This is a genomic window from Pseudomyxococcus flavus, from assembly GCF_050038885.1.
Taxonomy (GTDB): Bacteria; Myxococcota; Myxococcia; order Myxococcales; family Myxococcaceae; genus Myxococcus; species Myxococcus flavus.
Map to the genome: position 1 here is coordinate 2,918,415 of NZ_CP143624.1, position 326,586 is coordinate 3,245,000.

Annotated in this window: 266 protein-coding genes, 2 tRNA genes, 3 rRNA genes, 4 pseudogenes and 2 CRISPR repeat arrays (2 of these 277 running past the window's edge); of the genes and pseudogenes, 129 read left to right on the top strand and 146 right to left on the bottom strand. The window is 70.0% G+C overall.

The genetic code is table 11. The annotated features are described in order from the left end of the window. On the top strand, positions 1–275 hold the 3' portion of the coding sequence (locus tag VZL07_RS12285) for a DUF2917 domain-containing protein (RefSeq protein WP_426755695.1). The gene continues 94 nt to the left of window position 1, outside the view; 275 of the gene's 369 nt are visible here — the last part of the coding sequence; its start codon lies beyond the left edge, outside the window; it ends in the stop codon at positions 273–275. Positions 276–295: 20 nt separating this feature from the next. Here VZL07_RS12285 and VZL07_RS12290 read toward each other — a convergent pair whose 3' ends face one another. The 3 genes from VZL07_RS12290 to VZL07_RS12300 all read right to left on the bottom strand — a co-directional run bounded on the left by VZL07_RS12290 (position 296) and on the right by VZL07_RS12300 (position 2,415). Next, positions 296–559, bottom strand: a complete 264-nt coding sequence (locus VZL07_RS12290) for a VOC family protein (RefSeq protein ID WP_426755696.1) — start codon at positions 557–559, stop codon at positions 296–298. A 3-nt stretch (positions 560–562) separates the two neighbouring features. Continuing rightward, positions 563–718: a hypothetical protein gene (locus VZL07_RS12295; RefSeq protein ID WP_426755697.1), complete on the bottom strand. Its 156-nt coding sequence runs from the start codon at positions 716–718 to the stop codon at positions 563–565. 104 nt (positions 719–822) lie between these two features. After that, positions 823–2,415 (bottom strand): MAC/perforin domain-containing protein, encoded by a 1,593-nt coding sequence (locus VZL07_RS12300; RefSeq protein WP_426755698.1) that lies wholly within the window; start codon positions 2,413–2,415, stop codon positions 823–825. A gap of 88 nt (positions 2,416–2,503) precedes the next feature. On the opposite strand from VZL07_RS12300, the gene VZL07_RS12305 reads away from it, so the two are divergent. Beyond that, complete coding sequence (locus VZL07_RS12305) at positions 2,504–3,124, top strand: RNA polymerase sigma factor (protein WP_426755699.1); 621 nt, start codon at positions 2,504–2,506, stop codon at positions 3,122–3,124. Between the two features lie 88 nt (positions 3,125–3,212). Here the strand turns inward: VZL07_RS12305 and VZL07_RS12310 are convergent, their stop codons facing one another. Next, complete coding sequence (locus tag VZL07_RS12310; RefSeq protein WP_426755700.1) at positions 3,213–7,097, bottom strand: serine/threonine-protein kinase PknK; 3,885 nt, start codon at positions 7,095–7,097, stop codon at positions 3,213–3,215. A gap of 97 nt (positions 7,098–7,194) precedes the next feature. Further along, the gene (locus VZL07_RS12315) at positions 7,195–9,759 is read right to left on the bottom strand and encodes an RCC1-like domain-containing protein (protein WP_426755701.1); all 2,565 of its coding nucleotides are present in this window, start codon (positions 9,757–9,759) and stop codon (positions 7,195–7,197) included. Positions 9,760–9,931: 172 nt separating this feature from the next. Between VZL07_RS12315 and VZL07_RS12320 the strand changes: the two genes are divergently transcribed. The 3 genes from VZL07_RS12320 to VZL07_RS12330 all read left to right on the top strand — a co-directional run bounded on the left by VZL07_RS12320 (position 9,932) and on the right by VZL07_RS12330 (position 12,863). Further along, entirely contained in the window at positions 9,932–10,699 is a 768-nt protein-coding gene (locus tag VZL07_RS12320) for a hypothetical protein (protein ID WP_426755702.1), read from the top strand. Between the two features lie 89 nt (positions 10,700–10,788). Next, positions 10,789–11,928 (top strand): hypothetical protein, encoded by a 1,140-nt coding sequence (locus VZL07_RS12325; RefSeq protein ID WP_426755703.1) that lies wholly within the window; start codon positions 10,789–10,791, stop codon positions 11,926–11,928. A gap of 209 nt (positions 11,929–12,137) precedes the next feature. After that, positions 12,138–12,863, top strand: coding sequence for a class I SAM-dependent methyltransferase (locus tag VZL07_RS12330; RefSeq protein ID WP_426755704.1), 726 nt, complete (start codon positions 12,138–12,140; stop codon positions 12,861–12,863). 129 nt (positions 12,864–12,992) lie between these two features. Here the strand turns inward: VZL07_RS12330 and map are convergent, their stop codons facing one another. From map to VZL07_RS12360, 6 genes are all read right to left on the bottom strand, one after another. Next, positions 12,993–13,988 (bottom strand): type I methionyl aminopeptidase, encoded by a 996-nt coding sequence (gene map / locus VZL07_RS12335; protein WP_426755705.1) that lies wholly within the window; start codon positions 13,986–13,988, stop codon positions 12,993–12,995. Further along, complete coding sequence (locus tag VZL07_RS12340; protein WP_426755706.1) at positions 13,985–14,206, bottom strand: hypothetical protein; 222 nt, start codon at positions 14,204–14,206, stop codon at positions 13,985–13,987. The genes map and VZL07_RS12340 overlap by 4 nt, the downstream gene beginning before the upstream one ends. A gap of 125 nt (positions 14,207–14,331) precedes the next feature. Further along, positions 14,332–14,595 (bottom strand): TraR/DksA family transcriptional regulator, encoded by a 264-nt coding sequence (locus VZL07_RS12345; RefSeq protein ID WP_426755707.1) that lies wholly within the window; start codon positions 14,593–14,595, stop codon positions 14,332–14,334. Between the two features lie 183 nt (positions 14,596–14,778). Beyond that, entirely contained in the window at positions 14,779–15,426 is a 648-nt protein-coding gene (locus tag VZL07_RS12350; protein WP_426755708.1) for an START domain-containing protein, read from the bottom strand. A 158-nt stretch (positions 15,427–15,584) separates the two neighbouring features. After that, entirely contained in the window at positions 15,585–15,824 is a 240-nt protein-coding gene (locus VZL07_RS12355; protein ID WP_426755709.1) for a hypothetical protein, read from the bottom strand. Continuing rightward, on the bottom strand, positions 15,821–16,441 hold the full coding sequence (locus VZL07_RS12360) for a hypothetical protein (RefSeq protein WP_426755710.1): 621 nt from the start codon (positions 16,439–16,441) through the stop codon (positions 15,821–15,823). Before VZL07_RS12360 ends, VZL07_RS12355 begins: the two co-directional genes overlap by 4 nt. Before the next feature lie 132 nt (positions 16,442–16,573). Here VZL07_RS12360 and VZL07_RS12365 point away from each other — a divergent pair, with 132 nt between their 5' ends. From VZL07_RS12365 to VZL07_RS12380, 4 genes are all read left to right on the top strand, one after another. Continuing rightward, on the top strand, positions 16,574–17,125 hold the full coding sequence (locus VZL07_RS12365; RefSeq protein ID WP_426755711.1) for a glutathione peroxidase: 552 nt from the start codon (positions 16,574–16,576) through the stop codon (positions 17,123–17,125). A 132-nt stretch (positions 17,126–17,257) separates the two neighbouring features. Next, positions 17,258–18,769, top strand: a complete 1,512-nt coding sequence (locus tag VZL07_RS12370; protein WP_426755712.1) for an HAD-IG family 5'-nucleotidase — start codon at positions 17,258–17,260, stop codon at positions 18,767–18,769. Between the two features lie 149 nt (positions 18,770–18,918). Further along, the gene (locus VZL07_RS12375; protein WP_426755713.1) at positions 18,919–19,407 is read left to right on the top strand and encodes a hypothetical protein; all 489 of its coding nucleotides are present in this window, start codon (positions 18,919–18,921) and stop codon (positions 19,405–19,407) included. Positions 19,408–19,657: 250 nt separating this feature from the next. Next, positions 19,658–19,957 (top strand): hypothetical protein, encoded by a 300-nt coding sequence (locus VZL07_RS12380; protein WP_426755714.1) that lies wholly within the window; start codon positions 19,658–19,660, stop codon positions 19,955–19,957. A gap of 60 nt (positions 19,958–20,017) precedes the next feature. Here VZL07_RS12380 and VZL07_RS12385 read toward each other — a convergent pair whose 3' ends face one another. Continuing rightward, complete coding sequence (locus VZL07_RS12385; protein WP_426755715.1) at positions 20,018–20,677, bottom strand: hypothetical protein; 660 nt, start codon at positions 20,675–20,677, stop codon at positions 20,018–20,020. A 163-nt stretch (positions 20,678–20,840) separates the two neighbouring features. Here VZL07_RS12385 and VZL07_RS12390 point away from each other — a divergent pair, with 163 nt between their 5' ends. Beyond that, positions 20,841–21,242: a hypothetical protein gene (locus VZL07_RS12390; protein WP_426755716.1), complete on the top strand. Its 402-nt coding sequence runs from the start codon at positions 20,841–20,843 to the stop codon at positions 21,240–21,242. 113 nt (positions 21,243–21,355) lie between these two features. Here VZL07_RS12390 and VZL07_RS12395 read toward each other — a convergent pair whose 3' ends face one another. From VZL07_RS12395 to VZL07_RS12410, 4 genes are all read right to left on the bottom strand, one after another. Then, positions 21,356–21,922 (bottom strand): hypothetical protein, encoded by a 567-nt coding sequence (locus VZL07_RS12395; RefSeq protein WP_426755717.1) that lies wholly within the window; start codon positions 21,920–21,922, stop codon positions 21,356–21,358. 21 nt (positions 21,923–21,943) lie between these two features. Beyond that, positions 21,944–22,282, bottom strand: coding sequence for a hypothetical protein (locus tag VZL07_RS12400; RefSeq protein WP_426755718.1), 339 nt, complete (start codon positions 22,280–22,282; stop codon positions 21,944–21,946). Between the two features lie 42 nt (positions 22,283–22,324). Next, positions 22,325–23,221, bottom strand: coding sequence for a hypothetical protein (locus VZL07_RS12405; protein WP_426755719.1), 897 nt, complete (start codon positions 23,219–23,221; stop codon positions 22,325–22,327). A gap of 118 nt (positions 23,222–23,339) precedes the next feature. Further along, positions 23,340–24,161, bottom strand: coding sequence for a CheR family methyltransferase (locus VZL07_RS12410; RefSeq protein ID WP_426755720.1), 822 nt, complete (start codon positions 24,159–24,161; stop codon positions 23,340–23,342). A gap of 91 nt (positions 24,162–24,252) precedes the next feature. On the opposite strand from VZL07_RS12410, the gene VZL07_RS12415 reads away from it, so the two are divergent. The 5 genes from VZL07_RS12415 (at position 24,253) to VZL07_RS12435 (ending at position 31,133) form a co-directional block, all read left to right on the top strand. Further along, a complete protein-coding gene (locus VZL07_RS12415) occupies positions 24,253–26,334 on the top strand; it encodes a M3 family metallopeptidase (protein ID WP_426755721.1) in 2,082 nt (693 codons plus the stop codon). Between the two features lie 322 nt (positions 26,335–26,656). After that, positions 26,657–28,351, top strand: a complete 1,695-nt coding sequence (locus VZL07_RS12420; protein WP_426755722.1) for a DUF1592 domain-containing protein — start codon at positions 26,657–26,659, stop codon at positions 28,349–28,351. Continuing rightward, complete coding sequence (locus tag VZL07_RS12425; protein WP_426755723.1) at positions 28,348–29,691, top strand: DUF1552 domain-containing protein; 1,344 nt, start codon at positions 28,348–28,350, stop codon at positions 29,689–29,691. The genes VZL07_RS12420 and VZL07_RS12425 overlap by 4 nt, the downstream gene beginning before the upstream one ends. Positions 29,692–29,766: 75 nt before the next feature. Then, positions 29,767–30,450: a CAP domain-containing protein gene (locus VZL07_RS12430; RefSeq protein WP_426755724.1), complete on the top strand. Its 684-nt coding sequence runs from the start codon at positions 29,767–29,769 to the stop codon at positions 30,448–30,450. A 101-nt stretch (positions 30,451–30,551) separates the two neighbouring features. Continuing rightward, a complete protein-coding gene (locus VZL07_RS12435) occupies positions 30,552–31,133 on the top strand; it encodes a CAP domain-containing protein (RefSeq protein WP_426755725.1) in 582 nt (193 codons plus the stop codon). Here the strand turns inward: VZL07_RS12435 and VZL07_RS12440 are convergent. The 3 genes from VZL07_RS12440 to VZL07_RS12450 all read right to left on the bottom strand — a co-directional run bounded on the left by VZL07_RS12440 (position 31,127) and on the right by VZL07_RS12450 (position 34,009). Next, positions 31,127–31,957, bottom strand: coding sequence for a dienelactone hydrolase family protein (locus VZL07_RS12440; RefSeq protein ID WP_426755726.1), 831 nt, complete (start codon positions 31,955–31,957; stop codon positions 31,127–31,129). The genes VZL07_RS12435 and VZL07_RS12440 overlap by 7 nt on opposite strands. A 167-nt stretch (positions 31,958–32,124) precedes the next feature. Beyond that, positions 32,125–32,904 (bottom strand): FKBP-type peptidyl-prolyl cis-trans isomerase, encoded by a 780-nt coding sequence (locus tag VZL07_RS12445; protein WP_426755727.1) that lies wholly within the window; start codon positions 32,902–32,904, stop codon positions 32,125–32,127. Positions 32,905–33,124: 220 nt separating this feature from the next. Beyond that, a complete protein-coding gene (locus VZL07_RS12450) occupies positions 33,125–34,009 on the bottom strand; it encodes a heme-dependent oxidative N-demethylase family protein (RefSeq protein ID WP_426755728.1) in 885 nt (294 codons plus the stop codon). A gap of 240 nt (positions 34,010–34,249) precedes the next feature. Here VZL07_RS12450 and VZL07_RS12455 point away from each other — a divergent pair, with 240 nt between their 5' ends. The 4 genes from VZL07_RS12455 to VZL07_RS12470 all read left to right on the top strand — a co-directional run bounded on the left by VZL07_RS12455 (position 34,250) and on the right by VZL07_RS12470 (position 39,923). Next, positions 34,250–35,797: a parallel beta-helix domain-containing protein gene (locus tag VZL07_RS12455; protein WP_426755729.1), complete on the top strand. Its 1,548-nt coding sequence runs from the start codon at positions 34,250–34,252 to the stop codon at positions 35,795–35,797. A 23-nt stretch (positions 35,798–35,820) separates the two neighbouring features. Beyond that, positions 35,821–37,089 (top strand): SO2930 family diheme c-type cytochrome, encoded by a 1,269-nt coding sequence (locus tag VZL07_RS12460; protein ID WP_426755730.1) that lies wholly within the window; start codon positions 35,821–35,823, stop codon positions 37,087–37,089. 117 nt (positions 37,090–37,206) lie between these two features. Beyond that, complete coding sequence (locus VZL07_RS12465) at positions 37,207–38,253, top strand: ABC transporter substrate-binding protein (protein WP_426755731.1); 1,047 nt, start codon at positions 37,207–37,209, stop codon at positions 38,251–38,253. Continuing rightward, positions 38,250–39,923: an ABC transporter permease gene (locus VZL07_RS12470; protein WP_426755732.1), complete on the top strand. Its 1,674-nt coding sequence runs from the start codon at positions 38,250–38,252 to the stop codon at positions 39,921–39,923. Before VZL07_RS12465 ends, VZL07_RS12470 begins: the two co-directional genes overlap by 4 nt. A gap of 69 nt (positions 39,924–39,992) precedes the next feature. Here VZL07_RS12470 and VZL07_RS12475 read toward each other — a convergent pair whose 3' ends face one another. Next, positions 39,993–40,196 carry a hypothetical protein gene (locus VZL07_RS12475; RefSeq protein WP_426755733.1) on the bottom strand — a complete coding sequence of 68 codons (204 nt, stop codon included), beginning with the start codon at positions 40,194–40,196 and terminating at the stop codon, positions 39,993–39,995. 295 nt (positions 40,197–40,491) lie between these two features. Between VZL07_RS12475 and VZL07_RS12480 the strand changes: the two genes are divergently transcribed. Continuing rightward, positions 40,492–41,598: a hypothetical protein gene (locus VZL07_RS12480; protein ID WP_426755734.1), complete on the top strand. Its 1,107-nt coding sequence runs from the start codon at positions 40,492–40,494 to the stop codon at positions 41,596–41,598. Positions 41,599–41,603: 5 nt separating this feature from the next. Here VZL07_RS12480 and VZL07_RS12485 read toward each other — a convergent pair whose 3' ends face one another. Further along, positions 41,604–43,460 carry a hypothetical protein gene (locus tag VZL07_RS12485; RefSeq protein WP_426755735.1) on the bottom strand — a complete coding sequence of 619 codons (1,857 nt, stop codon included), beginning with the start codon at positions 43,458–43,460 and terminating at the stop codon, positions 41,604–41,606. A gap of 17 nt (positions 43,461–43,477) precedes the next feature. Next, positions 43,478–44,932 (bottom strand): MATE family efflux transporter, encoded by a 1,455-nt coding sequence (locus tag VZL07_RS12490; RefSeq protein WP_426755736.1) that lies wholly within the window; start codon positions 44,930–44,932, stop codon positions 43,478–43,480. A 302-nt stretch (positions 44,933–45,234) separates the two neighbouring features. Here VZL07_RS12490 and VZL07_RS12495 point away from each other — a divergent pair, with 302 nt between their 5' ends. Then, positions 45,235–46,212: a gamma carbonic anhydrase family protein gene (locus VZL07_RS12495; RefSeq protein ID WP_426755737.1), complete on the top strand. Its 978-nt coding sequence runs from the start codon at positions 45,235–45,237 to the stop codon at positions 46,210–46,212. A gap of 6 nt (positions 46,213–46,218) precedes the next feature. Here the strand turns inward: VZL07_RS12495 and VZL07_RS12500 are convergent, their stop codons facing one another. Further along, positions 46,219–46,644, bottom strand: coding sequence for a 2TM domain-containing protein (locus VZL07_RS12500; protein ID WP_426755738.1), 426 nt, complete (start codon positions 46,642–46,644; stop codon positions 46,219–46,221). Positions 46,645–46,906: 262 nt separating this feature from the next. Between VZL07_RS12500 and VZL07_RS12505 the strand changes: the two genes are divergently transcribed. Together VZL07_RS12505 and VZL07_RS12510 are read left to right on the top strand one after the other, a co-directional pair. Then, entirely contained in the window at positions 46,907–47,611 is a 705-nt protein-coding gene (locus tag VZL07_RS12505; RefSeq protein ID WP_426755739.1) for a hypothetical protein, read from the top strand. Between the two features lie 501 nt (positions 47,612–48,112). Further along, positions 48,113–49,534, top strand: a complete 1,422-nt coding sequence (locus VZL07_RS12510) for an ATP-binding protein (protein ID WP_426755740.1) — start codon at positions 48,113–48,115, stop codon at positions 49,532–49,534. Positions 49,535–49,545: 11 nt separating this feature from the next. Here VZL07_RS12510 and VZL07_RS12515 read toward each other — a convergent pair whose 3' ends face one another. Genes VZL07_RS12515 through VZL07_RS12530 form a run of 4 tightly spaced genes read right to left on the bottom strand, consistent with a single transcriptional unit; the run spans position 49,546 to position 56,025 of the window. Beyond that, positions 49,546–50,727 carry a Rieske 2Fe-2S domain-containing protein gene (locus VZL07_RS12515; protein WP_426755741.1) on the bottom strand — a complete coding sequence of 394 codons (1,182 nt, stop codon included), beginning with the start codon at positions 50,725–50,727 and terminating at the stop codon, positions 49,546–49,548. Continuing rightward, a complete protein-coding gene (locus tag VZL07_RS12520; protein WP_426755742.1) occupies positions 50,724–52,391 on the bottom strand; it encodes a GH3 auxin-responsive promoter family protein in 1,668 nt (555 codons plus the stop codon). The genes VZL07_RS12515 and VZL07_RS12520 overlap by 4 nt, the downstream gene beginning before the upstream one ends. Then, the gene (locus VZL07_RS12525; RefSeq protein WP_426755743.1) at positions 52,388–53,161 is read right to left on the bottom strand and encodes a hypothetical protein; all 774 of its coding nucleotides are present in this window, start codon (positions 53,159–53,161) and stop codon (positions 52,388–52,390) included. The genes VZL07_RS12520 and VZL07_RS12525 overlap by 4 nt, the downstream gene beginning before the upstream one ends. Beyond that, positions 53,158–56,025 carry an FG-GAP-like repeat-containing protein gene (locus tag VZL07_RS12530; RefSeq protein ID WP_426755744.1) on the bottom strand — a complete coding sequence of 956 codons (2,868 nt, stop codon included), beginning with the start codon at positions 56,023–56,025 and terminating at the stop codon, positions 53,158–53,160. The genes VZL07_RS12525 and VZL07_RS12530 overlap by 4 nt, the downstream gene beginning before the upstream one ends. Positions 56,026–56,219: 194 nt before the next feature. Here VZL07_RS12530 and VZL07_RS12535 point away from each other — a divergent pair, with 194 nt between their 5' ends. The 4 genes from VZL07_RS12535 to VZL07_RS12550 all read left to right on the top strand — a co-directional run bounded on the left by VZL07_RS12535 (position 56,220) and on the right by VZL07_RS12550 (position 61,159). Then, a complete protein-coding gene (locus VZL07_RS12535) occupies positions 56,220–56,846 on the top strand; it encodes a hypothetical protein (protein WP_426755745.1) in 627 nt (208 codons plus the stop codon). A gap of 96 nt (positions 56,847–56,942) precedes the next feature. Continuing rightward, on the top strand, positions 56,943–57,980 hold the full coding sequence (locus VZL07_RS12540; RefSeq protein ID WP_426755746.1) for a DUF2169 family type VI secretion system accessory protein: 1,038 nt from the start codon (positions 56,943–56,945) through the stop codon (positions 57,978–57,980). A 107-nt stretch (positions 57,981–58,087) separates the two neighbouring features. Next, entirely contained in the window at positions 58,088–58,552 is a 465-nt protein-coding gene (locus tag VZL07_RS12545) for a DUF4150 domain-containing protein (RefSeq protein ID WP_426755747.1), read from the top strand. A 75-nt stretch (positions 58,553–58,627) separates the two neighbouring features. Then, positions 58,628–61,159 carry a TIGR02270 family protein gene (locus tag VZL07_RS12550; protein ID WP_426755748.1) on the top strand — a complete coding sequence of 844 codons (2,532 nt, stop codon included), beginning with the start codon at positions 58,628–58,630 and terminating at the stop codon, positions 61,157–61,159. Between the two features lie 8 nt (positions 61,160–61,167). On the opposite strand, the gene VZL07_RS12555 is transcribed toward VZL07_RS12550, so the two are convergent. The 7 genes from VZL07_RS12555 to VZL07_RS12585 all read right to left on the bottom strand — a co-directional run bounded on the left by VZL07_RS12555 (position 61,168) and on the right by VZL07_RS12585 (position 65,765). After that, positions 61,168–61,911, bottom strand: a complete 744-nt coding sequence (locus VZL07_RS12555) for a hypothetical protein (protein ID WP_426755749.1) — start codon at positions 61,909–61,911, stop codon at positions 61,168–61,170. Between the two features lie 46 nt (positions 61,912–61,957). Beyond that, entirely contained in the window at positions 61,958–62,560 is a 603-nt protein-coding gene (locus VZL07_RS12560) for an imm11 family protein (RefSeq protein ID WP_426755750.1), read from the bottom strand. A 78-nt stretch (positions 62,561–62,638) separates the two neighbouring features. Beyond that, a complete protein-coding gene (locus tag VZL07_RS12565) occupies positions 62,639–63,241 on the bottom strand; it encodes an imm11 family protein (protein ID WP_426755751.1) in 603 nt (200 codons plus the stop codon). An 82-nt stretch (positions 63,242–63,323) separates the two neighbouring features. Then, on the bottom strand, positions 63,324–63,926 hold the full coding sequence (locus tag VZL07_RS12570; protein WP_426755752.1) for an imm11 family protein: 603 nt from the start codon (positions 63,924–63,926) through the stop codon (positions 63,324–63,326). 16 nt (positions 63,927–63,942) lie between these two features. Further along, on the bottom strand, positions 63,943–64,629 hold the full coding sequence (locus VZL07_RS12575) for an AHH domain-containing protein (RefSeq protein ID WP_426755753.1): 687 nt from the start codon (positions 64,627–64,629) through the stop codon (positions 63,943–63,945). A 17-nt stretch (positions 64,630–64,646) separates the two neighbouring features. Beyond that, entirely contained in the window at positions 64,647–65,210 is a 564-nt protein-coding gene (locus VZL07_RS12580; protein WP_426755754.1) for a DUF6484 domain-containing protein, read from the bottom strand. Positions 65,211–65,270: 60 nt separating this feature from the next. Then, entirely contained in the window at positions 65,271–65,765 is a 495-nt protein-coding gene (locus tag VZL07_RS12585) for a CinA family protein (RefSeq protein WP_426755755.1), read from the bottom strand. 265 nt (positions 65,766–66,030) lie between these two features. Here VZL07_RS12585 and VZL07_RS12590 point away from each other — a divergent pair, with 265 nt between their 5' ends. Beyond that, positions 66,031–67,920 carry a penicillin-binding transpeptidase domain-containing protein gene (locus VZL07_RS12590; protein WP_426755756.1) on the top strand — a complete coding sequence of 630 codons (1,890 nt, stop codon included), beginning with the start codon at positions 66,031–66,033 and terminating at the stop codon, positions 67,918–67,920. A 13-nt stretch (positions 67,921–67,933) separates the two neighbouring features. Here VZL07_RS12590 and VZL07_RS12595 read toward each other — a convergent pair whose 3' ends face one another. Further along, positions 67,934–70,513, bottom strand: coding sequence for a glycoside hydrolase family 15 protein (locus VZL07_RS12595; RefSeq protein ID WP_426755757.1), 2,580 nt, complete (start codon positions 70,511–70,513; stop codon positions 67,934–67,936). Positions 70,514–70,733: 220 nt separating this feature from the next. On the opposite strand from VZL07_RS12595, the gene VZL07_RS12600 reads away from it, so the two are divergent. After that, complete coding sequence (locus tag VZL07_RS12600) at positions 70,734–71,261, top strand: hypothetical protein (RefSeq protein WP_426755758.1); 528 nt, start codon at positions 70,734–70,736, stop codon at positions 71,259–71,261. A 78-nt stretch (positions 71,262–71,339) separates the two neighbouring features. Here VZL07_RS12600 and VZL07_RS12605 read toward each other — a convergent pair whose 3' ends face one another. The 6 genes from VZL07_RS12605 to VZL07_RS12630 all read right to left on the bottom strand — a co-directional run bounded on the left by VZL07_RS12605 (position 71,340) and on the right by VZL07_RS12630 (position 79,446). Continuing rightward, positions 71,340–72,683 carry a sensor histidine kinase gene (locus VZL07_RS12605; protein WP_426755759.1) on the bottom strand — a complete coding sequence of 448 codons (1,344 nt, stop codon included), beginning with the start codon at positions 72,681–72,683 and terminating at the stop codon, positions 71,340–71,342. Beyond that, the gene (locus VZL07_RS12610; protein WP_426755760.1) at positions 72,680–74,101 is read right to left on the bottom strand and encodes a sigma-54-dependent transcriptional regulator; all 1,422 of its coding nucleotides are present in this window, start codon (positions 74,099–74,101) and stop codon (positions 72,680–72,682) included. The genes VZL07_RS12605 and VZL07_RS12610 overlap by 4 nt, the downstream gene beginning before the upstream one ends. Positions 74,102–74,235: 134 nt before the next feature. After that, complete coding sequence (locus VZL07_RS12615; protein WP_426755761.1) at positions 74,236–74,913, bottom strand: ABC transporter ATP-binding protein; 678 nt, start codon at positions 74,911–74,913, stop codon at positions 74,236–74,238. A 28-nt stretch (positions 74,914–74,941) separates the two neighbouring features. Next, positions 74,942–75,703, bottom strand: a complete 762-nt coding sequence (locus tag VZL07_RS12620) for an ABC transporter ATP-binding protein (protein WP_426755762.1) — start codon at positions 75,701–75,703, stop codon at positions 74,942–74,944. Between the two features lie 57 nt (positions 75,704–75,760). Then, complete coding sequence (locus tag VZL07_RS12625) at positions 75,761–78,184, bottom strand: ABC transporter permease (RefSeq protein WP_426755763.1); 2,424 nt, start codon at positions 78,182–78,184, stop codon at positions 75,761–75,763. A 17-nt stretch (positions 78,185–78,201) separates the two neighbouring features. After that, entirely contained in the window at positions 78,202–79,446 is a 1,245-nt protein-coding gene (locus VZL07_RS12630) for an HlyD family secretion protein (protein WP_426755764.1), read from the bottom strand. 183 nt (positions 79,447–79,629) lie between these two features. Here VZL07_RS12630 and VZL07_RS12635 point away from each other — a divergent pair, with 183 nt between their 5' ends. The 3 genes from VZL07_RS12635 to VZL07_RS12645 all read left to right on the top strand — a co-directional run bounded on the left by VZL07_RS12635 (position 79,630) and on the right by VZL07_RS12645 (position 83,212). Then, positions 79,630–81,198, top strand: a complete 1,569-nt coding sequence (locus VZL07_RS12635; protein ID WP_426755765.1) for an AMP-binding protein — start codon at positions 79,630–79,632, stop codon at positions 81,196–81,198. A gap of 101 nt (positions 81,199–81,299) precedes the next feature. Beyond that, complete coding sequence (locus VZL07_RS12640) at positions 81,300–82,847, top strand: RAD55 family ATPase (protein ID WP_426755766.1); 1,548 nt, start codon at positions 81,300–81,302, stop codon at positions 82,845–82,847. After that, positions 82,844–83,212, top strand: coding sequence for a response regulator (locus tag VZL07_RS12645; RefSeq protein WP_426755767.1), 369 nt, complete (start codon positions 82,844–82,846; stop codon positions 83,210–83,212). Before VZL07_RS12640 ends, VZL07_RS12645 begins: the two co-directional genes overlap by 4 nt. Here VZL07_RS12645 and orn read toward each other — a convergent pair. From orn to VZL07_RS12670, 5 genes are read right to left on the bottom strand one after another with little or no spacing between them, the layout of a single operon-like run. Continuing rightward, on the bottom strand, positions 83,209–83,760 hold the full coding sequence (orn, locus tag VZL07_RS12650) for an oligoribonuclease (RefSeq protein WP_426755768.1): 552 nt from the start codon (positions 83,758–83,760) through the stop codon (positions 83,209–83,211). The two genes, VZL07_RS12645 and orn, sit on opposite strands and share 4 nt — an antisense overlap. A gap of 39 nt (positions 83,761–83,799) precedes the next feature. After that, on the bottom strand, positions 83,800–84,996 hold the full coding sequence (locus VZL07_RS12655; RefSeq protein WP_426755769.1) for an alpha/beta fold hydrolase: 1,197 nt from the start codon (positions 84,994–84,996) through the stop codon (positions 83,800–83,802). A gap of 3 nt (positions 84,997–84,999) precedes the next feature. After that, on the bottom strand, positions 85,000–85,464 hold the full coding sequence (locus VZL07_RS12660; RefSeq protein ID WP_426755770.1) for an archease: 465 nt from the start codon (positions 85,462–85,464) through the stop codon (positions 85,000–85,002). Continuing rightward, a complete protein-coding gene (locus VZL07_RS12665; protein ID WP_426755771.1) occupies positions 85,461–86,153 on the bottom strand; it encodes a dienelactone hydrolase family protein in 693 nt (230 codons plus the stop codon). Before VZL07_RS12665 ends, VZL07_RS12660 begins: the two co-directional genes overlap by 4 nt. A 24-nt stretch (positions 86,154–86,177) precedes the next feature. Beyond that, positions 86,178–86,861, bottom strand: a complete 684-nt coding sequence (locus tag VZL07_RS12670; RefSeq protein WP_426755772.1) for a phosphoribosyltransferase — start codon at positions 86,859–86,861, stop codon at positions 86,178–86,180. 145 nt (positions 86,862–87,006) lie between these two features. On the opposite strand from VZL07_RS12670, the gene VZL07_RS12675 reads away from it, so the two are divergent. Then, positions 87,007–87,903 (top strand): ribose-phosphate diphosphokinase, encoded by an 897-nt coding sequence (locus VZL07_RS12675; RefSeq protein WP_426755773.1) that lies wholly within the window; start codon positions 87,007–87,009, stop codon positions 87,901–87,903. 62 nt (positions 87,904–87,965) lie between these two features. Further along, on the top strand, positions 87,966–88,718 hold the full coding sequence (locus VZL07_RS12680; protein WP_426755774.1) for an enoyl-CoA hydratase: 753 nt from the start codon (positions 87,966–87,968) through the stop codon (positions 88,716–88,718). Positions 88,719–88,784: 66 nt separating this feature from the next. On the opposite strand, the gene VZL07_RS12685 is transcribed toward VZL07_RS12680, so the two are convergent. Continuing rightward, on the bottom strand, positions 88,785–91,532 hold the full coding sequence (locus VZL07_RS12685) for a M1 family metallopeptidase (protein WP_426755775.1): 2,748 nt from the start codon (positions 91,530–91,532) through the stop codon (positions 88,785–88,787). A gap of 96 nt (positions 91,533–91,628) precedes the next feature. Between VZL07_RS12685 and VZL07_RS12690 the strand changes: the two genes are divergently transcribed. After that, positions 91,629–92,675, top strand: a complete 1,047-nt coding sequence (locus tag VZL07_RS12690) for a lysophospholipid acyltransferase family protein (protein ID WP_426755776.1) — start codon at positions 91,629–91,631, stop codon at positions 92,673–92,675. Here the strand turns inward: VZL07_RS12690 and alr are convergent. Continuing rightward, positions 92,632–93,885, bottom strand: a complete 1,254-nt coding sequence (alr, locus tag VZL07_RS12695) for an alanine racemase (RefSeq protein ID WP_426755777.1) — start codon at positions 93,883–93,885, stop codon at positions 92,632–92,634. The genes VZL07_RS12690 and alr overlap by 44 nt on opposite strands. Positions 93,886–94,071: 186 nt before the next feature. Here alr and VZL07_RS12700 point away from each other — a divergent pair, with 186 nt between their 5' ends. Genes VZL07_RS12700 through VZL07_RS12710 form a run of 3 tightly spaced genes read left to right on the top strand, consistent with a single transcriptional unit; the run spans position 94,072 to position 98,683 of the window. After that, positions 94,072–94,968, top strand: coding sequence for a sigma-70 family RNA polymerase sigma factor (locus tag VZL07_RS12700; RefSeq protein WP_426755778.1), 897 nt, complete (start codon positions 94,072–94,074; stop codon positions 94,966–94,968). A 10-nt stretch (positions 94,969–94,978) separates the two neighbouring features. Next, positions 94,979–97,957 (top strand): tetratricopeptide repeat protein, encoded by a 2,979-nt coding sequence (locus VZL07_RS12705; protein ID WP_426755779.1) that lies wholly within the window; start codon positions 94,979–94,981, stop codon positions 97,955–97,957. A gap of 60 nt (positions 97,958–98,017) precedes the next feature. Next, complete coding sequence (locus tag VZL07_RS12710) at positions 98,018–98,683, top strand: metallophosphoesterase (RefSeq protein WP_426755780.1); 666 nt, start codon at positions 98,018–98,020, stop codon at positions 98,681–98,683. An 18-nt stretch (positions 98,684–98,701) separates the two neighbouring features. Here VZL07_RS12710 and VZL07_RS12715 read toward each other — a convergent pair whose 3' ends face one another. Then, positions 98,702–99,994: a universal stress protein gene (locus tag VZL07_RS12715; protein ID WP_426755781.1), complete on the bottom strand. Its 1,293-nt coding sequence runs from the start codon at positions 99,992–99,994 to the stop codon at positions 98,702–98,704. Positions 99,995–100,026: 32 nt separating this feature from the next. Next, on the bottom strand, positions 100,027–101,043 hold the full coding sequence (locus tag VZL07_RS12720) for a 2-hydroxyacid dehydrogenase (RefSeq protein WP_426755782.1): 1,017 nt from the start codon (positions 101,041–101,043) through the stop codon (positions 100,027–100,029). A gap of 276 nt (positions 101,044–101,319) precedes the next feature. Here VZL07_RS12720 and VZL07_RS12725 point away from each other — a divergent pair, with 276 nt between their 5' ends. Continuing rightward, positions 101,320–102,666 (top strand): nicotinate phosphoribosyltransferase, encoded by a 1,347-nt coding sequence (locus VZL07_RS12725; protein ID WP_426755783.1) that lies wholly within the window; start codon positions 101,320–101,322, stop codon positions 102,664–102,666. 16 nt (positions 102,667–102,682) lie between these two features. On the opposite strand, the gene VZL07_RS12730 is transcribed toward VZL07_RS12725, so the two are convergent. Further along, complete coding sequence (locus tag VZL07_RS12730; RefSeq protein ID WP_426755784.1) at positions 102,683–103,720, bottom strand: pyridoxamine 5'-phosphate oxidase family protein; 1,038 nt, start codon at positions 103,718–103,720, stop codon at positions 102,683–102,685. A 203-nt stretch (positions 103,721–103,923) separates the two neighbouring features. On the opposite strand from VZL07_RS12730, the gene VZL07_RS12735 reads away from it, so the two are divergent. Further along, entirely contained in the window at positions 103,924–105,003 is a 1,080-nt protein-coding gene (locus VZL07_RS12735; RefSeq protein ID WP_426755785.1) for a hypothetical protein, read from the top strand. 10 nt (positions 105,004–105,013) lie between these two features. On the opposite strand, the gene VZL07_RS12740 is transcribed toward VZL07_RS12735, so the two are convergent. Then, positions 105,014–105,895 carry a YIP1 family protein gene (locus VZL07_RS12740; RefSeq protein WP_426755786.1) on the bottom strand — a complete coding sequence of 294 codons (882 nt, stop codon included), beginning with the start codon at positions 105,893–105,895 and terminating at the stop codon, positions 105,014–105,016. Between the two features lie 78 nt (positions 105,896–105,973). Here VZL07_RS12740 and VZL07_RS12745 point away from each other — a divergent pair, with 78 nt between their 5' ends. After that, entirely contained in the window at positions 105,974–106,102 is a 129-nt protein-coding gene (locus VZL07_RS12745) for a hypothetical protein (RefSeq protein ID WP_426755787.1), read from the top strand. Between the two features lie 23 nt (positions 106,103–106,125). Here the strand turns inward: VZL07_RS12745 and VZL07_RS12750 are convergent, their stop codons facing one another. Continuing rightward, positions 106,126–108,417: a serine hydrolase gene (locus VZL07_RS12750; protein ID WP_426755788.1), complete on the bottom strand. Its 2,292-nt coding sequence runs from the start codon at positions 108,415–108,417 to the stop codon at positions 106,126–106,128. Then, positions 108,414–109,892: an SGNH/GDSL hydrolase family protein gene (locus VZL07_RS12755; protein ID WP_426755789.1), complete on the bottom strand. Its 1,479-nt coding sequence runs from the start codon at positions 109,890–109,892 to the stop codon at positions 108,414–108,416. Before VZL07_RS12755 ends, VZL07_RS12750 begins: the two co-directional genes overlap by 4 nt. 235 nt (positions 109,893–110,127) lie before the next feature. Here VZL07_RS12755 and VZL07_RS12760 point away from each other — a divergent pair, with 235 nt between their 5' ends. The 3 genes from VZL07_RS12760 (at position 110,128) to VZL07_RS12770 (ending at position 112,851) form a co-directional block, all read left to right on the top strand. Further along, the gene (locus VZL07_RS12760; RefSeq protein ID WP_426755790.1) at positions 110,128–110,481 is read left to right on the top strand and encodes a helix-turn-helix domain-containing protein; all 354 of its coding nucleotides are present in this window, start codon (positions 110,128–110,130) and stop codon (positions 110,479–110,481) included. A gap of 140 nt (positions 110,482–110,621) precedes the next feature. Further along, positions 110,622–112,145, top strand: coding sequence for a GspE/PulE family protein (locus tag VZL07_RS12765; protein WP_426755791.1), 1,524 nt, complete (start codon positions 110,622–110,624; stop codon positions 112,143–112,145). 25 nt (positions 112,146–112,170) lie between these two features. Further along, complete coding sequence (locus VZL07_RS12770) at positions 112,171–112,851, top strand: PEGA domain-containing protein (RefSeq protein ID WP_426755792.1); 681 nt, start codon at positions 112,171–112,173, stop codon at positions 112,849–112,851. 123 nt (positions 112,852–112,974) lie between these two features. On the opposite strand, the gene VZL07_RS12775 is transcribed toward VZL07_RS12770, so the two are convergent. Beyond that, positions 112,975–113,577, bottom strand: coding sequence for a hypothetical protein (locus VZL07_RS12775; RefSeq protein WP_426755793.1), 603 nt, complete (start codon positions 113,575–113,577; stop codon positions 112,975–112,977). A 119-nt stretch (positions 113,578–113,696) separates the two neighbouring features. After that, positions 113,697–115,157: a HAMP domain-containing sensor histidine kinase gene (locus VZL07_RS12780; RefSeq protein ID WP_426755794.1), complete on the bottom strand. Its 1,461-nt coding sequence runs from the start codon at positions 115,155–115,157 to the stop codon at positions 113,697–113,699. A gap of 275 nt (positions 115,158–115,432) precedes the next feature. Here VZL07_RS12780 and VZL07_RS12785 point away from each other — a divergent pair, with 275 nt between their 5' ends. Continuing rightward, positions 115,433–115,816, top strand: coding sequence for a serine/threonine protein kinase (locus VZL07_RS12785; RefSeq protein WP_163783216.1), 384 nt, complete (start codon positions 115,433–115,435; stop codon positions 115,814–115,816). Here the strand turns inward: VZL07_RS12785 and VZL07_RS12790 are convergent. The 4 genes from VZL07_RS12790 to VZL07_RS12805 are packed head-to-tail and all read right to left on the bottom strand — an operon-like array spanning position 115,806 to position 118,826. Further along, positions 115,806–116,849, bottom strand: a complete 1,044-nt coding sequence (locus VZL07_RS12790) for a hypothetical protein (protein ID WP_426755795.1) — start codon at positions 116,847–116,849, stop codon at positions 115,806–115,808. The genes VZL07_RS12785 and VZL07_RS12790 overlap by 11 nt on opposite strands. Continuing rightward, the gene (locus tag VZL07_RS12795) at positions 116,849–117,220 is read right to left on the bottom strand and encodes a hypothetical protein (RefSeq protein ID WP_426755796.1); all 372 of its coding nucleotides are present in this window, start codon (positions 117,218–117,220) and stop codon (positions 116,849–116,851) included. Before VZL07_RS12795 ends, VZL07_RS12790 begins: the two co-directional genes overlap by 1 nt. Next, entirely contained in the window at positions 117,217–117,909 is a 693-nt protein-coding gene (locus VZL07_RS12800; RefSeq protein ID WP_426757288.1) for a hypothetical protein, read from the bottom strand. The genes VZL07_RS12795 and VZL07_RS12800 overlap by 4 nt, the downstream gene beginning before the upstream one ends. Continuing rightward, positions 117,909–118,826 (bottom strand): hypothetical protein, encoded by a 918-nt coding sequence (locus VZL07_RS12805; protein ID WP_426755797.1) that lies wholly within the window; start codon positions 118,824–118,826, stop codon positions 117,909–117,911. Before VZL07_RS12805 ends, VZL07_RS12800 begins: the two co-directional genes overlap by 1 nt. 114 nt (positions 118,827–118,940) lie before the next feature. Here VZL07_RS12805 and VZL07_RS12810 point away from each other — a divergent pair, with 114 nt between their 5' ends. Beyond that, on the top strand, positions 118,941–120,179 hold the full coding sequence (locus tag VZL07_RS12810) for a glycosyltransferase family 4 protein (RefSeq protein ID WP_426755798.1): 1,239 nt from the start codon (positions 118,941–118,943) through the stop codon (positions 120,177–120,179). Here VZL07_RS12810 and VZL07_RS12815 read toward each other — a convergent pair. The 8 genes from VZL07_RS12815 to VZL07_RS12850 all read right to left on the bottom strand — a co-directional run bounded on the left by VZL07_RS12815 (position 120,110) and on the right by VZL07_RS12850 (position 129,205). Further along, entirely contained in the window at positions 120,110–121,303 is a 1,194-nt protein-coding gene (locus tag VZL07_RS12815; protein WP_426755799.1) for a glycosyltransferase, read from the bottom strand. The genes VZL07_RS12810 and VZL07_RS12815 overlap by 70 nt on opposite strands. A 53-nt stretch (positions 121,304–121,356) precedes the next feature. After that, positions 121,357–122,154: a hypothetical protein gene (locus VZL07_RS12820; protein ID WP_426755800.1), complete on the bottom strand. Its 798-nt coding sequence runs from the start codon at positions 122,152–122,154 to the stop codon at positions 121,357–121,359. 195 nt (positions 122,155–122,349) lie between these two features. Beyond that, positions 122,350–123,414: a nicotinamidase gene (locus VZL07_RS12825; protein ID WP_426755801.1), complete on the bottom strand. Its 1,065-nt coding sequence runs from the start codon at positions 123,412–123,414 to the stop codon at positions 122,350–122,352. A gap of 58 nt (positions 123,415–123,472) precedes the next feature. Further along, positions 123,473–125,350 (bottom strand): hypothetical protein, encoded by a 1,878-nt coding sequence (locus VZL07_RS12830; RefSeq protein WP_426755802.1) that lies wholly within the window; start codon positions 125,348–125,350, stop codon positions 123,473–123,475. A 4-nt stretch (positions 125,351–125,354) separates the two neighbouring features. Next, complete coding sequence (locus VZL07_RS12835; protein ID WP_426755803.1) at positions 125,355–126,158, bottom strand: protein phosphatase 2C domain-containing protein; 804 nt, start codon at positions 126,156–126,158, stop codon at positions 125,355–125,357. A gap of 202 nt (positions 126,159–126,360) precedes the next feature. Next, entirely contained in the window at positions 126,361–127,062 is a 702-nt protein-coding gene (locus VZL07_RS12840) for an NUDIX hydrolase (protein WP_426755804.1), read from the bottom strand. Positions 127,063–127,109: 47 nt separating this feature from the next. Then, the gene (locus VZL07_RS12845) at positions 127,110–128,117 is read right to left on the bottom strand and encodes a diacylglycerol/lipid kinase family protein (RefSeq protein ID WP_426755805.1); all 1,008 of its coding nucleotides are present in this window, start codon (positions 128,115–128,117) and stop codon (positions 127,110–127,112) included. Between the two features lie 83 nt (positions 128,118–128,200). Then, positions 128,201–129,205, bottom strand: a complete 1,005-nt coding sequence (locus tag VZL07_RS12850) for an SDR family oxidoreductase (protein ID WP_426755806.1) — start codon at positions 129,203–129,205, stop codon at positions 128,201–128,203. A gap of 364 nt (positions 129,206–129,569) precedes the next feature. On the opposite strand from VZL07_RS12850, the gene VZL07_RS12855 reads away from it, so the two are divergent. From VZL07_RS12855 to VZL07_RS12865, 3 genes and pseudogenes are all read left to right on the top strand, one after another. Further along, positions 129,570–131,372 carry an Ig-like domain-containing protein gene (locus VZL07_RS12855; RefSeq protein WP_426755807.1) on the top strand — a complete coding sequence of 601 codons (1,803 nt, stop codon included), beginning with the start codon at positions 129,570–129,572 and terminating at the stop codon, positions 131,370–131,372. Between the two features lie 69 nt (positions 131,373–131,441). Beyond that, positions 131,442–132,932: a PEGA domain-containing protein gene (locus VZL07_RS12860; protein WP_426755808.1), complete on the top strand. Its 1,491-nt coding sequence runs from the start codon at positions 131,442–131,444 to the stop codon at positions 132,930–132,932. A 154-nt stretch (positions 132,933–133,086) separates the two neighbouring features. Continuing rightward, positions 133,087–134,055: pseudogene (locus tag VZL07_RS12865) on the top strand (M64 family metallopeptidase); the annotation flags it as partial. A 33-nt stretch (positions 134,056–134,088) separates the two neighbouring features. Here VZL07_RS12865 and VZL07_RS12870 read toward each other — a convergent pair. Continuing rightward, entirely contained in the window at positions 134,089–135,414 is a 1,326-nt protein-coding gene (locus tag VZL07_RS12870) for an IS701 family transposase (RefSeq protein WP_426749769.1), read from the bottom strand. Between the two features lie 146 nt (positions 135,415–135,560). Between VZL07_RS12870 and VZL07_RS12875 the strand changes: the two are divergent. The 3 genes and pseudogenes from VZL07_RS12875 to VZL07_RS12885 all read left to right on the top strand — a co-directional run. After that, positions 135,561–136,025: pseudogene (locus VZL07_RS12875) on the top strand (M64 family metallopeptidase); the annotation flags it as partial. 119 nt (positions 136,026–136,144) lie between these two features. Then, positions 136,145–138,121: an Ig-like domain-containing protein gene (locus VZL07_RS12880; RefSeq protein ID WP_426755809.1), complete on the top strand. Its 1,977-nt coding sequence runs from the start codon at positions 136,145–136,147 to the stop codon at positions 138,119–138,121. Between the two features lie 166 nt (positions 138,122–138,287). Further along, a complete protein-coding gene (locus tag VZL07_RS12885; RefSeq protein WP_426755810.1) occupies positions 138,288–141,317 on the top strand; it encodes a putative Ig domain-containing protein in 3,030 nt (1,009 codons plus the stop codon). Between the two features lie 90 nt (positions 141,318–141,407). On the opposite strand, the gene VZL07_RS12890 is transcribed toward VZL07_RS12885, so the two are convergent. From VZL07_RS12890 to VZL07_RS12900, 3 genes are all read right to left on the bottom strand, one after another. Continuing rightward, positions 141,408–141,641 (bottom strand): hypothetical protein, encoded by a 234-nt coding sequence (locus VZL07_RS12890; protein WP_426755811.1) that lies wholly within the window; start codon positions 141,639–141,641, stop codon positions 141,408–141,410. Between the two features lie 742 nt (positions 141,642–142,383). Continuing rightward, positions 142,384–143,133 carry an SIMPL domain-containing protein gene (locus tag VZL07_RS12895; RefSeq protein ID WP_426755812.1) on the bottom strand — a complete coding sequence of 250 codons (750 nt, stop codon included), beginning with the start codon at positions 143,131–143,133 and terminating at the stop codon, positions 142,384–142,386. A gap of 119 nt (positions 143,134–143,252) precedes the next feature. Next, positions 143,253–143,888, bottom strand: a complete 636-nt coding sequence (locus VZL07_RS12900; RefSeq protein ID WP_426755813.1) for a hemerythrin domain-containing protein — start codon at positions 143,886–143,888, stop codon at positions 143,253–143,255. 349 nt (positions 143,889–144,237) lie between these two features. On the opposite strand from VZL07_RS12900, the gene VZL07_RS12905 reads away from it, so the two are divergent. After that, entirely contained in the window at positions 144,238–145,212 is a 975-nt protein-coding gene (locus VZL07_RS12905) for a PDR/VanB family oxidoreductase (protein WP_426755814.1), read from the top strand. A gap of 45 nt (positions 145,213–145,257) precedes the next feature. Here VZL07_RS12905 and VZL07_RS12910 read toward each other — a convergent pair whose 3' ends face one another. After that, the gene (locus VZL07_RS12910; protein WP_426755815.1) at positions 145,258–149,622 is read right to left on the bottom strand and encodes a two-component regulator propeller domain-containing protein; all 4,365 of its coding nucleotides are present in this window, start codon (positions 149,620–149,622) and stop codon (positions 145,258–145,260) included. Positions 149,623–150,031: 409 nt separating this feature from the next. Here VZL07_RS12910 and VZL07_RS12915 point away from each other — a divergent pair, with 409 nt between their 5' ends. After that, the gene (locus VZL07_RS12915; RefSeq protein ID WP_426755816.1) at positions 150,032–150,703 is read left to right on the top strand and encodes a hypothetical protein; all 672 of its coding nucleotides are present in this window, start codon (positions 150,032–150,034) and stop codon (positions 150,701–150,703) included. Positions 150,704–150,728: 25 nt separating this feature from the next. Here the strand turns inward: VZL07_RS12915 and VZL07_RS12920 are convergent, their stop codons facing one another. Then, positions 150,729–153,152 carry a serine/threonine protein kinase gene (locus VZL07_RS12920; RefSeq protein WP_426755817.1) on the bottom strand — a complete coding sequence of 808 codons (2,424 nt, stop codon included), beginning with the start codon at positions 153,150–153,152 and terminating at the stop codon, positions 150,729–150,731. A 425-nt stretch (positions 153,153–153,577) separates the two neighbouring features. Between VZL07_RS12920 and VZL07_RS12925 the strand changes: the two genes are divergently transcribed. Next, complete coding sequence (locus tag VZL07_RS12925) at positions 153,578–155,311, top strand: S8 family serine peptidase (protein WP_426755818.1); 1,734 nt, start codon at positions 153,578–153,580, stop codon at positions 155,309–155,311. A 110-nt stretch (positions 155,312–155,421) separates the two neighbouring features. Next, positions 155,422–156,105 carry a hypothetical protein gene (locus VZL07_RS12930; RefSeq protein WP_426755819.1) on the top strand — a complete coding sequence of 228 codons (684 nt, stop codon included), beginning with the start codon at positions 155,422–155,424 and terminating at the stop codon, positions 156,103–156,105. Between the two features lie 59 nt (positions 156,106–156,164). Here the strand turns inward: VZL07_RS12930 and VZL07_RS12935 are convergent, their stop codons facing one another. Next, positions 156,165–156,623 carry a DUF2267 domain-containing protein gene (locus VZL07_RS12935; RefSeq protein ID WP_426755820.1) on the bottom strand — a complete coding sequence of 153 codons (459 nt, stop codon included), beginning with the start codon at positions 156,621–156,623 and terminating at the stop codon, positions 156,165–156,167. A 426-nt stretch (positions 156,624–157,049) separates the two neighbouring features. Here VZL07_RS12935 and VZL07_RS12940 point away from each other — a divergent pair, with 426 nt between their 5' ends. From VZL07_RS12940 to VZL07_RS12950, 3 genes are all read left to right on the top strand, one after another. Next, a complete protein-coding gene (locus VZL07_RS12940) occupies positions 157,050–157,457 on the top strand; it encodes a hypothetical protein (protein ID WP_426755821.1) in 408 nt (135 codons plus the stop codon). 169 nt (positions 157,458–157,626) lie between these two features. After that, complete coding sequence (locus tag VZL07_RS12945; RefSeq protein ID WP_426755822.1) at positions 157,627–158,790, top strand: cytochrome-c peroxidase; 1,164 nt, start codon at positions 157,627–157,629, stop codon at positions 158,788–158,790. 421 nt (positions 158,791–159,211) lie between these two features. After that, on the top strand, positions 159,212–160,975 hold the full coding sequence (locus VZL07_RS12950; protein ID WP_426755823.1) for an Ig-like domain-containing protein: 1,764 nt from the start codon (positions 159,212–159,214) through the stop codon (positions 160,973–160,975). Positions 160,976–161,029: 54 nt separating this feature from the next. Here VZL07_RS12950 and VZL07_RS12955 read toward each other — a convergent pair whose 3' ends face one another. From VZL07_RS12955 to VZL07_RS12970, 4 genes are all read right to left on the bottom strand, one after another. Continuing rightward, on the bottom strand, positions 161,030–162,439 hold the full coding sequence (locus tag VZL07_RS12955) for a M24 family metallopeptidase (RefSeq protein ID WP_426755824.1): 1,410 nt from the start codon (positions 162,437–162,439) through the stop codon (positions 161,030–161,032). Between the two features lie 121 nt (positions 162,440–162,560). Beyond that, positions 162,561–162,935 (bottom strand): hypothetical protein, encoded by a 375-nt coding sequence (locus VZL07_RS12960; RefSeq protein WP_426755825.1) that lies wholly within the window; start codon positions 162,933–162,935, stop codon positions 162,561–162,563. 254 nt (positions 162,936–163,189) lie between these two features. Beyond that, positions 163,190–164,347, bottom strand: a complete 1,158-nt coding sequence (locus VZL07_RS12965) for a Kelch repeat-containing protein (RefSeq protein ID WP_426755826.1) — start codon at positions 164,345–164,347, stop codon at positions 163,190–163,192. A 195-nt stretch (positions 164,348–164,542) separates the two neighbouring features. Continuing rightward, the gene (locus VZL07_RS12970; RefSeq protein ID WP_426755827.1) at positions 164,543–164,863 is read right to left on the bottom strand and encodes a DUF2171 domain-containing protein; all 321 of its coding nucleotides are present in this window, start codon (positions 164,861–164,863) and stop codon (positions 164,543–164,545) included. Positions 164,864–165,270: 407 nt separating this feature from the next. Between VZL07_RS12970 and VZL07_RS12975 the strand changes: the two genes are divergently transcribed. Together VZL07_RS12975 and VZL07_RS12980 are read left to right on the top strand one after the other, a co-directional pair. Next, positions 165,271–165,468, top strand: coding sequence for a hypothetical protein (locus VZL07_RS12975; protein ID WP_426755828.1), 198 nt, complete (start codon positions 165,271–165,273; stop codon positions 165,466–165,468). 58 nt (positions 165,469–165,526) lie between these two features. After that, positions 165,527–166,060, top strand: coding sequence for a hypothetical protein (locus VZL07_RS12980; RefSeq protein WP_426755829.1), 534 nt, complete (start codon positions 165,527–165,529; stop codon positions 166,058–166,060). On the opposite strand, the gene VZL07_RS12985 is transcribed toward VZL07_RS12980, so the two are convergent. Next, the gene (locus VZL07_RS12985) at positions 166,044–167,066 is read right to left on the bottom strand and encodes an ABC transporter ATP-binding protein (protein WP_426755830.1); all 1,023 of its coding nucleotides are present in this window, start codon (positions 167,064–167,066) and stop codon (positions 166,044–166,046) included. The genes VZL07_RS12980 and VZL07_RS12985 overlap by 17 nt on opposite strands. A 238-nt stretch (positions 167,067–167,304) precedes the next feature. On the opposite strand from VZL07_RS12985, the gene VZL07_RS12990 reads away from it, so the two are divergent. The 9 genes from VZL07_RS12990 (at position 167,305) to VZL07_RS13030 (ending at position 177,475) form a co-directional block, all read left to right on the top strand. Beyond that, the gene (locus tag VZL07_RS12990) at positions 167,305–168,102 is read left to right on the top strand and encodes an ABC transporter ATP-binding protein (protein ID WP_426755831.1); all 798 of its coding nucleotides are present in this window, start codon (positions 167,305–167,307) and stop codon (positions 168,100–168,102) included. 71 nt (positions 168,103–168,173) lie between these two features. Further along, positions 168,174–168,953: a DUF3142 domain-containing protein gene (locus tag VZL07_RS12995; RefSeq protein WP_426755832.1), complete on the top strand. Its 780-nt coding sequence runs from the start codon at positions 168,174–168,176 to the stop codon at positions 168,951–168,953. After that, positions 168,950–171,178 (top strand): hypothetical protein, encoded by a 2,229-nt coding sequence (locus tag VZL07_RS13000; protein WP_426755833.1) that lies wholly within the window; start codon positions 168,950–168,952, stop codon positions 171,176–171,178. The genes VZL07_RS12995 and VZL07_RS13000 overlap by 4 nt, the downstream gene beginning before the upstream one ends. A gap of 186 nt (positions 171,179–171,364) precedes the next feature. After that, positions 171,365–172,345, top strand: a complete 981-nt coding sequence (locus VZL07_RS13005) for an ATP-binding cassette domain-containing protein (protein ID WP_426755834.1) — start codon at positions 171,365–171,367, stop codon at positions 172,343–172,345. 36 nt (positions 172,346–172,381) lie between these two features. Then, the gene (locus tag VZL07_RS13010) at positions 172,382–173,101 is read left to right on the top strand and encodes an ABC transporter permease subunit (RefSeq protein WP_426755835.1); all 720 of its coding nucleotides are present in this window, start codon (positions 172,382–172,384) and stop codon (positions 173,099–173,101) included. A gap of 8 nt (positions 173,102–173,109) precedes the next feature. Then, positions 173,110–174,744: a GldG family protein gene (locus VZL07_RS13015; RefSeq protein WP_426755836.1), complete on the top strand. Its 1,635-nt coding sequence runs from the start codon at positions 173,110–173,112 to the stop codon at positions 174,742–174,744. 20 nt (positions 174,745–174,764) lie between these two features. Further along, on the top strand, positions 174,765–176,258 hold the full coding sequence (locus VZL07_RS13020; RefSeq protein WP_426755837.1) for a DUF4340 domain-containing protein: 1,494 nt from the start codon (positions 174,765–174,767) through the stop codon (positions 176,256–176,258). A gap of 120 nt (positions 176,259–176,378) precedes the next feature. Beyond that, positions 176,379–176,681 carry a hypothetical protein gene (locus tag VZL07_RS13025; RefSeq protein ID WP_426755838.1) on the top strand — a complete coding sequence of 101 codons (303 nt, stop codon included), beginning with the start codon at positions 176,379–176,381 and terminating at the stop codon, positions 176,679–176,681. Beyond that, positions 176,678–177,475, top strand: coding sequence for a sterol desaturase family protein (locus tag VZL07_RS13030; RefSeq protein WP_426755839.1), 798 nt, complete (start codon positions 176,678–176,680; stop codon positions 177,473–177,475). Before VZL07_RS13025 ends, VZL07_RS13030 begins: the two co-directional genes overlap by 4 nt. Here VZL07_RS13030 and VZL07_RS13035 read toward each other — a convergent pair. The 4 genes from VZL07_RS13035 to VZL07_RS13050 form a co-directional block, all read right to left on the bottom strand. Further along, a complete protein-coding gene (locus VZL07_RS13035) occupies positions 177,447–177,815 on the bottom strand; it encodes a hypothetical protein (RefSeq protein ID WP_426755840.1) in 369 nt (122 codons plus the stop codon). The genes VZL07_RS13030 and VZL07_RS13035 overlap by 29 nt on opposite strands. Positions 177,816–177,856: 41 nt before the next feature. Beyond that, positions 177,857–178,684 carry an alpha/beta fold hydrolase gene (locus VZL07_RS13040; protein WP_426755841.1) on the bottom strand — a complete coding sequence of 276 codons (828 nt, stop codon included), beginning with the start codon at positions 178,682–178,684 and terminating at the stop codon, positions 177,857–177,859. Between the two features lie 102 nt (positions 178,685–178,786). Beyond that, positions 178,787–180,028 (bottom strand): AAA family ATPase, encoded by a 1,242-nt coding sequence (locus VZL07_RS13045; RefSeq protein WP_426755842.1) that lies wholly within the window; start codon positions 180,026–180,028, stop codon positions 178,787–178,789. 34 nt (positions 180,029–180,062) lie between these two features. Beyond that, the gene (locus tag VZL07_RS13050; protein WP_426755843.1) at positions 180,063–180,500 is read right to left on the bottom strand and encodes a hypothetical protein; all 438 of its coding nucleotides are present in this window, start codon (positions 180,498–180,500) and stop codon (positions 180,063–180,065) included. 237 nt (positions 180,501–180,737) lie between these two features. Here VZL07_RS13050 and VZL07_RS13055 point away from each other — a divergent pair, with 237 nt between their 5' ends. From VZL07_RS13055 to VZL07_RS13105, 11 genes and pseudogenes are all read left to right on the top strand, one after another. Then, positions 180,738–183,089, top strand: a complete 2,352-nt coding sequence (locus tag VZL07_RS13055; RefSeq protein WP_426755844.1) for a glycosyltransferase — start codon at positions 180,738–180,740, stop codon at positions 183,087–183,089. Further along, a complete protein-coding gene (locus tag VZL07_RS13060; RefSeq protein WP_426755845.1) occupies positions 183,086–184,759 on the top strand; it encodes a methyltransferase in 1,674 nt (557 codons plus the stop codon). Before VZL07_RS13055 ends, VZL07_RS13060 begins: the two co-directional genes overlap by 4 nt. Then, positions 184,756–185,025 (top strand): annotated as a pseudogene (locus tag VZL07_RS13065) (histidine phosphatase family protein); the annotation flags it as partial. The gene VZL07_RS13060 and the pseudogene VZL07_RS13065, both read left to right, overlap by 4 nt. 107 nt (positions 185,026–185,132) lie before the next feature. After that, the gene (locus VZL07_RS13070; RefSeq protein ID WP_426757467.1) at positions 185,133–185,975 is read left to right on the top strand and encodes a hypothetical protein; all 843 of its coding nucleotides are present in this window, start codon (positions 185,133–185,135) and stop codon (positions 185,973–185,975) included. A gap of 452 nt (positions 185,976–186,427) precedes the next feature. Further along, positions 186,428–187,909: a TolC family protein gene (locus VZL07_RS13075; protein WP_426755846.1), complete on the top strand. Its 1,482-nt coding sequence runs from the start codon at positions 186,428–186,430 to the stop codon at positions 187,907–187,909. Further along, entirely contained in the window at positions 187,897–189,114 is a 1,218-nt protein-coding gene (locus VZL07_RS13080) for an efflux RND transporter periplasmic adaptor subunit (protein ID WP_426755847.1), read from the top strand. Before VZL07_RS13075 ends, VZL07_RS13080 begins: the two co-directional genes overlap by 13 nt. 9 nt (positions 189,115–189,123) lie before the next feature. Continuing rightward, entirely contained in the window at positions 189,124–192,273 is a 3,150-nt protein-coding gene (locus VZL07_RS13085) for an efflux RND transporter permease subunit (RefSeq protein WP_426755848.1), read from the top strand. A gap of 84 nt (positions 192,274–192,357) precedes the next feature. Further along, positions 192,358–194,232 (top strand): patatin-like phospholipase family protein, encoded by a 1,875-nt coding sequence (locus VZL07_RS13090; RefSeq protein ID WP_426755849.1) that lies wholly within the window; start codon positions 192,358–192,360, stop codon positions 194,230–194,232. After that, a complete protein-coding gene (locus tag VZL07_RS13095) occupies positions 194,229–195,197 on the top strand; it encodes a 3-oxoacyl-ACP synthase III family protein (protein ID WP_426755850.1) in 969 nt (322 codons plus the stop codon). The genes VZL07_RS13090 and VZL07_RS13095 overlap by 4 nt, the downstream gene beginning before the upstream one ends. After that, positions 195,194–195,964, top strand: coding sequence for a lysophospholipid acyltransferase family protein (locus tag VZL07_RS13100; protein ID WP_426755851.1), 771 nt, complete (start codon positions 195,194–195,196; stop codon positions 195,962–195,964). The genes VZL07_RS13095 and VZL07_RS13100 overlap by 4 nt, the downstream gene beginning before the upstream one ends. Then, positions 195,961–196,794, top strand: coding sequence for an SDR family NAD(P)-dependent oxidoreductase (locus tag VZL07_RS13105; RefSeq protein ID WP_426755852.1), 834 nt, complete (start codon positions 195,961–195,963; stop codon positions 196,792–196,794). The genes VZL07_RS13100 and VZL07_RS13105 overlap by 4 nt, the downstream gene beginning before the upstream one ends. A 32-nt stretch (positions 196,795–196,826) precedes the next feature. On the opposite strand, the gene VZL07_RS13110 is transcribed toward VZL07_RS13105, so the two are convergent. Genes VZL07_RS13110 through VZL07_RS13125 form a run of 4 tightly spaced genes read right to left on the bottom strand, consistent with a single transcriptional unit; the run spans position 196,827 to position 202,620 of the window. After that, positions 196,827–197,699 carry a methyltransferase domain-containing protein gene (locus VZL07_RS13110; RefSeq protein ID WP_426755853.1) on the bottom strand — a complete coding sequence of 291 codons (873 nt, stop codon included), beginning with the start codon at positions 197,697–197,699 and terminating at the stop codon, positions 196,827–196,829. After that, a complete protein-coding gene (locus tag VZL07_RS13115) occupies positions 197,696–201,319 on the bottom strand; it encodes a protein kinase domain-containing protein (RefSeq protein ID WP_426755854.1) in 3,624 nt (1,207 codons plus the stop codon). Before VZL07_RS13115 ends, VZL07_RS13110 begins: the two co-directional genes overlap by 4 nt. A gap of 53 nt (positions 201,320–201,372) precedes the next feature. After that, positions 201,373–202,041 (bottom strand): exopolysaccharide biosynthesis protein, encoded by a 669-nt coding sequence (locus VZL07_RS13120; protein ID WP_426755855.1) that lies wholly within the window; start codon positions 202,039–202,041, stop codon positions 201,373–201,375. Positions 202,042–202,077: 36 nt separating this feature from the next. Further along, positions 202,078–202,620 (bottom strand): TIGR02265 family protein, encoded by a 543-nt coding sequence (locus VZL07_RS13125; protein ID WP_426755856.1) that lies wholly within the window; start codon positions 202,618–202,620, stop codon positions 202,078–202,080. Between the two features lie 229 nt (positions 202,621–202,849). Between VZL07_RS13125 and VZL07_RS13130 the strand changes: the two genes are divergently transcribed. The 12 genes and pseudogenes from VZL07_RS13130 to VZL07_RS13185 all read left to right on the top strand — a co-directional run bounded on the left by VZL07_RS13130 (position 202,850) and on the right by VZL07_RS13185 (position 212,450). Then, a complete protein-coding gene (locus tag VZL07_RS13130) occupies positions 202,850–203,503 on the top strand; it encodes an SDR family oxidoreductase (RefSeq protein WP_426755857.1) in 654 nt (217 codons plus the stop codon). A 625-nt stretch (positions 203,504–204,128) separates the two neighbouring features. Next, positions 204,129–204,596: a DUF6484 domain-containing protein gene (locus VZL07_RS13135; RefSeq protein ID WP_426755858.1), complete on the top strand. Its 468-nt coding sequence runs from the start codon at positions 204,129–204,131 to the stop codon at positions 204,594–204,596. Between the two features lie 46 nt (positions 204,597–204,642). Beyond that, on the top strand, positions 204,643–205,974 hold the full coding sequence (locus tag VZL07_RS13140) for a TIGR02270 family protein (protein ID WP_426755859.1): 1,332 nt from the start codon (positions 204,643–204,645) through the stop codon (positions 205,972–205,974). Then, complete coding sequence (locus VZL07_RS13145) at positions 205,962–207,074, top strand: DUF2169 family type VI secretion system accessory protein (protein WP_426755860.1); 1,113 nt, start codon at positions 205,962–205,964, stop codon at positions 207,072–207,074. Before VZL07_RS13140 ends, VZL07_RS13145 begins: the two co-directional genes overlap by 13 nt. Then, positions 207,067–208,110: a hypothetical protein gene (locus tag VZL07_RS13150; protein WP_426755861.1), complete on the top strand. Its 1,044-nt coding sequence runs from the start codon at positions 207,067–207,069 to the stop codon at positions 208,108–208,110. Before VZL07_RS13145 ends, VZL07_RS13150 begins: the two co-directional genes overlap by 8 nt. Next, on the top strand, positions 208,107–209,108 hold the full coding sequence (locus VZL07_RS13155; RefSeq protein WP_426755862.1) for a DUF4150 domain-containing protein: 1,002 nt from the start codon (positions 208,107–208,109) through the stop codon (positions 209,106–209,108). The genes VZL07_RS13150 and VZL07_RS13155 overlap by 4 nt, the downstream gene beginning before the upstream one ends. A 20-nt stretch (positions 209,109–209,128) precedes the next feature. Beyond that, positions 209,129–209,776, top strand: coding sequence for a hypothetical protein (locus VZL07_RS13160; protein ID WP_426755863.1), 648 nt, complete (start codon positions 209,129–209,131; stop codon positions 209,774–209,776). After that, positions 209,773–210,474, top strand: a complete 702-nt coding sequence (locus VZL07_RS13165; protein WP_426755864.1) for a hypothetical protein — start codon at positions 209,773–209,775, stop codon at positions 210,472–210,474. The genes VZL07_RS13160 and VZL07_RS13165 overlap by 4 nt, the downstream gene beginning before the upstream one ends. A gap of 97 nt (positions 210,475–210,571) precedes the next feature. Then, positions 210,572–210,682: pseudogene (locus VZL07_RS13170) on the top strand (hypothetical protein); the annotation flags it as partial. Continuing rightward, the gene (locus VZL07_RS13175) at positions 210,642–210,968 is read left to right on the top strand and encodes a double-CXXCG motif protein (RefSeq protein ID WP_426755865.1); all 327 of its coding nucleotides are present in this window, start codon (positions 210,642–210,644) and stop codon (positions 210,966–210,968) included. The pseudogene VZL07_RS13170 and the gene VZL07_RS13175, both read left to right, overlap by 41 nt. A 171-nt stretch (positions 210,969–211,139) precedes the next feature. Next, positions 211,140–211,772 carry a hypothetical protein gene (locus VZL07_RS13180; protein ID WP_426755866.1) on the top strand — a complete coding sequence of 211 codons (633 nt, stop codon included), beginning with the start codon at positions 211,140–211,142 and terminating at the stop codon, positions 211,770–211,772. Positions 211,773–211,805: 33 nt separating this feature from the next. Continuing rightward, the gene (locus VZL07_RS13185) at positions 211,806–212,450 is read left to right on the top strand and encodes a hypothetical protein (protein WP_426755867.1); all 645 of its coding nucleotides are present in this window, start codon (positions 211,806–211,808) and stop codon (positions 212,448–212,450) included. A 201-nt stretch (positions 212,451–212,651) separates the two neighbouring features. Here VZL07_RS13185 and VZL07_RS13190 read toward each other — a convergent pair whose 3' ends face one another. The 9 genes from VZL07_RS13190 to VZL07_RS13230 form a co-directional block, all read right to left on the bottom strand. Beyond that, positions 212,652–213,179 carry a transposase gene (locus tag VZL07_RS13190; protein WP_426755868.1) on the bottom strand — a complete coding sequence of 176 codons (528 nt, stop codon included), beginning with the start codon at positions 213,177–213,179 and terminating at the stop codon, positions 212,652–212,654. A gap of 47 nt (positions 213,180–213,226) precedes the next feature. Then, a CRISPR array of direct repeats spans positions 213,227–216,269; the repeat unit is 36 nt; unit sequence GTGCTCAACGCCTTCCGGCATCACGGCGAGCGGGAC. A 250-nt stretch (positions 216,270–216,519) separates the two neighbouring features. Next, on the bottom strand, positions 216,520–216,813 hold the full coding sequence (gene cas2, locus VZL07_RS13195) for a CRISPR-associated endonuclease Cas2 (RefSeq protein WP_090495965.1): 294 nt from the start codon (positions 216,811–216,813) through the stop codon (positions 216,520–216,522). A 3-nt stretch (positions 216,814–216,816) separates the two neighbouring features. Continuing rightward, positions 216,817–218,478: a type I-MYXAN CRISPR-associated endonuclease Cas1 gene (gene cas1 / locus VZL07_RS13200; RefSeq protein ID WP_426755869.1), complete on the bottom strand. Its 1,662-nt coding sequence runs from the start codon at positions 218,476–218,478 to the stop codon at positions 216,817–216,819. A 52-nt stretch (positions 218,479–218,530) separates the two neighbouring features. Beyond that, on the bottom strand, positions 218,531–219,175 hold the full coding sequence (cas5, locus tag VZL07_RS13205) for a type I-MYXAN CRISPR-associated protein Cas5/Cmx5/DevS (RefSeq protein WP_426755870.1): 645 nt from the start codon (positions 219,173–219,175) through the stop codon (positions 218,531–218,533). Beyond that, on the bottom strand, positions 219,172–220,080 hold the full coding sequence (gene cas7i, locus VZL07_RS13210) for a type I-B CRISPR-associated protein Cas7/Cst2/DevR (RefSeq protein ID WP_426755871.1): 909 nt from the start codon (positions 220,078–220,080) through the stop codon (positions 219,172–219,174). The genes cas5 and cas7i overlap by 4 nt, the downstream gene beginning before the upstream one ends. Positions 220,081–220,104: 24 nt before the next feature. Continuing rightward, entirely contained in the window at positions 220,105–221,721 is a 1,617-nt protein-coding gene (cas8a1, locus tag VZL07_RS13215; protein ID WP_426755872.1) for a type I-MYXAN CRISPR-associated Cas8a1/Cmx1, read from the bottom strand. Beyond that, the gene (cas3, locus tag VZL07_RS13220) at positions 221,706–223,946 is read right to left on the bottom strand and encodes a CRISPR-associated helicase Cas3' (RefSeq protein ID WP_426755873.1); all 2,241 of its coding nucleotides are present in this window, start codon (positions 223,944–223,946) and stop codon (positions 221,706–221,708) included. The genes cas8a1 and cas3 overlap by 16 nt, the downstream gene beginning before the upstream one ends. Then, complete coding sequence (gene cas6 / locus VZL07_RS13225) at positions 223,943–224,554, bottom strand: type I-MYXAN CRISPR-associated protein Cas6/Cmx6 (RefSeq protein ID WP_426755874.1); 612 nt, start codon at positions 224,552–224,554, stop codon at positions 223,943–223,945. Before cas6 (VZL07_RS13225) ends, cas3 begins: the two co-directional genes overlap by 4 nt. 52 nt (positions 224,555–224,606) lie before the next feature. Then, positions 224,607–226,076, bottom strand: a complete 1,470-nt coding sequence (locus VZL07_RS13230) for an SAVED domain-containing protein (RefSeq protein ID WP_426755875.1) — start codon at positions 226,074–226,076, stop codon at positions 224,607–224,609. 326 nt (positions 226,077–226,402) lie between these two features. Here VZL07_RS13230 and VZL07_RS13235 point away from each other — a divergent pair, with 326 nt between their 5' ends. Both VZL07_RS13235 and VZL07_RS13240 read left to right on the top strand, forming a co-directional pair. Then, positions 226,403–227,305, top strand: a complete 903-nt coding sequence (locus VZL07_RS13235; RefSeq protein WP_426757289.1) for a DUF2381 family protein — start codon at positions 226,403–226,405, stop codon at positions 227,303–227,305. Between the two features lie 28 nt (positions 227,306–227,333). Next, entirely contained in the window at positions 227,334–229,154 is a 1,821-nt protein-coding gene (locus VZL07_RS13240; RefSeq protein WP_426757290.1) for a serine/threonine protein kinase, read from the top strand. A gap of 37 nt (positions 229,155–229,191) precedes the next feature. Here VZL07_RS13240 and VZL07_RS13245 read toward each other — a convergent pair whose 3' ends face one another. Together VZL07_RS13245 and VZL07_RS13250 are read right to left on the bottom strand one after the other, a co-directional pair. Then, a complete protein-coding gene (locus VZL07_RS13245) occupies positions 229,192–230,280 on the bottom strand; it encodes an AI-2E family transporter (protein WP_426755876.1) in 1,089 nt (362 codons plus the stop codon). 271 nt (positions 230,281–230,551) lie between these two features. Continuing rightward, positions 230,552–230,959, bottom strand: a complete 408-nt coding sequence (locus VZL07_RS13250; protein ID WP_426755877.1) for a MarR family winged helix-turn-helix transcriptional regulator — start codon at positions 230,957–230,959, stop codon at positions 230,552–230,554. A gap of 92 nt (positions 230,960–231,051) precedes the next feature. Between VZL07_RS13250 and VZL07_RS13255 the strand changes: the two genes are divergently transcribed. Next, positions 231,052–232,137: an aldo/keto reductase gene (locus VZL07_RS13255; RefSeq protein ID WP_426755878.1), complete on the top strand. Its 1,086-nt coding sequence runs from the start codon at positions 231,052–231,054 to the stop codon at positions 232,135–232,137. 119 nt (positions 232,138–232,256) lie between these two features. Here VZL07_RS13255 and VZL07_RS13260 read toward each other — a convergent pair whose 3' ends face one another. After that, positions 232,257–233,219, bottom strand: coding sequence for an SWIM zinc finger family protein (locus VZL07_RS13260; protein WP_426755879.1), 963 nt, complete (start codon positions 233,217–233,219; stop codon positions 232,257–232,259). Then, positions 233,216–236,197 carry a DEAD/DEAH box helicase gene (locus VZL07_RS13265; RefSeq protein ID WP_426755880.1) on the bottom strand — a complete coding sequence of 994 codons (2,982 nt, stop codon included), beginning with the start codon at positions 236,195–236,197 and terminating at the stop codon, positions 233,216–233,218. The genes VZL07_RS13260 and VZL07_RS13265 overlap by 4 nt, the downstream gene beginning before the upstream one ends. 1,242 nt (positions 236,198–237,439) lie before the next feature. On the opposite strand from VZL07_RS13265, the gene VZL07_RS13270 reads away from it, so the two are divergent. From VZL07_RS13270 to VZL07_RS13295, 6 genes are all read left to right on the top strand, one after another. Continuing rightward, positions 237,440–238,180, top strand: a complete 741-nt coding sequence (locus tag VZL07_RS13270; RefSeq protein ID WP_426755881.1) for a DUF6484 domain-containing protein — start codon at positions 237,440–237,442, stop codon at positions 238,178–238,180. A gap of 10 nt (positions 238,181–238,190) precedes the next feature. Beyond that, complete coding sequence (locus VZL07_RS13275; protein WP_426755882.1) at positions 238,191–239,486, top strand: TIGR02270 family protein; 1,296 nt, start codon at positions 238,191–238,193, stop codon at positions 239,484–239,486. Between the two features lie 14 nt (positions 239,487–239,500). Beyond that, positions 239,501–240,625, top strand: a complete 1,125-nt coding sequence (locus VZL07_RS13280; protein WP_426755883.1) for a DUF2169 family type VI secretion system accessory protein — start codon at positions 239,501–239,503, stop codon at positions 240,623–240,625. Continuing rightward, entirely contained in the window at positions 240,622–241,686 is a 1,065-nt protein-coding gene (locus VZL07_RS13285; RefSeq protein ID WP_426755884.1) for a hypothetical protein, read from the top strand. The genes VZL07_RS13280 and VZL07_RS13285 overlap by 4 nt, the downstream gene beginning before the upstream one ends. Then, positions 241,686–242,786, top strand: coding sequence for a PAAR-like domain-containing protein (locus VZL07_RS13290; protein ID WP_426755885.1), 1,101 nt, complete (start codon positions 241,686–241,688; stop codon positions 242,784–242,786). The genes VZL07_RS13285 and VZL07_RS13290 overlap by 1 nt, the downstream gene beginning before the upstream one ends. Before the next feature lie 379 nt (positions 242,787–243,165). Continuing rightward, positions 243,166–243,693 carry a hypothetical protein gene (locus VZL07_RS13295; RefSeq protein WP_426755886.1) on the top strand — a complete coding sequence of 176 codons (528 nt, stop codon included), beginning with the start codon at positions 243,166–243,168 and terminating at the stop codon, positions 243,691–243,693. Positions 243,694–243,768: 75 nt separating this feature from the next. Continuing rightward, positions 243,769–249,911: a CRISPR direct-repeat array (repeat unit 36 nt; unit sequence GTGCTCAACGCCTTCCGGCATCACGGCGAGCGCGAC). Between the two features lie 320 nt (positions 249,912–250,231). Here the strand turns inward: VZL07_RS13295 and cas6 (VZL07_RS13300) are convergent. The 11 genes from cas6 (VZL07_RS13300) to VZL07_RS13350 form a co-directional block, all read right to left on the bottom strand. Further along, complete coding sequence (gene cas6, locus VZL07_RS13300; protein WP_426755887.1) at positions 250,232–250,858, bottom strand: type I-MYXAN CRISPR-associated protein Cas6/Cmx6; 627 nt, start codon at positions 250,856–250,858, stop codon at positions 250,232–250,234. Beyond that, positions 250,855–251,961 (bottom strand): type III-B CRISPR module RAMP protein Cmr6, encoded by a 1,107-nt coding sequence (cmr6, locus tag VZL07_RS13305; protein ID WP_426755888.1) that lies wholly within the window; start codon positions 251,959–251,961, stop codon positions 250,855–250,857. The genes cas6 (VZL07_RS13300) and cmr6 overlap by 4 nt, the downstream gene beginning before the upstream one ends. Then, positions 251,954–252,367 (bottom strand): type III-B CRISPR module-associated protein Cmr5, encoded by a 414-nt coding sequence (locus VZL07_RS13310; protein ID WP_426755889.1) that lies wholly within the window; start codon positions 252,365–252,367, stop codon positions 251,954–251,956. Before VZL07_RS13310 ends, cmr6 begins: the two co-directional genes overlap by 8 nt. Then, positions 252,364–253,302 carry a type III-B CRISPR module RAMP protein Cmr4 gene (cmr4, locus tag VZL07_RS13315; protein WP_426755890.1) on the bottom strand — a complete coding sequence of 313 codons (939 nt, stop codon included), beginning with the start codon at positions 253,300–253,302 and terminating at the stop codon, positions 252,364–252,366. Before cmr4 ends, VZL07_RS13310 begins: the two co-directional genes overlap by 4 nt. A 2-nt stretch (positions 253,303–253,304) precedes the next feature. Beyond that, a complete protein-coding gene (locus VZL07_RS13320; RefSeq protein ID WP_426755891.1) occupies positions 253,305–254,513 on the bottom strand; it encodes a type III-B CRISPR module-associated Cmr3 family protein in 1,209 nt (402 codons plus the stop codon). Next, positions 254,510–256,300: a type III-B CRISPR-associated protein Cas10/Cmr2 gene (gene cas10 / locus VZL07_RS13325; protein WP_426755892.1), complete on the bottom strand. Its 1,791-nt coding sequence runs from the start codon at positions 256,298–256,300 to the stop codon at positions 254,510–254,512. The genes VZL07_RS13320 and cas10 overlap by 4 nt, the downstream gene beginning before the upstream one ends. 4 nt (positions 256,301–256,304) lie before the next feature. Further along, on the bottom strand, positions 256,305–257,804 hold the full coding sequence (locus tag VZL07_RS13330) for an RAMP superfamily CRISPR-associated protein (protein WP_426755893.1): 1,500 nt from the start codon (positions 257,802–257,804) through the stop codon (positions 256,305–256,307). A gap of 49 nt (positions 257,805–257,853) precedes the next feature. Beyond that, positions 257,854–259,683: an SAVED domain-containing protein gene (locus VZL07_RS13335; RefSeq protein WP_426755894.1), complete on the bottom strand. Its 1,830-nt coding sequence runs from the start codon at positions 259,681–259,683 to the stop codon at positions 257,854–257,856. A gap of 131 nt (positions 259,684–259,814) precedes the next feature. Beyond that, a complete protein-coding gene (locus VZL07_RS13340; RefSeq protein WP_426755895.1) occupies positions 259,815–260,672 on the bottom strand; it encodes a serine/threonine-protein kinase in 858 nt (285 codons plus the stop codon). Beyond that, positions 260,672–261,490 (bottom strand): sigma-70 family RNA polymerase sigma factor, encoded by an 819-nt coding sequence (locus VZL07_RS13345; RefSeq protein ID WP_426755896.1) that lies wholly within the window; start codon positions 261,488–261,490, stop codon positions 260,672–260,674. Before VZL07_RS13345 ends, VZL07_RS13340 begins: the two co-directional genes overlap by 1 nt. Positions 261,491–261,502: 12 nt before the next feature. Then, a complete protein-coding gene (locus tag VZL07_RS13350) occupies positions 261,503–264,988 on the bottom strand; it encodes a protein kinase domain-containing protein (protein WP_426755897.1) in 3,486 nt (1,161 codons plus the stop codon). A gap of 167 nt (positions 264,989–265,155) precedes the next feature. Here VZL07_RS13350 and VZL07_RS13355 point away from each other — a divergent pair, with 167 nt between their 5' ends. Next, on the top strand, positions 265,156–266,019 hold the full coding sequence (locus tag VZL07_RS13355) for a hypothetical protein (protein WP_426755898.1): 864 nt from the start codon (positions 265,156–265,158) through the stop codon (positions 266,017–266,019). Positions 266,020–266,028: 9 nt separating this feature from the next. Here the strand turns inward: VZL07_RS13355 and VZL07_RS13360 are convergent, their stop codons facing one another. From VZL07_RS13360 to VZL07_RS13370, 3 genes are read right to left on the bottom strand one after another with little or no spacing between them, the layout of a single operon-like run. After that, the gene (locus tag VZL07_RS13360; protein ID WP_426755899.1) at positions 266,029–266,841 is read right to left on the bottom strand and encodes a carbohydrate ABC transporter permease; all 813 of its coding nucleotides are present in this window, start codon (positions 266,839–266,841) and stop codon (positions 266,029–266,031) included. After that, positions 266,838–267,716, bottom strand: a complete 879-nt coding sequence (locus VZL07_RS13365) for a carbohydrate ABC transporter permease (RefSeq protein WP_426755900.1) — start codon at positions 267,714–267,716, stop codon at positions 266,838–266,840. Before VZL07_RS13365 ends, VZL07_RS13360 begins: the two co-directional genes overlap by 4 nt. Further along, a complete protein-coding gene (locus VZL07_RS13370) occupies positions 267,713–268,993 on the bottom strand; it encodes an ABC transporter substrate-binding protein (RefSeq protein WP_426755901.1) in 1,281 nt (426 codons plus the stop codon). Before VZL07_RS13370 ends, VZL07_RS13365 begins: the two co-directional genes overlap by 4 nt. Before the next feature lie 243 nt (positions 268,994–269,236). Here VZL07_RS13370 and VZL07_RS13375 point away from each other — a divergent pair, with 243 nt between their 5' ends. The 4 genes from VZL07_RS13375 to VZL07_RS13390 all read left to right on the top strand — a co-directional run bounded on the left by VZL07_RS13375 (position 269,237) and on the right by VZL07_RS13390 (position 273,250). Continuing rightward, positions 269,237–269,656 (top strand): STAS/SEC14 domain-containing protein, encoded by a 420-nt coding sequence (locus tag VZL07_RS13375; protein ID WP_426755902.1) that lies wholly within the window; start codon positions 269,237–269,239, stop codon positions 269,654–269,656. Between the two features lie 95 nt (positions 269,657–269,751). After that, a complete protein-coding gene (locus VZL07_RS13380; protein ID WP_426755903.1) occupies positions 269,752–270,162 on the top strand; it encodes an STAS/SEC14 domain-containing protein in 411 nt (136 codons plus the stop codon). Between the two features lie 420 nt (positions 270,163–270,582). Next, complete coding sequence (locus VZL07_RS13385; RefSeq protein WP_426755904.1) at positions 270,583–271,878, top strand: cytochrome P450; 1,296 nt, start codon at positions 270,583–270,585, stop codon at positions 271,876–271,878. 316 nt (positions 271,879–272,194) lie between these two features. After that, on the top strand, positions 272,195–273,250 hold the full coding sequence (locus tag VZL07_RS13390) for a fatty acid desaturase family protein (protein ID WP_426755905.1): 1,056 nt from the start codon (positions 272,195–272,197) through the stop codon (positions 273,248–273,250). A 99-nt stretch (positions 273,251–273,349) separates the two neighbouring features. On the opposite strand, the gene VZL07_RS13395 is transcribed toward VZL07_RS13390, so the two are convergent. Continuing rightward, entirely contained in the window at positions 273,350–274,201 is an 852-nt protein-coding gene (locus tag VZL07_RS13395; protein WP_426755906.1) for a DUF4846 domain-containing protein, read from the bottom strand. 258 nt (positions 274,202–274,459) lie between these two features. Between VZL07_RS13395 and VZL07_RS13400 the strand changes: the two genes are divergently transcribed. Then, positions 274,460–275,059, top strand: coding sequence for a CDP-alcohol phosphatidyltransferase family protein (locus tag VZL07_RS13400; protein ID WP_426755907.1), 600 nt, complete (start codon positions 274,460–274,462; stop codon positions 275,057–275,059). A gap of 16 nt (positions 275,060–275,075) precedes the next feature. On the opposite strand, the gene VZL07_RS13405 is transcribed toward VZL07_RS13400, so the two are convergent. Beyond that, the gene (locus VZL07_RS13405) at positions 275,076–275,297 is read right to left on the bottom strand and encodes a hypothetical protein (protein WP_426755908.1); all 222 of its coding nucleotides are present in this window, start codon (positions 275,295–275,297) and stop codon (positions 275,076–275,078) included. 68 nt (positions 275,298–275,365) lie between these two features. Beyond that, the gene (locus VZL07_RS13410; RefSeq protein WP_426755909.1) at positions 275,366–276,220 is read right to left on the bottom strand and encodes a bZIP transcription factor; all 855 of its coding nucleotides are present in this window, start codon (positions 276,218–276,220) and stop codon (positions 275,366–275,368) included. Positions 276,221–276,528: 308 nt separating this feature from the next. Here VZL07_RS13410 and VZL07_RS13415 point away from each other — a divergent pair, with 308 nt between their 5' ends. After that, positions 276,529–277,848 (top strand): DsbA family protein, encoded by a 1,320-nt coding sequence (locus VZL07_RS13415; RefSeq protein ID WP_426755910.1) that lies wholly within the window; start codon positions 276,529–276,531, stop codon positions 277,846–277,848. A gap of 167 nt (positions 277,849–278,015) precedes the next feature. Here VZL07_RS13415 and VZL07_RS13420 read toward each other — a convergent pair whose 3' ends face one another. The 3 genes from VZL07_RS13420 to VZL07_RS13430 all read right to left on the bottom strand — a co-directional run bounded on the left by VZL07_RS13420 (position 278,016) and on the right by VZL07_RS13430 (position 281,189). Continuing rightward, the gene (locus tag VZL07_RS13420; protein WP_426755911.1) at positions 278,016–279,575 is read right to left on the bottom strand and encodes a carboxypeptidase regulatory-like domain-containing protein; all 1,560 of its coding nucleotides are present in this window, start codon (positions 279,573–279,575) and stop codon (positions 278,016–278,018) included. Between the two features lie 129 nt (positions 279,576–279,704). Beyond that, the gene (locus tag VZL07_RS13425; RefSeq protein WP_426755912.1) at positions 279,705–280,016 is read right to left on the bottom strand and encodes a DUF2845 domain-containing protein; all 312 of its coding nucleotides are present in this window, start codon (positions 280,014–280,016) and stop codon (positions 279,705–279,707) included. Between the two features lie 93 nt (positions 280,017–280,109). Next, the gene (locus VZL07_RS13430; protein ID WP_426755913.1) at positions 280,110–281,189 is read right to left on the bottom strand and encodes a 2-oxoglutarate and iron-dependent oxygenase domain-containing protein; all 1,080 of its coding nucleotides are present in this window, start codon (positions 281,187–281,189) and stop codon (positions 280,110–280,112) included. A gap of 276 nt (positions 281,190–281,465) precedes the next feature. Here VZL07_RS13430 and VZL07_RS13435 point away from each other — a divergent pair, with 276 nt between their 5' ends. Next, positions 281,466–281,924: an OsmC family protein gene (locus VZL07_RS13435; RefSeq protein WP_426755914.1), complete on the top strand. Its 459-nt coding sequence runs from the start codon at positions 281,466–281,468 to the stop codon at positions 281,922–281,924. On the opposite strand, the gene mltA is transcribed toward VZL07_RS13435, so the two are convergent. Beyond that, positions 281,908–283,143, bottom strand: a complete 1,236-nt coding sequence (gene mltA / locus VZL07_RS13440; RefSeq protein WP_426755915.1) for a murein transglycosylase A — start codon at positions 283,141–283,143, stop codon at positions 281,908–281,910. The two genes, VZL07_RS13435 and mltA, sit on opposite strands and share 17 nt — an antisense overlap. A 79-nt stretch (positions 283,144–283,222) precedes the next feature. Further along, the gene (locus tag VZL07_RS13445; protein ID WP_426755916.1) at positions 283,223–283,372 is read right to left on the bottom strand and encodes a hypothetical protein; all 150 of its coding nucleotides are present in this window, start codon (positions 283,370–283,372) and stop codon (positions 283,223–283,225) included. A gap of 353 nt (positions 283,373–283,725) precedes the next feature. On the opposite strand from VZL07_RS13445, the gene VZL07_RS13450 reads away from it, so the two are divergent. Continuing rightward, a complete protein-coding gene (locus tag VZL07_RS13450) occupies positions 283,726–286,302 on the top strand; it encodes a TonB-dependent receptor domain-containing protein (protein WP_426755917.1) in 2,577 nt (858 codons plus the stop codon). A gap of 2 nt (positions 286,303–286,304) precedes the next feature. Then, positions 286,305–287,498: a hypothetical protein gene (locus VZL07_RS13455; RefSeq protein WP_426755918.1), complete on the top strand. Its 1,194-nt coding sequence runs from the start codon at positions 286,305–286,307 to the stop codon at positions 287,496–287,498. A 6-nt stretch (positions 287,499–287,504) separates the two neighbouring features. Here the strand turns inward: VZL07_RS13455 and VZL07_RS13460 are convergent, their stop codons facing one another. The 5 genes from VZL07_RS13460 to VZL07_RS13480 form a co-directional block, all read right to left on the bottom strand. Continuing rightward, a complete protein-coding gene (locus VZL07_RS13460; RefSeq protein ID WP_426755919.1) occupies positions 287,505–288,263 on the bottom strand; it encodes a hypothetical protein in 759 nt (252 codons plus the stop codon). Positions 288,264–288,377: 114 nt separating this feature from the next. After that, positions 288,378–289,199: an SDR family oxidoreductase gene (locus VZL07_RS13465; protein ID WP_426755920.1), complete on the bottom strand. Its 822-nt coding sequence runs from the start codon at positions 289,197–289,199 to the stop codon at positions 288,378–288,380. Between the two features lie 14 nt (positions 289,200–289,213). Further along, a complete protein-coding gene (locus tag VZL07_RS13470; protein ID WP_426755921.1) occupies positions 289,214–290,731 on the bottom strand; it encodes a class I adenylate-forming enzyme family protein in 1,518 nt (505 codons plus the stop codon). After that, positions 290,731–292,407: an isovaleryl-CoA dehydrogenase gene (locus VZL07_RS13475; protein WP_426755922.1), complete on the bottom strand. Its 1,677-nt coding sequence runs from the start codon at positions 292,405–292,407 to the stop codon at positions 290,731–290,733. The genes VZL07_RS13470 and VZL07_RS13475 overlap by 1 nt, the downstream gene beginning before the upstream one ends. A 94-nt stretch (positions 292,408–292,501) precedes the next feature. Next, on the bottom strand, positions 292,502–293,386 hold the full coding sequence (locus VZL07_RS13480) for a LysR family transcriptional regulator (RefSeq protein ID WP_426755923.1): 885 nt from the start codon (positions 293,384–293,386) through the stop codon (positions 292,502–292,504). An 87-nt stretch (positions 293,387–293,473) separates the two neighbouring features. On the opposite strand from VZL07_RS13480, the gene VZL07_RS13485 reads away from it, so the two are divergent. Continuing rightward, entirely contained in the window at positions 293,474–294,430 is a 957-nt protein-coding gene (locus tag VZL07_RS13485) for an MBL fold metallo-hydrolase (RefSeq protein WP_426755924.1), read from the top strand. Positions 294,431–294,599: 169 nt separating this feature from the next. Here the strand turns inward: VZL07_RS13485 and VZL07_RS13490 are convergent, their stop codons facing one another. Both VZL07_RS13490 and VZL07_RS13495 read right to left on the bottom strand, forming a co-directional pair. Next, positions 294,600–295,451 carry an extracellular catalytic domain type 1 short-chain-length polyhydroxyalkanoate depolymerase gene (locus VZL07_RS13490; RefSeq protein WP_426755925.1) on the bottom strand — a complete coding sequence of 284 codons (852 nt, stop codon included), beginning with the start codon at positions 295,449–295,451 and terminating at the stop codon, positions 294,600–294,602. A gap of 165 nt (positions 295,452–295,616) precedes the next feature. Further along, positions 295,617–296,432, bottom strand: coding sequence for an alpha/beta fold hydrolase (locus VZL07_RS13495; RefSeq protein WP_426755926.1), 816 nt, complete (start codon positions 296,430–296,432; stop codon positions 295,617–295,619). Between the two features lie 86 nt (positions 296,433–296,518). On the opposite strand from VZL07_RS13495, the gene VZL07_RS13500 reads away from it, so the two are divergent. Next, positions 296,519–297,169 carry a TetR/AcrR family transcriptional regulator gene (locus VZL07_RS13500; RefSeq protein WP_426755927.1) on the top strand — a complete coding sequence of 217 codons (651 nt, stop codon included), beginning with the start codon at positions 296,519–296,521 and terminating at the stop codon, positions 297,167–297,169. 13 nt (positions 297,170–297,182) lie between these two features. Here the strand turns inward: VZL07_RS13500 and VZL07_RS13505 are convergent, their stop codons facing one another. After that, positions 297,183–297,353 (bottom strand): hypothetical protein, encoded by a 171-nt coding sequence (locus VZL07_RS13505; RefSeq protein ID WP_426755928.1) that lies wholly within the window; start codon positions 297,351–297,353, stop codon positions 297,183–297,185. A gap of 168 nt (positions 297,354–297,521) precedes the next feature. Between VZL07_RS13505 and VZL07_RS13510 the strand changes: the two genes are divergently transcribed. After that, positions 297,522–298,250 (top strand): outer membrane beta-barrel protein, encoded by a 729-nt coding sequence (locus tag VZL07_RS13510; RefSeq protein ID WP_426755929.1) that lies wholly within the window; start codon positions 297,522–297,524, stop codon positions 298,248–298,250. A gap of 55 nt (positions 298,251–298,305) precedes the next feature. On the opposite strand, the gene VZL07_RS13515 is transcribed toward VZL07_RS13510, so the two are convergent. From VZL07_RS13515 to VZL07_RS13525, 3 genes are all read right to left on the bottom strand, one after another. Continuing rightward, positions 298,306–299,922, bottom strand: a complete 1,617-nt coding sequence (locus VZL07_RS13515) for a transglycosylase SLT domain-containing protein (protein WP_426755930.1) — start codon at positions 299,920–299,922, stop codon at positions 298,306–298,308. Beyond that, positions 299,919–300,320: a BlaI/MecI/CopY family transcriptional regulator gene (locus VZL07_RS13520; RefSeq protein ID WP_426755931.1), complete on the bottom strand. Its 402-nt coding sequence runs from the start codon at positions 300,318–300,320 to the stop codon at positions 299,919–299,921. The genes VZL07_RS13515 and VZL07_RS13520 overlap by 4 nt, the downstream gene beginning before the upstream one ends. A gap of 85 nt (positions 300,321–300,405) precedes the next feature. Then, complete coding sequence (locus VZL07_RS13525) at positions 300,406–301,989, bottom strand: bifunctional 3-(3-hydroxy-phenyl)propionate/3-hydroxycinnamic acid hydroxylase (RefSeq protein ID WP_426755932.1); 1,584 nt, start codon at positions 301,987–301,989, stop codon at positions 300,406–300,408. A 207-nt stretch (positions 301,990–302,196) separates the two neighbouring features. On the opposite strand from VZL07_RS13525, the gene VZL07_RS13530 reads away from it, so the two are divergent. Beyond that, on the top strand, positions 302,197–304,290 hold the full coding sequence (locus VZL07_RS13530; RefSeq protein ID WP_426755933.1) for a BTAD domain-containing putative transcriptional regulator: 2,094 nt from the start codon (positions 302,197–302,199) through the stop codon (positions 304,288–304,290). Between the two features lie 97 nt (positions 304,291–304,387). Here the strand turns inward: VZL07_RS13530 and VZL07_RS13535 are convergent, their stop codons facing one another. After that, positions 304,388–305,296, bottom strand: a complete 909-nt coding sequence (locus VZL07_RS13535) for a LysR family transcriptional regulator (RefSeq protein ID WP_426755934.1) — start codon at positions 305,294–305,296, stop codon at positions 304,388–304,390. Positions 305,297–305,413: 117 nt separating this feature from the next. On the opposite strand from VZL07_RS13535, the gene VZL07_RS13540 reads away from it, so the two are divergent. Beyond that, a complete protein-coding gene (locus tag VZL07_RS13540; RefSeq protein WP_426755935.1) occupies positions 305,414–306,463 on the top strand; it encodes an NAD(P)-dependent alcohol dehydrogenase in 1,050 nt (349 codons plus the stop codon). Between the two features lie 175 nt (positions 306,464–306,638). Continuing rightward, the gene (locus VZL07_RS13545; RefSeq protein ID WP_426755936.1) at positions 306,639–306,932 is read left to right on the top strand and encodes a FruA-associating protein, FapA; all 294 of its coding nucleotides are present in this window, start codon (positions 306,639–306,641) and stop codon (positions 306,930–306,932) included. 23 nt (positions 306,933–306,955) lie between these two features. On the opposite strand, the gene VZL07_RS13550 is transcribed toward VZL07_RS13545, so the two are convergent. Next, positions 306,956–308,218 carry an acyltransferase family protein gene (locus VZL07_RS13550; RefSeq protein WP_426755937.1) on the bottom strand — a complete coding sequence of 421 codons (1,263 nt, stop codon included), beginning with the start codon at positions 308,216–308,218 and terminating at the stop codon, positions 306,956–306,958. Positions 308,219–308,383: 165 nt separating this feature from the next. Between VZL07_RS13550 and VZL07_RS13555 the strand changes: the two genes are divergently transcribed. Both VZL07_RS13555 and VZL07_RS13560 read left to right on the top strand, forming a co-directional pair. After that, positions 308,384–308,998: an RNA polymerase sigma factor gene (locus VZL07_RS13555; RefSeq protein ID WP_426755938.1), complete on the top strand. Its 615-nt coding sequence runs from the start codon at positions 308,384–308,386 to the stop codon at positions 308,996–308,998. Beyond that, positions 308,995–309,489: an anti-sigma factor family protein gene (locus tag VZL07_RS13560; protein ID WP_426755939.1), complete on the top strand. Its 495-nt coding sequence runs from the start codon at positions 308,995–308,997 to the stop codon at positions 309,487–309,489. The genes VZL07_RS13555 and VZL07_RS13560 overlap by 4 nt, the downstream gene beginning before the upstream one ends. Positions 309,490–309,497: 8 nt before the next feature. Here the strand turns inward: VZL07_RS13560 and VZL07_RS13565 are convergent, their stop codons facing one another. After that, positions 309,498–311,309: a S8 family serine peptidase gene (locus tag VZL07_RS13565; protein ID WP_426755940.1), complete on the bottom strand. Its 1,812-nt coding sequence runs from the start codon at positions 311,307–311,309 to the stop codon at positions 309,498–309,500. A 236-nt stretch (positions 311,310–311,545) separates the two neighbouring features. Then, on the bottom strand, positions 311,546–313,243 hold the full coding sequence (gene glpD / locus VZL07_RS13570; protein WP_426755941.1) for a glycerol-3-phosphate dehydrogenase: 1,698 nt from the start codon (positions 313,241–313,243) through the stop codon (positions 311,546–311,548). Positions 313,244–313,430: 187 nt separating this feature from the next. Here glpD and VZL07_RS13575 point away from each other — a divergent pair, with 187 nt between their 5' ends. The 4 genes from VZL07_RS13575 to VZL07_RS13590 all read left to right on the top strand — a co-directional run bounded on the left by VZL07_RS13575 (position 313,431) and on the right by VZL07_RS13590 (position 318,245). Continuing rightward, positions 313,431–313,865 (top strand): hypothetical protein, encoded by a 435-nt coding sequence (locus VZL07_RS13575; protein ID WP_426755942.1) that lies wholly within the window; start codon positions 313,431–313,433, stop codon positions 313,863–313,865. 833 nt (positions 313,866–314,698) lie between these two features. Beyond that, on the top strand, positions 314,699–316,654 hold the full coding sequence (locus tag VZL07_RS13580) for a TonB-dependent receptor (RefSeq protein WP_426755943.1): 1,956 nt from the start codon (positions 314,699–314,701) through the stop codon (positions 316,652–316,654). Continuing rightward, positions 316,651–317,409 (top strand): hypothetical protein, encoded by a 759-nt coding sequence (locus VZL07_RS13585; RefSeq protein WP_426755944.1) that lies wholly within the window; start codon positions 316,651–316,653, stop codon positions 317,407–317,409. The genes VZL07_RS13580 and VZL07_RS13585 overlap by 4 nt, the downstream gene beginning before the upstream one ends. Continuing rightward, positions 317,406–318,245, top strand: coding sequence for a hypothetical protein (locus VZL07_RS13590; RefSeq protein WP_426755945.1), 840 nt, complete (start codon positions 317,406–317,408; stop codon positions 318,243–318,245). The genes VZL07_RS13585 and VZL07_RS13590 overlap by 4 nt, the downstream gene beginning before the upstream one ends. A gap of 123 nt (positions 318,246–318,368) precedes the next feature. On the opposite strand, the gene VZL07_RS13595 is transcribed toward VZL07_RS13590, so the two are convergent. Then, complete coding sequence (locus VZL07_RS13595; RefSeq protein ID WP_426755946.1) at positions 318,369–318,590, bottom strand: hypothetical protein; 222 nt, start codon at positions 318,588–318,590, stop codon at positions 318,369–318,371. Between the two features lie 212 nt (positions 318,591–318,802). On the opposite strand from VZL07_RS13595, the gene VZL07_RS13600 reads away from it, so the two are divergent. From VZL07_RS13600 to VZL07_RS13610, 3 genes are all read left to right on the top strand, one after another. Beyond that, positions 318,803–319,228 (top strand): hypothetical protein, encoded by a 426-nt coding sequence (locus tag VZL07_RS13600; RefSeq protein WP_426755947.1) that lies wholly within the window; start codon positions 318,803–318,805, stop codon positions 319,226–319,228. 110 nt (positions 319,229–319,338) lie between these two features. Next, on the top strand, positions 319,339–319,683 hold the full coding sequence (locus VZL07_RS13605; RefSeq protein ID WP_426755948.1) for a hypothetical protein: 345 nt from the start codon (positions 319,339–319,341) through the stop codon (positions 319,681–319,683). A gap of 67 nt (positions 319,684–319,750) precedes the next feature. Beyond that, on the top strand, positions 319,751–320,692 hold the full coding sequence (locus VZL07_RS13610; protein ID WP_426755949.1) for a tetratricopeptide repeat protein: 942 nt from the start codon (positions 319,751–319,753) through the stop codon (positions 320,690–320,692). A gap of 23 nt (positions 320,693–320,715) precedes the next feature. Here VZL07_RS13610 and VZL07_RS13615 read toward each other — a convergent pair whose 3' ends face one another. Continuing rightward, positions 320,716–321,018, bottom strand: a complete 303-nt coding sequence (locus VZL07_RS13615) for a hypothetical protein (RefSeq protein ID WP_426755950.1) — start codon at positions 321,016–321,018, stop codon at positions 320,716–320,718. 66 nt (positions 321,019–321,084) lie between these two features. Between VZL07_RS13615 and VZL07_RS13620 the strand changes: the two genes are divergently transcribed. Next, positions 321,085–321,285 carry a SlyX family protein gene (locus VZL07_RS13620; RefSeq protein WP_426755951.1) on the top strand — a complete coding sequence of 67 codons (201 nt, stop codon included), beginning with the start codon at positions 321,085–321,087 and terminating at the stop codon, positions 321,283–321,285. A gap of 3 nt (positions 321,286–321,288) precedes the next feature. Here VZL07_RS13620 and VZL07_RS13625 read toward each other — a convergent pair whose 3' ends face one another. After that, positions 321,289–321,735 (bottom strand): hypothetical protein, encoded by a 447-nt coding sequence (locus VZL07_RS13625; protein ID WP_426755952.1) that lies wholly within the window; start codon positions 321,733–321,735, stop codon positions 321,289–321,291. A 287-nt stretch (positions 321,736–322,022) separates the two neighbouring features. Between VZL07_RS13625 and VZL07_RS13630 the strand changes: the two genes are divergently transcribed. Continuing rightward, a complete protein-coding gene (locus VZL07_RS13630; RefSeq protein ID WP_426755953.1) occupies positions 322,023–322,304 on the top strand; it encodes a DedA family protein in 282 nt (93 codons plus the stop codon). Between the two features lie 65 nt (positions 322,305–322,369). Here VZL07_RS13630 and rrf read toward each other — a convergent pair. The 5 genes from rrf to VZL07_RS13655 all read right to left on the bottom strand — a co-directional run. Next, positions 322,370–322,486: ribosomal RNA gene (rrf, locus tag VZL07_RS13635) — 5S ribosomal RNA — on the bottom strand. Between the two features lie 155 nt (positions 322,487–322,641). Beyond that, positions 322,642–325,604, bottom strand: a 23S ribosomal RNA gene (locus tag VZL07_RS13640). Positions 325,605–325,877: 273 nt separating this feature from the next. Next, positions 325,878–325,950: transfer RNA gene (locus VZL07_RS13645), tRNA-Ala, on the bottom strand. Between the two features lie 69 nt (positions 325,951–326,019). Next, positions 326,020–326,096, bottom strand: a tRNA-Ile gene (locus VZL07_RS13650). A gap of 213 nt (positions 326,097–326,309) precedes the next feature. Beyond that, positions 326,310–326,586: ribosomal RNA gene (locus VZL07_RS13655) — 16S ribosomal RNA — on the bottom strand (it continues 1,261 nt past the right edge of the window). The 16S, 23S and 5S rRNA genes sit together here with 2 tRNA genes alongside, the layout of an rRNA operon.

Consider the following 326,586-nt stretch of genomic DNA (forward strand, 5'->3'; position numbering starts at 1 on the left):
GCCCGGTGCGCCTCACCCAGGGCGACCTGTGGAGCGTGCGCACGACCGGCCGCGAGTCCCTGGTCCTCACCTGCGCCGAGGGTGAGCTGTGGCTCACGTATGAAGGGGACCCACGCGACTACGTGCTCCGGCCCGGAGACAGCATGCGGCTGGAGCGAGCAGGGCATGTGGTGGTGCAGGCCCTGCGCACCTCGCGATTCTGCCTCAGGGAACGGCCAGCCCCCTGCGCCGACCCGGGCGCCCATCCGTCCGGTTCCGCGGCGGCAGTGCGGTGAGCCCGAAGGCAGAGGTCCACTCAAGCCCCTCTCACGGCATCCGGCGCTGACTGGATGAAGCGGCGGAACTCCGCGGAGGGGGGAATGACCTTGTGGCAATAGACCACCAGGCCAATGGGGTCGAGCACGCCGAAGCCCCGGTCTCCCCATGGGTTGTCGGCCAGCGGGATCACCATCTGCTCTCCGCGCTCCGTCATCCGCTGGTACAGGGCATCCACGTCCTCGACGAGGACGTTGAGGGTGGCCCCTCCGCCATAGGGCCTGGCGTCCCCCCGCGGCTCCATGAATCAAAACTCCGGCGCCTCGGCGTTGCGCCCCAGGCGCATGAGCACATACCAGCCGCAGCCGAACGGGTACCAGGTCTCGAAATACGCATCATAGAAGCGGCGAACCGCGGCGATGTCCCGGGTCAGGAAGGTGACCGATGAGGTGGTGACGTTCACGGATGGCTCCCTCGGTGAGTGCACGTTCGCGAGGGAGGCTAGGGCGATGCCCGGGAGCCGTATTGAACGAATCGGACAGCTCCCAGGTGCCACGGGCGCGGACGTCAGCGCCTCGCGGGGACCGAGCCCGTCGCGCGCAGCAACCGCGGATGCGCGAGGCCCCGCTCCCCTCGCAGCAGCGTGGTCAGCTTCGCCTGGGCCACCTTCGACTTCGACAGCAGCGGCGCCGCCCACGTCGGCTGGGACACGAGCTGATCCACCAGCACGTCGAAGGTGGCGGTGGGGCAGCTCACCTGCATGTACGTCGCGTCGGTCAACATCCACTGGGCCGAGCTGTCGCCGATGGAGATGACCTCCACGCCCGTGCCCGGTCCCGAGGTGGGCGTCCCCACCAGGAGGTAGTTGACGCCGGAGTCGCGCCGGCCATTCTCGAGCGACAGCGCCTCCCACTGCCGCAGCGCCCCGCTCCCGCCGATGCTGAGCAGCGCCTGGTACAGCGAGCCCCGGGGAAACCACCGGCCCAGCATCCCGTACGTCGCCAGCACCACGAGGTACTCCGGGCCCATGTACGGCTCGAGCACCTGGTATGCCTCCGTCGAGTACACGTCGATGTCCCCGTCCTCCCAGCGCAGGGGCAGGAACTGGTTCAGCACGGGCTCCAGCGTCCCGCGGTCCAGGACGCACACCTGGAAGCCGCTCGTCCGGACCGGCGCCGGCGTGGAGGGCACCTGCGGCTTGCCCCGCACCAGGATGACGGAGCTGTCCGCCTTGGCCTCACCGTAGATTCGCTCGTGGAGGTAGCTCTGGTACGCCGCCTCGAGCGCGGTGGCCTGCGCGCCGGAGAACAGCAGCCAGATGGGCTTCAGCTTGAAGTCCACGGCGGCGGGCAGCTGCTCGGCGGAGACGCGCCACTCGGAAAGCAGCTGCTGGTAGTTGTCGAGGTAGCCCGGCTCGATGACGTCCAGCACCTGCGAGTTTCCGCCCTGCGCGGAGACGCTCGTCTGCGTGTTCTCCGTCCACGACTGGCCCACCTGCTTCCACGTCGCCTCGGCGGTGGCCTTGGTGTCGGTGAAGAGCGCCTTGTATTCGAGGTCCAGCTTGCTGGAGATGGTCTGCGAGCTCGACTCGTACGAGCGCTCCACCGCGAGCGAGAAGTACATGCGGAAGCCCACGTTGACGGACGTCACGAAGTGCGTGCCGTACTTCTGGAAGAGGCGGTAGAACTGCGCGCGCGTGGACGGGTTGAAGGACTCGGGAACCTGCCAGTCCGGATCCGCCAGCACCCAGGGCGCCAGCGCCTCCTGCGACGCGTCCTGGAGGTCCAGCCGCCAGGCCTCGAAGTTCATCTGGTACAGGCCATACGTGTAGGCCGTGTCGTGCTTGGAGCACATGTCGTACGACGCCTCGAACTGGCCGCTGAAGCCCTCGTAGCCGCCATGGATGCCAGCCTTGGCGGAGAAGTAGCTCTGCACCTCCGAGCGGCTCTCGAACAGGCGCGAGTCCCCCGAGCTCTGCCCCACCGCCTCGACGGCCACGTTGTCGGGCAGGACGTACTGCGTTCCGTTGTAGGACCACTGCTTGCCGTCGTCCCGCATCGCGAAGAGCTGCTGTGTCTTGGAGTCGGTGCTGTAGGTGCCGAAGATGTCGAAGCCCCACCCCACGACGCTGGAACCGGGAATCGGATTGGCGTTGCTCATGGACTGTCCCTCTCGTGCGCCACCCGGGCCTTTCCGGATGGGTCGGCGGGGTAGACGGGCCTCCCGGCGGATGTGAAAAATCCACCGCATGTCCAGTCCACGGGAGCAGCTCGAGCAGGAGGTCCAGCGCCTGTGCGGGCAGGGCCAGCACGCGCTCGCCGCCGAGACCAGCATCCGGGGCTATGGCCCCGAGGTCTTCGGTGCGCTGATGGCCACGCTCCGGAACGAAGCAGCCGCGGAGGAGGTGTTCTCCGTATGGAGCGAGCGCCTGTGGCGGGGCCTCGCCGGCTTCACCTGGGGCTGCACCCTCCGCACGTGGGCCTACATCCTGGCGCGCAACGCCTGCACCGACTTCCGCCGACATGAGCACCACCGGGCGCGGCTGGACCAGCCGCTGCCGGACTCGGAGGTCATCTCCGGCATCGCCCACCAGGTCCGCTCGGAGACGCAGCCCTACCTGCGCACCGATGCCAAGGACCGCCTGTCCGCGCTGCGCGAGCGCCTGCCCCCCGAGGACCGCGAGCTGCTCGTGCTGCGCCTGGACCGGCAGCTGGAGTGGAAGGAGCTGGCGCTCGTCATGCTCGGCCGGGAGGACGTTGCCCGCGACGCGCTGACGCGCGAGTCGCAGCGGCTGCGAAAGCGCTTCCAGCTCCTCAAGGACGAGCTGGTGGAGCTGGGACGGCGCGAGGGGCTGTTCCTCCAGGAGTGAGCGGGCCGCTGCTTCACGGGCGATGGCGCAGCGGCGTCAGCGCCAGTGCTCGGATGCCGCGCTCCGCCAGTTCACGAACGGTGACGCATCATGTGCGGTGGAGCGGCGGCGTCAGCATGGACGCCATCCGCGCCGGTGCTCGGATACCGCGCCCGGTCAGCTCACGGTCGGCCGCGTCCAGCAGCGCCGCGCCAGCAGCGCCGCCCAGCAGCTCGCCCCGTCGCCGGTGGATGCAGTTCGCCAGCAGCACCATCCCCTGCCCCGCCGCCAGTCCCTCCGCGTCTCCGAGCCACTGGAGCGCGTCCTCCCGCCGTCCCCGTCGAGACGCGACGGCCGCCCGGAGCAACCCCGCCATGGCTTCCGCCCACGCAATGCCTTCCCCCGCCAGGACCCGCGCGGAGCGGAGGGCCAGCCGCTCGGCATGAGACGGCTTCAGCGTGGGCGTGGCCAGCGCCGCCAGCGCATGGAGGTAGCGCAGCTCGACCCGCAGCAGGCGCACGCGGAGCAGGCCCGCGCGCATCAAGAGGAACCGTTGCTGCCGGACCAGCGCCCAGGCTTGTGCGCCCTCTCCTCGATAGAGCGCGATGCGGAGCCGCGACGCCTCCGCCCGGACCTGCTGGGGGGTGTAGCCCTGGTGCTGGCGGAGCTCGACCATGGACCGCACCAGGGCCTCCGCCTCCTCGGGCGCATCGCCGGCGAGCGCCACCATGCACCCCGTGGTCGCCCGCATCAGGGCATCGAAGTAGCGGTGGCCACGCGCGCGCACCTCGTCCAACACCATGGGCACCGTCCGCGCGAGCTCCGGGACCTCTCCCATCTGCCACAGACAGAAGGCCCGCTGCATGCGGGCGAAGTCCAGCTCCCACGACGCGCCCTGGGCCTGGAGCATCGACTCGGCGGCCCCGCGCAACAGCGGCTCCGCCTCACGCCAGTTGCCCTGGTACAGCGCGACCATGCCCTGGCCGAGCGCCACCCATCCCCTCGCATGCGGGTGGCCCGACTGCTCCGCGAGCGCCGACGCACGCCGCAACAGGCACGTGGACGCCAGCGAGGCCCGGCCGCCGCGCATGCCTTGGAAGACGGCGTGCAAGGCCAGCCCTCGCGAGGCGCGGTACGCATCACCGGAGCGCAGCGCCAGGTCGAGGTGACGGACGCGGAAGTCCGCTGCGGGGATGGGGTCGGCGAGGCTGAGCCCCAGCGCCGCGGACCAGCACACATCCAGCCGGAGCCGCTCCGCCTCCGGCACCTCGCGCGCGGCAGGCGGCTGGAGGTCCATTCCCCGAGCCCGCATTCCCCACCCACGCATCCACGCGCCCAGCAAGGCTCCGGGCACCGAGGAGGCGGCGCGGAGCCCCACGTCCCCCTGCAGCTGGCGCAGCACCTCGCGCCCCTCGCGCGTGTACCCGCCCAGGAGGAGCTGGTCCATGGCGCGGTGCCGCCACGCCAGGGCCTGCGAAGCCTCTTCGCCCTCCGCTGCGTCGAGCCACGCACGCGCGGCCTCCGCCGGACGGCCCGCGGCGGCCAGGGCTTCGCCCAGCCGCGCCGTGAGCGGGCGCACCGCTTCCGGTGCCAGCCCTCCGAGCGCCAGCGCCTCGCGATAGAGCGTGGCCGCGCGGTCGAAGGCGAGCACTGAGTGGGCGTGACTCGCCGCCTCCACGGCGTAGGACGAGGCAATGTCCCGCCGCCCGCCCTCGCGGAAGTGCAGCAGGAGCTGCTCGGCCCGCGCGTGTCCGCTCGCCTCCAGCGCCTGAGCGAGCCCCAGGTGCCGCTCCCGACGGACCTCGGGGGGAAGCCCCGCTGCCACCGCCTCGCGGATCCGGTCGTGATAGGGCAGCAACTCCTCCGCGCCGTCCCGCCAGCGGACTCTCACCAGATGTCCCGCGCGAAGCCGTGTGAGCGCTGGCAGCTCGCACTCCCGTGCCGTGTCGAAGGCCGCTCGTACCGCGCAGCTTCGCGACAGGGGCTGGCTCGCGAGGGCCACGACCTCCAGCAGCCGCCGGGCCTCGCTGGGCAGCCGCTCCACGCGGGCGAGCAGGAGCGCGTCCAGGGCGGAAGAGCCCTGGACTGACAGGGCCGCGCCCTCGCGGCCCAGCCGCTCCACCCGAGCCCGGAGGCATGAGCCCTGCTCGGAGGCGGCATGCCCCATCAGGACTGCACCCTCGCTGCCCAGGCGCTCCACCGGGGCACGCAGGCATGAGTCCAGCTCGGAGGCGGCATGGCCCTCTCGGGCAAGCTGTGCCAGCTCGGTGATGAAGAAGGGGTGGCCCTGTCCCTCCGTCCCCAGCGCGAAAGCCAGCGCGGCGTGCGGCTCCGAGGCGTCGAGCAACGTGCTCGCCAGTCGCTCCGCCTCCTCCTGGCCCAGCGCACCGACCGCCACCTCATGCACCTCCAGGCCCGCGCCCGAGGCCGCACGGAGCGCCGGCAGGAGGCTCGCGAGCACGGGGCTCGACTCCGACTCGTCACCCCGGTACGTGGCCACGACGAGCACCGGCGGCGCCTCCGGAGGCTGGAGCACCTCCAGCAGGAAGTCCGCGCCCTCCAGGTCACCCCACTGGATGTCATCGAGCCAGAGCACCCGCGTCCCTCGCGCGGCCAACTCCTGGAGCAGCGCGCGCACCGCGGCCACGGCCCGCCGCCGTTGCTCCTGGGGCTGCACCGGCGCGTCGGTCCATGAGACTTCCGGGCACGCAGGCAGCTGCCGGAACACGGGGAACAGACGCGCCAACGCCCCCAGGTCGGCGGGTGACAGCGGCGCGCCGGGAAGCGCCCGAAGCGTGCGGCAGAGCGCGTCCATCAAACTGTCGAGGAGCTTGTAGGGCACCGACTCCTGCTCGAAGCAGCGTCCCATGGCCGCGCCCGCTCCCGGCTCGGCCTGGAGGTCATCCAGGAAGCGCTGCACCAGCGCGCTCTTCCCGATGCCGGATGGCCCATGGACGAGCGCGACCACCGCCTTGCCTGTCCTCGCCACCGACAGCGCGCGGCGCAGCTGGCGCAACTCCGGCTCACGCCCGATGAAGGTCCCCGCACGAGAGGGCGCCACCTCCAGGGGCGGAAGGAATCGCCGTGACACCGGTCCCGCGAGCCAGGCCCGCACCCTGGCTCCCGTGGGCCGCTGCTCGGGCGCACGGGCCAGCAAAGCCACGCACAGTGCCTCCAGGTCCTCGGGCACGTCGGGCGCCAGCAGCCGCGGCGAGACAGGCAGCCCGTCCGCGTCCTCGGGCACCTCCACGGGCAGGTGGCCTGTGAGCACCTCGTAGAGCATCACCCCGACGGAGTACCAGTCCGCGGCGGGTCCGATGGGGCGCGCGGCGGACTGCTCCGGGGCCATGTACCGCGGCGTCCCGGCGGCCAACTCCTCACGCGGCGTCCCTGACAGGTCGGTCACCAACCCGAAGTCGAGCAGCACCACGCGGTCCTCGTCCGTCACCATGACGTTGGAGGGCTTGATGTCCCGGTGCAGCTTCCCCGCGTCGTGGAGGAACGCCACCCCGTCCGCGAGCTGCCGCAGCAGCCGGCGCAAGTGCTCCATGTCCCGGCCCTCGCCTCGCTCGCGAGGCGGCGGCACGCAGCGCGTGAAGCGCTGCCCGCGCAGGCGCTCCATGGTGAAGAACCACGCGTCCCCCTCGGAGAACAGCTCGTAGAGCTGCACCAGGTTCGGGTGGGTGAGTCCCGCCAGCGCGCGGAACTCCTGCTTGAAGAGGAGCAGTGCGTGGGCATCCACCCGGCGCAGCAGCTTGAGGGCCACGGCCGCACCGCGCTTGCCGTCCAGCGCCTCATACACCGTGCCGAAGCCGCCCTCCCCCAAACGCTCACGCAGGGTGAAGCGCTCCGAGTGCCACGGGGTGGCCCGCACGCTCGGCATCAGCGCGGGGGCCCGGGCCAGCTCATGAAGGAAGGCCAGCGACGGGGACATCCCCGGCGAGGAGGTGCCGCCGGAATGCGTCAAGGGCTCGCCGGCTTGCAGGTCGCTCATCCCTCGTGTCTCCACGAGAGAGACGCGCGGCGCGGCAACCCTTGAGCATGGGCTGGAATGGGCCACGGGCGACGGCGGCCCATTCCAGCCCGATACCTCAGGGCAGTTCGGGCTGGACGGGCAACGGCTGGTCGGCCTTCACACCAACGCCGAGCTGGCCGTCACGGCCATCCCCCCAGGCCCACACCGAGCCGTCCGTATGGAGGGCCAGGGAATGGCCCTCCCCCGCGGCAATGCGGCTCACGGAGGACAAGCCCGGCACCTGGGCCGCGCGCTCGCGGGGAAGACCCGTTCCGTCGCCGAGCTGGCCGAAGTTGTTGCGGCCCGTGGCCCAGGCGGTTCCGTCCTCATCGAGCACCAGCGAATGCTCCCCCCCGCCGTCAAGGCCCTGGATGTTCGTCAGTCCGAGCATCTGCGCAGGCACCCCGGTGCTGCCCCCCGAAGTGCCGAGCTGGCCGTAGTATCCGAACCCCCAGGCCCAGGCGGTGCCGTCCTCACGCAGGGCCAGCGAATGGTAGTGGCCCGCGGCGATGGCGACGACATCGACCAGCCCGGGCACCTGGACAGGGGTGGGGTGGTCGATCTGCGTCCCATCACCGAGCTGCATCGAGGAGTTGCTCCCCCACGCCCAGACGGTGCCGTCATCGCGGAGCGCCAGCGCGTGGAATTCGCCCGCGGCAATGGCGGTGATGCCTCTCAGCCCTGACACCTGGACTGGCTCGGAGCGGTTGACAGTGGTCCCATCGCCGAGATGGCCCCTGTGGTTGCTCCCCCACGCCCAGACCGTCCCGTCGTTGCGCAGGGCCAGCGAACGGCTGCCCCCCGCCGCCACGGCGATGACGCCCGTCAATCCAGTCACCTGCACCGGAACGTTGCTGTAGACCGACGTCGACCCGTCGCCCAGCTGTCCGGAGCTGTTCCAGCCCCAGGCCCAGACCACGCCATCATTGCGCAGGGCCAGCGAGTGCGCGTCCCCCGCCGCCACGGCGATGACGCCGGTCAGCCCAGACACCTGCACGGGGGAGACACGGATATCGTGCGTTCCATCGCCAAGCTGCCCACTGTCGTTGCCGCCCCAGGACCAGACCGTGCCGTCGTCACGCACGGCCAGCGAGTGGTCGTTCCCCGCGGCGATGGACGTAGCCCCTGTCAGCCCCGGAACCTGGGTGGGCTGGTTTCGGTTGGCGGTGACCATCACGCCGAGCTGGCCCTGGCCGTTATGGCCCCAGGTCCGCAGGGTGCCGTCACCGAGGAAGGCCACGGAGTGAGAATTGCCCGCGGCGATGGCGGTGACCCCCGCGACCCCGGTCACCTGCACGGGCGCCAGCCGCCTCGTGGTCGTCCCATCACCGAGCTGCCCTCGGTAGTTGCCCCCCCAGGACCAGGCGCTCCCGTCATCGCGCACAGCCAGCGAGTGGACGCCGTTGGCGGCAATGGCACTGACCTCCGTCACCCCTGACACCTGGGCGGGCGTAGTGCGCCGGGTGGCCATCGCCCCATCGCCCAGCTCTCCATCGGCGTTTCTCCCCCAGGCCCAGACGCTTCCGTCAGCTCGCAGCGCCAGGGAATGGCCGTGACTCGCCGCCAGGGAGATGACGTTGTCCAGGTCGGACACCTGCTCGGGCGTGGCGCGGGCGGACAGCGCTTCATCCCCCCGCTGGCCGTAGACGTTGTCTCCCCAGGCCCAGACGGTGCCGTCGGCAAGCACCGCCAGGGAGTGGTAGAAGCCCGCGGCAATCCCGGTGACGCGAGTCAGGCCGGGAACCTGCACGGGCGTGGCGCGGGGGGTGGTCGTCCCATCTCCCAGCTCGCCGGAGCTGTTTTCTCCCCAGGCCCAGACGGTGCCATCGGCGCGGAGCGCGAGGGAATGGTAGCCGTTCGCGGAGATGGCGATGACGTCCGTGAGTCCAGCCACCTGCACGGGCGTGGCGTGCACGGAGCCCTCGGTCGGCCCGTCCAGGTAGTGCCCCCAGGCCCAGACGGTGCCATCACTCCTCAGGGCCAGCGAGTGAAAGAAGCCCGCGGCAATGGCGGCGACATTCGTCAGCCCAACGACCCGCACGAGCGAGGAACGGTCAATCACGGTTCCATCACCGAGCTGGCCATAGGTGTTGACGCCCCAGGACCACACGGTGCCGTCCTCACGGAGGGTCAATGAATGGTCGACGCCCGCGGCGACACGAGGCGCGGCGCAGGGACGGACGGCCAGCAGGAAGGGCTCCGAGGTCGACTGGTCATCTCCATCCGTCACGGTGACGGTGACGGTGAAGCGGGTCCCCGTGGGCGTGCAGGACGGAGCCGTCCACGTCACCTCGCTCGTCGTGGCCGTGCTCACCGGCGTCCCGAGCGTCCCCGCGCTGGCCGTCCAGGCGAAGGCGAGCTCGGACGTCCTGTCATCCTCCGCGGTGACGTGGAAGGTGACGCTCTCACCGGGAACGACGTTGACAGCGGACTGCGTGCTCGCCACGACGGCAGGCGCGGTCAGGGGCGGCTCTCCCGCGTCAGGCTCTCCCGCATCGGGCTGGCCCGCGTCGGGGAGGCAGTTGGTGGACGAGCCTGGGCAGTCATCGGGCGGCCCGGAGTCCGAGCCACAGCCTGAACTCAAGGAGAGCAACGCCATCACCAACAAGGCGTTGAGAACGAATCCACGGTGTCGATGCATTGAGCGTCTCAATGTCTAGGGATTGAGGGCCAAGGAACCTAGCAGACACGACTTCCGTGTTGCACCTGGGCCCCTGCTTTCAATTCATCGCGCCTCCCGGGGGCGGACGCCCGCGGCATTCCATACACACCTCGCGGGCTGCGCCCTCCTCGTTCTGGGTATGGTGCGCGCCATGCACTTCGCTCATACGTGTCGACGCTTCGTGTCGCTCCTGGCGGTCGTGTCTTCGCTCGGCTCCGCCCAGGCCGCGGAGGTCTCCCCCGCCCAGCGGGTGGAGACCACGCCAGGCCTCACGCCCGAAGCCGTGCGCCGCGCCTTTGACAGCCAACGCCAGGCCCTGAGCGCCTGCATGCGCCTGGTCGAGTATCGCCACAAGGCCGGCGCCTCGCCCCACACGATGGAGTTCCTGCCGTGGAACGCGCCGCCCGACGCGGATGACCGCATCCAGTTGCGCCTCACCCTGACGCCGGACGGCAAGCTCCACAAGGACTTCCGCCGGCCAGGCCTCTTCGCCGTGCGCGCGCTCTACCTCGACACTTCCTGCGCCGAGAACGTGGTGAGCAACTGGACCTTCCCCACCTTCCCAGGGGAGAAGGATGCGCAGGTCCAGGTGGAAGTGTGGGCGCGGTTCCGGACCACGGAAGCGGAGCGGACCGCCGCACTCACCCGGATACGCGCGGACTACGCCGCCCTCTGCCGAGCCCTCCTGGCCCTGGGGAGCGACAATGCCCCTCCCTCGCGAGAGCAATGGAACGCAGGCCTCAAGCGCTTCCTCTCCGAGCGCGGCGAGCGTCTGGCCCCGCGGGTGCGTCGTGGCATCGAGGCCGTTGCGAACCTCCACGTGCGGGACGCCATCAACATCCTCGAAAGCGGAATGGCGGAGTCGACGGTCGCGTCCCCCGAATGCCAGAAACTCCAAGCCTGGAAGAAGGCGCAGTAGCGCCGTAGCGCATCCGAACTGTGCTGCCGCATCGCCAGCAGGACTGTGCATTGACCGCCCCAGGCACGGCGTCAATCGTCCCGGCTGCTTTGACTCTACCCCTGCATCCAAGGCGCATCCGCGCGGCCACCCACCGAGGGCTGCTGGTCCTGCTCCTCGTGGCGGGCTGCACGCCTGAAATCGAGCTCACCCGTGGGGCTGTGTTCACGGACCCGAAACGCACCACGCTGGCCTATGTCCAGGACGACCATCTGGTGCGGCGCCAGGGAACCGTGGAGAAACGCATCCCCCGTGAACGGTTCGGGTGCGTGCCGCCGGGCTTCTTCGGTTCGAACTCGACGTTCCGCCTCTTCTCTGGAGGCAAGCGGGCGTTCCTCATTGCCACGGGGTTTCCGGACGAGCGGCGCATCGATGAGCTCCGCAGGCTGTTCACGTTCAGCCGGGCCGGAGAGGCGCTCGCCACGTCGTGCATCCTCGACCTGGAGAACGAGAAGGGCATCCCCCTGGAGAGCCTGGTTCCCGCCGGAACCGACATGCTCGAAGTCGCCGGCGTCCGCAGGCACGTCTACGTGGGCCGGGTAACGGACCGCATCTACACCTGGTCCGACGAATGGGAGAGCGAACTGGAGGTCCTCCATGTGGATGCGAAGCTGCGCATCCTCACGCCCCTTCCCGTCAGTCGCCAGCGGTGCCAGCTCGCGGAATCAGACGAGGAGCTGCTCATCGCCTGCTGGCACGAGCACTCCGGCTTCAGGAAGCACCAGCTGGTGGTCACCCGGTATCCCCTGGGAACGTGGCCACCGAAGGCGCGCGACACGACGACGCTCAATGTGCCGCCCAACCGCGACGCGGACTTCGAGTTTCTTCCCGACGGAAGGCACCTGGTCGTCTGGGGCGCCGGAACTGGCGACCTCCCCCCTTCGGGCAAATTCCTGGTCGTCCTGGACCTGCGGACCAGCAAGCCCGCCGTCGTGCTCCAGGACATGAGCTGGCAATACACACCGAAGGTAGAGCCCACCGCGGATGGCAAAGGCTTCCTCCTCGTCGAGTCCCAGCCACCTGAAGGACTGAGGCGCCACACGGGACGCGTCCGTCACTACGGCTTCGACGGCCAGCAGCTCGGCACCTGGACGATGCGAAAGACGCCAGAGAAGCTCATCGCCCCCGCCGATGGTCAGGGCTTCTGGGCCGAGTTCTATCAAAATGCCCGATGGCAGCCCCTGCGGTGATGCTCGACGTCGTCGCCCACAAGTCTGGTGTGGCCCTGCCGCGTTTTCGGCGTGGCGCCGTCGGCCTCACCCGCCTGGACGCCGGCCGTGCTGGACCCGCCCCGTGACGGGACCTGCGTTTCCGCCGATCCCACCTGAATCCCCGCCCTCCCCTTCACCAGCCCCGGGGCGCATCCTCGAATCCAACCCCGCCTTTTCGAGGACATGTCATGGCGCACGACCACAACCCCGCCCACCACATCGTGATGGGTTTCGGCCCGGACCGCGCGGCCCACTACGACGCGCAGGCGTCCATCAATCTCGCGGGCAGCGAGGCCCTCTACGAGCTGGGGGTCAGCGCCCTCACCGCCCAGCTCGACGGCCAGGATGCCGCGTCGCTCCTCTTCGTCGGCGTGGGCACGGGTGCGGAGCTGATGCCCTACACCCGCTTCGGCGTACCGGGTTGGCGCTTCACGGGCGTGGAGCCCTCGGGCGCCATGCTCGCCGTTGCCCACAGACGACTGGAGGAGGAAGGGCTGCTCTCGCGCACGCACCTGCACGAGGGAACCCTGGACACGCTGCCCCCCGGGCCCGCTTTCGATGGCGCCCAGGTGATGGGCGTGCTCCACCACGTGGAGGGTGAAGCGGCCCGCCTCGGGCTGCTTCGGGAGGTGGGCCGGCGCCTCAAGCCCGGAGCCCCCATCGTCGTGGGCTGCCGCGTCGGCAAGGACGACGTGCTGACCCACGTGGAGTTCCGGCGGCTGCGCGCATACGGCATCCCCGCCGAGAAACTGGAGCAACGGCGCCAGCGCCTCGAGGAGCTCAAGCCCATCGCGTCCGACGCCGCCATGTTCGAGCTGCTCGCCCAGGCCGGCTTCCTGGCGCCGCGTCCGATTTTCGCGTCGCTCCTGTTCAAGGTCTTCCTGGCGCGCTTCGAGCCGGGCGCCGCGCGCTGAGCCAGGCCGCTCCCGAGCGGAATGCCTCGCTCCGGGACATGACCACCGCGCCCCGCCCTGCGCTGCCGCCTGGACGGCGGCCCAGGACCGCGCGGCCAGAGGCGTGCCCGGCCGCGCGCATCCATGTCCTCACGCCACGGTGAGGATTTCAGCGCCCTGCTCGGTGACGAGCAGGGTGTGCTCGAACTGGGCGCTGCGGCTGCCGTCGGCGGTGACGGCGGTCCACTCGTCATCCCAGGTGCGGTGACCCCAGCCGCCCAGATTGATCATCGGCTCGACGGTGAAAATCATGCCGGGCTGCATGATGGTGTCGGCCTCGGGCTCGTAGTAGTGCGGAATCTGGAGCGAGGTGTGGAACGTCTCGCCGATGCCGTGACCGCAGTAGGCGCGCACCACGCTCATGCCGTTCTTCGTGGCATGCGCCTCGATGGCGCGGCCGATGTCGCTGATGGGCCGGCCGGGCTTCACCGCGGCGATGCCCAGGTCCAGGCACTCGCGCGTCACGCGCACCAGCCGCTGGCTCTCCTCGTCCACGTTGCCCACGAAGTACGTCGCCGAGCAGTCACCGTGGACGCCATCCAGGTAGATGGTGATGTCCAGGTTGATGATGTCTCCGTCCTCCAGCGGCCGGCTGTCCGGGATGCCGTGGCAGATGACCTCGTTGATGGAGGTGCAGAGCGACTTCGGGTAGCGGTGGTAGTTGAGCGTGCTCGGGTAGCCGCCCCGCTTGATGTAGGCCTCGTGCGCAATCGCATCCAGCTCGTCCGTGGTGATGCCCGGACGCACGTGCGCGGACACCTCCTGGAGCACCTCGGCGGCGGCCTTGCACGCCTTGCGCATGCGGGCGATGACGTCCGGCGACTTGATGTCGGAGCCGGGGTCCTTGCGAGAAGGCCGGCCGGTCAGCGCGTAGTCCGGACGGGGGATGTGCAGGGGCACGTCACGGCGAGGGCTGATGACGCCCGGGCGGATGCCCTTGCGGACGACGTCCGCGCCCTTCTTGCGCGCCTCCGCGGCATCCGCGCCGCGGTGGCACTTCTTGTACTTGGTACCGCTGCCACACCAGCAGGTGTCGTTGGGCCCGGGAAGGACGGCGGGCGGGGTACGGGGAACGGCAGTGGTCATGATTCACCTCCAACGCGGAGCTGCTCGGGCTTGCGGGCGCGCATCCAGCGCACCACCTGGGGACGAAGCCAAAGCCGGGGCCGCCCGGCGCCCAGGTCCAGGACGGGCCGGGGCATGTCGGGATAGCGGCGCAGGTAGGTGCTGACGCTGTTGGCGTGGCGCAGGCGCAGCAACCCGGCCACCGCCTGAGCGTCAATCAGGTCTTCGGTCTTCACCATGGGACACATGTCGGGCCTGTCTATACCCCTAGACACTGGCCCGTGCACGGCTTCTTTCCCAGCGCATCCCGAGGCAGTGGCGAACAGGCGACGCTGCCCGCCCGACCGGCCGGGGAGCAGGCCCCTCAGCGCTCCAGGGCCGCGCACGTCAGACAGTGACGCGCCTCCGGGATGGCCCTCAGCCGGTGCCGCCCAATGGCGCCGCCGCAGCGCGCGCACCGGCCGAACTCCCCTTGGGCGATGCGCGCGAGCGCGTCCTCGATGTCCCGCAGCTCCTGCTGCTCCGCCTCGGTGAAGGCCAGGCGGCCCGCTTCCGATGACGCACGGGCGCGCAGCCGGTGGCTGCGTTGCCGCAACGCTTCCTGGGCCTCCCGAGCCAGCAGCTCCATGTTCGCCTCCCACGGCGGCCACCCCGGCCACGTCCTGCCGCGGGCATCCTGGAGATACGTGCTCCAGTGGAAGGTGACGCTTTTCAGGAAGCGTGCCTCGCGCTCCGGAGCGCTACAGCCCTGAAGGCGCGCAAGCCTTGCGCCCCCTGGCCAGCGCCCTGCATCCGTTGCAGCGCGCGTGTGTCACTTCGCCTGCGCCCGCGTCTGGGCATGCTGCCGGGCGCGCTTCTCCACGGCGCGGAACGTGTCCTCCACCGCGTCCTTCTGGCCCATGCGCGCCAGGAAGCCTGGAATGGAGCCACCCGGGTCCACGGTGAAGCGGTACACCGCATGCGACTTTCCCTCGCCGCGAGGCTCCACGCGCCAGCTTCCTTCATTGAGCTTGATGCGCACCGTCCCCCGCCGCTGGGGAATGGCCTCCGGCTCCGCGTGCCACCGCTGCGCGAACACGCCCGAGCCGTCCTCCGCCAGCTTGGACTCCAGCACCACGTTGCTGATGTAGTCGCGCGCGGACACCACCGGCAGGTCGAGCTTCGTGTATGTGAGCTGCCCCTCGTCCGGCAGGTCCTTCAGGATGCGCGACTCCTTCACGTACGGCATCCAGTGCCGGTAGGCGTCCACGTCCCGCAGCACGGCCTGCACGTCCGCGGCGCTCGCGGACAGCTCGCCCTCCGCCCACACGTCCTTGGCGTCGGTGCCTGGACGGGGACGGACCTTCACGACGTAGGGCTTCTCCGCCACCGTCTTCCACGCCTCGTCCGCGCGGGCCGAAGCAGCGGTCAACCCCAGCACACACGCGGCCATGGCCGCTCCACTCCCAAACATCTTCATGCACGCTTCCTTGCTGGCGCTGGCGCCGGATGTGACGTCACGTCCGCATCCGACACCCGAGCGCCCCGGCGCATTCGCGAAGGCCCTCCGGTCCGAAGGAGGCGCCGCCCCCGAGCCCCTACCGGGCGGCCCGGAGCGGCAATCCCACGCTCGCACGGCTACGGCACGCGCACCGCCCGCCCCCCGAACGCGGGGCTGGCCATGACGTCCATGGCCAGCCGGTCCGCGTAGGGGCGGCCCAGCCGGGCGTAGGCCTCGGCCTCCTGCGGGGTGAGGAACACCCGCACCGTGAACTGGGCGATGCCCCCCACCACCACGTCGAGGAACAACGTCCCATCCCCCGCGCGCACGAGCCGGTACATCAGCGGGCTCTGGATGAGGACCTGCTCCTCGCTCACGGAATCTCCGTCACCACCGCCTGGGAGACGGGCGCGTTGATGACCATCAGCTCGGGCACGCCACCGGAGGTGTAGCCGCCGAACTTGAAGCAGTCCGTGTCCTGCTCGCTGGTGCACTTCCAGACGCCCGGGTCGCTGTCCACGGGCAGGCGCACGCAGACGCCAGAGGCCGCCAGGTCGAGCGTCATCATCCGCAGCGGGCCCTCGAAGTTCTTCGCCGGCAGCCCCAGCGCCTGGCCAATCACCGCCGGGTCATGCACGCCGTTCACCATCGACTTCTCGACGGCGGCCTGGATTTTCTCCGACGGCGCCGCGAACAGGTAACAGCCCGTGTCATTGCAGCGGCCAAAGTTCTGCGCGTTCGGCGTCACCACGAAGTTCTGGTACGCGGCGTCCGTCATCAGCCACGACACCTTCTTGCTGGGGAAGTTCTGCGCCAGGTGCTTCTCCACGCTCCACGGGCTGGCGCGCTCGTCGGCCTCGCGGGAGATGTTGGCCTGGTACGCGTCACACGCCTGCGGCTGCGTCGGGGTGGGGGCAACAGGACCGCTTCCCGCGTGCTTGCAGCCGGACAGCAGGAAGACACCAAGGAGCAGGCTCCGAATCGTCCACGTCATGGGCGGACCTCCAAGTGAGGAAGGTTGGAAAGAGGAGGCGGAACCTACCTCCTGTCTGCCCACGGATAGTCGTATTTTCTGGAATTTATACTCTCTGGCGTCAGGCTCCCGATGAATGGTTATAGGAGCGGCATGAGCCAGAACCTCTACGACATCCCCCTGAAGTCCATTGACGGTGCCCCGCAGACGCTCGGCCAGTTCAAGGGCAAGGTCCTGCTGGTGGTCAACGTGGCCTCCAAGTGCGGCCTGACGCCGCAGTACGAAGGCCTGGAGAAGCTCTACGAGCGCAAGCGCGCCGAGGGCCTCGAGGTGCTGGGCTTCCCCGCCAACAATTTCATGGGCCAGGAGCCGGGCACCGAGGCGGAAATCAAGGAGTTCTGCACGCTGACCTACGACGTGAAGTTCCCGCTCTTCTCCAAGATTTCGGTGGTGGGCGCGGACAAGCACCCGCTCTACCACGCGCTGACGGGCGCCATCCCGGACGCCATTGGCGAGGGGCCCATGCGCTCGCGGCTCCAGGGCTACGGCATCACCCCCAACCCCGTGCCGGAGGTGCAGTGGAACTTCGAGAAGTTCCTCATCGGGCGTGACGGGCGCGTCGCGGCCCGCTTCGCCCCGGACGTCGCCGCGGACGACCCGCGCCTGCTGGGCGCCATCGACGCCGAGCTCGCGAAGCAGGCCTGACCCGGCGCGGGGCCGCGGAGGCCCCGGGTGACGCGGCGGTGTCTCCAGGGCCGCCGCGTTTCTGCCCTCCAGCGGACGGGCGCTGACGAAAGCATCGACTTTTGGCGCGCACCGGGGCAAGCCAGGGGGGCCATGAGCCCGTTCATTCCTGGTCCACCGCCCGAGCGCGGCCTGTTCTGCAACCGCACCCTCAACCTGCGCGCCATCAAGGCCGTGGGTTACGACATGGATTACACGCTCATCCACTACCACGTGGAGGCGTGGGAGCGCCGCGCGTACGAGCACATCCGCGACCGGCTCGTGGAGCAGGGCTGGCCCGTGGCGGACCTCTCGTTCGACCCCGAGCTGTCGATGCGCGGCCTCATCATCGACACGGAGAAGGGCAACCTCCTCAAGGCCAACCGCTTCGGCTTCGTGAAGAAGGCGCTGCACGGCACGCAGGCCATGAGCTTCGAGGCCCAGCGTGACGAGTACGCGCGCACCATCATCGACTTGCACGAGCGCCGCTGGGTGTTCCTCAACACGCTCTTCTCGCTGTCGGAGGCGTGCATCTACGCGCAGCTCGTGGACCGGCTGGACGCCGGCCAGCTCCCGGGGCCCATGGGCTACTCGGACCTCTACGAGCACGTGCGCAAGAACCTGGACGCCACGCACATGCAGGGGAAGCTGAAGGCGGAAATCATCGCCGACCCGGAGCGCTACGTCATCGACGACCCGGAGACGCCGCTGGCCCTGCTGGACCAGCGCAACGCCGGCAAGAAGCTGCTGCTCATCACCAACAGCGAGTGGGCCTACACCGAGCCCATGATGCACTTCGCCTTCGACCGGCACCTGCCGGCGGGCATGACGTGGCGGCAGCTCTTCGACGTGGTGATTGTCTCCGCGCGCAAGCCGGAGTTCTTCACCACGCGCTCGTCGCTCTTCGAGGTGGTGGAGACGGGCGGCGAGGCCCTGCTGCGCCCGCACACGGGGCCCTTCAAGCCCGGCACGCCGTACTTCGGCGGCAGCGCGGTGGAACTGGAGCGCCACCTGGGCATGAGCGGCGACCAGATTCTCTACGTGGGCGACCACATGTTCGGCGACGTGCACGTGACGAAGAACGTGCTGCGCTGGCGCACCGCGCTCATCCTGCGCGAGCTGGAGGACGAGGTGCGCGCCATCGCCTCCTTCCGCGCCACGGAGACCCGGCTGGCCGAGCGCATGGTGGTGAAGGAGCGGCTGGAGGCGGAGAGCTGCCAGATTCGCCTGGAGCTCCAGCGGCGGCGCTTCCAGTACGGCCCGCGCGCGGAGACGCCGTCGGAGCCGGAGCTGGTGGCCCGGCTGGCGGCGCTGCGCACCGAGCTGGAGACGCTGGACGCGGAGCTGGGTCCGCTGGCGCGCGCGGCCACCGAGCTGTCCAACCCCATCTGGGGCCTGCTGACGCGCGCGGGCAACGACAAGAGCCACCTGGCCCGGCAGGTGGAGCGCTACGCGGACATCTACACGTCGCGGGTGTCCAACTTCCTGTTCGCCACGCCCTTCGTCTACCTGCGCAGCCCGCGCGGCAGCCTCCCGCACGACCCGAGCCTGCCGGGCGGCACGCCCGTCTTCGGCACCAGCGAGTCGGGCAGCGGCGGCGCGTCCGCCACGGACGGCGGGGAGTAGCCGGGCAGGCAGGCGGCCGGCGCCACGGCCGTCCCCGTGGCGCCAGCGTTCCTACCGACAGGGGAGGATGTGTAGAGCCTCGGATTTACTGAACTTTCAATCAGTATCCCTCCGAGGGGAGGACCGGCGGGCATCCCCCTCCACAGGGCATGTCAGACCGCCTCGGTATGAGTGGACCTGTGAGCCACTCGACCTCGAACAGCTCTTCGACGCGCATCCTCGAGCAGCGCAACCTGCTTGGGGGCATGGACCTGGTACCGGTGCTGAGCGGCAAGGGCCGCAAGCGCGCGCGGAAGTTCCATGTCGCCGTGGAGCGGCGGGTGGGGTTCGCCGCGGCGCTGGCGCTGGTGGTGGAGCACGGCCGGCAGAAGGCGAAGGAGACGGGGGTCACCTTCCTGAGCACCTGCCCTCGCTGTGGCCACCGAGGCCCCACCGCGCAGGACTTCGGCTACCGCGTCATGCGCGGGGAGCGCCGGCCCCAGTCCTGGTGCCGCGGCTGCCGCGGCCTGCACCTGGAGCCCTCCACGACGGCGCGGACGACGACCACCGCTCCGCGTGGCGCGGATGGCTGGCTCTTCCCGCCGGAGAGCACCACCAGCACCCGCCCGCCCCGGCGCGGCAACGGGTCGTCGACGTAGTCGCAGCGCCTGAAGCGAGCTCCCGGCCATTGCTGCCACGCACTGGCACGGAAGCGATTGTCCGAGCTGGCTGCGCGACACGAAGCTTTGCCGTTCCGCGCCAGAAGCCCGCCCATCGCCCCGCCTGGCATCGACAGGCATCGAGCGCCTCCCGCACTTGGCAGGCAGGGGGGCAATGACCTCCGCCGTCCCCAGGAGGGGGATGGAAAAGCCGGGGCGCCGTCCTTACCTCACCACCGAGGGAGGCAACATGGCCGTTCGGACGAAAGTGGCAGGCATCAAGAAAAGGCGGCAGGTCGACGCGCACGGAGCCCAGCCGAGCGTACAGGCCAGCAAGGGACGCAAGACGCTCCCCCGGGATGACGCGGCCGCGCTGCGGCGGAAGAAGACGCTGGAGCGCGCGACGCTGGGCCCCGCCGCGGAGATACATGAGCCCAAGAGCCACCGGCGGCGGGCCACCACGCTCAAGGGCCGCAAGAAGGCCCCCAGCGAGATGGGCGTGAAGCACGTGGGCGGGCCGAAGAAGCGCCTGCCCATCCATGGCGGCTGATACCCCCGCCACACGACACGGCCCCTTCCCGGTGACCTCCTGGAAGGGGCCGTGCCCGTTTCAGGGCCCGGGTGGCCACAGCGCGTTGGCGTCGGGGTCCTCCGGCACGTAGACGGCCCACACGCGCTCCCCTGGATGCCGCTGCAGGTCCGAGACGTGCGGCGACGGCTGGCTGCCCTCGATGCGCCGGCCATGCACCGTGAAGCCATAGTCGAGCTGCACCCGCCGCCCCGCCTCCAGCCCTGGCACGACGTGACGCTCCACCCGCGTGATTTCAGCCGCGGCGGGCAGGCCCCAGATGAGGGCCCGCAGCCGGCGCTTCTGCTCGCGGCGAACGGCCACGGGCCAGCCGGCGCGCCGGAACAGCAGCCCCATGCCCATGAAGATGAGGGCCTGCAGGAGCATGGGCCGCACGAACACCAGCGCCACCGGCAGCACCAACGCCCCGGAATAGAGGAAGAACGTCCCCCAGGCGTGATGCGTGTGGCGCAACGGGCGCAGGACGGCCGAGCGCTGTGCCCGGGTGAGCCGACGCGGCGGCAACGGCGGCGGTGGCCCTCGCGACGCTTCCAGGGTGGCCTCCAGGCCCGCACCACACTTCGCGCAGCGCGCCTCGGCGAGCACGGGGACGGCATGCCCGCATCCAGGGCAGACGATGCGGAGCTCGCCCGGGTCCGCGAGGGAGTACGGCTCGGCCTGAGGCGTCCGGAGGCGGCGCACGGTGACGCCATGGGAGCACCGGGACACACGCGGATGCAACCTGCCCCCGGGCGCCGCGACGGGCAGGCCGCCTCGCGCCGGACATGGGCACCGGGGCCCGTCCGCTCCATTGCTCCCTGGCATCCGGCACCCTGCATCCCTACCTGTGTCGCTGGGAGGATGCATGCCAGAGAAGAGTCAGACGGAGCGCGTGAAGCGCGCGAAGCGGCGGGGAATCCCGTTGGAGCTGAAGCCCACGGACGCGCACCTCGCCGGTGCGGACAGCACGCACAAGGCAAAGAAGAGCGGCCGCCGGGCGATTGGCAAACGGACCTTCGAGGACCGCAACGTCAGTCCCCGCCACACGCCGGGAACGGGCCTCACGGCGAAGAGCCGCAAGCTGCCCGAACCGGAGCCAGGCCAGAGCAGCAGCTCGCGGCGGAAGACGCTGCCCACGGTGGCCGCCGCGGCCTACCGCAAGGAGGGCCGGCCCAAGAAGACGACGGGACGTGGAGACACCTCGCCGCTCGAGGCAGGCAAGGCCTACAAGCGCAAGGGCGCGCGAAAGACGAGCATCCGCGCCTGACGTCTCCGCCGGGTGGCGCGCCTCCAGGCGTGCCCACGAGGGCCCCAAGCGCCGCCGTCGCTACGCGGCGTCGGGCCCGCTGGGAGCGCGGCGCACCCCTACGCGCCCCGCGCTCACTCCGTGAGCTCGAGGCCATTCACCTCGGCCACCAGCTTGCGAATCTCATCGTGGAGCTCGCGCAGCTGCCCCAGGTTGCGCTGGAGCATCAGGTCGAGCTGCTCACCCCGCTGGAGGTCCCCCCGGGCCAGCGCGTCCTCGCGCTCGCGCGCCAGCCGCACCACGTCGCGCTCCACCAGGGCCGCCAGGCGCGAGGTCTTCTCCAGCTCCCACTGGGTCGTCTGGGGCAGCTCGGGCTCCAATTCATCGTTGTACTGCAGGGGAGGATGGGACAGCTCCGGCTCCGGCGGCATGGGCTCGGGCTCCATCCGCGCCACCGTGACGGTGGGCCCATCATGCCGAGGCTCCGGAGCCCTCACCTCCGGCGCGGCCGTGCTCACCGGGACCACCTGCGGCGGAGGCGCGGGGGGCGGCGGTGGTGGCGACATGGGCTCGGGCTCGGACGCGGCGAACATCGCGGCCGGGGGCGCCGGTGGCGCGGGCTCCGGCCAGAGCGCCACGGCGCCCAGCGCCACGGCGAGCACGCCGGCGCCGGTCAGCATCAGACGGTAACGAATCCGCATGGTCCCCTCCCGCCCCCGTGCTCAGAAGCGCAGCCGCCAGGTCCCTTCCTGGTACTCCACCCGTAGCAACCACGGTGCCGGGCGCTCCCGCCCGCCATGGGCCACGCGGGCCCGCACGATGACCGCCTCCGCGTCGCGCCCATCCACCGCCGACCCGACAATCGCCACCAACACGAGGCCATGGGCCCGCAGCTCCCGCACGGTCTCCACACAGGGTCTCGCGCTTCCGCCCGTGGCCAGCAGGGGCGCCAGCACCTGGCAGTCCCCGGCGGGCAGCACCGAGAAGAAGTGGCGCACCGCCGCCTCCGCGGCCTGTGTCTTCGACGCCGCGGGCGTGCACCCGAGCGCGGTCAGCAGCAACCACCCCGCCCGCCTCGTCCGTGTGGCCTTGCGTGGCATGGCTCAGTAGCAGTTGGGAGCGAACAGCTCGTCATCGATGGCGGCGGTGAACTGGTCATTGCACCAGCCGCTCACCAGGATGTGTCCGTTGCGCACGCAGCTGTCGTGGTTGGTGGCGTCCCGAGTGTACTGGGTGTCGCCTCCGCACTCGCTTCCGCAGCGGCCGAAGCAGTTGCCCACCACCTTCGGACGGTGCCAGTGATTGGGCGAGCCACACAGCCAGGTACCACCGGCCAGGAAGTACTCGTCGCCGTTGCACGAATAGTGGTCGCCGAGCTGCGCCAGCTGCTGGTTGCCGGGCCAGTCGAAGCCGCCCCGGTCGCAGTCGTGCGCCGCGTACGCGTACCAGTTGTAGATGCCTCCGCAGCTGCCCGTGTTGCGGCCGTTGCACCGCGCATAGCTGCACAAGAGCGTGTAGCCGCGTCCCTTCTCCCCCATCACCTTGCGCCGGAGCGCGACGCTGTCCGGGTACTGGGACCACACGCTCACCGCGCGGCGCAGGTACATGGCCTCCGGGGCCGCGGCATCACCGGGCGGCAGCTCCGCGTTGAGCGCGCGGTAGAGCGCGGTGAGCAGCGCGCGGTCCGGCTCGCCCATCTGCGCGTCCGCGGCGTTCGCTTCGGCGAAGCCGTCGAGCATGGAGACGCCCTGGACCGGCTCCAGCAACGCGGTGAGGACCAGGCCTCGCAGCCGGACCTCCACCCGGTACACGCCGGACTCCACCTGGCTCGAGGAGAACGTCACCGACGCTCCCTGGTGGACGAAGGTCCCCCGGGTGCCCTCCCGCGCGGAGGACAGCGCGAGCCCCTCCTGCTTCAGCTGTGGCACGTCGACCTTGCCGGGAGCGCCTCCGCAGGACCACGCCAGCAACGCCACGAACCACCACCCTCTCGTGCGCATCGTCGAGCTCCCTCCGGCCAGGAAAAGGCCGGAGGCACCCTTCCCGTTCGGGGCGGGGCACGGACCGGCGACGCGGAATGCTCGCACCCACCGGCAACGCCGATAGAGGCCGCGAGTCTCAGGCCTCTGTCCGGAGGAAGACGGGCAGCGGGCCCGCCGCGCGCGTCAGCCCGAAGTCGCCCTCGGGAAGGGACTCGTGGCCGCCAATCACCAGCAGGCCTCCGGGCACCAGCCGCGTCACCATGCGTGAGAGCACCTCGCGCTGGAGCGGCGGCGCGAAGTAGGTGAAGGCGACGTTGCGGCACAGCACCAGGTGGAAGGGCCCTTCCGGCATCTGTGAGCGCAGGTCCTGCTGGAGGAAGTCGATGCCGCGCCGGTACTCCGGCGCGAGGCAGGGCTCCTCGCCGGGCCCCGGGAAGGCTTGCGCCGCCCACGCTGGCGGCAGCTCGCGCAGGGAGCCTCGGGGGTAGCAGCCGCGATGCGCGCGTGCGAGCAGGGCCGCGTCGGCGTCGGTGGCCACCAGCGACAGGTCCGCGCCGGGGAAGCGCGGCCGGAGCCCCAGCTGGAACAGCACCGCCAGGGTGTACGGCTCCTCACCGGAGGCGCAGCCGGCGCTCCAGGCGCGCAGCGTGGATGCGCCCTGGGCGCGGAGGGCCTCCAGGCGCGCGGGAAGCAGCTCGTGGCGGAGGACCTCGAAGACGCGCGCGTCGCGGTAGAAGCGGGAGATGGTGACGCGGCAGAGCGCGTCGAGCACGTCCCACTCCGCTGGCTCGGCCGCCAGGCGGGCGCGGTAGGCCGCGGCGTCTGGCAGGCCCAGCGCCTTCAGCCTGCGGCCGATGCGCTTGCAGACCTGCCCCCGGACGCGCCGGAAGCCCTCCCAGCGAAGGCGCAGGCGGGGCGCGGCCCATTGCAGCAACTCCACGCATTCACGGTCCGTCATCGGCTGGGGCCTCCCCATCGATGTCCGCATGGACGACAGCGCCGGGCAAGGGCAAGCCCCATGCGCCGAGCGGAAGCGGGCGGGATGTGGCATGACGCTCCGACGTTGTGTCGAACCCCGGAGGAATCCACCCTTGAAGAGACTGAGCGCCCTCACCCTCTCCGCGGCCCTGGTGTCGGTCGGCTGCACGCACACCCCCGCGGCCCCCGACCCCGCCGCACAGCAGGCTCCCCGGCCCGTGCCTCCGCCCGAAGGCGCCAGCGTGCTGGCCGGCTCGCTCGCGGACTTCACCGCCGCGTGTGACGCGGACCTCGAGCGCACCCGCCTCCAGGTCGCCGCCATCAAGGCGCTGGACGCGCGCAAGGACGGCCGGGCCGTGCTCGCCGCGTATGACGAGGCGCTGGGCTCGCTGCTGGCCGCGGCCAACCGGTCCAGCCTCGCGCGCGAGGTGCACCCGGACGCGGCCTTCCGCGACGCGGCGCGGGCGTGCGAGCAGCGCGTGGACGCCGCCAACGTGGAGCTGTCCCAGGACCGCGGCGTCTACGACGCCCTGGCCGCGGTGGACCTGTCCGGCATGGACGGAGCGACGCGGTACTGGATGGAGCGCGCGCTGCTCGACTTCCGCCGCGCCGGCGTGGACCGGGACGACGCCACCCGCGCGAAGGTGAAGGCGCTCAACGAGCAGCTGCTCAAGCTGGGGCAGCAGTTCAGCAAGAACATCGCCGAGGACGTGCGCAAGGTGACCTTCACGCCCGCGGAGCTGGACGGCCTGCCGGAGGACTACCGCCAGGCGCACCCGCCGGGCGAGGACGGCCTGGTGGTCATCACCACCAACTACCCGGACTACTTCCCCTTCATGACGTACGCGAAGAACGCGCAGGCGCGCGAGAAGCTCTGGCGCACCTACCGCCAGCGCGCGTACCCGGCCAACCAGGACGTGCTGGCGCAGCTCATCGCGAAGCGCCACGAGCTGGCCACGCTGCTGGGCTACCCGAGCTGGGCCGCGTACACCACCGAGACGAAGATGACGCGCACGCAGCAGGCGGCGGCGGACTTCATCGACCGGCTGGCCGTGGCCACCGAGGCCCGCGCGAAGCAGGAGTACGCGCAGCTCCTGGCGCGCAAGCAGCAGGACGTGAAGGGCGCCAAGGTGCTGGAGCCCTGGGACCAGGACTTCTACGAGGACCGGCTGCGCGCCGAGCGCTTCAGCTTCGATTCGCAGGCGGTGCGGCCCTACTTCGAGTACGGCCGGGTGAAGGCGGGGGTGATGGACATCACCTCGCGCATCTGGGGCATCACCTACAAGCCGGTGAAGGACGCGAAGGTGTGGCAGCAGGAGGTGGAGACCTACGACGTGTTCGACGGCGACACGCTGCTGGGCCGCATCTACCTGGACATGCACCCGCGTGACGACAAGTACAAGCACGCGGCGCAGTTCGACCTCGTCGCGGGCCAGGCCGGCAAGCGCTACCCGGAGGCCGCGCTGGTGTGCAACTTCGCGCGCCCGGGCGAGCTGATGACGCACGACGAGGTGGAGACCTTCTTCCACGAGTTCGGCCACCTGCTGCACGCCATCTTCGGTGGCCACCTGAAGTGGGCGGGCATCGCGGGCACGCGCGTGGAGTGGGACTTCGTGGAGACGCCGTCCATGCTGCTCCAGCAGTGGGCGGGCAACCCGGAGGTGCTGAGGGAGTTCGCGAAGCACCACCAGACGAACGAGCCCATCTCCGCGGAGCTGGTGGAGAAGCTCCGCGCGTCGAAGGAGTTCGGCCAGGGCCTGTGGGCGCGGCGCCAGCTCTTCCTGTCCGCGGTGAGCCTGGACTACTACTCGCGCGAGCCGGGCTTCGACACCACGCAGGCCCTGGTGGCCTTGCAGGAGAAGCTCAGCCCCTTCAAGCACGAGCACCGGGACGGCACGCACTTCGAGGTCGCCTTCGGGCACCTGGATGGCTACTCGGCCGCTTACTACACGTACCTCTGGTCGTCGGTCATCGCGAAGGACCTGGAGACCGAGTTCCAGAAGAAGGGCTTCCTCGACCGGGAGACGGCGATGAAGTACCGCCGCACCGTGCTGGAGCCCGGCGGCTCCAAGCCCGCGGCCGAGCTGGTGAAGGACTTCCTGGGGCGTGAGTACGGCTTCGACGCGTACCGCGCCTACCTCGACGCGAAGTAGCCCGAGCGCCGGGCAGGAGCCTCTTTCCTCGGATGCTCCTGCCAGCGCCCCGCGCACGCGCGCAGGCCGCTCCGCAGGCCCGCGCGCGGCGCCTGCCTGCCGCGGCGTGCTCCCGCCCTGGCTTCCCACGCGGAGAACTCCGCGCCCCACCCACGAAAGACTCTTCCCGTCCGGCGACCCGGTAGCCAACGCGGACCTGCCCCCGGAAACACCGGAGGGGTTCGCCATCCTACGGGCCTGGTTGGAGAGCACCTTGCTACGGCACTGCGTGTCCCGGCTTCGTGTGGGGCAGTGTGGAGGGGGGGTAGCCGACGTGACACCCATGCATCGACGAAGAGGGGGCTGGTGGCTCCTGGCGGGCGCGAGCTTCGCCCTGCTGGCGACCAGCTGCACTGATGACGAACCCATCGCAAGGGACACTCCCGGCGAGGAGGTGCCAGACGACCAGAATCCACCGGGGACGCCACCTCCGTCGGCAGGCGAGTGCGAGAACGCGCCCATCAACCCGGGCCGCGTCACGCTCCACCGTCTCAACCGAGCGGAGTACAACGCCACCGTGCGGGACCTGCTGGGAGACACCACCCAGCCGGCCAATGACTTCCCTATCGACGACCACGGTTACGGCTTCGACAACATCGCGGACGTCCTGTCGTTGTCGCCGCTATTGATGGAGAAGTACTCCGCCGCGGCGGAGAAGCTGGTGAACGACGCCTGGACGCGGGGCGTCTTCAATTCCTGCGCGCTGGACCCCGTCAACCCGGCGCCCTGCGCGCACGAAATCATCGCCAACTTCGCCCGCCGCGCCTGGCGCCGGCCGGTGCAGCAGGCCGAGGTCGACAAGCTGATGAGCTTCGTCGACCTGGCGAGACAGCACGCGGACCCGCCCGAGGCCGGGGTGAAGCTGGCCCTGCGCTCGGTGCTGGTGTCGCCGCACTTCCTCTTCCGGGTGGAGAAGAACGCGCCGCCGGGAAGCACCGAGCCGTACACGCTCGACAACTTCGAGCTGGCCAGCAGGCTCTCCTACTTCCTGTGGAGCAGCATGCCGGACGACGAGCTGTTCGCCGCCGCCGAGGCGGGGAAGCTGAGCGACCCCGCGGAGGTGGAGGCCCAGGTGCGGCGCATGCTCGCGGACCCGAAGGCCCGCGCGCTGGTGGAGAACTTCGCCGGCCAGTGGCTCTTCACCCGGGCGCTGGGCACCGCGGTGCCGGACTCGACGCTCTACGGCGCGTTCAACGAGGAGCTGCGCGCCGCCATGCGCACGGAGACGGAGCTCTTCTTCGCGGAGTTCATCACCGGCGAGCACAAGCTGACGGACCTCATCGACGCGCCGTTCACCTACGTGAACGACCAGCTGGCCGCCCACTACGGCCTGCCGCTGCCCGGCAGCACCACGCACCAGCGCGTGGAGCTCACCGGCCACCCGGAGCGCAGCGGCATCTTCGGCAAGGGCTCGCTGCTCACCGTCACCTCCAACCCGGACCGCACCTCACCGGTGCAGCGCGGCGTCTGGGTGCTGGAGCAGCTGCTCTGCTCGGCGCCTCCGCCTCCACCACCGGACGTGGAGAACCTGCCACCGCCCATCACTCCGGACATGACGATGAAGGAGCGCATGGCGCTCCATCGCAGCGCGCCGGCGTGCCAGGGCTGCCACCGGCTGATGGACCCGCTGGGCCTGTCGCTGGAGAACTTCGACCCCATTGGCCGGTGGCGGCTCCAGGAGGTCAGCGGCGCGCCCGTGGACGCCACGGGTGACATGCCCGACGGCAACGTCCTCAACGGCGTCCGCGACATGCAGGCCTACCTGAAGGAGGACCCGAAGCTGACCACCTGCATCGCCGAGCACATGCTCACCTACGCCACGGGCCGTGGCATGGAGGCGGCCGACCACTGCGCGGTGAAGAACGTCGCCACCCAGGCCGAGGCTCGCGGTGGGCGGCTCGTCGACTACATCCTCAGCATCGTCTCGAGCAGCCACTTCACGCAGCGTGGCGCCGAGGAGGGAGGGCAGACGCCATGAGCAAGAAGTTCCGACTCTCACGACGGACCGTCCTGCGGGGCACGGGCGCCTTGATGGCGCTCCCGCTTTTGGAGCAGATGCTCCCCAGAAGCGCATATGGCGCGCCGGGCGATGTGCCGCGCCGGCTCGCCGTCTTCTACACGCCCAACGGCATTCACATGCAGAAGTGGACGCCCGCGACGGAGGGGCCCGGGTGGGCGCTGACGCCCACGCTGGAGCCACTGGCGGCGGTGAAGGACGACCTGCTGGTCATCTCCGGCCTGGCGAACATGCCCGCCTTCCCGGAAGGCGACGGGCACCATGCGGCCGCCACGGGCTCGTTCCTGACCTGCGCCAAGGTCTACAAGACGGAGGGCACCAACATCCGGGTGGGCATCTCCATGGACCAGGTCATCGCCAACCACCTCACGGCGACGCGGGCCACCCGCTACGGCTCCATGGAGCTGGGCATCGACGCGGGCCGCGGCATCGGCAACTGCGACTCCGGCTACGCGTGCCCGTACGCCAACAACATCGCCTGGTCGGGGCCGCGGACTCCCGTGGCCAAGGAGACCAGCGCCATGGCGGCGTTCAACCGCCTCTTCGCGGGTGCCACGCCCGGCGAGACGCAGGCGCAAATCGAGAAGCGCCGCGCGTACGGCAAGAGCATCATCGACGTCGTGCGCGACGACGCCACCGCGCTGCAGGGGCAGCTGGGCACCACCGACCTGCAGAAGCTGGAGGAGTACTTCACCAGCGTGCGGGAGCTGGAGAAGCGGGTGGAGGACGTCTCCGCCCCCTCCATGTCCTGCGTCCCGGGCGCGGTGCCCATGGACTCCGAGGACCCGACGGCGAAGACGAAGGCGATGCTGGACCTCATCATCCTCGCCTTCCAGTGCGACGTCACCCGCGTGGCCACGTTCATGCTGGCCAACGCGCGCGCCAACAAGGTCTACCCCTTCCTGGGGCTCAGCGGCGGGCACCACACGTACTCGCACCACCAGAAGGTGCAGTCCAACTACGACGCGCTCGCCACCATCGACAAGTGGGAGGTGACGCTCCTCCAGTACATGCTGGAGCGCATGAAGTCGATCATCGAGGTGAACGGCATGTCGCTGCTGGACAACTCCATGGTCTACTTCTCCAGCGAGGTGGGCGATGGCGACTCGCACAACCACGTCGACCTGCCCATCATCCTGGCGGGCCGGGGCGGCGGCGCGCTCACACCAGGCCGGCACATCCGCTACCAGCAGGACCCGCTGGCCAACCTGTACATCTACCTGATGCAGGCCATGGGCGTGCCCAACGTCACCACCTTCGGTGACGACGGGACGGGCCCGCTGCCCGGCCTCCTCGTGTAGTCCGCAGCACTCGTGCGCGGCGAGGCAGGCGGGCGGGCGGCCCACCGCGCGCCTCGCCCGCCGCGCACGGTTCACATGCATCGGCGGGCATCCTGGCGCATCATCGCAGGCATGCCCTCCCTGCCCCATGTCTCCCGGTGGTCCGCGCTCGCCCTGATGCTGCCGCTGCTCGGCTGCGCAGGCAGCGGCAAGGCCCAGGGGCGCCGCCAGGCAGCGCCCGCCCGACAGGTCTCGACGTCCAAGCAGGCCATGACGGCCTCGAAGGAAAAGGCCCCGGAGCCACGCGCCGGCGTGCCCTCCGTGAAGGACTTCTCGCGAGACATGGTGACCGCGCACAACCTGGCGCGCTCCCGGGCCCAACCCGCGCCCAGGCCCGCGCTGCCGCCGCTCGCCTGGTCCGCCGAGGCCGCGCGCAAGGCCGCGTCCTGGGCCAAGGCCTGCCGCTTCGAGCACAACCCGGACCGGGGCGACTTCGGGGAGAACCTCGCCGCCGCCACGCCCGGCGCGTGGAACACGTCCCAGGTGGTGAAGAGCTGGGCGGACGAGGCCGCGGACTACGACTACCGGCGCAACACCTGCAAGAAGGGCAAGGTGTGCGGCCACTACACGCAGGTGGTGTGGCGGAAGACGACGGCCGTCGGGTGCGCCACCGTCATGTGCAACAAGAACTCGCCCTTTGGCGCGCAGTTCCCCACGTGGCAGCTCTGGGTGTGCAACTACACGCCGCCGGGCAACTGGGTGGGGCAGCGGCCCTACTGAAGCGCGCCCATGCGCCCTCCGGGGCGGGTGCGTCCATGGTGCCCGACACTCGCGAGCCAGGGAGGTGACGGCCCGCATTCCGGCGGCGGATAATCCATGCCATGCCCCGCCCCATGCTCCGTCACCTGCGTCCGATTGGCCTGCTCATCCCCCTGCTCCTCACCGGCTGCGGCTCCGACTCGCCCGACTCTGAAGACGGTGACGGTGACAACGAGCCGCTGGTCATGACGCAGTTCGACCGCGACATGCTGGACGCGCACAACGCCGCGCGGCGGAACGTGACGCCCGCGGCCTCCCCGGCGCTGGAGGACCTGACGTGGGATGAGGAGGCGACGCGCACGGCGAAGAAATACGCCGCGAAGTGCCAGTTCTCGCACAACCCCAACCGCGGCAACCTGGGCGAGAACCTGACCGCCGCCACGTCCAGCGCCATGAGCCCCCAGAACGTCGTGCAGGGCTGGGTGGACGAGGCCGCGGACTACGACTACGCCAGCAACACCTGCGCGAGCGGCAAGCAGTGCGGCCACTACACGCAGGTGGTGTGGCGCAACACGCGTGCGCTGGGCTGCGCCATGCAGGCGTGCACGGAGAACTCGCCCTTTGGCGCGCAGTTCCCCAACTGGACGCTCTGGGTCTGCAACTACGCGCCGCCGGGCAACTACGTGGGCCAGCGCCCCTACTGACGCAGGTGCTGGTCGAGGAACGCCGTCACCTGCTGCCAGGCGGCCGCGGCGGCGCGCTCGTCGTAGCGCTCACCCGACGGGTTGGCGAAGGCGTGGTCGGCCTCGAACTCGAGGAGGTAGTGCCGCACGCCCGCCGCGGCCAGGCCCTCTCGGAAGGCCTGCAGCGTCTCCGGCGGAATGGAGGCGTCCCGGGTGCCGAAGATGCCCAGCAGCGGCGCCCGGATGGAGGCGAGCGCCTGCGGGTCCGTCACCGGGTTGCCGTAGTACATGACCGCCGCGGCCAGCTCCGGAAGGGCCATGGCCGTGCGCAGCGACCAGCCGCCTCCGAAGCACCAGCCGATGCTGCCCGTGCGCGTCGCCTTCACCCGCGCGTCCTGCTGGAGGAAGGCGTGCGCGGCCTCGAGCGTCTCCTGCGCGCGCGCCGGGTCCACCGCCTTCAGCAGCGACAGTGCCTCGTCCCGCGTGGTGGCCACCTTGCCGCCGTACAGGTCCACGGCGAGCGCGGCGTAGCCCTCCGCGGCGAGCCGGTCCGTCCAGTGCCGGATGTGGTCGTTGAGGCCCCACCACTCGTGGATGACGATGACGGCGGGCAGCGGCCCCTGGGCGCCCTCGGGCAGGCTCAGGTAGGCCTTCGTGCCGGCCACCTCCACCTCCTCGCCCTTCAGCTTCGGCGGCGCGTCCTCGCGCAGCGTGTGCAGCGCCTTGAACTCCGCCTCCGAGACGGCGCCCGTGGGAGACGGCTCGCGCAGGACTTCCCGGGCGCGGCCCTGGACGCAGGCTCCCAGCAACAGCGCTCCCATCAATAGCAGCAGGCCCTGGCGCATGGTGTGTCGACCTCCGACGGTTGGCCCGTCCCCGGGACGGGGACGCTGGCGGCTCCTGGACTACCCCGGGTCCGCGCCGCGCGCCACCCCGGCGCCAGGAACGCGAAGAGGGCTGGGAGGGAAGCGTCCCTCACCAGCCCCCTGGGCGTCCTGCCAGTCGGAAGTGACTACTTCTTCTCCGCCGCGGAGGGCTTGCCCGCCGGAGGCGTGCCGCCCATGGCCGGCATCTCCGGCGGCTTGACGATCTCGAGCAGCTCCACCTCGAACACCAGGGCCGCGCCACCCGGGATGTTCGGCGGCGCGCCGCGGTCACCGTAGGCGATGTCGGACGGGCACACGAGCTTGGCCTTGCCGCCCACCTTCATCTTCTGCACGCCCTCGGTCCAGCACTTGATGACGCCCTGGAGCGGGAACTGCGTGGGCTCGCCGCGCTTGTGCGAGCTGTCGAACTCGGTGCCGTCCGGCAGCGTGCCGCGGTAGTGCACCTTCACGATGTCCGAGGCCGCGGGCGACGCGCCCGTGCCGGCGGTCAGCTCCTTGTAGATGAGGCCGGACTCCGTCTTCACGGCGCCCTCTTCCTTCGCGGCCGTCTCCAGGAACGCCTTCGCCTTCTCCTTCTCCGCCTCCGCCTTGCGGGTGCTGCGCGCGCGCGCCAGCTCCTGGAGCTTCGGACCGTACGTCTCCAGCTCCACCGCGGGCTTCTCGCCCTTCACCTGCGCGGTGATGCCCGCCTTGACGTACTCCAGCTCCTCCGGCGTCATGTCGAACACGCTCACGCTGCGGCCAATGGACAGGCCGAGCGCGTACAGCGTCTTCTGGTCTTCCGTCTGGGGGTTGGCGCTCGCGCCCGCAGCAGCCGGCGCCGCCGTCGTCGTCGAATCCGTCTTGCCCTGCTGCTGGCAGCCCGCCAGCACCAGCATTCCCGCGACCAGCCACGTCTTCCGCATGTCGTTGCCCTCTTCCTTGCTTTCTGAAGCGGCAGTGGGACTCGCCGCAGTCAGTTCCGGAGGGCCGACTTACTACAGAAATGGCCTGACAACCGTTCCGACGGCACGGAGCGGCCCGCCTCGTTCCTGGACGACACCTTGCCCGGCTTCAGGGCGACCGCCCCGAGTCACACGGGAGGTGTGATTTTTCACTACCCATCAGGCGCCCCGTGGCGGCGCCTCACCCCTCACCCGCCTCCAGGTAGGCGAGCAGCGGCGCCAGCACCGGCGTCAGCCGCTTGTAGGTGGCGGTGTCCTCGGGAACCGTGCGCAGCACGCGGGCCAGCCGCTGCCTTCGGCCGGGCGCCTCCACCTCGGTGGCGATGGGCGCCAGGTAGGTGTGGATGGTGAAGAGGATGGCGCGCGTCCGAGGCAGCCGGGTCAGCGTCTGGCGCTCCAGGCGCAGGAAGCAGCGATCGCCCGCGTTGTCGGGGGTGATGCCGTCGAACAGGTGCTGCCACTCCGGCCGCGTGTGGGGCTCCAGGTCCAGCCGCTCCGTCACGCTGATGGCCCAGTTGCAGCGCGTCACCGGGCGCCCGGGCTTGAGCCCGTCCATGAGCTTCAGCGTGGAGGTCCCCAGCTTCGCGTTGAACTGGGGCACCGGCTCGTGGACGGCGAGCAGCGGCAGGCCCAGCTTGTCCGGCAGGCACCAGCCCGAGGGGAAGCACAGCTGCCCGGCCACCAGCGGAAAACCCTCACGTGTGCCATCCAGCAGCAGCAGATCCTCCTGCACCTGACGGCCAAACCAGTCGAGCGGCGCCAGGGGCAGGCTCGCCGCGTCCCCCGGCGTGAAGTCTGTCTGCGTCCCCAGCAGGCGGTTGCGCCAGCGCCAGCGCTCACCCTCCACTTCCAGCGCGAAGTGCTCAGGCGATTGACGCGCCATGGCAGGCAGCAGCACCGTCAGCGTCTCCCATTGCAGCGGCTCCGTCTCCGGGCCGCCCTGGAAGCGCGCGGCGTGTCCCGCTTCCAGCAGCGAAGCCTTCAGCGCCACTTCCTCTCGATAGCGCGGCGCGTCGACCTCGATGAGTGTCTCTTCGGGCCTCAGCGCGCGCACGCCCAACGACATGGAAAAGACATCCTGCTCGAAAGGGAAGTAGGGCAGCACCGCGTCAACCTCTCATGAAGGATTGGAGCAATTTATCAACCGCGTTGCAGAACGCATTGCGTCACAGAAGCCGTGACTGTTTTTGATGTCTCACGCTTGAGGTTGGTCAACTTCACAGGGAGGATTCGTCTGGTCCTGGCTGCGCCCTGTAGCCCCGCGCTCGGTCGCCAGAAGGCGCAGCACTTCCACAGGAGATACCTGATGCATCCTCTGCCGCTGTCGCGCGCGCCTCGTGCCGTGCTCCTGGCCCTCGTGGGTCTGCTTGCCCTCCCCGCCTGCTCGGATGACGACGATGACCGTCCGGACGCGGGCCAGCCGGACTCCGGAACGCGTCCGGACGCGGGCACGGGCGACGGCGGCACGGGCGACGGCGGCACGGACGATGGCGGCACGGAGGGGGATGGCGGCTCCATCGCCTGGCCGCAGGACTTCTCGTGCGAGGGCAAGGAGCAGACCACGCTGGCGTTCGACCCGGGCCAGGAGCAGGAGCTCCAGGACGCGGTGAACGCGCTGGCCGAGTGCACCACCATCGAGCTGGGCGCGGGCACCTTCCAGTTCGACAACGCCATCACCATCCGCGCCAACGGCATCACGTTCAAGGGCGCGGGCAAGGGCGCCCAGGGCGAAGCCACCGGCGGCGAGGCCAGCACGGTGCTGGACTTCTCCAACGCGGCCGCGAACACCAACGGCCTCGACGTGGTGGGCAAGCTCTTCACGGTCAGCGACCTGGCCGTCTGGAACGCGAAGAAGGACGGCCTGCGCATCGAGTCTTCCAGCAACGTGAACATCCAGCGCATCCGCACCGAGTGGGCCCAGGAGAATCAGGAGAGCAACGGCAAGTACGGCATCTACCCCGTGAAGTCGATGTTCGTCCTCGTCGAGGACTGCGAGGCCTACAACGCCGCCGACGCCGGTATCTACGTCGGACAGACGCAGCACACCATCGTCCGGCGGAACGTGGCGAAGAAGAACGTGGCCGGCATCGAAATCGAGAACACCAAGTTCGCCCACGTGTCGAACAACCTCGCCACGGACAACACCACGGGCCTGGTCGTGTTCGACCTGCCGGGCAACCCCATCCGGGGCACGGACATCTACGTCGCCGACAACACCATCACCGGGAACAACCGCCCCAACTTCGCGTCCGTGGAGGCCAGCAGCAGCACCGTGTCGCAGGTGCCCGCCGGCACCGGCACCTTCATCCTGGCCTCGCGCCGGGTGGAGTTCGAGCGCAACACCTGGGGTGACAACAACACGGTGGACATCGCCATCCTCAGCGGCCTGGCCATCGAGCCCGACCCCGCTCAGTGGGCGCCCGGCTTCTTCAACTACCCCAGCAAGGACATCTTCATCCACGACAACACCTTCACCGGCGGCAGCGGCCGCCTGGTGGACAACGGCGAGCCGGACCCCGAGCGCCGCCCGCTGGGCGCGCTGCTGGGCGCGGTGTACGCGTACGGCGCCCAGGCGCACGGCGTGACGGGCGTGGAGCACGTGCTGTGGGACGGCATCGACCCGGCGCCGCGTAACGAGAGCCTGTCCAACCCCATCAACATCTGCTTCACGCGCAACACGCTGCCGGAGGGCACGGGGGCGGCGCTGGTGGACCTCGACCTGCAGGCGGTGAGCGGCCACATCCTGGCGCCCACGCCCGACCTGCCCTCGGCCTGGGCGGAGACGCGCCGCTATGCCCAGGACGCCGAGCCGTACAACTGCTCCGGCTTCACCCCGGCCCTGACCATCCGCTGAGCAGCCCGGTGAGGAACGGACGCATGCACAGGCCGTTCATCCCGGGCTGGGGCCTCGCCGCGGTGCTGATGACCGCGGCGCTGGCCTCGTGCTCGGGTGACGAGGACGGCACCACGCCGGAAGCAGATGGCGGCATCATCGAGCGCGACTCCGGCCTGCCGCCCGAGGACAGCGGCACCCCGGACGCGGGAGGTGGCGAGGACGCCGGTGACGCGGGCGAGGACGCCGGGAGTGACGAGGACGCGGGCACGCCGGATGCCGGAGACGCCGGCCCGGGTGATGGCACCGTGGCCATTCCCAACGCGCTGTCGGGCTTCGGCCTCTTCACCGGCACACCGGCGGAGGGCGGGCTGCAGCCGGTGGAGGGGAACATCCCCTACGCGTTGACCACGCCGCTCTTCTCCGACTACTCGGTGAAGTCCCGCACGCTGTACATCCCTCCGGGCGCGCAGGCGCGGTACTCGGCCAACGACGTGCTGGACCTGCCAGTGGGCACCATCATCACCAAGACGTTCGCCTTCCCCGCGGACCTCCGCGCGCCGGAAGAGAACGTGCGGGTCATCGAGACGCGCGTGCTGGTGCGGCAGCCCGGCGGCTGGGAGGCCCACCCCTACTTCTGGAACGAGGCCCAGACGGAGGCCACGCTGGCCAACGGAGGCCGCGTCGTCCGCGACGTGCGCTTCATTGGCGAGGACGGCGTGGAGCGGACGCTGGACTACCTGGTGCCCAGCAAGAACCAGTGCCTGAAGTGCCACCATCTCCAGGACGCGCAGGAGAACCAGGTGATGGTGCCCATCGGCGTGAAGGCCCGCTACCTCAACCGGGACCACGACTACGGCGGTGAGGCCATCAACCAGCTCCAGCACCTCGCCAACCTGGGCCGGCTGACGGGGCTGCCTCCGGTCGAGCAGGTTCCGCGCGCACCCGACGCCTTCAACGAGGCGGAGGCCTCCCTGGAAGCGCGGGCGCGCACCTACCTGGATATCAACTGCGCGCATTGCCACAACCCGAAGGGGACGGCGGGCAACACCAGCCGGCTGTTCCTCAACGTCGAGAACTCGGATGCCTTCACGCTGGGCGTGTGCAAGCGGCCCGGGTCCGCGGGCGGCGGCGTGGGCGGCGAGTTCGACATCGTTCCGGGCAGCCACTCGACGTCCATCCTCTGGTACCGCATGGACACCGAGGAGTCGGGGAAGATGATGCCGGAGCTGGGCCGTGCCCTGCGCCACGACCAGGGCTCGCGGCTCATCGCCGACTGGATTGACGCCATGCCGCCGCAGTCCTGCAAGTAGGCCCGTTGTCCCATGAGCGGCCCCTCCGTGCCCGGTGCGCGGAGGGGCTTCTCGTTTCCGCACCGTGACGGCCGCGCCGCGTGACAGGGCGCGTGTGTGCCGCATAATCCCGGGCGCATGTCCTTGCCCACGCTGCTCCGGGGCGCGGGTCTCGCCTGCGTGCTCGCCCTGCTCGCCGCCTGCCGCATCGAGTCCGCCGCGCCCTCGGCCGGACCGGCCCAGGCGCGCGAGGGCGCACCGTCCGGCGACGTCTGGGTCTACACGTCCATGTACCGGCACGTCCTGGACGCGCTGGAGCCCCTGCTGAAGGAGCGGCTGCCCGGCGTCCAGGTGCACTGGTATCAGGCCGGCAGCGAGAAGGTGGCCAGCCGGCTGGAGGCGGAGCGCGCCGCGGGCGCCGTCCGCGCGGACCTGCTCGCCACGTCGGACCCGTTCCTCTACGAGCGGCTCGCGCGCGAGGGCGCCCTGCTCCGCTATGCCTCGCCCAACGTGCTGCGGGTGCCACGCGCCCTGGTGGACCTGGATGCGCGCTACGCGGCCCTGCGGCTGTCCACCATGGTCCTGGTCCACCGGCGGGGCGGACCGCCTCCGCCCACGTCCTTCGCGCAGCTCGCGCAAGGCCCCTGGACGGGGCGCGTGGCCATTGGAGACCCGCTGACGTCGGGCACCGCCTTCACCTGGGCCGTGTTCTGCGACGCCGCGTACGGCGAGGGCTTCTTCACCGGGCTGCGCCAGCGGGGCGCCATCGTGGCGGGTGGCAACGCGGCGGTGCTCCAGAAGGTGGAGAGCGGCGAGGCGGACGCGGGCGTGCTGCTGCTGGAGAACGCGCTCGCGGCCCAGGCGCGCGGCAGCCCCATCCAGGTGGTGTGGCCCACCGATGGCGCCGTGGTCATCCCGGGTCCCGCGGCGCTCTTCACGACGACGCCCAACCCCGTGGCGGCGAAGGCGGTGGTGGACGTGCTGCTGTCGCCCGAGGGGCAGCGCATCATCATGGAGAAGGGAGACATGCACGCGGTGGACCCCAGGCTCGCGGGCCCGGGCGGCGGCCCCGGCGTGGCGGAGCTGCTGGCGCGCGCGCGTCCATGGACGCCCGAGCTGCTCGAGCGAGGGCTCACGCAGGGCGGCGCCGTCAAGGAGCGTTTCCGGCAGGCGTTCGCGCAATGAGCGCGGCGGCCTCCAGGCCCTGGTGGCTCGGGCTCGGCGCGTGGCTGGTGCCCGTGCTCGGCTTCTCCGTGATTCCCGTGGTCGCCCTGCTCTGGCGAGGCCTGGGACACGCCGAGGCGGGTGGGCTGGGCTGGCTGCTCGCGGAGCGCGGCGCGCTGGTGCACACGCTGGCCATCGCCACGGGCGCCGCTGTCCTGGCCTTCGTCGCCGGGACACCGCTGGCGCTGGTGCTGTTCCGCACCGACCTGCCGCTGCGTGGGGCCTTCACGGTGTTGTTCACCCTCCCCTCCGCGGTGCCCGCGTTCATCTGGGGCATGGGCTGGCTGTCCCTCGCGAGCCCCCGCGCGGGGTACCTCAACCGGCTGCTGGGAGACGGCGCCTTCGACATCTACGGCCCGGTGGGCATCGCCTTCGTGGAGGGCGTGGCGGGCCTGCCGCTGGTGCTGCTGGCGGGCGCTGCGGCCCTGCGGCGCGTGGACCCGGCGATGGAGGAGGCCGCACGCGTGTGTGGCGCCTCGACGGCGCGCGCGCTGCTGACCACGACGCTGCCGCTGGCGCTGCCGGCCCTCCTGTCCGGCGCGGTGATGGTGTTCCTCATGGCAGCGTCGTCCTTCGGCGTGCCGTACCTCCTGGGCGTGTCGGCCTCGCCGCCCACGCGGGTGCTCACCACGCGCATCTATGAGCTGGTGCTGATGGGCGGTGAGGAAGGGCTGGGTCGCGCGGCGCTGCTGGCGACCTCGCTCCTGCTCCTGGCCCCCGTGGCGATGCTGGCGACGTGGGCCCTGGGCCGGGCCGGCCGCGTGCGCCTCAGCGCGGGCAAGGGCCTGTCGGCGCGCCCCTTCCCGCTGGGACGCGCGCGTGCAGGCGTCACGGTGGCCGTGGGGCTGATTGCCACGGTGCTGGTGTTGCTGCCGCTGGGGGCCATCCTGCTGACCTCGTTCCAGCGCAGCTTCGGCGCGGAGCTGGCCTGGGAGGAGCTGACCCTGGCGCACTGGGCAGGGGTGCTGCTGGAGCCGCGCACGCTGCACGCCACGGGGCGCAGCCTCCTGCTCGCGGCGGGCGCGGGCGCGCTGGTGTGCCTGCTGGGGCTCGCGGCGGCGGTGCTGCAGCGTGGGCTTCGCCGGCTGGGCGCGGGAGTGGAGGCGCTCGCGGTGTGGCCCTACGCGGTGCCGGGGACGGTGCTGGCCCTGGCGCTGCTGCTCGCGTTCTCCAGGGACTTGCGCTTCATCCTGGCGGACCGCGTGGCCTTCGTGCTCGCGCTGGCGCACACGCCGTGGCTGCTGCTCATCGCCTACGTGGCGAAGTACCTCGCGCTGGGCACGCGCAACAGCGCGGAGGCGCTCGCGCAGCTGGATGCCTCGCTCGCGGAGGCGGCGCGGGTGAGCGGCGCGGGCCCGTGGCGGGCCTTCGTGGATGCACCGCTGCCCATGCTGCGCCCCGCGCTCACCGCGGCCTTCGTCCTGGCGTTCCTCGCCTGCGCGACGGAAATCACCATGTCCGTCCTGCTCGTGCCCGCGGGGACCGAGGTGCTCGGGACACTGCTGTTCGAGCTCCAGAGCTACGCGGACCCCGCCGCCGCGGCGGTGCTGGCCTGCGCATTCATCGTGCTGGTGGGGGTGGGCCAGGCGCTGCTCGCGCTGCTGACCCGGCACGCCCAGGGCGAACGATGATGCCCTTCACGTCCGGCATCGCCAGGGAACCGGCGTCCCCCTGGCGATGACCGCGGGACCGGCGCGCGATTACATACAGGCGCAGTACATGCCCCGGATGCAGTGCCCGTATCCCTCACCACAGAAGTAATCACAATCCGAGTTGCGCTGACAGACGGCCTGGGAGACCTCGTGCGCGCCAGCCTCGGCCGTGGACGGCATGAACGCCATTCCGAAACCCGCCGCCAGCCCCACGCCCAACGCCGTCAGCATCGCGATTCCGCTCTTCTTCATGTTGTGGCTCCTTTCAGGGGTTTCAAGCCTAGCGCTACTCACGGCGATGGGGCAGCCCCATCGCCTGCTCCGCGATGCCGCGACGCAACATCAGACGCCCTGACACATGGCGACAAGATGTTCAGGGCGTCTCAAGGCAAACGGCACAGCGTCCTGTGCGGAGAGCGCCGTTCCATTCCGAGTGCCGCGCGCTCACGCGGCGCCGAAGGGACGCGCTCCATCATGCCCGAGGCCCTACCGAAGCCGTGGGGCCCACGTCAAACGACGGCGGCCAGGGTAGGCTCGGCCGCGCCGCATGAGCGACTTCCGACGCGCCACCCGTGACGACAACGCCGCGTTGCTCGACCTGTTCGGCGCGGTGCCCATGGAGGGAGACCTCGTCCTCTCCTCGCAACGAGCGCCCGACTACTTCGGCCTCTATGACATGCAGCGCGGAGAGACGGAGGTCTGGGTCCACGGCGTGCCCAGCCAGCTCGACGGTATGGGCACCGTCCACGTGCGCGACGGCTGGCTGGAAGGCCGTCCGTGCCGGGTCGGCTACCTGGGCGACCTGCGCACCCGCTTCTCCGCGCGTCGAGCCCGGAGCCTCGCGCGCTTCTATGGCCCCATGCTCGAGGAGAGCGCCCAGCGCCTGGGCGTGGATACCTTCCTCACGGCGGTCATGGCCTCCAACGCCACCGCGAGCCAGGCGCTCGTGCGCAAGCGGCCGGGGCGCGTGAGCCAGCCCCACTACGCGCTGCTCCGCCGCTTCTCCGCCGTGTCCATCCAGTTCCTGCTCCGACGCCGTCCCCAGCGAAGCGCCTTCGCCGTGCGCCGCGCCACGCCCGCCGACGTCCCCGCCATCGCGGCCCTGCTGGACGCCGACCACCGCGCCCGGCCCTTCGGCTACCGCTTCGACACGGGCGAGCTGGAGCACCGCTTCGCCACGTGGCCCGGCCTGCGCGTGGAGGACACCTACCTTGCCTTCAACGGCGCGGGCGCGCTGGTAGGCTGCACCACCGCCTGGAATCCCGAGGCCGTGAAGCGCTACCGCGTCCACGCCTACCGCGGAGGCATGCGCTGGGTGCGGTGGGGCTGGAACGCCTTGGCCTCGGTCGCCCGCGCGCCCCGCCTGCCCGCGCCCGGCAGCGACTTCCGCTACTTCTATCTCTGCAACACCAGCGTGCGAAGCGAGGACCCGGCCATCCTCCGCGCGCTCGTGGAGCAGGTGTACGCGGACTTCCACGGCCAGGGCTTCCACTTCTTCACGCTGTACCAGGACGAAGCCGACCTTCTGGCCCCCGCGCTGAAGGGCTTCCTCCAACGCAGACTGGACTTCCACCTCTACGCGGTGACGCCCGCCTCACGTCCTCGGGACGTCTTTCCGCCAGGACGCACGGGCTTCGAAATCTGCCTGCCCTGACGCGCTCACTCCGCCTGGAGCGAGATGCGCCAGGGCACGAGCTCCCGCCCGGCTGCCCCCGTGAGGGTCAGCAGATGGTTCCCCGTCCGGGTCGGCCGGAAGATGCCGGCCTGCGGCCTCGACAACGTCCCGTCGGGAGCGAGGAGCGTCAGCCGGAGCGTTCCGACGTCCAATCCCAGCCGGTACGCGCGTCCCGCCTCCAACGCGACGGAGAACACATCCGTGTCGATGGCCGTCTGGACCACACCGGACACCGAGACCGGCAGCGGCAGCTCCTGTGCATCCCCGCTGTGGTCGCCGTAGTCGTCGACGGCCTCCTGCGTCAGTTGCAAGGAGAAGCCCTCCACGCCGCGCAGCGGCTGGAACATCATCGTCACGGGGCCCTCGCCCCAGGCACTGAAGAGGTGATGGCCGTTTCCCAGGTCCAGGATGCTCACTGCGCCTCGCGGGTTGAAGGCCAGCTCGGCGGACGGGGCATAGGCCGCCAGGTAGACGCCACGCGGCTCCCCCCAGAAGGCGATCGCGTCCGTGTCGTATGGCGTCTCGAAGCGGCCCGTGACGGAGGTCCCCGGCGCGACGAAGGTTGCCGTCTCCGGCGAGTCCCCGTGGTCATCCACGCCCGCGTCCACCAGCGTCAGCTGGAACGAGTGGGCCCAGAGCTCCCCTCCCTGGACCTTGAGGTAGTAGGTGCCCTCCACCTCCATCCGAGCCCGCAGCCGGTCCGTCGTCGACGAGGCCACGTTCGCGCCGGTGGCATCCACCACCTGGGCCGACCACGTCCCCAGGCCCTCCGTCCGCACGGTGTAGACGTGGCCCGGTGCTCCCGTGAAGGAGAAGACATCCACGTCTTCACGCGACTGGAGGGTGACGTCCACCGGCACGCCCGGCGTCAGCGGCGTGGCGGTGGCCAGCGTATCCCCATGCTCATCGAGCCCCAGGTCCTCGAAGCGGCAGCGGAGGTCCACCGGGAAGGGGCCGCTTCCAGCGCTGACCTCGACGAACCAGTCGCGCGCCGAGCTCGCCTCCAGGCTCACGACGACCGGGGCCCCCGAATCGTCCAGGTCGACATCCCCACCCCCGTGCCCCTCGGACGACAGCACCAGCCACACCTGCGGCCCGGGCTCGCGCTCACAGATGAAGCGGTAGCCATGCCCCGCCCGCGCACGGAAGGTGAACACATCCAGGTCGGAGGGCACGGAGAGCCGAACCGGGAACGGCGTGCCGGAGCCCTCCTCCAGCACCGTGGCGTCTCCCCACGCATTCCCGTGGTCGTCCGCGCCCAGGAACATCAGCTCGTAGGTGTAACGACCGGACTTGTCCTCGCCGGAGACCTCGAAGTACCAGGTGCCCTCGGTGAGCTTCGGAGACCACGACGTGGTGGCCCCCTCGGTCTCGAAAGGAAAGTACCGAACGCTGTTCCCCGCGGCATCCAGCAACCTCACGCGGCAGGCCGCCAGCGTCAGCCGCGTGCACGCGAAGCGATAGATGCCGCTCTCGTGCACGGTGAAGGCGAACAGGTCGCGGTCCAGCATCTCCTCCCGCTGGCCCTCGTCGATTCGCGCCTCACGCGGTGACATGGGAACGGTCAGCACCGTCGCGGTGTCGGGCGAGCCGCCATGGTCATCCGGCGTCTTGAAAGCAGCGACCGCGCACGGAACGCTCGCGGCCCGCTCCCAGGGCCCGCAGCGGCACATGGGCTGCCCCGCGTTGGAGAAGCAGGTGCCCGCCGTGCATCGCAGTCCCGCGCAGGCCACCTCATCCCCTGGCACCTCCACGGTGTCGCACGCGGACAGGCCCAGCACGCACAGCAGCGCGACGGACCACAGCCAGGGGACACGGGCGGGACGCGATGCACGAGCCATGACGTCCCGCCCTCCCCTCAAACGACCCGATGCTTCCAGCGCCCGCGCCGGAAGAGGATGGCCGACACCATCGCCATCACCGAGAAGGCCACCGAGATGGAGAGGAACGCCCCGGGAGGCCCCATGCCCACGGGACCGGAGAGGACCCAGGCCAGGGGCAGCTCCAGCGCCCAGAAACAGCAGATGTTGAGGAGCGTCGGCGTGGCCGTGTCCCCGGCCCCGTTGAACGCCTGTGTCAGCACCATGCCGAAAGCATAGAACAGGAAGCTGGAGCACAGGATGCGCAGGGCTAGCACCGCCTGCTCCACCACCGCGGCGTCCTGGGTGAAGATGCCCACCACCGGCTCGGCCGCGATGACGAACACCAGCCCCAGCGAGCCCAGGAAGACGGCGTTGATGCGACCGGCCGTCCACACGGCGTGCTCGCCCCGCTCCGGCTTCCGGGCGCCCAGGCTCTGTCCCACCAGCGTGGCCGCCGCGTTGCTCAGCCCCCACGACGGCAGCAGCGCGAACAGCACGATTCGCAGCGCGATGGTGTAGCCCGCCACCGCCGCGCTGCCGAACGTCGCGACGATGCGCGCCAGCACCACCCAGCTCGTGGTGCCCACCAGCGCCTGCACCGTGCCCGCGCCCGACATCCGCAGCATGGCCAGCATCGTGCCGGGCTCCAGGCGCAGGTGCTCACGGCGAACCCGCAGCCTGCCGGAGCCCTGTGCCAGCCGGTAGAGCTGGTACACCACACCGCAGCTGCGCCCGAAGGTGGTGGCCACCGCCGCGCCCATGACGCCCAGCTCCGGGAACGGCCCCACGCCGAAGATGAGCAGCGGCGCCAGGACGATGTTGATGGCGTTGGCCAACCACAGCACGCGCATGGCGATGGCCGCGTCCCCCGCGCCCCGGAAGATGGCGTTGATGAGGAACAACAGCAGCACGCTCCCCACGCCACCCAGCATCACCTGCGTGTAGAGGACGCCATGCTCCAGCACCCACGGCGAGCCGCCCATCATCGCCATCAGTGGCCGCGCGAACCACACGCCCGCCACCGACACGGGAATGGACAGCACGATGCCCAGTCCCAACGCCTGCACCGCCGTGCGTGCCGCGCGCTCCGGGTCGCCCTCGCCGATGCGGCGGGATACGAGCGCGGTGGCGCCGATGCTCAGGCCCGCGGACGCCGCGTAGATGATGGTGAGCAGCGACTCCGTCAGCCCCACCGCCGCCACCGCGTCCGCCCCCAGCCGGCCGACGAAGAACACGTCGACGACGGCGAAGACGGACTCCATCATCATCTCCAGCACCATCGGCACGGCGAGCAGGAAGATGGCGTGGCGAACCGGGAGCCGGGTGAGGTCCTTCTCGGTCCCGTGGATGGCCTCCTTCAACGAAGCCCAGAGCCCCCGCGACCCGCTGTCGGGTGGACCTCCGGCCTCCGCCGGCACGGGTTCGGCCCCGGCCGGGGATGTGTCAGACATTCCTGCCTCCGTTGGCGCCCTTCTGTCAGCCGGGCGCGAAGAGGTCCAGGGACGATGTGCCCCCCTCCCCCTGACGCCGCCCGCCTGGCCCATGGACGCGGCAGGCGAGCAGGCACGAAAGAACAAGCCCCCAGGCAGCGACCGTTGGACGCTGGACAACCTACCTGCGCCGTCGGGCCGTCGGGGCTCAGGGCCTGCGGGTGTAGGGTGCCCCAGCAATGGTCATCAGCTTGCCGCACGAAAGTGCGCCCGGCGTGCCAGCAGGGGGGGCAGCGCACTTCAGCCTCTCCAGCAGCGCGCGGGTGCTGGGAACTCTCCACCTGGGTCCGGGGTCCATCATCGCGCAAGGCGCGGTGGTGCGCTCCCAGGAAGGCGCCGTGAGGCTGGGCTCGGGCTCAGCCGTCCTGGAGAACAGTGTCATCATCGGAACGCCGCAGCATCCCGTCTCGGTGGGCGAGCGCACGGTGCTCGACCACCGCAGCCTCGTGCTGGGCGCGGAGGTCGGCGCCCTCTGCGACGTGGGAAGCGGCTCCATCCTCATGCCCGGCGCGCGCCTGGGAACGCGCTGCCTGCTGGGTGAAGGAACCGTCATCCCCGTCGGCACCGTCGTGCCGGACGACTCCGTGGTAGCGGGGCGGCCCGGCCGCATCCTCCGTCGGACCACCGCAGACGACCTGGAACGGCTCCGGAAGCGGCGCGGCGGAAGCCTCGACCTTCCGGGCCAGCCACTCACAGCTTTCTCCGCGAGAGATCGCGCCGAGGACGCCCCCATGGGACAGCTCTATACTTTTCGCGACAAGCACCCACTGGTGCACCCCACCGCCACCCTCTTCTCGTCGGCCGAGGTGACGGGAGACGTCATCATCGGGCCGGGCTGCATCATCGGGCCGGGCGTCAAAATCCTGGGCGACACGAGCGGCCCGGTGCGCATCGGCGCGGGCGTGCAGGTGCTGGCCAACACCGTGCTGCACCGGCTGTCGGACCACGCGCTGACGTTGGAGGACGGCGTCATCATCGGTCCCGGGTGCACGGTGCACGGCAGCCACGTGGGCGCGAACACCGTGGTGGAGCCGGGCGCCATCCTCTGCGACGGGACGCGCCTGGGGCGTGGCAGCTTCGTGGGCGCGGGCAGCCTGGTGAAGCAGGGCAGCAACTTCGCGGACGGTGCACACGTGGATGGCTTCCCGGCCACCCAGACGGGCACGCTGACCTCGCTGCCTCCCGTGCCGCGCTGGGCGCTGAGGCCGGAGGACCTGCCCGGGCTGCGCCGCATCGGCTAGCGCGCGCTACTCCTCCCGCTGCTTCTCGGCGAAATGGAAGACCGCGAGCAGCGTGCCCATGGCATGGAAGGCCAGCCCCATGCCCCAGCCAATGGCGGGGTACTGCACCCACCAGCTCGGCCCGGAGACCAGGTCGATGAGGGTGAGCCCGCCCATGACGATGGTGTAGCTCGTCGCGTGTGACGCAAGGCTAATGTAGGCCTTGCGCATGCGCCGCCTCGCCTTGGTCCGTCCCGCCCGCGAGGTCAGCACGCTCTCCACGGCGGCCTCGCTCACACCCATCTCCCGCGCCATCGCCAGCAGATCCTCCCGGGTGAGCGCGCGATCCGGGTCCTTGCCAGCGAGTGCTCGGGCGGTGGCCTCACGGATGATGTCCGCGGCCTCTTCCTGGGAGAAGCTCGGAGGTGCGCTGCGCTGCCGGGTGTTCGCCATGGCGCGTGCAAGCTAGCGCGGTGGGCCGCGTGCGTCGACCAACCACCATGTGGCACGTGACGCCTTCGTGGAACAGCACCATCCGTGCCTTCAGGCCGCTCTGCCCGTGAGAGACGCGGCGGGGCGCGCATCAGTGGCCCGGACGTGCGCCCCGCGTCCGGGATGAAGCGTCATGAAGCCGGATGAATGGTGTCCGGAGTCCCCCGTCAGAAGGAGCAAGACGACGAAACATGGCCGCACCGGCCATGACAGGGAGGCAGTCATGCGTGGAAAGCTGATGCGGGTGCTTGTGGCCATCGCGATGTCCGCCGGAAGCCCGGTCCTCGCGCAGAGCGTGCACGGCGCCTCCGGAATCCAGCAGCCCGCCAGCGTCCAGGGCCGGGCGCATCACACCAGCACCGAGTCCGCACGGCAGCGCGCCGAGCGCGAACGGCTGGAGCGGCAGCGCGCGGAGCAGGAACGGCAGGCACGCATCGAGCGCGAGCGCCAGGAGCGGGAACGGGAACGGCAAGCGCGCATCGAACGTGAGCGCCAGGAGCGTGAGCGTCAGGCACGCATCGAGCGCGAGCGGCAGGAGCGTGAGCGCCAGGCACGCATCGAGCGCGAGCGGCAGGAGCGTGAGCGCCAGGAGCAGGAACGGCAGGCACGCATCGAGCGCGAGCGCCAAGAGCGTGAACGGCAGGCACGCATCGAACGTGAGCGCCAAGAGCGTGAACGGCAGGCACGCATCAAGCGCGAGCGCCAAGAGCGTGAACGGCAGGCACGCATCGAACGTGAGCGCCAAGAGCGTGAACGGCAGGCGCGCATCGAACGTGAGCGCCAGGAACGTGAACGGCAGGCGCGCATCGAGCGCGAGCGCCAGGAACGTGAGCGTCAGGAGCGTGAGCGCCAGGCTCGCCTGGAGCGCGAGCGTCAGCAGCGCGAGCGCTGGAACCGCGAGAATCCCATGCACGGCCGGCGCGGGTAGTCCGGCGCGTCCTCGCCACGCAGGATGAAGTCTCACGTGCGGCAGACGGTCCTGACCGAGACTCCATCCCCCAAGCGTGTCACTCGACGATGGAGCAGGTCGAAGCCGTTCCGGTCGACCTCCTGGTGGCCGGGAGCCGTATCCAGCGCGCCCCCGCCCACCACGACGTCAGGTAAAGGAACCCGCCGTTCAGCGGGCCCCATGGCATGGACCTGCTGGACGGCGAAGCGGCCGGGCACATGGATTCACCTGCCGCAGTGACACGCCACGCGACCGGAGGCACTGGCCTCTTCGTGCGTGCGCGCCAGCACGCTGTGCCATCTCCAGGCCGCCAGGTCGGGGGCGAGCGGCTCCGAGCGCCAGACATCGTTCACGCCCACCCGAGTCAAGCGCCCTTCGCCGACAAGTGACGCCTTCCGGGCGCTCACCTGCCCTTGGGGGTCGTTCCGCGTAAAAACTGCGCGACCAAATAATGAGGCGCCCACGCACATGGTGAGGACAATGCCTCCAGCCGACGCCGCGTCTCTCGGGAATCCCCACCGGCCCCAAGCCAGCGAGTCGCTCGTCGGTCAGCCGCGGGAGCATGCCCACACCGTCCAGTTCTACGAGGACGAGGACTTCCTCATCGACGTCATCGACGCCTTCATCACGGGAGGGCTCGCCCGAGGGGACCCGCTCGTCATCATCGTCCAGGCGTCCCACCGGCAGAAGCTCATCGCCCGGCTCATGGCCGCGGGCGTGGACACCGCGACAGCCTGCGCGGCCGGACAGCTCACGTTGCTCGATGCCCGGGAGACGCTGGCGCGCTTCATGATGGACGGACGTCTGGACTGGGAGGCCTTCCGGGAAGTCGTGGGCACCCTGATCGAGCGCAGCCTCGCGGTCGCACGGCCTGGCGCGCAGGTGCGTGCCTACGGAGAGATGGTGGATGTGCTCTGCCAGGACGGGAAGCCGGACGCCGCGGTGGAGCTGGAGTCGATGTGGAACGACCTCGCCGTGCTCTACCCCATGTCCCTCCTGTGCACCTACGCCATCGGCCACTTCGGTCAGGCGGCGCATTCCCGCCCCTTCCAGGACGTCTGCAAGGCCCACGCACGCGTCATCCCCACGGAAAGCTACATGCGGCTCGATGAGCCGGAGGACCAGCTGCGCGAGGTCAGCCTCCTCCAGCAACGCGCCCAGGCACTGGAGACGGAAATCCAACAGCGCCGCGAGGCCGAGCAGGCGCTGCGCGACGCGCTCCATTGCAGGGACGAATTCCTGGCACTGGCCAGCCACGAGCTGAAGACGCCCCTCACCGCGCTCCAGCTCCAGTTGCAGTCATTACCGTCGGCCGCGGCGCGGAAGGATGGCGACGGACGCCTGATGGAGCGGCTGGACAAGGCCATCCGCCACACGGAGCGGCTCGCCACGCACATCGATGGCCTGCTCGACATCTCCCGGCTCGGCGATGGACAGGTGCCCCTGATGGTGGAGCAGCTCGACCTGTCACGGCTCATCCGGGACACCGTCGCCCGCGCCATGACCACGGCGGCCGAGGCGGACTGCCGCATCCACCTGACGGCGGACGCGTCCATCCTCGGCGTCTGGGACCCGCTGCGAATCCAGCAGGTGGTGGGCAACCTCCTCGTCAATGCCTTCAAGTACGGGAGAGGCCGCCCCGTCGAGGTCCGCGTCGACGCCGAGCCGGACCACGCCCGAGTCACCGTCAGGGACTACGGCATCGGCATCGCCCCCGAGCATCACGAGCGCATCTTCCAGCGCTTCGAGCGCGCGGTCCCCTCCACCGCCTTCGGAGGCCTGGGGCTGGGGCTCTGGGCGGCGAGACAGGTCGTCGCGGCCCATGGCGGCACCCTGCGCGTGGAGAGCGAGCCCGGCAAGGGCGCCACCTTCATCGTCGAGCTACCCTACCGTCCCGCGTAGCGCCCGCCGCCTCAAATCCAGAAGGCCATGTCCCGTTCGGTGTCCTCGGGGCCCGGGCCCTGGCCGCCCTCGCGCAGCCACCGGCGGTAGGCCTCGATGTCCGCGTGGTGCAGGTCCGCCTCCGTGCCGGAGTACACCCCGCCCCCGGGCCCATCCAGCAAGGCCTCGCGCTGGATGTCCATGATGACCACGTCCTGCTGGATGACCTGCCGCGTGTACCAGCGCACCAGCGGCTTCAGGGCGCGCCCCACCAGGGCTCCGGGCACGTCCACGGGCAGGCGGTAGCTGATGGCCGTGTAGACGAGGCTGTCCGTGGGCCCTACGGGCGTGCACTGCGAGTTGATGACGAAGCCGTGCTCGCCCCACAGGTAGTCCACGCGCGTGACGTTGGGCACCTGGAACATGTCCGTGTGGACCAGCGGCAGGCCCCGGGGATTGAAGAGGCGCCCCAGCCCGGTGACGGCGTCCTGTGCCTGTTTGTATGTCACCAGCACGCTGCCCGCCGCGCGCCGCACCGTGGCCGGCACGCGCCTGCGAGCGGGCTTCCGGAACCAGCCCGGGTGCACGAAGAGCGTGTGCGGCACGTCCATGAAGTTCTCGACGAGGTTCGTCACCCCGTTCGGGAAGCGCGTCACCATGAAATAGACGGTCCATCTGGCCTCGCCCCAGTGGGGAACGCGGAAGGGCGCGGCTCGCGCGGGCGCGGTGCCGCCCATGTAGACGAACACGAGGCCGTCCTGCTCCACGGTGGGGAAGCGCGCCAGCCGGCCCAGGGCGCAGGGCTCGGGCTGGAGCCCCTCGCGCGCGCAGGCGTCGGCATCGAGCAGCTCGCTCCGCTGCGAAGGCCCCAGCGATGGCACCTCCACGACAGCGCCGGACGCGTCATAGACCCAGCCGTGATACGGGCAGCCGATGCGCCCATCGAACACCGCGCCCCGGGACAACCGCGCGTTGCGATGAAGGCACCTGTCCCTCAATGCGGTGGGCTGGCCGTGCGCGTCCCGGAAGAGCACCAGGCCCGTGCCGAAGAGGGTCCGCGCCAGGGGCTGGCCCGGCTTCAGCTCGGCCGACAGACACGCGACGTACCAGTAGTCCTTCAGCGCGCCACAGCGCGAGAGGTCCGCTTCGGCGTCCAGGTCCACGTTGGGAACGGGCGCGGCATCGCGCGGGAGCAGGTGCAGCGGCTGTCTCATACGGCGGCTCCGGAGAAGTGGTCGGCCCAGCCCGGCAGGCGGTGCAGGTCCACCGGCTTGATGTCGCCCGCGCGCTGCCCCAGCGCGACGCAGCGGGCTTCATAACGGCGGACGCCCTCCTCCACACGCACGGCTCGCACCGGGCCCAGCTGTCCCAGCTCGCGCGCGTAGCGGTAATGGTGTCCCTCACAGAAGGCGCGCTCCACGGCCTCGGCGGCGGTGGCGAGCCGCGTGGCGGGAGCGTCCGTCTCCACGTACAGGACATAGCCGGGCGTGGGCGTCCACTCGGGCGCGAGCATCGCAAAGGCGGGGCGCCGTCCCTCGAACTGCTCCGGGAGGATGGCCTCCAGCACGGCCCCCACGCGCGTGGCGGCGAGCTTCTCGCCGACCAAATCGCAGACGGCGTCCGCCCTGCCGACGAAGCGGAGACATGGCGTGGCGTGGCGGAAGCCCTCGACGCGCACCAGGTCCCCCAGCCGGTAGCGCAGCAGCCCTCCCGAGGTGGACAGCAGCACCGTGTACGTGCGGCCCTGCTCCAGTTCGTGCGCGAGGCGCGGACGCGCGGTGGGGAGCTCGGCGTCGATGAACTCGAAGAAGTGGCTGCGCACCGCGAGCACGGGCGCGGGCGCATCGAAGAGCGGCAGGGTGACGACGCCTTCAGTGGCCAGCAGGCCCTTGCCCTGCACCTCCACGCCCGGAAAGCGGCGGAGCGCGGCGGGCAGCGCATGGGCCGCCTGCGCATCCGTCCACATGCTGAGCAGCGACAGCCGAGGCCACAGCTCGCGCGCGCACCAGTCCCTCCGCAGCACGGCCCGCAGCAGAGCGGCTCGCTCGGGACGTGGCGAGAAGCGCATCCGGGACAACACCGCCTGCAACGCCGCCTCATCCCGCGACGGACCCGACATGGGCGGCCGACAGAGCCCCCGCTCCAGGTCATCGGCCAGCCGCTCGCCGTGCCGCTCCAGCGCGGCCAGGAGCAGCGTGAGGAAGCTGGGATTCCACACGCTGATGAGCGTCAGGTCCTCGCAAGCGACCAGATGCCAGAGCGTCACGTAGCGGCAGGTCTCCACGTCCGGCAGCGCGCCCACCTCGCCGGGCACCGCGAAGATTCGCGAGAGCAGCGGTCGCAAGGCGCGTGGGAAGTAGGCGCTGTCCTCCGCGCTGCCCACGCGGATGCCTCCAGCCGTGCGCTCCTGCTTCCGCGCCAGCGGAGAGATGGACCAGTAGCTGGGCCCCGCGCGCACCGCGGGCCGCCGATGGAGAATCTCGAAGAGCATCGGCGACAGGGCCCGCTGGAACTCGGCCAGGAGTCCTCGGGTCATGGGCACCCGCTTGCTCGCTCCGGAAGAACCGCCGGAGAGCTCGAAGCGCAGCACCGGCGCGTGCGTGAGTACCCGGGGCTCGCCCACGGCGATGCGGTCCACCTCTGGCACCAGCACATCCGGCGTCACCCACGGCACCGCGTCCTGGAACTCTCGCGCGCTTCGGATGCGGGGGAAGCCTGGGATGCGCTCCGCCTGCCGGCTCCCCGCGACGGAACGGAGCACCCGCTCCAGACACACCGCCTGCGCGGCTTCGGGGTGATGCAGCGCGCGCTGGAGGCGCAGCGCGGAGGGGGCGAGCACGGCCCGCAGCCCTTCGAGGGGCAGATTGGAAGACCTCACGTCTCCACCCGCACCCCGGCGTGCCGCCGCCCGCGCCGGGCCCCGCCTCGGAGCTGCCCGGCCACGCTCCGCCCCAGCGCCAGGAAGAGGTCCCACCAGCGAATCTCCACCAGACACACCAGCTCCTCCCCCTCACCGTGCCGGGGATTGCGCTCGGCGAAGAAGGCGATGTCCGGGTGCATGGCCGCCGCGCGGTCGATGGGAGCGACACCGTCACGCACGCGGTAGTGCGTCCCCTGGAAGCGGAGGGTGCCTCGTGCCGGGTCGTATTGCGCGCCGAACCAGCGAGCGGCCAGCGCATGCAGGAAGTCCGCGCGCCCGGGCGGTGGCGTCCAGTCCCGTCGCGGCATCGTCCTGGGGAAGTAGTTCACCGCGAGCAGGTACGTCTTGAAGCCGGCGCTCAGCAGCAGCCAGTGCAGCGGACGCGTGGGGTGGCGGAGCTTGCGCGCCAGCATGAAGCGCCCGAAGCACACCTGCAGCACCTTGTGGCCCCACCAGTCGGGGTGGATGACCGTGTCCCCCGAGTACACCACCTCCACCTGCTGGCCGCCCACGGACTCCTCGGCGACGCGCAACGTGCTGAAGCCCACCAGCTCACCGCCGCGCCGCGTGTGCAGGAGGATGACGTACTGCTTCTCCTCCAGGTCCGCGGTGAACCGCTCGGGAGACACGCCCGCGTAGCAGAGCTGCATCAACGCCAGCATCTGCGCGCGCTGCGCCTCCGTGAGCTCGGGCCGCCGCACCGTCGAGCCCTTGAGTGGCGACATCATGGGCGCGAGCTTCCTTGCAGCGCTCCGGCGTCCGGCGGCTGCCGCAGCTCATGCGTCCGGTCGGGCGCCAGGGCCACCTCCTGCACGGCGCCGCCGTACCAGTGCACCCGCGCCGTCACCGGTCCCGCGTACCGCCCCAGCCCGAAGTGCAGCCGGGCATCCGCCGACGCGGAGAAGCCCCCCATCAGCCCCACCTCCTGCACCTGCTCCACGCGCTTTCCACCGTCCTCGTAGGAGAGGACGACGCGGGTGCCCACCGCGCTCCGGTGCGTGCGCTCGCCCTGCCCCACCAGCGTGAGCCCCACGAAGTGCGCGTCCTGACGCCCTTCCGAGCGCAGTGTGTTGCGGTAGAGCGACACCGGCCCGTGCTGGTTGGTGATGAGCACGTCCAGGTCGCCATCCCCGTCGAGGTCCGAGAGGAGCACGCCTCGCGAGTTGTCCGGGTCATCCAGCCCCAGCTCCCGCGCCAGGTCCACGAAGTGCCCGGGCTTCGCGTCGCCCAGGTTGAGGTACGCGCGGCGGGCTTCATTCGGGTAGATGGTACGCCCCCGGATGTCGCCCCACTTGTCCGCGTACGTGTGGACCTCCGGTCCGGACTGCATCAGCTTGTGATTGACGTACCAGTAGTCCTTCCGCTGCCCGTCGGGGATGCGCCACCGCGCCGCGTCCAGCCGGTCATCCACCATGCCATTGGCCTGCACCAGGTCCGGCCAGCCGTCGTTGTCCAGGTCGCCCGCCGCCGCGCCCCAGCCGAATCGTCGCTCGTTGAGCGCGCCCCGGAAGGTGGCCTCGTCGCGGAACTCCGGCGTGAAGGCATCCTTCCCGGGCCCCACCATCCACAGCAGGCTGCCCTCCGCCTGGAGCGAGTGGTGGACGTTGGAGACATACAGGTCCAGCCAGCCGTTGCGGTCGAAGTCCGCGACGGAGGCATTCATGCCCTTGTACGTGTCCTTGCCAATCTCTCCGAAGAGCCGTCCCCGCACGCGTCGGAAGCGCGTGCCGCGCTCGTTGAGGTAGACGTCATCCGGCCCGAAGTCATTGGCCACGTACAGGTCCGTCCACCCGTCGCGGTTGAAGTCCACCGTGCTCACCGCCAGCGACCAGTGCGTCTCCGGCATGCCCATGGCCGAGATGTCCACCTTCTCGAAGGTGCCGTCTCCCCGCCCCCGGTAGAGCGCGTTGAGGCCGCCGTTGGCCGCGTTGTGCCAGCCGTCATGCATGAAGCGGAACATGCGGCGGTCATCCGGATGCTCGGGCTGGGGCAGGCGGAAGAGGTTCAGCGGTACCGGCGGCGAATAGTCCGGCAGGTGCGTGGTCATCACGTTGAGGACGAAGAGGTCCAGGTGCCCGTCCCGGTCGTAGTCCAGGAACGTGAGCCCCAGGCTCACCGCGTGGTCCGTCACCCCCGCGGCCTCCGTCACGTCCTCGAAGCCCGCCGTTCCCGTCTCCCGCAGCGTGTTGCGCAGCAAGCGGATGGGCCCGAAGGCGACCGCCACCGCGAGGTCCAGATCGCCATCGCCGTCCCAGTCCACGAAGGTGCCGCCACCGGGCAGCCCCTCTTCCTTGTAGCGCGTGGCGAATCGCTCCAGCGCGGGGACGGGCACCCGCTCGAAGCGGAGGTCGCCCAGGTTGCGGTAGAGGATGGCGTGGTCCTCGGGGCGGCCCAGCGGGTGCGTGAGGAACAGGTCGGGCCGCCCATCACCGTCGTAGTCCCCCACGGCCACGGCATCGCCCACCGCGACCAGCCACTTCGCGACGTGTCCGAGCCGCGGGTCCAGCTCCTCGAGCGTGTTCCCCATGGTGGAGCCCAGCCCCGCGGCCCGCGTATCCACGCGCTCCAGCCGGAAGGACAGCGGCGAGGCCCGGACACCGGGCGCCGCGGCCCAGGTGTAGCCACCGAGCATGACGGCGCCCAGCCCGCCCACCACGGCGGCGCGCTTCGGCCAGCCGGAGGACACCAGCGTGCGCAGGGACTCGCGCCCCCCACGCTTCCAGGCCGCGCGCGCATGCAGGAAGAGGAAGCGCGCGGTGGCGCAGGTGAGCGCCGCGTAGAAGAACGTGTAGACGCTCTCCTTGAAGTGCAGCACCAGGTCCACCAGCGTGATGGCCAGCGCCAGCAGTATCTGCCCGCGCCGTGTGCCCGGCGAGGTGGCCGGGTCGGTGAGCATGTAGAAGACGAAGATGAAGAACGACGGCGCGCCCAGCGTGCCGAGGAAGAGGACCTCCGGTGGCAGGTGGTGCCGCAGCACGTAGGCCCGCAGCGCCGTCTGGAGCGCGTAGAAGCCGAGGAAGCTGACCACCAGCCAGCCCCGCCCCACGCGGAAGAAGAAGAGCACCAGCGCCGCCATGAGGATGAAGGCGGAGAGCGCCACCTCTCCGTTCGCCCACTGGTAGGCGGGCGCCGCGGTGATGAGCTCACGCGTGAAGAGCAGCGAGATGGCCACGCCGAACATCGATGGGTTGAAGACGTGGCGCCCCTGGAAGGTGAGCACGTACTTCGAGCCGATGGCGACCCACACCGGGAAGAGGAGCAGCCAGCTCGAGTGCGAGTAGTTGAGCAGCAGCGCCAGCGAGCAGCAGGAGATGTACGCGCTCAGGGGAACGACCTTCTGCCGCTTCAGGCCCCAGCCGAGCGCCACGTCCAGCACGCTGCCCGTCACCACGATGGTGGCCATCTGCCACGGGCTGCGATTGAAGCCGAAGAACGTGAAACCGAGCACGCCGTAGAGCGTCAGCAGGAAGGCGAAGGGCAGGCGCGGGTCATCCCAGCGAGGCCACACCCAGCCCCAACGCTCGACGCGCGGCGCCGTGTGCAACGGGACGTACACCTGTGCAGCCGGGCTCACCCCGGGTCCAGCGCTCATGGAAGCCCGCCTCCCGCTGAAGCGCGTCTCCACGCGCGAGCGGAGCGTGCCTCGCGAGGCCCGCGCTGTCCAATCAGGTCAGGGGCTTGCAAGAGCCCCTCCCGCCTGTGCTCACCTGTCGTGGCATTCATTCCTGGCGCACGGCTCTGCAAAGCTCGGGCACAGGCGCTCCACCGCACGAACCTCCGGCCCCGATGCTCTCTTCGCACACCTCCGTCCTGCTCGCCCTGCTGGCGGTCCTCTGCGCCGTGGCCGCGGGTGGGTTCCGTCATGCCCAGAACGTCAAGGGCTCGCGCGGTGGACGCATCTCGGGGCCCAAGCTGGCGTGGCTCTTCTTCGCGGTGTTCCTGTGGTTCCTCGTGTGCCCGCTGGTGGCGCTGGACACCGCGGTGCCCAAGGAAGCGCGCGGCGTGCTGGGCGCCTTCGCGGCGTTCATGTGGCTGCGCGGCGCGGCGGAGCTGTACCTGCTCTACGGGGTGAAGCGCTGGCGGCCGCCCTACGGCGTGGCCCATGACGTGGCGTGCATCGTCCTGGTGCTCGGCGGACTGTTCTGGGGCCGGGCGCGGTGGCTGGGCGAGCTCGAGCCCATGGACGTGTGGGCGCTGGCCGTCCTGGGCCTCGTGCTCGTCAGCCTGGTCGTCGAGGTCGCCTACGCGGCGCTGTTCTTCCACGCCGTGGAAGGCCGCACCACGGGCGAGGACGGCATCTGGTTCGCGGACGAGGAGCAGGCGCGATTCCGCCGCATCAACCGGCTGACGCTGGCGCTCAACGTGCCGCTGTATGCGGGGCTGGTGGGGCTGCTGGTCGTGGGGGCGTGGTAGCCGGACGACGCGCCACGGAACGAGGCGCTTCGGAGTTGCTACACTGCGCGCCCCCACTCCGGTGACGTTCCGCGCGGGAGTGGACACGGGGACACCATGGGACATCCCACCGTCGAGAACGAGACCCCTTTCGCCTTCGACATGATGGGCCTTGCCGATGAGGACGGGCGTCCGCTGTTGCTCCTCGTCGTGAAGGCCACATATGCCATCGGGGCGACCGGGCTGATGCTCGCGGACACGCAGGTCCCCGTGACATGGCGTGGCGAGTCCTGGGGCAGGCCTGGCGAATCCAGCGACAAGTACGAGCCCGAAAGCGCCTTCATCAAGCTGGCCACGGACGTCGCGCTCATCGGCCATGCCTACCCGCCCCAGAAGGGCGCCACGGAAGTCCTGGTGGCCCTCCAGGTGGGCCCGCTGAAGAAGGCCGTGCGCGTCCTGGGGGAGCGCACGTGGTTCAAGAGCATGGGCCGGGTCGCGCCCACCAGGCCCCTCCCCATCGAGACAATCCCGCTCACCTGGGAGCGCGCCTTCGGAGGCTGGGACCGGACGGATGCGTCCAGGCCTATGTACGAGCCGCGAAACCCCGTGGGCACCGGCTTCCGCGCCAGCCCGCGTCACTTCGAGGAAGGGTTGAAGCTGCCCAACCTGGAGGACCCCGCCACCGAGCCCCTTCGCGAGTTCGGCCAGAAGGTCGTCCCCGCGGGCTTCGGCTTCACGTCCCCGCACTGGCAGCCGCGCGCCCGGTTCGGCGGCACGTTTGACGAAGCGTGGAACACGGGTCGCAAACCGCTGCTCCCCAGGGACTTCGACCGGCGCTACTTCAATGCCGCGGCCCCCGGCCTCGTCGCCCCGGGCTACCTGCGGGGAGACGAACCCGTCATCATCGCGGGCGCTTCGCCGAAGGGCCGGCTCGCGTTCTCCCTCCCTGGGCAAGCGCCTCCCGTCGTCACCGTCGCGCTCGAAGGTCGCGAGGACGCCACGCCCTCGATGCACCTGGACACCGTCACGCTCGACACCGATGAGGAGCGCGTCACCCTTCTCTGGCGTGGCCATGTCTCCCTGGATGAAGGCCTGCACGATGTACGCGGCCTGAAGATCACCGCGGAGGGTGTCCCACCGCCCAAGCCGAGTTGAACGGCAGCGCTGACCTCCGCTTCGTCTCCTGGAACCGGCGCTCGGAGCCAGGTGGCTCGCATGGCGCGGGCCCGGCGGGGTAATCTGTCGCCTTGGAGGTGGGAGCCATGCCCGTCAACACTGGCGTGAACAAGATGACCGTGGTGACCAAGGACAGCGGCGGCGTCACCGTCGCCTTCCCCGACGTCTGCAAGACGCCCAGCCCGGCGGGGCCCGTGCCCATCCCCTACCCCAACGTGGCCCAGTCCTCCGACGCCGACAAGGGCACGAAGAAGGTCTCCGTGGCCGGCAACCCGGTCTGCGTGAAGGACTCCAACTTCAAGATGAGCACGGGAGACGAGGCCGGAACCGCGGGCGGCGGCGTGGCCTCCGGCAAGACGAAGGGCAAGGCGGAGTTCGTCAACTTCTCCTTCGACGTGAAGTTCGAAGGAAAGAACGTGGCGCGCGCCTTCGACCTGATGTTGCACAACGACAAGAACACGCCGCCGTTCCCCGTCATGCAGGGGCCCGTCATCGCCATGGGTGGCGATGAAGGCAAGCCCAAGTGCCTTGTCTGCGAAGACGACATCTAGCCACCCGCCGCGATGTCACTTCCTCCCAGCAGCCTCCCGGCATCCGAGCGACCCGACGCATCCATTCGGATGGACATGGCCAGAGACTTCCTCGCGGACGCATCCTTCTTCTGGATGCTGCGTGAGCAAGGACTCCTCGCACCTGACTACTCCTTGCAGGAGCTCCAAGCAGGACCTGAGCAACGACTGCTCGCGTGCCTGGACGCGTTGCTGCTGGGAGGTCCCCGGGTCACCCGGGAGTTGTTGCTGCCGGCGCTGTCCTCGGACGAGCCGGAGCAGGTGGCCTGTGCCGCCAGCGTCCTCATGTCGCAACCCGGGCAGGAGCACCTCGACGCCGTGCTCTCCACGCTGGCGGACGAAGGTGGCGCCAATCCTTCGAGCCAAGGAGCCGCATGGGCGCTGGAGCTCCACCCGAGCCCTCGCGCTGTTCCCCAGCTCCTCGCCTTGTTCGACCAGGGCACCCCCACCGTGCAGGCACGGGTGCTCGACATCCTGACGGCATGGGGGACGGCGCCCTCCCGGAGCCTGGACGAAGCTATCACCTCGAGGGACACCGCCCTGGCTCAGGCAGGGCTGCGCGCTGCACGGCGCTTCCCTTCCCGGCTGGAACGCGCCGCGCTGCAACGTGCCCTGGAGTCCAGCGACGTGGAGGTCCGCAACACGGCGCTGGAGACAGCCTTGCGCCTGGGCCACGCCTCCGCATGGGCCCGTTGTGTCGATGCCGTCCGTCGCAAGGATGCAGGATGGGGACCTCCCGCGGCGCTCCTCGCGATGGGGGGTGACCCTCAAGATTTGGACCTGCTCCTGAAGGCCCTCGAGGAGCCAGCGCTGCGAAAAGAGGCGCTCTGGGCGCTGGGGCTCAGCGGGCGCGTCGCCGCTGTGGGCCCCCTCCTGGAGGCCATGAAGGACGAGTCGGTCGCGCAGGTGGCGGCGGAGGCCTTTTGCGCCATCACCGGCCTCGTCCTCACCGGACCTTTCGTGTCGGAGGCGGAGCCCAGGTCCCCCGATGCGTCCGACGAGGACGCGCCGCCCCTGAGCCCCGAGCACGACCTCCCCGTGCCTGCTCCGGAAGCCGTGGCTCACTGGTGGCAACAGGCCCAGAAGGATTTCTCGCCCCAGGTCCGCTACCTCGGCGGGAAACCTTTCGGAGCCGAAGCGCTCCTCGACGCCCTGATGACGGGCCCCATGCGCAGACGCGCAGCGCTGGCGCTCGAGCTGGCCATCCGGAGCCAGGGCGCCTTCCAGCTTCGCGTCCGCGATTGGGGTCCGAGGCAATGGAAGACACTCCAGGCAGCGAAGGCGAGCTTGCACGGGCGATTGCCGCTGGGGCCATTCCGCGCCTTCTCGCTCCCGGCCGTCCTGACCGACGAGTCCCCCGTGCAAGCAGACGCGCTCTTCCAGCGCGTGGTCTGGCAACGCCCGCCCCCACCGGGTGCGCTCGCCATCACGGGCCTTGGGATGGTGTCGTCGCTTGGCGATGGCGTGGTGGGGAGCTGCGCGGCCGCTCGCGTGGGTGTGGGCCGGCCCGGCGCGCTCGAGGACTTCACCTTCGTGGACGAGGACTCGGGTGAGGAGCTTCCCGTGACGGGGCATGCCATCCCGCATCTCACCCAAGGGTACTCGGGCGTGGGGCGCCTGGTACGGCTGGGGGCAATTGCCCTGGCGGACCTCCAGCACCACTCGGGCATGCAGCCGGGGCCGCGCACGGGCATCTTCCTCAACCTTCCCAGCGGCTTCCTCCTCGAGGCCGCGGAGCGCCAGGCGCGAGCTGCCGCCAGCGAAGCGACGGAGTCCGACGGCGAGGCAGAGGACGCCGATACATCCGCCGAGCTCGACGAGACGCCGCTGCTCGCCGAGACGCTTCGTGAACGCTATGCCCAGACACTGCTGCCCCGGCTGCTGGCGCAGGCCGCCGTGCCAGGGAGCGTCACCCAGCAGGCGGTCTTCTTCGGAGACTCCCCCGGCTTCGTCACGGCCCTCCGCGCCGCGGAACGCGCGCTGAGGTCCGGTGCGCTGGACCGGTGCATCGTGGGAGGCATCGACAGCATCGTTGAACCCGAGTGGCTGGACGCACTGGACGCGCTCCGGATGCTGAAGACGCGCGAGCGGCCCACCGGGCTGATGCCTGGCGAGGGCGCGGCCTTCGTGCTCCTGGAGTCCGCGGACGCGGCCTCTCGCCGGGGCACGCCGGCTGTCGCCTACATCGACGCGATGGCCGCGTCCTCCGAACCCGGACACCTGTTCGCCGGCAAGCCGCACGTCGGCATGGCCTTGTCATCCGTCATCGCGGAGGTGCTTGGGAGCCTCGAGGACCGTGGCCAGACGACGGGGCTCGTCATCGCGGACCTCGACGGAACCGTGCCCCGGGCCCAGGACTGGGGCTACGCGCAGATACGGCTGAACAGCGCGCCCCTGAAGGAGGCTGTCACCTGGTACCCCGCGGATGTGTGGGGAGGGCTGGGCGCCGCGACCGGTGCCTTCGCGGTCTGCATGGCGGCGCGCGGGTTCACGAGGGGCTACGTGCCCACGTCCGGCGTCCTGACCTGGCTCTGGGGATGGAATGGGGAGAGGGCGGCCTTCCACCTGCGCCCGCCCTCCGCACGCTGAGACAGGCTTCAGCGCGCGAGCCGCGGAAGCATCTTGTACTCGGGATGGGTCCGCAGCTGACGGCCCTCCGCCAACCGGAGCAGGGCCAGCCCCTCGACGAAGATGTGGCGCTCCGTGTGGAAGCGCTCTGGGTGGGACGGCACGCCCGCGTCCTTGAACTCTCGCGCCCGTTCGACCAGCAACTCTTCCAGCGCCAGGTCGAACGCCTCCTGGTCCGCTGAAGCGAGGGCTTCGCACACGGCGAGCCGCGTGGAACCACTGTCGGCGGAGCACTGCTGGAAGGCGGCGAGGGCACGCTCGGCCCCAACAGAGAGCCCCTGGGTTCCCGCAAGCAGGAGCTCGTGGAGGAAGTCCGCGTAACGGAAGTCATCCTCGAACTCGTCCTTCTCCGACCATTGGCGGGGCGAATACCGGGCGATTTCCTGCGCCAGACCGGCCTCGCCAGCGGCGAGCGCATCGAACAGCGGCTCCACGTGGCTGGCACACACAAACCGCCCTGGAGACGCGTCCGAACGCGAGTAGGCTCCGGCCAGCAAATCCCTGCGGGCGGTGGCGGACTGACGCAGACACCGCTTGAAGGCGGACGTGTCCGCATCCGCCAGCAAGGAGCTGATGGCGGCGATGCGCAAGTAGGTGGAGAGCCGCGTCAGCAGTGTCTCTCGCTGGAGCACCGTGAGCGGCTGCTTCAGCCCCGCCTCCAGTTCCTCAACCGCCCAAAACGCATTCTCGCGAATGAGGTCCATCTTCAGCATCGGCGCGCTCCCACTGGCGGTTCCAGCCTCAAGGTGATTGCACGACTCAGGCCCGCCCGCGGAACTCGGAGCCAAAGTCCTCCAACTCCTGGAACAGCACGCCGTTGCAGTCCTCGTCCACGATTCGCCGGCCCAGGTCTTCACGAACCAGGATGAGACTGGTCTGCTCCGCGAGCCGGAAGATCTTCACGTCCTTGGGGATCTTCTTCTCATTGAGGACCAGCCGCCGGAAATACAGCACCTGATTCTTCAGGATGGCGTTCATATCGAAGTCGGACTTCTTCGCATCCATGCACGCGACCGACCCCAGCACGTTGGCGATGTAATACGGCGTGGTCAGGACTTTCTTGCGAGGGGTCCGCAGGCGAATGGGCAGGTATTCGATGGAATCCGCCGGAGTCTCCTGCTCCAGGATGCTCTTGAGCTTCTCGGAGACCACCAGCATTCCGAACGTGTTCGGGATGTTGTCCGTCAGCGTGCTACCTCCCTCCTTCGACAAATCGAAGACCAGGCCCTTCGGGAACCAGTCCTCACAGCGGACGCCCTCCGAGAGGAGGTAACCGCGCCCATCCAGCTCTTCCTTGCGGGATGAGTCCAGCCACGCGAAGAACTCGTCCTCGTCGTCGTCCACCCAGGGGTAGTAGCTCACGGCAATCCGCTCCACTTCAGCGCTTCTTCGCCGCGCCCCGCTGCTTCGGAGCTGGCTTGGTCAAGGCGAGTGCACGGCTCAGGCCCGCCCACGGAACTCGGAGCCAAAGTCCTCCAACTCCTGGAACAGCATGCCGTTGCAGTCCTCGTCCACGATTCGCTGGCCCAGGTCCTCACGGACCAGGATGAGCCGGGTCTGCTCCGCGAGCCGGAAGATCTTCACGTCCTTGGGGATCTTCTTCTCATTGAGGACCAGCCGCCGGAAACGCATCACCTGATTCTTCAGGATGGCGCTCATGCGGAAGTCTGACTTCTTCGCATCCATGCACGCGACCGTCCCCAGCACGTTGGCGATGTAATACGGCGTGGTGAGCACCTTCTTGCGAGGCGTCCGCAGGCGAATCGGTAGGTATTCGATGGAATCCGCCGGAGTCTCCTGCTCCAGGATGCTCTTAAGCTTTTCGGAAACCACCAGCATTCCGAACGCGTTCGGGATGCTGTCCGTCAGCGTGCTGCCTCCCTCCTTCGACAAGTCGAAGACCAGGCCCTTCGGGAACCAGTCCTCACAGCGGACGCCTTCCGAGAGAAGGTACTCGCGTTCATCCAGCTCTTCCTTGCGGGAAGAGTCCAGCCACGCGAAGGACTCATCCTCGTCGTCGTCCACCCAGGGGTAGTAGCTCACGGCAATCCGCTCCACTTCAGCGCTTCTTCGCGATGCCCCGCTGCTTCGGAGCGGGCTTGCTCAAGGTGAGTGCACGACGCACTCAGGCTCGCCCGCGGAACTCGGAGCCAAAGTCCTCCAACTCCTGGAACAGCATGCCGTTGCAGTCCTCGTCCACGATTCGCTGGCCCAGGTCCTCACGGACCAGGATGAGCCGGGTCTGCTCCGCGAGCCGGAAGATCTTCACGTCCTTGGGGATCTTCTTCTCATTGAGGACCAGCCGCCGGAAACGCATCACCTGATTCTTCAGGATGGCGTTCATGCTGAAGTCGGACTTCTTCGCGTCCATGCACGCGACCGTCCCCAGCACGTTGGCGATGTAATACGGCGTGGTCAGGACTTTCTTGCGGGGCGTCCGCAGACGAATGGGCAGGTATTCGATGGAGCCTGCTGGCGTCTCCTGCTCCAGGATGCCCTTGAGCTTTTCGGAGACCACCCGCATTGCGAACGCGTTCGGGATGCTGTCCGTCAGCGTGCTGCCCCGCTCGTTCGACAAGTCGAAGACCAAGCCCTTCGGGAACCAATCCTCACAGCGGACGCCCTCCGAGAGGAGGTAACCGCGCCCATCCAGTTCTTCCTTGCGGGAAGCATCCAGCCACGCGAAGGACTCGTCCTCGTCGTCGTCCACCCAGGGATAGTAGTTCACGGCAATCCACTCCACTTCAGCGCTTCTTCACCATGCCCCGCTTCTTCGAAGCTGGCTTGGTGAACAAGTTGATGTTGATGGGGCCTGCCGCAGACACCCAGTTCCAGTAATCCGACTGGAGGCGCATCAGCAAGGCCTTGACGTCTTCTGGTGGACTCCACTCCTTGTGCTTCTTGTCCTTCGCCAACGCGGAATCCAGCGAGTCGCGGACGACGATCATATCGGCCTTCACCAGTTCTGAATAGGCCGGATGACTCCCCGAGTGGTGGGGCAAGCGGTGGAACTCCGAGTCGCGCGACACGGCGGGGAGGAAGATGATGTTCTCCCCATTGTTGATGTTGTAGTCCACACCCTGAAGCATCCGCATCTGGTCACTGGTGAAGTACTTATCGGAGAAGGCCTCCTCCGGAAGCAGATGGTGTGCCTGGTTGATGTACGGGGATTGGCCAATCTTGAAGTTCTGGCCATAGACGAAGGTGTACCGGCGCGCATGCGTCAGGCTGCCAGCCTTGACCCGCTTGTCCCCGCGCACACGGGTGCCTCGCGCCTGGAGCACCCCCTGGATGGTCTCGAGGTCCGCGTAGACCTTGTTCCGGCCCCCGTTGCCCTTGATGTGCTGGTGGCCCTTCTCCCGGTAGTCACGCGAACGCCTGAGCCGGGCCTTCTGCTTGCCCATTCCGGAGAGATGATTCGACGTGGCCATGCGTGCCCCCGTGGAACTCAGTTCAACTCAATCTTACCACCGCGGATGAGCTGGAGCCCCGAGGCGCGACTCTCCACTCGAACCCCGCGAAGAACGATGGTGCCGTCCCGCCGCAGCGTGATGCTGGCCTCGCCGACACGCAACACGATTTCCTTCTCGGCGCCGAGCACCAACCGGTCCTCCTTCGGGGTGTCCTTCGCCTTCGGCTCGGACGGCGGCGCCTCCACGTCGCCAGGGCGCGCCTCGGGACGCCCCGCCGCCTCCAGCAGCTGTTCCAGGAGGGATGGGGCGCTCGGAGCCTGGGCCATGGCCACCAGCAGCGGCCGGGACGGCTCTCCGTCCTCGAAGAGCAGGACCACCTCCCGGCGCTCCTCCACCGCGAGGCGGAGCTGCTCGGGTTCGAGCGCGACGAAGCTGCGCGCCGGCACAGGCATGGCGGTGGTGTTTCCAACGAAGTCCACCAGGGCCAGCCCGTCGGGATTGACGCCCATCAGCCTGCCGACACGCGCCCCGGTGATGGGCTGCCGGTGCTCGCTGCGAACGCCCTTCTCGGGCCTGGTGCCATCATCGGTGGAAGACATGTGGCCCCTTGCGACGGCGTCAGGTGCCGCGCGCCCCATTGACGGGACGCTCGAAGGATATCAGGGCGCCGCCAACCGCTCCATCAGCAGCGACAGCGCGCGCCCGGCGATGGCGCGGCGGACCTCGGCCCGGTCGCCGGTGAAGACGTGCCGCTCCACCTCGGCCTGCCCGCCCCGCCGGAGCACCGCCAGGAAGGCCAGCCCCACCGGCTTGTGCGGGGTACCTCCCCCCGGCCCGGCGATGCCGGTCTCCGCCACCACCCAGTCCGCCGTGGAACGTACCAGGGCGCCCTGGGCCATGGCCTCCACCGCCTCCGCGCTGACGGAGCCATGCGCCTGGAGCAGGGGCAGCGGCACCCCGAGCTGCTCCACCTTGGACTCATAGGAATAGGGAATGAAGCCGCGCTCCACCACCGCGGAGGCCCCCGACACCGCGGTCAGCTTCTCGCAGAGGAGCCCTCCCGTGCAGGCCTCCACCAGCGCCAGCCGCACGCCCGCGGCACGACAGCGCTCCAGCGCCTGCCGCGCCAGGTCCTCCAGGGCTGCTTCCGTCATGGGGCTCACTCCATCGACACCGCGACTGACCTGCACATCCCTGCTTCGCGCCACGCTCCCGGCAGGTGGCCACGCCGTCGCGCGGGAGGACACGCGAACTCGCGCCACCGTAGCAGGCACGGTCCTCCCCGGGTGGAATCTCCTGGGGCGCCCGCTCCGCCCGCGCCCCTCGGGTGTCGTCCACGGGCCCAGCGTCCGTTGACAGCCACACCGTGGCGGTACGCGGAGTGTTCTCAGCGGCGGTTTTCTTGCCCCATCGGCGCGCGTGCGCAACAGAGTCCCGCCCGTGTCCTGGCGAGCGTGGAAGGTCGGAGTCCTTGCGTTGACGGCCGTGCTCCTGGCGGCCTGTTCCTCCAAGCAGGTGCAGGTGCAGCCCGCGGTCAGCCCGGGCCCGGAGGCAGAGGCCGCGGCCTACCTGGAGGCCTGGGCCGCGGGGGACCTCGCCGCCATGCGGCGCGCCGTGCTCCAGCCGCCCGCGCATTTCGACGCACAGCACCAGCAGTTCCGCGACGGCCTGCGCATCGTCTCCTCTCACTTCGAGCTCGGCGACATCCAGCGCGACGGTGATGCGGCGGTGGCCACGTACCGCGCGGTGCACCAGTTGCGAGGGCTCGGTGAGTGGGTGATGGACGGAGCGCTGCGCTTCGTTCGCCAGCAAGGCCAGTGGCGCGTCCAGTGGACCTCGGCGGCGATTCACCCCGAGGCCCGCGAGGGAGACCGGTTCTCCCGCAGCCGGACGGCACCGGAGCGGGCGGACATCCTCGACGCGCGCGGTGCCCCGCTCACCGTGCAGGGCGAGGTCATCACCATTGGCGTCGACCCCACCCGCATCCGGAATCGCGCGGACGTGGCCTCGGCGCTCCAGGCGCAGCTTGGCGTGCTCCCGGCGCAGCTGGACGCGGCGCTGAGCTCGGCCGGCCCGACGCCCGGGCGCTTCGTCCCCATCATCGACCTCCCGCCAGCGCGCTACCAACAGGTTCGCCCCGCGCTGGCCCCCGTGCCCGGCATCTTCTTCCGCCGCAAGAGCGCGCGGGCTCCCGTCGATGGCCTCGCGGCGCACACCCTGGGCCGCGTCGGCGAGGTGACGGCCGAGCTGCTCCCGCAGCTGGGGCTCACCTACCTGCCCGGGGACTTCGTGGGCCTGTCCGGCCTGGAGCGCGCGTATGAGGTCCAGCTCGCGGGGAGCCCCTCCGGCGAGGTCCTGCTCACGCGTCCCTCGGGCGACACCCACGTCCTCTTCCGCTTCGATGGAGAGCCGGGGGCCCCGCTGTCCACCACGCTGCGCCGAGAGGTCCAGGCCGCCGCGGAGGCCGCGCTCGACGGGGTAACACAGCCCGCGGCCCTGGTCGCCGTGGACAGCAGGACGGGCGCCATCCTCGCCATCGCCAGCCGGCCGCTCTCGCAGCCGCTGCACCGGGCGCTCACCGGACGCTATCCGCCGGGGTCGACCTTCAAGGTCGTCACCACGGAGGCGCTGCTCGCGCGGGGGATGCGGGCGGACTCGCCCGTCGCGTGCCCTCCCGTGACGATGGTGCGCACCAAGCCCTTCCGAAACTTCGAGGGCGAGTCCCTGGGCGACACCACGCTGCGGCAGGTCTTCGCCCATTCGTGCAACACCGCGTTCGTGACGCTGGCGACGCAGCTCGGGAGTGACGCGCTCGCCGCGGCGGCGCGCCGCTTCGGCTTCGATGTGCCCTACTTCCCCGGACTGTCGTCTCCGGGGGCGTCGTTCCCGGCACCGGCCGATGCCATCGAGCTCGCCGCCGCCGCCATCGGCCAGGGGCGCGTCCTGGCCACGCCCCTGCACATGGCCTCGGTCGCCGCCGCGGCGGAGTCCGGCGAGTGGCGGGCGCCCTTCCTCGTGGAGGGGCTGGAGGACGGCCCGAGCAGCCCGCTCTCCGACGGCACCCGGAAGCCCCTCGCCGCGCTGATGCGCGCGGTCGTGACGGAGGGCTCGGCGAAGGCCGCCAGGCAGGTCCCCGGGCTCGGCGGCAAGACGGGCACGGCCGAGTTCGGCACCGTCCCGCCACTCCCGACGCACGCGTGGTTCATCGGTTTCCGCAAGGGCATCGGCTTCGCGGTCCTGGTCGAAGGCGGCGGCGTGGGCGGGCGGGTCGCCGCGCCCATCGCCGCGAAGTTCGCCGGCGCGCTGTGACGCGCTCCCGCGCTCAGGCCCTGCGGCGGCGCAAGGCCACGGCCAGCCCGGCGACGGCCACCACCAGCCACAGCGCGACAGCGCCCGGCCCCGTCGCGTTGCAGCCGCCCCCACCGCCTCCGACGTCTCCACCGGCACCGGCATCCGGCGGCGTGCCCGCGTCCGGCGTCTGCGGCCCCGCGTCCGGCTCCTGCGTGCCCGAATCCGGCGTGCCCGCGTCCGGCTGCTTCGTCAGCGTGCTCTCGTCGAAGTACGCGCCGCACGCCGGGTCGCTCACGCCCGCCGCGCGGTGCTCCAGTGCCAGCACATAGGCCCCCGCGCCGAAGCCCGCCATGGGGGTGTTGTACTTGTAGGCGGCGGTCGTCTCGTCGTACGTCTCCGCGATGGCCAGGTAGTTCATCAGCGACTGGTCCGTCACCCACTTCAGCACGCGGTCGGCGCGCGCCACGTCACCGCCCATGCGCTTGGCCACCGCGCCGCGAAGGCTGACGATGACCCACTCGGCGCTGTCGTACTCGCTGCCCCAGGGGCTCATGTCCGAGCCACCCGGGTGGTCATACCGGTCATCGTTGCGCTGCCAGCCCGCGCCCGCCGGCGAGGACAGGCGGAGGTCCAGGCCGCGGTAGGTGGCCTGCGCAATCTTCCCCGCCGGGTCGAACAGCTCGAAGGCGAAGGCATCGAACACCGCCGCGTCCCAGTACCCGCGGCCCACCCTCAGCTCCTCCAGGTTCGACGCGAGCGCGAAGTTCCCGTCCGTCAGCTTCTCCGCCATCGCGCGGCGGAGGGACTCACCCGCCTGCCGGTAGCGCGCCGCGCGCTCGGTGTCCCCCACCCGCTGCGCCAGCTCCGCCGCGTCGCACAGGCCGCGCGCGGCCGTGAGGCTCGTGTACGTCCACGAGCGCTGGCGCCCGTTCCAGTGCGTCTCCCAGATGGACGAGTCCGGGCGGATGAGCCCCGTCACCGGGTCGATGAGCGCCACCAGCGCGTCCCCTACCTTCGTGGACACCGTGGGCCAGGTCTCATCCACCAGCGTGGTGTCGCCCGTCGTCCGCTCGTAGTGCCGCAGCGCCCAGAGGAAGAGGCCGAAGCCGTCGAACTCGATGTTCGGCCCCGCCTCGTTGAAGTCCGTCTCCTCCACGCCGAAGCCGTGGTAGCGCGTGAGGGTGATGATGTACGGCGGCATCGAGTACGGCTCCAGCTCGCGCCAGTGCTGGAAGCGGCCGCTGTCCGCGTTGAGGTAGTAGGACAGCGCGTCGCGGGCCTCGCTCCGCATGCCCAGCGTGGCCATGCCCGCCACGGCGTAGGCGCCGTCGCGAATCCACGCGTAGGTCCACTGCCCGGGCGGAAGGCTCGCCAGCACCGCGCCGTAGCCCGCGTGCCGCACCATCCCCGGCAGCGTCGCCGTCGTTCCGTCGGGGGCCTTGAAGCGCGTGCGCCGCGGCTCACCGTCCCGGGACAGGAACTCTCGCAGGAACACGTCGCGCGAGCGCACCTGCGCCATGTGCAGCACCACCGCCGAGTGCCGCAGCAGGGACTCCTCGTCCGCCGACAGGCCCGCCGGCGCCTTCACCGTGTCCGTCTGGAACGCCGCCCAGTGCGCCACCTCCGCGTCCACCAGCGCCTGCGCGGAGGACGTGCCCGCGTAGTCCGTCAGCCACTGCCGCACGGTGGCCGCGGCCTCGGGATTGCCATGGTGCGCGAAGGCCACGCCCACCCATCGCTCCGCGCCCGCCGGGAGGTCGCCCAGGTTGAACTGGTACGCGGTGGCCCAGCCCGTCCCCACCGAGGGCTGCGCCGTGAAGTCCTGCAGGTCCTGCCCGCCGCCGCCGTTCACCACGTTGTAGGCGTTCTGGGAGCCCGTCGCGTTGGACAGCCAGGCGGACCGCCTCGCCACCGTGCCCAGCGGCCGGGCCACCAGCACACCCGCGAAGCCCTTCTCCACGAAGTCGTTGCCGTTCAGCTCCACCGTCTCGCCATTCTCCTCCACGTCCGCCATCACGCCCGGACGGCCGAAGCCCAGGTGGAAGTTGTGGAGCGAGAAGGCGCTCACGCCCGCGACGGGCGCGGTGCCGGTGTTGCGCACGCGCAGCGCCATGACGAAGGACGCATGTGGCAGGCCCTGCGGCGCGAACACGAACGTCGTCGCCTCCAGCGTGCCCACCCGCTGCACCAGCGACGCCACGCCCGTGCCACCCGTCTTCTCCGGTGCCCACGCCGCGTAGCCGCTGGCGTCCCGGTCCGCCTCCTGCGTGCTGAGCCAGCGCTGCGTCCCCCCGGAGCGCAGGCCGAAGAAGGCATCGAAGAGCAGGTCGCGTGAGTGAATCACCTGGGGATGGCCATTCGCGAAGACGTCGTTGCCCGCCGCGTCGATGACGGGCTCCTCGGTGGCGAAGAGGTGCTCGCGGAAGTGCGTCACCTTGCGCTGCTCCACGTCCAGCATCACCGCGCCATGGCCGTTGGCGGAGGGCAGGCGCAGGAAGGAGCGCTGGATGGGGACTTCCGCGCGAGCGCCCGTGGCCACGGTGCAGAGAAGCGCCAGGAGCAGCACGGGCGGCCGGCCGACGCGATGAGACAGACGGGGGGTGGGAATCATCCGGCGGATTCTGGGGCCCTTCCCGCCCCCAGGCCAACGGGTGTGAACGCACCTCTCTCGCTGTCCTTTCCAGGAAAGGCTGTTTCAAACGGCCATTCGCCCCCGGTTCTGGCGCCTCCGCGTAAGCGCCTGTCGCCATGGACCGGCCAAGAAATGGGACTCATCACGTTGTGACTGTGGCGCGGCCCCGGAAGGACCCACCACCGCGCCAGGAGACTCCATGACTTCGCTCGCCCGGCCCGCGAGGCTGACCAGGAAGCACTCCGGAACCTTCCTTCGCATCCTGCTGACCCAGGTGCTCTACGTCGCGCCGCTCTTCTGGTTCATGGAGCTGGCGCAGAACGTGGCCTGGCGCTGGATGAATGGGGACTGGGGCTGGGTGTTCCCCAAGTCGCCCTACCACTGGTTCTCCTTCGGGAGCCTCATCCTGTGGGCCGGCTGCGTGGCGCTCTTGTGGAGCCTGCACTACTTCTGGTTCTACCCGCGCCGCATCAAGGTGTGGCCGCGGCTGGTCATCGGCGCCGCGGTGTGCTGGGTGGGCGAGTGGTTCGGCGGCTACGTCGCCGCCAACGTCTTCAACCACCCGCTCCAGGTGTGGCCCACGTCATCGCTCGTCTACGTCCACTACAGCGCCATCTTCTTCTGGGTGAGCAACTGCATCGTCTACCACCTGCTCACCATCGACGTGGTGGACCTCACGCCGGAGTACGACGCGCCTCCGGCCACCCCCCGCGCGCAGGTCGCCTGAGCGGCGCGCCCCGGACCTGACAACCCCGGGCGAGCCAGGGCCCGGGCGTCAGGGGAGTCCACCAGGGGCCGCGCGGCCTCACGTGCCCTGCGGCAGCTTCAGGCGCGCGCGGCAGCCCTTGCCCTCGGGGCGGTTCTCCAGGCGGAGACTGCCGCCGTGGGCCTCCGCAATCTGCCGGCTGAGCGCCAGGCCAATGCCGCTGCCCTGGGGCTTGGTGGTGAAGAAGGGCACGAAGAGGTTGCCGGTGTCCGTCATGCCCGGGCCTTCGTCCTCCACCCAGACCTCCACCGTGCCGGGCGCCAGCACGGCCCAGGACACCCAGACGTCGCCAGCGGCCCCGGGCTCCGACAGCACCGCGTCCACGGCGTTGCGCACCAGGTTGATGAGGACCTGCTCCAGCTGGTCCCCGTCGCCTCGCACCACCAGCCCGGGCCCCGCGCGCACGCCCACGTTCCGGCGCTTCTCCAGCGCGGCCACCCGACGCACCCACGCCTCCACCTCCACGTCGCCCAGCGTCGGCGGCGGGAGCTTCGCCAGGTTCGCGTAGGCAGACATGAAGCGCGCCAGCGCCTGGGCGCGGCGGGCGACGATGCCCAGCCCGCTCTTCGCGTCCTCCTCCCAGTCGGAGGGGCGCGGCTGGAGCAGCAGCGTGTCTCGCAGGGCCTCCGCGATGGAGCCGATGGGCGCCAGCGAGTTGTTGATTTCGTGGCTCAGCACGCGCACCAGCCGCCGCCAGGCCTCGCGCTCCTGCTCGCGCAGCGCCAGCCGCAGGTCCGCGAGCACCACCAGCTGGTGCGGCAGGCCGCCCTGCCGGAAGCTGCCCCGCCGCAGCTCGTAGGGCCCGCCCTCCTCCGCGAAGGTGCGCGTCAGCCGGCGCGGCACCGGGCCCTCCAGCAGGTCCGCCAGCCCCAGGGCCCCGGCGCCCTTGCCCATCAACTGCGAGCGCGACGCGCCCAGCAGCCGCTCACCCGCGCGGTTCACCAGGCGCAGCGTGCCCGCCCCATCGAAGGCCAGCACCCCGACGTCAATCTCCTCCATCACCTGCTCCAGGAGCGCGTCCGCCTCCAGCGCCCCCAGCCGCTGCTCGCGCAGGGTGTCTGCCAGCGCGTTCACCTCCAGCAGCACCTCGCCCAGCGCGTCGCCCACCCGCGCGCCGCGGCCTCGCACGGAGTAGTCACCCTCGCGCAGGGCGGACAGCAGGTTGGCCACCGCGTGCAGCGGCCGCATCACCCGCTCGCGCACCAGCAGGCCCACGCCCAGGAAGGTGCCCACCACCAGCGAGGTCAGCGTCCACTGCACCTTCGCGGAGAAGTCCCCCGTCCACACCAGCACGAGCGCGGCCACCGAGCCCGGCAGCCCCGCGAGCCAGGCGAGCCCCAGCACCTGCAGGTCATGCGGCGGTGGCGGGCGCGCCTGGGTCACCGAGCGCCCTTGATGCCGTAGTACTGGAGCCGCCGGTACAGCGCGCTGCGCGACAGCCCCAGGCCCTTGGCCGCCTCGCTCACGTTGCCCTCGTGCCGCGCCAGCGCGCGCTCGATGAGGTAGCGCTCCACCTCCTCCAGCGTCATCTCCTCCAGGCGCGTCATGCCCTCCCGGCCGCCCCGCTTGAGGAGCAGGTCCTCCTGCGTCACCTCGTCGCCCGAGGCCATCAGCAGCGCGCGCTCCACCGCGTGCTCCAGCTCGCGCACGTTGCCGGGCCACGGGTAGGCCAGCAGGGCCTCCAGCGCCGCCGGGGACAGCCGGACGCCGGGCCTGCCGTAGCGTCGGCCCTGCTCCGCCAGGAAGTGCGCGGCGAGCAGCGGAATGTCCTCGCGGCGCTCGCGCAGGGGCGGCAGCTGCACCTCCACCGTGTTGAGGCGGTAGAGCAGGTCCTCGCGGAAGCGCCCCTCCGCCACCGCCCTGGACAGGTCCACGTTGGTGGCGCTCACCACGCGCACGTCCACCCGGCGCGTCTTCGACGAGCCCACCGGGTGCAGCTCGCCCGTCTGGAGCACGCGCAGCAGCTTCGCCTGCTGCGACAGCGGCATGTTGCCAATCTCGTCCAGGAAGAGCGTGCCGCCGTCCGCCAGCTCGAAGCAGCCGATGCGGTCCGCCTTGGCGTCGGTGAAGGCGCCCTTCACGTGGCCGAAGAGCTCGCTCTCGAAGACGCCCTCGGACAGCCCGCCCGAGTTCACCGCGACGAAGGCCCGCTCCGAGCGCGTGGAGGCCGCGTGGAGCAGGCGCGCCACCACCTCCTTGCCCGTGCCGTGCTCGCCCGTCACCAGCACGTTGGCGCCGGAGGGCGCCACGCGCTCGATGAGGCGCCGCACCGGCTGCATGGCGCGCGACTCCGCCACCATGGCGAACTGGCCCCCCTGGCCCCGGCGCAGGTGCTGGTTCTCCTCCTCCAGCCGGCGGCTGCGCTTCAGCGCCCGGCGCAGCTCCAGCTGGGTGCGCAGCGTCGCCAGCAGGCGCGTGTTGTCCCAGGGCTTCTGCACGTAGTCGCGAGCGCCCGCGCGCATGGCCTCCACCGCGCCCTCCACGCTGCCCCAGGCCGTCATCACCACCACCGGCAGGGAGGCATCCTGCCCCCGGATGCGGCCGAGCAGGTCCATGCCCTCCTGCCCGGAGGTGGTGTCACGCGCGTAGTTCAGGTCCATCAGGACCAGGTCCACGTCCTCGGCCTCCAGCGTGGCGAGCGCGCCGGCGGGGGACTGGGCGGTGACGACGGTGAGCCCGTCGCGTTTGAGGAGCAGCCGCAGGGCCTCCAGGACGTCGGCCTGGTCGTCGGCGATGAGGACGCAGGGAGGCCGCGCCGCGGCGGAGGGAGGATTCGGAACGGATAGGGCGGATTCGGACACGGGCGATACCTGGGAGGAGGAATGTGCCAGAAATGGCCAGCGGCCGCGCGCGAGGGCGTTGAGGGCGCCCCCGGGCCAGGGCACGCTCGCCAGCCAGGAGGGAGCCGGGCATCAGCCCACACCCGTGGCGCGGCTCAGGGGCTCTGCAGCCAGCCATCCGCGAGCTGGATGATGCGGTGGCCGTAGGCGGCGTTGGCCTCGGAGTGCGTCACCTGGATGATGGTGGTGCCTTCCTGGTTGAGGCGCTGGAAGACCTCCATGATGTGCTTCGCCTGCTGCGAGTGGAGGTTGCCCGTGGGCTCGTCCGCCAGCAGCACCTTGGGGTTGGCGATGAGCGCCCGGGCGATGCCCACGAGCTGCTGCTGCCCGCCGGAGAGCTGCGAGGGGAAGAGGTCCTTCTTCCCCACGAGCTGGAAGCGGTCCAGCATGTCGCCCACCAGGGCCTCGCGCTCGCCGCGCTTGAGGTCGCGGTAGGACAGCGGCACCTCCAGGTTCTCCGCCACCGTGAGGTTGTCCAGCAGGTGGTACTGCTGGAAGACGAAGCCGATGGTGCGCCGGGCGAGCTCGCCGCGGGCCTTGGGCTTCATCGCGTGCACGGCCTGCCCGTCCAGCAGGTACTCGCCCGTCCACTCCACGTCCAGCATGCCCAGGATGGACAGCAGCGTGGACTTGCCGGCCCCCGAGGGCCCCATCAGCGTGACGAACTCGCCCGGCTGGATGTCCAGGTCGATGCGGCGCAGCACCCAGGCGCGGCCTCCGGCCAGGGGATAGGACTTCTCGACGTTCCTCAGGGAGATGAGCGGTGATGACATGGAGGTCTCGAAGCGTTCATGCCCCTGGTCAGCGGCGCTGCTCGTCCTGGACGACGCGACCGTCGAAAAGGCTCACCGTGCGCGTGGCGACGCGCGCGTGCGCCGGGTCGTGCGTCACCATGCAGATGGTGGCGCCGCCCTTGTGCAGCTCGGACAGGAGCTGCATCACCGCCTCGCCATTCTTCGAATCGAGGTTACCGGTGGGCTCGTCCGCCAGGAGGATGAGCGGGTCCCCCGCCACCGCGCGCGCCACCGCCACGCGCTGCTGCTGACCGCCGGAGAGCTGCCCCGGCATGTGCCGCGCGCGGTGCGCCATGCCCACCTTCTCCAGCGCGCGCTCCACCCGCTGCTTGCGCTCGGCGGCGGGCATGCCCCGGTACGTCAGCGGCAGCTCCACGTTCTCGAACACCGTCAGGTCGCCGATGAGGTTGAAGCTCTGGAAGATGAAGCCGATGTGCCGGTTGCGCACCAGCGCCCGGTCCGCCGCGGACAGGTCCAGCACGCTGCGGCCGTCCAGCAGGTAGGCGCCGCGCGTCGCCGTGTCGAGCAGCCCCAGCACCGCCAGCAGCGTGGACTTGCCGGAGCCCGACGGGCCGACAATCGCCACCCACTCGCCCTTGTGCACGTTGAGGTGGATGTTGGAGAGCGCGTGCGTCTCCACCTCCTCGGTCTCGAAGACCTTGGTCAGCCCGTCCAGGTGGATGAGCGGCTTGCCCGGCTCCGCGCCCACACCGCCCTGAGTCACCGCGCCCTCGGGGGAAGCGGCCGTCTTCGTCTCGTTCGTCATCATTGCAGCCTCACCCGCTCGACCGCGCTCCACGCGGCCATGTCTGAAGTCACCACCTGGCTACTCCGCTCGCAGCGCGACGATGGGGTCCACGCGCGTGGCCCTGCGCGCCGGCAGCCACGTGGCCACCAGCGCCACCGCGCTCAACAGCGCCGCCACGCCCGCGAAGGTCCACGCATCGTACGCTGCCACGCCGTACAGCATTGCGCCCAGCAGCCGCGCCAGCCCCAGCGACAGGGCCAGGCCCACGGCCAGTCCCAGGCCCGTCAGCCGCAGGCCCTGCCGCAGCACCAGCCCCAGCACGCTCGTCCGGGAAGCGCCCAGCGCCATGCGAATGCCCATCTCCCGCGTGCGCTGCGCCACCGAGTAGCCGATGACGCCCGAGAGCCCCAGCGCCGCCAGCAAGAGCGCCGTCCCCGCGAACAGGCCCATCAGCAGCGCCGACAGCTGGCGGGAGACGATGGACTCGTCCACGACGGCCACCAGCGGCGCCACGCCGTACAGCGGCAGGCTCGCATCCACCGCGCGCAGCTCCGCCTCGATGGCGGGACGCAGCGCCTCCGGGTCCCCGGCCTTCGCCCGGACCGCGAGCCCCATGTGCCCGGAGGGCAGCTGCGCCAGCGAGTAGTACGCGGCGGGGCGAGAGGGCTGGTCCAGGCCCCACTCGCGCACATCCTCCACGATGCCCACCACGGTGGTCCACTGCGCCGCCGAGTGGTGCAGCTTCAGCCGCTGCCCCAGGGCATTCCCCCGCGGCCAGTAGAGCTCGGCGAAGCTCTTGTTGATGACCACGCTCCAGGGGGCCTCCGGCCCGTCCACCCCATCGGGCGGCAGCTGGCCCTCGCGCAGCGTGGCGCGCAGCGCGCGCAGGTAGCCAGGGCTGACGGCGCGGAACTCCACCGCGGGCCACAGCTCGTCCGGCGCCCGGGACCGCCCCTCGATGTCGAAGCTGCTGTCGGCCCGGCCCCCCAGGGGCAGCAGCGTGGTGAGCCCCACGGCCTCCACGCCCGGCAGGGCCTGGAGGCGCTCCAGCAGCTCGCGCTGGAAGGCCACCTTCCGCGAGGCGTCCGGGTAGCGCGTCGCCGGCAGCGCCAGGCGGCCGGTGAGCACGCCCTCCGGCTCGAAGCCCGCGTCCACCGAGCGCAGCGCGAGGAAGCTCTTCGTGAAGAGCCCCGCGCCCACCAGCAGCACCAGCGCCATGGCGACCTGCCCCACCACCAGCCCCGCGCGCAGCCGGCCCGAGCGGCCCCCACCCGAGCCTCGTGCCCCCTCATGCATCGCGGTGCTCAAATCCGCCCGGCTGCCCTGCACCGCCGGCCCCAGGCCGAAGAGGATGCCCGTCAGCAGGCTCACCCCGGCGGTGAACAGCAGCGGGCGCTCATCCAGCCGCACCTCGCTCGCGCGAGGCAGGGCGTCCCCCACCAGGGCCAGCAGCGCGTCCGTGCCCCACAGCGCCAGCAGCAGCCCCAGCGCGCCGCCCGCGAGCGAGAGCACCAGGCTCTCGGTGAGGAACTGGACCGCCAGCCGCCTCCGGCTCGCGCCCAGCGCGGCGCGGATGGACACCTCGCGCCCGCGCGCCGCCGTCCGGGCCAGCAGCAGGTTGGCCACGCTGCTGCACGCCACCAGCAGCACGAAGCCCACCGCGCCCAGCAGCAGCCACAGCGTGCCGCGCACCTTGCCGACGACGCGCTCCTCCAGCGGCGTCAGGGAGATGGACCACCCCGTCTGCCGGTACCGCTCGGGGTGCGCCCCTTCCATGTCCACGGCCACGCGCGCCAGGTCGGCTCGCGCCGCCTCCAGCGACACGCCGGGCTTCAGCCTCCCGAGCACGGCCAGGGAACGGGCGCCACGGTGGCTCTCCGATGCCTGCTCCTCGGTGGGGGCCAGGGGCAGGTACACCTCCGCCCAGTCGGGGTAGGCAACGCCCGGTGGCAGCACGCCCACCACCGTGTGGGGCTCGCCATCGAGCTGCAGCGTGCGGCCAAGGACGTTCGGGTCGCGAGCGAAGTGCACACGCCACGCTGTGTCGGTGAGCACCACCACGCGATTGCGGCCCGGCACTTCCTCCTCCTCGGTGAAGCCCCGGCCCAGCACGGGGGCCACGCCCAGCGTGGAGAAGAACGACGCCGTCGCCACCGCCGCCCCCAGCTGCTGGGGCGTGTCGCCGCCCGTCAGCGCGACGTTGGAGGGCAGGTAGGCCGCCATCGCATCGAAGGCGCGAGGCAGCGCACGCAGGTCCCGGTACTCCGGCACCGACAGGGAGATGTCCTTCAGGTTCGCCTGCGCGAGGTTCCCGTTCAGGTGCACCAGCCGGTCGGGCGCGGTGAACGGGGGCGACGTGAGGAGCACGCCGTTCACCACGCTGAAGACGGCGCTGTTGGCGCCGATGCCCAGCGCCAGCGCCAGGACGGCCACCAGCGCGAAGCCGGGGCTCTTCTTCAGCGAGCGCAGCGTGTAGCGGACGTCCTGCTTCAGCGCATCCATCGTTCTCGAATGCGCCGTCATCGCAGCCTCACCCGCTCCACGGCGTCCCACGCCGCCATGTCCGACAGCACCACCTGGTCACCTTCCTGGAGGCCCTGGAGGACCTCCACGGCGTTCACCGAGCCCCGGCCCAGCTGCACCGGCACCCGGACCGCTTCATCACTGCCCGGCAGCAGCCGGAAGAGCGCCATGGTGGCGTTCGGCTGCGCGCCGGCCGGGCGCCCCACGGACAGCACGTCGCCCAGCCGCTCCAGCTCCACGGTGCCCTCCACCGTCAGGTCCGGCCGCGCGCCCCGGGGCAGCTCGGCGGGCAGCGACACCTCCACGCGCACCGTGCCCTGGCTCGCCGCGGGCGCCACGCGCGCCACCTGGCCCTCCACCACGCCGTTGCGCGTGTCCACCAGCGCCTTCAGCCCGGGCTGGATGTCGCGCGCCTGCGTCTCCGCGATGCGCAGCTCCGCCTTCAGCCGCTCCGGCTTGACGACCTTCGCCAGCAGCACGCCCGGCGTCACCCACTGGCCCAGCTCCAGCGGCAGGTCCTGGAGCACGCCGTCCTCGCCCGCCAGCACCTTCATCGACTCCACCTGCGCCCGGCGGAAGCGGGCCACCGCCTTCAAGCGCTCCACCTGCCCCTGCTGCGCGGCGAGCTGCTCCTTCATGCTGGAGGCGACCACCTGGAGCTTCTTCTCCTCCAGCGACAGCCGGCGGCTCAGCTCCGCGGCCTTCTCGCGCGTCTGCCGCACCTCCAGCTCGCCGATGAGCGACTTCTGGAAGAGGGCCTCGTTGGCCTCGGCGCGGCGGCCGGCCTCGGCGGACTCGTTGATGAGCGCCGCCACCGTGGCCTCCTGCGCCAGCCGCTGCGTCTCCAGCTCCATGCGGACCTGGATGAGCTCCGCCTCCACGCTGGCGAGCTGGCGCTCGGCCTCCAGCGCCTGGAGCTGCACGTCCGGGTTCGACAGCTCGAGCAGCAGCGTGTCCGCCGTCACCGTGGCACCGGGGCGCACGTGGATGCGCTCCACCCGGCCCGCCGTGTCCGCGGTGAGCCAGCGGATGTACTCGGGCACCAGCGTGCCCGCGCCCTTCACCTGGCGCACCATGGGGCCGCGCTTCACCGTGTCCAGCCACACCGAGGCCCGCTCCACCGTGGGCGCGGCCGGGCGCAGCCGCGACAGGCCCACCGTCACCGCCAGCAGCGCGCACGCGCCGCCGATGGCGAGCATCCAGGGCTTGCGACGGGGCTTCTTCGCTTTGGGAATGTCCACGGCCCCCACCCAGAGCGAGGCGCGTGCCAAGACCTTCCCCCGCCCCAACCTCATGAAATCACTCAGGATGGGCAGGCCTCTCCCGCCCCCTGTGCCCGGTTGCGAAAAGTTCCGTCCCAGAAACGGACACCGTCCGCAAGAGGGTGGAAGGCCATGGGGGCCCCGGCGCTAAGGTGCGCGCCCATGGCGTCCTCCCTTCTCGAAGTGTTCCTGGACCACGCGCACCGGGCCCCCGGACAGCCCCTGCTGACGTTCGAGCAGGAGACCTTCACGTACGGGCAGCTCGCCGCGCACGTCACGGCCTTCGCGCGAGGGCTGAAGCAGCGCGGGCTCCAGCCCGGCGAACGGGTGGCGCTCTTCCTGGAGAACAGCGCCCGCTTCGCCATCGCCTACCTGGGCGTGCAGTCCGCCGGCGGCGTGGTGGTGCTGGTCAACACCGCCTACCGGCAGGTGGAGCTGGCGCACATCCTCTCCGACGCGGAGGTGTGCGCCTGCGTCACCGGCGCCGCGGGCGCCGCCGAGCTGGCCCCGCTGCGGGCGCAGCTTCCCTCGCTCCAGTGGCTCGTCATGGTGGAGCCGCCCACCGCCGCGCCTCCGGAGTCCCTGCCGGCCGTGGACTTCGACACGGTGCTGGCGGAAGGCGCGGCGGCCACCGTGCCGCTGGCGCTGCCGCGCCCCGAGGACCTGGCGGTGCTGGGCTACACCTCCGGCACGACGGGCCGCTCCAAGGGCGCCATGCTGCTGCACCGCAACCTGCTGGCCAACGTGCAAGCCGTCACCGAGGCCTGGCGCTGGACGGCGAAGGACCGGCTGCTGCTCACCCTTCCCCTCTTCCACACCCACGGCCTCATGGTGGGCCTGCACGGCACGCTCTTCACCGGCGCCAGCGTGGACCTGCGCCGCCGCTTCCACGCGCCGGAGGTGCTGGCCGCGCTGCGCGACGATGCCTCGCTCACGATGTTCTTCGGCGTGCCCACCATGTACAGCCGCCTGCTGGAGGAGTCCCGCGCGTCGAAGGTGAAGCCGCGCGGCTTGCGCCTGTGGGTCTCCGGCTCGGCGCCCCTCAGCCCCCAGCTCTGCGCGGACATCGAGGCGGAGCTGGGCGCCCGCATCCTGGAGCGCTACGGGATGACGGAGACCATCATGAACACCACCAACCCCTACGAGGGCGAGCGCCGCCCCGGCACCGTGGGCTTCGCCTACCCGGGCCAGGAGGTGCGCGTGGTGGACGTGCGCACCCGCCAGCCCCTGCCGCGCGGCGAGACGGGGGAAATCGAGGTTCGGGGGCCCCACGTCTTCGCCGGCTACTGGCGCCGCCAGGACGCCACCACCGAGTCCTTCGACGCCGACGGCTGGTTCCGCACGGGTGACCTGGGGGACTTCGACGCGGACGGCTACCTGCGCATCACCGGCCGCGCGCGCGAGCTCATCATCAGCGGCGGCTTCAACGTGTACCCGCGCGAGGTGGAGGAGGTGCTCGCCATGCACCCGGGCGTCGCCGAGGTGGCGGTGCTGGGCCTGCCGGACGCGGACCTGGGCGAGCAGGTGGTGGCCGTGGTGGTGCCCCCCGCGGGCACCTCCGCGCCGGACGCCCGGGTCCTGGTGGACTGGTGCAAGGACCGGCTGGCCAGCTTCAAGAAGCCCCGTCGCGTCGTCTTCACGGACGCGCTGCCGCGCAACGCGCTGGGCAAGGTCCAGAAGCACCTGCTGCGCGCCTCGCTGACGACACCCACGTCCCCGGAGACGCGGTGAGCGCCGCTCCCAGCGCCCGGTTCCGAACACACGCCGCGCAAATCCATGGCGCGCGCTCCGTGCTCGCCTAGGTTCGGGCTCCAGGACGGAAGGAGCATCGTGTGACGGACACCTCTGAGCGGCCGACCGAACCCGACGCGCGGGTTCCCAGCGGCGTGCCAGGGCTGGATGCGCTCCTGAGGGGAGGTTTCCTTCGCGGGGGCACGTACATCATCACGGGGGCGCCAGGGACGGGGAAGACCATCCTGGGCAACCAGTTCTGCTTCTCGACGGTGGCGCGAGGCGGCAGGGCCATCTACCTCACCGTCCTGGGTGAGTCCCACTCGCGGATGATGGTGCACCTGAAGAGCCTGCGCTTCTTCCGCCAGGAAGAGGTCGGCCGCGCGCTGAACTACGAGAGCGGCTCCGCGGCCCTCAAGACGGAAGGCCTGACGGGGCTTGGCCGGCTCATCTTCCGGGCGGTGCGCGAGCACGGCGCCAACGTGCTGGTGGTGGACGGGCTGGCGGCCCTCGCGGACCGCGCCGAGGAGGCGCTGAGCCTCCGGGAGTTCCTCCACGGGCTGTGCGTCCACAACGCGCTCGCGGGCTGCACCACCCTGCTGCTCACCGGCCAGCACAGCGACCCGGAGGATCCGCGCTACTCCATGGTGGACGGCGTCATCAGCCTGGAGCAGGTGCACTTCGGCGTGAAGACGGTGCGCGCCATCGAGGTGACGAAGTTCCGCGGCGGGCCGCAGGTCTCCGGTCGGCATGCCTTCGAAATCACCGACGACGGCGTGTGCATCCACCCGCGCATCGAGTCGCTCCAGCGCCAGCAACCGCTGCGGGTGCCCTCCCTGGAAGAGCGGCTCGCCTTCGGCATCCCCGCGCTGGATGCGATGCTCACGGGCGGGCTGGTGCGCGAGTCGTCCACGCTGGTCGCGGGCTCTCCCGGCAGCGGCAAGACGTTGCTGGGCCTGCACTTCCTGGAGGAGGGCGCTCGGCGGGGCGAGCCGGGGCTGTACTACGGCTTCGTGGAGACGCCCCTCCGCCTCGTCCACAAGGCGGAGCGGATGGGCCTGGGCCTGCGCGAGCACGTGGAGGTGGGTCGAATCCACCTGCACACCGCCGTGGGGGCGGAGGCCCTGCCGGACGCGCTGGCGGAGGCGCTGTTCCAGCACGTGAAACAACATGGCATCCAGCGGCTCGTGCTGGACGGACTGGCGTCATTCTGCCAGGAGCTCACGGACCCGGAACGCACACCCCGCTTCCTCGCCGCGCTCATGCACGAACTGCTTGTCCTGGGAGTCACGCCGCTGGCCATCCAGCAGACCCTCGCGCTCATCGGCCCCAAGGCGGACGGGCTCCCGCCGGGCATGGAGACGCTCGTGGACAACATCCTCGAGCTGCGCCAGGTGGAGCTGCGCTCACAGCGCTTCCACATGCTCTCGGTGGCCAAGGCGCGGGAGAGCGGCCATGACGCCGCCTGGCGCCAGTTCTTCATGACGTCCCGGGGCATCGACGTGGCGGCGGACAGCGAGAGCGCCGAGGCCCTCCTCAGCGGCCGGGCGCCCGCCCGGCCGGCGAGGGCCCGGAAGCCGAAGCGGAAGGCAGGGGGGAAACCGGTCCGGCGAGGCAAGCCGACCCGGCGTGGGGGACGTGGCGAATGAAGCGGCTTCTCATCGTGGACGACGAGCTGGCCATCGTCGAGGCGCTCCAGGACATCCTGTCCGTGGAGGGCTACGACATCGTCACGGCCTTCAACGGCGCCGAGGGCCTGCACCGCATGGCGGACGCGAAGCCGGACCTGGTGCTGCTGGACTTGATGATGCCCGTCATGGACGGCCGGGAGATGCTGCGCCGCATGCGCGAGGACGACAGCCTGCGAGGCATCCCCGTGGTGGTGATGAGCGCCGGCCGCATCTCCGACGAGGAGCGCCGCTCCAGCGCGCGCTTCCTCGCCAAGCCCTTCGAGCTGGACGTGCTGCTCGACACCATCGCCGAGCTGCTCGTCGAGCCCCAGCCGAGCGCCTAGGCCGGCGTCGGGCGGAAGAGGGTGTCGCGGTAGTACTGGAGCTCCGAGAGGCTGGCGCGCAGGTCCGCCAGGGCCGTGTGCCCGCTGGGCGCCTTTCGCGGCTCCACCAGGTTCGGATACCAGGCGCGCGCCAGCACCTTGAGGCTCGTCACGTCCACCATGCGGTAGTGCAGGTAGCGCTCCAGCATGGGCATGTAGCGAATCAGGAAGCGCCGGTCGGTGTGGATGGAGTTGCCGGCGAGGATGCCCTCGCCCAGCGCGCAGTGCTCGGCGACGAGCGCCATCACGTCCCGCTCCGCCACGCGCAGCGAGGTGCTGGAGGCGCGCACCTTGTCCAGGAGCCCGTTGCGGGTGTGCATCTCCCGGACGACGGGCTCCATGCGCAGGAGCACCTCCTCCGGCTGCCAGATGACGCGTTCGATCTCCGCCAGGGGCCGCAGGTCCGGGCCGGTGATGATGACGCCGACCTCGATGATGGAACACGTCTCCGGGTCCAGCCCGGTCATCTCCAGGTCCAGCCAGACGAAGCGCTGCTCACGCGAAATCATGCGGCGGACCCTACCAGCCCCCGCGTGCGCGCGGGACCCTCATTGCTCCACGTCCGTGTGGACGTCCACCTCCGAGGCGAGCGTCCGGTGCACCGGGCAGCGGTCCGCGATGGCCACGAGCCGCTCGCGCTGCGCCTCCGTCAGCGGCCCCTCCAGCCGCACCGTGCGCCGCAGCTGGTCCATCCTCCCGTCCTTCGTCTCGCACTCCTCGCACGCCTTCGCGTGCACCTTCTGGTGGCTCAGCCGCACGTGGACGTGCTCCAGCGGCCAGCCCTTGCGGGCCGCGTACAGGCGCAGCGTCATCGCGGTGCACGCGCCCAGCGCGGCCGTCAGCAGTCCATAGGGCGTGGGGCCGGTGTCCTCGCCGCCCACGGACATCGGCTCGTCCGCGCGCAGCCGGTGCGCGCCCACGCGGATGTCCTGGGCGAAGCGCCCCTCGCCCGCCTCGTGGACCTCCACGACGCCCGGCGGCAGCGGCGCCTCGCGCTCCCGCACCGGCGTCACCTGCCGCGTGGCCCAGGCCCCCAGCACCTCGGCGGCGAAGCCCGCGTCCGCGTCATGGGACAGGAAGTGGTCGGCCCCCTCCAGGAACATCACGCTCGCCGGACGGCGGGCCAGGGCCGACCAGCGCCGGGCGTGCTCCAGCGCCACGTACCGGTCCTCCGGCGCTTGCAGCGCCAGCACCGCGCCCGGGAAGGCGCCCAGCGCCTGCCGCAGCTTCACCTCGCCAATGTCCTCCAGGAAGCGCCGCGTGAGCCGCAGGCGGCCCGGCCCGAAGTCGAGCGTGCCCTCGCCCGCCTCCCGCGCCGCGCTGGGCAGCCGCTCCCGCGCGGGCGCGGCGCCCAGCGGCGCGTTGACGAGCGCGAGCGCCGCCACCTCCGGCAGCCGGGGCAGCGCCGCGGCCGCCGCCGTTCCGCCCAGGCTGTGGCCCACCAGCAGGCGGGCCGGCGGGTAGCGCTCCCGCAGCCACGCCGCCGCGGCCACCACGGCGTCCACCGACGGCACCGTGTCCGGCCGCGCCCCGTCCGCGCGCGGCGAGGTGAAGTCCAGCAGCAGCACCGCGAAGCCCCGGGCCACCAGCGCGTGCGCCAGCCGCGAGGGCCCGGGCGAGGGCCCCAGACACGCGAAGCAGCCCGCCAGCGCCGCGCTGGCCACGGGCCTTCCCGGCGGCAGGTCCAGCCTCGCCGTCACCTCGGTGCCGTCCGCGCCGCGCAGCGCCACGTCCCGCGTGCCCATGGCTCACAGCTCCACTTCACACTCGGCCGTCCAGAGCCCGTCCGCGCCCTGCCACACGCGGCTGCCCACCAGCGACACGCCGCGCACGTCTCGCGCGAAGGCATGGCGCTCGCGGTCCAGGGTCTCTCCGAAGGCATGGCCGAAGAGGCGCGGGCCGTCCATGCGCACCGCGAAGCAGCGGAAGACCAGGTGGCGCGAGGCCATCTTCTGGACCACGGCGCGCAGCCAGTCCGCCAGCAGCCGGTCCACGGCCGGCGAGTCGCAGACGAGCTCCACCTCCTCGCGCACCTCCACCGCCGCGGGGTCCACCACCAGCGCGCACAGCGCCACCGCGGCCTGCTCGAAGGCCTGCTCCAGGGAGCGGCCCCGGCCCCGCACCAGCCGCTCCGAGCCCCGCATGAGGTGCTCCCAGTAGGGAGGCACCTCGGGCGCCCCCATGACGCCGGAGGTCTCCGTGCCCAGGCTCACGCGCGTGCCTCCATTTCCGCTCCACCGAGGAAGCGCCGGAACCACTCCGCCGCCAGGCGCGCCACCAGCTCCAGCGCGCCGGGCTCCTCGAAGAGGTGCGTGGCCCCCGGGATGATCTGGATGCCCTTCAGCCCCTCCAGCCGCGCGAGCGCCGACTCGTTCAGCTCCAGCACGCCCGCGTCCTGCCCTCCCACGAGCAGCAGCGTGGGGGCCTGGACCCGCTGCAGCACCGGGCCGGCCAGGTCCGGCCGCCCGCCACGCGACACCACGGCGTGGATGAGGTCGGGGTGCAGGGCCGCCGCGACGAGCGCCGCCGCGGCCCCGGTGCTGGAGCCGAAGTAGCCCATCCGCAGCTGCGACAGCTCCGGCTGCACCCGCACCCAGTCCGTCACCGCCGCCAGCCGCCGCGCGAGGAAGGGAATGTCGAAGCGCAGCTCCCCGGTGCCCGCGTCCTGGGCCTCCTCGGCCTCGCCGAGCAGGTCGAACAGCAGCGTGGCCAGGCCATACGCGCGCAGCACCCGGGCCACGGCGCGGTTGCGGGGACTGAAGCGGCTGCTGCCGCTGCCGTGGGCGAAGATGACCAGGCCCCGCGCACCCGAGGGGACGCCCAGGCTGCCGCCCAGCGCGACGCCGCCCACCTGGACGTTCACCTCCCGGACATCCGGGTCCGTGCTGATTCCCTGCCGCATGTCTCGCTTCCTCCGTGTCTCCGTTCACATCCAGAAGCCACCCAGGTCCGTGGACTCGAGGACCTCGCGCGGCTGGACGGGCTCCCGGGCGCGGGCGAGCAGCTGCCGCAGCTCCACGTCCGGCAGCGGCCGGAAGTCGTCATACGCTTCCGCCACCATGCGCATCGCGGGCAGCACCTCCACGCACACCACCGCGTCCGCCGCGGGCCGCACGCGGTCCAGGCCCTGAAGCGTGCCCACGGGGACGCCCAGCACCAGCCGGGACGGGCGCTGCCGCCGCAGCGTCTGGAGCGCGACCAGCGCCGTGGCGCCCGACACCAGCCCGTCATCCACCAGCAGCACCGTGCAGCCGCCGATGGCGGGCTCCGGCGTGCCCCGCAGTCGCTGGACCTGGTTGTCCACTTCCGAGGCCTCCGCCCGCGCCAGGCTCCGGGCCTCCACCTCGGGCAGGCCCAGCGCCTGGAGCGCCTGCCGGTCCAGGTAGAACCCGCCGCCCTCCGACACCGCGCCCAGCACCGTCATCCGGCCCGGAACGTCGATGCGCCGCGACACCCAGACGTCCAGAGGCGCCTCCAGCGCGTGCGCCACCTCGTACGCCACGCGGAGCCCGCCCCGGGCCAGGCCCAGCACGCGCACCGCCTCCCCCCGGTAAGGCAACAGCCGAGCCGCCAGCCGGCGCCCCGCATCCGCTCGGTCCCGAAACCGCATCGCGTCCGTCCTCCACCTCACACAAGGAAGTCATGCGCGGCGTGGATGGCGGCGGAGGGCCGGACAGGGGCCGCCCCGCCGGGGCGCCCTCGGGGGAGCCACCGGGAACGCACCGCCCGCCCGGCAGGCGCGCTAGGGTGGGCCCATGGACCCTGTCCTCCTTGTTGGCTCCGCGAGCCCCCACCTGGGCCGAGCGCTCGGGCAAGCCCTGGGCGTGGCGCCCACGGACTGCCACTTCGAGCGCTTCCCCGACGGCGAGATGCACGTCGAGGTGCCCGAGCGCGTGCGCGGCCGGACCGTGGTGCTGGTGCAGTCCACGACGCCCCCCGCGGGTGAGCACCTGCTGGAGTTGCTGCTGATGGCGGACGCCTGCTGGCGGATGGGCGCCGCCCGCCTGGAGGCCGTGGTGCCCTACCTGGGCTATGCCCGGCAGGACCGGCGCGCCCGGCCCGGCGAGCCGCTGGGCGGACGGCTGGTGGCGGACCTGCTGTCACAAGGGCGCTTCGCCCGGGTGCTGGTGGTGGACCTGCACAGCCCCGCGCTGGAGGGCTGCTTCGGCGCGCCGCTGGAGCACCTCACCGCGCTGCCCCTGCTCGCGGACGCGCTGCGCGAGCACGTGACGGACACCTCCGTGGTGGTGGCCCCGGACCTGGGCGCGGTGAAGCGCGCGGAGGCCCTGGCCCGGCTGCTGGACAGGCCGTGGGCCGTCATCCACAAGGTGCGGCTGAGCGGCGAAGAGGTGCACGCCAGCGGGCTCATGGGCGAGGTGCGCGGCCGGCGCCCGATTCTGGTGGATGACATGGTGTCCACGGGCGGCACCCTGGCCGCCGCGGCGGGCACGCTGCGCGACGCGGGCTGCGTGGAGGACTTCACCGTGGTGACGACGCATGCCCTGCTCGTGGGGCCTGCGGTGGAGCGGCTGCGCAACCTGCCGCTGACCCGGCTGGTCAGCACCGACAGCGTGGAGCCCCACCAGGGGTTGCCGATTCACCAGCAGGTGGTGACGCTCGCGCCCCTGGTGGCCCGGGCGCTTCGCCCCTGAGCCCCCACCGCGAGCGCCATTCTCCCGCCCCCGCGCACGGAGTCGGTTAGGCTCCCGGCACCATGTCCGACACGCTGCTCACGAAGCTCGATTCGGGGGTCCTCACCCTCACCTTCAACCGGCCCGAGAAGAAGAACGCCTTCACGCATGCCATGTACGAGGCGGCCACCGCCGCGTTGAAGGGCGCGGAGGGCAACGCGGACGTCCGCGTGGTGCTGCTCACCGGCGCGGGCAACGTCTTCACCGCCGGCAACGACATCGGCGACTTCATGGAGCACCCGCCCGCGGGCGAGGACAGCGCCGTGTTCCGCTTCCTCCGCGCGCTGGTGGACGCCGACAAGCCGGTCCTGGCGGCGGTGGACGGCCCGGCGGTGGGCATCGGCACCACGATGCTGCTGCACTGTGACTACGTGGTGGCCAGCGAGCGCGCGCGCTTCCACATGCCCTTCGTCCAGCTGGGGCTGTGCGCGGAGGGCGCCAGCAGCCTGCTCATCCCCAGGACGGCGGGCTTCGCGCTGGCCAGCGAGCTGCTGCTCTTCGGCGAGCCCTTCGACGCGGCCACGGCGCTGCGCGCGGGCATCATCAACAAGGTGGTGCCGGACACCAGCCTCCTGCAGGTGGCCACCGAGCGCGCCACCACGCTGGCCTCCCGCCCGGCCGAGGCCGTGCGCGTCACGAAGCGCCTGATGCGCGAGCCGCTGCGCGCCCAGGTCCGCGAGACGCTGGCCCGCGAGGGCGCCGAGTTCGTCCAGCGCCTCCAGTCCACCGAGGCGCAGGAGGCCTTCATGGCCTTCATGACCCGCGGCCGGAAGTAGGTCCCGGACGGAACCCGGGGCCCGGACGACGCCTGGAAGCGCGCCGGGCCCCACCCTGCGCCCGGGCTACCGGGACACAGGCGCCTTCGGCGGACGCGGCGTCTGGGCGAGGAAGGCCTCGACGCTGGCCCCCTGCGCCGCCTTCAGCGCGATGCACTGGTCCACGGACTCCAGCACCTGCGCCAGCCGGCGGGGCCCCCCCGGCACCTTCGTGATGCGCTCGGAGAAGAACTCCGACAGTTCCTGGCGCTTCTGCGCGTCGCAGAAGTTACGGCCGACATGGACCAGGATGCCCCCGGTCTCCGCGGGCAGCAGCGCCTCGGGCGAGTCGCCCACGAGCCGGTCGTAGTTCTCCTTCACGAAGTCGAAGGCCACGCCCTGCGTGCGCAGGCCCTGTGAGGCGCCGAACGCCATCCACAGCGTCTCACGCGGGTCCATGCCCTTCTCGAACATCAGGGCCAGGTTCTTCTTCACCAGCTCCGGGTCGGTGAAGTTGCTCAGCGCGACGATGAGCTGCTGGCGCGTGTGGCGCTCCTTCTCCGTGCGCACAGCCGCGACGAGCTTCTCCCGGAAGGCCGCGTCGCCCTCGGTGGCGGCGATGGCGAGCACCACATCCACCATCTCCGGCGCCACCGCGCGCTTGTCCTTCAGCCACTTGTCCGCGAGGACGCGCGCCTCCGCGAGCAGCTTCGGGTCCCGACCGTCACGCCCCGCCAGCCGCACCAGCCGGGGACGCAGCAGCCGGGTGTCCTCGTTCTCTCCCTCGCGCGGGGTGAAGCCGAGCTGCCGCGCCCGGGGGCCATAGGTCTCCCGCAGGAAGCGGGCGCGGTCCTTCAGCTTGTCGTCCGGAAGCACCAGGGAGCTGACCAGCTGCAGCAGGTCCAGCGAGGCCAGGGTGACGACGCGGTCCGGCTCGTTCGCCATGCGCGCCGCCAGCGTCAGCGCCTCGGCGGCGGGAACCGTCCCGGCCAGCGCCAGCGCGCGCACGTCGGTCAGGAACGTCACCCGCTCGGCGCGCGACAGCTTCGGCAGGCCCGACTTCGCCAGCTTCGCCGCCGCCTCGCCGTCGAGCTGCACCCGGAAGTAGCCGGCGCCCTCGGCGTTGGGGAACACCCAGGCGGGGCACGTCTTCGCCTCGCTCAGGGCCACCTCCGCGCGCTCACCCTCCAGCAGCGTGCAGGTCCGGGCCTCCTTGCCCCCCGCCGCATACTTCACGCACACCGGCACCTTCCACGCCTGCGGCCCCGGCGCCTCGGTGCCCAGCCGCAGGTAGCGCTTCTGCGTGAGGACCACCTTCGCGCCGTCCGCGCCACACGCCAGCGACGCGGTGATGAGCGGCGCGCCGCTCTGGTCCAGGAAGGAGCCCAGCATGCCCGTCACGTCCTTGCCCGACTCGGCGGCCATGGCGTCCAGGAAGTCCTTCGCCGTGGCGTTGCCTCCCGCGTGCTCGCGGAAGTAGCGCTGGATGCCGCGGCGGAAGACGTCCCGGCCCAGCCACGCCTCCGTCATGCTGAGCACCGCGGAGCCCTTGCCGTAGGTGATGCCGTCGAAGGCGTTGTGGATGTCGTTGGCGCTTTCAATCGGCTGGCGGATGCGGCGCGCCGACAGCAGGCTGTCCGCGTCCAGGGCCCGGGCGCGGTCATGCACGCGCTCGACGGGCGCGTCCCAGGCGGGGCGCCAGCTCTCGACGATGCGCGGGGTCATCCACGTGGCGAAGGCCTCGTTGAGCCACAGGTCATCCCACCACTGCATGGTGACGAGGTTGCCGAACCACTGGTGCGCCAGCTCATGGACCTGCGTCTCGGAGAAGCCGCGCTGGCGGCTCAGCGTGTCCTCCGCCGGCTTGGCGAGGATGCCGGTCGCACCGAACGTCACCAGGCCCGGGTGCTCCATGGCGCCGCCGAGCAGCGGCACCGCCAGCACGTCCAGCTTCTCGTAGGGATAGGGGATGCCGAAGTACTCCTCCAGCGCGGCGAGGATTTCCGGCGTCACCTGCGCGGCGTAGGTGCCCTCCTCCGCGCGGCCGCGCGGGGTGATGATGCGCGTCTTCACCTTCTTCTGGCCGGCGTCGGCGGCGGGGAGGAAGTCGAAGGGCCCCACGCCGAAGGCGATGAGGTAGCTGGGCAGCGGCTGCGTGCGCGCGAAGCGGAAGGTACGGCCACCGTCCGGCCGGGCCTCCTCCGACACCTGCGGCGTGTTGGTGACGGCCACGGTGCCCGCGGGCACGTGGAAGGTGAGCTGCCACGGCACCTTGAAGCCGGGCTCGTCGAAGGAGGGGAAGACGCGGCGGGCGTCCACCGGCTCGAACTGGGTGTAGATGTACCAGTCGCCGCCCTCGTTGACGCGGAAGGCGCCGTCCGTCTCCTTCTCGGACGCGATGCCGTCATAGACGACGCGCAGCTTCGCCGGCCCGGTGGCCAGCGGCTTCGCCAGCGGGAAGCCGAGGAAGTCCTCCTCGCCCTTCACCGGCGTGACGTCGAAGGACGCCGCGCCTTGCGTGAGCGTGGCCTTCTTCACCGTCAGGCTCCTGGCGTGCAGCCACACCACGGACGTGGGCTTCGTGACGTCGAGGTCGATGTCCACCACGCCCTGGAACGCGGACACCTTCGGGTCCAGCGTGAGCTCCACCGTGTAGCCCGTGGGGCGCACCTCGGTGGGGAGCCGCAGCTTCGGCGACTGCGGCGTGGCGGAAACGGCCTGCGGGGCAGCCTGGGCCGAGGGCGGTTCAGCGGTGGCGGGAGGGTTCTGCCGGGCACCGCACGCACTGAGGAGGGCAACAGCGGCCAGGGCCGCTGGACGGAGCAGATTGGGCATGGGGCGCAGTGTGTCCCATGCCGGGCAGGCAAGGTAGCGCGCAACCCGCAGGTGTGGCCTTGCCGTCATCCCCACTTCGCGGTGGAGTGCGCCACCGTGTCCGCGACCGCGCCTGCCTCCCTCCCCCCTGACTCACAACCCGTGACTCCGAAGCCACTCCCATCGGAGCACCTGCGCCGCATCGTCGGCACGCCACCCGGACGGGTGGTGGGCTTCCTGACGCGCTTCGTCTGGGCTTTCTTGACGTGGCTGTCTCCGGAGTCGCGTGACGCGATTGCTCGCTTCGTGGGCAACCTGGCCTACAGCCTGGGCATCCGTCGTCGCGTGGCGCTGGAAAACCTGGCCATGGCGATGCCGGAGAAGAGTGACGCGGAGCGGCGCGAGATTGCGCGCGGCGCCTACATCAACATGTCGCGCGTGGTGCTGGAGTCGCTGCCGTCCGGCGACCGCCTCCCCAAGGACTGGGCCGAGCAGGGCCTGGTGGGCGAGGAGGCGTGGCGGGCGCTGAAGGCGCGCGTGGACTCGGGCAAGGGCGCGCTGCTGGTGACGGCGCACTTCGGCAACTGGGAGCTGCTGGGAGAGATGCTCATCCGCAACGGCATCCCCCTGGACGCGCTGGTGCGCCCGCTGAAGGGCGCGCTCAACACGCGCATCGCGGTGAACCGCCTGGGCGCGGGCGCGGGCCTCATCTACCCGCGCGGCGCCATCCAGGAAATCATCGACGCGGTGAACCGCGGCGAGTCGCCCTACATGCTGCTGGACCAGGCGCTGCCCGCCAAGGGCGCGGCCTTCGTGCCCTTCTTCGGCAAGCTGGCCTCCACCACGCCCGCCATGGCCGTGGCCGCGGCGCGCACGGACGCGCCCGTGTTCGTGGTGATGGGCGTGCGCAATGGCCGGGGCGGCGCGCGCTTCCGCATGGAGGTGGAGGGCCCCATCCTCCCGCCCGCCCCCGGCGAGTGCGCGGACCCGATTACGGAGCACACCGCGCGGGTGACGGCCGCGCTGGAGCGCTGCATCCGCAAGTACCCGGACCAGTGGATGTGGCTGCACCGCCGCTGGAAGGTGCAGCCTCCGCCCGAGGCCGCGCTGCCGCCGGGCGCTACGCCACCACCACCCGCTTCAGATGCGCCCCCAGCCGGGTGACGATTTCGTAGTGAATCGTCTGGGCCCAGCCGGCCAGTGACTCGGCGGGCACGGACTCCTCGCCGTCGCGGCCCAGCAGCGTGGCCGTCACCGGGCGCTCGTCGGACGTGGCACGCGTCACGTCCACGATGAGGTGGTTCATCATCACCCGTCCCAGCACCGGGCACCGGCGGCCGTTCACCAGCACGTGCGCCTTGCCCGACGCGAGGCGCGGGTAGCCGTCGTAGTAGCCCACCGGCAGCACCGCGATGCGCGTGGGCTCCGGGCACCGGTACGTGCAGCCGTAGCCCACGTAGCTGCCGGCCGGCAGCCACTTCACCACCTGGCTGCGGCACCGCCACGACAGCGCCGGCTTGAGCACCGGCACCTCGCCCAGCACCAGCCGCGCCGACAGCCGCGTCTCCGGCGACGGCCACAGGCCATACAGGGAGATGCCCACGCGCAGCGCCTCGTAGCGGGCGCGCGGCAGCACCAGCGTCGCGGCGCTCGCGGCGATGTGGCGTTGCAGCGGCCGGGCTGGCTCCAGCTGCGAGGTCAGGAAGGCCAGCCCCTTCTCGAAGGCCTCCAGCTGCGCCAGGGCGTAGCCCTGCTCCGTCACGTCCTCCGTATTGGCGAAGTGGCTGAGCGCGCCCACCACCTCCAGCACGTCGCGCGACTCCGTGAGGAAGCGCGACTCGGTGGGCAGCCCGTCCAGGGTGAAGCCCTCGCGCCCCAGGCCCGTGTCGATGTGGACGTGGACCCGCAGCGGCCGCGCCAGCTTCGCCGCGCGAAGCACCGGCACCGCGTCCGCCCAGCCACGGTCCGCCACCACCGCGTCCACGCCCTCGCGCGCCAGCACCACCGCCTCGTCCGGCGCCACCGCGCCCAGGACGAGCACCTGCCGGGGCGCAAGCCCCTGGGCCCGCTCGTGCTCCCGCACCTTCAGCGCGTCCTGCGGGGCAATGACATAGAGGAGGTCCACCGCGTCGTGGACCAGCGGCAGCACCTGCGCCAGCCCGTGCCCGTACGCGTTGCCCTTGAGCACCACCCCCAGCGCGCGGGGGCCGGGCCCCTGCCCCTCCAGGGACCGGAACACCGCGACGTTGTGCCGCAGCGCCGATGCGCTCAACTCCAGCCACGAGGAATGGACCGCGTCTCCGGGCCCACTGCCGATTGACTCCACGTTCACCTCCACCCCGGTGCCCAGCCATACCAGCAATGCGCGGGCCATGCGCCAGGCGCGGCCCGTTCGCCACACCCGCCCGTGCGCGGAGCAGGCGGACAGCAGGGACGCCCCGCGTGGGTCCTCCTCGCCTCGTTGCGAGAAGGGACACTGGGGAAGCATCTTCGCCCTCGGCGGTTGAGCAGCCCGAGGCGCTTTTTCGGAGGCGGTGCCATCGTTTCGCGCGAGTCCCCCATGGACGTGTCCCTGGCCCAGGCCTTCGTCGCGGCACGGGGTGGCGCACCGGCCTCGCCGGAGTCGCTCCCTCCGCTCCAGGCACGGCTGGTCCAGGCCCTGGCGGTGGCGCGCGCGCCCTGGCCCGGCGTGGACCTGGAAGGCCCCCGCTTCGCCAGCCACCTCGCCCGGCTGCTCCCCGGTGACGGCACCTCGGCGGAGGTGGAGTCGCTGACCCTGCCGGACGTCTACCTCGCCCGCGCGGCGGCGGACGGGCTGCCGAGCGCGCTCTCCGCGTTCGAGGCGCGCTACCTCCCGGAGGTGAATGTCGCGGTGACGCGGCTCCGGCTGCCGCCCTCGGGCGTGGACGAGGTGCGCCAGCTGCTGCGTCAGCGCATGCTCGTGGGCAGCGCGGAGACACCGGCCCGGCTGGCGGCCTATCCCGGCACGGGCCCGCTGAGTGGCTGGGTGCGCGCGGCGGCGCTGTGGATTGCCCTGGACTGGCAGCGTCAGCACTGCGGGCAAGCCGCGGCCACCGATGACGGCGACCTGTCGCTGCTGGTGTCCCCCGAGGACGACCCCGAGCTGGCCTACCTCAAGCGCACGTACCGCGCCGAGTTCAACGCCTGCTTCTCCGCCGCGCTCGTGGCGCTCGAGCCGCGCCAGCGCAACGTGCTGCGCCTGAAGTACCTGGACGGGCTGAGCATCGACCAGCTCGGCGCGCTGTACGGGGTGCACCGCTCCACCACGGCGCGCTGGGTGCTCGGCGCCCAGGAAGCCCTGCTCGGGCACACGCGGCGGCTGCTCACCGAGCGGCTGCGCCTCACCGCGTCGCAGCTCGACAGCGTGCTGCGCCTCATCTCCAGCCAGCTCGACGTGAGCCTCAGCCGCCTGCTGCGCTCTCGGCTGGAGCGCTGACGTCCCCCCCATGGCCTGCCTGGACGAGAACACCTTCATGGGGTTGCTGCTGGGCGACCTGCCGCCCTCGCGCGCCGCCGAGGTGGACGCGCACCTGGACGCCTGCCCCGCGTGTCGCCGCATGGTGGCCGAGGCCCTGCGGGCGCAGCTCCCCGAGGACAACGCCTCCGGACGCACCACGGTGCTGACCCATCCGGGCCCACCCCGGGGCGAGGGGCCGTCCTTGCCGAAGGGCACCGCGGTGGGCCGCTACCTCGTGCTGGAGCGGCTGGCCTCCGGAGGCATGGGCGTCGTCTACAGCGCGTATGACCCGGAGCTGGACCGGCGCGTGGCCCTCAAGCTGCTGCGCGTGGAGGCCCTGGGCCTGGAGGCGGAGCAGGGCCGCGCGCACCTCTTGCACGAAGCCCAGGCCATGGCCCGCGTCTCGCACCCGCACGTGGTGCCCGTCTACGACGTGGGCACCTTCGGGCCGCAGGTGTTCCTGACGATGGAGCTGGTGGACGCGCGCACGCTCCGCGAGTGGCTGCGGGCCTCGCCGCGTCCCTGGCGGCAGGTGCTGGCCCTCTTCCTGGACGCGGGCCGGGGCCTGGTGGCCGCGCACGCGGCGGGGGTGGTGCACGGCGACTTCAAGCCGGAGAACCTGCTGGTGGGCCAGGACGGCCGCGTGCGCGTCACCGACTTCGGGCTCGCGCGCCGCGCCAATCCCCTGGACGACGTGACGCCCGTCGCGGGGGGCACGCCCGCGTACATGGCCCCCGAGCAGTTGGAGGCCCACGCGCACGCGGATGCGCGCAGCGACCAGTTCGCCTTCTGCGTCACGCTGTATGAGGCCCTCTACGGCGAGCGCCCCTTCCCCGCCACCACCGTGTCCGCGCTGGTGGCGGAGATGCGCGCCGGCAAGGTGCCGCCCGCCCCCCGGGGCACGCATGTCCCGCCCTGGCTGCGGCGCGTGCTGCTGCGCGGGCTGTCCATCAGCGCCATGGACCGGTACGCGCAGATGGACGAATTGCTGGCCGCGCTCCAGCACGACCCGGCCTCGCGGTGGAAGCGCTGGCTGCCGGCCGTGGGAGGCGCGACGCTGCTGCTGGCCGCGGTGGGCCTCACCCACGCGGTGCACGCGAGCCGGACGCGCGCCTGCGAGGGTGCCCAGAAGGTCATGACCGAGGTGTGGGGGCCGGAAGAGCAACGCGCCATCGAGGCCGCCTTCCTCGCCACCGGCAAGCCCTTCGCGCCGGCGGCATGGTTGCGCGTGCGTCGCACATTGGACGCGTACACCGCCGAATGGGTGACGATGCGGACCTCCGCCTGCGAGGCCACGCGCGTGCGAGGCGAGCAGTCCGAGCAGGTGCTCGCGCGGCGCATGCACTGCCTCGACGGCCGGCTGGCGGAGGTGGCCGCCCTCACCCAGCTCTTCGCCAGGGCGGACGCGGGCACCGTGGAGCTGGCCGCGCGCGCGGCGGAGACGCTGCCACCCCTGGAACGGTGCTCGGACCTGGCGGCCCTGGCGGCACGCGAGCCGCGGCCCACGGATGCCGCCACGCAGGCACGGGCACAGACGCTGGTCCGGGTGCGCGCCTTGAGGGCCGCCGGCAAGTACACGGAGGCGGTGTCGATGCTGGAGCCCGTCGTGCAGGCGGCGAAGGACGCGGGCGACCGCCACGGCATCGCGGACGCCCTGCTGCTGCTGGGGAAGCTGCACGAAGACACGGGCCAGCCGAAGGTGGCGGAGGCCACCTACCTCCACGCGGTGTGGAACGCGGAGGCAGGACGCAATGACGTGGCGGCCGCGCGCGCCTGGACGCGGCTGGTGCATGCCTCTGGCTACGTGCTGGACCAGCACGCGCTGGGGCACCGCTGGCGTGAGCGCGCGGACGCCGCCATCGAGCGACTGGGTGGTGACGATGTGCTGCGCGCGCAGCTCCAGGCGCGCGTCGGCGCGCTCCTCTTCGCCGAGGGGCGCTACACGGAAGCGGCCGAGCAGCAGGAGGCCGCCCTCTCGCGCCTGGAAGCCACGTACGGGCCCGACAGCCTGGAGGTCAGCGACGTCCGGCTGGAGCTGGGCGCCACGCGCATGGCCCAGCTTCGCCGGGACGAGGCGATGCAGCTCTTCGAGCACGCACTGGGCACCCGCCTCGCGGCGCTGGGGCCCAGCCATCCGGACGTGGCGCGCGCCCAGCTCGAGCTGGCCTTTGCCCACTGGCGCAAGGGCGAGGTCGAGCAGGTGGAGGCCCTGGCCCGCAGCGCGCTGGAGGTCTTCGAGCGCGCGCTCGGCCCCGAGCACCCGGACGTGGCCTCCGCCATCAATGCCCTGGCCGCGGCCCTCCAGCGGATGAATCGCTCCGAGGAGGCCCTGCGGCTCCAGGAGCGCGCGCTCGACATCGCCTTGAAGGTCGAGGGGGCGGATGGCGCGGGCGCCCTCATCACCCTGGGCAACCTGGCCACGCTGATGGCGCGCGCGGGCCGCGCCGAGGAGGCCCTGACCCGCTTCCGCGCCATGCTCGCGCCGCTGGAGCAGCGCCTGGGCGCCCAGCATCCCTACGTGGCGCAGACGCTCCGGGCCACGGGCACGCTGCTGATGATGGAGCGGCGCTACGCGGAGGCCCTGCCCTACCTCGAGCGCGCGCGCGCCATCCTCGACGCGCGCGAGGACGATGCCTACGGCTACCGCACGGGCACACTGCTGGACCTCGGCCGCACGCTGCTGGCGCTGCACCGGCCACTCCAGGCCGCGGAGCTCCTGGAGCGCGTGGTCGCGAGCACCGCGGAGACGGCGCAGGCTCCCGGCGAGCAGGCCCGTGCGCGCTTCCTCCTGGCACGGGCGCTGTGGGATGCGAAGCAGGACCGCCCCCGCGCGCTGCGGCTGGCGGAGGATGCGCGAGCGCGGCTGGTCGCGCTCGGCACCTCCGGGCGGGAGCCGCTGGAAGAGGTGGACGCCTGGCGTGCCAGCCTGCCCAGGCCCTCACACATTCCAGCCGCGGCGGCGCCATGAACGCCCGCCACTCGACAGAGGGTTTCCGCGCCTGGGCAAAGCGCATTAAAGGATGAGCGGATGCGAACGCTCTTCATTGGAGACGTGCACGGGTGCCTGGAGGAGCTGGACGCGCTGCTGACGCAGTGCGACTGGCAGCCGGGCGACCGGGTGGTGCTGGTGGGGGACCTGGTGGCGAAGGGCCCGGACTCCGCGGGCGTGGTGCGCCGGGCGCGTGAGCAGGGCTTCCTCGCGGTGCGGGGCAACCATGACGCCCATGTGCTGCGCTGGCACGCGGGCCGCGCGCCGCGCGGCAAGAAGCTCAAGCCCGAGCACCAGCAGGTGCTGGACACGCTGACACCCGAGGACTGGGCGTGGCTGGAGGCACAGCCGCTGTACCGCTGCTTCCCCGAGCTGAACGTGGTGGCGGTCCACGGCGGGCTGGTGCCGGGCGTGCCGCTGGAGGCCCAGAAGGAGGACGAGCTGCTGAACCTGCGCAGCATCCTGTCGGACGGGACGCCGTCGAAGCGGGTGGACGGCGGCGTGCCCTGGGCCAGCCTGTGGACCGGGCCGGAGCTGGTCATCTTCGGCCACGACGCCATGCGCGGCATCCAGCGGCATCCCCACGCCATCGGGCTGGACTCCGGCTGTGTGTATGGCGGCAAGCTCTCCGCCTACGTGATGCCGGAAGGCCGCCTCGTGTCCGTGCTGGCGAAGCGCGCCTACGTGGACGTGGACGCCTCCTGAGGAGGCGTCCCGTCCCGCTCACGCCGCCGGGGGGCGCACCACCAGCACCGGCCGGTCCGTGCGCAGGAGCAGGGACTGTGTCACCGAGCCCAGCACGGCGCGCTTCCAGCCCGAGCGCCCGTGGGTGCCCATGACGATGGCGCTCACCCCCAGCCGCTCGGCGGCCTGGGCCAGCGTGGCCACCACGTCCTTGCTGCCGGAGATGACCTCCAGCCGCACGTTCCGGTCGCGCGCCGCCCTGGGCACCAGCGCCGAGAGCTGCTCACGCAGCTGCGCTTCCTCCTCGATGGATGGCTTCTTCTCGGTGGCATGCACCAGGTGCATGGTGCCCCCCGGTGCCGTCAAGGCGCAGGCATACGCCACCGCGCGGTTGCCCGTCTCCGAGAAGTCCGTGGCCACCATCACCTCGCGGTACTCCGGCAGCGGCGTCTCCGTGCCCACCGCCAGGGCCTGCGACGGCACGCACACCACGGACATCCGCGCCAGCCGCAGCGCGTGGCGCGACACGCTCCACAGCCGCCCCAGCGCCCGGCGGTGGTGCGTGCCCACCACCAGCAGGTCCACCTGCTCCAGGTCGGCCAGCTCCACCAGGTGGTCGGCGATGCGCCCCACGCCCGGCTCCACCCGGAGGCGCGCGGGCTTCCCGTCCTGGGCCAGCGGCGCCATCAGCTCCGCGCTCTCCCGCTCCATCGCCTGTCGCAGCTCCGGCGAGGCCTCGCCGTACTCCTGGCGCTGATGCAACCCCAGCCGGCGGGCCTCCTCCTCGGGCCAGTAGACGCGCCCGCCCACCACGTCCACCGGGCCGCCCTTGCGCAGCGTCAGCACCCAGTCGCGCGCGGCCTCGAAGGGCAGGGAGCGGTCCACGCCCAGCAGCACCTTCAGGGGCCGCTCGCCCCGGACCCACGCCTCCAGCGGCGCCGGGTCCTTCACGACGAACAGCGGCACCGTCAGCGACTGCGCCATGCGGTCCACCGTGCCGCCCTCGCCGCCGAAGGGCGACCCGTCGGCGGGCCGGGACGCCACCACCAGCGAGGCGGACTGCTCGCGGCAGAACGCCTCCAGCATCACCGCGGGCTCGCCGGTGAGCAGCACCGGCTCCACCTTCGCCCCCAGCGCCTCCAGGCGCTTCGTCTCGTCACTCAGCACCGCCTCGGCGGAGCTCAGCAGGGCCTTGCCAAAGGCGCGCACGGAGTCGGGGTTGAGCACGTGGACGAGCCACAGGGACGTCCCCGCTTTGCGGGCAAGCTCCGCGGCCAGCGTGGAGGCCCGCCGCGCGGAATCGGAGAAGTTGGTGGCGCAGACAATGGACATGGCAGCTCCCGGTTCGGGTGGGGCGTGGCTTGTCAACGCGCGCGGAGCACCTGCTCGGCGCGCACCTCGTTCAGCAGGGGCTCGCCCCGCTCGAAGGCCTTGATGCTCGCCAGCGTCGTCTCGGCGATGTTGGCGAGCGCCTCGCGGGTGAGGAAGGCCTGGTGCGACGTGATGAGCACGTTCGGAAAGGTGAGCAGCCGCGCCAGCACGTCGTCCTGGAGCACCTGCCCGGAGAGGTCCTGGAAGAAGACGCCCTCCTCTTCTTCATACACATCCAACCCGGCGCCGCCGATGTGGCCGGCCTTGAGCGCGGCGACCAGGGCCTTGCTGTCGATGAGCGCGCCGCGGCCGGTGTTGATGAGCAGCACGCCCCGCTTCATCCGCGCCAGCGCCGCCGCGTCCACCAGGTGCCGTGTCCCCGGCGTGAGCGGGACATGCAGGGAGATGATGTCCGACTCGGCGAAGAGCGTGTCGAGCGTGGCGTAGCGCACGCCCAGCTCGCGCTCGAAGGCCGCGTCCGGCGCCGCGTCGTAGCAGCGCACGTCGCAGCCGAAGCCCTTGAAGATGCGCGCCGCCACGCGGCCGATGCGGCCCGTGCCCACCACGCCCACCGTCTTGCCGGCGAGGTCGAAGCCCACCAGCCCGTCGAGCGAGAAGTTCCAGTCACGCACCCGCGAGGAGGCGCGCGGGATGTGGCGGTTGAGGGACAATACGAGCGCCACCGCGTGCTCGGCCACCGCGTGGGGCGAGTACTCCGGCACGCGCGTCACGCGCATGTCCAGCCGCCGCGCCGCTTCGAGGTCCACGTGGTTGTAGCCCGCCGAGCGAGCCGCCACGAGCCGCACCCCGCCCTCGTGCAGCACCTCCAGCGTGGCCGCGTCCACCTTGTCATTGACGAAGGAGCACACCGCGGGGAACCCCTCCGCCAGCGGCGCCGTCTGGAGTGTCAGCCGGGGCTCGAAGTAGGTGAGCGCATGTCCAAAACGCGCGTTTGCGGCTTCCAGCGCGTCCCGGTCGTATCGGTGTGTGTCGAAGACCGCCACCAGCATGTCTGCTCCCCTGCTCGACGAGCCCATTCCCGCCGCATACGGCCAGCGTCAGTGCAAGGTCTGCTCCATGCAGCCCCCCAGGCCATCGGACCTCGACAGCCGCGCAAAAGATGCGCAGCCAGGGCAAGGGCGGCAAAAGGTGCGGGCTGGGTGGATGCCTGCTCGCCGGGCAGCGGGCTTGAGGACGAAGCACCGCCGAGGCGCGGGAGCGCATGGCGTGCCCAGGGCCTAGCTTGAACCGCAAGCGCCAGTCCACCATCGAGCGGAGCCCCCGACATGAAGCGTCTGGAAGACACCGCGCTGCTGACGGACCTCTACCAACTGACGATGACGGAGGCCTACCTCGAGGAAGGCATGTGGGACGAGGCGGTCTTCAGCCTCTTCGCACGCAAGCTCCCGGCCCGGCGCAACTACCTGCTGGCGGCGGGACTCGACGATGCCCTGCGATATCTGGAGCGCCTGCGCTTCGACGCGGAGGCGCTGGACTGGCTGGCGGCCCAGGGCCGCTTCTCGGACCGGCTGCTCGGGTGGCTCGAGCGCTTCCGCTTCAGCGGTGACGTGGACGCCGTCGCGGAAGGCACGCCGGTGTTCGCCGAGGAACCCTTGCTGGAGGTCCGCGCGCCCCTGCCGGAGGCGCAGTTGGTGGAGACGTACCTGCTCAACCAGGTGCACTTCCAGACGACGGTGGCCTCCAAGGCCGCGCGCGTGGTGGAGGCCGCCGCGGGGCGCGGCGTCATGGAGTTCGGCCTGCGGCGGCATCACGGCACGGACGCGGGCATGAAGGCGGCGCGCGCCGCGTACATCGCGGGCGTGGGCTCCACGTCCAACGTGCTCGCGGGGAAGCGGTACGGGATTCCGCTCGCGGGCACCATGGCGCACAGCTACGTGCAGGCGCACGACGACGAGCTGGCGGCCTTCCGCGCCTTCGCGCGCGTGTACCCGGAGGCCACGCTGCTGGTGGACACCTACGACACGCTGCGCGGCGTGCAGCACGTCATCCGGCTGGCGCGCGAGCTGGGCGAGGACTTCCACGTGCGCTCCATCCGGCTGGACTCGGGGGACCTGCTCTCGCTGTCGAAGGCGGCGCGGGAGCTGCTCGACGAGGCGGGGCTCCAGCAGGTGCGGCTGTACGCGAGCGGCGGGCTCGACGAGGACGCGGTGGCGACGCTGCTGGCGCATGGCGCGCCCATCGACAGCTTCGGCGTGGGCACGGCGATGGGCGTGTCGTCGGACGCCCCCGCGCTGGACATGGCCTACAAGCTGGTGGCGTATGCGGGGCGGCCACGGGTGAAGCTGTCGTCGGGCAAGGTGCTGCTGCCGGGGGCGAAGCAGATCTACCGGCGCGAGGAGGGCGGCGTGGCGCGCGGTGACGTGCTCACGTGCCGCGATGAAGGGGCGCCTGGACGGCCGCTGCTCCAGCCGGTGATGCGTGCGGGGCGGCGGCTGCCGGACGCATCGCCCACGCTGACGGAGATTCGCGAGCACGCCCGGCGCGAGGTGTCACGGCTGCCGCCCGAGATTCGCGCGCTGGCGCCCGCGCGTACGCGCTATCCCGTAGCCCTGGGGCGCGAGCTGCTGCGGGCTCGCGAGCAGGAGGTGGAGCAGTGGTCCGCGATGCCGTGAGCGGCAGGCCCCATCATCAATAGAGGTTCTTCTTGTAGTCGAGCTCCAGCGCCCAGCTCATCATTCGCTTGGAGGCGAGCGCTCGCAGGGTCGTCGCGGCGGCGCCACGGTGAGGGCTGTGGCGGAGGTGGTCGATGAACACATCCGCCATCTTCGGCAAGCGGTCCGCGGGGACGTGCCGCGAGACGTCCCACAGTCCCGACCCGGTGATGGCCTGGCTGGCGTGGATGCGCGAGGCGTGAACGTCCAGGAGCAGCGCCATCTTCGGAACCTTGCCGCCCACCGCCATCGACTCCAGCAAGGCCGCCTCGACGGAGAGCGACGCGACACCGGAGAGCTCCAGCACCTCCGCCTCACCAGGAATCAGCGCCAGCAGCGCCACGCGGGGCTGTTCGAGGACGTTATGGAACGTGTCCGTCCGCCGATTTCCGGGCCGGTCCGGCACGGCCACCCGCGTGCCGTCCAGGCGGAGAAACCCGGGCGGGTCCCCCTTGGGGCTGATGTCCGCGTTCCCCTGCGCATCCCACGACGCCAGCAGCACGAAAGGCGTCCGCGAGAGCCAACCCCGCACCGCCGGGTCCCCGTCCCATGCGCCCGGAGCGCCGTCTCCCGAAGCGGCCGGTGGGACTTCCGCTGGCGGCTTCCAGAACCCCGAGCGGATGAGGGCCTTCGCACAGTGGATGAAGGCCTCCTCCACCGTGAATGACAAGGTGCGCCCGTCCAACGTCGCGCGCCCGTTCACCCGCAGCGTCTCCCCCAGCCCGGGAATGAAGAACAAGAGCCCGCACCCCACCGTGGGGTTGAGCGGAATGGGCTCGGCCAACGTCAGGCGCAGGTGCCCCGGGTCCACGACCGTCGCGAACCCCAGCGGTCCTCCGACCGCCGTTGCTCGCGCATGCCCATCCACATCGATGTAGCCGAGCGCCGCGAACGAGGAACATCCGAGCAACTGGACACAGTGTGAGTCCAGCGAATCCAGCGACTTCATCATCACGCCCAGCGAACGCGCGCCAACCGCTCGCTCCAGGGCCTCGACGGACTGGACCAATGACATGCGCCGAGCATGCTCGTAGTGATTTTGACTTGCAACTTCACCAGCCACCCCATGTTCACCAGCCACACTGCAAGCCTTCTTGGAAAGCAAGCGAGGAGGTCCAAACAACCCCGGTGCGGACACGACAGGTACTCCAGGGGTGACTTCCTCTGAGGGCCAACCATCTGCCATGTTGGAGGGCCGTTTTCTCGCTGGAGCGCAACATGCGTCACCGTCTCGGCCCCGCCCTCGTCCTTGGCTCGGCACTGCTCCTGGGCAGCGCCTGCCAGAAGTCCCAGGCCCCCGCACCCGAGGCGCCCGCACCCAAGCCCTCCGCCCCGACGGCGCCTGGGCCCAGCTACACGCTCTCCTTCCTCGAAGCCGCGTCCCCCTCGGGCTGTACCTGGACGCGTCATGAGTCCACAGGCACACGCAAGCCGCTCGCCACCGTGGATGCGGCGTGCGAGCGGCTGAAGCTCGCCTGGGGCCCTCGGGGCCGGCAGGGGCTGATGATGGACCGGGGCAACGGCGAGCTGCCCCCGCGCGCCTGGCAGGTGGACTTCGAGTCCGGTCAGACGACGCGGCTCCTCCTGCCCGAGCTCGGCCACACGGACACCGTGGGCTTCGACGAAGAGGGCCACGTCGTCGCGCTGGTGTCGCAGCTGGAGAACCTCCAGCGGAAGATGGACAGCGGCCGCGAGTACCTCCTCCACGAGGGCAAGCGCTACCTCATCCCTGACGCGGAGGGCAGCCCGGGCCTGGCCCACGCGTACCGCCATGACGCGGGCCAGTGGAAGCACCTCGAGACGGTGGTCAGCCTCTTTGAAACGGACGGCGCGGCGGGCACGCAGGCCCTCGCCACGGCGAGCCGCCTGACGTCCTCCACCGTCACGCCGGACGCCGACAGGCTCGCGGAGTCCGAGCTGGTGGAGGGCAACGAGGACGCGGCCCGGCTCGACGCGGTCGTGAAGGACCGCGGCCACACGGCCTACGGCATGTGGGTCTCCATGGAGACCCAGCAGGGCCTGCTCTACGCCTGGGAAGCCGCGGGCGAGCTGCCCACGCTCATGCTGCCGCTGCGCTGGGAGGTGAATGACAAGCTGGTGGAGCCGGAGCAGCTCGCGCTGGCGCCCACCTCGGCAGTGGCGCTGCGGATGCGCGGGCACCTGCTGCTCGTCTCCGCGGAGCGGTCCGCCCGCGTCTATGACGCGAAGACGAAGAAGCGCCTCGCCGCGCTGGAAGGTGTCCACGGCGCGCGCTTCTGGCCCCGGCAGCACACCGTCACCGCGGCGACGGTTCCTTAGCGCCCCCGCGCTACCTTGCGCCGCCGGGGCTCAAGCCCACGAGCAGCACCAACGCGTAGACGCCAAACACCAGGCCGCAGGAAAGCAGTGGTGCCGCCAGGGCGCCCAGCACCGCGGTGCCCCATCCCGTGCGGTGCAGCGCCCGGTACGCATAGAAGCGCAGGCCCAGGACCCAGAGCGGCGCGATGTACATGCCACAGAGGGGAACCAGCCCTAGCAGGTAGGGCGACAGGGACAGCGCGTTGGCGCGCAGTGTGACTTCGAAGGGCTGGCCGGTGCCGCTCAGCCGGAACACGAGATGGTCCAGGGCAGCGTTGGCGACCGTGGCGAGCATGCCCACGATGGGCGAGAGCACGAGTCCCACGCCCATGAGGCCCACCCACATCAGGCTCAGCGCGACCGGATCGACGTTGTCGCTCTCCGGCAGCTCTCGCGGGATGAGGAGCACGATGGACATGTAGACAAGGAACGTGGTGCAGGAAGCAGCGAGGTGGGACAGCGTCGCGAACCCCAGCGAGCTGCCCATCGAGCCCTCCGGCCGTGCTCGCTCGAAGGTGGCCGCGGGACGCAGCATCACCGCCAGGCACGTCCGCCAGAACGCCCGCAGCGTCCCCAGCTCGGCGCGCTGGTCCCAGGGCAGGGCATCCGCGGGCACGCGCTCATGGCAGGAGGCGCAGATGGGCTCGTCCCGCTCCCCCTTTCGCAGGCACTTCGCGCAGGCGAAGCTGCCGCACCGGCCGCACGCGTGCAGGCTGCGCAGCTCCGGATGAACGGCGCACACGGGGTCGGAGGAGCCGGGAGCGGCCTCCACCAGGAGCGAGGTGCCGCACCAGGCGCAGCGCTCCGCGCCGGGCACGACGAAGGCCTGACATCGGGGACACGGGATGCGCATACGTGCCCCCATCCTGGCATGAGTGCGCCGGCGAAACCCGCGCGCGGCTTTTCGCTTACCCACACGCCACGCCTGCGCATGGACGCCAGGCTCCAGAAGACGCTGGAGACGTGGTGCTTCAAGCCGTCCACGCTCAGGGGCAAGCCCGTTTCAGTGAAGTGCGTGCTGGAGGGAGACCTGAAGCCGCGAGCCACCCTCACCCTCTGAAGCCCCGGCGCCGGTCGTGACGCCTACTTTCCCACGGGCACCAGCCCGTGGTCGTCCGGCACCGCGCGGTCTCCTGGCGCCTCGCTGGCAGGCGCCGCTGGCACCAGCCCGTGGTCGTCCGGCACCGCGCTGTCCCCGGGCTCGTCACTGACAGGCGACGCGGGTGCCACCACCGGCTTGGGGGCCTCCCGTGCCCGCTTCGCCTCACGCAGCGCCGCGGCGGACGCCGCCTTTCGGCCCAGGGCCTTCTCGCGCTTCGCCAGCGCGTCCCAGAGCTCCGGCGCATCCGGGTGCAGCGCCACGCCCGCGCGCAGCAGCCCCGCTGCCACCGCGGTGGACTCCACGCTGAAAAGGCGCTTCAAGAAGTTCTTGGGCGCGAGCGCCAGGGCCCCTTGCGGCGTGACCACCGCCTCGCGCAGGTGCGGCAGCACGGCCTCCTCCGGGTTCGCCGCGAGCAACGCCTCGGACAGCGCCCAGCGGGCGTCCACGCCCCGGGGCTGCAGCTCCACCGCCCGCTCCAGCCAGCGGCGCCGCGCCGTCTGCTGCTTGCGCCAGGCATGGCCATCCGCGATGCGCAGCAGCTCGTCCGAATAGTCCGGATGGAAACCAGGCGACGCGGCCACGGACTTGCGCACCGCCGCCCAGCGCGTCTCCGGGTCCTTCTCCTCGTCCAGGCGCACGCGCTGGAGCGCGGGGAGCTGCGTGCGCTTCCAGCGCTCGGCCAGCCGGAGCACGTCCCCCCGCAGCGGCTCACCGAAGCGCTCCGGCTCGGGCACCTTCTGCGCGTCGCACGCGGCCAGGTAGTCCGAGAAGAAGGCCAGCGGCCCCTCGGTGGGATATGCCTGGAGGCGCGCGGCGCCGTGCAGCTTCTCCAGCGTGCGGGCCATGTGCGCGCCCACGCGAATGAAGACAGAGCGCGAGCGCGGTTCATGCCCGCTGCGGATGCGCTCCAGCGCCGCACGCGCGTCCCGGCCAATCTCCTTCCGGCTCAGCGCCGCGGACACGCTCGCGAAGGCCCCTGGCAGGTCCGACTCCTCCGGCAGCGAGCCCGGGCCCCGCGTGGCCCACTGGTGGTACGCCAGCCCGTAGCTGGCGACGCGGCTCAGTCCCTCGTACAGCACCGCGTCCACCGGATCCGCCACGTAGGCCTCGCGGCGCGTGACGGCGTCATCCACCAACTGCTCCATCAAGCGCGTGGACAGCCGGCGCATGCGCCGGGCCTCGCCCTCCACGTTGGACGCCAGGGCAATCACCGTGTCCTCGGCGGGGAGCATCATCAACATCGTGGTCGTCTCGGGCTGGCCCCCCGCGTGGGCCACCACGTAGTGGCCGCGCACCGGGTAGGTGGCGAAGCCCATGCCGTAGTCGGTGAGGCGCCCGTCGGTGGTGGCCATGGACGCCTGCATCCGGCCCATCGTCTCGCGAGACACCAGCTTGTGGGACAGCACGGCCTGGCCAAAGCCCAGCATGTCCGTCACCGTGGCGCGCGTCCCACCACCGCCGAAGCGGCTGGACACATCGAGGAAGCGCGAAGGCTTCAGCGTACCGCCGACAACCCGGTACCCCTTGGCCTGATGCGCATCGCGTGTCGCGATGATGTCCAGGTCCGCGAACGCCATGTGCGCGGGCGCGAAGACGTGCTCGCGCAGGTAGTCGCGGTAGGACTTCCCGGAAGCGGCCTCCACCGCCGCGCCCAGCAGGTTGTAGCCCCACGTCGTGTACAGGTAGCGGGTGCGCGGCTCGAAGGCGAGCGGCTTGTCCGCGAAGACGGCGATGGCCGCCTCGGTGCTCATCACCTTCACGTTGCGGCTGGAGGCGTACCCGTCATAGGTGGGCACGCCGCTCAGGTGCCCCAGCAAGTCCCTCACGGTGACGGGCCACTGTTTGGCCGGATAGGCAGGCACCAGGGTGGAGATGTTCGCGTCCAGGTCCAGCTTGCCCTGCTCCACCAACTGGAGCACCGCCACCGCGGTGAAGGACTTGGTGACGGACGCCATGCGGTACGTGGTGCGCGGCGTCGCGGGGAGCCGGCGGGCCACGTCGCGGTAACCATAGGCACACACCCAGCGGTACGGGCCGCGCGTGACGCCCACGGACAGGCCCGCGGCAGGCCCCTGTGACAGCTCGGCGCGCACAATCGCGTCCAGCGCGGCGCGCACCTCCTTGGGAAATGCGCGCGGTGTGGACTCGTCGTCGAGGGACGCGGGCTCGCACGTCATCGCCAGCGCGGCGCGGGGCGCAGCCGCCCAGGACGAGGCGGGCATCACCAGCGCCAGGAGCGCCACCGCGGCAGACTTCACCCACCACCTGCTCATGGCGTGACCTCCGCGGTGGGCTCGTCGGCATCCACCTTCGCGGGCGTCAGGGCCGCGACGCCGCGCGCGGGCGGCGGCGTTTCCACATAGGCGCGCAGCAGCGCGTCGGTCACCAGGTGCCCCAGCACGTCCAGCCCCGCGCCACGCGGGTGCACCAGGTCATCATGCATGAAGCCCGCCGCGTGGAAGCGCGCGAGCGCGCCCTTCCCGCCCATGGCGGCGTAGAAGTCGAAGAAGGCACACCCTTCGGCGAGCGCGACCTCCCGCTCGGCGGCGTTGACGGCCTCCAGGGAAGGCCGCTGCGTCAGCGCCTGCGCCTTCGCGCCGGGACCGCGCACCGCGTCCATGGGCCCCACCAGCATGCAAGCGCTCTCGGGCGCGGCCTCGCGCATGCGGCGCAGCAGCGCTCGCAGGTCCGCGCGCAACTTCTCCATGTCCAGGCGCTTCCACTCGATGCGCTTGGACTCGTTGCCCCCGAGGAAGAAGAGCAGCAGCCGGGGCGCGCGTTCGGCGAGCTGGGACGCGAGCGCGGCGTCGTCGACGCGCGCGTAGAGCGCCGCGTCCGAGGAAGGCACCCCCAGCGTGTCCAGGACGATGCCAGGCCGCGCGTGCTGCAGCACCACGCCCTGCACCACCGCGCCCTGCCGCTCGGCCACCACGTCCAGCGTGCGGGCGCCTTCGGGCAGCTCGAAGTGGGTGGCGCGCGACGTGCCATCGCCGACGGGCTCCGTCCTCGCGAGCACCTGTCCCTCGCTCATCACCGTCAGCGCGCCGGCCTCCGGCACATCCAGCCACCACAGCGTCCCGCGTGACTCCCCCTCCAGCTTGAAGCGGCTGCGGGCCTTCGCGCGGGTGGCGACGTGGTACACGCCGGTGATGCCGAACGGCAGCGGCGGCGCGCGCAGCTCGCCCAGCGTGCGCGGCTGCCACCCGCTGCTGCTCGCGCTGGTGCGGCCACGCCCGCCATAGGGCGCCATGCGGTCCACCAGCAACACGCCGCGCCCCGCGCTCCCGTAGGCCGCGGACAGGTCGTCGCGCAGGACGTCCACGATGCGGTCGCCGGCAATCAGCGAGTTGCCAAACGCCTCGATGACGACAGGGCCGGACGCGGTGCCCGAGGCCAGCGCGTCCAGCGACGTGAAGAAGGGCGTCAGCGCCGTGCGCGCGCAGCCGTTGCCCGCGGGCACCAGGCAGGGGTCCTCCACCCGGGCTCCGGGCGCGCCCAGCTTCTCGGCCTGGGCCTGCACCGCCCCGGTCCGCTCGGGACGGGGCGGCATTACCCGACGGAACGCGGGCTCGGGTTCGGGCGTGGGCACTGGCACGGAGGGAGCGGCGGGCTCCGTTCGCACGGGGAGCGCGGGCGGCGGAGTGGTGGCGCGCGGCGGGGACCCGATGTCACAGGCGGTCAGCAGGCCACCGAGCAGGACCGGGAACCAGGTCCGCCGGCCGCCCCGCCCGACTTCCAGATGCGTCATGTAGGCGCCAGCGTAGACGAAAGCCCCTGGGTCCGCATGTTCCCAGCCGCCGTCTCCCTGCCTGCTGGAGAGGCAGCCCCGGGCCTCACACTCCGCGTTCCTGGCGGCGCGGCTCTGGATGCCTGTGTGACAACGGAAGTTGCGGGAGAAACGGCCCGGCGCAAATGCAGGGTCAAGCCCAGAACATCCTCCCTTCACTTGGGACCGGGATGCCCCAAATTATCCGCTCCCTCTTATGGAGAAACGGAACAACAAGGTCGCGAACTGGACGCGTCTGCACCGCCGGTTCGGCGACCACGTGCGCAAGCTCCGGACCTCCCGCGAGCTCACCCAGGAAGCCCTCGCTGAGCGCAGCGACCTGTCCGTGGACGCCATCCGCCGCATCGAGCGGGGCTCCTTTTCTCCCTCCCTCGACACCCTCGGCAAGCTCGCCAGGGGGCTCGACGTCTCCTTGAAGACGCTCTTCCAGAGCTTCGAGCGCGAGCGCTCCAACGCCGTGGCGGAGATTTGCGACTACCTGTCCCTCCGCTCGGGACGAGAGGTCGAGCTCGCCTGGCGCGTCATCCAGGCGATGTTCGAGGACCGCTGAGCCCGTCGCTCGGATTCCCAGGGGGGTCAGAATGCGCCCACCGCGCCTGACCTCCTCGAGCTGAAGCCCGGCCACACCCCAGGTCGCATTGGAGGCGCCAGGACCGCGATGTTAGCGTTCGGCCCCTCATGACCGCGCTGATGAATCGAATGGCCCACCTGCTATGGACCCTGGCCGTCCTCGCGGTGGTGGGCGGTGCCGGCGTATGGGTGTACCGGCATGCCTCGCTCGGCGCAGGCCCGGCGCTCCAGGAAGGTGGCCGCTACCTCCGTGGCGTGATGTCACCGCTCCTCGCCGGGAGCGCGGTCCTGGCGTTGGGCCTGAGCTACGCCTCCGGCGTGGCGGCCCGCCGCGCGCGGCACCGCGAGCCCCGGCCGAAGCCGCTGGCCAAGGGCCCCAGCATGTCCCCGCTCGAGGTGCTCACCCACGACACGGCCACGGCCGTCAGGACCCTGCTCGTGGAGCTGGGGCAGCGGCTGCGCCGCCTCGCCTTGAAGCCCGACCCGGACATCATCGCCTTCATGAACCAGTTGATGGATGGCGCCATCCGCCTGGGTGCCAGCGACGTGCACATCCATCCGCTGGAAGCCGGAACGCGCATCGCGTTCCGCCTGCACGGCGTGCTGGAAGAGGTGCTCGTCTTCCCGCGCGAGCACCACCCGCGGCTCATCAACCGCGTGAAGGTCCTCGCCAAGCTGCCGCTCTACGACCTCGACAAGCCCCAGGACGGACACTTCCCCCTGTCCACGGACGAAGGCCCCGCGGACATCCGCGTCTCCATCCTCCCCACCAACCACGGCGCGGCGGTGGCGTTGCGCATCGCGCGCACCGGCGTGCGGTTGCCCCAGTTGTCGGCGCTCGGTTTCCCCGACGCGCTGCTCACGAAGTACCAGGAGCTCCTCGCGCTGCCCCAGGGGCTCATCCTGGTGGCGGGCGCCACCGGCAGCGGCAAGACGACCTCGCTGTACGCCTCGCTGGGCCACATCCAGCAGTCCCGCGGCGAGCTCACGCGCATCGCCACCATCGAGGACCCCATCGAGTTCGACGTCCCCCTCTTCGCCCAGACGCAGGTCAACGCCGCGCAGGGCTTCAACTTCGCGCAGGGCCTGCGCGCGGTGCTCCGGCAGGACCCCAACGTCATCATGGTGGGCGAGATTCGCGACTCGGAGACGGCCCGCACCGCCATCCAGGCCGGCCTCAGCGGCCACCTGCTGCTCAGCACCATCCACGCGAACTCCGCCGCGGGCGCGTTCAACCGCCTCATCGACATGGGCGTGGAGCCCTTCCTGCTCGCGTCCGCGACGGCCGCCACGCTGTCACAGCGCCTGGTCCGCAGCCTCTGCCCGCACTGCCGCGCGCCCCTGCCGCTGACGCCGGAAGAGGCGATACGGCTGGACGCCGCGGGAATCGCCCGGGGCAACTTCTTCGGACCCGTGGGCTGCGAGCGCTGCGAGGGCAGTGGCTACCTGGGCCGCACCGCCATCTACGAGATGCTCGTCGTCTCCCAGAGCATCCGCGACGCCATCAACGCCAAGGTGCCCAGCTCCCGCATCCAGGAGCTCGCCGCCCAGGAGGGCATGGTGCCGCTGCTGGCCGCGGGCGTCGAACGTGCGCGAGCCGGTGCGACGTCGCTGCGCGAAGTGTTCCGCGTCGTCGGCGGCTGAACTCCCTTCCGAGGAAGCAACCCCCGTGAGCACCTCTCCCTTCTCCAACCGGGGTCAGGCCCCGGAGTCCTCCGGCGAGCCCGACACCTGGTCCCAGTCCCTGATGGGACGCACCGAGGAAATGGCTCACCTCCAGGCGCAGCAAGCGCCGGCGGACGTGCCTCGCGATGCGTCCCCGGCGTCTCACCTCGAAGGAGGCGTGACACCTCGGCGGAGGAACATCCCGACGCCGCCCCCGCCCCCACCGCCGAGCGCGCTCGCCGCGGCACTCCGGCTCGGCGGCGCGGCCTGTGGTCTGCTGGCCGCGGGACTCCTCGCACTGCCAGCGCTCCGGCACGCCGGCGAGCCACCACCCACGCGGGAGGAGCTGGCCGCGGCCCGCCCCGAGACGACGCTCGCGCCCCAGTTCGACACCCCCGCCGAGGTCCCCGAGGGAGAGGTCCGTGAGCAGCACGCGTTCATGGAAGGCGTCAGCGTGCTCATGGTCGACACCGTGCCTCCGGGAGCGACCCTGTCGGTGAATGGCCGGAAGGAAGGCACCACCCCGCTGTCCGTCACATTGGACTGCCTGGCGGGCGCCCCCGTGACGGTGAAGCTCACGCGCCGGGGATTCAGCCCGCTCGAGCACACCCTGACCTGCCGTCAGGACACGATGACGCAGCTGTCCGGAAGGCTGCGCAAGGGCAAGGGCGGCGCGAAGCCGTGAGCGCCGCCAGGGCGCGGGGGCAGGCGCTCAGTCGCGCCGCATGACGAAGACGTGGCAGTCCCCGCCCTTGAGCCCGCGCAGCCACGGGGCGAGCCCGCACCGCCCACGCCCCTCACGCCCCGCTCAGGAGCGCCGCTCTCCCGACAGCATCGCGGCCACCTGCGGGTCCAGCTGGAAGGAATCGAAGAAGCGCTCCGCGTCCTGCGGCGGCTTGCCCTCCGGGTGCAGCAGCAACTGCTGATAGAGCCGGGGCCCCACCAGGAAGAAGCGCCCCCGCAGGTGGCGCGGGCCGGACACGCCCTCCACCTCCCAGCCTGGAAAGCCGCTCAGCGTCAGCGGACGCGAGGACAGCCCGGTGGCGCCCAGCGCCTCCAGCGCGCCATGGCTGGCCCGGGCCACCACGTCCCGCGGGTCCGCCTGGGACACCGCCGCGGGGGGAAAGTCCGTGTAGGAGACGTAGTACGCGGTATCCACGTCCGAGCGCACCGAGATGAAGGTGTGGAGTGTCACCGCGCCGACATCGGTCTCCTGCGAGCGGCGCTCCTCGCTCACCGGACCGGGAATCGCGACGGAGAAGCCGCCCTCCGTGGACTGGACGACGGGTGTGGCGGCCTGGGGCGCTTCGGGCTTCGCGGCGGCCGGCACCTGCTGGCGGGAGGCACACGCCCCCAGCCCTCCCAGGGCCAGGAGGGCGGCAAGCGGCGCGACTCGGCGCAGGGTCTTCATAAGGGCAGGCGACTCCTGATGGTTGGGCCCCGAAGGTACGTCGGGCCTTGCCCGAGCGCATCCGCCCTCTTCGCGCGGACGCGCGGCATGCAACGCTTCGCCCCGCCCCCAGGGCCGCTTCAGTGCAGGGTGTCCTGGGGCGGCACCATCCCCCCGCCTTCTTCCGGCAGCACGGCGGGCTCGGCGGCCAGGGCCAGCCGCACGCAGAAGACGGAGCCATGGCCCGGCTGGCTCACCACGTCGATGCTCCCGCCATGGGCCTCGACGATGCGCCGGGCCACCGACAGCCCCAGGCCCACGCCCGGCGCGCGCTGGCGGGCGTTGCCCGCGCGCTGGAAGGGCGCGAAGAGCAGGCGCTTCTCCTCGTCGGAGATGCCAATGCCCTCGTCCGTCACGCACAGGACGGCCTCGTCCTGCTCGCGCCGGACGAGCACCTCCACGCGGCTGCCGGCCGGCGAGTACTTCAGCGCGTTGCTGATGAGGTTGTGCAGCACCTGCTCCAGCCGGGCCGGGTCGACCCGCACCAGCACCGGCGCGTCCGGGACGGAGAGGCGAAGGACGTGGCCGGTGACACCGGAGCGGTAGAGCTCCACCACCTCTCGCGCCAGCTCGCATGCATCGCGCACCTCCGGCCGCAGCTCCAGCCGGCCCGCCTCGATGCGGGTGGCGTCGAGCAGGTCACCCACCATGCGGTCCAGGCGCTCCACCTGCCGGTCCACCAGGGCCAGGGTGCGGTCCATGCGCTCGGGGGTGAGCCGGGCGCGGCTCCGGTCCGACAGGGCTGTGGACAACTTGAGGGCGGACAGCGGGTTGCGCAGCTCGTGGGCCACGCCCGCGAGGAAGGCGAGCTGCTGCTCCTGCTGGTGCGTCAGACTGTTGGCCATCTCATTGAACGTCCGGGCCATGTCGCGCAGCTCGGCGGGCCCCGCCTCGGGCGCGCGGGTGTTCTTGCTGCCCGCGCCGAAGCGGCGCATGGACTGGCTGATGTCGCGCAGCGGCTGGAGCGCCACGCGCCGGAGCAGCAGGCTCACGATGAGCACGCCCACCAGCAGCAACGCGCAGAGCACCACCCCGGCGGAGTCCGCCATGTCGTTCCACCGCTCCGCCTGGCTCCGGGCCGCCCGCGCGCCCTCCACGTTGGCGGCGATGACCTGCTCCAGTCCCTCCAACGCGGCGTCCAGCGCCGGCCCCGCCTCCCTCTCCGCCCGTGCCGGGTCCCGCTGCGCGGAGAAGTAGGCATCGATGTCCTCGCGAACCGCGTCGAGCCGCGCGCGGTCCAGGTCCGTCGAGGCGATGCGCCGCAGCTCCCCAATCTGCCGGTACAGCGAGGCCTCGAGCTCGTACCGGAGGAGGCCTCCCGGCCCTCGGGGAACCTTCTCCGGCCCCTCGCGCACCATGCGGTCGTGCGCCAGCAGGCCCACTTCCAGCTCCTCGGACAATCGGATGCCCTCGACGGCCGTGCCCAGCGTCGCGGCGGAATGGTCCAGCACGTTCGTCAGGACGACGAGCAGGGCAGCGGCCGAAAGCGTCAGGAGCGCCAGGACGCCCATGGTGGCGCCCAGCCAGGCTCGCAGGCTCATGGAACCGCTCCGGGTGGAGCGTCGTCCGTAGGAAACACGAGGCTGTCCAATAGGGGCCTTCAATCGCGCGCCTCACCGGCTTTCCGGGGCGCGACGTCCGCCCCCATTTCCGAGAGGAGGAACACGTCTGGTGCCGGCGAGATTCGCGGACCGGACCGCGGGTGGTTACGTACCAGGGGTTCCCGGAAAAGGGGGCCGCCCCGCCGGCGCCAGCCGTGCTAGGGAGGGGCGATACGGGGTCGGCAAGCGCCCTGACCGACGAGCGAGAGGTCTCCATGGACATCATCTCCCAGCCAGTACGCACCCTGAAATTCGATGGCTTCTGGCGCTGGCTCCAGGAGCACACGCACTGCATCCTGAGGTGCGGCTCCGTCGACGCCATGCTGTATGACCATGACGACTTCCACTGGGCCCTCCTCGAGGAGGAGCGCCAGCACATCGTCCAGGTCCTCAAGGGGAAGGTGCTGGTGGGCGAGCTGGTCATCCCCGGCCGCGAGGTGACGGAAGTGAACGTCGCCCCCGACCCGGACACGGGCGCCCAGGGGCACTTCCTGGTCGAGCTCATGGGCGGGCCCAAGGAAGACCCGCAGGCGCTCTACCACTTCATCATGGCGCACGGCATCGACCCGGCGCCGGGCCACAAGGACCTCAAGCACTGAGGACGGCGCGCTCGATGAGCGTCACCGCGTCTTCCGTCCCGCTGACGTAGCGGCCCGGCCCTCTTGCCGGCCGCTCGTCCACGAGCGCCACGGCTCGCGCCACCAACTCCTCCACGGAGCTGGCGAGCTCCTCGGGGCGCAGCCGCATGCCCTGCCTGTCATAGAGCCGCGGCCGCGCGAGCGCCACGAAGGGCGTCCCCGTGGCACGCGCCTCCTGCACGGTGTTGTAGCCCCCTGCCCCCACCAGCACGTCCACGCCCGGGAGCACCGCCAGCGCGGGCCACACGGGGGCACGCAGGGCCCGGTGTTTCTCCGCCAGCGACCGGCGACCGCGTGTGCCCGGCACCTCTCGCTCCGTCCCGGGCGGCACCAGCCACCGCACCACGGCCCGCGCGCCCAGCATTCCATCGAGCCGGGCGGCGATGGCGCCCGCCTCATCCACTTCCGCGGGCGTGCCGCAGCCCATCACCGCGACCAGGGCGCGCGCATCCTCCGCCTGCACGCCCAGCCGGGCCCGGGCCTGCTTTCGGGGCAGCAGCTCTCCCGGCCTCAGCAGCAGCCAGGGCGCGGTCCGCACGGCGCGAGGGTGTCTGGCGAAGGGCGCGTCCTCTCCCGGGACGAGCAGCAGGTCGAACCGGTCCACCGCCCGCGCCAGGTCGTACTGCTTCACGTACGCGGGATTCACGTCGCGGTGGATGAGCACCTTGCGCGCGCGCACCGCGGGGAGCAGCGGCACCAGCTCGCCGCCCAGCCCGCGCGGAAAGGTATCCACCACGAACAGGTCCGGGCGCACGTCCTCGAGGCACCGGGCGACGACCTCACCCACCGCCTCCCGCCCCAGCGCCGGGCTGAGCCGGAGCACGTCGACGCGGGCCCCCAGCACGGCCTCCAGCGGCAGGCCGGACGCGAAGGGGCTGTTGGTGAGCAGGACCACCGAATGGCCCCGGCGAGCGGCCGCACGCGCCAGCGCGGAGGCACGGGTGAGGTGCCCCATGCCGCCTCCCAGCGCATAGACGAGCCAGCGGCCAGTCATCAGCTCCCGCCCATGTCCTCCTCGAAGGAGGCCTCGTCCTCGCGGCGGAGGCTCTCGCCGTCGGCCTCGGTGAAGTCGTTGGCGTCGCCGGACGCGCCACTCCCCCAGGACGAGGAGGTGGACGTGGCGGCGCCGTAGTAACCGTAGTTGTCGTAGTAGTAGCTCGGGTGGTCCTCGCTCACCCCGCTCCGGTCCCCGGTGTAGTCCGCGTGCTCCCGGGCACACTGCGCGCAGAGCATCTCCACGCCCACGGAGGTCACATGCTGCTCGCAGAGCGGCTTCGCGCACTGCATGCACGCCAGGCCGGCCTCGTTGCCGCAGGCGTGGGTGAACAGGAAGCCCACGTTCTCCTGACAGACGAAGGCGCTCATGGCTGGGACGGCTCCGTGGACGGCGGCGCCTGGAGGTGGAAGAGCAGCGCCATGCGCAGGGGCAGGTCCACCGCCTCGAAGGCGAGGCACGCGGCGGCCTCCGCGCCGAGCAACGACTTCGTGGAGAGCAGCGTGCGGCCCTCCGCGTCGCGCAGGGACACCTTGCCCTCGCGCACCTTCACGCGCGCCACGTCCGCGCCCGCGCCGTCCTGGATGCGGGCGCCTTCGTCTTCCGGCCACACGGAATACAGCAGCGCGCCCTTCATGTCGTTGAGGCGCCAGCCCGCCCCCTGCCGGGCGAGCGTGAAGCGCACCTGCCGCTGCTCGCCATCGCGCACGGTGAGCGCGCCGCCCGCGGAGCCGACGACATAGCCCAGCGCGACGTCATCCGGGCCGGAGACCTTCAGCGACGCCCCCTTCCACTTGTAGCGCGCCAGCTCGCGGTCCTCCGCGTCCACCAGCTTGGCGCCATTCTCCTTGGGCTTGAGGGAGAAGCGCTCGCGGCCTCCGTCCTCCTTGAACTTGACGGTGCCCTGGAGCCCCACCGCATCCGCCGCGTCGACGGGGCGCGCCTGGGCGGCGGGCTTCCGCGGTGCCTGTGCCTCGGTCTCACCCGACTGGGTACAGCCGGTGACGCTCACGAGCGCCGCGAGGGAACAACCGATGAAGCTGCGGCCCATGCCCATCATCACGAAGCCTTCGCCTGCTTGTGCAGGTGTTTGGAGTAGTTGAGAACCTGGAAGAGGCTCAGCAGCATCATCACCACCGCTCGCGGGGCGTCCACCTCCGAGCCCGTCTCGACGGCCTGGCCCGCGGACCACTCTCCTTCCACGACGGTGCGCAGGAACATGCGGTCCTCGTCCAGTTGGAGCCGGGCGACAGACACGCCGACCGGCAGCTTCACCGCCTGCCGCGCTTCGGGCTCGAGCAGGGCCAGGTCCGGGTGCCGCTCCGGCTTGACGCGCAGCAGGACCTGGATGACCGCCCAGCTCCGCTTGCGGTGCTTCGTCTTGTACCTGCCGCTGCTGCTGCGCCGCGTGCGCGAGCGCTTCTGCAGCCGCTGCACCATGCCGATGCGCAGGTGCGTCCCATCCAGCAGCCGCGTCTGGAGGGTGAACCACGGGTCGCTGAAGTCCTCCACGTTCCAGCCGCTCCGCGTGACGCGCTTTCCGAGCAGCTTCTCCTCGCCATCCACCGGTGTGAAGTCGAGCACCAGCTTCACCGGCGCGCGGGCGCCGATGTCCTGGCGCAGCCGGTGGAGGACCTGCGACGCCAGCGTGTAGCGACGGTTGTCCAGGTCCAGCCGCCTGAAGCGCAGATACCTGACGAAGGTGCCCACCGTCCCCGCGAGCAGTAGCACGGCCGCGCCCATCGAGAGCTGCCGGAGGCCCGCATGCTCGGGGCCCGCCTCCGCCGTCATCCGGACGGCCACGGCCACGACGGCCGCGCCCAGGCAGAGGAGCGCCGCCTGTCCCCATTCCCGCCGCGACTTCTCCACGGCCATGTCCAGGAGGCGAAGCCTGTCGAGGTCCGCCCGGAGCTCGCTGAGGGGGCCGCTGCATCTGTAGACGCGCTCCTCGCGGAAGCGGTCGATGTTGAAAGCCACGGTGAGTCTCGCCCCCTCGGCGTCACGAATGAGCAGGGAGCGTAAGGGCCCGGCGCCACATGGGTCAAACCCCTGTGTTTGCGGGTCCAGCCGATGCGCGATAGCAACGCGAACGTGTCTCACGCGCCTGGCACCAGCATCATCTACGCGTCGTTCGACCGCTTTCCCTCCCCCAAGGGCGCCGCGGTGCACATCCGCGCCTTCGTCGAGGCACTGGGCGCGGCCTTTGGCCATGTGGACCTGGTGGCGCTCAAGGACAGCAGCACCGCGCCCGACGGGCCGTTGGCCCTGGCGGAGGGCGTGACGTACCACCCGCTGGAGTCACGGGGAAAGGACCTGGTGGCGCAGGCGCTGTCATTCCGCTCGCACCTGGCGGCGTGGTGGCGGGGTAGGCCGCGCGCCACCGTGGTGCACGTGCGCTCCATCTTCGAGGGCTACCCCATCGCCAGCCGGAAGGACGCGCTGACGGACGCGCTCGTCTTCGAGGTGAACGGGCTGCCGTCCATCGAGCTGAAGTATCACTACCCGGACGTGGCGGACGACGCGGAGCTGCTGCGCAAGCTGGTGGCGCAGGAGGACCTGTGCCTGTCGCGCGCGGACCTGCTGGTGACGCCAAGCGAGGTAACCGCGGAGTACCTGGTGGCGCGCGGCGTGGACGCCTCGCGGGTGCAGGTCATTCCGAACGGCGCCGACCTGGAGGTGTTCCGGTACGCGCCCCCGCGAACGCCCGAGCCTGGGCGACCGGTGCGCCTGCTGTACAGCGGGACGATGACGTCCTGGCAGGGCGTGCACCATGCCATCGAGGCGTGCAGGCTGCTGCGGCGGGACATGCCCACGGTGCTGACGCTGGTGGGGCCACTGCGCAGGCACGCGAAGCGGGCGCTGATGGACCGGTGCGGCGACCTGCTGCTGGAGGGCGCGGTGGAGCTGCTGGAGCCCCTGCCCCAGGCGGAGCTGGCGGCGCTGCACCATGCCTGCGACGTGGTGCTGGTCCCCCTGCCCGTGAACGACCGCAACTGCGTGCAGGGCTGCTGCCCGCTGAAGCTGCTGGAGGCGATGGCCACCGGCACACCCGTGGTGGCGAGCAACCTCCCCGTGGTGCGCCATCTGGCCGAGCCGGACGAGGTGATGTTGATTCGGCCAGGCTCGGCGAAGGCGATTGTGGAAGCGGTGAAGGCACTGCGAGCGGACCCGTCCCTGGGCCCCGCGCTCAGCACCCGGGCCCGCGCACGGGTGGAGCGCGACTTCCCGTGGAGCCGCGCGGGAGAGGCGCTGGTGAACGCCTACGAGACGCGACTCGGGATGGCGCGGGTCAGCACGCGCCGGAGCACCTCCGCCTCGGCGTTGGCCTGAAAGCGCGCTTCGATGCACTGACGGGCGGCGGCGCCGAGCGCTTCGCGTTTCTCGGGAGGCAGGGAGAGCACGTCGAGGCAGGCCTGTCCCAGGTGATTGAGCAAAGCCTTGGGGACGATGAAGCCATTGCGTCCGTGCTCCACGGCCTCGGGGATGCCACCCGCGTCACTGGCGATGACGGGCCGGGCGCAAGCCATGGCCTCCAGCAAGGCATTGGGCATGCCTTCCCAAAGCGAGGGCTGGAGGTAGACGTCACACAGGCGCAGGTGCGCGGCGATGGCCTCGGGCGTGTCCAGCGCCCCGGAGATGACGACGCGCGCCGCGTCCTCCGGGTGCTCGGCGCGGAAGGCGACGAGGTGCTCGGCGTCGCGGGACCGCACCTCGCCGATGACGAGCAGGCACGCGGGCCGCGAGCGGCGCACCTCGGTGAGGGCGGAGAGCAGAAAGGGCAGGCCCTTCTTGTGGCGAAGCTCGCCCGAGAAGCCGAGCACGGCCTCATCGACAGCAATGCCCAGCCGCTCCCGGAGCGCCGGGTCCGCGGGGCCGGGCGAGAAGAGGGCGGTGTCGACGGCGTTGGGGATGACCTCGACAGTCTCCTCCCGGCCCAGGAGCATGCACATCTTCCGGCCGAGGTCCGCGGAGGCCGCGGTGAGGACGCGGGCGCGCTGCAGCGTCCACACCAGGCGCGCGAAGTCGCCCGGCGGGAACATGAGCTGGTCCACGTCATTGCCCCGGGCGCTGACGACGGAGGCAATGCCCACCAGCTCCGCGAAGGCGACGGCGAGAAAGCCGGGCGGGAACAGGTAGTGCCCCCACACCAGGTCATAGCGCTGCTTCGCGTGCAGGTACGCGAGCACGTCGAGCGTGTGCTGCATCGACAGGTCCGTGCTGCCGAACAGGCCCAGCCGGTGGAGCGTCACGCCGCGAGCGAAGGGAGAGACGTCACCTGCGTCCGCCACGGTCTGCAGCGCCCCCGGCGCCGCCGTGCGCGTCCAGGCCAGTACGTCCACCCGGGCGCCCAGCTTCACCAGCGAGCCCGCGGTGCGCGCCCCGCTCCGGGCCAGTCCTCCGATGTCGGGAGGAAAGCGTTCAGCGAGGAGGAGGACGCGGGGGCTGTCTGGCATGGCCGGCGAACGCTATCACCCTCTCCCGCCAGCCCGTGGCCGCGCCTGTCCTCTCACCGGCCGAAGCCCCCTAGCGCCGTGCGGCTGAAGCTCGCCGCCCCCTGACTCACTCGCACGGCGGACTGGCTGAACACCTGGAACGCCGCGCGTATCTCCTGTGCGCTCTGGCCCGGCGTGAGGATCCACTTGTCGTCGATGCCCATGTCCCGGAACACGCGCCGGAAGTCTGTGCTCCCGTCACTGATGCCCATCGCCGCGACGATGTGATTCTCCGCCCGCTTCAAGTCCTTCACCAGCGCCGCCACGTCCCGCGCCTTCGCCTTCGTCGAGTGCTGGTCCGAGCCATCCGTAATCAACAGCGTCACCGTCCTTACCGGCACGCCATTGGCGCTGAACTCCTGCGCCTTCGCCAGCACGGTCCCCAGCAACACCACCGCCTGGTCATACAGCGGCGTGCCCTGGTCCGCCCGGTAGTTGCCGGCGTGCATGCGCACCACGTCCTCCAGCGGCCGGAACGGGTTCAACACGTGCCCGTTGAGGTAGCGCGTGTGGAACAGCACGCCGTCCTTCTGGTTGCTCGACAGCAGCGCGTCGAGCACCAGGTTGTGCCCCTCGCACACTGTCTTCGCATGCCCGGCGTAGTCGATGCTGCCCGAGTCATCCGGCATCACCGTCACCAGCACCACCTCGCTGGACTGCACGTCCTCCACGTTGACGCCCAAGCCCGCCTGAATCTGCGCGCCCAGGTCCACCACCGTCAGCGCCTGCAAGCCCGCGGGGCTCAGCACGCCTTCCGCGTGCGCGTCGTCGAAGAGCTTCTGGATGCCACTGCCGTTCGCCTTGCTCGCCATGTTCCACGCTCCTTCGCCCTCTCCCGAGGGCAGGGCTCCGCCCGTCCCGCGCTGGCGAGCGCGGGCGGAGCAATTCGGGTTGTGTGTTTCGCGTGCGCCGCGCCGTGCAGGCGACGCACAGGTCCGGCCAGCTCGCCCTGACGGGCGCAGGCGGAGCGCTTCTCGTTGTGTGCGTCGTCGCGTGCGCCGCGCCGCTCAGGCGATGCGCAGGTCCGGCCAGCTCGCCAGCGGGTCCGTGGACTTCACCAGGTGCATGCCCGCGTCCGCGAAGCGCCGCAGCGCCGCCTCCGCTTGCGGCGTGAAGTCCGCCGCGAAGCCGCCCTTCCCGTCCGGCACCGTCACCGCCGACATGCAGTCCGTGAGCAGATACACCTTGCGCGCCAGCGCCGCGTCCTGCGCGACAATCTCCCCGAGCAGGTCGTCGATGGAGCTCTTCACGCAGTGGCTCGCGGCCTGCCCTGCAATCACCACCGCGTCCGCGGTGAGCAGCGTCTTGAGGAACTGGGTGTTGCGCTGCGCCAGCGGCTGTCCGTCATGCCGGCCCAGCACCTCCGGACGCAGCACCGAGTAGTTCTCCGTCAGAGGGTTGCCGCCCTTCACCTCCGCCCACGACTGCACGCCGCGCGCGAATGCGTGGAACAACCGCGCCTCCTGCACCACCCCCGCCAGCGCGTGCCCGTCACTGCCGAGCAGGCAGTGCGGAGGCCACAGGTACAACGTGTACTTCCCCGCCCACTCCAGCTCCTCGCAGTAGTACTTCACCTGCTTGAGCAGCCAGGGGTAGTTGCCGCCGCACAGCCACTTCGCCATGGCGGGGTTGGGCCGTGCCTGTCCGCGCTCAATCTGCTCGCGCGTCACCTCGCGGTAGGGCGTCAGCGGCTGGTCGTCCTGGTCCACCCAGAAGGACGGGAAGAAAATCTGGTACGCGAAGTGGGTGTCCAGCGTCGCCGTCACGTTCGTCAGCGCGCCGAGGTTCCGGTAGATGAACTCCGCGATGCGGCGGCTGTCGTCCACGGCGCCGCGCCCGCTGCGCCCCGCCACGTACAGCGAGCCCTCCGGGAAGCAGAAGTCCTTCTGCACATCGATGAGCAGCAGGTGCAGGTTGAAGCCATCCGTGGCGGACACGGCGAGGTCATTCGCCGCCCGCCAACGCTGCGCCTCCACCTGGAGCTTCCCGGCGTCGGGACCGTAGCCGTACTGCCCTGCGTGGGCCGCGTCGTAGAACCCCGGGAGCGGAAGCTCCTTCCCTTGCGTCCTCATCGTCCTACCTCCTGTCTGGCGTGGAGCCATCCACTCCACGCGGTGGAACCCCATCCGTTCACGTCATCCGCAGCGCGGTGATGTCCTGTCGTCCCACCACCGCCAAACCCTGCCGCACGAGGAAGAGCAGGCCCCCGGCGTCCATGAAGGGCTCGGCATCGGGGAACTCGCGCACCGCTTCCAGCCGGCCCTGCCGCAGCTCCACCCGCGTGAGCCCGGCGTCCGTGGCGCAGAACAGCGCGTCCCCCGCCGCGCACCGTCCCCGCGGCGCGAGCCCCAGCCACGAGCCGTCTCCCGCTTCCGCCACGGCGCTCGCTCGCACGCCACCGTCGGCGCCCACCACCACGCAGTGATGCAGCGTGCGCCCACCGGACTCCTCCACCAGGAACAGCCAGGCCTGTGGCCCGTCGAAGACACATTCCGCGTCCACGAGCTTTCCCGTCGGCCAGGGCAGCGCGAGCCCGTCCTTCAACCCCACGCGCTCCGCGTCGAAGACGAAGGCACCGCGCAGCCCGCCCGCCCGGTGGAAGCCCAGCCCGAAGCGCGGGCCGACGAAGAGCCGCGTCTGTCCTTCGAGCACGTCTCCGATGCGCTCCGGACCATGGAGCCCATCCCGCCACAGCCCGCCCCCCACGGCCCAGTAGCGATGCCGGGCGTTGGTGGCGAAAGCGGGCCTGCCCTCCGGCGCGTCCACCCCGACACGCTCCGGCGTCCGCCCTGGCGCCAGCACCGCCACCTCACGCTCCCTGCCCACCAACGTCACCTCACCTTGCAGGGCCCAGCGCAGCGACGGGTCCAGCGGACCGCGCAGGACGACACGGCCGTCCTCGCGCCGGTACGCGCCCTCCGCGTGGTAGAGCCAGCGGAGCGTTCCCTCTTCGTTGCTCGCATGCACCAGCACGCCGCGCGTGGAGAACAGGCGCGTTGCCGTCACCTGCCCTCGCGCGGACACCACCGGCGTCGCGGCGGCCGTGGCGTGGGGACGGCACGTCGGGCAGGCCGCGCGTGCGTGTTCCACACCGCACGAGGCACACGGAACGAAGCGCAGCCCCTCCAGCAACGGACGTGGGAAGACGCCACGCTGGTCCTCCACGAAGACACCGTGCAGGACATGCAGCATGTCGTCCGGCAGCGTCGCCAGGGGCAGCGCGGGCTTCGGGTACTGCACCTCGGGATGGAAGACGGTGATGCGCTGGAGCACCCGGCCCGCGGGCGTCGCCCGGGCCGAGGGGCTCTTCGGCCTGTGGACGCCGCCATGCGGCCCCACGCACAGCAGCGACTGCATCAGCGCGACGGCATAGGCATACCAATCACTCTCACGAGTCGCAGGCCGCGAGGGAATCAGGCCTTGTGCGTTGCCGCCCCCCAGCCGCCGCGGGTCGAGGAACCGCTCCGTGAACACCGGGCAAAGGAACGCGCCGAACTGGAAGCTGTCCGCGTCAATGAGATGCGCGTCCGCGTCGCCCACCACCAGCACGTTGAGGTCATTGAAGTCCCCGACCACCACGCCCGCGTCATGCACCGCGCCGAGCGCCCGGTGCAGTCCACCCAGCACCTCCACCACCCGCGCGGCCGTGGCGCCGGCCCTGCGGAACGAAGGCTCGCCGAAGCGCCGCAGGGGCTCCACGCCCTCCAGCTTGCGCATGGCGTAGCCCAGCACCGTGCGCCCTCGCTTGTCCGTCGCCAGGGCCTGGGGCACCACCACCCGACCGGGCAGGCCCGCTGGGAAGGCCGGCAGCTTGTGCTGATGCTCCGCCAGCCGAGCCCGCGCGGCGGCCTGCGCATCGGGCAGTCCCGCATAGTCGGGATGCTCGGGTGGCTTGAACACCTTGAGGGCACGGCCGTCGCCCAGGTCGAACACGTCGGCCTCGCCGCCCTTGCCCAGCGCTCGCGCCGGGTTCAGGCGCACTCGCTTTCCGTCGAGCCAGACGTCCATGGCCTCATGCCCTCCCCATGCGGCGGCGCAACACCACCAGCGTGGTGTCGTCCGGCAGCAGGCCCGGCGTGCGCACCACCTGCTGCGCGGCGAAGTCGGCGCGCACCGACTCGCGGTTGAGCAGGGCCAGCCGACGCCTCAGCGCATCGGGATTGGCGAAGTAACGGTCCTCCGTCCAGAGCCGCGACAACGGTCCGACGAGCTCTTCCCGCTCCGGCATTCTGGTGGAGGCCAGCCGCTCCAGGTCCGCCACGCCATCGGTGCCCACCAGCAGCGCGTGGACCTCCTCGGTGGGCACCAGCGCCTGAGTCGCCAGTGGCACGTCATGCCCGTGCGCCAGCGCGTAGGCGAGGTACGGCGGCGCATTCCCGGAGAAGGGCCCGAGCGGATGCACCTCCCCATTGAGCGCCCACACCCCGTCGCCCGCGGAGAAGACGAGCGTCAGCGCGGGTGTCACCACCGCGCCCACCAAGGTGAAGAGGAAGTCCCCGATGACGTCCCGGCCCAGGTCCGCGCGGAGCGCCGTCAGCAACCGCAGCACGTCCTCACGGAGCCCTGGGAGAAAGGTGGGCGCGTCCACCCGCTCCCCCTCCGCGAGCCGTGCCAGCACGGCCTGCGCCACCCGGCGGACACCGAGCTGCGCCCCGAGCTCACTGCACGGCTGACTGCCACACCCGTCCGCCACCACCGCCACCAACCCGTGCGCACTGGCGCGGATGCACAGCGCGTCCTGATTGTTGCGTCCCGCGCGGGCGTGCTCCCGGCCTGGCACCGAGGCAGCGGCGATGTCGAAGGGCAGCGCGGACATGGCTCTCCCGTGGCCCTGGCAGGGCACGTGCGGCGGGACTGACAGTCACTCGGCGGCACACATGGCCCAGGGGCTCCCCACGGGCCGTGGCGCCTCACGCCCGGGCCACGCCCGGTTCGTGTCTCAATGACACCAACATAGTGTCCTGCAGACACTATGTCAACGCAATGGGGCGCCGTGGCCCTTCGGGGCGAGACTGGAGTCAGAGCTCGAAGTTGAAGCCTGCCTTCTCCAGCTGCTTGTACTTCTTGTGGTCGAACCGGTAGAGGCGTGCGGCGCGGTGGGAGACGTCCTGCTCCACCTCGTCCAGCTCCTCGAGCAGGTCCATGGCGAGGATCTTCTTCCGGAAGTTCCGCTTGTCGAGCTCCCGCTCCAGGATGACCTCGTACAGCCGCTGGAGCTGCGTCAGCGTGAACTTGGGCGGCAGCAGCTCGAAGCCGATGGGCTGATAGCGGACCTTGCCCTTGAGCCGCTGCAGCGCCGTGCCGAGCACGTCCGCATGGTCGAACGCCAGCTTCGGCGTGTCCCAGACGGAGAACCACGCGGCCTCCCGCGCGTCCGTCGCCGCGTGGGGCACGTGGTCGGTGAGCTTCACCAGCGCGAAGTACGCCACCGTGACGACGCGTCCGCGCGGGTCTCTCCCTGGCGCGCCGAAGGTGTAGAGCTGCTCCAGGTGCCCGGGGCGGATGCCCGCCTCTTCCTCCAGCTCGCGGAGGGCCGCGTCGTCGAGCGACTCGTCCATCCGCACGAAGCCGCCCGGCAGTGCCCACCGGCCGGCGAAGGGCTCCACGCCGCGGCGGATGAGCAGCACCTTCAGGTCCTCGTCATCCAGCCCGAAGACGACGCAATCCACCGTCAGCGCCGGCCTCGGGTACTCATAGGTGTAGCTCACGGCCTCCGGCATAGTGTCCGGAACACACCCGGGTCAAGCCGCGGCCGGGGCGGCGCGCGCTACATCCGGACCATGCGCGACAGCTGGCGCCAGTCCACGAGCTGGACGTTCTCCTCGGCCAGGTCGAACTCGAGCGAGCGGCGCATGCCAATCACGTCTCCGCCCATCTGGAAGGGCACTTCCCGGTCGAAGTCCATGCGCAGGCGCTGGACGAACCAGTCGTGCATGTGAGGCAGCGGGTGCTCGCCGCGCCAGAGGCGGAACATGTTCCGGGTGGCCTCCAGCACGCCGGCGCCATAGACGCGCACGGACAGCCGGTGGGGCACCGCCTGGGCGAAGGGGAAGGCCTTGAAGCCGAAGCCCCACTCGGGCGTGGTCGCCGCGCCCGCGACGCCCGCGGGCCCCCGGTACAGGAGCGCGCCCTTGTCTCCATGGGGCACGGGCTGGACGGAGCCCCGCGCGTCCACGGTGAGAGCGGGCTCGCCCAGGTTGTAGACGGAGACGATGGGGTTGCCGTCGCCGAAGACGTGGCGAGGCACCGTCCGGGTGAACATGGCGCTCAGGTACCCGCGAAGGCCGGCCTGGGTGCTCCGCAGCGGGCCGGAGGCGGCCAGCTGGTTCTTGAAGTCCTGAATCATCTCCGCGTCCCAGCCGGTGCCGGCGAAGGGCGCCACCTTGCCCTCGACGCGGACCAGGCCGAAGGGACGCAGGGGCGGCAGGCGCTCGCCCACGGCGGCAATCTGCTTCAGGGCCTCGGCGGGCCGGGGCGCGCCAGTGACGCGGGCCCAGGCATTGCCGGTGCCCATGGGGAGCACGCCGATGGCCGGCAGGGCCACCCCGGCGGTGCGCAGCTCGTTGAGCAGCCCCGTAATCGTCCCGTCACCACCGCCCGCCAGCAGCAGGGAGGGCGGGTTGGGCCGGAGCGTGTCCGAAATCCACGCCCGGGCCTCCTCGAGCGAGCGGGTGAGCACCACGCGAGCCCGCGGCAGGAAGCGCTGGACCAGCCCTCCCATGCCTTCGGAGCCCCGGCGTGCACGCAGGTTGACGAGGACGGCGATGTCATTCATGGCGGGCGGGACTCTCCCCACGCTTTGTCATGGCCCTGTCATGGCGACGCAACGCGTGACCGGGCGTGATACAAAAATGACCTTCACGCTCCGAGCGCCTGAGCAACACGGGCCGTCAGCCCCCGTGTTTCCCGCCGCTTCCGGAGTGAGAGGGCCGCGGTGACCACGCCCCCCGCGAGCAACAACCGGCGCAGCCATTGCTTGCTGGCCGCGTGGTAGCCCCCCGTGGTCCCCGTCCCCTCGGCCATGGGCCGGAAGAGCGTGCCGGAGGTGTGGCCCTGTCGCTCCTGCTCGAAATGCTGGGCCTCGGTGACGCCGTTCATGGTGCGCTCGAAGGTCCGGGGCAACAGGCCGTGCATCGCGGCGAAGCTCCGGGCGGCCGGGCCGACGAAGACCTCGTGCCGGGGGCTGCGGAGCACCCGGAGGATGGCGCGCGCGACGCGCTCCGGCGTGTAGACGGGCTCCACGGGGCGGATGCGCCAGCCGGTGTAGTTGGCCGTGTGCTGCCAGAGCGGCGTGTCGATGGCGGCGGGGAGGACGGTGCACACGTCGATGCCGGTATCGAGCAGCTCCTGGCGCACGGAGGCGGAGAAGCCGCGCACGGCGTGCTTCGAGGCGACGTAGGCACTGACATAGGGCGCGGCGACGGTGCCGAAGGTCGAGGAGACGTTGACCAGGGTGCCGTAGCCCTGCCGGCGGAACTGCTCCACCGCGGCGCGGGTTCCACTGACGGTGCCGAAGAAGTTCGTCTCCATCACCTGGCGGAAGGCGGCATCCGGCGTCTCCTCGAGGCGGCCCATGAGGTAGACGCCCGCGTTGTTGATCCACGCATCGAAGTGGCCGAAGGCGGCTCGGGCCGCGTCGGCCAGGCGCTGCACGGCGGCGGCATCGGACACGTCCGTGGGGACGACGAGCGCCCGGACGCCCTGGGCCTCGCACTCGCGGGCCAGGTCCTCCAGGGGCTCCTCGCGGCGAGCAGCCAGGACGACGTGAGCGCCCTTCTTCGCCAGGGCCAGGGCCGTGGCACGGCCAATCCCGCTCGACGCGCCGGTGACGACAACCACTTGGTTCATCCAGGCTCGCTTCATGTCCGAGGTCTCCTTGTCAGACGGGCCCAGCGCGCGGCACTCCGTCGCCCTCGCGAAGATGGCGATTGCACACAGCGACGCACCGGGTCATCGCACACTCGCCTGGAGGGCGACCGACGGAGCGGCATGGGCAGACCGCCGTCAGGGATGGGGGTCCACTGCCGGGACGGAGCCAGGCCGGGCGCTGGCGCCGGGGGTGCGGGCCGCACGGCCGGTCGAGGTGCGGCTCCACGTGGGTAAAGGGTGGAGATGGCTCGTTTTTTGGGTGGGCCGGGAGCGGGTTGGAGGAAGCGGAACGGGCTTGGTATGTGCGACCGCGTGTCGGGCAGGAGACGGAACGCAACCTGCACCCGGCCCGCGAGCCATGAACATTCCCGAACGCTTCCTCCCGCCGCCCTGGACGGCCGTCGTCCTCCTGTGTGCGTCCGCGTGCATCAACGTCCCGGCCATCGAGCCCGCGCAGGCCGAGGTTCGGATCACCTCATTGGAGGGGACGACCTACACGAACGGCACCGTCGAGCTCCGGCTCGCCGTGACGGGCCACGCGCCGGACCGGGTGGAGCTGCTGAAGAACGGCGAGGTGCTGGCGGAGCTGGCCTCGCCATATGTGTACACCTGGGACACGTCGAGTGAAGCGGAGGGAACGTACCGGCTGGAGGCGCGGGCGACGCTGGGCGACACGGCGGTCGTGAGCGAGCGCCGCGACGTGGTCGTGGACCGGACGCCGCCGCACGTGGCGTCGCGCGTCCCGGAGCCGGGCGCCCAGGAGGTCTGGGTGCAGAGCCCCATCCGCGCCGAGTTCTCCGAGCCCATGAAGGCGAGCACGGTGACCACCGAATCCGTGCACCTCCGCGTGGGCGACGTGGCCGTGGCCCACACGGTGTCACTGTCGGAGGACGGGAAGACGCTGACCGTGGTGCCCGTGACTGCGATGACCGCGCCGAGCACCGCGGACCTGGCCTTCTCGGGGACGCTCACGGACCTGGCGGGGAATGAGGCTGTGGACCTGGGCACGGCGTGGAGCTGGGTTCTGCCTGAGTTCGTGCCGTATCCCTTCCACTCGGCAGTCCCAAGTGGCGCCCATAACAGATGGCTAAAACCTTACATCAAAGTGGACCCACGTGGGCATCCCGTCGTTCTGGCATGGAAAAACGACGGGACAACTGAATCACTGCTTGTAACACGCTGGACAGGGAACACCTGGGAACAACTAGGCAGCAACCTCAAAACCAGTGCACAAGACTACTCAATCCACACTCCAACCCTTCAGCTACTACCAGATGGCACCCCCATTGTAGCATGGCAAGAGGACATCGGCGCAGAGTTCAACAACTACATCCACGTCGCCAAATGGACGGGCACAGACTGGAGCCGCCTTGGAGGCGAGCAAGGGATTTTCCCCGAGCAACCCCACGCCTGGGGTTTCTCAATGCGGCTCACCAAGCAAGGGCACCCTGTCGTCGCCGTCGACATGGACCCGGAGGCGTCCGAAGGCGGAACAATTCATGTCTACAAGTGGATCCAAGACCAATGGCAACGAGTCGGCACTCCCCTTGAGGGCGAATCAGAATCTTCAACAGCCACACCATTCCTAGCGTTAGACGCGCACGACAACCCCATTGTCGCGTTCACCCATGAAGACGGAGAGGGGAGAATCTTCGTGTGGCGTTGGGACGGAGAATATTGGACGCGGCTAGGATCCACTCTAAACAGCTATAATGAGCACCATTCCGGGGCACCCATTTCCATAGCATTCGACTCTACCAACCATCCCATCATCTCCTGGACGGGTTATGCTCCCCCACTGCGCGAATACGAGATTTTCTTCAAAACATGGTCCCCTGATGGATGGATTCCCCTCTCCCCCCCAACACGGCACATCGGGACAAGTAGCAGAGGCGTCGCGGCAATCCACTTCATCCCTGACCAGGGGCTTTTCGCTGCATCAACTGAGTCTGCGGATAACCGGACCTCAATCCACCTGAACAAATACGTGGACAACCATTGGCTTTCAGTATGGAACACGCGGAATTCGTTCGATGAGTCCAGATCTGTAGGCACCGACTTGAGCGTGGATATATCGCCCCTCGGAGACATCGTCCTGGGATGGTCGGAGAATCAAAACGAACAACAGCGTGCACTCGTCATCTACCGCAAGAACAAATAGACACAATCAACCAGGCCGAATCAAAAACCCTCAAGACGAGCTCCAACAATGAGGACTGCATCGTTAATCATGGCGTTTATTGTGTCGTCCGTAGGCTACGCTGCGCCTCGCCGCACCGTGGTGGCCAGCGGCGACTGCACGGATGCGGAGCTGAGCGGGCACGCCAAGGCATTCCTGAGTGCCCTCGCCTCCCGTCCCGAGCAGGACACGCTCAGTACCAGCCAGTTCAGCGACCGGCTCTTCCCCCAGTCCACCAAGAGCTACGAGGACCTCCAGCGGCAGCTCGAAGCCGCCCAGGACCAGTTCTACGAGGGCCGTAACGCCAGGACGCTCCAGGCCGTCGACGATGCCCTGCAGCAGATCACCCGGCTCCCCGTGGGCGACGCCCGCTGGAAGCTCTATGTCGAAGCGCAGCTCCTCCATGGGCTCAACTACCGGGCCATGGGCAAGCAGAAGGAGAGCGACGCGGCGTTCCGAAACGTCCTGCGACTCCAGCCCGAGTACAAGCTCGACCCCGACTACTTCGCGCCTTCCGTACGGCAGAACTTCGACAAGCTCCGTCGCGAGCTCGAGCAGACGCGCAAGGTGAAGCTGTCCGTGAAGTCCACGCTGCCCGCCGCGGACGTGTACCTCGACGGGCTCAAGATGGGACAGACGCCGCTGTCGCTCGACGCAGTCCCGGGCAGCTACCACCTCACCCTCGTCAAGGGCACCACCACGAGCTTCCCGCGGCACGTCCAGGTTCACGGCGCGGAGACGCCGTTGCTCGTCGACGTGGCCTATGAAGGCTCCGTCTCCGCGAGCCCATTCCCCTGCCTTGCCGTCACGGATGGAAACGACGAGCGAACGCTGAGCCATGCCATCCGACTGGGCGGCACGCTCGGCGTGGAAGAGGTCATCGTCGTCCGCCTTGAGCGGCCGAGCAGCGGGCCCAAGTGGTTCGCGGCCACTGTCCTCAACGTTGAGGGGGGACAGAAACTCCGCGAGGGTGGCTTCAAGACGCAGGGCCCGGATGCCCCCAACGAGGCACTCGCGGCCCTGGTCGACTTCGTCACCACCGGCCGCTCGCCCTCGGACCTGGTGGTGATGAACGCCAATGGCAAGGCGCCCTGGGACCCGCCCGCCGGCTCGCGGCATGGCAGCGTGTCGCCAGGCGGCATGGACCTCAGTGCGCCCAATCTCCTCACGGAAGGTGACACCAGGCCACGCGCCACCTCGAGCCTGCGCGTGGCCTCGTACGTGGCGCTCGGCACAGGCGTGGCGGCGTTCGGCGGAGCGGGCATCGTGCGGCTTCTGGCCCAGAAGGACATGAATGCCCTGGAGAAGCGGCTCGACAACGGCCGGATTCTGTCCACCGACAGAGAGGCGCTCGAGCTCAGGAGCGCCCTGGTCCAGAAGAGCAACGTCCTCAATGGACTGCTCATCGGCGGAGGCGCCGCGGTGGCCACCGGCGCCGTGCTCTATCTCCTTTCCCCGGATTCACGAACGACACCTCCCGTCGCGGTGGGCTTCTCCGCGGACGACAGCGGTGCCTCCGCCACTGTTTCGGGCACGTTCTGACCCGCCCTTCCACTGGGAAGGGCTGCCACATTCCTTGGGTGTTTGCCTATCCAAGGAATGCGCACTACGTGCAGCAGCCAGGCGCGTCAGCGGCTGGATAGGGCACGTGCGGTGATGAGCGCCGCCGGGCCCTCAAGCGCGTAGAGTGCTGGCCATGATGCGAGCCCTCTTCGTCCTGCTGCTGGCCACGAGCGCCTCCGCAGCGTCCCCTCGAACCCTCCGGGTCGACTACTTCCACACCGGGAACGCCACCGAGGAGCGGTTCAGCCTCGACAAGGTCGTCATCGAGCCGCTGCCGTGGCCCGGCCATCCGGAGCGCGCCATCGACGAGACGAACCTCGGCAAGTACCTCTTCGAGGTCCGCGACCGGGAGAACAACCGGCTCCTGTTCTCGAGAGGCTTCGCCTCCATCTATGGCGAGTGGGAGATCACGAACGAGGCGCGCAGCAGCAACCGCACCTTCCACGAGTCCCTGCGCTTCCCCGCGCCGGAGCGTCCCGTCCAGGTGCTGCTCAAGAAGCGGGATGCCCAGAACGCATTCCGCGAGGTGTGGTCGCTGGTCGTGGACCCGAAGGACATGTTCGTCGACCCCTCGTCCCCTCCCGCGCCCGGACCGCTGCTGAAGCTGCTGGAGAACGGCCCCCCGGAGCAGAAGGTGGACCTGCTCATCCTGGGTGACGGCTACACCCAGGCCGAGCGCGCCAAATTCGAGAAGGATGCCCGGCGAATGGTGGACATCCTCTTCACCTACGCCCCCTTCAAGGAGCGCAAGTCGGACTTCAACGTGTGGGGCCTGGTCCCCGCCGCGACCCAGTCGGGCATCTCCCGCCCCTCGACGGGCATCCACCGGCGCTCGCCCCTGGGCGCCACCTATGACGCCTTCGGCAGTGAGCGCTACGTGCTCACCTTTGACAACAAGGCCTTCCGCGAAACCGCGGCCTTCGCGCCCTACGAGTTCGTGGAAATCCTGGTCAACGGCAACACCTACGGGGGCGGTGGCATCTTCGGCCTCTACGGCACGGTGGCCGCTGAGAGCCTGTGGGCGCCCTACGTCTTCGTGCACGAGTTCGGCCACCACTTCGCCGGACTGGCCGACGAGTACTACACCTCTGACTCGACTTTCGCCCTTTTGGGGCGAGGGAGCGCGCGCGGAGGTCTACGCCGCGCGCCCTTGGGAGGGCGTGGCACGGGAGGCAGCGCGTAAGTTGGCGCGAAGTCGACGCGGCGAGTGCCAGCGGGTACGGGCCAGGGTGGATTGAGCCAGGCGCAAGACATCCTCGAAGCTGACAGTGGTCTTGGTGGTGTACCAGGGCCGCAGAGGTAGCTTCAGCTGCTGCCAACTGGTGGCCAGTTCCATGTACCAGAGGACGAGCAGGGTGTAGCTCAAGCCTGCGAAGGGCGCGGTGCGCAGCACGGCCAGGCGGCGGCGGGCTCGCGAGTCGGCGAAGCCGAGCAGCTGCTTCAAGTCCCGGAAGAGCACTTCAATGCTCCACCTGAAAGCATACCTTTCCACCACCTGGAGGGCGGTGAGGGAGGCGTCGGTGCAGAAAAAGACTCGCAGGGGCCGGCTGCCGCCCGTCATCCGTACGATGACGATTTTGAGCATCCGCGCTCCGGCCGCGCTCTTCCACCGAGCCACCAATTCCTTGCAGTCCACCTGTCGCGACTGGCCGTAGAGAAAGGCCGTCATCCGCTGCCAAGGCAGCGCGCCATCTCGTGCGAGGGCCTCGGGCTTGGGCACCGGCACGTCTCGCGTCAGCCACCGGCCCGTCTTCGGCGAGCGGCAGCGCTGCGTGCGCGGGCGAGTCAGCACGGCGTCTGGGCGCATGGCGCCGACGAAGATGAGTCGTTGCGGCAAGCCCTCGAGCACGGTGCTGCATGAGTAGGCCTCGTCAGCGGCGAGTTCCAGGCAACCGGTGGGCAGCCAGGCGAGGACACGCTCCACCAGCTCTCGGCCCAACTGCGTCTTCTTCCGGTGCCGCAGGCCCTTCTTCTGGCACTCGGCCTGGGTGCGGTAGAGCCGGAAGAGGACGGGCAGCGCCCAGGGGCGCGAAGCAAAGGGGACGTGCACCAGCACCGCGAGCGTCACCCAGACGTGGCCGAAGCAGAAGACATGCACGGCCCGGCTGGAGCGCACCGCATCCAGGTGGCTGCCCAGGCCGAAAACCTTCGGCCCTTTGTGGCTGCACAGGGTGTCGTCGAGGACCAGCCGCACGGGCCCCAGGGCCGCCAGCTTCAGAAGTAGCAGTCGGCCTACCTCGTCCGCACTCCAGCGAGCCCGCGAGAAGAAGCGATGGAAGGCCGCATGGTGCTGCACGCCCGCGACGCCCGAGGCCACCAGCGCCCCGGTGACCGCGTGCGTGCCGCCACAGCTCACCCAGCCGGCGAACAGGACCAGGAAGCGCAGGAACGAGGGCTCAGTAAATGCCGGCCGAACCAGCTGCAAGACTTGCAACAGTGCATACAACTGGGAGGCGGCCATCGGGAGACCTCGAAGGTGCTGGAGGAGGCGTGTCTTGCCGGACACCTCACTCAGCTGGCCTCGATGGCCGCTCTTCTCCTACCCTCAGCCCGTCCTACCCTCGCCCCCTTGCTTGGGCCACACAGCCCAAAAGGGCGAAAGTCGAGTCTGAGTCCGTCTACGCCCCCGCCGCGGACCGCCTGGAGCCGTGGGAGAAGAACGTCACCGCCCTCCACTCCCCGGAACACCTGAAGTGGAAGCACCTGGTATCACCCGGAACACCTCTGCCTACCCCTTGGGACAAGGCCGGCTACGAGAAGCACGCCAACGAGGTGCAGAAGCGCCGGGGGCAGATTCGCGCCCAGCGTAAACCCGAGTCGGAGATGGACAAACTCTTCGTGTCCCAGCGCGACTGGGAGGAAAAGTTTCTTTCCTCACAGAAGTATGCGGGCCGGGTGGGGGCCTTCGAAGGGGCCATGTACGAGTCCCAGGGGTACTACCGGCCGCAGGTCGACTGCGTGATGTTCACTCGGGACCGGGTGCCCTTCTGCGCGGTGTGCCAGAGCGCCATCTCCGAGGTCATCGACCTGTATTCCAGGCCTCCCGCTCGGACGCCTCGCGCCAATCCATGAACCCCTGAAAACCCCGTTCAGCCTTGTGTGACATACGGATGTCACCAAGGCTGGACAATGGATTGCCCTTTAGTTCGGGTGTAAGGGGGACCCAACCTGCTTCCCATGGAGGGGAACTCATGCAGAGGCGAACTTGGCTCCCGGTGCTTGTATCGGCCGTGCTGGTCACGATGGGCACGGGATGTGGCGACGAGTGCGTTGACCAATTTGATTGCCGTAGCGAAAACGGCGAGGCGGATCCCGGTAAGCGGTGGACGTGCAACTCGGGTTCGTGCGAGCAGCGCGACATCACGCAGCCCGAGGACGACGCGGGGACCGAGGACGACGCGGGTACCGACCCGGAGCCGGATGCCGGTGAGGGCGACGCGGGTACCGACCCCGACGCGGGCACCGAGGGCTGCACCAGTAACGCGGCCTGCGGCCTGACCGAGACCTGCAACGTCGAGGCGAGCACGTGCGAGCCCTCCACCTTCGTCACGCCGCTGGAGACGACGAGCACGCAGATCCAGGCGGTCCGCGATGCCGCGGACGGCGCGCTCGACCCGGCGCTGCCCATTGAGGGTGCGTTCGTCACGTTCATCAAGCCCACGGTGGCTGGCAGCAGCGAGCTCCCCGGCTTCTTCGTCCAGGCGGAGGCCCAGGGCCCCGCGCTGTTCGTGAGCGATGCCACCGCGCTGGACCAGGTCGCCGTGGGTGACCGCGTCAGCTTCTCCGTGTCGACCAAGGCGACCGTCGATGGCCTGCGCTCCGCGTCCGCCGTCACGGGGACCACGGTCATCAGCCAGGGCCACCCGGTGCGGAACCTGGACACCGCGACCCCGGCGGGTCTGGTCGTCAACCGCTCCACGGAGGCGCTGGTGACCGACCTGGACAGCGTCGAGTCCGAGCTCACCTACCTGACGGGCACGATTGCGGCGAATGGCAGCGGAATCGGCGCTGGCTACACGGGATTCCAGATCACTACCGAGGGCGTCACCTCGCCCGCGGCCAGCTTCCGTCTCCGCGTTCCCGCGGCGCTCGCGACCGAGTTCGACATCGTCGAGGGCTGCACGTTCACGCTGAACGCGGGTCCCATCTGGCGGTTCAACACCAACGCGCAGCCGTCCGCGTTCACGGCCGAGGACCTCTCCGTGTCGAACTGCGCGGCTCCGACGTTCGATTCGGCTGCGGCGACCGCTTTGACGGAGGTCGTCCTGAACTTCAGCCGCAACATCTCGGCGGCGAGCATCACCAACGCGCAGGAGCAGTTCACGTTCACTGAAGGGCTGACGGTTTCCTCCGCTCGCGTTGAGGGCAAGCAGGTCTTCCTGACCACGAGCGAGCAGACCCCGGGCACCAGCTACTCCGTCACCGTCGCGAACACCGTGACGGACCGAGCGGGTGGCGCTGTGGCTGTTGAAGGCAACACGCAGACGTTCCGTGGCTATCGCCCGCCCGCGGTTCTCCGCCTGACCGAGGTGCAGCCGAACGCTGCGACCGCGGACAACAGCCCCAAGGACATGGTCGAGTTGCAGGTCATCACCGCGGGGACCACGTTGGGCCTTATCCTGGCCCAGGATAGCGCCACCGCTGGCAGCAATGGTCCGCTCGCCATCCTCCCGGACGTGGACGTCGCGGCCGGCGACATCATCGTGGTGCACCTCAATGTAGAGGATGATGGCTTCCGTGCCGAAACGCGGGCCAAGGACGAGTTCCCGCAGAGTGAAAATCCCGACCATTACGACACTGCATGGGACTTCATGGGCAATGGCGCCAACGCCATCACCTATTCCAGCCGGGTCATCCTCGTGCAGGACGCGGCCGGAAACATCCAGGATGCGGTTCCCTTCAGGACCACGACCACCCCGCCGAATGCCTTCCCTGGCTATCTGCAGGCCATCCAGGCTGCTGGCCAGTGGCTCCCGGCCGATTGCGACGGTGCTCCCTGCACCAACACGTCCACGCCTTCGGCCGGTGACGTGTCCGTATCCTGGGCAGGCATTCCCAACAGAGCGAATGCGACGACCAACAGCGTCCGCCGCATCAGCGCGACGGACACCAACACCAAGGAGGACTGGGCGGTGGGCGCGCCTTCGTGGGGCCTGCCCAACCTGTAGTCTGAGGGTTTCGAGCTGAAGCATCCGGGCCGCGGCTCCTCGAGAGCCGCGGCCCTTTTCTTTGGCTGCGGGTGCGAAATGCCCCCGTGTTTCCTTCACCCCAAGTGACAGTACAGTGACGCCCACTTCATCCGTGGGCCCGACTCCGTGACGGGCCGGAGTCTTCATGCGCGCGCTTCATGCCCTGCCCCTCTTGCTCGCACTGCTGCTGACGGCGTGTGCTGACTCCACGTCCCCCGGAACGGAGAGCACGGACACAGGGCTGGCCATCACCACCACGGAGCTGCCAGCCGCGTCGGTCGAGCAGCCCTATCGCAGCACGCTCTCCGTCGCAGGTGGCTCGCCGCCGTATTCCTGGCGCGTCGTCCAGGGGGCTCTCCCCACCGGGCTCTCTCTCTCCACCTTGGGAGAAATCACCGGGACGCCCGCGTCAGCAGGCACCGCTTCGTTCGAAGCCGAGGTCCGTGATTCACGCGGTCACACCGCGCGCGCGACGCTCGGCCTGGAGGTGCGCAGCGCGCCGCTCCAAATCTCCGTGGCCTCGCTCCCGGACGCATACCTTGGCGAGGAATACGTGTCGCAGCTCCATGCGTCAGGCGGCGTTTCGCCGTACACGTGGACCATCGCGGACGGCGACCTGCCCACGGGCGTGCGCCTCGATACGCAGGGACACATCACCGGCGCTCCCGCGACCTCCGGCACGTTCTCCATCACCCTCCGCGTCCAGGACGCCGTCGGCACATCCGCCGAGCGCACCGTGTCGCTCTCCGCCTTCGTGGCGCCCTTCCTGTCGAGCGACACGCTCGCCCCGGCCACCGTGGGGACTCCCTACTCCGCGGAGCTTCGCGCCACCGGCGGACGCCCGCCGCTGACCTATCGCATCACCTCGGGTGCATTGCCCGTCGGGCTCATGCTGGAAGCCCACTTCATCCGCGGCACACCCAGCACCTCCGAGGCGGCCTCCTTCACCGTCGCGGTTCAGGACGCCAATGGTCGCGCGGCGTCCGTCACGTTCCGCCTCACCGTGCAGAGCGGCATCACCATCACGCCCAATGCCCTACCGGATGCCTATACCGACACCGCCTACCGCCAGGTCCTATCCGCCGTGGACGGGCGTCCTCCGTACGCGTGGTCGCTCGCCACGGGCACGCTGCCTGCCGGCATCCGGCTCACCAGCACCGGCACTCTCGAAGGCACCGCCTCCCTCACCGGCACCTTCTCCTCGACCCTCCGGGTCACCGACGCCGACGCTCGCACGGCCACGCGGACACTCAGCCTCGCCGTTTACCGGCCTCCATCCGTGTCAGGGCCGGCGGCAGCGCTCGATGGATATGTCTCCCAGTCCTTCAGTGCGGCCTTCTCCGCCGTCGACGGGAAGCCGCCATACACGTTCGCCCCGTCGAGCCCCCTGCCCTCCTGGCTGCAGCTCTCCAGCATGGGGCGGCTCTCGGGCACCCCCTCCTCCGCCGGTACCACCCAGGGACAGGTCGTGGTCACCGATGCGAATGGCCGCACGAGCGCTCGGGCCTTCGCGCTCACCATCTACGAGCTCCCCGCGGTCACGACCGAGTCCCTCCCGGATGCTCGAAGGAACGTGCCCTACACGACGCAGTTGCATGCGACGGGAGGCAAGGCGCCGCTCTCCTGGCACATCACCTCAGGGGCTTTGCCCTCGGGGCTCTCGCTTTCGACGTCGGGCGACATCACCGGAACGGCCACGGAGACAGCCACGGAGACCGCGAGCTTCACCGTCTCCGTGACGGATGCGACGGGCAAGCAGGCCACGCGCTCGCTGACCCTCGACGTGCGCACGGCGGGCACGTCGTTCACCGTGGGCCACTGGAACCTCGAGTGGTTTGGCGCGCCCAACCAGGGCCCGCCGGACTCCACCTCCGAGGGCGGCACACCGGACGACCTGCAGATTACTCACGCGGGAGACATCATCCGTGACGCCGGCGCCAACGTGTGGGGGCTCGTGGAGATGGTGGACGCCCAGGACTTCGCCACCCTCAAGGCCCAACTCCCCGGCTTCGACGGCTTTCTCGCCAACGACGTGACGTTCGTCCCCAATGGCGCGGACTACTACAGCAACGGAGAGCAGAAGCCCGGCATCCTCTACGACAGCACCCTCACCCTTCAGGGCGCGCAGCTCATCCTCACCGCGAACGCGGCGGACTTCGGTGGCCGGCCGCCTCTGCGCGTGGACTTCACCACGTCCATCCAGGGCGTGGACACGCAGCTCGTCGTCATCGTCCTTCACATGAAGGCGTTCTCGGACACGACGTCCTACGGGCAGCGCCAGCGTTCGAGCGCGGCGCTCAAGCAGTACCTCGACACGGTCCTTCCCACCGAGCGGGTGCTCGTCATCGGCGACTGGAACGACGATGTCGATGAATCCATCACCCGGGGAGACGACGGCGAATACCTGCCCAGCCCCTTCGCCCCGTTCGTGGCCGACACCCAGCGGTACACCTTCATCACCGAGCCCCTGTCCCTGTCGGGTGAACGCACCACCGTCGAGTACCGCGACGTCATCGACCACACGCTCGTCTCCAACGAGATGGCCGCGAACTACCTGCCCGGCTCCGTCGAGGTCCTCCGCCCGGACGCGTGGATTGACGGCTACGGCGACATCGTCAGCGACCATTACCCCGTCCTCAGCCGTTACGACCTCGGGAGCGACGGCCCGGGCGGCGACCCAGCCCCCACGCCCTTGCCGCGCGTCATCATCAACGAGGTCCTGCCCAACGAGCCTGTGCCTCCTGGACAAACGCTGCCGGACACCCAGCTCGAGTTCGTCGAGGTGTACAACGCGGGGACCTCCACGGTGGACCTGTCCGGCTGGAGCCTGATGGACGAGGCCTCCGTCCGGCATGTGTTCGCCCCCGGCACGACGCTCGCCCCCGGTCGCGTCTTCGTCGTCTTCGGAGGACCCAGGGGATTTCCCGCCGGAACGCCCAACACCGTGGCGGCGTCATCTGGGAGCCTGGGGCTCAACAACGATGGAGACGTCGTCAGTCTCGTCGCTCCCAGTGGGGACTTCGCGGACGTGATGCTCTATGGGCCCACCCTCGACAACATCTCGTACAACCGGTCGCCGGATGCCACGCCCAGTGCGGCCTTCACGTATCACCACCTGCTCTCCCCAGGGCTCAACGCCTCTCCCGGCCTTCGCGCGGACGGGAGCGCCTTCTGACCGAACCGAGCAGGGGCCCGCCGCAGCAGGCTCACGGCCTCGGCTTCACTGCCGCGAGGCTCGCGCGGCCGGCATCAGGTATCGACAGGCTCAACGAAGCGCATCGGAGGACGCGGCATCCGGGCTCACGCCGCTCTCGCGTGGGCCGGGTTCCAGCTCCTCGAGCGGGGGGCTGGCCCCAGCCCCTGGCGTCCCATCCACGCGGTGAGCCACCTGCCCACCAGGCCCCTCACCGTACGTGACACGGACCTCGTCGCCCTCGTGGAACTCTCGCAGCCCGCTCACGGGCTCGCCCTTCATGTAGAGCTGGGTCTGGTCGTCCACGCCAACGTCATGCTCCACGCCCTTGGCATCGCGGACGAGGAGCTCGTTGTCCCCGACCCATGCGACGTGGCCACTCAGCAAGCCCGAGGGCTCGGGCCGTCCCGAGCCCCCCTGTCCTTCTCCCAGCGGCGCGGAAGAAACGGTCGCAGCGCCACCGCCGGCTCCGCTCCCCCCTCCGGCGCCAGGCGCGCGCTCGCGCGAGGACATGATTCCTCGCAGGATGTCCGAACGGCCTTCTCGCTCACTCGCGGACGGAGGGCCCCGGTCTTCGCTCCGCAGGCCGCACCCGAGCCACATCGCGAACAGCCCGAGGCCCACCAGCTTCCAGCCGCGCCTCGCCGTCATCGTCGCGTGCCCCCCGCGTGTGGAAGTCATCCATGCACCGGGCCCTCGCCCGGCGCCTGCTGCCTCCTCCTCAACATGCGGATGGCCCTGGTGGGCGAGAACCCAGGAAGCTGCGAGTCGCGAGGCCCGAGAGCGGCACGGCAAGCAAGGGCGTGCCCTGCCGCTCGGCGTCCTTCTCTCCGCGCAAGGCCCTCCAAGAGCGGATGGGACCCGGCACCGCCGGAATGACGATGCGCTGCGCCCTTCCCGGAAGCGGAGGGCACGCCGACCAACGACTCGACGCGCCCCACGCATCAGGCCCGCATCGCGCTCGGCCGACAGCGCCAGACAAACGCACTGGGGGCCCATGCCTGCACCACGGCGATGGAGCCCCCAGCATGACTTCGATGTTGTGGGGCTACTCGATGACGTAGACGAGCGTCACCTTCGCCTGCACGGTCTGCTCCTCGGGCTGGATGGGCGTGGCCATCCCGCGGGCGTCGGCCACTTCCGCCATGGCGAACCGCGCCGGATAGAGCTGCGGGGGCTCGGTCACCGTGCTCGCATCGAGCACCGCGCCCAGCTTCACGTTCAGCGACGCGGCCAGCACGTCCGCCGACTTGCGCGCCCGCGCCACGGCCTGCCGCAGCGCCTCGCCCTGCACCGCCTCCTGGCGGCTCAACCCGAAGCGCACCGAGTCCACCCGGTTCGCCCCGGCCTCCAGCGCCTTGTCCAGCAGGTTCCCCACCCGCGACAGGTCCTTCACGTGGACGCTGACCAGGTTGCTCACCCGGTAGCCCCGCAGCTTCGGCTCCGTCTGGTTCGGCACCGGCGGCGCGTAGTCCGGGTACACCGAGTAGTTGCGCGTCTGGATGTCACGCCGGGCGATGCCCGCGGACGTCAGCGCGGAAATCACCTTCTCCATCCGCTTCGCGTTCTGCTCACCCGCCGCCTTCACGTTGGGCGCCAGCGTCTCCACCGCCACGTCGATGAAGGCCTCGTCGGGTTGCGCCTTCACCTCGCCAGTGCCCTCCACGCGAATCGTCCGCACGCCCGCGGGGACCTGCGTGCGAGGCGTGGCGGCGGGCTGGGTCTGCGCGAAGGCCGTCAGGCCCGTGAGCAACATCGCGGTGAGCAGCAAGGGTCGAACAGGTCGGGCTCGGAACATGGTGCCTCCTCGGGCGTAAGCCGGTGCGGGGGTCGAACTGCAGCGTCCTTACCCCATGGAACGGCTGCCGCCCCCGGACATTCACTTTCTCCGAGCCGCACCCGCGGCGTTCCTTGATGTCACGGAGTGGCGACTTCGACGCCGGTGAGCTCGCGCACCACCTGGCGCGGTCCCTGGCCGGCGACGGAGCGCACCTTGGTGGTGGCCTTGCGCCGCGCGGCGCGTAGCGCATCCCGCCCCATGTCCATCACCGCCGACACCGCTCCCGCCACCAGGTTGGCCGGCGGCGTGTCCGGAGCCGTCGGGTGCGGCCGCGTGGGCGCCGCCTTCCTCGACATCTCCAGCACGTCCCCCATCGTCCGCAACTCCTGCGGACGGAAGACCTTCTTCAGCGCGGGGAACAGCTCGTTCTCCTCCTGCAGCACGTGGGCGCGCACGTTCTCCATCAGGACCTGCACCTTCGCGTCGAAGCGCTCCGCCTCGGGCGACATGCCGTCCAGCTCCGCCAGCACCCACTTCACCACGTGGTGCTCCTCCAGCGAGCGCAGCACGTCCGGCCCCAGCTCCTCCGAGCGCGCGCGCACCGCGGGATAGAAGACCTGCTCCTCGATGATGGCGTGGACGGACAACGCCGTGACCATCTGGTCCACCAACCGGCGCTTCAACTTGTGCGCGTTGGGGCCCGCCTTCTCGAACTTCCGGAACAGCTGCTCTACCGTCTTGTGGTCCGCCTTCAGCAGTGCAATGGCATCCATGGGTTCACCTCCCTGAGCTCGTTGGCCGCATGGATTCCTCCGAGCGCCCGTCCCTGGCGCAGCGCGGCATGTCCTGGATGGTGGGGATGGTGCGGCCCGGATGCGGGGGCACCCCGGAGACGGCTCGGCGGCCCGGCAGCCCAGCAGGTGGCCGGGCGCCTCTCACCGGGGGAACGGGGACAAAGCAGGTCCGCCAGGCGCGCTGGCGGTGCACGGCACCGATGCGAAGGCAACGCCCCGCGAGACTCCCGGGCAATCACCCGGGGGCGTTCCGCGGCCCAATGTCCGAGCCACCGTACCCTGGATGGATGGGGGTACGTCGTTGATGGGACTGGGGAAGGGGAGCTTCATGGTGGATGACATCTTGCGTGTCCGGGTCGCTCGCATCGCGCGCGAGGCCGAAGACATCCTGTCGTACGAGCTGGTCGCCGCGGAGGGAGGCGCACTGCCCGCCTTCGAGGCCGGAGCCCATCTGGAAGTCCGCGTCCCGGGACCGGGCGACTTCCGGCGGGAGTATTCGCTCTGCAACGACCCGGCGGAGACACATCGCTACGTCATCACCGTCGCCCGTGACGCCAAGGGCCGCGGCGGCTCAGCGGCGATGCACGAGCGCGTCCACGAAGGTGACGAACTGGAGGTCCGCGCGCCTCGCAACAACTTCCCGCTCCTGTTCGCGCGAAGCTACGTGCTGGTGGCCGGTGGCATCGGCATCACGCCCCTGCTGGCCATGGCACGCACGCTGGAGCGGACTGGCGCGAACTACACGCTGTACTACTGCGCCCGAGAGCCCGGGCGCGCCGCCTACCGGGAGCTGCTCTCCCAGGCGCCGTTCGCGGAGCGCGTGCGCTTCTCCTTCGACGGAGGCGACCCCTCCAAGGGACTGGACGTGAAGGCGCTCCTGGCCACACGGCTGCCCGGAGCCCGGCTGTATTGCTGTGGCCCCGCGAGCCTGATGAAGGCCGTGCGCGACGCCGCCACCCTGCACCGCTGGCCCTGGGAGAAGGTGCACTTCGAGTCCTTCACCGCCGCGGGAACCAGCGCCGTCACGGGCCGGGAGGAGCAGGACTTCGAGGTGGCCATCCGCAGCACCGGGCAGGTGCTGCAAGTGCCCGCCGGTCAGTCCGTGCTCAACGTGCTGCGCCGCAACGGGGTCCGCGTCCCCAGCGACTGCGAGGCCGGCACCTGCGGCACCTGCGTCACGCGCGTCTGCGATGGGCAGCCGGACCACCGCGACACCTTCTTCCAGACGGAGCCCGCGGGAGACCAGCGCATGCTCGTCTGCGTCTCCCGCGCCCGCTCCAAGCGGCTGGTGCTGGACCTCTGACGCGGAGGCGCTGAGGGAACACTGCGCACGGGCCGGAGCGGCAGGTCATGCCGCGCGGCCCGAGGCCTCACGGCGGGCACGCGCCACCTCGGCCCGAACGAGCTGGCGCAGGGCCTCCGGGTCGAAGGGCTTCTCCACGCGCGGATTGCCCACGCGCTCCAGGAACAGCCGCGCGGTGGAGGTGAAGGCCCCGCCCGTGATGAAGACGATGCGCTCCGCGGCTCGTGGTGACACCTCCGAGAGCGCGTCGTACAGGTCCATGCCGGTCATCTCCGGCATCATCAGGTCGCAGAGCACCACATCGTAGTGCGCCTCGGGCCCCGTCAGCTTCTCCAGGGCCTGACGCGCGCTCACCAGCACCTCCACGTCGTTCTCGCGCGACAAGGTGCGACGGATGGCGCCACTCACCAGCGCGTCATCGTCCACCACCAGCACCCGTCCTCGCGCCGGGCGCGCGGAATCCAAGCCGGGGTCCTGCGACGGTGCCGCTGCACCGGAGGGCGAGGCAGGCTCGGCGCGAGCGCCGGGCGCGAAAGGAGGCGCTCCGCTGCCCAGGCCCGCTTGCGCCTTCGCCCCGGTGCTCCGCGGGCTGGGAGCGGACATCACGGTGGAGTGGACCTCGACGGAAGGATGGCCTCGTGGGGGGCGCTCGGCGCCGGGGAGCTCCGCCTCCACGCCGGACGAAGACTCCCGCTCGGAGTGCACGGACGCGGCCGCGTCCCGGGCGTCCGGAGCCGCCGGCCCCGTCGATTCGAGGGTGGAGGCTCGAGCATCCATCGGTCCTCCGCGGCTCCGTTCCGGAGCCGTGGCCTCCGTCGCCCGACGTCCTGCTGCCGCTGCTTCGGATGGCAAGCCAGCGCCTGCCCCGTGCGCTGGGGCGACGGCCGCTGGCGCCGCGCTGGCTCCAGGCCTTCGCGTGTCGTCGGCCTGCGCGGGCCTGGAGGCAGCAGCCGTCGTGCTGATGACCTCGTCTCGCCACGGCGCCGCGTTCGTCGGCCCCTCGACCTCGCCGATGGCATCACCACGCGACGTCGCGGCAGCGCCTGTCCCCACCGCTCCGTCGGCAACATCACCTCGCGACGCAGCATCCGCCAGCTTGCCCGAGGCTTCGTGCTGCCATTTCGCCGGAGCGACAGGCTCCATCGCCAGCGCGCCCGGGCCCGCCTCCGTCCCTCCATTCGCCGGGAGCCCCGCGCCGTCCGGCAGCGCCCCGGCCCCTGGCGACGCGGCCCGCAGCGACACGCGAAACACCGAGCCCTTCCCGGCCTCGCTCTCCACGGCGATGGTGCCGCCCATGGCCGACAGATACGCGTGACACAGCGACAGCCCCAGGCCCGTCCCCACGCCCACGGGCTTCGTCGTGTAGAAGGGGTCGAAGATGCGACCGAGCAGCTCCGGCGCAATCCCGCTGCCCGTGTCGCGCACCTCCGCCACCACCCGGCCATCCGGGCTGGTGCGCGTGACGAGCCGCACCTCGTTCGCCTCCGCCTGTCCCTCGGGCAGCGCCTGCGCCGCGTTGATGAGCAGGTTGAGGAACACCTGCGCCAGCCGCGCCTCGTTGCCCTGCACGCGTGGCACGTCGCCGTAGTCCCGCACCAGCTTCGCGCGCGGGCGCAGCTCGCCCATCGCAATCTTCACCGCCGAGTCGAGCACCGCGTGCAGCTCCACCGGCCCCTGCTGCTCGTCATCCGGCCGGGAGAACATCTTCAGGTCCTGCACGATGCGCCGCACCCGCTCCGCGCCCAGCAACGCCTCGCGCAGCGCCTGGCTCACGTCCTTCAGCCGGGCCCCCACGTCCCGCGTGCCTCCCAGCTCTCGCGCCAGCGCGTCCGACTCCTCGCTCGCGTGCTCCAGGTTGGACACGATGTAGGCCAGCGGATTGTTGATTTCGTGTCCCACGCCCGCCGCGAGCTGGCCCACCGCCGCCAGCCGCCCCGTCTGGACGAGCTGCGCCTGCGCCTGCCGGAGCGTGCGCATGTTCGCCTCCAGCTCCGCGTTGGCCCGCGCCAGCGCCTGCGTGCGGTCCTGCACGCGCTCCGCCAGCCATCGCTCGCGGTCCTTCAACTGCCCCACGCGCAGCAGGTACACGCTGACGCCCAGCATGCCCACGCCCAGCACGCACAGCAGCCAGAAGCCCGTGCGCTGCCACAGCTTCGGCTCCAGTACGACGTCCAGCGACACCGGCTCCGTCCAGCCGACGTCGCGGCCCTTCGCCTGGACCTCGAAGCGGTAGCTGCCCGGCCGCAGCCCGGTGTACAGGGCCCGCCGCGCCTCCGCGTGCACCCAGGTGTCGTCATGGCCCACCAGCCGGTACCGGAAGGGCAGCCGCGCCGCGTCCACCGGCGTGAAGGCCGTGAAGCGAATCTCCAGCCGGGACGCCCCGGGCTCCAGTTCCACCGGGCCCTCCACCGGCACGAGCTCGCCCTGGACGCGCACCTCTTCAATCCGCACCTCGGGCGGCTGCCGGCTCGCGCGCACCCGCACCGGGTCCACCACGATGGCGCCCCGCAGGTTGGTGAACCACAGCCGCCCGTCCTGCCCCCGCCACGCCGAGGGCTGCGTGTTGCCGTTGCACTCCGCGCTGCGCATGCCGTCGCGGGTGTCGAAGTCCAGCGTCGTCAGGCGCGGACGCACGCCGTTCGCCACGTCCTCCAAATCACGCCGCGATACCCGCGACACGCCCTTGTTGCTGCTCATCCACAGCGAGCCGTCCCCGTCCGACACCAGGCTGAACACCGCGTCGTCGTACAGGCCCTGCGCGACCGTGAAGCGCACCCACGTCCCCTCGCGCCACCGGCCCAGCCCCGTCTCCGTGCCCACCCACACCGTGCCATCCGGGTCCGCATGCAGCGCCAGCACCAGGTCTCCCGGCAGCCCGTCCGCTTGCGTGAACCGCTGGAAGCGCTTCTGCTCGCTGTCCCAGCGCGCCAGCCCCGTCTCCGAGCCGAACCACACGCGGCCCCGCACGTCCTCCACCATGACGATGACGGGGTGGGTGAAGCCCTGCTTCGGCCCGTAGACCGTCACGTTGCCATCGCGCAGCCGCGCCAGCCCGGCCTGCGTGCCCAGCCACGTGTCGCCGCGCGAGTCCACCAGGATGGCGGTCACCACGTCGTGCGGCAGCCCCTGCGCGCGCGACACCCGCGTGAAGCGCTGCCCGTCATACCGGTAGGCCCCCGTGAGCGTGCCCACCCACAGCGTTCCATCGGGCGACTCGTGCAGCGCGGGGATGACGCTCTCCGGGAGGCCATGCGCCGCGCCCATGTGGACGAAGGCGCCGCCCTCGCGGCGGAACAGGCCGCTGGTGGTGCCCAGCCACAGCGTGCCGCGCCGGTCCTCCAGCACCGCGCTGACCGTCTCATCGGCCAGGCCCTCGGGAATCCCGTAGGTGGCGAAGGGGCCGTCGCGCAGGCGCAGCAGGCCCGAATACGTCCCCACCCAGAGGTGGCCGTCCCGGTCCTCCAGCATCGACAGCACGGCCGACTCCGCCATCCACCGCGTGCCGGGCACCGGCTCGCTGAAGCCCTTCGTGTTGTGCCGCGTGAGGTCGCCGCGCGGGGTGCCCACCCAGAGGTTGCCATCGCCGTCCGCATACAGCGCGCTGACGGCGGTGGACGGCAGGCCGTCGTCGGGCGCGAAGCGCCGGGCCACCACGCCATTCCATGCGTAGAGCCCTTCCTGCGTCCCCACCCACAGCACGCCCGTCGCGTCGCGGCGCAGGGCCGTCACGTAGGGCCGGGACTCCGGACCGGGAAAGGGGAAGGGCGCCGGCGTCACGCGCCCATCCACCAGGCGAGCCAGGCCTTCTCGCGTCCCCACCCAGAGCCGGGAGCCCTCTCCGGGCGCCAGCGCCGTGACGTGCGAGGCGGGCAGTCCGTCCGCCAGGGTGTACTGCCGTGCCACGCCCTCGCCCTGCGGCACCTGCCAGAGCCCCGCGGACGTGCCCACCCAGAGCACGCCCTCGGCGGCGACCAGCGTCTCCACGCGCGCGGCGTCCAGCGGCGCGGCGGCGCCCGGCGCTCGCTCGAAGCGGCCCTGGCGGTAGGCCACCAGCCCCTGGTCCGTGCCCACCCACAGCGTGCCTGACGCGTCCTCCACGAGCGCCTTGATGGTGTGGTTGCGCAGCTCCGGCGTGTTGCGCTTGTCGAAGACGGTGAAGCGCGCGCCGTCGAAGCGCGCGAGCCCCTCCCACGTCCCCAGCCAGAGGTAGCCGTCGCGCGTCTGGGCCATGGACAGCAGGCTGTTCTGCGGGAGCCCGTCGTCGCTGCGCCACACGTCCTGGCTGTACTGCGAGACGCGCCGCTGGGGGTCCAGGGCCATGCCCGGCATCGCCAGGACGAGTCCCGCGACGAAGAACCACCCGATGAACCCCCGCCAGGAAGCGCGGGCCCGTTGCCCCGGAGTGCGCATATCGCTCGCAGTGTCCGGCAGAAATGGCCCGGAGGCCACTCGCCCCGACTTCATCCGAGGCGGAACGTTCAGTGAACGGTCTTGGCGACAGCGGCGGGGGACCGGCCTCCTCCCCCTGTACAGCCCCCCGACTTCCCCCCGCCGCTGCCGCCGCGTCCGCCACCACCTGTGGCGCCGGGAACCGCACTCCCGGCTCCCTCACGGCCATGGCCATTGCGCGCTCGGCGAGGAGACCCCGATGGTGGCGGAGGTCTCCGACCCGTCGCGCATGGGTGAAGATGCGAGCCACCGCTCCACCGCGCCACTGCGGGAATGCGACACCCTGGGTGTCCCCCGGTCGAACCCGGCGGAGCCATGAGGCGCACGTCCACCCGTCCGGTCTATGCTCCGCGCGCCGAAAAGAGGGTGGATGAGCGACGGGTCGTTGTTCTCGACGGACCAGGTGACCACGGAGTCGCGGTACCAGTGGCACCTGTGGGTGGCGGATGTACTGGACCTGGGGACCTCGGTCCTCGTGGGCTGGGCCGCGCTGCGCGCCCTGGAGCAGGAGCGCACGCCCGTATCGATGCTCCTGGCCATGCTCCTGGCCTGGCTCCTCACCTCCGCCGTGGGCGGGGTGACGGGCCGGACGTTCTGGAGACAGGTGGCCGGCGTGAAGCTGGTGCGCGCGGAGCGCACGCCCGGGCTCCTTCCCGGGCTCGCCCGGGGCGTCACCACCCCGCTGGACCTGCTGCTGAACGTCGTGCTGCTGCGCAGGCCGCTGGACCTGCTGCTCGGCCTCCACGCGACGCCGGTGCCGTCCGGCCTGGGCCCCCGCCTCAAGGGCGTGGCGCTCCAGCTGCCCTGGCTGGCGGTGCTCGCGGGCGCGGTGTGGCTGCTCGTCACGCCCACCCGCGCGGAGATGCTCCAGTACCTGGGACGGACGCTGACCGGCTGGCACTGCTGCCACGGCACGCGCGAGGTGACCTGGCAGTGCCGCACCTCGCTGGACCGCGCCGTGCGCAACGCACGCGGCGGGGACCCGGACGTCCAGAAGCTGGTGGCGGACTGCCCCGTCGCGGGCGCGCGGCTGAAGCCGTGAGCGCCCGCTGGGGCCCGTCCTCGCGTCAGCGCACCTTCACCCGCAGCTCGCCCTCCTTGCAGAGGACGCCCAGGTAGCCGGAGCCCACGTCGAAGTTGGCGTTGTGCCGGAAGCGGCTGGCCGTCTTCCGGTCACCGGCCTTCACCACGCCCAGCCAGGCCACCTTCCGGATGTCCTTGACGACGTAGCAGTCGGTCCAGTCGAACGACTCGTTGTTCTGGACCTCCACGCCGGGGTCCAGCAGGCCGCCCACCCCACCCTGCTCGCTCGCGTGGCCGCGCAGGGTGCGCTTCGCGGGCGGCGCCACCGCCACCGCCACGCCGGCATCGGCCTCCGCCTTCGCGGGCTCGGCGACGACGTCCTCCGTCTCCTCGGCGGCCGCGGTCTCCGCGGAGGACGACTCCCCCTCGGGGGCCGCCACGAAGAGGTCTCCCGAAGCCGCGAGCGCGCGGTCGTCGAACTCGAGGAACGCCCGCAGGGGCCGCAGCCCACCACGCGCCGGGCGCATCACCCGGGCCCGGCCCAGCACCTCGCGCTTGCCGTTCTTCAGCGGCCCCAGCACATCCATCTCCGTGCCCACCGGGAAGGCCCGCGCCACGGACCGGTCGACATAGGGCCTGCCGTTGGCCTTCTTGATGAGGAGCACCCTGGCGGGCGAGGCATAGGCCACCGCCGGCTCGGCACGGACAGGCGCCTTCTTCACGGGCGCCTTCGCCGTCTGCGGCCGGGGCGGGCTCCGCGGCCGCTCCGGCTCCGCCTTCTCATCCGCGGACGCGTCCTTGGATGCAGCGGCGGCAGCCTCGCCTGGCGCCTCCGCGCCCCCGGCCGCGCCGGCGTCGCTCGCGAGCGCTCCGGCAACCGGCGCCACTGTCGCGCCCTGCTGCTGCGCCACCCGCCCGGCACCCGGCGTGGGCTCGTCGCTCCGCGGCTGCGCGCCCGGCTCGGCACCCGGCGTGGGCCCATCGCCCCGCGACTGCGCCACCGCTCCGGCCGCTGCCGGAGCCCCCTCCGCTCGCGGCTGCGCCGCCACTTCCGAACCCGCCGCGGGCGCGTCCTTCCCGGAAGCACTGGCGACGGGCGCCGCGGGCCCGGACGACTGGACGAACAGGGCGGTGGTGGCGGCGGTGGCAATCACGAGCAGCACGGCGATGGCGGCATAGAGCCCCACGGGCCGCTTCCGGGAGGACAGCGCCTCCAGGGAGGCGGCCTCCGGACGCGACGGCGCGAGCGGCTCCGCGCGGGGCCCCACGCTCGCGGCGGGCACGGGACCCGAGGGCGGCCGCACCGTGGTGGCACCGGTGCCCAGGTCTTCTGATTCGTCCGCATAGACGGCGCCCGGCCGGGCCACGCCGCCGGAGAGGAGACGTGGCTGCGCGCCTGGACTACGCATCAGCGTGGGCTCGAAGCCGACCGCCGACTGCGGCCCCGTGCCGTACCCCTGCGGCGTGGGGGTGCGGCGGTGATTGGAAGCGGAGGACACCTTCGAGATGAGCTTGCGCTGCGCGTCGAACGCCTCGGGGCACAGCCCTCGCACGAAGTGGCCCACCTCCTCGGCGCCCACCTCCGCGCCCGAGCGCACCAGCTCCGTGTTGAGCGCGCGCGCCAGCTCGTCGGAGCGCGTGTAGCGTCCGTCCGGGCGCGCCTCCAGGGCGCGGCGCACCACGGCGTCCAGCGAGGCGTCCACGTCCGGCCGGAGCTCCTGCAGCGAGGGCACCACCGGTTGCGACATGGCCGCCATCATCTCCCCCACCGTCCCGTGGGGAATCAGGGAGCGGCCCGCCAGCATCTCCCACACCACGACACCACAGGAGTAGATGTCGCTGCGGTGGTCCAGGGGCTCGGCGCGCACCTGCTCGGGCGACATGTACCCGAGCTTCCCCATCACCGTGGACGGCAGCGTGTACTTGCTGCGCGCCGCGGACTTGGCGAGGCCGAAGTCGATGACCTTCACCTCGCCCTCGTAGGACACCATGACGTTGTGGGGCGACACGTCGCGGTGGACGATGCCCAGCGGCGAGCCGTCCGGCCCCGTCTTGCGGTGCGCGTAGCCCAGGCCCTCGGCGATGCGCTGGCCGATGTACAGCGCCACCGGCACCGGCACCGCCACGCCCTGCGCGCGCGCCTGCTCCAGCAGGTAGGCCAGGTCCACGCCCGCCACGTACTCCAGCGCCATGAAGTACGTGCCGTCCGCCTCGCCCATGTCGTACACCTGGGCAATCGACGAATGCACGAGGTGCACCAGCACCTTCGCTTCGTGGTGGAAGCGGTCGAGGAACTGCCGGTCCTTGAGGAGCGCCGGCAGAATCGTCTTCACGATGCACGGCTTCTCGAAGCCGGCCGCGCCGCTGATCTTCGCCAGGAACACCTCCCCCATCCCCCCCTGTCCCAGGGGGTGGACGAGCTCGTAGCGCCCGAGAAAGCGAGTGGACTCTGTAGGGTCGGTACTCATGGCGTCTTGCGGCAGCGAAGCACCCGGAAGCCGACGGAATCAAGCAGCGGTCGACTTCCTTCCCACAGGCGCCACCGAGGCCCCGAACGGAAACTCCCCCACCACGGGAGCCGCCGTCCGACCGGATGCGCCGTGAGCACTGGCAGTCACGGCCCGACCCCACCGGTCGGCCCGACGTCCGGCAGTGCGCCCGCCCCACACCCGTCGGACAGGGTGGGTGTCGAGGAGAAAGGGGAACGCCGGGTGCGCGGGTGAAGGCAACGCTGCTCTCGGGCGCGGTTCCACCGGCCAACACACGGGGTGTGAACCGGAATACCTCAGGCGGGGGGGCGCCCCCCGGTCCGTTGCCACGCTTTCATGAAGTGCGCTCCCTGGGTGTACGCGCCCGGTACCTCCACTGGGTGCCGTTCGCGAAGGAGCGGCTCATGAAGCGATGGGGACTCATGGGGCTGTTGGCACTCGCTGCGTGTGGGCCGGATGACGCCTCCGACAAAGACGCCCAGAGCCAGGTGTGCCCCAACATCATCGCGGGTGCCCTGTCGGAGCCTGTGAGCACACGGCAGGTCGAGGCGCCCCTCCAGGCGGACGACGGCAGGGAGCGGGTCATCATCCGCTACCGGGACCAGGCGGTGCGGGCCCTCGGCCGCGTGGAGCAGGTGGGAGGCCAGGTGACGGCCACCTTCCGCTCCGTCCCGGCGGTGGCGGCGCGGATGTCCCTCCAGGAGCAACGCGCGCTGCTGGCGGAGGACCCGACGGTGGAGAGCATCGAGCCGGACCAGGAGTGGCACGCCCTGGCCCCCACCACGGCGCCCGCGATGCACGTCCTCAAGGCCATGGCGAGCGGTACCGCCCCACGCGAGCACACCGCCGGGCTGCGCAAGGTCCAGGCGCACGAGGTGTGGGACCTGGATGGAGACGGCCTGCCGGACCCTGGCCGCCCCACGGGCGCGGGCGTGCGGGTGTGCGTCATCGACAGCGGCCTGGACCTGGAGCACCCGGAGCTGCTCGGCGCGGTGGTCGCCGGCCGCGACTTCCTGGAGGACGACGACACCCCGTCCGACTTCAGCAGCGGCCATGGCTGGGGCACCGGCCATGGCACGCACGTGGCGGGCATCATCGCGGCGCGGCCGGGCCATGGCGGGCGGGGCTCGCCGCACCTGGAGCCCGCAGGGCTGATGGGCGTGGCTCCGGGCGCGGAGCTGGTCATCGCGCGCGTGCTGGACATCCACGGCCGCACGCACATGAGCTTCGTCCTGGAGGCCGTGGAGTACTGCGCCGAGCAGGGCGCCAAGGTCATCTCCCTGTCCCTGGGCGGCGGCATCGCCTCCAAGACGACGCTCGAGGTCTTCGAGGCCGCGCATGCCCAGGGCATTCTGGTGGTGGCCGCGTCGGGCAACGGCGGGGTGCAGGTGGTGGACTACCCCGCGTCGGACCCGAATGTGCTGGCGGTGGGCGCCGTGGACCCCGAGGACCGGCGCGCCGCCTTCTCCTCGGGTGGACACACCCTGGCGCTGATGGCCCCGGGGGTGGACGTGCTGTCCACCTTCCTGCGGGGACAGGGCGCCTTCTCCACCGTGGACGTGGAGGGCACGCAGCCGATTTCACGCTCACTGCTGCACACCCCCATCGAGAACCGCTGGGGCAAGCTGGTGGACTGCGGCGACGGCGCCTCCCTGGACTCGTGCGAGGGCGCCACGTGCAGCGGCTTCGTCGCCTACGTGCGGCATGGCCAGGTCCCCACCGACGTGGCCATGGTCAACGTGATGAAGCAGGGCGCGCGCGCGGTCATCTTCGGCAACTCGAGCCCGGAAGGCGGCGTGGACATCCTCGCCATCCCGAGGCGCGGGCAGTGGGTGCCCGCCGTCACCATCACCCAGGCGGGAGGCACCGTGCTCCACCGGCGGCTGGGTTCGCTGGCGCGCGTCAGCCTGGAGCCGGCCGACTACAGCTATATGTCCGGCACCTCCATGGCCACGCCCTTCGTCAGCGGCGTGGCCGCGCTGCTCTTCAGCGCCCGGCCTTCCGCCACGCCCGACGAGGTGAAGCACGCCCTGCTGTCCTCCGCGAAGGACCTGGGCCCCGCCGGCTACGACGAAGGCTACGGCCATGGCCTGGTGCAGGCACGGCGGGCGCTGGAGGTCCTCTCCAGCCTGCCCTGAGAGGTGGGAAGGGCAGCCGCACCAGGTGCCCCCAGGCCCGTGCGGGCCTGATTGCCAGGCCCATCCACGCAGGTCACGTTGCCTTGCGGACGCGAACAAAGGAGTCCGTCATGAAGGCACTCGGACGTGGCGCGCTGTGCATGGTGACGCTCTGGGGCGGTGCGGCGCTGGCCCAGATGGACAGCCGGCCCTATGAAGAACCGGACATGCGGTCCGCGAGGACCGTGGAGCGCCGCGAGGAGGACCGGGGCAAGCGGCGGGCCGACACCGGCATCTACGCCCAGCTCGGCGGCGGCCTGGAGGGCTACACCGGCCAGCTCGCCCCGGAGGTCACCCCTGGCTTCTCCTATGGCGCCTCGCTGGGCTACCGGCCCCACCCCTTCTTCGCCGTCGAGCTCGGCTACAACGGAGGCCTGAGCGACATCGACGACCGCATGGGCCTGGTCGACGACGGCGGGGGCGGGCCGGACCTCGTGCGCAACGCCGGCCAGGCGCTGGTGGTGGGCAACTTCACCGACACGCGGCTGCAGCCCTACGTGCTCACAGGCATCGGCCTGGACCACTACAACATCCGCAACGACGCCCGCGCCGCCGCGCGCGGCTTCGCGGATGACACCAGCGGCTACGTCCCGGCCGGCCTGGGCCTGCGCTACCAGGTGGGCAACCTCATCACCGCCGACGCCCGGGTGAACTACAACTTCCTGTTCGACCAGGATTTCGCGCCTGGCGGACGTGGCCCGGGTGCGCTGGACGGCCGCTACGCGGCGGTGCTGTCGCTCGGTGGCACCTATTGACGTGGGGGTGGCGCACCGGCGTCCGGAAGCCTCGTGCCCGGACGCCCGGTGACAGAGCTTCAGTACGGACGGTCCACGTGCATGCGCGCGGCGGCCCACGTCCCCTGGAGCCAGGCGGGCAGCTGCTGCTCCAGCTTCGTCGCCTCCGCCTCGGTGAGCTGCGCGTGCAGCGCGGAGAACACCCCGTGCAGCACCAGCCGCACGTTCTCCGGCTCGGCGTTCAGGTGGTTGGCCACCATCAGGTAGAAGTCATCGCGGTCCAGCTTCGCGGGCGCCTCGCCCCGGTGACGGTGACAGACGCGCAACAGCTCGCGCACGTCCGGTGGAAGCTCCTCGCGCAGGTGCGCCACCCACGAGGCGGACAGGCGCTCGGACAGCGCGCACAGCACCGCCTCGGCCGCCTTGTCCGCCTCGTAGTCCGGAATCTGGGCGGATATTGCGTCCAGAAACGATTGGCGGTCCGTCCCCACGCCCTGCCCCGTCCACGAGGACGTGCGCTCCTGCTTCTGTATCGACATGGTGTCGTCTCCTCTGCGTGCCCCTTCACCGTGGGGGCGCGCACGGGCGCTGACAGCAGTGAACGTGACGGCGGCATGGCCGGACGCTCCCGCGGGAATCGGCCCGTGACATCAAGTCCAGACGCGCCCGGAATCGGGACGAATGTGTCCGTCCTTGGGACGAACCCGGCGGTCGAATGCGTCAAGCGTCTGTGTTTGATTCCATCAATGATTTCACCTGATGGGACATCACTGAGTGTGTTTACCCGCCATCACCCGGCGTTCCGAACCGCCCGGAAATTCAGGGGAATTGTTCAAATCCCGGCCGTCACAAGAAGTTGAGGACTGGTTGGAATGAATTTCCATCGCAATTGTCTTGGGCGCGCATCGTAGTCCGCCTGCACGGCGACCTGACCGCCATCTCAACCATCAAGAATTGAGGAATTCATGTATCGCATTGCCGTAGCCGCCCTGGTCCTTGCCGCTTCCGGTTGCGCCACCACGGGTGGCGGTGGCCGCGAGGGCAACGCCACCATCGCCGGCGTCATCCGCCTGCCGGAGAGCGGGCTGAACGCCGACGGCGCGTGCGGGCAGCTGCAGGTCATCGTGGCTTCGCCGGACGCGCCCACCAACGGCCTCGGCCGGGCCATGGTGAAGTCCAGCCATGGGGGCCGCTGCTCCTTCACGGTGTCGGGCGTGCCCAGCAACACCGACCTCCAGGTCGGGCTCGCGGTGGACAGCGGCCTGAAGTGCGAGACGGGCGCCACGCCGACCATCACCCCGGAGCCGTCCGCGGTGAAGGTGGGCGACTACGGCACCGCCACGCGCGACTTCTCCCTGAGCTGCGGCGCCTGAAGTCCTGAAGTCCGTACCGGACGCCGCCCGTCTGGCCCCCTGGGGCAGGCGTGGCGGCTTCCTGGCATCAGCACGAACTCGTCCGTCGGGCAAGCGTGCCTTGTGGATTGATTCGCGTCGCAGAGGACGCGAAGCTCCCCGGGTCCTTCGCAGAAAGACGAGTTGGGTGATGAATTTGTACCGCTTGCGCGCCGTGACGCTCGCCCTGGCCCTGGGCGCGTCGGGCATGGCGTGTGAATCCGAAGAAGCCTTCCCCAACCTCGACGAGCTGGACCAGCTCCGCAGCCTGCACAGCCTGGGGCGCACGCCGCCGAAGGACAGCACCAACCGGGTGGACGGCGTGGCGCGGGCGGAGGCGCTCGGCGACCTGCTGTTCCACGACACCGGCCTGTCACGCTGCGGGACGGTGTCCTGCGCGAGCTGCCATGGCGGCGAGGGCCTGACGGTGAGCACCGCCAAGGCGGAGGGTTGTGACGGACACCTGTCCGAGCGCAACCCGCCCACCCTGCTGAACGTGGCCTACAACCGCTGGTTCATGTGGGACGGCCGGGCGGACCGGCTCTGGAGCCAGGCCATCCTCCCGCTGCTCAACCCGGTGGAGATGAACGCGGATGCCCAGGTGGTGCGCGCCCGGCTCCTGGCCGAGAGCACCTACGCCACCGAGTACCAGGCCCTCTTCGGCAAGACGCCCGCGGACGAGACGGACTCCGCGCTGCTGGCCAACGTGGGCAAGGTGATGGCCGCCTACCAGCGGACGCTGGTGCGCATCGACGCGCCCTTCGACACGGACGTGCGGCGCTTCATCGCGGCGGCGGAGGCGGGTCAGGCGGAGGCGGACCCGGCGTACCTGGGCCTGAAGACGTTCCTGCGCAAGGGCCAGTGCATCGTCTGCCACAAGGGCCCGGCGCTCACCGACGACCTGTTCCACAACATCGGCGTGGAGGACGACAGCCCGGGCGCGGGCGGCCAGTGGAGCGTGCTGGAGCCGCTGCTGGACTGGGAGTTCAACGCGGCCAGCCTCCACAGCGACGCGCCCACCGGCACCATCGCGGCCCGGCTGCAGACGCTGCGGGCCCAGGCGGACCGGGAGACGCTGGAGGGTGCGTTCCGCACGCCGTCGCTGCGCAACCTGACGCTGACGGCGCCGTACATGCACACCGGCGAGCAGGCCACCCTGGAAGAGGTCATCGACTTCTACAACGAGGGCGGCGGCGCGCCCGGCACCTTCGTGGGCAAGAAGACGGTGACCATGGTGCCCCTGAACCTGTCGAACGAGGAGAAGCGCGCGCTGGTGACGCTGCTCCAGTCCATGACGGGGACGACGCCCCCCTGAGCACGGTGTGAGGCGGGTGCGGTGGAGGCGTCCTGCCTCCGCGGCACCCCGCCTGAAGTGGGCTTCGTGAGGGAGGCCCGGTCCATGGTGCGCTTCGACCGGGTCAGAGCGGACTTGCGCCGCTCCCGGGTCATGGAAGACATCGCGCCGGAAGAGGCCGGGCACAAGAGCGTCTGCCATCACGGTCAGCACGCCCGGCGAAGCGCGGCGGCGCGGTCAGGCACGGCTATTTCCGAAGGTCCCTTCGCGCGGAGGCAGCCACCGGCCCGGCGTGGTCGCTGGGGCGTAGACTCGAACCCGGGTTGGCGTGTCCCCCGAAAGGCCTCTCATGAACTCCCGAAGCCCCCGGGCCCGCTGGGCTCTCCCGCTGCTCCTTGCGTCACTGGGCACTGCCGCTTGCGACAGCCAGAAGCCCGAGCCGATGCCCCCACCGCCCCATGAGGAGGAACCACCTCCCGCGCTGCGCGTCACGGTGCGGACGGAAGGCCCTGCGTTCTGCCGGGAAGGACTGTGGACGCTCACTGTCTCCGTCGAAGGCGACACGCCGGAGCGCGTGGAGCTCCTCACGAACGGTGAGGCCCCCACGCGGCTGGAGGCCCCGTTCCAGCACGTCGTCGACTGCGCCACGCATGCCGAGGGCCGCTTCGCGTTCACCGCGCGAGCCGTGGCCGGCGACCGGAGCTTCGACGCCGAAGCCGTGGCCGTCACGGTGGACCGCACACCGCCCACCATCGTCGCCGCGCGTCCCAGCCACAAGTATCCGTCCGTGGCGTCACCGATGGCGTTCGTCTTCTCGGAGCCACTGCGGCCGGACTCCCTTCAGTCCGAACCGACCGAACTGCAAGACTTCTTCAACAGCCGCCCAATTCCGGTCGCACATCAGGCGGTCCTCAGTGACGATGGAATGGTTCTCGAATTGGTGCCGACATCGCCACTCCAGCCTCCCGTCTCGCTGGCTGCGACGCTCCTCCAGCGGAGCCTGACCGACCTGGCCGGCAACTCACTCGACCCGAGTCTTCCGGACTTCGTGCTCAGGCACTCCGCCAACTATTGGCCTTTTGTCAGCGTCACGGCGCCCTTGCTCCCGGAGCACGTCGACCCCCTGCCAGCATCCCTCGTGCTTGCAAATGGCGTCGCCGGGACGACGCCCGTCGTCGGCTACTTCGACTACGATTACATGACGAATGCCCACAAGCCGACCATCGCACGGTGGGACGGCCATGCATGGCAACGGCTCCCCCCCTTTCGGGCGGCGAATGAGGGCTCTGCGAACATCATTGCGTTCCAGGTGGCAGCGAGGGACGACGCGATTGTCGCTGAATGGCGCGAGAGGGATGCCGTAACCGGGCTGGAGCAGAGCCATGTCGCAAACTTCACCGGGAACGGCTGGGAACACCTTCCGGTCCCAGACGACACGCCGTCCAAGTACGACTGGGTCAAGATGACGTTGGCGCCGCAGGGCAGGCCTGTCATCGCCGTGGGGCGGAGTATCGACACGTACGAAACCGAGGTTCGCGTCATCCGCTGGACAGGTACGGAGTGGCAGCGGCTCGGTGAACCCCTCAGTGAAAACCCGGCGCCGCGAACTCCTGCGTGGCAAGTGGCCATCGCCGCTGATGACACGCGAGTGGTCGTGAGCTGGGAAGAGAAAGCCGTCGAGCTCGGACCGCCCTCCAGCTACCTCCACGTCAGGACGTTCGAGAACGGAAGCTGGGTTCCCGTGGGCGCATCCATCCCCGTCAGGGAATACTCATCCGTGAACGACATCGCTCTTGCGATTCAGCCTGACCATCGCGTGATCATGGCCTGGGCCGAGAGCGGCGCCTGGATTGACACTGGGAATGGCCCCATCATCGGAATCCCCGATGTCATCCGTTTCTCGTCCGCGGCACTGGGCACATCGCAAACCAGCTGGGCCCCGCCCGAAGACGCCGTATTCCTGCCCGATATCAACACGTACGCTTCACTCTATCTCGTCGTCGGCCCCGACATCGAACCCTGGCTGGCCTGGGACGAGCGTAGTGTGAATGGCTACATCTTCGCCAGGAGCTACATCACCAGGCTCCGTGCAACGGGTTGGGAGCCCAAACAGCTCATCGGGTACGAACCGTTGTATGGATTCCTGCTCGACGAAGACGGGAGCCCGTGGGCCTTGCTGGGCGACGACGTGGTGCGCCCACAGTAGGGCCGCGAGCGGCGCCGTCCTGGTGCCGCTCGCCACGCCTCACTCGCCCCGTGCTCAGCGCACCAGGTGGAAGTCCGTCTGACGCTTCCAGGCCCAGTGCACGCGGCCCTCGGCGTCGATGGTGACGTCCTCTTCCTGCGCCGAGCGCACCTGCTGGCCGTTCCACTCCGGCACCGCGGACGTGGCCTGGAGCTCGATGGAGTACCACTGGTTCGCAATCACCTGGTGGTCGCCATTGCCGGGCACGCCTTCCTGCCGGTCCCACAGGCCCACCATGGGACCGGCGCCGTGGCCGTGCAGGCCAATGGGGTGCGAGTACACGGTGCCGTTGATGCCCTCGGCGCGCATCCGCTCCAGCGAAGCGCGGAGGATGTCGTTGCCCGTGCGCCCCGGGCGCAGCTCCTCGAACACGATGTCCTGCAGCCGGTTGGACGCCTTCAGCGCGGCCTTCAGGCCCGCGGGCACGTCCGTCTCGCCCTCGCGCAGCACGTAGCCCATGTGCTGGGTGTCGGTGTTGAGCCCCAGCGCGGTGACGCCGTAGTCGCAGTGGAGCACGTCGCCGCGCTGGATGACCGGGTTGTCGCCGAGCTCCTGCTCGGTGACGCCCTGGCGCTGCACGTCCACCGACGGCTGGAACCACGTCGCCAGGCCCAGGTCCGCCAGGCGCTGGCGCATCCACCACTCCACGTCACGGGTGGTGGTGACGCCCGGGGTGATGACCTGGTTGGAGAAGGCCGTCTCGATGATGTTCCACGCGAGCTTCGTCTGCTCCTCGTAGAAGCGGGCCTCGTCCGCGCTGCGCCAGGCGATGAAGTCCACCGCCAGCCCGTCCACGGACGTGAAGCGCTTCACCCAGTCCGGGCCGAGCGCCTCCGCCATGCCCTCGTACTCGCCGTGGCTGAGGCCGTCCGCGAAGGCGAAGGTGCGCGACACGTTGATGGCGATGCGCTTCGGCTGGCGCTCCTCCAGCACCTGCTTCAGCACCTGCCACTGCTCGGGGCCCCACAGCTCCGCCTGCCGGTTCACGCCGCCGCCGTCCACCTGCCGCTGCGCGCGCCGCGGCGTGTAGATGCCTCCCTGCGGGCCTCCGCCCAGCGCGAGCCGCTCCACGCCCTGCTCGGGACCGCGGTCGAAGAACACGTAGATGGTCCGGCGGCGGGCAGCGAACGTCGTGGGCGAGACGAGCGCCTTGAAGACGGGGTCCTCGTTGTACTCGCGCATGGGGATGACCCACATGTCCACGCCGTACTTCCGCATGAGCTGGGGCAGGGCCTTCTCGATGCGCTCGGCCAGCCACGCCTGCTGGCGCTGCGCCTGCTCACGCAGGGTGCCGAAGGGCCGCTCGGGCGAGGGAGCCTTCGCCGCCGTCTTCTCGACGGCGTCCGGTGCCTGCGCTGTCGGAGAGACGGTGGCGCAGGAGGTGGAGAGCAACAGCGGGGCAAGCAGCAGGGTCCGGGTGCGCATGGCCGCGCAGTCTGTCACGCACGACAGCGCGGCGCGCGCGGTCTTCGCAGTCCCACATGCTCACAGGCCCCGCGAGGTCCGGGACTCCGGAACGCGGGGACCAGCCCTCAACTCGGGTGTGTCAGGGCACGCCCGCACAGGCGGCGTTGTCCACGCCGCACACCGCGAGCAGCCGGGCTTCATCCGGGGCTTGCTGGCAGCCGCTCGCGGTGGCCGCATCGAGCTCCTCGGTGCGGATGCGCATGCACTGCACGCACCCTGCTTTCGCGCCGGTGTCGCCGCGCGCCAGCTCCGGCTCCACCTCCGCGTAGGCGGAGATGAGGTCCGCCTCGCACTGCTCGCGGGGCACCGTCAAACCTCCACACAGCTCCGCGTGCGCGCAGGCGGCTTCGGCCGTCCGCTCCGCCCAGCCGGCATAGGAGAGCTGCGGGGCCTCCGTGCCACCACACGCCATGAGCCACGTGCTCACCACCAGCGACGCCATCCTCGGGTTCATGCCCGCAATCTCACCCGGCGCCACGGCACGAGTCACGGGCGCCGTGTGCTCGCCCGGTATGAACGGACAGCGGGAGACCAGCCGCCGCGACGGCGGTAGCAAGCTCCGGGGCACGCGTCACGAACGCGCCTCACTCAGCGTGCCCGGATGTCGAGCACCAGCGCTGGCCGGCGCCCGCGTCACGAACGCGCCTCACTCAGCGTGCCCGGACGTCGAACACCAGCACTGGCTGGCGCCCGCGTCACGGACGCGCCTCACTCAGCGTGCCCGGGGGTCGGGAGACCGGCCACGCCCGCGACGCTGGACGGCTCGGGCGCCGGGCATGCCGCCGCGCCGCAGGTGTCCGGCAGGTAGCGCTCGGACTCGAGCAGCATGCCCATGGCCTCGTTGCCCCCGCCCATGACCAGCACCGCACCGTCGCCCAGCGCCAGCGCGCCCAGCTTCTCGCGAGGCGCATCCAGCGCGGGCGCGGAGGACCACGTCTCCGTCTTCAAATCGAAGCGCTCCACGGACGCGAGCGCGCCTGTCGTGTAGTGCTCGCCACCCATCATCAGCACCGCGCCATCCGGCAGCACCACCGTGGCGTGGTGCTCGCGAGGCACCTGGGGCGCCCCCACCAGCGTCCACGTCCCCGCCTGGGGCGAGTACACCTCCGCCGTGGACGCCGCGCGCGCCGTCGTCCCGCCCACCACCAGCACCCGCCCGTCCGGCAGCAACGTCACCGAGTGCGCCAGCCGGTGCGTTCCCGCCGCGCCCCCCACGGGCCCCGCCTTCTCCCAGAGGCCCGTCACCGGGTCATAGCGCTCCGCCTGGAGGCCGCTCACGAAGAGCACCGAGCCATCCGCCAGCACCACCGCCGTCTGGGCACCGCCCCGCGCGAAGCCAGGAGGCGACGCGGCGCTCCACGTCTCCGTCTCCGGGTCGAACAGCTCCGCCGAGCGCAGCGGTCGCAGGTCCACGTCCGTGCCCCCCGCCACCAGCACGCGCCCATCTGGCAGCAGCACCGCCGCCGGGTCGTTGCGCGCCACGGCCATGGAGCGCACCTCCGTCCACGTCCCGCTGCCGGGCGAATACACCTCCGCGTCCGCCAGCGCGCCCATGGCCACGCCGTTCGTCCCGCCCACCACCAGCACCCGCCCGTCACGCAGCCGCACCGCCGCGTGGTTGCGCCGCCGCGTGCGCAGGGCACCCGTCTCACGCCACTGGCCCGTCTCCGGCTCGAACACCTCGCAGCTGGCCAGCGTGCGATGGCCGTCGTGCCCGCCCGCGGCCAGCACGCGCCCGTCCGCCAGCGGGACGAAGGGGAGGAATTTGCGCGGTGTGGCCAGGGCCAGCCCCTGCCCCACCGCGCCCGGCCCGTCGTCCTCCGCGCGCGGACCCGCGCTGCAGGAGAACACGAAAGCGAAGAGCATGAGCGTGACGCATGATGTTGAAAGCCGTTGCATGACCCACCTGGAAGGCCCGTCGAAGCGGTCTCGTTTAGCCTGACCGTCTGACATTCCAGGGCTATCCAACCTGAGTGATTCCAGATGCTTACCCCGCCCCCGAGGCCCGATGAGGCGCTCCTCGCGAGGGGGCGGACAGCGGTGCGCAACGCCTTGCGTCACTCAGTCCCGTGCGGGCTCGGGCTCTGTTTCGACGTTCACCGGCTCACGCTCCAGGCCACTCGCATGGCGAGGTGGGAGCGCGCCGCCGTCGTCATCCACCTCCAGCGTGAGGAGCGGATGGTCCGCGTCGACGAGGTAGACGTCGTGGCCGCTGATGAAGTCCACGTCGGAGAACTCCACCAGGTAGTCGCGCCGGGGCATGGGCACGAGCCCCGGCTCCAGCTCGAAGTGCGTGTCACCAATGCCCGTCACGTGCCCGAGGACGACGCCTGTCGCCGTCCGCACCCTCATGCCTTCGTGTACGTCGCCTGTCCGAATCATCCCGGCCTCCTCGCGCCCGGGTGCCCGGTGCTTCCGGGCCACCCAGACAACAGTGCGAGCGGGCGCGGTGGTCCGCACCCGTCGCGGGGCATCCGACAGAACGCTCGCGGCGGCGGCCTGCCCCCAGAGCGAGCCGGGGCCCGGGAGCGACGCCCCCGTCGCGGTGCATGCGGCGGAGCGCCCGGGATGGCGGCCTCCCCCGGGGGCGCCAGGAGCGTGGAGGCACGCGGCCAATGCAGGACACCCTGAGCGCTCGTTGAGGCAGCCATTCCCGAAGCGCACCTGAAGGCCTCGCGGCTCGCGGGACAGCCACGCGGCGCCAGGCCGCCAGCCCTGGCCTGTTCCGGGCAGGCGTCGTGTCCCCACGAAGATGCGCGTGCCTAACGTTCCGCGCAGGGAGGTGCACCATGCTGTTGGAACTGTCCGCCGTGGAGGCGCGCGAGCTGAAGCAGGCGCTGGACACCGCGCAGAGCACGCTACTGGAAGAGCTGGCCCAGACGGACTCACCCGCCTATCACGACCTGCTGCGTGAGCGGTACGCGAGGCTGGAACAGCTCACCCGGCGGCTCGACATGACGCTCGAGGGCGACCAGGTCTACGCATGACGCGAGGGGCCAGGAGCCAATGCCTCTCAGTCCATGCAAGACGCGCTAGACTTGTCAGATGCGCGTCCCGCTCCTCGCCGTCCTCCTGGCTGTTCCAGCCGCCCTGTCATGCTCGGCGAGCGCCTCCGCGCCCGAGTCTCCCTACGAGGCCTTCTTCCGTCGCCCGGACCGGGTGCAGATATTCCTCGCGGACTACCCTCGGAGCTGGGGCGGTGACAGGTCCTCGTGGCCCACCGACGTCCTGGAGGAAGACCTGCCGCACAGCGGCGAGCACTACGTGCTTCCCCGGGAGGGCCCCGAGCTGACGTGGGTGCAGCGCCGGAGGCTCGCGGCCTCCTTCATTCCGCCCCAGGAGCCCAATCCCTATCCACTGCGGAAGTGCGGCTTCAACCCGGACATCGCCCTGCGCTACTGGCGCGGTGACACGTGGATGGACGTCGTCATCTGCCTCGGCTGCATCAAGTTCGCCTACCTCGACGCGAAGGGAAACTCCGTCCCCGACGAGCAGGTCGGTTACCTGAAGGACCCGGACCTGCTGATGGAGCTCGCCACGGCGGCGTTCCCCAAGGAGAAGTTCAGGCAGGGCTGGTGAGCCGCCCCGACTTCACGTCGAAGCGCCGCAGCTTCGACGCGTCGTAGCGCAGCCACACGGGCGTCCCCGTGGGCACGCGGAAGTCCCCGGCGGCGCGCGCCACCAGCCGCTCACCGGCGACGTCCACCGTCACCCAGCTCTCTGCGCCCATGGGCTCCACCAGGTACACGCGCCCCTCCAGGGCGCCCGGTGGCGGCGCGCCCTGCCCCACCTCCAGGTGCTCGGGACGCAGCCCCAACACCACGTCCGCGTCCGGCTGGCCCAGCGTCCGGGGCTTCACCAGGTTGATGCGCGGCGCGCCGAAGAAGCCCGCCACGAACAGGTTCGCCGGCGCGTCGTACAGCTCGCGCGGCGGGGCCACCTGCTGCACCTCCCCCTGATTCATCACCACCACACGGTCCGACAGCGTCATCGCCTCGGCCTGGTCGTGCGTGACGTAGACGAAGGTGGCCTTGAGCTGCTCATGCAGCTTCTTGATTTCACCGCGCATCTGCGTGCGCAGCGCCGCGTCCAGGTTGGACAGCGGCTCGTCGAAGAGGAACACCTTGGGGCGCCGCACCAGCGCCCGGCCCAGCGCCACGCGCTGCCGCTGGCCGCCCGACAGCTCCTTCGGCTTGCGAGACAGCAGCGCCTCCAGGCCCAGCAGGGCGGCCACCTCGCGCACGCGCGCGTCGATGTCCGCCCGCGGCAGGCCCGCCACCTTCAGCGGGAAGGCCAGGTTCCGCGCCACGTCCAGGTGCGGATAGAGCGCGTAGCTCTGGAACACCATGGCGATGTCGCGCTCACGCGGTGACAGGTCGTTCACCACCACGCCATCGATGCGCAGCGTCCCACCCGACAGCGCCTCCAGCCCGGCGATGAGGTTCAGCGTCGTGGACTTGCCGCAGCCCGACGGGCCCACCAGCGAGACGAACTCGCCGTCCGCGATGTCCAGGCTCACGCCCTTCACCGCGGCCACGCCGCCCCGGTACACCTTACGCACGTCCTCCAGGGACACCGTCGCCAAGCCCTAGGCCTCCCGGGCGCCCTGGACGCCCCGCGTGTCACGCCGTTGCACCCACATGGGCCGAAGCATCGCGCCCTCCGCTCCCAGGGCAAGCCCCGAGGCGAGGGGCCGCCTCCCCACTGACAGCCACTCCACACCGGGAGGAGCGCCGGGCGGCCGGGCGGCCCGTCCCCCTGGCGCCGGGCGGGGCGCTTCTTGGAGGCGGAAGGCGCCGGCCGCGCACTATGTTCGCGCGGCCATGAGCGCCTCGAGCCCCTCTCCGTCCCGCAAGCTGGCCATCGAAGTGCGGGACCTCCACAAGTCCTTCGGCGACCAGCAGGCGCTGCGCGGTGTGAGCCTGGAGGTGCCGGAGGGCACCACCTGCGTGCTGATGGGCGTGTCCGGGTCGGGCAAGACGGTGCTGATGAAGCACATCATGGGCCTGCTCCAGCCGGACCGGGGCTCGGTGCACGTGGAGGGCGAGGACATCGCGCGGATGGACGAGGCCGCGCTCGACCAGATGCGCCGCAAGCAGGGCATCCTCTTCCAGGCCAACGCCCTCTTCGACTCGCTCACCGTCTTCGACAACGTGGCCTTCCCCCTGCGCGAGCGCACCCGCATGCGCGAGGCAGAAATCACCGAGACGGTGAACAAGACGCTGGAGCGCGTGGGCCTGTCGCACGCGACGCAGCGCTTCCCGGGCGAGCTGTCCGGCGGCATGCAGAAGCGCGTGGGCTTCGCGCGCGCCACCATCCTCCAGCCGAAGATTCTCCTCTACGACGACCCCACCGCCGGCCTGGACCCGCTCACCACCGCGGCGGTGAACGAAATCATCACCACCGGCAAGCAGCAGCTCGGCGCCACCTCGCTCGTGATTACGCCGGACGTGGCCTCCGCCTTCGGCATGGCGGACCACCTGGCCCTCATGCACGAGGGCCGCATCGTGGAGTATGGCCCGCCGGACACCTTCCGCGAGTCGCAGCAGCCCGAGGTGAAGGCCTTCCTCCGCAACTGGCTCCGTCGCCGCGCCCAGAACCCACGCGCGGCCCAGGGCTGAGGCGCCGCGCGAGCGGAACGCGGGTTGCAATCCGTCCGGTCCACCGCGCGAGCGCGGCCCGACGACCACGAATGCCCCGGCACATCCCATCGAATCATGCGGCGGCATGGACACGGCGCGGCCTGCGGGCCGCGCTCGCCGCGCTCCTGTGCGCGGCCTGCCAGCCCACCTCTCCGCCCGCGCCGCCGCGCGTCGTGCTCTGGGCCTGGGAGCGGCCGGAGGACCTGCGCTTCCTCGCGGACACGGGACGCCCGACCCACGTCGCCTTCCTGCTCGCCACGCTCGCGCTCACGGAGACGGAGGTGCTCGAGCAGCCCCGGCGGCAGCCGCTCCGGGTTCCTCCCGGCACCGCGCTCCAGGCCACGGTGCGCCTGGAGGCCCAGCCCAGGGCCTCGCTCGCGCACTACCCGCCCGAGCGCCTGCGGGCCCTGGCGGAGCGGCTGGCCACCCTCGCCAGCCGCCCGGGCGTGACAGGGCTCCAGCTGGACTTCGACGCTCGCGCGTCCGAATACGACGCCTACGTCGCGCTGCTCCAGGCGCTCCGCCAGCGCCTGCCTTCGTCGATGACGCTGTCCATCACCGGCCTGGCCTCCTGGTGCACGCCGGGGAGCTGGCTGACGCGCGCGCCGGTGGACGAGGTGGTGCCCCAGCTCTTCCGCATGGGCCCGGAGGCGTCCACCTGGCGGGCCCGCTTCGCGCGCGGGCTGCCTGCGCCCTGCCGGGGCAGCGTGGGCCTCGCGCTCGATGAGTGGCAGGCCGTGCCGCCCGGCGTCTCCACCCTCTATCTCTTCAACCCCCGCCCCTGGACGCCCGAGGCGTTCACGCGCGCGGTGGCGGAGCTCCATCCATGAAGAAGCTGCTCGTCGCGGTCACCAGTGGGCTCGCGCTCCTGCTCCACCCCACCGAGGCGCGGGCATGTGGCCCGGGATACTCCGAGGCCGTGCTGCTCAACGAGGCGCGCCCGGACTTTCCCATCAACGCCTTCGCGGCCGGGCGCCTGGGGGTGGTGCTCCCTTCGTACCGGACCATGTACCGCGTCTACGCGTACCGGACGATGATGGGCATTCCCACCACGCCCGAGGAGCAACGGCACCTGCTGACGCGGTGGGAGAACACGCACCGCGCGCCGTACCCCGGCACCGCGACGCCCGCGCTCCAGCAGTGGCTGGCGACACGCAAGCGCGTCGCGCCCCAGCTTCCCGAGGCCGAGCCCCAGGTGACGAGCGAGGTGGACTTCGCGCAGCGCACCCGCATCCACGGGGACGCGTTCCTGCGCGCCTCGAAGACGGCGGAGGCGCTCGCGCGAGAGTGGCGGCAACATCCCGCGCTGGTGGAGGAGTGGGTGAACAACCAGGACGCCGTCTTCGGTCCGTGCGCCATCCTGCCGGAGGCCGACCCACGGCTCGACGAAGGCGTGAGCCCCCAGCAGCAGGCCCGCCGCCGGGCCGAGCGCGCCTATCAAGACGCGGCCTCACGCTTCTATTGCGATGACTATCCCGGGGCGCTGGCGGCCTTCCAGGACATCGCCGCCTCGAAGGCGTCGCCGTATCGGGTCCTCGCCGCGTACCTCGTGGCCAGAACGCATGTCCGGCAGGCGCTGATGGAGCGAGAGGGCAGCACTCGCTACGAGCCGAAGACGGATGCCGCCTTCCTCGCACGGCTGGCCGAGGCGGACCGCGTGCTCGACGGCGTGCTGGCGTCGCCCGAGCTCAAGGACGTCCATGCTCCCGCTCGTGGCTTGCGCAGCATCGTGCGCTACCGGCTGCGGCCCGAGGCCTGGCGCTGCGAGCTGCTCTCGCGCGTGCTCGAACCGGGGACAGGCTCGGCGCTCGCCGCGGAGCTCGGCGACCTGGACATGCTTCCCGCGAAGCCCTGTGAGGGGCTCCCGGCCCCCGCCGAAGCGCTCAATGCCTGGCTCGAGGCGTTGGACCATGTCCCCCCGGCGGACAGAGCGCCGACGGATGCCCAGCGAGCGCAGTACGAGCAGGCCGTCGCCCGCTGGAAGAAGACCGCGCACGTGCCGTGGCTGGTCGCCGCCCTGATGCTGGCGAGCCCGGAGTTCCCTGGCCTGCCAGCGCTGCTCGCCGCCTCGGCGAAGGTTCCTCCCGAGGCCCCCGCCGGCGTGACGCTCGCCTATTACGCCGCGCGGCTCCTGCACTCGCGGGGGGACCCGGATGCGGCGCGCGCGCGGCTCGCGGCGGTGCCCGCCGAGGCGGTCCGGCACAGCCCCACCTCGCAGAATCTCCTGCGCGATGAGCGGTTCTCGCTGGCTCGCACCCTCGACGAGGCCATCCAGGAGTCTTTCAGCGTCATCGCGGACTACACCTCGGACGACAGCTATGGGGGGCCCTACGACGTCCCCGGGGACGCCCGGCCACGCGTCTTCAGCCCCCAGACCGTGGCCGTGCTGGAGCCCCGGCTGACGGCGAAGCGCCTGGCCAGGCTGGCGGAGATTGATGGCAAGCCCGCCACGCCTCTCCGGCAGGTGCTGTGGGCCGCCTTCGCGCGCGCGGCCATCGTGGGTGACGACGCGACACTCCAGAGCGTGGCGAAGCGCCTCGCGGAGACGAACCCCACGGCGAAGGCCGAGCTGCTGGCACTCATCGAAAAGCCGACCGCGGAGGAGCGTCAGTTCGAAGCGCAGCTGCTCCTCATGGGCCTGCCCGCGGTCTCCGCGCGGCTCGCGCCCCTGCACGACCGCCTGGAGGACACCAGCCCGGAGCTCAACCTCACCGTGGACATGTCCTATACGCGCAACGGGTGGTGCGGACCGTCGAAGAAAGCGACGCTGCCTCCCGCGAGCTTCGAGCCCGCGCCCGACGCCGAAGACGCTGCTCGGGAGTGGAAGGCCCTCACCGAGGCGGGTGACTCGGTGCCGTACTTCGCCCGTATCGCGCTCGCCTGGGCCAAGGCGCACCCGGACGACCCGCGCTCGCCCGTCGCCCTGTTCCGCGCGGTCCGCGCCAGCAAACGCGGCTGTGGCCAGCGCACCCCGGAGGCCCGGGAGGCCTTCCGCTACCTCCACAAGCACTACGGGAAGACGAGCTGGGCGAAGCGGACACCCTACGTGTACTGAGATGCCGACGGCACGCGGCACAGCGCCCGGTTCAGAAATTCTGAAATTCAGTCTCGCTGAACCCTCCGAGCACGCCACCGATTGAAATAACTCCGCGCCTCCCGCGATTGACAGCCGCGTTTGCTGTCTTAAGTGCTGGCGGCAACCGCAGGCGTTCGTTTCATGGGTGAGTGCGTGTCTCAACTAATGATCCGAATTGAAGCGCTGACCAAGCAGTACGGAGCCACGCAGGCCCTGCGCGGTGTCAGCTTCGAGGTCCCTCGGGGGCAGGTGGTGGGCTTCCTCGGCCCCAATGGTGCGGGCAAGTCCACGACGATGAAGATTCTCGCGGGCTTCGTGACGCCCACCTCCGGTACCGCGAGCGTCAACGGCATCGACGTCAGCGTGGACCCCGTGGCCTCCCGCCGGTCGATTGGCTACCTGCCGGAGAACAATCCCCTCTACGAGGAGATGATGGTCCGTGAGTTCCTGGACTTCATCGCCGAGGTGCGGGGCATCCCCAAGGCGCGCCGCGCGGCGCAGATTCGCCAGGCCGTGGAGCGGTGCGGCCTGGGCAATGTCCTGGGCAAGGACATCCACCAGCTGTCCAAGGGCTACCGGCAGCGCGTGGGCCTGGCGCAGGCCATCCTCCATGACCCGGACCTCCTCATCCTGGACGAGCCGACGACGGGCCTGGACCCCAATCAAATCGTGGAGATCCGCGGCCTCATCAAGGAGCTGGGCCGCGAGAAGACCGTCATCCTCAGCACGCACATCCTGAGCGAGGTGCAGAGCACCTGCGGCCGGGTGCTCATCATCAGCGACGGACGGCTGGTGGCGGACGACGCACCCGAGCGGCTGGGCAAGGGCGAGGGCGGCACGGTGACGGTCATCCTCGCGTCGCGCACCGGCGCCGCGCTGCAGCCGGACGCCGTGCGCCCGGTGCTGGAGCAGGTGCCCGGCGTGCTGGGCGTGGAGGCGGCGGAGCCGGAGGGGAGCGGGACGCTGGGCTTCCGGCTGCGCTACGGCACCGAGGACATCCGCCGCGAGCTCTTCGAGCGCGTGGTGCGCAACGACCTCTGCTTGCTGGAGCTGAAGCGGCAGCACGTCAGCCTGGAAGAGACCTTCCGCAAGCTCACCGGTGGCGAGCCGGCGCGGGAGTCCCCGTCACCGCAGCTGGCCGCCTGAGCCGGCGCGCGGGCTTTGCACATTCAGAGGTGAGGCATGGGAACGACACTGGCGGTCGCCAGGCGTGAGTTCAGGAGCTTCTTCAACTCGCCCGTCGCATACATCGTCATCGGCGTCTTCCTGGTCGTGGCGGGCTGGCTGTACTTCAGCACCCTCTTCGTGGCCGGGCAGGCGTCGCTGCGGGCGTTCTTCAGCATCGCCCCGGTGCTGTTCGTCGTCTTCGCGCCGGCGGTGACGATGCGGCTGCTGGCCGAGGAGCGCAAGAGCGGCACGCTGGAGCTGCTGCTCAGCATGCCGCTGCGCGACTGGGAGGTGGTGGCCGGCAAGTTCCTGGCGGCGCTGGGCATGGTGGCGGTGGGGCTGCTGTGGACGCTGCCCTACCCGCTCACGGTGGCGGCGTTCACCGCCGAGGGCGCGCGCTTCGACTGGGGCCCGGTGGTGATGGGCTACCTGGGCCTGCTGCTGATGGCCTCCTGCTTCCTGTCGCTGGGGCTGTGGGCCAGCGCGCTCAGCCGCAACCAGATTGTGGGCTTCATCATCGGGCTGCTGCTCTGCTTCGCCTTCTACTTCATCGACAAGTTCGCGGTGGTGCTGCCGGAGTCGCTGGGGGCGCTGCTCCAGTACCTCTCCGTGGACTACCACTTCGCGAACATCGCACGGGGCGTGCTCGACACGCGGGATGTCCTCTTCTACCTGTCGCTCACGGCCGTGGGGCTGGTGCTGACCACGCGCACCCTGGGCAACGTCCGTCAGTGAGGTCGACGATGAAACCCGGTTCCACCAACGCGAACATCCTCCTGGTGGCGTGCGTGGGCTGCCTGGTGCTGCTCAACGTACTGGGGCTGCGCGCCTTCGCCCGCTTCGACGCCACCCGTGACCAGGTCTACACGCTGTCGCAGGCGTCGCGGGACACGCTGGAGAAGCTGGAAGACCCCGTCACCGTCACGGCGTACTTCACCGACGAGCTGCCGGCGCCGTACTCGAGCAACGCACGCTACGTGCGGGACCTGCTCGAGGAGTTCCGGGCCGCCTCCAAGGGCCGGCTCGCCTTCGAGTTCCTGGACCCGATGACCCAGGAGACGGCCGAGGACCAGGAGACGAAGCGCGAGACGAAGCGGGACATCTTCGGCCGCGTCTTCCGGGAGCCCACGTCGGTGGAGCGCGAGCTGGCCGAGGTGGGCATCCAGCCGGTGGAGATTCGCGTCATCGAGGACGACCAGATGCAGACGAAGCGCGCCTACATGGGCATCGTCATCAAGCATCAGGAGAAGCGCGAGGTCATCCCCGTCGTCCAGGACACGCAGTCGCTGGAGTACGACCTGACCACGCTGGTGCGCAAGCTGACGCGCCCGAAGACGCCGGTGCTCGGCGTGGTGCAGGGCCACGGCGAGCCGGCGCTGCACGAGAAGCTGACGCGCCTGCAGGCGCTGCTCGGGCAGATGTACGAGGTCCGCCCGGTGAACCTGGCGGGCACGGAGCGCGTGGACGCGGACGTGGACGCGCTGCTCGTCATCGGTCCGAAGACGGCGCTGCCGGAGGCCGAGGTGAAGGCCATCGACCAGTTCCTCATGTCGGGCAAGAGCGCGGCCTTCTTCCTGGACGCGGTGCACGTGGACCTCAAGACGTTCGAGCCGTCCGAGGCCTCGCACGGCCTGGGGCCCCTGCTGGCCACCTACGGCATCCAGGTGGGGGACCGGCTGGTGGCGGATGTCGACTCGGCGCAGCTCAACGTCCAGGAGCGCCGGGGCTTCATGCTGGTGTCCATGCCGGTGCCGTACCCGTTCATCCCGCTGCTGGAGCGGCTGGAGGGCGACAGCCCGGTGTCCCAGGGGCTGGTGGAGGTGAGCCTGCCCTTCAGCACCACCGTCACCGCCACCGCGCCGGAAGGGGCGCAGGCGACGGTGCTGGCGCGCTCGTCGCGCAAGAGCTGGCTGGAGGCGCGGCCCTACAACATCGACCCGCGGCGCGACTGGCGCTCGGAGACCGTCACGCCCGACGGGCCGCACCCGCTGATGGTGCAGGTGAGCGGCAAGCTGAAGAGCCACTTCGCGGCCGAGGCGCAGTCCAGCACCGCGAGCGGGACGCCGCTGCTGGCGGAGAGCCAGGGCGAATCGCGCATCATCGTGGCGGGTGGCTCGTCCGCGCTCTGGGATGACTTCCTGAGCCGGCCGAACCAGGCGCTGCTGCTGAACGTGGCGGACTGGCTGCTCCTGGACCCCGCGCTGCTGGCCATGCGCACCCGGGGCATGGCGGAGGCGCCGCTGGAGCAGGAGCTGAGCGCCAGCACGCGCAACGTCGTCAAGTTCGGCAATGCCTTTGGCATCCCCGCCGCGCTGGCCCTCTTCGGGCTCGTGCGCTGGCGGCGGCGCGAGGCAAGCCGGGCCACCGTCACCGTCTGATGCGGAGCTGAAGGAGAGCCATGAAGAAAGCAACGCTCATCGCCGTAGGGGCGTTCGCCGTGCTGCTGGTGCTCGTGCTCGCCACCCGCGAGCGGCAGGTCAGTGTCGGCGTGCGCAAGCTGGCACCGTCGGGCCTGGACGTGGCGCGCGTCACCCGCGTGGAGCTGACCGGGACACACAACGCCACGCTCCTCAAGGAGGGCGACGCCTGGACGGTGGCGGACCCGAGCCGGCCGGAGACGCGGTACGCGGCGAACGCGGCGCGGGTGCAGAGCGCGCTGGAGTCGCTGGCCCGGCTGTCGGGCGCGGACTTCGTCACGGACCGGGCCGAGCGGCTGGCGGAGTACGAGCTGGACGACGCCAAGGGCCTGAAGGTGCGCCTCCACCAGGAGGGCGGCGCCCCGCTCGAGCTGGTGCTGGGCAAGGACGGCGCGCGCAACGGCGGCACCTATGTGCGGGAGGCGTCGGGCTCCCTCGTCTTCGCGCACCCCGCCTGGCTGGGCGGAGCGTGGCGCAAGCGCGTCGAGGACTGGCGTGAGCGCCGGCTGGTGCGGGCGGAGGCGTCCGACATCACCGAGCTGACGGTGCGCATCGGCGACGCGGCCCCGCTGACGCTGAAGGGCGGAGGAAGCACCGAGGGCTGGAAGCTCGCGGAGGGGACACAGGCGCCCGAGGGGTTCCTGTTCGGCGCGCAGGAGGCCGAGCGGCTCGCGCGGAGCGTGGCCAGCCTCCAGGCGCAGGACTTCCTCGAAGGAGACGCCGCCGCGGAAGCGGAGAAGGCGCTGGCCGCGGGCCACGACACCGTGGAGGCGCGGCTCAAGGACGGCAAGTCGGTGGTGGTGAAGCTGGAGCGGCCCTCCAAGCCGGAGCAGCAGGACCCGGTCGCGGTCCGCATCGAAGGCGACGCGCAGGTGTACCGTGTCTCCGGAGTGGCCGCGGCGGCGCTGCGCAAGCGCCTGGCGGACTTCCGGGAGCGGCGCCTGATGCGATTCGAGCCGGAGAAGGTCACGCGCATCAAGGTCCAGGCCGGGCGCGACAGCCCGGTGGTCGTGGCGAGGGAGGCACAGGGCTGGACGCTCGTGGAGCCGAAGAAGCTCCCGGACGGCGTCCGGTTCGACGCCGCGATGGTGGACTCGATGCTCATGCGGCTCCGGGGCATCGAGGCCACGCGCGTCATCGAGCCGTCCGTCCCGGACAAGGCCGCGGGCCTGGCGTCGCCCACCGCGCTCGTGGAGCTGAGCCTGGACGGTGCGCCCGCACAGACCCTGCGGCTGGGCAAGGAGGCGCCGTCCGATTCGACCGCCCAGAAGGAACGATATGCACGGACCTCGCTGGACGCGCTGACGTACGCCGTCGCGGAGGGCCCTACGCTGGACTTCCTGTCCCGGGGCGTGGGGCTCTTCACCCGGTCGGCGCAGGCGGGAGGCCTGGGCGCCGGGGCGCTCCAGGGCCTGGAGTCGCTTCCGCCCGAGGTCCGGCGTCAGCTGGAGGCGCAGCTCGGCGCGGCCCGATAAGCAGGAGGCGGGCCAGGCGCCTGGAGCGGCGCCCCGTCCCGTGGTATAAAACGGGGCACCGCTGCCCGCCGCCACACGGCCTCGAAGCCGTGTGCTGACCCCATGGGAGCGGTTCATCCCATGCAATCCAAGAGCAGCATGGCCATTCGGGTGCTGACGGTGGTTCTCGCGGTGGTCGCGCTCGGCATCGTGATGGTGACGATGACGGGGACCTTCTTCGGAGGTACCAAGGTGCGCACGCTCTTCGGCGCGTCCCCGCATGCGGTTGCGGGGTGGCCCACCGGCACCCGCTCGCTGGCCGACTTTGCGTCGGACGCAGGCATCGCGCAGGCAGCGGTGGATGCCTCGGTACCAGACTCAGGCATCACGCAGGCGCCGGATGCGGGTGACGCGGCCCCCGCCGTCACGCCCGCCGCGCCATGATGGCGCTGGGCCTCCTCGGCGGCGCGGCGCTCTCCTTCGTGGCGCTCGCGCTCATCTTCTGGCCGCTGGAGAAGGCCTGGGCCGCGCGCCCCGGACAGCCGCTGCTGCGCCCGGGCTTCCGCACGGACCTCGCCTACTTCGTCGCGCAGTACCTCGTCCTCGCGCCGCTGGCGCTGCTCGTCCTCAACGGCGTGAAGTCGCTCTGCCACGTGGAGATGCTCGCCAGCTTCCAGGCCGCGGTGGCGCGCCAGCCCTGGTGGCTCCAGGCGCTCGAGACGGTGGTGCTGGGCGACGTGCTCGTCTACGGCTTCCACCGCCTGTCACACCAGGTGGACTTCCTCTGGCGCTTCCACGCCGTCCACCACTCCGTCGAGCACCTCGACTGGCTCGCCGCGCACCGCGAGCACCCGGTTGATGGCTTGCTCACGCAGCTCGTGGTGAACCTGCCCGCGCTGCTGATGGGCTTCCCACTCCCGACGCTGGCGATGCTCATCGCCTTCCGGGGGATGTGGGCCATCTTCATCCACTCCAACGTGCGGCTGCCACTGGGGCCCCTGGGCTTCCTCTTCGGCGCACCCGAGCTGCACCACTGGCACCACGCGCGCGAGCGGCACACGCGGCACAACTTCGGCAACCTCGCGCCCTGGACGGACTGGCTCTTCGGCACCTACCACCGTCCCACGGAACCCGAGCAGTACCCGCTCGGGCTCGTGGAGCCGTTCCCCCACCGCTTCCTCGCGCAGCTCTTCTCGCCAGCGGCGCGGGCTACTGACAGCAGTGGTACGTCACGCTGAAGGTTCCATCGAAGCCGTCATCCCGGTAGGGCCCCACGGGGCTGCAGGCGCCACGCGTCCACGTCACGTTGCAGGTGCCCAGCGGACAGTCATTGGCCATGTTCAGCATCAGGGTCGACCGCGCGACGTTGTAGGCCTCCGTGCACGTGAAGCCCCAGCCCGTCTGGTAGTCGCTGTAGCGCGTGCTCCCGCAGGTCGTGCACGTGAGCGCGGACTCGGAGGACACCAGCGCCTCCGTGCCGGGCTCGGAATCCGGCGCCTCCACGCCACCACACGCGGACAGGCCCAGCACGACGCCCACCAGGGCACTCCGCCTCAGCTTGTGCATCAGGTCAGTCATGCAGGGAAGCCTAGGATTCCAAACCTTGCGGCTTCAAGCCGTCACCCCGCCTTCGAGGCCCGGGGCGGCGTCTGCGCATCCAGGAACGTCCCCAGGGTGGCATTGACGAGCGCCGGCTCCTCCACGGTGGACGAGTGCCCGCCGCGCGGCAGCTTCACGAGCCGGGAGTTGGGGATGAGGCGATGCAGCCGCTCCGCCTTCGCGGGGACGGTGGCCGTGTCCTCGGCGCCCACGACGATGAGGGTGGGGACGCGGATGTGCGGCACCTCGTGGGCCACGCCGCGCCGCTCGATGACGCCGTTGACGGCGCGCCAGATGTCGCGGCGGTTCTCCATCAAGCGGGCGCGCCAGCGGCTGCGCTCCTCGCCGCGGTTGGGGTCCGTCATGAAGCCGCGGCCGAACATGATGCGCATGACCGGGTCCACCACCGGGCGCAAGCCCGCGAGGCGGGCGATGACGTTGAGCAGCGTGTAGCGCGGCACGTTGTGCAGGGGCTCGGGGTCCGCGGACGTCTCCAGGAGGACCAGGGAGCGCAGCAGGTCCGGCCGCCGCGCGGCGATGCGCATGCCGACGAAGCCGCCCATGGACAGGCCCACGAAGTGGCAGGGGCCCACGCCCAGCTGCTCGATGAGGGCCACGGCGTCCAGGTACACCGTCTCCATGTCGATGGAGCGCACCGGGGGCACGGCGCTCTGCCCCTGGCCTCGATGGTCATAGGCGATGCAGCGGTAGCGCCCGCTCAGCGCCTCCACCTGCGGGTCGAAGAGGCGGCAGCTCCACAGCAGGCCATGGCTGAAGACGATGGGCACGCCCGTGCCCCCCGAGTCCTCGTAGTACAGCTCCGTTCCATTGACGGTCAGCATCGGCATGCGTGGCACCCTCCCCGGCGGGCGAGGATAGGCGAGCCGCGCGAAGCGTGACGCGCCATGGCACGGAGCCGTTGGCCGGATGACGTCCTGCGGCCCCTGGGGCTACCAGAGGCCCTTCGCCTGGAGCAGCTCGCCCACGCGCTGGGGCTCGGCGCGCCAGGCGGTGAAGAAGTCGCTGGCGGCGTCGGGGGACAGGTTCTCCCAGACGAGGCGCCCCGTGTCGTCCTCGCGGCGGCAGCGCACGAAGGTGGAGCGCACCTGCTCGGGCGAGTCGAAGGTGAGGCTGTCGAGCAGCTCCGGGCTCTGACTGGTGAGCAGGGCCTGCCGGCTGCCGAGCTGCTCGAGGAGGGCGCGCACCTGCCGGGGGTGGAAGGCGTGAGCCACCTCGTCGGCGATGACGACGGCGCGGGCGTGGGCCAGGTAGTGGAGGAAGGCCACCAGGCGCTTCTGGCCATAGCCGAGCTGGCGCGCGGAGAGCCGCTGCCCGGAGGCGGTGACGAAGCAGAGGTCCAGGTGGCCCAGCGTCAGCGTCTCGTACTTGCCCTGGGGCTGCGCCTCCAGGGGGGACAGGAGCGCCTCGGCGGAGGAGAAGCCGAGCAGCCGGGCCGCGTCGTGGAGGAAGGGGACGCTCGGCGAGGGCAGCACATAGCGGGAAGCGCCCCACTGCGCGGCGGCGACCTTGCGCAGCCCGTCGAGCAGGTCCTCCGAGGCCACGCCCGAGCCGGTGGCGAGCACGCCCTCCGCGCGGCGGGAGAGCCGCAGCTCGGCCTGCCAGAGCTGGTCGAAGTGGGCGAGCCCCTCGTCGAAGCGGCGGAGCTCCGCCTGGGCGGAGAACTCACGGGCCATGGCGAGGAGCGGCTCGACGGCGGCGGTGCCTTCGCCCGTCTTCTCCACCCAGGCGATGCCGCCGGACATGAGGACGAGCCAGAGCCGGCCCCCCACCTCGGGCGCGATGCGCTCATGCACGACGTCGGAGGCGTCGTCCTCGCGGGAGACGCGGACCTGCTGGCCCTCGCGGTGGATGACCAGGGGCCACGCCATGTCGCGCGGGGCCACGGTGATGTCCATGGACAGGTCGCCGGCGCCCTCCGCGCCCGAGGGCACGTTGCGCACGTGCACGGTGATGCGGCCCGTGTCGGCGGCCAGCTCGTATTCGAGGTCGAAGGCCTCGTGCCGCAGCGGCGTGAAGTCCGAGCTGACGACGGCGGCGGCGAGGTCCAGCAACATGGACTTTCCGGTGCCGTTCTCCCCGAGCAGCACGTTGAGGGACGGGCTGAAGAGCAACCGCGTCCCGGGCTTCACGGAGCGGAACTGGTGGACCTGGAGCCACTGGAGCTTGAGCATCAGCGGGAAGACTGGCTCCGGGGACGCGCCAGCGTCAACTCGGGCGGTACACCTCACGGCGCCAGACGGGCCGACGCGAGTCGACCCATGCCAGCACCTTGTTGGACCAGAAGCTGGCCATCGTCAGGGTTACGCGGAACCCGGTATCGACATTGACGATGTCCCACTGGTCCGCGTCATTCCGGCTCCGGGTGTCGAAGCCCAGCCGATGCTGGCCATCCAAGGTGGCGAAGTGCATGAAGCCGTGAGCCTGAGCCCATTGGTCGGCAGGCAGGACGCGCAGCGCCGGCTCCCGGATGACGAGCCCGTCGTGGGCCGCCCAGAAGAGCTCGACCTGCCATGGAAGCGGCCCGCCGAGCCTTTCCGCGAGCGCGCGAAGTGCCTCGGGTGATGCAGGAGGGCCGTAGTCCACTTCCAGCCCGCGAGACGCGGCTCGCTTGTCGAGGACACGTCTGAACTCTTCGATTCTCATTCCCAAACGGCATATCACGAAGCACCCCCCGAACGCCACACACGAACCTCGCTGCCGCTTCCCTTCCCAACCTCGTGCGAGTTCCTGGCCTCTCCCTGAGAACTGCCATCCTGCCTCCCGGACTGCCACGGCTGAACAAATCAGACACCAATCAACAAATGAGCAGTGAGTGCCACATGACCCATGGATTCGCATCTCCGAATTAGGGAGAGTCAACACAGCCACGAGGGCCTGACAATGAAAATCCTAAAAGTCATCCACGGCTACCCCATGCGCTACAACGCTGGCTCCGAGGTCTACAGCCAGACGCTGTGCCACGGGCTCGCGGAACGCCATGACGTCCACGTATTCACCCGCGAGGAGGATTCCTTCGCACCCGACTTCCGCCTTCGTGCTGCACATGACGAGGAGGATCCTCGCGTCACGCTACACATCGTCAACAACCCGCGTCTCAAGGACCGATACCGCGCCACCGGCATCGATCAACGATTCGCTGAACTTCTCGACCATCTGCGGCCGGACCTCATTCATGTCGGCCATCTCAACCATCTCTCGACCTCGATTCTGCGAGAGGCAGCGCTACGTGAGGTCCCTATCGTATTTACCCTCCATGACTATTGGTTGATGTGTCCCCGTGGCCAGTTCATGCAGATGTTTCCACAGGACCCAGGCGTTCTGTGGGCGGCATGTGATGGGCAGGAAGACCGCAAGTGCGCCGAGCGCTGCTATGCACGCTACTTCAGTGGAGCGCCCGAGGATCGCGAAGCCGACATAGCTTATTGGACACAATGGGTCGCCCTGCGTATGCGTCACGTCCGGGCGATGTGCGAACTCGTCGATCTCTTCATCGCCCCTGCGCGATACCTCCATGACCGCTTTCGCGACGCGTTCGGGCTACCCGAAAGCAAGCTCGTCTACCTCGACTATGGCTTCGCGCGCGAACGGATGAGCGGCCGCCGCCGAGTCCCCGGCGAGCCGTTCACGTTCGGCTACATTGGAACGCATGTCCCAGCAAAGGGCATTCACGATCTCCTCCACGCCTTCGGAAAAATCGCTGGCGACGCACGGCTACGGATTTGGGGTCGTCACCGTGGACAAGATACAGAGGCACTCAAGGCGATCTCGACCTCGCTCCCGGACCACGTCGCCAAGCGCATCGAGTGGCTCACCGAATACAAGAACCAGGATATCGTCCGCGACGTCTTCGACCGTTGTGACGCCATCGTCGTTCCGTCGATCTGGGTCGAAAACTCGCCGCTCGTCATCCATGAAGCACAGCAAGCGAGACTCCCTGTCATCACCGCCAGGGCGGGAGGGATGGCGGAGTATGTACAGCATGGAATCAACGGGCTCCTCTACGAGCACCGCTCCATTGACTCTCTTGCCGAGCAGATGCAGCGGCTCCTGCGAGAGCCAGCGCTCAGCGCTCGCCTCGGCGCCCGTGGATACCTGCTGAGCGAGACCGGCGACGTCCCTGACGTGAGAGACCATGTTCGCGCCATCGAGCAACTCTACGAGCAGGTTCTACGCCGCCATGCTTCGGCACACGTTTCAAGGCACAGCGGCCCCTGGCGAATCACCTTCGACACCAACCCGGATACCTGCAATCTCCGCTGCGTGATGTGCGAAGAGCACTCACCATACAGCTCACTCCAACGCCAGAGGAGGGCAGAAGGCCGACCGCACCGCCTGATGTCTTTCGAGATGATTGAGCGCGTCGTCGCCGACGCGGCCCCCCATGGCCTGCGAGAGATCATTCCATCCACCATGGGCGAACCCCTCCTCTATCAGCACTTCGATGAAGTCCTCGGCCTCTGTCGCAAGTACGATGTCAAGCTGAACCTCACGACCAATGGGACATTCCCCCGACTCGGTGCCCGCGAGTGGGCCAAGCGAATCGTACCCGTGACGTCGGACGTCAAAATCTCGTGGAACGGCGCGACCAAGGCGACCCACGAGGCCATCATGTTGGGTAGCCGCTGGGAAAACGTCGTCGACAATGTGCGCGAATTCATCGCGGTGCGAGATGCACATGCGGCCACTGGCGGTAACCGGTGCCGCGTCACGTTCCAACTGACCTTCCTTGAGTCAAACGTTTCCGAGCTCGCTGAAATGGTTCGCCTCGCCGTTAAACTCGGTGTTGACCGCGTCAAGGGGCACCATCTCTGGGCGCACTTCAAAGAGATTCAGGGCGAGCAACTGCGGCGCAGTCCTGAATCGATTGCTCGTTGGAACGCAGCCGTGCTCATGGCGCGCGAGGCTGCAGCAGAAAAGACACTCCCCAATGGGAAGTACATCCTGCTCGAGAACATCTTCCTGCTCGACTCAACCGCCACCGAGGACCTTGCCCCGGGAGGGCCGTGCCCGTTCCTAGGTCAGGAGGCCTGGGTTAGCGCGGTCGGCCGCTTCGACCCATGCTGCGCTCCGGATGCCCAGCGCCGGGCACTGGGCGAGTTCGGCAGCATACAAGAGCAGGGATTCATGCAGATCTGGAACGGTGACGCATACCGGGAACTGACTTCGACGTATCGCAACCGGCGCCTCTGCCTCAGCTGCAACATGCGTAGGCCCACGGATGGTGCGATATGAACTGGACACACTTGGGAGTAGCGCCGGACGCCACCCATCACATCACGCCGAGCGGGGCCCCCGCCTACAGCCAGCGATACGACCATGTGCTGAAGTTCCACGCACCAGGACTCGCTCCCGTAAGCCATGGCAACCAAGCGTGGCATATCACTCCGGACGGCGCAGCAGCGTATGCGCAGCGGTTCACGCAGACCTTTGGATTCTACGAATGCCTGGCTGCGGTCGTTGGCGCGGACGGAGCCCACCACATCACGCCCGAAGGGCGGCAGGCGTACGCGAAACGATACGCATGGTGCGGCAACTTTCAAGGCGGCCGTTGCGTCGTTCGTGATTCCAACAGCAACTACCTGCACATCACGTCCGACGGTTGCCCGAGCTATCTTGAGCGCTGGTGCTACGCGGGTGACTATCGAGACGGTTCCGCCGTCGTGCAGGCTGGGGATGGCCGCTCCACGCACATCGGCCTTGATGGAGGTGTACTGCACGGTCGCTGGTACTTTGATCTCGACGTGTTCCACAAAGGCTACGCGAGAGCCCGCGACAGCGAAGGGTGGACCCATATCGATACCAACGGGATGCCGGCCTACACCAGACGCTTTGCAGCCGTCGAGCCCTTCTACAATGGGCAAGCGCGTGTCGAGCGTTTTGATGGTGCAATTGAAGTCATCAATGAGTCTGGCACAACCATCGTCGAACCACGTCCTCCAAGACGCTCGGAGTTCGCCGCACTATCCGCAGACATGGTCGGGTTCTGGCGCACGCAAACCATCGCGGCAGCGGTGCATTTGGGCCTCATCGAGGCGCTGCCAGCAACCGAAGCGGCAATCGAAGAGCAGTGCGGGCTCCGCCCAGGTAGCGCGCGGAGGCTCCTTCGCGCCCTTGGCGAGTTGCACCTCGTCACCTCCCAAAACTCCCTGTGGAAGCTCACTCCACGGGGCATGTTCCTTCGCGTCAGCCATCCAACTACGCTGGCTGACGCGGCTCTCGAATATGCAGGGCCATTTTCCCGCATGTGGCAAGAGCTTCCTGATGCATTGCGCTCCAGCTCGAACTGGAGCGCACCCGATGTGTTCGGCGATGTCGCGCGGGATACATCCCGTCGAGAGGGGCATCATCGAATGCTCCAAAGCTATGCCCTTAACGACTATCACCAGGTGCCAGGCGCGCTGGGCCTACGCGGTGACGAGCGAATCATCGACGCCGGTGGTGGCCTGGGAACCCTTGGGCGACTTTTGACCGAGGCATACCCGTCCGTCCTGGTCACCGTCATCGACCGGCCGGAAGTCGTTGCTCAAGGAAAGCGTGGCCATCCACCTCTCCCCCGAGTGGCGTGGCGCGCAGCCGACCTCTTCCAACCATGGGGAGTGAAAGCGGACGCAGTGCTCCTGTCGCGGGTGCTGCACGACTGGGAAGATGACTCTGCGCGCCGGATACTCTCACATACACGCGACGCGCTTCCCACGGGAGGACGCGTTTTCGTCATCGAGATGGTGCTCCCACCAGATGGCGTCGCTGGCTCGCTCTGCGACCTACACTTGCTGATGACCACGGGAGGGCGAGAGCGGTCCGTAGATGAATATGAGCGGTTGCTCAACGCGGCCGGTTTCACGCTCCAGGCCATCCGCCCCCTCGCTGCACTTCCTACCATTCTCGTAGGAGTGGCCTCATGAGCAACATTCAATGGGTGATTCCTCCCTCAGTGAGAACTCACTTGGCACGTGCAGCTCGGGACCGGGCGGTGGTCGTACTGCTGCGGCATTCCGTTCGAAATGAACTACCGCCAGGCGAGGCGGGCTACGCAATCCCCATCACCGATGCAGGGCGCCGGCTCGCCCATGAACTTGGTGAGCTTCTTGAGGGGCGGCTGCGCACAGTGCGTACGAGCCCGCTTCCACGGTGCATCCAAACTGCCGAGGCGCTCCGGGGCGGCGCTTGCGCAGACATCTCTATCGTCTCAGACCGGCTCCTCGGTGATCCTGGCGTCTTCGTTGTCGACGGCCGTCGTGCCGTAGAAAACTGGGAGCGGTTGGCCATGAAGGCGTCATGCGACACCTCGCCACCGAGGACGAGGCGCTTCCAGGCATGGCGAAACCTGAGGCGGCAGCACGATTCCTGGTACACCACATGCTCGCGGTGGCTGGCGGGAAGCCCGGCATCCACATCTTTGTCACTCACGACCTACTCGTAGCGTCGACAGCGGCACGACTCCTCGGACAGCCATTGGGCCCCAAGGACTGGCCTTGGTATCTCGAAGGGGCGTTCTTCTGGAAGGACGAGGCCGGCTTGGCCATCCAGTACCGCGACTATCAGGCGAGCCAACCCAGCCCGCTTTGCGGCCTCATCGAGTCCGACGTCAGTGCGTTTGCTCGCCGCGAACTCGCAGCGACCGTGGGGCTCGACAGCGGTGCCCGCTTTTTTCTGGCCGGTGGCGCCTTCAAGACGCTGCTATCGGGCAGGGCGCCGCGAGACCTCGATGTGTGGGCACCTTCAGAAACAGATCGCCAGCTCTTGTTCCGCGCCCTGCATGAGCGTAGCGCCCGCCAACTGAGTGCCCGACCGTTCGCCGATGCGTTCGAAATCGCAGGACGCGTGATTGAAATCCCCCGCAAGGTCGAACCGCCAACGCTGCAGCAGCGCCTCGCGCGCTTCGACATCGGGTTGTCTGCCGTTGGTGTCGAACACAAACCGAACGATGAGTGGTCCGTGGACATCCACCCGCTCGCCGCTGAGTCCGTGCTGCGGCGGACAGTGCTACTGGTGAGACCGCTCGTGAACTGGAAATATGCCCTGGTAACGCTGGAGCGCATGCGGCGATACGCCGCAGAACTTGGGTTCTCATCCCCACCGGACGAAGAAGCAGAGGTGTGGCGCATCTTCGAGGCGTAGCCCCCACAGATGCAGGTCGAAATGGCTCAGCGCTATGCGAGAACTGGCACGGGAGGGTTTGGCGTTTCAGAAGAGCTCGTCGAACGGGCCCCTCATGTTGCAGCCAGCCTCCGGTCGCTCCTCTCGGCCTCTTTGCCGAAGCCCCAGTCGTAGGTGAGGATGCGCCAAGCGGTGCGTCAGGCGCACTCGCGTCACCAGGCAACTGCCGCTCAGCCGCAACGACGCAGTCAGACTTCGTACGGCTCGCGGCTCGTCGCCTCCGGCAGCAGCTGTCTTGACTCCAACAGCAGCCCTGACTCCAAGAGCCATAGAGAGCATTGCCGCACAGCAAGCCGGTGGCTCCCTTGTCTGTCTCTCATCACTGTTTGACGGCCTTCTGTCCACCAGACACGGGGCCGCCCTGGTGGCCGTGGCCCGGGGCCGACGCGCTTCGTACCTCTGCGCGCGCTCCCATGAATGCCCTGCTGCTCGCAGCCTTGCTCTCACAGTCCAGCCTCCTGCTGGCCCAGGCGGGCTCCGGCATCGATGCGGGCAAGGCACCGCCCACCACCCGTCCCCCCGCCCTGTCGCCGGAGACACCCGAGCCGCCCCAGTTCCCGGTCTCCGACCCGCTGCTGGCGCCCGTCCCTCCCGCAACCACGCAGGTGGCGACCTGGGACGAAGCGCTGATGTTGCTGCGCCAGCGCTCCACCGCCCTGTACACCGCGCTCGCCCAGGTGGAGTCCGCGGCGGGCGCCCAGCGCGTGGCCCTGGCCGCGCTGCTCCCCACCGTCACCGGCACCGTCTCCGCCCAATACAACGTGCTCAACCCCGATGCGACGCCGCTCCTCGGTGGTGGAGGAGGTGGTGGCGTGGGAGGCGGCGTGGGAGGTGGCATCGGCGGGGGCATTGGCGATGACGGAGGCGCCCAGTCCCCGGCCCTCACCCGGCCCCCTGTCGTCGGCGTGCTGAACGCCACGCTGCCCCTGTTCAGCCTCCCGTCCATCGTCGCGCTGGGCACCGCGCGCGAGGCCCGGCGCACGGCCACCCTGTCGCTGGCGGAGACGCGGAGGCAGCTCACCAGCGCCCTGGCGCAGTCGCTGGTGCTCGTCTCCGCGCAGGAGCGCACGGCCGAGGTCAACCGCGTCAACCTCCGCACCGCCCTGGAGCGGCTGGCCCTCACCGAGCGCCGCTTCGAGCTGGGCGCCGGCACACGACTGGACGTGGTGCGCGTGCAGCAGGACACGGAGGTGGCGCGCAACCTCGTCGTCCAGGGCGACGAGACGCTGCGCCGCGCCCGGGAGACGCTGGGGCTGGTGCTGGGCATCCCCCAGGGCGTGGGCCTGGCGAAAGGCGTTCAACTGGAGGCGCTGCTCCAGGAGGCCCAGCGGGACTGCCAGCGGCTGGAGTCGCTCGACCGGCGCGCCGACCTCGCGGCGGCGCGCTCGCGGCGCACGCTGGCCGAGCGGCAGGTGTCGCTGGTGAAGGCGGCCTATGCCCCGACGCTCGCGCTCACCAGCACCACGCTGGCCCTCACCGTGGAGGACGACTTCGTGACGGTGCCGGTGTGGAACATCGGCGCCAGCCTGGTGCTGCCCTTCTGGGACGGCGGCGTGCGCGAAGGCCAGCTGAGACAGACGCGGGCGGGCGTGGAGATAGCCGAGCAGGGCCTGCTGGAGCTCGAGCGCACGGCCACCGTGGAGGTGGTGCAGGCCCGGCGGGCCGTGGAGGTGGCGGACGCGGCGGTGCGCATCGCCGAGCGGGGGCGCGCCCTGGCCGAGGAGAACGACCGGCTCACGCGGCGAAGCTTCGAGGTGGGCACCGGAACGAGCCTGGAGCTCATCCAGACGGCGGCGGACCTGCGGCAGGCGGAGCTGCTGCTGGTGGTGCGCCAGTTCGAGCTGGAGCAGGCGCGCGTCGCCGCCTTGCTCGTGGAGGCGGCATGCGACTGGTGAGCACGTGGCGCCTGTGGCTCGCCGGACTGCTCCTCGTGGGCTGTCGCTCCCAGGACGACCCGGGTCCGCAGGGCGGGCAGCAGGCCGCGAACCAGGCCATGCCCGTCGAGGTGGAGCGCCTCGTCCCGGGCGAGGTGCGCGAGGCCAACGAGTACCTGGGCACGCTCATCTCCCGCAGCAGCATCACCGTCTACCCCCAGGTGGCCGGCTACGTGAAGGCGATTCCCCTCGAGCCGGGCGCGCGCGTATCGCAGGGCGAGGTGCTGCTGGTGGTGGACCCGCGCCGCGAGAGCGCGGGCCTGCGGGCCACCCAGGCGCAGCGGGCCGCGGCCGTGGCGCAGCGGGAGTTCGCGCGGCAGACCCGCAAGCGCAGCGAGCAACTCCTGAAGGAAGGCCTCCAGAGCCGGCAGGACTATGACCAGGCGGTGGCGCAGGCGCGGCAAGCCGAGGCCAGCGCGCGCGCCATCGAGGCCCAGGTGCAGGCCCAGCAGGTCCAGCTTGGCTTCTACGAGGTGAGCGCGCCCTTCTCCGGCACCGTGGGGGACTACCCCGTGAAGGTGGGCGACTTCGTCATGCCGCAGACGCCCCTCACCACGCTGGACCAGAGCAACACGCTGGAGGTGTCCGTGCAGATTCCCGTCGAGCGGGCACGGACCGTCAGACAGGGCGTCACGCCGGTGGAGGTCCTGGACCCGGAGGGACGCCTGCTCGTGTCCGCGCCGGTCAGCTTCGTGGCACCCACGCCCAACGCCACCACGCAGCTCGTGGAGATACTGGCCGCCTTCGAGAACACCGTGGGCCTGCGCGCCGGCCAGCTCGTGCGGGCCCGCGTCGTCTACGCCACCCGAGACGCCCTGCGCGTCCCCACCGCGGCGGTGACGCGCATCAGCAGCCAGACCTTCGTCTTCGTGGCGAAGGAGGCGGACGGCGGCACGGTGGCGCAGCGGGCGCCGGTGAGCCTGGGCCTCGTCTCCGGCAATGACTACGAGGTGACGGAGGGCCTGGACGCGGGGACGCCCGTCGTGCTCAGCGGCATCCAGCTGCTGCGCGACGGCCAGCCCATCCAGCCCAAGGCCCCCGCGCGGCGAGCGGCCCCGGGCGTGGGCGGCAGCGGCCCCGGGCAGGATGGCGGCTCCGCGGCACCGCGACAGGAAGCCGGCTCCGAGGTCCGCGACGCGGGCGGCAGCGCCGCGCCGGGGCAGTGAGGAGACGGCATGTTCTCGGACTTCTTCATCCGCCGCCCCGTCTTCGCCAGCGTGCTGTCCATCATCATCACGCTGGTGGGGGCCATCTCCATCCCCACCCTGCCCGTGGAGCAGTACCCGGACCTGTCCCTGCCCGTGGTGCAGGTGACGGCGACGTACATCGGCGCCTCCGCGGAGACGGTGGAGAGCGCCGTCACCACCGTGCTGGAGCGGCAGCTCAACGGCGTGGAGGGCATGCGCTACATCGCCTCCACCAGCAGCAACACGGGCGTGAGCACCATCACCGTCACGTTCGACCAGGAAAGGGATCTGGACATCGCCGCGGTGGACGTCCAGAACCGCGTGGCCACCGCGTCCGCGCAGCTGCCGGCCGCGGTCAACGCGCTGGGCATCACCATCACCAAGGCCCAGACACAGCTCCTCATGGCCTTCGGCCTGTTCGACGAGGAGAACCGCTACGAGACGGGCTTCCTCAGCAACTACGCGGACGTCTTCATCCGGGACGCGCTGCTGCGCGTGAACGGCGTGGGCGACGTGCGCATCTTCGGCGAGCGGCGCTTCGCCATGCGGCTGTGGCTGGACCCCACGGAGCTGGCGCGCCGGGGGCTCGCCGCGACGGACGTGGTGAACGCGCTGCGCGCGCAGAACCTCCAGGTGGGCGCGGGGCAGGTGGGCCAGCCCCCCGCGCCCCCGGGCCAGACGTACCAGTTCACGCTGCGCGTGCTGGGGCAGCTCACCACCGCCGAGGAGTTCAACAACATCGTCGTGCAGCAGGGGCCGGATGGCTCGCTGGTGCGGCTGAAGGACGTGGGCCGCGCGGAGCTGGGCGCGGAGAACTACGGGCAGCTCTTGCGCTTCAACGGCCGCGAGGCCGTGGGCCTGGGCATCTTCCAGCTCCCCGGCTCCAACGCGCTGGAGGTGCGCGACGGCGTCGTCGCCGAGCTGGAGCGGCTGGAGAAGAGCTTCCCGCCGGGCATGCGCTACCAGCGCGCCTTCGACACCACCGCGGCGGTGCAGGCCTCCATCGAGGAGGTGCTGACCACGCTGGGCGAGGCCATCCTCCTGGTGGTGCTGGTCATCTTCGTCTTCCTGCACGGCTGGCGCAGCGTGCTGGTGGTGGCCACGACGCTGCCCGTGTCGCTGGTGGGCACCTTCCTCTTCGTCAACGCGTTCGGCTTCTCCATCAACACGCTGACGCTCTTCGGCCTCACGCTGGCCACGGGCCTGGTGGTGGACGACGCCATCATCGTCATCGAGAACGTCGAGCGCACCATGGAGCAGGAGAACGTGGGCCCTCGCGAGGCCACCCACCGGGGCATGAAGCAGGTGGCGGGCGCGCTGGTGGCCATCGCCCTGGTGCTGTCCGCGGTGTTCGTGCCCGTGTCCTTCTTCCCCGGCACGACGGGCATCATCTACCGGCAGTTCGCGCTCACCCTCGCGTTCTCCATCAGCCTCTCCGCGCTGGTGGCGCTCACGCTGTCTCCCGCGCTGTGCGCCATCCTGCTGCGGCCCCACGAAGGCCAGAAGTGGAAGGTCTTCCGCCTCTTCGACCGGGCGCTCGACCGGTTCCGCGACGGCTACGGCCGGCTGCTGGCGAGGCTCGTCGGCCCGCTGCGGTGGCCGGTGGTGATTGCCTTCGTCCTGTGCCTGGCGGGCACCATCCTGGTGTACCGCCTCACGCCCACGGGCTTCATCCCGGGCGAGGACCAGGGCTACCTCATCGTCGCCATCCAGGGGCCGGAGGGCACGTCGCTGGACTACACGCGGCAGGTGCTGCTCCAGACGGAAGAGGTCGTGCGGAAGCAGCCGGAGGTGGCGGACATCTTCACCGTGGGCGGCTTCTCGCTGCTGGGCACGGGCGTCAACTACGGCACCCTCTTCGTCAACCTGCACCCCTGGGACGAGCGCGAGAAGCCGGAGCAGAGCGTGGCGGGATTGGTGGAGCGGCTGCGGCGCCCGCTGATGGCCATTGGCGGCGCGCGCGTGCTGCCCTTCGAGCCGCCCGCCATCCGCGGCGTGGGCAGCGTGGGCGGCTTCGAGTTCGTGCTGGAGGACCAGCAGGGGGGCCGGTCGCTCGAGCAACTGGCCCAGACGACGGACATGCTGGTGGGCCGGGCCGGCCAGGACCCGGGTCTGCGCGGCGTCTTCTCCTCCTTCACCGCGAACACGCCCCTGCTGGACATCCAGGTGGACCGGGAGAAGGCCCTGGCCATGGGCGTCCCGATGGACGGCGTCTTCTCCACGCTGCAGGTCTATCTGGGCAGCCAGTACGTGAATGACTTCACCTTCGCCAGCCGCGTGTATCGCGTGTACGTGCAGGCCGCCGTCCCCTTCCGCAACGAGCCGCGTGACATCGACGCGCTCTACGTCCGCTCCGCGCGGGGGGAGATGGTGCCGCTGGAGTCGCTGGTGAACGTGCGCCCCATCACGAGCGCGCAGAACATCCAGCACTACAACCTGTACCGCTCGGCGACCATCAACGGGCAGGCCGCTCCGGGCTCCAGCTCCGGGCAGGCCCTGGACGCGATGGAGGCCGTGGCGCGCCAGTCCTTGCCCGCGGGCTACACCTTCGAGTGGACAGGCCTGTCGCAGGAGCAGAAGGAAGCCGGCCGCAGCGTGCTGCTCATCTTCGGGCTGGGCATCGTCTTCGTCTTCCTGGTGCTGTCCGCGCAGTACGAGAGCTTCGCCCTGCCCTTCGTCATCCTCCTGGGCGTGCCGGTGGCCATGCTGGGCGCACTGGCCTTCCAGAACCTGCGCGGTCTCCAGAACGACGTCTTCTGCCAGGTCGGGCTCGTCATGCTGGTGGGCCTCGCGAGCAAGAACGCCATCCTCATCGTCGAGTTCGCCGAGCAGCTCCGCCACGAGGGCCGGAGCGTGGCGGACTCCGCCATCCACGCGGCGCAGACGCGCCTGCGCCCCATCCTGATGACGTCCTTCGCCTTCCTCATGGGTGTGGTGCCGCTGGTGCTGGCCACCGGCGCGGGCGCCTCCGCGCGCAAGTCCCTGGGAACCACCGTGTTCGGCGGCATGCTGCTGTCCACGTTCGTGAACCTCATCTTCATTCCCGTGCTGTACGTGGTGCTGGAGGGCCTGAGGGCTCGCATCCGCGGGCACGGTGGCCCCCACGCTCCACCGCCGGCGGAGCCACAATCCGCGTGAACTCCTGACGCAATCCGGGAACACCGGAGGGGCCCTGGAGACCCGCATGCCTCGTGGGAGTGGCTTCGTTATCCTGCGAGTGCCATGTCACACGCCACGTCACTCGATGACTCACGACAGCGGCGGCTGTCTGCGCTCAAGCGCGCGCCTGGGCTTCGGCACCATGGCAACACCGCGCTGCTGAAGCTGCTGGGCAAGAGCCGGGAGGTCGCATGGCCTCGCGGCGCGGTGCTGTATCGAGAGGGTGAACCCACTGAGGGGTTCTTCGTACTCCTGGAGGGTGAGCTGGAAGTCTCGCGGGGTGGCGAGCCGCTGATGATGCTCCAGCACGGCGTCCCGCTGGGCCTGGAGGCGCTGTCGAGCCGGAAGCACTCCGTCACCGTCCGCGCGGCGGTGGACTCGGCGGGGCTCTTCTTCCCCATGGAGGATGTGGCGAACCTGCCTCACGCGCCCGCCGCGCCATCGGAGCAGCCCCAGACTCGGGCCGAGGTGGTCGCCTTCGAGAGCGAGGTGCGCGGCACGCCCCTGCCCACGCTCATCGAGTTGGTGGCGAAGACCATCCACCGCGACTTCGGCGACCGCGTCCTGCTGCTGCGCAGCGCCTCCCGGAGCGAGGAGCGTGGGAAGGACCTGACTGTCACGCGCGGCGCGGATGGCGTCCTGCGCGCCACGCTGCCCGGAGCGCCCGGCCGGCTGACGCCGGCGTTGCTCCAGCGGGTCACGGGTGAGCACGGCCTCCACTACGTCTTCCTCGACGGCTGCGGCGTCACGGACGTGACGATGCTGGACAAGACGGTGCGGCTGGTGGGGGCATCCTCCGCACAGCCGGCCGCGGGCCCGCGCGTGCTACCCACCGTGGTGGTGGACCCGCGGCAGCCGCCGCGCGCATCCGAGCTGAGCGGCCAGCCACAGCACGGTGAGCCACTTCCCCAACGACATCCCCCCTGCCCCTTGCGGCTGAGGCTGGAGCGGCTGGCGCGGATGTCCGTCGATGACCGGCCGCTGGAGGCCCTGGGGCTGAGCAACGCCGAGCAGGAGGCGCTGGCGCGCTGGGCCCGCGCCATCACGCATCGGCGCGTGGGCCTGGCGCTCAGCGGCGGAGGCGTGTGGGGCTTCTACCACGTCCACATCCTCCGCTGGCTGGTGGGCCAGGGCGTGCCCATCGACATCGTCAGTGGCTCCAGCATGGGCGCGCTGGTCGGGGCCTACTTCTGCGGGAGCGCGCTGGACGGGCGGAGCGGACTGGAGGGCCTGCATCAACTGGAGGCGCGGGCCGTGAGCCGCCAGCTCTCCCTGGCCGCCGCGGCCGCCATCCTGACGTCGTACTCGCTGGAGCGCTTCGTGGAGCGCGACCTGGGCCCCATCTGCCTGGAGGAGCTGTCCACCCGCTTCCTGCCGGTGACGACGGACCTGACGAGCGGCGACTGCGTGGCGCTAGGCCAGGGGCCGGTGGCCCTGGGCGTGCGTGCGAGTGGCTCGGCCCCCGGCATCTGGGGCCCCACGGTGGTGCCCCCCGCGCGGTACGTGGACGGCGCCTTCACCAGCATGGTGCCCGCCCACGTGCTGCTCGACGCGGGCGCGGACATCATCTTCTCCAGCCACATCTTCCCGTTCGGGGCCCGGAGCACGCCTCCCGCGCCCACGACGGGGCTCGGCCGATTCCTGTCGGGCCTCAACCCGGTGGCGCGAGCCCTGGACCTCGCGGCCAGCGGCGTGCTGCTATTGCATCGCAGTGGTGATGTGGAGAGCCTGCTCGCGGACGTCCGCTATGACCTCCACTCCGCGGAGGCGCCGCTGTCGACGGCCATGGAGTTCACCCGGGCCCGAGACATCCTGGGGCGGGCCGCGAAGGATGTGCCGCTCGCGAAGCGGCTGGAGGAGATGAAGCAGCACTGGCTCCAGGTGAAGGCCCGGAGCGCCCGTGTCCACCCGCGTCATGGAGGACAGCAAGCCGCATGATTTCCGTTCGCATCCTGGGCACCGCCAGCGTCCTTCCCGGGCCCGCCGTGACGACCGCGGAGCTGTGCGCACGCGTGGGGCGGGATGCGGCGGAGGTGGAGCGGAAGACGGGCATCCACACGCGCCACTTCGCGCCGCCGGGGACGAAGGCGGCGGACGTGGCGGCGCAGGCCCTGCGCGGCGCGCTGGAAGCGGCGGGACTGGAGGCGTCGGCCCTGCGCCGCATCCTCTGCGTCACGTCCATGGGTGGTGACGTCACCACGCCCGCCACCGCCAACCGGGTGGCCGCGGCGCTGGGGCTCGCGGGGAGCTGCGATGCCATGGACCTGAGCAACGCCTGCATGGGCTTCCTGAGCGCGTTCGACCTGGCGGCGCGCTCGGTGGCGACGGGGCTGGGCCCCGTGGGCATCGTGTCCGTGGAGCTGCTGTCGCGGACCACCACACCCGAGGAGCCTCGGCCGTACCTCGTGCTCGGGGACGCGGCGGCGGCGGCGGTGCTGGGCACGGGGCGCCCGGGTGAAGGCGTGCTGGGCGTGGCGCTGGGCAACAACGGCACGCTGCCCACGGACGTCGTCCTGGAGAATCCCTTCGCCACCGGCAAGCTGGAGCGGATGCACTTCCTGACGCCGAGTCAGGCGATGACGCGCGTGGCACTGGACGCGCTGGTGGGCGCGGCGCGCTCGGCGCTGGACGCGGCGGGCGTGGCGATGCACGAGGTGGAATGGGTGCTCACGCACCAGCCGAACGGGCGCATGCTGGAGGCCATCCTCCAGGCGCTGGACGTAGCGCCGGAGCGGAGCGTGCGCGTGGTGGACACGGTAGGCAGCGTGGGGTCGGCATCGCTGGGCACCAGCCTGGACCGGCTGCTGCGCACGCGGCCGGTGAAGCCAGGGCATCACATCCTCCTGGTGGGCGTGGGGGCGGGCGTGGCCCACGGCGCGGTGCTGTACCGGGTGGGCGAATGACACGGGCGGGTGGATGGCCCCTGAAGGTGTGGCTGGCGACGTTCCGGCTCCTCCGCCGATATCACCGCTACGAGGTGGTGAACCTGGAGCCGCTGCTGCGGCCCGGCGCGAAGCTCATCGTCGGCTACCACGGGCGTCCCCTGGCCGTGGACCTGTGCATGCTGACGGTGACGCTGTACGAGCGCCTCGGCTATCTGCCGCACGGCGTGGCGCATGGCGCGTTCGATTCGATTCCGGGCATGCGCACGGTGGCGGACGGGCTCGGCTTCGTCACGGGGGATGACCCACGCCTGGCGGAGGCGGTGGCGCGGGGTGAGCATGTCCTGCTGCAACCGGGCGGCACGCGCGAGGGCTGCCGCGACTTCCGTCACCGCTACCGCGTCGACTGGGGCGAGCGCATGGGTTACCTGCGCTTGGCGGTGCGCTACCGCCTGCCCATCGTTCCCGTGGGCGGCAGTGGGATGGATGACGCGTACATCGGGCTCAACGATGGCTATGCGCTGGGACGGCGGGTGGGCATGCCCGCGCGGCTGCCGCTGTGGCTGGGCGTGGGCGCGACGGGCGTGTGGCCGCTGTCCTTGCCCTTGCCCGTGAAGATGACGCAGTGGGTGGGCGAGCCACTGACGCGGCACCTGGCGCCGGGCTTCGACGCAAGCGACCGGGATGCGATGCGCGCGGTGCACCAGGAAGTGGCGAGCGCGGTCCAGGGGCTGCTCGACCGGGCCCGCGGCGTGGACAACGACGGCACGAGGAAGGCGGGGCGATGAGAGAAGTCGAGGGGAGCGGCACCCCGTCGCGACAGTGGGCGCTCATCCTGGGAGCTTCTTCAGGGACAGGCGCGGCCATCGCGGAGGCGGTGACGCACAAGCCCGGGCTGAATGTCTTTGGCGTGCACCGGGGTCGGTACGCGGACAGCGCCATGCAGGTGGAGCAACGGGTGCGGGACGCCGGAGGCCGCGCGGTGATGTGGCAGGCGGATGCCTCTTCGCCGGAAGCGGCGGAGGCGGGCGTAGCGGCACTGCGGGAGGTCGCCGGAGCCCGGAGCGTGAAGCTCTTCGTGCATTCGATTGCGGGGGCGTCGGTGGGGCGCTTCCTGTCGAAAGGCGAGGACCGGCTGCACGCGCGGCGCATCCGCCGCACCTTCGACACGATGGCGCACTCATTCGTGTACTGGGCCCAGGCCCTGGCGGACGCGGACCTGCTGGCGCCCGAGGCCCGCCTGCTGGGGCTTCAGAACCCGCTGGATGAGACGCACCTGGGGAACACGGGGCTCATCAGCGCGTCGAAGGCGGCGCTGGAGATGTACGTGCGCTACCTGGCGATGGAGCTGGGCCCGCTTGGGCACCGGGTCAACCTGCTCAAGTTCGGCACGGTGATGACACCGGCGCTGAAGCACGTGTACTCGCCGGAGGCGCTGGCCCGGCTGGAGCAGGCCCACGCGAAGATGAATCCCGCGGGGCGGATGGGCACGGTGGAGGAAGTCGCGCGCTTCGTCACCGTGCTCGCGGGTGAGGAAGCGGGTTGGTTCAACGGCGCCACCATCGACTTCACAGGCGGCATGACGCTGCGGCTGTTGGACCTGGTGCTGAATCCGTAAGGTCCGCCTCCCTACGCCCCGGCCACGGACTGTCAGTCCCGTGCTTGCGCCTCCAGCATCCGGAATGACAGGCAGTAATAGAACGGCGACACCTGTTCCTCGATGACATCGACCGCGCCAGCGGGCAGCAGCTCGCGAGGGCAGTGCGGGTTCCACGAGTAGAACGTGATGGCTCGGAACGCGGCACGCTGGAATAGCGTGGGCCGGAAGTTCGGGTCCATCTGCTCGTCCACCACCACCAGCGGCGTCCTGGGCTTCGCCACGCGCGCCATCTCCGCCAGCGCCCGCGCCGGCTCCCGATAGCCGCCAATGCCTCCCACGTGGAACACCCGGTCGAACGTCGCGTCCGGGAACGGCAGCGCGTGCGCGTCCGCCATCATCAGCCGCACCCCCGAGTAGCCCCCGGAGCGCAGCCGCCGTCGGCAGTGCTTGAGCATGCCCTCGCTCAAGTCCACGCCCCACACCTCCACATCGAGCCCTGGCGGAAGACCGTCGCGCAGCAGCGGCAGATTCGCCCCCGAGCCCACGCCCACCTCCAGCACCCGCAGCGGCCTCCCATCCTCGCGCGGCGCCAGCGAGCCGAGCTCCAGCCGCCGCATGTACCCCGCGCGCATCCGCGCTTCCGTCACGGATTGGAACAGCGGCGTCAGCAGCGTCGTCAGCGGGTCATGCAGCACCGGCAGCCCGTCATAGATGACGCGCATCAGCCGGTCCGTGCCGCGCACCGCGTCCTCACGGTACAGCCGGGCCATGCCGCGCTCCACGCGCCACGCCTCCCCACACCCGCCGCAGCGCAGCCACCCATCGCGAATGCAGCCGCGCGCCTCGAGCCCGTGGAACACCAGCGTCCCACCACAGGCCGGACACGCCAGCAACGCCACGTCTCCCGCGCGTACCCCGTTCATCGGCTCGTGATGACCTCCGCCCGGGCCAGCTCAACACGCATGCCCAGCCGGGTAAACAGCTCCACCGCGCGCTGCTGATGGCCCCGCCGTGCCGGGTCCTCCGAAGGCAGGTGCCGCGCCAGCGCCAGGCGCGCATGGGCCTCCTCGAAGGCCTGCCCCTTCCTCGACGCCACGGCGACACATCGGCGCCAAGCCTCGAACGCCCGCGAGGCGTCCCCTTCCAGCCACGCCTCGCTCCCGCGCCACAGCCGAGCCCCGGCCTCACCGAAGGGAAACACCTTCGCGAAGACGTCCGCCTGCCGGCGAGCGGCCTTCGCGCTCGCCACCAGCGACGCGTCCGCGGCGCCCCGCTCCCACAGCGACAGGAGCACCTCCGCCACCGACATGACGCCGAAGTACAGGAAGTGCGCCACCGGCTTGCCGGACGCCATCTTCGCCAGGGCCTGCTCCGCCGCCGTCCGGGCGCCTTCCGCATCACCCTCGCGCAGCCGCAGCAGCGCCAGCGTTCCCTCCGCGATGATGCGGTCCGTCTGCCCGCCCTGCGCCGCGGTCCACGCCAGCGTCTCCTCCAGCGCGGCCCGCGCCTTCGTGAGCTCACCCAACCGCAGGTGGATGTGCGCCTGGTAGTGCAAGGCCCAGTGCTGCGTCTGGAGCGCCCCGCGCCGCCGCGCCGAGCACTCCAGCCACGCCATCAGCGGCAGCCCTCGCGCGAACTTCCCCTGGTAGCACGACACCACCGTCAGCAGCGCGCGGCACTCCTCCGCCAACCGCAGGTCGCCCACCGAGTCGACGATGGCAATGGCCCGCTCCAGCCACGCCTCCGTCTCCGCCCACCGCGCCATGTACGCGCCGTACACGGCGTTGCGGCACAACACGAAGGCCAGGTCCGCCGGACTGCCCACGCGCTCGGCGACGTCGAGCGCGCGGCGTGCCCACGTCTCCGCCACCGCCCGGATGGGCAGCGTCCCCGCCACCACCGCCATGCTCGTGTAGCTCCGCGCCAGCTCCGGCGAGGCCCCCGCCGGCTCGCACAGGTTCAGCGCGCGCAGCCCGGCCCAGAGCACCGGGAGCGCCTGGTGCGCGTAGATGAACGCGTCGAGCAGCCGCATCAGCAGCCGGCCCGCCACGCGCCGCACGCGCCGCCGCTCCTCCGTCTCCTCGTCGTAGTCCTCCGGCCGGGAGCTCTGCGCCAGCCGCAACACGCCCTGCCCCACCGTCCCCAGCGCCCAGCCCACGCGCGTGGAAGGCACCGGCCAGCCGAAGTGCCGCAGCGCGCGCTCCGCATGCGTGCGGAACGCCTGCAGCTCCCCGAGTTGGAAGCGCGTCTCCGCCAGCAGCGCCTCCAGGTTCCCCAGCCACAGCGCGTCGCCGCTCGCGCCACCGGACACCCGCTCCAGCGCCCGCGTGAGAAAGGACAGGGCCTCCTGACAGGCGCCCACGCGCAGGGCCTCCTCGCCCGCGCGCTGCGCCTGCCGCGCCTCGCGAAGCGCGTCTCCGGCCTGGCCCCAGTGATAGCAGAGCGCCGCCGCCCACTCCGGGCGCTGCCCGTAGGCGGCCTCCATCGCCAGCGCGACCCGCCGGTGCAACGCGCGCCTCGCCTCCGGGGGCAGCTCGTCCAGCACGCCCTCGCGCAGTTTGTCGTGCGCGAAGCGCCAGCGGTCATCCGCCACATCCAGCACGGCCGCCGCCGCGCAGTCCGTCAGCCAGCGCTCCACGTCCATCTCGGGCGCGGCGTGCCGCAGCAGCGGCACATCCACCTGCCGCCCGACGATGGCCGCCACCCGGAGCAGCTCCCGCGACGCCACGGGTACCTTCTCCAGGCGCCGCTGCACCAGCCTGCGCACGCCGCCCGCGAAGACGCGCTCGGGCAGCGCCATGTCGCCCAGGCGGTCCAGCCCGCCGGCCTCCTCCGCCAGCGCGCGCACCACCTCCACCAGGAAGAAGGGGTTGCCCTCCGTCTCGCGCAGCAGCAGCTCCACCAGGTGCGGCCGGGCCCCCGCCGCGCCCATCATGGACTCGCTGAGGATGGAGACCTCCCGCGCATCCAGCCGGGGCAGCCGCAGCAGCGACAGGCCCGCCAGCGCCGAGGGCAACGCGGGCGCCTCGTCATCCCGGAAGCTACCCAGCAGCAGCAGCCGCAGCCCGGGCGCCCGCGCCGCGAGCCGGGAGAGCAGATGCAGCGACTCGCCCCCCGCCCAGTGCAGGTCCTCCAGCACCACCACCACCGGCTGCGGCAGCCGCGCGAAGACGTCCTCCACCACCTGGAGCAGGCGCGCCTGCACCATGTCCGCGCCCACCTCGGCCGGGTCGGGTACGGGGTGCCCCAGCAGCGCCTCGATGTCCGGCACCAGCGGCTTGAGGATGCTGGCCTCGCGCTCGCTCAGCGGCGTGAGGATGGACAGCCAGCGCAGCACCGGACGCCATTCCTGGTAGGGGTTGCCACCGGCCGCCACGCCCTGGCCTCGCAGCACCACCGCGCCCTTCACCAGCGCCAGCGCGCGCAGCTCCTCCAGGAGCCGCGACTTGCCCACGCCGCTCTCGCCGCCCACCAGCCACGCGCCGCCGCGGCCCACCATGGCCGCCTCCAGTACGGTGGACAGCCGCGCCAGTTCCTCTACCCGGCCCACGTAGCGCGCGGCCTGGAGGAAGCTCTCGCGCATGGCGGCGGACTCGGGCGGCACCGGCTCGCCCGTGGCGGCGCAGAGCTCGGCAATCACCTCGTCCGCGCAGCGAGGCCGCTGCTTCGGGTCTGGCGACACCAGCCGCTCCAGCACCACCTTGAGCGCGGGCGGGAAGTCCGGCGGCGCGGGCACCTGCCCGGCGTGTGGCAGCCGGCCGAACATCATCTGGCTGGCCATGGCCCCCACGCTGAAGAGGTCCGTCACCTCCGAGGGCGGCTGGTCCTCGAACAGCTCCGGCGCGAGGTAGCCCGGCGTGCCACCCGGCTGCGCGCGGTGCACGTGCTCGCGCCCCACCGCCAGCCCGAAGTCCAGCACCTTCACCTGGCCGTTGGTGACCAGCACGTTCGCGGGCTTGAGGTCGCGGTGGATGATGCCGCGCCGGTGCAGGTACGCCAGCGCCAGCAGCGTCTGCACCAGCAGCCCCACCTGCACGCGCAGCGGCTGCCCCGTGCCCGCCTTCACCAGGTGCTGCGCGTCCTCCAGCAGGTCCATGGCCAGGTAGGGCCGGCGGTCCGCGTCGAAGCCGTAGTCCAGCACGCTGATGACGTGGGGATGGCGCAGGGAGGCGAGCGTCTGGAATTCGTGCGCCAGGGACAACGCCAGCTCATGGCGGGCCATGGAGGACGGCGTGTTCTCGCCCTCGGGCAGGCGCGCCAGGTCCTCCAGCGTCTGGTGCAGCCGCTTCACCGCGACGGGCCCCGCAAGCAGGTCCTGCGCGCGCCAGACGGTGCCCGCACCGCCCCGACCGAGGAAGTCGAGGATGCGGTAACGCCCGCCCACGACCTCGCCCTCCGCGTGGCGACGCGCCGCATCCTCCGGCCGGGGCCGGGTTTCGAGAGGGGATTGCCGCATCAGAGGGGGGGCCGCCCGGACGGATGATAACGAGAACCTCCGGGGACGATAGGGCTGATTCCAGACGCACCGTACCGCCCGGCTCACCGGGCGGATAAGGCCAGCCTGGGCGGCAGGTCAGTCATTACCCAGGCACGGGCTCAGCCGCCCATGAAGATGCTGGCCAGGCTGCGGCCCCCCTGCACCGCGCCATAGATGAGCACGGTGAAGTAGGTCAGCGTCCCCACCGTCATGCCATGGCCCAGGAGGATGCAGTAGCCATCGCGCTGCAGGATGCCGATGGCGAAGAAGAGCGCCGCGAGCGCGGGCAGCGTGTTGCTGAAAGGAATCAGCCCGAAAGGCATCATCAACAGCACGCCCGCGAAGAAAAGCATGAAGCCGTTGAAACGGTTGGTGCTGCTCCCGTGGGTGAGGGCCAGCAGCCGCGGCTTGCTGAGCCGGTCCACGTACTTCGTGAAGACGTCCGCCCCCTTGTCCAGCGCCGGCGCCAGGTTGGTGCGCTGCAGGGGCCTGTCCAGCAGCTTGCGGGGCAGCCAGGGCGTCCGGTTGAACAGCACGCCCACGCCGATGAGGACGATGAGGAGGCCGAACACCGTGGACACGCCCGGAATCGACACGGGCAGCAGGAACGGGAAGGTCAGGATGCAGCAGAAGAGCAGCAGGCCCTGCTCGCCACACGCCTGCATCAGCTCACGCACCGTCAGGGTTTCGGGCAGCCGCGCGGAGAGGGCGCGAAGCGTGGCGGACAGCTGGGTCTGGGTGTCCGAGAAGCTCGTGGACGAAGAGGGGTTCGGCGAAGGCGTGGACATATCAGGCCGTCACTACCATGCCCACCCTCCTGATGATCAGCTCCAAGCGATGTCGTACACCGCCTCCTCGCCCTCCCTCCGGACAATCTGGACCGAGGGCTGCCGCGCCCCGCTGGCCTCCAGCCCCGCCAGGAAGAGGCCCACATAGAAGCCGGCCACCACCACGGGGCGACAGGTCAGCGCATAGCGCGTGGGGCCCAGCTGCTCCATGTGCGTTTCCAGATAGTTGGTGCCCGTGCGCAGGTTCCGCGTCATGCGCGCCAGCATCCGCTGCGGGCCCAGCAACCGGACGGTGCCCAGGAGCGCGCTGCCGATGAGCGTGGAGCTGAAGCCCTCCACGAAGCGCCGGCCCACCACCGCGGCGGCCTCGTCCAGCGGTGAATCTGGCGCCAGCGTGGCCGCCGCGACCTTCAGCGCGCCGACCCAGACCTCCAGGGGATAGGCCAGGTCGAGCGAGCCCCGTGCGTCGAGGCCCACCTCGCGCAGCCGGCCCGCACAGGCGTCATCCAAGTGGTCACCCAGGGCACGAAGCAGTCCCTGGAAGCTCTGCTGGAATACAAGGGGTTCGGGATTTTCCAAGCCGAGGCAATGTATCGTCTGGATGACAGCGTCTCAACCCGGTGGGTGGCCGGGTATCGATGGGTAATCAACACCCGGCGCGGTGCCCGGAGCGCGTGCCGCTTTCAACACGGCGGGCCACTCGGTGCTGGGCGGGCGCGACGCGGTGTGGTGAAGAGTCGCCGGCCCGCGTCACGTCACCGGGCACGACTTCACGGTACCTCGCCTCCTTCGCCTGCCGGAGCCCGTCATGAACATGTCTCCCCGTCACCTCTTCGTTGCCGGCGCCACGGGGGCGACCGGCCGCAACGTGATTCGCCAGGCGATTGCGCGCGGCGTGCCCGCAACCGCGCACCTGCGGCCCAAGAGCGCCGGCAGCGAGCTGGCCCGCACGTGGCCCCACAAGGCCGTGGTGGAGCTGTCCGACACGGAGGCCCTGGTGGAGCAGCTGCGCGGCGCCACCACGGTGCTCCAGCTCATCGGCACCATGCGCAAGCGCTTCGCCACGGGCGACACCTACGAGACGAGCGACATCGGCACCACGCGGCAGCTCGTGGAGGCGGCGAAGCGCGCGGGCGTGGACCACCTGGTGCTGCTCAGCTCGGTGGGCGCGGGCCGTCCGGTGGGCGCGTACCTCAAGGCCAAGGCGGAGGCAGAGCGGCTGGTGCGCGACAGCGGCATCCCGTGGACCATCGTGCGCCCGCCCGCCTTCGAGGGTGAGTACCACCACGTCAGCCCGGTGCTGCGCGCCCTCACGCGCCTGCCGCCGCTGCGCAGCATGCGCCCCATCCACCTGGACCAGCTCGCCGCCGTGCTGCTGCGTGTCTCCGAGCGGCGAGCGCCCCTGAACCAGGTGCTGGAGGGCGACAGCCTCTGGGCCGAGGTCGCCGCCGCGGGCGCCTGAGGCTCCTTTGGCCTGTGAAGGCGGCTCCAAGGAATGGAAAAGACAGCGGCGCGCACTGTCCCTGAGCATGAACGCGAATGACCCGCTACTCCTGGCTCGTCGAGGACAAGGCCGCGGCCTCTCACCACAAGGGCGACATCAACGCGGCGCATCGGTGGAAGCTGCCAGTCCATTCGAGTCGCGCCACATGAGCTTGGTTAAGCAGCCAATGGCACCCGAGAGGCAGCCTGCTCGGACTCAGCCGGGCTGAGATAGCCGAGGGAGGAGTGCGCCGCTGGCGGTTGCAGAACACCTCGAGGAAGTCGAACAAGGCGGATTTCGCCACTGTGTGTCCATGCCTCGATGCAAAGAATTTGCTCCAACGGAGCGGTTCCGAATTCCTGCCCTGCCGACCTCGCAGGTTGAGCGTGCACCAACCACCCTTCAATACCATACACCATCGCTCCAGCATCTGCGGTGGGGCCTTCCGTGGAGAGAGTTGACGAGCTGGGTTTGAACCTGCTGATCTGAACGAACATCGTCAGCACTGGAGTTGGGCCCCCTCTACACGGGGCGCAACGCGAGAGCATATCCATTCGCAGTACGACACCACGGGCCGACAGGTTGCCGGCCAAGGGGGGACAGCATGACGAAGGCCCATGAGCCGCCACGCGATTCAGCGCGACAGTGGGACAGTCGCGAGGGCTTCATTGCGGGAACCGATGGGGAGGGCAGGCCCCTGGTGGACTTCGAGGGGAATCCAACGGGCCCTCGGGTCGCCCTCACCACAGTTCCCTTACCAGGGGCGACGCTGGAGGCGGCGGTCGCGTCCCGCCAGACGGTGCAGCTTCGCTTCCAGGACGGTGACGTCCGCCGCCCCATCATCATCGGCCTTGCGCAGGACGCACGACAGGAGGGTGTGCCCCATCCCCTCCGTGGCGGTGACGGCACCCTCCTGGAAGTTCTTGAGCATGCGGACGGCGTCACGCTGCGCGTGGGGAAGGCCAGCCTGCGACTGATGCTGGACGGGCGAATCTTCCTCAAGGGCACCTACGTCGAGACATGCGCCGAGGGCCTCAATCGCATCAAGGGCGGCACGGTGGACATCGGCTGAGAGCGCCTCTCGCGCACGCACGACGGACCAGGACACGAGGCGACACGTGAGCAGCATTCGACAAGGGGGGCTCCACCCCGAGGGGAGCAGCGTGCCCCCGCGGCGCTGGAGCGGTTTCGCACCGCGCGAGATTTCGGCCCTCTGTAACGAGGAGATGGTGGCGCTGCATGCCGGAGAGGCGGCCTTCCTCTGGACGCAGCGAGCCCACGCCGTGGGCGCCCCCCACTACCGGCTGAAGGACCTCATCCGACTGGATGGGAGGCTGGAGGCGCACCTGGATGGACTGAGGACCGCCGGCGAAAAGGGCTGGGAGAAGTGCATGGCCGCGATGGACGTGCCAGGCCCCGGAGAAGTGTTCGCGGCGGGGGTGCTGGCTTGCGAGAGCCGCGATGGCCGTCGCATTGGCACCGTGGTGAAGCTGGCTCTTGAGGCCCCCGAGTGGCAACGCGCCTGCGTGTCCGCCCTGGGCTGGCTGTCGTTTGCGGATGCAGTCCCCACGCTGGAAGCCTTGCTGGAGGAGCAGGCCCCGGAGGTGCGTCGTCTCGGCGTCGCCGGTGCCGCCGCGCAGCGCTGGGATTTGGGGCCGCACCTGGGCGCTGCCCTCGGCGACGAAGACGCCTCCCTGCGAGCATGCGCGCTGGAAACCGTGGGGCTGCTGGCGCGGGCGGACCTCCTGCCGAAAGTGCAGCGCGCCCTGACAGATGACGAGGACGAGGCGTGCCGGTTCGCCGCCGCGTGGACGCTGGTGCGCCTCGGGCAGCGCACGGGCCCCGCCTTCTCGCTGCTGCAGGCTCTCGGCGACTCGGCGGGCCCCTTTGCACGGCGGGCCCTCTCCGTGGCCATGCCCTGCATGCCACAGGCCCAGGCAAAGGCCTGGTACTCGCGACTTCGCGAAGCGCCGCAAACCCGCCGCCTCGCGGCCATTGCCGCGGGCGTGCTGGGTGACGCCGAGCACGTGAAGGACCTGCTGGCGTGGATGGCAGAACCCGCGGTCGCGCGTGAGGCTGGCGAGGCATTCGCACTGCTCACAGGCATTGACCTGGCGTGGGAGGGACTGGACGCCGAGCCCCCACAGGACGAAGTGGCCGTGGAAGATGAAACGGCCGCGAAGGAGTCGGAGAACCTGCCCTGGCCCGCCACGGAAAAGGTGGCCGCGTGGTGGCACCAGCACCAGGGGGACTTTCAAAAGGGCACGCGCTACCTGGTGGGGAAGCCCATTTCGGACATGCACCTGCGAGAGGTACTGCGGCAGGGCACCCAGCGCCAGCGTGCGGCGGCGGCGCTGGAGTGGGGCCTTCGCAAGCCCCAGGCGCCTCTCTTCGAGGTGCGGGCGCCCGGGCCCCTCCAGGCACGGAGGTTGGCCGCATGGACTTCGTGAATGAAACGCCCCTCTGCGCGGGCTGGACGGTGGGCTTCCAGCCAGATGGGAGGGAGGTGCTGGTGGTGGTGGCGAAGGGCACCTTCAGCCTTCCGGCGAGTGAGGAAGAAGCCCCACTCGCGCCCACGCAACTTCCGCTGGTGGAAGCGGACACCTTCACCGGGGAGCCGGGATTCTCGGCGCCACTGCACGAGGCGGACTTCGCCCACCGAAAACCTCGGTGTGACGTGCTCCTCAACGGGAGTGCGTGGGCGCCCGGTGGAAAGCCCGCCCCGGTGGTGCCCGTCTCCTTCTCGTTAGGAGGGATGACGAAGTCCTTCGCGGTGCATGGCCCTCGTGTCTGGCGAAAGAGCCTGATGGGTGGCCCGCGCTCGTCGGAGGCTCAACCCTTCACCTCACTGCCCATCAGCTACGACAACGCCTTCGGAGGGGTGGACACCAGCCAGAAGGACGTCGCCAGGCACAAGGCCTTCCTCCCCAACCCCGTGGGGCGGGGCTTCCGGCACCACCTCGAGGAAGTGGATGGCGTCCCCATGTCCAACACGGAAGAGATTCGCACACCCATCACATCCCCGCGCGGGCCGTACCGGCCCATGGCCTTCGGTGCCCTGGGGCGCAACTGGCATCCCCGCTCCGCCTTCGCGGGCACCTACGACGCGTCATGGCTGAGTGAGGACCTCCCCTTCTTCCCCAAGGACTTCGACGACAGGTACTTCCAGGCCGCCCCCGAGGACCAGCAGGTGCCCTACCCACGCGGGGGAGAAGCCGTCACCCTCATCAACCTCAGCCCCCGAGGGACGCTGCGCTTCCGCCTGCCGCGACTCCAGGTGCCCGTGGCGTTCATCCCCCACCAGGGTCCGGCGAAGCAGGTGGACGCAGCGCTGGACACGGTCCTGGTGGAGTCCGATGCCGACCGCCTTCTTCTCACGTGGCGCCTCACATGGCCGTTGCGGCGGGACGCCTTCGAGCTGAAGCAGGTGGTGGTGGGAGGCCGCTCCCGCGGGTGGCTGCGTGCCCACGCCGTGGGCAAGACGTACTACCCCAACCTCGACGCGCTTGCTCGAGCGCGGGGTGCCCGGAAGGCAGGCCGCCATGGTTAGCGTGGCCATCAAGGCGGCTGGCCTGGTGACGGCCGTCGGATTCAACGCCCCTGCCTCCTTGGCCGCCATTCGCGCGGGCCTCAGCGGCGTCAAGGAATCCCACCTGTGGCATGCCCCTTCCGGGAAGTACCTGAAAGCGGCCAAGGTGGCGCTGCCGCAATGGTGGGAGGGACTCGGCAAGCTGGCGGAGCTGGTGGCCCCTGCCATCGGTGAATGCCTGGAGGCCGCAGCTCCTGCGCCAGCGGACAGCATTGCCCTCCTCCTTTGCGTCGCGGAAGGTTCGCGCCCCTTCCGGACGGAAGGGATGGAGCAACTCCTGGTGGCGGAGGTGGAGAGTCGCCTGGAGGTTCGCTTCCACCCCGCCACCCGGTTGATAGCGCGTGGGCAGGCCTCCATTGCCTTCGCGCTGCAAGAGGCCCAACGCCTTCTCTCCACGCAGCGGGCGGCCTGCTGCATCATCGCTGGGGTGGACAGCCTGCTGAATCCCAGGACGGTGAAGGAGTACGTCCGCCGCAGGCGCGTGCTCGCCCCGGACAATTCCAACGGCTTCATTCCTGGGGAGGCTGGTGGAGCGGTGCTGGTGGTTCCAGCGGGACGCCAGTCCGGAGGGGAGCTGCGCATCCTGGGTCTTGGCATTGCCCAGGAAAAGGCAACCGTCTCCTCCGAGGAACCGCTGCGAGGCGACGGGCTGACGGCAGCCGTCAAGGACTCCCTCAAGGAAGCCGGCCTCACCCTCTTCGACGTGGCCTGGCGCATCACTGACTTGAATGGCGAGCACTACAAGTTCAAGGAGGCAGCCTTCGTCGCCGCGCGCCTGCAGCGCACGCCCAAGGACGTTCCCTTCGACATGTGGCACCCTGGCGAGTACCTGGGTGAAGTGGGCGCCGCCATGGGCCCCTGCGTCCTCGCGTGGGCCTTGCACGCTGGCCAGAAGCGCTACGCCCCTGGCGAGGTCGCTCTGTGCCATTTCGGGAGTGATGAAGGGGACAGGGCGTCGCTGGTGGTGAAGTATGAAGAGAGGAGCAGTCCACGATGAGCACCAAGGTGTATGCCAACGGACGAGAGATTTCGGGCAAGGCCTCGGGCAACAAGTCAGTGGCCGCCATGCCGGACGTATGCCTCTCTCCGCCCGGGCCGCCCGCAGGCCCTGTTCCCATTCCCTACCCCAACACCGCGCAGTCGTCAGACACAGGCGACGGCAGCAAGACGGTGTTCGTGAATGGGAAGGAAATCAGCCTCAAGAACCAGTCCGTCTACAAGACGAGCAAAGGCAACGAGGCGGCCACGCGCAACTTCGGAGCTGGCGTCATCAGCCATACCATCACGGGGAAGACGAAGTTCGCCGCATGGTCCTTCGACGTCAAGGTAGAGGGGCAGAACGTCGTCCGCCACATGGACCTGACGACGCACAACCACCAGAACCCGACCAACGGTGCCATCACCCTCAACACCGGCAGCATGTTCCTCGACGGAGGCGATGCACCCGAGAAAACATGCGATGAGCTTCAGACCGAGAACGAAGAGCTTCGGAAGGATGCCGATTCCGGCAGGGGACCGACCGAGGATCAATTGGAAGAAGCCACCACGCTCACCACTGGCCAGTACCTCAACGCGAGCGATGGAAAGCGTTACGGAGTCAGAGGCTTCAGCCGCCAGCTCGACAAGGATGGCTGGGCCCAGGGCGTAGGGACCCTTCAGTATTCCGAGATTGCAACAAGGAAGCGAATCATCACGTCGTACGACTCGAATATCGAAGGGTTTGCGTACAAGTTCACCACGAACATGCCGCACTCGAGCCATACGGAGTCGCGGATTATCGAGGACATTTTCGCAGCCACCAATGGACAACCCAAAGGAAAGTTGCGAATGCGCATCCAGTGGCATCGCAAATCCAAGGGAACCATGTCCTCGGAGGCGTGCAAGCACTGCAAGCGGCTCATTTGTGCAGCAATGAACAAGGGTCTCGAAATCGAACTCTGTGACGACAAGGGCAAACCGACCACTCCCGACTGGTGCGACGAATACTCCGAGTAGCGCCCTCCCAGACCAAAGCCATGAGCATTACGTTCCCCAATTACGTCCGAGCAAATGTTGTTCCTTCAACTCCCGTCGCCTACGAATGGGACGACGAGACAACCGACGTTTTCCTTGACGACGCCCGCCTTGCGAAGCGCATAGGGGCAGCCACAGCCCGAGGTATCGCGGCCCTCTCCGTTGGGTGCGCTGAGTGGATTGTCTACAGGTTCAGCGGGCTGTCGGATGACCCCATGCCCTATCAGTATCTTGAAGCAGCATGGGCTGGCATCATCGACTGGAACCTCATGAAGATTCCGCATGGCGCGAAGCTAAAGGACTGGAAGGGGTCCGTGCGGCGCCCGCTGTTTCTTGCAATTCGAACGCTCAAGGAGAACCTTTCGCTAGCAAGCTCCGGAGACTATCCGGCCGAGGAGACAGTGCACCTTGTTTTCTTGGCGCGATACGTCCTCCCAGACCCAAAGCCATTCATGAAGTGGCTCGATTCTGCAATAGGCCGCCTGGAAACCTACTACTCAGGCGATGGAATGGGAGAGCCAGTTCCTCGCGAGGTGCTCGACCCGGATTTCGACTTCAAACCCGAGCAGGCCAAAGAGCTACTTGAAGAGTATCTGCGCACCGTCGCTTCGTCAGGGAACCCTTATCTCAATTTGCCTCATACGCCATGACCCTCCCCCTCCCGGCTTATCTCGAAAAAGCCAAGGTCCAGGACCGGAACTTACGGTTCGCCTGGGACGACCATCGCTACGAGATGGCATACACTCCGCTTGACAAGGCAGCTCGAACTCGAATGGAGCGGTTCTCACAGCGCGCCATTCTCGCGTTCGCCGTCTCTTGCGCAGAATGGATATTTTATCGTTTCAGGCCCGTTTCCTCTCCTCCCTTCCTTGATGACTACATTGAAGCCGCGTGGGCTGCGGTCGTTGATGCCCGATATGCCAACTACTACGTGGAACCCCGCAGAGAAGAGTGGCAAGGGCCTGACCGCAAGCCCCTGGCGGTTGCCTTGATGCTTCTGGTGGACACCATCGTTCGAGTTGAAAATGACGACCATCCCGACATCGGCGCGCTGTCTCTCGCCAACCTGGCTGCCCACGTCATGACTGACCCGACGCCATTCCATGAATGGCGCGAACGTATTGTGACCCGGCTGGAGCGCCTGTATCCACTAAACCCACGGGACACGCGAGGAGAGCCAGTGCCTCGCGAAGCTCTCGACCCGGACTTCGATTTCAGACCCGAGATGGCGCCGGCGCTAATCGGGGCATTTCTGAAGAAGCTGGACTACAAGGCGAACCCATTCCTTCGCTCTCCTAGTGATATGCGGAGGCTCTACTTCGACGGTGTTCCGTACGAACTGCCGTAACCCTTGTGCCTACTCAAGATCCGGCCGATATGTCCTGAGCGCGTCAAGGCCACATTCTACCGAGCGCGGCGCGGTTCTCGTTCCGCCTGGGCCAGCGATGCGCGCGGCAGAGTTGCTGGCGCCGGGGCGGTCCCCACGCGGCCCCCCTTCTACACACGATCCGGGACTTGACCGGCTGCTCGGGAGTAGCACCGCACTGCGGTTCAGACAGAAGTCGCCTCCAACGTACCTCGAACTCCAGCTTCAGCCTCACGGGCGTCTGCACTCCGAATGCATGCCCCCCGACACCCGCCCCCCCCTGCGAAACGTGCGGACGCTTGGACCTTTCCCGCCCCGAGGCCCCCATGCTCGACGCAACCTCACTGCCAACGAGCCTCGACATCTTCCGCATCGGAAACTTCGCGACGATGATTGTGGGGACCGAGCGCTTCATGGAGGTTGCCCTCCGATTGGAACTCAAAGGCATTCGCTTTCTCGAGCTCCCCACGCGCTGACCTCGACATGCCGACAGACAGCCGGCTCTTCGTCCCATAACCGCTTCGCCGCTCCCAACGTGCGAGCATGACTCGCCCAGGTCATGTGACGATACGAACGCACCTTGGCGAAACTGCCAGTCCATGCGAGTCGCGCCACATGAGCTTGCGTGCCATTGGCTGCGCCCCCACTTGCCAAAGAATCCCGGGCAAGCCCACAATCACCAGAACCCGACGAACGGTGCCATCACCCTCAACACCGGCAGCATGTTCCTCGGCGGTGGCAAAGCGCCTGAAAAATCTTGCGATGAACTGCAAGCCGAGAATGCGGAACCCCGCAAGACCGCCGACCCGAGCAACCGCCCCAGCGAGGAGCAGTTGGAGGAGGCCACCACGCTTACCACCGCCCAGTACTTCAACACGAGCGATTCGACCAGATACAATATGCGAGCCTTCAGTCGACAAGTCGACAAGGACGGCTGGGCTCAGGGTGTCGGGACGCTCCAATACTCGGAAGTCGCCTCTCGAAAGAGGGTTATCACCTCCTACGAGTCGAACATCCCTGGGTTCAAATACAAGAAGACATCAAACATGCCCCTCTCGAGCCACACGGAGGCTCGGATCATCGAAGAGATCTTTGCCGAAACAAACGGCAATCCCAAGGGAAAGGCACGCCCGCGCATGCAGTGGCATCAGAAAGCAAAGGACTCCATGTCAGGCAAGGCATGCCCGGCATGTCGGCGCCGCATCTGTGCTGCAATGAATGAGGGAATCGAGGTTGAACTTTCGACGATACGGGAAGGCCCAGACGCCGGACTGGTGTGATGAGTTCCAATAACTCCAACGCTAGCGACTCACATGAATCTTGACTTTCCGAACTACATTCGAGACGCAGTCTCCCCTTCAGCGCCCATCAGCTTTGAATGGGATGACGAAACGAACATCGTCCTTGAGGACGCGCGGCTTGCCAAACAAATCGGCGTCACCACTTCACGTGGAATGGCCGCGCTCTGCATCGGCTGTACCGAATGGATTGTCTACAGGTTCAGCACGCTCTCGGACGATCCAATGCCGTTCCGCTACGTCGAAGCGGCATGGCTGGGGCTCGCTGACTGGGACTGCATCAACATCAAGCATGGAGCCAAGATAAAAGACTGGACGGGACCTGTTCGAAATCCGCTTTTCATAGCAATTCGTACCCTCAAGGAGGCGCTAGAGATGGCATGCGAAGGCGGATACCCTTCTGAGTGGGCAGTTTATCTTCACTTCCTGGCGATCCATGTGCTGCCTGACCGGAAGCCCTTCATGAAGTGGCTCGACGCTGCGATAGGCCGCCTTGGGACCTATTATGCGGGCGATGGGATGGGCGCCCCAGTCCCACGTGAGGCGCTTGATCCGGATTTCGACTTCAAGCCAGAGCAGGCCCAGGAATTGATTGCTCAGCGCCTTCGGAAAGTCGCATCGTCCGGAAATCCATACCTCAGTCGCCCGCCGACGCCATGACACTCCCTGTGCAACCCCCATCCGCTTGCGCCGTTCACGCTCGCGGCGCCGCTGGCGTGAGCGGGCGGTGACTTCTGCGATGAGAAGAATGCGCTCCTCCAATTGCTCCAACGTCACGCCCCGGCTCATCATCGCATGTGACAGCAGCAATGGAGCGCAGCGGGTCAGTGCCAGCACCAGCGCGAGCCGCCCCGTCGCTTGCTACTGGCCCGGCGCGTCGTCCTTCTGCTGCATCGACAATTCCAGTAGCCGCGAGAGGGACAGGGCAATCACCTTGGCGTACACCCGCGAGAGCACCGCGCCCGGCCGGGTGGCACGCAGCGCCGTCAAGCCCGTGCCGGACTTGAGGGCCGTGAAGAGCAACTCCCCCCGCCAGCGCAGACGGTAGGCCTCGGCCACCTCGTGAGGCGACAGCACGTGCCGGCCCACCGTCGTCAGGTACCAGCGTCGCTCCCCTTCAGGGCCGGGTATGGCCACCACGCGCGCCTGGGCGCGGCGCCCCTGCTTCTCCAGCAGGACGTCCACCTCGATGACACCGCCCTCCTCCTTAAGCACGCCCTGCAGCAGCGCGTCCGTCAGGCGCATGCCCCGGGCCCGTACGCGCTCGCCCTTGCCCGCGTGCACCCGCACCACCTTTGGGTCGTGCTGGGCTTTGAGCCGCACCAGGAAGTGGGCCCCGGCCTCGATGGCGTCGAGGAAGCGGCCGGTGTCCGTGTACCCCAAGTCCATGAGCGAGCGGGACCAAGGGGCTTGAAGGTCTTTGGGCGACGCTGACGGTGCTCAACGCCTTCCGGCATCACGGCGAGCGGGACCGTGCGCCTGGCAGGCGTCGGGTGCCACGTCGCAGTGGTGCTCAACGCCTTCCGGCATCACGGCGAGCGGGACCAGGGCGAGGAGTGGGCGCATACAACCTCACCCTAGTGCTCAACGCCTTCCGGCATCACGGCGAGCGGGACCGGGAAGTGGGGGTTCTCATGAAGGCATCCGAAGGTGCTCAACGCCTTCCGGCATCACGGCGAGCGGGACTCACGGGGCGCCGGCTGAACAGGCCGCTGCCCACGTGCTCAACGCCTTCCGGCATCACGGCGAGCGGGACTCATCAAGCGCTGGGAGTCCCTCAAGCTCGAAGCGTAGTGCTCAACGCCTTCCGGCATCACGGCGAGCGGGACCAACGCGTCTTCGACACGGTCAGGACGTTGTCCATGTCGTGCTCAACGCCTTCCGGCATCACGGCGAGCGGGACAACGGACGCGGACCCGCGTCGTGTTCGTGGTGTACTTGTGCTCAACGCCTTCCGGCATCACGGCGAGCGGGACCGCCCTCGCCGAACGACGACATCCCGTTCTGACCGTGTGCTCAACGCCTTCCGGCATCACGGCGAGCGGGACCAAAGGCGACGCTGAGTCCGTCGACACCAGAGCGGTGCTCAACGCCTTCCGGCATCACGGCGAGCGGGACACGAATTCAAGCAAGGGCACATTCAGGTTCCTGCCCTGTGCTCAACGCCTTCCGGCATCACGGCGAGCGGGACTTTTTGTCGGCGGCGACCTGGGCCACCTGGGCGAGGTGCTCAACGCCTTCCGGCATCACGGCGAGCGGGACCATGACCTGCCCCGCTCCGCGCCGAGGACGCGGGTGCTCAACGCCTTCCGGCATCACGGCGAGCGGGACCCAGAGCATCCATCCTTCTGGTATCGAGGGTTGCACGTGCTCAACGCCTTCCGGCATCACGGCGAGCGGGACAGCGCCACCGTGGACCGTGGCCTCGCGCTCCTCGTGGAGGTGCTCAACGCCTTCCGGCATCACGGCGAGCGGGACCGAACTTCTTGGCGGCGGCGGCGTCCTGCTTCGTGTGCTCAACGCCTTCCGGCATCACGGCGAGCGGGACCGAGCGGATTGAGCGGGAACGCTGGGAAACTCTCGCGTGCTCAACGCCTTCCGGCATCACGGCGAGCGGGACCATCGCGGCGCAGATGCTCCGGCACCGCAGTTTCTGTGCTCAACGCCTTCCGGCATCACGGCGAGCGGGACATGACGGCTTTGTCGCGCTCGCGCCCAAGGTCTAGTGCTCAACGCCTTCCGGCATCACGGCGAGCGGGACTGGGTGGAGGACAACACCCGAAAGGAAGAAGCCTGTGCTCAACGCCTTCCGGCATCACGGCGAGCGGGACTTCCCGTTGCTGACGATGTATTGGGACGTCGGCAAGTGCTCAACGCCTTCCGGCATCACGGCGAGCGGGACCAAGGAGGAGGCGCCGAAAGAGGAAGCGCCTGAACCGTGCTCAACGCCTTCCGGCATCACGGCGAGCGGGACTCTGACGTGTCCTCCCCCTGAATCTCCTCAGTGGACGAGTGCTCAACGCCTTCCGGCATCACGGCGAGCGGGACTCGCGCCGCGTCCTCTGCCAGAGCACCGGACGCCTCCAGGAGTGCTCAACGCCTTCCGGCATCACGGCGAGCGGGACAAGGCAAACCATCCGGACGCGTTGCCGTTCCACGAGAAGTGCTCAACGACTTCCGGCATCACGGCGAGCGGGACGTCGCGCTCGGACTCGGCCGCCTCTGCGCGCTTGAGGTGCTCAACGCCTTCCGGCATCACGGCGAGCGGGACCAGCAGGAATGAGTGTTGAGGACGCGGTGCTCCTGTGCTCAACGCCTTCCGGCATCACGGCGAGCGGGACCGAGGATGACCTCCTAGACGCCGAGCTGGACCGGTGCTCAACGCCTTCCGGCATCACGGCGAGCGGGACCTTCGGGGTTGCTCATTGCGCCCCTCGCTCCCGTTTGTGCTCAACGCCTTCCGGCATCACGGCGAGCGGGACTGGAAAGGCAGTTGGTGGTCGGTGATATCTGCTAGTGCTCAACGCCTTCCGGCATCACGGCGAGCGGGACCTGTACTCGTCCTTCGCAATCCTCCTCAACTTCAGCCGGTTGTGCTCAACGCCTTCCGGCATCACGGCGAGCGGGACAGAGGCTAGCCGTCCCATGACGGACAAAAGCCTGGGTTGTGCTCAACGCCTTCCGGCATCACGGCGAGCGGGACGAGGTCATGTCCGAGATTAAGGAGAGCGGCGAGGAGTGCTCAACGCCTTCCGGCATCACGGCGAGCGGGACGAGCGTCCCGAGCCTGAGCAATACGGGACTGTTGTGCTCAACGCCTTCCGGCATCACGGCGAGCGGGACACCTTGCGGCTTGCGCGTCCCGCTGCCTTTCACGTGCTCAACGCCTTCCGGCATCACGGCGAGCGGGACTGGCCACCGCTTGTAATCTGGCACTGGTGAAGAGTGCTCAACGCCTTCCGGCATCACGGCGAGCGGGACCTGTCGAAATGCACCATCCAGGAGCGCGTGGACTAGTGCTCAACGCCTTCCGGCATCACGGCGAGCGGGACCGGCGCGAGTGACCCGCGCGAGACTGCCGCCGCCCAGGGGTGCTCAACGCCTTCCGGCATCACGGCGAGCGGGACCCCGCGGCGCTTCGCTCTCGCGCCGGCCTACGAGTGCTCAACGCCTTCCGGCATCACGGCGAGCGGGACTCATTTCCGACTCAACCTAATCCCACCTCCACTTCCGTGCTCAACGCCTTCCGGCATCACGGCGAGCGGGACCAGCGCCGCCAGAATCCACGCGCGCCGCATCACAGGTGCTCAACGCCTTCCGGCATCACGGCGAGCGGGACCACAGAGGCGCTTGAGGCTATCGCTGCCTTCGAGTGCTCAACGCCTTCCGGCATCACGGCGAGCGGGACCCATAGCGGGCGATCTATGGCTCGTGCTTACTTAGGTGCTCAACGCCTTCCGGCATCACGGCGAGCGGGACAGCCCGTCTGAATCCCCCAGCAATTCCACCAACTTACAGCCCTCTTTTCAAGCACCTCCCCCTCCTTCATCAGGGTTGGCAACTCCAGACCCTACCCAAGAACGCCAACCCCATGAAACAACTCGGCTTTTCATCGATCATGCACCTATTCACCTGTCAAAGAGCCTCAACCCCATGAACTTCCTGGGGATTTCGCCGCTTTCGCCGTCGCGGGCCTCCGCCACGGCGTGGTGCTTGATTGTCGCGCACCTCACAGCACCTTGAAAGGTGCGGGCTCCTCCGGCCAGTCCTCCTTGGCGTTGATGGCGCGCACGCGCTCCACGCACCCGCCGCACAGCCCAATCACCAGCAAGGTATCCACGGCATCCATCCGCCGCGACAGCTCCCAGCGCAGCTTCTCGCGGTCCCGGTCCGTCAGCGAGCAGCGGAACACGGAGAGCTGCAACCACTCCCCGTACCCCTTCAGCAAGGCATGCACCTTCCGCCACCGCCTCGGGTCGCGAATGTCGTACGTAATCAGGTACCAGCGCCTCGGCTCGGCCATGGCTCACCTCAAGCGGAACGTCGCGAACAGCCCCGGCTTGCCGGTCCACTCCTTCTCCAGCAGCCGCACCTCCAGCTCCACCAGCCGCGCGTAGCTCAGCGAGTACCCCAGCACGTTGTGTTTCCACGTCTCCCGCTTGCGCCGCTCGTACAGCTCGATGGCCTTCGCCCGTCCCGCCTTGCTGAGCCAGACGTGCTCGGACGTCACCTCGAAGTCCGCGTCCGCGTCCCACGTCCGCCGGTTCACCGAGGCCACCAGCGGCATGTCCGCCAGTGGCACGCGGAACAGCTCCATCACATCCAGGCCCAGCGGTCCCGCCGAGCCCCGGGGCTGATGGTAGAAGCCGAACGCCACGTCCAGCCCCACCGCCCGGATGGCCGCCTCCACCTCCCGGTGGACCAGCCCATACAAGAAGCCGAGCACCGCGTTGAACCGGTCCTTCGGAGGCCGCCGGTTGCGCCCGTCGAAGCGCAGGCGCGGGTCCACGTCCTCGCCTTGAAGATACGGCAGCGCTCCGAAATACCGCGCCGCGCCCGCCCCCTCCAGCCCCAGCAGCACGTCCAGCGAAGGCGCCTCCGCACACTTCGGTAGCAACGCGCGGAGGTCTCGAACCGCCGAGGCCAGCACCTCGCGCGACTCCGGGTCCCCTCGCGAGGAGCGCAGCAGGAAGCGGAGCTGCCCCTCCAGCTTCGCCTCCACCAGGCGCCGAGCCAGCCCCAGGCGCACGGGCTCCTGCCGCAGCGCCTCGAACTGACGCAGCCGCCGGTGGACGTTGCCCGCTCCGCCTCCCAATCCGCCGAGATAGCGGCCACCGGCAGTGAACCAGTGCACGCCGATGTCGTTCTCCACGCAGTACGCCAGCGCCTGCGCGCTCACCTGCACCGCCCCGTGCGCGATGAGCGCCGACACCATGCGCCCCGGCTGCCTCGATGGCTCCCCCTCCCCTTCCGGCGGCGTCACCACCAGCTCCTCCGACGCCCGCCCCACGCGCGTCCCGGGTGTCGTCACGTGCAGCACCTGCCGCACGTCGTCCTCCGGGAAGAGCCGGGGCCGGTCCTCCCCAGCAGTCTGCCGTTCCTCCTCCGGCAGGCACACGGGCGCCAGCGAGCACTTCGCGCACTTGCGCTCTTCCCGCGTCACGGGCGGCCGCTCCCTCGACGCGCGAAGCAACCGGGCGCGCGCCACGGCCTCCTCCACGTCACGCCGCAGCGCCGCGTCCAGCGGGAAGCGGACCGTCGTGTCCGTCTGGTGGTAGCGGACCCGGCACTCCACGGGCGCCCCCGGAAAGCGCTCCTCCACGAGCAGCGCGTAGGCCCCCGCCTGGAGCCGGTCGCTCGGCCACGCCTCCGGCTCGTCCCGGCCCGGCGCATGGCGTCCGCGCTTGTGCTCGTAGACCACCAGGGTGCCCTCCCGCGTCCTCACCGCGTCCACCCGGCCGTGCAGGCCCAGGGCCTCGCTGGCCAGCTCCAGCTCGACGCGCTCCCCCTCCTCCTGGAGCTGAACGTGCAACCGCCGTCCCGCGTAGACGGCGGCGTCAGCCACGCGCAGCTCCTCCACTTCCTCCAGGTAGAAGAGCCGCTCGCAGTACGCCAGCGCGTGCAGCGCGTGCGTGCGGATGGACGGCTCGGTGATGGCCGGCTTCGGACTCGTGGACGGTGCAGTCATGCGATGGGGCCCCCCGCCCCCGGTGCTCCGTGACAGCGACAACGACAGACGGCTACTCCGCCCCCTCGGCGAGCGGGATGCGCGGGAGCCGCTGGACCTCGGGTACCTCCGTGACCGACTCGAGCCCTCCCACCGCGTAGCGAGAGCCGCGGGTCCCCACGTGGTCCACCCAGACCGGCAAGGTGATGGCCCCCGCGGGCGCGGTCAGGAAGGCACGGCACGCGGCGGGCGGCCGCCCCTCCGGAAGCAGGCGTGCGTCGTTGATGAGGTGCGTGGACTCCCCGAGCGACCACGCGCCGGCCCGCTCCACGGTGCCGGGCTCCCGCATCGCTCGAACGACACGGGCCTCCAGCGATTCGCCCGTGTCGGGCTCCTCCCGGCTGTCACACCAGACCACCAGCCGCGCGTCGATGACGAGCTGTTGCTGGTCCGGCGCCGCGTTCTCGTCGTTCCCCTTGGCGACCTTGAGGTTCTTCGTGCGCCAGAACGTGCGGAGGACGGTGCTGATGACGGGCGCGTTCAGCAGCCCCGCCGTCACGCGGCATCCGCGGTGCCGCTCACGGTCCTGCTCGCCGACGAGCGACAGCAGCGCGCCGTAGCACGCTGCGGGGGGTGGCAGGACCTCCGTCTCCACCAGCTCGCGCGCCCGGCCCTTGCGCCAGCACGCCACGGGCACGGTCAGCTCGAGCGCGATCACCGCTTCCCCGCCTCCAGCCGCTTGCAGGCCGCGCGGCACGCGGCGACCACGCCCGCGTGGAGCTCCGCCCCCGAGAGCACCTCGCGCTCCTCGGCCCCCAGTGCCTCCACGACCTGTCCGCCCAGCACCAGCTCCTTCGCGGGCACGTCCCCGCTCTTCACCTTGCGCAGCAGCGCGGCGAGCTCCACCCCACCTGGGCGCGAGGACGGCTCGAAGGCATACAGGATGCGCGGCGCGGCCTCCTGCGTGAGCCGGAAGACGACCGACTCCGGACTGAAGTCGAAGAGGAAGCGGCCATGGTTGCCCGCGACGGGCCCCAGCGCGCAGAGCTGGTTCAGCGCCGTGACTGCCCGTGCCGGCACTCGCAGCGCCTCCGGCGTCAGCGCCACGCCGTACTGGTAGCGCGTCGCGTGCATCTCCGTGCCATAGGGCACGGGGTTGTCGCCCTTCTTCTGCGCGGAGGGAGTGGCCTTTGGGCTCGCGGCGTTGAAGGTGACATCCCCGGACCACGGCGTGAGGCTCACCGCGCGGGACACCTCCAGCACCGCGCGACGGACCTTGGCCGTGCCCTTCTCCTTCTCCTGCTTCGCGCCCTCCGCGGACATGAAGCCCAGCAGGTCGTCGTCGATGTACGTCTTCTCCTTGGACTTCGCTGCCCAGGCGCTGAAGGCCGCGTCCTTCCATTCGTTGACGCGCGCCGCGTCGTCGTAGGTGCGGTTGCACGGCTCCTGCTCATTCAAGCGCCGCCGCAAGGCGAAGCGGATGGACTCGGCGGAGACGGTGGTGTGGACCTGTCCGTTCCACACCAGCTTCTGGAGACTGGTGATGTTCCCCTCGGTGAGGCCCCGGTTGTTGGCGGCGGTTCCCAGCGGGGTGACGAAGGCTGCGAAGACGTGAAGGCTCATGACATGACTCCGGGAAGAGGTTGTTCAAGACTGCTCGGACGCGTCGGGTGCTTCGTCCGCGTCCTCCAGCTCCGTGGCATCGCCGCCCTGCCCCTGGTAGCTGGCCAACGCCACCAGCGCGAGGTCGCGGGCCGCCCGCCACCTGTCGGGCCCCAGCAACGGCAGCACGTCCCGCCAGTGCTCCTGGAGCTCGCGGTTGGGGCCCGCGCGGCTCCACAGGTCCGCGAGCGCCGCGCGCACCTGCTCCGGCGTCTTGGCCCCCGCGAAGCTCAGCCGCCACCGCTCGCGCTCGCCCTTGAGCCGGTTGGAGCGCGTGGCCTTGGGGCTCTCCTGGGTGTCCTCGAAGATGCTCTTGAACCGGCTCCGGAGCGCGAGGTGAACGCTCTGGACGAGCCACTGCTCGGCCTCCCTCAGACTCGATTGCATGGCGATGAGCCCCTTCCTTTCGTCCCACAGCAGCGCGCCCAGGTTGTCCCTGGCGCGGTAGTAGTGAATGAACCGGCCCTCCGCCGTCGTCGCGATGGCGAAGTCCGCGTACCAGGGGCGCGAAGCCGCAAGGTTCTCGGTGATGAAGGCGCGCAGCGCGCTGGTCGCGATGAAGTAGCCCGCCTCGCCCTTGCCCTCGGGCTTGCGGACACGCACGGTGGGCGCCAAGGCAGCGGCGGCGACCTCGTAGACGTCCAGCACCTCCTGGCGCACGGTGTCCTGCCGCACCACCGCGCCGCGAATCTTCTGCTGCGCGTTCCACGGCATCTGTCGCAGCGCCACCGCCTCGGCGACGCCCAGCACCTTGCCGAGCTCTCCTTTCGCCTCCAGCTTCATCGCGAGCTGGGCCGCGAGCACCGCGTCCGAGGCCCCCGCCACCGCGACCTCCCACAGCTTCTTCGGCGTCAGCGAAGGACGCAGCCTGGCGAAGCGGACCAGGTCCGTAGGAGCCAGCGCCACGAAGGCACCGCCCCGGAGCTGCGGCAGCTTGTAGGAGACACAGCCCACGAGCGCGAAGCACGCACAGAGCGCCTCCTGCGCCGTGTACTCCACCTTGGTGACGCGCACGCCGATGTGCCGCTCCGCCGCGCCGGGGTAGGCCCAGCTCGCCAGCACGGTGCTTCCGGACTCCAGCGCCTCGACCACGTTTTGCCATGCGTCCTGGTGGACGAAGGACTCGTAGCCCTGCGACTCCACGACGACGGGCTGGTCGTCCACCTCGAAGGTGATGCGCTTGCGCGTCCCTCCCTGCGTGGACTTCCCATGCTGGAGGAACGTCACCTTCAGCGCCTCATGGAGCGCGGCGGCCAGCTCGGGCCGGGGTTCGGGCTCTCCGGAGCGCCGCGTGCCCGGCAGGTCGATGAAGCCTTGCTTCACCCGGAACGACGCTTCGAAGAGCGGCTTGAGCGTGGCCTCGGGTGACTCGCCACCCCAGTCCAGGTGGATGGCCTCCGGCTCCACGGTGGCCGTGCCGGGCCCCAGCCGGACCGGAGAGGGCCAGGGCGTGCCCGGTGAAGCACTCTCGAGGATGGCTCGAAGCGATGCCGCCAATCCCCCCGCGCCCGCGCGCAGCAACGGGGTCATTCCCGGCGCATACAGCCGGATGGAGAGCGGAGCAGGCAGTGCCTTCTTCCGCAGGCTCACGGCTTTCGCCATCGCGCACCTCGCAGGTCGTCGTAGTCCAGCGTGTCCGCTGGAGGGATGGGGTATGGCAGCCGGCCAGGACGCGGCCATTCGCGCCACCGGAACGACTCGGGAGGGAGGCTCATGGGCAGGGTGACCTTCTGGGCGCTCTCCTCCCCATCCAGGACCCTCTGGGCGTCTCTCTCCAGGAGGACCGTGAGGCTCGGACTGCCATCGCGGCACGGTGCAGGCCACGTGTCGAAGCGTCCGTCCAGCCAGGTGCTGGAGTACCGCTGCGGCGCCTCCGACACCCCGGGCGACACCCAAGCGGACACCAGGTCACGCTGGCTCAGCTCGCCCATGCCCAGGCGCTCCAGCCAGGCACGCGCGTCGCGCAGGTCCGACGGGGCATAGGGAGCACCGTCAAAGGGCAGCACCACGAAGGGGCGCACCGGCCTGGGCGCATCCGGCGTACTGCGACGGTTGAGCCGCCCCAGGCGCTGGATGAGCGCGGGGATGGGCGCCAGGTCCGTGACCAGCAGGTCCGCTGACAGGTCCAGGCTCATCTCCGCCACCTGCGTCGTCGACGCGAGGACGGAACGGCCCTCCTCGGCGAAGGCGGCGACGACGTCGCCATGCCGGTGGACACGGTCCTCGTACCGGAAGCGGCTGTGGTACAGCAGCGCCGGTGCGCCCCGCGACGCGGCGGCCTCCGCGGTCCGCATGCACCGCTCCACCGTGTTGCTGACCCAGAGCACCTTGCCGTGGTCCCGCAGGCACTGCGCCACGAGGTCCCACGGTTGCTCCACGTCGAGCCGCCGGTAGCGCGGCAGCGCCTCCAGGTCCTCCGGCCCGTCGACCTCCGCGAGCCTCCTGCCATGGACGCGCTCACACAGGTCGCGCAGCGCGCCGAGCCTCGCGGCGGGCAAGCTGGCGGTCATCAGCAGCGCGGGGATTCCCGGCAGCGCTTCCAGGAAGCGCAGCAGGCAGCCGAAGAGCCGGTCATCGTAGGCATGGATTTCGTCGAAGACGACACAGGCCGCGCAGAGCCCGGGCCAGGCATAGAGCCCTTCCCGCTGGCTCTGCATGAGCCCGAGCACCGTATCCGCCGTGCAGGTCATGGCGTCCGCGCCCCAGGAGCGAAGCGCGTCGAGCCGATCCTGATCACGCGAGCCCGCTCCGGGCGCGTCACCCTCCCGGAGCCCGAAGATGTCGAAGTCCACCTCCGCGCGTGAGTGCCGCAGCCGGGCCTCCACGTCCGCGCCGTGGAGGTAGTCGCGGAAGCCCTCGGTGGCCGTGCCCATGGTGGGATAGGTGAGCCACAGCGGACGGCCAGGGTGCTGCGTCGCGGCCCACAGGTACGCGGCGGCCGTCTTGCCGCTGCCACAGCCCGCGCGCACCAGCGTCAGGGGCGCATCGCTCCGGGCCACCGCTTCCTGGAAGGGCCGCGGCGTCCGCCCCGAGAGCCGCCGCTCGACCACGGCGCGCAGGGCCTCGGCGGGATGGGGCGCCGTGAGCTGACGGTCCACCCAGTCCTGCTTCTCTCCACTCCGGGGAAGCGCCGAGCCCGCGACATCCGCCGCGAGCACCAGCGCCTTGCACACGGCCAGGAGCCGCGCGTCCAGGGAGCCCGAGGGCACGGCGCGCTCGAAGTCGTCCTGCCACGCCTGGAGCTGGTCGCGCGGGTGCTCCTTCCGCGTGGCGCGCAGCACGATGGGCGCCGTGAACACTGGCGGAGCGGGGAGCTCCAGGTCCTGGGCGATTCGCGCCAGCGTCCGGGTGAAGTCCTCGTGATGGACCAGCAGCTCCAGCGACAGCCCCGCGCCGGCGCCGTCGGGCGCGAAGGCGTCGGTCTGGAACTTCCGGTGATGGGCCGCCACACAGACCAGCGCCAGGCATAGGTCCGGCTCGCTCGCTCCGCCCAAGAGCCACGCGGAGAGGGGCTGCCCTGGCCAGCAGAGCCATAGCGAGAGCGCTTCGTGGCGGACAAGCTGCGGCGCGCTGCGCTTGCGGCGCAGCATGGACTGGAAGTGCTCGCTGCACTTGCCCAGGTCATGGAGCGCGGCGGCGAGCAGGACGATGCGCCGCAGCCGGGGCTCCAACGCCGGGTCCAGGCCCGCGGCCAGGAGCGACGCGCGGCCCCGGTGTTCCAGGAGCCGCCGCGCGGACGCCATCACCAGCGCGGTATGCCCCAGCAGCGTGGCCTCGCCCTCGGGCCGGTCGGGCGTGGCGGTCCCCTTGGCCAGCAGGCGCTTCACGCGGCCTTCCCTCTGGGCTGGACGCGCGCCGCGCGGCCCGGGGGCAGGAAGAGACCGCCCCCCATGTGACGGCGCCCGCCCAGCCCGTGCTCCTGCACACGGAGCGAGTGCTCGGGCGACAACCCATGAAGCTCGAGCGCGAAGCCCACGACCTTCTTGCCGGCGATGCGCACGATGCGTCGGCGCCCCACCTTCAACGTCGCCTGGACGCCGAGGGCTTCCAGCGCCTTGGAGGCAGCCGCGATGAACGACGCCTCGTCCATCGCGTGCTTGAAGGTGACCAGCCGCGCGGACAGCGAAGGCACGGGCTCCAACGCATACAGTGATGGCGCGCCCAGGGACAGCCGTCGCCCCGCGACCTCCAGCGGCGCGCTCACCAGCGGCAGCAGCGCGGCCACCGCGTCGGTCGAGCAACGCAGGCGCAGCGTGCCCCGGCCCAGGTAGAGCAACTCCCGGGTGTTGCTCACGCCCCGGAGCGAGAACACACCGATGTCCGTGCGCTCGTGCAGGGCGGGGATGTGACGGGAGAGCGCGGAGAACAGGAGATAGCCGTGGTCGAGCGGCACCGGGCCGCCTTGCACGGGGAAGAGCAGGTCAATGACAGCCATGCGAGGAACCTCTCCGAAGCAGCGAACGGCACTCGAATCGACGGCGTGACATTCACCCCGTCTGCAACGTGAGCGCGGGGGCGTAGCCACCATCACCGGTGCGCTCGTAGGACACGACCGCCCCCACCGCGTTGAGCCGCTGTCCCAGGAACAGGCAGCACGACGCGGGCGCGTAAAGGATGAGGTGGGTGACGGCCGCGCGGTACTCATTGCGCGCGCGCCGGAGTTGCTCGCGCGCCTGGATGGCGAACGCCACCGCATCCGCGTCCGAGCCGACGGCCCCGTCATGAGGCCCGTCCTCCGGCTCCAGGTAGAGCACGGCGCGAAACGCCCCCGGGCGCTCGGCCACGAAGCGCTCCACGTCCGCGCGCGCGTCTCCCGTCATCTGGAACACCACCAGCAACTCCGTGGCGTCCGCATGGCCCTCGTGCCCGGTGATGCGCAGCCTTCGCTGGGACGGCCTCGCGTCCGAGCGCCACAAGAAGGTCTCTCCCCGCGTGGGCTGCTCGACCCGAAAGCGATAGCCACCCACCTCCAGAAAGTGGAACCCCACCGCCAACACGGTGCTCAGCGGCAGCTTGCCGCGCAGGTCAATCAGCGCCCCGTCCGGCCGGCTCGCCAGCCGCTGGCGCGCCGCGAGCAGTCCTGGCAGCAACGTGTCCCGCCACACCGCCTCCGAGGGAACCCTCCGCGTGTCGCGGTCGAAGTACCGCGTCCAGTCCAGTTCCTCGGTGGGAGGCTGCTCCCATGTGCGCCTCGCCCACCCATGAATCCACAGGCTCACCGCGGGCACGTCCTCGCGCGAAGCCAGCAGCCCCCATGCCCGGATGGCTTCACGCAACGACTCCGGGGTGACACGCTTCCCGCCGCCTCCCAGCTCAATCCACTCGCGGAGCCCATCCAGGACGATGGCGCGCGGCACTCTGCCCATTCGCAGCCCCAGGCGCCCCATCCGGTCATCCACCTGCTCCTCGATGTCCTGGATGCCGCCAACACCGAGGCGCAAGCGCAGGTCCCTGCAGAACGCCCGCAGCGTCTCCGCCGGGACGCCCAGCCGCTTCTCCCACTCCGCCCAGTGCTTCTTCAGGGCCCCGCGCGGCGGCTGCTCGAAGAATGCCTCGGTGAAGCGGTAGCTCCTCCCGTGCAGGTATTTCCCCAGGTCTTCGGCGGAGGCCCAGTTGCTCAGCAGCCAGACTTCGACAGGCCCCTGCAGCCGCAGCCGCTGCCAGCTCTCCAGCAGCTTCCGCAGCAGGGAGCTTCCCTTTCGTGGCGGTGTCACCAGCCCGGCCAGGGAGTAGGTGTCCCGATGGTCGACGTGCCACTTCACCTGCATGTAGCGACTGGCCACGCCGGAGCCGGGCCGAGCATGCAGCGTCACGTCGTCCGCCGAGCCCGCCTCCGGATGCTCGACGTAGCCGTGCTCGAAGGGGCTCCCCACGTCGAGCAGCCGGAGCAGCTCGTACCAGCTCAACAGGTGCTGATAGCGGTCGCCCTCCAGGCGAGACGCGCTCTGCTCTCCCATGGCGTTTCCTCATAGCGACGCCACGGAAGGCGGTGGATACCTCCCCGGGGGTATTGATGGCGCCGCTCGAAAAGGAAGACGCCAGAAGCCGGCGCGACCCATCGCGGCCCCGTGCTTTTTCTCCCCGCGCCCATGGGTACGGCCTGCCCGCCAGCGTCCCAGGTCGAGATGCCTGGACTCAACCTGTCAGGTAGACACCATGGCCCCGGGAATGCCACATCCATCTTCGCGCGAGAGGCGCGTCACGAGGCGCTCCATGTCACTCCCTTCGAGTAGGGTAGAACCCTGGAGGTTGCCCCTGCGTGTTCCCCCCTGGCTCGTTGGTGATGGCGACGGTGGTGCTCCTACTGGGTACGGCGGTCCAAGCCCAAACACAGGAGACAAGGCGGTGGCGCCGGGTCGAGCGGAGCGTGGCGCTGAGCGCGGGCCAGGGCGCTCCCGTGCAACGGCTCCGGCTGGCGCCCGGCGTGGTGACGACGGTGCTGTTCGACTCGGACGTCGCGCTGGAGGCCGCGCTTCCCGAGGAACTGGGTGGCCTGTTCACCCGACTGGACGTGACGCCGAACCACCTGCTGCTCCAGCCCTCGGTTCCCATGCCGGAGACCGGCGTGCCGCCGCTCGTCCTCCACTTCACGGACGCGGCGGCGCCCCAGCGGCTCGTCCTGGAGCTGGTGACGGAGGCTGGTACCGCTGACGCCGTGGTGGACTTCCGGCGTCGGCCCGCGACGGTGGAGCAACTCGAAGCCGAGCTCGCGGCGCTCCGCGAGCGCAATGCGTTGCTGGAGACACGGCTTGCCACGGCACGGAGATCCATGCCGGAGCAAGGCCTCGCGGGTGCCATCCTCTCTGGGGCCATTGCCCCTTCGGGCGTCAGCTCACGCTGGTTGCGTTCCGATATCGTTGGAGTGGCTTGGCGGGTCGTCCGGCTGGATGCGTATTACACCCCAACGTGGATGGCACTCGCCGTGGAGCTGGAAAGTCCGCGGGATGCCGCTGTCTTGCTGCCAAGCCTGGCTCGTCTGACGCCTTTGTCCACGGATGGCCAACCATCAGGAGACGTGCAGGAACTGCCCCTGCTGATGCTGGAGACACGGCTACTCCCAGGGCAACGGGCGGTTCTGGTGGCGCAGTGGCGTCGAGCCTCTGGGAAATCGCCGGGCTTCTATGCGCTGGAGCTGCTGGACTCCGCGCGGCGGCGAAGCGTGCGCTGGGCGCGACTGAAGCTCTGACCTCAGACCGGGAGACGTCATCGTGTCCATGACCGTCGAGGAGTCGTCTCACCCCTTCGCCGTCCTGTCACCGCAAGCCCTGCCCCCTGGCACCCGCATTGGGCGCTGGTGCATCGAGCAGCGCCTGGGCAGCGGAGGCAACGGCACCGTGTATGCGGTGCGCGAGCCCACGGGCAACCACCGCTACGCCTTGAAGCTCGCGCATACGCCGCATGACGATCGATTTCCTCGTGAGGCGCAGGCACTCCGACGCGTGAGGCACCCGGGCGTGGTGCGCATGAAAGCCGCGGGCGAGTGGAAGGCCGGTCCTGTGAGCTACCCCTATCTCCTCCTGGAGTACGTGCGCGGCGCCACGCTCTACGACTGGTCCCGGGCACACAATCCCACGGCGCGACAGGTCGGAGGGCTGTTGTTGCAGGCCGCCAGGGCGCTGGCCGCCGCGCACCGCCAGGGCGTGCTGCACCGCGACTTCAAGGGAGACAACGTGCGCGTGGACGAGCGCGGGCGGCTGGTCCTCCTGGACTGGGGGGCGGGCTGGCATCCTCGGGCGAGAGAGCTCACCTCCGCGACTCGGCTGCCGCCTGGGACAGGGCCTTATCGCAGTCCACAAGCGCTCCACTGGAGCATGCAGGCCCACCAGGAAGCAGCCACCACGCGCTACCGCTACGCCGTCGCGGACGAGCTGTATGCCGTGGGAGTCACTTTCTATCGGCTACTGGTGGAGCAGTATCCCCAGCCCCTGCTGAGCGCAGCCCAGCGGCCCTCAGCGAACGTGCGCGCGCTCAATCCGCGAGTCCCTGGCCCACTCGCAGACTGGGTCCACTGGCTGCTCGCATTCTCCCCCAGGTCACGGCCCGCGGGCGCCGCCAGTCTGGCTCAGGAAGTCCAGCGTGTGCTGTCGCGAGCAGGCCCTGACTGGGACGTCCCCTTGTTCACCTGGTACACCGGGCCCCACTCCGATACACGAACGACCCAGGATGACCGCCACCGTGCGGAAGCAACGGAAGAAGGCTGGCTGCAATCCGCGGCGCGGCGGCATGACCGCGTCCAGCGATATCGGGAGCGCCGATGGCGGCGGCATCGCGTCTTCGCGGAGGTCGTCACCGAGCCATGCCACGAAGCACCTGCGCGGAGACGCATTCGTCAGTTCGTGGTGACGACATGTGCGCTCCTGCTGACCGCGGGTGGAGCCTGGGCATTGATGCGAACGCAGGTTCCAGCCCCGATGCCGGGCAATGCCACGACACCTCAATGGCTGGCATCCGCGCGCGAGAGCACCGACACTGCGCCCCCCACCACGGCCCGCCCATTCCACGCCGTCGCACCACCGTGGTGGGAGCACGCCATGCCCACGACCGCTCCCCTCATCCAATGTGCGTCCCGGCTCCACCACTACCTGCTGGCCACCACGGCCGCTGGCGTCATGGCCTGTTCGGGAGAACAGGTGAGGCCCTCTCCCGCGAACTGCCCACCCGAGGCACTGCTCGCCATGAAGGAGCTCGAGCTCCACGTAGGCGCCAATGGCCACCTCCTTTTCGACATCCACCAGCCGTATGACGCCAGCCGGGAGGACTACGACATCGTCGTCCGTGATGGCCCCATCATCAGCAAGCTCGAAAAGCCCATGTGGTCGCTTCCGGCCGGAACGCTGGTCTACGGGCAGGTCTGGACAGGAGGCGAGAACATCACGGGCCGGTACACGCGCGTGCGGACGCCAGACGGAAACGAGTACCCCGTGTGCTTCCTCCTGGGAAACGAGGAGGGCATGCCCAAGTCCGTCGGCTCGCGGCCGGGCTACACCCGTGCCCGGCCCTGGACCAACGCGCTGGTGGTGGACCGCTTCCCTTGAGTGGACACTGGCGACGCAGCGGTCGTGCCGCCCGCGTTCACGGCTGTGAAATCGTGGGGGGCTTCTCCAGCACCCGGGCCTCGCTTCGCAGCCGCAGCTCGTTACCAGCCGCGGACAGGACCGCCGCCACGGGGACGGAGAGGAAGGCGCCCGCCACTCCAAAGAGGACACCCCCAGCGGTGATGGCCAGCAGGATGACCACCGGGTGCAGCGGCACCGCCCTGCCCATCACCACCGGCTCCAGCACGTTGCTCTCCAGTTGCTGCACGCCGAGCACCACCAGGAGCGCGAGCAGCGCATCCAGCGGGCCATTCGTCACCAGCGCCACCAGCACCGCGACACCGCCGGCCACGGTGGCGCCCACCACGGGGAAAAAGCCTCCCAGGAAGGTGAGCGCCGCCAGCGGCAGCACGAGCGGCACGCCGATGAGCAGCAGCCCCACCCCGATGCCCACCGCGTCCACCAGGGCGACGATGACGACGCCGCGCAGGTAGCCGCTGAGCGTCCCCCAGGCGCGCAGGCCCACCGCTCGCACCGTGTCCCGCCGCGCGGGGGACACACGCGCCAGCACCCACCCCGCGAGCCTCTCCGCGTCCTTCACGAAGAAGAACAGCAGCGTCAGCGTCAGCAGCCCACCCGCCACCGCTTGCGCGGCGAAGTTGGCCCCCGCCAGGACGCCCGTGGTGATGCGGCCCACGTTCGCCTTCAGGAAGGACAGGGCCTCCTGCAACATGCCGTCGAGCTGCTCCCGGGAGATGGGGAGCTCGCGGGTGAGCCAGGAGAAGACCTGCTCTGCGCCCGCCTGGACATTGCTGCCCGCCGCGCTGACCTCACGGACGATGCGGGGAACCAGGATGAGCCCGCCCGCGCCCAGCACCAGGAGCAGCACCAGCAGGGCGAGCACCGACGCGAGGGCACGTGGCACGCGGTGGGCGGACAACCACCGGACCGGCGGATACAGGAGCGTCGCCAGCAGCAGGGCCGCCACGGACGGCAGCACGATGAGGTACAGCCGCGCCAGCAGCAGCACGGAGGCCACCACCGCCGCGGCGATGACGAGCAGCTTGCCGCTGAACAACGCACTGCGAGTCAGCCAGGAAGGCGATGGGGTGTCCAAGGAGGCCATACGTCGTGCGCACCCTATGCACGAGGCAGCGCACGGCACCTGGCGGCTCACCGCCTGTGTGGCTTCATGAACGGATGCCCATCGCCCCTGCACGGCAGCGCCAGGGCCCGGCTTGAATCCGACAAACGCGTGGCGCCAGGCGCCATGTCGAGTGCTCCCCGTCAGGCCCCGCGGCGACAGTGGCTATCTTTCGCGCGTGCTCCCGGTACCGGCCAGCGCCCCTCGGCGTGAACGCCAGGGGCCGGACGAGGCCCGCCCGCTCCTTGGGCCGTCAGCTCAGCTTCTCGAGCAGGGCCCGCAGCTGCACCTGCTCCGCGGCGCTCAGGCGTCCGAGCCGCTCGCCGAACGCCTCCGAGAGCAGCCCGGTCCCCTGCTGCATCGCCTTGCGCCCCGAGGGGGTGAGCTGCAGCCGGTGCCTCCGCAGGTCCGCGGTGTCGATTTCCCGGCGCAGGAAGCCCGCGGCCTCGAGCCGCTTCACGTACAGCGTCACCGACGGCTTGGGGATGCACAGGGCCTCCGCCAGCTCGGCCGGGTAGGGGTGCGCGTCCACCTCCGCGAGCACGAACAGCTCCTTGGTCTCAAGCCCCAGCTCGGCGATTTCAGCGGCGACGCTGGAAATCACCGTCATCAGCAGCCGGTGGTTGAGCGACCAGATTCTCGCCGGGTCGATTTTCGCCATGGCTCCATGCGAGGAAATTGGTTCATGGTTAAACCAATTCCAGATTGAACTAATTCGCCGTCCCCACAATGTAGCACGCCCAGGAGCCCACCATGCCTCTCGACCACTACGTGACGCTCGGCCGTTCCGGCCTGCGCGTGAGCCCGCTGTGCCTCGGTGCCATGACTTTCGGTGAAGACCTCGGCTGGGGGTCCAGCGTCGAGGAGTCCCAGCGCATCATGGACCGGTACATCGAGCTCGGCGGCAACTTCATCGACACCGCGAACTTCTACACGAAGAGCCACTCCGAGAAGATCATCGGCGACCACATCGGCCGCCACCCGGCGCGGCGCGACCGGCTCGTGATTGCGACGAAGTTCAGCGGGAACCTCTACCCGGGCGACCCGAACGGCGGCGGCTCCGGCCGCAAGTCCATCATCAAGGCGGCCGAGAACTCGCTCCGCCGCCTGCAGACCGACTACATCGACCTCTACTGGCTGCACAACTGGGACGTCCACACGCCCATCGAGGAGACGATGTCCGCGCTGGAGGACCTCGTCCGGGCGGGCAAGGTCCGGTACATCGGCGTCTCGGACACGCCCGCGTGGAAGATTGCCCAGGCCAACGTGATGGCGCACTTCCGGGGCTGGTCGTCCTTCATCGGGCTGCAGATTGAGTACTCGCTGCTGGAGCGCAGCGTGGAGCAGGAGCTCGTGCCCATGGCCCTCGAGCTCGGGCTCGGCATCACCCCGTGGTCGCCGCTCAAGAGCGGCGTGCTCAGTGGCAAGTACACCCGTGCGAACGCCGGACAACAGAAGGCCGACCGCGCCGCCTTCATCGAGTCTGCCTTGAACGAAAAGACCTACACCCTCATCGACGCGCTCCAGGACATCGCCCGGGCGCATGACACCTCCGTGGCGCGAGTGGCCCTGGCCTGGGTGCAGGCACAGCCGGGCGTGGGCTCGACCATCATCGGCGCGCGGCGGCTGTCGCAGCTCGAGGACAACGTGGGGGCGCTCGACGTGAAGCTCACGCCCGAGGAGTTCCAGCGCCTCGACGCGCTCACCAGGCCGACCTTCGGGTTCCCCCAAAGCATGCAGCCCATGTTCCCCAGCATCCAGAACGGCGGCACCACGGTGAACGGCGTCTTCGCGGAGCCGTCCGGCTTCGGCGTGGTGAAGGGCGACAAGGTCTACTGACGCGCGAGGGAAGTCCCGGAGCGGGAATGACTGGTTTTGAGCATCACGCTCCGGGATGGCGCCGCTCGCCGCCCCCCCGGGCCTTGCGCCAGGGGCTTCCCATGCCCCCTGGGCGGGCCTCAGCGCCGCTTCCGCCTCCCTTGCGGCGCCTCGTCTCGCGCGTCCGCCTCTTCCGTTTCTCGCAGCGCGATGCGCCGCGCCGCCTCCGCCGCTGCGCGAACCCGTGGCGCGAGCACGTCCCCGGGCGCGCCCTCCGCGCTCCATGACGCCGGCGCCCCGAGCTGCCGCAGCACCGCGCCGTGGACGGCCGGCGCGTCGAACGAGAAGCTCAGCGTCGGCAGCGGTGCGCGCGGCACGTCATAGCCGGCCCGCGTCAGCTTGCCCGGCTTCACGCTCGGGACCTCGGGGGCCACCGCCTCGGCGACCGGCGCCGCGCGCTTCCGCTTCGCCGCCCCGCGCGACTTGCCCGTCGTCCCAGCCGGGCTGCCCCCACGCGTGGCCCGCAGCGCGTCCAGCACCTGCGCCTTTGTCCTGCCACGCAGCTCGAACAGCAGGAACGGGTCGCGGTCCAGGGCCTCGCCCAGCACATAGTGCGTGGCGGCGACGTGCTTGCACGGGTCTCCCCAGTCCGGGCACGTGCAGTCCGTCACCAGTTCCTCGCGGCTTGACGGGAAGAGACTGACGCCCGCCGCGCGGAAGACCGCGTCGATGTCCTGGGGCATCGTCCCCGCCAGCAGCTCCGCGGCGTACTGCGCCTTGCAGGCCATCCCCGCGATGGCCTTCCTCCAGACGCCCTCGTCGTGCTGGCCGAGCGTCAGCGAGACCGTGTAGGGCGTCGGCCGCGAGCCCGTGACTCGCGCGGTGACCTTGCCGCCCCGGATGACCAGGTCATGCGTGCGGCCCGCGCGCGCATACGTCCGGCCCCGGGCCAGCCGCCCCGAGTCCCCCCGCAGGACGCGCTCGAGCGCCTCCAGCCAGCGCTGGCCCCACCAGGTGGCGCCGGCCTTCTTCATCTTGATGCCGTGCTCGGGCGGCGGACGCTTCGGCGCGGACGTCCAGCCCATGAAGTCCCAGCGGCTCATCGCGCCACCGCCTTCGCGCTCGCGCGCCCTCGGCGCCGCGAGGCGCTCACCCGCGCGCGCTCCGTCTCACCCTCGCCCTCGTCCGCGACGGCGCCCTCGGACAGCGAGAACAGCTCGCGCAGCGCCGCCGTGTCCAGCTCGGTCACCCAGTGCTCCCCGGTGCCCACGACCTTCTCGGCGAGCTGGCGCTTCTGCTCGAGCAGCCGGTCTATCTTCTCCTCGACGGTGCCCGCGCACATCAGCTTGTGGACCTGCACCGCGCGCTTCTGGCCAATGCGATACGCGCGGTCGGTGGCCTGGTCCTCGACAGCCGGGTTCCACCAGCGGTCGTAATGGAACACGTGGCTCGCCGCCGTCAGGTTGAGGCCCGTGCCGCCGGCCTTGACGGACAGCACGAAGACGCGCGGGCCGTGCGCGTCCTCCTGGAAGCGCCGCACCATCTCGTCGCGCGCCTTGCGGGACGTGCCGCCGTGCAGGAACAGCACCTCGTGGCCCAGGTGCTCCGCCAGGTGCGCCATCAGCATGTCCCCCATCTCCCGGAACTGCGTGAAGACGAGCGCCTTGTCCCCGGTGGAGAGGGCCTCCTCGAGCATCTCCGTCACGCGCGCCAGCTTCCCCGAGCGCCCGGGCACGGGCCCGGACTCGCCGAGGTACTGCGCCGGGTGGTTGGCGATCTGCTTGGTGTACAGTAGCAGCGCGAGCACGCGGCCCCGGCGCGATATGCCGTCGGACGCCTCGATGCGCCGCAGCTCCTCGTCCACCACCGCCTTGTAGAGCGTGGCCTGCTCGCGCGTGAGCGTGCAGACGACCTTCATCTCGTTCTTGGCGGGCAGGTCCGCGATGATGGCCGGGTCGCTCTTGAGGCGGCGCAGGACGAAGGGGCCGACGATGCGGCGCAGCCGGTCCGCGGCGTCCTGGCTGCCATATCGCTCGATGGGCAGCGCCAGCTCGCGCCGGAACGTCTCCAGCGGCCCGAGCAGGCCGGGGTTGGCGAACTCGAGGATGGACCACAGCTCCGCCAGGCGGTTCTCCACCGGCGTGCCCGTGAGCGCGAAGCGCTGGCTGGCGCGCAGCGCACGGGCCGCGCGGGCGGTGGCCGACGCGGCGTTCTTGATGTTCTGCGCCTCGTCGAGCACCACCGCGGCCCAGTCCACGCGCGCGAGCAGCGCGGCGTCCCGGCGCAGCAGGCCGTACGTAGTGAGCACGAGCGCGCCGGGCTCGCGGGGGAAGTCGCTCTCCTCGCGGGCGCGCTCGGCGCCGTAGTGCGGCGTCAGGGGCAAGGTGGGGGCGAAGCGGGCCATCTCGCGCTCCCAGTTGCCCACCACGGAGGTGGGGGCCACCAGCAGCGTGGGGCGCACGTCGTGGGGCGCCTGCTCGAGCCGCCGCAGCAGGAAGGCCAGCACCTGCACCGTCTTGCCCAGGCCCATGTCGTCCGCGAGGCAGGCCCCGAGCCCCAGCGAGGCCAGCGTGTCCAGCCAGTGCAGGCCGCGCGCCTGGTAGGGCCGCAGCGTGGCGCGCAGCGCGCGGGGAGCGTCCTGGGCCGTGGCGCCGCCTGAGCGCAGCCGGCGCAGGCGATCCTCGAGCGCCCCGGTGGCGACGACGGTGACGGGGAGCTCGCCGTGGCGCGTCTCGCCGAGCAGGGACACCCGCACCGCCTCGCTCAGCGACATGCGACCGGGGCCCTGGGCCAGGTGGCGCTGGATGGCGTCGAGCTCATGGGGATCCACCGCGACCCACTCGCCGCGGAAGCGCACCAGGGGCGCCTTGCGCTGGGCGAGCAGCGCCAGCTCCTGGGCGGAGAGGGGCTGGTTGCCCAGCACGGCGTCCCAGTCCACGCGCAGCAGCGCGTCCAGCCCCAGCCCCGCGGCGCCGTCGACGACCCCGGCGACCTTCGTGCCCGTGCCCACGCGCAGGCGCAGGCGCAGGCGGCGCCGGCCCGAGGTGGTGAGCTCGCCTGGGACGATGACGCCGAAGCCCGCGTCGGCGAGCACGCGGGCCCCCTCCGAGAGGAACGTCCACGCGGTGTCGGGCTCGAGCAGGAGGGCCTGGGGGCGGGGGCTCTCGAGCACGAGGGCCAGCGGCGGGAAGAGCCGCGCCGCGCGGCCGAGCGCCTCGAGCAGCGACTCCTGGGGGTCACGGAAGGCGCGGCCGAGCTTCTCCAGGCTGCGCCCGCGCGTCTTCCAGACGTCCGCGGCCGGGACGAGCAGGCTCGGGTCGTCCGGGGACTGGAGGTGGAAGCTCAGCGCGAAGGGCTCGCGGTCCGCCTTCGCGGGCTCCAGCCGGAAGCAGGCGCGCAGCTTGTCCCGAGCGCCGAGCGCGGGCTCGCTCCAGCGCGTCAGCTCGTCGACGACGGCGCGCTCGGCGAAGCCCTCGGGTGCGAAGTCGCGCCGGTCGCCGGTGAGCGCCTCGTTCCAGCGCGTCTCCCACGAGGACGCGCGCCGGGCCCGGGCTGGCAGCGTGGGAGCGCCGCGCGCCGCGCGCACGAAGGCGTCGACGGTGGCGTCGAGGAAGGCGCGCAGCAGGGCATCCGGCGCCCAGACGGCGAGGTCTCGCCCGGAGCCCACGGGGACGGCGTGCGAGCCGGGCGGCATGCTCCGGGCGAGGGCGGCGACGCGGCTGGCGTCCTCCGTGGCGGAAAGCGCCGCCGCCCAGCGCGCCTCGATGCGCTCGCCCCGCCGGAGGAGCGTGGGCACCACACGCTCGCGCGCCACCAGCTCCAGCGCGAGCTTGCTGGCCAGCGTCCACAGGGCGAGGGAGCCAGGGAACGACTCGACCTCGGAGGCCCGCGCCACCGCGAGCTGCTCGACCGTGGCGGCCAGGGGCAACCCGCGCCCCTCGCACTCGCGCAGGCCCTCGGGCGTCACGAGCGGCGCGGAGGCGCGGGCGCCCGCCTTCGACAGGCGGGCGAGCGAGCGAGGCAGCGGCGCCTCGCCCCAGAGGAACAGCGTCTCGGCGTCGGGTAGGAACACGAGTGGCATCGGCGAGAATGTAGCCCCTGCGCCAGCGAGCGGGGCCTGTCAGCGGCGCTCGGCTGAGCTTCGGGAGAGTCGGCACCCAAGCCAGGGTGAGCCTCGGCACCTCCCCTTCCACCGCGCCCGCTCACCCCTTCCAGCTCCCGAGGTGATTGATGTCGCGCAGCTTCCACCGTTAGAAGGACCCGCGCCGCGACGAAGCCCCAGGCCGCAGGTCCTCCAATCTCACCCCTCGAGCAACGGAGCCCTGGTGCTGGCCAACTGGGTCACCGGCACCGCATATGCCCGCGCACGCGAGTGCCGTTTCTCTTCGTGTAGCCGCTCACCCAATGACAGTTCCCGGAGCTGTGCCTTCCACTGCCTGAAACGGAGGGAGAGCTCGTGCTTGTCGAGGGCTTCGGCGCCGTAGGGGTAGACGTAGACGTCGGAGTCGCTGAGGAGAAGGCTTCCGCCTTCTTCGCACGCGCATACTCGTGCGTCCGCCGCACCTGCTCAATGTCTGCGGTACGTGACGTGTCGCATAGCGCTTGGTCTGGCTCGTCGGGCTGGCCGGCAACGGGTGGGTTCCTTGCAAGGAAGGCAATCGCGGACCCGCGGACTCTGGCTTCCGCTTCAGACTTCTCAACGACACGCGCGCATGCCCGCGCTCGCTCGGGGTGGACCGCTGCGAGGACATATGCCGCGCGCGCCCGCGCCTCGAAAGCAGCAGGAGCGTCTGGAGTGCGAGCAATGAGTCCCTCGTACACCACGAGGGCTTCAGCGGGCTGCTGAGCCTCTTCGAGGGCAGCTCCACGGCGCAGGTATGGGTCTACCTGGGCAACACACGCCGTCAGCAGCAATGCGGCCGCAATGAGAAGCATGCGCCCCATGGAAATCACAGCAGTGCGATTCACTTACGTCCCCCTATCAACCACGGCTGCCGAGTCCGGGGGGGATGTCCCGGTCAGGCCGCAACGTACCGCACGATAGCAATGTGGCGCCGGAGGTCACCGAGGGACACCACCCACTCAGGGAGGGGGCAGAGTTGACCCTGCCGCCGCCACTCGTTGAAATCGTAGATAGCGCGGCCGGGCGACAACTGCGCCGCAACGCTCGGCGCGAGCTCGGCACCGCCATTCACATTCACACAAAGCACGACTCGTGCATTGCGCGTCAGCCCGGGCCAGCAGGGCTGAGATATAATGACAAGCGAGGCGGTTTGAACCGCTGCGCGCCATGGGGCTGCATTTCGAAGAGGGGGGAGTCTCCGTGAGTCACCTGTTAGCTTTGCACGCCACTTCCTCCGAGGTGGCGTTGGAACCGCTCTGGGAGAGCTGCCTGGGGCATATCGTCGGGACGGACGGCGAAGGCCGGCCCGTGGTGGACTTCGACGGCAATCCGGTGGGCCCTCGCGTGGCACGCAAGGCCGTGCGGTTGGACGCTGAGGGGATTCAGGCGGCCGTCGAGTCACGTCAGCCGGTGGAACTCCGCTTCGAGGAGGGAGACCCGCGGCTCCCCATCATCACGGCGTTGCGGCCCGTTGCTCCGCGGGCTTCACATTCGGATGCAATTCCGGACGCGCGGGTTGAGGCCGCCGAGTCGCCCACTCACATCATCCAAGGCCGGGACGGGCTCGTGCTGCGCTGCGGGGACGCTGCCGTCACCCTGCTGCGTAATGGGAAGGTCTCCCTGAAGGGGGCGTCCGTCGAAACATCGGCGGAGGGCACCGTGCGCATCAAGGGCATGGCGGTTCAAATCCACACGCCGGGTAGGCTGGGCGCCCGAGGGGGCCAGGCCGAAGCAGAAGGCCATCCAGCGGCAGGTCCCCGCTCTGGTGACGACGCGGCGGACATCCAGGTCATCCAAGGCAGGGAGAGCCTCGTCCTACGGTGTGGCAGGGCGCGCCTGACGCTCCTGCGCAACGGGCGAATCCTGCTGGAGGGGACCTCCGTGCAGACGTGCGCCAAAGGTGTCGTCCGTCTCCAGGGCGGCTCCATCCGAATCAATTAGGGGGCGTGCCATGGTGTTGGAGGACGTGCTGGAAGAGCACCTGGACGAGGCCGCTTTCCGGTGGCTGCAATGGGAGCGAGCCCTGGAGGCGCCGGACTTCACCCTCTCGGACGTGGCGAGACAGGAGGAGCAGTTGGCGGCGCACCTGCATGGACTGGTGCTGGGCGGCGCGGAGGCCGCCGAGTCCTTGCTCTGGCCCGCCCTGGACTCCGGAGACGCAACGCGAATCACCGCTGCGGCTTATGCGTTGCTGGGCCAGGGGCACGTCCAGGCCGTCCTCAACTTCATGGCCGGTGAGGCGCTCGAAGCGAGGGCGGCTGTCCGACGCGCGGTGGAGTTGAGTGCGGCCCCCAACCTGGGGGAGCACCTGCTCCCGCTGCTGAAGCGGGAGGACGTCTCCTTCCAGGCCCAGCTCCTGGAGGCGCTGGCCTTCCGGCACGAGGCGTCTCCTGAATTGCTTGCGGAGTCCTTCCTCCATGATGAGCCGGAGGCGCGAATGGCGGCGTTACGCGCCAGCCCGCCTCTTCCCGAGGCCACATTGCGCCGGCTCCTCCCTCGACTCCTGGAGTCCGAGCACCCGGGGATTCGCGCCGCGGCCATGGAGGCCGGGCTGACTTCGGGGGCGCGCATGGCCTGGGAGGCCTGCCGCCAGGCGGTGCGCGCGTGGAATGCCCACACGCCCCAGGCCATGGTGCTGCTCGCCCTCTTCGGCACCGACGCCGACACGGCCCTGCTGGTGGACCTGCTGGGGGCGCGGGACATGCGCCCGCATGCCCTCTGGGCCCTGGGCTTCAGCGGGCGCCTCGGAGCCATGGAGGCCTGTCTGGCGCTTCTGGAGGACCCCCTGGTGGCACGGCTGGCGGGGGAAGCCTTCTCGGCCATGACGGGCCTCCAGTTGGAGGGCCTCTATGCCCTCCCTCCCGGAGAGCGGCCCGAAGGAGCGCCGCTGCCACCCGAGCTTCAGGAGGACCTGGACGCCGACCTGGTGCCCAAACCCGAAGATGCCCTGCCCTGGCCGTGCATTGGCGCGGTGAGGTACTGGTGGAAGGAGGCCCGCCCTCGCTTCCATGCGGAACGACGCTACCTGAACGGCCAGCCCCTCGAGGGCCCCGTGTTACTGGAGGCCCTCACGCACGGCCCCATGCGGCGCCGGCACGTGCTGGCACGCGAGTTGGCCATTCGCAGCAAGGGCCAGCACCGCATTCCTACTCGGGCCTTCACCCAGCGCCAGTGGGCGGCACTGGCCCAGGCCCGCGTGGCCTGCGAGCACCTGAGACTCTTGCCCCTGGAGCGCACGCTGCGCTGACTCGAGGAGACGCCATGCAAATCAGCGAGAACACCACGGGCATGTCCGCGGGCCTCTCCGTTGCGACGGACGCCCAGGCCCGCGAGCACTGCGTCGTCGCCGTCAAGGGCACCTTCCTCATGGATGGCCGCGGCGAGCCCCAACTGGCGGAAGTGCAACGTCCAGTGGCGTACACGGACGAGCACCACGGGGCCCCCGAAACGACGAGCCTCCTCCGGGAGAATGACTTCGCGTTGACGAAGCCCCTGGTAGACCTCCTCGTGCTGGGCCATGCCGTCGCACCGCACGGGCGCGCGACGGAAGCGATGTTGGTGCGCGTGGAGATGCCAGGGCGGCACAAGGACATCCGCGTCACGGGGGACCGCTACTGGGACACGGGGATGATGGGCGTGAAACCCACGCCTCCCAAGCCCTTCGTCCGCATGCCCCTGCGCTACGAGCTCGCCTTCGGTGGGGTGGACACCTCCCACCCGGAGCCGAAGCACCACGGTGCGGAGCTGCGCAACCCGGTGGGCAGAGGCTTCCGGCAGAACCCGCGCGCCGCGGATGCGGTGGGGACGCCGCTGCCCAACCTTGAGCACCCCCGGCACTTCCTCGACAGGTGGGATGGGAAGACGGTGCCGGTGGGCCTGGGGCCCGTGGAACGTGGCTGGCAGCCTCGACTCGCCCACGCTGGAACCTATGACGCGCGCTGGCTCGCGGAGGATTACCCCTTCCTCCCTCGGGACTTCAACCCGCGCTACTTCCAGTGCGCGCCCGAGGACCAGCAACTGCCAGCCTTGCGAGGCGGAGAGGTGTTTCGATGCCTGGGCCTGGCCGAGTCCGGCCCCTGGGCAGTAACGCTGCCGCGCCTCCAGGTGCCGGTGGCCTTCCGCTTCCGCGAGTCCGACGTCCGCGCGGAGGCACGCATGGACACGGTGGTGCTCGACGCGGATGCGCGCGAGGTGGTGGTGACATGGCGGGCCTCCGTGCCGCTGGGCAAGAAGCTCTCCCTCCTTCGCGAGGTGCAGGTGGGCCTGCCACGCCCCAGCGTGAAGGAGGGGCCGGTGAGATACCTGCGCGGCAAGCCCTACTTCCGAGGGCTGGGTGCCCTGGTTTCCTGGAGGCAGCGCGCGCGGCGGCCGGGAGGGCCGTCATGAGCGCCACGCCCCTGTACGTCGCCGCCGCGGGCATGGCCTGCCCACTGGGACTCAGCGCCGAGTCGGCCGGGGCCGCCCTGCGCGCGCGGATGAACCGCTTCAAGCGGAGCCGCTACCACGACGACGATGGGGCGCCCATTGTCCTCTCGGAGGTGGCGACGCTCGCCCCCGAGCTGCGGCGTGAGGAGCGCGCCCTGGGGCTGCTGGGCATGGCGGTGGCAAGCGCAGTGCGTGGGCTGGAGGAAGCCGAGCTCGCCCAACTGCCCTTGCTGGTGGGCACGTCAGCGCCGGAGCGTCCAGGCGGTGTCCAAGAGGTGTTTCCCCGGGCACTCGAACACCTTCAGCAGGGACACGGGCTTCGGCTGGAAGGCGCCTTGTCTCGAAGCCTGGCCCTGGGGAATACGGCGGGACTCCGGGCGCTGGCCGAAGCCCGGCTCCTGCTGGCCCGTCACCCGCGGCTTCCCGGCTGCCTGGTGGCCGCGGTGGACAGCTTCATCAACGCCTCGAGTCTCGACGGACTACGGCGACAGGGGCGGCTGCTGCGCCCGGACAACTCGGACGGAGTGATTCCCGGCGAGGCCGCCGCCTGCCTCCTGGTGACGCGCAGGCCGCGTCGCGACGACGCATGCCCCCTGCGACTGGCGGGCCTCGGCTTCGGCCAGGAGCGGGCCACACTGCAGTCGGACGAGCCGCTGCGCGGGCTGGGGCTCGCGCAGGCCTACCGGGAAGCCCTGGCTGAAGGCGGTATCGACGTGGCCGAGGTGGACTTCCGCGTCGCTGACGCCTCCGGCGAGGGCTATGGCTTCAAGGAGCTCTCCCTGGCGCTCTCGCGGTTGCTGCACACGCGCAGGGAGTCCACGCCCCTGTGGCTCCCGGCGGAGTCCCTGGGGGAGACAGGGGCCGCCTCGGGCCTGGTGGCCCTGGCCTGGGCCTCAATGGCCATGTGCCACGGGTATGCGCCCGGCCCTCGGGCCCTCATCTCCACGTCCGACTCGGCCGGGGGGAGAGCAGCGGTACTCTTGCGCGGTCCTGACACGTACGCTCCACGAGGGATGCCCTGATGAAGGTATTCGCCAATGGCAACGAGGTGGCCTGCGCCGACGGGGACGGGAAGGTGGTGGCGGCCTTCCCGGACGTGTGCATGAGCCCTCCCCCACCGCCAGCGGGGCCGGTACCGGTGCCCTACCCGAACACCTCCTTCTCCCGGGATATGAAGCAGGGCAGCAAGCGCGTCACCATCAACGGCAAGCCCGTCATGCTGAGGGATGAGTCCTATTACGCGAAGTCCCCGCTGGGGAACGAGGCCGCCACCCGCAACTTCGGAGCGGGCCTCATCTCCCACCAGATTACGGGGAAGACGCACTTCATCTCCTGGTCGATGGATGTCCATTTCGAGGGCAAGAATGTCCCCCGGCATATCGACCTCACGACCTCCAACCACGGCAGCAACGCGAACAACGCCGTCGCCACCCCCAACCTCGCGCAGAGCGCCACGGGAAGTCCGGACCAGGCCACCTTCAACGCCTGCCCGTGTTGTAACGGGCCACTCCACGAGAACCAGAAGGACCCGGTGACTGGACAGCCCTTCGAGACAATTCCGGAGCTGGAATTCTACGGGCGTATCGCGCAGTACCGGATGAGCCGACGCGCGGAGATGCAGGGCCTCCTCCAGCAGGTCGCGGAGGGCAAGATGCCGATGCCGCCCTGGGCCAACAAGCTCGATGCGAAGTCCGGCCTTCCCGTCAAGGACAACATCATCCGCATGGGCGATGACTGCGAGCGCGACTTCAAGAAGCTCCAGGAACTCCGACAGCAGCACCCCAACTGCCCCAACGTTCACAACCCTCCGGACCAGGGGTGCGGCGTCCACTTCAAGGTTCTGCAGCCTGGGCTGGCAGGAGATGCCAAGCACCCTAAACGCTGGGCAACTGCGCGAGAGCAGTCAATCAAAGAATGGAAGAGCAAGGGATACAAAGTTCCAGATGACGACAAGGTAAATCACAAAACGCCGGCTGACGCCGGGGGCTGCCCCTTCTCCCTGCAGAACCTTGTCCCCACCGCAGTTCTCCATGGCGAATGCCTGGAAATCGAAGATACCCAGACTCGGATTCAGAACATGCTTCCACCCAACAACAATGAACGAACCAAGTTGTTTGGGTGAAACCATGCGACCATCCTACCTTCGCGAGACCCTTCTCATTTCGGGGGACACATTTCATTTCTCTTCCCCTCCCCCTTCCGACATTGCGGACTTACGTCACCTCGCTAGCGATGACTCCTGGCGCGTTCTCGCTTGCGTCCTCGCGAATCTCCAGCAAGGCAGGTTCGATGTTTCACGAAGGCTCATTGGGCTGATGCGCGAAAGGCGAGATGCGGAGATATGGAATGCCTGCACCCACCTATTGTCTTATGCGGCTCCATATTCCATTATTCGTGAGCTTGAGGCTGTTTCTGAGAGTCTTCTTGAGCCGACCAGACATAGCCCCTATACCCGGCAATACTTCTGCGTAATTCTCTCATGCTCGGCTGGCGTTTGGAGTGTGCCCCATCTGATTCGCCACTACAGGGGATTGAATAATCGCGAGGTTGAGAATGACGTTGAATACAATCTCTCGCAGGTACTGGAGGCTGAGCCAGGACCTATTCTAAGAGGGCCGCAAGTGCTGTGGGAATCCAACGGATTGCCTCCTCCTTTCGAGGAATCCACCCCCGTCTTCCTGACAGAGGAGTACCTCAGCCTGATTGAAGACACCTTTCAGGGGCTCGTTTCCAGCCAGAGGCTCTACGAGCAAGAGGCGCTTGTCGAAGGGGAGCGGTTGAATATCCGAAACGTTGCCCAGCGCCTCCTGGTTCGGGTGCAGAGCGGCACGCATCCGGATCGTATCGAGATGGGGAGGATGCTCCTCGAGGCCACCACCGGATTGAATTGCCGCGCCTTCTTCGACGATTCCGGCCGGCTAAGAAGCCTCACTGCGGCGGCAATCATTGAAGAGTATCTCGAACGGGGAGACGTAGACAGGTACCAGCCAGGCGTCCGCTACTTCTTCGGCCATCGAATTCCAGATTGAGCGCGCCTGGTTGCAAACGCCGGACGGTGGGGCGAGCGGGACCGTGCCGGGTGTGGTGATGGTGCTGGAGCACAGGTGCTCAACGCCTTCCGGCATCACGGCGAGCGCGACCGGGCTGAACTCGACCCGAACGCGCCTGACTACGAGTGCTCAACGCCTTCCGGCATCACGGCGAGCGCGACGCGGCGGCCCACGTTTGGTGGCGGAACGAAACCCCCGAGCGTGCTCAACGCCTTCCGGCATCACGGCGAGCGCGACCAGTATGGTGCGGATGCCGCTCACCTTGAGCAGCGGTGCTCAACGCCTTCCGGCATCACGGCGAGCGCGACTGCGAGGGCTACGAGGAGTTCGGGCGGGAGGGCAGGTGCTCAACGCCTTCCGGCATCACGGCGAGCGCGACCACAAGCGCATCCGCATCGGCGACGACGCCTACGAGTGCTCAACGCCTTCCGGCATCACGGCGAGCGCGACCCTATTCGGCGGAACGCCACGCCGAGTTGACGCAGAGGTGCTCAACGCCTTCCGGCATCACGGCGAGCGCGACAGAAAATTCTCTTTTGAAATTTCGTGCAATTGATTGGTGCTCAACGCCTTCCGGCATCACGGCGAGCGCGACCGGTCATCGAAGGTGAGTAGGAACCGCGGCGTTTCCATGGTGCTCAACGCCTTCCGGCATCACGGCGAGCGCGACGGAAGTGTACTTGTACCTGGACAGACGACCTGGAGTGCTCAACGCCTTCCGGCATCACGGCGAGCGCGACCCCCGCATCATCGTGACTCTGGACGATGGAGAGGAGTGCTCAACGCCTTCCGGCATCACGGCGAGCGCGACCATCGGCACGCCTCCTGCTCTTCCAACTGTCGTGGGTGCTCAACGCCTTCCGGCATCACGGCGAGCGCGACCCGTGAAGATGTACCCGAACAACACCGCAACTGCCGGTGCTCAACGCCTTCCGGCATCACGGCGAGCGCGACGAGAAGAAGACTGGTGCGGCACTGAGAAGGTGCTGGTGCTCAACGCCTTCCGGCATCACGGCGAGCGCGACGGCAGCAGACCAGCCCGAACCGCGTCTCTGGCTCGTGGAGTGCTCAACGCCTTCCGGCATCACGGCGAGCGCGACTCGAAACGGCACTGGAGGACGTCGCGGACACGGGTGCTCAACGCCTTCCGGCATCACGGCGAGCGCGACCGCTGTACTGCACCAGCAGGCTGTCCAGCAGGTATTGTGCTCAACGCCTTCCGGCATCACGGCGAGCGCGACTGCTGACGCCGTGGTACAAGCCGCCGCCCAGGTGCCCGTGCTCAACGCCTTCCGGCATCACGGCGAGCGCGACTGACGCCCTGGAGAATGTATGGCCCTCGCGACTGAGTGCTCAACGCCTTCCGGCATCACGGCGAGCGCGACCCGCGTTGCTGGCGCACCCAGCGTGGGCGGGCAGGTGCTCAACGCCTTCCGGCATCACGGCGAGCGCGACTTCGACAAGTACTGCCGGGTGGCGGACAACGTCTGCGAGTGCTCAACGCCTTCCGGCATCACGGCGAGCGCGACCAGCGAGTAGTTGGAAGCATGTTCTACGAGAACATGAGTGCTCAACGCCTTCCGGCATCACGGCGAGCGTGACTGACCCGGACCTCTTCGCCCGCTTCGCCGCCGCCCAGGTGCTCAACGCCTTCCGGCATCACGGCGAGCGCGACTGGTCTACGAGTTCTCAACCACCAGCGAGAAGGTCATGTGCTCAACGCCTTCCGGCATCACGGCGAGCGCGACCATTCTACGGCGAGAAAGTTACGGTTGCTGGGAGGTGCTCAACGCCTTCCGGCATCACGGCGAGCGCGACCTCCAGCACGCCACCGAAGTTGCGGACGGCGGTCAAAGCCGCGTGCTCAACGCCTTCCGGCATCACGGCGAGCGCGACGCAAAGGCGCCCACGGCCCACCCGAGCGTCGAGGGTGCTCAACGCCTTCCGGCATCACGGCGAGCGCGACCCGCCGCCCTTGGGCTTCTCCTGGTCGTCCTCCTGTGCTCAACGCCTTCCGGCATCACGGCGAGCGAGACGAGACCACCGAGGAGGTGATGCCGCCGCTGGCGGTGTGCTCAACGCCTTCCGGCATCACGGCGAGCGCGACGTTGGGGACCTCGGGGAAATGAAGTTGGCTCCGTGCCAGTGCTCAACGCCTTCCGGCATCACGGCGAGCGCGACGACTTCTCGAAGTTCAACCTGCCTCCCCTCCCCAAGGTGCTCAACGCCTTCCGGCATCACGGCGAGCGCGACACCACGGCCTCGTGAGAACCTACTAGAGCGCATGTGCTCAACGCCTTCCGGCATCACGGCGAGCGCGACCCAGGTGTCGATGGCCTCGCGCGCCTCGCGCCCCGTCGTACTCAACGCCTTCCGGCATCACGGCGAGCGCGACGCCACCGTGCGCCGCACGGGGTTCCGCTCTGAACGCTAGTGCTCAACGCCTTCCGGCATCACGGCGAGCGCGACGATCGACTGGGACGCAACTGTCCCGCGCACGATGAATTGGTGCTCAACGCCTGCCGGCATCACGGCGAGCGCGACGGTTGGTGGTGATGATGGTCGGGCGGCAATCCCGTGCTCAACGCCTTCCGGCATCACGGCGAGCGCGACCGGAGAAGGTAGCGGCGTTGAACGCGGTGCGCGCGGGTGCTCAACGCCTTCCGGCATCACGGCGAGCGCGACGTCATACCGCTACCAATACAACTGGGCGTCACAAGGTGCTCAACGCCTTCCGGCATCACGGCGAGCGCGACGAAGGGGACGGAACTCTTTGGCAGCGATGCTGGACTGTGCTCAACGCCTTCCGGCATCACGGCGAGCGCGACCTCTTCTCTCGCTTCAACCTGCCCGAAGGAATACGTGCTCAACGCCTTCCGGCATCACGGCGAGCGCGACCCGCGAGGGCTTCCGCGTCCACCAGGTGGCCCGGGACGTGCTCAACGCCTTCCAGCATCACGGCGAGCGCGACGGGGGTCATCCCCGCGCAGTACATGTGGATTGTGGTGTGCTCAACGCCTTCCGGCATCACGGCGAGCGCGACTGACCTGAGAGCCGAATAATCCTGTCTGGCTTTGTGCTCAACGCCTTCCGGCATCACGGCGAGCGCGACACAAGTCGCTTATCTGGGCGCCCAAGCCCGGTCTAAGGTGCTCAACGCCTTCCGGCATCACGGCGAGCGCGACGACATGTGACGATTGTAGAGAAGTCGTGACTGTACAGGTGCTCAACGCCTTCCGGCATCACGGCGAGCGCGACTGAGCACCGCGCCGGTAATGAGGGTGCAGACGAAGGAGTGCTCAACGCCTTCCGGCATCACGGCGAGCGCGACCTGCATGGATGGCAAGTGCGAGTGCGTGCAGTTGTGCTCAACGCCTTCCGGCATCACGGCGAGCGCGACGGACGGGAGGGCAGGAAGGATGGCACCTATGCCTGGTGCTCAACGCCTTCCGGCATCACGGCGAGCGCGACTGACCACCACGCGTTGGCACTCGGTCCAGATTCTTGCGTGCTCAACGCCTTCCGGCATCACGGCGAGCGCGACCCGTCATCGCTGAGAAGCGCGCCGCGAAGGACTAGTGCTCAACGCCTTCCGGCATCACGGCGAGCGCGACAGCGCCGCTACTACGTGCCGTGCCCCCACTGCGGCCAGTGCTCAACGCCTTCCGGCATCACGGCGAGCGCGACGACCAGACGGCGCTCCTCATGGAGCGCGAGCGCCGGTGCTCAACGCCTTCCGGCATCACGGCGAGCGCGACGCCTTGCCGCCTCCCGGCTCAGGAGTATGAAGCGGGTGCTCAACGCCTTCCGGCATCACGGCGAGCGCGACCAGGGACAGTACCAGTTGGAGCAGGCGCAGCAGGGGTGCTCAACGCCTTCCGGCATCACGGCGAGCGCGACAGTCCGCGCCCGGCGTCCTTCTGGGCGAGAATGTCCTCGTGCTCAACGCCTTCCGGCATCACGGCGAGCGCGACCAACACCTACGGAGACGGTTTGCGAGCGACTCAGCAGGAGGCGTGCTCAACGCCTTCCGGCATCACGGCGAGCGCGACCTCGGCGGGCGCGTCAAAACCGTACTTTTCACTCGTGCTCAACGCCTTCCGGCATCACGGCGAGCGCGACAGGGACGCAGAGAAGGAGCGCGAGGAGGACCAAGGCGTGTGCTCAACGCCTTCCGGCATCACGGCGAGCGCGACCCCTGAGCCTGCACCTGCGCGAGTTGGGCATCGAGGTGCTCAACGCCTTCCGGCATCACGGCGAGCGCGACCGTCACTGAACACCGCGTCTCTACAGCGGACGGAGAGTGTGCTCAACGCCTTCCGGCATCACGGCGAGCGCGACACAGGGCTCGGCCTGGAGAATCCTGGAGGTCCTCGGGGTGCTCAACGCCTTCCGGCATCACGGCGAGCGCGACACCACCGAATTGATTCGCAGCATCCGCAGGCACACGCAGTGCTCAACGCCTTCCGGCATCACGGCGAGCGCGACATATGGCCGCGTATGCCCTCGCCGCGCGGGGGCAGTGTGCTCAACGCCTTCCGGCATCACGGCGAGCGCGACCACAGAGGGCTCTCAGATGTCGGTGAGTCCTCTGTGCTCAACGCCTTCCGGCATCACGGCGAGCGCGACACGGCGCTGACAGGGGGTGTCCAATGACGACGTTTGCAGCGTGCTCAACGCCTTCCGGCATCACGGCGAGCGCGACGCTTCGTCCGATTCCGTGGCAAGGATACTTGCCTGTGCTCAACGCCTTCCGGCATCACGGCGAGCGCGACCAAGGCGATTCCGCCGCAGTCCGGGGCGGCCAAGTGCTCAACGCCTTCCGGCATCACGGCGAGCGCGACGCCGCCGTGCAAGTGCGCTCCGTGTGCGGCGGCCCGTGCTCAACGCCTTCCGGCATCACGGCGAGCGCGACACCCCGTACCCGAACACCACCAGTTGGGCCAGAGGGTGTGCTCAACGCCTTCCGGCATCACGGCGAGCGCGACAAGGTGAGGCCCATCACGTTGAACCCGAGGCACATGTGCTCAACGCCTTCCGGCATCACGGCGAGCGCGACGGCTGCCTCCCTGGAGTCCGACGTCAAGGCGTAGTGCTCAACGCCTTCCGGCATCACGGCGAGCGCGACCCACGCTGGCCGCCGCCAAACTGGAGTGCGAGGAGTGCTCAACGCCTTCCGGCATCACGGCGAGCGCGACCACGTCAAGGCGAGGGAAGGCTGGGACGTCAACGTAGCGTGCTCAACGCCTTCCGGCATCACGGCGAGCGCGACGTCCAGGATGTTGGGGGTCGTGGGGTTGAATCGGTGCTCAACGCCTTCCGGCATCACGGCGAGCGCGACCAGCTCGTGCAGGCGTGCCGTATCGCCCTTGAAGTGCTCAACGCCTTCCGGCATCACGGCGAGCGCGACTGGGATTGTCGAAGGACTTAATCCGTCTTTTAGGGTGTGCTCAACGCCTTCCGGCATCACGGCGAGCGCGACGTCCGTCTTGGCCTCCTCCACGCCTTCCAGCAGGTCGGCAAAGTGCTCAACGCCTTCCGGCATCACGGCGAGCGCGACAGGAGATGGACCATGTGCTACTACGTGCAGGTGTAGTGCTCAACGCCTTCCGGCATCACGGCGAGCGCGACAGCGTGCGCACCTTGCGGCCAACCCGTGAGGTGCGTGCTCAACGCCTTCCGGCATCACGGCGAGCGCGACCAAGGTGGCGCCCCCGGAGATGCGACTGCTGGAAGTGCTCAACGCCTTCCGGCATCACGGCGAGCGCGACTTGATTGACATGTACGAGAGACTCGACGAAGCACACCGTGCTCAACGCCTTCCGGCATCACGGCGAGCGCGACGTCCCACTCCTTGCCGCAGTCACGACACCAGTACCGTGCTCAACGCCTTCCGGCATCACGGCGAGCGCGACGGCCCTCCGCCGCGTGGACTTGGAGGCGCTCCAGGTGCTCAACGCCTTCCGGCATCACGGCGAGCGCGACAGGCGCCCGAGGAGGCCAACATTGAGTATGTGGCGTGCTCAACGCCTTCCGGCATCACGGCGAGCGCGACCCAAAATAGGCGCCTCGGTCTAGGTTTGATGGGAATCGTGCTCAACGCCTTCCGGCATCACGGCGAGCGCGACCCTGGGGCGCAGGGGGGCGGGGGCCATATAGCTGTGCTCAACGCCTTCCGGCATCACGGCGAGCGCGACAGCCCGTCCGAATTCCCCAGCAATTCCAGCAACTTACCGACCACTTTTCAAGCACCTCCCCCTCCTTCGCCAAGGTTGGCAGGTCCAGACCCTACCCAGAAATCCGAACCCATGGAAATCACTCCGCTTTTCACCAATCATGCACCTATTCACGTGTCAAAGAGCCGTAACCCCATGAGCTCCCTGGGGAAATCGCCATTTTCGCCGCCGCGGGGCTCCGCCACGGCGAGGTGCTTGAATGTCAATCCGCCTACACAGACCTCCGGACAGGCGTCCTCGCATCCCTGCAAGGCCCCTGCCCGCCCCCCCTTCCCCACACCTCACGCCGCGTTCGCGAAGGCCTCGTGGAGCGGGATGACGCCGCGTACCGCGGGGCGAGGCGGGAGAAACAGGCCGCAGCCCATGTGGCGGCGCCCCCCCAGCCCTCGCGCCTGCACACGCAGCGAGTCCTCTCCCGTGAGCCCGTGCAGCTCGAGCGCGTAGCCCACCACCCGCCGCCCCTGGATGCGCACCACCCGCCTGCGCCCCAGCAGCGGCCGCGCGTCACACGCCAGCGCCCCGAGCGCGCGGGAGACACCTCGCAGGAAGGACGCCGCGTCGAGCGCGTGCTTGAAGGTCACGAGCCGCGCATGGAGCGAAGGCGAGGGCTCCAGCGCGCGGAGCACCGGCGGACCGAGCACCACCTCCCGCCCAGCGACGTTCAGCGGCGCGGACGTCAGCGGCAGGAGCAGCGGCACCAGCTCCGGCGAGCAGCGCAGGCGCAGCGTCCCCCGGCCCAGGTGTAGCGCGGCCCCTTCCGCGCGCTCACCGCGGAGCGTGAACACGCCCAGGTCCGCGCGCCCGTGCAGCGCGGGCACCCGGGCGCAGAGCGCGGAGAAGAGCGCATACCCATGGTCCAGCGGCACGGCCCCGCCGCGCACGGGATAGAGCAAATCGAACGGCGTCACGGCTCACCTCCCGCGCCCATCATCCGGGCAATCAACTCGTCCCTCCACGCCTCGAGCTTCGGGTGCTTCTTGACGAGCCCCCGCAGCGCGGCCGCGCACGCGTCGCGGGCCTCCGGGGCGAGCGGCATCAGCCGCGGCAGCCAGTCCGCCTCGAAGCGCTCCAGCACCTGCCGCTTGGGCGTGTTGTCCTCGCGCCGCGCCTCCACCCACGCCAGGAACTCCGCCAGCGCGGGCGAGGCCCGGACGGGACGCCGGGGCGGACGGAGGTCGAAATCCCCCTGTTTGATGAGCCTGCCGTACCCAGCCGCCGTCTTGCCGCCCACGCCCCAATGCCGCAGCGCCTCGTCCAGCCGACGCGCGGTCCATGACAGGAGCGCCTCGGCCCGCGGGTCCGCCTCCGTGCCCGGCGCCAGGCTGAGCGCGACGAGGAAGCAACCGCCGGGACGGACCGTCAAGAAGGCCACGGGGTTGGGTGACTCGTAATCATTCGGCCACTCAGCCTTGCCGCCGTACCACCCCGCGTGGTGGACCGTGAGCACGTCCCGGGACAGGAACGGCGCCGCCCCCTGCGCTCCGGACACGCGCGCGTGCGGCACCCACTGCGCGTCATGGAAGATGACCTCGCCCGCGTGGGACCGGGCGCCGTCCTCGCCGGGCACGCCGAAGAGCCGGCGCCGCGCCTCCGCCGCGCCATCGCCGTACACCGCGCGCAGGTAGCCAGCGAGCACGCCCTTGAGCGACGAGCCCGGCACCACGGGCACGCCCCAGGTGTGGTGCAGCGTCAGCCCCACGCCCGTGGGCGAGGCGTTGCCGTGCCCCACCAGCAGGCGGCTGTCGGCGCGCGCCTGGAACGTCACCGTATACGACTGCCGGAGCGAGTCCTCCCAGCGCTTGAAGGCGAGGGCGTACCCCTCGGGCTCGGGGTGCGTCTCCAGCCCGGACAGCCACTGCTCCCAGGCGTCGTGCGCCGGGTCTCTGTCATGGACCTTCGCGGGCGCGTAGCGCTCATAGACGAGCCCCGCGTGCGCGTCTCGCCCGAGCGTCCCCGCGAGCGGGCGCAGGGCGGCACGCATGGTCTCCTCTGGCTTCGAGGTGTCACGCATCGCCGCGAGCCTCCGTGGGGAAGGTGACCTGGACCGCGCGGCGGAACCACACCAGCAGCCGGAGCGCCTCGCGCGTGGCCAGCATGTACTCGCTCAGGCCGAGCCCGCGCACCGCGCCCGGCAGCCCCCCCTTGTCCTTCAGCTCTCGCGGAGACAGCCCCGGCATCTCGGCCCGCTCCAGACACCACGTCAGGTCTTTCATCAGGCGCTGAGCAGCGTCATTGCTTTGGACCTCCCGCTCCAGGAAGGAGAGCGCCGCCGCCAGCCCGTCGCGCAGCACCGCCGCGCCCAGGCCGTTCACCCGGGGCTTGTACTCCGCGCACAGCCCGGGGTGCTCGTCGCGCACCGCGCGGACCCGCGCGTAGACCTCCAGCGCGCGCTGCTGCGCTCGCGTCTGCCCCTTCATCGTCCACCTCGCGCGTCCGGAGCCGTCCAGGCCAGCAGCCGGCACCGGCCGCGCCCCACGGTGGCCTTGCCGCCCAGCTGGAGCACCGTGCCCTCGCCACCGAGCGCCTCGCCCAGCACCTCGTCCGCCGTCAGCTTGCGCGGCGCCTTGTTGAAGGTGCCCGTGGCGCCCATGACGCCCACCAGCAGCGTCTCCGCGGGCAGGCTCTCCTCCGTCCAGAGCTGCCCAGGGGCGGCGGTCCCCGTGTCCGGGCAGATGCTCACGCGCGTGTCCACCTGCGTGGCCGTCTCCCAGAGGAAGGACATCGTCTCGTCGTCCACCAGCACCAGGCGCTTCGTCAGCAGCTCGCGCTCCGGCTCCGCGCCCGGCAGCAGCCCGGCCAGCCCCTGGGCCCAGGCGCCCAGGGCCGCGTCGTCCGTCTGTTCGACCGGGAGGTCCAGGTCCTCCAGGTACACACGCGGCACAGGCGCTCCGGCGCCATGCACGACGGCGCTGGCCTTCACGGAGGCCACGCGCGCGCCGGGGTGGGCCAGGGGCGCCACCGCCGGCCAGGCACCGGCCTTCTCGCCCAGGTCCCGCCGCGCCAGCGCGAGCAGCAGGGGCGACGTCACCAGCGCGAAGGTGCCCACGAAGCTGCGCACCGGGAGGGCGAGCAGCCGCGCGTCGCCCACCACCAGCGCGCCCGCGTAGTCCCCGGGCTCATCGCCCTCGGCGCCCGGCTTCAAGCGCCGGGGCCCGAAGACGGCGTCGTGCACGCCCACCTCCGCGCGAGGCCGCCGCAGCTCGCGCAGCACGCCCTTGAGCGACGAACCCGGGACGAAGGGGATGCCCGTGGCCTTCAGCCGCGCCAGGGGCAGGTCGATGACGTCCACGCTCTGCCCGGTGCCCACGTGCAGCGGCGACAGCGCGTGAAGTAGATAGGGTCGGCTCTCCATGCTCAGGCTCCTTGTCCGTGACGGGGCGGTTGCCACGCGCCGGGCAGCACCTGCCCCAGCGCCTCCGCGTGGCCGCCGCCCCACGAGGCCAGCCACAGCGCGCGCAGCTCACCGGCGGTGAAGTCCCCACCGCCGTGCTTCTCGAAGAAGTAGACGGCGCCCGCGGGCACCCACCGCCGCGTGGGCCGGGGCCGCCGCCGCACCATGTCCCAGCCCGACACCTCCTGCGGCCGGGGCACCAGCGCGGCGCGCAGCACCACGTGCGCGTCGAGACCTGGCAGCCGGCCCACGTAGCAGGGGGGTGTTCCGGCCACGCGCTCGAAGCCATCCGGCAGCCAGCCGCGCCGGAACTCCGCGGGCGTGGCCAGCACCAGGCGCAGGCCACGCGTGGGCCGGGCCAGCGCGTCCGGCATGTCGAAGAGGCCCGGGGCCAGCGGCTCCACGTCCGACAGCCGGCGCCGTCCGCCCAGCCCCAGCGGGCCACGCGGCGCCCCCTTCGCCGGGGCGGGCCACGCGCAGCGCACGCCGAGCGCCCACTCCTCCACCGCGAAGGGCCCCTCGCGCCGCGGGCGGGCGCGCAGCAACTCCACCACGTCGCGCGAGTGGAGCATCGAGTCCTGCGACGCCTGCGTCTCCACGTCGATGGCCAGGTGGATGTCCGTGCGCGGCGCCAGGTCGTCCTCCTCCGGCGAGAGGGAGACGGGCGCGCCAGCCAGCCACGCCATCATCCTGGACTCCGGCCAGAACAGGGACGAGGCCAGGGGCTTGCCGCTCATGCTCCGGCGGGGGTGCCACAGCGCCTCCCGGGCCTCGTCCTCGTCCGGCCCCAGCGTCGCGGCGCCGCCAGGGTGGGGCTCCAACCGGACCACGCGCTCCACGCCCTGCTCGTCGAGCACGCGCACCGCGTCCGCGGGAGCGGGCCACATCCGGTGCTCCCGCGTGAAGGGCGACGTCCCCAGCGTGCGGCGCAGCGCGATGAAGCGCAGGAGCGCCACCGGCTCCGAGCGGTGCTCCCACGTCTCCGGGTCCAGGGGGCCGCCGTCGGCCGCCATGACGTCATGGCCCCACGCGGCGCGCAGGGCGCCCCGCACGGTGGTGGGCAGGGGCCACGGCAGGGAGTATCCCCGCCCCACCTCCGAGGTGTACCAGCCCCGGCCGTCCTTGGCCGACAGGCCGTCGCGCGGCAGCAGCGCGAAGCTCGCGTCACTCATCTCGCACCTCCCTTGTCCTTGGTTGAAGCGAGCCCCCGCCCGGCACGGTCGAAGGTGTCCGCGACCAGCAGCCGCGACGCCCAGCGCTCCAGGGCCTCCTGCGGCGACGCGTGGCCCGCGTCGCCGGTGGGCAGCTCGAGCCCCACGTCCGCTGGCGTGAGCGGCTCGAGCGCGCGGCCCGCCTCGGCCCTCGCGAGGATGCGTCCGGCCTCGTCCCGCAGCAGGCTGGCCAGCTCGGGCGCGGAGGCGCTGCCCTCGGGGAAGCGGCGCGCGAGGGCCGCCACCTCGTGGACCTTGCCCAGGGGGAGCGGCAGGGGGTCCTGCGTGAGCAGCGCCAGGTCCTTCTCCAGTTGCCCCACGGGGTCGGCGTCCCACGGCGCGGTCCACAGCCGCTCCCTGCCGGAGTGCTTCGCCACGAGGATGGCCAGCGCGTTGCGCCCCGCCTTCTTCGCGGCGGTCTCCGCGCGGCGGCCCAGGTCCAGCAGCTCGCCCAGGCTCTCCAGGACGTGGCCGATGCCCAGCCCCACTGACAGCGTGGGCACGTCCGCGTCCGTGCCCGCGAGCGCGGCCTCCAGCGTGGCGCGGAAGGCGGCGGCGAGCGCCCGGGCGCACGCGGGCGCGTCCACGGGCGTGACGAAGGCGAGCACGTCGTCTCCGCCCGCGTAGACGAGCACGCCCCGGTGCTCCACCTCGACGATGCGCTTCGCCTCCTGGGTGAAGCCCGCGAGCGCCCGGGAGACGTGCTGGTGCGCCGCGTGGCCGTCCGACCGCCGCGCGAGCGCCTCCAGCGCGCGGCCCATGCGGTCCCCATCAGCGACCAGGCAGGCCACGTAGGGGAAGGGCTCGGACTTCATGGCGTCGCGAAGGGGCTCCACGTACTCGCGGCCGAAGCTCGCGGCGGCCCGCCGGGCGTCGGGCACGGCGTACTCCTCGAAGTACGGCTGCCAGCGCTCGGGGAGGAGCAGCTGGCCGTCGTAGGGGAAGGCCTCCACCCAGGGGCGTGACTTCGCGCTCACGGACTGGAATTCACGCGCCCTGCACGCGTCCGCGAGGCGGGTCAGGAGCACCGGGTGTCGCTCGCGCGCGGCCTGGAGCCAGGCCGCCAGCCCGATGGAGGGCACGGGCACGAACTGGCCGGGATTGCCGCCAGCGCGCTTGAGCACGCCGAGCGCGTCCAGTTCCTCGCGCAGACCGATGCGGAGGGCTCGCCAGAGGTCGCCCTGGTCGCGATCCCTGCGCAGCAGGGACGGACGCGCGCCGTCGAGGCTCGACTTGTGCGTGCCTTCCGGGGGCAACTGCTTCCACGGCGTGAACTCGCGCAGGCCGCGGCGGGCCTCCAGGGCGCGCTCAGATTCACGCAAGGCGTCGGCGTAGCCGTGGGGACGCTCCTCGATGGGAGCCCACGCGGCGTGGACCTCCAGGAAGGAGTCGAGCTGCTCCTCGGCCAGCGCACCCGCGCCTGGAATGAGGATGTCCTCGCACTTCTCGAGGACGCGCTGCCACTCCGCCCTGAGTAGCGACTTCGCGGCGTCCCTGGCGCGCCGGGCGACGTGCTCCGGCGCGGACTCCACCTGGGCGACGACCTTGTTCGCCACGCCGGTGCTCGTGTCGCTCACCTGGTCCGGGTGGGGGAAGATGAGCGTCGCCCCGGACTCCGTGAGGGCGCGCGCCATGGCCCTGGCGAGCTTCGACAGGAGCTGGCTGCCGTACCAGAGGTCCCGCGTGCGGCGGGCCTGCGCGATGTAGCCCTGCACCGGGCCCACCTTGAGAACGATGACATGCTTCATGGGCTCACGCCTCCTGGGCACGGCGGGTTTCCTCCAGCCACCAGAAGAAGGCGTCACGGAGGTTGTCCGCGCGCTGGAGTGTCTGGAACAGGGGCTGGTCATCCTGGGCGCGGAAGCTGCGCTCGAAGGGCACCCGCGTTCGTGGGACCGCACCTCCCCGCTGCGTCATGACGACATGGCCACCGCTGGGCGTTCCTCGCTCCAGCCACAACGCGATGGGCTCGAAGCGGCCATCGGCGAGCGGGAGTGCCTTGACGATGAGCGGCGATGCGAGCCGGTCCATCAACTTGCCCGAGCCGTCCAGCTCCCACTGGAGCTTGACGTCCTCAGGCTCCTTCGGCTGGTAGTTGGCCCCGTCCTCGCGCCGCTTCTGCTGGAATTGGAAGACGATGGGCAACCCGAAGCCAGCGCGCGACCAGGCCGCCGTCGCCGAGTGCTGCGGACGCGGCGCGTGGACCTCGGGATAGGCCTTGCCCTCGGCCCTCGTGGCGAAGCCTCCACGACGGTCCTTACCCGCCGGCTGGGCGAAGCGGCGAATCTTGTCGGCCTCCGGCCAGTTGGAGCGGCCCGCTCGGTTCCCCTCTCCGGGTTTGCGCGCGACGCCCACCCTCTCGGCGCTCCCAGCGGGTGCCGGCTCGGTGCCCTGGCGGAACTCCCGCAGCCACCTGAGCGCGACCAGCCAGGCCTCACTCCCATCACGCAGCTTCGTGCCCGTGCTCCCCCGGAAGAGGCGCGCGCCCCGCAGCAGCGGCATGTCACACGCATCCGCCGCATGCTCAGGCGCGAGGAGCGGCACATCCCCGAACAGGCGCCGCAGGGCCGCCCGGTCCGAGGAGGCCGGGAGCCACTCCGCGGCGCCCGGGCCCGTGGACGCCAGGCACACCGAGCCACAGCCACGCCGGGACCGCGAACCGTAACCACCGAACAGAATCCACGCTCGCACCGCGTTGCGCACCTGCTCCATGTCCTCGCCCTCGGGGGCGGTGACCTCCAGCGTGAACTGGAGGCCAGGGGACCATCGTGGGATGTCGACGTGCTCGTCCTTCCCCTTGCGCGCTGGCCACAGCGCATAGCCGGCCGTAGAGCCGAGGTTGACGGGCTTCGTGTCCTCCCCGGCGGGGCGAACATCCCGAACCCGCAGCTCCACCTGGGAGCGACAGGCGTGCGCCTCGGGCTCTCCCGGCGCCTTCCTCGCCCTCCCCATGCCTCCCCAGAGTGCGCGCTCCCGGCGCGCCAGGGGCTCCGAGCCCGCCGCGTCACGTTCGACGTACGCGTGTCCGTACAGCGCACGCCACCAGAAGCGCAGGTGCCCGCGCAGCGTGGGAACCCGGATGATGTCCACCGCGGGGAGGTGTGGGCTTCGCGCCACCGGCCCTCCGCCCAGGATGGGCGTGAAGGTCTTCAGGGCCAGCGTGAAGGACGCCAGCTTCGGCCCCGTGGCGAAGCGCCGGCGCAAGTGGATGGCTTCGGAAGAAGGCGGTTCAGGCAGGTCCAGGGAGGACATGGCGCTCCTCGAGCAGAAGGATGGGTGGGGAGAGACAAGACGCGGGCCGCTACCGGGCGCCCGGCCTCCGGGTGTCGAGCAGGGCCGGGAACTTGTCGAAGAGGCGCTCGAAGAGCAGCCGCACGCGGTCCTGGAGCTCGTCGCGAGGAGAGTCCTCCCACTCGCGGAGCGCCGCGAGCAGGTCCTCCACCCAGGCCCGGTCATTGTCCAGGCGCACGAGCCGGTGCCGGAAGTACAGCGCCAGCACCACCGGCTCTCGCGCGTCGCCCAGCTCCAGCCGGACCCGCTGCTGGGTATAGCGCTCGTGCGGGTCGCGGAAGGACGGCAGCCCCACCAGCTCCACCGTCACCCGCTCCAGCTCGTCCCGCACCTCGGCCTCCGGTGCCCGCAGCGCGAGCACGGAGAAGCGGCAGACATGGAAGAGCCAGATGAGGTAGCGCCGCAGCCTGCGCTCGGCGAGCTCCTTCACCGGGTGCTCGGGCTCGAAGACGCGCAGGATCTCCAGCGAGTTCCAGATGATGGCCTCGAGCGTCTTGACCTGCCCGATGTCCGCCACGGCGCCGCCCTGCTTGGCCTTGCGCCACGCCAACGCCACCTCCACGCCCACCGCGTCCGCGTCGTAGTCGGCCGCCTCTAGCACCAGCCCCACGCGGCCAATGCCCCGGTAATTGTAGGAGGTCAGCCCGGCCTGCTTGACGTGGAAGGCCTCGTGGATGAGGAAAAGGCGCAGGCATTCGTTCCAGTCCTCGGGGGGGCCCAACCGCTCGCGCAGCGCGCCGAGGCCCAGCAGCAGGTCCCAGCCGAACTTCCATCTCCCGCCGTGGTGGCGGAACAGCGGCGCGGAGGTGACGGCGGGCTCCTCGTCGATTTCGCTGCGCAGATAGCTGTGCCCATCGATGTGCTCGACCAGGGGCTGCTGCTCCGGCGCCTTGAGCCAGGCGACCAGCTCCTTGTGAACGCGCCGGACCTCCTTGAGCACCCGCGTGGCCTTGAGCAGGTCCTCCGCCGTGGGCACCCGTGGCGTCACGACACGCTGCGCGCGGATGACATGGACCTCGTCATAGCGCGTGTGGTCAGCGCCAAGCTGGAGGAGCACCAGCGGGTGCTGGGTGGCCGGGTTGACTGCTCCGCCAAGCGCCGCCGCGAGGCTCCCGGGGGCATCCATGGCCAGAAACACGGACTCGGCGCCCTCCAGTCGCTCGTGCAGCGCATTCAGCACGTCGCGGAACTGCGTCACCGCCCGCGCGACCTGACCGGGGCGCTGCACGGACGTGGGAGACGGCCCCGTCACGGGACGGAGGCAGACAGTGGCCAGTACCGAGGACTCTGGCAGCACGGTCGAGATTCGCGAAAGGACGCTGTCCCGGATGACTCGCGTCACCTCGACGACAAGCACGACATGGCCCTTGCCGCCCTGCCTGCGCTCGGGGAGCCCCTCGACGTGGAAGAAATCTTCGGCTTCCGGAGCCACCGCGCGGTCGTGGCCCAGCGACCAGGCGCCATCCTGCGCCTGCTGGTAGACGCGAAGCGGGCGCCGAGGCAGGCGCGCCACCAGGTCGAACATGAGCGGCAGAGGCGCACAGCCGAAGAGGTGGATGGGCAGATGGTCGATGCCCAGCGCCTGTTCCCGCTCGAGCAACGCCGCCGAGAATCGCTCGTTCTCGCTGAAAGCCTCCTCCCAGTCCTGCGGGGAGAGGTCGCGAGCGCTCCGGGTCGGCTCATGCGGGTGCAACACCACGGAGGCCACGTCTCGATCTCCCTCGACCCCGCTCCGAATCAACGCGTTTCGCGCGGCGTCCTCGGAGACAGCGCGGTCCTGCTCGTAGCGCACGATGAGCGCACGGGTCCTCGGGGTGATGGGGATGTCCTCGCTCCGCATGTCCTCTCCTGGAAATGGGCCTCGAAAGAGAGGACGCGAAAAGGGCATCGGAGCCATCGCGGCGCCCCGCGCTTTTTCGGAACATGGGGGATGGAGGTGGGGGGGCGAACCGACCCCAGGGACTTCTCCGTTCAGCGGCGGACGAGGCCCGCCACGCACTCACGGACTTCCACCAATGACGGCCGAGCCCCCGCGGATTTCGCCATCATTCGCCCCAGCAGACCGCGGAGCGACTCGGGGACCTCGTCTCCCAGCAACTGCAACGGTGGGGGCATCCGAAGGTGCCGGATCATCAACTCCGTCTGCGTCCCGCTCCCGAACGGCAAACGGCCCACGAGCAACAGGAACCCGAGAATGCCCAACGCATAGACATCCACCCGGGCATCCACGCGCTTGGCGTCAAGCCACTGCTCCGGGGCCATGAACTCCCAGGAGCCAAGGACGGCGGTCCCCGCGGTCGACACGGGCAGCGCCGAAGACGCCTCCGGCCCGGTGGACACTCGCTTGGCGAGTCCCAGGTCCGCCAGCTTGACGGTGATGCCCTCCTCGTCCATGCGCGCCACCAGGACGTTCGCGGGTTTCACGTCACGGTGGACCAGCCCCTGGGCGTGCAGCGCGCCCAGCGCCTCCGCGACCTGGGCGAGCACCTCCGCGCAAGCCCACACGGGAAGGCGCCCTCCCGCACGTGCGAGCGACTGCTCCAGGTCCGCCGGAAGCCATTCGAGGACGATGAAGGGCGGCCCCTCCGGTAGCAGACCCACCTCGAGTGCTCGCACCAGCCCAGGATGACGGAGGTCCCGCAGCGCCTGTCCCTCGTTGAGGAAGCGCGCCACCAACTCCGCATGGAGACAAGACGACGCGCTGAGCACCTTGATCGCCACCGGCGTGCCGTCCACGGCGTGCAGGCCTGAGTAGACATCGCTGAATGCGCCGATGGCCACCCGCCGCGTGATGACGTGCGCGCCGACCGGCGTCCCCCTGACCAGCATCAATCCTCATCCGTCTCGAAGGGCACCGGGGGCCGCAATGCTTGCAGGCGTCCTGCCCAGAGCAGCAGCCCTTCCAGCTCAGGCGCACAGTCCGGGTATCCGGCAGCGAAGGCGACCGGGTCCACGTCCGTCTCCGCCGCGAGCCGGCGAAGGTAGGCGAGGAAGGCGCTGTCCAAGCGGCTCTGCTTCACCACATCTTCGTCGCCATTCCCGGCGGCGCACTCGTCCTGGAGGCGCTGCTTGAGCGTGCCGACACCGCGCTGCATCAGCGACGCGACCGCGTCCTCTGATTTGCCCATCCGCAGAGCGATGTCCCTGAGGGAGAGACCATTCAGATAGTAGGACTTCACTGCATCGGATTGACTCCCGGACAGTTCGCTATAGATGCTCCGTATCAACCGCAGCGCCTCCTGCTGCTGAGACACGGCCTGACTGGGACTGCGCTGGAGTGCCGGGGCCTCCTGCGCTTCATCCGAGTCGAATGGCACCGCGCCTGATTCGTCGCGTTTCTGGCTCGTCGCGTGCCGAGCCACCTGGACCGCTTGGGAGATGACGACCCGCTTGAGCCACGTGCGCAGCTCCCCCTCCGTCTGCCCCTGAAAGGTGGAGAACTTCTGGAGCACCCGCAGAGACGCTAGCTGGGAGATGTCCGAGGGCCGTGTCCCGCCCGGGCCATATGGTTTCCCATGCTGCTTCGCATGCGCCTGGATGACGTCCTGGAAACGCGTCAGCAATTCCTCCAGCGCGTCCGAGTCCCCCTCCTTGGCCTGGCGAATCAGCTCTTCGACCGGAAGCTCCGACAGCTTCGGCTTTCTCATGGAGACACGACTTTACCGCGTCACGTCCGGGCAGCCCAGCGGTTGGAATCGAACGTCCTCGGGGTCGTGGGCATGGAAGAATTGGAGCAGCGCACATCTGCGCGCATGCCAATCCGCCGCCTGCTCCAGGGCCCCTCGTTGGCGAGCAAGGAGCGCACTCCCCAGCCAGGCGTCGGCGAGCACCAGGGCATATCGTTTGTTCGGCGGTTCCGCCTCCCGGAGCGCCTGCCCAAGCCCCCTGGCCTCCGCATAGGCCTTCTCGGCCAGGGAGAACTGCAGCCTCGAGGTCCGCAGGTCCCCCACGCCAATGAGGACCCGCCCCAGCACCCAGCGGTAGTACTGGTCAACCTCCTGGGACTCGACACACGCCCGGCCCAGCGTCAGCGCTTCGACGAGCAACGGCTCCGCGGCGTCCAGGTCCCCGGACGCAAGCGCAACCTCCGCGCGGTGAGCCAGGACGAGCGCCTGCAACGCGGAGGAGTAGGAGCTCTTCTTGGCGATATAGGCATGCAGCGCCCGGGCTCTGTCGAAGTGCTGCGCCGCGAGCGGCAGGTCTCCCGCGGCGAGCTCGAGCTCCGCCAGCTCGGAGATGCTCACCGCGAGGCTGCGCAGGTGGTCGACCCAGGTGCCCGGATTGGAGGGCCAGTGCTCCAGCAGCGCAATGGACTCCGTGAAGAGCGCGCGAGCCTTCTCCCATTGCCCCCGCGCCATCTCCACCTTTCCCTGCTTGGAGTAGTTGAGCCCCAAGAATTCATGAAAGCGGCTCCCCCCAGGCTCCAGAAGGTGGCCCATCCGGATATCGGCGAGTGCCTCCTTGAGCCGCCGCTCCGCCCCCGCGAGCGTCCCATCATGGTACGCCACATCCGCCAGACGATGGGCCATGCGGATGTCCACGAGCCGCATGTCGGCATCCTGGTGTTCCGGCAGTGGCAGCGCCTTGAGTCCCTCGTCGAGCTCTCCCAGCAGCCTCTTCCGGTCCTCCAAGGTTCCAGGCAGCCGGCTGAGCTTCCAATCCAGGACTCCGACCACGGCATCCACGGACTTGATGAGCTGCCTGCGGTTCTCGTCGGCCCGATGCCGCTGCCGCGCCGCGATGTTCCTCGCGTTCTCCGCACGCAACCGCTCGGACTCCGCCCGCCGCCACTCCTGGTCGGTCCTCACCGCGTAGAAGAGAATCAGCAGGACGGCCACGGCGGCGGAGCACACACTCACTCGCCGTGCCCTGGAGCGCCGCTGCTCCAGCCGCGCGGCTGCGTCCAGGAATCGCAGCGCCCTGGAGCTTGCCCGATGGGACACGCCCCCACCGCCGCCCAGGGCGGCGACGCCACCGCGATAGTGCGTGAGCAAGGTCCCAGTGGGGAGCCCTTCATTGGGACACCGCGCCTGCTCCCAGGCGCTCGCCGCGGCTTCCAGGTCCGCGTGACGCTCGAGCAGCGCGCGTTCCTGCTCCAGCCAACTGACCAGCGAGGGCACCCGGTGGAGCAACGTCTCGTGCACGAGGTCCACCCGCTGGGCCGTGGGGCCCGCGCCCTCCGACAGCGTGACCAGCCGCATGCCTTGCTCCATGCCGGAGCTGGCCTGCGTGCGCATCCCCGTGAGCCGGAGCAGCACCTCCTCGGCCAGGGCATCGCCACCCGCGGCGGCAATGACCTCTTCGCGAGAGCGAGGACGTCGGGTGTCGGGAACACCGCGCCCCACTTGAACCAGGTCCAGGAGCAGCCACTTGGCCCGCTCACGTCCTTGAGGCCCCAGGCCATCCAGGAGTGCCTCGGCCTGCTGGGCCAATGCGCCCCCCACGCCCCCAAGCCGCTCGTAGTGCGCCTGGGTCAAGGGCGCGCCTTCATTCAACACCCAGAGTGCCCGCAGTGCCTGGCCCAGTAGTGGCAGCCGACCGCCCTCGTCACGCGCATCCTGGACCAGGCGCGAGGCCAGCCCCGGTTCGAGCCGCAGGCCCGTGTTCCTCGCGACTCCCTTCACGACGCGCTCCAGCGCGGCCTCGTCCATGGGCAGCAAAGGGAAGCGCGAGGCGGCGTGGAGGTGCCTCGACAGCTCGGGTAGCTGCTCCATCCGGTGGAGGAAGTCGCTGCGCACGCTCGTGAACAGCCGCAGCGGAGAACCTTGTCCAACGAGCGCCTGGGCAACCAGCGCGTCGAGCGCGCCCTGCTCGGAGAACCCCAGCGTGAACAGTTCCTCCAAGGGCTCGACGACCAGCAGCACCCGCCAGTCCGCTGACGTGTGGGCCCGCAGGAAATCGAGCAAGGCGCCCGGCCCCATCCGCAGCAACGCCTCCAGTGCCTCTGGCTGCCTACCGGGCTCGGACGATGGGTAGGCCGTCGCGAGCACCTCGGCCAGCGCACGGAGTGGCGAACTGGAAGGGCGCAAGTTGATGACGCGCCACTGAGGTCCCCCCGCCCTCCCTGCCTCACGGAGCCGCGGCAATACCCCAGCCTGAATCAACGACGACTTCCCCACGCCACTGGGGCCTTCCAGTTGGATCCAGCGGAGCGGTCCTTCGCGAGCAGAATCCAGCAAGGACAACAGCGTGCGTGTCTCCGCCTCCCGGCCGAAGAACAACGCGGCCTGCTCCTCGACGAAAGGCGCCAGGCCCGGCACGGGGCAGCGCTCCGGCCCGCCTTCCCAAGGCTGGCCGAGGAGCTCCGCGCAGCGTGCCATCGTTGGACGCGCCTGCGTGTCCTTCGCGAGCATGGAAGCGATGAAGGCGGACAAGGAGGCAGGGACCTGAGGAGCGAGACTCCGCAGGGAAGGAGGCTCGTCCGACTGGTGTGCAAGAAGAACCTCGCGAGGCTCGTCCGAGACGAAGGGCGGACGGCCCGCGAGCATCTCGAAGAGCATCACGCCCAGCGAATACACGTCCGCTGCACCATCCACGGTGGCCGCGCTCAGGAGCTGCTCGGGCGCCATGTACAGGTAGGTCCCCATGAACGAGGACTCATGGGTATGGACCTGTGTGGTGGCCCGCAGGCCGTCCACGAACGTCGGTACCTTCGCGATTCCAAAGTCCAGCAACTTGACCCGGTACCCAGGCGCCACCGCCGCATCCGGGCAGAGGAAGACATTCTCTGGCTTCAGGTCGCGATGAACGATTCCCCGGGCATGAACATCCACCATGATGCGGGCAATCTGTTCCGCGATGGCCAGAACCGAGGACTGGGATACAGGCCCCGTTGGTCGCTGCATCCACTCGCGAAGCGACACGCCCTGCAGCAACTCCATGGCCAGGAACACATCGCCGCCATGCGGCTCGCAATGGAAGACACGAACCACACCAGGATGGTCCAGCCCCGCCAGTGCACGCCCCTCCTGGAGGAAGCGCGCGACGAGGTGCGGGTCTTTCGCCGCGGCAGATGACAGGAGCTTGAGCGCAACCCGCTGCCCCAGATGCTCGTGCACGGCGGCGTACACGTGCCCCATACCGCCGCTGCCGATGAGGTGAAGCAGTCGATACGGGCCGATTCGCTCCGGAATGGGATGTTCCATTGGGGTGCAACGTCTCCCATATCCTGGGAAACCCGACCTGGAGTCTACGTCGGCTCCCCGTGTTCATGTGAGGCGGGGCGACGCCTACCCGACAGGCAGTCCATTCTGACTCGGCGCCCCCGGAAGAACGGACATGTCAGACCCTACCTGTAGGGTCTTCACACTTCATGAACTCCGTCTTCGACCTCATCCTGCGCAGGCTGGTGCAGGGACATCCCGAGCAACTCCTGCTGCTCCTCTTCGGTGGGCAGACACCAGCCTTCATCCGGATGGCGGACTCCAGCCTTCCTCAGTCCGAGCGGCGCGCTGACACGGTGCTGGTCGTGGAAGCTCATGGCATGCGCTTCGCCGTGGACGTCGAAATCCAGGCCCAGGCGGACCCGCACTTCGCAGTGCGGTTGCTGGACTACACGGTTCGCATCCACCGCCGGGAGAAGCTCGCCGTGCTCCCGGTCGCGGTCTACCTCGTCCCCGAAGCCGAGGGCATGCCGCCTCCCTACGGCTTCGAGTGTCCTGGCATCCGCGTCCTCCACTTCGATTTTCAGGTGGTCCGCCTCTGGGAGGTGGACTTCCTCCAGCCCGCCTTGCGGGCGGCCCCCGCCCTGCTTCCCCTCTCTGTCCTGGAATCACGCGCGGGTCCCGAGCGGATCGCCTGGGCCGAACCCGGCATCGACCAGGCACCGAGCCTTTCGTCGGAGGAACGCCTAGACTTGCTCGTGGTACTCGGCACGCTGGCTTCCCGCCGCTTCGGGCAGGCCAGGCTCAGTCAGCACCTGAGGGACATCATGATTGATTCACCGTTCTGGGAAGAGCAACGCGAGCTGGTCCGAGTTCGTGTGCAGGTCAGCGAGCGAGTCCAGCTCCTGCTGATCTTCGCCAATGCTCGCGGGCTTCCCCAACCGCCCGATGCCGAGGAGCGTCTCGCCCAGCTCGGCGCCGCGTCCCTGAAGGACCTCGTCACCAAGGTCGTGACCGCCCCAGACGCAGCGGCCACCGAGCTGCGCGCCGTCCTCACCCCACAGGGGCACTGACTCCGCTCGCTACTCCTTCACCGCCCCCGCGGTGAGCCCGGAGACAATCCGCCGCTGGAACAGCACCGTGAGCGCCACCAGGGGCAGCGTGGCCACGACGGAGGCCGCGGCAATCTCACCCCAGGGCTCGCGGTACTCGCTGGCGAACAGGCTGATGGCCACCGGCACCGTGCGCTTCTCCGGCGTGGAGAGGAACGTCAACGCATAGAGGAACTCGTTCCACGCGAAGATGAAGACGAGAATCGCAGTGGTCGCCAGCCCCGGCGCGGCCAGGGGCAGCAGCACCCGCCGGAAGGCCTGGAACGGCGTGCAGCCGTCCACGCGCGCGGCGCGGTAGAGCTCGTCGGGCAGTTGCCGGAAGAATGACGTCAGCACCCACAGCGTCAGGGGCAGGGCGAACGTCGCATACGGCAACGCCAGCCCCACCAGGCTGTCGCGCAGGCCCACCGCGCGCAGAATCAGGTACAGCGGGCTCACCGTGGCGATGGGCGGGAACATGCTCACCGCCAGCGCCGCGCTCAGCAGCAGGCCCTTGCCGCGGAACTCCAGCTTCGCCAGGGCGAAGGCCGCCGCGGCGCCCACGGTGAGGCAGAAGCCCGTCGTCAACGCCGCCACCACCAGCGAGTTCAGCACCACGCGCAGGAAGGGCCGGCCCCACAGCACGCTCGCGTAGTTCTCCAGCGTCAGGTGCGAGGGCCAGGGCCGCGTCAGCTCGCCATCCGGCCAGAGGCTCGTCAGCGCCTGCCAGCAGAAGGGCCCCAGGAAGAAGGTCAGGAACGCCACCACCGCCAGCGCGGTGCCCAGACCGGGCCGGTGCTTCATCGCGCCGCCTCCTCTCGGCCCAGCAGGCGCAGCCACACCGCCGCCAGCACCACCACGCACAGGAAGGTCGCCACCGAGAGCGTGCTCCCGTACCCGAAGTCCCCCGAGCGCATCAGCGTCTTGTACGCGTAGATGCTCAGCGTCTCCGTCGTGTTCGCCGGCCCACCCTCCGTCAGCACGTAGATGGCGTCGAACACCCGGAACGCATCCAGCGAGCGGAACAGCAACGCCAGCAGCAGCGCCGGCTTGAGCAGCGGCAATGTAATCGACACGAAGGCCCGCCACGGGGACGCGCCGTCCACGTGCGCCGCCTTGTACAGGTCCTCGGGGATGCCCTGCAGCCCCGCGAGCACCAGCAGCGCCACGAAGGGCGTCGTCTTCCACACGTCCACCAGGATGGCCGCGTGCAGCGCGTACCCCGGCGCGCCCAGCCAGTTGATGTCCTGCCCCGGCAGCAGCCGGTTGATGACGCCGTACTCCGGGTTGAACATCCACGCCCACAGCCGCGCGCTCACCACGGTGGGAATCGCCCAGGGCACCAGCACCGAGGCCCGCAGCAGCCCCCGGCCGGGAAACGCCCTCTGCAGCAGCAGCGCCAGCGGCACCGCGAGCAGGAGCTCCACCGTCACCGCCACCGCGGTGAAGTACGCCGTGTTCCCCAGCGCCGCCCAGAAGCGCGCGTCGCCCAGCAGGTAGGCGTAGTTCTCCAGCCCCGTGAAGCGCCGCTCGCCGAAGACGAGGATGAAGCGGTGCAAGCTCAGCCACACCGCGGCGAGGATGGGGTACAGCGCCACGCCCGCCAGCACCAGCACCGCCGGCGCCACCAGCAGGTACGCCTGCCGGCGCTCCTGCTCCATCGAGCCGCGCCGGCTCACGGCCCCTCCCCCGTCAGATGGTCCACCTGCCGCTGCGCGCGCTTCAGCGCGTCCTCGGGCGTGCGCAGCCCGGCCACGGCGGCGGAGAACTCGCTCTGGAGCACGTCCGAAATCAGGTTGTAGTACGGCGTCACCGGGCGGGGCTTCGCGCGCTCCACCATGGGCAGCAGGCTCGCGATGAACGGCGCTTCCTCGCGCAGACGCGGGTCCTCGTACACGGCGGGCCGCGGCGGGTTGCGCGCGTAGCTCAGCGCGAGCACCCGGTTCGCCTCCGGCGACGTGAGGTGCGCAATCAGCCGCGCCGCCAGCTTCCGCCGCGCCGGGGACACGTGCGCGTTCACCGCGAGCTGCCATCCCCCCAGCGCGCCGGAGCCCGGCTCGCCGCTCACCGTCGGCAGCGGCGCGATGCCCACCTTGCCGCGAATGGGCGAGCCGGGCTTCTGCGCCTCGCTCCACGCGTAGGGCCAGTTGCGCATGAACACCGCGCGCCCCTCCTGGAACACGCGCCGCGACTCCTCCTCGGAGAAGCCCGTCACCGTCGCCGGCGACACACCCCGCTCCACCAGCCCGCGCAGGTACGCGAGCGCCTCGCGCGCGGGCGCGTCATCCAGCAGCACCCGCCCGTCCTCGGACAGCGCCCGGCCGCCGTGCCCCCACAGCGCCTCGTACACGTTGCAGGAGAGGCCCTCGTACTGCCGGCCCTGCCACACGTAGCCCTGGAGCCCCGGCGTCTTCGCCATGGCCTCGCGCGCGAAGCGCTCCAGCTCCGCGTACGTGCGCGGCGCGCGCGGCACCAGGTCCTTCCGGTAGTACAGCACGCCCACGTCCAGGTACCACGGCACCGCGTACGTGCGGCCCTCCACCACCACGGCCTCCACGGGGCCGGGGAAGAAGTCCTCGCGCAGGCGCTCGGGCGGGAAGTCCTCGGACAGGTCCGCAATCCAGCCGGCGCGGGCGAACTCGGGCACCCAGACGACGTCCGCCACCAGCACGTCGAAGTCCCGCGCGCCGCCCTCCAGCGACGTGAGGAAGAACTGGTGCGCCAGGTCCGAGGCGTTGGGCAGCGCCTCCGTGACGAGCTCCACGCCGGGGTTCTCCCGCTCGAAGCGCGCCAGCAGCTCGCGGAACGGCTCCGGCGGGCCCCACAGCGGCTGATACTTGAACACGAGCCGCGTGCGGCCCGCGGCCTCGCCCGTCGCCTCCTGGCGCCGGCAGCCCCCCAGGCCCACCAGCACGGCGAGGCCCAGCACGAACAGGATGGAGCCAGGGCGTCCCATGCGTCCGGCATGACTCCAGCCACGCCCCCCCACGTCAAGCCTGGGAATCCGCGGAGGTCCGCACGTCAACACCCCGAAAGTCTGGCACTCATGAATGAAAACAAACTTTCAGACATTCACATCGAGGCACCAAAGCCAATCACGCGCCGTGAGCCCGTGACAACCGAGGGAGAGCCACGATTCGCTTGGGCGCGGCATGAGCGGTATTCTCTCGCAGGCAGGAACAACTCGGGAGGGGGAGAGATGAAACAGCAGCCTCAGGAGTGGAAGTGCGGCGCTCACCGGGCACACTTCGAGGAGCCGGACACGCTGGTCGCTGTCTTCAGCGGACTCATCAACCTGGACGAGGTGAAACAGACGGTCAGCCTCTATGAGGAGACGGCCCGGCAGAAGGGCCAGTACTACCTCATCGCGGACATCGGCCGCTCCTCCCTGGAGGCGGCGGGCCGCAGGTACATGTCCGAGAAGGCCCGCTCCGACTGGTACCACGCCATCCTCTACGTCGGCGCGGACATCGTCATGCAGACCTTCGTCAAGGCCATCGCCCTGGCGCTGCTCTTCACCGGCAAGTCGACCTTCGAGACGGTGTTCGTCAAGACGCAGGACGAAGCCCGCGCCTGGATTGCCCAGCACCGGGCCCGCGCCAAGAGCAAGGCGAGCTGACCGGGTCAAGAATTCCCCGCCCAATTCGACAGGCATGTATCTCGTACTATTCCCTCATGGGCGCTATGCTCACAGGGGATTCTGGAGGGAGTGACATGCAGCAACTGGAATGGAAAATCGGCGCGCACACGATTCGCTACGAGGCGCCGGACATCGTCCTGGCGACCTTCGTCGGTCCCATCGACCTGGATGAAATCAAGCGCTCGGTCGAGGCGTACGGGGAGATTGCCCAGCGGTACGGGCCGTACTACCTCATCGCGGACATCGGCCAGTCCCAGCTCGGCGCGGAGCCCCGGCGCTACCTGTCGGAGAACGCCAAGGCCGACTGGTTCAAGGGCAGCATCTACGTCGGCGCGGACGTGGTGCAGCAGACCTTCGGCAAGGTCATCGCGCTGGGCATGCTCTTCACCGGCAAGTCGCGCTTCGAGACCACCTTCGTGAAGGACCTCGACGAGGCCCGCGCCTGGGTGGCCCAGCACCGCCAGAAGAACAAGAAGCTGGGCTGAGCCCCGCTGACGGCGTCCCGGGGTGGGCCTCGAGGCCCACCGTGACTGCCCCTTCCCCCCACCAGGCCCCTGCGGTGCCACGCGCCATGATGGGCGCTCCCGCTCCAGGCATGGCCGGCGGCTGCCCGGGAAGCGCACGCGAGGTGAAAGACCTCGCACTGCGAATGGAATATACTGGCTTTACTGGAATCAAACGTTCAGATTGAAAACCAGTGAAGCTAAAAAATTTCGCTAGAACTGGCACTGAAGCCTGAATTCGTTGTATAGGCGGCTTTCGGGAGCCTCTTCCTGCCCGGTTGTTCCTCGCCAGCTCCCGTCAATCCTGACCCATGCCTCGGAGGGGTGCGCCCCTCCATTGCCCATCACCCGCTGCAGGCGAACCGCGTGCCGGGGGGCCGCGCTCGCCTGATGAGTCACGCCATGCCTGTGCCCGTGCAGAAGCAGGAAGAGACCGGAGCCTCAGTCCACGCCGCGAGCGGCCGCTGCCCCCATCTGGGCGCTCAGTACAACCCGTTCGCGGGCCCCCACGTGGAGAACCCGCACCCCTTCTTCGACCAGCTCCGCAAGGACGAGCCCATCACCTTCAGCCCCATGCTGAACATGTGGCTGATCAGCCGCTACGAGGACATCACCCAGGTGCTGAGGGACCCGACGCGCTTCTCCAACCGGGACATGCTGGTGAGTGGCACGCACGCGCACCTCACCGAGGAGGCCCGGGCCATCCTCGCCCAGGGCTACCCCACCGCGCACGTGCTGCTGGGCATGGACGGGCCCGAGCACACCCGCCTGCGGCGGCTGATGAACCAGTGCTTTACGCCCCAGCGCGTCGCCAGCCTGTCCCCGCTCATCCAGCGGATGGCCGTCGAGCTGGTGGAGCGCTTCGAGAAGGACGGCCACGCGGACCTGGTGACGCAGCTGGCCTGGCCCCTGCCGGTCCACGTCATCCTCGGCGCCGTGGGCGTGCCCCAGGAGGACTTCTGGAAGATCAAGGGCTGGAGCACCGACTGGCAGCGCATCCTCTTCGAGTACGTCCCCCCCGAGAAGCAGGTGGACATGGCGAAGGGCTTCCTCGAGTTCCAGCAGTATTGCATCCGCCTCATCGAGGACCGGCGCCGCAACCCGCGAGACGACTGGGCCAGCCACATGCTGGCGGTGGAGGACAACGGCGAGGCGCTGTCCCTGCACGAGCTCATCATGGCCATTGGCGGCTCCATGCTGGCCGCCGGCCACGAGTCCACCACCGCGCTGCTGGCCAATTCGTGGAAGCTGGCGCTCCAGCACGGGCTCTGGGAGCGGCTGCGCGACCACCGCGAGCTGGTGCCCAAGTTCCTCGAGGAGTCCAGCCGCTATGACTCCGTCTCCCACGCCATGATTCGCACCGCCACCGAGGACGTGGAGGTGGGCGGGGTGAAGATTCCCTCGGGCTCGCGCCTGCTGCTCCTCTACGCCTCCGGGAGCCGGGACGCGTCCCTCTGCCCGCACGCGAACAAGCTCGACCTCGACCGGGAGAAGGTGCCGCAGCACCTCACCTACGGCCGCGGCACGCACTTCTGCCTGGGCGCCCCCCTGGCCCGGCTCCAGTTCCAGATTGCCACCAACCTCCTCCTGGACCGCCTCCCGACGCCCAGGCTCGTCGCCGGCCAGGACTTCGGGACCACGCAGAACCTCGTCCTGCGCCAGATGAAGCACCTGAAGGTGGAGTGGACGCCCACCTGAGGCGCCCCCTCCCGGCACCCGCGATGAACGAGGGCCTGGCGACCGGCACCGGTCTCCAGGCCCTTCGCATGTCCGGCGCACGCCACCCGCACGCCTCGAGCGGACGATTTCCTACAAGAAGGGTCGAAACCCACCTCACTCCAGGTGAACAGGCGGGACAAACATGACTCCCAGTGGGTATCCATTGACTCGACAAGGCCCGCTCACTCTGGAACGCGTGCATTCTAGAAATAATTTTCTTGCCTCACTGGCCAAATTCACGAGAAACAGTCCTGGAACACCCTGCTTCCGAGTAAAGCAGAAGGAGCCCCCCGACATGTACGCTCAAGTGGTCGTCGACGAGGCAGACATCCAGTTCGCGCACCGGATTGATCGCAAGGCGCTGGCGGCCGTCACCCGGGAGATGTCCCAGGTGAGCAACCTGCGGGCGCTGTGGGCGCTGGTCGTCCAGTGGGCCGTCATCGCGGCGGCATTTGCCTTCGTCTTCTGGGTGGACCGCTGGTGGGCCTGGCCGCTGGCGGCCGTCGTCATCGCCACGCGGCAACACGCCCTGCTGGCGCTGATGCACGAGTCGGCGCACTACCACTTCCTGTCCAACCGCAAGGTGTCGGACGTGGTGGCCGACCTGCTCTGCGCCTTCCCGCTGAACATGACGACGGCGGGCTACCGGCACGAGCACATGCTGCACCACCGCTACGTGAACACGCCGCAGGACCCGTACCTGGCCGGACAGCTGGTGGACGCGTCCTGGCACTTCCCGCGCACGCCGCTGCGCGCGACGGCCGTCTTCCTGGCGGACGCGCTGGGCCTCTACGCGCCCAACCACCTGAAGGTGGTGCTGCCCTGGACGTACTGGGGCCGCCTGGTGGCCGGGGCCCAGCCGCGCATCACCGCGGGCGAGCACCTGCGCTACTGGCTGTACGTGGCCACGCTCGTCACGGTGCTGGTGACGACGGGCGCGTGGCTGCACTGGCTGCTGCTGTGGGTGATGCCGACGGCCACGGTGATGATGGCCTTCTTCCGGATGCGCGCCCTGGGAGAGCACCCCATCGAGGAGACGACGTCCGGCGACGAGACGCGCGAGACGCGCGACGTGCTGGGCACCGCGCTGGAGAACTTCTTCATCGCCCCGCTCAACGTGAACCTGCACCTCACCCACCACGCCTTCCCCTCCGTGCCCTTCTACAACCTGCCCGCGATGCACGCGGAGCTCGCCAGGACGGGCCTGCTGGAGGACGGGGTGAACCGCTTCGAGACGTACCTGGGCAAGGAGCAGAGCCTGTTCCAGTACCTCACGCGTGAGCCGGAGGCCTCCGCCGCCGTGGCCGCCGCGTCGCAGCAGTCCCGGCTGGGCCAGGCGCTCCACTCGTGAGGCCAGCGCGCCGGGCCGCCTGAGCCGGGCGCCTCAGACAGCCGTCCCAGGTGTGGCCGGGGGGCTCCACCCGGGACGGCAGGCGCGACCCGGCCGCGGTCAGAAGCGCCGCAACGAGGACCACGGGAAGGGCTTCCAGAAGGGCGTCGCGACGTCCTCGCCCTCCAGGGAGAACCAGGGCGCGGTGTCTCCCTCCGCCGCCAGCACGTGGAAGTCCTGCGCGGGCATGAAGCCCTGCCCCAACAGCGCCACCTTCTTCCCCGCCGCGTTGGCCGCCACGTCCAGCACCAGCACCACGTGGCCGGGACTGCCGCCGAGCACGAAGAAGTCCCCGGGCCGCACGTCCTCTCGCGAGGGCCGCCCCTTCAGCGACGCCAACGAGTGCGTGCCCGCGTAGGTGAAGACCAGGTCCAGCCACGCACGGAAGCTGCGGCGAGAGTCATCCGGCGCCGCGCTGCGCACCCACGTCACCTTCGAGCCCGACACCCGCGCACGGTCCCCCGCCGCGTACCGGGGCCAGGCGGCCAGGTGTCCACTGGTGAAGCGGTAGGCGATGCGGTCCGGCTGCTTGCCGGCCCAGAGCCACTCCGCATGAAGGCGGATGACGGAGTCCGCGCATTGCTGGAGGTTGGCCGTGCCCACGTCCAGCTCCGCCACCGCCGCCAGCCGAGGGTCCCCCACCGCCAGAATCGTCGCGCCCTGGTGGCTTCGCACGGGCGTGCCCTCGGGCCGCAGCGGAAGTCCCCGCAGCCAGGCGCCGAAGGAGTCCTTCGCCACCTGGATGCGCTCGTACCCCTCGGGTGGCGGCAGCGCGGACGCCAGCGGGCGCACCTGGGCCTGGGGTGACAGCCAGGCATAAAGGGCCCGCTCCTCCTTCGTGGGAGGCCGGGGCGAGACCTCCTCCGAGGCCCACCCCGACACCGGCGGCAGGCACATCCCCAGGAGGAGCATCCAGCACGCCGCCCCCTTCCCCGAACGGGCGCGGCGCGCAACGGGCCAGGACACAGAGAACGAGCGAAGCAGGCAATCGAACACGAGGCGACAGTCTCCGGAGGCCACGGGGTGGTACGACACGGTTGGAGGTTTCTCACGGCCCGCGGGTTCCCGCTCCCCCGATTCCTTTCTGACGCCCCAGGGGGCGGGTCTACCGCTGAACGCTCGCGATTCACGAGAGGTGCGCGTCAGGGAGCGAGCACTACCTTGAGACGCATGCGCCGTCAGGCGAGCCTTGCGCTGCTCAACACCTTGTCGCTCACCCGGCTGCCCCTGGCGGTTGCCTTCATCGTCATCCCCGACGCGTGGGTCCGGGCTGCGCTCGTCGTGCTGGCCGCCTTCACCGACTTCCTGGATGGGTGGATTGCCCGGCACAAGGGGCTGGCCACCCGCCTGGGCGCGCTCATCGACCCGGTGGCGGACCGCGCCTTCATGGTGACGGCCATCATCGTCTGCTACCTCGACGGGCTCATCAGCGGAATCGCGGTGCTGCTGCTGGTGGTCCGGGACATCGGCACCACCGTGGGCTTCTTCGTCGCCCGCCTGGTGCCGAAACTGCGGCCCGTCGAGCTGAAGGCCCGGATGCTCGGCAAGGCCGTCACGACGTTGCAGCTCGTGACGCTGCTCTGCGTGCTGCTGTTTGCTCCAGCGGTGGTGCCCCTGGTCGCGCTCATCGGGGTGCTGTCGCTCGCGTCCGTGGTGGACTACTCGTGCGCGGTGCTGCGAGCCCGGGAGCGGGGCCCCGCTCCCCGGCGGATGAAACCGGAGTCCGGGTCGGCGCGTCCGACGTCGTCCTTGCCGCCGGTGCGCAAGTAGCGCGGCGAGGGGGGCGTCAAGGCGGCGCCGCGGCATCCGCGGGTGGCGCTTCAGGCAGGCCCAGCACGCGGGCCCGTTCGGTGGCGATGGCGGCGCGCTCGCCCTCGCTCATCTCCATCCAGACTTCATCCAGGTCGTCGAGCAGGCCGTCCTCCTCGGATGAATCACCTTCGGGGTGCCGAGCGCGGACGAGCCGCAGCTTGTTCAGGAGAGCACGGTAACGGTCGTAAGCAGACATGATGGGAACCTCCCCCTCGGGGACGAGCATCGGGCGTGCGACTGACGGGCGTGGCTGGGCTCGGCACCTCACTTCCCGGGAGCGGCGGACGGGAGCACCGAAATCTCCGTCGTGCGCTCATTGTCCAGCAGGTCCACCACCGCGCGGACCTGCTCGCCCGGCTCCAGCTTGCGCAGCGCGATGTTCTTCCCATCCCGCAGCACCCGCGTCCGAGGGTCCACACGCAGCGTCAGCGGTGGCCCTTCTCCAAAAGCGATGGCCACCTGGTCTTCTCCCACCGAGCGCACCACGCCCGTGTAGACGGCGTCCACCACGGCCGTGCCCGGTGGCGAGGGCACATCCGAGCCCGCGGGCGGCACGTCGCTGACGACGCCGCCCTGCCCCGTGCCGCCCGTGCCCTGCTGCGCGGCGACGTCCTGTCGGGGACGCACCACCCGCGCGCCCGGGGGCACGCCCGCCCCGCCGGTGCCCTCCTGCTGCGCGGCGGAGTCCTGCGGTGCGCCGGTTGTCGCGCCGGAGCCTTGCGGCTGCTGCGCGGCGGTGTCCTGCGCTGCGCCAGTCGTCGCGCCGGAGCCTTGCGGCTGCTGCGCGGCGACGCCCTGCTGTGTGCCGCCCCCGCCCGTGCCTTGCGGCTGCTGCGCGGCAACGCCCTGCTGTGCGCCGCCTCCGACCGTCGCTCCGCCAGCGCTCTGCTGCTGCGCGCGAAGCTGCGTCACCTCCTGCCGGAGCTGTGACAGGTCGGCGCGAAGCTGGTCCACCTCGCGCTGGAGGTTGGCGGCCTCTGTCTCGGACAGGGCCTGTCCCGACGCCTGCCCCGCCTGGGCGGGAACCTGCCGTGTGTCCTGCGCCGCCGCCGTGCCACCACAGAGCAGCAGCGACAGTCCCACGATGCCCAACATCCACCCGCTCGCCTTGCGCAGCATGAGGCCCTGGCCTCCTTTCCGCATCAAAGGTGGGGCTTGCCGGGTGTCGGACAACCATCGGCCCGGTCGGGATACGCCGGAACACCGGCCAGCCCGCCAGGCCCATGCCTGCTTGCGAGAAAGCGGTCCGACGTGAAGCCCGCGGCGCACGGGGCCAGTCCAGGGCCTCGCGGAATTTCTTCGCGGTGGCGCTGAAACTCCGGGCGGCCTCGCGTCACTTCTCGGGCGCCGGGCCCACGCAGCCCTGGCCCGGTGTGGAGCGCGGCCGACCGCCACGCCACCGGTGTCTCGTTTCGAGGAGAAACACCATGTCCAAGAAGTCTGTCTGGGTAAGCCTGGCGATGGGGCTCGCGTTGGGGTTCGTGGGCGGTTGCACGTCGGGGGCGGAGGAGTCGGCCACGGACACGCCCCAGGCCGCGAACGTCGCAGCGAAGGCGGCGCCCACCGGTGCACGGCCGCGCCCGCCCATCTCTCCCACCGTCTACAAGGTGCCGGTGCAGGGCTCTCCGGTCGCGGGGCCCGAGGACGCGCTCGTCACGCTGGTGGAGTTCTCCGACTACGAGTGTCCGTTCTGCGCGCGCGGCCATAACACGGTGAAGCAGCTCCAGCAGCGCTATGGGAACCGGCTGCGCGTGGTGATGAAGCACCACCCGCTCGCCATGCACCCACGGGCCCGGCCCGCGGCGCTGGCCGCGATGGCGGCCGGAGCGCAGGGCAAGTTCTGGGAGATGCATGACGTGCTCTTCGCCAACGCGAAGGCCCTGGGCGAGGAGGACCTGGAGCGCCATGCCCAGAGCGTGGGGCTGGACATGGTGCGCTGGAACAGCGACCGCAACGATCCGCGTCTGGCGGAGCAGATCCGCCAGGACGAAGCGCTGGCGATGAAGCTGGGCGCCACCGGGACGCCGGCCTTCTTCGTGAACGGCCGCTTCATCAGCGGCGCGCAGCCGCTGGAGGTCTTCACCGGCGTGGTGGACGAGGAGCTGGCGAAGGCGGAGGCCCTGCTGAAGACGGGCGTGCAGCCCTCCGAGGTGTATGCGCGCATCATCGAAGGCGGCCGGGAAGAAGGCGCGTCCGCGAAGGCGCAGCAGCGGGAGCTGCCGACACAGAAGGTGGAGGTGGGCAACGCGCCCTCACGTGGCGCAGCGGATGCGCCGGTGACGGTGGTGGCCTTCTCCGACTTCGAGTGCCCCTTCTGCGCCCGGGCCGTGCCGACGCTGAAGGCGCTGGAGGAGGAGTACGCGGGCAAGCTCCGCGTGGCCTTCAAGCACCAGCCGCTGGCCCAGCACCCCAACGCGCAGACGGCGGCGGCCGCGTCCATGGCGGCGCACGAGCAGGGCAAGTTCTGGGAGTTCCACGACGTGCTCTTCGCCAACCAGCGCAAGCTGGACCGCGCCTCCCTGGAGGACTACGCGGAGCAGGTGGGCCTGGACGTGGCGAAGTTCAAGGCGGCGCTGGATTCGCACAAGCATGACGCCCACGTGGCCGCGGACGCGGCCGAAGCCACGCGCGTGGGCGCCACGGGCACGCCGACGTTCTTCATCAACGGCCGGCCGGTGGTGGGCGCCAGGCCCATCGACCACTTCCGCCGCATCATCGACGAGGAGCTGAAGAAGGCCGGGCGGTAGCCACGACAATCACTGCGCGGGGGGCATCTGGCGCGCCGCAGCCGGACCCTGGCGTCCACACCGGGGGAGGCATCCCTGGTGTGACGTCCCTCCGCGGGTCCTCGAGCACCATGCGTGGATTGCGCGATGGGCGTTCGCCTCGCGCATCGCGCCTGACAGGAGTCACGTCATGGCTCCGCGGAGGAGAGCTCCGCGGGCGGCTGCGCCTTCAAGAGCCCCAGGTCCGTTCGCTCACGCGCGTTGATGTTGAAGTTGACGATACCCGCCGGCGTCTGGAGAACGTGCTTCCCGGGTGACAGCCCCGCGACGATGAAGCTCCCATCCTGCCGGGTGCGGTGCCAGACGCCGTACCACATGTCATCGACGATGATGACCTCTCGGTTGTCGGTGTAGTAGTCGTCGCCGACCTCCAACTGCCCGACGACGGCGCCCGTCTCCTCCAACCAGATATCGGCGGACACGCGCTCACCCTCGCGCCCGACGGCGGTGAGCTTGCCGGCACGGCCATCATCGAGCCAGGCATAGACCTCGCGCACCCCCGCCATGGGCCGGATGACGAACTCCGCGCCATCGAAGCGATGGTGCGAATGGAAGCGAGGCTCGTTGCCACAAGGCCCGATGAACATGGGCACTTCGGTCGAGACGCGCACGCCCTTCACGGGCGTCCCATCTCGCAGGAAGACGCGCCCCGCGAGCTCGAAGCGACCGGACGTGTCGTCTTCCTCCTTGGGCGGCGGCCTCCTGGCGATGAGGCCCTTGGGAGCCGCGAATCGCACCCGGACGGTCGCGGCAACACCTGGCGTCAGCGTCACCTTCGTTTCCCCGTGCGCCCAGAGCCAGCTGATGTATCCAGACGCACCGGCGTCCTGCGCCCCCGCCTCGGACATCCCCGTCCAGGAACCATCCGGCTGTCGGCGCAGCGGACCCGACAGGGAGACGGACCTCACGTCGACGTCGCCCAACCCGTTCGTGACAGGGTCCACGTGAACCGTCACTGGCGCGAATCCCGCGAGCCGGATGTCGAGCCGCGCCACCTCGCCAGCCTGGACCTCTGCGTCCGGCGCTCGGACGCTTCCCTGGCCTTCGGAGGTGAAGGGCGTCACCCGGACGTAGCCGGGCGTCACGCCATCCAGCCGATACCGCCCCTCCGCGTCCGTCACGGCCTGGGTCGGCATCACCGTGAGACGGCCATTCACGGTGGTCCCCATCGCCATCAGCCGGACCCCGGCGGCGGGAAGCCCATCCTGCTGGACCACCTGCCCCTCGATGACCGCCCCCGGCGGCAGCCGCAAATCCACGGAGAGCTCCCCGCCAGCGACGACCCCGACTTCGGCTTCACAGTCCTCTTCGTGGCCCGCCCCACGGGCGCAGATGGTGAACAGGCCCGCCTGGGTCTCCGTGAACAGGGCCACGCCCTCCCTGTTCGTGAGCGCCGCCTCCAGGGGTTGCGCGAGGTCGACCGGCCCCCGCAGGAGCGCGACCATCGCGCCAGCCAGCGGCTCGCCGCTCGTCGCGGAGACGACGCGCACGCGAATCTGCTTCGCCAGGCCATCCAGGGTCGGCGGCGGCAACGGCAGTGGCGGCAACGTGGGGAGCTGCGCGAACTTCGGGAAGGGCACCTCGGCGAGCTCGGGCTGCGCCATCCGCTCCGCGCGCCACATGCCCAGGCCCCCGAGCACCGTCGCCATGGCACTCAGGCCGATGCCCCAGCGAAACCCGTGCAGCATGGAGAGGCCCCCAGTTCCAGAAGTGGAACCGGGAGGCTATCACTCCGAGTCCGGACAGCGTACCCCGACGGTGTCACCCCATACCGCGGGGCATCCTGCGGGAGCACCCGTCACGACCCGGCCTCCAGCTCAGTTGCCGTAGCCCGCGCTCTTCACGTCGATGAGGCGGCCGTTCTCGAACGTCACCACCTGAATCAAGCGGCGCGGCCCGAAGTTGTACGTCCAGTCCTCATATTCCCGGGTGACGGACCGCCGCTCCGTCGTGGCGCCCCCGTTCGGCTCCGGCGTCCACGAGCCCGCCGAGTCCGTCACCGTGCGGAAGTCCTTCGCCTCCGGCTCTCCGCACTTCGCGAGCACCTCCGACTTGAGCGCCCCATCCGAGACCAGCGCCCGGCCACAGCGCAGCGAGGCCGCCTCCGCTGCTACCGGAGCGCCGACCATTGCCAGAGCGATTACCAGTCCTAGAGCGCGCATCGGGTGTCTCCTCTCATCATCCAGGTTGAATCCCCACCATACGAGCAAAACAGGAAAACTCTACGCATAGGGATTGTAAAACTTCGCGAACGTCGCCTTGGCGAAATCGCCGAAAGTCATTCCGGGCTGGAAGGCGCCCACCTTCAGCTCGGCGGGGTCCACGCCCTCCGGCGGACGCAGGTGCATGTCATTGTCCGGCTGCATGAACACCGCGAAGGTGGAGCGCGAGATGTTCCGGCTGGCCGGGTACGCCAGCGCCTGCACCGCGTGCGGCGTGGAGCGCAGCAGGCCGCCGGTGACAATCTGCGAGCTCTCGCCAATCTGGAACGCCAGGCTGTCCTTGGGGATGACGACCTTGCGCTCCTCGCCCGTCCGCGTGCGGACGTAGAGGCCCGCCTCCGGGTCCGGCACGGGGATGTCCTTGCGCGCGGGCTCCGCCGCGCCGGGCTCGGCCTCGAAGTACATGGCCGGGCAGAGCGCCGTGAGCGAGCCGTGGTCGCTGTGCCAGCCACACCACGAGTCGCGCGTGCGCGGCGTCGCGTCCTCGTTGATGGCGAAGTAGTAGAGCAGCCGCGCCTTGCACGCGCGCGACTCGCGAATCGTCTTCGCCAGCGCCGCGTCCGGCGACAGGCGGTTGCCCAGCCTGGACTGCACGTACTTGTCGCACTGCTCGGCGACCAGCACGCCCACGTCCACCATCCGCTGCCCCAGCGCCATGAAGGCGGGCCGCAGCTCGGGGAAGTCCGCGTCCGGCCACACGTTGGGGTGATAGTTCTCCGGGTGCTTCTCGATGAGCGCCGCGTCCGTGTGCGGCACGTCGTACTGGGGATTGTTGTAGTACGAGCCCTTGAACTCATCGAACTGGCCGGGACGCAGCAGCTCCTTCCCGTGGCTCCAGCCGAACGAGTAGCTGCTGCGCGCGTGGACGTAGCGGTCCTTGACCTCGGTGGGCAGCGCCGCGAAGCGGAAGCCCAGGGGCAGCAGGTTGTCGCGCAGCTCGGCCAGCCCGGGGACACCCTGGACGACGAGCAGGCCAATGCCGTCATGTCCATACGCGCGCTCGATGGCGGCGCTCAGGTCCGCGCCCGCCGCGAGCTGCGCATAGTCGAGAAGAACCACTCCGTCTTTCGTTTCCGCCACGTCGCTGCTCATCCCAGGTGCCTCGTGTCCGCTCCCCACGGCGCCACACCGGCATCCACGCCGGGCAGGGTGTGCACAGGCCACCCGTGACAAGGGAGACGGGGCCATACTGCCGGGTTGGGCGCAGGCGTGCCACCCGTGTCTCTCGCAGGCGGCCGGAAAGCCCCTGCTCCCTTCCCTGCTTCCGCGCCGGGCCCCGGCCACTGCGTGCCGCGCGCGGACACAGCCAGGATTCATCTGGGCGGGCGTATTCCCTCTCACAAGGAGAACCCCGCGATGGAAAGCCCATTGTATACCGGAGAGGTCCGTACCGTCGGAGAGAGCATGGCGCGCAGCACCACCGACGCGGGCCCCTTCAAGATATTCATGGATGAGCCCGTGGAGCTGGGCGGCAGGAATGGCGCGCCCAGCCCGCTCGACTTCATCCTCGCCGCGCACGCGGGCTGCCTGAACTACATGACCTTCTTCATCGCCCGCGAGCTGGGCATCCCCGTGACGGGCACCGACATCACCGTCCGGGGCTCGCTGGACCCGTCCACGTTCGCCGGCAAGGGCGGCGGCGCGCGCGCGGGCTACCAGTCCCTGGAGGTCACCCTCCTCGTCCAGACGACGGCGAACGCGGATCAGCTCGCGCGGCTCAAGCGCGAGGTGGAGGCGCGCTGCCCGGTGAGCGACAACCTCGCCAACGCCACCCCGGTGCACCTCACCCTGAAGGCCGCTACATCGGCGACGTGAGGGGCGGCGGCGCCACCAATGGCGCGGCGCGTCCAGGCCGGGGGACGAGGAAGAGCAAGCGGCCCTTCTGCTTCATCATCCCCGCGGCCAGCTCCGCCTGCGGGCCCGCGCCCCAGAAGACGTCCACCCGGCCCGCGCCGCGGATGGCACCGCCCGTGTCCTGGTTCAGCACGAAGCGCGACAGCGGCTTCCACTGCACCGAGCCATCCGCCATGCGCACGGGGCGCTCGGTGTGGATGAAGGCCAGCGCGCCCTTGGGGAACAGCCGCGCGTCCGTCGCGATGGAGCGCCCGGGCGTCACCGGACGCCCCAGCGAGCCCACCGACGCGGTGTTGAGGAAGCGGAAGAACACGTAGGACTCGTTGTGGTCGAGCACCCGGGTGCACTGCTGGGGGTTGGCCGCCAGCCACGCGCGCAGCGCCTGCATGGACATCTCCTCCTTGGGGATGGCGCCCTCCTGGATGAGCAGCGAGCCGATGCTGCGGTACGGCCGCCCGTTCGACGCGGCGTAGCCGATGCGGCGCCGACTCCCATCCGGGAGCAGCAGCGAGCCGCTGCCCTGCACCTCGAGGAAGAAGAGCGCCACCGGGTCCTTCGCCCACGCCAGCTCCAGCTTCCGCCCGGCGAGCCGGCCTCCGCGAATGTCCCCGCGCGACCAGTACGGCACCACCTTCCGCCCGTCGAGCCGGCCGAAGACGCGCTCCGACTTGAAGCGCTCCGCGAAGGGCTCCAGGGGGATTTCAATCAAGTCGGAGGGTCGCCCGTGGATGGGGATGGTGTACTCGGCCGTCCGCGTCAGGCTCGCCTCGATGGTGGGCTCGTAGTAGCCGGTGAAGAGCACCTGGCCGTCCTCGCCGCCCGCGGCCTCCAGGGGCTCGAAGTCCTCCAGGACCAGGGCCCACAGCGCCTCCGGGGTGAGGTCGTCCCGGAGCCGCGCGTGCAGGCGCTCCAGGGCGGTCCTCAGCTCGGCGATGGTGACCTGCCGCTCCCCGTAGATGAAGCGCTGGTCGGACGGACGGCTCCGCAGCCAGACGAGGCTCTCCGCGATGGCGGTCCGCAGGGACGCGACGTCGCCGTCGTCCCGGGGCTCCACCTTGCGGGACAGCCCGACGAGCGCGTCCTCGGGCCGGGTGACGGGGGCGCGGGTGGGGCTCGGACAGGCCGAGGCGAAGAGCCCCAGGGCCGACAGCAGGAGGATTCGAAGGTGCCGCATGTCCATGTGGCTCCCCTACCTATCGCACCTGCCCCGGAGGGCGAATGGGGGCCGGCGTGTGCCGGTATGGGCAGGCAGGCAGGCGTCAACCATGCCAGGCCACGTCGCGGAACACCTCCAGTGCATCGGCATGGAGGCGCCCCGCCTCGCGCGTCTGGACCAGCGTCTCCGCCAGCTCCAGCGAAGACAGGGCCGTCGCCGCGCACTGGCCACGCAGCGCCGCGAGGTTGATCAAAACCTCACATCCGCGCGTCTTGGCTGCCCGGGACGACCCGGATGCGGGGCTCGGCGCGTATGACACGATGTCCCAGGATGTAGGCAACCCGTGGCGCGCATGGAGCGCGCCCCCGGCCACGGTGCGTGGGAGCAGGCCAGATGGGTGGGTCATCCAGTCGAGAGGTGCTGGCGCAGGCCTCGCGCGTGGACGCCAGGTCTTCGCGTCGCTCGTGGAGGGTCAGGCCATGGTCCGGCCATCGTATGCAAGGCATTGGCCTCGCAACCTCGGCCTTGCTCGCGTTGGCGCCAGCAGGGCCATCCCAGGCGTCCCCGCTCACGGACGAGACGCTCCCGGCCGCGGCCTCTGGCGAAGTGTCCGCCACGAACGCCTCACCCGTTCCGCCCAGGCTGCTGGAGAACTCGCCCGCGAAGCTGCCCGACGGCTTTGAGCTGACCCGCCCCGTCGTCGTGGAGCTGGAGCTCACGGTCGACGAAGCAGGAGAGGTCACGGACGCGCGCGTCACCCGGGACGGCGCCCCACCCGAGCTCGTCCGCGCCGCGCTGCATGCCGCCACGCGGCTGCGCTTCCACCCCGCCACGTCCGGAGGCGTCCCCGTCGCGGTGCGCCTGCCCTTCACCTACCGCTTCGAGCCCGCGGCCCGGTCCGCCGTCCTCACGGGCCGCGTCCGGGCGAAGGGCACGCGCAAGCCCCTCGCCGGCGCCGTCGTGCGCAGTGGCGAGCACGTCACGGAGGCAGACCCGCAGGGCCGCTTCGAGCTGTCACTCCCACCCGGCGAGCACACCCTGCACATCAGCTCACCCGGGCACCGGCTCCTCTACCTGAAGGAGACCCTGGAGGCCGACGAGCGCCTGGAGGTCCTCTACGCCCTGGAGCCGCTCGCGGTGAATCCCTACGAGACGGTGGTGCGCGGCGACCGGCCCCGCACCGAGGTCTCCCGCATCACCTTGCACGACCAGGAGCTGCGCGAGGTCCCCGGCACCATGGGTGACCCCTTCCGCGTGGTGATGCTGATGCCCGGCGTGACGACGCTGGCCTCCGGCCTCTCCTACCCCGTGGTGCGCGGCGTGCAGCCCGCCGCCAGCGCCTTCTACGTGGACGGCGTGCGCGTGCCCTTCCTCTACCACCTCATGGTAGGCGGCGCGGTGGTGCCCCCGGACCTCATCGAGACGCTCGACTTCCAGGTTGGTGTTCCCTCCGCGCGCTACGGCAGCCTGCTGGGCGGCGCGGTGGACGCGCACATCAGCCGGCCTCGCGAGGACGGCATCCACGGCAGCGCCTACCTGGACCTCATCCACAGCGGCGTCTTCCTCGAAGTCCCGATGGAGGACACGGGCACCGTGGTCGCCGCCGCCGCGCGCGTCAGCTACACCGGCCTCATCGTCACGCGCGTGGCCAACGCCCTCACCGCGCCCTCCTCCTTCACCACCTCCAACGGCGAGCAAATCACCAGCGGCGGCGACCCGAAGATGTACGCGGACTACTGGGACTACCAGGCCCGCGTGGACCAGCGCGTGGGCCAGGGCCAGCTCCGGGCGCTCGCGCTGGGGAGCTCGGACGCGGTGGGCCTGACGGCGCGCGCGCCCAAGCAGGACTCCGGCGGCGTGGGCCTGCTCTTCCACCGGCTGGACGTGAGAGGCCGCCACCCCTTCGCGGGCGGTGAGGCCGAGCTGGGCCTGACGTTCGGCTACGACAAGCTGGGCATCGACTTCTCCGACGACAGCACGCACGACGGCAGCTACACCCTGCGCCAGGGCCACGTGGCGCTGCGCGCGGGCTTCACGCGCGAGCTGTCGGACGCCGCGCGGCTGGAGCTCTTCGGCCAGCTCGAGCGCCGCAACGCGGACGTGGTGGCCGTGGGCATCTTCCGCCCGGTCGGCCCTGTCGAGGGCCAGGACGCGTACAACCGCCCCGACATCCTCGCCACCTTCGCGGGCGTGGGCGCGCAGCTCACGCTGAAGCCCTCCGCGCGCTGGACGCTGGTGCCCGGCGTTCGGCTGGACAGCTACCACGGCTTCGGCGGCCCCACGATGCTCGCGGTGGAGCCCCGGCTCGCGGTGCGCCACGCACTCACGGACACCGTCACCCTCAAGACGGGCGCGGGCCTCTACCACCAGCCCGCCACCGTGCTGCTGCCGGTGCCCGCCGGGGAGCTGCTCGCGCTGGACCGGGGGCTGCAGCGCGCGGTGCAGCTCTCCGCGGGCGTGGAGTGGCGCCCCCAGCCGGAGCTGGAGGTCTTCGCCGAGGCCTACTTCAACCCGCTGCTGCGCACGCTGGAGTTCAACTTCGAGGACGTCCTCAGCAACCTGCGCCGCCGGGGCCTGGAGGCCGAGGACATCCAGAGTCACGGCCGCACCTACGGTGTGGAGCTGATGGTGCGCCGCCCCCTGGGCCGCAACTGGTTCGGCTGGCTCACCTATGGCTTCAACCAGAGCCAGCGCTACGAGCGCTTCGCGCGCGTGGGCCCCGACGGCGAGGAGGTGGGTCAGGCGGAGGGCTACCTGCCCTATGCCTTCGAGCAGGCCCACACCGTGAAGGCCGCGCTCAGTTACCGCTTCCCCTTCGTCACCGTGGGCGCGGTGGCGCACTTCAACACCGGCCGTCCGGAGAGCGGCCAGTTCGGTTATCGCACCATGCAGCCGGGCATCGCGGAGGACGGCACGCCGGAGTGGCGGCCCGTGAGCCGCGACGCGGTGGGACGCCTGCCACCGTTCTTCCGGCTGGACGTGCGCGCCTCCCACAGCTGGGCCTTCGACAACTTCGTGCTCGACGTCTACCTGGACGTCTTCAACGTCACCGCGCGCAGCGAGGTCATCACCCGCGAGTTCGGCTTCCAGCAGGCCTCCACGGGAGCCACCCACAGGCTGCGCGTCAAGAACATCGGCGTGCCCGTCATCCTGCCCACCCTGGGTGCGAAGGGGACCTTCTGACCATGTCTCGCCTCACGCCCATGATTCCCCTGTGCCTGTCGCTCCTGGCCTGCGCCATGGAGCCAGACGACCCCGTCTTCCTCTCCGGCACCGCGCAGGAGGCGGATGGCTCGCCCTGGCGAGGCGGGCCGCTCACCCTCACCCGCCCGCTGCCCGTGCCCGCCCCGGAGAACACCCCGCCCCGCATGCGCTTCGAGCCCTGGGCCGAGGTGACGCCTGGCGAGGACGGCCTCTTCCTCCACCGCCTCACCGCGCGCGACACCGGCGCGGACGAGATACAGCGCCCCATCCCCTGGGCGGACGGCAACGCCTTCCAGCTCCTGCTGCCTCCACGCACGGACGGCGGCAGGGACCTCCTCGCCTTCAAGCTCGACCGCGACTCGGACGCGCCGCCCCTGCGGCCCTGGCTCAGCAACGTGCGGGCCGCCGAGGCGCGGGGCGGCGCCCTGCTGGAGTGGGATGACATGCCGCAGGTGGCGGACATCCCCGAGCCCATCTACTTCGTGGAGGCACGTGGCCCCACGGGGCGCGCCTGGCTCATCCGCACCGCGGAGCAGGAGGAGCCCTGGCTGGGGCCGGAAATCATCGAGGACTTCACGGACGGCCACGCCCGCGTCCAGGCGTACTCCTGGGGCTCGCGCGTCTGGGTCCACACGTCGCTCTACTACTTCGCCATCCACGACGCGCCGCCCTTCCGGCTGCCCTTCGACGGACGCGTGCCCGTCAGCCGCGGCGCGGCCTGCCGCGTGTCGACACGCCAGCTCGACATCTGCGCCTTCACGGATGGAAGCCTCGAAGCCGTCCCCGTGCCCCAGGTCCAGAACGCGCTGGCCACGGAGCTCACCGTCGTCCTCCCCCAGCCCGTGCGGCCCCGGCAGGTCGTGGTCCGGGGCGCCCGGGTGGTGGGCGCTCCCGGGCAGGTGCTCTACGTGGAGGGCTCGGTGGACGGCAATGCCTGGGCGCCGCTGGGCACGAGCCCCGTGCTGCCCGACCCGACCTCCGGCCCCTACCTGGACGAGACGAACGCGGACTCGGGCGCCCAGGAGCTCTATGTCCGCCTGGAGCTGCTGGAGGACGCGCCCGAGGTCCGCGAGGTGCGCGTGTGGTTCGGAAAGCCCCTTCCGGACGGAGGGCCGCCGTCCTTCAAGGCCAGCCTCAGCACCCTCCGGGAGGTCTCCGTCTTCACCGCGCCCTGACGCCGCTCAGTTCCCCGGGGTGGGCACGATGAACCGCCCATCCGCCCCCAGGCGCAGCCGCGTGACGTAGCGCTGCTGGATGTCCACGTAGAGGTCCTTCCCGTTGGGGAAGAGCTTCACGGACGGCACCATCAGGTGGTGCTGCGGCGGCGTGCCCAGGGCCGCCCACGCGCGCCGGCCATCCGTCCCCACCACCACCCAGCGGGTGCTGGACGCCATGGAGGCCTCGGTCGGCGCCAGCTTCATCAGGAAGATGGCGTGCTTGCCATCGTGCGCCGCCCACGTGTCCACGAGCGACGCCCTCCCTTCCATGCCGCCCACCCCCCAGGAGCTCACGATGCAGTGGCCTCCCTCGTGAGGACGGGCCAGGGTGACCAGGGCCCAGTCGCTCGGCTTGCCCTCATCCGTCAGCGGCCGATGGACCACCAGGTCCAGGGGACCGCTGGCGAGCGCGAACTGCTTGTGAAAGTCCCTCGGCAGAGGGGCCTCTTCGGACCGTGAGCTCAGCAGGTCCACGTTCGCGTGCCAGGTGCGCGCCTCGCGTCCCCGATAGGCCTTGTCCTCCAGCGCGGGCTCATCCGCGATGTCCTCCGGGCACGCCTTCGCCACGGGCGCCACCGGGGCCGCCGCGGAGCGCTGCCCCGGGAGGTCCAGCTCGATGGGCCCGCCCGAGTCGGACCGGGCGCGTTGCCCCGACGAAGGCGTGGCACAGCCCGACAGACAGCCCAGAACCAATGAGCCCCATCCCAACCACTTCATGTTCATGAAAGACAGCCCCCTCTGCGCGCGTGGCGCCCCTGACCAGGAGCGCCAGCATGGCATGTCCTCGCGCGGGCAACAGCGACTCCGCGCGAGGACAGGGCCTGGGGTGAAGCGGACTCAGATGAAGTAGTCGGGGAGCAGCTCCGCCCCGGGGACCACCTGGTACTTGTCGAAGTCCGTCACGCCCACGCCGCGCAGGACGTCCTCGTCGATGCAGAAGTTGCCGGTGAACTCGCGGCTCGGCTTGGTGAGGATGGCGTAGGCCGCGTCCGCCATGATTTCCGGCGTCCGGCAGCCGCGGATGGTCTCATCCCCGCCCAGCAGGTTCTGCACCGCCGCGGTGGCGATGACGGTGCGTGGCCAGATGGCATTCACCGCGATGCCGTCCGAGCGCAGCTCCTCCGCCATGCCCAGCACGCACATGCTCATGCCGAACTTCGCCATGGTGTACGCGACGTGGGGCGCGAACCAGCGCGCCTCCATGTTGAGCGGCGGCGAGTTGTTGAGGATGTGCGGGTTGCTGGACTTCTTCAGGTACGGGATGCACGCCTGCGAGCACGCGAAGGTGCCGCGCGTGTTGATGCCGTGCATCAGGTCGAAGCGCTTCATCGGCGTCTCGAGCGTGCCCGTGAGGCTGATGGCGCTGGCGTTGTTCACCAGGATGTCGATGCCGCCGAAGGTCTCCGCCGCCTTGGCCACGGCGGCGGCAATCTGCTGCTCGTCGCGGATGTCGACGACACAGGGCAGCGCCTTGCCCCCCGCCTTCTCGATTTCCTCCGCCGCCGTGTAGATGGTGCCAGGCAGCTTGGGGTGCGGCTCCGTCGTCTTCGCGGCGATGACGATGTTGGCGCCATCCCGCGCGGCGCGGAGGGCAATGGCCTTGCCGATGCCTCGGCTGGCACCGGTGATGAACAGCGTCTTTCCCTGGAGATTGGACATGGCGTGAACTCCTATCACGAACGCGCGTAGGTCTTCCGCAGCTCCACCTTGATGACCTTGCCCGTGGGCGTGCGCGGCAGGGCGTCCACGACGTGGAAGGCGCGCGGCGTCTTGTACTTCGCCAGCCGCGAGGCGCAGTGCGCCTTCACGCTGGCCTCGTCGAACGTGGCGCCCTTCTTCAGGACGACCACCGCCGTGACGGTCTCTCCCCAGTCCGGGTGCGGCACGCCGATGACGGCCGTCTCCGCCAGGTCCGGGTGGCTGGCGAGCGCGTCCTCGACCTCCTTCGAGTACACGTTCTCCCCGCCGGTGATGATCATGTCCTTCAGCCGGTCCACGATGAACAGGTAGCCGTCCTCGTCGATACGGGCCACGTCGCCGGTGCGGTACCAGCCGTCGTGGAACGCGGCGGCCGTGGCCTCCGGGTCGCGGTGGTAGCCCAGCATCATCGACTGGCACCGCATCCAGATTTCACCCACCTCGCCCGGCCGCGCCTCCGTCTCCGTGTCGCGCATGACCTTCAAGTCGCAGCCGCTGATGGCGTAGCGGCCAATGGAGCCCGCCTTGGCCACCTGCTCCTCCGGCCGCAGCGCGGTGCCCGTGGGGCCCGTCTCCGTCATGCCGAAAATCTGGAAGAAGCGCTCCGTCTTGTACTTGTCCGCCAGCAGCCGTGACGTCGCCGCGTCGATGGGCCCGCCGCCGTAGAGCCACGTCCGCATGCTCGACAGGTCGTAGCGGTCGAAGTCCGGCACCATGCGCAGCGGCGCGAGGAAGGCCACCGGCGGCCCGAAGAACAGCGTGCAGCGCTCGCGCTGAATCGTCTCCAGCATGGCCACCGGGTGGTACTCGGGCAGCATCACCACCGTGGCCCCGACGTACAGGCTGCCCAGCAGCAGCCCGTTGAGCGGGAAGCTGTGCCACGCCGGCATCGCCAGCAGCACGCGGTCCGTCGGGTCCAGGCCGTACGTCAGGCTGCACGCCATGCCCGCGAAGATGACGTTGGCGTGCGAGTGCAGGCAGCCCTTGGGCAGCCCCGTGGTGCCGGACGTGTAGAGAATCTCCGCCACCTGGTCCGGGTTCGTGACGGGCGCCAGCGCGGCGGGCTTCTCGCCCGCGGGGAACAGGGCCACGCCGTCGATGGCGTCATCCCCTTCGAGCACCCGCACGCCACACTTCGCACGCAGGGCGTCGGGCACCGCGGCGGCCAGGTCCTTGTCGGCCAGCAGCACGCGGCTCTCGCTGTGCTCCAGGATGTACGCCGTCTCCGGCGGGGCCAGCTTGTGGTTGATGGGCACGGTGGTGCCGCCGACGCGCAGCGTGGCCAGGAAGCCCACCACCCAGGACACGGTGTTGCGGCCCTGGATGGCCACCTTGTCACCCGGCGCCACGCCCCACGCGCGGAGCTGGTGGGCCATCCGCGTGACGGCCACGTCCAGCTCGCTGAACGTCACCCGCCGACCGGCCGTGACGAGCGCCTCGCGCGAAGCGAACTTCCGGCCCGCCGTCGTGAGCACCTCATCGAGCGTCCACATCACTTCACCTCCTCGGAGAAGGCGCGCTCGATGAGCATCTGCATCGGCGCGTGGGCCGGCAGCGTACCGAACGTCTGCCCGTGCGCGCCGCCCAGGCGGGACTCGCAGAAGGCGTCCGACACGGCGGTGTTGCCCGCGCGAATCAGCAGCGACGCCTGGAGCGCCAGCGCCAGGCCCTCCACGATGGAGCGCGAGCGCGCCTCCAGCGAGTCCGTGTTGGCCAGCTCCTTGCCCAGCCGCGCGGTGGCCTCGTCGTAGGCGCGGTGCCCGCCCTGCGCGGCGAGCAGCTCGGCGAAGAGCGCCTCCCGGCTGGCCGGCTCACGCGACGCCGCGCGCAGCACGTCCAGGCACTGGATGTTGCCGCTGCCCTCCCAGATGGAGTTGAGCGGCGCCTGCCGGTAGAGGCGCGGCAGGTTCGTCTCCTCCACGTAGCCCGCGCCGCCCAGGCACTCCTGCGCCTCGTTGACGAAGGGCGGCGTGCGCTTGCACACCCAGTACTTCCCCACCGCCGTGGCGATGCGGCAGAACGCGGCCTCCTTCTCGTCGCGAGGCGTCGCGTCCACGGCGCGGGAGACGCGGGCGGTGAGCGCGACGTGCGCCTCCAGCTCCAGCGCCAGGTCCGCGAGCACGTTGCGCATCAGCGGCTGGTCGCTGAGCCGCTTGCCGAACGCCACGCGGTGCCGGGTGTGGTGGATGGCCTGCACCAGCGCCTGCCGCATCTGCCCGCTGGAGCCAATCATGCAGTCCTGCCGCGTCAGCGCGACCATCTCCAGGATGGTGGGCACGCCGCGCCCTTCCGGGCCCACCATCACCGCGTAGGCGCCGTGCAGCTCCACCTCGGAGCTGGCGTTGCTCCAGTCCCCCAGCTTGTCCTTCAGCCGCTGGACGCGGATGGCGTTGAGCGCGCCGTCGGGCGTGAAGCGCGGCATCAGGAAGCACGACAGGCCCCCTTCCGCGTGCGCCAGCACCAGGAAGGCGTCACACATGGGCGCGGAGAAGAACCACTTGTGTCCCACCAGCGCGTAGGGCTGGCCGGGGCCACGGCCTTCGCCCAGGCGGTGCGCCTTGGTGGTGTTGGTGCGCACGTCGGAGCCGCCCTGCTTCTCCGTCATGCCCATGCCAATGGTCGCGCCCGTCTTCTGCGCGGCGGGGATGAAGCGGCTGTCGTACGAAGCCGAGCTCACGCGCGGCAGCCACTCCATCGCCAGCTCCGGCTGGTGGCGCAGCGCGGGCACGGACGCGTACGTCATCGTGAGCGGACAGCTCGTGCCCTGGTCCGCCTGGTTGTGCAGGTAGAAGAGGGCCATGCGCGCCACGTGGGCGCCGGGCTTGTCCTCGTTGCGCCAGGCAAAGCCAGACACGCCGTGGGCCATGCCCAGCTCCATCAGCCGGTGGTACGCGGGATGGAACTCCACCTCGTCGCGGCGGTTGCCATAGCGGTCGAAGGGCCGGAACTTGGGCTTGTTCTCGTTGGCGAGGAACGCCAGCTGCTGCATCTCCCCACCCGCCAGGAGGCCGTACTTCGCCAGCTCGGCCTCCGCCCAGCCGCCGCCCTCACGGGCCACGACCTCGCGAAGCACGGTGTCCGTCTTCCACGCGTCGTACACGAGCGGTGGAGGCTGGTTCGTCACTTCGTGCGTGAGGAAGCCGGCGGCGATGGCGTTGCGTTCAGTCATGGTGAAGGTCCTCCTGGGGACGGTGCCCGGTGCCACTGGATTACCGTGAACGGGCGCGGCAGGCCACCGCAACCCGGGGGGCGAACGCGCCGTGTCAACGCTTCTTCGCCTGCTCCAGCTCCTCGACCAGCAGCTCCGAAACCTTCCGCACACGCGGTATGTCGAGCGCAGATTTTGCGCAGACCAGGTGCAGCGTCGCGGTCGCATGGGGCCCCAGGTCGATGTCGAGCGGCACCAGGCTCCGCTCCCGCACGAAGCGGTGCCGCAGGTCGCCCAGCACCATGGCCCCCACGCCCGCCTCGGCCGCCGCCAGCAGCACCAGGTAGTTGTCCGCGGTGAACACGGGCGAGAAGCCGGGGATGAAGGACTCCAGCTGGGGATTGGGCGGTGTCATGTGGAACGGCGGCGCCCAGGCCACCCAGGGAAGCTGCTGGAGCGTGGGCCGCTTCGGCAGCTTCGCCTTGAGCGACTTCGCGACGAAGACGGCGTTGCGAATCTCCCAGGAGTGCACGCGCTTCAAGTCGGGGTTGGTCGGGCTCTTGGCCCGCAGCGCCAGGTCCGCCTCGCCGCGGCCCAGGTCCAGGTACTGGGTGCTGGAGAGCACCTCCAGCCGCAGCCCCGCGTACTTCTTCGCCACGGCCCCGGAGAAGGGCGCGAGGAAGTCGAAGCACATGTACGGCGAGGCCGTCACCCGCACCAGCCCGCGGGGTGAGGTGTCCGACGACTCCGCCGCCCGGTGCAGCTCGCCCGCCCACTCCGCCATCTTCTTCGCGGGCAGCACCAGCCGCTCCCCCGCGGCGGTCAGCACCGCGCCGTCCACGCCGCGGCGGAACAGCGTGGCGCCCACGGCGTACTCCAGCGCCGCCAGCCGCCGGCTCACCGTGGGCTGACCGATGCGCAGCCGACGCGCCGCCCCGCTGAAGCTGCCCGTTTCCGCGATGGCGAGGAACAGCCGCGCGTCATCCCAGGAGATATCCATGAATGCATGACCTCATGCCTGAATCGCCATTTTCCATCCATATTCGCATCGCTACCTTGCGCGTGTCTCGACGTGCAGGAGCCACCCATGCGAACCCGTTCTTCCATTGCCCTCTCGCTCGCCGCCGTGCTCGGCGGCACGCTCGCCTTCACCGGCCTCACCGGCTGCGCCGCCACTTCGCACGGCACGCAGCGCTCCGCGCTCGGCGTGGCGCGCCCGTCCTCGGAGCTGCTGGCCCTGCTGGACCAGCCCGGCCCGGTGGAGCTGGAGACGGTCGTCTCCTGTGACTGGGCGGTGGAGCGCGGCGGCCTCATCAACCTGGACCACCCCACCGCGAAGGCCGCGGAGCTGGAGGACGGGGACGAGCCCATCCAGGTCTTCTTCCACGCCCTCCGCCACCCGGAGAAGGGGCTCTTCATCGTCGACACCGGCGTGGAGACGGCGCTGCGGGACGCGCCGGAGAAGGCCGCCATGCGCGGGCTCGTCGCCAGCGCGATGAACATGGAGAAGATGAAGGTGCACGCGCCGCTGGGCGAGTGGCTCGCGAAGCAGCCGCAGCCCCTGGCGGGCGTGTTCCTCACGCACCTGCACCCGGACCACATCAGCGGCATGGCGGACGTGCCCGCGGGCACGCCCGTCTACACCGGGCCGGGCGAGGCCGCCGACCGCGCCTTCTTGAACATCGTCGTCCAGGCCAACAGCGACCGCGCCCTGGCCGGCAAGCCGCCGCTGTCCGAGTGGACCTTCACCCGGGAGGAGGCCGGCCCGTTCGACGGCGCGGTGGACATCTTCGGGGACGGCTCCGTGTGGGCGCTCTGGCTGCCCGGCCACACGCCCGGCTCCACCGCGTACCTGGTGCGCACCACGAAGGGGCCCGTGCTGCTCGCGGGCGACGTCAGCCACACCCGCTGGGGCTGGGAGCACGACGTGGAGCCCGGCTCCTTCAACAACGACGCCGACCGCGCGTCGGTGAGCTTCCAGAAGCTGCGCGCGTTCGCCCGGGCGCACCCCGAGGTCGAGGTGCGCATGGGCCACCAGCACTGAAGCCGCCGCACCGGCTCATGTCCAAGGGCAGCCGCGCCGCGTGAGCCGCCACGGCGCGACCTCCCATCTCCGGCGAGACGCGGCTCGCCCCTCGCGACAGGGCGCAGGTGGAGCAGCGTGGCGGCGGACCAGGGACAGGCCCCTCACGAAGCCCGTCGCCGCGCCTGGCTCAGTCCCGGGCGTGCTGCCGGAAGAAGTCCCACATGATGGCGGTGGCATCCGGCCCCGAAGGGTCGGCGAAGGGATAGCTCGAATCGCCGCCGGGCCAGGCGTGGTCCATGCCCTGGATTTCGAGGTGCCGCGCCACCAGCGAGCCGCCGTAGACGTAGTCCTCCACCGTGTAGCCGCGCCCGCCGGGCACGCTCGCCCGCGTCACCTGCGTGGCCACCGGACGGATGCTGTCGTTGGCCACGCCGTCATCACCGTAGTCGCTGGTCTGCAGGAGCTGCCGCACCGCCTGCCGGCCGTTGACGGGGTTGACCACGCTGTCCTGCGTCCCGTGCAGGACGAGCACCGGCATCGTGTGGCGCGGGCGGCCCGAGCACGCCCACGCGTCCCGGCCCCGGTCATCCGGGTGATAGATGCTGCCGAACAGCATCGCGAAGCCCGTGCCTGAAATCGTGGTGGCCTCCTTGTACATGGCGCCCGCGCCAATCATCCCCGCGGCGAACACGTCCGAGTAGCAGGCCAGCAGCGTGCCCGTCAGCACCGCGCCCGCGCTGACGCCGCCCACGTAGATGCGGCGCGAATCCACCGCGTAGTGCCGCCGCACCTGCTCCACCATGCCCACGATGAGCGCGGGCTCGCCGGCGCCTCGCGTCTGGTTGAGCACGAGCATGAAGTTCCAGCACTGCGTGGGGTTCGCGAACGTCGCCTGGTTCGGGTACAGCACGAGGAACTTCTCGGCGTCCGCCTTCGCGTTGAGGCGCGTGAGGCCGGCGAACTGGCTCGGGTTCTGGAAGCAGCCATGCAGCGCCACCACCAGCGGCAGCGGCGTGTCCGGCTGGTAGCCCGTGGGCACCCAGAGCTGGAAGCCTCGAGTCCCTTCGACGCCATGGACCCAGGTGCCCGCGCGCGGGGGCCGCGGCGGTGAGCGTGAGGACGGCGAGCAGCAACAATCCCGTGCGCGAGCACGTGACAGCGTTCCGCTTCATCGACTGACTCCTTCGGGGTGGGGGAACCGCGCTCAGCCCGGCTGCCGCGCATCCGCCGCGGCGTCCTCGACTCCGGCCAGGAAGGCCTCCACGGCCTCGGCGACCTTCTCGGGCTGGTCATGCGGTGACGCATGGCCGGAGTCACTCAGCACCTGGAGCCGCGCGTTCGGCAGCAGGTCCACGTAGGCCTGCTTCGCCGCCACGGGCGTGTAGTCCCGGTCGGACGCGAGCACGAGCACCGGACAGGTGATGCCGCCCAGGTGCCGCATGACGCTCCACCCCACCAGCCCCTTCGTCGCGCGCAGGTACGCGTCCGGGTCATTGGCGCCGAAAATCTCCAGCGCGCGCTGGCGCAGCGCCTCCTGCTCGGGCTTGGGGAAGAGCTTGGGCGCCAGCACCCTGGCCAGCGCCGAGGGCCCCAGCAGCTTCAGCAGCGCCAGCCGCAGGCCGAGCTCGAACTTGCGGCGCAGCGTGCGCGCCACCAGCTCCGGGCCGCTGTTGACGATGACCAGGCTGCGCACCAGCCCCGGACGGTCCACCGCGAGCTGGAACCCCATCATCCCGCCCATGGACAGGCCCACCACGTGGACGCGCGTGAGGCCCAGCGCGTCACACAGGCCGGCGAGGTCCCGCGCGAAGAGCGGCACGCCGTACGCGCCCGGCGGCTTCCCGCTGCGCCCATGCCCCCGCGCGTCCGGGATGATGACGCGATGCCGGGCCGCCAGTCTGGGTGCCACGGACTCCCAGTCACGGCCCGTGGAGCCCAGACCATGAAGCAGCAGCACGGGAGTGCCCTCACCCGATTCATCGAAGTAGAGGGATAGCGCCTCAAGCTGGAGCAGCGGCATGTCCGGACCCCAGATTCAGGTAGGAAGCGTGTCGAACTGCAGGCCCGACGCCACATGAACGAACGTTCGTTTTTCAAGAGCCCCTCATGAGTACGCCCCCTCGTTCCCGCCTGCGCGCCACGGCCGCCCGCCTCCCCCCCACGGCGGCCGCCCCGCCCGAAGGCACCCGCCGGCGCATCCTGGAGACGGCCCTGCAGCTCTTCGCGAGCCGCGGGTACCACGACACCTCCATCCGGGACCTGGCCACCGCCCTGGAGCTGCGGCCCAGCGCGCTGTACGCGCACTTCGCCTCCAAGGACCAGGTCCTCGCGGAGCTGGTGCGCATCGGCCACGAGGCCCACTACGAGGCGCTCCAGGCCGCGCTGAGCGCCGCGGAGCCCACGCCCGCCGCCCAGGTGCGCGCGCTGGTCCAGGCCCACACGCGGGTCCACGCGGAACATCCACAGCTCGGGCTGGTGGTGAACGAGGAGTTCTACGCGCTGACCCCCGAGCTGGCGGCGCCCGCGCAGGCCCTGCGGGAGCAGGCCTCCGCCACGCTGCTGGAGACCATCCAGCGCGGCATGGCACAGGGGCAGTTCTCGCCACCCCACCCCGTCGTCACCGCCGCGGCGATTGCGGCCATGGGCGTCCGCATCCCCTATTGGTTCGAGCCCGGAGGCCCCATCACGGTGGAGGCCCTGGCGGACCTCCACGCCGAGCTGGCGCTGCGGATGCTGGGATGTGCCGCCGGGGCGTGAAGCCGCTTCCTGGCTAGCTGCGTATCTGCCGGCGGCCGGATGCCACCTGGAACGCGTACACCGCCAGCGCGGCGATGCCCACGAGGAAGACGACCCACAGCAGGCCGCCCACGACGGCGCGAGTCACGGTGAGCACGACCCAGAGCGCGAGCAACCCCAGGCCCACGTAGAGCAGCCCCTTCATCGTTGGCCTCCCTCACACAGGAATGTCTCTTCAGGGTAGGGATGCGCCGGACGCGCGGCAGGGACGGGCTGTCCGGCTGGCTGCCCGCCTTGAATTTTTTGAGCGTGCTCTCGTCAGAACGCGCATCCACCACGACGGCGGATACTCTTCCCAAAACGTCTGCACACCATGAACTCTCAATTGCTCTGGAAGCTCACGGCCCTGTCCCTCACGCTCTCCGCCCCCGCCCTCGCTTCCAGCTGGCGTGATGACGGCAACATCCGGCGCAAGCAGGTGGATGCCTCCGACTCCGAGTACGGCGAGGAGGCGAAGGAGGACAAGGGCTTCGCCCTGGGCCTGCGCGCCGGCTACGGCCTCCCGCTGGGCCAGCTCGCTGCGGAGACCGACATGGGCGACCTGGTCTCCGGCGCCATCCCGTTGCAGGTGGATGCAGGCTACTTCTTCAACGCCAACTTCTACCTGGGCGCCTACTTCCAGTACGCCCCCGTGTTCACCGCCGATGACTGCATGTCGGGCACGAGCTGCTCCGGCAGCCAGATGCGCTTCGGCGTCAACGCCTCCTACCACTTCCGTGAGGGCGAGAAGCTCAGGCCCTGGCTGGGGCTGGGCATCGGCTACGAGATGCTCAGCGTGAAGGTCTCGGCGGATGACAGCTCCATCACCACGGGCTACCGGGGCATCGAGCTCGCCTCCGTCCAGGGCGGCGCCGACTACCGCCTCACCGACGCGTTCTCCATCGGACCCTACCTGTCGCTGGCGGCTGGCATCTACCAGACCGGGACCATCAAGTTCGAGAACGCCCCCATCTTCGGAGACGCGGAGGAGTCGATAGACATCGAGGACACCGCGGTCCACGCCTGGCTGTCGGGCGGTGTGCGGGTGCAGTACCGCTTCTGAGCCGTCCCCTCAGCGGCGCTGACACTGCCTCGTCAGCGCCGCGAATGACGCCCCTTCAGTCCAGCAGGTGCGGGTTGCGGACGATGAGCAGCCCCGCCTGCACCGTGGCGGCGTAGTCATTGAGGTGCCCGGCGTCGATGAGCACCGTCGCATCTCGGCTGCCGCCCGCGGCGAGCGCGGCGTCCACCTTCTTCGCCCCCTGGTTGTACGCGGCGAGCGCCAGCCGCCAGTCGCCGTAGCGGGCGTGCAGGTCCGCCAGCAACGCGGCGGCGGCCTGCGTCTCGCGCGCCACATCCAGCCGCTCGTCCCGGGTGGCGCTCACCTCCAGGCCATAGCGCCGCGCCGTCTCGGGGATGAACATCCACACGCCCGCGCCGCGCATCCCCGGCGCCAGCGACGGCCGGCCGTCCGTCTCCGGCATGTTGGTCGCCGCGGATTCGATGACGGCCACCGCCAGCAGTCCCTCGGGGAGCCCCTTCGCGCGCAGCGGCTCCACGAGCGTCTGTCTTTGACTCGCCAGGTTGGCCAGCGCGCGCTTCATGAACGCACGCCCCTTCTCGGTGCCGGTGAGCGCGTTGAGCCGCGCCACCACGTGTGCATCCACCACCACCGGCAGGTCGCCCTCCGGCTGGCTGGCGCGGGCGAGCGCCTGCGCCTCGGTGAGCGTCACCGCGCGGCCACTCACCACGCCTTGAGACAGCGCCGCGAGCGGCGCCAGGACGAGACAGAGCGCGGCCAGGAGCGCGGAAACACCCTGGGCACGGGCAGGACGAGGCTGGAAGAGCATCTGGATTCTCCGGGTGGTGGGGTGGGACATGCCGGTGGCGCCGGCGGGGAGCGCGGGCTTGCGAGGAAGCGCCAGGGCCGCCTGGAGCAGGCACCGCGCATAGGCGTGCGCCTGGACGCGGCCGCTGGTCACCAGCGCCTCGTCACAGGCCCACTCCTGGAGCGACGCCAGCCAGCGGGACAGGCCATGCGCCGCCGGGTGCCAGAAGAAGGCGCCGGTGAGGAGGAGCCGCGCGAAGGCCAGGTGCGTGTCGCGCTGGCGGTGGTGCTGGAGTTCGTGCAGCACCGTGAGCCGCAAGGCCTCCGCGTCCTCCAGCAGCGCGGGAGGCACCACCACGTACGCGCACGTCCGGTGGCGGGCGCGAGGAAACCACGCAGAGAAGGCCGGCATGCCTTCGTCCCCCAGCACCACCGCGACCCGCCCCACGGCGCGCACGCGGGGCAACGCTTCCAACCGGCGCAGCAACCGCGCGTGCCGCACGAACGCCCGGGCCATGAGCGCCACGCCGCCCACGAAGAGCGCCAGCGCGGCGGCGGGCAGCACCGGCGGCAGGGAGGACGCTGCCTGTGGAGCCCGCGCGGCCTGAACCACCGGCGGCGGCTCCCACAGGGGCGCGGGCAGCCTTCCCGCATGGCGCGCCACCGAGCGCTCGAAGGAGAAGCGCGGCCCGGCGGGCACCAGCGCGTGCACGGCCGCGGCCAGCAGGGGAAGGCCGAGCGTGAGCAGCAACACGCCTCGCCCCACCGTCAATGACTGCCGCGCCGACAGTGGCCGCCCCGCCCGGGACAACAGCGCGAGCGCCAGCCAGGCCAGCGGCGGCGCCACCGCGAGCAGCAGCGCGAGCGTCAGATACAGCGACGCGAGCTCCCGGAGCACGGCGCTCATGACTTGCGGCCCTTCGTGTCGAGCAGCTTGCGGAGCTGGTCCACGTCCGAGGCGGACAGGGGCACCGCCTCCACCAGCCGCGCCACGAGCGCGGACGGCGTCCCGTCGAAGACCGTGTCGACCAGGTGCCGCACGCTCTGGGCCTCGTAGGCCTCGCGTGGCAGCACCGCCGCGTACAGGTGGCCGCGGCCCTGCTTGCGGCTGCGCACCACGCCCTTCTGCTCCAGGATGCGCAACACCGTGGAGACGGACGTGTACGCCAGCGCGCGCTCCGGCGGCAGCGCGGCGAGCACGTCCGCCACACTCACCTCACCGAGGCGCCAGACGATGTGCATCAACTCCAGCTCCACCGGCGTGAGCGGCCGGGGGGCTTCTTCGGGCACGTCCTTGCGAGTCACGAGCAAACCTCCGTGACGCGCAAACTACTAAGATCTTAGTTCCAAATCAACTAACACCTTAGTTGGAACTTCGGGCGTGCCCGACCTACACCCCCAGCGCCTCGCGCAGCTCCGGCAGGCGCCGCGCCTGCACCGCGCCGAAGACGAAGCGGTCCGGCCGCAGCACCACCACGTCCGCCGCGTGCCTGGAGAACCAGTCCGCCAGCTTGCCGGTGACATCCACCACCGCGGGCGCCTGTGCCGGCGCCGTGTCCGCCGCTGCCTCGGACGGAGGACGGAACGTCAGCATCCGGCCCCCCAGGGACTGCGCCAGCTCGCGCGCCGCCTCCAGCTCCGCGGACGGCGCGTTCCACCGGCACAGCACCGTGAAGTCGTTGCCCAGCGTGTCGTCGAGCAGCACCTCCTCGCCCGACGCCAGCTTCACGCGCGGCTGGATGAAGTACTCGCCCTTGTCGTCGAAGTAGTAGCCCTGCGCGTGCGCCGGCGCCTCCTTGAACTCGAAGCCCTGGATGAACTTCCGCACCCGGGGGATGCGCTGGATGGTGCGCATCAGCGCGTCGCGCGCGGTCGCCAGCAGCGGGTTGCGCGCCAGGAAGAGGTGCCCCACGCGCACGCACAGCTTCTGCACCGCCTCCACGTGCGGCCGGCGCTCCTGCTCGTAGGTGTCCAGCAGCGAGTCCGGGGACTGGCCGTTCAGCACCCGCTTGAGCTTCCACGCCAGGTTGACCGCGTCGCGCATGCCCGACACCAGGCCCTGCCCCATGAAGGGCGGCATGGTGTGCGCCGCGTCTCCCAGCAGGAAGACGTTGCCGTCGCGCCAACGCGCCGCGTTGAGGCAGTGGAAGGTGTAGACCTGCGCGCGCTCGATGCGGATGCGCTTCGGGTCCACGTAGGGCGAGATGAGCCGGTGGATGGTCTCCCGGTTCTCCAACTGCTCGCGCGTCTCACCGGGCATCAGCATGAACTCCCAGCGAATCTGGTTCACCGCGCCGGTGGCGACGAAGGACGGGCGCTTCGGGTCGCACACGAAGCGGCACAGGTCGGGGACCTCGCCCTCCATGACGGTGCCGGACACCGCCAGCCAGGGCTCGCCGTAGGCGCGGCCGGACATCGGGATGCCCAGCGCCTTGCGCACGCCGCTGCGCGCCCCGTCACACGCCAGCAGGTACCGGGCCCGGATGGCGCGCTGCTCCCCCGTCCGCGAGTCCCGGTAGCGCACCGTCACGCCGCTGGCGTCCTGCGCCACCGACTCCACGCTCACGCCCTTGCGCAGCTCCACGTGCTCGAAGCGGTTCAGCCCGTCGCGCAGCGCGCCCTCCAGCAGCGGCTGGTGGAAGAACCACAGCGGCGAGTGCCCGAAGCCGAAATCCACCTCGCCCGTGTGCAGCTCCGCGAAGCGCTTTCCCGAGCCTCCCACGTATTCCGCGAAATTTGCCTGCCGCATATTGCTTTGCAGCAAATCCAACAGTCCCGTGGCCTGGTAGATTCGGAGGCCTTCGTCGTCACACGAAAAGGCCCGGGGCTCGCCGTGCGGCGCCACGTCCCGCTCCAGGAGCAGCGTGCGCACACCCAGGAGACCCAGCAGGTTCCCCGTCAACGCTCCCACCGGACCACAACCGCTGATGATGACGTCCACCTGCGCGTCCGTCTGCTGGCTGTCACAACCCATGGATGCCTCCTGGGGCAATGTCTGGCATTTTTAATAACGATTCAGGTGTGACCACGGTGTGACCGGTCCGGAAGTCCACGAAGCCATCCGCCCAGGGTGGCGAGCTGCCGTATGGCGGAAAAACCACACGCAAATTTTGTCACCACTGGGGCAATCCCTACCCGTGACGGAGGTTTTGCAGTGGACGTGTTAACTTGAGGGCCGTCCATGCGAGGAATCCCGGAGGACATGGCCGCCGGCCACACGGCAGGCACGCAGCGATTTCACCTGGAGCTGCTGGGCGAAGCCCGGCTCCGGATTGGCGACGCGCGCATCCCCCTGGAGCGGCGGACCGCCGGCGTCCTGGCATGGCTGGCATTGGAAGGCCCGCATCCCAAGTACCGGCTCGCGGGGCTGCTGTGGGCGGAGTCCGGTGAGACGACGGCGCGCAACAACATGCGCCAGCTGCTGCGGCGGCTGCGGCTCGCCTGCGGCGCGGAGCTGATACAGGGCACGGACGTGCTCTCCCTCTGTGACGGCGTCGGCTCGGATGCCGCGGAGCTCCAGGCCCACGTGCTCGCGGGGCGCTACTCGGAAGCGCTGGCGCTGGAGGGCGTGTTGCTGGGCGCCCTGGAATACGATGATTGCTCGGAATTCCAATCATGGCTCGAAAGCGCGCGTGAGCGATTGGACAAGCTGCGCCGCCGGGCCGCCGTCGCGGAGTCGGAGGCGCGCGAGCGGCGCGGCGACCTGACGGGTGCGCTGGCCCTGGCGGAGCAGCTGCTCGTCATGGACCCGTACTCGGAAGAGGCATGGCGCCGGCTGATGCGGCTGCACTACGTGGCCGGCGACCGCATGGCCGCGCTCAACGCCTTCGAGCGGTGCCGCCGCCTGCTGCGCGAGGAGCTGGACACGACGCCGCTGCCGCAGACGGTGGCGCTGGCGCGGGAAATCGAGCGCGGGCCTCCCTCGTCCAAGCCCGTCGCGCTGCCCACGCAGCGGCTGCCGCTCTCCGTGCTGCGCCCGCCGGTGCTCGTGGGCCGCGAACGCGAGTGGGCGCGGATGGAGGCCGCGTGGGAAGCGGGGCAGACCATCTTCATCTCCGGCGAGCCCGGCGTGGGCAAGACGCGGCTGGCGCACGACTTCGCCGCGTCGCGCGGCTCGTACCTGCTGCTGGAGGCACGGCCCGGGGAGCAGAGCGTGCCCTATGCCTCGCACGTGCGGCTGGTGCGGCAGATGCTCGCCCGCGTGCCCGACCCGGACCTGCCGCGGTGGGTGCGGCGGGAGCTGGCGCGGCTGCTGCCGGACCAGGCCGGACAGGAAGGCCTGCCCCCGCCCATGGCGGACGAGGCCGACCGCAGCCGCTTCCTGGAGGCGCAGTGCCAGGTCGTCTACCACCTGGCCGCCAACGTGGATGCCATGGTGGCCGACGACCTCCAGTTCATGGACAGCGCCACCGCGGAGTTCGCGGTGCTGATGCTGTCGCGCCGCCATGCCCCCGAGCCCGGCGGCCGCTTCCCGCGCTTCATCGACACCTACCGGAGCGACGAGCTGTCGTCCCAGGCCGCTGCGTTCATCCAGCAGCTGGTGACCGCGGGGCTGGCCGTCGTCATCGAGCTGCAGCCCCTGAGCACCGACGCCGTGGGCGCGCTGCTGGAGAGCCTCGAGCTGCCCGGCGCGGAGAAGCTGGTGCACGACGTCACCCGGCACACGGGCGGCAACCCGCTCTTCATCACCGAGACGCTGAAGTACCTGCTGGAGACGGGTGGACTGGAGCGGGGCTGGCCCGAGCACGTCCCCGCGTCGGGTCGCGGGCAGCAGCTCATCCAGCAGCGGCTGGAGCGGCTGTCGCCCTCCGCGCTCCTGGTGGCCCGGCTGGCGGCGCTGGCGAAGACGGACTTCACGCTGGAGCTGGCCAGCGAGGTGCTGGAGATGAACCCGCTCGCGCTCGTCACGCACGTGGCGGAGCTGGAGGGCGCGCAGATACTGCGAGGCGAGCGCTTCACCAATGACCTGCTCTTCGAGGTGGTGCGCCAGGGCGTCCCCGGCGCGCTGAGCACGCTGCTGCATCGCCGCCTGGCCGTGGCGCTGGAGCAGCGCGGCGCCGCGCCCGTCGTGGTGGCGCAGCACTGGTTGGACGGGAATGAGCCCCGCCGCGCGGTGCCCTTCCTCATCACCGCCGCCAACGCGGAGGCCGCCGCCCTCCGCCACCTGGACGCCGCCCTGCTCTACCACCGCGCCGCCGCGCTGCTGGAAGAGGCGGGCCTCGCCGAGGAGGCCGCGCGCGTGAGGAGCCGCGTGCGCGGCATCCCCACCGCCTGAGTGAGGGCGCGCAGGGCGCAGGTTCCCTCGCGGGCCACCCGCACGGAGGCGCACAGGCGGAGCGACGCCCACCGCCCGAGGCACCATGCGGCGCGGCTCAGCGCGCCCGCGCCGTCACCTCGCGAGCCACCTCCACGAAGGCGCGCAGCGGCGGCGACACCTGAGCCCGGCTGGGGAAGTAGAGGAAGAAGCCCTCCACCCGCGCTGCATAGGGCTCCAGCACCGTGCGCAGCGTGCCGCGCTCGAGCTGCGGCTTCACGTCCGGCTCGAACGCATAGGCGAGCCCCAGGCCGGCCTCCGCCAGCTCCCTCAGGGGCTGGAAGTCGGCACTGATGATGGGCCCGCGCACCGGAACGCGCCAACTGCGCTGCCCGCGCTCCAGCTCCCATTGGTAGATGGCGCCCGTCGTCGGCGACCGGATGCAGAGGCAGTCGTGGTGCAGCAGGTCCTTGGGCCGCTCGGGCGTGCCGCGGCGCTTGAGGTATGCGGGCGCCCCCACCACCACGAAGCGGAAGCCGCCATCCGACAGGCGCACCTGCACCATGTCGCGCTCCAGCGTCTCCGACATGCGGATGCCGGCGTCCAGGCCCTCCGCCACGATGTCCACCAGTCGGTTCTCCACCCGCAGGTCCACCTCCACGCGCGGATGGCGCTGGTGGAAGCGTGTCAGGATGGGCGTCACGATGGGCGAGACGGAGACGGTGGGGACGGTGAGCCGCAGGGTGCCCGTCACCTCGCCTGGCCGGGCAGTGGCCGTCTTCAGGGCCTGGAGCGCCTGCTCCACCGACGGCCCGGCCGCCTCCATCAGCCGGCGGCCCGCGTCCGTGAGCGCCACACTCCGTGTGGTACGTGTGAGCAGCGCCACGCCCAGCCGCGCCTCGAGCTGGCGGACGGACTGGCTCAGCGCCGAGCCGGACACCCCCAGCTCCTTCGCGGCCGCCGCGAAGCTGCGATGCCGCCCCACGGCCAGGAAGGCATTCAGGGCGTTGAGAGGCGTGAAGGCCATTGTGAAGATTTCCTAAGCAGCGTGTCCTGATTTCGTGGGTGGCACGAGGAAAACGCCGGACGCATCATCCGTTCCGCAGAGCAGGAAGACTATCCCCACCGCTCGAGGAGCCCTCTCATGATTCCCGTTCGCGCCTACGCCGCCCAGGACGCCAGGTCCCCGCTCGCCCCGTTCCAGTTCGAGCGCCGCGACCCCGGCCCCAGCGACGTGCAGATTGACATCCTCTACTGCGGCGTCTGCCACTCCGACCTGCACCAGGCACGTGACGAGTGGGGTGGCTCGCTGTTCCCCATGGTGCCCGGCCACGAAATCGTCGGCCGCGTGGTCCGCGTCGGCGACCAGGTGAAGAAGTTCAAGGCCGGCGACCTCGTCGGCGTCGGCTGCATGGTGGACTCGTGCCGCACCTGCCCGAGCTGCCAGGAAGGCCTCGAGCAGTACTGCGACGCCGGCAACATCCAGACGTACAACGCCCGGGCGAAGGACGGAAAGACGCTCAACCAGGGCGGCTACAGCGAGGCCATCGTCGTGGACGAGGCCTTCGTCCTCAAGGTCCCCGAGAATCTCGACCCGGCCGCCGCCGCGCCGCTGCTGTGCGCCGGCATCACCACGTACTCGCCCCTCCGGCACTGGAAGGTCGGGCCGGGCCAGCGCGTGGGCGTGGTGGGCCTGGGCGGCCTGGGGCACATGGGCGTGAAGCTGGCCAAGGCCATGGGCGCGCACGTCACCGTCTTCAGCCACACCGACCGCAAGAAGCAGGACGCCCTGCGCCTGGGCGCCGACGCCGTGGTCGTCTCCTCCAACAAGGACGAGATGAAGGCGCAGGACGGCACCTTCGACTTCATCCTCGACACCGTCTCCGCCCAGCACGACCTGAACGCGTACCTGCGGCTGCTGCGCCGCGACGGCCACCTGGTGCTCGTCGGCGCCCCGGAGAAGCCCCTCGAGGTCCGCCCCTTCTCCCTCATCCCCATGCGGCGGAGCTTCTCGGGCTCGATGATTGGGGGTATCCAGGAAACGCAGGATATGCTAGATTTCTGCGGTAAGCACGGCATCGTCTCCGACATCGAGCTGATTTCCATCCAGCAGGTGAACGACGCCTACGAGCGACTGTTGAAGGGAGACGTGAAGTACCGCTTCGTCATCGACCTCGCGAGCCTGCGGAAGTAGCCGCGCCGGAGCACCGCTCCCACCTCGCGAGACATGGGCCGATAGGAAACGACGGCCCCGCTTGAAGTCGCGCCCCGCCCACCCGCGCCGGAGGGCAGGACAGTGCACGCTTTTGCACTTCGTCCTGCCCCACCGGTCAGGTGCTTGCTCGCCGTTTGGTGCGAATTCTCAAAGCATGACTACGACGATTGCACAGAGCGGTTTCGTGAAGGTGACGTCCCCGTACCCCGAGGAGCAAGAGCTGCTGGACCCGGCGCTCGCCGCTCCCACGCCCCAGAAGGCAGCGCAGCTTCGCCAGAAGGCCAGCCACTGGCTCCTGCGGGCACAGAAGGAGTTCCACGACGCCATCTTCGCTCGTGACGGCTCGGAGGCGGGGCTGGACCGCTACGCCAGCGCCCGCGCGGAGCTCGACTCCGCGGAGACGTGGGCCCTGCGCGTGGCGGACGCCCTCTCGAGGCCTCGCGACTGACGGCTAGGCGCTCCGGAGGAGCGTCACGCCACGCGGGCGGGCGTCTCGGTCCGCTCGCCCTGGGAGCCCTCCGACGCCGCCCCCGGCAGCACCGCCGCGGCAGGCCCGGGTGCCGCGGGCTTTCCGTAGGGGAAGTAGTCCTTGAGCTTCAGCATGTGCTTCTCGAAGAGGTTCCAGCTCACCAGCGCCAGCCCCAGCGAGAGGCCCGCGGCCACCACGTAGAACACCAGCTGCATCGGCAGGTCCGTGCCCGCCACCGTCTTCAGCGGCGTCTTCAGCACCGTGCGCCGCAGGATGGCGTCCAGCGGCGAGTGGATGAGGTAGATGGCGTAGCTGTACTTGCCGAAGGTGAGCAGCAGTCGCGTCGTGAGGAGGCGGTGCACGAGGTGTCCCTGGGGCACGGCCACCGCCTTGTACACGCCCACCGCGTAGAGGACGGCGATGGCGGTGTAGCCGCCCGTGCGCTTCACCAGCTCGAAGGTGGGGCCCACCGGCAGCACCACCATGACGAGCACCAGCGGCACGGCCGCCCACGCGGCCCAGCGCATCCAGGGGAACGCCTTCAGCCCCAGGCCCTCCGGGTGGCGCAGCGCCAGCGCCAGCAGGCCCCCCATGGCCAGCGAGTCCACGCGGCAGAACGTCACCACGTAGGTGCTCTCGATGCTGGCGCCAGACAGCGTGAGCCCCACGCGCACCAGCACGGCCATGGCGATGGTGGCCAGGCACACCCGGATGGCCCCCCGGTACGACACCGCGGCGATCAGGAAGGGCCAGACGATGTAGAACTGCTCCTCGATGGCCAGCGACCACACCACGCCGAGGATGGGGTGCGTGGTGTCCACCCACAGCTGGTAGAAGTTGGAGAGGTACAGCAGGTACCAGACGGCGCCGTCGGTGGTGATGCGCTCGTCCAGCCCCAGCCGCCCCGCGAACGACGGCAGGAGCAGGAACGACACCGCCAGCGTCAGGTAGTAGAGCGGAAAGATGCGCAGGAAGCGGCGCATGTAGAAGTTGCGGAAGAAGTACGGCTGTCCCTTCGCCTCCCACAGGATGCCGGTGATGAGGAAGCCGGAGAGGACGAAGAACAGGTCCACGCCCGTCCACCCCGCCCCGGCCAGCCACCACGTCACGCGTCCGGCCACGCTCTGGTCGCTCAGGTGCGTCGTGTGGAAGAACACCACCAGCAGGACGGCGAGGCCCCGCACACCGTCCAGCACGGGCAGATGCCCCTGCAGGCGCGGAGCGTGCGCCGCGGGCACATCCACACGGCCAGAGTTCAAGGACATGGAAAGGCTCTTACCAAGAGCGACTGTCATTCAACAAGACCACCACCCGGCGTGCGTGGGATTGCGATGGCCTCGGTGTGGTGTCAGTCCCGCCACCAGGCGACCCGGCTCGAAAAAGCGCACGCGGCCGTGAAACTCCCGGGCCGCTCGTGACACCTTGGTGCCGTGGCACTCCTTTCCGCGATGAAAATGGCCCTGGCAGGTGCGCCCCCGTCCGACACGGACCGGGAGCGGACGCTGCTGCGCCGGGCGCGGACGGGGGACCCCGCGGCGTTCCGTCGGCTGTTCGAGCGGCATGCCGCGGGCGTGTGGCGCTTCCTGCGAGACCTGATGCGCGACGAGGCCGCGGCGGACGAGGCCACGCAGGAGACCTTCGTCCGCGCCCACGCGCGGCTCGGCGCGCTGCGAGACGATGACCGGCTCGGCGCGTGGCTGCTGGGCATCGCCCGCCACGTGTATCTGGAGTGGCGGCGGCAGCGCGGGCTCCACGTGGACGTGGATGACGAGGTCCACGCCAGCCACGTGGATGCGGTGCTGCCCACGCCCACGCCCGAGGACCTGCTCCTGGACCGGGAGCTGGAAGGACTGCTGGCCGGCGCGCTCGGGGCGCTGCGCGAGGACCGGCGCGCGGCGCTGCTGCTGCGCATCGACCACGGGCTTCCCTATGAGGAGATTGCGTCGGTGATGGGCTGGTCGATTCAGAAGGTGAAGAACGAAATCCACCGCGCGCGGCTCCAGCTTCGCGAGCAGCTGTCCGCGCACGTCGGAGGCCGCCCATGAGCGCCTGTCGTGAATCCGAGCTGGACGCCCTGCTGGCCGACGAGCTCTCGCCGGAGGAGGCCGCGCGGGTCCGCGCGCACGCGAACACCTGCCCTGCGTGCCAGCACGCCCTGAGCTGGCTGCGCGCGGAGCGCGGGTGGATGGCCCAGCGCGCGCGGCGCACGCCGGTCCGGCCCGCCCTGGACTTCGCGGCGCTGGAGGCCCGGCTGCAGAAGCCCGCGGCACCGCCATGGGAACCTCGGCCTGCGGGCTGGCTGTACTGGAGAAGGATGCTGACCGCCGCCACGGCCGTGGTGGCCTTCGTCGGCCTCAGCACGCTCCAGGTGACGCGAATCCCCAGCGCCGACGACCCCTGGAGCCAGCACGACGCGTTCGTCACCGCCGCCCGGCCCGTCGACTGGTGCGACGACCCGTCCCGGGAAGCGGTGGCGGCGCTGGAGGCCCGCGTGGGGGCATGCCTCGTGGCCACGCCCCTGCTGCCCCTGCGCTGACGGCGCTACTACGGGACCTGCGTGAGGATGCCCTCGGCGAACTGGACGGCGTCCAGCGCCTGCACCAGGCCGCTGCCGTACTGCGGGTCCCAAGCGGCCCGCCCTCCATTATCAGCCGTTTTCAGCAGGGCCTCACGCACGTCCTCGGCCGTCAGCCGCTCGGGGCTCAGGCTCCACACCAGGGCCGCCACGCCGGACACGTGCGGCGTCGCCATGGAGGTGCCCGTCTGGAACGCGTAGTCCAGGCCGGTGACGTCCAGGGCCACCTGCTGCCCGAACATCCCGCGCAGGGCGTTGGCGGACTCCAGGGACACGGAGACGGTGGGCACCCACAGCGCGGAGGGCGCGTTGAGCGTGAAATTGCCCGTGCCCTCTTCGGCGTTGTTGTTGCCGATGATGACGGCCTTCGCGCCGGCGCGGATGGCGTTGCGGACCTTCTCCTCGAAGAGGATGCCACCGCCGCGGTCCACGTATGCGACGAAGCCCTCGCAGGTGGCGCCCTCACCGCAGTCCGACACGCTCGAGCCCAGGCCGCAGTTCACCAGCCGCCCCGAGTACGTGCCCAACGCCGAGTACTCCAGGGGGTTGGATACGTACTGCTGGCCGCTCGCGTCCACCTCGCCGTAGGGCGCGCCGCCGACGATGGTGGCGCTCAGCACGCCCACGCCGGGGCCCACCAGGTTCGTGCCCACGCCAAACTGAGAGAAGCTGGCCCACTCGCCCGCGAAGTCCACCGCGCCCACGCCCAGGACGGAGTCATATCCCGCGGGATAGGACACCTCGTCGGCGCCCGAGTTGCCCGTCGCCGCGATGGCCAGCACGCCGTTGGCCTGGGCCTGGTCGAACGCCAGCTGCTCGGCCTCGTTGACCGAGGGGGCACCCAGCGACAGCGAGACGATGTTCGCCTCCTGCTGCTGGCACCACTCGAGCGCGGCAATGACGTTTTCGGTGCTGCCCGAGCCATTCTCATTGAGCACGCGCGCAATCAGCAGCGACGCGGTGGGGGCCACGCCCACGGTGCCGTTGGGGTCCTCGCCGAGCCGCACCCGCCCGCCGCCACCCAGCTGCGCGGCGATGGTGGCCGCGGTGTGGGTGCCGTGCCCGCCGCCCCACGCCAGCACATTGCCCTGCGAGTCCACCCGCGCATCCAGCGCCAGCGCGTTGGCGGAGCCGCTGATGAAGTCCTTGCCAGCGACGAAGGCGGCCTTCAGCTCCGGGTGGCGGTTGTCCCAGCCGCTGTCGACGACACACACCTTGATGCCGGTGCCCGACGGGCGTCCCTCGTCCAGGGCACCGTCATTGTTCGCATCCCAGACCTGGTTGGCCTGCACCATCTTCAGACCTTCGGTGTACTCCCCGACGGAGCCCACCGTATTCGGCTGCGGGGGCGGCTCCGCGCCCAGCCAGGCCTGCGGGAGCAGCAGCCGCTGCGTGAAGCCGAGTGCGCGCACCTCGCGGTTGGGCGACACGGCCACCACGTCCGGGTTGCGGGCGAGCGCCTCGCGCGCCTCGGGCGACACGCGGGCGGAGACCATGTTCAGCGTCGGCATGCGCTGCTTCACGGTTCCACCGGCGCGCGTCACCTCCTCCACGAAGGCCTCCGTGTTCGCCTGGGCGGTGGCGAACACGCGCTGACGGAAGGCGATGATGACCTCCTCCGAGCCATCCGACGCCAGGGCCGACACGCTCTGGCTGGCGGCCGAGACCATCGGGGGTTGGGACATCTCCGTGGTGCCCGGGCACGCCTGGGGCTCCACCGGTGACTCCGAGCCGCATGCCACCAGTCCCCCGACCAGACCCAGCCAGACGCAACGCTTCATTTCACGCTCCTTGAGTGTCCCGTCCAGCAAGGCGTCGTACGGCACGGCGCGGCTGATGGACTTCTGGGGACGCGCATGAACGGGAGGACACCTGCTTCCGTTCCCGGAGCGCAAGTTAACCACGGCGGCGCGCCGACCGCTCGTGCCCCTGTTCGGAGCAGGACGGGTAAGGGAGGCAGGCGTGCGGTGGAGACGTGGGACAGCGGACGCTCCTCATGGGGGAAGCGTCCGGCCCTTCACGCCTCGACGGGGTCCACGCCGAAGATGCGGAGCGCATCGGCGGCGTAGGCCTCGAGCTGCCGCTGCGTCTCCGCGGCGTCCCACCCCAGGCGGGGCGCCATGACCTCGGCCGCCACGCGCGCGGCGGCGTGGCCCTGGTCGCGCGTCTCGAAGGCCACCTTGAGCCGGCGGATGAGCAGGTCCGACAGGGTGTGCACCAGCTCGTGGGTGACGCCCCAGGCGGCCTCGGCGGCGCGGTAGGGGAGCCCCTCCACGAGCGGCCGGGCCAGCGAAGGGTCCTCCCGGGTGAGGGCCCACACCCGGCGCCAGCGGCTGCCGTAGGCGCGAACCAGGTGGACGGCCGTGGCGTCGTCCCCTACCTCGGCGCGCGCCGCGGCGAACTCCGCGTCCAGGCTGCGGATGTCGCCTCCGGGCAGCGGCAGCGTGTCGGTGGGCGAGCGGCGGCGCGGCTGCCCCAGGCGGCGCTCCACCGCGTTCACCACGTCGCGCGCCATGACGCGATAGGTGGTGAGCTTGCCGCCGCTGATGGCCAGCACGCCGGACGGGCTCACGTCGATGGCGTGCTCGCGGCTGGCGCTGCCCGCGTCGCCCTGCGCGCCGTGGTAGCCGGCGGCGACGAGGGGCCGGATGCCGGCCCAGGCGCTCACCACGTCCTCGCGGGTGAGGCGCGCCTCGGGGAAGAACGCGTTGGCGGACTCCAGCAGATAGGCCACGTCCGACTCGCTGGCGCGGACCTCCGCCGGGTGGGCGCGCGTGGCCGTCTCCGTGGTGCCGATGATGGTGAAGTTGTCGGCGGGCAGCACGAACATCACCCGGCCGTCCTTCGGCGACAGCAGGGTGAAGGCATCGCGGTGGTTGAGTCGCTCCCGCGGCACCGCGAGGTGGACGCCCTTGCTGCCCCGAACCGCGGGGCTCGTTCCGTTGGGCGCATCCAACCGGCGAATCTCATCGCTCCAGGGGCCGGTGGCGTTGACGATGACGCGGGCCCGCACCGTGACTTCCTGGCCGGAGAGGTGGTCCACCACCGTGGCGCCGCGCGCCTGGCCGTCCTCGAGCACGAGCGACTTCACGGACGCATGGTTGAGGACCGTGGCCCCCGCCTCCAGGGCGCCCACGGCATTGGCCAGGGTGAGCCGCGCGTCGTCCGTGGCGGCGTCGTAGTAGCGCGCACCGCCCTTGAGCTTCTCCGTGCGCAGGCCCGGCTCGGCGGCGTGTACCTGCCGGGCGTTGAGGCGCCGGTAGCCCTTCACGTTCCGGAAGAGGGACAGGGCGTCGTAGAGCATGAGGCCCGCGTTGAGCTTCCAGCGAGGGACGCGAGCGCCCGCATAGACGGGCCAGATGAAGGCCAGCGGGCGCACCAGGTGCGGAGCGAGCCGCAGCAGACGCTGACGCTCGATGCTGGACTCGAAGACGAGCCCCAGGTGACCGTGCTCCAGGTAGCGCAGGCCTCCGTGGATGAGACGCGATGACCGGCTGGAGGTGCCGCTGGCGAAGTCCTCCCGCTCGACGAGCGCCACCTTGAGACCTCGAAGCGCCGCATCCCGCGCCGAGCCCGCGCCCGTCACGCCTCCACCGATGATGAGGACATCGAAGGTGTCCGTCGCCAGGGCGCGCAGTCGCTCTGCGCGGGAGGGAGGAGGAGGCACTTCGGCCTCGGAGACGACACGGGTGAGCGCGACAGATTCAGAACGCACGGCATAAGTGTAGCGACGTTGGCCGGCGGCGGCAGCCGAAACCAATGCGCTGCGTCAAGCGCGCTACACGCCAGGGGCCCCATGTGCCCATGAAGCTGTTCACCCCAGGGGGTCCGGTGGCTTGCGCGTCTGGAGGAAGACAGATAGGAGGCGGCCGACCCCTCCCCTCACTCCGGGCTCCACGGCCTTGCTGAACCCCCACGACCGACGCGACCTGGCCTGCCTGGGACTGATGGTCCTGGTGTACGGGCTCGCCGTGGCGCCGGTGCTGCACGCGGTGGTGGAGCACGGCGGGGGCGGCCATCACCACCACCATGGCCACGCTCGTACGCATTCGCATGGCACGCACGGTGAAGACACCGCGGACCACGCTCGGCGCGCGGAGGAGTCCTCGCGTGCGGGCCATGACGACGCGGGTGCGCCCGCGCGGGATGGCGAGCACAAGAGCGGGCACGAGCACCTGACGGGCTCGGTGGAGCACCTGCACGCGGTGGCCGTGGCCTGGGCGGTGATGAAGCTGCCCCGCGTGCGTGAGGTGTCGTGGCTGGCGGAAGCCCAGTGTGGCCCGGAGCGCGTTCCCGGCTCCGCGCTGCGTCCGACGGCGATGCCACAGGGCCCATAGGCCAGGTCGCAGCGCATCCGTCACAGCGCCTCGTGCGTGCCATGCACGCGGGGAGGCGTGTGTCCAACACATCGAAGCACTCCTGAACCCGTCTACCGGTGGGGCTGCTCCCCGAGGTGCCGTGTGCCGCGCGAAGTCCGTGCGCGTCCGCGACGCCGAGGAGAGAGGCCTGCGCCGCCGTGTGTCCGTACGTGCCCGTGCTCTTCGCTACCGCGCTGTCCTCGTGTGTCCTCACCCTGGCTGTCCCGACTCTTCCGCAGGAAGCAACAGGGGGTGCCCCCCCTGCGTCCGGTCCTGCCGAGACGGGAACGCACGCGGGCGTCACGCGTCCCGGCACGCACACGGGACAGCAGGTGACTGGCGAGGCTGCTCTTGGCGAGGCGGACACTCCGCCACACGCAGTGCGCGAGGCAGCCGAACATTCCGGCGTAGCAACCCCGCCGGCGGCGCAGGCTACTGGTGAAAGTGTAGGCCCACACGGTGAAGCGGCGCGACACCCGCAGGCCACTGATGGCGGGGTAGCTCCACATGCTGAAGCAGCGCCACATCCGCAGGCCACTGGTGGCAGGGCAGTTCCACATGCTGAAGCAGCGCCACAGCTGCGGGCCAGTGGCAGCGGTGCAGTTCCACATGCCGAAGCAGCGCCACATCCGCGGGTCACTGGCGCAGCTGCGGCCTCACACGCCGAGAGCCCTACGCATCAGCAGACAAGCAGCGCGACACCAGCCACGCCCGCTCCAGCGAATCCACAACCGCGCGCCGAGCAGGCCCCCTCCTCCGCACAGCCAGTCACGTCCCCCGAGCCACCCGAGGATTCGCCCTCGAAGTCCACGGTGGTACGTGGCGCAAGGCCCGCGCAAAGCGCCTCCGAGGTGACCTTGGGCCGGGACATCCTGGACGCAGCACCGCGAAGGAACGCCGTGGACCTGCTGAGAGCCGTCCCGGGCCTCGTGGCCTCGCAGCACAGCGGTGAGGGCAAGGCACAGCAACTGTTCCTCCGAGGCTTCGACGCGCTTCACGGCCAGGACGTGGAGCTGAACGTCGGCGGCCTGCCCGTGAATGAGGTGAGCCACATCCACGCGCTGGGTTACGCGGACATCAACTTCGTCATCCCGGAGGTCGTGCAGTCGCTCGAGGTGACGGAGGGCTCCTACCGGGCCGCCCAGGGCGACTTCGCCGTCGCGGGAACGGTCCGCATGGACCTGGGCGTCGCGGAGCCCGGCGTGCATCTCATCGGCACGCTGGGGCAGTACGGCCAGCGCCGGCTCGTGGCCACCGTGCGGCCCGGCGAGGACGCGGGCACCTTCGCCGCGGTGGAGCTCGGCGAAGGCAAGGGCTTCGGCGCCCAGCGAGGCCATGGCCGCGCATCCCTGCTCGCCCAGGCCACGACATCGCTTGGCAACGGCGTCACGGTGCGCGCGCTCGGTGGCAGCTACGTCACCCGCTTCGACTCACCGGGCGTGGTGCGCGAGGACGACCTGCTCGCGGGGCGCAGCGACTTCTTCTCCGCGGCGCTGGGCCGCCAGGGAGGCTCCGTCTCGCGGCACCAGCTCCTCCTCGGCGTGGACCTGCCGCGCACGGGGAACGGCCGCACGAAGCTGGAGGTCTTCGGCATCCTGTCGGACCTGCGGCTGCGCAACAACTTCACCGGCTTCCGGGTGGACGAGCGCGGAGACGGCCTGGAGCAGACGAACGACGGCACCACGCTGGGCGCGCGCGCCGAGCACCGTCGCTCGGTGCGGGCCTTCGGCCGCCCGGTGGCGCTGGAGCTAGGCCTGGGCGCGAAGCGCGACAGCGTGGAGCAGACGCAGCGGCGCTACCGCGAGTCCGACGGGACCTTCTTCTCGGACGAAATCGACGCGAGCTTCACGCAGACCAACGTCTGGGGCTGGGCCGAGGCGCGCATGCCCCTGGGCCGCTGGTCCCTGCGGCTGGGCGGACGCGCGGACGCGCTGGGCGTCGAGGTCTTCGACGCGCTCGCCTTCCGCGACCCTCGCTACTACGACGGACAGGGCTACGCGCGCAGTGCCTTCGGCGTTCACCTGGGCGCGAAGGCAGGCATCGAGTACGCGCTGGGAGACGATGCGGACGCCTGGCGCCTCTTCGCCAGCTACGGAGACGGCTTCCGCTCGCCCCAGGCGCGCGGCCTCTCCGAGGGTGAGCGAGCCCCCTTCGTCTCCATCCGCGGCGCGGAGCTGGGCTCGCGCAAGGACGGCGAGCACTGGGCCGTGCAGCTCAGCCTCTTCGGCTCGCAGGTGGACAACGACTTCTTCTTCGACCACACGGTAGGCACCACCGTGTACACGGGCGAGACGCTCCGCTCGGGCATCTCCGCCGCGCTCCAGGCACGTCCGCTGCCGGGGCTTGTCACGTCCGTGAGCGCCACGCTCGCGCATGCCTACGTCCGGGCGTCGGATACGCTGCTGCCCTACTTCGCGCCCTTCGTCGCGCGTGCAGATGTGGGCTGGGATGGCCAGCCGGCGTGGGCCTGGCTCGGCGGCAGCACGCTCTCACTGGGAACGGGCCTCACCTTCATCGGCCCACGTCCGCTGCCCTTCGACGAGCGGAGCGCCACGGTGTTCCTCGCGGACGCCCACGTCGCCATCCGGCGAGGCGAACTGGGCCTGAGGTTGGAGGTGTCCAACCTGCTCGACGCGCGCTGGCGGGACGGCGAGTTCGTCTACAGCTCGCGCTTCGACCCGGGCGCGCCGGCGAGCCTCGTCCCGGCAAGACATTTCACCGCGGGGTCGCCTCGGATGGCCTCGCTCTCACTGGAGGTCCACCTATGAATCGCAGACACATGCTGACAGGCGCCCTGGCTCTGGCCGCCGCGTCCACGGCCCTGGGAGGCTGTGGGAGCGAGTCGGAGCGGCGCACCTTTCCCGTGGAGGTGACGTCCACCCCCGTGACGGGCGCCAACGAGCGGGGCTGGACGGTGACGGTGGAGTCCGCGCACCTCTCCGTGGGGCCGGTGCGCTTCTTCGAGGGCCGTGCGCTGCAGGCCCGGCGCTTCGACTGGTACGCGCTCATCGGAGGAACGGCGCACGCACACCCTGGCCACTACGCGCCGGGTGATGCGCTCGCCGAGGTGCTGAACACGCTCACCGTGGACCTGCTGACGGGCGCCACGCTCGGCGATGCCAGCGCGGTGACGGGTGAGTACGGCTCCATGGAGCTGACGTTGCCCATCCCCACCTCGGCCACCGATGCGCAGGGCGTCCTGAGCGGCCACGCCATGCGCGTGCGTGGCACGGCACGCAACACGGACGGCGGCTCGATTCGCTTCGATGCGATGACGAGCCTGTCCAAGCCCGTCGAAGGCGTGCGCTTCGAGAAGTCCCTGGGGATGGAGCCGGGGCGCGTGCGCATCGCGGTGAATCTGGGGACCTGGCTGGGCCGCATTGACTTCGCCACCGCGACCGATCCGGACGCGGATGGCGTCTACACCTTCCCCGCTGACAGCCAGGCGCAGAACGCCCTGGTGCGCGGCGTGGAAGACACCACTGCCTACGTCGTGACGTGGGTGGAAGGAGCTGCGCAATGAAGAAGTGGATGCTGGGACTTTCGTGCCTGGGGCTGATGGCGTGCAGTGACGGCTCGGGCACGGTGACGTTCACCACCTACGGCGAGGACTACATCGAGAAGGAAATCCCCGCGGCGGTGGATGGCGAGGACGGCATCGTGGACGGCTGGACGGTGCGCTTCAGCAAGTTCCTGGTGGTGCTCGGCGAGGTGAAGGTCGGCAACCACGACGAGACGGTCGTCGACATGGGACAGGCCAAGGTGTTCGACGTGCACAAGCCCGGGCCCGTGGTGGTGGAGACGTTCCGGGACGTGCCGGCCCAGGAGTGGGACCACGTCAGCTTCGCCATCGCGCCCAACGCGGACGCCGTCGCGGGCAACGCGGACGCGGCGGACGTCACGCGGATGAAGGACGGCGGCTACTCCGTCTACATCGAGGGCACGGCGAGCAAGGGCGAGGAGACCAAGCGCTTTGCCTGGGGCTTCACCACCAACACCGTCTACGAGCACTGCGAGAGCCCGGGCCTGGGCGCGGGCGTGACGGTGCCGAAGGACGGCGAGGAGACGGTGCAGCTCACCATCCACGGCGACCACCTCTTCTTCGACGACCTGCAGTCGCCGGACGCGCAGATGCGCTTCGATGCGCTGGCCGCCGCGGACAGCATGGGCATCGCGGGAGCCGACGGTGAGGTGACGCTGGAGGAGCTGGCCGCGGTGGACCTGACGGAGCTGCCGTCGGGCCAGTACGGCACGGGCGGCGTGGGCAATGTCCGGACGCTGCGCGACTTCATCACGGCGCTCACGCGCAACCTGGGCCACTACCGCGGCGAGGGAGAGTGCGAGCCCCGGGCCCGCTGATTCACGTGCGCTTCGATTGAAGCATGCTGGCGCGGTAGCGCGGCGTTCCGGTGCCGGCTACCGCGCCAGCATTGCCGTCCAGGCCTGGGGCCGACCCTCCCCTGGCCCGGAGGTCTTCAAAGCTCAGCTCTTGTTGTGCGAGGAGCCCGAGGAGTTCGCGGCGGAGTTGCCGCCCATCGGGTTGTTACCGCTGTTGCCCCCGTTCGGGTTGTTCCCCGAGTGCCGAGGGTTGTTCGGGTTCATCTGGTTGGAGCGGTTGTCCTGTGAGGCCTTGTGCGCGGGGTTGTTGGGATTCTTGGAGTTGGCGCGCTGGTCGTTCTGGTTCTTGCCGCTGTCCTTGCTCATGGACCTACCTCGGGCTTCCCCAGGCGAAAGTGCCCGGGGAAGCTCGAAACTAGGAAGCGCCCCGGGTGGGAACACTCGTGCGGAGGTATTCTCCCGGTGTCGGGAAGCACACGACATCGCTTGGGAGCGGACACGCGGTGCGCCAGCCGCGACGGGCTCGGATGCGGCGGCGAGCAAGGGTGCCTACTCCTGCCCCAGGAGGTGACTGGGGCGTGAGGATGGTGACGTACGAGCGCAGTGGGCGAACCAACACAGGCGCGCAGGCGCTGCGGTTGGAAGGCATGCGGCACCTGAAGGTGCTCGAACAGGGCGAGGTCGTCAGCGAGCGCGCCCTCACGGAAGCAGAGGTCCAGCGCCTGGGCCCCCTCTTCGAGCAGGCCAGCGGGGATTCGGTACCGGTCGTCATGGTGCCCCAGGCAGGGGGCCCGGATGGGCTGGCGGTGACGCTGGCCTTCGAGGACGAGGAGTCCCCCCGGGTACGGGTGGCGGCCAAGCGGCTTCCGGCCCAAGGCGCCGGCCCCCTCTACGACGCGCTCCTCGCCGAGCTGGACGCCCTGCTGACCGCCGAGCTGCACGCCAGGGCCCCGCGGCACGCGCACGCCGTGCTGCCGCACCAACTGCGCGAGGAGGAGCAGTAGACACGTCTTTGCCTCCCGAGCTGAGGCGCGCAGAAGGGCCGCTCATCGGCCGGGCGAGACCGCCTTGGGTCGGGGTTGCTGGCGAGCCCGGCTTCTGTGAAGACAGGGGCATGAAGCGCGTGCAGTTGTCCGTGCATCGCACGGTGGGAGAGGCGCGGTTGCTGGCGGGTGCGCTGGAAGCCATGGGCGTCTCGGTGGAAGTACGCGGAGAAGCCCTGGCGCCGCTGAGCGGGGAGATTCCGAGCGGAGAGACGTGGATTGAGCTGTGGGTGCCCCCGGGCGAGTTGGAGCACGCCCGGAGCCTCCTGGCGGAGCTCCGCGAGAACCAGGAGCACGCCGAGCGGTCGGTGGAGTGCCCCCGGTGCCGCGAAGAGAACCCGGGCAACTTCGAGCTGTGTTGGAGCTGTGGCCTGGAACTGCCCTCGGGGCTACGTCCAAGATTGAGGGCGGTGTAGTAGCAGGGAGCGCAGGGGCGGCGGGAGCGCCGCGCGAGGAGACCGGGAAGTGGAGGAAGCAGAGGGAGTGCGGCGACGGCTCACGCTGAATCGAGGACAGCGAAGCCTGCTGGTGGTGTGCCTCGTTGCAATCGTCATCCACCTCATCCCGCTCCTGCTGCCCCGGAACGAGCCCGAGCAGCAACTGGCCATCGCGCGCGCCATGTCGACCGTGTCCCAGCGGGTCCCCTTCCTCCGCCCCCTGAAGGACGATTCGAAGGCGACCCCCGCCGAGCTACGGGAGGCCGCCACGCTGTTGCTGGACGGCGCGCCGGACGATGCCCACACCCTGGCGCTCGAAGCGGAGCGCCGGAACCCCCAGGAGGTCGAGACCCAGCTCTTGCTGGCGCGCATCTGTGACGTGGAGCGGATGAGCCGCTGTGTGAGTACCGCCCTGTCGCGCGCCGAATCGCTCGCGCCGGCGGATGCACGGCCGGACGTGCTCCGGGCGGAGCTCCTGGAGAAGGACGGCGATGTGACGGGAGCCGCCGCAGCGATGGAGCGAGCACACGGCAAGGCTCCAGAGGATCCGCTGATTGGCCTGCGCTACGTGCGGCTGCTGAGCGAGGCCAGGCGAGGAGAGGAAGCCCTGGCCGTTCTTCGAAAGCTGGAAGGGCGCGTCCCCCACGCACGGCTGCTGGTGGAGCAGGGGCGGGTGCACAGCCGCGAGGGCCATGACGCGGAGGCCGTGAAGCTGTTTCGGGCCGCGGTCGCTGAGGACCCGAAGCTGGGCGTGGGCTACTTCGAGCTGGGGCTGGCCTGGCACCGGCTGGGCAGACCGGACAGAGCGGAGGAAGCCCTGCGCCAGGCAGACCGGCTGGACCGCACGGACCCGAAGGCGCTCGCGGCCCTGTGCGCGATTCAGCTCAAGGAGCGTCGCATCGATGACGCACGGCTAACCCGGATGGACCTGGAGCGCCGCTTCTCCGGACAGCCGGAGCTGATTCGCCAGTCCTGCAGCATCCCCTGACGCCGTGACGGGCGTACGAGGGGCTACTCGCGAGGCTCGACGCCACGAATCTGACGGAGCATCCGGGCGGAGGCCTTGACCTCGGCGTCGACGGCGCCATCGACGCGCTCGGTCCGGACGACGGCCTGGAGGTAGGGAACGGCCTCGGCGTCGCGCTCCTGCTTGAACAGCAGCGCTCCCAGGGCGAAGCGCGCCCGGGTGAGCAGGATGATGTCCTCGGCGGCGACCGCGGCATCAATCGCGTCGCTGAGGGCAGACTCCGCCATCTCAGGTTGGTTCCGGGCGAGGAGGTCGCGGGCACGCTGGATGTGTTCGTCGACGTTCATGAGAAGAGAGACAGTCTCAACGAGCTGAGGACGCGAGCCATCGCGACGGGATAAGGGTGTCCACCCATGGACGAGAAGCGAATCGCCGAGTTGGAGATCCGCTACATGCACCAGCAGGAAATGCTGCAGGAGCTGAGCGGGGTGCTGTACGAGCAGCAGAAGGTCATCGACCAGCTGCGGGCCGAGGTGGACCGGCTCAAGCAGAAGCTGGAGGCAGAGCCAGGGCTCGTGGACGCCCGCCAGGACGAGCGTCCACCCCATTACTGAGGCTCAGAACTTGTAACCCAGCCGCAAGCCGATGGTGGGATTGGGGTCCAGATAGCCCACCTCGAGGCCAATGCTCGCGGCCTTGCCCTGCAAACCGAATCCAAAGGCGGCATGAGCACGGAACGTGTCGCCACGGCCGAAGACGAGCCACGGCCCCGCCATGCCTTCGATGTAGATGCCTGAACCGGTGAGGTTCGCGCGCAGCACCAGGTCCAGGGGCACGCCAATGTCATTGCCATCCGTGATGAGCATGGCGCCGAAGCGAGCACCGACCGACAGCGGGCCTACGAGCTTCGTTTCGACGCCGAGCGTGAAATTGAAGGCGGCGCTCTCATCAATCCAGTAGTCGGCCCCAAGCCCGGCGCGAACACCCGCAGCCTCGGAGTTCGTGGGCACGATGAAGAGGCCGGCCGCGAGCAACGCGCCAAGGCAAGGACGAAGCAGCTTCATTCGAGAGGCTCCTCTCAACACAACGGGGGAGCCTGCACTCAAGCAAGCCAGGCGCGATGAAGCCAGCCACAGAACGATTCAAACGAACGAGGCGCTCCGGCAAGCGTCAGTCGTAACGGAAGTCTGCGACTCGCAACGGACGCCGTGCCTTTTCGACACGCCAGCCGCTCCAGAGATCACAGACGGCCCGCTTCCGACCGATGCCGAGAGAAGGGAGGCTCCTACCGCCCGCGCGCCGGGAGCAGCTGGCGCGGCTATACGCGCGGCACGGAGGGCGGTGCGTCTTCGTGGGGCGCTTCCTCTCGGTGCTGCGGGGCGCCGTCTTCGTGCTGGCGGCGGTGCAGGGCATGCGGCCGCGGCACTTCCTGCTGTGGGACGGGCTGGCGCTATGCCTCAGCGTGCCGCTGGCGGTAGGGCTGGGCTACGCCTTCTCGCACAGCGTGGACGCGGTGGCGAAGGGCGCCGCGCACGCCGAGCACCTGGTGGTGCTGACGGGAGTGGCGGGGGCGCTGGCCTGGGGCGGGGTGCGCCGGCTGCAGCGGTGGCGCCAGGCGCGGCGGACGCGTTGAGGCCCACAAAAAGCGAAAGCCCCCGCGCGTCCGCAAAAGGGACACGCGAGGGCTTCTCAAAAAGAATCCGGCAGCGACCTACTCTCCCGCGCGGTTTCCCGCGAAGTACCATCGGCTCTGGAGGGCTTAACTTCCGTGTTCGGGATGGGAACGGGTGGGACCCCTCCGACATAGCCACCGGAAAACAAGCGACAGTGCATACAAAGGGTAAGTTTCAATTGCTGAGCGAAGTCTCGCTGTGCGTTTCAAGTCTTCCAGGCGAGTGCGCGTCGCACTCGAGCCTCGGCCTTGGCCCCGAGTCCCTTACTCCCCACGAGGGGGCATGCAAGAGAATGGGGGAAGTAAGCCTCACGACCAATTAGTACCGGTTAGCTGAACGTGTTACCACGCTTACACACCCGGCCTATCAACGTCGTAGTCTTCGACGGGTCTTCAGGGGCTTGCGCCCGGGATACCTGGTCTTGAGGTCGGTTTCCCGCTTAGATGCTTTCAGCGGTTATCCAATCGGCACATGGCTACCCAGCGATGCCTCTGGCGAGACAACTGGTACACCAGCGGTGCCTCCAACCCGGTCCTCTCGTACTAAGGTCAGAGCCTCTCAAGTATCCTACGCCCACAGCAGATAGGGACCAAACTGTCTCACGACGTTTTGAACCCAGCTCGCGTACCGCTTTAATTGGCGAACAGCCAAACCCTTGGGACCTGCTCCAGCCCCAGGATGCGATGAGCCGACATCGAGGTGCCAAACCTCCCCGTCGATGTGAACTCTTGGGGGAGATAAGCCTGTTATCCCCGGAGTACCTTTTATCCGTTGAGCGATGGCCCTTCCATTCAGGACCACCGGATCACTATGACCTGCTTTCGCACCTGCTCGACGTGTCCGTCTCGCAGTCAAGCTCCCTTATGCCATTGCACTCGACGCCCGGTTTCCAATCGGGCTGAGGGAACCATCGCGCGCCTCCGTTACTTTTTGGGAGGCGACCGCCCCAGTCAAACTACCCACCAGACAGTGTCCCAGTCCCGGCTGACGGGACATGGTTAGACACCAGAAATCAACAGGGTGGTATTTCACCGTTGCCTCCACCGAACCTAGCGGCCCGGCTTCAAAGGCTCCCACCTATCCTACACAGTCAATCCCTAGTGTCACTGTCAAGTTATAGTAAAGGTTCACGGGGTCTTTCCGTCTTGCTGCGGGTAAACTGCATCGGCACAGCTATTTCAATTTCGCTGAGTCCCTCTCCGAGACAGCGCGGAAGTCGTTACTCCATTCGTGCAGGTCGGAACTTACCCGACAAGGAATTTCGCTACCTTAGGACCGTTATAGTTACGGCCGCCGTTTACTGGGGCTTCGGATCATCGCTTCACCTTGCGGCTGACGAATCCCCTTAACCTTCCAGCACCGGGCAGGAGTCAGACCCTATACGTCGGCTTGTCGCCTTCGCAGAGTCCTGTGTTTTTGGTAAACAGTCGCTACCGCCATTTCTCTGCAACCTCTCTCGGCTTCGGCTGTACGCCTACACCTACCAGAGGCCCACCTTCTTCCGAAGTTACGGTGGAAATTTGCCTAGTTCCTTGGAGGAGAGTTCTCTCAAGCGCCTTAGGATTTTCTCCTCGCCCACCTGTGTCGGTTTACGGTACGGACACCCTGTAAGCTCCCTACGGGACTTTTCTTGGAAGCAGAGCATCAGCGACTTACCCCTGACGGGGCGCCATCGGGTCTCGGGGATGGCTGCCGCGCCTTTATTCGTACGCGACACCCCTACACCTTTAGACTGACACAACCACCGGTCAGCTCGCCTAGCTTTCTCCGTCCTCCCTTAGTTCAACGCTCACAAGATGGCGCAGGAATATTAACCCGCTTTCCATCACCTACGCCTTTCGGCCTCGGCTTAGGTTCCGGCTAACCCTGGGAAGATTAACTTGACCCAGGAAACCTTGGGCTTACGGCGAGGGGGTTTCTCACCCCCTTTATCGCTACTCATTTCGGCATCAGCACTCCCAGCCGCTCCAGCCGCCTTTTCAGTCGACCTTCGCTGCAACTGGGACGCTCCCCTACCGCCACACGCTTTACGTGTGACCCGAAGCTTCGGCACTAGTCTTGAGCCCCGTTACATTTTCGGCGCGGCCTGTCTTGACCAGTGAGCTATTACGCTTTCTTTAAAGGATGGCTGCTTCTAAGCCAACCTCCTGGTTGTCAATGACCTGCCACATCCTTTCTAGTGTTCACTTAGACTAGATTTGGGGGCCTTAGCTGTCGGTCTGGGTTATTCCCCTCTTGCCAATGGACGTTATCACCCACTGACTGCGTCCCGGGATAACAATTACCGGCATTCGGAGTTTGGTACGGTTTGGTAATCTGGTGAGACCCCTAGCCGTTCCAGTGCTCTACCTCCGGTATTGAATTGCCCGAGCCGATACCTAAATATCTTTCGGGGAGAACCAGCTATCACGGAGTTTGATTGGCCTTTCACCCCTACACACAGCTCATCTCAGAAATTTTCAACTTTCACGAGTTCGGTCCTCCATGCGGTGTTACCCGCACTTCAACCTGGCCATGTGTAGATCACCCCGCTTCGGGTTATAATACACGCAACTATTCGCCCTGTTCGGACTCGCTTTCGCTACGGCTCCACCTAACGGCTTAGCCTCGCTACGTATATTAAGTCGCCGAATCATGATGCAAAAGGTACGCTCTCGCACTGGGTTGCCCCGTAGTGCTCGAACTGCTTGTAGACATGCGGTTTCAGGTTCTTTGGACTCCCCTCACCGGGGTTCTTTTCACCTTTCCCTCGCGGTACTAGTTCACTATCGGTCGCCAAGGAGTATTTAGCCTTACCGGATGGTCCCGGCTGATTCAGGCAGGATTGCACGTGTCCCGCCCTACTTGGGTACCCCACTCAGCTCCAACCCGCTTTCGCGTACGCGACTATCACGCTCTTTGGTGCCTCTTTCCAGAAGCTTCCGCTAGCAAGTCAAAGTCCTACCGTGGACCCACTACCCCGCCACCACTTGCGTGGTTGCGGTTTGGGCTTCTCCCATTTCGCTCGCCACTACTTTGGGAATCACTCGTTGTTTTCTCTTCCTCAGGGTACTGAGATGTTTCACTTCCCCTGGTTAGCTCCATTCCACCTATGTATTCAGTGGAAGGTAACGCCGCTATTCACAGCGCTGGGTTTCCCCATTCGGACACCTCCGGATCAACGCTCGGTTGACAGCTCCCCGGAGCTTTTCGCAGCCACCCGCGTCCTTCATCGCCTCTTGGCACCTAGGCATCCACCGCACGCCCTTAGTAGCTTACTTGCCCTAATCTCTTGTTTTCACGCCCGCCTCCCGGCGGATTGTCGAAACTCGAAACCAAGGCCCAGACTCCTGCTCTTCGCAGCAAGCCTGGAAGACTTCTTTGTTACTTACGCTTGATTGGGCACCTGACTTTCCCTCACCTTCGCCTCACGGCGTCGGCTTCGGTACTTCGTCAGGGCCTCTGCGAGAACTTCTCTCAGCAGAAATTGAACTTACCCTTCGTATGCACTTGTCAAAGAACGCTTCCCTCTACTGCTTCAGGGAAAACTTGTGTGGAGCTGATCGGGTTCGAACCGACGACATCCAGCTTGCAAAGCTGGCGCTCTCCCAGCTGAGCTACAGCCCCGGGAAACTTGCCCACGGCCATTCTACCATGCTGGTGCGCGTCACCGCTTCCCTCCTCCTGGAGGGGAAATGGTGGGCCTAGGTGGACTTGAACCACCGACCTCGCGCTTATCAGGCGCGCGCTCTAGCCAGCTGAGCTATAGGCCCAGGGGGCTACCGCGTCGGCAAACCCTACAGCGTCCTTCATTCTCAAAGAGCCAAGTCGCTTTCGACTCAGTCCTTCAAAACCAAACAGCAAGCCCGAAGTAAGTAGCTAGATTGTGACTCGGAAACGTTGACCTGGTTGACCTGACGTGGCTCGAAAGCCACTGGCATCGCCTACTGCGTCCGAAGACGCTGTCCGATGCCCGGTCTCCTTAGAAAGGAGGTGATCCAGCCGCAGGTTCCCCTACGGCTACCTTGTTACGACTTCACCCCAGTTACCGACCACTCCTTGGGCACCTCTTGGTGAGATGACTTCTGGAGCAATCGACTCCCATGGTGTGACGGGCGGTGTGTACAAGGCCCGGGAACGTATTCACCGCAGCGTGCTGATCTGCGATTACTAGCGATTCCGCCTTCATGGAGTCGAGTTGCAGACTCCAATCTGAACTGAGACCGGTTTTATGCGATTAGCTCCCCCTCGCGGGTTGGCAAC

Excerpts from the sequence above, each read along its gene's own strand:
- VZL07_RS12290 (WP_426755696.1), bottom strand. The coding sequence starts at position 559 with ATGGAGCCGCGGGGGGACGCCAGGCCCTATGGCGGAGGGGCCACCCTC.
- VZL07_RS12300 (WP_426755698.1), bottom strand. The coding sequence starts at position 2,415 with ATGAGCAACGCCAATCCGATTCCCGGTTCCAGCGTCGTGGGGTGGGGC.
- VZL07_RS12305 (WP_426755699.1), top strand. The coding sequence starts at position 2,504 with ATGTCCAGTCCACGGGAGCAGCTCGAGCAGGAGGTCCAGCGCCTGTGC.
- VZL07_RS12310 (WP_426755700.1), bottom strand. The coding sequence starts at position 7,097 with ATGAGCGACCTGCAAGCCGGCGAGCCCTTGACGCATTCCGGCGGCACC.
- VZL07_RS12315 (WP_426755701.1), bottom strand. The coding sequence starts at position 9,759 with ATGCATCGACACCGTGGATTCGTTCTCAACGCCTTGTTGGTGATGGCG.
- VZL07_RS12320 (WP_426755702.1), top strand. The coding sequence starts at position 9,932 with ATGCACTTCGCTCATACGTGTCGACGCTTCGTGTCGCTCCTGGCGGTC.
- VZL07_RS12330 (WP_426755704.1), top strand. The coding sequence starts at position 12,138 with ATGGCGCACGACCACAACCCCGCCCACCACATCGTGATGGGTTTCGGC.
- map (WP_426755705.1), bottom strand. The coding sequence starts at position 13,988 with ATGACCACTGCCGTTCCCCGTACCCCGCCCGCCGTCCTTCCCGGGCCC.
- VZL07_RS12340 (WP_426755706.1), bottom strand. The coding sequence starts at position 14,206 with ATGGTGAAGACCGAAGACCTGATTGACGCTCAGGCGGTGGCCGGGTTG.
- VZL07_RS12345 (WP_426755707.1), bottom strand. The coding sequence starts at position 14,595 with ATGGAGCTGCTGGCTCGGGAGGCCCAGGAAGCGTTGCGGCAACGCAGC.
- VZL07_RS12350 (WP_426755708.1), bottom strand. The coding sequence starts at position 15,426 with ATGAAGATGTTTGGGAGTGGAGCGGCCATGGCCGCGTGTGTGCTGGGG.
- VZL07_RS12360 (WP_426755710.1), bottom strand. The coding sequence starts at position 16,441 with ATGACGTGGACGATTCGGAGCCTGCTCCTTGGTGTCTTCCTGCTGTCC.
- VZL07_RS12365 (WP_426755711.1), top strand. The coding sequence starts at position 16,574 with ATGAGCCAGAACCTCTACGACATCCCCCTGAAGTCCATTGACGGTGCC.
- VZL07_RS12370 (WP_426755712.1), top strand. The coding sequence starts at position 17,258 with ATGAGCCCGTTCATTCCTGGTCCACCGCCCGAGCGCGGCCTGTTCTGC.
- VZL07_RS12375 (WP_426755713.1), top strand. The coding sequence starts at position 18,919 with ATGTCAGACCGCCTCGGTATGAGTGGACCTGTGAGCCACTCGACCTCG.
- VZL07_RS12380 (WP_426755714.1), top strand. The coding sequence starts at position 19,658 with ATGGCCGTTCGGACGAAAGTGGCAGGCATCAAGAAAAGGCGGCAGGTC.
- VZL07_RS12390 (WP_426755716.1), top strand. The coding sequence starts at position 20,841 with ATGCCAGAGAAGAGTCAGACGGAGCGCGTGAAGCGCGCGAAGCGGCGG.
- VZL07_RS12395 (WP_426755717.1), bottom strand. The coding sequence starts at position 21,922 with ATGCGGATTCGTTACCGTCTGATGCTGACCGGCGCCGGCGTGCTCGCC.
- VZL07_RS12405 (WP_426755719.1), bottom strand. The coding sequence starts at position 23,221 with ATGCGCACGAGAGGGTGGTGGTTCGTGGCGTTGCTGGCGTGGTCCTGC.
- VZL07_RS12410 (WP_426755720.1), bottom strand. The coding sequence starts at position 24,161 with ATGACGGACCGTGAATGCGTGGAGTTGCTGCAATGGGCCGCGCCCCGC.
- VZL07_RS12415 (WP_426755721.1), top strand. The coding sequence starts at position 24,253 with ATGACGCTCCGACGTTGTGTCGAACCCCGGAGGAATCCACCCTTGAAG.
- VZL07_RS12420 (WP_426755722.1), top strand. The coding sequence starts at position 26,657 with ATGCATCGACGAAGAGGGGGCTGGTGGCTCCTGGCGGGCGCGAGCTTC.
- VZL07_RS12425 (WP_426755723.1), top strand. The coding sequence starts at position 28,348 with ATGAGCAAGAAGTTCCGACTCTCACGACGGACCGTCCTGCGGGGCACG.
- VZL07_RS12430 (WP_426755724.1), top strand. The coding sequence starts at position 29,767 with ATGCATCGGCGGGCATCCTGGCGCATCATCGCAGGCATGCCCTCCCTG.
- VZL07_RS12435 (WP_426755725.1), top strand. The coding sequence starts at position 30,552 with ATGCCCCGCCCCATGCTCCGTCACCTGCGTCCGATTGGCCTGCTCATC.
- VZL07_RS12440 (WP_426755726.1), bottom strand. The coding sequence starts at position 31,957 with ATGCGCCAGGGCCTGCTGCTATTGATGGGAGCGCTGTTGCTGGGAGCC.
- VZL07_RS12445 (WP_426755727.1), bottom strand. The coding sequence starts at position 32,904 with ATGCGGAAGACGTGGCTGGTCGCGGGAATGCTGGTGCTGGCGGGCTGC.
- VZL07_RS12450 (WP_426755728.1), bottom strand. The coding sequence starts at position 34,009 with ATGTCGTTGGGCGTGCGCGCGCTGAGGCCCGAAGAGACACTCATCGAG.
- VZL07_RS12455 (WP_426755729.1), top strand. The coding sequence starts at position 34,250 with ATGCATCCTCTGCCGCTGTCGCGCGCGCCTCGTGCCGTGCTCCTGGCC.
- VZL07_RS12460 (WP_426755730.1), top strand. The coding sequence starts at position 35,821 with ATGCACAGGCCGTTCATCCCGGGCTGGGGCCTCGCCGCGGTGCTGATG.
- VZL07_RS12465 (WP_426755731.1), top strand. The coding sequence starts at position 37,207 with ATGTCCTTGCCCACGCTGCTCCGGGGCGCGGGTCTCGCCTGCGTGCTC.
- VZL07_RS12470 (WP_426755732.1), top strand. The coding sequence starts at position 38,250 with ATGAGCGCGGCGGCCTCCAGGCCCTGGTGGCTCGGGCTCGGCGCGTGG.
- VZL07_RS12475 (WP_426755733.1), bottom strand. The coding sequence starts at position 40,196 with ATGAAGAAGAGCGGAATCGCGATGCTGACGGCGTTGGGCGTGGGGCTG.
- VZL07_RS12480 (WP_426755734.1), top strand. The coding sequence starts at position 40,492 with ATGAGCGACTTCCGACGCGCCACCCGTGACGACAACGCCGCGTTGCTC.
- VZL07_RS12485 (WP_426755735.1), bottom strand. The coding sequence starts at position 43,460 with ATGGCTCGTGCATCGCGTCCCGCCCGTGTCCCCTGGCTGTGGTCCGTC.
- VZL07_RS12490 (WP_426755736.1), bottom strand. The coding sequence starts at position 44,932 with ATGTCTGACACATCCCCGGCCGGGGCCGAACCCGTGCCGGCGGAGGCC.
- VZL07_RS12500 (WP_426755738.1), bottom strand. The coding sequence starts at position 46,644 with ATGGCGAACACCCGGCAGCGCAGCGCACCTCCGAGCTTCTCCCAGGAA.
- VZL07_RS12505 (WP_426755739.1), top strand. The coding sequence starts at position 46,907 with ATGCGTGGAAAGCTGATGCGGGTGCTTGTGGCCATCGCGATGTCCGCC.
- VZL07_RS12510 (WP_426755740.1), top strand. The coding sequence starts at position 48,113 with ATGCCTCCAGCCGACGCCGCGTCTCTCGGGAATCCCCACCGGCCCCAA.
- VZL07_RS12515 (WP_426755741.1), bottom strand. The coding sequence starts at position 50,727 with ATGAGACAGCCGCTGCACCTGCTCCCGCGCGATGCCGCGCCCGTTCCC.
- VZL07_RS12525 (WP_426755743.1), bottom strand. The coding sequence starts at position 53,161 with ATGATGTCGCCACTCAAGGGCTCGACGGTGCGGCGGCCCGAGCTCACG.
- VZL07_RS12530 (WP_426755744.1), bottom strand. The coding sequence starts at position 56,025 with ATGAGCGCTGGACCCGGGGTGAGCCCGGCTGCACAGGTGTACGTCCCG.
- VZL07_RS12535 (WP_426755745.1), top strand. The coding sequence starts at position 56,220 with ATGCTCTCTTCGCACACCTCCGTCCTGCTCGCCCTGCTGGCGGTCCTC.
- VZL07_RS12540 (WP_426755746.1), top strand. The coding sequence starts at position 56,943 with ATGGGACATCCCACCGTCGAGAACGAGACCCCTTTCGCCTTCGACATG.
- VZL07_RS12545 (WP_426755747.1), top strand. The coding sequence starts at position 58,088 with ATGCCCGTCAACACTGGCGTGAACAAGATGACCGTGGTGACCAAGGAC.
- VZL07_RS12550 (WP_426755748.1), top strand. The coding sequence starts at position 58,628 with ATGGCCAGAGACTTCCTCGCGGACGCATCCTTCTTCTGGATGCTGCGT.
- VZL07_RS12555 (WP_426755749.1), bottom strand. The coding sequence starts at position 61,911 with ATGCTGAAGATGGACCTCATTCGCGAGAATGCGTTTTGGGCGGTTGAG.
- VZL07_RS12575 (WP_426755753.1), bottom strand. The coding sequence starts at position 64,629 with ATGGCCACGTCGAATCATCTCTCCGGAATGGGCAAGCAGAAGGCCCGG.
- VZL07_RS12580 (WP_426755754.1), bottom strand. The coding sequence starts at position 65,210 with ATGTCTTCCACCGATGATGGCACCAGGCCCGAGAAGGGCGTTCGCAGC.
- VZL07_RS12585 (WP_426755755.1), bottom strand. The coding sequence starts at position 65,765 with ATGACGGAAGCAGCCCTGGAGGACCTGGCGCGGCAGGCGCTGGAGCGC.
- VZL07_RS12595 (WP_426755757.1), bottom strand. The coding sequence starts at position 70,513 with ATGATTCCCACCCCCCGTCTGTCTCATCGCGTCGGCCGGCCGCCCGTG.
- VZL07_RS12600 (WP_426755758.1), top strand. The coding sequence starts at position 70,734 with ATGACTTCGCTCGCCCGGCCCGCGAGGCTGACCAGGAAGCACTCCGGA.
- VZL07_RS12615 (WP_426755761.1), bottom strand. The coding sequence starts at position 74,913 with ATGTCATCACCGCTCATCTCCCTGAGGAACGTCGAGAAGTCCTATCCC.
- VZL07_RS12620 (WP_426755762.1), bottom strand. The coding sequence starts at position 75,703 with ATGATGACGAACGAGACGAAGACGGCCGCTTCCCCCGAGGGCGCGGTG.
- VZL07_RS12625 (WP_426755763.1), bottom strand. The coding sequence starts at position 78,184 with ATGGATGCGCTGAAGCAGGACGTCCGCTACACGCTGCGCTCGCTGAAG.
- VZL07_RS12635 (WP_426755765.1), top strand. The coding sequence starts at position 79,630 with ATGGCGTCCTCCCTTCTCGAAGTGTTCCTGGACCACGCGCACCGGGCC.
- VZL07_RS12645 (WP_426755767.1), top strand. The coding sequence starts at position 82,844 with ATGAAGCGGCTTCTCATCGTGGACGACGAGCTGGCCATCGTCGAGGCG.
- orn (WP_426755768.1), bottom strand. The coding sequence starts at position 83,760 with ATGATTTCGCGTGAGCAGCGCTTCGTCTGGCTGGACCTGGAGATGACC.
- VZL07_RS12655 (WP_426755769.1), bottom strand. The coding sequence starts at position 84,996 with ATGGGCACGCGGGACGTGGCGCTGCGCGGCGCGGACGGCACCGAGGTG.
- VZL07_RS12665 (WP_426755771.1), bottom strand. The coding sequence starts at position 86,153 with ATGCGGCAGGGAATCAGCACGGACCCGGATGTCCGGGAGGTGAACGTC.
- VZL07_RS12670 (WP_426755772.1), bottom strand. The coding sequence starts at position 86,861 with ATGCGGTTTCGGGACCGAGCGGATGCGGGGCGCCGGCTGGCGGCTCGG.
- VZL07_RS12675 (WP_426755773.1), top strand. The coding sequence starts at position 87,007 with ATGGACCCTGTCCTCCTTGTTGGCTCCGCGAGCCCCCACCTGGGCCGA.
- VZL07_RS12680 (WP_426755774.1), top strand. The coding sequence starts at position 87,966 with ATGTCCGACACGCTGCTCACGAAGCTCGATTCGGGGGTCCTCACCCTC.
- VZL07_RS12685 (WP_426755775.1), bottom strand. The coding sequence starts at position 91,532 with ATGCCCAATCTGCTCCGTCCAGCGGCCCTGGCCGCTGTTGCCCTCCTC.
- alr (WP_426755777.1), bottom strand. The coding sequence starts at position 93,885 with ATGGCCCGCGCATTGCTGGTATGGCTGGGCACCGGGGTGGAGGTGAAC.
- VZL07_RS12700 (WP_426755778.1), top strand. The coding sequence starts at position 94,072 with ATGGACGTGTCCCTGGCCCAGGCCTTCGTCGCGGCACGGGGTGGCGCA.
- VZL07_RS12705 (WP_426755779.1), top strand. The coding sequence starts at position 94,979 with ATGGCCTGCCTGGACGAGAACACCTTCATGGGGTTGCTGCTGGGCGAC.
- VZL07_RS12710 (WP_426755780.1), top strand. The coding sequence starts at position 98,018 with ATGCGAACGCTCTTCATTGGAGACGTGCACGGGTGCCTGGAGGAGCTG.
- VZL07_RS12715 (WP_426755781.1), bottom strand. The coding sequence starts at position 99,994 with ATGTCCATTGTCTGCGCCACCAACTTCTCCGATTCCGCGCGGCGGGCC.
- VZL07_RS12720 (WP_426755782.1), bottom strand. The coding sequence starts at position 101,043 with ATGCTGGTGGCGGTCTTCGACACACACCGATACGACCGGGACGCGCTG.
- VZL07_RS12725 (WP_426755783.1), top strand. The coding sequence starts at position 101,320 with ATGAAGCGTCTGGAAGACACCGCGCTGCTGACGGACCTCTACCAACTG.
- VZL07_RS12730 (WP_426755784.1), bottom strand. The coding sequence starts at position 103,720 with ATGTCATTGGTCCAGTCCGTCGAGGCCCTGGAGCGAGCGGTTGGCGCG.
- VZL07_RS12735 (WP_426755785.1), top strand. The coding sequence starts at position 103,924 with ATGCGTCACCGTCTCGGCCCCGCCCTCGTCCTTGGCTCGGCACTGCTC.
- VZL07_RS12740 (WP_426755786.1), bottom strand. The coding sequence starts at position 105,895 with ATGCGCATCCCGTGTCCCCGATGTCAGGCCTTCGTCGTGCCCGGCGCG.
- VZL07_RS12745 (WP_426755787.1), top strand. The coding sequence starts at position 105,974 with ATGGACGCCAGGCTCCAGAAGACGCTGGAGACGTGGTGCTTCAAGCCG.
- VZL07_RS12750 (WP_426755788.1), bottom strand. The coding sequence starts at position 108,417 with ATGAGCAGGTGGTGGGTGAAGTCTGCCGCGGTGGCGCTCCTGGCGCTG.
- VZL07_RS12755 (WP_426755789.1), bottom strand. The coding sequence starts at position 109,892 with ATGACGCATCTGGAAGTCGGGCGGGGCGGCCGGCGGACCTGGTTCCCG.
- VZL07_RS12760 (WP_426755790.1), top strand. The coding sequence starts at position 110,128 with ATGGAGAAACGGAACAACAAGGTCGCGAACTGGACGCGTCTGCACCGC.
- VZL07_RS12765 (WP_426755791.1), top strand. The coding sequence starts at position 110,622 with ATGAATCGAATGGCCCACCTGCTATGGACCCTGGCCGTCCTCGCGGTG.
- VZL07_RS12775 (WP_426755793.1), bottom strand. The coding sequence starts at position 113,577 with ATGAAGACCCTGCGCCGAGTCGCGCCGCTTGCCGCCCTCCTGGCCCTG.
- VZL07_RS12780 (WP_426755794.1), bottom strand. The coding sequence starts at position 115,157 with ATGAGCCTGCGAGCCTGGCTGGGCGCCACCATGGGCGTCCTGGCGCTC.
- VZL07_RS12785 (WP_163783216.1), top strand. The coding sequence starts at position 115,433 with ATGGACATCATCTCCCAGCCAGTACGCACCCTGAAATTCGATGGCTTC.
- VZL07_RS12790 (WP_426755795.1), bottom strand. The coding sequence starts at position 116,849 with ATGACTGGCCGCTGGCTCGTCTATGCGCTGGGAGGCGGCATGGGGCAC.
- VZL07_RS12795 (WP_426755796.1), bottom strand. The coding sequence starts at position 117,220 with ATGAGCGCCTTCGTCTGTCAGGAGAACGTGGGCTTCCTGTTCACCCAC.
- VZL07_RS12800 (WP_426757288.1), bottom strand. The coding sequence starts at position 117,909 with ATGATGGGCATGGGCCGCAGCTTCATCGGTTGTTCCCTCGCGGCGCTC.
- VZL07_RS12815 (WP_426755799.1), bottom strand. The coding sequence starts at position 121,303 with ATGCCAGACAGCCCCCGCGTCCTCCTCCTCGCTGAACGCTTTCCTCCC.
- VZL07_RS12820 (WP_426755800.1), bottom strand. The coding sequence starts at position 122,154 with ATGGCGAGCAAGGCGAACGGCAGTGGCATCCAGAAGCTCTTCGACGAC.
- VZL07_RS12825 (WP_426755801.1), bottom strand. The coding sequence starts at position 123,414 with ATGAGGACGCAAGGGAAGGAGCTTCCGCTCCCGGGGTTCTACGACGCG.
- VZL07_RS12830 (WP_426755802.1), bottom strand. The coding sequence starts at position 125,350 with ATGGACGTCTGGCTCGACGGAAAGCGAGTGCGCCTGAACCCGGCGCGA.
- VZL07_RS12835 (WP_426755803.1), bottom strand. The coding sequence starts at position 126,158 with ATGTCCGCGCTGCCCTTCGACATCGCCGCTGCCTCGGTGCCAGGCCGG.
- VZL07_RS12840 (WP_426755804.1), bottom strand. The coding sequence starts at position 127,062 with ATGCCGGAGGCCGTGAGCTACACCTATGAGTACCCGAGGCCGGCGCTG.
- VZL07_RS12845 (WP_426755805.1), bottom strand. The coding sequence starts at position 128,117 with ATGAATGACATCGCCGTCCTCGTCAACCTGCGTGCACGCCGGGGCTCC.
- VZL07_RS12850 (WP_426755806.1), bottom strand. The coding sequence starts at position 129,205 with ATGAAGCGAGCCTGGATGAACCAAGTGGTTGTCGTCACCGGCGCGTCG.
- VZL07_RS12855 (WP_426755807.1), top strand. The coding sequence starts at position 129,570 with ATGAACATTCCCGAACGCTTCCTCCCGCCGCCCTGGACGGCCGTCGTC.
- VZL07_RS12860 (WP_426755808.1), top strand. The coding sequence starts at position 131,442 with ATGGCGTTTATTGTGTCGTCCGTAGGCTACGCTGCGCCTCGCCGCACC.
- VZL07_RS12870 (WP_426749769.1), bottom strand. The coding sequence starts at position 135,414 with ATGGCCGCCTCCCAGTTGTATGCACTGTTGCAAGTCTTGCAGCTGGTT.
- VZL07_RS12880 (WP_426755809.1), top strand. The coding sequence starts at position 136,145 with ATGCAGAGGCGAACTTGGCTCCCGGTGCTTGTATCGGCCGTGCTGGTC.
- VZL07_RS12885 (WP_426755810.1), top strand. The coding sequence starts at position 138,288 with ATGCGCGCGCTTCATGCCCTGCCCCTCTTGCTCGCACTGCTGCTGACG.
- VZL07_RS12895 (WP_426755812.1), bottom strand. The coding sequence starts at position 143,133 with ATGTTCCGAGCCCGACCTGTTCGACCCTTGCTGCTCACCGCGATGTTG.
- VZL07_RS12900 (WP_426755813.1), bottom strand. The coding sequence starts at position 143,888 with ATGGATGCCATTGCACTGCTGAAGGCGGACCACAAGACGGTAGAGCAG.
- VZL07_RS12905 (WP_426755814.1), top strand. The coding sequence starts at position 144,238 with ATGGTGGATGACATCTTGCGTGTCCGGGTCGCTCGCATCGCGCGCGAG.
- VZL07_RS12910 (WP_426755815.1), bottom strand. The coding sequence starts at position 149,622 with ATGCGCACTCCGGGGCAACGGGCCCGCGCTTCCTGGCGGGGGTTCATC.
- VZL07_RS12915 (WP_426755816.1), top strand. The coding sequence starts at position 150,032 with ATGAGCGACGGGTCGTTGTTCTCGACGGACCAGGTGACCACGGAGTCG.
- VZL07_RS12920 (WP_426755817.1), bottom strand. The coding sequence starts at position 153,152 with ATGAGTACCGACCCTACAGAGTCCACTCGCTTTCTCGGGCGCTACGAG.
- VZL07_RS12925 (WP_426755818.1), top strand. The coding sequence starts at position 153,578 with ATGAAGCGATGGGGACTCATGGGGCTGTTGGCACTCGCTGCGTGTGGG.
- VZL07_RS12930 (WP_426755819.1), top strand. The coding sequence starts at position 155,422 with ATGAAGGCACTCGGACGTGGCGCGCTGTGCATGGTGACGCTCTGGGGC.
- VZL07_RS12935 (WP_426755820.1), bottom strand. The coding sequence starts at position 156,623 with ATGTCGATACAGAAGCAGGAGCGCACGTCCTCGTGGACGGGGCAGGGC.
- VZL07_RS12940 (WP_426755821.1), top strand. The coding sequence starts at position 157,050 with ATGTATCGCATTGCCGTAGCCGCCCTGGTCCTTGCCGCTTCCGGTTGC.
- VZL07_RS12945 (WP_426755822.1), top strand. The coding sequence starts at position 157,627 with ATGAATTTGTACCGCTTGCGCGCCGTGACGCTCGCCCTGGCCCTGGGC.
- VZL07_RS12950 (WP_426755823.1), top strand. The coding sequence starts at position 159,212 with ATGCCCCCACCGCCCCATGAGGAGGAACCACCTCCCGCGCTGCGCGTC.
- VZL07_RS12955 (WP_426755824.1), bottom strand. The coding sequence starts at position 162,439 with ATGCGCACCCGGACCCTGCTGCTTGCCCCGCTGTTGCTCTCCACCTCC.
- VZL07_RS12960 (WP_426755825.1), bottom strand. The coding sequence starts at position 162,935 with ATGAACCCGAGGATGGCGTCGCTGGTGGTGAGCACGTGGCTCATGGCG.
- VZL07_RS12965 (WP_426755826.1), bottom strand. The coding sequence starts at position 164,347 with ATGCTCTTCGCTTTCGTGTTCTCCTGCAGCGCGGGTCCGCGCGCGGAG.
- VZL07_RS12970 (WP_426755827.1), bottom strand. The coding sequence starts at position 164,863 with ATGATTCGGACAGGCGACGTACACGAAGGCATGAGGGTGCGGACGGCG.
- VZL07_RS12975 (WP_426755828.1), top strand. The coding sequence starts at position 165,271 with ATGCTGTTGGAACTGTCCGCCGTGGAGGCGCGCGAGCTGAAGCAGGCG.
- VZL07_RS12980 (WP_426755829.1), top strand. The coding sequence starts at position 165,527 with ATGCGCGTCCCGCTCCTCGCCGTCCTCCTGGCTGTTCCAGCCGCCCTG.
- VZL07_RS12990 (WP_426755831.1), top strand. The coding sequence starts at position 167,305 with ATGAGCGCCTCGAGCCCCTCTCCGTCCCGCAAGCTGGCCATCGAAGTG.
- VZL07_RS12995 (WP_426755832.1), top strand. The coding sequence starts at position 168,174 with ATGCCCCGGCACATCCCATCGAATCATGCGGCGGCATGGACACGGCGC.
- VZL07_RS13000 (WP_426755833.1), top strand. The coding sequence starts at position 168,950 with ATGAAGAAGCTGCTCGTCGCGGTCACCAGTGGGCTCGCGCTCCTGCTC.
- VZL07_RS13005 (WP_426755834.1), top strand. The coding sequence starts at position 171,365 with ATGATCCGAATTGAAGCGCTGACCAAGCAGTACGGAGCCACGCAGGCC.
- VZL07_RS13010 (WP_426755835.1), top strand. The coding sequence starts at position 172,382 with ATGGGAACGACACTGGCGGTCGCCAGGCGTGAGTTCAGGAGCTTCTTC.
- VZL07_RS13015 (WP_426755836.1), top strand. The coding sequence starts at position 173,110 with ATGAAACCCGGTTCCACCAACGCGAACATCCTCCTGGTGGCGTGCGTG.
- VZL07_RS13020 (WP_426755837.1), top strand. The coding sequence starts at position 174,765 with ATGAAGAAAGCAACGCTCATCGCCGTAGGGGCGTTCGCCGTGCTGCTG.
- VZL07_RS13025 (WP_426755838.1), top strand. The coding sequence starts at position 176,379 with ATGCAATCCAAGAGCAGCATGGCCATTCGGGTGCTGACGGTGGTTCTC.
- VZL07_RS13030 (WP_426755839.1), top strand. The coding sequence starts at position 176,678 with ATGATGGCGCTGGGCCTCCTCGGCGGCGCGGCGCTCTCCTTCGTGGCG.
- VZL07_RS13035 (WP_426755840.1), bottom strand. The coding sequence starts at position 177,815 with ATGACTGACCTGATGCACAAGCTGAGGCGGAGTGCCCTGGTGGGCGTC.
- VZL07_RS13040 (WP_426755841.1), bottom strand. The coding sequence starts at position 178,684 with ATGCCGATGCTGACCGTCAATGGAACGGAGCTGTACTACGAGGACTCG.
- VZL07_RS13045 (WP_426755842.1), bottom strand. The coding sequence starts at position 180,028 with ATGCTCAAGCTCCAGTGGCTCCAGGTCCACCAGTTCCGCTCCGTGAAG.
- VZL07_RS13050 (WP_426755843.1), bottom strand. The coding sequence starts at position 180,500 with ATGAGAATCGAAGAGTTCAGACGTGTCCTCGACAAGCGAGCCGCGTCT.
- VZL07_RS13055 (WP_426755844.1), top strand. The coding sequence starts at position 180,738 with ATGAAAATCCTAAAAGTCATCCACGGCTACCCCATGCGCTACAACGCT.
- VZL07_RS13060 (WP_426755845.1), top strand. The coding sequence starts at position 183,086 with ATGAACTGGACACACTTGGGAGTAGCGCCGGACGCCACCCATCACATC.
- VZL07_RS13070 (WP_426757467.1), top strand. The coding sequence starts at position 185,133 with ATGCGACACCTCGCCACCGAGGACGAGGCGCTTCCAGGCATGGCGAAA.
- VZL07_RS13075 (WP_426755846.1), top strand. The coding sequence starts at position 186,428 with ATGAATGCCCTGCTGCTCGCAGCCTTGCTCTCACAGTCCAGCCTCCTG.
- VZL07_RS13080 (WP_426755847.1), top strand. The coding sequence starts at position 187,897 with ATGCGACTGGTGAGCACGTGGCGCCTGTGGCTCGCCGGACTGCTCCTC.
- VZL07_RS13085 (WP_426755848.1), top strand. The coding sequence starts at position 189,124 with ATGTTCTCGGACTTCTTCATCCGCCGCCCCGTCTTCGCCAGCGTGCTG.
- VZL07_RS13090 (WP_426755849.1), top strand. The coding sequence starts at position 192,358 with ATGTCACACGCCACGTCACTCGATGACTCACGACAGCGGCGGCTGTCT.
- VZL07_RS13095 (WP_426755850.1), top strand. The coding sequence starts at position 194,229 with ATGATTTCCGTTCGCATCCTGGGCACCGCCAGCGTCCTTCCCGGGCCC.
- VZL07_RS13100 (WP_426755851.1), top strand. The coding sequence starts at position 195,194 with ATGACACGGGCGGGTGGATGGCCCCTGAAGGTGTGGCTGGCGACGTTC.
- VZL07_RS13105 (WP_426755852.1), top strand. The coding sequence starts at position 195,961 with ATGAGAGAAGTCGAGGGGAGCGGCACCCCGTCGCGACAGTGGGCGCTC.
- VZL07_RS13110 (WP_426755853.1), bottom strand. The coding sequence starts at position 197,699 with ATGAACGGGGTACGCGCGGGAGACGTGGCGTTGCTGGCGTGTCCGGCC.
- VZL07_RS13120 (WP_426755855.1), bottom strand. The coding sequence starts at position 202,041 with ATGTCCACGCCTTCGCCGAACCCCTCTTCGTCCACGAGCTTCTCGGAC.
- VZL07_RS13130 (WP_426755857.1), top strand. The coding sequence starts at position 202,850 with ATGAACATGTCTCCCCGTCACCTCTTCGTTGCCGGCGCCACGGGGGCG.
- VZL07_RS13135 (WP_426755858.1), top strand. The coding sequence starts at position 204,129 with ATGACGAAGGCCCATGAGCCGCCACGCGATTCAGCGCGACAGTGGGAC.
- VZL07_RS13145 (WP_426755860.1), top strand. The coding sequence starts at position 205,962 with ATGGACTTCGTGAATGAAACGCCCCTCTGCGCGGGCTGGACGGTGGGC.
- VZL07_RS13150 (WP_426755861.1), top strand. The coding sequence starts at position 207,067 with ATGGTTAGCGTGGCCATCAAGGCGGCTGGCCTGGTGACGGCCGTCGGA.
- VZL07_RS13155 (WP_426755862.1), top strand. The coding sequence starts at position 208,107 with ATGAGCACCAAGGTGTATGCCAACGGACGAGAGATTTCGGGCAAGGCC.
- VZL07_RS13160 (WP_426755863.1), top strand. The coding sequence starts at position 209,129 with ATGAGCATTACGTTCCCCAATTACGTCCGAGCAAATGTTGTTCCTTCA.
- VZL07_RS13165 (WP_426755864.1), top strand. The coding sequence starts at position 209,773 with ATGACCCTCCCCCTCCCGGCTTATCTCGAAAAAGCCAAGGTCCAGGAC.
- VZL07_RS13185 (WP_426755867.1), top strand. The coding sequence starts at position 211,806 with ATGAATCTTGACTTTCCGAACTACATTCGAGACGCAGTCTCCCCTTCA.
- VZL07_RS13190 (WP_426755868.1), bottom strand. The coding sequence starts at position 213,179 with ATGGACTTGGGGTACACGGACACCGGCCGCTTCCTCGACGCCATCGAG.
- cas2 (WP_090495965.1), bottom strand. The coding sequence starts at position 216,813 with ATGGCCGAGCCGAGGCGCTGGTACCTGATTACGTACGACATTCGCGAC.
- cas1 (WP_426755869.1), bottom strand. The coding sequence starts at position 218,478 with ATGACTGCACCGTCCACGAGTCCGAAGCCGGCCATCACCGAGCCGTCC.
- cas7i (WP_426755871.1), bottom strand. The coding sequence starts at position 220,080 with ATGAGCCTTCACGTCTTCGCAGCCTTCGTCACCCCGCTGGGAACCGCC.
- cas8a1 (WP_426755872.1), bottom strand. The coding sequence starts at position 221,721 with ATGGCGAAAGCCGTGAGCCTGCGGAAGAAGGCACTGCCTGCTCCGCTC.
- cas6 (WP_426755874.1), bottom strand. The coding sequence starts at position 224,554 with ATGGCTGTCATTGACCTGCTCTTCCCCGTGCAAGGCGGCCCGGTGCCG.
- VZL07_RS13230 (WP_426755875.1), bottom strand. The coding sequence starts at position 226,076 with ATGGGAGAGCAGAGCGCGTCTCGCCTGGAGGGCGACCGCTATCAGCAC.
- VZL07_RS13235 (WP_426757289.1), top strand. The coding sequence starts at position 226,403 with ATGGCGACGGTGGTGCTCCTACTGGGTACGGCGGTCCAAGCCCAAACA.
- VZL07_RS13240 (WP_426757290.1), top strand. The coding sequence starts at position 227,334 with ATGACCGTCGAGGAGTCGTCTCACCCCTTCGCCGTCCTGTCACCGCAA.
- VZL07_RS13245 (WP_426755876.1), bottom strand. The coding sequence starts at position 230,280 with ATGGCCTCCTTGGACACCCCATCGCCTTCCTGGCTGACTCGCAGTGCG.
- VZL07_RS13250 (WP_426755877.1), bottom strand. The coding sequence starts at position 230,959 with ATGGCGAAAATCGACCCGGCGAGAATCTGGTCGCTCAACCACCGGCTG.
- VZL07_RS13255 (WP_426755878.1), top strand. The coding sequence starts at position 231,052 with ATGCCTCTCGACCACTACGTGACGCTCGGCCGTTCCGGCCTGCGCGTG.
- VZL07_RS13260 (WP_426755879.1), bottom strand. The coding sequence starts at position 233,219 with ATGAGCCGCTGGGACTTCATGGGCTGGACGTCCGCGCCGAAGCGTCCG.
- VZL07_RS13265 (WP_426755880.1), bottom strand. The coding sequence starts at position 236,197 with ATGCCACTCGTGTTCCTACCCGACGCCGAGACGCTGTTCCTCTGGGGC.
- VZL07_RS13275 (WP_426755882.1), top strand. The coding sequence starts at position 238,191 with ATGGTGTTGGAGGACGTGCTGGAAGAGCACCTGGACGAGGCCGCTTTC.
- VZL07_RS13280 (WP_426755883.1), top strand. The coding sequence starts at position 239,501 with ATGCAAATCAGCGAGAACACCACGGGCATGTCCGCGGGCCTCTCCGTT.
- VZL07_RS13285 (WP_426755884.1), top strand. The coding sequence starts at position 240,622 with ATGAGCGCCACGCCCCTGTACGTCGCCGCCGCGGGCATGGCCTGCCCA.
- VZL07_RS13290 (WP_426755885.1), top strand. The coding sequence starts at position 241,686 with ATGAAGGTATTCGCCAATGGCAACGAGGTGGCCTGCGCCGACGGGGAC.
- cmr6 (WP_426755888.1), bottom strand. The coding sequence starts at position 251,961 with ATGCGTGACACCTCGAAGCCAGAGGAGACCATGCGTGCCGCCCTGCGC.
- VZL07_RS13310 (WP_426755889.1), bottom strand. The coding sequence starts at position 252,367 with ATGAAGGGGCAGACGCGAGCGCAGCAGCGCGCGCTGGAGGTCTACGCG.
- cmr4 (WP_426755890.1), bottom strand. The coding sequence starts at position 253,302 with ATGGAGAGCCGACCCTATCTACTTCACGCGCTGTCGCCGCTGCACGTG.
- VZL07_RS13320 (WP_426755891.1), bottom strand. The coding sequence starts at position 254,513 with ATGAGTGACGCGAGCTTCGCGCTGCTGCCGCGCGACGGCCTGTCGGCC.
- cas10 (WP_426755892.1), bottom strand. The coding sequence starts at position 256,300 with ATGAAGCATGTCATCGTTCTCAAGGTGGGCCCGGTGCAGGGCTACATC.
- VZL07_RS13330 (WP_426755893.1), bottom strand. The coding sequence starts at position 257,804 with ATGTCCTCCCTGGACCTGCCTGAACCGCCTTCTTCCGAAGCCATCCAC.
- VZL07_RS13335 (WP_426755894.1), bottom strand. The coding sequence starts at position 259,683 with ATGCGGAGCGAGGACATCCCCATCACCCCGAGGACCCGTGCGCTCATC.
- VZL07_RS13340 (WP_426755895.1), bottom strand. The coding sequence starts at position 260,672 with ATGCTGGTCAGGGGGACGCCGGTCGGCGCGCACGTCATCACGCGGCGG.
- VZL07_RS13345 (WP_426755896.1), bottom strand. The coding sequence starts at position 261,490 with ATGAGAAAGCCGAAGCTGTCGGAGCTTCCGGTCGAAGAGCTGATTCGC.
- VZL07_RS13350 (WP_426755897.1), bottom strand. The coding sequence starts at position 264,988 with ATGGAACATCCCATTCCGGAGCGAATCGGCCCGTATCGACTGCTTCAC.
- VZL07_RS13355 (WP_426755898.1), top strand. The coding sequence starts at position 265,156 with ATGAACTCCGTCTTCGACCTCATCCTGCGCAGGCTGGTGCAGGGACAT.
- VZL07_RS13360 (WP_426755899.1), bottom strand. The coding sequence starts at position 266,841 with ATGAAGCACCGGCCCGGTCTGGGCACCGCGCTGGCGGTGGTGGCGTTC.
- VZL07_RS13370 (WP_426755901.1), bottom strand. The coding sequence starts at position 268,993 with ATGGGACGCCCTGGCTCCATCCTGTTCGTGCTGGGCCTCGCCGTGCTG.
- VZL07_RS13375 (WP_426755902.1), top strand. The coding sequence starts at position 269,237 with ATGAAACAGCAGCCTCAGGAGTGGAAGTGCGGCGCTCACCGGGCACAC.
- VZL07_RS13380 (WP_426755903.1), top strand. The coding sequence starts at position 269,752 with ATGCAGCAACTGGAATGGAAAATCGGCGCGCACACGATTCGCTACGAG.
- VZL07_RS13385 (WP_426755904.1), top strand. The coding sequence starts at position 270,583 with ATGCCTGTGCCCGTGCAGAAGCAGGAAGAGACCGGAGCCTCAGTCCAC.
- VZL07_RS13390 (WP_426755905.1), top strand. The coding sequence starts at position 272,195 with ATGTACGCTCAAGTGGTCGTCGACGAGGCAGACATCCAGTTCGCGCAC.
- VZL07_RS13395 (WP_426755906.1), bottom strand. The coding sequence starts at position 274,201 with ATGCTCCTCCTGGGGATGTGCCTGCCGCCGGTGTCGGGGTGGGCCTCG.
- VZL07_RS13400 (WP_426755907.1), top strand. The coding sequence starts at position 274,460 with ATGCGCCGTCAGGCGAGCCTTGCGCTGCTCAACACCTTGTCGCTCACC.
- VZL07_RS13405 (WP_426755908.1), bottom strand. The coding sequence starts at position 275,297 with ATGTCTGCTTACGACCGTTACCGTGCTCTCCTGAACAAGCTGCGGCTC.
- VZL07_RS13410 (WP_426755909.1), bottom strand. The coding sequence starts at position 276,220 with ATGCTGCGCAAGGCGAGCGGGTGGATGTTGGGCATCGTGGGACTGTCG.
- VZL07_RS13415 (WP_426755910.1), top strand. The coding sequence starts at position 276,529 with ATGTCCAAGAAGTCTGTCTGGGTAAGCCTGGCGATGGGGCTCGCGTTG.
- VZL07_RS13420 (WP_426755911.1), bottom strand. The coding sequence starts at position 279,575 with ATGCTGCACGGGTTTCGCTGGGGCATCGGCCTGAGTGCCATGGCGACG.
- VZL07_RS13425 (WP_426755912.1), bottom strand. The coding sequence starts at position 280,016 with ATGGTCGGCGCTCCGGTAGCAGCGGAGGCGGCCTCGCTGCGCTGTGGC.
- VZL07_RS13435 (WP_426755914.1), top strand. The coding sequence starts at position 281,466 with ATGGAAAGCCCATTGTATACCGGAGAGGTCCGTACCGTCGGAGAGAGC.
- mltA (WP_426755915.1), bottom strand. The coding sequence starts at position 283,143 with ATGGACATGCGGCACCTTCGAATCCTCCTGCTGTCGGCCCTGGGGCTC.
- VZL07_RS13455 (WP_426755918.1), top strand. The coding sequence starts at position 286,305 with ATGTCTCGCCTCACGCCCATGATTCCCCTGTGCCTGTCGCTCCTGGCC.
- VZL07_RS13460 (WP_426755919.1), bottom strand. The coding sequence starts at position 288,263 with ATGAACATGAAGTGGTTGGGATGGGGCTCATTGGTTCTGGGCTGTCTG.
- VZL07_RS13465 (WP_426755920.1), bottom strand. The coding sequence starts at position 289,199 with ATGTCCAATCTCCAGGGAAAGACGCTGTTCATCACCGGTGCCAGCCGA.
- VZL07_RS13470 (WP_426755921.1), bottom strand. The coding sequence starts at position 290,731 with ATGTGGACGCTCGATGAGGTGCTCACGACGGCGGGCCGGAAGTTCGCT.
- VZL07_RS13475 (WP_426755922.1), bottom strand. The coding sequence starts at position 292,407 with ATGACTGAACGCAACGCCATCGCCGCCGGCTTCCTCACGCACGAAGTG.
- VZL07_RS13480 (WP_426755923.1), bottom strand. The coding sequence starts at position 293,386 with ATGGATATCTCCTGGGATGACGCGCGGCTGTTCCTCGCCATCGCGGAA.
- VZL07_RS13485 (WP_426755924.1), top strand. The coding sequence starts at position 293,474 with ATGCGAACCCGTTCTTCCATTGCCCTCTCGCTCGCCGCCGTGCTCGGC.
- VZL07_RS13495 (WP_426755926.1), bottom strand. The coding sequence starts at position 296,432 with ATGCCGCTGCTCCAGCTTGAGGCGCTATCCCTCTACTTCGATGAATCG.
- VZL07_RS13500 (WP_426755927.1), top strand. The coding sequence starts at position 296,519 with ATGAGTACGCCCCCTCGTTCCCGCCTGCGCGCCACGGCCGCCCGCCTC.
- VZL07_RS13505 (WP_426755928.1), bottom strand. The coding sequence starts at position 297,353 with ATGAAGGGGCTGCTCTACGTGGGCCTGGGGTTGCTCGCGCTCTGGGTC.
- VZL07_RS13510 (WP_426755929.1), top strand. The coding sequence starts at position 297,522 with ATGAACTCTCAATTGCTCTGGAAGCTCACGGCCCTGTCCCTCACGCTC.
- VZL07_RS13515 (WP_426755930.1), bottom strand. The coding sequence starts at position 299,922 with ATGAGCGCCGTGCTCCGGGAGCTCGCGTCGCTGTATCTGACGCTCGCG.
- VZL07_RS13525 (WP_426755932.1), bottom strand. The coding sequence starts at position 301,989 with ATGGGTTGTGACAGCCAGCAGACGGACGCGCAGGTGGACGTCATCATC.
- VZL07_RS13530 (WP_426755933.1), top strand. The coding sequence starts at position 302,197 with ATGCGAGGAATCCCGGAGGACATGGCCGCCGGCCACACGGCAGGCACG.
- VZL07_RS13535 (WP_426755934.1), bottom strand. The coding sequence starts at position 305,296 with ATGGCCTTCACGCCTCTCAACGCCCTGAATGCCTTCCTGGCCGTGGGG.
- VZL07_RS13540 (WP_426755935.1), top strand. The coding sequence starts at position 305,414 with ATGATTCCCGTTCGCGCCTACGCCGCCCAGGACGCCAGGTCCCCGCTC.
- VZL07_RS13545 (WP_426755936.1), top strand. The coding sequence starts at position 306,639 with ATGACTACGACGATTGCACAGAGCGGTTTCGTGAAGGTGACGTCCCCG.
- VZL07_RS13550 (WP_426755937.1), bottom strand. The coding sequence starts at position 308,218 with ATGTCCTTGAACTCTGGCCGTGTGGATGTGCCCGCGGCGCACGCTCCG.
- VZL07_RS13560 (WP_426755939.1), top strand. The coding sequence starts at position 308,995 with ATGAGCGCCTGTCGTGAATCCGAGCTGGACGCCCTGCTGGCCGACGAG.
- VZL07_RS13565 (WP_426755940.1), bottom strand. The coding sequence starts at position 311,309 with ATGAAGCGTTGCGTCTGGCTGGGTCTGGTCGGGGGACTGGTGGCATGC.
- VZL07_RS13585 (WP_426755944.1), top strand. The coding sequence starts at position 316,651 with ATGAATCGCAGACACATGCTGACAGGCGCCCTGGCTCTGGCCGCCGCG.
- VZL07_RS13590 (WP_426755945.1), top strand. The coding sequence starts at position 317,406 with ATGAAGAAGTGGATGCTGGGACTTTCGTGCCTGGGGCTGATGGCGTGC.
- VZL07_RS13595 (WP_426755946.1), bottom strand. The coding sequence starts at position 318,590 with ATGAGCAAGGACAGCGGCAAGAACCAGAACGACCAGCGCGCCAACTCC.
- VZL07_RS13605 (WP_426755948.1), top strand. The coding sequence starts at position 319,339 with ATGAAGCGCGTGCAGTTGTCCGTGCATCGCACGGTGGGAGAGGCGCGG.
- VZL07_RS13615 (WP_426755950.1), bottom strand. The coding sequence starts at position 321,018 with ATGAACGTCGACGAACACATCCAGCGTGCCCGCGACCTCCTCGCCCGG.
- VZL07_RS13620 (WP_426755951.1), top strand. The coding sequence starts at position 321,085 with ATGGACGAGAAGCGAATCGCCGAGTTGGAGATCCGCTACATGCACCAG.
- VZL07_RS13625 (WP_426755952.1), bottom strand. The coding sequence starts at position 321,735 with ATGAAGCTGCTTCGTCCTTGCCTTGGCGCGTTGCTCGCGGCCGGCCTC.